This is a genomic window from Streptomyces sp. NBC_01549, assembly GCF_026339955.1.
Classification (GTDB): domain Bacteria; phylum Actinomycetota; class Actinomycetes; order Streptomycetales; family Streptomycetaceae; genus Streptomyces.
In genome coordinates this window covers 4,946,964-5,405,422 of record NZ_JAPEPW010000001.1, presented here as the reverse complement: position 1 = coordinate 5,405,422, position 458,459 = coordinate 4,946,964, and the positions used below count along the sequence as shown (strand labels likewise).

At 70.4% G+C, this 458,459-nt stretch carries 410 protein-coding genes, 1 tRNA gene, 1 other RNA gene, 10 pseudogenes and 4 riboswitches (2 of these 426 cut by a window edge); of the genes and pseudogenes, 205 read left to right on the top strand and 217 right to left on the bottom strand.

All coding sequences use genetic code 11. The annotated features are described in order from the left end of the window. Positions 1-648: the 3' portion of an ankyrin repeat domain-containing protein gene (locus tag OG819_RS24035; RefSeq protein ID WP_266623988.1), read on the top strand. It extends 396 nt beyond the left edge of the window; only the last 648 of its 1,044 coding nucleotides appear in the window; the start codon falls outside the window, past its left edge; its stop codon occupies positions 646-648. A 30-nt stretch (positions 649-678) separates the two neighbouring features. Here the strand turns inward: OG819_RS24035 and OG819_RS24030 are convergent, their stop codons facing one another. Both OG819_RS24030 and OG819_RS24025 read right to left on the bottom strand, forming a co-directional pair. Next, the gene (locus OG819_RS24030) at positions 679-1,596 is read right to left on the bottom strand and encodes an SDR family oxidoreductase (RefSeq protein WP_266651126.1); all 918 of its coding nucleotides are present in this window, start codon (positions 1,594-1,596) and stop codon (positions 679-681) included. Position 1,597: 1 nt separating this feature from the next. Further along, entirely contained in the window at positions 1,598-2,356 is a 759-nt protein-coding gene (locus tag OG819_RS24025; protein WP_266652828.1) for an SDR family oxidoreductase, read from the bottom strand. 108 nt (positions 2,357-2,464) lie between these two features. Here OG819_RS24025 and OG819_RS24020 point away from each other — a divergent pair, with 108 nt between their 5' ends. Genes OG819_RS24020 through OG819_RS24005 form a run of 4 tightly spaced genes read left to right on the top strand, consistent with a single transcriptional unit; the run spans position 2,465 to position 5,977 of the window. Then, entirely contained in the window at positions 2,465-3,229 is a 765-nt protein-coding gene (locus OG819_RS24020; protein ID WP_266651125.1) for an enoyl-CoA hydratase family protein, read from the top strand. Beyond that, positions 3,226-4,089 (top strand): CoA-transferase, encoded by an 864-nt coding sequence (locus tag OG819_RS24015; protein ID WP_266651124.1) that lies wholly within the window; start codon positions 3,226-3,228, stop codon positions 4,087-4,089. The genes OG819_RS24020 and OG819_RS24015 overlap by 4 nt, the downstream gene beginning before the upstream one ends. Beyond that, a complete protein-coding gene (locus tag OG819_RS24010) occupies positions 4,086-4,856 on the top strand; it encodes a CoA-transferase (protein WP_266651123.1) in 771 nt (256 codons plus the stop codon). The genes OG819_RS24015 and OG819_RS24010 overlap by 4 nt, the downstream gene beginning before the upstream one ends. Then, positions 4,856-5,977: a nitronate monooxygenase gene (locus OG819_RS24005; RefSeq protein ID WP_266651122.1), complete on the top strand. Its 1,122-nt coding sequence runs from the start codon at positions 4,856-4,858 to the stop codon at positions 5,975-5,977. The genes OG819_RS24010 and OG819_RS24005 overlap by 1 nt, the downstream gene beginning before the upstream one ends. A gap of 22 nt (positions 5,978-5,999) precedes the next feature. On the opposite strand, the gene OG819_RS24000 is transcribed toward OG819_RS24005, so the two are convergent. The 3 genes from OG819_RS24000 to OG819_RS23990 are packed head-to-tail and all read right to left on the bottom strand — an operon-like array spanning position 6,000 to position 8,636. Further along, on the bottom strand, positions 6,000-7,157 hold the full coding sequence (locus tag OG819_RS24000) for an acetyl-CoA C-acetyltransferase (RefSeq protein WP_266651121.1): 1,158 nt from the start codon (positions 7,155-7,157) through the stop codon (positions 6,000-6,002). 39 nt (positions 7,158-7,196) lie between these two features. Further along, on the bottom strand, positions 7,197-7,808 hold the full coding sequence (locus tag OG819_RS23995) for a TetR/AcrR family transcriptional regulator (protein ID WP_266415034.1): 612 nt from the start codon (positions 7,806-7,808) through the stop codon (positions 7,197-7,199). A 39-nt stretch (positions 7,809-7,847) separates the two neighbouring features. Further along, positions 7,848-8,636: an SDR family oxidoreductase gene (locus OG819_RS23990; RefSeq protein ID WP_266624001.1), complete on the bottom strand. Its 789-nt coding sequence runs from the start codon at positions 8,634-8,636 to the stop codon at positions 7,848-7,850. Between the two features lie 46 nt (positions 8,637-8,682). On the opposite strand from OG819_RS23990, the gene OG819_RS23985 reads away from it, so the two are divergent. Both OG819_RS23985 and OG819_RS23980 read left to right on the top strand, forming a co-directional pair. Next, positions 8,683-9,828, top strand: coding sequence for an acyl-CoA dehydrogenase family protein (locus OG819_RS23985; protein WP_266651120.1), 1,146 nt, complete (start codon positions 8,683-8,685; stop codon positions 9,826-9,828). Further along, positions 9,828-10,796, top strand: a complete 969-nt coding sequence (locus OG819_RS23980) for an acyl-CoA dehydrogenase family protein (protein ID WP_266651119.1) — start codon at positions 9,828-9,830, stop codon at positions 10,794-10,796. The genes OG819_RS23985 and OG819_RS23980 overlap by 1 nt, the downstream gene beginning before the upstream one ends. On the opposite strand, the gene OG819_RS23975 is transcribed toward OG819_RS23980, so the two are convergent. The 3 genes from OG819_RS23975 to OG819_RS23965 form a co-directional block, all read right to left on the bottom strand. Then, positions 10,771-12,402, bottom strand: coding sequence for a cytochrome bc complex cytochrome b subunit (locus OG819_RS23975; protein ID WP_266651118.1), 1,632 nt, complete (start codon positions 12,400-12,402; stop codon positions 10,771-10,773). The genes OG819_RS23980 and OG819_RS23975 overlap by 26 nt on opposite strands. A 367-nt stretch (positions 12,403-12,769) precedes the next feature. Continuing rightward, positions 12,770-13,330 (bottom strand): HutD family protein, encoded by a 561-nt coding sequence (locus OG819_RS23970; protein WP_266651117.1) that lies wholly within the window; start codon positions 13,328-13,330, stop codon positions 12,770-12,772. Continuing rightward, complete coding sequence (locus tag OG819_RS23965; protein ID WP_266415021.1) at positions 13,327-14,046, bottom strand: VWA domain-containing protein; 720 nt, start codon at positions 14,044-14,046, stop codon at positions 13,327-13,329. The genes OG819_RS23970 and OG819_RS23965 overlap by 4 nt, the downstream gene beginning before the upstream one ends. A 156-nt stretch (positions 14,047-14,202) precedes the next feature. Between OG819_RS23965 and OG819_RS23960 the strand changes: the two are divergent. From OG819_RS23960 to OG819_RS23950, 3 genes and pseudogenes are all read left to right on the top strand, one after another. Continuing rightward, positions 14,203-14,832: pseudogene (locus OG819_RS23960) on the top strand (rhomboid family intramembrane serine protease); the annotation flags it as partial. Between the two features lie 7 nt (positions 14,833-14,839). After that, a pseudogene (locus OG819_RS23955) lies at positions 14,840-16,753 on the top strand (ABC transporter permease); the annotation flags it as partial. Continuing rightward, complete coding sequence (locus OG819_RS23950; RefSeq protein ID WP_266651116.1) at positions 16,750-17,742, top strand: ABC transporter ATP-binding protein; 993 nt, start codon at positions 16,750-16,752, stop codon at positions 17,740-17,742. The pseudogene OG819_RS23955 and the gene OG819_RS23950, both read left to right, overlap by 4 nt. A 174-nt stretch (positions 17,743-17,916) precedes the next feature. On the opposite strand, the gene OG819_RS23945 is transcribed toward OG819_RS23950, so the two are convergent. The 3 genes from OG819_RS23945 to OG819_RS23935 all read right to left on the bottom strand — a co-directional run bounded on the left by OG819_RS23945 (position 17,917) and on the right by OG819_RS23935 (position 25,058). Then, the gene (locus tag OG819_RS23945) at positions 17,917-19,377 is read right to left on the bottom strand and encodes a glutamate synthase subunit beta (protein WP_266651115.1); all 1,461 of its coding nucleotides are present in this window, start codon (positions 19,375-19,377) and stop codon (positions 17,917-17,919) included. Then, positions 19,370-23,962, bottom strand: coding sequence for a glutamate synthase large subunit (gene gltB, locus OG819_RS23940; protein WP_266651114.1), 4,593 nt, complete (start codon positions 23,960-23,962; stop codon positions 19,370-19,372). The genes OG819_RS23945 and gltB overlap by 8 nt, the downstream gene beginning before the upstream one ends. Positions 23,963-24,326: 364 nt before the next feature. Next, on the bottom strand, positions 24,327-25,058 hold the full coding sequence (locus OG819_RS23935; RefSeq protein ID WP_266624019.1) for a VIT1/CCC1 transporter family protein: 732 nt from the start codon (positions 25,056-25,058) through the stop codon (positions 24,327-24,329). A gap of 249 nt (positions 25,059-25,307) precedes the next feature. Here OG819_RS23935 and OG819_RS23930 point away from each other — a divergent pair, with 249 nt between their 5' ends. Genes OG819_RS23930 through OG819_RS23900 form a run of 7 tightly spaced genes read left to right on the top strand, consistent with a single transcriptional unit; the run spans position 25,308 to position 33,220 of the window. Next, entirely contained in the window at positions 25,308-26,417 is a 1,110-nt protein-coding gene (locus tag OG819_RS23930; RefSeq protein WP_266624021.1) for an ADP-ribosylglycohydrolase family protein, read from the top strand. Next, entirely contained in the window at positions 26,414-27,709 is a 1,296-nt protein-coding gene (locus OG819_RS23925; RefSeq protein WP_266624023.1) for an ADP-ribosylglycohydrolase family protein, read from the top strand. Before OG819_RS23930 ends, OG819_RS23925 begins: the two co-directional genes overlap by 4 nt. Positions 27,710-27,716: 7 nt before the next feature. Next, positions 27,717-28,889, top strand: coding sequence for an ADP-ribosylglycohydrolase family protein (locus tag OG819_RS23920; protein WP_266651113.1), 1,173 nt, complete (start codon positions 27,717-27,719; stop codon positions 28,887-28,889). Then, the gene (locus tag OG819_RS23915; RefSeq protein WP_266651112.1) at positions 28,877-30,262 is read left to right on the top strand and encodes an ADP-ribosylglycohydrolase family protein; all 1,386 of its coding nucleotides are present in this window, start codon (positions 28,877-28,879) and stop codon (positions 30,260-30,262) included. Before OG819_RS23920 ends, OG819_RS23915 begins: the two co-directional genes overlap by 13 nt. Beyond that, on the top strand, positions 30,259-31,170 hold the full coding sequence (gene rbsK, locus OG819_RS23910; protein WP_266651111.1) for a ribokinase: 912 nt from the start codon (positions 30,259-30,261) through the stop codon (positions 31,168-31,170). The genes OG819_RS23915 and rbsK overlap by 4 nt, the downstream gene beginning before the upstream one ends. Continuing rightward, positions 31,167-32,387, top strand: coding sequence for a CaiB/BaiF CoA-transferase family protein (locus tag OG819_RS23905; protein ID WP_266581985.1), 1,221 nt, complete (start codon positions 31,167-31,169; stop codon positions 32,385-32,387). The genes rbsK and OG819_RS23905 overlap by 4 nt, the downstream gene beginning before the upstream one ends. After that, positions 32,384-33,220, top strand: coding sequence for a CoA ester lyase (locus OG819_RS23900; RefSeq protein ID WP_266651110.1), 837 nt, complete (start codon positions 32,384-32,386; stop codon positions 33,218-33,220). The genes OG819_RS23905 and OG819_RS23900 overlap by 4 nt, the downstream gene beginning before the upstream one ends. 56 nt (positions 33,221-33,276) lie before the next feature. Here the strand turns inward: OG819_RS23900 and lgt are convergent, their stop codons facing one another. The 11 genes from lgt to hisI all read right to left on the bottom strand — a co-directional run bounded on the left by lgt (position 33,277) and on the right by hisI (position 42,531). Then, positions 33,277-34,395, bottom strand: coding sequence for a prolipoprotein diacylglyceryl transferase (gene lgt, locus OG819_RS23895; RefSeq protein ID WP_266651109.1), 1,119 nt, complete (start codon positions 34,393-34,395; stop codon positions 33,277-33,279). Between the two features lie 130 nt (positions 34,396-34,525). Next, entirely contained in the window at positions 34,526-35,302 is a 777-nt protein-coding gene (locus tag OG819_RS23890) for a thioredoxin domain-containing protein (protein WP_266624035.1), read from the bottom strand. 117 nt (positions 35,303-35,419) lie between these two features. Continuing rightward, entirely contained in the window at positions 35,420-36,235 is an 816-nt protein-coding gene (gene trpA / locus OG819_RS23885) for a tryptophan synthase subunit alpha (RefSeq protein WP_266624037.1), read from the bottom strand. Further along, entirely contained in the window at positions 36,232-37,524 is a 1,293-nt protein-coding gene (gene trpB, locus OG819_RS23880; protein WP_266414979.1) for a tryptophan synthase subunit beta, read from the bottom strand. The genes trpA and trpB overlap by 4 nt, the downstream gene beginning before the upstream one ends. A 107-nt stretch (positions 37,525-37,631) precedes the next feature. Continuing rightward, entirely contained in the window at positions 37,632-37,841 is a 210-nt protein-coding gene (trpM, locus tag OG819_RS23875; RefSeq protein ID WP_266421867.1) for a tryptophan biosynthesis modulator TrpM, read from the bottom strand. A 76-nt stretch (positions 37,842-37,917) separates the two neighbouring features. Continuing rightward, the gene (gene trpC, locus OG819_RS23870; RefSeq protein WP_266624040.1) at positions 37,918-38,727 is read right to left on the bottom strand and encodes an indole-3-glycerol phosphate synthase TrpC; all 810 of its coding nucleotides are present in this window, start codon (positions 38,725-38,727) and stop codon (positions 37,918-37,920) included. Positions 38,728-38,894: 167 nt separating this feature from the next. Beyond that, positions 38,895-39,347 (bottom strand): DUF2752 domain-containing protein, encoded by a 453-nt coding sequence (locus tag OG819_RS23865; RefSeq protein ID WP_266581995.1) that lies wholly within the window; start codon positions 39,345-39,347, stop codon positions 38,895-38,897. A 95-nt stretch (positions 39,348-39,442) separates the two neighbouring features. Then, positions 39,443-39,694, bottom strand: coding sequence for an HGxxPAAW family protein (locus tag OG819_RS23860; RefSeq protein ID WP_266414972.1), 252 nt, complete (start codon positions 39,692-39,694; stop codon positions 39,443-39,445). 169 nt (positions 39,695-39,863) lie between these two features. After that, entirely contained in the window at positions 39,864-40,517 is a 654-nt protein-coding gene (locus tag OG819_RS23855) for a TIGR02234 family membrane protein (protein ID WP_266581997.1), read from the bottom strand. A gap of 95 nt (positions 40,518-40,612) precedes the next feature. Beyond that, a complete protein-coding gene (locus OG819_RS23850) occupies positions 40,613-42,091 on the bottom strand; it encodes an anthranilate synthase component I (protein WP_266651108.1) in 1,479 nt (492 codons plus the stop codon). A gap of 11 nt (positions 42,092-42,102) precedes the next feature. Next, positions 42,103-42,531 (bottom strand): phosphoribosyl-AMP cyclohydrolase, encoded by a 429-nt coding sequence (gene hisI, locus OG819_RS23845; RefSeq protein ID WP_266651107.1) that lies wholly within the window; start codon positions 42,529-42,531, stop codon positions 42,103-42,105. A gap of 108 nt (positions 42,532-42,639) precedes the next feature. Between hisI and OG819_RS23840 the strand changes: the two genes are divergently transcribed. Beyond that, positions 42,640-43,275, top strand: a complete 636-nt coding sequence (locus OG819_RS23840) for a TIGR03085 family metal-binding protein (protein ID WP_266582002.1) — start codon at positions 42,640-42,642, stop codon at positions 43,273-43,275. Positions 43,276-43,289: 14 nt separating this feature from the next. Here OG819_RS23840 and OG819_RS23835 read toward each other — a convergent pair whose 3' ends face one another. The 10 genes from OG819_RS23835 to hisD form a co-directional block, all read right to left on the bottom strand. Then, on the bottom strand, positions 43,290-44,537 hold the full coding sequence (locus tag OG819_RS23835; protein WP_266624049.1) for an MFS transporter: 1,248 nt from the start codon (positions 44,535-44,537) through the stop codon (positions 43,290-43,292). Between the two features lie 14 nt (positions 44,538-44,551). Further along, on the bottom strand, positions 44,552-45,142 hold the full coding sequence (locus tag OG819_RS23830) for a transcriptional regulator (RefSeq protein WP_266624050.1): 591 nt from the start codon (positions 45,140-45,142) through the stop codon (positions 44,552-44,554). Positions 45,143-45,289: 147 nt separating this feature from the next. Continuing rightward, complete coding sequence (gene hisF / locus OG819_RS23825) at positions 45,290-46,045, bottom strand: imidazole glycerol phosphate synthase subunit HisF (RefSeq protein WP_266651106.1); 756 nt, start codon at positions 46,043-46,045, stop codon at positions 45,290-45,292. Then, on the bottom strand, positions 46,042-46,455 hold the full coding sequence (locus OG819_RS23820) for a RidA family protein (RefSeq protein WP_266624052.1): 414 nt from the start codon (positions 46,453-46,455) through the stop codon (positions 46,042-46,044). Before OG819_RS23820 ends, hisF begins: the two co-directional genes overlap by 4 nt. Next, positions 46,452-47,177 (bottom strand): bifunctional 1-(5-phosphoribosyl)-5-((5-phosphoribosylamino)methylideneamino)imidazole-4-carboxamide isomerase/phosphoribosylanthranilate isomerase PriA, encoded by a 726-nt coding sequence (gene priA, locus OG819_RS23815; protein ID WP_266651105.1) that lies wholly within the window; start codon positions 47,175-47,177, stop codon positions 46,452-46,454. Before priA ends, OG819_RS23820 begins: the two co-directional genes overlap by 4 nt. Further along, the gene (gene hisH, locus OG819_RS23810) at positions 47,174-47,821 is read right to left on the bottom strand and encodes an imidazole glycerol phosphate synthase subunit HisH (RefSeq protein WP_266624053.1); all 648 of its coding nucleotides are present in this window, start codon (positions 47,819-47,821) and stop codon (positions 47,174-47,176) included. The genes priA and hisH overlap by 4 nt, the downstream gene beginning before the upstream one ends. Next, on the bottom strand, positions 47,812-47,976 hold the full coding sequence (locus OG819_RS23805) for a hypothetical protein (RefSeq protein WP_266414950.1): 165 nt from the start codon (positions 47,974-47,976) through the stop codon (positions 47,812-47,814). Before OG819_RS23805 ends, hisH begins: the two co-directional genes overlap by 10 nt. Positions 47,977-47,980: 4 nt before the next feature. Beyond that, positions 47,981-48,574: an imidazoleglycerol-phosphate dehydratase HisB gene (gene hisB, locus OG819_RS23800; protein ID WP_054217455.1), complete on the bottom strand. Its 594-nt coding sequence runs from the start codon at positions 48,572-48,574 to the stop codon at positions 47,981-47,983. Then, on the bottom strand, positions 48,571-49,677 hold the full coding sequence (locus tag OG819_RS23795) for a histidinol-phosphate transaminase (RefSeq protein WP_266651104.1): 1,107 nt from the start codon (positions 49,675-49,677) through the stop codon (positions 48,571-48,573). The genes hisB and OG819_RS23795 overlap by 4 nt, the downstream gene beginning before the upstream one ends. Further along, positions 49,674-50,996: a histidinol dehydrogenase gene (gene hisD, locus OG819_RS23790; protein WP_266414933.1), complete on the bottom strand. Its 1,323-nt coding sequence runs from the start codon at positions 50,994-50,996 to the stop codon at positions 49,674-49,676. The genes OG819_RS23795 and hisD overlap by 4 nt, the downstream gene beginning before the upstream one ends. A gap of 192 nt (positions 50,997-51,188) precedes the next feature. Between hisD and OG819_RS23785 the strand changes: the two genes are divergently transcribed. The 4 genes from OG819_RS23785 to ybaK all read left to right on the top strand — a co-directional run bounded on the left by OG819_RS23785 (position 51,189) and on the right by ybaK (position 55,223). Beyond that, positions 51,189-52,766 (top strand): oxidoreductase, encoded by a 1,578-nt coding sequence (locus OG819_RS23785; RefSeq protein ID WP_266651103.1) that lies wholly within the window; start codon positions 51,189-51,191, stop codon positions 52,764-52,766. 171 nt (positions 52,767-52,937) lie between these two features. Beyond that, positions 52,938-53,957, top strand: coding sequence for a hypothetical protein (locus OG819_RS23780; protein WP_266624060.1), 1,020 nt, complete (start codon positions 52,938-52,940; stop codon positions 53,955-53,957). 11 nt (positions 53,958-53,968) lie between these two features. Then, a complete protein-coding gene (locus tag OG819_RS23775) occupies positions 53,969-54,709 on the top strand; it encodes an LON peptidase substrate-binding domain-containing protein (RefSeq protein ID WP_266624062.1) in 741 nt (246 codons plus the stop codon). 13 nt (positions 54,710-54,722) lie between these two features. Beyond that, complete coding sequence (gene ybaK / locus OG819_RS23770; RefSeq protein WP_266624064.1) at positions 54,723-55,223, top strand: Cys-tRNA(Pro) deacylase; 501 nt, start codon at positions 54,723-54,725, stop codon at positions 55,221-55,223. Between the two features lie 482 nt (positions 55,224-55,705). Here ybaK and OG819_RS23765 read toward each other — a convergent pair whose 3' ends face one another. From OG819_RS23765 to OG819_RS23750, 4 genes are all read right to left on the bottom strand, one after another. Beyond that, positions 55,706-56,365: an AAA family ATPase gene (locus OG819_RS23765; protein ID WP_266651102.1), complete on the bottom strand. Its 660-nt coding sequence runs from the start codon at positions 56,363-56,365 to the stop codon at positions 55,706-55,708. A 34-nt stretch (positions 56,366-56,399) separates the two neighbouring features. Then, entirely contained in the window at positions 56,400-57,221 is an 822-nt protein-coding gene (locus OG819_RS23760) for an ABC transporter permease (protein WP_266624067.1), read from the bottom strand. 133 nt (positions 57,222-57,354) lie between these two features. After that, positions 57,355-58,377, bottom strand: coding sequence for an ABC transporter ATP-binding protein (locus OG819_RS23755; RefSeq protein ID WP_266624068.1), 1,023 nt, complete (start codon positions 58,375-58,377; stop codon positions 57,355-57,357). A gap of 207 nt (positions 58,378-58,584) precedes the next feature. Then, the gene (locus tag OG819_RS23750) at positions 58,585-59,802 is read right to left on the bottom strand and encodes an NYN domain-containing protein (protein WP_266624069.1); all 1,218 of its coding nucleotides are present in this window, start codon (positions 59,800-59,802) and stop codon (positions 58,585-58,587) included. A gap of 228 nt (positions 59,803-60,030) precedes the next feature. On the opposite strand from OG819_RS23750, the gene OG819_RS23745 reads away from it, so the two are divergent. Next, a complete protein-coding gene (locus OG819_RS23745) occupies positions 60,031-60,207 on the top strand; it encodes a hypothetical protein (RefSeq protein ID WP_266651101.1) in 177 nt (58 codons plus the stop codon). Between the two features lie 251 nt (positions 60,208-60,458). On the opposite strand, the gene dnaE is transcribed toward OG819_RS23745, so the two are convergent. Further along, a complete protein-coding gene (gene dnaE, locus OG819_RS23740; RefSeq protein WP_266651100.1) occupies positions 60,459-63,998 on the bottom strand; it encodes a DNA polymerase III subunit alpha in 3,540 nt (1,179 codons plus the stop codon). 299 nt (positions 63,999-64,297) lie between these two features. On the opposite strand from dnaE, the gene OG819_RS23735 reads away from it, so the two are divergent. The 3 genes from OG819_RS23735 (at position 64,298) to OG819_RS23725 (ending at position 67,383) form a co-directional block, all read left to right on the top strand. After that, positions 64,298-65,641, top strand: coding sequence for a DUF2252 domain-containing protein (locus tag OG819_RS23735; RefSeq protein WP_266414909.1), 1,344 nt, complete (start codon positions 64,298-64,300; stop codon positions 65,639-65,641). A gap of 109 nt (positions 65,642-65,750) precedes the next feature. After that, positions 65,751-66,437, top strand: coding sequence for a hypothetical protein (locus OG819_RS23730; RefSeq protein ID WP_266624071.1), 687 nt, complete (start codon positions 65,751-65,753; stop codon positions 66,435-66,437). A 94-nt stretch (positions 66,438-66,531) separates the two neighbouring features. Continuing rightward, positions 66,532-67,383, top strand: coding sequence for a thioredoxin domain-containing protein (locus OG819_RS23725; protein WP_266651099.1), 852 nt, complete (start codon positions 66,532-66,534; stop codon positions 67,381-67,383). A 54-nt stretch (positions 67,384-67,437) separates the two neighbouring features. Here OG819_RS23725 and OG819_RS23720 read toward each other — a convergent pair whose 3' ends face one another. After that, positions 67,438-67,608 carry a hypothetical protein gene (locus OG819_RS23720; protein WP_266624074.1) on the bottom strand — a complete coding sequence of 57 codons (171 nt, stop codon included), beginning with the start codon at positions 67,606-67,608 and terminating at the stop codon, positions 67,438-67,440. 71 nt (positions 67,609-67,679) lie between these two features. Between OG819_RS23720 and OG819_RS23715 the strand changes: the two genes are divergently transcribed. Then, entirely contained in the window at positions 67,680-68,570 is an 891-nt protein-coding gene (locus tag OG819_RS23715; protein WP_266624075.1) for an NAD(P)H-binding protein, read from the top strand. Positions 68,571-68,737: 167 nt separating this feature from the next. After that, complete coding sequence (locus OG819_RS23710) at positions 68,738-70,405, top strand: alkaline phosphatase D family protein (RefSeq protein ID WP_266651098.1); 1,668 nt, start codon at positions 68,738-68,740, stop codon at positions 70,403-70,405. Between the two features lie 46 nt (positions 70,406-70,451). Here OG819_RS23710 and OG819_RS23705 read toward each other — a convergent pair whose 3' ends face one another. Further along, positions 70,452-71,021, bottom strand: a complete 570-nt coding sequence (locus tag OG819_RS23705) for a dienelactone hydrolase family protein (RefSeq protein ID WP_266582036.1) — start codon at positions 71,019-71,021, stop codon at positions 70,452-70,454. 99 nt (positions 71,022-71,120) lie between these two features. On the opposite strand from OG819_RS23705, the gene OG819_RS23700 reads away from it, so the two are divergent. After that, a complete protein-coding gene (locus OG819_RS23700; protein ID WP_266651097.1) occupies positions 71,121-72,272 on the top strand; it encodes a mechanosensitive ion channel domain-containing protein in 1,152 nt (383 codons plus the stop codon). A gap of 187 nt (positions 72,273-72,459) precedes the next feature. Here OG819_RS23700 and OG819_RS23695 read toward each other — a convergent pair whose 3' ends face one another. The 5 genes from OG819_RS23695 to OG819_RS23675 form a co-directional block, all read right to left on the bottom strand. Continuing rightward, a complete protein-coding gene (locus tag OG819_RS23695; RefSeq protein ID WP_266624079.1) occupies positions 72,460-74,046 on the bottom strand; it encodes a Na+/H+ antiporter in 1,587 nt (528 codons plus the stop codon). 108 nt (positions 74,047-74,154) lie between these two features. Continuing rightward, complete coding sequence (locus tag OG819_RS23690; RefSeq protein WP_266651096.1) at positions 74,155-74,643, bottom strand: GNAT family N-acetyltransferase; 489 nt, start codon at positions 74,641-74,643, stop codon at positions 74,155-74,157. Continuing rightward, on the bottom strand, positions 74,640-75,584 hold the full coding sequence (locus tag OG819_RS23685; RefSeq protein WP_266624083.1) for an RluA family pseudouridine synthase: 945 nt from the start codon (positions 75,582-75,584) through the stop codon (positions 74,640-74,642). The genes OG819_RS23690 and OG819_RS23685 overlap by 4 nt, the downstream gene beginning before the upstream one ends. Before the next feature lie 120 nt (positions 75,585-75,704). Then, entirely contained in the window at positions 75,705-76,301 is a 597-nt protein-coding gene (gene lspA / locus OG819_RS23680) for a signal peptidase II (RefSeq protein ID WP_266651095.1), read from the bottom strand. A 92-nt stretch (positions 76,302-76,393) separates the two neighbouring features. Continuing rightward, positions 76,394-77,407 carry a TraR/DksA family transcriptional regulator gene (locus tag OG819_RS23675; RefSeq protein WP_266624085.1) on the bottom strand — a complete coding sequence of 338 codons (1,014 nt, stop codon included), beginning with the start codon at positions 77,405-77,407 and terminating at the stop codon, positions 76,394-76,396. A gap of 632 nt (positions 77,408-78,039) precedes the next feature. Here OG819_RS23675 and ileS point away from each other — a divergent pair. Further along, a complete protein-coding gene (gene ileS / locus OG819_RS23670) occupies positions 78,040-81,183 on the top strand; it encodes an isoleucine--tRNA ligase (RefSeq protein ID WP_266651094.1) in 3,144 nt (1,047 codons plus the stop codon). Between the two features lie 333 nt (positions 81,184-81,516). Here the strand turns inward: ileS and OG819_RS23665 are convergent, their stop codons facing one another. From OG819_RS23665 to rsmH, 16 genes are all read right to left on the bottom strand, one after another. Further along, positions 81,517-82,770, bottom strand: a complete 1,254-nt coding sequence (locus OG819_RS23665) for a DivIVA domain-containing protein (RefSeq protein WP_266624089.1) — start codon at positions 82,768-82,770, stop codon at positions 81,517-81,519. A gap of 46 nt (positions 82,771-82,816) precedes the next feature. Continuing rightward, positions 82,817-83,101: a YggT family protein gene (locus tag OG819_RS23660; RefSeq protein ID WP_028803186.1), complete on the bottom strand. Its 285-nt coding sequence runs from the start codon at positions 83,099-83,101 to the stop codon at positions 82,817-82,819. 52 nt (positions 83,102-83,153) lie between these two features. Continuing rightward, positions 83,154-83,795: a cell division protein SepF gene (gene sepF / locus OG819_RS23655; RefSeq protein ID WP_266651093.1), complete on the bottom strand. Its 642-nt coding sequence runs from the start codon at positions 83,793-83,795 to the stop codon at positions 83,154-83,156. 129 nt (positions 83,796-83,924) lie between these two features. Further along, positions 83,925-84,644, bottom strand: coding sequence for a YggS family pyridoxal phosphate-dependent enzyme (locus OG819_RS23650; RefSeq protein WP_266651092.1), 720 nt, complete (start codon positions 84,642-84,644; stop codon positions 83,925-83,927). Positions 84,645-84,650: 6 nt separating this feature from the next. Further along, entirely contained in the window at positions 84,651-85,358 is a 708-nt protein-coding gene (pgeF, locus tag OG819_RS23645) for a peptidoglycan editing factor PgeF (protein WP_266624092.1), read from the bottom strand. Between the two features lie 26 nt (positions 85,359-85,384). Next, positions 85,385-86,578: a cell division protein FtsZ gene (gene ftsZ / locus OG819_RS23640; protein ID WP_266582051.1), complete on the bottom strand. Its 1,194-nt coding sequence runs from the start codon at positions 86,576-86,578 to the stop codon at positions 85,385-85,387. 275 nt (positions 86,579-86,853) lie between these two features. Continuing rightward, the gene (locus OG819_RS23635; RefSeq protein WP_266651091.1) at positions 86,854-87,639 is read right to left on the bottom strand and encodes an FtsQ-type POTRA domain-containing protein; all 786 of its coding nucleotides are present in this window, start codon (positions 87,637-87,639) and stop codon (positions 86,854-86,856) included. 25 nt (positions 87,640-87,664) lie between these two features. Continuing rightward, complete coding sequence (murG, locus tag OG819_RS23630; RefSeq protein WP_101405646.1) at positions 87,665-88,756, bottom strand: undecaprenyldiphospho-muramoylpentapeptide beta-N-acetylglucosaminyltransferase; 1,092 nt, start codon at positions 88,754-88,756, stop codon at positions 87,665-87,667. A 6-nt stretch (positions 88,757-88,762) separates the two neighbouring features. Then, positions 88,763-90,130 carry a putative lipid II flippase FtsW gene (gene ftsW / locus OG819_RS23625; RefSeq protein ID WP_266624094.1) on the bottom strand — a complete coding sequence of 456 codons (1,368 nt, stop codon included), beginning with the start codon at positions 90,128-90,130 and terminating at the stop codon, positions 88,763-88,765. 120 nt (positions 90,131-90,250) lie between these two features. Next, positions 90,251-91,675 carry a UDP-N-acetylmuramoyl-L-alanine--D-glutamate ligase gene (murD, locus tag OG819_RS23620; RefSeq protein WP_266651090.1) on the bottom strand — a complete coding sequence of 475 codons (1,425 nt, stop codon included), beginning with the start codon at positions 91,673-91,675 and terminating at the stop codon, positions 90,251-90,253. After that, entirely contained in the window at positions 91,657-92,727 is a 1,071-nt protein-coding gene (gene mraY / locus OG819_RS23615; protein WP_177323990.1) for a phospho-N-acetylmuramoyl-pentapeptide-transferase, read from the bottom strand. The genes murD and mraY overlap by 19 nt, the downstream gene beginning before the upstream one ends. After that, positions 92,727-94,142, bottom strand: a complete 1,416-nt coding sequence (gene murF, locus OG819_RS23610; protein WP_266624096.1) for a UDP-N-acetylmuramoyl-tripeptide--D-alanyl-D-alanine ligase — start codon at positions 94,140-94,142, stop codon at positions 92,727-92,729. Before murF ends, mraY begins: the two co-directional genes overlap by 1 nt. Before the next feature lie 4 nt (positions 94,143-94,146). After that, positions 94,147-95,667, bottom strand: coding sequence for a UDP-N-acetylmuramoyl-L-alanyl-D-glutamate--2,6-diaminopimelate ligase (locus OG819_RS23605; RefSeq protein ID WP_266652825.1), 1,521 nt, complete (start codon positions 95,665-95,667; stop codon positions 94,147-94,149). A 227-nt stretch (positions 95,668-95,894) separates the two neighbouring features. After that, positions 95,895-97,847 carry a penicillin-binding protein 2 gene (locus OG819_RS23600; RefSeq protein ID WP_323139358.1) on the bottom strand — a complete coding sequence of 651 codons (1,953 nt, stop codon included), beginning with the start codon at positions 97,845-97,847 and terminating at the stop codon, positions 95,895-95,897. A 5-nt stretch (positions 97,848-97,852) separates the two neighbouring features. Beyond that, positions 97,853-98,473 (bottom strand): septum formation initiator family protein, encoded by a 621-nt coding sequence (locus tag OG819_RS23595; protein ID WP_266651088.1) that lies wholly within the window; start codon positions 98,471-98,473, stop codon positions 97,853-97,855. 22 nt (positions 98,474-98,495) lie between these two features. Next, a complete protein-coding gene (rsmH, locus tag OG819_RS23590; RefSeq protein ID WP_266624099.1) occupies positions 98,496-99,452 on the bottom strand; it encodes a 16S rRNA (cytosine(1402)-N(4))-methyltransferase RsmH in 957 nt (318 codons plus the stop codon). Between the two features lie 437 nt (positions 99,453-99,889). Between rsmH and OG819_RS23585 the strand changes: the two genes are divergently transcribed. From OG819_RS23585 to OG819_RS23570, 4 genes are all read left to right on the top strand, one after another. Next, positions 99,890-100,438: a carbonic anhydrase gene (locus tag OG819_RS23585; RefSeq protein WP_266414846.1), complete on the top strand. Its 549-nt coding sequence runs from the start codon at positions 99,890-99,892 to the stop codon at positions 100,436-100,438. Positions 100,439-100,703: 265 nt separating this feature from the next. Then, on the top strand, positions 100,704-101,747 hold the full coding sequence (locus OG819_RS23580; RefSeq protein WP_266651087.1) for a MoxR family ATPase: 1,044 nt from the start codon (positions 100,704-100,706) through the stop codon (positions 101,745-101,747). Beyond that, positions 101,747-103,108, top strand: a complete 1,362-nt coding sequence (locus OG819_RS23575) for a DUF58 domain-containing protein (RefSeq protein WP_266624100.1) — start codon at positions 101,747-101,749, stop codon at positions 103,106-103,108. Before OG819_RS23580 ends, OG819_RS23575 begins: the two co-directional genes overlap by 1 nt. Further along, the gene (locus tag OG819_RS23570; protein ID WP_266624101.1) at positions 103,105-105,492 is read left to right on the top strand and encodes a DUF3488 and transglutaminase-like domain-containing protein; all 2,388 of its coding nucleotides are present in this window, start codon (positions 103,105-103,107) and stop codon (positions 105,490-105,492) included. The genes OG819_RS23575 and OG819_RS23570 overlap by 4 nt, the downstream gene beginning before the upstream one ends. Positions 105,493-105,717: 225 nt before the next feature. Here the strand turns inward: OG819_RS23570 and OG819_RS23565 are convergent, their stop codons facing one another. From OG819_RS23565 to OG819_RS23555, 3 genes are all read right to left on the bottom strand, one after another. Continuing rightward, the gene (locus OG819_RS23565) at positions 105,718-106,113 is read right to left on the bottom strand and encodes a DUF3040 domain-containing protein (protein ID WP_266624102.1); all 396 of its coding nucleotides are present in this window, start codon (positions 106,111-106,113) and stop codon (positions 105,718-105,720) included. Between the two features lie 275 nt (positions 106,114-106,388). Then, the gene (locus tag OG819_RS23560; protein WP_266651086.1) at positions 106,389-107,159 is read right to left on the bottom strand and encodes a methyltransferase; all 771 of its coding nucleotides are present in this window, start codon (positions 107,157-107,159) and stop codon (positions 106,389-106,391) included. A gap of 189 nt (positions 107,160-107,348) precedes the next feature. Then, positions 107,349-107,930, bottom strand: coding sequence for an SAV_6107 family HEPN domain-containing protein (locus tag OG819_RS23555; RefSeq protein WP_266651085.1), 582 nt, complete (start codon positions 107,928-107,930; stop codon positions 107,349-107,351). Between the two features lie 165 nt (positions 107,931-108,095). Between OG819_RS23555 and OG819_RS23550 the strand changes: the two genes are divergently transcribed. The 5 genes from OG819_RS23550 (at position 108,096) to OG819_RS23530 (ending at position 114,102) form a co-directional block, all read left to right on the top strand. Beyond that, positions 108,096-108,869 (top strand): ATP-binding cassette domain-containing protein, encoded by a 774-nt coding sequence (locus OG819_RS23550; RefSeq protein WP_266651084.1) that lies wholly within the window; start codon positions 108,096-108,098, stop codon positions 108,867-108,869. Further along, positions 108,841-110,925 carry a YhgE/Pip domain-containing protein gene (locus tag OG819_RS23545; RefSeq protein ID WP_266651083.1) on the top strand — a complete coding sequence of 695 codons (2,085 nt, stop codon included), beginning with the start codon at positions 108,841-108,843 and terminating at the stop codon, positions 110,923-110,925. The genes OG819_RS23550 and OG819_RS23545 overlap by 29 nt, the downstream gene beginning before the upstream one ends. An 11-nt stretch (positions 110,926-110,936) precedes the next feature. Next, a complete protein-coding gene (locus OG819_RS23540; protein WP_266624107.1) occupies positions 110,937-111,563 on the top strand; it encodes a TetR/AcrR family transcriptional regulator in 627 nt (208 codons plus the stop codon). A 385-nt stretch (positions 111,564-111,948) separates the two neighbouring features. Further along, positions 111,949-112,563, top strand: coding sequence for a DUF4126 domain-containing protein (locus OG819_RS23535; protein WP_266414827.1), 615 nt, complete (start codon positions 111,949-111,951; stop codon positions 112,561-112,563). Between the two features lie 45 nt (positions 112,564-112,608). Continuing rightward, a complete protein-coding gene (locus tag OG819_RS23530) occupies positions 112,609-114,102 on the top strand; it encodes an NAD(P)/FAD-dependent oxidoreductase (RefSeq protein ID WP_266624108.1) in 1,494 nt (497 codons plus the stop codon). Positions 114,103-114,142: 40 nt separating this feature from the next. Here OG819_RS23530 and OG819_RS23525 read toward each other — a convergent pair whose 3' ends face one another. From OG819_RS23525 to OG819_RS23500, 6 genes are all read right to left on the bottom strand, one after another. Further along, on the bottom strand, positions 114,143-115,153 hold the full coding sequence (locus OG819_RS23525) for a hypothetical protein (RefSeq protein ID WP_266651082.1): 1,011 nt from the start codon (positions 115,151-115,153) through the stop codon (positions 114,143-114,145). 56 nt (positions 115,154-115,209) lie between these two features. After that, on the bottom strand, positions 115,210-116,133 hold the full coding sequence (gene metF / locus OG819_RS23520) for a methylenetetrahydrofolate reductase [NAD(P)H] (RefSeq protein ID WP_266414821.1): 924 nt from the start codon (positions 116,131-116,133) through the stop codon (positions 115,210-115,212). A gap of 158 nt (positions 116,134-116,291) precedes the next feature. Continuing rightward, positions 116,292-116,942: a thiamine phosphate synthase gene (gene thiE, locus OG819_RS23515; RefSeq protein ID WP_266651081.1), complete on the bottom strand. Its 651-nt coding sequence runs from the start codon at positions 116,940-116,942 to the stop codon at positions 116,292-116,294. A gap of 132 nt (positions 116,943-117,074) precedes the next feature. Then, entirely contained in the window at positions 117,075-117,446 is a 372-nt protein-coding gene (locus tag OG819_RS23510) for an Rv2175c family DNA-binding protein (RefSeq protein WP_099923107.1), read from the bottom strand. An 81-nt stretch (positions 117,447-117,527) separates the two neighbouring features. Then, positions 117,528-118,754, bottom strand: coding sequence for an FAD-dependent oxidoreductase (locus OG819_RS23505; RefSeq protein ID WP_266651080.1), 1,227 nt, complete (start codon positions 118,752-118,754; stop codon positions 117,528-117,530). 32 nt (positions 118,755-118,786) lie between these two features. Continuing rightward, entirely contained in the window at positions 118,787-119,137 is a 351-nt protein-coding gene (locus tag OG819_RS23500) for a hypothetical protein (protein ID WP_266414812.1), read from the bottom strand. Positions 119,138-119,189: 52 nt separating this feature from the next. Then, positions 119,190-119,301, top strand: a riboswitch (TPP riboswitch). Between OG819_RS23500 and thiO the strand changes: the two genes are divergently transcribed. The 5 genes from thiO (at position 119,299) to OG819_RS23475 (ending at position 124,655) form a co-directional block, all read left to right on the top strand. Continuing rightward, positions 119,299-120,504: a glycine oxidase ThiO gene (gene thiO, locus OG819_RS23495; RefSeq protein ID WP_266651079.1), complete on the top strand. Its 1,206-nt coding sequence runs from the start codon at positions 119,299-119,301 to the stop codon at positions 120,502-120,504. Its footprint overlaps the riboswitch before it by 3 nt. Next, the gene (thiS, locus tag OG819_RS23490) at positions 120,501-120,701 is read left to right on the top strand and encodes a sulfur carrier protein ThiS (protein WP_266414808.1); all 201 of its coding nucleotides are present in this window, start codon (positions 120,501-120,503) and stop codon (positions 120,699-120,701) included. Before thiO ends, thiS begins: the two co-directional genes overlap by 4 nt. Before the next feature lie 3 nt (positions 120,702-120,704). Continuing rightward, a complete protein-coding gene (locus OG819_RS23485) occupies positions 120,705-121,499 on the top strand; it encodes a thiazole synthase (RefSeq protein ID WP_266414806.1) in 795 nt (264 codons plus the stop codon). A gap of 267 nt (positions 121,500-121,766) precedes the next feature. Then, positions 121,767-123,725, top strand: coding sequence for a Stk1 family PASTA domain-containing Ser/Thr kinase (pknB, locus tag OG819_RS23480; protein WP_266624113.1), 1,959 nt, complete (start codon positions 121,767-121,769; stop codon positions 123,723-123,725). 60 nt (positions 123,726-123,785) lie between these two features. Beyond that, positions 123,786-124,655, top strand: a complete 870-nt coding sequence (locus OG819_RS23475; RefSeq protein ID WP_266624114.1) for a deoxyribonuclease IV — start codon at positions 123,786-123,788, stop codon at positions 124,653-124,655. A 10-nt stretch (positions 124,656-124,665) separates the two neighbouring features. Here OG819_RS23475 and OG819_RS23470 read toward each other — a convergent pair whose 3' ends face one another. Beyond that, on the bottom strand, positions 124,666-125,298 hold the full coding sequence (locus tag OG819_RS23470) for a sulfite oxidase-like oxidoreductase (RefSeq protein WP_266414799.1): 633 nt from the start codon (positions 125,296-125,298) through the stop codon (positions 124,666-124,668). Between the two features lie 154 nt (positions 125,299-125,452). Between OG819_RS23470 and bfr the strand changes: the two genes are divergently transcribed. Continuing rightward, positions 125,453-125,932, top strand: coding sequence for a bacterioferritin (gene bfr / locus OG819_RS23465; RefSeq protein WP_153291042.1), 480 nt, complete (start codon positions 125,453-125,455; stop codon positions 125,930-125,932). A gap of 49 nt (positions 125,933-125,981) precedes the next feature. Here the strand turns inward: bfr and OG819_RS23460 are convergent, their stop codons facing one another. The 3 genes from OG819_RS23460 to OG819_RS23450 form a co-directional block, all read right to left on the bottom strand. Continuing rightward, the gene (locus OG819_RS23460) at positions 125,982-126,233 is read right to left on the bottom strand and encodes a bacterioferritin-associated ferredoxin (RefSeq protein WP_266582088.1); all 252 of its coding nucleotides are present in this window, start codon (positions 126,231-126,233) and stop codon (positions 125,982-125,984) included. A 150-nt stretch (positions 126,234-126,383) separates the two neighbouring features. Then, a complete protein-coding gene (locus OG819_RS23455) occupies positions 126,384-127,736 on the bottom strand; it encodes a class II 3-deoxy-7-phosphoheptulonate synthase (RefSeq protein ID WP_266582089.1) in 1,353 nt (450 codons plus the stop codon). Between the two features lie 136 nt (positions 127,737-127,872). Continuing rightward, complete coding sequence (locus OG819_RS23450; RefSeq protein WP_266651078.1) at positions 127,873-129,081, bottom strand: glycoside hydrolase domain-containing protein; 1,209 nt, start codon at positions 129,079-129,081, stop codon at positions 127,873-127,875. Positions 129,082-129,204: 123 nt separating this feature from the next. On the opposite strand from OG819_RS23450, the gene OG819_RS59120 reads away from it, so the two are divergent. Both OG819_RS59120 and OG819_RS23445 read left to right on the top strand, forming a co-directional pair. Beyond that, complete coding sequence (locus tag OG819_RS59120; protein WP_071528813.1) at positions 129,205-129,261, top strand: trp operon leader peptide; 57 nt, start codon at positions 129,205-129,207, stop codon at positions 129,259-129,261. A gap of 120 nt (positions 129,262-129,381) precedes the next feature. Then, entirely contained in the window at positions 129,382-131,262 is a 1,881-nt protein-coding gene (locus OG819_RS23445; RefSeq protein ID WP_266624117.1) for an anthranilate synthase family protein, read from the top strand. Between the two features lie 164 nt (positions 131,263-131,426). Here OG819_RS23445 and OG819_RS23440 read toward each other — a convergent pair whose 3' ends face one another. The 4 genes from OG819_RS23440 to OG819_RS23425 all read right to left on the bottom strand — a co-directional run bounded on the left by OG819_RS23440 (position 131,427) and on the right by OG819_RS23425 (position 135,368). Beyond that, complete coding sequence (locus OG819_RS23440; protein ID WP_095855129.1) at positions 131,427-132,455, bottom strand: 6-phosphofructokinase; 1,029 nt, start codon at positions 132,453-132,455, stop codon at positions 131,427-131,429. Between the two features lie 181 nt (positions 132,456-132,636). Beyond that, positions 132,637-133,329 carry a response regulator transcription factor gene (locus OG819_RS23435; RefSeq protein WP_266624119.1) on the bottom strand — a complete coding sequence of 231 codons (693 nt, stop codon included), beginning with the start codon at positions 133,327-133,329 and terminating at the stop codon, positions 132,637-132,639. Continuing rightward, positions 133,326-134,561, bottom strand: a complete 1,236-nt coding sequence (locus OG819_RS23430) for a MacS family sensor histidine kinase (RefSeq protein WP_266651077.1) — start codon at positions 134,559-134,561, stop codon at positions 133,326-133,328. Before OG819_RS23430 ends, OG819_RS23435 begins: the two co-directional genes overlap by 4 nt. A gap of 36 nt (positions 134,562-134,597) precedes the next feature. Next, positions 134,598-135,368, bottom strand: a complete 771-nt coding sequence (locus OG819_RS23425; protein WP_266651076.1) for a 1-acyl-sn-glycerol-3-phosphate acyltransferase — start codon at positions 135,366-135,368, stop codon at positions 134,598-134,600. A gap of 236 nt (positions 135,369-135,604) precedes the next feature. Between OG819_RS23425 and OG819_RS23420 the strand changes: the two genes are divergently transcribed. Next, positions 135,605-136,414: a carboxylesterase gene (locus OG819_RS23420; protein ID WP_266421861.1), complete on the top strand. Its 810-nt coding sequence runs from the start codon at positions 135,605-135,607 to the stop codon at positions 136,412-136,414. Then, positions 136,407-137,084: a hypothetical protein gene (locus OG819_RS23415; RefSeq protein ID WP_266651075.1), complete on the top strand. Its 678-nt coding sequence runs from the start codon at positions 136,407-136,409 to the stop codon at positions 137,082-137,084. Before OG819_RS23420 ends, OG819_RS23415 begins: the two co-directional genes overlap by 8 nt. A 9-nt stretch (positions 137,085-137,093) precedes the next feature. Here OG819_RS23415 and OG819_RS23410 read toward each other — a convergent pair whose 3' ends face one another. The 6 genes from OG819_RS23410 to OG819_RS23385 all read right to left on the bottom strand — a co-directional run bounded on the left by OG819_RS23410 (position 137,094) and on the right by OG819_RS23385 (position 142,356). Continuing rightward, entirely contained in the window at positions 137,094-137,846 is a 753-nt protein-coding gene (locus OG819_RS23410) for an endonuclease/exonuclease/phosphatase family protein (protein ID WP_266624126.1), read from the bottom strand. Positions 137,847-138,084: 238 nt separating this feature from the next. Beyond that, positions 138,085-139,038 carry an ROK family glucokinase gene (locus OG819_RS23405; protein WP_266651074.1) on the bottom strand — a complete coding sequence of 318 codons (954 nt, stop codon included), beginning with the start codon at positions 139,036-139,038 and terminating at the stop codon, positions 138,085-138,087. A gap of 54 nt (positions 139,039-139,092) precedes the next feature. After that, positions 139,093-139,560 (bottom strand): DUF5304 domain-containing protein, encoded by a 468-nt coding sequence (locus tag OG819_RS23400; RefSeq protein ID WP_266624127.1) that lies wholly within the window; start codon positions 139,558-139,560, stop codon positions 139,093-139,095. 57 nt (positions 139,561-139,617) lie between these two features. Continuing rightward, positions 139,618-140,787, bottom strand: coding sequence for an ArsA family ATPase (locus OG819_RS23395; RefSeq protein WP_266582097.1), 1,170 nt, complete (start codon positions 140,785-140,787; stop codon positions 139,618-139,620). Between the two features lie 217 nt (positions 140,788-141,004). Further along, positions 141,005-141,451: an SRPBCC family protein gene (locus OG819_RS23390; RefSeq protein ID WP_266414766.1), complete on the bottom strand. Its 447-nt coding sequence runs from the start codon at positions 141,449-141,451 to the stop codon at positions 141,005-141,007. Positions 141,452-141,558: 107 nt separating this feature from the next. After that, the gene (locus tag OG819_RS23385) at positions 141,559-142,356 is read right to left on the bottom strand and encodes a metallophosphoesterase (RefSeq protein WP_266651073.1); all 798 of its coding nucleotides are present in this window, start codon (positions 142,354-142,356) and stop codon (positions 141,559-141,561) included. Positions 142,357-142,670: 314 nt separating this feature from the next. Here OG819_RS23385 and OG819_RS23380 point away from each other — a divergent pair, with 314 nt between their 5' ends. After that, a complete protein-coding gene (locus OG819_RS23380) occupies positions 142,671-144,467 on the top strand; it encodes a long-chain fatty acid--CoA ligase (RefSeq protein WP_266651072.1) in 1,797 nt (598 codons plus the stop codon). Positions 144,468-144,486: 19 nt separating this feature from the next. Here OG819_RS23380 and OG819_RS23375 read toward each other — a convergent pair whose 3' ends face one another. After that, complete coding sequence (locus OG819_RS23375) at positions 144,487-146,070, bottom strand: GMC oxidoreductase (protein ID WP_266652822.1); 1,584 nt, start codon at positions 146,068-146,070, stop codon at positions 144,487-144,489. Positions 146,071-146,260: 190 nt separating this feature from the next. Next, positions 146,261-147,403: a glycosyltransferase family 4 protein gene (locus OG819_RS23370; RefSeq protein ID WP_266651071.1), complete on the bottom strand. Its 1,143-nt coding sequence runs from the start codon at positions 147,401-147,403 to the stop codon at positions 146,261-146,263. Positions 147,404-147,622: 219 nt separating this feature from the next. On the opposite strand from OG819_RS23370, the gene OG819_RS23365 reads away from it, so the two are divergent. Then, positions 147,623-148,855: a glycosyltransferase family 87 protein gene (locus OG819_RS23365; protein ID WP_266624136.1), complete on the top strand. Its 1,233-nt coding sequence runs from the start codon at positions 147,623-147,625 to the stop codon at positions 148,853-148,855. Positions 148,856-148,937: 82 nt separating this feature from the next. On the opposite strand, the gene OG819_RS23360 is transcribed toward OG819_RS23365, so the two are convergent. From OG819_RS23360 to OG819_RS23340, 5 genes are all read right to left on the bottom strand, one after another. Continuing rightward, the gene (locus tag OG819_RS23360) at positions 148,938-150,134 is read right to left on the bottom strand and encodes a hypothetical protein (protein ID WP_266624137.1); all 1,197 of its coding nucleotides are present in this window, start codon (positions 150,132-150,134) and stop codon (positions 148,938-148,940) included. A gap of 32 nt (positions 150,135-150,166) precedes the next feature. Next, positions 150,167-151,198, bottom strand: coding sequence for a C40 family peptidase (locus OG819_RS23355; RefSeq protein WP_266651070.1), 1,032 nt, complete (start codon positions 151,196-151,198; stop codon positions 150,167-150,169). A 352-nt stretch (positions 151,199-151,550) separates the two neighbouring features. Beyond that, positions 151,551-152,591 (bottom strand): NlpC/P60 family protein, encoded by a 1,041-nt coding sequence (locus OG819_RS23350; RefSeq protein WP_266624141.1) that lies wholly within the window; start codon positions 152,589-152,591, stop codon positions 151,551-151,553. 328 nt (positions 152,592-152,919) lie between these two features. After that, a complete protein-coding gene (locus OG819_RS23345) occupies positions 152,920-154,269 on the bottom strand; it encodes an NYN domain-containing protein (RefSeq protein WP_266624142.1) in 1,350 nt (449 codons plus the stop codon). 34 nt (positions 154,270-154,303) lie between these two features. After that, entirely contained in the window at positions 154,304-154,543 is a 240-nt protein-coding gene (locus OG819_RS23340; RefSeq protein WP_054231545.1) for a hypothetical protein, read from the bottom strand. Positions 154,544-154,695: 152 nt separating this feature from the next. On the opposite strand from OG819_RS23340, the gene OG819_RS23335 reads away from it, so the two are divergent. Continuing rightward, complete coding sequence (locus tag OG819_RS23335) at positions 154,696-155,427, top strand: rhomboid family intramembrane serine protease (protein ID WP_266414740.1); 732 nt, start codon at positions 154,696-154,698, stop codon at positions 155,425-155,427. Further along, a complete protein-coding gene (locus tag OG819_RS23330; protein WP_054231546.1) occupies positions 155,424-155,705 on the top strand; it encodes an Lrp/AsnC family transcriptional regulator in 282 nt (93 codons plus the stop codon). The genes OG819_RS23335 and OG819_RS23330 overlap by 4 nt, the downstream gene beginning before the upstream one ends. A gap of 132 nt (positions 155,706-155,837) precedes the next feature. Here OG819_RS23330 and OG819_RS23325 read toward each other — a convergent pair whose 3' ends face one another. From OG819_RS23325 to OG819_RS23300, 6 genes are all read right to left on the bottom strand, one after another. Continuing rightward, the gene (locus OG819_RS23325; protein WP_266651069.1) at positions 155,838-157,199 is read right to left on the bottom strand and encodes an aminotransferase class V-fold PLP-dependent enzyme; all 1,362 of its coding nucleotides are present in this window, start codon (positions 157,197-157,199) and stop codon (positions 155,838-155,840) included. 194 nt (positions 157,200-157,393) lie between these two features. Then, a riboswitch (SAM riboswitch) is annotated at positions 157,394-157,510 on the bottom strand. 246 nt (positions 157,511-157,756) lie between these two features. Next, positions 157,757-158,821 (bottom strand): anthranilate phosphoribosyltransferase, encoded by a 1,065-nt coding sequence (trpD, locus tag OG819_RS23320; protein ID WP_266624146.1) that lies wholly within the window; start codon positions 158,819-158,821, stop codon positions 157,757-157,759. Positions 158,822-158,971: 150 nt separating this feature from the next. Then, positions 158,972-160,612, bottom strand: coding sequence for a cytochrome bc complex cytochrome b subunit (locus OG819_RS23315; RefSeq protein WP_266624148.1), 1,641 nt, complete (start codon positions 160,610-160,612; stop codon positions 158,972-158,974). Further along, a complete protein-coding gene (locus OG819_RS23310; RefSeq protein ID WP_266624150.1) occupies positions 160,609-161,673 on the bottom strand; it encodes a ubiquinol-cytochrome c reductase iron-sulfur subunit in 1,065 nt (354 codons plus the stop codon). The genes OG819_RS23315 and OG819_RS23310 overlap by 4 nt, the downstream gene beginning before the upstream one ends. Next, positions 161,670-162,479 (bottom strand): c-type cytochrome, encoded by an 810-nt coding sequence (locus tag OG819_RS23305; protein ID WP_266414729.1) that lies wholly within the window; start codon positions 162,477-162,479, stop codon positions 161,670-161,672. Before OG819_RS23305 ends, OG819_RS23310 begins: the two co-directional genes overlap by 4 nt. Before the next feature lie 92 nt (positions 162,480-162,571). Continuing rightward, positions 162,572-163,192, bottom strand: a complete 621-nt coding sequence (locus tag OG819_RS23300; RefSeq protein ID WP_067363575.1) for a heme-copper oxidase subunit III — start codon at positions 163,190-163,192, stop codon at positions 162,572-162,574. A gap of 193 nt (positions 163,193-163,385) precedes the next feature. Between OG819_RS23300 and OG819_RS23295 the strand changes: the two genes are divergently transcribed. Further along, the gene (locus OG819_RS23295) at positions 163,386-163,787 is read left to right on the top strand and encodes a response regulator transcription factor (protein WP_075026437.1); all 402 of its coding nucleotides are present in this window, start codon (positions 163,386-163,388) and stop codon (positions 163,785-163,787) included. Between the two features lie 62 nt (positions 163,788-163,849). On the opposite strand, the gene OG819_RS23290 is transcribed toward OG819_RS23295, so the two are convergent. The 4 genes from OG819_RS23290 to coxB all read right to left on the bottom strand — a co-directional run bounded on the left by OG819_RS23290 (position 163,850) and on the right by coxB (position 168,350). After that, entirely contained in the window at positions 163,850-165,112 is a 1,263-nt protein-coding gene (locus OG819_RS23290) for an Ig-like domain-containing protein (protein ID WP_266624155.1), read from the bottom strand. A gap of 150 nt (positions 165,113-165,262) precedes the next feature. Next, on the bottom strand, positions 165,263-165,661 hold the full coding sequence (locus tag OG819_RS23285; protein WP_266414719.1) for a cytochrome c oxidase subunit 4: 399 nt from the start codon (positions 165,659-165,661) through the stop codon (positions 165,263-165,265). Beyond that, complete coding sequence (ctaD, locus tag OG819_RS23280; RefSeq protein WP_266414717.1) at positions 165,658-167,394, bottom strand: cytochrome c oxidase subunit I; 1,737 nt, start codon at positions 167,392-167,394, stop codon at positions 165,658-165,660. Before ctaD ends, OG819_RS23285 begins: the two co-directional genes overlap by 4 nt. Continuing rightward, the gene (gene coxB, locus OG819_RS23275) at positions 167,391-168,350 is read right to left on the bottom strand and encodes a cytochrome c oxidase subunit II (protein WP_266414714.1); all 960 of its coding nucleotides are present in this window, start codon (positions 168,348-168,350) and stop codon (positions 167,391-167,393) included. The genes ctaD and coxB overlap by 4 nt, the downstream gene beginning before the upstream one ends. 355 nt (positions 168,351-168,705) lie before the next feature. Here coxB and OG819_RS23270 point away from each other — a divergent pair, with 355 nt between their 5' ends. After that, positions 168,706-170,091, top strand: coding sequence for a cysteine desulfurase/sulfurtransferase TusA family protein (locus tag OG819_RS23270; RefSeq protein ID WP_266651068.1), 1,386 nt, complete (start codon positions 168,706-168,708; stop codon positions 170,089-170,091). Between the two features lie 54 nt (positions 170,092-170,145). Here OG819_RS23270 and OG819_RS23265 read toward each other — a convergent pair whose 3' ends face one another. After that, a complete protein-coding gene (locus tag OG819_RS23265) occupies positions 170,146-171,120 on the bottom strand; it encodes a carbohydrate kinase family protein (protein WP_266414709.1) in 975 nt (324 codons plus the stop codon). A 134-nt stretch (positions 171,121-171,254) separates the two neighbouring features. Here OG819_RS23265 and OG819_RS23260 point away from each other — a divergent pair, with 134 nt between their 5' ends. Then, positions 171,255-171,470: a hypothetical protein gene (locus OG819_RS23260; protein ID WP_266624159.1), complete on the top strand. Its 216-nt coding sequence runs from the start codon at positions 171,255-171,257 to the stop codon at positions 171,468-171,470. A gap of 129 nt (positions 171,471-171,599) precedes the next feature. After that, complete coding sequence (locus OG819_RS23255; protein ID WP_266624160.1) at positions 171,600-173,120, top strand: hypothetical protein; 1,521 nt, start codon at positions 171,600-171,602, stop codon at positions 173,118-173,120. Between the two features lie 108 nt (positions 173,121-173,228). Here OG819_RS23255 and OG819_RS23250 read toward each other — a convergent pair whose 3' ends face one another. Then, the gene (locus OG819_RS23250) at positions 173,229-173,585 is read right to left on the bottom strand and encodes an iron-sulfur cluster assembly accessory protein (RefSeq protein ID WP_266414703.1); all 357 of its coding nucleotides are present in this window, start codon (positions 173,583-173,585) and stop codon (positions 173,229-173,231) included. 310 nt (positions 173,586-173,895) lie between these two features. On the opposite strand from OG819_RS23250, the gene nadA reads away from it, so the two are divergent. Further along, complete coding sequence (gene nadA, locus OG819_RS23245; RefSeq protein WP_266414701.1) at positions 173,896-175,080, top strand: quinolinate synthase NadA; 1,185 nt, start codon at positions 173,896-173,898, stop codon at positions 175,078-175,080. Between the two features lie 8 nt (positions 175,081-175,088). Here nadA and OG819_RS23240 read toward each other — a convergent pair whose 3' ends face one another. The 4 genes from OG819_RS23240 to OG819_RS23225 all read right to left on the bottom strand — a co-directional run bounded on the left by OG819_RS23240 (position 175,089) and on the right by OG819_RS23225 (position 178,370). After that, entirely contained in the window at positions 175,089-175,772 is a 684-nt protein-coding gene (locus OG819_RS23240) for a response regulator transcription factor (protein ID WP_266624162.1), read from the bottom strand. After that, complete coding sequence (locus OG819_RS23235) at positions 175,769-177,010, bottom strand: sensor histidine kinase (protein ID WP_266624163.1); 1,242 nt, start codon at positions 177,008-177,010, stop codon at positions 175,769-175,771. The genes OG819_RS23240 and OG819_RS23235 overlap by 4 nt, the downstream gene beginning before the upstream one ends. A gap of 256 nt (positions 177,011-177,266) precedes the next feature. Beyond that, positions 177,267-177,545: a hypothetical protein gene (locus tag OG819_RS23230; protein WP_266624165.1), complete on the bottom strand. Its 279-nt coding sequence runs from the start codon at positions 177,543-177,545 to the stop codon at positions 177,267-177,269. Between the two features lie 30 nt (positions 177,546-177,575). Continuing rightward, on the bottom strand, positions 177,576-178,370 hold the full coding sequence (locus OG819_RS23225) for a PspA/IM30 family protein (protein WP_266652820.1): 795 nt from the start codon (positions 178,368-178,370) through the stop codon (positions 177,576-177,578). 246 nt (positions 178,371-178,616) lie between these two features. Here OG819_RS23225 and OG819_RS23220 point away from each other — a divergent pair, with 246 nt between their 5' ends. The 3 genes from OG819_RS23220 to OG819_RS23210 all read left to right on the top strand — a co-directional run bounded on the left by OG819_RS23220 (position 178,617) and on the right by OG819_RS23210 (position 181,230). Beyond that, positions 178,617-179,243 (top strand): DUF3043 domain-containing protein, encoded by a 627-nt coding sequence (locus OG819_RS23220; protein ID WP_266582114.1) that lies wholly within the window; start codon positions 178,617-178,619, stop codon positions 179,241-179,243. 47 nt (positions 179,244-179,290) lie between these two features. After that, complete coding sequence (locus OG819_RS23215) at positions 179,291-180,028, top strand: methyltransferase domain-containing protein (RefSeq protein WP_266652818.1); 738 nt, start codon at positions 179,291-179,293, stop codon at positions 180,026-180,028. A 122-nt stretch (positions 180,029-180,150) separates the two neighbouring features. After that, positions 180,151-181,230, top strand: coding sequence for a S1C family serine protease (locus OG819_RS23210; protein WP_266624167.1), 1,080 nt, complete (start codon positions 180,151-180,153; stop codon positions 181,228-181,230). Between the two features lie 80 nt (positions 181,231-181,310). Here OG819_RS23210 and OG819_RS23205 read toward each other — a convergent pair whose 3' ends face one another. Then, complete coding sequence (locus OG819_RS23205) at positions 181,311-181,523, bottom strand: hypothetical protein (protein WP_266414682.1); 213 nt, start codon at positions 181,521-181,523, stop codon at positions 181,311-181,313. A 200-nt stretch (positions 181,524-181,723) separates the two neighbouring features. Between OG819_RS23205 and OG819_RS23200 the strand changes: the two genes are divergently transcribed. Then, entirely contained in the window at positions 181,724-182,923 is a 1,200-nt protein-coding gene (locus OG819_RS23200; RefSeq protein ID WP_266651067.1) for a bifunctional adenosylcobinamide kinase/adenosylcobinamide-phosphate guanylyltransferase, read from the top strand. Positions 182,924-182,930: 7 nt separating this feature from the next. Here OG819_RS23200 and OG819_RS23195 read toward each other — a convergent pair whose 3' ends face one another. Beyond that, on the bottom strand, positions 182,931-183,995 hold the full coding sequence (locus OG819_RS23195) for a class I SAM-dependent methyltransferase (RefSeq protein WP_266624170.1): 1,065 nt from the start codon (positions 183,993-183,995) through the stop codon (positions 182,931-182,933). 151 nt (positions 183,996-184,146) lie between these two features. On the opposite strand from OG819_RS23195, the gene cobT reads away from it, so the two are divergent. The 3 genes from cobT to OG819_RS23180 all read left to right on the top strand — a co-directional run bounded on the left by cobT (position 184,147) and on the right by OG819_RS23180 (position 188,093). After that, positions 184,147-185,259 (top strand): nicotinate-nucleotide--dimethylbenzimidazole phosphoribosyltransferase, encoded by a 1,113-nt coding sequence (cobT, locus tag OG819_RS23190; RefSeq protein ID WP_266651066.1) that lies wholly within the window; start codon positions 184,147-184,149, stop codon positions 185,257-185,259. 232 nt (positions 185,260-185,491) lie between these two features. Continuing rightward, complete coding sequence (locus tag OG819_RS23185) at positions 185,492-187,288, top strand: phosphatidylglycerol lysyltransferase domain-containing protein (RefSeq protein WP_266651065.1); 1,797 nt, start codon at positions 185,492-185,494, stop codon at positions 187,286-187,288. 91 nt (positions 187,289-187,379) lie between these two features. After that, a complete protein-coding gene (locus tag OG819_RS23180) occupies positions 187,380-188,093 on the top strand; it encodes a hypothetical protein (RefSeq protein ID WP_266624174.1) in 714 nt (237 codons plus the stop codon). Here OG819_RS23180 and OG819_RS23175 read toward each other — a convergent pair. Then, positions 188,036-188,800 carry a hypothetical protein gene (locus OG819_RS23175; protein WP_266624175.1) on the bottom strand — a complete coding sequence of 255 codons (765 nt, stop codon included), beginning with the start codon at positions 188,798-188,800 and terminating at the stop codon, positions 188,036-188,038. The genes OG819_RS23180 and OG819_RS23175 overlap by 58 nt on opposite strands. 85 nt (positions 188,801-188,885) lie before the next feature. Here OG819_RS23175 and OG819_RS23170 point away from each other — a divergent pair, with 85 nt between their 5' ends. The 8 genes and pseudogenes from OG819_RS23170 (at position 188,886) to OG819_RS23135 (ending at position 200,806) form a co-directional block, all read left to right on the top strand. Continuing rightward, on the top strand, positions 188,886-189,668 hold the full coding sequence (locus tag OG819_RS23170) for an adenosylcobinamide-GDP ribazoletransferase (RefSeq protein WP_266624176.1): 783 nt from the start codon (positions 188,886-188,888) through the stop codon (positions 189,666-189,668). Positions 189,669-189,843: 175 nt separating this feature from the next. Beyond that, positions 189,844-191,364: a leucyl aminopeptidase gene (locus OG819_RS23165; protein ID WP_266624177.1), complete on the top strand. Its 1,521-nt coding sequence runs from the start codon at positions 189,844-189,846 to the stop codon at positions 191,362-191,364. A gap of 258 nt (positions 191,365-191,622) precedes the next feature. After that, positions 191,623-193,011 carry a dihydrolipoyl dehydrogenase gene (lpdA, locus tag OG819_RS23160; protein ID WP_266414664.1) on the top strand — a complete coding sequence of 463 codons (1,389 nt, stop codon included), beginning with the start codon at positions 191,623-191,625 and terminating at the stop codon, positions 193,009-193,011. Between the two features lie 92 nt (positions 193,012-193,103). Beyond that, positions 193,104-194,914, top strand: a pseudogene (gene sucB / locus OG819_RS23155) (2-oxoglutarate dehydrogenase, E2 component, dihydrolipoamide succinyltransferase). A 567-nt stretch (positions 194,915-195,481) separates the two neighbouring features. Continuing rightward, positions 195,482-196,105: a GntR family transcriptional regulator gene (locus tag OG819_RS23150; RefSeq protein WP_266414659.1), complete on the top strand. Its 624-nt coding sequence runs from the start codon at positions 195,482-195,484 to the stop codon at positions 196,103-196,105. 254 nt (positions 196,106-196,359) lie between these two features. Beyond that, positions 196,360-199,062 carry a pyruvate dehydrogenase (acetyl-transferring), homodimeric type gene (aceE, locus tag OG819_RS23145; RefSeq protein WP_266651064.1) on the top strand — a complete coding sequence of 901 codons (2,703 nt, stop codon included), beginning with the start codon at positions 196,360-196,362 and terminating at the stop codon, positions 199,060-199,062. 121 nt (positions 199,063-199,183) lie between these two features. Next, on the top strand, positions 199,184-200,197 hold the full coding sequence (locus OG819_RS23140) for a YafY family protein (RefSeq protein ID WP_266651063.1): 1,014 nt from the start codon (positions 199,184-199,186) through the stop codon (positions 200,195-200,197). A gap of 90 nt (positions 200,198-200,287) precedes the next feature. Next, a complete protein-coding gene (locus OG819_RS23135) occupies positions 200,288-200,806 on the top strand; it encodes a DUF4240 domain-containing protein (protein WP_266634265.1) in 519 nt (172 codons plus the stop codon). A 335-nt stretch (positions 200,807-201,141) separates the two neighbouring features. On the opposite strand, the gene OG819_RS23125 is transcribed toward OG819_RS23135, so the two are convergent. Next, on the bottom strand, positions 201,142-201,951 hold the full coding sequence (locus tag OG819_RS23125; RefSeq protein WP_266624182.1) for a peptidoglycan recognition protein: 810 nt from the start codon (positions 201,949-201,951) through the stop codon (positions 201,142-201,144). Positions 201,952-202,138: 187 nt separating this feature from the next. On the opposite strand from OG819_RS23125, the gene OG819_RS23120 reads away from it, so the two are divergent. Next, on the top strand, positions 202,139-203,323 hold the full coding sequence (locus OG819_RS23120) for a MarP family serine protease (RefSeq protein ID WP_266624184.1): 1,185 nt from the start codon (positions 202,139-202,141) through the stop codon (positions 203,321-203,323). Between the two features lie 396 nt (positions 203,324-203,719). Here the strand turns inward: OG819_RS23120 and OG819_RS23115 are convergent, their stop codons facing one another. Then, positions 203,720-204,208 (bottom strand): GNAT family N-acetyltransferase, encoded by a 489-nt coding sequence (locus tag OG819_RS23115; protein ID WP_266651062.1) that lies wholly within the window; start codon positions 204,206-204,208, stop codon positions 203,720-203,722. A gap of 71 nt (positions 204,209-204,279) precedes the next feature. Between OG819_RS23115 and OG819_RS23110 the strand changes: the two genes are divergently transcribed. Together OG819_RS23110 and OG819_RS23105 are read left to right on the top strand one after the other, a co-directional pair. Continuing rightward, positions 204,280-205,206, top strand: coding sequence for a TIGR01777 family oxidoreductase (locus OG819_RS23110; protein WP_266624188.1), 927 nt, complete (start codon positions 204,280-204,282; stop codon positions 205,204-205,206). Positions 205,207-205,543: 337 nt separating this feature from the next. Then, a complete protein-coding gene (locus OG819_RS23105; RefSeq protein ID WP_266651061.1) occupies positions 205,544-206,896 on the top strand; it encodes an NAD(P)/FAD-dependent oxidoreductase in 1,353 nt (450 codons plus the stop codon). A gap of 1 nt (position 206,897) precedes the next feature. Here the strand turns inward: OG819_RS23105 and OG819_RS23100 are convergent, their stop codons facing one another. After that, entirely contained in the window at positions 206,898-208,337 is a 1,440-nt protein-coding gene (locus OG819_RS23100; protein WP_266651060.1) for a regulator, read from the bottom strand. 305 nt (positions 208,338-208,642) lie between these two features. Here OG819_RS23100 and lipB point away from each other — a divergent pair, with 305 nt between their 5' ends. The 4 genes from lipB (at position 208,643) to OG819_RS23080 (ending at position 212,008) form a co-directional block, all read left to right on the top strand. Next, complete coding sequence (gene lipB, locus OG819_RS23095; protein WP_266624198.1) at positions 208,643-209,440, top strand: lipoyl(octanoyl) transferase LipB; 798 nt, start codon at positions 208,643-208,645, stop codon at positions 209,438-209,440. A gap of 298 nt (positions 209,441-209,738) precedes the next feature. Then, positions 209,739-210,704: a lipoyl synthase gene (gene lipA, locus OG819_RS23090; protein ID WP_266624200.1), complete on the top strand. Its 966-nt coding sequence runs from the start codon at positions 209,739-209,741 to the stop codon at positions 210,702-210,704. Positions 210,705-211,019: 315 nt separating this feature from the next. After that, a complete protein-coding gene (locus OG819_RS23085; protein ID WP_054229278.1) occupies positions 211,020-211,217 on the top strand; it encodes a hypothetical protein in 198 nt (65 codons plus the stop codon). Positions 211,218-211,306: 89 nt separating this feature from the next. Next, a complete protein-coding gene (locus tag OG819_RS23080) occupies positions 211,307-212,008 on the top strand; it encodes a DUF4191 domain-containing protein (RefSeq protein ID WP_101405563.1) in 702 nt (233 codons plus the stop codon). A gap of 84 nt (positions 212,009-212,092) precedes the next feature. Here OG819_RS23080 and OG819_RS23075 read toward each other — a convergent pair whose 3' ends face one another. Continuing rightward, positions 212,093-212,563 (bottom strand): RDD family protein, encoded by a 471-nt coding sequence (locus tag OG819_RS23075; protein ID WP_266651059.1) that lies wholly within the window; start codon positions 212,561-212,563, stop codon positions 212,093-212,095. A gap of 199 nt (positions 212,564-212,762) precedes the next feature. Here OG819_RS23075 and glnA (OG819_RS23070) point away from each other — a divergent pair, with 199 nt between their 5' ends. Next, positions 212,763-214,172, top strand: a complete 1,410-nt coding sequence (gene glnA / locus OG819_RS23070; protein ID WP_099923052.1) for a type I glutamate--ammonia ligase — start codon at positions 212,763-212,765, stop codon at positions 214,170-214,172. Positions 214,173-214,270: 98 nt separating this feature from the next. Here the strand turns inward: glnA (OG819_RS23070) and OG819_RS23065 are convergent, their stop codons facing one another. Then, positions 214,271-214,597, bottom strand: coding sequence for a hypothetical protein (locus tag OG819_RS23065; protein WP_266651058.1), 327 nt, complete (start codon positions 214,595-214,597; stop codon positions 214,271-214,273). A gap of 408 nt (positions 214,598-215,005) precedes the next feature. Here OG819_RS23065 and htpX point away from each other — a divergent pair, with 408 nt between their 5' ends. From htpX to OG819_RS23045, 4 genes are all read left to right on the top strand, one after another. Beyond that, complete coding sequence (htpX, locus tag OG819_RS23060; protein ID WP_266414608.1) at positions 215,006-215,929, top strand: zinc metalloprotease HtpX; 924 nt, start codon at positions 215,006-215,008, stop codon at positions 215,927-215,929. Between the two features lie 78 nt (positions 215,930-216,007). After that, positions 216,008-216,592, top strand: a complete 585-nt coding sequence (locus OG819_RS23055) for a hypothetical protein (RefSeq protein ID WP_266651057.1) — start codon at positions 216,008-216,010, stop codon at positions 216,590-216,592. A 209-nt stretch (positions 216,593-216,801) separates the two neighbouring features. Further along, entirely contained in the window at positions 216,802-218,100 is a 1,299-nt protein-coding gene (locus OG819_RS23050) for an ISAs1 family transposase (RefSeq protein WP_266648190.1), read from the top strand. 59 nt (positions 218,101-218,159) lie between these two features. Continuing rightward, positions 218,160-219,824, top strand: coding sequence for a phosphotransferase (locus OG819_RS23045; protein WP_266651056.1), 1,665 nt, complete (start codon positions 218,160-218,162; stop codon positions 219,822-219,824). A 62-nt stretch (positions 219,825-219,886) separates the two neighbouring features. On the opposite strand, the gene OG819_RS23040 is transcribed toward OG819_RS23045, so the two are convergent. After that, positions 219,887-220,363 carry a hypothetical protein gene (locus OG819_RS23040; protein WP_266651055.1) on the bottom strand — a complete coding sequence of 159 codons (477 nt, stop codon included), beginning with the start codon at positions 220,361-220,363 and terminating at the stop codon, positions 219,887-219,889. Between the two features lie 238 nt (positions 220,364-220,601). Further along, on the bottom strand, positions 220,602-220,910 hold the full coding sequence (locus tag OG819_RS23035) for a hypothetical protein (protein WP_266414600.1): 309 nt from the start codon (positions 220,908-220,910) through the stop codon (positions 220,602-220,604). Between the two features lie 164 nt (positions 220,911-221,074). Between OG819_RS23035 and OG819_RS23030 the strand changes: the two genes are divergently transcribed. The 8 genes from OG819_RS23030 to OG819_RS22995 all read left to right on the top strand — a co-directional run bounded on the left by OG819_RS23030 (position 221,075) and on the right by OG819_RS22995 (position 229,842). Further along, entirely contained in the window at positions 221,075-221,434 is a 360-nt protein-coding gene (locus tag OG819_RS23030; protein ID WP_266414599.1) for an arsenate reductase family protein, read from the top strand. A gap of 213 nt (positions 221,435-221,647) precedes the next feature. Beyond that, a complete protein-coding gene (locus OG819_RS23025; protein ID WP_266651054.1) occupies positions 221,648-222,331 on the top strand; it encodes a hypothetical protein in 684 nt (227 codons plus the stop codon). A 426-nt stretch (positions 222,332-222,757) separates the two neighbouring features. Then, entirely contained in the window at positions 222,758-223,786 is a 1,029-nt protein-coding gene (glnII, locus tag OG819_RS23020) for a glutamine synthetase (protein ID WP_266651053.1), read from the top strand. A gap of 401 nt (positions 223,787-224,187) precedes the next feature. Then, a complete protein-coding gene (locus tag OG819_RS23015; protein WP_266624213.1) occupies positions 224,188-224,766 on the top strand; it encodes a winged helix-turn-helix transcriptional regulator in 579 nt (192 codons plus the stop codon). Between the two features lie 99 nt (positions 224,767-224,865). After that, positions 224,866-225,858 (top strand): NAD-dependent epimerase/dehydratase family protein, encoded by a 993-nt coding sequence (locus tag OG819_RS23010; protein WP_266634267.1) that lies wholly within the window; start codon positions 224,866-224,868, stop codon positions 225,856-225,858. A 276-nt stretch (positions 225,859-226,134) separates the two neighbouring features. Then, the gene (locus OG819_RS23005) at positions 226,135-227,409 is read left to right on the top strand and encodes a sensor histidine kinase (RefSeq protein ID WP_266651052.1); all 1,275 of its coding nucleotides are present in this window, start codon (positions 226,135-226,137) and stop codon (positions 227,407-227,409) included. Further along, complete coding sequence (locus OG819_RS23000; RefSeq protein WP_266624217.1) at positions 227,394-228,050, top strand: response regulator transcription factor; 657 nt, start codon at positions 227,394-227,396, stop codon at positions 228,048-228,050. The genes OG819_RS23005 and OG819_RS23000 overlap by 16 nt, the downstream gene beginning before the upstream one ends. A gap of 256 nt (positions 228,051-228,306) precedes the next feature. After that, positions 228,307-229,842: a DUF1996 domain-containing protein gene (locus tag OG819_RS22995; protein WP_266651051.1), complete on the top strand. Its 1,536-nt coding sequence runs from the start codon at positions 228,307-228,309 to the stop codon at positions 229,840-229,842. Positions 229,843-230,122: 280 nt separating this feature from the next. Here the strand turns inward: OG819_RS22995 and OG819_RS22990 are convergent, their stop codons facing one another. Continuing rightward, positions 230,123-230,605, bottom strand: a complete 483-nt coding sequence (locus tag OG819_RS22990; RefSeq protein WP_266651050.1) for a hypothetical protein — start codon at positions 230,603-230,605, stop codon at positions 230,123-230,125. Positions 230,606-230,739: 134 nt separating this feature from the next. Between OG819_RS22990 and OG819_RS22985 the strand changes: the two genes are divergently transcribed. The 3 genes from OG819_RS22985 (at position 230,740) to OG819_RS22975 (ending at position 234,086) form a co-directional block, all read left to right on the top strand. Continuing rightward, complete coding sequence (locus tag OG819_RS22985; protein WP_266634269.1) at positions 230,740-231,276, top strand: tetratricopeptide repeat protein; 537 nt, start codon at positions 230,740-230,742, stop codon at positions 231,274-231,276. Between the two features lie 48 nt (positions 231,277-231,324). After that, entirely contained in the window at positions 231,325-233,241 is a 1,917-nt protein-coding gene (locus OG819_RS22980; protein WP_266624221.1) for a hypothetical protein, read from the top strand. Positions 233,242-233,381: 140 nt separating this feature from the next. Continuing rightward, positions 233,382-234,086: a TetR/AcrR family transcriptional regulator gene (locus tag OG819_RS22975; protein WP_266624223.1), complete on the top strand. Its 705-nt coding sequence runs from the start codon at positions 233,382-233,384 to the stop codon at positions 234,084-234,086. 3 nt (positions 234,087-234,089) lie between these two features. On the opposite strand, the gene OG819_RS22970 is transcribed toward OG819_RS22975, so the two are convergent. The 4 genes from OG819_RS22970 to OG819_RS22955 all read right to left on the bottom strand — a co-directional run bounded on the left by OG819_RS22970 (position 234,090) and on the right by OG819_RS22955 (position 243,090). Beyond that, a complete protein-coding gene (locus OG819_RS22970; protein ID WP_266582144.1) occupies positions 234,090-234,449 on the bottom strand; it encodes a 5-carboxymethyl-2-hydroxymuconate Delta-isomerase in 360 nt (119 codons plus the stop codon). Positions 234,450-234,476: 27 nt separating this feature from the next. Beyond that, positions 234,477-236,096, bottom strand: a complete 1,620-nt coding sequence (locus tag OG819_RS22965) for a fused response regulator/phosphatase (protein WP_266634271.1) — start codon at positions 236,094-236,096, stop codon at positions 234,477-234,479. A gap of 70 nt (positions 236,097-236,166) precedes the next feature. Further along, positions 236,167-241,521 (bottom strand): pullulanase-type alpha-1,6-glucosidase, encoded by a 5,355-nt coding sequence (gene pulA / locus OG819_RS22960; protein WP_266652816.1) that lies wholly within the window; start codon positions 241,519-241,521, stop codon positions 236,167-236,169. A gap of 186 nt (positions 241,522-241,707) precedes the next feature. Further along, positions 241,708-243,090, bottom strand: coding sequence for an alpha-amylase family protein (locus tag OG819_RS22955; RefSeq protein ID WP_266624227.1), 1,383 nt, complete (start codon positions 243,088-243,090; stop codon positions 241,708-241,710). Positions 243,091-243,616: 526 nt separating this feature from the next. Here OG819_RS22955 and OG819_RS22950 point away from each other — a divergent pair. After that, a pseudogene (locus OG819_RS22950) lies at positions 243,617-243,904 on the top strand (alpha-amylase family glycosyl hydrolase); the annotation flags it as partial. A gap of 86 nt (positions 243,905-243,990) precedes the next feature. Here OG819_RS22950 and OG819_RS22945 read toward each other — a convergent pair. From OG819_RS22945 to OG819_RS22930, 4 genes are all read right to left on the bottom strand, one after another. Beyond that, on the bottom strand, positions 243,991-245,670 hold the full coding sequence (locus tag OG819_RS22945; RefSeq protein ID WP_266651049.1) for a glycoside hydrolase family 13 protein: 1,680 nt from the start codon (positions 245,668-245,670) through the stop codon (positions 243,991-243,993). A gap of 217 nt (positions 245,671-245,887) precedes the next feature. Continuing rightward, positions 245,888-246,808 (bottom strand): sugar ABC transporter permease, encoded by a 921-nt coding sequence (locus OG819_RS22940; RefSeq protein ID WP_266624231.1) that lies wholly within the window; start codon positions 246,806-246,808, stop codon positions 245,888-245,890. Positions 246,809-246,821: 13 nt separating this feature from the next. Continuing rightward, positions 246,822-247,826: a carbohydrate ABC transporter permease gene (locus OG819_RS22935; protein WP_266651048.1), complete on the bottom strand. Its 1,005-nt coding sequence runs from the start codon at positions 247,824-247,826 to the stop codon at positions 246,822-246,824. A 161-nt stretch (positions 247,827-247,987) separates the two neighbouring features. Continuing rightward, positions 247,988-249,262 (bottom strand): extracellular solute-binding protein, encoded by a 1,275-nt coding sequence (locus OG819_RS22930; protein ID WP_266624235.1) that lies wholly within the window; start codon positions 249,260-249,262, stop codon positions 247,988-247,990. A 468-nt stretch (positions 249,263-249,730) separates the two neighbouring features. Between OG819_RS22930 and OG819_RS22925 the strand changes: the two genes are divergently transcribed. The 3 genes from OG819_RS22925 (at position 249,731) to OG819_RS22915 (ending at position 252,564) form a co-directional block, all read left to right on the top strand. Then, on the top strand, positions 249,731-250,765 hold the full coding sequence (locus OG819_RS22925) for a LacI family DNA-binding transcriptional regulator (RefSeq protein WP_266414556.1): 1,035 nt from the start codon (positions 249,731-249,733) through the stop codon (positions 250,763-250,765). Between the two features lie 110 nt (positions 250,766-250,875). After that, positions 250,876-251,736 carry a phosphatase PAP2 family protein gene (locus tag OG819_RS22920; protein WP_266624237.1) on the top strand — a complete coding sequence of 287 codons (861 nt, stop codon included), beginning with the start codon at positions 250,876-250,878 and terminating at the stop codon, positions 251,734-251,736. A gap of 93 nt (positions 251,737-251,829) precedes the next feature. After that, positions 251,830-252,564, top strand: coding sequence for a hypothetical protein (locus OG819_RS22915; RefSeq protein ID WP_266651047.1), 735 nt, complete (start codon positions 251,830-251,832; stop codon positions 252,562-252,564). Positions 252,565-252,570: 6 nt separating this feature from the next. On the opposite strand, the gene OG819_RS22910 is transcribed toward OG819_RS22915, so the two are convergent. Then, positions 252,571-255,567 carry a bifunctional [glutamine synthetase] adenylyltransferase/[glutamine synthetase]-adenylyl-L-tyrosine phosphorylase gene (locus OG819_RS22910; protein ID WP_266651046.1) on the bottom strand — a complete coding sequence of 999 codons (2,997 nt, stop codon included), beginning with the start codon at positions 255,565-255,567 and terminating at the stop codon, positions 252,571-252,573. A 256-nt stretch (positions 255,568-255,823) separates the two neighbouring features. Here OG819_RS22910 and OG819_RS22905 point away from each other — a divergent pair, with 256 nt between their 5' ends. From OG819_RS22905 to OG819_RS22895, 3 genes are read left to right on the top strand one after another with little or no spacing between them, the layout of a single operon-like run. Next, positions 255,824-256,714 (top strand): alkaline phosphatase family protein, encoded by an 891-nt coding sequence (locus OG819_RS22905; RefSeq protein WP_266651045.1) that lies wholly within the window; start codon positions 255,824-255,826, stop codon positions 256,712-256,714. 1 nt (position 256,715) lies between these two features. Beyond that, entirely contained in the window at positions 256,716-258,032 is a 1,317-nt protein-coding gene (locus tag OG819_RS22900) for an MFS transporter (RefSeq protein WP_266651044.1), read from the top strand. Beyond that, positions 258,029-259,054, top strand: coding sequence for a TolB-like translocation protein (locus OG819_RS22895; protein ID WP_266651043.1), 1,026 nt, complete (start codon positions 258,029-258,031; stop codon positions 259,052-259,054). The genes OG819_RS22900 and OG819_RS22895 overlap by 4 nt, the downstream gene beginning before the upstream one ends. A 297-nt stretch (positions 259,055-259,351) precedes the next feature. On the opposite strand, the gene OG819_RS22890 is transcribed toward OG819_RS22895, so the two are convergent. Both OG819_RS22890 and OG819_RS22885 read right to left on the bottom strand, forming a co-directional pair. Then, entirely contained in the window at positions 259,352-260,599 is a 1,248-nt protein-coding gene (locus tag OG819_RS22890; protein WP_266652542.1) for an IS701 family transposase, read from the bottom strand. A gap of 112 nt (positions 260,600-260,711) precedes the next feature. Beyond that, complete coding sequence (locus tag OG819_RS22885) at positions 260,712-261,311, bottom strand: TetR/AcrR family transcriptional regulator (RefSeq protein ID WP_266624249.1); 600 nt, start codon at positions 261,309-261,311, stop codon at positions 260,712-260,714. Positions 261,312-261,448: 137 nt separating this feature from the next. On the opposite strand from OG819_RS22885, the gene OG819_RS22880 reads away from it, so the two are divergent. After that, positions 261,449-262,033, top strand: coding sequence for a GNAT family N-acetyltransferase (locus tag OG819_RS22880; RefSeq protein WP_266651042.1), 585 nt, complete (start codon positions 261,449-261,451; stop codon positions 262,031-262,033). A gap of 117 nt (positions 262,034-262,150) precedes the next feature. Beyond that, the gene (locus tag OG819_RS22875) at positions 262,151-262,609 is read left to right on the top strand and encodes a hypothetical protein (protein WP_266624253.1); all 459 of its coding nucleotides are present in this window, start codon (positions 262,151-262,153) and stop codon (positions 262,607-262,609) included. A gap of 134 nt (positions 262,610-262,743) precedes the next feature. Here OG819_RS22875 and glnA (OG819_RS22870) read toward each other — a convergent pair whose 3' ends face one another. After that, entirely contained in the window at positions 262,744-264,105 is a 1,362-nt protein-coding gene (glnA, locus tag OG819_RS22870; protein ID WP_266414529.1) for a type I glutamate--ammonia ligase, read from the bottom strand. A gap of 328 nt (positions 264,106-264,433) precedes the next feature. Here glnA (OG819_RS22870) and OG819_RS22865 point away from each other — a divergent pair, with 328 nt between their 5' ends. Further along, complete coding sequence (locus OG819_RS22865; protein ID WP_266624255.1) at positions 264,434-265,624, top strand: globin domain-containing protein; 1,191 nt, start codon at positions 264,434-264,436, stop codon at positions 265,622-265,624. 123 nt (positions 265,625-265,747) lie between these two features. Here OG819_RS22865 and OG819_RS22860 read toward each other — a convergent pair whose 3' ends face one another. Next, positions 265,748-266,209, bottom strand: a complete 462-nt coding sequence (locus tag OG819_RS22860) for an Rrf2 family transcriptional regulator (protein WP_266624257.1) — start codon at positions 266,207-266,209, stop codon at positions 265,748-265,750. A 195-nt stretch (positions 266,210-266,404) separates the two neighbouring features. On the opposite strand from OG819_RS22860, the gene OG819_RS22855 reads away from it, so the two are divergent. From OG819_RS22855 to OG819_RS22830, 6 genes are all read left to right on the top strand, one after another. Beyond that, on the top strand, positions 266,405-267,073 hold the full coding sequence (locus OG819_RS22855; protein ID WP_266582160.1) for a DUF3105 domain-containing protein: 669 nt from the start codon (positions 266,405-266,407) through the stop codon (positions 267,071-267,073). Between the two features lie 5 nt (positions 267,074-267,078). After that, a complete protein-coding gene (locus tag OG819_RS22850) occupies positions 267,079-267,711 on the top strand; it encodes a DUF305 domain-containing protein (RefSeq protein WP_266652814.1) in 633 nt (210 codons plus the stop codon). A gap of 549 nt (positions 267,712-268,260) precedes the next feature. Then, on the top strand, positions 268,261-270,210 hold the full coding sequence (locus OG819_RS22845) for a protease pro-enzyme activation domain-containing protein (RefSeq protein ID WP_266624259.1): 1,950 nt from the start codon (positions 268,261-268,263) through the stop codon (positions 270,208-270,210). A 107-nt stretch (positions 270,211-270,317) separates the two neighbouring features. After that, a complete protein-coding gene (locus OG819_RS22840) occupies positions 270,318-270,767 on the top strand; it encodes a hypothetical protein (RefSeq protein ID WP_266624261.1) in 450 nt (149 codons plus the stop codon). 341 nt (positions 270,768-271,108) lie between these two features. Further along, positions 271,109-272,692 carry a multicopper oxidase family protein gene (locus OG819_RS22835; protein ID WP_266651041.1) on the top strand — a complete coding sequence of 528 codons (1,584 nt, stop codon included), beginning with the start codon at positions 271,109-271,111 and terminating at the stop codon, positions 272,690-272,692. Between the two features lie 85 nt (positions 272,693-272,777). Then, positions 272,778-274,532, top strand: a complete 1,755-nt coding sequence (locus OG819_RS22830; RefSeq protein ID WP_266651040.1) for an NAD+ synthase — start codon at positions 272,778-272,780, stop codon at positions 274,530-274,532. A 119-nt stretch (positions 274,533-274,651) separates the two neighbouring features. On the opposite strand, the gene OG819_RS22825 is transcribed toward OG819_RS22830, so the two are convergent. From OG819_RS22825 to OG819_RS22810, 4 genes are all read right to left on the bottom strand, one after another. Further along, complete coding sequence (locus tag OG819_RS22825; protein ID WP_266414511.1) at positions 274,652-275,875, bottom strand: MFS transporter; 1,224 nt, start codon at positions 275,873-275,875, stop codon at positions 274,652-274,654. A 190-nt stretch (positions 275,876-276,065) separates the two neighbouring features. Next, positions 276,066-277,124 (bottom strand): endonuclease/exonuclease/phosphatase family protein, encoded by a 1,059-nt coding sequence (locus tag OG819_RS22820; RefSeq protein WP_266651039.1) that lies wholly within the window; start codon positions 277,122-277,124, stop codon positions 276,066-276,068. A 235-nt stretch (positions 277,125-277,359) separates the two neighbouring features. Further along, positions 277,360-277,980: a TetR/AcrR family transcriptional regulator gene (locus OG819_RS22815; RefSeq protein ID WP_266414508.1), complete on the bottom strand. Its 621-nt coding sequence runs from the start codon at positions 277,978-277,980 to the stop codon at positions 277,360-277,362. A 52-nt stretch (positions 277,981-278,032) separates the two neighbouring features. Then, positions 278,033-279,625: an MFS transporter gene (locus tag OG819_RS22810; protein ID WP_266624272.1), complete on the bottom strand. Its 1,593-nt coding sequence runs from the start codon at positions 279,623-279,625 to the stop codon at positions 278,033-278,035. A 239-nt stretch (positions 279,626-279,864) separates the two neighbouring features. Here OG819_RS22810 and panB point away from each other — a divergent pair, with 239 nt between their 5' ends. The 3 genes from panB to OG819_RS22795 all read left to right on the top strand — a co-directional run bounded on the left by panB (position 279,865) and on the right by OG819_RS22795 (position 282,890). Next, on the top strand, positions 279,865-280,752 hold the full coding sequence (gene panB / locus OG819_RS22805) for a 3-methyl-2-oxobutanoate hydroxymethyltransferase (RefSeq protein WP_266624274.1): 888 nt from the start codon (positions 279,865-279,867) through the stop codon (positions 280,750-280,752). 234 nt (positions 280,753-280,986) lie between these two features. Next, the gene (locus OG819_RS22800) at positions 280,987-282,015 is read left to right on the top strand and encodes an ATP-binding cassette domain-containing protein (protein WP_266624276.1); all 1,029 of its coding nucleotides are present in this window, start codon (positions 280,987-280,989) and stop codon (positions 282,013-282,015) included. Further along, complete coding sequence (locus tag OG819_RS22795) at positions 282,012-282,890, top strand: ABC transporter permease (protein WP_266624278.1); 879 nt, start codon at positions 282,012-282,014, stop codon at positions 282,888-282,890. The genes OG819_RS22800 and OG819_RS22795 overlap by 4 nt, the downstream gene beginning before the upstream one ends. 36 nt (positions 282,891-282,926) lie before the next feature. Here the strand turns inward: OG819_RS22795 and OG819_RS22790 are convergent, their stop codons facing one another. Further along, positions 282,927-286,250, bottom strand: a complete 3,324-nt coding sequence (locus tag OG819_RS22790) for a BTAD domain-containing putative transcriptional regulator (RefSeq protein WP_266651038.1) — start codon at positions 286,248-286,250, stop codon at positions 282,927-282,929. 121 nt (positions 286,251-286,371) lie between these two features. On the opposite strand from OG819_RS22790, the gene OG819_RS22785 reads away from it, so the two are divergent. After that, complete coding sequence (locus tag OG819_RS22785; RefSeq protein ID WP_266651037.1) at positions 286,372-287,775, top strand: recombinase family protein; 1,404 nt, start codon at positions 286,372-286,374, stop codon at positions 287,773-287,775. A 142-nt stretch (positions 287,776-287,917) separates the two neighbouring features. Then, positions 287,918-288,715 (top strand): site-2 protease family protein, encoded by a 798-nt coding sequence (locus tag OG819_RS22780; RefSeq protein ID WP_266624284.1) that lies wholly within the window; start codon positions 287,918-287,920, stop codon positions 288,713-288,715. Here OG819_RS22780 and OG819_RS22775 read toward each other — a convergent pair. The 3 genes and pseudogenes from OG819_RS22775 to OG819_RS22765 form a co-directional block, all read right to left on the bottom strand. After that, a complete protein-coding gene (locus OG819_RS22775) occupies positions 288,705-288,944 on the bottom strand; it encodes a hypothetical protein (protein WP_266414498.1) in 240 nt (79 codons plus the stop codon). The two genes, OG819_RS22780 and OG819_RS22775, sit on opposite strands and share 11 nt — an antisense overlap. Positions 288,945-288,957: 13 nt before the next feature. Beyond that, entirely contained in the window at positions 288,958-289,662 is a 705-nt protein-coding gene (gene npdG, locus OG819_RS22770; RefSeq protein ID WP_266624288.1) for an NADPH-dependent F420 reductase, read from the bottom strand. 47 nt (positions 289,663-289,709) lie between these two features. Further along, a pseudogene (locus tag OG819_RS22765) lies at positions 289,710-289,901 on the bottom strand (exo-alpha-sialidase); the annotation flags it as partial. Positions 289,902-290,055: 154 nt separating this feature from the next. Here OG819_RS22765 and OG819_RS22760 point away from each other — a divergent pair. Beyond that, positions 290,056-290,658: a hypothetical protein gene (locus OG819_RS22760; RefSeq protein WP_266414494.1), complete on the top strand. Its 603-nt coding sequence runs from the start codon at positions 290,056-290,058 to the stop codon at positions 290,656-290,658. 194 nt (positions 290,659-290,852) lie between these two features. Beyond that, positions 290,853-292,184 (top strand): MFS transporter, encoded by a 1,332-nt coding sequence (locus tag OG819_RS22755; RefSeq protein WP_266652812.1) that lies wholly within the window; start codon positions 290,853-290,855, stop codon positions 292,182-292,184. 168 nt (positions 292,185-292,352) lie between these two features. On the opposite strand, the gene OG819_RS22750 is transcribed toward OG819_RS22755, so the two are convergent. Then, positions 292,353-292,586 (bottom strand): hypothetical protein, encoded by a 234-nt coding sequence (locus tag OG819_RS22750; protein WP_266414492.1) that lies wholly within the window; start codon positions 292,584-292,586, stop codon positions 292,353-292,355. A gap of 59 nt (positions 292,587-292,645) precedes the next feature. On the opposite strand from OG819_RS22750, the gene map reads away from it, so the two are divergent. The 3 genes and pseudogenes from map (at position 292,646) to OG819_RS22735 (ending at position 295,297) form a co-directional block, all read left to right on the top strand. Further along, positions 292,646-293,503 (top strand): type I methionyl aminopeptidase, encoded by an 858-nt coding sequence (gene map / locus OG819_RS22745; RefSeq protein ID WP_266624291.1) that lies wholly within the window; start codon positions 292,646-292,648, stop codon positions 293,501-293,503. Positions 293,504-293,703: 200 nt separating this feature from the next. After that, positions 293,704-293,820: pseudogene (locus OG819_RS22740) on the top strand (biliverdin-producing heme oxygenase); the annotation flags it as partial. Between the two features lie 178 nt (positions 293,821-293,998). Further along, positions 293,999-295,297: an ISAs1 family transposase gene (locus tag OG819_RS22735; protein WP_266648190.1), complete on the top strand. Its 1,299-nt coding sequence runs from the start codon at positions 293,999-294,001 to the stop codon at positions 295,295-295,297. Positions 295,298-295,934: 637 nt separating this feature from the next. On the opposite strand, the gene OG819_RS22730 is transcribed toward OG819_RS22735, so the two are convergent. Continuing rightward, complete coding sequence (locus tag OG819_RS22730) at positions 295,935-297,416, bottom strand: IS1182 family transposase (RefSeq protein ID WP_266652810.1); 1,482 nt, start codon at positions 297,414-297,416, stop codon at positions 295,935-295,937. Between the two features lie 42 nt (positions 297,417-297,458). Next, the gene (locus tag OG819_RS22725; protein ID WP_266651036.1) at positions 297,459-298,973 is read right to left on the bottom strand and encodes a trypsin-like serine protease; all 1,515 of its coding nucleotides are present in this window, start codon (positions 298,971-298,973) and stop codon (positions 297,459-297,461) included. Between the two features lie 174 nt (positions 298,974-299,147). Between OG819_RS22725 and OG819_RS22720 the strand changes: the two genes are divergently transcribed. Further along, positions 299,148-299,804 (top strand): hypothetical protein, encoded by a 657-nt coding sequence (locus OG819_RS22720; RefSeq protein WP_266624295.1) that lies wholly within the window; start codon positions 299,148-299,150, stop codon positions 299,802-299,804. Positions 299,805-300,221: 417 nt separating this feature from the next. Here OG819_RS22720 and OG819_RS22715 read toward each other — a convergent pair whose 3' ends face one another. Continuing rightward, positions 300,222-300,866, bottom strand: coding sequence for a PhzF family phenazine biosynthesis protein (locus tag OG819_RS22715; protein WP_266651035.1), 645 nt, complete (start codon positions 300,864-300,866; stop codon positions 300,222-300,224). 359 nt (positions 300,867-301,225) lie between these two features. Between OG819_RS22715 and efeO the strand changes: the two genes are divergently transcribed. The 4 genes from efeO to OG819_RS22695 are packed head-to-tail and all read left to right on the top strand — an operon-like array spanning position 301,226 to position 305,501. After that, positions 301,226-302,362 carry an iron uptake system protein EfeO gene (gene efeO, locus OG819_RS22710; protein WP_266651034.1) on the top strand — a complete coding sequence of 379 codons (1,137 nt, stop codon included), beginning with the start codon at positions 301,226-301,228 and terminating at the stop codon, positions 302,360-302,362. A 12-nt stretch (positions 302,363-302,374) separates the two neighbouring features. After that, positions 302,375-303,652 carry an iron uptake transporter deferrochelatase/peroxidase subunit gene (gene efeB, locus OG819_RS22705; RefSeq protein ID WP_266651033.1) on the top strand — a complete coding sequence of 426 codons (1,278 nt, stop codon included), beginning with the start codon at positions 302,375-302,377 and terminating at the stop codon, positions 303,650-303,652. A 3-nt stretch (positions 303,653-303,655) separates the two neighbouring features. Beyond that, positions 303,656-304,531, top strand: coding sequence for an iron uptake transporter permease EfeU (gene efeU, locus OG819_RS22700; RefSeq protein WP_266414481.1), 876 nt, complete (start codon positions 303,656-303,658; stop codon positions 304,529-304,531). Beyond that, positions 304,488-305,501 (top strand): hypothetical protein, encoded by a 1,014-nt coding sequence (locus tag OG819_RS22695; RefSeq protein WP_266651032.1) that lies wholly within the window; start codon positions 304,488-304,490, stop codon positions 305,499-305,501. Before efeU ends, OG819_RS22695 begins: the two co-directional genes overlap by 44 nt. Before the next feature lie 39 nt (positions 305,502-305,540). Here the strand turns inward: OG819_RS22695 and OG819_RS22690 are convergent, their stop codons facing one another. Both OG819_RS22690 and OG819_RS22685 read right to left on the bottom strand, forming a co-directional pair. Further along, entirely contained in the window at positions 305,541-306,281 is a 741-nt protein-coding gene (locus OG819_RS22690) for a bifunctional DNA primase/polymerase (protein ID WP_266624306.1), read from the bottom strand. A 200-nt stretch (positions 306,282-306,481) separates the two neighbouring features. Further along, on the bottom strand, positions 306,482-307,153 hold the full coding sequence (locus tag OG819_RS22685) for a TetR/AcrR family transcriptional regulator (protein WP_266651031.1): 672 nt from the start codon (positions 307,151-307,153) through the stop codon (positions 306,482-306,484). 196 nt (positions 307,154-307,349) lie between these two features. Between OG819_RS22685 and ddaH the strand changes: the two genes are divergently transcribed. Next, the gene (ddaH, locus tag OG819_RS22680; RefSeq protein WP_353963250.1) at positions 307,350-308,171 is read left to right on the top strand and encodes a dimethylargininase; all 822 of its coding nucleotides are present in this window, start codon (positions 307,350-307,352) and stop codon (positions 308,169-308,171) included. A 46-nt stretch (positions 308,172-308,217) separates the two neighbouring features. On the opposite strand, the gene OG819_RS22675 is transcribed toward ddaH, so the two are convergent. The 3 genes from OG819_RS22675 to OG819_RS22665 are packed head-to-tail and all read right to left on the bottom strand — an operon-like array spanning position 308,218 to position 311,750. Further along, on the bottom strand, positions 308,218-309,216 hold the full coding sequence (locus OG819_RS22675; RefSeq protein WP_266651030.1) for a small ribosomal subunit Rsm22 family protein: 999 nt from the start codon (positions 309,214-309,216) through the stop codon (positions 308,218-308,220). A gap of 57 nt (positions 309,217-309,273) precedes the next feature. Beyond that, positions 309,274-310,458: a serine hydrolase domain-containing protein gene (locus OG819_RS22670; RefSeq protein ID WP_266651029.1), complete on the bottom strand. Its 1,185-nt coding sequence runs from the start codon at positions 310,456-310,458 to the stop codon at positions 309,274-309,276. Further along, positions 310,404-311,750 carry a multidrug effflux MFS transporter gene (locus OG819_RS22665; RefSeq protein WP_266651028.1) on the bottom strand — a complete coding sequence of 449 codons (1,347 nt, stop codon included), beginning with the start codon at positions 311,748-311,750 and terminating at the stop codon, positions 310,404-310,406. Before OG819_RS22665 ends, OG819_RS22670 begins: the two co-directional genes overlap by 55 nt. Before the next feature lie 98 nt (positions 311,751-311,848). Here OG819_RS22665 and OG819_RS22660 point away from each other — a divergent pair, with 98 nt between their 5' ends. After that, positions 311,849-312,856, top strand: a complete 1,008-nt coding sequence (locus OG819_RS22660; protein WP_266624316.1) for a Gfo/Idh/MocA family protein — start codon at positions 311,849-311,851, stop codon at positions 312,854-312,856. A gap of 135 nt (positions 312,857-312,991) precedes the next feature. After that, the gene (locus tag OG819_RS22655; RefSeq protein WP_266624318.1) at positions 312,992-313,786 is read left to right on the top strand and encodes an SDR family oxidoreductase; all 795 of its coding nucleotides are present in this window, start codon (positions 312,992-312,994) and stop codon (positions 313,784-313,786) included. A gap of 277 nt (positions 313,787-314,063) precedes the next feature. On the opposite strand, the gene OG819_RS22650 is transcribed toward OG819_RS22655, so the two are convergent. Further along, on the bottom strand, positions 314,064-315,299 hold the full coding sequence (locus OG819_RS22650; RefSeq protein WP_266651027.1) for a D-alanyl-D-alanine carboxypeptidase: 1,236 nt from the start codon (positions 315,297-315,299) through the stop codon (positions 314,064-314,066). 337 nt (positions 315,300-315,636) lie between these two features. Between OG819_RS22650 and OG819_RS22645 the strand changes: the two genes are divergently transcribed. Further along, positions 315,637-317,112 (top strand): ABC transporter permease, encoded by a 1,476-nt coding sequence (locus tag OG819_RS22645; protein ID WP_266651026.1) that lies wholly within the window; start codon positions 315,637-315,639, stop codon positions 317,110-317,112. Between the two features lie 56 nt (positions 317,113-317,168). Then, positions 317,169-317,882, top strand: a complete 714-nt coding sequence (locus OG819_RS22640) for an ABC transporter ATP-binding protein (protein ID WP_266414458.1) — start codon at positions 317,169-317,171, stop codon at positions 317,880-317,882. Between the two features lie 80 nt (positions 317,883-317,962). Here the strand turns inward: OG819_RS22640 and OG819_RS22635 are convergent, their stop codons facing one another. Then, positions 317,963-318,286: a nuclear transport factor 2 family protein gene (locus tag OG819_RS22635; protein ID WP_266582183.1), complete on the bottom strand. Its 324-nt coding sequence runs from the start codon at positions 318,284-318,286 to the stop codon at positions 317,963-317,965. A 142-nt stretch (positions 318,287-318,428) separates the two neighbouring features. Between OG819_RS22635 and OG819_RS22630 the strand changes: the two genes are divergently transcribed. From OG819_RS22630 to OG819_RS22620, 3 genes are all read left to right on the top strand, one after another. Next, positions 318,429-318,974 (top strand): DoxX family membrane protein, encoded by a 546-nt coding sequence (locus OG819_RS22630; protein WP_266651025.1) that lies wholly within the window; start codon positions 318,429-318,431, stop codon positions 318,972-318,974. Between the two features lie 60 nt (positions 318,975-319,034). Next, complete coding sequence (locus tag OG819_RS22625) at positions 319,035-319,367, top strand: MazG-like family protein (protein WP_266624328.1); 333 nt, start codon at positions 319,035-319,037, stop codon at positions 319,365-319,367. 183 nt (positions 319,368-319,550) lie between these two features. Next, positions 319,551-320,216 (top strand): histidine phosphatase family protein, encoded by a 666-nt coding sequence (locus OG819_RS22620; RefSeq protein ID WP_266624330.1) that lies wholly within the window; start codon positions 319,551-319,553, stop codon positions 320,214-320,216. A 24-nt stretch (positions 320,217-320,240) separates the two neighbouring features. Here OG819_RS22620 and OG819_RS22615 read toward each other — a convergent pair whose 3' ends face one another. Then, on the bottom strand, positions 320,241-321,263 hold the full coding sequence (locus OG819_RS22615) for a LacI family DNA-binding transcriptional regulator (RefSeq protein ID WP_266651024.1): 1,023 nt from the start codon (positions 321,261-321,263) through the stop codon (positions 320,241-320,243). A gap of 198 nt (positions 321,264-321,461) precedes the next feature. Between OG819_RS22615 and OG819_RS22610 the strand changes: the two genes are divergently transcribed. From OG819_RS22610 to OG819_RS22595, 4 genes are all read left to right on the top strand, one after another. Next, the gene (locus OG819_RS22610; RefSeq protein WP_266651023.1) at positions 321,462-322,226 is read left to right on the top strand and encodes an SDR family oxidoreductase; all 765 of its coding nucleotides are present in this window, start codon (positions 321,462-321,464) and stop codon (positions 322,224-322,226) included. A gap of 94 nt (positions 322,227-322,320) precedes the next feature. Further along, positions 322,321-323,325, top strand: coding sequence for a Gfo/Idh/MocA family oxidoreductase (locus OG819_RS22605; protein ID WP_266624336.1), 1,005 nt, complete (start codon positions 322,321-322,323; stop codon positions 323,323-323,325). Between the two features lie 26 nt (positions 323,326-323,351). After that, the gene (locus OG819_RS22600; RefSeq protein ID WP_266651022.1) at positions 323,352-323,606 is read left to right on the top strand and encodes a hypothetical protein; all 255 of its coding nucleotides are present in this window, start codon (positions 323,352-323,354) and stop codon (positions 323,604-323,606) included. A gap of 53 nt (positions 323,607-323,659) precedes the next feature. Continuing rightward, on the top strand, positions 323,660-324,520 hold the full coding sequence (locus OG819_RS22595) for a helix-turn-helix transcriptional regulator (RefSeq protein ID WP_266651021.1): 861 nt from the start codon (positions 323,660-323,662) through the stop codon (positions 324,518-324,520). 57 nt (positions 324,521-324,577) lie between these two features. On the opposite strand, the gene OG819_RS22590 is transcribed toward OG819_RS22595, so the two are convergent. After that, complete coding sequence (locus OG819_RS22590) at positions 324,578-325,945, bottom strand: carboxypeptidase-like regulatory domain-containing protein (RefSeq protein ID WP_266651020.1); 1,368 nt, start codon at positions 325,943-325,945, stop codon at positions 324,578-324,580. A 269-nt stretch (positions 325,946-326,214) separates the two neighbouring features. On the opposite strand from OG819_RS22590, the gene OG819_RS22585 reads away from it, so the two are divergent. Continuing rightward, on the top strand, positions 326,215-326,784 hold the full coding sequence (locus OG819_RS22585) for a TetR family transcriptional regulator (protein WP_266651019.1): 570 nt from the start codon (positions 326,215-326,217) through the stop codon (positions 326,782-326,784). A gap of 565 nt (positions 326,785-327,349) precedes the next feature. Further along, on the top strand, positions 327,350-329,923 hold the full coding sequence (locus OG819_RS22580) for a DUF262 domain-containing protein (RefSeq protein ID WP_266651018.1): 2,574 nt from the start codon (positions 327,350-327,352) through the stop codon (positions 329,921-329,923). A gap of 37 nt (positions 329,924-329,960) precedes the next feature. On the opposite strand, the gene OG819_RS22575 is transcribed toward OG819_RS22580, so the two are convergent. Genes OG819_RS22575 through OG819_RS22565 form a run of 3 tightly spaced genes read right to left on the bottom strand, consistent with a single transcriptional unit; the run spans position 329,961 to position 331,237 of the window. Continuing rightward, positions 329,961-330,413, bottom strand: a complete 453-nt coding sequence (locus OG819_RS22575; RefSeq protein ID WP_266651017.1) for a PIN domain-containing protein — start codon at positions 330,411-330,413, stop codon at positions 329,961-329,963. Then, a complete protein-coding gene (locus OG819_RS22570) occupies positions 330,406-330,714 on the bottom strand; it encodes a type II toxin-antitoxin system prevent-host-death family antitoxin (protein WP_266651016.1) in 309 nt (102 codons plus the stop codon). The genes OG819_RS22575 and OG819_RS22570 overlap by 8 nt, the downstream gene beginning before the upstream one ends. A 13-nt stretch (positions 330,715-330,727) precedes the next feature. Beyond that, entirely contained in the window at positions 330,728-331,237 is a 510-nt protein-coding gene (locus tag OG819_RS22565) for an ATP-binding protein (protein ID WP_266651015.1), read from the bottom strand. Between the two features lie 120 nt (positions 331,238-331,357). Here OG819_RS22565 and OG819_RS22560 point away from each other — a divergent pair, with 120 nt between their 5' ends. The 7 genes from OG819_RS22560 (at position 331,358) to OG819_RS22530 (ending at position 343,471) form a co-directional block, all read left to right on the top strand. Next, the gene (locus tag OG819_RS22560; protein WP_266651014.1) at positions 331,358-332,275 is read left to right on the top strand and encodes a helix-turn-helix transcriptional regulator; all 918 of its coding nucleotides are present in this window, start codon (positions 331,358-331,360) and stop codon (positions 332,273-332,275) included. Continuing rightward, positions 332,272-332,484, top strand: coding sequence for a DUF397 domain-containing protein (locus OG819_RS22555; RefSeq protein WP_266651013.1), 213 nt, complete (start codon positions 332,272-332,274; stop codon positions 332,482-332,484). Before OG819_RS22560 ends, OG819_RS22555 begins: the two co-directional genes overlap by 4 nt. A 266-nt stretch (positions 332,485-332,750) precedes the next feature. Beyond that, a complete protein-coding gene (locus tag OG819_RS22550; RefSeq protein ID WP_266651012.1) occupies positions 332,751-336,434 on the top strand; it encodes a DEAD/DEAH box helicase family protein in 3,684 nt (1,227 codons plus the stop codon). A 53-nt stretch (positions 336,435-336,487) separates the two neighbouring features. After that, on the top strand, positions 336,488-337,954 hold the full coding sequence (locus OG819_RS22545; RefSeq protein ID WP_266651011.1) for a restriction endonuclease subunit S: 1,467 nt from the start codon (positions 336,488-336,490) through the stop codon (positions 337,952-337,954). A gap of 5 nt (positions 337,955-337,959) precedes the next feature. After that, positions 337,960-339,606 carry a class I SAM-dependent DNA methyltransferase gene (locus tag OG819_RS22540; RefSeq protein WP_266652806.1) on the top strand — a complete coding sequence of 549 codons (1,647 nt, stop codon included), beginning with the start codon at positions 337,960-337,962 and terminating at the stop codon, positions 339,604-339,606. Positions 339,607-339,738: 132 nt separating this feature from the next. Then, on the top strand, positions 339,739-341,250 hold the full coding sequence (locus tag OG819_RS22535) for an N-6 DNA methylase (RefSeq protein WP_266651010.1): 1,512 nt from the start codon (positions 339,739-339,741) through the stop codon (positions 341,248-341,250). Positions 341,251-341,308: 58 nt separating this feature from the next. Further along, on the top strand, positions 341,309-343,471 hold the full coding sequence (locus OG819_RS22530; RefSeq protein WP_266651009.1) for an AIPR family protein: 2,163 nt from the start codon (positions 341,309-341,311) through the stop codon (positions 343,469-343,471). Positions 343,472-343,523: 52 nt separating this feature from the next. Here OG819_RS22530 and rnpB read toward each other — a convergent pair. From rnpB to OG819_RS22510, 4 genes and pseudogenes are all read right to left on the bottom strand, one after another. Continuing rightward, positions 343,524-343,931, bottom strand: an RNA gene (rnpB, locus tag OG819_RS22525) — RNase P RNA component class A. Positions 343,932-344,007: 76 nt separating this feature from the next. Beyond that, positions 344,008-344,781: pseudogene (locus OG819_RS59115) on the bottom strand (DMT family transporter); the annotation flags it as partial. Positions 344,782-344,863: 82 nt separating this feature from the next. Further along, complete coding sequence (locus OG819_RS22515; RefSeq protein WP_266651008.1) at positions 344,864-345,694, bottom strand: AraC family transcriptional regulator; 831 nt, start codon at positions 345,692-345,694, stop codon at positions 344,864-344,866. Positions 345,695-345,897: 203 nt separating this feature from the next. After that, positions 345,898-347,334 carry an RNB domain-containing ribonuclease gene (locus OG819_RS22510; protein ID WP_266651007.1) on the bottom strand — a complete coding sequence of 479 codons (1,437 nt, stop codon included), beginning with the start codon at positions 347,332-347,334 and terminating at the stop codon, positions 345,898-345,900. Between the two features lie 110 nt (positions 347,335-347,444). On the opposite strand from OG819_RS22510, the gene yaaA reads away from it, so the two are divergent. Together yaaA and eda are read left to right on the top strand one after the other, a co-directional pair. Next, positions 347,445-348,227 carry a peroxide stress protein YaaA gene (gene yaaA, locus OG819_RS22505; RefSeq protein ID WP_266651006.1) on the top strand — a complete coding sequence of 261 codons (783 nt, stop codon included), beginning with the start codon at positions 347,445-347,447 and terminating at the stop codon, positions 348,225-348,227. Positions 348,228-348,322: 95 nt separating this feature from the next. Then, on the top strand, positions 348,323-348,973 hold the full coding sequence (gene eda, locus OG819_RS22500; protein WP_266624350.1) for a bifunctional 4-hydroxy-2-oxoglutarate aldolase/2-dehydro-3-deoxy-phosphogluconate aldolase: 651 nt from the start codon (positions 348,323-348,325) through the stop codon (positions 348,971-348,973). A gap of 57 nt (positions 348,974-349,030) precedes the next feature. Here eda and OG819_RS22495 read toward each other — a convergent pair whose 3' ends face one another. Genes OG819_RS22495 through OG819_RS22485 form a run of 3 tightly spaced genes read right to left on the bottom strand, consistent with a single transcriptional unit; the run spans position 349,031 to position 351,846 of the window. Beyond that, the gene (locus OG819_RS22495; RefSeq protein WP_266651005.1) at positions 349,031-350,236 is read right to left on the bottom strand and encodes a bifunctional RNase H/acid phosphatase; all 1,206 of its coding nucleotides are present in this window, start codon (positions 350,234-350,236) and stop codon (positions 349,031-349,033) included. Positions 350,237-350,248: 12 nt separating this feature from the next. Continuing rightward, positions 350,249-350,992: a C4-type zinc ribbon domain-containing protein gene (locus OG819_RS22490; RefSeq protein ID WP_323139386.1), complete on the bottom strand. Its 744-nt coding sequence runs from the start codon at positions 350,990-350,992 to the stop codon at positions 350,249-350,251. Next, positions 350,989-351,846 (bottom strand): Nif3-like dinuclear metal center hexameric protein, encoded by an 858-nt coding sequence (locus OG819_RS22485; protein WP_266651003.1) that lies wholly within the window; start codon positions 351,844-351,846, stop codon positions 350,989-350,991. Before OG819_RS22485 ends, OG819_RS22490 begins: the two co-directional genes overlap by 4 nt. 253 nt (positions 351,847-352,099) lie before the next feature. Between OG819_RS22485 and OG819_RS22480 the strand changes: the two genes are divergently transcribed. Together OG819_RS22480 and OG819_RS22475 are read left to right on the top strand one after the other, a co-directional pair. Then, positions 352,100-353,365, top strand: a complete 1,266-nt coding sequence (locus OG819_RS22480) for a hypothetical protein (RefSeq protein ID WP_266651002.1) — start codon at positions 352,100-352,102, stop codon at positions 353,363-353,365. Positions 353,366-353,427: 62 nt separating this feature from the next. Next, on the top strand, positions 353,428-353,595 hold the full coding sequence (locus OG819_RS22475) for a hypothetical protein (RefSeq protein ID WP_266414385.1): 168 nt from the start codon (positions 353,428-353,430) through the stop codon (positions 353,593-353,595). A 77-nt stretch (positions 353,596-353,672) separates the two neighbouring features. On the opposite strand, the gene OG819_RS22470 is transcribed toward OG819_RS22475, so the two are convergent. The 3 genes from OG819_RS22470 to OG819_RS22460 all read right to left on the bottom strand — a co-directional run bounded on the left by OG819_RS22470 (position 353,673) and on the right by OG819_RS22460 (position 356,701). Next, positions 353,673-354,611 carry a 3-oxoacyl-ACP reductase gene (locus OG819_RS22470; protein WP_266651001.1) on the bottom strand — a complete coding sequence of 313 codons (939 nt, stop codon included), beginning with the start codon at positions 354,609-354,611 and terminating at the stop codon, positions 353,673-353,675. Positions 354,612-354,685: 74 nt separating this feature from the next. Then, the gene (locus OG819_RS22465; RefSeq protein WP_266651000.1) at positions 354,686-355,762 is read right to left on the bottom strand and encodes a Zn-dependent alcohol dehydrogenase; all 1,077 of its coding nucleotides are present in this window, start codon (positions 355,760-355,762) and stop codon (positions 354,686-354,688) included. A gap of 45 nt (positions 355,763-355,807) precedes the next feature. Beyond that, positions 355,808-356,701, bottom strand: coding sequence for a MaoC/PaaZ C-terminal domain-containing protein (locus tag OG819_RS22460; RefSeq protein WP_266650999.1), 894 nt, complete (start codon positions 356,699-356,701; stop codon positions 355,808-355,810). 256 nt (positions 356,702-356,957) lie between these two features. Between OG819_RS22460 and OG819_RS22455 the strand changes: the two genes are divergently transcribed. The 3 genes from OG819_RS22455 to OG819_RS22445 are packed head-to-tail and all read left to right on the top strand — an operon-like array spanning position 356,958 to position 359,923. Then, entirely contained in the window at positions 356,958-357,869 is a 912-nt protein-coding gene (locus OG819_RS22455; protein ID WP_266650998.1) for an ABC transporter ATP-binding protein, read from the top strand. Continuing rightward, positions 357,869-358,588 (top strand): ABC transporter permease, encoded by a 720-nt coding sequence (locus OG819_RS22450; RefSeq protein WP_266624366.1) that lies wholly within the window; start codon positions 357,869-357,871, stop codon positions 358,586-358,588. The genes OG819_RS22455 and OG819_RS22450 overlap by 1 nt, the downstream gene beginning before the upstream one ends. Before the next feature lie 57 nt (positions 358,589-358,645). Then, complete coding sequence (locus tag OG819_RS22445) at positions 358,646-359,923, top strand: sensor histidine kinase (RefSeq protein ID WP_266650997.1); 1,278 nt, start codon at positions 358,646-358,648, stop codon at positions 359,921-359,923. Here the strand turns inward: OG819_RS22445 and OG819_RS22440 are convergent. After that, complete coding sequence (locus OG819_RS22440; RefSeq protein ID WP_266650996.1) at positions 359,901-361,427, bottom strand: alpha-L-arabinofuranosidase B; 1,527 nt, start codon at positions 361,425-361,427, stop codon at positions 359,901-359,903. The two genes, OG819_RS22445 and OG819_RS22440, sit on opposite strands and share 23 nt — an antisense overlap. Before the next feature lie 135 nt (positions 361,428-361,562). Here OG819_RS22440 and OG819_RS22435 point away from each other — a divergent pair, with 135 nt between their 5' ends. Together OG819_RS22435 and OG819_RS22430 are read left to right on the top strand one after the other, a co-directional pair. Beyond that, positions 361,563-362,930 (top strand): IS701 family transposase, encoded by a 1,368-nt coding sequence (locus OG819_RS22435; RefSeq protein ID WP_266647750.1) that lies wholly within the window; start codon positions 361,563-361,565, stop codon positions 362,928-362,930. A 322-nt stretch (positions 362,931-363,252) separates the two neighbouring features. After that, positions 363,253-363,885, top strand: a complete 633-nt coding sequence (locus tag OG819_RS22430) for a response regulator transcription factor (protein ID WP_266652804.1) — start codon at positions 363,253-363,255, stop codon at positions 363,883-363,885. Positions 363,886-363,926: 41 nt separating this feature from the next. Here the strand turns inward: OG819_RS22430 and OG819_RS22425 are convergent, their stop codons facing one another. The 4 genes from OG819_RS22425 to OG819_RS22410 all read right to left on the bottom strand — a co-directional run bounded on the left by OG819_RS22425 (position 363,927) and on the right by OG819_RS22410 (position 368,314). Then, positions 363,927-364,757 carry a hypothetical protein gene (locus OG819_RS22425; RefSeq protein ID WP_266650995.1) on the bottom strand — a complete coding sequence of 277 codons (831 nt, stop codon included), beginning with the start codon at positions 364,755-364,757 and terminating at the stop codon, positions 363,927-363,929. Beyond that, positions 364,757-365,296: a SigE family RNA polymerase sigma factor gene (locus tag OG819_RS22420; protein WP_266414362.1), complete on the bottom strand. Its 540-nt coding sequence runs from the start codon at positions 365,294-365,296 to the stop codon at positions 364,757-364,759. The genes OG819_RS22425 and OG819_RS22420 overlap by 1 nt, the downstream gene beginning before the upstream one ends. A gap of 77 nt (positions 365,297-365,373) precedes the next feature. Beyond that, entirely contained in the window at positions 365,374-366,801 is a 1,428-nt protein-coding gene (locus OG819_RS22415) for an MFS transporter (protein WP_266650994.1), read from the bottom strand. Positions 366,802-367,120: 319 nt separating this feature from the next. After that, a complete protein-coding gene (locus OG819_RS22410) occupies positions 367,121-368,314 on the bottom strand; it encodes a lipid-transfer protein (protein ID WP_266650993.1) in 1,194 nt (397 codons plus the stop codon). A gap of 206 nt (positions 368,315-368,520) precedes the next feature. Between OG819_RS22410 and OG819_RS22405 the strand changes: the two genes are divergently transcribed. Then, entirely contained in the window at positions 368,521-370,260 is a 1,740-nt protein-coding gene (locus tag OG819_RS22405; protein WP_266624381.1) for an MFS transporter, read from the top strand. A 153-nt stretch (positions 370,261-370,413) separates the two neighbouring features. Next, entirely contained in the window at positions 370,414-371,064 is a 651-nt protein-coding gene (locus OG819_RS22400; RefSeq protein ID WP_266624383.1) for a class I SAM-dependent methyltransferase, read from the top strand. Positions 371,065-371,164: 100 nt separating this feature from the next. Here the strand turns inward: OG819_RS22400 and xerC are convergent, their stop codons facing one another. Beyond that, on the bottom strand, positions 371,165-372,367 hold the full coding sequence (gene xerC, locus OG819_RS22395) for a site-specific integrase (RefSeq protein ID WP_266650992.1): 1,203 nt from the start codon (positions 372,365-372,367) through the stop codon (positions 371,165-371,167). Continuing rightward, positions 372,360-372,857, bottom strand: a complete 498-nt coding sequence (locus OG819_RS22390) for a helix-turn-helix transcriptional regulator (RefSeq protein WP_266650991.1) — start codon at positions 372,855-372,857, stop codon at positions 372,360-372,362. Before OG819_RS22390 ends, xerC begins: the two co-directional genes overlap by 8 nt. A gap of 186 nt (positions 372,858-373,043) precedes the next feature. On the opposite strand from OG819_RS22390, the gene OG819_RS22385 reads away from it, so the two are divergent. The 12 genes from OG819_RS22385 (at position 373,044) to OG819_RS22330 (ending at position 384,197) form a co-directional block, all read left to right on the top strand. After that, positions 373,044-373,241, top strand: coding sequence for a helix-turn-helix domain-containing protein (locus OG819_RS22385; RefSeq protein WP_266650990.1), 198 nt, complete (start codon positions 373,044-373,046; stop codon positions 373,239-373,241). Further along, the gene (locus OG819_RS22380) at positions 373,238-373,492 is read left to right on the top strand and encodes a DNA-binding protein (RefSeq protein WP_266650989.1); all 255 of its coding nucleotides are present in this window, start codon (positions 373,238-373,240) and stop codon (positions 373,490-373,492) included. Before OG819_RS22385 ends, OG819_RS22380 begins: the two co-directional genes overlap by 4 nt. A 939-nt stretch (positions 373,493-374,431) precedes the next feature. Continuing rightward, positions 374,432-375,310 carry a hypothetical protein gene (locus OG819_RS22375; protein ID WP_266650988.1) on the top strand — a complete coding sequence of 293 codons (879 nt, stop codon included), beginning with the start codon at positions 374,432-374,434 and terminating at the stop codon, positions 375,308-375,310. A gap of 10 nt (positions 375,311-375,320) precedes the next feature. Beyond that, positions 375,321-375,605, top strand: coding sequence for a hypothetical protein (locus OG819_RS22370; protein WP_266650987.1), 285 nt, complete (start codon positions 375,321-375,323; stop codon positions 375,603-375,605). Next, complete coding sequence (locus OG819_RS22365) at positions 375,602-375,868, top strand: hypothetical protein (protein WP_266650986.1); 267 nt, start codon at positions 375,602-375,604, stop codon at positions 375,866-375,868. Before OG819_RS22370 ends, OG819_RS22365 begins: the two co-directional genes overlap by 4 nt. A gap of 169 nt (positions 375,869-376,037) precedes the next feature. Beyond that, positions 376,038-376,199 carry a hypothetical protein gene (locus tag OG819_RS22360; RefSeq protein ID WP_266650985.1) on the top strand — a complete coding sequence of 54 codons (162 nt, stop codon included), beginning with the start codon at positions 376,038-376,040 and terminating at the stop codon, positions 376,197-376,199. Next, on the top strand, positions 376,196-376,387 hold the full coding sequence (locus OG819_RS22355; protein WP_266650984.1) for a hypothetical protein: 192 nt from the start codon (positions 376,196-376,198) through the stop codon (positions 376,385-376,387). The genes OG819_RS22360 and OG819_RS22355 overlap by 4 nt, the downstream gene beginning before the upstream one ends. Before the next feature lie 467 nt (positions 376,388-376,854). After that, on the top strand, positions 376,855-378,276 hold the full coding sequence (locus tag OG819_RS22350) for a phage major capsid protein (protein WP_266650983.1): 1,422 nt from the start codon (positions 376,855-376,857) through the stop codon (positions 378,274-378,276). Between the two features lie 469 nt (positions 378,277-378,745). After that, entirely contained in the window at positions 378,746-378,955 is a 210-nt protein-coding gene (locus tag OG819_RS22345) for a hypothetical protein (RefSeq protein WP_266650982.1), read from the top strand. Continuing rightward, positions 378,952-379,239 carry a hypothetical protein gene (locus OG819_RS22340; RefSeq protein WP_266650981.1) on the top strand — a complete coding sequence of 96 codons (288 nt, stop codon included), beginning with the start codon at positions 378,952-378,954 and terminating at the stop codon, positions 379,237-379,239. The genes OG819_RS22345 and OG819_RS22340 overlap by 4 nt, the downstream gene beginning before the upstream one ends. Next, complete coding sequence (locus OG819_RS22335; protein ID WP_266650980.1) at positions 379,236-379,547, top strand: hypothetical protein; 312 nt, start codon at positions 379,236-379,238, stop codon at positions 379,545-379,547. Before OG819_RS22340 ends, OG819_RS22335 begins: the two co-directional genes overlap by 4 nt. Before the next feature lie 6 nt (positions 379,548-379,553). Next, positions 379,554-384,197 (top strand): phage tail tape measure protein, encoded by a 4,644-nt coding sequence (locus OG819_RS22330; RefSeq protein ID WP_266650979.1) that lies wholly within the window; start codon positions 379,554-379,556, stop codon positions 384,195-384,197. Between the two features lie 66 nt (positions 384,198-384,263). Here OG819_RS22330 and OG819_RS22325 read toward each other — a convergent pair whose 3' ends face one another. The 15 genes from OG819_RS22325 to OG819_RS22255 form a co-directional block, all read right to left on the bottom strand. Then, positions 384,264-384,485 carry a hypothetical protein gene (locus tag OG819_RS22325; RefSeq protein WP_266650978.1) on the bottom strand — a complete coding sequence of 74 codons (222 nt, stop codon included), beginning with the start codon at positions 384,483-384,485 and terminating at the stop codon, positions 384,264-384,266. Between the two features lie 1,362 nt (positions 384,486-385,847). Continuing rightward, positions 385,848-386,375, bottom strand: a complete 528-nt coding sequence (locus tag OG819_RS22320) for a hypothetical protein (RefSeq protein ID WP_266650977.1) — start codon at positions 386,373-386,375, stop codon at positions 385,848-385,850. Between the two features lie 214 nt (positions 386,376-386,589). Next, positions 386,590-386,898 carry a hypothetical protein gene (locus tag OG819_RS22315; protein WP_266650976.1) on the bottom strand — a complete coding sequence of 103 codons (309 nt, stop codon included), beginning with the start codon at positions 386,896-386,898 and terminating at the stop codon, positions 386,590-386,592. A gap of 27 nt (positions 386,899-386,925) precedes the next feature. Beyond that, positions 386,926-387,219 (bottom strand): hypothetical protein, encoded by a 294-nt coding sequence (locus OG819_RS22310; protein ID WP_266650975.1) that lies wholly within the window; start codon positions 387,217-387,219, stop codon positions 386,926-386,928. Between the two features lie 81 nt (positions 387,220-387,300). Continuing rightward, entirely contained in the window at positions 387,301-387,525 is a 225-nt protein-coding gene (locus OG819_RS22305; protein ID WP_266650974.1) for a hypothetical protein, read from the bottom strand. Between the two features lie 682 nt (positions 387,526-388,207). Next, positions 388,208-388,726: a hypothetical protein gene (locus OG819_RS22300; RefSeq protein WP_266650973.1), complete on the bottom strand. Its 519-nt coding sequence runs from the start codon at positions 388,724-388,726 to the stop codon at positions 388,208-388,210. Continuing rightward, positions 388,723-389,205, bottom strand: coding sequence for a hypothetical protein (locus tag OG819_RS22295; RefSeq protein WP_266650972.1), 483 nt, complete (start codon positions 389,203-389,205; stop codon positions 388,723-388,725). The genes OG819_RS22300 and OG819_RS22295 overlap by 4 nt, the downstream gene beginning before the upstream one ends. After that, entirely contained in the window at positions 389,202-389,591 is a 390-nt protein-coding gene (locus OG819_RS22290) for a hypothetical protein (protein ID WP_266650971.1), read from the bottom strand. The genes OG819_RS22295 and OG819_RS22290 overlap by 4 nt, the downstream gene beginning before the upstream one ends. Continuing rightward, the gene (locus tag OG819_RS22285) at positions 389,588-389,953 is read right to left on the bottom strand and encodes a hypothetical protein (protein ID WP_266650970.1); all 366 of its coding nucleotides are present in this window, start codon (positions 389,951-389,953) and stop codon (positions 389,588-389,590) included. Before OG819_RS22285 ends, OG819_RS22290 begins: the two co-directional genes overlap by 4 nt. Continuing rightward, entirely contained in the window at positions 389,953-390,294 is a 342-nt protein-coding gene (locus tag OG819_RS22280) for an HNH endonuclease (protein ID WP_266650969.1), read from the bottom strand. Before OG819_RS22280 ends, OG819_RS22285 begins: the two co-directional genes overlap by 1 nt. Then, the gene (locus OG819_RS22275) at positions 390,291-390,479 is read right to left on the bottom strand and encodes a hypothetical protein (protein WP_266650968.1); all 189 of its coding nucleotides are present in this window, start codon (positions 390,477-390,479) and stop codon (positions 390,291-390,293) included. The genes OG819_RS22280 and OG819_RS22275 overlap by 4 nt, the downstream gene beginning before the upstream one ends. Then, positions 390,476-390,853 carry a hypothetical protein gene (locus tag OG819_RS22270; protein WP_266650967.1) on the bottom strand — a complete coding sequence of 126 codons (378 nt, stop codon included), beginning with the start codon at positions 390,851-390,853 and terminating at the stop codon, positions 390,476-390,478. The genes OG819_RS22275 and OG819_RS22270 overlap by 4 nt, the downstream gene beginning before the upstream one ends. Further along, positions 390,850-391,068, bottom strand: a complete 219-nt coding sequence (locus OG819_RS22265; protein WP_266650966.1) for a hypothetical protein — start codon at positions 391,066-391,068, stop codon at positions 390,850-390,852. The genes OG819_RS22270 and OG819_RS22265 overlap by 4 nt, the downstream gene beginning before the upstream one ends. Further along, on the bottom strand, positions 391,065-391,550 hold the full coding sequence (locus OG819_RS22260; protein ID WP_266650965.1) for a hypothetical protein: 486 nt from the start codon (positions 391,548-391,550) through the stop codon (positions 391,065-391,067). The genes OG819_RS22265 and OG819_RS22260 overlap by 4 nt, the downstream gene beginning before the upstream one ends. Further along, positions 391,547-391,795 carry a helix-turn-helix domain-containing protein gene (locus OG819_RS22255; protein ID WP_266650964.1) on the bottom strand — a complete coding sequence of 83 codons (249 nt, stop codon included), beginning with the start codon at positions 391,793-391,795 and terminating at the stop codon, positions 391,547-391,549. Before OG819_RS22255 ends, OG819_RS22260 begins: the two co-directional genes overlap by 4 nt. Positions 391,796-391,988: 193 nt before the next feature. On the opposite strand from OG819_RS22255, the gene OG819_RS22250 reads away from it, so the two are divergent. The 4 genes from OG819_RS22250 (at position 391,989) to OG819_RS22235 (ending at position 396,065) form a co-directional block, all read left to right on the top strand. Then, positions 391,989-392,735 (top strand): GntR family transcriptional regulator, encoded by a 747-nt coding sequence (locus tag OG819_RS22250; protein ID WP_266650963.1) that lies wholly within the window; start codon positions 391,989-391,991, stop codon positions 392,733-392,735. A gap of 208 nt (positions 392,736-392,943) precedes the next feature. Beyond that, positions 392,944-393,942: an N-acetylmuramoyl-L-alanine amidase gene (locus tag OG819_RS22245; protein ID WP_266650962.1), complete on the top strand. Its 999-nt coding sequence runs from the start codon at positions 392,944-392,946 to the stop codon at positions 393,940-393,942. Between the two features lie 161 nt (positions 393,943-394,103). Further along, positions 394,104-394,925, top strand: coding sequence for a hypothetical protein (locus OG819_RS22240; RefSeq protein ID WP_266650961.1), 822 nt, complete (start codon positions 394,104-394,106; stop codon positions 394,923-394,925). Between the two features lie 129 nt (positions 394,926-395,054). After that, entirely contained in the window at positions 395,055-396,065 is a 1,011-nt protein-coding gene (locus OG819_RS22235; RefSeq protein ID WP_266650960.1) for an LLM class F420-dependent oxidoreductase, read from the top strand. Between the two features lie 21 nt (positions 396,066-396,086). On the opposite strand, the gene OG819_RS22230 is transcribed toward OG819_RS22235, so the two are convergent. Then, positions 396,087-396,647, bottom strand: coding sequence for a hypothetical protein (locus tag OG819_RS22230; RefSeq protein WP_266650959.1), 561 nt, complete (start codon positions 396,645-396,647; stop codon positions 396,087-396,089). A 155-nt stretch (positions 396,648-396,802) separates the two neighbouring features. Between OG819_RS22230 and OG819_RS22225 the strand changes: the two genes are divergently transcribed. Further along, positions 396,803-397,096: a hypothetical protein gene (locus OG819_RS22225; RefSeq protein WP_266414344.1), complete on the top strand. Its 294-nt coding sequence runs from the start codon at positions 396,803-396,805 to the stop codon at positions 397,094-397,096. A 52-nt stretch (positions 397,097-397,148) separates the two neighbouring features. Here the strand turns inward: OG819_RS22225 and OG819_RS22220 are convergent, their stop codons facing one another. From OG819_RS22220 to OG819_RS22210, 3 genes are read right to left on the bottom strand one after another with little or no spacing between them, the layout of a single operon-like run. Next, positions 397,149-398,216, bottom strand: a complete 1,068-nt coding sequence (locus tag OG819_RS22220; protein ID WP_266650958.1) for a prenyltransferase — start codon at positions 398,214-398,216, stop codon at positions 397,149-397,151. Continuing rightward, a complete protein-coding gene (locus OG819_RS22215; protein WP_266624395.1) occupies positions 398,213-398,959 on the bottom strand; it encodes a class I SAM-dependent methyltransferase in 747 nt (248 codons plus the stop codon). Before OG819_RS22215 ends, OG819_RS22220 begins: the two co-directional genes overlap by 4 nt. Continuing rightward, complete coding sequence (locus OG819_RS22210; protein WP_266650957.1) at positions 398,953-400,536, bottom strand: glycosyltransferase; 1,584 nt, start codon at positions 400,534-400,536, stop codon at positions 398,953-398,955. The genes OG819_RS22215 and OG819_RS22210 overlap by 7 nt, the downstream gene beginning before the upstream one ends. A 238-nt stretch (positions 400,537-400,774) precedes the next feature. On the opposite strand from OG819_RS22210, the gene OG819_RS22205 reads away from it, so the two are divergent. Then, a complete protein-coding gene (locus OG819_RS22205) occupies positions 400,775-401,419 on the top strand; it encodes a TetR family transcriptional regulator (protein ID WP_266624399.1) in 645 nt (214 codons plus the stop codon). A gap of 29 nt (positions 401,420-401,448) precedes the next feature. Further along, a riboswitch (TPP riboswitch) is annotated at positions 401,449-401,624 on the bottom strand. A gap of 101 nt (positions 401,625-401,725) precedes the next feature. Here the strand turns inward: OG819_RS22205 and OG819_RS22200 are convergent. After that, positions 401,726-401,959: a ferredoxin gene (locus tag OG819_RS22200; RefSeq protein WP_266414332.1), complete on the bottom strand. Its 234-nt coding sequence runs from the start codon at positions 401,957-401,959 to the stop codon at positions 401,726-401,728. Positions 401,960-401,961: 2 nt separating this feature from the next. Further along, the gene (locus tag OG819_RS22195; protein ID WP_266650956.1) at positions 401,962-403,419 is read right to left on the bottom strand and encodes an aldehyde dehydrogenase; all 1,458 of its coding nucleotides are present in this window, start codon (positions 403,417-403,419) and stop codon (positions 401,962-401,964) included. Positions 403,420-403,631: 212 nt separating this feature from the next. On the opposite strand from OG819_RS22195, the gene OG819_RS22190 reads away from it, so the two are divergent. Next, positions 403,632-404,669: an MBL fold metallo-hydrolase gene (locus OG819_RS22190; protein ID WP_266650955.1), complete on the top strand. Its 1,038-nt coding sequence runs from the start codon at positions 403,632-403,634 to the stop codon at positions 404,667-404,669. A gap of 193 nt (positions 404,670-404,862) precedes the next feature. Here the strand turns inward: OG819_RS22190 and OG819_RS22185 are convergent, their stop codons facing one another. Then, positions 404,863-405,531: an aminoglycoside phosphotransferase family protein gene (locus tag OG819_RS22185; protein WP_266650954.1), complete on the bottom strand. Its 669-nt coding sequence runs from the start codon at positions 405,529-405,531 to the stop codon at positions 404,863-404,865. Between the two features lie 48 nt (positions 405,532-405,579). Beyond that, positions 405,580-405,708: riboswitch (cobalamin riboswitch) on the top strand. A gap of 111 nt (positions 405,709-405,819) precedes the next feature. Here OG819_RS22185 and OG819_RS22180 point away from each other — a divergent pair. From OG819_RS22180 to OG819_RS22155, 6 genes are all read left to right on the top strand, one after another. Next, positions 405,820-407,055: a prenyltransferase/squalene oxidase repeat-containing protein gene (locus OG819_RS22180; protein WP_266650953.1), complete on the top strand. Its 1,236-nt coding sequence runs from the start codon at positions 405,820-405,822 to the stop codon at positions 407,053-407,055. Further along, positions 407,052-407,708: an SCO2322 family protein gene (locus OG819_RS22175; RefSeq protein WP_266650952.1), complete on the top strand. Its 657-nt coding sequence runs from the start codon at positions 407,052-407,054 to the stop codon at positions 407,706-407,708. Before OG819_RS22180 ends, OG819_RS22175 begins: the two co-directional genes overlap by 4 nt. Positions 407,709-407,723: 15 nt before the next feature. Then, positions 407,724-408,851: a CbiQ family ECF transporter T component gene (locus OG819_RS22170; RefSeq protein WP_266650951.1), complete on the top strand. Its 1,128-nt coding sequence runs from the start codon at positions 407,724-407,726 to the stop codon at positions 408,849-408,851. Then, positions 408,848-410,491 (top strand): ABC transporter ATP-binding protein, encoded by a 1,644-nt coding sequence (locus OG819_RS22165; RefSeq protein WP_266650950.1) that lies wholly within the window; start codon positions 408,848-408,850, stop codon positions 410,489-410,491. The genes OG819_RS22170 and OG819_RS22165 overlap by 4 nt, the downstream gene beginning before the upstream one ends. Beyond that, positions 410,488-411,315 (top strand): ECF transporter S component, encoded by an 828-nt coding sequence (locus OG819_RS22160; RefSeq protein ID WP_266650949.1) that lies wholly within the window; start codon positions 410,488-410,490, stop codon positions 411,313-411,315. The genes OG819_RS22165 and OG819_RS22160 overlap by 4 nt, the downstream gene beginning before the upstream one ends. Before the next feature lie 374 nt (positions 411,316-411,689). Continuing rightward, positions 411,690-412,106: a transglycosylase SLT domain-containing protein gene (locus OG819_RS22155; RefSeq protein WP_266582247.1), complete on the top strand. Its 417-nt coding sequence runs from the start codon at positions 411,690-411,692 to the stop codon at positions 412,104-412,106. 153 nt (positions 412,107-412,259) lie between these two features. Here the strand turns inward: OG819_RS22155 and OG819_RS22150 are convergent, their stop codons facing one another. Beyond that, complete coding sequence (locus OG819_RS22150) at positions 412,260-413,876, bottom strand: PE-PGRS family protein (protein ID WP_266650948.1); 1,617 nt, start codon at positions 413,874-413,876, stop codon at positions 412,260-412,262. 415 nt (positions 413,877-414,291) lie between these two features. Between OG819_RS22150 and OG819_RS22145 the strand changes: the two genes are divergently transcribed. Then, positions 414,292-414,978: a YoaK family protein gene (locus OG819_RS22145; protein WP_266650947.1), complete on the top strand. Its 687-nt coding sequence runs from the start codon at positions 414,292-414,294 to the stop codon at positions 414,976-414,978. A gap of 16 nt (positions 414,979-414,994) precedes the next feature. Here OG819_RS22145 and OG819_RS22140 read toward each other — a convergent pair whose 3' ends face one another. The 4 genes from OG819_RS22140 to OG819_RS22125 all read right to left on the bottom strand — a co-directional run bounded on the left by OG819_RS22140 (position 414,995) and on the right by OG819_RS22125 (position 417,791). After that, positions 414,995-415,318, bottom strand: coding sequence for a hypothetical protein (locus OG819_RS22140; protein WP_266650946.1), 324 nt, complete (start codon positions 415,316-415,318; stop codon positions 414,995-414,997). 18 nt (positions 415,319-415,336) lie between these two features. Further along, the gene (locus tag OG819_RS22135) at positions 415,337-415,816 is read right to left on the bottom strand and encodes a hypothetical protein (RefSeq protein ID WP_266650945.1); all 480 of its coding nucleotides are present in this window, start codon (positions 415,814-415,816) and stop codon (positions 415,337-415,339) included. A 109-nt stretch (positions 415,817-415,925) separates the two neighbouring features. Beyond that, positions 415,926-417,197, bottom strand: coding sequence for a hypothetical protein (locus OG819_RS22130; protein WP_266650944.1), 1,272 nt, complete (start codon positions 417,195-417,197; stop codon positions 415,926-415,928). 132 nt (positions 417,198-417,329) lie between these two features. After that, positions 417,330-417,791 carry an ATP-binding protein gene (locus OG819_RS22125; protein WP_266650943.1) on the bottom strand — a complete coding sequence of 154 codons (462 nt, stop codon included), beginning with the start codon at positions 417,789-417,791 and terminating at the stop codon, positions 417,330-417,332. Between the two features lie 93 nt (positions 417,792-417,884). Here OG819_RS22125 and OG819_RS22120 point away from each other — a divergent pair, with 93 nt between their 5' ends. Together OG819_RS22120 and OG819_RS22115 are read left to right on the top strand one after the other, a co-directional pair. Continuing rightward, positions 417,885-418,733, top strand: a complete 849-nt coding sequence (locus tag OG819_RS22120; RefSeq protein WP_099922930.1) for a helix-turn-helix transcriptional regulator — start codon at positions 417,885-417,887, stop codon at positions 418,731-418,733. Continuing rightward, positions 418,693-418,968 carry a DUF397 domain-containing protein gene (locus OG819_RS22115; RefSeq protein WP_266650942.1) on the top strand — a complete coding sequence of 92 codons (276 nt, stop codon included), beginning with the start codon at positions 418,693-418,695 and terminating at the stop codon, positions 418,966-418,968. The genes OG819_RS22120 and OG819_RS22115 overlap by 41 nt, the downstream gene beginning before the upstream one ends. Here the strand turns inward: OG819_RS22115 and OG819_RS22110 are convergent. Continuing rightward, positions 418,952-420,121: a steroid 3-ketoacyl-CoA thiolase gene (locus OG819_RS22110; RefSeq protein WP_266582256.1), complete on the bottom strand. Its 1,170-nt coding sequence runs from the start codon at positions 420,119-420,121 to the stop codon at positions 418,952-418,954. The two genes, OG819_RS22115 and OG819_RS22110, sit on opposite strands and share 17 nt — an antisense overlap. A gap of 292 nt (positions 420,122-420,413) precedes the next feature. Between OG819_RS22110 and OG819_RS22105 the strand changes: the two genes are divergently transcribed. From OG819_RS22105 to OG819_RS22095, 3 genes are all read left to right on the top strand, one after another. Continuing rightward, positions 420,414-421,649, top strand: a complete 1,236-nt coding sequence (locus OG819_RS22105; protein ID WP_266652802.1) for a cytochrome P450 — start codon at positions 420,414-420,416, stop codon at positions 421,647-421,649. Positions 421,650-422,306: 657 nt separating this feature from the next. After that, positions 422,307-423,686 carry a glycine betaine/L-proline transporter ProP gene (gene proP / locus OG819_RS22100; protein ID WP_266650941.1) on the top strand — a complete coding sequence of 460 codons (1,380 nt, stop codon included), beginning with the start codon at positions 422,307-422,309 and terminating at the stop codon, positions 423,684-423,686. Positions 423,687-423,741: 55 nt separating this feature from the next. Next, on the top strand, positions 423,742-424,413 hold the full coding sequence (locus OG819_RS22095) for an O-methyltransferase (protein ID WP_266624423.1): 672 nt from the start codon (positions 423,742-423,744) through the stop codon (positions 424,411-424,413). 23 nt (positions 424,414-424,436) lie between these two features. On the opposite strand, the gene OG819_RS22090 is transcribed toward OG819_RS22095, so the two are convergent. Then, positions 424,437-424,832 carry a hypothetical protein gene (locus tag OG819_RS22090; RefSeq protein WP_266650940.1) on the bottom strand — a complete coding sequence of 132 codons (396 nt, stop codon included), beginning with the start codon at positions 424,830-424,832 and terminating at the stop codon, positions 424,437-424,439. A gap of 141 nt (positions 424,833-424,973) precedes the next feature. Between OG819_RS22090 and OG819_RS22085 the strand changes: the two genes are divergently transcribed. After that, positions 424,974-425,378 carry a DUF1992 domain-containing protein gene (locus tag OG819_RS22085; protein WP_266414286.1) on the top strand — a complete coding sequence of 135 codons (405 nt, stop codon included), beginning with the start codon at positions 424,974-424,976 and terminating at the stop codon, positions 425,376-425,378. Between the two features lie 78 nt (positions 425,379-425,456). Here OG819_RS22085 and OG819_RS22080 read toward each other — a convergent pair whose 3' ends face one another. Beyond that, positions 425,457-426,167 (bottom strand): hypothetical protein, encoded by a 711-nt coding sequence (locus OG819_RS22080; protein WP_266650939.1) that lies wholly within the window; start codon positions 426,165-426,167, stop codon positions 425,457-425,459. Between the two features lie 314 nt (positions 426,168-426,481). Beyond that, entirely contained in the window at positions 426,482-427,150 is a 669-nt protein-coding gene (locus OG819_RS22075; protein WP_266650938.1) for a hypothetical protein, read from the bottom strand. Between the two features lie 213 nt (positions 427,151-427,363). Between OG819_RS22075 and OG819_RS22070 the strand changes: the two genes are divergently transcribed. Beyond that, positions 427,364-427,867, top strand: a complete 504-nt coding sequence (locus OG819_RS22070) for a GNAT family N-acetyltransferase (RefSeq protein ID WP_266650937.1) — start codon at positions 427,364-427,366, stop codon at positions 427,865-427,867. A 15-nt stretch (positions 427,868-427,882) separates the two neighbouring features. Here the strand turns inward: OG819_RS22070 and OG819_RS22065 are convergent, their stop codons facing one another. Then, complete coding sequence (locus tag OG819_RS22065; RefSeq protein ID WP_266650936.1) at positions 427,883-430,015, bottom strand: MFS transporter; 2,133 nt, start codon at positions 430,013-430,015, stop codon at positions 427,883-427,885. A 188-nt stretch (positions 430,016-430,203) separates the two neighbouring features. On the opposite strand from OG819_RS22065, the gene OG819_RS22060 reads away from it, so the two are divergent. Further along, a complete protein-coding gene (locus tag OG819_RS22060) occupies positions 430,204-431,160 on the top strand; it encodes a peptidoglycan-binding domain-containing protein (RefSeq protein WP_266650935.1) in 957 nt (318 codons plus the stop codon). Positions 431,161-431,370: 210 nt separating this feature from the next. On the opposite strand, the gene OG819_RS22055 is transcribed toward OG819_RS22060, so the two are convergent. Next, the gene (locus OG819_RS22055) at positions 431,371-432,030 is read right to left on the bottom strand and encodes an HAD family hydrolase (protein ID WP_266650934.1); all 660 of its coding nucleotides are present in this window, start codon (positions 432,028-432,030) and stop codon (positions 431,371-431,373) included. A 221-nt stretch (positions 432,031-432,251) separates the two neighbouring features. Beyond that, a complete protein-coding gene (locus tag OG819_RS22050; protein WP_266414274.1) occupies positions 432,252-432,833 on the bottom strand; it encodes a TMEM165/GDT1 family protein in 582 nt (193 codons plus the stop codon). A gap of 480 nt (positions 432,834-433,313) precedes the next feature. On the opposite strand from OG819_RS22050, the gene OG819_RS22045 reads away from it, so the two are divergent. The 3 genes from OG819_RS22045 to OG819_RS22035 all read left to right on the top strand — a co-directional run bounded on the left by OG819_RS22045 (position 433,314) and on the right by OG819_RS22035 (position 438,122). Continuing rightward, positions 433,314-433,958: an HNH endonuclease family protein gene (locus tag OG819_RS22045; protein ID WP_266414272.1), complete on the top strand. Its 645-nt coding sequence runs from the start codon at positions 433,314-433,316 to the stop codon at positions 433,956-433,958. Positions 433,959-434,124: 166 nt separating this feature from the next. After that, complete coding sequence (locus OG819_RS22040; RefSeq protein WP_266652800.1) at positions 434,125-435,783, top strand: alkaline phosphatase D family protein; 1,659 nt, start codon at positions 434,125-434,127, stop codon at positions 435,781-435,783. Between the two features lie 293 nt (positions 435,784-436,076). Then, positions 436,077-438,122, top strand: a complete 2,046-nt coding sequence (locus OG819_RS22035) for an FAD/NAD(P)-binding protein (RefSeq protein ID WP_266652798.1) — start codon at positions 436,077-436,079, stop codon at positions 438,120-438,122. A gap of 57 nt (positions 438,123-438,179) precedes the next feature. On the opposite strand, the gene OG819_RS22030 is transcribed toward OG819_RS22035, so the two are convergent. After that, positions 438,180-438,716 (bottom strand): superoxide dismutase family protein, encoded by a 537-nt coding sequence (locus OG819_RS22030; RefSeq protein WP_266650933.1) that lies wholly within the window; start codon positions 438,714-438,716, stop codon positions 438,180-438,182. Positions 438,717-438,917: 201 nt separating this feature from the next. Here OG819_RS22030 and OG819_RS22025 point away from each other — a divergent pair, with 201 nt between their 5' ends. Beyond that, on the top strand, positions 438,918-439,553 hold the full coding sequence (locus tag OG819_RS22025; RefSeq protein WP_266624439.1) for a DedA family protein: 636 nt from the start codon (positions 438,918-438,920) through the stop codon (positions 439,551-439,553). 50 nt (positions 439,554-439,603) lie between these two features. On the opposite strand, the gene OG819_RS22020 is transcribed toward OG819_RS22025, so the two are convergent. Continuing rightward, positions 439,604-439,837: a DUF2277 domain-containing protein gene (locus OG819_RS22020; protein WP_266650932.1), complete on the bottom strand. Its 234-nt coding sequence runs from the start codon at positions 439,835-439,837 to the stop codon at positions 439,604-439,606. A 125-nt stretch (positions 439,838-439,962) separates the two neighbouring features. Between OG819_RS22020 and OG819_RS22015 the strand changes: the two genes are divergently transcribed. Next, entirely contained in the window at positions 439,963-440,934 is a 972-nt protein-coding gene (locus OG819_RS22015) for a 2-dehydropantoate 2-reductase (protein WP_266650931.1), read from the top strand. A 37-nt stretch (positions 440,935-440,971) separates the two neighbouring features. Here OG819_RS22015 and OG819_RS22010 read toward each other — a convergent pair whose 3' ends face one another. Together OG819_RS22010 and OG819_RS22005 are read right to left on the bottom strand one after the other, a co-directional pair. Beyond that, positions 440,972-441,562 carry a hydrolase gene (locus tag OG819_RS22010; protein ID WP_266650930.1) on the bottom strand — a complete coding sequence of 197 codons (591 nt, stop codon included), beginning with the start codon at positions 441,560-441,562 and terminating at the stop codon, positions 440,972-440,974. A gap of 103 nt (positions 441,563-441,665) precedes the next feature. After that, the gene (locus OG819_RS22005) at positions 441,666-442,145 is read right to left on the bottom strand and encodes a MarR family transcriptional regulator (protein ID WP_266650929.1); all 480 of its coding nucleotides are present in this window, start codon (positions 442,143-442,145) and stop codon (positions 441,666-441,668) included. 179 nt (positions 442,146-442,324) lie between these two features. On the opposite strand from OG819_RS22005, the gene OG819_RS22000 reads away from it, so the two are divergent. Further along, positions 442,325-442,666 (top strand): hypothetical protein, encoded by a 342-nt coding sequence (locus OG819_RS22000; protein ID WP_266650928.1) that lies wholly within the window; start codon positions 442,325-442,327, stop codon positions 442,664-442,666. Positions 442,667-442,771: 105 nt separating this feature from the next. Then, a complete protein-coding gene (locus tag OG819_RS21995; RefSeq protein ID WP_266650927.1) occupies positions 442,772-443,326 on the top strand; it encodes a hypothetical protein in 555 nt (184 codons plus the stop codon). Positions 443,327-443,801: 475 nt separating this feature from the next. Here OG819_RS21995 and OG819_RS59110 read toward each other — a convergent pair whose 3' ends face one another. Beyond that, positions 443,802-444,002, bottom strand: a complete 201-nt coding sequence (locus OG819_RS59110; protein ID WP_353963256.1) for a hypothetical protein — start codon at positions 444,000-444,002, stop codon at positions 443,802-443,804. Positions 444,003-444,391: 389 nt separating this feature from the next. Next, a tRNA-Val gene (locus OG819_RS21985) sits at positions 444,392-444,466 on the bottom strand. Between the two features lie 198 nt (positions 444,467-444,664). Between OG819_RS21985 and OG819_RS21980 the strand changes: the two are divergent. The 4 genes and pseudogenes from OG819_RS21980 to OG819_RS21965 form a co-directional block, all read left to right on the top strand. Then, positions 444,665-445,540 (top strand): annotated as a pseudogene (locus tag OG819_RS21980) (IS200/IS605 family accessory protein TnpB-related protein); the annotation flags it as partial. 185 nt (positions 445,541-445,725) lie between these two features. Next, positions 445,726-445,944 (top strand): annotated as a pseudogene (locus OG819_RS21975) (hypothetical protein); the annotation flags it as partial. A 74-nt stretch (positions 445,945-446,018) separates the two neighbouring features. After that, positions 446,019-447,407, top strand: a complete 1,389-nt coding sequence (locus OG819_RS21970) for a hypothetical protein (protein WP_266624451.1) — start codon at positions 446,019-446,021, stop codon at positions 447,405-447,407. Positions 447,408-447,544: 137 nt separating this feature from the next. After that, positions 447,545-448,243, top strand: coding sequence for a DUF4383 domain-containing protein (locus OG819_RS21965; protein ID WP_266650925.1), 699 nt, complete (start codon positions 447,545-447,547; stop codon positions 448,241-448,243). A 142-nt stretch (positions 448,244-448,385) separates the two neighbouring features. Here OG819_RS21965 and OG819_RS21960 read toward each other — a convergent pair. The 4 genes and pseudogenes from OG819_RS21960 to OG819_RS21945 form a co-directional block, all read right to left on the bottom strand. Next, a pseudogene (locus OG819_RS21960) lies at positions 448,386-449,527 on the bottom strand (IS701 family transposase). A gap of 136 nt (positions 449,528-449,663) precedes the next feature. Next, positions 449,664-450,800, bottom strand: a complete 1,137-nt coding sequence (locus OG819_RS21955; protein ID WP_266650924.1) for an amidase domain-containing protein — start codon at positions 450,798-450,800, stop codon at positions 449,664-449,666. A 156-nt stretch (positions 450,801-450,956) separates the two neighbouring features. Next, positions 450,957-452,258 (bottom strand): hypothetical protein, encoded by a 1,302-nt coding sequence (locus tag OG819_RS21950; protein WP_266650923.1) that lies wholly within the window; start codon positions 452,256-452,258, stop codon positions 450,957-450,959. A gap of 111 nt (positions 452,259-452,369) precedes the next feature. Beyond that, positions 452,370-454,802 (bottom strand): transglycosylase domain-containing protein, encoded by a 2,433-nt coding sequence (locus OG819_RS21945; protein WP_266650922.1) that lies wholly within the window; start codon positions 454,800-454,802, stop codon positions 452,370-452,372. A 335-nt stretch (positions 454,803-455,137) separates the two neighbouring features. Here OG819_RS21945 and OG819_RS21940 point away from each other — a divergent pair, with 335 nt between their 5' ends. Further along, positions 455,138-455,362, top strand: coding sequence for a zinc ribbon domain-containing protein (locus OG819_RS21940; protein ID WP_266414233.1), 225 nt, complete (start codon positions 455,138-455,140; stop codon positions 455,360-455,362). A 142-nt stretch (positions 455,363-455,504) separates the two neighbouring features. Here the strand turns inward: OG819_RS21940 and OG819_RS21935 are convergent, their stop codons facing one another. Together OG819_RS21935 and OG819_RS21930 are read right to left on the bottom strand one after the other, a co-directional pair. After that, positions 455,505-456,332: an HAD family hydrolase gene (locus OG819_RS21935; RefSeq protein ID WP_266582303.1), complete on the bottom strand. Its 828-nt coding sequence runs from the start codon at positions 456,330-456,332 to the stop codon at positions 455,505-455,507. Then, positions 456,332-458,459, bottom strand: the 3' portion of a protein-coding gene (locus OG819_RS21930; protein ID WP_266650921.1) for a phosphoribosyltransferase. 362 nt of this gene lie beyond the right edge of the window; the window shows 2,128 of its 2,490 coding nt (coding positions 363-2,490); the start codon falls outside the window, past its right edge; the stop codon is at positions 456,332-456,334. Before OG819_RS21930 ends, OG819_RS21935 begins: the two co-directional genes overlap by 1 nt.

Sequence of the window (458,459 nt, the reverse complement as noted above, 5' to 3'; positions counted from 1 at the left end):
CGCCCGGGCCCGACGGGTGAGCCCCCGCTCGTCGCGGCCGCCCGCCGTGGCTCGCCCGGCTGTGTACGTGCCCTCCTGCGGCGCGGAGCGCGGGCGCGCTCGGCGGCGCTCGCAGAGGCCCACCGCAGGCTCACCCTCGACGTGGAGGCCGAAGTGCGCGCGGGCCTGGAAGAGACCTGGGGCCCCGGCCACCCCTCCGTCACCCACCGCCATCCGGAGGACGGCGGCATCACCGTCGAGGTCCAACTCCTGGGCCCGGCCGGGGACCCCGTCGCGGGCAACGACCAGCAGACGGGCCACGCCGCGATAGCGACCCTCCTCGAATCCGCCCTCGGCATCGCCGCGCCCGTCGCCGAACTGGCCGCCCGTGCCCTGCGCCCCGCCGACCCCGACAACGACGACTGGACCGAAGCGGCGACGGCACTGGGCCTGCGCGGTGACGAGGAGACGTTCCGGGCGGCGGTCCAGTGGTGCGCCGACCCCGACCCCCTGCGCCGGGCCTTCGGCGCGGACGTACTGGGCCGCCTGGGCAACCCCCACGGCCTGCCGGTCCTGCGCGCCCTCACCCGCGGGAGTGACCCCGTGACCCGCGCCCGGGCGACGAGCGCGCTGGCGCGGCTGGACTCCCCCGGCCCGTCCGGCCCTTGAGCCACGCACCCTCAGGGCGAGAGGCGCCGCCTACCCCGCCCCGTACACCGCCCCCGGAACCTCCGCCTCCGCCAGGAGCTTCAGTGCCGTGTCACCGGCCTCGGACGGAGTCCAGCGGGCGCCCTTGTCCGCGGTGGGGCCCGGACGCCAGCCCTCCATGACGGTGATCCGGCCGCCCTCGGTCTCGAAGACGCGGCCGGTGACACCGGTGCTCGCGCTCGCGCCGAGCCAGACGACCAGGGGGGAGACGTTCTCGGGGGCCATCGCGTCGAAGGAGTCGGCGCCCGGGGCCGCCATGGTGTCCGCGAAGGTGCGTTCGGTCATCCGGGTGCGGGCCGCGGGGGCGATCGCGTTGACCTGGACGCCGTAGCGGCCCAGTTCGGCCGCGGCGACCAGGGTCAGCCCGATGATCCCGGCCTTGGCCGCGCTGTAGTTGCCCTGTCCGAGCGAACCCAACAGACCTGCCCCGCTGCTGGTGTTGACGACCCGGGCCCGGGGTGTGCGGCCGTCCTTCGCCTCCGCCCGCCAGTGCGCCGCCGCGTGTTTCAGTGGCAGGAAGTGGCCCTTGAGGTGGACGCGCAGCACGGCGTCCCAGTCGTCCTCGTCGAGGTTGACGAGCATCCGGTCGCGCAGGAACCCCGCGTTGTTGACCAGCGTGTCCAGGCGTCCGTACGCCTCCAGGGCGGTGCGTACGAGGGAGGCGGCGCCCTCGGTGGTGGCGACGTCACCTCCGTGGGCGACCGCTTGTCCCCCCGCCGCCCGGATCTCCTCGACGACCCGCACGGCCGGGCTGTCCGGGCCGGGTGTGCCGTCGAGACCCACCCCGAGGTCGTTCACCACGACCCGCGCGCCCTCGGCGGCGTACGCGAGCGCGTGCGCGCGGCCGAGCCCGCGCCCGGCGCCCGTGACGATCACGACCCGCCCCTCGCACAGCAGCGGTCCACTCATCTCAGTCCCCCTGGTCGGACGTGCCGGGCTTGTTGGCGGTCGCCGCGTCCAGGAAGGCGGGCCGCTCGCCGCCGCCGTGGACGAGCAGCGAGGCCCCGCTGATGTACCTCGCCGCGTCCGAGGCGAGGAAGACCGCGGCCTCGCCGATGTCGGACGGGTCGGCGAGGCGGCCCAGCGGGACGGTGCGGGAGACGGCGGCGATGCCGTCCTCGCCTCCGTAGTGCAGATGGGAGAGTTCGGTGCGGACCATCCCGACGACGAGGGTGTTGACCCGGACGTCAGGAGCCCACTCGACGGCCATCGAACGGGCCAGGTTCGCGAGGCCCGCCTTGGCCGCCCCGTACGCCGCCGACCCGGGCGAGGGCCGCGCCCCGCTCACGCTGCCGATCATCACGATCGATCCCCGGGCCCGTCTGAGGTGCTCGTACGCGGCGAGGGAGGCGGTCAGCGGCACGATGAGGTTCAGCTCGATCACGCGCGCATGGCGCTCGGCGTCCGCCTCCGTCAGTGGACGGTAGGGCGCGCCGCCCGCGTTGTTCACCAGCACGTCGAGCCGGGGCAGCGCGGCGAAGAAGGCGTGCACGGCGGCCGGGTCGCGGAGGTCCACGGGCACGAACTCCGTGCCGTCCAGCGGTACCTCGGGGGGTCTGCGGGCACAGACCACCACGTCCGCGCCCGCCTCGACGAACGCCCGCGCGATCCCGGCCCCCACTCCACGGGTGCCCCCCGTGACGACGACGGTCCTGCCCCCGAGATCCAGGTTGTCCACAGGGCCTCCCGCCCGGATGCGTTCACTGCTAGCTTCGAGAGTGCGCCTAACAAACGTTTGGTGGAATGGTCCTGAGGTGGAAAGGTAGCTGATGCGTCCATGGGTGTCTCCACCTCGTCCCCGGAAAAGGGGATTTCCGTCGTCACGGTCGACTTCCCGCCGGTGAACGCGCTGCCGGTGCGCGGCTGGTTCGACCTGGCCGACGCCCTCCGTGCGGCGGGCCGCGACCCCGGCGTCCGGTGCGTCGTGCTGACGGCCGCGGGGCGCGGTTTCAACGCGGGCGTGGACATCAAGGAGATGCAGCGCGAGACCAGGGAGAGCGGAGGCCATCGCGCGCTGATAGGAGCCAACCGCGGCTGTTTCGAGGCCTTCGCCGCGGTCTACGAGTGCGAGGTCCCCGTCGTCGCGGCGGTGCACGGCTTCTGCCTGGGCGGCGGAATCGGGCTGGTGGGGAACGCGGACGCGACCGTGGCGAGCGAGGACGCCATCTTCGGCCTGCCCGAGCTGGACCGCGGCGCCCTCGGCGCGGCCACGCATCTGGCCCGGCTCGTCCCGGGCCACCTGATGCGCGCGCTGTACTACACCTCGCGCACCGCGACCGCCGCCGAGCTGCACGCGCACGGCTCGGTGTGGCGGGTCGTGCCGCGCGTGGAACTCCCGGGCGCCGCGCTGGAGCTGGCGCGTGAGATCGCCGCCAAGGACGGCGAGCTGATCCGGCTCGCGAAGGCCGCGCTCAACGGCATCGACCCCGTCGACGTGCGCCGCAGCTACCGCTTCGAGCAGGGCTTCACCTTCGAGGCGAACCTCAGCGGGGTCGCCGACCGCGTCCGCGACACCTTCGGAAAGGAGGGGGTCGGCACGTGAGCGACAAGACCATGACCACCGACGAGGTGGTCTCCCGTCTGCGCAGCGGGATGATCCTGGGCATCGGCGGCTGGGGCTCGCGCCGCAAGCCGATGGCCTTGGTGAGAGCACTGCTGCGCACCGGGATCACCGATCTCACCGTGGTCTCGTACGGCGGCCCGGACGTCGGCCTGCTCGCCGCCGCGGGCCGGATCCGCCGGCTCGTCACCGCCTTCACCACCCTCGACTCGATCCCGCTCGAGCCGCACTACCGGGCGGCGCGCGAGCGCGGGGCGTTCGAGCTGATGGAGGTCGACGAGGCGATGTTCATGTGGGGCCTGCACGCCGCCGCGAACCGTCTGCCCTTCCTCCCTGTCCGGGCCGGGCTCGGCTCGGACGTGATGCGGGTCAACCCCACGCTGCGCACGGTCACTTCGCCGTACGCCGATGCCTCCTCGGGGGTCCGGGAGGAGCTCGTCGCCATGCCCGCCCTGCGCCTGGACGCGGCCCTGGTCCACATGAACCGCGCCGACCGCCTGGGCAACGGGCAGTATCTGGGCCCGGACCCGTACTTCGACGACCTGTTCTGCGAGGCCGCCGACGCCGCGTACGTCTCGTGCGAGCGCGTGGTCGACACGGCGGAGCTCACCAAGGAGGCCGCCCCGCAGACCCTGCTGCTCAAGCGGTCGAGCGTGACGGGCGTCGTCGAGACACCGAACGGCGCGCACTTCACGTCCTGCGCCCCCGACCACGGGCGCGACGAGCCCTTCCAGAAGCTGTACGCCACCACGCCGTACGCCGAGTTCGCCGCGCGCTTCCTCTCCGGCGACGAACAGACCTACCAGTCCGCCGTACGGGCCTGGCACGAGGAGCAGCGATGAGCCCCGCGTCCACGCCCACCCCCGGCGCCCCCGCACCCCCGGTCACCCGGGCCGAGTACTGCGTGATCGCCTGCGCCGAGGCCTGGCGGGACAACGGCGAGGTGCTCGCCAGCCCCATGGGCCCGATCCCCTCCATCGGCGCCCGTCTCGCCAAGCGCACCTTCTCCCCCGACCTGCTGTTGACCGACGGCGAGGCGATGCTCGTCGGCCTCGACGGCACCCCGGAGGGCTGGCTGCCCTACCGTCAGCACCTCACCATGGTGACCGGTGGGCGCCGGCACGTGATGATGGGCGCGAGCCAGCTCGACCGCTTCGGAAACCAGAACATCTCCTGCATCGGCGACTGGTCCAGGCCCACGCGCCAGCTCCTCGGGGTGCGCGGCGCACCGGTCAACACCCTGAACAACCCGACCAGTTACTGGGTCCCGAGGCACTCCCCGCGCGTCTTCGTCGAGCGGGTCGACATGGTGTGCGGGGTGGGGTACGACCGTGCCGCCGCCGCGGGCCCGAGCGCCACCCGCTTCCACCGCGTCCCGCGTGTGGTGAGCGACCTCGGCGTCTTCGACTTCGCCACCCCCGACCACTCGATGCGTCTCGCCTCGCTGCACCCGGGCGCCACCGTGGAACAGGTGCGGGAGGCCACGGGATTCCGGCTGTCGGTCCCCGACGAGGTGCCCCTCACCCGCGAACCGACGCCGCGGGAACTGAGACTGATCCGCGAGGTCATCGATCCGGGCGGCGCCCGGGACCGGGAGGTCAGGAGCTGATGGAGACCGCGCTCACCCGCCTCCTCGGGGTCCGTCACCCCATCGTGCAGACCGGTATGGGGTGGGTGGCCGGACCCCGCCTGGTGTCCGCCACGGCGAACGCGGGCGCGTTGGGCGTCCTGGCCTCCGCAACGATGACGCTCGACCACCTGAGGGACGCCATACGCGAGGTCAAGTCCCGTACGGACGCGCCGTTCGGGGTGAATCTGCGCGCCGACGCCGGGGACGCGGGCGAGCGGGTGCGGATCATCGTCGACGAGGGGGTACGCGTCGCGTCCTTCGCCCTCGCGCCCTCCCGTGAGCTGATCGCCGAGCTGAAGGAGGCGGGCGTGGTCGTCGTCCCGTCCATCGGGGCACGCCGGCACGCCGAGAAGGTGGCCGCCTGGGGCGCGGACGCGGTGATCGTGCAGGGCGGCGAGGGCGGCGGTCACACCGGTGACGTCGCGACGACGGTGCTGCTGCCGCAGGTGGTGGACGCGGTGGACATCCCGGTGGTGGCGGCGGGCGGCTTCCACGACGGGCGGGGGCTGGTCGCGGCACTGGCGTACGGGGCGGCGGGCATCGCGATGGGCACCCGCTTCCTGCTCACCTCGGACTCGACGGTCCCGGCCGCGGTGAAGGCGAAGTACCTGGCGGCGACGGTCAGGGACGTCACGGTCACCACGGCCGTGGACGGCCTCCCCCATCGCATGCTGCGTACGGACTTCGTCGACTCCTTGGAGAAGTCCGGCCGTACGAGGGCTCTCGCGCGGGCCGTCCGCCGGGCGGCGGGCTTCCGGCGGATCTCCGGACTGTCCTGGTCGCGGATGGTCCGCGACGGCCTCGCCATGAAGCACGGCAAGGATCTGACCTGGAGCCAGGTGCTGCTCGCCGCGAACACACCGATGCTCCTCAAGTCGTCGATGGTGGACGGGCGTACGGACCTGGGGGTCATGTCGTCGGGGCAGGTCGCCGGGGTGATCGACGACCTGCCCTCGTGCGCGGAGCTGGTGGAGCGGGTGATGGCACAGGCGGACGAGACCCTCGGCGCGCTAGGGCCTGTCCGGCCGATCATGCCGGAGACGCGGGGCTTGGCACGCCCGCCTGTGCTTAAGAGAGACGGTCGCTTCCCTCCGACTTGATCCGCCGGACAGGCCCTGGGCCTCAGAGCCGTTCGATGATCGTCACGTTCGCCTGGCCGCCGCCCTCGCACATCGTCTGGAGGCCGAACCGGCCGCCGGTTCGCTCCAGTTCGTGAAGGAGCGTCGTCATCAGCTTCACGCCCGTCGCCCCCAACGGATGGCCCAGCGCGATGGCGCCGCCGTTCACGTTGGCCTTCTCCGGGTCGGCGCCGGTCTCCTTGAGCCAGGCGAGGACGACCGGGGCGAAGGCCTCGTTGATCTCGACGAGGTCGATGGCGTCGAGGGACATGCCGGTCTTCTTCAGGGCGTACGCGGTGGCCGGGATGGGTGCGGACAGCATGCGGATGGGGTCCTCGCCGCGTACGGAGAGGTGGTGGACGCGGGCGCGCGGGGTCAGCCCGTGCTCCCGTACCGCCCGCTCGGAGACGAGCAGCATCGCGGCGGCGCCGTCGGAGACCTGGGAGGAGCAGGCGGCGGTGATGGTGCCGCCCTCGACGACCGGCTTCAGGCCCGCCATCTTCTCCAGTGAGGTGTCCCGGCGCGGGCCCTCGTCGACGGTGACCTCGCCGTAGGCCACGGTCTCGCGGGCGAAGCGGCCCTCGTCGACGGCGCGGATCGCCCGCCGGTGCGAGCGGAGGGCGAACTCCTCCTGGTCGCGGCGGCTGATGCCCCACTTGGCGGCGATCATCTCGGCGCCGAAGAACTGGTTGACGGGCCGGTCGGCGTAGCGGGCCCGCCAGCCCTCGCTGCCGGCGAAGGGGCCTTCGGTGAGACCGAGGGGTTCGGCCGCCTGGCGGGAGGCGAAGGCGATGGGGATCTGGCTCATGTTCTGCACGCCGCCCGCGACCACCAGGTCCTGGGTGCCGGACAGGACGGCCTGGGCGGCGAAGTGCACGGCCTGCTGGGAGGAGCCGCACTGTCGGTCGACGGTGACGCCCGGCACCTCCTCGGGGAGTCCGGCCGCCAGCCAGCAGGTGCGGGCGATGTCCCCGGCCTGCGGCCCCACGGTGTCCAGACAGCCGAAGACGACGTCCTCCACGGCGGCCGGGTCCACTCCGGACCGCTCGACGAGCGCCTTGAGGACATGCGCGCCGAGGTCGGCCGGGTGGACACCGCTCAGGCCTCCCCCGCGCCGCCCGACGGGCGTACGGACCGCTTCGACGATGTAGGCCTCGGCCATGACAACTCCCTCACAGACATGGGCTGTCGCAGAGATGGGCTATTCGCGTACGGAGATGCCGTCCAGCACCATCGACAGGTACTGCCGGGCGATCTCCTCGGGGCTGTGCTGTCCGCCGGGCCGGTACCAGGACGCGGCGACCCACACGGTGTCGCGCACGAAGCGGTAGGTGAGCCGGATGTCGAGGTCGGCCCGGAAGACCTCGGCGGCGACGCCGCGCTCCAGCGTGCTCAGCCACGCCTTCTCGAAGTTGCGCTGCGACTCGGCGAGGAAGGCGAAGCGCTGCTGGGCGGCCAGATGCCGGGACTCCTTCTGGTAGATGGCGACGGCGGCGCGGTGCCGGTCGATCTCCCGGAAGGACTCGGTGACCAGGGCCTCCAGCGTGCGGCGCGGGTCGAGTTCGGCGTCCAGGACGGCGTCGTAGCCGTGCCAGAGCTCGTCGAGGAAGGTCCGCAGGATCTCCTCCAGCATCGATTCCTTGGAGTCGAAGTGGTAGTAGAGGCTGCCCGCGAGCATCCCGGCCTCGTCCGCGATCTTGCGTACGGTGGTGGCGTTGTAGCCCTGCTCGGCGAAGACCTCCGCGGCGGTGTCGAGGAGTTCGCGGCGCCGCTCGGGGGTGGCGGTCACCTGGGGCTTCTTCTTGGTAGGCACGGTTCCATTGTGGTCCCAGGGGTGCCTGCCGACGGCGCCCTACGCATGTTGGCTGCTGACGGAGACGACTTCGCCGGTCATGTACGAGGAGTAGCCGGACGCCAGGAACACGATCACGTTGGCCACCTCCCAGGGCTGCGCGTACCGGCCGAAGGCCTCGCGGCCCGTCAGTTCCTCCAGCAGCTCGGGGGTGGTCACCTTCACCAGGTGCGGGTGCATGGCGAGACTCGGTGACACCGCGTTGACGCGCACCCCGTACTCGGCGGCCTCGACGGCCGCGCACCGGGTGAGCGCCATGACCCCCGCCTTGGCGGCGGCGTAGTGCGCCTGACCGGTCTGGGCGCGCCAGCCGATGACGGAGGCGTTGTTGACGATCACGCCTGCGCCGGTTTCCTTCATGGCCCGCAACGCCGCCCTGGTACACCGGAACGTCCCGTTCAGCGTCACGTCCAAGACCCTCGACCACTGTTCGTCGGTCATGTCGACGAGGGCGGAAGTGCCGCCGAGGCCCGCGTTGTTGACGACCACGTCCAGGCCGCCGTACAGCCCGGTCGCCGTGTCGAAGAGGGCCTGGACCTGGTCCTCGTCGGTGACGTCGCAGGGCAGGGAGGCGATCCGCGCGGAGCCGAACTCCTCGGCCAGGGCCGCCGCGCTCTCCTTGAGCCGCCGCGCGTGCGCGTCGCTGATCAGGACGCGCGCGCCCTCCTCCAGGAACCTGCGCGCCGTCGCCCCGCCGATGCCCGCGCCCGCGGCGGCGGTGATGACGGCGGTGCGCCCGGTCAGCAGTCCGTGCCCGGTGACGTACGCCGGACTCTCGACGTCGCTCATACCTCCACGCTAACCTACCAAACACTTGTTAGGGAAGGTGCTGCCGATGGATCTGACCCTCTCCCCCGCCGACGAGGCCTTCCGCGCCGAGGCCCGGACCTGGCTCGCCGCCCATGTGCCGCGAACGCCCCTTCCGTCCCTGGAGACCGAGGAGGGCTTCGCGGCGCACCGCGTGTGGGAGGCCGAACTGGCGGCGGACCGCTGGTCGGTGGTGTCCTGGCCGGAGGTGTACGGCGGCCGGGGCGCGGACATCGTGCGCTGGCTGGTGTTCGAGGAGGAGTACTACGCGGCGGGCGCGCCGGGCCGGGTCGGCCAGAACGGCATCAACCTCCTGGCGCCCACCCTCTTCGACCACGGCTCGGAGAAACAGCGCGCCCGGGTCCTTCCCTCCATGGCCACCGGGGAAGTCGTCTGGGCGCAGGCGTGGTCCGAGCCGGAGGCGGGGTCCGACCTGGCCTCGCTCACCTCGCGTGCGGTGCGTACGGACGGGGGCTGGCTGCTGAGCGGGCAGAAGACCTGGTCGTCGCGGGCCGCCTTCGCCGACCGCGCGTTCGGCCTCTTCCGCAGCGAGCCGGACACGCCGAGGCCACATCAGGGCCTGACCTACCTGATGTTCGACCTGCGCGCGCCCGGGGTCACGGTGCGTCCCATCGGCCGCCTCGACGGCAGACCGGCCTTCGCCGAGGTCTTCCTCGACGAGGTCTTCGTCCCGGACGAGGACGTGATCGGCGAGCCGGGCGGGGGCTGGCGGGTCGCCATGTCGACGGCGGGCAACGAGCGGGGGCTGACGCTGCGTTCACCGGGCCGCTTCCTCGCCGCCGCGGACCGGCTGGCGGCCCTGTGGCGCGACCGCGCCGACCCCTCGGACACGGCGCTGCGCGACCGGGTGGCCGACGCGGTGATCGGCGCCCGCGCCTACCAGCTCTTCACGTACGCCAACGCCTCCCGCTTCCTCGACGGCGGGACCGTAGGCCCGGAATCCAGCCTGAACAAGGTCTTCTGGTCCGAGTACGACATCGCGCTGCACGAGACGGCCCTCGACCTCCTCGGCCCGGACGGCGAGTCGGCGGACACGGAATGGTCCGAGGGGTACGTCTTCTCGCTCGCCGGTCCGATCTACGCCGGCACCAACGAGATCCAGCGCGACATCATCGCCGAGCGCCTGCTCGGCCTCCCGAAGGGCCGCCGCTGATGCGCTTCCTCCTCGACGCCGAGCAGCGCGCGTTCGCCGACTCGCTGGACGCGATGCTGACCGCCGCGGACACCCCGTCGGTCGTACGGGACTGGAGCCGCGGCGACCACGACAGCGGTCGCGCGCTGTGGTTCCGTATCGCCAAGGTGGGTGTGTTCGCACTCGCGGTGCCGGAGGTGTACGAGGGGATGGGTCCGCGTCCGGTGGAACTGGCCGTGGCTTTCGTCGAGTTGGGCCGGCACGCGGTGCCCGGTCCGCTGGTGGAGACGGTCGCGGCGGCCGCGCTGCTGGCCGAGCTTGCGGAGCCTCTCCCCGCCGCGCGGCTGCTCCCGTCGCTGGCCTCGGGCGAGGCGTCGGCGACGCTGGCCCTCGACGGGGCGTACGCGCTGGACGGCGACGCGGCGACCATCCGCCTCGCCCTGGCGGCCGACGGACTGCGTCTGGCGCCCGGCCACGGCCCGATGCGCACTACCCTGGAACCCGCCCGCCGCCTCACGCCCCTCACACCAGGCGGTGAACTGCTCTCCACCGCCCCTCCCGTCGCCCATGCCCTCGCCTGGGCCCGGCTCGCCACCGCCGCCCAGGCGCTCGGCGTCGGGCTCGCACTCCTCGACCGGACGGTCGCGTACGTCAGACAGCGCACCCAGTTCGGTGTCCCCGTCGGCTCGTTCCAGGCGGTCAAGCATCGCCTCGCGGACGCGAAGATCGCCCTGGAGTTCGCGCGGCCGCTGCTGTTCGGCGCGGCCCTGACGATGGCGCCCGGCGACGTGGCCGCCGCCAAGGTCACGGCCTGCCAGGCCGCGTACGCCACCGCGCGCACGGCGCTCCAGCTGCACGGCGCGATCGGCTACACCGCGGAGTACGACCTGTCCCTGTGGCTGGCCAAGGCCCGTGCCCTGCGCACCGCGTGGGGCACCCCGGCCGAGTGCCGGGCCGAGGTCCTCAGTGGTGGTGCTCGCCGCTGGTGAGTTCCCGGTACTCCTCCGGTGTCGGCTTCGGGATCTGGGTGTCGGGCCCGTACATGGCGCGGGCGAGCCGGGCGCGCAGTCTGCGGCCGGGGCCGACCCGTCGGACGACGCCGTTCGCGTCCACGAGCGGTCCCACCTCGTACGGCGGGGGCTGCTCGTGCTGGGTGAGTGTGAACCGCTGCGCCGGTGAGAGCGGTTCGTGCACCTCGACGTACTCGCCGTGCGGAAGCATCCGGATGATCCCGGACTCCCTTCCGTGCAGCACCTTGTCGCGGTCCCGTCGCTGAAGTCCCATGCAGATCCGGCGCGTGACGACGAAGGCGAGGGCCGGGGCGACGAAGAAGGAGACCCGTACGAACCAGGTGATGGCGTTGATGGAGAGGTGGAAGTGGGTGGCCCACAGATCGTTGCCGCCGCCGACCAGGAGGACTCCGTACAGCGTCAGCCAGGCGACGCCGAGCCCGGTGCGGGTGGGCACGTTGCGCGGCCGGTCCAGGATGTGGTGTTCCCGTCTGTCCCCGGTGACCCATGCCTCGATGAACGGGTAGACGGCGATGGCGGTCATGATGAGCGGGAAGAGGGAGAAGGGGATGAACACACCCAGTTGCAGGGTGTGGCCCCAGGCGTTGATCTCCCACCCGGGCATCACCCGGATGAGCCCCTCGGAGAAGCCGAGGTACCAGTCGGGCTGTGCGCCGGTCGTCACCAGGTCCGGCCGGTAGGGGCCGAAGGCCCAGACGGGGTTGATCGTCGCGATCGCCCCCATCAGCGACAGCACCCCGAAGACGAGGAAGAAGAACCCGCCCGCCTTGGCCATGTAGACCGGCATGAACGGCATCCCGACGACGGACTTCTGGTCGCGTCCGGGCCCCGGGTACTGCGTGTGTTTGTGGTAGAAGACCAGGATCAGATGGGCGACCACCAGGCCGAGCATGATGCCCGGCAGCAGGAGGACGTGGATCGGGAAGAACCGCGGAATGATGTCGTGGCCCGGGAACTCGCCTCCGAAGAGGAAGAAGGAGAGGTACGTTCCCACGATCGGGACCGACAGGATCGCGCCCTGGGCGAAGCGGACGCCGGTGCCGGAGAGCAGGTCGTCGGGGAGCGAGTAGCCGGTCAGGCCGGTGATCAGGCCGAGCATCAGCAGCGTCCAGCCGAACAGCCAGTTGACCTCGCGGGGCTTGCGGAACGCGCCGGTGAAGAAGACGCGCATCATGTGCACGAGCATCCCGGCGAGGAAGACGATCGCCGCCCAGTGGTGGATCTGCCGGACCAGAAGTCCGCCGCGCACCTCGAAGGTGATGTGGAGGGTGGATTCGTAGGCGCGGGTCATGAGGATGGCGTTGAGCGGTTCGTACGGGCCGTGGTAGACGACCTCGGAGGCGCTCGGCTCGAAGAAGAGCGTGAGGTAGACGCCGGTCAGGATCAGGATCAGGAAGCTGTAGAGGCAGACCTCGCCCAGCATGAAGGACCAGTGGTCCGGGAAGACCTTGCGCATGTTGGCCTTGGCCATCGCGTAGAGGCCCAGCCGTCCGTCGGCCCAGTCCGCGAGGCGCTCGCCCTTGGGTGTCTCATCTCGCCGCCCCGCACGTGAAGTCTCTTGCACGCGACCGGAGTTGATCTCTTCCGCGCCCATAAGCCACTCCCCTCGGCCCACCAGGGTGACATGACACCTCCCCGAAGCCAACGGCGCGTCGCCCCCCACCTGTCGCTCGCCCCCGCCGCCCCTACCCGTCCCATCCCCACTTGGGGACTCCGCCCCCAAACCCCCGATCGGCCTGAACGGCCTCGTCCTCAAACGCCGGACGGGCTGAAGATGCGGGGCGAAGCCCCGCCTCAGGGGCGCGGGGAACTGCGCGCCAAGCCCCCCACCCACCCGCAGCCGACGAACCCACCTGGGGGACTGGGGGCGGAGCCCCCGGGTTGAGGATGGGACGGGTAGGGGCGGCGGGGGCGAGAATCCTCGCGGGGGCTCAGGCTCTCGAAGGGAGGGTGAGCACGGCGGTGTGGCCCGTCGCGTGGAGGGTCGCCTCCTCGTCCGTCAGCAGCACGGCGTCATAGCGACCGAGAGTCACCCCGGCCACCTCGGCCGTGCCGTCGAGGGCGACGATCAGGACGGTCGGGCCCGCGGGGAGGGCGAGGGACCGCCCGGGAGCCGCGACCGTGACGGTGGGGGCTGCGACGGCGCCCCTGTGCCACATGACGTTGAGGTTCACCACCGGCCCCCCGAGGAGCCGGCAGCCGGTCGGCAGGTCGCCGGGGAAGCGTTGTGGGACGAACCGCGTGTCGACCCGGCGGTGTTCGCCGCCGACGGTCAGTTCCATCCCCTCGCCCGCGACCATGGTGAGGATCCGGTCGACGTCGGCGAACGCCGAGAACGGCCCGTCGGCGCCGACGTCGGCCAGGCTCACCCGCCACTCGAACTCGCCCATGCCCGCACCCTCGGGCCGGGCGACGATCTCGCGCGTCACCCCGCCGCCGTTCTTCCACGGCACGGCGACCCGCCCGACGGCCGGCAGCGCACGTACGGTCACCGGACGATCCCCCGCTCGCGCGCGGCCGTCAGCCACTGGGGGAAGTCGCCCACGATCCGGTCGTACAGCTCGGCGTCGGAGACCTTCCGAGGGTCCGAACCGGCGTGGAAGAAACCGGCGTTGTCGACGACCCGCGTCCGCGGCACCGGCAGCTCGTCGAGTCTGCGCAGGAACTCGAACTGCTTGCTGTCCGGGTCGCCGAACCCTATGAACTGCCAGAACAGCGGAAGTTTCGCCGCCTTGCACAAGTACCGTTCGGCGGCGAGCTTGTTGATCGGGCCGCCGTCGGTCTGGAAGACGACCAGCGCGGGATCCTCGCAGCCGCTGTCGAGGTAGTGCTCGATGACCGCGTCCATGGCCAGGTGGTAGCTGGTCTTCCCCATGTGACCGAGGCCGGCCACGATCTTCTCCACCCGGCCCTGGTGGTTGTCGAGCGCGATGTCCGTCACCGCGTCGATGTCCGTGGAGAAGAAGACGACCGGGACGGTGCCGTCGTCGTCGAGGTGCGCCGACAGGCCGAGCACCCGGTCCGCCAGTGCCTGCACACTGCCGTCCTTGTAGTACGGCTTCATCGAACCGGAGTAGTCGACGACCAGGTACACCGCGGCCCGCTGACCGCTCAGCCCGTGCTTGGTGAGGGAGACACCGGCGCTCTTGTACAGACTGACCAGCGCGGGCGCGGTCTCCTCCACCTTGGTGAGGCTGATTCCGGCCATGCGGAGCTCCCATCGCGCGAGAGGTGCGGAAACGCCGAGATTACGCCACCCGTAACCCCTGCCGTCCCACCCCCACATGGGCATTCGCTATTTTGTTCGCCGCCGCCCCCATCGGCTCATCGTCCCCTTGATCTCCGTACCCGCGAGGAGCCGGTCGTGGAATCCGAGTCCCCCGAATCCAGCAGATCCACCGACCCCACCGAACCCACCGTCACCACCTGCTATCGCCATCCGAAGGTGGAGTCCCATGTGCGCTGCACCCGGTGCGACCGCTACATCTGCCCGGACTGCATGCGCGAGGCGGCCGTCGGTCACCAGTGCGTGGAGTGCGTGAAGGAAGGCTCCCGGACGATCCGGCAGGCCCGCACGGCGTTCGGCGGCCGGATCTCGACCGTGCCCCTGGTGACGTACGTCCTGATCGCGCTCAACGTGCTGGCGTACGTGGGCGAGGTGGTGCGTCCGGCGATCGTGGACCGGTTCGAGATGCTGGGCGCGGGGCTGGCGGGGCCCGACGGCGGGCACTACGTCTGGCAGGCCCAGTACCCCTACGACTTCCACCCGGAGGGCGTGGTCGACGGGGAGTGGTACCGGATGCTGACCGGCGCGTTCCTGCATCTGCCGCCCACCGAGGGCACGTTCGGGATTCTGCACATCGTGATGAACATGGTCTCGCTGTGGAACCTGGGCCGGGTGGTGGAGGCCCAACTCGGCCGGATCCGCTTCGTCACGCTCTATCTGCTCTCGGCGCTCGGCGGCTCGGTCCTCGTGCTGGTGATCGCGCCGGACACACGCGCTCGTCTCGCGGATCGCCTCCCTCGAAGGCGGGCCCGACCTGCTGCGGATGCGCGAGGCCGCCGGGAGCACCGCGGCCGTCAGCACCGACCTGGAGACGGTCGTCGGCTCCTACACGACGACCCGTGCGGCGATCACACCCGTCGTGGCGGTCGGCACGTTCGGGATCGGCGCGGTCGCCGCCGTCGTCCTGGTCATGGCCGGCGGGCTGATCGCCGTCCGCCGCGCCGCCGAACTCGCCCTGCTGCGCGCACGGGGCGGCTCGCTGCGTGGGATCGCCGGACGGCTCCTCGCCGAGACCGCGGTCGTGGCGGTCCCCGCGGCCGCCGCCGGTCTGCTGCTCGCCGTGCTGACGGTGGACGAGGCCCGGCTGGGGCCCGCCGTGCTCGGCGCGTCCGCCGTCGCGCTCCTCGCCTGCGCGGTACTGCCGGTGCGGGCGGTCGTGGCGCACCGCAGGCCGCGGGCGAACGCGGAGCGCGAGGATCTCGCCCAGGCCAAGCCCGGCAGGCGCCGCACGGTCGCCGAACTCACCGTGCTGGTGCTGGCCGTCGGGTCGGTCGTGGCGCTGCGGCGGCGCGGCGCGTCCAGCACGGGCGACTTCCTGGTGAGTGCCGCTCCGGTCCTGGTCGGGCTGATCGCGGCGCTGGTGCTCGTACGGCTGTATCCGCTGCCCTTGCGGTGGGCGGCCCGCCCGGCCGCGCGAGGGCGTGGGGTGGTCGGTTTTCTGTCGCTGGCACGCGCGGGCCGCTCCTCGACGGTGGGCGTCGCGCTGCCGCTGCTGGCGTTGTTGTTGGCCCTGACGACGGCGGCGTTCGGGGGTTCCGTGCTCGCGGGGGTGTCCGACGCCCGGGACCGGGCCGCGCTGCTGGCGACCGGCGCGGACGCGCGGATCGCGGGGCCGGGCGAGGCGACGGAGCTTCCGACGGGAGTGGAAGGGGCGGTACGGAAGGTCGCGGGCGTACGGGAGGTGACGGCCGTGCGGACCGAGCGCACGGCGGAGCTCGCGTCCGGCGAGGCAGGGGGGAAGGACGGCCTGACGCTGATCGGGGTCGAGCCGGAGTCGTACGCCCGGCTGGCCCGGCAGACAGGCCTCGGGGCCTTCCCCGCCGACGTGTTGAAGCCGAAGGGGACCGGAGGCGTGCGGACAGGGGGTGTGCTCAATGCCGTCGCCTCCCCCGGCCTCGCGGAGCGCCTGGGCCGCGCACCGCGTCGGATCACGTCCCCCGCCGGTGATGTCACGGTCCGGATCGCCGCCGTACGCTCCCGTACCCCCGCCGCCCCCGGCGCCGACTTCCTGCTGGTCGACGCCGCGGGCCTCGAGCGATCCGATCCGACGACGCTGCTGGCGACCGGTGCCACGCTCGACGGACCGGCGCTGCGGGCGGCCGTGCGCGGCGCCGGGAAGGGCCTGACCGTGACGGTGCGCGCCGAGGAACGTGCGGCGCTCTCCGATGCGCCGTTGCAGGCGGGCGCCGAGCGGATCTACACCGCGGCCGCCCTGGCCGGTGCGGGGTACGCCGTACTCGCCCTGCTGCTCTCCCTGCTGCAGTCCGCGCCGGAGCGGGCCGCGCTGCTGGCCCGGCTGCACACCATGGGCCTCACGCCCCGCCAGGGCCGTCGGCTGCTCAGTCTGGACGCGCTGCCGCAGGCGCTGCTCGCGGCCTCGGGCGGAATGCTCGCCGGCTGGGCCACCGTCCGGCTGCTCGCTCCCGGTATCGACCTGGAGCGTCTCGCGCTGGCCGCCACGGCGGGCCGGGCACCGGTGGTCGGGGCGTCGCTGCGTACCGACGTGTGGTCGCTGGTCCTGCCCGCGGCGGGCACCGTGCTGCTGGCCTGGGCGGTGGCCGTCGCGCAGGCCTGGTGGGCGGGGCGCCGTACGTCGATCACCGAACTCAGGACAGGAGGCATGCGATGACCCCTACCACGACCTCGCGGACGAGCCTGGCGGAGCTGGAGCAACGGGCGGCGGCGCGCCGCGACCGGCCCGCGTACGGGCGGGACGCCCTGATCGCCTGCGACCGGCTGGTCCGTATCTTCTCCGGCCGGGGAGCCGACGGCGGCTCCGCCGGGGTGGAGGTACAGGCACTCCAGGGGCTCGATCTGCTGGTCCAGGAGGGCGAGTTGACGGCCCTGGTCGGCGCCTCCGGCAGCGGCAAGTCGACCCTGATGAACATCCTCGCCGGCCTCGACGTGCCCACGGCGGGCGCCGCGCGGGTCGCGGGCCGCGATCTGCTCACGATGAACGCGAAGGACCGGCTGCGCTACCGCCGCGAGGTGGTCGGTTTCGTCTGGCAGCAGACGGCACGCAATCTCCTCCCCTATCTGACGGCGGCCCAGAACGTGGCGCTGCCCATGCAGTTGGCGGGCGGCCGGGGCCGCGGGAAGCAACGGGCCGAGCGGGCGCGGGAGCTGCTCGCGATGCTCGGCGTCGCCGACTGCCGAGACCGCCGGCCTCAGCAGATGTCCGGCGGGCAGCAGCAGCGCGTCGCGATCGCCGTGGCCCTCGCCAACTCGCCGTCCCTGCTGCTCGCCGACGAGCCGACCGGCGAGCTGGACTCGGCGACCGGCGCGGAGGTGTTCGCGGCGTTCCGCCGGGCCAACGAGGAGCTGGGCACGACGATCGTGATCGTCACGCACGACCAGGCGGTCGCGGGGGAGGTCCGCCGCGCGGTCGCGATTCGTGACGGCCGTACCTCGACGGAGGTGCTGCGCCGCACGGAGGTCGACGCGGAGGGGCAGGAGGCCCTGGTGGCACGGGAGTTCGCGACGCTGGACCGGGCCGGCCGGCTCCAGCTGCCCGCCGAGTACACCGCGGCCCTCGGCATGGAGGACCGGGTGATGCTGGAACTGGAGCAGGACCACATCGGGGTGTGGCCGGACGACACCGGCCGCCCGGGCGACTGAGACCACCACCGACGACGCCCCGTCGCCCGGCCGGCTGAGACCGCCACCCACGACGCCCCGTCGCCGGCCGGCTGAGGACGCACCACGGCGCCCACCACCGTCCGGTCGGGGACAAGGCAGGCGCCGCGTTCAGTTCCGTACGCCGTTGTACGGGACGTTTGTTGGGGTGGAGCGTCAGACCATCAGCGAGCGGTCCGTCGGGCGGATCGGGGCCGGCAGGTCGCTGGCCCCGGTCAGGAAGCGGTCGACCCCGCGGGCGGCCGAGCGGCCCTCCGCGATGGCCCACACGATCAACGACTGGCCGCGGCCGGCGTCACCGGCGACGTACACGCCGGGCACGTTCGTCGCGAAGTCGGCGTCGCGGGCGATGTTGCCGCGCGCGTCGAGCTCCAGGCCGAACTGGGAGACCACGCCGTTCTCGACGTCGGTGCCGGTGAAGCCCATGGCCAGCGTCACCAGCTGGGCGGGGATCTTGCGCTCCGTGCCCGACTTCTGGTTCAGCTTGCCGTCGACGAACTCGACCTCGGTGAGGTGCAGCCACTGGACGTTGCCGTCCTCGTCGCCCTCGAAGTGGGTGGTGGAGACCGAGTAGACGCGGTCGCCGCCCTCCTCGTGCGCGGAGGTGACCTTGTAGAGCATCGGGAACGTCGGCCAGGGCTGGCCCGGGTGCCGCTCCTCGCCGGGCTGCGGCATGATCTCCAGCTGCGTGACCGAGGCCGCGCCCTGGCGGTGGGCGGTGCCCACGCAGTCCGCGCCCGTGTCGCCGCCGCCGATGACCACGACGTGCTTGCCCTCGGCCGTGATCGGGGGCGCCACGTAGTCGCCCTCCTGCACCTTGTTGGCCAGCGGCAGGTACTCCATGGCCTGGTGGATGCCCTTGAGCTCGCGGCCGGGGACCGGGAGGTCACGCGCGGTCGTCGCACCGGCGGCGATGACCACGGCATCGTACCGCTTGCGCAGGTCCGTCGCCTTGAGGTCGCGGCCGATCTCGACGCCGGTGCGGAAGCGGGTGCCCTCCGCGCGCATCTGCTCGATGCGGCGGTTGATGTGCCGCTTCTCCATCTTGAACTCGGGGATGCCGTAGCGCAGCAGACCGCCGACGCGGTCGGCGCGCTCGTACACGGCGACCGTGTGGCCGGCCCGGGTGAGCTGCTGGGCGGCGGCCAGGCCCGCCGGGCCCGAGCCGATGACGGCGACGGTCTTGCCCGACAGGCGCTCGGGGATCTGCGGGGCGACGTCGCCCGTGTCCCACGCCTTGTCGATGATCGAGACCTCGACGTTCTTGATGGTCACGGCGGGCTGGTTGATGCCCAGCACGCACGCCGACTCGCAGGGAGCGGGGCACAGGCGGCCCGTGAACTCCGGGAAGTTGTTCGTGGCGTGCAGACGCTCGGACGCGGCCTGCCAGTCCTCGCGGTAGGCATAGTCGTTCCACTCGGGGATCAGGTTCCCCAGCGGACAGCCGTTGTGGCAGAACGGGATCCCGCAGTCCATGCAACGGCTGGCCTGCTTGGAGATGATCGGGAGCAGCGAGCCCGGAACGTAGACCTCGTTCCAGTCCTTGACGCGCTCCGCGACGGGGCGGGTCATGGCGACCTCGCGACCGTGGTTCAGAAAGCCCTTGGGATCAGCCATTGGTCGCCGCCTCCATCATCTTCTCGGTGATCTCGGACTCGGGGAGTCCGGCTCGCTCGGCGGCGTCCTTGGCGGCGAGCACTGCCTTGTACGTGCTGGGGATGATCTTGCTGAAGCGGTCCACTGCTGTGTCCCACTCCGCCAGGAGCTTCTCGGCAACGGTCGAGCCGGTCTCCTCCTGGTGGCGGCGCACCACGTCGTGCAGCCACTGCTTGTCGGTGTCGTCGAGCTCCTCGACGGCGCCCACGTTGCCGGCGTTGACGTTGTCGCGGTTCAGGTCGACGACGTACGCGACGCCGCCGGACATGCCGGCCGCGAAGTTGCGGCCCGTCTCGCCGAGGACGACCGCGTGGCCGCCGGTCATGTACTCGCAGCCGTGGTCGCCCACGCCCTCGGAGACCACCGTCGCGCCGGAGTTGCGGACGCAGAAGCGCTCGCCGGTGCGGCCGCGCAGGAAGAGCTCGCCGCCCGTCGCGCCGTACGCGATGGTGTTGCCCGCGATGGTCGAGTACTCGGCGAGGTGGTCGGCGCCCCGGTCGGGACGGACGATCACCCGGCCGCCGGACAGGCCCTTGCCGACGTAGTCGTTGGCGTCGCCCTCCAGGCGCAGCGTGACACCGCGCGGCAGGAAGGCGCCGAAGGACTGGCCCGCGGAGCCGGTGAAGGTGATGTCGATGGTGTCGTCGGGCAGGCCCGCGCCACCGAACTTCTTCGTCACCTCGTGGCCGAGCATGGTGCCGACCGTGCGGTTGATGTTGCGGATCGCGACCTGGGCGCGCACGGGCTGGGCGTCGGCCTGGGTGTTCGCGGCCAGCGCGTCGGCGGCGAGCTTGATCAGCTCGTTGTCGAGCGCCTTCTCCAGGCCGTGGTCCTGCGCGACGACCTGGTGGCGCACCGCGCCCTCGGGCAGCTCGGGCACGTGGAAGAGCGGGGACAGGTCCAGGCCCTGCGCCTTCCAGTGGGTGATCGCCCGCTCCACGTCGAGGTTCTCGGCGTGGCCGACGGCCTCCTCGATGGTGCGGAAGCCCAGCTCGGCGAGGATCTCGCGGACCTCTTCGGCGATGAACTTGAAGAAGTTCACGACGTACTCGGCCTTGCCGGCGAAGCGGTCGCGCAGCACCGGGTTCTGGGTGGCGATGCCGACGGGGCAGGTGTCCAGGTGGCAGACGCGCATCATGACGCACCCGGAGACGACGAGCGGCGCGGTCGCGAAACCGAACTCCTCGGCGCCGAGCAGCGCGGCGATGACGACGTCACGGCCGGTCTTCAGCTGGCCGTCGGTCTGTACGACGATACGGTCGCGCAGGCCGTTGAGCAGCAGCGTCTGCTGGGTCTCGGCGAGGCCGAGTTCCCAGGGGCCGCCCGCGTGCTTCAGGGAGGTCAGCGGGGAGGCGCCCGTACCGCCGTCGTGGCCGGAGATGAGCACCACGTCCGCGTGCGCCTTGGAGACACCCGCGGCGACCGTGCCGACACCGACCTCGGAGACCAGCTTCACGTGAATCCGCGCCTGCGGGTTCGCGTTCTTGAGGTCGTGGATCAGCTGGGCCAGGTCCTCGATGGAGTAGATGTCGTGGTGCGGGGGCGGGGAGATGAGGCCCACGCCCGGGGTGCTGTGCCGGGTCTTGGCGACCCAGGGGTAGACCTTGTGGCCGGGCAGCTGGCCGCCCTCGCCGGGCTTGGCGCCCTGCGCCATCTTGATCTGGATGTCGTCGGCGTTGACCAGGTACTCGGACGTCACACCGAAGCGGCCGGAGGCGACCTGCTTGATCGACGAGCGGCGGGCCGGGTCGTAGAGCCGGTCCGCGTCCTCGCCGCCCTCACCGGTGTTGGACTTGCCGCCCAGCTGGTTCATGGCGATGGCGAGGGTCTCGTGCGCCTCCTTGGAGATGGAGCCGTACGACATGGCGCCGGTGGAGAAGCGCTTGACGATCTCGCTCACCGACTCGACCTCGTCGATCGAGATCGGCTGCCGGTCGGACTTGAAGCCGAACAGGCCACGGAGCGTCATCAGGCGCTCGGACTGCTCGTTCACCCGGTCGGTGTACTTCTTGAAGATGTCGTAGCTGCCGGAGCGCGTCGAGTGCTGGAGGCGGAAGACCGTCTCCGGGTCGAACAGGTGCGGCTCGCCCTCGCGGCGCCACTGGTACTCGCCGCCTATGTCGAGGGCCCGGTGCGCCGGGGCGATGCCGGAGGCCGGGTAGGCCTTGGCGTGCCGCGCCGCGACCTCCTTGGCGATGACGTCGAGACCGGCGCCGCCGATCTTGGTGGCCGTGCCGTTGAAGTACTTCTCGACGAAGGCCCGGTCCAGGCCGACGGCCTCGAAGACCTGGGCGCCGCGGTAGGAGGCGACGGTCGAGATGCCCATCTTGGACATGACCTTGAGGACGCCCTTGCCGAGCGCGTAGATCAGGTTGCGGATGGCCTGCTCGGCCTCGATGCCGGTCAGGAAGGTACCGGCGCGGACCAGGTCCTCGACCGACTCCATCGCCAGGTACGGGTTGACCGCGGCGGCGCCGAAGCCGATGAGGAGGGCCACGTGGTGGACCTCGCGGACGTCGCCCGCCTCGACCAGCAGGCCCACCTGGGTGCGCTGCTTGGTGCGGATGAGGTGGTGGTGGACGGCCGCGGTGAGCAGCAGCGAGGGGATCGGCGCGTGCTCGGCGTCGGAGTGGCGGTCCGACAGGACGATCAGACGGGCGCCGTTGTCTATGGCGGCGTCGGCCTCGGCGCAGATCTCGTCGATCCGCGCGGCGAGGGAGTCGCCGCCACCGCTGACCCGGTAGAGACCGGACAGGGTCGCGGCCTTCATGCCCGGCATGTCGCCGTCGGCGTTGATGTGGATGAGCTTGGCCAGCTCGTCGTTGTCGATCACCGGGAAGGGCAGGGTGACGCTACGACAGGACGCGGCGGTCGGCTCCAGCAGGTTGCCCTGCGGGCCCAGCGAGGAGCGCAGCGAGGTGACGAGCTCCTCGCGGATCGCGTCCAGCGGCGGGTTGGTGACCTGCGCGAACAGCTGGGTGAAGTAGTCGAAGAGCAGACGCGGGCGCGCGGAGAGGGCCGCGATCGGCGAGTCCGTGCCCATGGAGCCCAGCGGCTCACCGCCGGTGTTGGCCATCGGCGCGAGGATGATGCGCAGCTCTTCCTCGGTGTAGCCGAAGGTCTGCTGGCGGCGGGTGACCGAGGCGTGGGTGTGCACGATGTGCTCGCGCTCGGGGAGGTCGGAGAGCTCGATCTCGCCGGCTTCCAGCCACTCCGCATACGGCTTGTCGGCGACGAGGGCGGCCTTGATCTCGTCGTCCTCGATGATGCGGTGCTCGGCGGTGTCGACGAGGAACATCTTGCCGGGCTGCAGGCGGCCCTTGCGGACGACCTTCGCGGGGTCGATGTCGAGGACACCGACCTCGGAGCCGAGGACGACGAGACCCTCGTCGGTGACCCAGTAGCGGCCGGGGCGCAGACCGTTGCGGTCGAGGACCGCGCCGACCTGGGTGCCGTCGGTGAAGGTGACACAGGCCGGGCCGTCCCAGGGCTCCATCATCGTGGAGTGGAACTGGTAGAAGGCGCGGCGGTCCGCGTCCATGGAGTCGTGGTTCTCCCACGCCTCCGGGATCATCATCAGCACGGAGTGCGGAAGCGAGCGGCCGCCGAGGTGGAGGAGTTCCAGGACCTCGTCGAAGGAGGCGGAGTCGGACGCGTCGGGCGTGCAGACCGGGAAGACGCGCTCCAGGCCCTTGTCCCCGAAGAGGTCGGAGACCAGCTGGGACTCGCGGGCCTTCATCCAGTTGCGGTTGCCCTTGACCGTGTTGATCTCGCCGTTGTGCGCGACGAAGCGGTACGGGTGGGCGAGCGGCCAGCTCGGGAAGGTGTTGGTGGAGAACCGGGAGTGCACGAGCGCGATCGCGGAGGCGAAGCGGCGGTCGGACAGGTCCGGGAAGAAGGGCTCGAGCTGGCCGGTGGTCAGCATGCCCTTGTAGACGATGGTGCGCGCGGAGAGCGACGGGAAGTACACGTCGGCCTCGCGCTCGGCGCGCTTGCGCAGCACGAACGCCTTGCGGTCCAGTTCGATGCCGGTCGAGACGCCGTCCGTGACGAAGATCTGGCGGAAGGCGGGCATCGTGGAGCGGGCGGTGGCGCCGAGCAGTTCGGGGGCGACCGGGACCTCGCGCCAGCCGAGGACGGTCAGGCCCTCTTCGGCGGCGATCGTCTCGATCCGTGAGACAGCGTCCTCGGTGCCGTCGTTGGGCAGGAAGGCGATGCCGACCGCGTACGCGCCGGCCGCGGGCAGCTCGAATCCGGCCACCTCACGGAGGAACGCGTCGGGCACCTGGGACAGGATGCCCGCGCCGTCGCCCGAGTCGGGCTCGGCGCCGGTGGCACCCCGGTGCTCCAGGTTGCGCAGCACGGTGAGCGCCTGCTCGACCAGCGCGTAGCTCGCCTCACCGGTGAGGGTGGCCACGAAGCCGACGCCACAGGCGTCGTGCTCGTTGCGGGGGTCGTACATACCCTGCGCGGCAGGGCGAGCATCCATGAAGGACCAGTTCTGGCCATTCGTGGAGTGCTGGGACGGCTGGCGCGGCGAACGCATCGGCTCTCCCGTCGTCGTCGTGGCATATGCATGTGCCGAGGGACGACGTTGGCCCTCTGCTGGGGGTGCAAAATTTCGTGCAGGTTACATGATGGAATGGTTCTCGGGAACCGGATACTCCGTTCCAACATGCGGACACCGAGGGGTGGCGTGGGGGTACCGCGCGCGACGGTGGAGTTAAGGGGACCTAAGCGGACAGATCAGTGTCCGTGGGTCCAAGGTACGGCGGGCAACGTCACCCACCGCACTGACGCGGCGCAGGCCTCATTGCCCGCAGCGCTTACGGCTCATTCCCAGTGGTTAAGCAATCGAAACCAGGGAGTAACGGCTACTTATGCAGTCCTTTGCATAAGTGCGCGAGGCATCATCCTACGGCGGTACCGAACAGACTGCCCAGGGCGTACGTCACACCCGCCGCGGCACCGCCGAGCGCGAGCTGCCGGATTCCGCTGTACCACCAGGTTCGGGCCGTCACCCGGGCCACGATCGCACCGCACGCGAAGAGCCCGATCAGCGCGAGCAGCAGCGCGGGCCACAGGACGGTCGCGCCGAGCAGATACGGCAGCACGGGGAGCAGGGCGCCCAGGGCGAAGGAGCCGAAGCTCGACACGGCGGCGACGGCCGGGGAGGGCAGGTCGCCCGGGTCGATGCCGAGCTCCTCGCGAGCGTGTATCTCAAGAGCCTGCTCGGGGTCGCGCGAGAGCTGCTTGGCCACTTCCCGGGCGAGCGCGGAATCCACGCCACGCGACTCGTACAGCGCGGCGAGCTCGCGCTCCTCGTCCTGCGGATACTTTCTCAACTCCCGGCGCTCGACGTCGAGTTCGGCCTGGACGAGCTCGCGCTGCGAGGCGACGGAGGTGTACTCGCCGGCAGCCATGGAGAAGGCGCCGGCGGCCAGGCCCGCGAGCCCGGTGATGACGATCGTCTGGTGGGCGACGGACCCGCCGGCGACGCCGGTCATCAGGGCGAGGTTGGACACGAGCCCGTCCATCGCGCCGAACACGGCCGGGCGCAGCCATCCGCCGGTCACATCCCGGTGGGTGTGGTTGTCGCGGTGCGCCTCGTGCAGGGTCGCTTCGGTCTCGATGATGGACATACCGGTCCCCCAGAATCGTTCGTTTGGACTGTTTCTACTTTTCGACAACCATGAAAGTACGCCAGTAATTTCTTCTCCGCCAGCAAGGAAAGGCTGGGCTAACCTGCGGTTTTACCCTCAGGCGCTCATCCGTGAAGGATCATGCACAGATGTCGACCGGGTGAATGAGGAGCCTCGGACGGCTCTCCCCGCCCCCTCCCGTGGGACACATCCCCAAAGGGCTCTGCGCCCTGAGAGGAGAGGCACCGTATGGTTTCCATCGCCTGCATTCCCTCCGTCCCGGCGCCCGGGGACTCGGCCGCTCTGCGCGAGCGGGCCCGCGGCGCGCTGCTCGGCCTCGCCGTCGGGGACGCGCTGGGCGCGCCCGCCGAGAACATGAGGCCGTCGCAGATCCGCGCGAAGTGGGGACGGATCACGGGGTACGTCGCCGAACACCCGGCCGGGACGGACGACACGGAGTACGCGATCTTCTCGGGGCTGCTACTCGCCCGGCACGGTTCGGCGCTCACCGTGACACATGTCGAGGCGGCCTGGCACCAGTGGATCGCCGACCGCGACGAGGGGCCGTTCCGGGGCGCGGGCTTCAGCGAGCGCGGCACCCTGGAGAACCTGCGCCGGGGCCTCGCGGCGCCCATCTCGGCCCAGCACCGGCACGCCTGGAGCGACGGTCTGGCGATGCGCGCGGCGCCCTTCGGCGTCTTCGCGGCGGGCCGCCCGGCGGAGGCGGCCCGCCTGGTGGCGATCGACGGCTCGGTGAGCCACGACGGGGAAGGCATCTACGGCGGCCAGGCGGTCGCGGCGGGTGTCGCGGCGGCGATGGCGGGCGCGGCCACGATCTCGGTGGTCGCCTCCGCGCTCGCCGTGATCCCGGACGACTCCTGGACGGCCCGCTCCCTGCGCCGGGCGGTGGCCGTCGCCCACCGCGGGGAACGGGCGGTGCGCTCGGCGGTCGTCATCGGCGGCTACCCCTGGACGGACCTGGCCCCGGAGGCCGTCGCCCTCGCCTTCGGCGCGTACGCCGCCGCCGACGGCGACTTCACCGAGTCCGTCCTCACCGCCGTCAACATGGGCCGCGACGCCGACACCACGGCCGCGGTGGCGGGCGCGCTGGCCGGGGCGACCCGGGGCGCCGCCGCGATCCCGGCGGACTGGGCAGCGGCCATCGGCCCGGCACGCGGCAGCTGTCTGCCCTCCATGGCGGGCCACCACGTGCTGGACGTGGCGGAGCTGCTGACACCTGGGGGCGACGGGAAGTGGGGGACGGGGAGCACGGGGAGCACTGCGCCGCCGCCACCCGACCCGTACGCCCTCACCAGCGACTACATCCTCGCCACCGACGATGACGAGGTGCAGCCATGAGACCCGGCCTGGTCGGCGACGAACCGGGCGCGGGATCGGCCTCGGCACCGGAACCCGGGGGTTCGGTCTCGACGTCCGACCTCGGGGACTCACCCTCGGCACCGGACATCGGGGACTCACTCTCGACGGATGTGGACCTCCGTACGGAGCGGGGCGCCGCCGCCGTACCCGCCTCGCGCCCCCGTCGGATCGAGGGCCTCCTGCTCGGGCTCGCCGCGGGCGACGCCGCAGGCTGGCCCGCCGGCCGGCACCGCGCGGCCCGGATGCCCGAATGGACCCGGCGGCTGACCCGCGAGCTGGACACCTTCGCGGAGCAGAACGCGACGACCACCCTGCCCGTGCCCATCGCGCTGAACCAACCGCCGGAACCCCTGCGGCTCGGTCCGTCGGACGACGCGGAATGGGCGGCGTTCGCGGCGGAGGCCGTGCTGCGCGCCGGGGACCGCAGCGCGCTCGGCGACCTGAGCCGGGAACGCCGGATGCGGGCGTCCATCGACCTGTCCTGGAACGCCGTCGCCAGCGAGGTCGCCGCGGCCGCCGAGCGCGCCCCCGAGGTCGAGTCCGCGCTGCTCCCCCTGCGCGCACGGATCTCCGTACGGGCGGGCCTCGGCAACCTCGCCACCGGGCTGCGCCCGCCCGCCACCGGCCACGACAACCCGCACTACTTCGACGACGCGGCCTGCGTACGGGCCTGTGTACTCGCCGTGGCGCACCCGGGCGACCCCCGACTCGCCGCCGAACTCGCCGAGTTCGACGCCCGCTACACCCAGGACGGCGACGGGGTCCACGGCGCCCGTGCGATGGCCGCGGCCCTCGCGCTCGCCCTCGCCGGGGCCGACGTCGACGCCTGCGCGGACGCCGCCCTCGCCGAGCTCCCCGAGTCCACGGAGATCGGCCGCAACGCCCGGCACGCACTACGGCTCGCCCGCGCCAGCGAGGACACCTTCGCCCTGGTCCCGCTCCTGGAACACCAGATCGTCGACCACGTCTACAGCTACGGCATCGCGGCGGCGGAGACCGTGCCGGTCGCCCTCGCCCTGGCCACCGCCGCACGCGGCCGGATCGCGGAGGCGGTACCCGCCGCCGCCTGTCTGTCCCGGGTCGCGGACTCCGCCCCGGCCCTCGCGGGCGCGCTCACCGGCGCGCTGGGCGGCGGCGCCGCGATCCCCGCCTCCTGGCGCGACGCCTGCCGCATCCTGTCCGGCTGCGCGCTGCCCCGGCTGACGGGAACGGACCTGATCGGACTCGCCGACCTCCTGGAAGCGACGGAACTGGCCACCCCAGAGGGATGATTCGGGCATGACGCCCAAAGGAGAAGAATCGGGAACCCTCGGCGAACGCATCACCGGAGCCCTCGTCGGAGCCGCCGTCGGCGACGCGCTCGGCGGCCCCGTCGAGGGCTACACCCCCGAGCAGATCGTCGAACGGCACGGCGGCCGGATCCACGGCATCGTCGGCCCCTGGAACGGCGACGCCTGGCGCACCGCCCGCCCCATCGCCCCTTACCACAAGGGCGACGGACACGTCACCGACGACACCCTGATGACCCACGCGCTGGTACGGGTGTACGCCACCGTCCGCGACCACCTCGACGCGTACGCCGTCGCCGAACACCTGGTCCCCGACCTCATGACGGGCCCGCGCTGGATCCCGGAACTGGAGGCCGAGGCCATCCCCCTGCAGCGCATCTTCCTCGCGGAGAAGTGGCTGGTGGCCCGCCTCCACTACGGCCATGTGGACCCCCGGGAGGCCGGCACCGGCAACATCGTCAACTGCGGCGCCGCGATGTACATGGCGCCGGTAGGCCTGGTCAACGCGGCCGACCCGGCGGGCGCGTACGCCGAGGCGCTCGACATCGCGGGCGCCCACCAGTCGTCGTACGGGCGGGAGGCGGCGGGCGTCTTCGCGGCGGGGGTGGCGGCGGCGTGCGCGCCCGGGGCGAGCCCGGACTCGGTCGTCGCGGCCTGCCTGTCCCTGGCGAAGGACGGCACCCGGTCGGCCATCGAGGCTGTCTGCGAAGTCGCCTCCCGCCACACGGACTTCGAGTCGGCGCTGATCCCGCTCCGCGAGGCGGTGGCCCCCTACGACACGGTCGGCCCCGACTACCGCTCCCCCTCCCTCGCCGCCCGCCGCCCCTCCCGCCTCCACGCGATCGAGGAACTCCCCGTCGCGCTGGGCATGTTGGTGGTGTCCGGCGGCGACTACCGGCACGCGGTCCTCGGCTCGGTGAACTACGGCCGCGACTGCGACTCCATCGCCACCATGTCCGGCGCCCTCGCCGGCGCCCTCGGCCGCGAGGTCCCCCACGACTGGGCCAAGACGGTCGCCGAGTCCAGCCGCCTCGACCTGCATGCCCCGGCGGCCACCCTCACCGGGGTGACCCGGGAGATCTTCGCCCGTGACGTGAGCCGTCGCCGTGCCCACGAGTCGGCGTACGCCGAGCTGACGGGGACCCCGCCATGCTCCGACTGACCTGGGTCCAACCGGAGGACCTCCTCGGCCACGAACTCACCCAAGCACACCAGGACGGCCGAGAACCGGGCGCGATCGCCGCCCGCTGGCACGCGGCGGGCGGCCCGGGGGCCCCACCGCGCGCAGGCGCGTCCGCGACCGCGGCCTCGCGATACCTGCGGGCGCTGGCGAGAGACCTCTTGGACGAACTGGCGGAACTGCCCAGCAAGTTGGCGGACGCGGAGCCGACGGAACTGGGGCAGATCAAGGCCCGCTGCCCTCACTGGCCCGCCCGGTCCGTGCCCGCCCCGGCGCCCGCCCCGGCCCGCCTGGAAGCCGCCTGGCTGGGCAGAGCGGTCGGCTGTCTCCTCGGCAAACCGGTGGAGAAGCTCCCCCTGGACGGCATCCGACAGCTGGCCCGGGCCACCGGAAACTGGCCCCTGCGCACCTGGTTCACCGCCCGGGGCGTACCCGACGACCTCCTGCGCGCCCACCCCTGGAACAGACGCTCCGCCCCCACCTCCCTCGCCGAGAACATCGACGGCATGCCCGAGGACGACGACCTCAACTACCCCCTGCTGAACCTCCTGTTGCTCCAGCGGTACGGCAGGGACTTCACGACCACCGACGTGGCCCGCCTCTGGCTGGACGAACTCCCCGCGGGCCGCACGTTCACCGCCGAACGCATCGCCTACCGCAACCTCCTCACCGGTATCGAACCCCCGCACACGGCCCACCACCGCAACCCCTTCCGCGAATGGATCGGCGCCCTGATCCGCGCCGACGTCCACGGCTGGACGAACCCGGGCGATCCGGCCGCCGCCGCGGAGGCCGCCCACCGGGACGCCACCCTCACCCACACCGCGAACGGCGTGTACGCCGCGATGTTCACGGCGGCCACCATCGCCGAGGCGGCCACCGGCCGCGCCGACATTCACGCCTGCCTGCGCACCGGCCTCACCGTCGTACCCCCCGCCTCCCGCCTGGCCGGGGCGATCCACCACGCCGTCCACCTCGCCCGCACCACCAAGGACTTCGACACGGTCGTCGACGCACTGCACACCACCCACCGCGCGTACCACTGGGTCCACGCCCTCCCCAACACGGCCCTGATCGCCGCCGCCCTCACCCACGCGGACGGCGACTTCTCCGGCTCCGTCTGCCGCGCGGTGTCCGGCGGCTGGGACACCGACTCCAACGGCGCGACGGCGGGCAGCGTCGCGGGCCTGCTCACCGGCACCCCCACCGCGCTCCCCGACCACTGGACCACCCCCCTCAAGAACCGCCTCGCCACCTCCGTCGCCGACTTCGACGGCATCGGCTTCGACACCCTCGCCCAGCTGACCCACCGGCTGACCCACCAGCTCACGCACCGGGAGACCCGTCACCCATGACCCATATCGCCGTGCTCGGCAGCACGAACATGGATCTCGTCGCGTACGTCGCCAAGGCCCCGCAGCGCGGAGAGACCGTGACAGGCCGTGAGTTCCGTACGATCCCCGGCGGCAAGGGCGCGGGCCAGGCGGTGGCCGCGGCCCACGCGGGCGCCGACGTCTCGATGATCGGCGCGGTGGGCGCCGACGCCTTCGGCTCCCAGCTCCGTACGACCCTGGAGCACTCGGGCGTGGACACCGACCACCTGCGCACCACCGAGGGCCCGTCCGGCACCGCGCACATCGTCGTGGACGACGAGGGCGGCAACGAGATCGTCGTCATCCCCGGCGCCAACGGCACCGTCGACCACCTCGCCCCCGGCGACGAGGCGCTCATCACCAGCGCCGACGCCCTGCTACTCCAACTGGAGATCCCGCTGGCCGCCGTCCTCGCGGGCGCCGAGGCCGCGCGCCGCCACGGCGTCCGGACCATCCTGACCCCCTCCCCCGTACAGTCCCTGCCGCCCGAACTCCTCGCCTCCATCGACCTGTTGGTGCCCAACGAACACGAGGCCGCCGCGCTCACCGGCCTCACCGACCCCCGCGACGCGGCCACCGCCCTGCTCGACCAGGTACCCGAAGTCGTCGTCACACTGGGCGCGGCGGGCAGTCTGTACGCGTCCCGCGGCGCCGAACCTTTCACCGTGCCCGCACCCCGGGTCACCGCCGTGGACTCGACCGGCGCGGGCGACACCTTCGTCGGCACCCTCGCGGTCGCGCTGGCGGAGGGCCGGCCGATGCGCGCCGCCCTCGCGTGGGCGTCGACGGCGGCGTCCATGTCGGTGCAGCGCCCCGGCGCCTCGTCCTCGATGCCCTACCGCTCCGAGATCGACGCCCAGGCCGCCTCGAACACCCGGCACACCTCATGAACGGGCACACCGACCACGAGGCGGGGACGGATCGCGGCCCGCTCACCGGGCTGCGCGTCCTCGACCTCGCCACCCTCTTCGCCGGGCCGCTCGCCGCCACCATGCTCGGCGACTTCGGCGCGGAGGTCGTCAAGGTCGAGCACCCGGCCAAGCCCGACCCGTCCCGGGGCCACGGCCCGTCGAAGGACGGCATCGGCCTGTGGTGGAAGCTCCTCGGCCGCAACAAACGCACCATCACCCTCGACCTGTCCAGGCCCGGCGGCCGCGCCACCCTCCTGCGCCTCGCCGCCACCGCCGACGTGATCATCGAGAACTTCCGGCCCGGCACCCTGGAGAAGTGGGACCTGGGCTGGGAGGAACTGTCGGCCGCCAACCCCCGCCTCGTCCTCGCCCGTGTGACCGCCTTCGGCCAGTTCGGCCCGTACGCGCACCGCCCCGGATTCGGCACGCTCGCCGAGGCGATGAGCGGCTTCGCGGCGATCACCGGCGAACCCGACTCCCCGCCGACCCTTCCGCCCTTCGGCCTGGCCGACTCGATCGCGGGCCTGGCGACGGCCTACGCCGTACTGGCCGCGCTCCGCGCCCGCGACACGTCGGACCGCGGCCAGATGATCGACATGGCGATCATCGAGCCGATCCTCACCGTGCTCGGCCCACAGCCGCTCTGGTACGACCAGTTGGGCCACGTCCAGCCCCGTACCGGCAACCGCTCCGCGAACAACGCACCCCGCAACACCTACCGCACGGCGGACGGCTCCTGGGTCGCCGTCTCCACCTCCGCCCAGTCGATCGCCGAGCGGCTGATGCGGCTGGTCGGACGCCCGGAGCTGATCGAGGAACCGTGGTTCGCGACGGGCGCCGACCGGGCCCGCCACGCGGACGTCCTGGACGAGGCGGTGGGCACCTGGATCGCCCGCCACAGCCGCGCCGAGGTCCTGGACGCCTTCGAGAAAGCGGAGGCGGCGGTGGCCCCGATCCAGGACGTACGGGACGTGATGGAGGACCCGCAGTACGCGGCCCTGGACACGCTCACCACCGTCGCCGACCCCGAACTCGGCCCACTGCGCATGCAGAACGTCCTCTTCCGGCTCTCCGCCACCCCCGGCGCGATCCGCTGGGCGGGCCGCCCCCACGGCGCCGACACCGACGCCGTCCTCACCGAACTCGGCCTGTCCGACACCGAGATCACCACCCTCAGATCGGAAGGCGCCCTATGACGATCCCGGCCCTCCCGCTCACCTGGCTCTACGCCCCCGGAGACCGCCCGGAGGTGGTGGCCAAGGCCCTCGTCTCCGGCGCGGACATCGTCCTGATCGACCTGGAGGACGCGGTCGCCCCGCACCGCAAGAAGTACGCCCGCGCCGCCACCGCCGAGTTGCTCTCGGACTCTCCCCCGGTCCCGGTCCATGTCCGCGTGAACGCGCTGGACGGCCCCGTCTCCGAGGCCGACCTGAGCACGCTCGCCCCGCTCCCCGGCCTCTCCGGCCTCCGGCTGCCCAAGGTGACCTCCCCGGCCGACGTCGTCCGGGTCGCCGAACACGCCGCGCCCGCCGAGAAAGGCGCGACCCCCCTGTACGCCCTCCTGGAAACCGCCCTCGGCGTCGAACACGCCTTCACCATCGCCGCGGCCCACCCGGCGGTGCGCGGCATCGGGCTGGGGGAGGCGGATCTACGGGCCGACCTGGGCGTACGGGAGGACGCGGGCCTGGACTGGGCCCGCGCCCGGATCGTGGTCGCCGCCCGGGCCGCCGGCCTCGCGCCGCCCACGCAGTCGATCTACCCGGACATCCGGGACCTCGAAGGACTGGCCGCCTCCTGCGCCCACGGGCGCACCCTGGGCTTCCTCGGCCGCGCGGCCATCCACCCCCGCCAGCTCCCGGTGATCGAACACGCCTATCTCCCGACCCCGGCCGAGGTCGAGACCGCCGAGCTCATCGTCAAGGCCGCCGCCACCGAGCCGGGCGCCCAGGCCCTGCCCGACGGCCGTTTCGTGGACGCGGCGGTCGTGGCGTGCGCCCGCCGCACGCTGGCGCTGGCCTGCCGGAAATGAGTGAAGGGGGCGCCGCGTCCTCGGACGCGGCGCCCCCTTCGACGTACCGGGGGAACTCAGACCTTCTTGGCCGACTCGGCCTCGCCCTTCGCCGGCCCCACGGACTCCTCGGACTCCGAAGGCTTCACGGACTCCTTGGACTGCGCGGGTTCGTCGGACCCGGTGTCCGTCTTCGCGTCGAGCTTCTTCGCGTCCGGCTTCTTGGCGTCGGACTTCGTGTCGGTCGTCTCGGCGGCCTCGTCGTCAGCCTTGTCGTCGACCTTGTCGTCGACCTCGTCATCGGCCTTGTCGTCAGCCTTGCTGTCGGCCTTGTCGTCGGCCTTCTTGTCGAGGGCGACGGCATCCCCGTCGGGGGTGTCCCCGTCCGGCTCGACGATCTCCTCGCGTCCCGGCCGCAGCCGCGCCGACACCACGATGTAGATCACCGCGAGGAGGAAGACCACCATCGCGGTCCAGTCGTTGAGACGCAGGCCCAGGATGTGGTGGGCGTCGTCGACGCGCATGTACTCGATCCAGCCGCGGCCGACGCAGTACGCGGCGACGTACAGCGCGAACGCCCGCCCGTGGCCCAGCGTGAAGCGGCGGTCCGCCCAGATGACGAGGAGGCCGACGCCGACGCACCACAGGGACTCGTACAGGAACGTCGGGTGGTAGTACCCCGGCACGCGCCCGTCCGTGGCGGACGTGATGTGCAGCGCCCACGGCACGTCCGTGGCCTTGCCGTACAGCTCCTGGTTGAACCAGTTGCCCCAGCGCCCGATGGCCTGGGCGAAGACGATGCCGGGGGCGAGGGCGTCGGCCCAGGCGGGGAGCGGGATGCCGCGTCGGCGGCAGCCGATCCACGCGCCCACCGCACCGAGCGCGATCGCGCCCCAGATGCCGAGGCCGCCCTGCCACACCTTGAAGGCGTCCACCCAGTCACGGCCGTCGCTGAAGTACAGCTCGTAGTCCGTGATCACGTGATAGAGCCGGCCGCCGACGAGACCGAACGGGACGGCCCAGACCGCGATGTCGGCCACCGTGCCAGGCCGCCCACCCCGGGCGATCCAGCGTTTGTTGCCGAGCCAGACGGCTACGAAGACGCCGATGATGATGCAGAACGCGTAGCCGCGCAGCGGGATGGGGCCGAGGTGCACCACACCGTGCGACGGGCTGGGAATGTAGGCGATATCCATGGCAGGGTCGACGCTACCCTGCCGGACCGGACCCACGGCAAGCAGCCCGGCTACGGGTCCATAACAGGGGCCACGACACGAGCCGCCCCAGGCCCGTTTCCGGGCCGGGGACACAGGGCCGACGCCGGGCTCAGGCCTTGTTCTCCGCCTCCACCATCTGCTTGAGCTTCGCGGGCGTCATCGTCTGGTCCTCGTAGATGTTCTTGCCGCCCAGCAGCACGGTCGGCGTGCCCCTGAAACCGCTGTTCTGGAAGGCCGCGTTCGACTTCACGACCCAGCTGTTGTGCGTGCCGTCCTTGACGCACTTCTGGAAGGCGGGGGTGTTCAGCCCGTCGACCTTGCCCGCCAGCTCGATGAGCTTGCCGTCGTTCGAGAAGTCGTCGTTGGCCTCGTTGGGCTGGTTCTCGTACAGCACGTCGTGGTACTGCGTGAACTTTCCGGCGTCCTGGGCACAGGCCGCGGCGTTGGCCGCGTGCCGGGAGCCGCTGCCGCCCCTGCCGTCGTCGATGAGCGTGACCAGGTGGTATTCGACCCTGAGCTTTCCGGCGTCCACCAGCTCGTGGATCGTCGGGCGGTACACCGTCTCGAAGGCCTGGCAAGCCGGGCAGCGGAAGTCCTCCCAGACCGTGAGAGCCGACTTGGCGCCGTCCTTGCCGACGGGGATGGCGAGGCCGTCCTTGCCGGTCGCGCCCGAGGGCGACACGGCCGGGCCCGACGCGGCGCTCTTCTTGTCCTTGCCCGAGTTGGCGGCCAGGACGCCCACCACCCCGGCAAGAACCAGGACGCACACCACCGACGCGCCCACGATCAGCGCCCGCCGGCGCTTGTCCGCGGCCTTCTGCTTCTCTCGCTCGACCGCCATCCGCTCGCGGGCGGTGCGCTTTCCGTCACGGTTCTTCTCGCTCACAACCGGCAGAACGAACCGGGGAGGCGCAGCGCGCCTCCCCGGTCCCAGGTCCACCCGTTCGAGTGAGCGGATTGTCCGTTACGTGCGCAACAGAACGCGTACGCGACGGAAGATGTCTCAGGCCGTGCCGCGCACGCCCTTCGCCAGATCGCCCGCGAGGGCGCGTACCGCGTCGAGACCCGCGGCCTCGTCCGCCGCGTCCAGCATCCGCTTGACGAAGGCCGAGCCGACGATCACGCCGTCGGCGAAGCCGGCCACCTCGGCGGCCTGGGTGGCGTTGGAGACGCCGAGCCCGACACAGACCGGCAGCTCGGTGGTGGCCTTGGTGCGCCGCACCAGGTCCTGGGCCTGGGCGCCCACCGACTCCCGTGTGCCCGTGACCCCCATCAGCGAGGCCGCGTAGACAAACCCGCTGCCCGCCGCCGTGATCTCGGCGAGCCGGGCGTCCTTGCTGCTGGGCGCGACGACGAAGACGGTCGCGAGACCGTGCTTCTGCGCGTGCTCCCTCCACAGCGCCGACTCCTGGACGGGCAGGTCGGGCAGGATGCAGCCCGCTCCGCCCGCGTCCGCAAGCTCGGCGGTGAAGCGCTCGACGCCGTAGCGGTCGATGGGGTTCCAGTACGTCATGACGAGCACCGGCTTCCCGGTGGCCCCGTGCGCCTCGCGGACCGTGCGCATGACATCGGCGATCCTGACGCCGCCCTTGAGGGCGATGTCGTCGGCGGTCTGGATGACGGGACCGTCGAGGACGGGGTCGCTGTGCGGCAGGCCGACCTCGACGATGTCCGCGCCGCCCTCGAAGACGGCCTTGACGGCCGCGATCCCGCCGTCCACCGTCGGGAAGCCGGCCGGCAGATAGGCGATGAGGGCGGAGCGCCCCTCCGCCTTCGCGGCGGCGAGGGTGTCGCTCAACAGCTGGATGTTGCCGCTCACTTGGCGTCCCCCTCGATCTCGGCGGTGTCACTGCCGGCGTCCGGCTCGACGACGGCGTCGGCGGCGGTGTCGTACAGGCCGAAGTAGCGGGCGGCCGTGTCCATGTCCTTGTCGCCGCGCCCGGACAGGTTGACGATGATCAGCCCGTCCTTGCCCAGCTCCTTGCCTACCTCGAGGGCCCCGGCGAGCGCGTGGGCGCTCTCGATCGCCGGGATGATGCCCTCGGTGCGGGAGAGCAGGCGCAGGGCCTGCATGGCCGCGTCGTCGGTGACCGCGCGATACTCGCCGCGGCCGCTGTCCTTGAGGTAGGAGTGCTCGGGTCCGATGCCGGGGTAGTCGAGGCCCGCCGAGATGGAGTAGGGCTCGGTGATCTGGCCTTCCTCGTCCTGGAGGACGTACGACCGCGACCCGTGCAGGATGCCGGGTTCGCCGGCGGTCAGGGTCGCGGCGTGCTCCCCGGTCTCCACGCCGTGCCCGGCGGGCTCGCAGCCGATGAGGCGTACGTCCGTGTCCGGGATGAAGGCGTGGAAGAGGCCGATGGCGTTGGAGCCGCCGCCGACGCAGGCGATGGCGGCGTCGGGGAGCCGTCCGGCGCGCTCCAGGATCTGCCGCCGGGCCTCGACGCCGATGACACGGTGGAAGTCGCGGACCATGGCGGGGAAGGGGTGCGGCCCCGCGACGGTCCCGAAGAGGTAGTGGGTGTGGTCGACGTTGGCGACCCAGTCCCGGAAGGCCTCGTTGATGGCGTCCTTGAGGGTGCGGGAGCCGGACTTCACGGCGATGACCTCGGCGCCGAGCATGCGCATACGGGCCACGTTGAGCGCCTGGCGCTGCGTGTCGATCTCACCCATGTAGATGGTGCACTCGAGGCCGAAGAGAGCGCAGGCGGTGGCGGTGGCCACACCGTGCTGACCGGCGCCGGTCTCGGCGATGACGCGGGTCTTGCCCATCCGCTTGGTGAGGAGGGCCTGACCGAGCACGTTGTTGATCTTGTGGGACCCGGTGTGGTTGAGGTCCTCCCGCTTGAGGAAGACGCGCGCTCCACCGGCGTGTTCGGCGAAGCGGGACACCTCGGTGAGTGAGCTCGGGCGCCCGGTGTAGTGGACGAGCAGGTCGTCGAGCTCGCGGGCGAACTCGGGGTCCGCCTTCGCCTTGTCGTACTCGACGGCGACCTCGTCCACGGCGGCGACCAGCGCCTCCGGGATGAACTTGCCGCCGAACGCGCCGAAGTACCCCTCGGCGGTGGGGACTTGACCCTCGGGGTCGGGAATGAAGAACTCGCTGGGCATGCGGTTACCTCGCAGGGGCGACAGCCCCGGATACAGGTCGGACAGGGGTCACGTCGGTCGCGCACGCACAGGTCGCCCCGAGGACACCCGGAGTCGGAGCCGTCAGCTCACCGCGAGGTGCGGCGGGCCCGGAGCGGAGCCTGTACGCGTGCGCCGGCGGGCCATCGCATGCCGTTGACCTGGCCCGGTTCGTCACCGATGACATAGCGCACCCGGCGCCCGTGGACGCGACGGGCCGGTGCCCGGCAGCCACGCGGCCGACAGCCGCGGGCGAGGCGCGCGTAGGGATTGCGCGCCCCGGCGGCAGCCGCTCGCACGCACGCCGGTCCCCCGTCGGGGCACTGCCCCGGACGGGTGACGGCGGTGGCGTGGGGCGCGCTGTTCACCGAGGTGTCAGCTCCGTCCGTGGCGCAGCGCGGGGTGGGCCCCGGCCGCGACGAGGTCGGCGACCGCCGTCTTCGGGTCGCGACCGGTGACGAGGGACTCGCCCACCAGGACCGCGTCGGCGCCGGCGTTGGCGTACGCGATGAGGTCGTGCGGCCCGCGGACACCGGACTCGGCGACCTTGACGAGGCCGGCCGGGATCTCGGGAGCGACCCGCTCGAAGGTGGTGCGGTCCACCTTGAGGGTCTTGAGGTTGCGCGCGTTGACACCGATGACCTTCGCGCCGGCGTCCACCGCCCGCTCGACCTCGTCCTCGTCGTGCACCTCGACGAGCGGCGTGAGTCCGATGGACTCGGCGCGCTCGATGAGGGACTCCAGGGCGGCCTGGTCGAGGGCGGCCACGATCAGCAGCGCGAGGTCGGCGCCGTACGCGCGGGCCTCCCACAGCTGGTACGACGTGACGATGAAGTCCTTGCGGAGCACGGGAATGTCGACCCGGGCGCGGACGGCCTCCAGGTCGGCCAGCGAACCGCCGAAGCGCCGCTGCTCGGTCAGGACCGAGATGACGGACGCGCCGCCCGCCTCGTAGTCCGCGGCCAGCGCCGCGGGGTCGGCGATCGCGGCGAGCGCGCCCTTGGACGGGCTGGAGCGCTTGACCTCACAGATGACCTTGACGCTGTCGCCGCGCAGGGCGGCCACGCCGTCCTTGGCCGCGGGAGCCTTCGCCGCGCGCTCCTTGAGCTCGTCGAGGCTGACGCGCGCCTGCCGCTCCGCGAGGTCGGCACGGACTCCGTCGATGATCTCGTCGAGCACACTCACGCGAGCGGCCCCCTTCCCTGACGGTGAACGGTTGAAGCGGTTGAGCCTGTCGACCCCGGACCGCCGTCATGACGGTCATGGTGGGTCACTCCGATGGTATCCGGAGGAAGGGCTAGGCCTCACATCCGGTTGACGCCGGTCCCACTACCTGGACGTTTGCCATTTGATCAAGGGTGCAGCCAGCCACCGAAGGGCAGGTTCCGGACAACGGTGAAGACCAGGAGCAACACGCCGGCGCTCCACAGGTGCACGGGCCCCAGGTCGATCCGCAGCGGCCGTCCGCGCGCCGAGCGGACCGCCCAGACGGTCCACACCACCGCGAAGACGAAGTAGCCCACGACGGCGAGCGCGTTGTCCGTGAGCGCCGTCGCGAGGTCCCCGTGCACGAAGGCGTGCGCACTGCGCAGACCGCCGCAGCCGGGGCAGTACACGCCCGTGTAGCGCAGCAGCGGGCAGACGGGGTAGTGCCCGGGCTGGTTGGGATCCACGGCCCCGACGAACGCGAAAGCACCGGCGACGGCCGCGAGCGCCCCCACGGGGACGACGAGGCGCCGCGGCACGAACCGCTCGACGGGCCGGGGCCGCGTCACCCTCTGGGTTTCGGCGTTCACCCGTCGCATTCTGCCCGCCCCGGGCGCGGCGCGCTCGTCACGAACGCACGAGAGGCGGTCCCGGCAGGAGTTGCCGGGACCGCCTCTCGAGAAGCCCTACGGGGTCAGCTCTCGGCGCCGACGGCCTCGCGGACCGGGTGCGCGACCGCCGGGTGCGCGGTCCTTTTCGGCTGACCGAGGCCCGCCGCGCGCATGGCCATGCCGACGACACCGCCGAGAACGACGATGACCATGCCGGCCCAGAAGCCCAGCGGGTTCGCCATCACCATGAAGGCACCCGCGACGCAGAAACCGATGAAGGCGATGATGACACCGGTCCAGGCGGCCGGGGTGTGACCGTGGCTGCTGCCCGCCATGACTTGCTCCTCGTTGCTGTTTGCGTGTGTGAGTCGGATGCTCACCGTCCATTGTCCCGTACGCACCCTTGTGGCGGGAGCGCGGGGTGGCGCCTAGCGCGTCACATTCTGCACGTCACGACCAAGGTCCCGGGCCATAGGACCTGGTCGGGTCCGCCCGTTTCCGGACCTAGGTCCCGGCGGGGTCGGGCCCCGTCGGGTCCTCGCCCCGGTCGAGCGCCTTCCAGATGTCCTCGGGCCGGTCGGGGTCGACAGGCCTCGCCTTGCGCGGCCGGGGCGTCCCGTCGCGCTCGTAGCGGCCGGACATCGCGGGCCACAGTCGTCCGTAGCGCAGCGCGAGCAGCCCCGCGAGGAGGATGAGCGCGCCGCCCGCCGCGGCCGCGTAGGGCCAGGCGGTGTGGCTGAGGGCGCTCGCGGTGGCGGCGGTGTCGCCGGAGGCCGCCGCGGCCTTCTCGTCGAGGGCGGAGCTGTCGCTCGCGCCGAGCACCGCCGCCACGACCGTACCCGCGCCGGAGAGCGCGAGCAGGGCGGAGACGAGGAAGCGCCCGGAGCTGCGGACGGCGAAGACGGCGACGAGCGCGGCGAGGCCCACTATGGCGAGCGCCGCGGGCACGCCCGTGACGTCGCTGCCCTTGACGGTCAGCGGGAAGGCGCCGCCGGCCACCGTCGCGGTGCCCTCCGACCAGCTCTGCCGGGTGGAGAGCAGCGCCACGGCCGCGCCGAGGGCGCCGCTGAGCAGGGCGACGGCAAGGCTGCGGCGGCCGGACCCGGCGGGTCCTGCGGCTTCGGATCGGGGGTGCGGTACAGCTGTCACGTACTCCACTATCGCCTGAACCCCGGGCGAACCGTCACCCGGGGTTCACGTGAGCCTCGTCCTATTTCCCGAACTCGTAGGGCCGTACGGGGCCGTACGGGGCCCTACCGGCCGAGCCGGTTGGCCGTGTGCACCGCGCGGAGCACCGCGGCGGCCTTGTTGCGGCACTCGTTGTCCTCGGCGACGGGGTCCGAGTCGGCGACGATTCCGGCGCCCGCCTGGACGTACGCGGTGCCGTCGCGCAGCAGGGCCGTACGGATGGCGATGGCGGTGTCGGAGTCGCCGGCGAAGTCGAGGTAGCCGACGCAGCCGCCGTACAGCCCCCGCCTGGACGGTTCGAGTTCGTCGATGATCTGCATCGCGCGCGGCTTGGGGGCACCGGAGAGGGTGCCGGCCGGGAAGCAGGCGGTGAGCACGTCGAAGGCCGTATGGCCCGCCGCGACGCGCCCGGTCACGGTGGACACGATGTGCATCACGTGCGAGTAGCGCTCGATGGACATGAAGTCGACGACCTCGACGGAGCCGGGCTCGCAGACCCGCCCCAGGTCGTTGCGCCCCAGGTCGACGAGCATCAGGTGTTCGGCGCGCTCCTTGGGGTCGGCGATCAGCTCGTCGGCGAGGGCCTGGTCCTCCTGGACGGTGGCGCCGCGCGGCCGGGTGCCCGCGATGGGGTGCACCATCGCCTGCCCGTCCTCGACCTTGACCAGGGCCTCGGGAGACGAGCCGACGACGTCGAAGCCGTCGAAGCGGAAGAGGTACATGTACGGGGAGGGATTGGTCGCCCTCAGTACGCGATAGACGTCCAGGGCGCTTGCCGTGCACGGCGTTTCGAAGCGCTGGGAGGGGACGATCTGGAAGGCCTCGCCCGCCCGGATGCGCTCCTTGATGTCCTCGACGGCGTCCTGGAAGTCCGGGCCGCCCCACAGGGCGGTGTACTCGGGCAGTTCGGAGGGCGGGAGCGCGGCGGGCGGCTGGGAGATCGCGCGGGAGAGGTCGGCCTCCATGGCGTCGAGGCGGGCGACCGCGTCCGCGTAGGCCTCGTCGACGCCCGTGTCGAGGTCGTTGTGGTTGATCGCGTTGGCGATCAGCTGGACCGAGCCGTCCCAGTGGTCCATGACCGCGAGATCGCTGGTGAGCAGCATGGTCAGCTCGGGGAGCTTGAGGTCGTCCCGCTCGCCGGGGCCGATCTTCTCCAGGCGGCGCACGATGTCGTAGCCGAGATAGCCGACCATGCCGCCGGTGAAGGGGGGCAGGCCCTCTCCGTGCGGTGTGTGCAGGGCCTCGATGGTGGCGCTCAGGGCGGCCAACGGGTCCCCGTCGACGGGGACGCCGACGGGCGGGGTGCCGAGCCAGTGGACCTGCCCGTCGCGCTCGGTCAGGGTGGCCTGGCTGCGGACGCCGATGAAGGAGTATCTGGACCAGGAGCGGCCGTTCTCGGCGGATTCCAGGAGGAAGGTGCCGGGGCGCTCGGCGGCCAGTTTGCGGTAGAGCGCGACCGGCGTGTCGCCGTCGGCGAGGAGCTTGCGGCTGACGGGAATGACACGGCGGTCGGTGGCCAGCTTGCGGAACATCTCGAGGTCCATGGCGGCTGACCTTACTGATCCAGTGCCGGTACGACGCCGGAATCGGCGCCCTGGGTGTGCGCGGAGGCGGCCTCCTTGAGGAGCACGTCCTCGTCGAAGCAGGTGCGGGCGCCCGTGTGGCAGGCGGCGCCCACCTGGTCGACCTGGACCAGGAGTGTGTCGGCGTCGCAGTCGAGGGCCACGGACTTCACCCACTGGAAGTGGCCGGAGGTGTCGCCCTTCACCCAGTACTCCCCGCGGCTGCGCGACCAGTACGTGCAGCGGCCCGTGGTGAGCGTGCGATGCAGCGCCTCGTCGTCCATCCAGCCGAGCATCAGCACCTCACCGGTGTCGTACTGCTGGGCGATGGCCGGGACGAGTCCGTCCGCGCTGCGCTTGAGGCGCGCGGCGATCTCGGGATCCAGGCTGCTGGGGCTGCTGGGCGGGGGCGTGCTGGTCATGCCGACCATTGTGCCGCGCCCGTGGGACGCACTTCGCCGCTTGTCCACAGGCCGGACGCGCGCGGCGACGGGTGGGCGGACTCCTGGGGCGGTCGTAGGCTTGCTGGCATGTCGACCCATGCCAAGCGTGAACGACTTCTCCTCGCCGACCTGTTGGAGGCCGAGGGCCCGGACGCCCCGACCCTCTGCGAGGGCTGGAACACCCGTGATCTCGCCGCGCACGTGGTGGTGCGCGAGCGCCGCGCGGACGCCGCGGGCGGGCTGCTGCTCAAGCAGCTCGCGCCGCGTCTGGAGCGGGTGCAGGCGGAGTTCGCCGAGAAGCCGTACGAGGAACTGATCCAGCTGATCCGTACTGGCCCGCCGCGCTTCTCGCCCTTCGCGCTGAAGCAGATCGACGAGGCGTCGAACACGGTCGAGTTCTACGTCCACACCGAGGACGTGCGGCGGGCCCAGCCGGACTGGACGCCGCGCCCGCTGGACCCGGTCTTCCAGGACGCCCTGTGGACCCGCCTCGAGCGGACGGCCCGCCTCGCCGGTCGTGGGGCCCCGACCGGCCTGGTGCTGCGCCGCCCGGACGGCCAGACGGCGGTCGCGCACCGGGGCACCCCGGTCGTGACGGTGACCGGCGAGCCCTCGGAGCTGCTGATGTTCGCCCTCGGCCGGCAGAAGACGGCCGACGTGGAGCTGGAGGGCGACAAGGACGCGATCGCGAAGCTGCAGGAGACGAAGCAGCTGGGGCTCTGAGGGGCCGGGCCTGCTCAGCGCGGCAGCTCGGCGCGGCGCAGGTCGCGGACGCACAGCGCGAGGACCCCGCCGAGGCCGCAGACCGCGGCGCTGGCCACGAAGACCGGTCCGGTGCCCCACCAGCCGATCGCGGCGGCGGCCACCGGCATGCTCAGCGGGGCGAGACCGAGGCTGACGAGGCCCGCGACGGCGGTGACGCGGCCCAGGTAGGCGGGGTCCGCGTGGGTCTGCAGCAGGGCGCCGCACAAGGCTCCGCTGAGCCCCGCGAGCAGCCCCACGAGCAGGGCGACACCGACAGCCGCGGCGACACTCGGCGCATAGGCGAGCGCGCCGATCGCGACCGAGCCCCCCAGGATCGCCACCCCGGCCAGACGTCCCGCGTGCGGCAGGTGCCCGCGCACGGTCAGCAGCAGTGCGGCGGCCCCCGCACCGGTCCCGAACCCGGCGACCACCCAGCCCATCCCGGCGGCGCCCCAACCGCGCTGGTCGGCCAGCAGGGTCAGGCCCACGTTGAGCGGCCCGGCGAAGCCGAAGTCGCCGAGGGCGATGGCGGCGATGAGCGGGGCGAGGACGCGGTGCCGCCTGATGTAGCCGAGACCGTCAACGAGGTCCCGCCGAGCGGTGCGCTCCGCGGCCTTGTCGTCGGCGGGCAGTTCCCTCATCCGTACGGAGATCAGCAGCGGCACGGACACGGCGATCAGCACGCCCGCCAGGCCGAACGCCGTCGCCGAGCCGCCGAGCGCCACGCCGAGGCCGCCGAGCGGCGCCCCGACGACATTGGCGAAGCGGCTCGCGAGGCCCCGCATGCCCTGGACGCGGGCGAGCTGCCCGTGGCTGGTGACGCGGACCGGGAGTGCGCCCACGGCGGGCATGAAGACGGCGTCGACGGTGCCGAAGACGACGGCGAGCAACGCCAGCGGCCACAGCCCGGGACCGGCCGCGAACAGCAGTGCGGCCACCGCGAGGACGGCCGCGCAGCGCACGGCGTCGCTGCCGATGACGACCTTCCGCGGCCCGAACCGGTCGGCGACCACTCCCCCGCCCAGCATCAGCAGGGCCCGCGGCACGGCGCTCACGGCCATCACGAGCCCGGCCTGCGAGGGCGTTCCGGCCTGGACGGCGGCCCAGGACAGCGCGAGGTAGTAGACGTTGTCGCCGATCATCGACGAGGTGTAGGCGCCGAGCCAGCGCAGCACGTTGCCGTCACGGTGGGCCGGACGGTCGGTGCCTGCGGGGGCGGAGCCTATGACGGTCGCGGTCACTGAAGTACGTCCTCTCAGGGGCGGAACGGGAAGCCGTACACATGCAGCGCCACGTTCTCGCGGCCTTCTGTGGCACCGGCCGCATCGTCAGCGCGGCCCTTCTCCTCGTACTTCTTGATGAGAGCCATCAGCTCCGCGCCGAGCTCGGACAGTTCTGTCGCCGTCAGTCGCAGCAGGGACTCGTTGTCCGGAGCGGCGGTGTTCCACTCGGGGCCCCAGGTGGGACGCTCGTCCAGGTAGCGCCGGTACATGTCGCTGCGCTGCTCGTGGAAGAGCCGGGTGGCCGCCAGATGCGCGGCCCTCTTCTCGGGCGCGTCCCGGAAGTCCTCGTCGTGGATGCTCACGCCCTCCGAGGCGGGCTGCCACCAGCGCTCGCGGCCGTCCTCGCTGCGGGGCTCGGCCTGCTCGATCAGCCCGTACTCGGCGAGCTTGCGCAGGTGGTAGCTGACCAGCGAGGGGGCCTCGTCGACCTGCTCGGCCAGCTGGGACGCGGTCGCGGTCCTGGCCACGTACAGGGCCCGGTACAGCTTCATCCGCAGCGGATGGGCTATCGCCTTGAGCGTGCCCATGTCCGCGATGCGTCGGAGGTTCTCCTTCTCTGCCATGAGCTCACCGTAGATACGAAAGAAAAATTGCACAATATATTTTGCGCAACTTAACTTTCACATCTGCCCCGAAGTGAGCCCCGGCCACTCAGTGACCGGGGCTCGCGGCGCGGGCGCCGTCAGGCGTCAGGCGTCAGGCGTCAGGCGTCAGCGGACGGGGCGGCCCGCCGCCCGGAGCGTCTCCTTCACCTGACCGATCCGCAGGTCCCCGAAGTGGAAGACGGACGCGGCGAGCACCGCGTCGGCGCCCGCCGCGACGGCGGGCGGGAAGTCGGCGAGCCGGCCCGCGCCGCCGCTGGCGATGAGCGGCACGGTGACGTGTCTGCGGACGGCCTCGATCATCTCGATGTCGTAGCCGCCCTTCGTGCCGTCCGCGTCCATCGAGTTGAGCAGGATCTCGCCCGCGCCCAGCTCGGCGGCCTGGTGCGCCCACTCGACCGCGTCGATCCCGGTGCCCTTGCGCCCGCCGTGGGTGGTGACCTCGAAGGTCCCCCCAGGAGTGCGCCGGGCGTCCACCGACAGCACCAGCACCTGCCGCCCGAACCGCTCCGCGATCTCCCTGATGAGCTGGGGCCGGGCGATCGCGGCCGTGTTGACCCCGACCTTGTCGGCGCCCGCCCGCAGCAGCTTGTCGACGTCCTCGGCCGTGCGCACGCCGCCGCCCACGGTGAGCGGGATGAAGACCTGCTCGGCCGTGCGGCGCACCACGTCGTAGGTGGTCTCCCGGTTGCCCGAGGACGCGGTGATGTCCAGGAACGTCAGCTCGTCGGCGCCCTCGGCGTCGTACACCTTGGCCATCTCGACGGGGTCGCCCGCGTCGCGCAGGTTCTGGAAGTTGACGCCCTTGACGACCCGGCCGTTGTCCACGTCCAGACAGGGGATGACTCGTACGGCGAGGGTCATGCTGCGGACACTCCCGGTTCTCCGCTGGGGCGGAACGCCTCCACCTCGACCTCGACGACCAGACTGGGGTCCACGAAGCCGGAGACGATGATCATGGATGCGGCGGGCCGGACGGCGTCGAACAGCTCTTTGTGAGCGCGCCCGACGTCGTCCACGTCCCGCGCATGGGTGACGTACATGCGCGTCCGTACCACGTCGTCCCGGCCCAGACCCAGCTGCTCCAGCGCCGCGAACGCGACTTTGAACGCGTTGATCGCCTGCTCGTACGGGCCGCCCCCGGCGATCTCGCCGTCCACTATCGACGTGCAGCCGGCGACCAGCACCAGGCCGTTCGGCAGCTCCACCGCGCGGGAGTAGCCGAAGGCGTCCTCCCAGGGCGCGCCGGTCGTGACGCGTCGTACGTCGCTCACTTGGCTACCGCCTCCAGGGCCTCTTCCAGGGTGAACGCCTTGGCGTAGAGGGCCTTGCCGACGATCGAGCCCTCGACGCCCAGCGGCACGAGCTCGGCGATGGCACGCAGGTCGTCCAGGGACGAGACCCCGCCCGAGGCGACGACCGGGCGGTCCGTCGCGGCGCACACATTGCGCAGCAGCTCCAGGTTCGGGCCCTGCAGTGTGCCGTCCTTGGCGATGTCCGTGACCACGTAGCGCGCGCAGCCCTCGGAGTCGAGGCGCTCCAGCGTCTCGTAGAGGTCGCCGCCGTCGCGAGTCCAGCCGCGGCCGCGCAGCGTCGTACCGCGTACGTCGAGACCGACCGCGATCTTGTCGCCGTGCTCGGCGATGACCTTGGCGACCCACTCCGGACTCTCCAGGGCGGCGGTGCCGAGGTTCACCCGGGTGCAGCCGGTGGCGAGGGCGGCGGCGAGCGTGTCGTCGTCGCGGATGCCACCGGACAGCTCGACCTTGATGTCCATGGCGCCGGCGACCTCGGCGATCAGCTTGCGGTTGTCGCCGGTGCCGAACGCGGCGTCCAGGTCGACGAGGTGCAGCCACTCGGCGCCCGAGCGCTGCCAGGCGAGGGCGGCCTCGAGGGGGGAGCCGTAAGAAGTTTCCGTCCCGGACTCGCCGTGCACGAGCCGGACGGCCTGGCCGTCGCGGACGTCGACGGCGGGGAGGAGTTCGAGCTTGCTCACAGTGTTCCGATCCAGTTGGTGAGGAGCTGGGCTCCGGCGTCGCCGGACTTCTCGGGGTGGAACTGCGTGGCCCACAGGGGGCCGTTCTCGACGGCCGCCACAAAGGGCTTGCCGTGCGTCGACCAGGTCACCAGGGGTGCGCGCAGTGCCGGGTTGCCGACTTCCAGGGACCAGTCGTGGACGGCGTAGGAGTGCACGAAGTAGAAGCGCGCGTCGGCGTCGAGTCCGGCGAAGAGCTGTGAGTCGGCCGGGGCCTCGACCGTGTTCCAGCCCATGTGGGGCACGATGTCGGCCTGGAGCGGTTTGACCGTGCCGGGCCACTCGTCGAGGCCCTCGGTCTCCACGCCGTGCTCGATGCCGCGCTCGAAGAGGATCTGCATGCCGACGCAGATGCCCATCACCGGGCGGCCGCCGGACAGGCGGCGGCCGATGATCCAGTCGCCGCGGGCGTCCTTGAGGCCCTTCATGCAGGCGGCGAAGGCGCCGACGCCGGGCACCAGCAGCCCGTCCGCGTTCATGGCCTTGTCGAAGTCGCGCGTGATCTCGACCTCGGCACTCGCGCGTGCGAGGGCACGCTCGGCGGAGCGCACGTTCCCGAAGCCGTAGTCGAAGACGACGACCTTCTTAGGAGCGGTCAATTCCACACCTCCAGCCTCATGACGCCCGCGACCAGACACATCGCGGCGCCGAAGGAGAGCAGCACGATGAGGCTCGCGGGCATCTTCTGCTTGACGAAGGAGTAGACGCCGCCCAGGAGGAAGAGCCCGACGACGATCAGCATGGAGTTGAGACCTGTCATGGCTTTACAGAGCGCCCTTCGTGGAGGGGAGGATGCCGGCGGCGCGCGGGTCGCGCTCGGAGGCGTAGCGCAGCGCCCGGGCGAGCGCCTTGAACTGGCACTCCACGATGTGGTGCGCGTTGCGACCGTAGGGCACGTGCACGTGCAGTGCGATCTGGGCCTGGGCGACGAAGGACTCCAGGATGTGCCGGGTCATCGTCGTGTCGTACTCGCCGATCATCGGCGCCATGTTCTCGGGCTCGGTGTGCACGAGGTAGGGGCGGCCCGACAGGTCGACCGTCACCTGGGCGAGGGACTCGTCCAGCGGGACCGTGCAGTTGCCGAAGCGGTAGATCCCGACCTTGTCGCCGAGTGCCTGCTTGAAGGCGGCGCCGAGCGCGAGGGCGGTGTCCTCGATGGTGTGGTGCGAGTCGATGTGCAGGTCGCCCTCGGTCTTCACGGTCAGGTCGAACAGACCGTGCCGGCCGAGCTGGTCGAGCATGTGGTCGTAGAAGCCCACGCCCGTCGACACCTCGACCTTGCCGGACCCGTCGAGATCTATCTCGACGAGGACCGACGTCTCCTTGGTCGTCCGCTCCACTCTTCCGACGCGGCTCATGCGCTCTGCTCCTTCTTCAACTCACGGACCGCGTCCAGGAACGCGTCGTTTTCGGCCGGGGTGCCGGCGGAGACCCGCAGCCATCCCGGTACGCCGTTGTCCCGGACCAGGACGCCCTGGTCGAGGATCTTCTGCCAGGCCTCGTGGGAGTCCGCGAATCGCCCGAACTGGACGAAGTTCGCGTCGGACTCGGTCACGTCGTACCCGATCGCACGCAGCTCGGCGACCAGCCGGTCCCGCTCGGCCTTCAGCTGCTCCACGTACCCGAGCAGCGTGTCGGTGTGCTCCAGGGCGGCCAGGGCGGTGGCCTGCGCGACGGCCGACAGGTGGTAGGGCAGCCGTACGAGCTGGACCGCGTCCACGACCGCGGGGTGCGCGGCGAGATAGCCGAGGCGCAGTCCGGCCGCGCCGAACGCCTTCGACATCGTCCGCGAGACGACGAGATTCGGCCGCCCCTCGATCAGCGGCAGCAGCGAGTCGCCGTGGCTGAACTCGACGTACGCCTCGTCGACCACGACCATGGACGGCTTGGCGGCCTGCGCGGCCTCGTACAGCGCGAGGACCGTCTCACGCGGCACCGCGTTGCCCGTGGGGTTGTTGGGGGTGGTGATGAAGACGACGTCCGGGCGGCTCTCGGTGATGGCCCGGGTGGCGGCCGCCAGGTCGATCGTGAAGTCCTCGTTGCGGGGACCCGAGATCCAGGCCGTGCCGGTGCCGCGTGCGATGAGCGTGTGCATCGAGTACGAGGGCTCGAAGCCGATCGCCGTACGGCCGGGTCCCCCGAAGGTCTGCAGCAGCTGCTGGATGACCTCGTTCGAGCCGTTGGCCGCCCAGACGTTCTCGACGCCGACCCGGTGCCCGCCGGTCCTCGTCAGGTACTTGGCCAGCTCGGTGCGCAGCTCCACCGCGTCCCGGTCGGGGTAGCGGTTGAGGTTGCGGGCGGCCTCACGGACCCGCTCGGCGATCCGCTCGACGAGCGGTTCGGGCAGCGGGTAGGGGTTCTCGTTGGTGTTCAGCCGTACGGGCACGTCGAGTTGGGGCGCACCGTAGGGGGACTTGCCGCGCAGCTCGTCCCGTACGGGAAGATCGTCGATACCGGTCACTTGCTCTCTGGAACCTTCCACCCGAAACGAGCCTTGATCGCCGCCCCGTGGGCCGGCAGGTCCTCCGCCTCCGCGAGCGTCACCACGTGGTGCGCCACCTCGGCGAGGGCGTCGCGCGTGTAGTCCACGATGTGGATGCCGCGCAGGAAGGACTGGACGCTCAGCCCCGAGGAGTGGCAGGCGCAACCGCCGGTGGGCAGCACGTGGTTGGAGCCCGCGCAGTAGTCGCCCAGCGACACCGGCGCCCAGGCGCCGACGAAGATCGCGCCCGCGTTCTTCACCCGGTCGGCGACGGCGGCCGCGTCCGCCGTCTGGATCTCCAGGTGCTCGGCGCCGTACGCGTCGACGACCCGCAGGCCCTCGTCCACGCCGTCGACGAGGACGATCGCCGACTGCCTGCCGCTGAGCGCCGGGACGATCCGGTCCTCGATGTGCTTGGTGGCCGCGACCTGCGGCTCCAGCTCCTTCTCGACCGCCTCCGCCAGCTCGGCGGAGTCCGTGACGAGGACGGCGGCGGCGAGCGGGTCGTGCTCGGCCTGGCTGATCAGGTCGGCGGCCACGTGCACCGGGTCGGCGGTCTCGTCCGCGAGGATCGCGATCTCGGTCGGGCCGGCCTCGGTGTCGATGCCGATCTTGCCGGTGAAGTAGCGCTTGGCGGCGGCGACCCAGATGTTGCCGGGGCCGGTGACCATGTTGGCGGGCGGGCAGGACTCCGTGCCGTACGCGAACATCGCGACGGCGGTCGCGCCACCGGCCGCGTACACCTCGTCGACGCCGAGCAGCGCGCAGGCGGCGAGGATCGTCGGGTGCGGCAGGCCGCCGAAATCGGCCTGCGCGGGGGAGGCGAGGGCGATCGACTCGACGCCCGCCTCCTGCGCCGGGACCACGTTCATGATCACGGACGAGGGGTAGACGGAGCGGCCGCCGGGCGCGTACAGCCCAACCCGCCCGACCGGCACCCACTTCTCGGTGACCGAGCCGCCCGGCGCGACCTGGGTGGTGTGCGCGGCGCGGCGCTGCTCGCGGTGGACCAGGCGGGCGCGGCGGATGGACTCCTCCAGGGCCGCGCGCACGGCCGGGTCGAGCTGCTCCAGGGCGTCGGCGAGGGCCTGGGCCGGGACCCGTACGGACTCCAGCCGTACGCCGTCGAACTTCTCCGCGTAGTCGATCAGCGCCGCGTCCCCCCGATGATGCACGGCCTCGCAGATCGGACGCACCTTCTCCAGGGCGGCCTGTACGTCGAAGTCGGCTCGGGGCAGCAGGTCGCGCAGGGCGGAGCCCTCGGGGAGGGCGTCGCCGCGCAGATCGATTCGGGCCATACGAAGAGATTGCAGCACGATCCCAATTCTCTCAGACGGCGATAAGGCGCCGGACGCCTGTATCAATGGCTGATACAAGCCGTCCCAGGCTCCCCCCGGAGATCTCCGTCACCAATAGCGTTCGGTCCGTCACACAGCGGGCATGAACGGTCGTACGAAACCCGCGAGTAGTTGGGGAGGAAGGGAAGAGCCGTGACCGAGGGGGCCGGCCTGCGCGCCGGGGACCTGCCAGACGAGTTGACCGCGGCCGAGGCCGGGATGTGGCAGGCCTTCCGCAACGGCAGCGTGTACGACCTGCGTAGCGGGGACATGACCGTGGACGATCCGCACGGCGGCCATCCCTGGGGGCCCGAGCGCAGTGTCCGGGCCCGGATCGTGGCGTGGCTGCTGCTCGACGGGCCGCCGGCCCTCCAGGGCCGGGTCGCCTCCCTGAAGCTGACCGGCGTGCAGATCACCGACGTCCTCGACCTCGCGGGCGGCACGGTGGTCCCGTACGTCGAGCTGAAGGGCTGCCGGTTCGAGAAGGAGATCCTGCTGCCGGAGGCGCGCTTCACGACCGTACGCCTGGTCAACTGCTCGGTGCCGCGCCTGGAGGCGGCCCGGGTGCACACCGAGGGCGATCTGCATCTGCCGCGCTGCCGCTTCCACAACGGTGTACGGCTGACCGACGCGCACATCGGCACGGATCTGCTGCTCAACCAGGCCGTGGTCTACCGGGACCGGCGCGGCCGCTCGCTCACCGGGGACGGCATGACCGTGGGACAGGACCTTCAGGCCGAGATGCTGGAGTCGCACGGCGAGCTGAGTCTGCGCGGCGCGACGGTCGGTGTCTCGCTCAGCCTGCGCGGCAGCAAGCTGAACAACCCGTACTCACGGCTCGCCCTGAACGCCCCCCAGCTGACCGTCAACCGCACGCTGTACATGACCCCCGCGGGCCTCGGCAATCCCCTGCTGACCAGTGGCACCACCCCGGCGCGCGGGACGCTGGTGCAACGCTTCGAGTGCCGGGGCGGCATCCGCCTCGACGACGGGCGGTTCGGGGACGCCCTCGACTTCGAGCGGGCCCGTTTCACCTTCGACGACGACCAGGAGCTGTCCCTGCTGCGGGTGCAGACGCCCGAGCTGCGCTTCCTCGGGGAGCGCCCGGAGCGGGGCAAGGTCGTCCTGTCGGGCGCGCGGATCGTCAATCTCGTCGACCGGGCGGACAGCTGGCCGGGCCCGGGCAACCTCCACATGGGCGGATTCAGCTACGAGAACCTCGTACCGCAGGGCGGGTTCCCGCTGATCCGGCGGCTGGAGTGGGTGGCGGCGGCGACCGCCGAGTACAGCCCGGAGCCGTACGAGCGACTGGCCACCGTGCTGCGCGACTCCGGTGAGGACGAGGACGCGCGCGAGGTGCTGCTCGCCAAGCAGCGTCGCCGCCGCGAGACCCTGCCGCTCGCGGCCAAGCTGTGGGGGTACGCACAGGACTGGACGGTCGCCTACGGGTACCGGCCCGGCCGGGCGGCCCTGTGGATGGCGGTGCTGTGGGCGGCGTCCTCGATCGCCTTCTCGCACGCGACCCACACCCCGGCGAGCGGCGGGCGTCCGCCGTGGAACGCCGCGCTGTTCGCCCTCGACCTGCTGCTGCCGGTGATCGACCTCGGCCAGGTGGACACCTGGCAGCTGCGCGGCGGCTGGCAGTGGCTGGCCGCGGTGGTGATCCTCCTTGGCTGGATCCTGGCGACGACGGTGGCGGCGGGGGCGACGCGGCTGCTGCGCCGCAGCTGAGAGGCCCTTGGGACAGCATCCGGCCATGTTGTTGACAGGCCTTCAATAGTAGAACAACAGTCACTTTTTACTCACCCTTGACCGTTCGACGCACAACCAAACGAGGGTTACGAAAGTGTCACCGCCCGCCTCTGGTACAGCCCCGACCTGCGGTTTTCAATGGTCGATACCATGGCACTGCTGCGCGCGTTCATCCGTACGGCCCGGATGGTCAAGAACACTTCGCGCCTCGCCGCCGGACTGCCCGCCGACGACGAGGTACTGCTGGACGCCCCGGACGAGCGGCTCGCCCCCGCCCTCGTCGCGGCGGCCCGCGGCGAGTACGACATCGCGGCCAAACTGCTCGCCGCTACCCGCGAGGCCGCCGAGTGGGAGAACCGCGACCGCTACGCGATGCGCCTCGCCGCCTTCGCCCGCACCCGCGACGAGTGGCTCCAGACCTGGCAGAGCGAGTCCCCGCACGACCCGGACGCGCTCCTGGTCAAGGCCGAGCTCGCGGTGCGCCGCTGGTGGGAGTCGCCCGCCCGCGCCGAGCTGCTGCGCGAGGCCGGCCCGCTGATCGGCGCCGCCGCCGAGGGCGACCCGCGCGACCCTGTGCCCTGGCGGATCGCGCTCGACCACGCCCGGGGCACCAACGCCGGGCACACCGAGTTCGAGAAGCTGTGGACCGAGGCCGTACGCCGCTCCCCGCACCACTATGGTTGCCATGTGGCCGCCCTGAAGTACCTGTCGGCCGCCTGGTACGGCTCGCACCGCGAGTGCTTCGACTTCGCCGAGCGGGCCGCCCAGGACGCGCTGCCCGGCTCACTCGTACAGGCGTTGCCGGTGCGCGCGGCCTTCGCCTATCTGACCGAGGGCGGCCGGGCCGTCGTACCGCGTGAACGGCTCGACGCGGCGGCCGACCTCGCGATCGCGGTCTCGGCGGCGTACGCGCCCGCCGACCCGTGGCCCGCGGAGGTGCGCAACCTCCTCACCTACGTCCTGATCAGGCTGGAGCGCTGGCAGGACGCCCTGGACCAGCTCCGTCTGATCGGCCCGTACGCGACCTCGTTCCCCTGGGACCGGGTCTCCGACGACCCGCTGAGCCAGTTCCTGGAACTGCGCGACGGAGTCCGCCTGGAGGTCGCCTCGAACACCCCCCTCCATCCACGGAGTGAGCACGACGGACGTGCCCGCTCCGGCGACCATTAGGCTTTCGCGTCGTGACCACCGTCCGGCTCCCGCTCTTCCCCCTGAACTCGGTTCTGTTCCCGGGGCTCGTGCTTCCACTGAACATCTTCGAGGAGCGCTATCGCGCCATGATGCGCGAACTGCTGAAGACCCCCGAGGACGAATCGCGCCGATTCGCCGTCGTCGCCATCCGCGACGGCCACGAGGTCGCGCCCTCCGCACCCGGCATGCCGGACCAGACGGCGTTGCCGCAGCGCGGGCCCGCGGCCGGGTTCGGCGACGACCCGCTGAAGGCCTTCCACGAGGTGGGCTGCGTCGCGGACGCGGCCACCGTCCGGGAGCGCGCCGACGGCAGCTTCGAGGTCCTCGCCACCGGCACCACGCGGGTACGGCTCCTGTCGGTGGACGCCTCCGGCCCCTTCCTGACGGCCGAGCTGGAGGAGCTGCCGGAGGAACCCGGCGAGGAGGCGGGCGCGCTCGCCGAGGGCGTCCTGCGGGCCTTCCGGCAGTACCAGAAGCGGCTGGCGGGCGCCCGCGAACGCTCACTGTCCACCGGCGCGGACCTGCCGGACGACCCGGCGGTGGTCTCCTACCTCGTGGCGGCCGCCGTGATGCTCGACATCCCGGCCAAGCAGCAGCTGCTCCAGGCCCCCGACACGGCCACCCGCCTCCACGAAGAGCTGAAACTCCTGCGCGCCGAGACCGCCATCATCCGTAACCTGCCGTCGTTGCCCGCGGCGGAACTGACGCGCAACCCGACAAGTCTCAACTGAAGGCATCGACACCTTGGCGAAGAAGTCGAAGAAGCAGCAGCCCGGGGGCACGCCCGCGACGGTGGCCCTGACCGCGGCGGGCGTCGCGTACACGGTCCACGCCTACGAGCACGACCCCGCGCACCCCTCCTACGGCGAGGAGGCCGCCGAGGCGATGGGCGTCTCGCCCGACCGCGTCTTCAAGACCCTGGTCGCGGACGTGGACGGCTCCCTGGTGGTCGCCGTGGTCCCCGTCGCGGGCTCCCTGGACCTCAAGGCCCTGGCCACGGCGGTGGGCGGCAAGCGCGCCGCCATGGCCGACCCGGCCGCCGCCGAGCGCACCACGGGCTACGTCCGCGGCGGCATCTCCCCCCTGGGCCAGCGCAAGAAACTCCGCACGGTCCTGGACGCCTCGGCCGACCACCACACCACGATCTGCGTCTCGGCCGGCCGCCGGGGCCTGGAGGTGGAGCTCGCCCCCGACGACTTGGCGAAACTCACGGAAGCGGTTGCCGCGCCGGTCGCCCGTGCGTGACCCCTCGACGGATGCGTCATCCTGCGTTAAGCACGAGAGGCATGTCGAAGCGAACCCGCAAACGCAAGTGGCGCACGAAGAAGGGCCGCTCGAACCACGGCCACCGACCTCCATGACCTGGGCGCCCGGCCCCCCGAAGTCGTCCGACTGACGGCCGGTGGGGGCTGAGCGCGCAGTTCCCCGCGCCCCTGGGGCGAGGCTCCGCCCCGCATCTTTCAGCCCGTCCGGCGTGTGAGGACGAGACCGAAGGCCGATACCCCACCCACCCCGCCGGCCCGCGTCCCGTCCCCCAGCCCATCAGGCCCCTGAGGACGAACCCGAAGGCCCATACCCCCAGCCCGTCCGGCGTTTGAGGACGAGGCCGTTCAGGCCGATGCGGGGGTCTGGGGGCGGCAGCCCCCAGTGGAGTCGAAGGGGCGGAGCCCCTGGGGATGGGACGGGTAGGGGCGGCGGGGGCGAGAGAAGCCGGCCGTGTCCCCGGTTCAGACCGCCGGAGGCGCCGGTGGGGCCCCGTACGGGCTCGCATAGGGATCCGGATCCCGGGGACCGAACAACGCGGTCAGACCGAGATGAACCACCAGCCCCGCCAGGGACCACGCCAGCAACGCCCCCTTCGCCCCGAGCTTCAACGGCGCCGAGAAAGTCACCCCCTTGCCGACATGCTTGGCATGGGCGACCACGTTCTGCGTCGGCCCGAGCCAGATCCCGATCCGCCAGGCGAGCAGCGACCCGAGCACACCCCCCACGGCCAGCGCCACGACGAGCGGCACACCCCCACGCCGCCGCACCAGAAAAACCACCACCGCGCTGACCGCACCGAACGCCAACGCGAGCAGCGTGAACGTTCCGTCGACCCCGATGGCCTGCTCACCTTCGGTGTCCTTCAGATACACCGCGCTGTCGTCCGCGACCAGCGGCACATGCGGCGCCAGCCACCACCACAGCACCCCGAGCAGTACTCCCGCGAGTGCCACCGCCACCGTGACGACGGCGGCCTCCTTCACTTCGGTCTTCATCCCGGGCCCGTCCTGTTCGTACCCGACGGTCCCCGCGACGCCCCCGGCGGGCGGAGCCTGCCAGGCATGGGCGTCGTCGGAGGGAGGTTGATGCGGCGGCGGCGGCGGAGTCAGCGGTGCGGTCACCCTGCCATCGTGCCAGGCCCGGCTGTCAGCCGCGTCACCGGACGGCCGCCCGGCGGTACGCCCAGGTCGCCACCGCCAGCGAGGCCACCCCGACGCCCGCGCAGACGCCGAGGTCACCGAGGACGAAGGCCCAGTCGGGGTGCTCCCCGAAGCTCCGCGCGAAGGCCTCGACGCCGTAGGTGGAGGGCAGCAGATCACGGCCGTACTGCACCACCGTAGGCAGCCGGTCCGCCGGCAGCACCCCGAGCAGCAGTGCCGCCGACATCCCCAACTGTCCGAGCAGCGTGGCGAGTTCGGGTCGAGGCGCAAGCAGTCCGAGTGCCGCCCCGAGCCCGGCGAGCGCGGCGCCGGCGAGCGGGATCACCGCGACGAGCACCCACAGATGCGCCATCGGCAGCCCGAAGAGGACACAGCCGACGAGGGCGGTGACCACGGTCCCGGGCACGGTGAAGGACGCGTACGCGCCGGCCACGCCCAGCACGACGGCGGCCGGCGGCACGGGCAGGGTCGCGTAGTGGTCGAGCCCGCCGCCGGCCCGCAGCTGTCCGAAGTACTGTGCCAGCAGGTTCAGCCCGACGAAGGCGACGACCAGGACCGACGCCCCGGCCACGATGGAGCGGGCCTCGCCCCCGCCGTCCACCACGCCACGCATCATGACCATGATGCCGACGGACTGGACCGTGGCCACGAACAGCAGCGGAATCCGCGCCACGCGCGCGCGGGAGAGCTGGGCCCGGTACATGGCGGCGAGGGAGGGCCACAGCCGCGCCCGCGGCCCGAGTTCGGCGGCGTCGCCGGCGCCCTCGGCCGCGGACAGCGCACTGCCCGACAGCACCTCAGCGGGTACGACACTCACGTCGAGCTGCTCCTCTTCACTCCGGCAGCCGTCCTGTCCCTGTTTCCGACGCCGATTCTCACGCCGTCTCCCACACCCACGACGCCCCTCCCCACCCGTACGGACTCCCCTACGGATTCCGGACCCCGCGGGCTCATGCCTTCACCAGCCCCTGCGCATCGCCGCCGAGCGAGAGGTACACGTCCTCGAGGCTCGGCGTGGCCAGCGTGAAGTCGTCGAGCGCGGCGAACGCGGCGCCACCGGTGACCGTGGCGACGGCCGCGCGGGCTTCCTCCGGGGCGAGCCGCAGGGTCCAGCGGCGTCCCGACTCGACGGCCCGGGCCCGCAGCGCGGCGACCTCGGGCACGTCCAGCGGCGCGTTCTCGCGCCAGACGAGTTCGACCCTCACCTCGCCCGCGACCCGCTCCTTCAGACCGGCCGGTGTGTCGCAGGCGATGACGCGGCCCCGGTCGAGGACGGCGACCCGGTCGAGGACGGTCTCCGCCTCGATGACGTTGTGGGTGACCAGCAGCACGGTGGTGCCGTGTTCGGCCCGGCGCCGGTCGACGGCGCTCCACACGGCCCGCCGGGCCACGGGGTCCATGCCGGTGGTCGGCTCGTCGAGGACGAGCAGCGGCCGTTGTCCGACCAGCGCGGTGGCGAAGCAGGCCAGCCGCCGCTGGCCGCCGGACAGCTTCTTCAGGGGGCGGGAGGCGATCGGGGTGAGCCCCAGCTCGTCGAGTACGGCGTCCCGCTCGGCCCGCGCCTCGCGCAGTTCGAGCCCGCGCAGCCGCCCGGTCGTCTCCGCGGCCAGCGACACGGTCAGCTCGTCGAGGGCGGTGGACTCCTGTCCGAGGTACGCGAGGATCCGCGCCGCCCGCTCGGGGTGGCGCACGATGTCGTGCCCGAGGATCTCGATACTGCCGCTGTCGGGTCGCATGAGCCCGGTCAGCTGGCGTACGAGGGTCGACTTCCCGGCGCCGTTCGGCCCGAGCAGCCCGAAGATCTCACCGCGCCGGATGTCCAGCCGTACCCCGTCGGTGGCCCGCACCTCGGGCGTACCGGGGCTGCCACGGCGTCCGCGGACGGCCGGGTAGGTCTTGGTCAGCGCGCGCGCCGAGCACACGACATCGCCCCTGTGCCCGTTCCGGACTGCCTGTGCCGTGCGCGTACTCACGAAGGACGAGCCTACGGGGTCCGATGCCCCGTTATGCGCCCGGGGCCGTCACCTGGGCCCACTCACAAGCCACTCATGAGCGTATCTCGCGCCCCGCCCGGCCAGGGCCGCGGGGCTGTGACGTCGTGCGGCTGCGCCGCGTGAGCGCGACAAGCCCCACCCACCCGCACCCGAGAGACACACCCGGGGTTCAACCGCTCCCCCGGTTCACTCCCCGGCAGGGGCGTGCTCCGCCGCCGTGCGCACATCGATCTCCCGCCAGAACCCCGCCCTGATCGCATACCGGTCGTGCTCGTCGATCTGGTCGTCCTTGTGGGCGAGCAGCCCGAAGCGCGCGGCGTAACGCAGCAGCTCGCCGTCCACGCGGTGCGGCACCCGCGGGTACATCGTGGACAGCTTCTGCAGATGGCCCGGGTCGGTGAGCCGCCCCATCCAACGGCGCGCGAAGACCTGCCCGACCTCGTACGGATCACCGCCGACCGTGGTGATGTCCTCCTCGCGGTCGGCCCACCGCTGCTCGGCGGAGGTGAGCTGGGCGAGCGTGGGCAGCGCGGCGGCCTCCGCCGACTCGGTGGCGCCCCCGGGCCGCTCGATCCACCCCTTGTCGGACGACCAGCGCAGCGTCGCGCTCGCGGGGTGCTGGGGGGCCTGTACGCCCGGTGTGCGCAGTGCGGCCAGGTCCTTCGGCGTGGGTACGCCCTTGGGGGTGGGAACCCGCTCCTCGGCCCCGTTCCGCGACTCGGCCACAGGGCTGTGCTCCGCGGACTCGGCGGGCCGCTCGGCCGCGCCGGCGAGCGACGAGTCGGGCAGCGGCGCGGAGAGGATCGCGGCGATCTCGGGGCGCGGCACGGGCTGCGGCGCGCAGATCCCGCCGAGATCCTTGGCCCGTACGGCCTTGGTGATCCACGCACGGTCCAGCACCCGGCGCTCGTCGGCCTCGGCGACCAGGTCCTCGGACTGGTTGTAGTCGCCGTCCGCGGCCTGCACGGCCCACAGGTGTACGGCGACGCCGTGTTCCTTTGCGGCCATCATGCCCGGCAGTAGGTCCCCGTCGCCGGTCACCAGGACCACGTCGGAGCAGGCGCGGTTGCGGGCCAGCTCGGTCAGCTCGGCATGCATGGCGGCGTCGACGCCCTTCTGCGCCCACCGCCCGTCGCTACGGGTCAGCGCGCCCAGGCGCACCGTGACCCGTGGCATCACGCGCAGCCTGCGGTGCTCCGGTTGCGGTACGCGGTCGGGGGCGCCGTCGAACCAGTAGATGCGCAGCAGGGGCCGCTCCGTGTCGGACTCGGCGCGCTCGCGCAAGCCCTGGATGAGGGCGGCGTGGTCGACGGTGATCCGGGATCGCGAGGGCTCCCCGGCGAGGAGACTGGCGGCAGCCCCGAGCAGATACCCGGCGTCCACCAGGACGATGCAGCGGTCCACGCGGTCCACCCTCTTTCCGGTTCCGGGAGGTTTGCTTCGGGCTTGCTTCGAGTCTGCCCGACCACGCGGAGGTTAACGGCCCGAACTCGATCTTCGGCGTGGCGTATCGGGAGATAACGCTCCGACAGGCCTTATCACGCACGGTAATTCTCCGAAATGCACTGCTTGTCAGGCTATGTGAATCTGGTTCCGGCCCTGACCCCTAGGGCCCCACAGGAGGCAATCACCATGGCCAAGAACAAGAACCGCAAGCAGGGCGGCCAGCAGGACCGCTCCTCGCAGGCCGAGCGTGCGCATGAGCAGGCGCAGCGGTCCTCGACGGAGGCCCACACGCCGATATCGCAGGTCCAGAGCAGTCCCGCGGACGTCGCCCGCAAGCACCAGAAGCGCTTCGGCCACAACTGAGGCCACGCTTAAGGGCCGTTGAAGCCCAGGCATACACCGAGGGGCGCATCCGACAACGGATGCGCCCCTCTTTTCTAGGGCTCGGTTCGCCTCCGGGGCGCTACAGCGGTGTCGAGAGCCCGACCATGCTCGACCCTCTTTCGTCGGGCCTCCGCGCTCCCCCACTCTCGGCTTCGCTCGAGCGGGGGGACCCCCATGCGCTCTCGACACCGGCGCGCCCCTTCGGCTCACTCGCCGTGGGTTGCCGTGCCTCAGCCCGCCAGGCAGGACGGGCCCAGCAGCACCTTCAAGTCACCGAAGAGCGCCGGATCCGGCTTCACCCGGTGCCGGTCGAGCCGCAGCACCGTGGTCTTGCGCGGGCCCTGGAGCCTGATGCGGACCTCACTCTCGCCCTTGTGGTGGCTGAGGATCTCGCCGAGGCGGCTCACCATCGGCGGGGTGACCTTCAGCGCAGGGATGGTGAGGATCACGGGCGCGTTGGTGCCCGCGTTCGACAGGTCGGGGACCTGGAGCTCCATCGCGACCAGCCGCGGCACGTCCTCACGCTTGTCGAGGCGTCCCTTGACGAAGACGACGGCGTCCTCGACGAGTTGGGTCGACACCAGCTGGTACGTCGCCGGGAAGAACATGCACTCGATGGAACCGGCCAGGTCCTCCACCGTGGCGATCGCCCAGGCGTTGCCCTGCTTGGTCATCTTGCGCTGCAGGCCCGAGATGATGCCGCCGATGGTGACGACCGCGCCGTCCGCGTGCTCACCTCCGGTGAGCTGCGAGATACCCGCGTCGGCCTTGTCGGAGAGGACGTGCTCCAGGCCGAAGAGGGGGTGGTCGGAGACGTACAGACCGAGCATCTCCCGCTCCTGGGCGAGCAGATAGGCCTTGTCCCACTCGTCGGTCGTGAACTCGACGTCGAGTCCGAAGCCGGGCTCGCTGGTCTCCTCCTCGCCCATCCCGCCGAAGAGGTCGAACTGGCCCTCGGCCTCCTTGCGCTTGACCTGCACCACGTTGTCGATCATCGGCTCGAACTGCGCAGTAAGGCCCTTGCGGGTGTGCCCCATCGTGTCGAAGGCGCCCGCCTTGATCAGCGATTCCGTGGTGCGCTTGTTGCAGGCGACGGCCTCGACCTTGTCGAGGTAGTCCGGGAAGGAGGCGTACTTCCCCTTGGCCTTGCGGCTCTTGATGATCGACTCGACGACGTTCGTACCGACGTTACGGACGGCGGAGAGGCCGAAGAGGATCACGTCGTCGCCCTGCGCGGCGAAGTTCTGCTCCGACTCGTTGACGTTGGGCGGGAGCACCTTGATGCCCATGCGCCGACACTCGTTCAGATAGATCGCGGACTTGTCCTTGTCGTCCTTGACCGAGGTGAGCAGGCCCGCCATGTACTCGGCCGGGTAGTTCGCCTTGAGGTACGCGGTCCAGTACGAGACCAGGCCGTACGCGGCCGAGTGGGCCTTGTTGAAGGCGTAGCCGGCGAAGGGCACCAGGACGTCCCACAGGGCCCGGATGGCCTCGTCGCTGTAGCCGTTCTTCTGGGCGCCGGCCTGGAAGATGGTGAAGTTCTTCGCCAGCTCCTCGGGCTTCTTCTTGCCCATCACGCGGCGGAGGATGTCGGCCTCGCCGAGCGAGTACCCAGCGATGATCTGGGCGGCCTTCTGCACCTGCTCCTGGTAGACGATCAGGCCGTAGGTGACGGCCAGGACCTCCTGGAGGGGCTCCTCCAGCTCCTTGTGGATCGGCGTGATCTCCTGCAGGCCGTTCTTACGGAGCGCGTAGTTCGTGTGCGAGTCCATGCCCATCGGGCCGGGACGGTAGAGCGCCGAGACGGCGGAGATGTCTTCGAAGTTGTCGGGCTTCATCAGGCGCAGCAGCGAGCGCATGGGGCCGCCGTCGAACTGGAAGACGCCGAGGGTCTCACCGCGCTGGAGGAGTTCGAAGGTCGTCGGATCGTCGAGCGGGAGGGCCAGCAGGTCGAGGTCGACGCCCTTGTTGGACTTCACCATCTTGACGGCGTCGTCCATGATCGTCAGGTTGCGCAGGCCGAGGAAGTCCATCTTCAGCAGGCCGAGCGACTCGCACTGCGGGTAGTCCCACTGCGTGATGGTCACGCCGTCCGTGTGCCGTACCCAGACCGGCGCGTGGTCGACGATGGGCTCGCTGGACATGATGACGCCGGCGGCGTGCACGCCCATCTGCCGGACCAGGCCCTCGACGCCCTTGGCGGTGTCGATGACCTTCTTCACGTCCGGCTCGTTCTCGTACATCGCCCGGATCTCGCCGGCCTCGCTGTAGCGCGGGTGCGAGGAGTCGGTGATGCCGCTGAGGTCGATGCCCTTGCCGAGGACGTCGGCGGGCATCGCCTTGGTGAGGCGGTCGCCCATGGCGTACGGGTAGCCCAGGACGCGCGCGGAGTCCTTGATGGCGTTCTTCGCCTTGATCTTTCCGTAGGTGCCGATCATGGCGACCTTGTCGGCGCCGTACTTCTCGGTCACGTACCTGATCACTTCGACGCGCCTGCGCTCGTCGAAGTCGATGTCGACGTCGGGCATGGAGACGCGCTCGGGGTTCAGGAACCGCTCGAAGATCAGACCGTGCGGGATCGGGTCGAGGTCGGTGATGCCCATGGCGTACGCGACGATCGAACCGGCCGCCGAGCCACGGCCGGGGCCCACCGCGATGCCCTGCTTCTTGGCCCACATGATGAAGTCGGCGACGACGAGGAAGTACCCCGGGAACCCCATCTGGATGATGACGTCCATCTCGTACTCGACCTGCTTCTGGCGGTCCTCGGGGACGCCGCCGGGGAAGCGGCGCTCCATGCCGAGCCGGACTTCCTCCTTGAACCAGGTGACCTCGGTGAAGCCGTCCGGGATGTCGAACTTCGGCATGAGGTTCTTCGCCTCGAACATGCCGGAGGTGTCGATCTGCTCGGCCACCAGGAGGGTGTTGGCGCAGCCCTGCTGCCAGGCGTCCGAGGAGTCGACGGCGTACATCTCGTCCGTGGACTTCAGGTAGTAGCCGGTGCCGTCGAAGCGGAAGCGGTCCGGGTCGGAGAGGTTCTTGCCGGTCTGGATGCACAGCAGGGCGTCGTGGGCTGTCGCCTCGTGCGCGTACGTGTAGTGCGAGTCGTTCGTCACCAGGGGCGGGATGCCGAGCTTCTTGCCGATGTCCAGGAGTCCGTCGCGGACCCGGCGCTCGATCTCGATGCCGTGGTCCATCAGCTCCAGGAAGTAGCGGTCCTTGCCGAAGATGTCCTGGTACTCGGAGGCCGCCTTCAAGGCCTCGTCGTACTGGCCCAGGCGCAGACGGGTCTGGAGCTCGCCGGAGGGGCAGCCCGTGGAGGCGATGAGCCCCTCGGACCACTGGGAGATGGTCTCCTTGTCCATGCGGGGCCACTTCTGCAGCCAGCCCTCGGCGTACGCGTCCGAGGAGAGCCGGAAGAGGTTGTGCAGGCCCGTCCGGTTGGCCGCCCAGATCGTCTTGTGGGTGTAACCACCCGAACCGGACACGTCGTCGCGCTTCTGGTGGGGCTGACCCCACTGGATCTTGCGCTTGTTGCGCCGGGACTCGGGGGCGACGTACGCCTCGATGCCGATGATCGGCGTGACGCCCGCCTTCTTCGCCGTGTGGAAGAAGTCGTACGCCCCGTGAAGGTTGCCATGGTCACTCATGGCGATGTGCGTCATGCCCATCTCATTGCAGGCGTTGAACATGTCCTTGAGCCGCGCGGCACCGTCCAGCAGCGAGTACTGGGTGTGGACGTGCAGGTGCGTGAACGGCGGCTTTGACACGGCTTCGGCCTCCAAGAAGAACAATTGTCGACAGGCTGCGGACAGTCTGGGGGGACAGCGTCGAAGTCTATGACGCGGGACTGACACTCGAGACGAACACTGTGGCGCGAAGCGCCTCGATGAGGGGGGTGGCCGGGTGACGGGCGGGACGGCGACCCGTACCTTCGTGCGGGGCGTACCGGCGCGCGGGCACTCCCGCGTACCTTCGTCCGTTGGGACAGGACGGAAGCAACCGTCCCGGCGGACGGACACGTCCTTCCCTCATGTCACGCACCACCTGCACCAGGAGGCACCCAGCGATGTCGGTCCCGCAGCTCAGCGCCGAGCAACGCGGCGAGCAGATCCTCGCCGTCTTCGACACCGCCTTCGGCGAGCTCCTGGCCGCCGACCCGGCCGCGTTCCGCGTCAAGTTCCGCAAGATGGCGGCCTCCGCCTTCGCGTTCTACCGGGGCACGGCGGGCCTCTTCTACCACGACCTCACCGCCGACATCGGGTTCGGGTCGAAGCGCGGCGGACCGTATCTGGACGAGCGCACCTCGCGCGTCTGGATCCACGGCGACCTGCACGCCGAGAACTTCGGCACGTACATGGACGCCAACGGCCGCCTGATCTTCAACGTGAACGACTTCGACGAGGCGTACGTCGGCCCCTTCACCTGGGACCTCAAGCGCTTCGCCGCCTCCGTGGCCCTCGTCGGGTACGCGAAGGCGCTCAGCGACGACCAGATCACCGAGCTGGTCAAGGTGTACGCGGCCGCCTACCGCGAGCGCATCCACGCCTTGGCCACCGGCGCCAAGAGCGACGAGGTGCCGCCCTTCACGCTGGACACCGCCGAGGGCCCGCTCCTGGACGCGCTGCGTGACGCCCGCTCGCTGACCCGCTTCGGGCTGCTCGACTCGATGACCGAGATCCGAGACTTCGAGCGCCGCTTCGCGCCCGGCGGCGGCTCCATCGAGCTCGACGCGGCCACCCGCTACAAGGTGCTCGCGGCCTTCGACGGCTACCTGGAGACGCTCCCGGAGTCCTCCCTGACCCGCCCGGACTCCTACCGGGTGAAGGACGTCGTCGGCCGCCGCGGCATCGGCATCGGCTCGGCCGGTCTGCCCTCGTACAACATCCTTCTGGAGGGCAACAGCGACGCCCTGGAGAACGATGTGGTGATCTACATCAAGCAGGCCCAGACCCCGGCCGTCTCCCGGCACATCACGGACCCCTCGATCCGCGAGTACTTCCAGCACGAGGGCCACCGCACGGTGATCTCCCAGCGCGCCCTGCAGGCACACGCCGACCCGTGGCTGGGCTGGACCGAGCTGGACGGCGCGGGCCAGCTCGTCGCCGAGGTCTCGCCGTACGCGGTGGACCTGGACTGGGGCGACATCGACGACCCGGAGGAGATCGCCTCGGTCGTCGCCGACCTCGGCCGGGCCACGGCCACCATGCACGCCGCGGCCGACGACGAGAGCGGCCACTCGGAGCTGGTCCCGTTCTCCACCGAGCGGGCCATCGACGCGGCGATCGCCGCCGACGAGGACGGCTTCGCGGGCCTCCTGGTGGACTTCGCGCACAGCTACGGCGCACGCGCACGTGCCGATCACCAGATCTTCGTCGACCTGTTCCGCAACGGCCGGATCCCGGGCCTGTAGGCACCCCTGACGGCTGGGCATCCCTGACGACGGACTCACAACGCTCCCGTAACGCATAGGAACCCTTTAGGGGGCCCTTACGGGAGCCCGTGGGACACTCGGCTCCGCTATGGACATATCCGGGACCCAGCTCAGAGCCGTGCGCGCGGCACTGTTCACGGCTGTCGTCGTGACACTCTCCACCGCGTCGCACGTGCTGCTGTCCCGGGTCGCCCTGCCGCTGGGCACGGTGGCGGCGGTCGCCGCCACCGTCTTCGTCCTCGCGTACGCGCTGGCGGGCCGCGAACGCGGCTTCGGCCGGATCGCCGCCCTGCTCATCCCGCTGGAGCTGGCCGCGGACACCGTGTTCACCACGGGCCAGCACGTCTGTTACGGCAGGGCGGGCGGTCCCGTCGCGGGTCCGCTGCGCTCGGTCGGCTTCGACGTGCTGTGCGGCGGCAGCGTGGGCACCCCGCTGGCCCGCGTGACCGGCGGCAGCGGCGACCGCGCCGCGGCCCTGCTCGCTCATGCCGACCCGGCCGCCGCCTGGCTGCTGCTCGCCGCCCATGTCACCGTCGGGCTGCTCGCGGCCACCTGGCTGCGCCGCGGCGAGCGCGCCCTGGACCAGTTGCTGCGCGCGGTGGCCGCGGCCACCTTCCGGCCCCTGCTGATCGCGGTCGCCGCGGTGACCGTACGGCTCGCCCCGGTGCGCCGGCTGCCGCGCCGCCCCGCACGCCGGAGCACCGGCGCCCGCACCCGCCTGTTCGTGCACTCCCTGGGACGGCGTGGACCGCCGCTCTCGGCTGCTTTCGCCTGAGCCATCGCTTCCGCGCGACAGCCCCTGAGCACCAGCAGTCCCCCCTACGTATCCCGCGTACGACGTATGCGCGTCCCCCATGGAGATCACCAACATGAGCAAGCGAAACAGCCTGGCGGCGAAGTCGGCGGCCCGAGAAAAGCTGCGCCTCGAACGCGAGCGCCAGGCCAAGCGCGACAAGGTCAAGCGCCAGGCCATCGTGGCCGGCTCCCTCGTCGCCGTCCTCGCGATAGCCGGCGGCATCGGCTACGCGGTCGTGCAGAACAACAAGCCGAGCTACTGGGAGTCCGCCGCCAAGGACGCCAAGATCGTCGCACCGGCCAACACCACCGGCACGAACGGCACGACCGTCATGCTCGGCAAGAGCACCGCGACGAAGACCCTCAAGCTGTACGAGGACCCGCGCTGCCCGATCTGCGCCCAGTTCGAGCAGACCGTCGGCTCCACCGTGAAGACGGACCTCGACAGCGGCAAGTTCAAGATCCAGTACATCGGCGGTACGTTCCTCGACGGCGACTCCGACAAGAACGGGAAGATCACGATCGGCTCCCGCGGCGAAGGCTCCAAGAACGCGATGAGCGCTCTGGGCGCCGCGCTGAATGTGAGCCCGGAAGCCTTCCTGGAGTACAAGACCGCCCTCTACTCGTCGAAGTACCACCCCGACGAGACGGTCGACAAGTTCAAGAGCGACGACTACCTGATCAAGGTCGCGAACACGGTCGGCACCCTGAAGAACAACACGAAGTTCCAGAACGCCGTCAAGAACGGCACGTACGACGCCTGGGCGCTGGCGATGTCGGAGACGTTCAACACGAACAAGGACGGCGTCAATGGCACGCCGAGCCTGGTGATGGACGGCAAGAAGCTCACCGGCTCCGACGGCCAGAGCGCGCCCATGACGGTCGCCGACTTCAACACGGCGATCAGCACGGCGCTCAAGGCCTAGTAATGCATCGGTCCTAGAGAGTTTCCCGAAGCGCAGCCCGTCGGCCGGCACCCGTCACAGGGTCCGGCCGGCGGGCTTTTTCCGCGCCGCCGAGAACTCCTGCGCGACCGGGCACGTACGTTTTCGCGAGGGCCGGGCGCACCGCAGGGTCACGCCCTTGCGGTTGCCGTAACCGACGGTCCGGATGAGGCTGGACTCGGACAGGACCGTGAAGTGGTGGGTCATGGTGGACCTGCCGGCCGGGCCTCGGAAGCAGGGGTTCCGCGATCGGCCGCGACGCCGGACGGAGGGAACCCATGGTTGAGGGAAACCACGCCACGGTGGCGGTCACGGGGGTGACCGGGGCGCTGGGCAGCCGGATCGCGGCCCGGCTCGCCGACCGTGGCGTCCCCCAGCTCCTCGTCGGACGCGACCCCGACCGCATACCCGAACTGCCGGGCGCCCAGCGGCGCGGTCCGGCCGCCTACGGCGACGCCCCGGCCATGCGCAGGGCGCTCGAGGGTGCGTCGACCCTCATCCTGGTCTCCGGACACCGCACGGGGCGCCGGCTGGAGGAACACGCCACCGCCGTCGAGGCCGCGATCGCGGTGGGCGTGGACCGGGTCCTTTATGTGTCCCTCGTCGGCGCTTCGCCCGTCGCCACCTACCTCAACGCCCGCGACCAGTGGGAGACCGAACAGTTCCTGGCGGGGGCCGGGGTCCGCCACACGGTGCTCCGGGCGGGCTTCTACACGTCGACGCCGGCCGCCCTCGCCGACGAGGAGTTCGTCGTGAGGGGCCCCGCGAGCACCGGCCGGGCCGCCTTCGTCACCCACGAGGACATCACCGACGTGATCACGGCCGTCGCCCTCGACGAGGGTCCCCGCTCCGAGCACGACGGCGCGATCCTCGAGATCACCGGGCCCGAGGCGCTGACCCTCGACGAAGCGGTCACCCGGATCGCCGCGGCCACCGGCCGGCCCTACCGCTTCGAACCCGAGACCTTCGAGGAAGCCTTCGCGCGGCGATTCCGATTGGGCATGAGCGGGGAACAGATCGAGACCTGGATCTCCTGGTTCCAGGCGATCGAGAAGGGCGAGGTCTCCGTGGTCACCGACGTCGTCCCCCGGCTCACCGGGTCACCGGCGACCCCGATCTCGGACGCGGCCTGGTGGCCCGAGCCGAAGACAGCACGCGGTACCCGCTGAGGACCCCTTCCACATCCTTGTTCATTACGCGGATCCGGTTGCGGCATTAGGAACTTCCCGACCGCTTTCCGGCCGGTCCGGCAGCGACTCGAACGAGCCGTGAAGGGCGGGCGAACATTTCCCGGTTCGCCCGCCCGTCGCTGTACCGATCGGTAACCTGATCGCTCGTGACCAGTCGTCTCAGATCATCCGACTCCTCGGGCGCCGTCAACTCCCGCGCCCCGCGCCGCCGTACGGTCGTCAAGGCCGCGGCCGCCACCGCCGTCCTCGCCGCCCCGCTCGCGGCGTCGCTTCCGGCCCGCGCCGCCGAGGCGCCCACCTTCCTGCACGGCGTCGCCTCCGGCGACCCGCTGCCGGACGGCATCCTGCTGTGGACCCGGGTGACGCCCACCTCCGCGGCGATACCCGGCTCCGGCGTCGGCCCGGACACCGAGGTCAGCTGGACCGTCGCCAAGGACAAGGCGTTCACCTCGATCGTCGCCAAGGGCTCCCTCACCGCGACGGCCGCCTCCGACCACACCGTGAAGGCGGACATCCGCGGCCTGGAACCGGCCACCGACTACTGGTTCCGCTTCTCCTCGGGCGGCACCGACTCGCCCGTCGCGCGCACCCGCACCGCCCCGGCCGCCGACGCCGCGGTGACGGGCCTGCGCTTCGGCGTGGTCACCTGCGCCAACTGGGAGGCCGGCTACTTCTCCCCGTACCGTCACCTCGCCGCGCGCGGCGACCTGGACGCCTGGCTGCACCTGGGCGACTACATCTACGAGTACAAGTCCGGCGAGTACGCGGCGCGCGGCACGGTCGTCCGGCCGCACTCCCCCGCGAACGAGATCATCACCCTCGCCGACTACCGCACCCGGCACGGCCGTTACAAGACCGACCCGGACCTCCAGGCCCTGCACCACAAGGCGCCGGTCGTGGCGATCTGGGACGACCACGAGTTCGCCGACAACGCCTGGTCGGGCGGCGCGGTCAACCACACCGAGGGTGCCGAGGGCACCTGGACGGCACGTCAGGCCGCCGCGAAGCAGGCCTACTTCGAGTGGATGCCGGTGCGCCCGGCGATCGAGGGCACCACCTACCGCCGACTGCGCTTCGGCAAGCTCGCCGACCTCTCCCTCCTCGACCTTCGGTCCTTCCGCTCCCAGCAGGCGTCCACGGGCAGCGGCACGGTCGACGACCCGGACCGTACGATCACGGGCCGGGCCCAACTCGACTGGCTGAAGGCCGGACTGAAGGCGTCCGACACCACCTGGCGGCTGGTCGGCAACTCGGTGATGATCGCGCCCTTCGCGATCGGCTCGCTCTCCGCCGACCTGCTGAAGCCGCTCGCCAAGCTGCTCGGCCTGCCGCAGGACGGCATCGCCCTCAACACCGACCAGTGGGACGGCTACACGGACGACCGCCGCGAACTGCTGGCGCACCTGCGCTCCAACGCCATCCGCAACACGGTCTTCCTGACCGGCGACATCCACATGTCGTGGGCCAACGACGTGCCCATGGACGCCGGTACCTACCCGCTGTCCGCGTCCGCCGCCACGGAGTTCGTCATCACCTCGATGACCTCCGACAACCTCGACGACATCGTCAAGGTCCCCGAGGGCACCGTGTCCGCGATCGCCTCGCCGATCATCCGCGCCGCGAACCGGCACGTCCACTGGGTCGACACCGACCGCCACGGCTACGGCGTCCTGGACATCACCGCCGACCGCGCGCAGATGGACTACTACGTGGTCTCCGACCGCACCAGCCCGAACGCCACGTCGTCCTGGGCCCGTTCCTACCGCACGCCCAGCGGCACACAGAAGGTGGAGCGGACGTACGACCCGGTGTGACACCCGTAGCGGCGCCGGACGGGCCCTACGGGCTGCCGGTCGGGGCCTACAGGCTGTCGAGGAAGCCGAGCGCCACCTTCCAGGTGGCCTCGGCCGCCTCCGCGTCGTAGTCGGGCAGGTCGGGGTCGGTGTAGAGGTGCCCGGCTCCCGCGTACCGGTAGATCTCCACGTCCGCCCCCGCCCGCTGCATCTGCAGATACCAGGCACTCAGCCAGTCGTCCGTCTCGAACGCGTCGGGCTCGGCGACGTGCAGCTGGACCGGCAGTTCATCCACCGACGCGCTCTCGGCGATGTCCGACGTGCCGTGCAGGAGCAGCAGCCCACGGGCCTTCTCGTCGCCGAGCGCCAGGGTCTGCGCGATGGAGGCGCCGAGCGAGAATCCCGCGTACACCAGGCCACGCTCGGAATAGGGAGCGGCGGCCAGGACGGCGCGTCTGAGCAACTCCTCCTTGCCGATCCCGTCGTTGAAGGCCATGCCCTCCTCCACGGTCTCGAAGGTGCGTCCCTCGAAGAGGTCCGGCGTCCACACCTCGTGCCCCGCGGCACGCAGCCGGTCGGCCGCCGCGCGCACCGCGGGCCGCAGCCCGTAGGTCGAGTGAAAGAGCATGATGTTCATGCGCTCCATGGTGCCAGCCAGGACTGACAACGCCGGATCGAGACCCAGAGACCCGGGCGACATGTTCAGGGCGGCCCCTGGCCGGTTACGGTCTCAGGCATGGAGAACGTACTGCGTCCCCTGATCGTCGTCGGTGGCTCGGTCGTGCTCACGCTGCTCATCGGGTGGGCCGTGGACCGCGTACTGCGCAAGGCCGACGCCCGGCACCAGGAAAACTCCCTGTGGGGCCTGCTGCGTCGCGCACGCGTCCCCTTCCAGCTCGTGCTGTTCGCCGCCCTGCTGCGCGGCTCGTACGACCAGGCGGAGCTGCTCGTGGAACACCGGGTCGGCGTCGGCCGCACCCTGACCCTGATCCTCATCGGGTCCGCCGCATGGCTCGTGATCCGCATCGCGACAGCGATCGTCGAGACCTCCTACACCCGCTACGCCAACGCCCACCGCGACCCGGCGCGGGTCCGCCGGGTGCGCACACAAGTGACGCTGATCCAACGGGTGGTGTCCGCGATCGTCACCGTGATGGCCGTCGCCTCGATGCTGCTCACCTTCCCCGCGATGCGCGCGGCCGGTGCCTCACTGCTGGCCTCGGCCGGCATCCTCGGCATCGTCGCCGGTGTCGCCGCCCAGTCCACCCTGGCGAATCTCTTCGCCGGGCTGCAGATCGCCTTCGGCGACATGGTGCGCCTCGGTGACACGGTCGTGGTGGACGGCGAGTGGGGCACCGTCGAAGAGATCACACTGACGTTCCTGACGGTACGCACGTGGGACGAACGCCGGATCACGATGCCGGTGTCGTACTTCACTTCCAAGCCCTTCGAGAACTGGTCCCGTGGCACCCCCCAGATGACCGGCATCGTCTTCTTCCACCTCGACCACTCGGCGCCGGTGGAGGCGATGCGCGAGCGGCTCCGCGACATCCTGCGGGAGTGCCCGGCCTGGGACGGCCGCGACTACGGCCTCGCCGTCACCGACTCCACCCCCAACACCATGCAGGTGCGCGCCCTGGTCACCGCGAAGGACGCGGACGACATCTGGACGGTACGGGTCACGGTGCGCGAGCGCATGATCCGCTGGCTGACCGACGTACACCCCTACGCCCTCCCCCGCGTCAACACGGCCGAGGCGATCCTGCCCCTGGGCCGGTCCGACGGCCACCCCCGCCGCCCGGCCCACGACGACACCGACGCCGCGGTGACCGCCCCGACAACCCCCCACACCCCCGACCCCCCACGAACGGGCCCAGGCCGAGGCTGATCCCCTCCAGCCCCCCACCACCCGCAGGCCGCAGGCCGCAGGCCGCAGGCCGCGCAGCGTATCCGCCTGCCTCTCCCCGCAGTCGCCGACGGCGAGTCACCCCCACAGGCGACGGTCACTTGTCAGCGGGGTGGAAACGGGCGGTGCGCGGGCGGGAGAACAGGCCCGGCCCAGGCCCAGTGCAACGTCACCGCAAGCTGCGGACGTCCAAATGCCTCAACACCCGGTCCACGATCTCCGGATCCGCCCCCGGCTCACTCCGCGCCGACAACACCTCATGCCGCGCCGCACTCAACATCTCCCCCTGAATCCGCCGCATCCGCTTGATCCGCCGAACCCGCTGCTCATGCGCCTCCCTCCGCTCCTCGTCCCCCAGATCCGGACTGATCCGCGTCCCGATGTCGAAGGCCCGCCGCAACAGCTGCTCGGAGACCTCCTCCGGCAGCTCCTCCACCTCCTCGATCTCCTTGAGCCTCCGCTTCGCCGCCTTCGCGGCCCGCACCGCCAGCTCCTTCTCGAACGCCTTCTCGACATCCTCGTCGGCCCGCACCCCGAGCCTGCGCACCAGCCACGGCAGCGTGAGCCCCTGCAGCACCAGCGTCGCCATGATCACCCCGAACGCGATGAAGACGATCTCGTCCCGGTCGGGAAACGGCGACCCGTCGTCCATCCTCAGCGGAATGGCCAGCGCGAGGGCCACGGACGCGACCCCCCGCATCCCCGACCACCACATGATCACGGTCTCCCGCCACGAGGTCGGGATCTCCTCGTCGTAGTCCCGCTTCGCGTGCAGCCGCTTCGTCAGCCACGTCGCCGGCATCAGATACGCCAGCCGTACGAGCACCACGACGGCGACGATCGCGGCGGCCCACCCCGACATCTCCGCCCACCGCCCCGACGCCGTCCTGATCGCGTTGTGCAGCTCGAGCCCGATCAGCCCGAACGCGACCCCGGTGACGAGCGTGTCCACCACGTCCCAGAACGTGTGGCCGGCGAGCCGCGTCACGACGTCGTCGGCGTCGGTGGCGTACTCAGCGAGGAACAGCGCGGTGGTGAGCACGGCGAGCACCCCGGACCCGTGCAGCTCCTCCGCCAGGACGTACGACGCGAAGGGCACCAGCAGCGTCATCCCGATCTGCAGCGTGGCGTCTCCGAGCAGCGACATCAGCTTGTTCGCCGCCCATCCCAGCGCCAGCCCGACGGCGACCGCGACCACGGCGGACAGCACGAGGTCCAGCCCGGCCCGCCACGGCGAGAAGGTGCCACTCACCGCGGCGGCGATCGCGACGTGGTAGAGCACGATGGCCGTCACGTCGTTGAAGAGCCCCTCGCCCTCCAGGATCGACACCAGTCGACGCGGCAGCCCGAGTTGCCCCGCGACAGCGGTGGCGGCGACCGGGTCGGGCGGCGCCACCAGCGCGCCCAGGGCGACGGCGGCGGCGATCGGCAGCCCCGGCACGATGGCATTGGCGACGAAGGCCACAGCCGCCGTGGTGACGAACACCAGCGCCACGGCCAGCAGGAAGATCGGCCGTTTGTTGGCGGCGAACTGTCTCCACGAGGTGCGCCGCACCGAGGCGTACAGCAGCGGCGGCAGCAGCGCGGGCAGGATCAGGTCAGGCGGGATGTCCACGTTGGGCACGAAGTCCAGCACGGCCAGCACGATCCCGAGGAGCGTCATCAGCACGGGCGCCGGCAGCCCGAACCGGTCCCCCACCGGGACGCTCACCAAGGCCCCGAGCAGCAGCACGAACAACAGGGCCAACTGATCCACGGTCAGCGCTCCGGCGAGGTCTAGCCGATCAAGGAAGAGCCACACCCCAAGCGTGCCACGCGCCTACGACAATGCCCTTCCGGCAATCTCTGTGCGACGAACCCCGTCTCACAGAGCCTTGCGCATCGACCGGTGGTCGATCCCGGCGTCGAGGAACTCCTCGCCGTACGCCACGTACCCGAGCCGCTCGTAGAACCCCAGCGCCTGCGTCTGCGCGTGCAGATCCACCGCGGCGAGCCCACGCGCGCGTGCCGCGTCCTCGATGGCCCCCACGAGGGCGACGCCGACGCCGAGCCCGCGCGCCGCCTTCGTCACGGCGAGCCGCCCGAGCGAGCCGACCGTCAGGTCGCCGTCGGTCTTCGCGGCCGCCTCCGGGCCGTACAGGAGCCGCCCGGTGCCCAGCGGCACCCCGTCCTCGCGGATCGCCAGCACATGCAGGGCACCGGCGTCGTAGGCGTCGTACTCGATGTCCTCGGGGACGCCCTGTTCGCCGACGAAGACCTCCTTGCGCACCGCGAAGCACGCCTCGCGGTCCGCGGCGTCCTCGGCCACCCGCACGACGTAGGGGCCGCCCCGGCCCCCGTCCGAGCCGCTCACGCGTTGCTCTCCTCACGCACCTTGTCGAGCGCCTTCTGCAGGTCCTCGGGGTAGTCGCTCTCGAACTCCGCCCACTGCCCGTCCCCGGGGTGCTCGAAGCCGAGCCGCACCGCGTGCAGCCACTGCCGGGTCAGGCCGAGCCGCTTGGCGATCGTCGGGTCCGCGCCGTAGGTCAGGTCGCCCACGCAGGGGTGCCGGTGGGCCGCCATGTGGACACGGATCTGATGGGTGCGGCCGGTCTCCAGCTTGATGTCGAGCAGGCTGGCCGCGCGGAACGCCTCGATCAGGTCGTAGTGCGTGACGGACGGCTTGCCCTCGGCCGTCACCGCCCACTTGTAGTCGTGGTTGGGGTGGCGGCCGATGGGCGCGTCGATGGTGCCGCTCATCGGGTCGGGGTGCCCCTGGACCAGCGCGTTGTACCGCTTGTCGACCGTGCGTTCCTTGAACTGCCGCTTCAGCGAGGTGTACGCGCGCTCCGACTTGGCCACGACCATCAGCCCGGAGGTACCGACGTCCAGCCGGTGCACGATGCCCTGCCGCTCGGCGGCACCCGAGGTCGAGATCCGGTATCCGGCCGCCGCGAGGCCGCCGATCACCGTCGGACCGCTCCAGCCGGGGCTCGGGTGGGCGGCCACACCGACCGGCTTGATGATCACGACGATGTCGTCGTCGTCGTGCACGATCTCCATGCCCTCGACGGGCTCGGCGACGATCTGCACGGGAGCGGGAGCCTGCGGCATCTCCACTTCCAGCCAGGCGCCGCCGTGCACCCGCTCGGACTTGCCGACCACCGAGCCGTCGACCGTGACCTTCCCCGCCGCGGCAAGCTCGGCGGCCTTCGTGCGGGAGAAGCCGAACATGCGAGAGATGACGGCGTCTACGCGCTCGCCCTCCAGGCCGTCGGGCACGGGCAGGTTACGGATCTCGGGAATCGTGCTCACCCGTCGAGTATGCCGGACGGGTCGGACACCGCCGGACCACCGCCCGAACAACAGTGCCCTTGGACCTGCTTTCCCGACGTCCGTCCGGACGTCCTCCGTACGACGATCCGTGCAGGCCGGTCAGTCCTTGTGGACCGTGCCGTCCGGGTCGAGCCCGCGGAAGGACAGCAGCACGATCAGGATGCCGCCGCAGACGATCGCCGAGTCGGCCAGGTTGAAGACCGCGAAGTGCTTGGGCGCGATGAAGTCCACGACCGCGCCCTCGAAGATCCCGGGCGAGCGGAAGATCCGGTCGGTCAGGTTGCCCAGCGCACCGCCGAGCAGCAGACCGAGCGCGATCGCCCAGGGCAGGCTGTAGAGCTTGCGCGCGAGCCGCGCGATCACCACGATCACGGCCGCGGCGATCACCGTGAAGATGATCGTGAACGCCTCGCCGAAGCCGAAGGCCGCGCCCGCGTTGCGGATCGCCTCGAACCTCAGCCAGTCCCCGACGATCTGGATCGGCGCGTGGTGCTCCAGCTTCGCGACCACGATCAGCTTGCTGACCAGGTCGAGGGCGTACGCCAGGGCGGCGACCGTGAACAGGACGGCGATCCTGCGCTTGCCCCTGGGCCGCTCGGCCGCGGCCCCGGTCCCTTCCACGCCGGACTGCTCCGGCTCGGCGCCCCCCGCTTCTGGGGTGTCCGGCGTACCGATGATGCGTCCCGCCTCTGCCACGTGAGTGAGTCCCTCGACCTAGGTTCCTGACTGAGGACGAGGGTACGGCACACCCCCCGGCGCCCACATGCTCAGGAGTCCTCCCGCGCCGTTCAGGAGCGGCGCTCCTGCTTCTGCTTGCACTCGACGCACAGGGTGGCGCGCGGGAAGGCCTGCATCCGCGCCTTGCCGATGGGGTTGCCGCAGTTCTCGCAGAGCCCGTACGTGCCCGCGTCGAGCCGCTCCAGCGCACGCTCGGTCTGCTCCAGCATCTCGCGCGCGTTGGCCGCCAGGGCCATCTCGTGCTCGCGCGTGATGTTCTTCGCCCCGGTGTCCGCCTGATCGTCACCGGCGCCGTCACCGGAGTCGCGCATCAGTCCCGCGATCGACTCCTCGGACGACGAGATCTCGGTGCTCAGCCGCAGCGCCTCGGACTGCAGTTCGGCGCGCGCCTCCGCGACCTCTTCCGGGGTCCAGGGGTCCTCACCGGGGCGCACCGCGAGCTCGCCGGGCTCCACCGCGGCGATCCGCGCCTTGGGGACGGCTGTGGGGTTCTGCGCCGCCGTGGCCGTGCCAGGAGTCTTCTTCGCAACCACCGTCGTCGCTCCCGTCGTCTTCGCGGCCTTGGCCGCGCCTTCGGCCGCGGAAGCGACCGTCTTCTTCGCCGTGCCGATGCTTTTCCTTGCCGTGCCGGCGCTCTTCTTGGCCGCGCTCTTCCCGTCGGCCCTCTTCGTCATGCCGCCCTTCGCTGTGCCGGTCCTCGTCGGGTCCGTCCCCTCCGGGACGGTCTCCACGGTCGCGGTCTTCTTCCCGACGGCCTTCTTGGCCACCGCCTTCCTGGCGGCCGTCTTCGTGGCGGCCACCTTGCCCGTGGCGGTCTTCGTGGCGGCCGTCTTCTTGGCTCCGGCGGCCTTGCCGGCAGCCGCTTTCCCGGTGGCTGCCGCCTTCTTGCCCGCGGCTGATTTCGTGGCCGCCTTGGTGGCCGTCTTCGTGACGGTCTTCACCGGCTTGGCCGTGTGCGCCACGGGTGCCCCCGACGCGCTCTTCTTCCCACCCACGTCCTTGGCCGCCGGACCCGTGGATCTGCTGGACGCCGACTGCTGTACGGCGGTCTTCTTCGCCACCATGGCCGCGGCCCCTTCACATATTGTGATTTTGCGCGCAAATCGTGCTGGGACGATAAATCGACTTCCGGCCCGCGGCAACGGGGCGCACCAACGTTCCGTCCGCCCCGCGGGCCCCGCGCGACGAACCTGCATGCGTTGTGCCCAGCTCCCCGCCGGGTAATCCGCCAGGTCGGACGTCCCAGGATCCGGACGCCCAGGCCTCGCCATTCGGGTCACCGCGCAGGCCGCGGCGCCACCCCCGGCGCCCCCGGCGGCGCGCCCCGGAAAACCGGTCGGCCGCTGTCCGCACGGCGCCGTACACTGGGCGCAGCGAGAAGCGTGGATGGGGACGAGTAGCGGCGTACGCGGCCAAGAGCGACCCGGGGACGGTGGAAGCCCGGGGGCGAGCGCGACGCGAAGATCACCCCGGAGCCGCCGGAAGAAAGCCGCAGCGAGCGAGCAGCGGCCGGTAGAACCGGCATCGCGACCCCAATGAGGGGGCTCACTGGTGCACACAGCACGCACCGGGGAGCCAAGGAGGGTGGTACCGCGGGAGCGCGCCGCGCACGGCGTCCGCAGCATCCAGGAGATGGCTGCTCAGGCTCTCGTCCCTCCGGACGGAAGGCAGAAAGTCCGCCGGAGGAAGCTCGCTGATGACAACGCCGACGTACCGCCAGGTGCCCGCCCAGGTCGACCTGCCCGCCCTCGAGCACGCTGTGCTCGATTTCTGGCGCGAGCAGAAGGTCTTCGCCAAGAGCCTTGAGCAGTCCGAGGGCCGCCCCGAGTGGGTGTTCTACGAGGGCCCGCCCACCGCGAACGGCATGCCGGGCGCCCACCACATCGAGGCGCGCGTCTTCAAGGACGTCTTCCCGCGCTTCCGCACCATGCGCGGCTATCACGTGGCCCGCAAGGCCGGCTGGGACTGCCACGGCCTTCCGGTCGAGCTCGCGGTGGAGAAGGAGCTCGGCTTCACCGACAAGCAGGACATCGAGGCGTACGGCATCGCCGAGTTCAACGCCAAGTGCCGCGAGTCCGTGACCCGTCACACCGACGCCTTCACCGAGCTCACCCATCGCATGGGCTACTGGGTCGACCTGGACGACGCGTACCGGACGATGGACCCCGAGTACGTGGAGTCCGTGTGGTGGTCGCTCAAGGAGATCTTCAACAAGGGTCTGCTGGTCCAGGACTACCGCGTGGCCCCGTGGTGCCCGCGCGACGAGACGGGTCTGTCGGACCACGAGCTGGCGCAGGGCTACGAGACGGTCATCGACCCGTCCGTGTACGTCCGTTTCCCGCTCACTTCCGGTCCGCTGGCCGGCCAGGCCGCGCTGCTGGTGTGGACGACGACGCCCTGGACGCTGGTCTCCAACACCGCGGTCGCCGCGCACCCCGAGGTCACCTACGTCGTCGCGACCAACGGCGAGGAGAAGCTCGTCGTCGCCGCGCAGCTCGTCGAGAAGGCGCTCGGCGAGGGCTGGGAGACCACCGGTGAGACCTTCACCGGTGCCGAGATGGAGCGCTGGACCTATCAACGTCCGTTCGATCTGGTCGAGTTCCCGGCCGAGGCCCACTACGTGGTCAACGCCGAGTACGTGACGACCGAGGACGGTACGGGGCTGGTCCACCAGTCCCCCGCCTTCGGCGAGGACGACCTCAAGGTGTGCCGTGCGTACGGACTGCCGGTGGTGAACCCCGTCCGCCCGAACGGCACCTTCGAGGAGAGCGTGCCGCTCGTCGGCGGTGTCTTCTTCAAGAAGGCGGACGAAAAGCTCACCGAGGACCTCCAGGACCGGGGTCTGCTCTTCAAGCACATCCCGTACGAGCACAGCTACCCGCACTGCTGGCGCTGCCACACCGCGCTCCTCTACTACGCGCAGCCGTCCTGGTACATCCGCACCACGGCCATCAAGGACCGTCTCCTCCAGGAGAACGAGAAGACCAACTGGTTCCCGGAGTCCGTCAAGCACGGCCGCTTCGGCGACTGGCTGAACAACAACGTCGACTGGGCGCTGTCCCGCAGCCGTTACTGGGGCACCCCGCTCCCGCTGTGGCGCTGTGAGGAGGGCCATCTCACCTGTGTCGGCTCCCGCGCCGAGCTCTCCGAGCTGACGGGCACCGACCAGTCGAAGCTGGACCCGCACCGCCCGTTCATCGACGAGGTCACCTTCGCGTGCCCGCAGGACGGCTGCGGGCTGACGGCGACGCGCGTGCCGGAGGTCATCGACGCTTGGTACGACTCGGGTTCGATGCCGTTCGCGCAGTGGGGCTACCCGTACAAGAACAAGGAGCTCTTCGAGAGCCGCTACCCGGCGCAGTTCATCTCCGAGGCCATCGACCAGACCCGCGGCTGGTTTTACACCCTCATGGCGGTCGGCACACTCGTCTTCGACAAGTCGTCGTACGAGAACGTCGTGTGCCTGGGCCACATCCTCGCCGAGGACGGCCGCAAGATGTCCAAGCACCTGGGCAACATCCTGCGGCCGATCCCGCTGATGGACCAGCACGGCGCGGACGCGGTGCGCTGGTTCATGGCGGCCGGCGGTTCCCCCTGGGCGGCTCGCCGTGTCGGCCACGGCACCATCCAGGAGGTGGTGCGCAAGACGCTCCTCACCTACTGGAACACGGTCGCCTTCCAGGCCCTCTACGCCCGGACCTCCGACTGGGCCCCCTCCGAGGCCGACCCGGCCCCGGCCGACCGCCCGGTCCTCGACCGCTGGCTGCTCTCCGAGCTGCACGCGCTCACCGACCAGGTCACCCAGGCGCTGGAGGCCTACGACACCCAGCGCGCCGGAAAGCTCCTCTCCGCGTTCGTCGACGACCTCTCGAACTGGTACGTGCGCCGCTCCCGCCGCCGGTTCTGGCAGGGCGACAAGGCCGCGCTGCGCACCCTGCACGAGGTCGTGGAGACCATCACGCGGCTGATGGCCCCGCTGACCCCGTTCATCACCGAGCGGGTCTGGCAGGACCTGATCGTCCCCGTGACGCCGGGCGCCCCCGAGTCCGTACACCTGTCCTCGTGGCCGGAGGCGGACCTGTCCGCCATCGACCCGGAGCTGTCCCGGCAGATGGTCCTCGTCCGCCGTCTCGTGGAGCTGGGCCGCGCCACGCGCGCGGAGTCGGGCGTCAAGACGCGCCAGCCGCTGTCCCGCGCGCTGGTCGGGGCGATCGGCTTCGAGTCCCTCGACGGTGAGCTGCACGCGCAGATCACCGAAGAGCTGAATGTCACATCCCTCGCCTCGCTCTCCGAGGTGGGCGGCTCGTTGGTCGACACCACGGCCAAGGCGAACTTCCGCGCGCTGGGCAAGCGCTTCGGCAAGGGTGTCCAGGCGGTCGCCAAGGCGATCGCCGAGACGGACGCGGCGGCTCTCTCCCTCGCCCTGCGCGAGGGCACGGCGTCGGTCGAGGTCGACGGCGAGACGGTGACGCTGGCCGCGGACGAGGTCATCATCACGGAGACCCCGCGCGAGGGGTGGTCGGTGGCGTCCGACTCGGGTGCCACGGTCGCCCTGGACCTGGAGATCACCGAGGAGCTGCGGCAGGCGGGCCTCGCCCGTGACGCGATCCGGCTGATCCAGGAGGCCCGCAAGAACAGCGGCCTCGACGTGGCCGACCGGATCGCGCTGCGCTGGACGTCCACGGATCCGGCGGTCATCGCCGCGCTGAACGAGCACACCGAGCTGATCGCCGACGAGGTCCTCGCCACGGACTTCGCCCAGGGCGAGGCCGACGACACCTACGGCGCTCCGTTCACCGACGAGGGCCTGTCCCTCACCTTCCGCCTCCGCAAGGCGTAGCCCCGGCCGGCGGGGCCGTACCCACGCCCCCGCCGGCCGTCAGCCAGACGAATCAGGGCTGCCGGGGGTCCGGGGCGAAGCCCCGGCCCAAGGGGCGCGGGGAACTGCGCGCCCAGCCCCCACCGAGCCGCAGCCGAAGAACAACCCGGCCGGGGCCCACCAAAGATCCCAAAGATCTTGGTGGGACCCGGCCTTCGGCGTTGCGTACCCCGTACAGATGCCCCAAGGAAACCGCACGCCCGCCCGAAACAGCACCGCAAAAGGGCGGAGCCCCGGAAAAAGATCCGGGGCTCCGCCCTGAACGCTGCCGACGCCTACGGCGTCCTCAGGCCGTCAGTTGTCGTCCTCGTCGATGAGGAACCCGCGCATCGGCGAGGGCGCCTGCTGCATCGGCGACGGCCCCTGGGGCCGTACCGGAGCCATCGGCTGGGTCATCGCCGGCGACATCTGCTGCTGCCCACCGTAGGAGGGCGCGGCCGGTGCCGGGGCGCCGCCCATGCCCTGACCGCCGTACGACGGCGCACTCGCGCCGGCCGGAGCCATCGAGGGCGCGGAGGGCGAGGGCAGGGAGGCCGTGGCCGGAGTGCGCGGCGGGGCGAGCGAGTCGTCCGCCTGCGTCTCCAGCTGGCGCAGCTGCGACTCCAGGTAGGACTTCAGACGAGTGCGGTACTCGCGCTCGAAGCCACGCAGGTCCTCGACCTTGCGCTCCAGCGTGGCGCGGGCGGACTCCAGGGAGCCCATCGCGACACGGTGCTTCTCCTGGGCGTCCCGCTCCAGCGCGTCCGCCTTGGCGCGGGCGTCACGCTCGAGACCCTCGGCGCGGCTGCGGGCCTCGCCGACGATCTTGTTGGCCTCGGAGCGGGCCTCGGCGATCGCCTGGTCGGCGGTCTGCTGAGCCAGCGAGAGGACACGCGCGGCGCTGTCGCCACCGGGGCCCTGCTGCGGCATCTGCGGGCCGTGACCGCCCATGGGGCCACCCATGGGTCCGCCCATGGGGCCACCCATCTGCTGCTGCATCTGGGGCTGCATCTGGCCCGGCATCTGCTGCTGCATCTGCTGGCCGGGGCCCTGGCCCATCGGACCCTGACCCATCGGGCCCTGACCCATCGGGCCCTGACCCATCGGGCCCTGACCCATCGGACCCTGACCCATCGGGCCCTGACCCATCGGACCCTGACCCATGGGGCCCTGGCCCTGCTGGCCGCCCTGGGCGCTGGGGCCCGCGGGCAGCTGCGGCGCACCGCTCGGCAGCTGGGGCGGGCCACCCATGGGGCCACCCATCTGCTGCTGCGGCGGGCCCGATATGCCGGCGGGTACGGGGGCGCCGGGACCTCGCATGCCCTGCGGCGGGCCCTGCTGCTGGTCCTGCTGCTCGGGCGGCTTGCGCATGCCCTGCTGCTGGTTCTGCGCAGCCGCGCGCGTGGCCGCCGCCAGTTTGGCGCGCAGGTCCTCGTTCTCGCGGAGCAGGCGAGTCAGTTCGGCTTCGACCTCGTCGAGGAAGGCATCGACCTCGTCCTCGTCATAGCCTTCTCGGAGGCGGACGGTCGTGAACTGCTTGTTCCGCACGTCCTCGGGGGTCAACGGCATCTCTTCACCTCAACGTAGTCGTCGGCATTCGGCAAGACCGTATCGTTCACAGCCGGCTCACGACGGAGATCAGGATGTAGACGATGATCATCAGAACGAAGAAGGACAGGTCTAGCGCCACGCCCCCGAGACGCAGCGGCGGAATGAACCGCCGCAGAAGCTTGAGCGGTGGATCGGTGACAGTGTAGGTGGCCTCAAGAACGACCACCATCGCCTTGCCGGGTTGCCATGAGCGGGCGAACTGGAAGACGTAGTCCATGACCAACCGGAAAATCAGCACGATGAGGAAACACATCAGCGCGATGTAGAGAACCTGCCCGACCACGCTCATGATCCGTGCTTCCCTCTCCCCTGTTTCCGTGCGTTGTTCCCGGTCCTGCGTCTCAGCTCTGGTTGAAGAACCCGCCCTCTGCGATGCGGGCCTTGTCCTCCGCCGTGACATCGACGTTAGCAGGCGACAACAGGAACACCTTCTGCGTCACCCGCTCGATGCTGCCGTGGAGACCAAACACCAAACCGGCCGCAAAGTCGACAAGTCGCTTCGCATCTGTGTCATCCATCTCAGTCAGATTCATGATCACCGGGGTGCCCTCACGGAAGTGTTCCCCGATGGTACGGGCCTCGTTGTAGGTCCGCGGGTGAAGTGTAGTGATCCGGTACGGCTCTCGTTCCGACACGACCTTGGGCATGATCACCGGTGCGTTCTTCTCCAGGCTTGCGCGTTCTTGTGTGATGGATGCCACGGGCGCGATGCGCGCCGGACGGCCGGATTCCGCGGAGAGTGAAGCGGAATGAGGCACCGGATCGCGCGGCGCCGGAGGTTGCACCACTCGTACCGATTCGTCCCTTAGGGACTGATGCGCCTGATGTGACTGGTGGGGCGACTCGTGCCGCCGCCGGTCACGCTCGGGCTCCGGGTCGAGTTCGGGCTCGAACTCGTCATCGGGGTCGAATCCCCTGCCGTCGTACCCATCGTCCTCCACGAGGCCGAGGTAGACCGCCATCTTGCGCATCGCGCCGGCCATGCTCTGAGTCCTCCGCTCTGTGGTGGATCGGCTGACGAATTGCCAAGTGCCCGCGATCCACGAGGTCGTTATGCCCGCTATTGGCGGTAATGACCATATTTTCTGCTGTGGTCCGACTTCTTGGCGACGTTACCCGAGCCCGGGTCGGACTCCGAGTACCGCCGTACCGACGCGTACATGTGTCGCTCCGGCCGCCACGGCCTCCTCGAGGTCCGCACTCATCCCTGCAGACACCATGTTCGCAGCCGGATGCGTGCGGCGCATAGCAGTCGACAAATCCATCAGCCGCTCAAACGCCGCTTGTTGGCGTCCGGAGTACACCCCGGTGAGCGGTGCGACGGTCATCAACCCGTCGAGCCGGAGCCCGGGCGCCTCGGCGACGAGGTCGGCCAACTCTTCGATTCCACCGACTCCGACACCTCCCCGCTCGCCCCGGCCGCTCTCCTCCGCGTCCAGGGCGACCTGGATCAGGCAGCCCACCTCGCGCTCGACCCGCACCGCTTCCTTCGACAGGGCCGTGACAAGCCGGGCACGGTCCACGGACTGCACCACATCCGCATAACCGACCACAGAACGCACCTTGTTGGTCTGCAACTGGCCGACAAAATGCCACGAGAGGGGCAGATCCGAGCAAGCCGCGGCCTTGGGTGCGGCATCCTGGTCCCGGTTCTCGGCGACGTGGCGCACACCAAGTTCCGACAGCATCCGCACGTCACCGGCGGGATAGGTCTTGGTGACCACGATCAGGGTCACCTCTTCGCGCTTACGCCCGGCGGCCACACACGCCGCCGCGATGCGCTCTTCCACTTTCGCCAGATTCCCGGCGAGTTGAGCCTTACGGTCCGTCATGCCCCATCAGTCCAGCCAGACATAGCCTGCGAGCCGCCCGGTCGTGCGGTCCCGTCGGTACGAGAAGTGGTCGTCCGACTCCAGCGTGCACACCGGCGACTGCGCCCGGTCGCACACCCCGAGTCGTTCCAGCTGCGCGTGCACTCCGGCGGTCACATCGACCGCGGGTGTACTCCAACTGGTCTCGGCGTACGCCGCCGGCTCGACGGCGGCGACTTCGGCCCGCATCTCGTCCGGCACTTCGTAGCACCGGCCGCAGACAGCGGGTCCGGTGCGGGCGACGATCCGCTCGGGTTCGGCGCCGAGTTCGATCATGGCCCGTACGGCTGCGGGGACGACCCCGGCGACCATGCCGGGCCGTCCCGCGTGGGCGGCGGCCACGATCCCGGCGACCGGGTCGGCCAGCAGCACCGGCGTGCAGTCGGCGGTGAGGACGGCGAGGGCGAGCCCGCGTCGCGCGGTGACGATCGCGTCGACGGACGGGATCTCCGAGGAGAGCCACGGTCCGTCGACCACCGCCACGTCCGGCCCGTGCACCTGGTTCATCCAGACGACCAGGGCCGGGTCCAGTCCGAGCGACTTGGCCGCCAGTTCACGATTGGTCCGTACGGCCTCGGGGTCGTCGCCGACCGCTCCGCCGAGGTTGAGCTCCTCGTACGGAACGGCGCTCACCCCGCCCCACCGGTCGGTGAAGGCGAAGTGCGCGCCGCTCACAGTGCTCGTTTCGGAGCGATGTCCTATCACTTCAGGAAGTCCGGCACGTCCAGTTCCTCGGCCGCGCTGTCCGAGTAGGCGCGGGACGGCGGGACCGGCGGAGCGACCTGGACCTCGTTGACCGGCTCCGGGACGGGCTCCGGGGCCTCCTTCGGCGTGACGCTGCCGAGCGAGCCGAAGGACGGACGGCTCTCGGCGGCCCGCACCGGCACGGGCTCCTCGCGCTGCTTGGCCGAGGTGGAGCCGAGGATGTTGTCCCGCTTGGCCGGCGGCTGGCCGCCGTCGAAGCCGGCGGCGATCACGGTGACCCGCACCTCGTCACCGAGCGCGTCGTCGATGACCGCGCCGAAGATGATGTTGGCCTCGGGGTGCGCGGCCTCGCTGACCAGCTGGGCGGCCTCGTTGATCTCGAACAGGCCGAGATCGGAGCCGCCGGAGATGGAGAGCAGGACGCCGCGTGCGCCGTCGATGGAGGCTTCCAGGAGCGGCGAGGAGATCGCCATCTCGGCGGCCGCCACCGCGCGGTCGTCGCCGCGGGCCGAGCCGATGCCCATGAGCGCGGAACCCGCCTCGGACATCACGGACTTGACGTCGGCGAAGTCGAGGTTGATCAGACCGGGCGTGGTGATGAGGTCGGTGATGCCCTGAACACCCGACAGCAGGACCTGGTCCGCCGACTTGAACGCGTCGAGGACCGAGACCTGGCGGTCCGAGATGGACAGCAGTCGGTCGTTGGGGATGACGATGAGGGTGTCGACCTCTTCGCGGAGTTCCGCGATGCCGTCCTCGGCCTGGTTGGCGCGGCGCCGTCCCTCGAAGGTGAAGGGGCGGGTGACCACGCCGATGGTGAGGGCGCCGAGCGAGCGAGCGATGTTGGCCACGACGGGCGCGCCGCCGGTGCCGGTGCCGCCGCCTTCACCGGCCGTCACGAAGACCATGTCGGCCCCCTTGAGGACCTCCTCGATCTCCTCGCGGTGGTCCTCGGCCGCCTTGCGGCCGACGGCCGGGTTGGCTCCGGCGCCGAGTCCGCGCGTGAGTTCGCGGCCGACGTCGAGCTTGACGTCGGCGTCGCTCATCAACAGAGCTTGCGCGTCCGTGTTGATGGCGATGAACTCGACGCCCTTGAGACCGACCTCGATCATCCGGTTGATGGCATTGACACCACCGCCGCCGACACCGATGACTTTGATGACTGCGAGGTAGTTCTGCGGTGCTGCCACGTCGAAGGCCTCTCGCCTCGAGTTACGTGTCGTCGCCTCGCACGCTCGCGATCCGACGACTGATGCCGAATGGGACGGTCCGAACGCCGACCCGAACCCTAACGCTGAAGTTTAGGGTTACCAGTGTGCCTGTTCTTTGGACTCTTCCGAACAGGACACTAAGTCGACAAGTGGCGCACGTTCAACGAACACGCCGAACCTCCCGTTTTTCTTTTCACCCTATGTGATCAGCCGTAGCGCTGCCCAACCAGGGTGCTGGCCTGCGCTGATGTGCGTCAACTCCCCGATGACGTGGGCGCGATGGGGGCACTCACATCGAAGTGCCGGGCCCCCGGAGCTGCTTTCATGAGAGCGGTGAGCGTCCTGGCCTTCGCGCGGCCCTTCTCGCCACTCCCCCACTCGACGGTGCGGCCACCGCTCAACTCCAGCGAGATCGAGTCGTACGAGCGGACCTTGACGAGCCGGGTGTCGCGACGGACGGCGACCGGAATGTCCCCGGCCACCCCCACCGCCTCGCGCACCAGCCGGTCGACGGGGAAGCGGCGCAGGACGGCCGACCTGGACACCGCCAATTCCAGCGCGGGCGCCCCCTTCGGGGCAGCCGAAACCGTCGCGAAACGCACGCCCTTGGCGTCCACTTCGACGTACTTGCCGCCGTTTCCGGTGTTTTTGAGAATGAGAACCGGGGTACGTTCGGTCACTTTCAACCCGATTCCGTGCGGCCAGGAACGGACGACATCAACCGCGTCAATTCTGGGCAATTTATGGCGCAATCGCGCCTCAATGGCGTCGGAGTCGACGGAAATCAGCGGCGATCCGGTCGACACGTCGGCCACGTCCCGCACTTGCTGGTCGGTCAGCACCCGTACCCCGGAGACCGACACCTTCTCGACCCGCAGCCATGGCGAGCCGTAGAGCAGCCAGATCGTGGCGGCCCCCGCCAACACCACCGCACTCAAAAGGATGATGAGCATACGAAGGCGACGCAGCCGCCTGAGGCGGGGCGAGCCGGACTCCAACTTCTGCCGTTCACCGCGCTCGGCGGTCGTCGGTCCGGCCACGCTCCCTGCCTTCCCTCATGCGGTCCTAGCGGTGGCGAGAGGCGATCGCCTCGTACACCATGCCGACGAGCAGGTCGTCGGCGTCCCGGCGGCCGAACTCGCTGGCGGCGCGGGACATCTCGTACAACCGGTGCGGGTCGGCGAGCACGGGCAGCACGTTCTGCTGCACCCACTGCGGGGTCAGCTCCGCGTCGTCGACCAGCAGTCCGCCGCCGGCCTTGACCACCGGCTGGGCGTTCAGCCGCTGTTCACCGTTGCCGATGGGCAGCGGGACGTAGGCGGCGGGCAGCCCGACGGCGGAGAGCTCGGCGACGGTCATCGCGCCCGCGCGGCAGAGCATCATGTCGGCCGCGGCGTACGCGAGGTCCATCCGGTCCACGTACGGTACCGGGATGTATGGAGGCATTCCCGGCATCTGGTGGACCTGCGGCAGTTCGTTCTTCGGGCCGACCGCGTGCAGGATCTGGATACCGGCCTGCTGCAGGTAGGGAGCCGCCTGCTGGACGACCTCGTTGAGGCGCCGTGCGCCCTGCGAGCCGCCGGAGACCAGCAGGGTCGGCAGCGAGGGGTCGAGACCGAACGCGGCGCGCGCCTCGGGGCGTACGGCGGCCCGGTCGAGGGTGGCGATCGAGCGGCGCAGCGGGATGCCGATGTAGCGGGCGCCGCGCAGCTTGTTGTCCGGGGTCGAGACGGCGACCTGCGCCGCGTACCGGGAACCGATCTTGTTGGCGAGGCCCGGCCGGGCGTTGGCCTCGTGGATCACGATGGGCACGCCGAGGCGCTTGGCCGCGAGGTAGGCGGGCAGCGCCACATAGCCGCCGAAGCCGACGACCGCGTCCGCCTTGGTGCGCTCCAGGACCTGCTCGGCCGCCTTGATCGTGCCGCGCAGCCGTCCAGGGACGGTGATCAGCTCGGGTGTGGGCTTGCGCGGCAGCGGGACGGCGGGGATCAGCGCGAGTTCGTAGCCCCGCTCCGGTACGAGCCGGGTCTCAAGTCCGCGTTCCGTGCCCAGGGCCGTGATCCCCACGGTCGGGTCCTGCCTGCGCAGGGCGTCCGCGAGGGCGAGCGCGGGCTCGATGTGGCCGGCGGTCCCCCCGCCGGCGAGTACGACATGCACCGAAATTCACCGCTCTCCGGACGAGCGCGCCGCCGAGGCACGCCGTCGCATCGTGTTCCATCTCCGAGGCCCCGCGGCCCCCGCGGAGCCTCTCACCGCAGCACGCTTTCTACCAAAGCGGGGTTGCCGCATCGCAAGCGCCGCCCGCGCAGCGGGCTCGTCGCGCGCGAAGGCGATCAGCAACCCGATGGCGAACATGGTCGGCAGCAGAGCGGACCCTCCGTAGGAGAACAGCGGGAGCGGGACACCGGCGATCGGCAGCAGACCGAGCACCGCACCGATATTGATCACGGCCTGGGCCGTGATCCAGGTGGTCACGCCTCCCGCGGCATACCTCACGAAGGGGTCCTCCGTGCGTCCGGCCACGCGGATACCTGCATAGCCTAGAGCCGCGAAGAGGGCGAGCACCGACAGCGTCCCCGCGAGGCCGAGTTCCTCCCCGGTGATGGCGAAGATGAAGTCGGTGTGCGCTTCCGGAAGTTGGCCCCATTTTTCCACACTGGCACCGAGGCCGGAACCGAACAGTCCGCCGGAGGCGAGGGCGTAGATTCCGTGCACCGCCTGCCAGCAGGTGTCGTTCGGGCCGGGTTCGGTGGCGCCGATGCAGGCGAGCCGGGACATCCGGTTGGGGCTCGTCTTGATCAGGATGAAACCGATCGTCACGGCGACCGCCAGCACGCCCCCGAACAGCCGCGTGGGCGCTCCGGCCAGCCACAGCAGCCCGAAGAGGATGGCGGTGAGGATGATCGCCGTGCCCATGTCGCCGCCGAGCATGATCAGTCCGAGCAGCAGGAAGGTGCCCGGGACGAGCGGCACCAGCATGTGCTTCCACTGCGCCAGCATGCCCTTGTCCTGTTTGCGGGCGAGCAGGTCGGCGCCCCACAGCACGAGCGCGAGCTTGCCGAACTCGCTGGGCTGGATCTGGAACGAGCCGCCGAGGGAGATCCAGTTCTGGTTGCCGTTGACCGCCATTCCTATCCCCGGGACCTGCACGAGGATCATCAGGAAGACCGCTCCGGCCAGGATGGGATACGCCAGCGCCCGGTGCAGCTTCACCGGCATCCGCATGGCGATCAGGAGCAGCACGGTGCCGATGGAGGCCGCGAGGAACTGTTTGCGGAAGAAGAACGATCCCGGCAGCGAGAGCTGCAGCGCCGTGATCATCGAGGCCGAGTAGACCATCACCAGGCCCAGAACGGTGATCAACAGGCTGCTGCCGAAGATCAGGTAGTACGCGGTGAGCGGCCGGTCCCAGGCCTTGCGGGCGCGCGTGTAGAGCAGGCGCAGGGGGCTGTCGCGCGGGGGACGGGGGCGTCCGGCGGGGCGCCGTGGGGCACGCTGGACGGGGGGACGGCCAGTACGGCTACTGGCCATCACCGGCTCCGTCCGCCATGCCCCGGTACGGCGTCCCCGGGGGCGATGGGGGTCCCCACAATGGCGTCACGCGTCCCTCCCAAAGGTCCCGGGCGCGCCCGGACCGTCCGAGACCCGCCGTCAGGCGCTCGCGCCGAGTTCGCGAACCGCCTCCGCGAACGCGTCCCCGCGCTTGTTGTAGTTGGCGAACATGTCCATGGAGGCACAGGCCGGCGCCAGCAACACCGTGTCGCCCTCGCGGGCGAGCCTCCGCGCCTCCTGAACCGCCGCGAGCATCGCCCCAGTGTCGGTCCGGTCGAGGTCGACGACGGGTACTTCCGGCGCGTGTCGCACAAGGGCTTCACGGATCAGCGCCCGATCCGCGCCGATGAGCACGACGCCCCGAAGTCGCTTCGCCGACTTGGCGACCAGCTCGTCGAAGGTCGCGCCCTTGGCGAGCCCGCCCGCGATCCACACGATGGACTCGTAGGCCGCCAAAGAGGCCTCCGCGGCATGCGTGTTGGTCGCCTTGGAGTCGTCGATGTACGCGACGCCGTCCACGTCGGCGACGTGCGCGATGCGGTGGGCGTCCGGTGTGAAGGCCCGCAGCCCGTCCCGTACGGCCGCGGCGGGCACCCCGAAGGCGCGCGCCAGGGCCGCCGCCGCAAGGGCGTTGGCGATGTTGTGCGGGGCGGGCGGGTTGACGTCGGAGACCTCGGCGAGTTCCTGGGCGTTCTTCTGCCGGTTCTCGACGAAGGCGCGGTCGACCAGGATGCCTTCCACGACGCCGAGTTGGGACGGTCCGGGGGCGCCGAGGGTGAAGCCGACCGCCCGGCAGCCCTCCTCGACGTCCGCCTCGCGCACCAGGTCCTCGGTGGCCTTGTCGGCGAGGTTGTAGACGCAGGCGACCCGATTGCCTTCGTAGATACCGCCCTTGTCGGCGGCGTACGCCTCCATGGAGCCGTGCCAGTCGAGGTGATCCGGTGCCAGGTTCAGTACGGCGGCCGAGTGCGCGCGCAGCGACGGAGCCCAGTGCAGCTGGTAGCTCGACAGCTCCACCGCCAGGACGTCGTACCGCTCCTCGCCGAGGACCGCGTCGAGCAGCGAGACCCCGATGTTGCCGACGGCGGCCGTGCGCAGCCCGGCCGCCTCCAGGATGGAGGCGAGCATCTGCACGGTCGTGGTCTTGCCGTTGGTGCCGGTGACGGCCAGCCAGGGAGCCGCGTCGGGGCCCCTGAGCCGCCAGGCCAGTTCGACGTCGCCCCAGACCGGGACGTCCGCCGCGGCGGCCGCGGCGAACAGCGGCTTGTCCGGCTTCCAGCCGGGCGCGGTGACGATGAGTTCGGTGCCCTCGGGCAGGGTGGCGCCGTCACCGAGGCGCACGGTGATGCCGAGCGCCTCCAGCTCCGCGGCCTGCGCCCGGGAGCGCTCGTCGTCGCCGTCGTTGACGACCGTGACGACGGCACCGAGACCGTGCAGCACCTTGGCCGCCGGGATGCCGGAGACGCCGAGCCCGGCGACGGTGACGTGCTTGCCCTGCCAGTTGGTCACTTCTTGGCTGCCCATCCTGCGTAGAAGAGGCCCAGACCCACGATGACGCACATTCCCTGGATGATCCAGAAGCGGACCACGACAAGGACTTCGGACCACCCCTTTAGTTCGAAGTGGTGCTGCAGTGGTGCCATGCGGAAGACGCGCCTGCCGGTGAGCCGGAAGGAGCCGACCTGGATGACGACCGACATGGTGATCAGGACGAAGAGGCCGCCGAGGAGCGCGACCAGCAGCTCCGTGCGGGAGCAGATCGCGAGGCCGGCGAGCGCGCCGCCGAGGGCCAGCGAGCCGGTGTCACCCATGAAGATCTTGGCGGGCGAGGTGTTCCACCACAGGAAGCCGAAGCAGGCTCCCATCAGGGCGGAGGCGACGACCGCGAGGTCGAGTGGATCTCGTACCTCGTAGCAGGCGGCCGGGTTGGTCAGGGTCTGCGCGTTGGCGCAGGACTCCTGGAACTGCCAGACGCCGATGAAGGTGTACGCGCCGAAGACCATGGTCGCGGCGCCGGTGGCGAGACCGTCCAGGCCGTCCGTCAGGTTCACGCCGTTGGACATGGCGAGAATCATGAACAGGGCCCAGACCACGAAGAGCACCGGGCCGATGGTCCAGCCGAAGTCCTCCACGAAGGAGAGCCTGGTGGAGGCCGGGGTGTTGCCGTGGTTGTCCGCGAACTGCAGCGCGAGGACCGCGAAGGAGATGCCGACGATCAGCTGACCGGCCATCTTCGCCTTGGCCCGCAGACCGAGCGAACGCCGCTTGACGATCTTGATGTAGTCGTCCAGGAAGCCGACCAGGCCCATGCCGGCCATCAGGCCGAGCACCAGCAGACCCGAGAAGGTCGGCGGCTTGCCCGTGATCACCTTGGACAGGAAGTACGCGATGATCGTCGCCAGGATGAAGGCGATACCACCCATCGTCGGAGTACCGCGCTTGCTGTGATGCTCCTTCGGGCCGTCGTCGCGGATGTACTGCCCGTAGCCCTTGCGGGCCAGCAGCTTGATCAGCAGCGGGGTCCCGATCAGGGTCAGGAACAGACCAATGACTCCTGCGAACAGGATCTGGTTCATCATCGGGCCGCGACCTCACCCTCGGCACCGCCGTCGAGCAGCGCCTGCGCCACCCGTTCGAGCCCCACCGACCGGGACGCCTTCACGAGCACGACGTCCCCCGGGCGCAACTCGCTGCGCAACAGGTCGACAGCCGCCTGTGCGTCGGACACGTGCACCGACTCCTCACCCCACGAACCCTCGTTATATGCGCCCAGTTGGAGCCAGGAAGCTTCCCTGCCCCCGACCGCGACGAGCTTGCTGACGTTGAGTCGGACGGCGAGCCGCCCGACCGCGTCGTGCTCGGCGAGCGCCTCGTCCCCGAGCTCGGCCATCTGACCGAGCACCGCCCACGTACGACGTCCCTGACCCATGGCCGCGAGCGCCCGCAGGGCGGCTCGCATGGACTCGGGGTTCGCGTTGTAGGCGTCGTTGACGACCGTCACGCCGTCCGGGCGCTCGGTGACCTCCATCCGCCAGCGGGAGAGGGTGCCCGCCTCGGAGAGCGCGAGGGCGATCTCGTCTGCGGACATGCCCAGCTCATGGGCGACGGCGGCCGCGGCGAGCGCGTTCGACACGTGGTGCTCACCGTACAGGCGCATGGTCACATCGCTGCACCCGGAGGGTGTGTGAAGCCTGAATGCGGGCTGTCCGGCGTCCGTGAGACGCACGTTCTCGGCACGTACGTCCGCTTCGCCGGACTCTCCGAAGAGGATCACGCGCGCCTTCGTCCGGGACGCCATGGCGCGTACGAGGGGGTCGTCGGCGTTGAGGACGGCGACGCCGCCCGCTTCCGCCGGCGGGAGGCTCTCGACGAGCTCGCCCTTCGCCTGTGCAATCTGTTCGCGGCCGCCGAACTCGCCGATGTGGGCGGTCCCGACGTTCAGGACGAGGCCGATCCTCGGTGGCGTGAGGTTTGTGAGGTAGCTGATGTGGCCGATGCCGCGGGCGCCCATCTCCAGGACGAGGAACCTGGTGTCCTCGGTGGCGCTCAGCGCGGTCAGCGGCAGTCCGATCTCGTTGTTGAGCGAGCCGGGCGTGAAGACGGTCGGCGCCTTGCTCCGCAGGACCTGGGCGATCAGGTCCTTGGTGCTGGTCTTGCCCGCGGAGCCGGTGAGGGCCACGAGGGTCGCGCCGAGCCGTTCGACGACGTGACGCGCGAGGGCGCCCAGCGCCGCCTGCACGTCCGCGACGACGATCGCGGGCACGCCGACGGGCCGGGAGGCCAGTACGGCGACGGCGCCCGCGGCGACGACGGCCTCGGCGAAGTCGTGGCCGTCCACGTGCTCGCCGGCGAAGGCGACGAAGAGGCTGCCTGGCTCCACTTCACGGGAGTCTCTGACGACCGGTCCGGTGACCTGTACCGCCGGATCCGGTATGTCGTACGTCTGCCCGCCGACGACTGCTGCGATCTCGGCGAGAGAGAGGGCGATCACAAGTTCATCCCTGGGTCTTCTGGATAGCTTCGCGGAGCACCTGGCGGTCGTCGAAGGGACGCACCACCCCGGCGATGTCCTGGCCCTGCTCATGGCCCTTGCCCGCGACCAGCACGGTGTCGCCGGGCCGCGCCCGGGCGACGGCGGCGGCGATGGCGGCGGCCCGGTCCTCGAAGACCTGGACCTCGCCGCGCTCGTGCGCCGGCACCTCCGCGGCGCCCGCGAGCATCGTCGCGAGGATCGCGAGGGGGTCCTCCGAGCGGGGGTTGTCCGATGTCAGTACGGCGGTGTCGGCGAGCCGTGCCGCGGCGGCGCCCATCGGCATCCGCTTGGTCCTGTCACGGTCGCCGCCGCAGCCGAGCACGACGTGCAGCTTGCCTTCGGTGACCTTGCGCAGCGCGCGCAGGACCGATTCGACGGCGTCCGTCTTGTGGGCGTAGTCGACGACCGCGAGGTAGGGCTGGCCCGCGTCCACGCGCTCCAGGCGGCCCGGCACGCCCGGGACGGCGGCGATGCCGTCCGCGGCGGTCTGCGGGTCGATCCCGGCGGCGGCGAGGGCGACGATCGCGGCGAGGGTGTTCGCCACGTTGAAGGGGCCCGCGAGCGGCGACCTGGCGGTGATCCGCTCGCCCTTGGGGCCGACCGCGACGAACGCCGAGTCCATCGGGCCGACCTCGACCTCCTCGGCGCGCCAGTCGGCGTCCGGGTGCCCTTCGGCGGAGAAGCTGACGACGGGGACGGTGGGCTCCTCGACCAGCCTGCGCCCGTACTCGTCGTCGAGGTTGACGACGCCGAGTTTGCTGCGTTGCGGTGTGAACAGCTGCGCCTTGGCCCGGAAGTAGTCCTCCATGTCGGAGTGGAACTCCATGTGTTCCGGGCTGAGGTTGTTGAAGACGGCGATGTCGAAGACACAGCCGTCGACCCGCCCGAGGACCAGCGCGTGGCTGGAGACCTCCATGGCGACCGCGTCGACGCCGCGCTCGCGCATGACCGCGAACAGCGCCTGGAGATCGGTTGCTTCGGGGGTGGTGCGCTCCGACTTGATGCGCTCCTCGCCGATGCGCATCTCCACCGTGCCGATCAGGCCGGTGGAGCGGAGCGTCTTCAGCCCGCCCTCGACGAGATAGGCCGTGGTGGTCTTGCCGGAGGTACCGGTGATCCCGATCTGGAGCAGGTCGCGCCCGGGGTGGCCGTAGATGGTGGCCGCGAGCGCTCCCATCCGGCCGCGCGGGTCGTCGACGACGAGGACCGGCAGCCCGGTGGCGGCGGCGCGGTCGGCGCCGGTCGGGTCGGTCAGCACGGCGACGGCGCCGAGACCGGCCGCCTGCGTCACGAAGTCGGCGCCGTGCATGCGGGCGCCGGGCAGCGCGGCGTAGAGGTCTCCGGGGCGCACCGCGCGGGAGTCATGGGTGATGCCCGTGACCTCCGCGCTCGACGCCGGGGCGGTGACACCCAGCTGATCGGCGAGCTCCGCGAGGGGTGTGGCGGAGTTCTGGACCGGTCGCGGCGGCCCCGGATATGTCACAGGAACGCCCTTCTGGGTGGTTTGGGACTGATCAGCGTGTGGCACGGCGGTGAGCGTACCGGGCTCACCCCCGCCGGAGCGAAGCGAGGGGCCTGGCGGGCCGTGGTTCCCGGAATCCGGGGTGATCGTTGTCACGAGCTGGTTCCTGGTTCCGTTGTACGTGCGGTCTTGTCCGGGGCTGAGCCAGACCTGATCAAGGCCTGATCAGGGACTAAGGCCGGAATGGATCACGGCGTGAAGGTCACGGGCAGATTGGCGGCCCCTGCCCCGGTGGGTGGGATCTGGAGGGTCTTGAGCGCGAACTCCATGACCTGCTTGTAGATGGGTCCGCAGATCTGGCCACCGAAGTAGCTGCCCTTGGTGGCGTTCTGGATCGCGCAGTAGACGGTGATCCGGGGCTTGTCGGCGGGGGCGAATCCGGCGAACGACGAGGTGTAGCCGTGGTACTTGCCGGTGGCCGGATCCACGCGGTTGGCCGTACCCGTCTTGCCCGCGACCCGGTAGCCGGGGATACGCGCCTTGGCGCCGGTGCCCTGCTCGTCGTCCACGACGGACTCCAGCATCTGGGCGAGCGACTTCGCCGTCTTCTCGCTCACGACCCGCGTCTTCTTGGGCTGGGCGGCCGGAGTGAACCGGCCGTCGGGCCCCTTCGTGCCGCGTACCAGCGTCGGCTCGACGCGTACACCGCCGTTGGCGATCGTCGAGTAGACGGAGGCCGCCTGCATCGCGTTGATCGACATGCCCTGGCCGAAAGGAATCGTGTACTGCTGGGAGGTCGACCACTTGTCGGCGGGCGCGAGGATGCCCTTCGTCTCGCCGGGGAACCCGAGCCCGGTGTAGCTGCCGATGCCGAACTTGCGCAGATACGAGTAGAGGACCTGGTTCGCCTCCTCCTGCGTCTTACCGAGCTGGCCGGTCGCCAGGATGGTGCCGATGTTGCTGGACTTGGCGAGCACTCCGTTGAGCGTCAGGTTCCAGGTCGCGTGGTCGACGTCGTCCTGGAAGAGGCGGTCACCGCGGTGCAGCCGGTTGGGCACGACCACGTGCGTCGCGGGGGTGGCGACGTTCTCCTCCAGTACGGCGGCCATCGACATGACCTTGGCGGTGGAGCCGGGCTCGTACGCGTCCTGGAGGGCCGCGTTGCCCAGGGTCGCCGCGTTGGCCTGGGTGAGGTCGTTGGGGTCGAAGCCCGGCGAGTTCGCCATGGCCAGGATCTCGCCGCTGCGGGCGTCCTGCACGACCACGTACCCGCGGTCCGCCTTGGACGCCTTCACCTGCTCGGTGATGGCGTTCTGCGCGGCCCACTGGATGTCGCGGTTGATGGTCAGCTCCACGTCGGAGCCCGCCACGGCGGGTGTCTCCGTCGACCCGACGGTCGGCACCTGACGGCCGCCGGACTGGGCGTAGCGGATCTTGCCGTCCTTGCCGGCGAGTTCCTTGTTCAGCACCTGCTCGACTCCGCCGCCGCCCTTGCCGTCGGCGTTGACCCAGCCCAGTATCCCGGCGGCGAGGTCGCCGTTCGGATACACCCGCTTGCTCGCCGGGACCGCGAGGACGCCCGCGAGGAAGTTGACGGTGCTCTTGTCGGTCTCCGCCTTGACCGCGAGCGTGGTCCTCAGGTCCTTGATCTGCTTCCAGACCTGGGGGGTCTGGCGGTGCGCGAGCAGGGTGTAGCGGGTGTTCTTCGTGCGGAGCTTCTTGGCGACGGTGTCCATGTCCTGGCCGAGGATCGGTCCGAGCAGCGCCGCGGCCTGCTCGGGTGCGTCCGTCACCTTCGTCGCTTCCTGCGTGAACATCGTGGGGTCGGCCGTGATGTCGTACGCGTCCACGCTCGTCGCGAGCTCCACGCCGTTGCGGTCCGTGATCCCGCCGCGGGTGGCGGCCAGGGTGCGGCCGACATACCGGTTCTGCTCGGCCTTCGAGACGTACGCGTTGGCGTCCACGGCCTGCACCTGGAGCAGACGCACCACGAAGGCGATCATCACCAGCGTCAGGGCGAGGCTGACCATGCGCAACCGGGGCCGGGGGCTGCCCAGCCGCAGGACCTGCGGACCGCCGGGCCGGGGCGCGCCCGGGCGGCGTGCGGGGCGGGCGCCGGGGCCCGGACGCCGCTGGCCGCCGGGGCGTACGGGCCTGGCGGGGCCTGGCACACGGCGACGCGGCGGTTCCCTGTCGGACACTTCCGTCACCTGCCGGGGGTCGAGGAGGGCTGTGCGGACGGGGTGGGGGCGGGGGGCTGCGGGGTCGGGATCCGCGGAAGCATGGTCTGCGGGGGCAGGGATCGCGGGGGCACGGTCTGCGGGGTGGCGGCGCCGACGGAGGGGACGGCGGCCGCCGGGGCGCTGGTGGCCGGAGCCGGGCTCGCGGTCTGCGGACTCGCGGTCTGCGTGAGAGCGAGGACTTCCGGCGGGCGTACCACCGGGTTGCGTGCGGAGGACTGCTGGGCGGCCGTTCCGGGGACGCCCTTGACGCTGCCGTCCGGGTTGAGGAAGGCCGGGTCGCCGCCGGGCACCATGCCCAGCTCGCGGGCGCGGCGCTGGAGGGCGTCGGGCGCGGAGTAGGTGTCCACGTCCCGCTGCAGCGCCTGCTCCTCGTCGGTGAGGCTCTTGGTGTCCCGCTGGAGGTCGTCGAGGCGGAACGAGCCCTCGCTCAGCGCGGAGTTCAGCACGAGGAGGCCGATCAGGCCGCCGCCGAGGAGGAGCACGACGAGCAGGACGAAGGGGGTGCGGGCGGCCCGGGCCCCGCCGGCGGGGAGAAGCCGGGCGAGCCGGGCGGCCCGCCCTCTGAGTTCGGGTTTCCTGCTCACTCGCTCTCCCCCTCCTGGCGCCTCACTCGGCGTCCTCCCGGATGCGCTGGGCGCCGCGCAGCCGTGCGGGAGCCGCTCGCCGGTTCTCGGCGACCTCTTCCTCGGTGGGAAGTTCGGCACCGCGGGTGAGCAGCTTGAGCCGGGGCTGGTAGCGCTCGGGCACGACCGGCAGACCGGGCGGCGCGGTGGTGGCGGCACCCGCCGCGAACACCTGCTTGACCAGCCGGTCCTCCAACGAGTGGTACGACAGGACGGCGATCCGGCCGCGGACGGCGAGCACCTTCACGGCCGCGGGAATCGCCCGCTCCAGGACGCTGAGCTCCCCGTTGACCTCGATGCGCAGCGCCTGGAAGGTGCGCTTGGCGGGGTTGCCGCCGGTGCGCTTGGCAGCCTGCGGCAGGGAGTCTCGGATCAGCTCGACGAGCCGTGCGCTGTTGCTGAAGGGTTCCTTCTCGCGTTCGCGCACGATGGCGGAGACGATCCGCTTGGCCTGCTTCTCCTCGCCGTACGCGCGCAGGATCCGCACCAGTTCGCCCGGCGGGTAGGTGTTGAGCACCTCGGCCGCGCTGATGCCGGTCGTCTGGTCCATCCGCATGTCGAGCGGGGCGTCCTGGGCGTAGGCGAAGCCGCGGTCGGCCTCGTCGAGTTGCATGGAGGAGACACCCAGGTCGAACAGGACGCCCTGGACACGCGGGATGTCGAGGCGGTCGAGCACCTCGGGCAGTTCGTCGTAGACCGCGTGCACGAGGGTGGCGCGGTCGCCGAAGCGGGCGAGCCGCTCCCCGGAGAGGCGCAGCGCCTCCTTGTCCCGGTCGAGGGCGACGAGACGAGCCTCGGGGAACCGGGTCAGCAACGCCTCGCTGTGGCCGCCGAGTCCCAGGGTGCAGTCGACGACCACGGCGCCCGGCTCGGTGAGGGCCGGGGCCAACATGTCCAGGCACCGCTGGAGCATCACCGGGACATGTCGACTCTGGCTCAAGGGGCCCTCTCAGGTCCGGCGCGGCCGTACGCACCGCCGGGTCCCCACCCGCTCGAGAAGGGGAGGCCTGCCGGCGCCGGGTGAGTGGCGTCAGCCGACCGGGAGCGGGAGGAGGCCGAGCCGTACGTACGCGCCGAGCACGTGGGTGAAGACGCCGGAAAATCGCCGGGTCTCCAGGGGAAAGCAGTCCAGCAGGGAGAGTCTCGCCTCCCGCTTCGCGTCACTTTAGTCCACGGTGTCTCGCGGTCAATCAACTGGCCTGCGCGTCGCGGACCACTCCTCCACGAACCCCCGATCGAAGCTATGAATCGGCAAAAATCACCTATCCGGGCGATGTCTGAGTGCCCATGTGGGTTACCTCACAACAAGACACGATGACGTTCTTTGTCCCCTCTCACAGCAGGACTACTTCATATGTGACCAGTACCGTCATAGCTATGACGACTTCTGCATCCGTACCCACAGAGCCCGAAGACGCCATAACCACGGGCGGCAGCGTGACCGACCGTCTCGTCGAGGCGAACCAGCGGTACGCGGGCGCGTTCACCGATCCCGGGATGGACGCCCGCCCCGTGCTGCACGTCGCGGTGGTCGCGTGCATGGACGCCAGGCTCGACCTGCACGCCGCCCTCGGCCTGGAACTGGGCGACTGCCACACCATCCGCAACGCGGGCGGTGTCGTCACCGACGACGTGATCCGCTCCCTCACCATCAGCCAGCGGGCGCTCGGCACCCGCAGCGTCGTCCTCATCCACCACACCGGCTGCGGCCTGGAGTCCCTCACCGAGGACTTCCGGCACGACCTGGAGATGGAGGTCGGCCAGCGCCCCGCCTGGGCGGTCGAAGCCTTCCGGGACGTCGAACAGGACGTACGGCAGTCGATGCAGCGCGTGCGCACCTCGCCGTTCCTCCTCCACGCGGACGACGTGCGAGGCTTCGTCTTCGACGTGACGACGGGTCTGCTGCGCGAGATCGACCCCGCCTGAACGCTCCCACCGGGCCCCTCGTAAGACTTCCTGGGGCCCTCGTGGGACCCTCACTTCACGAAAGAACCCCGACCCACCGGCGCCCAAAGGGTCGCAAGACCTGACATATCGCAGCCAGTTATCCACAGGCGAGTGACACGAACCGGTAACGGCAACAAGAATGCGGTTGTGGCGTCACGCGGAACCACTCGCGCGTGGTGTCCGTGTTTCGGGGTGGGCCGGTCCGCACAGGGCGTCGGCCCGAGAACGGGCCGAGGAGGGCCGGGTGACGACCTATGACGATCGAGCGAGCCTTACAGATCTGACCGCCACTGTGGAGCGTGTCCGCAGTTCGGTGGAAGGAGTGATCGAAGGCAAGCCTGAGGTCGTACGGCTTTCGCTGACCGTGCTGCTCGCCGAGGGACATCTTCTGATCGAGGATGTCCCAGGCGTCGGCAAGACCATGCTCGCCAAGGCACTGGCGCGGTCCGTCGACTGCTCGGTGCGGCGTATCCAGTTCACGCCCGACCTGCTGCCCTCGGACATCACGGGTGTGTCCATCTGGGACCAGCAGCGCCGGGACTTCGAGTTCAAGCCGGGTGCGATCTTCGCGCAGATCGTGATCGGCGACGAGATCAATCGCGCCTCTCCCAAGACGCAGTCCGCGCTCCTGGAGTCGATGGAGGAGCGCCAGGTCACCATCGACGGGCAGACCTACGAACTGCCCAGCCCCTTCATGGTGGTGGCCACACAGAACCCGGTCGAGATGGAGGGCACCTACCCGCTGCCGGAGGCCCAGCGCGACCGCTTCATGGCCCGCGTCTCCATCGGCTACCCCAGCGCGGAGGCCGAGCTGCAGATGCTGGACGTCCACGGCGGGATCTCCCCGCTGGACGACCTCCAGCCGGTGGCGCACGCGCACGAGATCGTGAAGCTGATCGACGCGGTCCGCACGGTCCACGTCGCGGAGGCGGTCCGGCGGTACGCGGTGGATCTGGTCGCCGCCACGCGCACCCACCCCGACCTCAGACTCGGCGCCTCGCCGCGTGCCACGCTGCATCTGCTGCGCGCGGCGAAGGCCTCCGCGGCGCTCAGCGGCCGGGAGTACGCGCTGCCGGACGACGTCCAGGCACTCGCCGTGGCGGTCCTGGCCCACCGTCTGCTCCCCACCGCCCAGGCGCAGTTGAACCGTCGTACGGCCGAGCAGGTCGTCCAGGAGATCCTGCAGCACACCCCCGTTCCCGCGGCGCCCCAGCAGCAGTCGGGGTCGGGCTTCACGATGGGCCGCGGCGCGCCCGCGTACGGCCAGCAACCGCCCCGGAGGCTGTGATGGCGTCCGGGGGGACGGGCGACGCCGAGGAGGACAAGGGCGGGCTGCGCACCGCGCTCGCCGGACTCACCACCCGCGGACGCTCGTTCCTGGCCGCCGGCATCGCGGCCGCGATCTGCGCGTACGTCCTGGGGCAGAGCGATCTCCTGCGGGTCGGCCTGCTCCTCGCGGTCCTGCCACTGGTCTGCACGACCGTGCTGTACCGCACGCGCTACCGGGTGGCGGGCACCCGCAGGCTCTCCCCCGGACGGGTACCCGCCGGTTCCGAGGCCCGCGTCCATCTGCGGATGGACAACGTCTCGCGGCTGCCCACCGGCCTGCTGATGCTCCAGGACCGGGTGCCGTACGTACTCGGCCCCCGGCCCCGGTTCGTCCTGGACCGGGTGGAGGCGGGCGGCCGGCGCGAGGTGTCCTACCGTGTGCGCTCCGACCTGCGCGGCAGGTATCCGCTGGGTCCGCTGCAGCTGCGCCTGACGGACCCGTTCGGGATGTGCGAACTGACCCGCTCCTTCTCGACGTACGACACCCTGACGGTCATCCCGCGCGTGGAGCCGCTGCCGCCGGTACGGCTGAGCGGTGAGGCGAAGGGGTACGGCGACGGGCGGCAGCGCTCGCTGGCGCTGGCCGGCGAGGACGACATCATCCCGCGCGGCTACCGCTACGGCGACGACCTGCGCCGGGTGCACTGGCGCCTGACCGCGCGCTACGGCGAGCTGATGGTCCGTCGCGAGGAACAGCCGCAGCGCTCCCGCTGCACGGTGCTGCTCGACACCCGGGGCATCGCCTACGAAGGCGCGGGCCCGGACTCCGCCTTCGAGTGGGCGGTGTCGGGCACGGCGTCGACGCTGGTGCACATGCTCGAGCGGGGCTTCTCGGTGCGGCTGTTGACGGACGACGGCAACTCGGTGCCCGGCGAGGGCGCCGACGGGTTCGCGGGCGCGAGCCAGGAGTCGGCGGACGCCGCCGGACTGATGATGGACACTCTCGCGGTCATCGACCACTCGGACGGCGCCGGGCTGTCCCGGGCGTACGACGTCCTGCGCGGGGGCAACGAAGGGCTGCTGATCGCCTTTCTCGGCGATCTCGATGAGGAGCAGGCGACAGTGCTCGCCAAGATGCGCCAGCGCAGCGGCGGGGCCGTCGCCTTCCTGCTGGACAGCGAGACATGGGTGCGGGAACCGACCGACGTCCCCGGCCCGTTGGACAGGAGCGAGGATCGACTGCGCATGCTGCGTGAGGCGGGCTGGACCGCTGTGACGGTGCCACGGGGGGCGGAGCTCGCCGATCTGTGGCGGCAGGCGGACCGGCAGCGCACGGGTGCCGCGTCGACGGGCAGCACGGCAGGGGGTGGGCGCTCATGAGCGGGCGGGCTCGGCTGACGCTGTACTCGACGACGGCCACACTGATGGCGGCGTGTGCGCTGCTGCCGCTGGTCAAGCCGGCCACATGGTTCCTCCAGGCGGCGTTCCTGCTGTCGCTGCAGTCCGGTGTGGGCGCGCTGACCCGGCGGGTTCCGCTGGCCCGGCCACTGACGGTGGCGGCGCAGGCGCTGGTGACGCTGATGCTGCTCACACTGGTCTTCGCCCAGCAGCAGGCCCTCGCCGGCTTCGTCCCGGGACCGGACGCGTTCCGGCACTTCGGCGATCTGCTGCAGGCGGGCACGGACGACGTGGGGCGGTACGCGATCCCGGCGCCGCTGTCCGACGGCATCCGCCTGATGCTGATCGGCGGTGTCCTGGTGATCGGGCTCGCGGTGGACACGCTCGCGGTGACGTTCCGCAGCGCGGCCCCCGCCGGGCTCCCGCTGCTCGCGCTGTACTCGGTGGCCGCGGGACTGTCGGGCGGCGGCTGGGCCTGGCTGTGGTTCCTGCTCGCGGCCGCCGGCTATCTGATGCTGCTCCTGGCGGAGGGCCGCGACCGGCTCTCGCAGTGGGGCCGGGTCTTCGGCGGCGCACCCCGCTCACAGGGGCTGGACGCCTCTTCCGGCACGGTCGCACCCGTCCGTACCGGGCGGCGCATCAGCGCGGTCGCGCTGGGCATCGCCCTGGCGGTGCCCCTCGCCCTGCCCGCGCTCGACGGCGGTCTGCTGGGCGGCGCGGGGACAGGCGTCGGCTCGGGTTCCGGGGGCGGCACGATCTCCGCGGTGAACCCGCTGGTCTCGCTCCGCGACAGCCTGAACGTGGACGAGGACCGCCAGGTCCTGTCCTACCGCACCAACACCGACGACACCCAGGACATGTATCTGCGGATCGTGTCGCTGGACGACTTCGACGGCACGGCGTGGAAGCCGGCCCAGCGCCGTATCGAGGACGTGCCGGACACCTTCCCGACGCCGATCGGCCTCGGGGCCGATGTCCAGCGCAGCGAGATCCAGACCCGCGTCGCGGCGGCCGACTGGTACGCGCAGGACTGGCTCCCGATGCCGTACCCGGCCAGCAAGGTGAACATCAACGGTAGTTGGCGGTACGAGCCGGTCGGGCGCACGCTCGTCGGTGACCACGGTCAGAACACGCGCGGCGTGCAGTACGAGGTGACGAGCCTGATCGTGCAGCCGACCGCGGAGCAACTGGCGAACGCTCCGGAGCCGTCGAAGGCCCTGAAGCGCGAGTTCACCAAGGTGCCGTCGTCGCTGCCCGCGGTGGTGGCCGACACCGCGCGCAAGGTCACCGCGGGCTCGACGAACCACTACGAGCAGGCGGTCAAACTCCAGGACTACTTCGCGGTGAACGGCGGATTCACCTATAACACCCAGGTGCAGGTGGGCAGCGGCTCGGCCGCGATCGCGCGGTTCCTGAGGGACAAGCAGGGTTTCTGCGTCCACTTCTCCTTCGCGATGGCCTCGATGGCCCGCACGCTGGGGATACCGGCCCGGGTCGCGGTGGGCTTCACGCCCGGCTCTCCGCAGGCCGACGGTTCGATGTCGGTGGGGCTGCGGGACGCGCACGCCTGGCCCGAGCTGTACTTCGAAGGTGTGGGCTGGACCCGCTTCGAGCCGACCCCCAACCGGGGCTCGGTGCCGGAGTACACGCAGACGCAGACGCCCGGGTCGGACTCGCCCACCGTGCCGAAGCCGTCGACGTCGACCTCCGCCGCACCGTCCACCGCCCCCTCGGCCAGCGGCAACTGCCTGGCCGAGCAGAAGAAGCTGGAGGCGTGCACGAGCCAGTCGGCGCTGGCCACGGTTGGCTCCAAGGACGACGGCACTCCGTGGTTGCCGATCCTCGGGTACACACTGGCCGGGCTCCTGCTGCTGGTCGTGCCGCTGCTGCCGATGCTGTGGCGGATCCGGCAGCGGTCCGTGCGGTTGGGCGCGCACGGCCGCGGTGAGGCGGACGCGCCCGCATACACGCTCGCGACGTGGCTGGAGGTGACCGACACGGCGTGGGACTACGGAATCGTGCCGGACGAGTCCCAGACGCCACGGAAGGCCGCGGCGCGGATCGTGCGACTCGGGCTCCTCGACGCGGAGGCGTCGGAGGCGGTGCACCGGATGGCCGCGGCGGTGGAGCAGGTGCTGTACGCCCCGCACCCACGGCTGACGACGGGGCTCGCGGAAGACGCGCGTCGCGTCGCGGACGCCCTGCACGCCCGGGCGAGCCGTACCGCCCGCCTGCGCGCGCTGCTGGCGCCCCGCTCAGCCGTCCGGGTGGTCTGGGCGGCGTCGGCCTACTGGGCGGCTCTGTCGGCCCGGCTGGCGGCGCGCAGGGAGACCCTGCTGCGACGTCCTTCGGGACAGAACAGCTAGCTGACGTCGCGTTGAACCGTGTGGCCCGTTTCCCCGACCGGGGAAACGGGCCACATGTGGTTGGTGCGCGCACCGAGGCCGGCTCCGGTGGTAACCGCACCGGCGGTGCCGGCCGGCGTCCCGCAGGCGAAGGAGGTGCCTCGAGGTACGGCTGAGGGGGTGTCCCACCCGGCCCGGGTGGGACACCCCCTCACGCGTTGTCTTCGACTGCGGGCGCCCGCAGGGCTACTGACCCTGCTCGTCCCGACGTCGCTGCCAGCGTTGTTCGATGCGGTCCATCATGGAGCGGCGCTGTCGGCCCTGGCGGCCCGCGGCGGCTGTGCCGGGCGCGGCCGGCTGCTCACCCGGCTTGGGAGCCTTGCGCCAACCGGTCACGGCGAGCACCGCACAGCCCAGCATGACGAGAAAACCCACCACGCTTACCCAGATCTGCTTCGAGACCATTCCGGCCATGAGGAGCGCGATACCCACCAGGAAGCCCGCGACCGCCTGGTAGACCCGTCGCCGGGTGTACGTACGCAGCCCGCTTCCCTCAAGCGCTGTCGCGAACTTGGGATCTTCGGCGTACAGCGCTCGCTCCATCTGCTCGAGCATTCGCTGCTCGTGCTCCGAGAGCGGCACGGCGTCCTCCTCATCGTGCAGTCGCCGGGGCGACCGGGGGTCCCCTTCAGGATAGGCAGGGAATCGCCCCCGTGAAACCCGCCCCTCTGCGCCAATTCGCCAACCGGAACCCGCCATGGCACCCCGATTCACTGAGGCGTGCATTCCCCAGCGACCGGCCCGTCATGCCGGACGGTCTCCCTCGATCATACGGCGCCGAGCGCCCGATCGGGTGGCCTGTGGCGTACTCCATCTGCCGCCCCGCCCCTGATCAGGAGCGCAACAGGAGAGGCGGCTCACCCCTCGTCCGCCCCCTGCGTCACACCGAGCACATGAAGCTGAGTGGCCACGGAGTGGAACGCGGGGAGTTCGGCGGCCGCCGCCTCCAGCTTCAGGAGGGCTTCCACGGCACCCGGCTCGGTGTCCACGAGGACGCCGGGAACCAGGTCCGCGAAGACCCGTACGCCGTGCACGGCGCCGACGCGCAGACCCGCGCCCTCGACGAGCGCGGTGAGCTGGTCGGCGGTGAAGCGGTGGGGTACGGGATCACCCTCGCCCCAGCGTCCGTCCGGGTCGTCGAGCGCGTGCTTGGCCTCCGTGAAGTGCCCGGCGAGGGCGCGGGCGAGCACGGCGCCGCCCAAGCCCGCCGCGAGGAGGCTGAGGACGCCCTCGGGGCGCAGCGCGTCCACCACGTTGCGCACGCCGTCGGCGGGGTCGTCCACGTACTCCAGGACCCCGTGACACAACACGACGTCGTAGCCACCGCGCTCGACGACGTCGAAGAGACCGTGGGCGTCGCCCTGGACTCCCTTGACGCGGTCGGCGACCCCGGCCTCGGCGGCCCGGCGCTCCAGCGCGAACAGCGCGTTCGGGCTGGGGTCGACGACGGTGACGCGGTGACCGAGGCGGGCCACGGGCACCGCGAAGTTGCCGCTGCCGCCTCCGGTGTCGAGGACGTCCAGGGACTCCCGCCCCGTGGCCTTGACCCGGCGGTCGAGGGCGTCCTTGAGGACCTCCCAGACCACGGCGGTACGGAGAGAAGCGCGGGGGCGCGTCGGGTCCGGCACGGCAGTTGACTCCTCGGAGCGGCACCGCCTCTTGCGCGGCGGAGCGATCGGGGGGCCTCCCGGCGGGAGGCTTCAGGCGCCTCCACCCTATTGCCTCCGCCGTCATACCCGGCCCTCCGTCTCACGCAGCGGATCATGCGTCGGATCAGGCCTCGGATCAGGCCTCACCTCGCGCGGCGGATGGCGGGGTCAGCCCGCGTCCGGGACTTCCCGGTCCTCCATGTCCTCCGTGTCCTCCCTGTCTCCGTCCCCTTCCTTCCCGTTCCGCCGGGGCTGGGGCAGTACGGGTTGCAGCACCAGCATCCGCTCGACGAGGCGCAGGAACATCGCCACGTCGCGTATCAGGTCGTCGGCGTCACGGGTGCCGGCCGCGCCCCGGATACCCGCCTCGGCGCGGGCGCGCCGCTCGGCTCCGGAGGCGAACAGGGCGCTCCATTCGGTGAGTTCGGGTGCGATCTCGGGGAGCACCTCCCAGGCGCTGCGGATGCGGGCGCGGCGTCGGGGTGTGGGCTCCGGGCGGCCTCGTGCGGCGAGGACGGCGGCGGCGGTGCGCAGGGCCGCCAAGTGTGCTGTCGCGTAGCGCTCATTGGGCGTTTCCAGGGCGATCGCCTCGTCGAGGCCGGCGCGGGCCTGGGCGAGCAGGTCGAGGGCGGCGGGCGGGGCCGTGGCCCGGCGGAGCACGGGGTGCACATCGCTCGCCGGGCCGGTCAGTGAGGGGGCAGGGCCGGTGGCGCGGCGCCGGTGTGCGGCTGCTGCGGAAGAGGTGGCCATGACGAACCTCCTGTCGTCTGTGTGACGGCACTGTGGCCGTATGTGCCCATAGTGAGGTATGCCACTGACAATCCGTTCTGACCTGCGCCTTTGCTTCGATCGAAGGTTCGGGTTAGTTTTTGCACTGACCAGTCAGTTCAAAAATGTTCAGGGGATGGGGACGCTGTGGACGGTCCGCGCGGACTCGGTGTCACGGCCAGGGACTTCGGACTCCAGGGCCCTCGCGGCTGGGCGTTCCGAGGGATCGGTGTCGATGCGGAGCCCGGCTCGCTGATCGCGATCGAGGGGCCGTCCGGCTCGGGCCGTACGTGTCTGCTGCTCGCGCTCTCGGGCCGGATGCGCTCCACCGAGGGGGCGGCCACCGTGGGCGGGGCGACGCTGCCGCGGCAGATGGCCGCGGTGCGCCGCGCCGGCGCGCTCGCCCATGTCCCGGGTGTCACCGACCTGGACCCCGCCCTGACCGTCGGGGAGCACCTGCTCGAACGGGCGCTGCTGCAGCGGCGGTTCGAGGGTTCCCTGAAGAACTCGCTGCGCGGACTGGTGCGTCCGCGCAGCGAGCGGGCGGCCGAGGGGAAGCTGCGGATCGACTCCGCGCTGGCCGCCGCCGGCCTGGACCGGGAGGCCCTGCCCAAGGGCTCCCGGACCGCCGTACGTGACCTGGAACGCCTCGAAGCCCTGCGGCTGTCCGTCGCACTGGCTCTCGTCGGCCGCCCGGGGCTGCTCGGCGTCGACGACACCGACCTCAAGCTGTCGGACGCCGAACGGGCCGAGATCTGGGCCCTGTTGAAGTCGATCGCCCAGTCGGGCACCACGGTCGTGGCGGTGTGCAGCGAGGCCCCCGAGGGGGCCGTCCTCGTGTCCACCGGCCAGGCCGACCACACCAGCGAGACCGACGACAAGGAGACGGCCGATGCGCTCGCCGAGACTGGCCGCTCTTGAGCTCAGGCGCTTCGGCCGGGGCAAGCTCCCGCGCGCCGCGCTGGCCGCGCTCCTGTTGCTGCCGCTGTTGTACGGCGCCCTCTACCTGTGGTCGTTCTGGGACCCGTACGGCCGCCTGGACCGTATCCCCGTGGCGCTCGTGAACGATGACAAGGGAGCGAGCGTCGCGGGCAAGAAGCTCTCGGCGGGCGAGGACATCACCAAGGGGCTGCGCGACAGCGACACCTTCGAGTGGCACGAGGTGAACGCGGCCGAGGCCCGCCGGGGCGTCGAGGACGGCACGTACTACCTGTCGCTGACCATGCCGTCCGACTTCAGCAGGAGGATCGCCTCCAGCTCCGGAGAGGCACCGCAGACGGGCGCCCTCCAGGTGCGCACGAACGACGCGAACAACTACATCGTCGGGCAGATCTCGCGGACGGTGTTCGGCGAGGTGCGCACGGCGGCGTCCACGAAGGCCTCGCGGTCGTTCCTCGACAAGATCTTCATCTCGTTCTCGGACATCCACGGGGCGACCGAGAAGGCCGCCAAGGGGGCCGACAAGCTCAGCGGCGGGATCAGCCGGGCGCGGAAGGGCTCCGAGGACCTCGCCGACGGTCTCAAGGACGCCAAGGAGGGCAGTGGCAAGCTCTCCGGGGGCCTGAGGAAGCTCGACAAGGGCGCGGGCGACCTGGCGGACGGCTCGCGGCAGGTGGCCGACGGCACGCAGGCGCTGGCCGACAAGGTCAACGGGGTCGCCGACAAGGTGGGCCCGTTCCTGAAGGACAACGAGAAGTCGATCGGCGACACGGCCCGCCTCGTCGCCGACTCCGCCGCGGGGATCCGCCACAACCTCGACACCCTGGTGAAGACGGCCCCGGCCGCCGCCAAGGGCGCCCACACGGCGTCCGACGCGCTGAACGCCGTCTACAGGGCGCGCTGCGAGACCCTGCCGGTGCCCGACGCCGCGTGCCCCGACCTGAAGAAGGCCCGGCAGGCGGCCGCGGACGTGGCCGAGGTCGCCGACGACGTGAACACGCTCATCGGCGACCAGAACGGCGATCTCGACCGGCTCGACAAGAACCTGGGCACCCTGCAGAAGCAGGCCCAGGCCCTCGCCGACCGCTCGCCGCACCTCTCCGAAGACCTCGCCGACGCCGTCTCCAAGGTCGACAAGCTGAACGAGGGCGCCGAGAAGGTCGCCACGGGGGCCAAGAAGCTGCGCGCCGGGCTCGGCACGGCCAGGACCGGCGCGGCGGACCTCGACACGGGTGTCGGCGAGCTGAAGACGGGCGCGAGCACCCTCGACGAGGGCATGTACAAGCTAGTCGGCGGCTCCGGGCAGCTCGCCGGCGGACTGCACGACGGCGCCGGGCAGATCCCCGACTACGACCGGCAGGACCGCGACCTGCGCACCCAGGTCATGGCCGACCCGGTCAAGCTCGCCTCCAAGGACCTGCACAAGGCGCCCAACTACGGCACCGGCTTCGCCCCGTACTTCATTCCGCTGTCCCTGTGGGTGGGCGCGATGGTGGCCTACATGCTGATCCAGCCGCTGAACCGGCGCGCTCTCGCGGTGGGTGCCTCGGCCTGGCGCGTCGCGCTGGCGGGCTGGCTGCCGGTGGCCGCCCTGGGCGTGCTCCAGACGGTGGCCCTGATGTCCGTGCTGCACTGGGCGATCGGCCTGGAGATGGTGCGGGCGGCCGGGACCGTCGGCTTCCTGTGCTTGGTGACGGCGTGCTTCGCGGCGCTCGTGCAGTGGCTGAACGCACGCTTCGGAGCGGCGGGCCGGATCCTCGTGCTCGCCCTCCTGATGCTCCAACTGACCTCGGCGGGCGGCACCTACCCCGTCCAGACCAGTCCGGGCTTCTTCAACGCGATCCACCCCTTCTTGCCGATGAGTTACGTCGTCGAGGCCCTCCGCAGGCTCATCACGGGCGGCGGCCTCGGACCGGTCTGGCAGGCGTGCGCCGTCCTCGCGGCGTTCACCGCGGGCGCGCTCGCGCTCACCGCCCTGTCGGCACACCGCAAACAGGTGTGGACCCTCGACCGTCTGCACCCCGAGCTGAGCCTGTGACAATCATGGCCATGGAAAGCAGCAGCACCACGGCAGGCGGCGGCCGTCGCGAGGCGACCCGGCAGAAGCTCTACGAGGCGGCGGTCACTCTCATCGCGGAACAGGGATTCTCCGCCACCACCGTCGACGAGATCGCCGAGCGGGCCGGGGTCGCGAAAGGCACGGTCTACTACAACTTCGCGAGCAAGTCCGTCCTCTTCGAGGAGCTACTGCGGCACGGCGTGGGACTCCTCACCGCCTCCCTGCGGGAGGCCGCGGAGCGCACCGAGCGGGACGGCGGCACCAAGGTCGACGCGCTGGACGCGATGATCAGGGCCGGGCTCGCCTTCATCAACCGCTACCCCGCCTTCACCCAGCTCTACGTGGCCGAGCTCTGGCGCACCAACCGTGCCTGGCAGTCCACGCTCATGGTGGTCCGGCAGGAGGCGGTCGCGGTCGTCGAGGGCGTGCTGCGCGAAGGGGTGGCGAACAGCGAGCTCAGCGACGAGATCGACATTCCGCTGACGGCCGCCGCGCTGGTCGGGATGGTCCTGGTGGCCGCCCTGGACTGGCAGGCCTTCCAGCCCGAGCGTTCCCTGGACGACGTCCACGCGGCGCTGTCGCGGCTGCTCCAGGGGCGCGTGAGCGGCAACCGGTGAGCTCCGCGGGGGCGGCAGGGAAAACAGAGCACGGCGAAGCGCCGGTCCGAGGTGGCCGCGTCCCCCGCGGGCCACCTCGAACCGGCGCTTCGCCGTGCTCCCCCGTTGTTTCCCCCGTTGGGCCCCGTTCGGTCGTCCCCCGGGTTCCCCCGTGCCTCACTCCCGCCGACGGAGTCGGCGGAAGGAGCGGCCAAGGGCGCGAGGACCGTTCCGCCGCCCCGTGTCGGCGGTGCCGGAGCCGCGCCCCCTTCCGTGCCTCCACTCTCTCGTTCGCGCAGGTCGGGCCCATCCGCGCGCGTACTCATCTCACTCACTAGGTACGGATACTCAGTCGTACGCACTCATCCCCAGGACGCACTGTCGTCGACTGGTTACGATCGCGTCCGTGTCCGTACTCCCCCTGGTCTTCACCAGCGGCTGGGCCAGCGGCATCAACGCGTACGCGGTGGTGCTGCTCCTCGGCGTCTTCGGAGCGACCGGTCTGAGCGACGACGTCCCGGAGTCCCTGCAGCGCCCTGAGATCCTGATCACAGCGGGCGTTCTCTTCCTGTGCGAGGCGGTCGCCGACAAGATCCCGTACGTGGACTCGGTGTGGGACTCGGTGCACACCGTGATCCGGCCGGTGGCGGGAGCCTGGGTGGGGGCGCTGCTCGCCGGGCAGAGCGGCTCGCTCTCCGATCTGGCCGCGGGCGCGATCGGCGGTTCGACGGCGCTGGCGAGCCACACGGTCAAGGCCGGGACGCGGATGGCGATCAACACCTCGCCGGAACCGTTCAGCAACTTCGTCATGAGCACCGCCGAGGATCTCGGGGTCGCCGGGATCCTGACCTTCGCGATGTTCCACCCCGAGGCCGCGGCGATCATCGCGGGCGTGCTGCTGCTCGCGGGGCTGCTGGCGCTCTTCTTCCTGATCTCACGGATCCGCCGGTTCCTGCGCCGCAGGGCCCAGCGCCGCGAGGAGAAACACATGGCCGAGCGGGTGGGACGGCCGCCCGACTGAGCACCGCGGGCCGGGTTGTCGGTGGCGGCCGATAAAGTCGCCGGCATGGGACGGATTACGGTGATCGGCGCCGGGATGGGCGCGATGGCGGCCGCCGCCCGGCTGGCCGTCGCGGGCCACCGGGTGGTGGTGTACGAGCGTGCGGAGACGTACGGCGGGGCGGTGCGCCGCTTCGAGCGCGACGGCTTCGTGTTCGACACGGGCCCGGGGCTGCTCCCGCTGCCCGCGGTCTACCGCGATCTGTTCGTCAAGACGGGCAAGGAGCCGCTGGAGGCGTGCGTCGAGCTGGTCCAGGTGGACCCGTCCTCGCGGCATGTGTTCGCCGACGGCACGGAGGTAGCTCTGCCCAACGCCTCGCGCGCGGGCGTCGTCACCGCCCTCGACGAGGCGCTCGGGGCGGGCGCGGGCGCACGGTGGGGCGACTTCCTGGTGCGGGCGCGCGAGGCCTGGGACCGCACCCGCAGACCGCTCCTGGAGGAGCCGCTGTGGCCGAACTGGTCGGTGCTCGCCGAGCGCGAGCCCTACCCCTCGGTGCCGCACAAGAAGCTGCTGCGCACCCGCCGCGCCACGACCCTCGCCGAGGTCGGCGCCTGGGAGCTGCGCGACCCGCGCCTCACGGCCCTGCTGGAGTGCCACGCCCTCGCCTACGGGCTCGATCCGCGCGCCACCCCGGCGAGCGCGGCCGTGCTGCCGTACATGGAGCACGCCTTCGGCACCTGGTATGTGCGCGGCGGCATACGGGAGTTGGCGCGCGCGGTGTACGAGCGGTGCGTGGCCCGCAGGGTGGAGTTCCGCTTCGGGACCCCGGTCGAGCGGATCGTCGAGAAGGACGGCCGGGCGGCGGGTGTGGAGCTGGCCGACGGCGAGGTCGCGGACGCGGACTTCGTGGTCGCCGGTGTCGCGCCCGGAGTGCTGGACGCCCTGGTCCCCGGGACGGCGCTACGGGGCGGTGACGAGGTCGCGCCGCAGCGCGGGGCGCCGAGTCGGCTGACCGTGCTGCTGGCGCTGCGTGGAGGGCGTCCCGAGGGGGTGGCACATCGGACGGTGGTGCACGCGGCGGACCGTGCCGAGGAGTTGGACCGGCTCTTCGGTGAGCGTCCGGGGTTGCCCTCCTCGCCCACCGTGACGGTGTCGCGCCCGGACGACCCCGCCCTCGCGCCGGACGCGGGGCACGAGGCGGTCACGTTGAGCGTCACCGTGCCGTCCGGCCTGCCGGTGTCCGAGGCGGACGTGGAGGGGGTGTTCGGCGTCGCCGAGCGCGCGATACCGGGCCTGCGCGACCGTCTGCTGTGGCACGAGGTCCGCACCCCGGCCGACATCGCGCGGGAGACGGGCGCGGCGGGCGGCGCCGTCCCCGCACCGGCGCTCGCCGCGGCGGACGGGCGGCTGCTGCACGCGCCGAACACCACCCGTACGCAGGGGCTGTTCGCGGTCGGCGGCTGGGCCCACCCGGGCGGTGGCCTCCCGCACGCGGGCATGTCGGGCGCCCTGGTGTCCGGGTTGATCGTGGAGGGACCGGAGTTCCGGGGCTCTCAGTGAGCGCACCGGTGTGCCGAAGGCCGCCCGGGGAGGTCGGCCTTCAGTATCGGTACCGCTCGTCGTACCCGGCGCCGTTGGCGTTTCCGTTGCCGTTGTCCTGGTACGGGTAGGGCTGCTCCGGCGGGAGTTCACCACCGTAGGGGTCGTCGGTGCTGCGCTGCTGCGGGACCCAGACACCGCCGGCCGGGGTCTGGGTTTCCCCGGCGTAGCCGTTGGTGGCGTACTGGTCCTGGCCGTAGGCCTGCTGCTGCGTGTACTGCTGGTCGCCGCCGCCGTAGGTCGTGTCGTACGAGGCTCCGCCGTAGGTCTGCGTGCCGGTGTACGGGTCGGAGTAGGCGGCGTACTGCTGCTGGCTGTTGTCGTAGCCGTACTGCTGCTCGTCGTAGCCGGTCGAGTAGCCGTCGTACGCGTAGGCCTGCTGGTCCTGGGACTGGGCAGCGGCGGCGTAGGACTGATCGGTGGCGGCCGCGTAGGCGGTGGCGCTGTAGACGCCGTACGAGCCGGTGTCGTCGGGCAGGGGCTGGGGCTCGTACACGGCGGTGCTCTCGGCGGCCCCCTGGTGGCCGGAGCCGGGCTGCATGAACCGGTCGGACTGCGCGGGCGAGAACACGTCGTCGTCGCGGGCGTAGTCGTCGTCCTGGAGGTACGCCGCGCTGCGGACCGGTGCTTCGGCCATGGCCTCGGAACCCTCGGCCGTTTCGAGGCCGGAGACCTCCGGCCCCAGGTCCTGGTCGTCCTCACCACGGCGGCGCTTGCTCTTGCCGAAGCCCTTGCCGGCGCCGCTGTCGGCACCCTGACGGTTGCCCACGGCCCAGCCCTCCGCGAAGCCGCGGCGGAACGACAGGGTGACGTAGGTCTGGCCGACCGCGAAGGCCGCCGCGCCGAGCGCGATGACGATCACCGAAGGGATCAGCACGCCGAAGACGACACCGAGGAAGCCGACGAACGCGAGCAGCCGCCAACGCAGCCGCGCCTTGTACTGCAGCAGCACCTCGCCGAGCAGCCACAGTGCGACGACACCGAACGCGATATAGAGGACCGTCCAGCCCATGTACGCCCCTCTCCCAGTGGCCGCTACGCAGTGTGTCGTACGTGGGTGCGACCGGTCTAGGCCTGCTGCGGGTGGTGCAGGCCCAGATTCTCGTAGATTTCCAGCGTCGCCGTGGAGTTGTTGAGCGTGATGAAGTGCAGACCGGGGACTCCCTCGTCCAGCAGCCTCGCGCAGAACTCCGTTGCGAACTCGATGCCAATGGAGCGTACAGCCGCCGGATCGTCTTTGGCTGTGAGGATCCGCTCTTTCAGGACGTCCGGGAATGAAGCGTTGCTGAGCTTCGGAAGTCGTTCCAGCATCTTCACACTTGTCACCGGCATGACTTCCGGGATGACCGGCGTCGTACATCCCGCGGCCACCACCCGGTCACGCAGGCGCAGATACGAATCGGACTGGAAGAACATCTGGGTGATCGCGTAGTCCGCGCCGGCCCGGCACTTGTCCACGAAGTGCGCGACGTCCACGTCCCAGTCCGCGGAGCGGGGGTGCATCTCGGGGAACGCGGCGACGCCGACACAGAAGTCGCCGGACTCCTTGATGAGACGGACGAGTTCGGCGGCGTAGGTCAGGCCCTGGGGGTGCGGGACCCACTCGCCCATCGGGTCGCCGGGCGGATCGCCGCGGACCGCGAGCATGTTCCGGATACCGGCGTCGGCGTACTGACCGATGATGTTGCGCAGTTCGGCGATGGAGTGGTTGACCGCGGTGAGGTGGGCGACCGGGGTGAGCGTCGTGTCGGCGACGATCTGCTCGGTCTCCTTGACCGTGCCCGCGCGGGTGGAGCCACCGGCACCGTAGGTGACGGAGACGAAGTCGGGGGCGACGGCCTCGACGCGGCGCAGCGCGTTCCACAGGTTCCGCTCGCCCTTGGGGGTTTTCGGCGCGGAGAACTCGAACGAGTACGTCGCCTTGCCGGTGGCGAGCATGTCGCGCACGGTGCGTGCGCGATCAGTCCTGGTGGAAGCAGATCCGAGGGCCATACTCGCAGGTTAGTCAGGGGGCGGCGGTCACCCAACCGAACCGACGACAATTGTCCGATTTGTCGAGTTCTTGTCCACCCCTCGGACACCTGTGGGACAAGCGGTCCGACCATTGATCGGACCATCGAAACGCCCGCGGTGCCTGGCGCAGCCGCGGCCTACGCCTGACGCAGCCGCTTCGCGAATTCCCCCGCCGCCGCCCCGGGATCGGCCGCCTCGGTGATCGCCCGAACGACGACGACGCGGCGGGCGCCCGCCTCCAATACCTCGTCGAGGTTGCCGAGGTCGATGCCGCCGATGGCGAACCAGGGGCGGTCGGTGGCGAGGGACGCCGTGTGACGGACCAGGTCGAGGCCCGGGGCGTGGCGGCCGGGCTTGGTGGGGGTGGGCCAGCAGGGGCCGGTGCAGAAGTAGTCCACGCCGTCCTGGACGGCGGCGGCCGCGGCCTCGGACTCGGCGTGCGTGGAGCGGCCGATCAGGACCTCGTCGCCGAGGATCGCGCGGGCGGCGGGGACCGGGAGGTCGCCCTGGCCCAGGTGGAGTACGTCGGCGCCGATGGCGTGGGCGACGTCCGCGCGGTCGTTGACCGCCAGGAGCTTGCCGTGGCGGGCGCAGGCGTCCGCGAAGACCTGGAGGTGCTCCAGTTCCTCGGCGGCCTCCATGCCCTTGTCGCGCAGCTGCACGATGTCGACGCCGCCGGCCAGGACCACGTCCAGGAACTCGGCGAGGTCGCCCTGGCGCTTACGGGCGTCCGTGCAGAGATAGACGCGGGCGTCGGCGAGGCGGGTGCGGGCGGCGTTCTCGGGCATGCGTGTGTCCCCCGTGGTGCGGTGCGTACGGATGTCGTACGCACCCTACGGACGTGGTGCGGTGCGTACGGACCGCGGCGGCCGGGGTGGTCCGGGGCCGGCCGTGGTCCGTACGCCGGACGGTCGGTCGAATCAGACGGCGAGCGCCTGGGCGCGGCGCTTCACCTCCGTGCCGCGATTCTCGCTCAGAGCCTGCGCGGGGGTGCCGGGCAGGCTCGGGTCGGGGGTGAAGAGCCACTCGAGCATCTCTTCGTCGGAGAAGCCGTCGTCCCGCAGGAGCGTCAAGGTGCCGGTCAGGCCCTTGACGACCTTCTGCTCGGCCCCGTCGATGAAGGCGGCGGGGACGTGCAGCGCGCGGTTCTCACCACGGCGTACGGCGATCAGCTGGCCCTCCTTGACCAGCTGCCGGACGCGGGTCACCTCGACGCCGAGCTGTTCGGCGATGTCGGGGAGGGTGAGCCAGGCGGGGACGAGAGCATCGATCTTTGCGTCAATCTCGGTCACGGGACAAGCCTGCCATCCCGGACTGACACTCGGTACCCGAGCGTCGCCCGGACCGCCGTCCGGGCGACGGAAACCGGGCCGTCATGCCGTGGCGTCCTTCAGGGGGCGGGACGAGTCGGACAGGATGTCCGGGTTCATGGGCATGCCCGCCTCGATCAGGCGGCGGCCCTGGGCCAGGTCGCGGGGGCGGCCCACGGCGAGGAGCGCGACGAGGCGGCTCTCGCGAAGCCAGCAGACCGACCAGGCCGCGCCCGACGGGTCGCCCCGCCAGATGGTCGTATCGGCGGGGGCGTGGTGGCCGACGTACTGGACGAAACGGCCGAACTGCTCGGACCAGAAGTACGGGACCGGGTCGTACGCGGCGGGGGCCTCGCCGATGATGTTCGCCGCGACCGTGCGCGGGCCCTGCAGGGCGTTGTCCCAGTGGTGGACGAGGAGGCGCTCCTCGTAGCGGCCGGACGGGAAGGAGGCGCAGTCGCCGACCGCGTAGATGTCCGGCACGGAGGTGCGCAGGTGGTTGTCGGCGACGACCTCCCGGTGGGCGCCGAGCTCGATGCCGGAGCCGGCCAGCCAGGCGGTGGCCGGACGCGCGCCGATGCCGACGACCACGGCGTCCGCGGGGACCCGCGAGCCGTCGTCCAGCACCACCGCGCCGGGCTCGACGCGCTCCACGCGCGCGTGGGTGCGCAGCGAGGCGCCGCTGGCCGCGTACCAGGCTGCCATCGGCTCGGCCACCTCCGCGGGCAACGCCCCGGCCAGCGGCCGGTCGGCGGCCTCGACGACCGTCACCACGCACCCGGCGTCACGCGCCGCCGTCGCGAACTCCGCACCGATCCAGCCCGCCCCGACGACCACGATGTCGTGTTGCTGGGCCAGCACGGGGCGCAGCCGCTCGGCGTCGTCCAGGGTCCGCAGCAGATGGACGCCGGGGACTCCCCGCGCGCCGGGCAGCTGGATCGGCTCCGCGCCGGTCGCCAGGACCAGGACGTCGTACGGCACCGGTCCCGCCTCGGTGTCCAGCTCATGGTCCGCGGGGCGCACACCCAGCGCCTCGCAGCCGAGCCGGAGTTCGATGCCCAGTGCCTCGAAGTCGATGTCGAAGGCGGAGCCCTCGGCCTTGCCGAGCAGTACCGCCTTGGACAGCGGCGGCCGGTCGTACGGCTGGTGCGGCTCGGCGCCGATCAGCGTCACGTCCCCGGTGAAACCCTGTTCGCGCAGGGCGACCGCCGTCTGCACGCCGGCCATGCCCGCGCCCACGATGACGACCCGCCGTGCCGTACGCCCCTGTGCCCGCGTCTGCTCGCTCACCTGATCACCATAGACAACTGACAATCTGTCAGTCAGGGGACGTGCGCAGTGACCTGTTCCACAACGCTCGTCCCGCTCCCGTCCTGGGACTCCCACGCCCAGGTCTCCTCCAGGCGCACCCGTCCGTCGGTCAGCTCCACGACCACGGACACGCAGTGGCCCGACGAGGTGCTGCCGTCGTGCTTCAGCTGCACGTACCGGAAGTCGAGGCGGTCGCCCTCCCGCGTCCCCACGAGGTGACCGCGTACGACGTCCCCGCCCGTGTACTCGGCCCAGATCTCGCCGTCCTTCTCGTGGTAAGTGAACCGGGTGCGCGTACCGACCTGCCCGGGGGCCTGGTCGGCGACCGGGGCGAGGACGAGGCCGTCGAGCGAACGGGCCATGGACGGAGGCTCCCTTACTGAGACATACGGCGGCGGGCTAGGGTGGCCAACGTAAAGCACTCGCGGGAGCCCGGACGTACCGGGCTGAGAGGGAGGCTGGCGGCCTCCGACCGTACGAACCTGATCCGGGTCATGCCGGCGAAGGGAGGGGCTGGACGCCCATGTCGCCTACGCGTACACCTGCACGTTCATCGGATGCGCCGCCATCGGACGCACGCGCCTCAGACGTCCTCGTCATCGGGGGCGGGATCATCGGTCTCGTGACCGCCTGGCGGGCCGCGCAGCGCGGGTTCACCGTCACGGTCGTGGACCCCGAGCCGGGCGGCGGGGCCGCACGGGTGGCCGCCGGAATGCTCGCCGCCGTCACCGAGCTGCACTACGGCGAGCAGACCCTGCTGGGCCTGAACCTCGCCTCCGCGCGCCGCTATCCCGACTTCGTGGCGGAACTCACCGAGGCGAGCGGTCAGGACCTCGGCTACCGCCGATGCGGCACGCTGGCCGTCGCGATGGACGCCGACGACCGCGCCCACCTGCGCGAACTGCACGCCCTGCAACACCGCTCGGGGCTCGAGTCGGAGTGGCTCAGCGGCCGGGAGTGCCGTCGTCTGGAGCCGATGCTCGCGCCGGGCGTGCGCGGCGGGCTGCGGGTCGACGGCGACCACCAGATCGACCCCCGCCGGCTCGCGAAGGCCCTGGTCACGGCGTGCGAGCGGGCCGGAGTGGAGTTCCACCGGACGTGGGCGGAGCGCCTGACCGTCACAGGGGACCGGGCCGCCGGGGTCGTCACGTCGGGTGGTGAGCAGCTGGCGGCGGGGCACGTGGTGCTCGCCGCCGGGAGCCACAGCGGGGAGCTCGCGGGCGTTCCCGACGACGTACTGCCGCCCGTGCGGCCCGTGAAGGGGCAGGTGCTGCGGCTGACCGTGCCGAAGCGGTACGCGCCGTTCCTGAGCCGGACCGTGCGGGCCGTGGTGCGCGGCAGCCAGGTCTATCTGGTGCCGCGCGAGAACGGTGAGCTCGTCGTGGGCGCCACCAGCGAGGAGCTGGGCTGGGACACGACGGTGACCGCGGGCGGGGTGTACGAGCTGCTGCGCGACGCGCACGAGCTGGTGCCCGGGATCACCGAGCTGCCGCTCACCGAGACCCGCGCCGGCCTGCGGCCCGGGTCGCCCGACAACGCGCCGCTGCTCGGCCCGACCGCGCTCGATGGGCTGCTGCTGGCCACCGGGCACTACCGCAACGGCGTCCTGCTCACACCCGTCACGGGGGACGTCATGGCGCACGTCCTGACCACCGGGGAACTCCCGGAAGAGGCCCGCCCCTTCACCCCCGGGCGCTTCAGCACAGCACTCACGGAGCAGACCGTATGAACATCTTCGTCAACGGAGAGCGACGGCTCGTCGCCGCCGACACGGCCCTCGACACGCTCGTCGCCACCCTGACCGTCGCGCCCTCCGGCATCGCCGCCGCGCTCAACGAGACCGTCGTCCCACGGGCGCAGTGGTCGTCCACGGCCCTCTCCGAGGGAGACCGCGTCGAAGTCCTCACCGCAGTCCAAGGAGGCTGAACCATGGCCGACGATCCGTTCGTCCTCGGAGGTACGTCCTTCTCGTCCCGGCTGATCATGGGTACGGGGGGTGCGCCCAGCCTCGACGTCCTGGAGCGGTCGCTCGTCGCGTCCGGCACGGAGCTGACGACGGTCGCGATGCGGCGGGTGGATCCCGCGGCGCACGGCTCGGTGCTGTCCGTGCTCGACAAGCTGGGCATCCGGGTGCTGCCGAACACGGCGGGGTGTTTCACCGCGGGCGAGGCCGTCCTGACCGCGCGCCTCGCGCGCGAGGCGCTCGGTACGGAGCTGATCAAGCTGGAGGTCATCGCCGACGAGCGGACCCTGCTGCCGGATCCGATCGAGTTGCTGGACGCCGCCGAGACGCTCGTCGACGACGGGTTCACCGTGCTGCCGTACACCAACGACGATCCTGTGCTCGCACGGAAGCTGGAGGACGTGGGGTGCGCGGCGGTCATGCCGCTCGGGTCGCCCATCGGGTCCGGTCTCGGCATCCGCAACCCGCACAACTTCCAGCTGATCGTGGAGCACGCACGTGTGCCGGTGATTCTGGACGCGGGGGCCGGTACGGCGTCGGATGCGGCGTTCGCGATGGAGCTCGGGTGCGCGGGGGTCATGCTGGCGTCGGCCGTGACCCGGGCGCAGGAGCCGGTACTGATGGCCGAGGGCATGAGGCACGCGGTGGAAGCCGGGCGGCTCGCCTGGCGTGCGGGGCGGATTCCTCGGCGGCACTTCGCCTCCGCGTCATCTCCTGCGGAGGGGCTGGCGCGGTTGGATCCTGAGCGTCCTGCTTTCTAGGCATCCGGCGCCGGTGTGTTCTTTCTCCCGCCCGAGCACCGCCCGTTTCCAGTCGGCTGGAAAGTGTGCGTCGCCCGTGGGGGTGGAGCGTCGTTGGCGGCCGCGGGGGGGGGCGAGGGGGCGGGGGCCGCTCGGTTTGCGTCCCTGTGCACGGCATGTGGAACCCATCGATCACCCGTACGAGATGCGTCACAGGTCGGCTGCAGTCCCGCTCCGGAATTGGCCGGAAGGGTGGGGGTGACAGTGGCGGCTCGTAGACTCGCCTGCGTGGATACGACCCTTCAGGACCCGCTTGTCGGGCAGGTGCTCGACGGCCGCTACCGCGTGGACGCACGGATCGCGGTCGGCGGGATGGCCACGGTCTACCGGGCCCTGGACACCCGCCTCGACCGCGTGCTCGCGCTCAAGGTGATGCACCCGACGCTGGCCGCCGACGGCTCGTTCGTCGAGCGTTTCATCAGGGAGGCCAAGTCGGTGGCCCGGCTCGCGCACCCCAACGTGGTGCAGGTCTTCGACCAGGGCACGGACGGGTCGTACGTCTATCTGGCCATGGAGTACGTCGCCGGCTGCACCCTGCGCGACGTACTGCGGGAGCGCGGGGCGCTGCAGCCGCGGGCCGCCCTGGACGTCCTGGAACCGGTGCTCGCCGCGCTCGGCGCCGCGCACCGCGCGGGGTTCGTGCACCGCGACATGAAGCCGGAGAACGTCCTGATAGGGGATGACGGCCGGGTCAAGGTGGCCGATTTCGGCCTCGTAAGGGCCGTGGACACCGTCACCAACACGACCGGGGCCGTGCTCGGCACCGTGTCGTACCTCGCCCCCGAACAGATCGAGCACGGCACCGCGGACACCCGCGTCGACGTCTACGCCTGTGGGGTCGTCCTCTACGAAATGCTCACTGGCGGCAAGCCGCACTCCGGGGACTCCCCCGCCCAGGTGCTCTACCAGCACCTGCACGCGGACGTGCCGCCGCCCTCGGCCGCCGTGCCCTCGATGCCCTACGCCCTCGACGAGCTGGTCGCCTCGGCGACCGCCCGCAACCCCGAGGTGCGCCCGTACGACGCGGTGGCGCTGCTCGGCCAGGTCCTCCAGGCGCGGGCCGGGCTCACCGCCGAACAGCTCGACGCCATACCCCCGCAGGCGCTCGCCGTGGGGCATGACAACGCGGGCGACCGTACGAGCGTGATCCCGCGCTCGCTGTCCGTGCCGCGCCTGCTGCCGGTGAACGAGGACTACGAGAACGGCGCCGACGGCGGCGACCCGCTGAACCGGACCAGCCGGTTCGAGCAGACCAGCCCGTTCGAGTCCGGACCACCCGCTCCCCCGCGGCGCGGCTCACGGCCCCGGCGCGGAACGCTGGCGATCATCGCCGCGGTCGTGCTGGTGCTCGGGCTCGGCGCGGGCGTCTGGTACATCAATTCCGGCCAGTTCACCAAGGTCCCACTGCTGCTGGCGAAGACCGAGACGCAGGCCAAGGCGCGGATCCAGCAGGCCGGGCTCGATGTCGGGCAGGTCAAGCACGCCTACAGCGACACCGTGAAGCGCGGCACCGTCATCCGCAGCGACCCGGCCCCGGGCACGCGTATCCGGGACAACGGCTCCGTGACGCTGACCATCTCCGACGGCCCGGAGACGGCGAAGGTGCCCGACCTGACGGGCTTCGCGCTGTTCAAGGCGCGGGAGCTCCTGAAGGGGGCCGGACTGGCCGCGGGCATGGTCACCCGGGAGTTCGACCAGGACGTTCCCAAGGGCTTCGTGATCCGTTCGGATCCGGGCGCGGGCACGGAGCGGCACGCCGGTTCGGCCATCGCCCTCATCGTCAGCAAGGGCAGCCCGGTGGAGGTCGCGGACGTCACGGGCGCGTCCGTCGCGGACGCCACCTCGGAGCTGGAGCAGGCGGGCCTGAAGGTGAAGATCGCCACCCAGCAGGTCAACTCGGAGTTCGACCAGGGACAGATCGCCCGGCAGTCGCCGAAGGCGGGCAGCCAGGTGGCCGGGGGCGACACCGTCACGCTGACGGTGTCCAAGGGCCCCGAGATGGTCTCGGTGCCGGACGTGGTGGGCGACAGCGTGGACGACGCGAAGAAGACGCTGGAGGACGCCGGGTTCCAGGTCGACGAGGACCGCGGGCTGCTCGGGCTCTTCGGTGATCACGTCAAGAGCCAGTCGGTGGAGGGCGGCAAAACCGCGCCCAAGGGGTCGACGATCACCATCGTGATCCGCTGAGGGCCGAGGCAGTGAGGTCCGCCGACGGGCCGTCCGGGAGCGCGTGACACCCTGAAGGGTGTGACCAGCAAGCAGCTCCGCAATCCCGTCGGCGGCCATGTCCCCGTGGCCGGCGGCCTCAACTCCGTCGGCCTGACCTACGCACGTGAGATGGGCGCCGAGACCGTCCAGGTCTTCGTCGCCAACCCGCGCGGCTGGGCGACGCCCGTCGGCAGTCCCCGCCAGGACGAGGAGTTCCGGGCGGCCTGCGCCGCCGAGTCGATCCCCGCGTACGTCCACGCCCCGTATCTGATCAACTTCGGCTCGCACACCGAGGCGACGGTCGAGAAGTCGGTGGAGTCACTGCGGCACTCGCTGCGGCGGGGCCGGGAGATCGGCGCGCTCGGCGTGGTCGTGCACACGGGGAGCGCCACCGGGGGACGGGAGCGGGCCGTCGCCCTCAAGCAGGTACGTGAGCATCTGCTGCCCCTGCTGGACGAGCTGACCCATGACGACGACCCGTATCTGCTCCTGGAGTCGACCGCGGGCCAGGGCGCCTCGCTCTGCTCACGCACCTGGGACTTCGGGCCGTACTTCGAGGCACTGGACGCCCACCCGAAGCTGGGCGTCTGCCTCGACACCTGTCACATCTACGCGGCGGGGCACGACCTGACCGGGCCGAGCGGGATGCACCAGACGCTCGACCTGCTGGTGGACACGGTCGGCGAGGGCCGGCTCAAGCTGATCCACGCCAACGACTCCAAGGACGTGGTCGGCGCCCACAAGGACCGCCACGAGAACATCGGCTCCGGTCACATCGGGGAGGACCCGTTCCGCGCGCTGATGACGCACCCCGCCACCGAGGGCGTCCCGCTGATCATCGAGACGCCGGGTGGGAAGCAGGGGCACGCGGCGGACGTGGAGCGCCTGAAGAAACTCAGGGACGGCTGACACCGAGGGCTCAGAGCTCGGGGCCGTCCCCGGGCTCCTCCTGGTAGGAGTAGCGCTGCTCGCGCCAGGGGTCGCCGATGTTGTGGTAGCCGCGCTCCTCCCAGAAACCGCGGCGATCGGCCGTCATGTACTCGACTCCGCGCACCCACTTGGGGCCCTTCCAGGCGTAGAGGTGGGGGACGACGAGGCGGAGTGGGAAGCCGTGCTCCGCGGTGAGGAGTTCGCCGTCCTTGTGGGTGGCGAAGATCGTGCGGTCGGAGGCGAAGTCGTCGAGGCGCAGATTCGAGCTGAAGCCGTACTCCGCCCAGACCATGACATGGGTGACGGTGGGCGCGGGCGGGGCGATCTCGAGGATCGTGCGCGCCGGGACGCCGCCCCATTCGGCCCCGATCATGCTGAACTTCGTGACGCAGTGCAGATCGGCCACGACCGAGGTGTACGGCAGGGCCGTGAACTCCTCGTGGGTCCAGCAGTGCTTCTCACCGTCGGCGGTGGCGCCGAAGACCCTGAACTCCCAGCGCTCGGGACGGAACTTGGGTACGGGGCCGTAGTGCGTGACCGGCCAGCCGCGCTGCAGTCGCTGTCCCGGCGGAAGCTCCGACTGTGCCGCTTCTCCCGTTCCACGTTCCACCGGCTGACCCATGACTCCATCCTGACAGACCCGGGACAGTGCACATGACCAGCCCAAGCCGAATCGGACAACTCGCACTAAGCGTGCACTTACTGGACGGCCGGGGGTGCCGATGCGAGGATGCGGCGCAACCTGCCCAGTCCCCCGCTTGGAAGGAGCCTCTGCGATGCAGGGCGACCCCGAGGTCATCGAATTCCTCAACGAGCAGCTGACCGGCGAGCTGACCGCGATCAACCAGTACTTCCTGCACGCGAAGATGCAGGAGAACTTCGGCTGGACGAAGCTCGCGAAGTACACGCGTCACGAGTCCTTCGACGAGATGAAGCACGCGGAGGTGCTCACCGACCGGATCCTCTTCCTGGAGGGCCTGCCGAACTATCAGCGGCTCTTCCACGTCCGGGTGGGTCAGACGGTCACCGAGATGTTCCAGGCCGACCGGCAGGTGGAGGTCGAGGCGATCGACCGCCTCAAGCGCGGGATCGAGGTGATGCGCAACAAGGGCGACATCACGTCCGCGAACATCTTCGAGTCGATCCTCGAGGACGAGGAGCACCACATCGACTACCTGGACACCCAGCTGGAGCTGGTGGAAAAGCTCGGCGAGGCGCTCTACATCGCCCAGCTGATCGAGCAGCCTGAGAGCTAGGGCCTGCCGTCCCGAACCCCGAGCCCCGCGGCATGATCCGCCGGACGGGCTAGGCGGCCTCTTCCAGGCCCCGCGCCGAGGACAGCTCGGCCAGCACCGGCTTGCCCTGTTCGGCCAGCTCGCGGCGGGGGCAGGCGCCTCGGCCGAGGATCGCCTGGATACGGCGGACGCAGGAGCCGCAGTCCGTGCCGGCCTTGCAGGCGGAGGCTATCTGGCGGGGCGTGCAGGCGCCGTTCTCCGCGTGCTGCTTGACCTGCTGCTCAGTGACTCCGAAGCAACTGCACACGTACACGCGGTTCACCTCCCGACGGGGATCGATGTCTGGTGCCGTCCCGTTAATCGGTGAGGCTAACCTAACCTTACCCATCACCCAGGAACCGCAAAAGTGGGAGGGGGCGCGGATCGTATGTGATCCGCGCCCCACTTCACCCAGGTGTAACAGGCGAACCCGTCACTGGTCCCTGTACATCTCCGCGACCAGGAAGGCCAGGTCGAGGGACTGGCTGCGGTTCAGGCGCGGGTCGCAGGCCGTCTCGTAGCGCTGGTGGAGGTCGTCGACGAAGATCTCGTCGCCGCCGCCCACGCACTCGGTGACGTCGTCACCGGTGAGCTCGACGTGGATGCCGCCCGGGTGCGTGCCCAGACCCTTGTGGACCTCGAAGAAGCCCTTGACCTCGTCGAGCACGTCGTCGAAGCGGCGGGTCTTGTGCCCGGAGGCCGCCTCGAAGGTGTTGCCGTGCATCGGGTCGGTCACCCATGCCACCACAGCGCCCGACGCCGTGACCTTCTCGACCAGCTCGGGGAGCTTGTCGCGGACCTTGTCCGCGCCCATCCGCACGATGAACGTCAGCCGGCCGGGCTCGCGGTCCGGGTCGAGACGGTCGATGTACTTCAGCGCGTCCTCGGCCGTCGTCGTCGGGCCGAGCTTGATGCCGATCGGGTTGCGGATCCTCGAGGCGAACTCGATGTGCGCGCCGTCCAGCTGCCGGGTGCGCTCACCGATCCACACCATGTGGCCCGAGACGTCGTACAGGTGGCCCGTCCGCGAGTCGACCCTCGTCAGCGCCGACTCGTAGTCGAGGAGCAGCGCCTCGTGGGAGGCGTAGAACTCGACGGTCTTGAACTCCTCCGGGTCGGTCCCGCAGGCCCGCATGAAGTTCATCGCGTTGTCGATCTCCCGCGCCAGCTGCTCGTAGCGCTGGCCGGACGGGGAGGACTTCACGAAGTCCTGGTTCCAGGCGTGCACCTGGCGCAGGTCGGCGTAGCCACCGGTGGTGAAGGCGCGCACCAGGTTGAGCGTGGAGGCGGAGGCGTTGTACATCCGCTTCAGGCGCTCGGGGTCCGGGATGCGGGCCTTCTCGTCGAAGTCGAAGCCGTTGACCGAGTCACCGCGGTACGTCGGCAGGGTCACGCCGTCGCGGGTCTCGGTCCCCTTGGAGCGCGGCTTGGAGTACTGGCCGGCGATACGGCCGACCTTCACGACCGGCACCGAGGCGGCGTACGTGAGCACGGCGCCCATCTGGAGCAGGGTCTTGAGCTTGTTGCGGATGTGGTCGGCCGACACCGCGTCGAAGGCCTCGGCGCAGTCGCCGCCCTGGAGAAGGAACGCCTCTCCCTTGGCGACGGACGCCATCCGGGCGCGCAGCTGGTCGCACTCGCCCGCGAAGACGAGCGGCGGATACGACTCGAGGTCCGCGATCACATCGCGCAGAGCCTCGGCATCGGGGTACTCGGGCTGCTGCGCCGCGGGCAGGTCTCGCCAGGTGTTGCCAGCGCTCGCGCTGGGCTTAGCGTTCACGGTCACCCTGACAACATTACGGGGTCGTGTCGGGCGTCCATCCCAATGCCCATCAATTGAGACGGACCGCGCTCGATCGGGAGGCGCTCCGGGCGGCCGCACGACGGGTCTCTGCGGTCGCCCGGAGCGGGCGGGGAGCGACCTACTCCACGTCGAGGCGGTCCCGGTCGATGGAGATCCTCACGCCGCCGTGCGTCTCGGTGGTGTCGCCCATGTACTGGTGGATGCGCTGGTGGTCGGCCCAGAGGTTCGAGGGGATGGTCGAGTCGGTGGTCGTCGACTTGCCGTTCCAGCGGGCGAAGTGGAGCACGTCGGGCAGGGTGACGCGGCTCTTGTTGGCCACCAGGTCGGTGACCAGGGACGAGGTGTTGCCATAGGCGCCGGAGCGGTAGCCCAGTGCGTGCAGGCGCTTGGTGTAGGCGTCGAGGTAGGACAGCACCCGGCTGGTGGCGGTGGAGCCGGGTGTGTAGTTCTCCAGGTCGCTGTAGATCACCGTGCCCTTGGGGAAGCCGAGCGTGGTGGCCTGCTTGACCGCGTCGTCGGCGGCCTCGGTGCCCTGCGGCACGGGGTCGGTGATCGCCGCGCAGCCGCCTGTGCAGCTGCCCCCGTCGGTGGTGGGCTGACGGCCGACGTACAGCGGGAAGAACCGCCAGCCGTTCGCGTACTGCGTCCGCAGCCAGGCGGCGGTGAGTCTGCTCTGGGCGCAGGCGCGGTTGATCCCGCCGATGTAGACGCCGACGGCCCCGTAGTCGGAGTCGTCCCGCCAGGCGTCCATCGCCGTCTGGCCCGGCGCGGTACAGGCGTCGAAGCCCTCGCCGCGGAAGGACGTCGCGTCGGCGGGCAGGGGCGCCGCGGCGGGCGCCCCCGCGGTCGGCTCGGTCCCCGCGGCGGCGACGGACAGACCCGCGCCGCGCAGGATGTCCTGGATCCTCGTACGGTCCTCCGCGTACGCGGCGGTCACCGCGATCCGGTCGGCGGTGACCCGGAAGACGCGGGCCGTGCGGTTCTCGGTGGCGGTGCGGCCTTTGACGGCGGACGGCTGGATCAGGAACGCCTCGGTACGTCCCCTCGCCCCCGCCGGACAATGCTGCTGGTCGCCGGGAGTGCCGACGTACACGGCGTGCCGGTCGAAGCGGACACAGACGTCCGGATGTTTCTCCAGATCCACGATCGGCCAGGAGGCCGGGACGGTGAACTCGTGGCCGCGGTAGGTGACCTTGGCGGTGTCGTCGGTCCCGGCGGCGCGCGCGGTGCCGAGCGGGCCCGCCGCGGCGAGGACCGCGGCCGCGGCGCACACCGTGAGGGTTCGGACGCCGCCTCGGCGATGCCGGGGTGAACGGGCTGCGTACATGGTTCTCTCCTCGGTCGGGCTTCCTGGCCATGCCATCCATGGCCGGTGACCGAGCGGTAGGAACGCCGCGCGCGGACGGTTCACGCTGTTGCCCGTCCCTTGACGTCGGGTAGGGTGCGGCGCATGTTCGCGCATTCGACCCAGAACTGGTGGTGGACCGCTCATCCGGCGGCCCACTGACTGCGCGTACGCAAGACTTCGCGAAGGCCGCCCGAGGGGCGGCCTTCGGTGTTCGCGGACACGGGCCGTTCCTCTCCTGGATTTCGAGAATCCGAGAATCCGAGAGAAGGACCAGGACCGATGAACCTGCTCGACCTGCTGGACGATCCCCGTCCGTTCGCCCTGCTGCGCCGCCGCACCCCCGGTCACGATCACGACACCGTCGAACTGCTGCTCGGCCCGGTCCGCACCTGCGACCGCCTCGCCGGCCTTCCCGACGAGGGCCTCGCGCTCATCCCCTTCCGCCAGATCCGGGAGCGCGGCTTCGACGTCCGCGACGACGGCACACCGCTGGCGGTGCTGGTCCCCGAGGAGACGCACGTACTGCCGCTGAAGCGGGCGCTGGCGGAGCTGCCGGCACACGAGGTGCGGGTCACCGGCGGGGGCTTCGACGTCGCCGACGAGGAGTACGCGGGGATCGTCGGACGCGTACTGCAGGAGGAGATCGGGCGCGGCGAGGGCGCGAACTTCGTGATCCGGCGCACGTACGAGGGCGGGATCCCGGGGTTCGGGAGGGCCGACGCCCTGGCCCTGTTCCGGCGGCTGCTGGTCGGTGAGCGGGGCGCGTACTGGACGTTCGTCGTGCACACCGGGGAGCGCACATTGGTCGGCGCGAGCCCCGAGGTCCACGTACGGATGTCCGGCGGGACCGTCGTGATGAACCCGATCAGCGGCACGTACCGCTATCCCGCCGAGGGGCCCTGTGCGGACGACCTGCTCGGCTTCCTCGCCGACGGCAAGGAGATCGAGGAGCTCTCGATGGTCGTCGACGAGGAGCTCAAGATGATGTGCACGGTCGGTGACATGGGCGGCGTGGTGATCGGTCCGCGGCTGAAGGAGATGGCCCACCTCGCGCACACCGAGTACGAGTTGCGGGGCAGGTCCTCGCTGGATGTGCGCGAGGTCCTGAAGGAGACCATGTTCGCGGCGACCGTCACGGGATCGCCGGTGCAGAACGCGTGCCGGGTGATCGAGCGGCACGAGGTCGGCGGGCGCGGCTACTACGCGGGTGCGCTGGCCCTCATCGGCCGGGATGCGGGCGGCGCCCAGACCCTGGACTCGCCCATCCTCATCCGGACCGCCGACATCGACGCGGACGGGCGGCTGCGGGTGCCGGTCGGCGCCACCCTCGTCCGGGGATCGGATCCGGCGGGCGAGGTCGCCGAGACGCATGCGAAGGCGGCGGGGGTGCTGGCGGCGCTGGGGGTCGTGGAGGCCAGGGCACGCGTGGAGGGCGTACGGCCGAGGCTGGCCGACGATCCGCGGGTGCGGGCGGCGCTGGACGGGCGGCGGGCCTCGCTCGCGCCGTTCTGGCTGCGGATGCGGGAGCAGGCGCGCGAGTTGGAGGGGCATGCGCTGGTCGTGGACGCCGAGGACACCTTCACGGCGATGCTCGCGCATGTGCTGCGGTCCTCGGGACTCGAGGTGACCGTGCGGCGGTACGACGAGCCGGGTCTGCGGGAGGCCGTGCGGGCGCACGAGGGGCCGCTGGTCCTGGGCCCCGGCCCGGGTGACCCCTCGGACGTGGACGATCCCAAGATGCGCTTCTTGCGGGAGCTCACCGCCGAGGTGATCAGGGGGCATGAGCACGGGGTGCTCGGCGTCTGTCTCGGGCACGAGCTGATCGCGGCGGAGCTGGGCCTGGAGATGGTGCGCAAGGAGGTCCCGTACCAGGGCGCGCAGACGGAGATCGACCTCTTCGGACGGGCCGAGACCGTCGGTTTCTACAACAGCTTCGTGGCGCACTGCGACGAGGAGACGGCGGTCGAGCTGTCGGCCCATGGCATCGAGGTCAGCCGTACCGCAAGCGGTGAGGTGCACGCGCTGCGCGGGCCCGGGTTCGCGGGCGTGCAGTTCCACCCGGAGTCGGTGCTGACGCTGAACGGGAACGCCGTCGTACGGGAGCTGATCGGTCAGCTGCGGGGCGTCGGTACGTTGGCCGAGCGGCGGCCCTCTGTGTAGTCGAGGACGTTGCGCGGCGTGGTGTCACAACCCGCGGCGACCAGGGCGATCGGCAGCGAGAGCGCCGATCCCGGCGGACACGGGGACGCCGGCCGCACGGGTGTCGGGAGGCCCGTGCGGCCGGCGGGATCGCGGGGAGGGGGAACGAGCGGGGACGGGGAACGTCAGCCGAAGAAGACCCCGACCTCCTCGTACAGCTTCGGGTCGACCGTCTTCAGCTTGGCCGTGGCGTCCGCGATCGGGACCCGGACGATGTCCGTGCCGCGCAGGGCGACCATCTTGCCGAAGTCGCCGTCGCGGACGGCCTCGATGGCGTGCAGCCCGAAGCGGGTGGCGAGCCAGCGGTCGAAGGCGCTGGGGGTGCCGCCGCGCTGGATGTGGCCCAGGACCGTGGTGCGGGCCTCCTTGCCGGTGCGCTTCTCGATCTCCTTGGCCAACCACTCGCCGACCCCGGAGAGGCGTACGTGGCCGAAGGAGTCGAGGGACTCGTCCTTGAGGACCATCTGGCCGTCCTTGGGCATCGCGCCCTCGGCGACGACCACGATCGGCGCGTACGAGGCCTTGAACCGCGAGGTCACATAGGCGCACACCTGGTCGACGTCGAAGCGCTGCTCGGGGATGAGGATGACGTTGGCGCCGCCGGCCAGGCCCGAGTGGATGGCGATCCAGCCCGCGTGACGGCCCATCACCTCGCAGACGAGGACGCGCATGTGCGACTCGGCGGTGGTGTGCAGGCGGTCGATCGCCTCGGTGGCGATGCCGACGGCGGTGTCGAAGCCGAAGGTGTAGTCGGTGGCGGACAGGTCGTTGTCGATGGTCTTCGGCACGCCGACGACGGGCACGCCGTACTCGTCGGTGAGACGCGCGGCGACGCCGAGCGTGTCCTCGCCGCCGATCGCGATGAGCGCCTCGACGTCCTGCTTGGCGAGGTTCTCCTTGATGCGGCGGATGCCGTTCTCCTGCTTGAGCGGGTTCGTCCGCGAGGAGCCGAGGATGGTGCCGCCGCGCGGCAGGATGCCGCGCACGGCGGGGATGTCCAGCCGGACGGTGTCGTTCTCGAGGGGTCCCCGCCAGCCGTCCCGGAAGCCGACGAAGTCGTATCCGTACTCCTGCACGCCCTTGCGGACGATGCCCCGGATGACGGCGTTGAGTCCGGGGCAGTCGCCGCCTCCGGTCAGTACTCCGACCCGCATGGAAAAGTCCCTTCGCCGCGGTTGCCTGATGGGACTCACGCTAATAGTGACCCAGGTCACTTCGGCATGGGGCGGAAGGTCAATTCCGGTGAATTGTGCGGGTGTTGATCACACGCCTTCACTCGATGGTGGGTCAACCAAGGTTTACACCGGCCACTCGTCGGGGTCTGCGCCTCGGGGTCTACGCCTCGTCGAGACCGCGCTCTATGGCATAGCGCACCAGCTCCACCCGGTTGTGGAGCTGAAGCTTGCCCAGGGTGTTCTGCACATGGTTCTGGACCGTGCGGTGGGAGATGACCAGACGCTCGGCGATCTGCTTGTAGCTCAGGCCCTTGGCCACCAGGCGCAGCACCTCGGTCTCGCGGTCGGTGAGCTGCGGGGCCTTGGGCTCGTCGGTGCCCGCCGCGGGGGCGGGCTCGGAGGCCAGCCGGCGGTACTCGCCGAGGACCAGGCCCGCGAGGCCCGGCGTGAACACCGGGTCGCCGACCGCGGTGCGGCGCACGGCGTCGATCAGCTCCTCCGTGGACGCCGACTTCAGCAGATAGCCGGTGGCGCCGGACTTCACCGCCTCCAGCACGTCCGCGTGCTCACCACTGGCCGACAGCACGAGGACGCGCAGCGCCGGGTTGGCGCCGACCAGCTCTTTGCAGACCTGGACGCCGGGCTTGGCGGGCAGGTTCAGGTCGAGCACCAGGACGTCGGGCGCGGCGGCCTGGGCACGGCGCACCGCCTGCTCCCCGTCGCCCGCGGTGGCGACCACGGCGAAGCCCGACGCGTCCAGGTCGCGGGCGACCGCGTCGCGCCACATGGGGTGGTCGTCCACCACCATGACCTTGATCGGATCCTGCCCCACCACGTCCGTGACCTCCGTCATCGCTGCTCCGCCTTCCCCCGTGAAACCCTGGAAACCTTCGGTACCTTCAGCTCGACCTCCGTGCCCTGGCCCGGCACCGAGATCAGTTCGGCCGCTCCACCGAGGTCGCGCAGCCGCCCCCGGATCGACAGGGCCACACCGAGCCGCCCCTCCCCCTCGGCCTGGGCGAGCCGCCCCTCCGGGATGCCCGGGCCCTCGTCGCGTACGGTCACGATCACCTCGTCCGGCTCGTCCTCGACGAGGATCCAGGCCCGGGCGTCCTCGCCGACGTGTCTGCGGACATTGTCCAGGGCGGCACCGACGGCGGCGGCCAACTCCCGGGCGGCGGCCGGGGGGAGCGGAACCGGGGCGCCGGGCTCGGAGAACGTCACGCGCGCGGTGGCGTACGGGGCGAGCAGTGCGCGCAGGTCGACAGGACCGCGGGAGTCCTGGTCGTCGTCCGGTTCCTCGACGGCCCGTACGACCGCGCCGAGCGCGGCGTCCTCGGACACCCGGGAGACGGGCACCAGGCCGCCCGAGACCAGCGTGCGCAGCGCGACCTCCTGTTCGCCGGCCATCCGGCCCAGCTCCGCGGCCTCGCCGCCGAGCGCGGAGGCCCGTCGCTGCACCATGGCGAGGACCTGCAGGACACCGTCGTGGATGTCACGGGCCAGGCGCTCGCGCTCGCGGGTCGCCGCCTCGATCTCCAGGGCGCGGGCGAGGGTGAGCTCGGAGGCGCGGGCGACCTCGACGACGTATCCGATGGCGATGGAGGCGACCCAGACGAGGATCACGTTGTGGATCGTGTCGCGGGTGGGGGCGCCGCGCTCGACGAGATTGGCGACCGCCACGAGCGTCGAGGCGAAGGCCGCCCAGCGCCAGCCGCCCTTGACGGCGAAGGCGAGGACGGAGCCCGCGGTCCATATCGACGGGAGCGTGGGGCCGCCGCTCACCACGCGGTGGTGGGCGTCCGCGACGGGCGTGAGCATGATGCCGGTGAGCGCGATGGTCAGGTCGACGGCGAGGAAGCGCTTGGTGCAGCTCGCCGCGTTCGCGACCCTGGGCAGGGTGGCGAGCGTCCACACGAACAGGACGGCGAAGTACCCGACGGCCACCCAGGGGTGGGCGAACTTGTGGAACGCGGTGGCGAAGAGCCCGATCGCGTACAGCATCGTCAGCACGCGGTAGCCGCTGAGCGCACGCCACAGCGGCTGCTCGACCGACATCCTCATGACTCTCTCGCGCTTGGCCATGTCCCCCACCCCACCAAGCCCCCCCGACGCAAGCGTCTAGGAGCCGGCCCGTCCTTCTTCGGTTTCGGCTTCGGCCGCCTTCGCGGCCTCCTTGTGCGCCTGTTCGGCTTCCTTGAGCGCCTGCTTCTCGGCCTTCGCCGCGTCCGCGATCTGCCGCTTGGCGGCCGTCGCGTAGATGTCGACGTACTCCTGGCCGGAGAGCTTCATGATCTCGTACATGACCTCGTCGGTCACCGCGCGCAGCACGAAGCGGTCGTGCTCCATGCCGTTGTAGCGGCTGAAGTCGAGCGGCTCGCCGATGCGGATGCCCGGGCGCATCAGCTTGGGCATCACCTTGCCCGGCGGCTGGATCTTCTCGGTGTCGATCATGGCGACCGGGATCACCGGGGCGCCGGTGGCGAGCGCCACGCGCGCGAGGCCGCCCGGCTTGCCGCGGTACAGCCGACCGTCGGGCGAGCGCGTGCCCTCCGGGTAGATGCCGAAGAGCTCACCGCGCTCGATGACGTCTATGCCGCTCTTGATGGCCGCCTCGCCCGCGCCGCGCGCACCGGAGCGGTCCACCGGGAGCTGGCCGACGCCCTTGAAGAAGGCGGCTGTCATCCGGCCCTTGACGCCGGGCGTCGTGAAGTACTCGGCCTTCGCGATGAAGGTCACCTTGCGGTCGAGGACCGCGGGCAGGAAGAACGAGTCCGAGAAGGACAGGTGATTGCTTGCCAGGATGGCGGGGCCCTCGGCGGGAATGTTCTCGAGGCCTTCCACCCAGGGCCTGAAGGCGAGCTTCAGCGGCCCTCCGATGGAAAACTTCATGGCGCCGTAGATCAACCGTATGCCTCCTGTGTCGTCGGTCAGACCTTATCCCGGAGCGGGGTCAAAGGCCCCGACGACCCTGGTCGGTGTCAGTGCGGTCGCGTACGGTGAAGTACGCCTCGAACCCTCGGGGTCGAGAGCGAGATGCGTTCCGTGTCCGTTCCGTATCCGTTCCGTCCGCCCGTCTTGTTCCGTTCCGCTCGCATTCCGTCCGTCTGATGAACAGGAGACCGAAGGTGCCGGTCCTTCCTGGAGCCGAGCCGTTCCGCCACGAGGGCGGAGAGGTCGGTGTCCTTCTCTGCCACGGCTTCACCGGTTCCCCGCAGTCACTGCGCCCCTGGGCGGAGTATCTCGCCGAGCGCGGTCTGACCGTCGCGCTGCCCCTGCTGCCCGGGCACGGCACGCGCTGGGAGGACATGCAGCTCACGGGCTGGCAGGACTGGTACGCGGAGGTGGACCGTGAGCTGCGCGCCCTGCGGGAGCGCTGCACCCAGGTGTTCGTCTTCGGCCTGTCCATGGGCGCGGCTCTGACTCTCCGGCTCGCCGCGAAGCACGGGGACGAGGTGAGCGGCATCGTCGTCGTCAACCCGGCGAACAAGGTGCACGGGGCAGCGGCGCAGGCCCTCCCGGTGCTCCGCCACCTCGTCCGGACGGTGAGCGGCATCACGAGCGACATCGCCAAGGAGGGCGTCGCGGAAGTGGGCTACGACCGGGTGCCCCTGCACGCCGCCCACTCCATGCGGAACTTCTACCGGATGGTCGACGGTGAACTGCCCCAGGTCACCCAGCCGATGCTGCTGCTGCGCAGCCCCCAGGACCATGTGGTGCCGCCCGTCGACTCGGCCCGCGTCCTGAGCCGGGTGTCGTCCACCGACGTGACGGAGATCTTGCTGGAACACAGTTACCACGTGGCGACGTTGGACCATGATGCGGACCGGATCTTCGAGGAGAGCTACGCGTTCATCGCCCGGCTCGCGCCCGGTGTCGGCAAGCCGTCCGGTACGGGTCAGGTGGGTCAGCAGGAAGGGACGGCCACTGGTGGCTGAGCACGACGCGGAGCGCGGCGAGCCCGACGAGAAGGGCGTACCCGTCGGCGAGCCTCTCGGTGACGAGCAGAGTGTGCCCTTCGACGAGGACGCCGCGTGGCAGGCGATCGTCGCGGGGTACGGCGAGGAACCGCCGGACCCGCCCGGCGCGAAACCGTTCAAGGCGATCGAGGACCTGGCGCTCCTCGACCCGGTGACGAACGACGCCCCGGGCGGCGGTGACGCACCCGAGAAGCCCGAGAAGGGCAAGAAGAACGAGACCGGCGGGACGGACGAGAAGGACGCGAAGCGCGACGAGGCCGGGGAGCCGCCCACCGCGGCGAAGCCCCTCGGCAGCTCCGTCGCGTTCGCGCCCGGCGTCGGCGGTCCGCGTGACTACCAGGCGCCCGAGCCCTCCGAGGATGACTTCGACGCGGACGACGAGGGCCACTTCGTTCCCCCGGAGCCACCCCCGCTGCCCACCGCCGACACCACGGCGAAGTTCGCCTGGCTCGCCGTCGTCGGCGGCCCGATCCTGCTCCTCCTGACCATCCTCCTCGGCTGGGACATGACGTGGTGGCTCGCCACGGTCGGCATAGGAGGTTTCCTCGGCGGCTTCGCCACCCTCGTGGCACGCATGAAGCCCGACGACGAGGACGGGGACGATCCCGGGCGGGGCGCGGTGGTCTGACCCGGCCGGCTACGCCGCGGGCACTCTGAGGGCGGCCAGCACGGGCAGATGGTCCGTGGCCGCCCTCAGGTCTGTCTCCGTGACCCCCGGGTGACCGTACGGGACCCCGCAGCCGAGGACTTCGATGCCGCCGGTGGCAAAGATCGCGTCGATGCGCTGATGGGGGTCGGTGGGCGTCGACGTGTACTCCGTGCCCCAGGGGGCGGTGGCCCAGCAGTCCTGGAGCTCGGCGGCGAGGCGGGTGAAGGTGGGGCCGTCGGGGCGTTCGTTCAGGTCGCCGCCGGCGAGGGCGTGCGGGGTGCCGAGGGCCGCGAGGCGGTCGAGGAGCATCCCGCCCTGCGTGTACCGCTCGTCCTTGTGGAGCGAGAGATGGCAGCTCACCACGCCGAGCCGGGCGGCGCCGAAGCGGACGACGGCGGTGGCGAGGCCGCGGCGGTGCAGGCCGGGGGTGAGGGGCAGCAGGACGTCCTCGGTGCGTTCGACGGTGGCCCGCATCGAGCACAGAAGCGCGGGGCCCGCGGCGGTCGCGCCGCCGGACAGGATCGTCTGGCCGGACGCGGCCGCGAGCCGGGCCAGCTTCTTGCGCCAGCGGAAGAAGCGGGGGGCTTCCTGGACGAGGACCAGGTCGGGGGCACAGGCCTGGATGACGCGGGCGAGAGCGTTGGTGTCGTCGCGCATCGAGCGGATGTTGTAGCTGAGGACACGGATGACGGCGGAGCCGTCGGATTCGGTGTGGGAGCGGGGCAGCGGGGTCGTCGCCATGTGGATCAACATACGTGGATGCGCTGCTGGGGGGAGTCGGAACGCTGCGGGTGCTTTGTCGCCTGCGGGCCGGTGGGGGCTGGTCGCGCCCACGCGGCGGAGCCGCAAGATGTCACAGCCCCGCGCCCCTGAGGGGCGCCATCCGCGCCCCCTCGCCGAAAGGGGCGCGGTACGACCTCGCCCGCCGTACCCCTGAAGGCGCGGCGGGCGAGGTGTGCGTACTGCGTGATCAAGTCGGTTACATGATCGGGTCGGGCTCCCTGGCCAGGTCCGCCGCGCCCACGAGACCGGCTTCGTTGCCGAGCTGGGCGGCGATCACCTCGGCCACGGGGCGCCAGTTGCCGCCGACGAGCCAGCGCTTGTACGACTTACGGATGGGGTCGAGGACCAGTTCGCCCTCGTCCGACAAGCCGCCGCCGACGATGAAGGCGGAGGGGTCGAAGAGCGAGGCCAGGTCGGCGAGGCCGGCGCCGGCCCAGCGGGCCAGCTCGCGGTAGGAGTCCACCGCGACCGGGTCGCCCTGGCGCGCGGCCACCGAGATGTGCTTGCCCTCGATGCCGTCGGGGGAGCCGTTGCCCAGCGCGAGCAGGATCTCCGCGTTCTCGGGGGTGGCGTTGGCCCGCTGCTTGGCGTAGCGGACGAGGGCGCGCCCGGAGGCGTACTGCTCCCAGCAGCCCTGCGAGCCGCAGCCGCACATCAGGCCGTCCGGCACCATCCGGATGTGGCCGAACTCGGCGGCCACACCGAAGTGCCCGCGGCGCAGCTTGTTGCCGATGATGATGCCGCCGCCGAGGCCGGTGCCCAGCGTGATGCAGATGACGTTCCGGTGACCCTTGCCCGCGCCGAACTTGTACTCGCCCCACGCCGCCGCGTTCGCGTCGTTCTCCACGACGACCGGCAGCCCCACGCGCGCCTCGACCTCGGCCTTGAGCGGCTCCTGCCGCCAGTCGATGTTGGGCGCGAAATACACGGTCGAGCGCTGGCGGTTCACGTATCCGGCGGCACCGATGCCCACGCCGACGATGTCGTGACCTGCGCGCGCGCCTTCCACGGCGACGGCGATGGCGTCCACAATGGCCTGCGGCGTGGTGGGGGTCGGCACCTTGTGGGTCGAGAGGATGTTGCCTTCCTCGTCGACCACACCGGCCGCGATCTTCGTGCCGCCGATATCGACGCCGATGGTGAGTCCCATGAATCCCTCAGTTTCGGTCGAGCCCCGCTACGGCCAACCGTACCCGAGCGGCCTTTAGTCCAAGTCAATCCGCTCCCCCGGACCGGTCCCCTCGCCGCGAGGGCCACGCTCCTGGGTGGTCCAGCGTCGTTCCTGGGCCTCGACGGCCGAGCGGTAGGCGGCGAGCAGCTCGTTGCCCGCGGCCGCGAGGTGGTCGAAGACATCGGGGTTGCGCTCTATGACCGGTTCGACGGCCGCCTTGGCCTGCTGTACGACCTGGTTGACCATCTGCTGAGCGGTGCCGGAGGCGACCACGCCGAACAGCGGCGAGTTCAGTCCGGAGAGCTTGTCGGCGACCGCGTCGACCAGCTTGCGCAGTTCCTCCGCGGCGGAGCCGGGCGGCGGGCCGTACTGGGCGCGGCGGCGGGCCTTCTCCGCCGCGAGGTCCTCGGCGCACGCCTTCGCCCAGGCGTCGGCGTCGCTCGCGCGCGCTTCGTCGTTCGCCTCCTGAGCGGCGTCGGGTGTGGGGCGCTCTTCGCTCATGGCGGACTCCTGCCTACGGTTCTTCCTTTCGACGGTACCCGAACGGGGGTACGCCGTTCACCGTGCGCGGGGCCACAGATCCGGGTCCGGCGCGAAACGGACCCTGAGTTCCCCCTCCCGCAGGGCGGCGCCGGCCACGGTGCAGCGGCGCAGCGCGGACGGCAGCGGCACGATCCTGCGGAACTGCCCCACGGTGATGACGAGTTCGTCGCCCCGGCGGATCAGGTCCAGTTCCTCGCGTATCGCGCCGGGCAGCGGGATGTGCCATACGAGGACGCCGTCGTCGGCGAGGTGGTCGAGGACCGGCCACTCGACCGGGGTGGGCACCCGGTTGACACCGGGCACGGGGAGCGCGCCGAGGTCGTCGGTGCCGCGCGGGTCGCGGCCGAGGTGCAAGACCTCGTGGACGGTATACGTCTCCTGCCACTCGTCCAGTGCCTTGCGCTGCTGGGCGGCGAGGGCGCCCAGCCAGGCGTCCGCGCTGGCGGCGGGCAGCACCCGGCTCGCGACCAGCGCGTCGACGCGCAGACCGTGCAGGGCGAGGGCGGTGGTGGCGGCGTGTACGGCGTCGGTGCCGGCCGGGCCGGGCTCGGCGACCAGCCGTACGGTCGTGGCGCGGTCCTCGACGACCGCCGCGACGGCGGCCAGCTCGATGTCCCAGCGTGCCGCCGTCTCGTACAGCCACTCGGCGGGCATCGGAACGCCCGCGAGACGGCCGAGGACGGGGCGCAGGGCGCGGGCCGCCTGGCGCTCCGGCGGGAGCAGCCGGCGCAGGTAGCGGCGCAGCTCCTCCGGGAGGGCGAGGAGGGCGAGTGCCTGCGGGGTCGGCGGGAGGTCCACGACCAGCAGGTCGTACGTGTCCGAGGTCGCCGCGTCACGCAGGGCGCGCAGCAGGGCGAGTTCCTCGGCGCCGGGCAGGGGGGTCAGTTCCTCGGCGTCCAGGCGGGCGGCGCCGAGCAGGTCCAGCGCGGTGGTCGCGCGGTCCTGGAAGGCGGTGAGGTCCTCGCGGAAGCGGGCGTTCGCGTCGGGGCGCCAGGTGGTGAGGTGCGGCGCGGCGTCGGTGGGCGCCGCGCCGGTGGACACGCCGAGGACGGCGCCGAGGGTGTCGGTGCGGTCGGCGGTGAGCAGGAGGGTACGGGTGCCCTCGCGGGCGGCCTTCAGCGCGGTGGCCGCCGCGACCGTCGTACGGCCCGTGCCGCCCTGGCCGGTGATCAGGATGGTGCGCATTGCATGAACGCTACCTGCGTCGAGCACCCCCGGGCTCCGCCCCCAGCCCCTCGATCGGCCTCGTCCTCAAACGCCGGACGGGCTGAAAACGCGGGCGCACCCCGTCAGGGGCGCGGGGAACTGCGCGACCAGCCCCCACCAACCCGCAGACAAGACACCTCAACCCGACGGGATCCGGGGCGAAGCCCCGACTTCAGGGGCGCCCCGCGGAGCGGGGTCAGCTCGCCTCGCCCGACTCCACTCGCTTCTTCAGCCCCGCCAGCGCCCGGTCGATGATGACCTTCTCGGCCTTGCGCTTGATCATGCCCAGCATGGGGATCTTGACGTCGACCGTGAGCCGGTAGGTGACCTCGGTGGCGCCGGCGCCCGCGGGTTTGAGGATGTACGAGCCGTCCAGGGAGCGGAGCATCTGGGACTTGACCAGGGTCCAGGAGACCTCGTGGTCGCCGGTCCAGGTGTAGCCCAGGGTCTGGTCGTCCTTGATCGCACCGGCGTCCATGACGAGGCGTACCTGCTCGGCGCGGCCCTGCCCGTCCGTGGCGAGTACCTCCGCCTCCTTCACCTCTCCGGTCCAGTCCGGGTAGCGGGCGAAGTCGGCGATGACCGCCATGACGTCAGCCGGTGCCGCCTCGATCGTGATGCTCGAGCTGGTGTGTTCCGCCATCGCCGTGGCTCCTCCAGATGCGGTCCGGTGAGGGAGGGTGGTGCGCACGTGTGTGCAGCGTGAAGGCTACCGCGCGCCCGCCGACCCATCGCCACCCCACCTGGCGTTCACCACTCCAGGACCCACGGGCGGCCCGACGCGGCGAAATGGCCGACGTTCACGCACTCGGTCGCCCCGATCCGCATCCGGCGCGCGAGCGGCTGGTGGACGTGGCCGAAGAGGGAGTAACGGGGGCGGGTGCGGCGGATCGCGTCCAGGAGGGCACCGGACCCGCGTTCGAAGCGGCGCGCCACCGTGTCGTAGACCAGCTCCGGTACGTCCGGCGGGATGTGCGTGCACAGCACGTCGACCTCGCCGACCGCCTCGATCTTCGCCGCGTACTCCTCGTCGTCGATCTCGTAGGGCGTCCGCATGGGGGTGCGCAGGCCCCCGCCGACGAAGCCGAAGACCCGGCCGCCGATCTCCACCCGCTCACCGTCGAGGACTGTCGTACCGGGTCCGGCGTACTCCCCCCACAGCGGCGGCATGTCGACATTGCCGTAGGTCGCGTACGTCGGCGTCGGGAACGCGGCGAACAGCTCGGCGTACTGCTTGCGCACCGCCTTCTCGACGGCCACGGGGTAGTCCATCCCCACCTCGGCCCGCAGCTGCCGCCCGAACTCCCGTGCCTCGGCGAAGCGGCGGGCGGTGCGCAGCTCGACCAGCCGGTCGGCGTTCTCGGCGCCGAAGAGGTCGGGGAAGATACCGCGCGTGTGGTCGGCGTAGTCGAGGAAGAGCACCAGGTCACCGAGGCAGAGCAGGGCGTCGGCGCCTTCGCCGGCCCGGGCCAGGTGACGTGCGTTGCCGTGCACGTCACTGACCACATGAATACGCGTCCTGCGGTTACCGCCTGGTGTGGGTGCCATGACGATCAAGCGTAGGCGTGTGGGGCAAACGTGAATAGAGGCGGTCGGACCTGCGGTTACTGGCATGGCGAGAAGAGCGTGGACTACTGTGCGTGAAGGAACGCCAGCCGGTGTGGCGAGCCAACCCGTGTGACGCAGGGAACATCTCGCCGGGACCCCCTATCGAAACAGCCGTACCGGTGGGTAACGTCCGGGCAGTCCAGTCGTACTCAGGATTTCAACAATGATGTTCCTGGGTACCTGCCCGAGCCTTGGACCCGCTCCGTCGCATCACACACCGTCGTGGCGTCGGCGCCCTATGAGGAGCAGCAGTCTTGCGCGAGTTCAGCCTTCCGGCTTTGTACGAGGTCCCTGCGGACGGAAATCTGACCGACATCGTCCGCAGAAACGCCGCGCAGCATCCCGACGTTGCCGTCATCGCCCGCAAGGTCGACGGCGCGTGGACGGACGTCACCGCCACCGCCTTCCTCGCCGAGGTGCGGTCCGCGGCCAAGGGTCTGATCGCCTCGGGCGTACAGCCCGGCGACCGGGTCGCCCTGATGTCCCGTACCCGCTACGAGTGGACGCTGCTCGACTTCGCGATCTGGAGCGCGGGCGCGATCACCGTGCCGGTGTACGAGACCAGCTCGGCCGAGCAGGTGCAGTGGATACTCGGCGACTCGGGTGCGACCGCCTGCATCGTCGAGCTGGACACGCACGCGGCCTGCGTGGAGTCGGTGCGCGACCGGCTGCCCACCCTCAAGCACGTCTGGCAGATCGAGGCCGGCGGGGTGGAGGAACTGGGGCGGGCGGGCAAGGACGTCAGCGACGCCACCGTCGAGGAGCGCAGCTCGCTCGCCAAGGCCGACGACCCGGCGACCATCGTCTACACGAGCGGTACGACCGGCCGCCCCAAGGGCTGTGTCCTCACCCACCGCGCCTTCTTCGCGGAGTGCGGCAACATCGTGGAGCGGCTGCGCCCCCTGTTCCGTACGGGCGAGTGTTCCGTCCTCCTCTTCCTGCCGCTCGCGCACGTCTTCGGACGGCTGGTGCAGGTCGCGCCGATGATGGCGCCGATCAAGCTGGGCTGCGTCCCGGACATCAAGCACCTCACCGACGAGCTGGCCGCGTTCCGGCCGACGCTGATCCTCGGTGTGCCGCGCGTCTTCGAGAAGGTCTACAACTCGGCGCGCGCCAAGGCGCAGGCGGACGGCAAGGGCAAGATCTTCGACAAGGCGGCGGACACGGCGATCGCGTACAGCCGCGCCCTGGACACCCCCTCCGGCCCCTCGCTCGGCCTGAAGATCAAGTACAAGACGTTCGACAAGCTCGTCTACAGCAAGCTGCGCGCGGTCCTGGGCGGTCGCGGTGAGTACGCGATCTCCGGCGGCGCCCCGCTCGGCGAGCGCCTGGGCCACTTCTTCCGCGGCATCGGCTTCACGGTCCTGGAGGGCTACGGCCTGACCGAGTCCTGCGCGGCCACCGCGTTCAACCCCTGGGACCGTACGAAGATCGGTACGGTCGGCCAGCCGCTGCCCGGCTCCGTGATCCGTATCGCCGACGACGGCGAGGTGCTGCTGCACGGCGAGCACCTGTTCAAGGAGTACTGGAGCAACGAGGCCGCGACCGCCGAGGCGCTCGCGGACGGCTGGTTCCACACGGGTGACATCGGCACCCTCGACGAGGACGGCTACCTCCGTATCACCGGCCGCAAGAAGGAGATCATCGTCACCGCGGGCGGCAAGAACGTCGCCCCGGCCGTGATCGAGGACCGCATCCGCGCGCACGCGCTGGTCGCGGAGTGCATGGTGGTCGGCGACGGGCGCCCGTTCGTCGGCGCGCTGGTCACCATCGACGACGAGTTCCTGGGCCGCTGGGCCGAGGAGCACGGAAAGCCGGCGGGCTCCACCGCGGCGTCGCTGCGCGAGGACCCGGATCTGATCGCTGCGATCCAGGACGCGGTCGACGACGGCAACGCCGCGGTGTCGAAGGCGGAATCGGTGCGGAAGTTCCGCATTCTGTCCTCCCAGTTCACGGAGGAGTCGGGCCACCTCACGCCGTCCCTGAAGCTCAAGCGCAACGTGGTGGCGAAGGACTACGCGGACGAGATCGAGGCCATCTACCGGGGCTGACGGCCCGACCCAGCGGTTCTCATGGCGCGGTGTCCTCGGCGAGGATCCGCGCCATGCCGCGTTCGGCGAGCGCGGTGATCGTGAGGAACGGGTTCACCCCGATCGAGCCCGGCACGAGCGAGCCGTCGGTGATGTACAGGTGCGGGTAGCCCTTCACGCGGCCGTAGCTGTCCGTGGCCTTGCCCAGCACGCAGCCGCCCAGCGGGTGGTAGCAGAAGTCGTCGGCGAAGGTCTTGTTGTTGCCGAAGAGGTCGTAGCGGTAGATCGTCGCGTTGGCCGAGTTGATCCGGTCGAAGAGCTTCTTGGCCATGCTGACGGAGACCGTGCTCTGCGCCGCGGTCCAGCCGAGCTTGGCGGAGTCCGTCGCCGCGTCGTACGTGAAGGACGCGCGCTCCGGGTTCTTGGTGATCGCGAGGTAGAGGCTGATCCAGGTCTCCAACCCCGTGGGTATCGGGGCGATTTCGGCGAAGACGGGATTGTCCGTGTTGGCCCAGTCGTCGATGCCCATGACGGGCATGGTCGCCTGGTTGGCGCCGACGGTGTCCCAGATGTGGTTCGCGCGGCCGGTCATCACATTGCCGTTGGTGCCCCAGCCGGTGCCGACGCTCGCGTCCAGGGCGGGCAGGGTTCCCGTCTCCCGGGCCCGGACGAGGAGTTCGGTGGTGCCGAGGCTGCCGCCGCCCAGGAAGAGGTACGTGCAACTGTACTGCTTGGTCTCCACGACCGCGCCGGTGTTGTCGATCCGGTCGGCGGTCAGGGTGTACGTGCCGTCCGTGGCCCGGCTGATCGCCCGGACCTTCTCCAGGGTGTGGATGGTGACGTTGCCGGTGCCGAGCGCCGCCGCGAGGTAGGTCTTGTCGAGGCTCTTCTTGCCGTAGTTGTTGCCGTAGATGACCTCGGCCGCGAGTGCGGACTTGGTGGCGGTGCCGGCGGCCTCGCGCTGCATGTAGGCGAAGTCGTAGACGTTGGGGACGAAGGTGGTCTTCAGGCCGGTGTTGGCGGCGGCCTTACGGGAGGTGCGGGTGAACTGGTACCACTCCGTGGACTCGAACCAGGTGGGATCGACCGTGTTGACGCCGAGCATGGTGCGGGCGCGCGGGAAGTAGGTGTTGTACATCTCGGCGGCGTCGACCGTGGGGAACTGCTCGGAGAAGTACGTCTGGAGGGGCGTGACGGCCATTCCGCCGTTGACCAGCGAGCCACCGCCGACGCCTCGGCCGACGTAGACCGACATGTTGTCGTAGTGGACCCGGTCCAGGACTCCGGGGTAGAGGCCGATGTCCTTGTTGACGACGTCCAGCCAGAGGAAGGTGGCGAGCGGGGCCTCGGTGCGGGTGCGGAACCACATCGAGCGCTCGTCGGGGGCGCTGGTGGAGCAGAACACCTTGCCGTCGGAGCCGGCGGTGTTCCAGAGCTTGCCCATCTCTATGACGAGGGTGCGGATGCCGGCCTGGCCGAGGCGGAGGGCGGCCACGGCGGCGCCGTAGCCCGATCCGATGACGATGGCGGGCGCGGTGTCGACCGCGGCGGGCTCCGCGGCGTGGGCGGACTGGAGGCCTACGCGGGTGAGGCCGGCGGCGGCGGCCGTCTGGAGGGCGACCATGCCCAGGATCTGGCGTCTGGTCAGGTGACGGTTTATCAGCTGACGGTTACTCATCTGATGATGAGTCAGTTTTTCTGTCATGTGCGCAGCATCGGCGGATTATTTGCTTCCGCCTAGGCTTTTTGCCGGGTTTTCAGGGGACGCTGCGACGAGTGGGGAGAGTACGGGTGATTTGTGGCCGGTCGCGCACCTAGAGCAACTCTTTCAAGCCCTCCGCCAGCAGGTCCCAGCGCCATCTCTCCTCCACCCAGCGCCTTCCCCGTTCGCCCATGTGGCGGCGGAGTTCGGGGTCGCCGAGGAGGGTGATGATGCGGTCGGCGGAATCATCCGGAAGATCGCCTCGGACCACCCAGCCCGTCTCGCCGTCGAGGACCGCGTCGGGGGCGCCGCCCGAGTCGCCCGCGACGACCGGCAGACCCGTCGCGGAGGCCTCCAGGTAGACGATGCCCAGGCCCTCGACGTCGAGGCCGCCCCGGCGGGTGCGGCAGGGCATCGCGAAGACGTCGCCCGTGCCGTAGTGGGCCGGCAGCTCCGACCAGGGCACCGCACCGGTGAAGCGGACCGCGTCGGCGACCCCGGTGTCGTACGCCAGCTTGCGCAGGTCCTGCTCGTACGGCCCGCCGCCGACGATCAGCAGCACCGCCTCCGGCTCCTTGGCGAGGATGCGGGGCATGGCGAGGATCAGCGTGTCCTGGCCCTTGCGCGGGACCAGGCGGGAGACACAGACCACCACCGGACGGTCGGTGAGGCCGAGGCGGGCTCGGACCACGTCGCCGCCCGAGCCGGGGTGGAAGGTCTCCTCGTCGACCCCCGGAGGCAGCTGGACCATACGGGAGGCTGCCTCGGGCGTCAGCGCGGACGCGATGCGCGAGCGCGTGTACTCGCCGAGGTAGGTGATCGTGTCGGTGGACTCGCCGATACGGCGCAGCAGCTGCCGTGCGGCGGGCAGCTGGGCCCAGCCCGCCTCGTGGCCGTGCGTGGTGGCCACCAGTCGCTCGGCTCCCGCCCTGCGCAGCGCGGGCGCCATCAGGCCGAGCGGGGCCGCCGCCCCGAACCACACCGACGTACAGCCGTGCTCGCGCAGCAGCCCGACGGCGCGCCGGGTGGCGCCCGGTGTGGGCAGCAGCATCGTCGTTCGGTCTCGGACGACGGTGAAGGGCTGCTCGGCGTCGAAGGCGGCCGTCGCCTCGACGCCCTCCGGGCTCCGCTTCCACGTGGATGCGTAGACTACGAACCTCTCGGGATCGAGTCGTAGCGCCATGTTGTGCAGGAACGCCTGGATACCGCCGGGGCGGGGCGGGAAGTCGTTGGTCACGATCAGGGTCTTGTGCATCGCGTTCGACACTACCGAAACCTTCGAATCCCCACGCGAGCGGTCCACAGCGGCGAAGCTGTATTCCGTCGGTGGTCACAGCCGCGTACGGCCGTGCTTCATGGGCCTCGCACAGCCCGGCGCGTCATCATGTTTCCGCACAACCGCACGACCGCACTGCGTCTCCACCGCACCACCGCACCACCGCACAGACAGCCGACGAACGAGGGCCAGGTGAGCATGAAGGGCACACGGGGGGAAAGGTTTCCGTACGCGTCGCTGGGAACCTGGGGCCTGACCAGGCTCATGCTTCTGCTCTTCGTCTTCAAGGTGTTCGTCTTCCCGGGCCCGGACGTCACGAGTGACGTCTCGGTGATCTACCAGGGCTGGTACGAGATCCTGCGCACCGGCACCTTCCCGCTCGACGACGTCACCTGGCAGTACCCGCCGGCCGCCGCGCTCGCCATCCTCTCCCCCGGCCTGCTGCCCTTCCTCGACTACGCGCACGCCTTCTTCCTGCTGGCCTTCGTCGCCGACCTGGTGGTGTACGCGCTGCTCCACTACGCCGGCCGGCGCCCCGGCAAGACGCTGCGCGGCGCGTGGGTGTGGGTGATCGGCGTCCCGCTGCTCGGACCGACCGTCTACGCACGCTACGACGTGATGGTCACGGCCCTGGCGGTCGCGGCGCTCCTCGCGGGAGCCCGCCATCCGCGGGTGATGGGCGCTCTGGTGGGCTTCGGGGCGCTGGTGAAGGTGTGGCCGGCGCTCCTGCTCCTGGGGGCCGTGAAGCGGCGTGCGTGGGCCGCGGCGGCGGTCACCGCCGGCGGGATCGCGGTGCTGTTCGGGCTGTCGATGCCCGGCGCCTTCTCCTTCCTGACCTTCCAGCGCGACCGGGGCACCGAGGTGGAGTCACTGGGCTCCCTCGTCTTCCATGTGGGCCGGCACTTCGGCTGGGACGGTCAGGTGCTGCTCAACTACGGCTCGGTGGAGTTCCTGGGCCCGTACGTCGACGTGGTGAGCAGGCTGGCCCTGGCGCTCACCGCGATCGCCTTCGCCTGGCTGCTGCTGTGGCGGCTGCGCGCCCAGCGCTTCCGGCCGCACACGCTCGCCGACGCCGCGTTCGTGGCGGTGCTGATGTTCACGGCCACGAGCCGCGTCATCAGCCCCCAGTACATGGTGTGGCTGGTCGGGATCGGCGCGGTCTGCCTGTGCTTCCGGCGCAGCCGGATGACCGTGCCGGTCGGACTGGTGCTGGCCGCGTGCCTGGTGACCGTCCTGGAGTTCCCGATCTGGTTCTCGCACGTCGTGGGCAGCGACCGGCTGGGCATCACCCTGCTCTTCCTGCGCAACGGTCTGCTGGTGATCGCGGCCCTGCTCGCCGCCCTCGAACTGTGGCGGGCCACGGTGTCCGAGCCGGCTCCGACCCTGCCCGCTCAGGCCACCCGCACCAAGGAGCCCCTGAGCTCCTCCTGACGGCGAGCCGGGCGACCGGCGAGGCGCAGCGGGAGTGGCCGGCCCGAGTCCGTCGCCCAACCGGACACCACGGGGTGCTGATTCAGCCGAGCTGCGCCTTCAGGTACGCGCGCCACTGCTGCGAGAACGCCTTCGGCGTCGTGTGCAGCACGTCCCGCAGCGCGCCCTCGACGGCCCCCGCCCGCTTCTTGTGGTCGCCGACGGCCCGGTAGAACTCGTTCAGCCGGACCTCGCCCCAGTGGTCGGCGATCAGCCGACAGGCCATCCAGCCGCCCTCGTACGCCCGCGCCAGCCGTGCCGCGTCCCCGGTGAACCCGAAGTCCTTGTCGTCCGGCAGCGCGGCCGGTACGTGCCCGTCCAGCACGGTCCGCTCCAGCTCCGGCGCCGCCTGCGTCGCCGTACGGCCGCTGCCGCGGTAGCCGACCCAGTCCGCGAAGCCCTCGGAGAGCCACAGGGGCGTGGCGGCGGTGGTGTGGGCACGGGTGGCCACGTGCGTCGTCTCATGGGTGAGCACGACCTGTTTGCCGAAGTCGCCGAGGAGGCCGTACGCGTCGGGATTGACGATGATCCGGTCCGCGGGCGCGCCTGCCGTGCCTCCCGCCTCTCCGGTGGTGACCGCCGCGATGCCCCGGTACCCGGACGCGGGCGCCCCGAGCAGCCCCGCCATGCCCTCCAGCGACTTCGGTACGAGGACGACGACATGCCCCGCCCAGTCCGCGCCCCAGGCCCCCGTCACGGCGGGCACGGCGTGGTCCGCGAGGCCGGCGTACGCGCGCAGCCGCTCACCGGACTGCCCGACCCCCAGGACGAGGCTGTGCGCGCCCCGTACGACCGTCACCGTCCCCTGCTCCCACAGCTGCTGGCTGGCGCGCTTGGCGGGCACGTCGGAGGAGACCCGCCAGGTCCCGCCGTCGCGCGCCAGGATCAGGGTGCGGGCCGCCGTGACGGGCGCCTTGTCGTAGCCCTCGATGCGGTAGCGCAGCTGGGCGTCCGCGGTGGCGCGGTCGCCGGAACGGCGCAGGTCCGTCAGTCGGTACGACCAGGCGGCCAGCGGGACGGCGCGCAGCCGGGTGAACTCCGCGGTCGAACCGGACGGTTCCCCGGTGGCCCGGTACGCCGACTCGTCGTGGTCCAGGACCGCGGCCGCCCGCCGGTCGAGGACCCGCTGCACATCGGCGGACGCGGTGTCCGGGGACGGCCCGCCGCCGCAGCCCACCAGCACGGCGAGCAGCAGCACCAGAGAGCACCCCGCCCGCGACGCACGCCTTCGACCAGCCACGTTCCCGATCGTACGGCGCCCGGGCGCGGGGGTCAGACCCGTGTCACGGACGAGATGGGCATCATGCCCACCGGGTCGTAGCGCACCGGCGCACCCGGATAGGGCGCGTGGATCACCTGGCCGTTGCCCACGTACATCGCGACATGGCTCGCGTCGGAGCGGTAGGTGATGAGGTCGCCGGGCTGGGCCTGGGAGAGCGACACGTGCCGTCCGGCGTACCGCTGCTCCTGGGAGGTGCGAGGCAGACCGATGCCCGCCTGCCGGTACGACCACTGCATGAGGCCCGAACAGTCGAATCCGCCGGGCCCGTTGGCACCCCACACATAGGGGCGGCCGAGTGCGGAGCGGGCCGCGGCGAGGGCGGCGGCGGCGCGCCCCGAGGCGGGCGTGACACCGCCGAGTTCGGGCACGTCGGAGCGTTCGGTGCGGGAGGCCCGGTCGTAGGCGGCGCGCTCGGCGGACGGCAGCGAGTTGAGCAGTCGGCGCGCCTTGGCCAGTTTCTGTTCGACGGTCCGCTTGTGCAGGGCGACGGCCCTGGTGCTCTTCTCCAGCTCGGCGAGTTTGGCGGTCGCCTCGTCGCGCTCCTGGGCGAGGTCGCGCATGGCGAGCTGGAGGTCCGTGAGCTCGCCCGCCTGGTGGGCGTTGATCCGGTCGAGCGCGGCGGCCTTTTCGAGGTACTCGGCGGGGTCGTCGGAGAAGAGCAGCGCCAGGGAGGGGTCGAGGCCGCCCGCGCGGTACTGGGCCCCGGCGAGCGAACCGAGCGCGTCCCGCATGGTGTTGATGCGCTCCTGCTGCCGGGCGATGCGGTCCTGTGCCGTGCTCACCTCCTTACGCAGGGCGCCTGCGCGTTCGTCGGCCTTGTTGAACGCCTCGGTTGCCTTCTCCGCCTGGATGTACAGGCGGTCCACCTCGGCCCGGGTGTCGTCCTTCGGTGCTGCGGCGGCCGGTACGGCCCCGAGGGCGGCGGCCGCGACGGACATCGCGGTCACGGCGACGCCGGCGATGCCCGTGGCACTGACGCCCCGGTCGAACCCGGACGGTGGACGGCGGCGATGGGACCCCACGAGTAGCCGCTCTCCCTTTCCTTTGACGGACGCTGACGGTCCCCCGAGTTCCGGGGGAAACGCGCCAGACATTGACGCCCTCGCCAACCCCGCAGGCTGGAGATTCCGGTCCGCACCGCTACGCGGCACCACCACGGGTTCCTGCTTCACAGGCCCTTGCCGGTCTCCGGGGAGATCGGTCTTACGCGGGCCTCCACAGGCGTCACTTCCCGCCCGTCCGGCGGTAGGTCCCACAACTCCGCCGTGAGACGGAGCGACTCTAGCCCTGGTTCCGCGCCTCTCCGGGCCACTCAACGCAAAACGCCCGTACCTCCACCCCGAAGGATGCAGGTACGGGCGAGTGTGCGATTGATCAGACCCGGACGCCGAACTGGAACGCTCCGCCGATGGTGCTCATCGACTCGTAGCGCACGACCGTTCCGGTGCGCGGGGCGTGCAGCACCTGGCCGTTGCCCGCGTAGAGACCGACGTGGTGCAGGTCGCCGAAGAAGAAGACCAGGTCACCGACCTGCAGATCGCTCTGCGAGTAGATCCGGGTGCCGTAGTTCGCCTGCGCCTCCGAGGTACGCGGGATGGAGACACCGGCCTGGGCGTACGACCAGGAGGTGAAGCCCGAGCAGTCGAAGGAGCTGGGGCCGGTGGCGCCGTAGACGTACGGCGTACCGATCTTGGTCTGGCCCGCGGAGAACGCGGCGCCGGCCCGGCCGGAACCAGTCGGAGTGTTGCCGTCGAGGACCGTGCGCTCGCTGGCGCGGGTGGCACGGTTCTGCTCCTCGTCGAGAGCCGCCTTCTCCTTGGCGGTCAGGGAGTTGAGGAGCTTCTGCGCCGCGGCGAGCTTGGTCTGGACCGTCTTCTTCTGCTTGGCCAGCTCCGTGCGAGTGTCGGAGAGGTCCTTGAGCTTCGCGGAGGCTTCCTGGCGCTGCTGGGCGAGCGAACGCTGCTTCTCCTGGACCTTCTTCAGCGCCTCGACCTGCTGACTGCTCAGCTGGTCCATCGCGGACGCCTTGTCGAGGTAGTCGTCCGGGTTCGAGGAGAGGAAGAGCGCCACGGAGGGGTCGATGCCGCCGGTGCGGTACTGGGCACTGGCCATCGTGCCGAGGCCGTCGCGCAGGGCGTTGAGCTCGTCCTGGCCGCGGGCCACGTTGTCCTGCAGGGTGCTGATTTCCTTCTCCAGCTTGTCCTGCTTCTCCTTGGCCCCGTCGAGCTTCTCGGTGGCCTGCTCGGTCTCCTCGTAAAGCTTGTCGACCTTGCTCTTGACCTCGTCCTTGTTCAGCTTCTCGCTGGGCGCGGCGTTGGCGGCGTTGGCGCTGAGGACAACGGCAGCGGCTGCGGCTGTGGTGAGCACGGTCACACGGGTGCGGCTCGGCTGCTTGGGTCGACGGTGGGACGCCACGAAGGCGAGCTCCTTCTTCCTTCAGCCGCCTGCCGAGACGCCGACGGGCGGTGTCCCCCCACCGTCACTCCCAATGAGTGATCACCCGAGTGGAGGTTCGAGCCCAGACCCTAGTGACCTTCCTGTGATCAGTTCAAATCCAAACCTGAAAATTCTTTGTCGCCCAGCGCATTCTTTGCACTCAACTCACATGCAGTGACGTGGGACTGACGCTACGTTGCGTGAAGGTCTCGCCAATTCGGGCACAACGCCTGGATGTTGCGCATGGTGCGTACGGGCTTTTTGGGACACACAGCACAGATCGCCGACCGGCGATTCAGTCGCCGGTTCAGCCGCGCGAAAAGCGCTTGAGAAGCACCACGGAGGCGACGGGGCGGGCCCCCGCCTTGGCGATCCCGTCGGCCACTTCACGGTCGGTGGAGACGACGATGACGGGCCGCCCGGGCGGCTCGGCGCGCACCAGCTGGCGGATCAACTCGTCCGCCGTGACACCCGCTTTGGAGAACAGCACCCGCACCCCGCGCGGCGGCGCCAGCAGCACGGGCGCCGCCAGCTCGGCCCCGTCGAAGACGCACGTCACCTCGGCCCCGGTCTGCGCGGCGAGCTGCGACAGCTGCCCCAGGAGTCTGAGTCGCTGCTTCTCGAGCGGCATCTGCGGATAGCCGGTCTTGGTGACGTTGTAGCCGTCGACCACCAGATGCGCCTGCGGCAGCGCGAGCAGCTGGTCGAGGATCGCGGGATCGTTCTCGGACAGGGCGCGGGCTGCGATGTCCTTGGGCGTCATGCGCCCCGGTTCGACCGCGTCCACGGTCTCCGCGGGCCGTACGGACACGGGCGGCAGCGCGAGCTCCCGGCGCAGCCCCTGCGCCGCGTCCAGCACGGTGTCGAGCAACAGCCGTACGCGCATGTCCTCGACGCTGCGCCCCTCGCGCGCCGCCTTGCGGGTGGCCTCCAGGGCCGCCTCGGCCTCCGAGAGCCGCGCCTTGAGCCGCCGGGTCTCGCTCTCGGCGGCGGACACCTGGGCCTGCCCCTCCGCCCGCGCCGTGTCCATCTCACCCTGCAGCTTGCGCAGCGCAGCCTCGCCCCGCTTGACGTCACTGAGGGCTCCGCGCAGCTTGCGGTGAAGCGATTCCGCTTCCTTCTTCGCGGACTCCAACTCCGTGCGCAACCGCTCGGTTTCGGCCTTGGTCTGCCCGCGTGCGTGCGCTAGCTCCTCACGCAGCCGCTCCAGCTCCGCCCGGCTCTCGTCGTCGGCGCGCTCAGCGTCCGCCCGCAGGGCCTCCTCGCCCGCGGCGGTCACCAGCTTCACCCAGCCCGTGGGGCGCAGCACATAGGCCGCGGCCGCCACGTCCAGGGGATCCGCGGCCGGCGGCGGCGCGCCCGAGTCGAGGGCGCCGGTGAGCTCCGGCTGCGCCTCTCTGAGCTTCTCGGCGATACGCTGACGGAACAGCGGGTCGGTCTCCAGCGCGGCGGCCATGGCGTTGCCGGCGAACTTCGCCCGCCGATTGGGAGCGAACCGCGCATACTGCCGCAATTGGGCGGGCAATTCCGCGACGGTCAAACCGCCGAACCCGTCCGACACGATCTGCACGACCCGTCGGCGCACGCCGTCGGGCAGCGGACGGTCGAGCACCTCAGCGGCGCCGTCGTCCGGCTCCCCGCCTGTGGTCTCCACCATCCGTCACCCCAATGTCTGTGCGGAGCCCGCTCCCTCAGGAGCCGGCGCCCGGCCTGTCCACCAGTTCCACCTGATCCACCGCGTTGCACCATCGGCAGCGCACCGACTCGATGGTCTCACTGACCACCTTGCGCTCCTCGACGTTCGGCTCACCGGCCAGGTCGAGGTGCACATACTCGACGACCTTGGACGAGCGGGTCACGTCGAATCGCGTGAGGTTGCCGCAGAGTGTGCAGCGCCAGCGAGTCTCGGCGGTCGGGAGGGGAACCGTCATGTGGCAGTCGCTTTCCTTCTAGTGTCCGTCCAGCGCCAGTCTCTGGTGCGTGTGGCTCGTTACCCTACGGCCTGGCGGGTACTCGACGCTCGGCCGTCCGCAGCGGCGAGGCACTCTGTGTACATCGGTCCGGTTACGTCATGCTCTGTTCCATGATCAGCACCTGGGGTACCGCGGTCGGTAGGACGATGCGCGGCCAGTCCGCGCCGGTGACGTACGGACTGATCTTCGTGTGCTGCCTGATCTTCCTGATCGGTCCCGCCTCGGGACTCAATCCGTCGTTCGGCACCGGGGACGCGCTGGTGGTCGCCCAGCGGACCTACTTCCGGCGCTGGGGCGTGATCCCCGTCGAGCTCTTCGACGGGATCCCGAGCGCCTGGCTCACCCCGGCCACGGCCCTGTTCATCCACGGCAGCTGGCTCCACCTCCTGGGCAACATGCTTTTCTTCTACGTCTTCGGAGCGATGACCGAGGAACGCATGGGCCACGTCCAGTTCGCCGTCTTCTACGTGGTCTGCGGATACCTCGCCCTGCTGGGTTACGCGATCGCCAACTCCGGCTCCGAGCAGACCCTGGTCGGCGCCTCGGGGGCGATCTCCGCGGTCCTCGGAGCGTTCCTGTACCTGTTCCCCAAGGCCCGGGTGACCAGTCTCTTCCCGTTCCTCTTCTTCTTGCCGCTGCGCTTCCCCGCCTGGGTCGTGCTGCCCTTCTGGGTGACCCTGCAATGGCTGGCGGCGGGCCGCAGCCCCTCGGGCCCCGGTGTCGCCTATCTGGCCCACCTGGTGGGCTTCTCGCTGGGGTTCGTCTACGCGTGGGTGCGGTTCGGGCGGCCGACTAGAGTGAAAACCCCAGCAGCAGCCCCCGAGGGAGAAAACCAGCCGTGATCACCGCGATCGTGCTCATCAAGACCAGCGTGGACCGGATCCCCGAGATCGCCGAGTCGATCGCCGCGCTGGACAGTGTCAGCGAGGTCTTCTCCGTCACCGGTACGTACGACTTGATCGCCATGGTCCGGGTGAAGGCCCACGACGACTTGGCGGACGTCATCCCCGGCAAGATCAGCAAGATCCCCGGCGTCGAGGGGACCGACACCCACGTCGCCTTCCGCACGTACTCCCAGCACGACCTGGAGGCGGCGTTCGCCATCGGCCTCGACAGCTAGGCACCCCTTTTCAGGGGCGCCGGGAACTGCGCGATCTTTTGGGGGTCCGGGGGCGGAGCCCCAGGGGACGGGACGGGTAAGGGCGGCGGGGGCGAGGACAAGGTGCCGAGCCCCCACGTACCGCCCGCGCCGTCAGACCGCCGGAACGCAGCGGCCTTCCTCCGTGCGGTAGTTCCACTTCGCCCCGTCCCGCACCAGTTCCTTCACGGCCCGCACAAACCGCTCCACGTGCTCGTCGGGCGTACCGGCCCCGAAGCTGACACGGATCGCGTTCAGGGACTTCTCCCCCGGCGCCGCCTCGGGCGCCCCGCATTCCCCCTGCGTCTGCGGATCACTGCCGAGCAGCGTCCGCACCAGCGGGTGGGCACAGAAGAGACCGTCCCGCACCCCGATCCCGTACTCGGCGGACAGCGCGGCCGCGAAGTGCGAGCTGTTCCACCCCTCGACGACGAACGAGATGACACCGACCCGCGGGGCGTCGTCGCCGAAGAGGGAGAGGACACGGACCTCGGGGACCTCGGCGAGACCCTCGCGGACCTTCGCGATCAGGTACCGCTCGCGGGCGACCAGGGTGTCGAAGCCGGCCTCGGTGAGCGCCTTGCAGGCGGAGGCGATGGAGTAGGCGCCGATGACGTTCGGGGAGCCGGCCTCGTGGCGGGCGGCGCTCTCGTGCCACTCCACGTCGACTCCCCCGTCCGTCCGCCGCGTGACCTTGCGGCTGGCGCCGCCGCCCGCGAGGTACGGCTCGGCCTCGCGCAGCCAGTCGGCGCGGCCCGCGAGCACGCCGGAGCCGAACGGCGCGTACAGCTTGTGCCCGGAGAAGGCGACCCAGTCCACGTCGAGGTCCCGGACCGACACCGGGTGGTGCGGGGCGAGCTGCGCGGCGTCCAGGACGATACGGGCGCCGTGCGCGTGCGCGGCGGCGGCGAGCTCACGCACCGGCCACAGCTCGCCGGTGACGTTCGAGGCGCCGGTGACGCAAACGAGGGCCGGGCCGTAGGGGTCGCGGTCGGCGAGGGCCCGCTCCAGGGCCGTGACGACCTGATGGGGCGTGCGGGGCGCGTCGAGGTAGGTGACCCGGGCGTCCTTCCACGGCAGCAGCGAGGCGTGGTGTTCCGTCTCGAAGACGAACACCTGGCAGTCGGCCGGGAGGGTGGCGGCGAGCAGGTTGAGGGAGTCGGTGGTGGAGCGCGTGAAGACGACCTGGTCGTCACCTCGGCAGTCGAGGAACTCCGCGACGGTCCTGCGGGCGTTCTCGAAGAGGTCGGTGGACAGCTGGGAGAGGTAGCCGGCGCCGCGGTGCACGCTGCCGTAGTACGGGGCGTACGCGGCGACGTCGTCCCACACGCGCTGCAGGGCGGGGGCGCTGGCGGCGTAGTCGAGCGCGGCGTAGGTGACCTCGCCGCCGGTCACGAGCGGGACGGTGACATCCCGGCCCAGAACGGGCAGCGGGGCACAAACGGTCTGGTCGGCGGCAGCGGTGGAGACAGACATGGCGAGGCTCCTGTGAGAGGCAGGCGGAATCGCTGCGCGGGCCGGGTGCACGGGGGTATCGCTGTGCACCCGCACGGCTCGGCGCAGGGAGAAAAGGCAAAAGGGGGACGCGGAAGTGGGGCTCTACGCCCTATCGCATTCGCTTGCTCACAGAAGGCTCCCTCGAACGACCAGGACCCCTGGGATTCTCGAGGGGTCCGCGCTTGCCGTAGACCTCGCTGCCTACGGCCTGGTCTTCACCCGGGGCACCCCGCCACGGACGGAGGGTTGCCGGACAGCCGGCCGGGGCCTGATGGCTGTCGCTCATGACCTGATACCGCATCCTGCCATACGATCTTCCGCCCGCAACCCGGCGTCCGTATACCGGGACGCCGGGTTGCGGGGACGCCACCCACGTTCCTCGCCCCCGCCGCCCCTACCCGTCCCATCCCTACCTGGGGGCTCCGCCCCCAGACCCCCAAAAGATCGCGCAGTTCCCCGCGCCCCTGAAGGAACGGGGAACTGCGCGAGCAACCCCCACCGGCCCGCGGACGAAGAACCGGGGCTCCGCCGGCCGCCTACGCCTGGCTGGCAGCCACCCAGCGTTCCAGCGTTCGTTTCGCCGCCCCCGAGTCGATCGCCTCCGCCGCCTTCGCCATCCCGGCGCGGAGCTGGTCCGCGAGCGGTGCGTCGGTCGGGGACAGGGCGACGAGGGCCGCCGCGGAGTTCAGGAGCACGGCGTCCCGTACGGGCCCCGTCTCGCCGTTGAGCAGCCGACGGGCGATGTCCGCGTTGTACGACGCGTCGGCGCCACGCAGGGCCTCCACGGGGACGAGCTCGAGGCCGACGTCACGCGGGTCGAAGCGCTCCTCGGTGACCTTGCCGTCGCGGACGACCCAGACCCGGGACGTCGCGGTGGTGGTCAGCTCGTCCAGGCCGTCGTCGCCGCGGAAGACGAGCGAGGAGTTGCCGCGCTCGGCGAACACGCCCGCGACGATCGGCGCCATGCGCAGGTCCGCGACTCCGACGGCCTGCGCCCTCACCCGCGCCGGGTTCGTCAGCGGACCCAGCACGTTGAACGTGGTCCGGATTCCCAACTGCCCCCGCGCCGCCGCGACATGACGCAGTGCCGGGTGGAACTTCACCGCGAAGCAGAAGGTGATCCCGGCCTCCTCCGCGACCTCGGCCACCCGCTTCGTCGTCAGGTCCAGATTGACGCCGAGCTTCTCCAGGACGTCCGAGGCGCCGGACGCCGAGGACGCGGCCCGGTTGCCGTGCTTGACGACCTTGGCACCGGTGCCGGCCACGACGATCGACGACATCGTGGAGATGTTCACCGTCTTCGCGCCGTCACCTCCCGTGCCGACGATGTCGACGGTGTCCCCCGGCACCTCGATCACATTGGCGTGCTCGTACATCGTCCGGACGAGACCGGAGATCTCCTCGACCGTCTCGCCCTTGGCCCGCAGCGCCACCGCGAACCCGGCGATCTGCGCGTCCGTCGCCTCGCCGCTCATGATGCGGTCCATCGCCCAGGCGGTGTCGTCCGCGCTCTGGTCGCGGCCCTCGAGCAGGCCGTTCAGCACCATGGGCCAGGAACGGCCCGCCGCGGTGTCGCCTCCAGCGGGGTTCACAGCGCTCATAAGCCGCTCCTGGGTCGGTCCCGGAAAGGGACTCCTGTGTAGATGGGAACACCCTATCCAGGCCCGCAGACGGCAAAGAGCCCCCGTCCAGGCAATGGACGGAGGCTCTCGCCGTGGCGATCAGTAAGGACCGGTCAACCGGTCGGAGGATCAGTGGTGGCCGTGGCCGCTCGTGATCTCCTTGAACTCCTCGACCGTGGGCTTGGGGATCTGGCTTTCCTCCCCGTAGAAGCCCTCGCTGAGCTTGGAGCGGAGCCTCTCCGTGCCCTTCACCTTGCGCTCGACACCGTTCTCGTCGACCGTCGGGCCGATCTCGGCCGGCTTGTACTGCTCGTGCGCGGTGAGCGTGTGCAGGGCCTCCTGGCTGAGCGGCTCGTGCACCTCGATGAACTCACCGTGCGGCAGGCGCTTGATGATGCCCGACTCGCGGCCGTGCAGCACCTTGTCCTTGTCGCGGCGCTGGAGGCCGAGGCAGACCCGCTTGGTGATGACGAACACGATGACCGGCACGATGAAGAAGCTGATGCGCACGAACCAGGTGATCGAGTTGATCGACAGATGGAAGTGCGTGGCCCAGATGTCGTTGCCACCACCGACCAGCAGGACGAAGTACCAGCTGATCCAGGCGGCGCCGAACGCGGTCCGGGTCGGGGCGTTGCGCGGGCGGTCCAGGATGTGGTGCTCGCGCTTGTCGCCGGTGACCCAGGACTCGATGAACGGGTAGACCGCGATCGCGACCAGGACCAGCGGGAAGATCACCAGCGGGAGGAACACGCCCAGGACGAGTGTGTGACCCCAGAGGTTGATCTCCCAGCCCGGCATGACACGGATCAGGCCCTCGGAGAAGCCCATGTACCAGTCGGGCTGGGCGCCCGTGGACACCATGTCCGGACGGTAGGGACCCATGGTCCAGATCGGGTTGATCGAGGCGATCGCCGAGACGGCCGCGATGACGCCGAAGACCAGGAAGAAGAAGCCTCCGGCCTTGGCCGTGTAGACCGGCAGCAGCGGCATGCCGACGACGTTGTTGTTCGTCTTTCCGGGGCCCGCGAACTGCGTGTGCTTGTGGTAGAAGACCAGGATCAGGTGGGCTACCAGCAGGCCGAGCATGATGCCCGGCAGCAGCAGGATGTGGACCGAGTAGAACCGCGCGACGAAGTCGCCGCCCGGGAACTGTCCGCCGAAGAGGAAGAACGACAGGTACGTGCCCACGATCGGCACGGACAGGACCGCGCCCTCCATGAAGCGGACACCGGTGCCGGAGAGCAGGTCGTCCGGGAGCGAGTAACCGGTGAAGCCGGTGAACATGCCCAGGACGAACAGCAGGAAGCCGAACAGCCAGTTGACCTCACGCGGCTTGCGGAACGCGCCCGTGAAGAACACGCGCATCATGTGCACGAACATGCCGGCTAGGAAGATCAGCGCCGCCCAGTGGTGGATCTGCCGGACCAGCAGACCACCGCGCACCTCGAACGAGATGTGCATCGTCGAGTTGAACGCCTCGGACATCAGCTGTCCCTGCAGCGGGACGTAGCTACCGTGGTACGTGACCTCGTTCATCGACGGGTGGAAGAACAGCGTCAGGTACACACCCGTGAGGATGATGATGATGAAGCTGTAGAGGCAGACCTCACCCAACATGAACGACCAGTGGTCGGGGAAGATCTTGCGCATGTTGGACTTGGCAAGGGAGTAGATCCCGAGCCGTCCGTCGGCCCAGTCGGCGACCCTCTCGCCGGCCGGGGCCTTCTCGCGCGAGGAGCGCGAGTCGGAAGTGGTGGTAGTACTCATCCGCGCTCCCAGAAGGCAGGACCGACGGGCTCTTCGAAGTCGCCGAGCGCTTCGAGGTAACCCTGTTCGTTCACACCGATGCGCAGCTGCGGCAGGGCGTGACCGGCCGGGCCGAAGATCACTCGGGCACCGTCGGAGAGGTCGAAGGTGGACTGGTGGCAGGGGCAGAGCACGTGGTGCGTCTGCTGCTCGTACAGGGAGATCGGGCAACCGACATGGGTGCAGATCTTCGAGTACGCCACGATGCCCTCGTGTGACCAGGCGAGCTCGCGCTTGTCCTTGATGTTCTCCGGCTGAAGCCGGACGATCATCAGGGCCGCCTTGGCGATCTGGAGCTGGAAGTCCTCGTCGTGCTCCTCCAGGCCCTCGGGCTTGGCGAAGGTGAGCGAGCCGACGGCGACGTCGGAGGCGCGCAGCGGCTCGTTCGTGTTCATGTTGACGAGCAGCTTGCCCTTGGACCAGAGCGTGTGGCGCAGCTTGGTGCCGGGCAGCGGGCCCAGGTCGCGCAGCAGCATGACGCCGGAGAGCGGGAACAGGGCCAGCGCGCCGAACATCGTGTTGCGGATCAGCTTGCGGCGGCCGAGCGCGGACTCCTTGGCGCCCTCCTTGAAGTCGGCCATGACCTTGGCCTTGACCTCGGGCTCCGCCTCAATCGGGTGACGCTGGTCGGCGATCTCCACGTCGGACATCAGGGTGCGGGCCCAGTGGACCGCTCCCGCGCCGATCGCGAACAGCGCCACACCGAGGGTCATCCCCAGCGCGAAGTTCAGCGCGCTGATGTGACCGAGGGGGAAGACGAAGATCGACTTGTCCGGCGGGATCGCCACGTACGAGGCGATGAAGCCGACAGTGGCCAGCATCGACAACGTGAACAGCATGGCGACGACGCGCTCGGACCGCTTGGCGGCCCGCTCGTCGATGTCCTGGATGCGGTGCTCGTGGGGCGGCAGGCCCGGGTCCGCGAACGGGTTGGTCTCGTCCGCGACGGCTACCGCGCTGTGACCGTGCTCGTCGACCTGCTCAGCGGGCAGGTTCTCTTCTGGAATCTCTTTGCTACTCATGACTTCTTGGCCTTTGCGGTCCGAGCGGCGACCCAGACGGCGACGGCGACCAGGGCGCCAAGACCGAAGATCCAGCCGAAGAGGCCTTCACTGACCGGCCCGAGGCCGCCCAGATCCAGACCGCCGGGGCTCTCGGTGTCGTCACCGTTGACCGCGTTGAGGTACGCGATGATGTCCTTCTTGTTCTTCTCCGACAGCGTGGTGTCGGGGAAGGACGGCATGTTCTGCGGGCCGGTCTGCATGGCCTCGTAGATGTGCTTGGGGTCAACACCCTCAAGGCTCGGCGCGAACTTGCCGTGCGTCAGCGCGCCACCCTTGCCGGTGAAGTTGTGGCACTGCGCGCAGTTGGTACGGAAGAGCTCACCGCCCTTGGCGATGTCCGCACCCTCGGGGCTGACCTGGCTCTTCGTAGGCACCGTGGGACCAGCGCCCAGCGAGGCGATGTACGCCGCGAGCTGGTCGATCTCGGCCTGCGAGTAGATGACCTTCTTCTTCGGGATCTGAGCGCCCGGCTGCTGGGCCGGCATACGGCCGGTGCCGACCTGGAAGTCGACCGCCGCGGCGCCGACGCCCACCAGGCTCGGACCGTCGGAGGACCCCTGACCGCCGGTTCCGTGGCAGCTGGCGCAGCCCACGGCGTAGAGCTTCTTGCCCTCGTCGATGGCAAGGGACTGGGCGGTCGTATCGGCCTGCGCCTTGCTCGCTGGTGCGAACGCGGCGTACAGCCCCCCGGTGGCCGCCAGCGCGAGGAGTAGGACGACGACCGCCGCCAGCGGATGGCGTCGTCGTGCGGAGAGCTTTTTCACGGATTACCCCGGTGTCAGGATCTTCTGCGTCGATGCTTCTGGAAATGGATCGGTTCGTCGCGTGCGATCGGTTCGCCGCGGACGCCGCCCGGTTACTTGATCAAGTAGATCGTGGCGAAGAGGCCGATCCAGACGACATCGACGAAGTGCCAGTAGTAGGACACGACGATGGCGGCGGTCGCCTGCTCGTGAGTGAACCTCTTGGCCGCGTAGGTGCGGCCGAGGACGAACAGGAAGGCGATGAGGCCACCCGTCACGTGCAGGCCGTGGAAGCCGGTGGTCAGGTAGAACACCGAGCCGTACGGGTCGGAGGAGAGCGAGATCCCGTCCTCCTTGACCAGATTGGTGTACTCGAAGATCTGACCGCCGATGAAGATCGCACCCATCACGAACGTGACGATGAACCACATCCGGAGCTTCTTCACGTCCCCGCGCTCGGCGGCGAAGACGCCGAGCTGGCAGGTCAGGGAGGAGAGCACCAGGATCGTGGTGTTCGAGGCCGAGAACGGGATGTTGAGATGGCCCGCCATCTCTTTCCAGTGATCCGGCCCGGTCACCGATCGCAGGGTGAAGTACATCGCGAAGAGGGCCGCGAAGAACATCAGCTCGGAACTCAGCCAGATGATGGTTCCGACGCTGGTGAGGTTCGGTCGATTGACCGACGGGTGCGCGTGCCCGGTTTCTACTGTCGTTGCTGTCGCCACGACCGACATTATGTCGGTCGCTTATCCCGCCCTCACGCCCGGGGGTGCCGTTCGGGGTGTTGATGGGGTGTGTCCAGCCCGTATGGCCCATCGAAGCCCTGTCCGAACCGGTGTTGACGAGGTGTTTGAGGGAGTAGCATCCGCGCCATCGGTACCAGGAGTTCCCGACCAATGCTGTGCTTCTTAGATGCGTGGAGGAACAATGCAGCCGACCGCCACGGTGCTGGTCTACAGCGACGACTCCAACACCCGGGGGCAGGTGCGGCTGGCGACCGGTCGCAGACCGGCCCCCGACGTTCCCCAGGTCGAGTTCATCGAGTGCGCCACGCCCGCCGCCGTCCTGACGGAGCTGGACAAGGGCGGCATCGACGTCTGTGTGCTGGACGGCGAGGCGGTTCCGATGGGTGGCATGGGCGTCTGCCGGCAGATCAAGGACGAGATCTTCAACTGCCCGCCCGTGCTGGTGCTCATCGGGCGGCCCCAGGACGCCTGGCTGGCCACGTGGAGCCGTGCGGACGCGGCGGTGACCCTTCCGGTGGATCCGGTCGAGTTCGCCTCCGCGTTGGCCTCGCTGCTCCGCCGCAAGGCCCTCCTGGGCGCCTGAGAGTTCGCAGCCGCGGAAGGACACAGCCCCGCGCCTCTTTCGGGGCGCGGGGCAGGTCGTTCTCAAACGCTCTCCGGGCGTAGCCTCGCCCGGTCCGTCAGTTTCGGGCCCTCCGGGACGCCCGCTGTCAGGGCGCTGCCGTTGCGCCAGTCCTTCCAGGCGACGTTCCAGTCGCCGAAGCCGTTGTTGAACGGGGTCATGGCGTCGCCGTTGGAGTTCTGGACCTTCACGATGTCGCCCTGGCGGACGTTCTTGAAGAACCACTCGGCGTTGCTGGTGCTCATCCCGGTGCAGCCGTGGCTGACGTTGGCGGAGCCCTGCTCCCCCACCGACCAGGGCGCGGCGTGCACATACTCGCCGCTCCAGGTGACCCTGGTCGCCCAGTAGACGGGCAGGTCGTAGGAGTCCGCGCTGCCCTCGGCGATGCCGACGGTGGTGCCGCGCATCCGTACGAAGGGCTCCTTGCTCAGTACGACCTTGACGCCGTTGCGGGTCTCGTAGCCCGGCTTGCCGGTGGTGACGGGGATCTGGTTGATCACCTGGTCGTTCTTGTAGATCGTCATGGAGTGCGCGGCGGCGTCCGTGACGGCGACGAAGCGGTCCCCGGTGGTGAGCGTCAGGGGCTTCGCGTCGCCGCCCCAGAGCCGGTCGGCGATCTTGATGCCCTTGAGGTTGCTGTGGGCCTGGATGGTGGCGTGGATGGGCCAGTACTCCTTGGGCCGATAGTGCAGCGTCTTGTCGTCCACCCAGTGCCAGGCGCCCTCCGCGGCGGGCACGGAGTCGACCCTCAGGGCGCCTTCGACGATCGCGCGTGCGGCCTTGTCCTTGACCGGGGCGCTGAGTTCGGCGGTGATGGGCTGACCGACGCCGTACTCGCCCGCGGCGGGCCCCAGGGTCACGTTGAGGGGCTTGTTCGTGGTGGGCGCGGTGGTCTCGAAGGCGACGATCTGCCGGCCGGGTGCGCCGTCCTCGTCCTCCGTGCTCACATGCACCGTGTAGTGGGCGCCCGCGGCCAGCGGTGAGGTGCTGTGCCAACGGGTGCCGTCGGCGGCGAGTTCGCCCGCCACATAGCGCCCCGACGCGTCGACGGCCGTCACATCGGTGATGCGCTCGTCATCGCCCTTGGCGGTGATTTCCAGGGGCTTGTCCGGGTCGACCTTGCGGCTGTCGCCGACCACGTCGGTGAAGGAGAGCTGACCCGCCGCGTCGTACGGCCTGGCGGAGAGCGGGTGGCCGCTTCCGCCGCAGGCAGCGGCGGCCGCGCCGAGGGCGACCACCAGCGTGGTGCGGCTGACGACCGTGCGGATTCGCGGTGCGTGATTCATGGACTCACGCTATGAACACCCGTCAGCCTCGGCGCGGCGAGTGAGCCGTGCGGGGGATGTGGCGTACGGCAAAAGAGGAAGCCCGGACTCTCCGTCAGGAGAATCCGGGCTTCCCGGGTGTCCAGCGATCGCTAGGGGACCGTGAGCGTGCTACTGGGTGCGGTTCTCACCGTGGTAGTACTCGAAGACCCAGCCCCACAGGCCGATCAGGATGATCGGGAACCCGAAGTACAGCAGCCACCAGCCGAAGACGACGGCCATGAAGGCGAGCGCGCCGCCGAAACCGAGCGCGAGCGGCTGCCAGCTGTGCGGGCTGAAGAAGCCCACCTCGCCCGCCTCGTCCGCGACATCGGCCTCGTCGTTGTCCTGCGCCAGCTGGTCGACCCGCCGGGCCGTGAAGGCCAGGTAGTAGCCGATCATCACGCTCAGGCCGAAGGCCAGGAAGAGCGCCGTGGTGCCGGCCGGCTCCTTCGACCACACGCCATAGACGATCGCCATGACGAGGATGAAGGCAGCCAGCCAGAGGAACATCTTGCCTTGGACCTTCACTTGCCGGCCTCCTTGCCACCGGAGAGGGCCTTCTCACCGTGACCGGCGTTCTCGAGCTGGTCGAGAGCGGCGATCTCCGGGTGGTGCAGGTCGAAGGCCGGGGATTCGGAACGGATCCGCGGCAGCGTGAGGAAGTTGTGGCGCGGCGGCGGGCAGGACGTGGCCCACTCCAGCGAGCGGCCGTAACCCCACGGGTCGTCGACCTCGACCTTCTTGCCGTACTTGGCGGTCTTCCACACGTTGTAGAAGAACGGCAGGATCGACAGGCCGAGCAGGAACGAGCTGATCGTCGAGATCGTGTTCAGCGCGGTGAAGCCGTCGGCGGCGAGGTAGTCCGCGTAGCGACGCGGCATGCCCTCGACACCCAGCCAGTGCTGCACCAGGAACGTGCCGTGGAAGCCCACGAACAGCGTCCAGAAGGTGATCTTTCCGAGGCGCTCGTCGAGCATCTTGCCGGTGAACTTCGGCCACCAGAAGTGGAATCCGGAGAACATCGCGAACACGACCGTACCGAAGATCACGTAGTGGAAGTGCGCCACCACGAAGTACGAGTCCGAGACGTGGAAGTCCATCGGCGGCGAGGCCAGGATGACACCGGTCAGACCACCGAAGGTGAAGGTGATCAGGAAGCCGACCGCCCAGAGCATCGGGGTCTCGAAACTCAAGGACCCCTTCCACATCGTTCCGATCCAGTTGAAGAACTTCACGCCTGTCGGTACGGCGATGAGGAACGTCATGAAGGAGAAGAACGGGAGCAGTACGCCACCGGTGACGTACATGTGGTGCGCCCACACGGTCACGGACAGACCGGCGATGGAGATCGTCGCGGCGATCAGGCCCATGTAGCCGAACATCGGCTTGCGGGAGAACACCGGGATGACTTCGGAGATGATGCCGAAGAACGGTAGAGCGATGATGTACACCTCTGGATGGCCGAAGAACCAGAAGAGGTGTTGCCATAGCAAGGCTCCGCCATTGGCGGCGTCAAACACATGCGCACCGAATTTTCGGTCCGCCTCCAGCGCGAACAGCGCCGCCGCCAGCACGGGGAAGGCCAGCAGCACCAGCACCGCGGTGAGCAGCACGTTCCACACGAAGATCGGCATGCGGAACATCGTCATGCCCGGGGCGCGCATGCAGATGATGGTGGTGATGAAGTTGACCGCACCGAGGATCGTGCCGAAGCCGGAGAAGGCCAGACCCATGATCCACATGTCGGCGCCGACACCCGGCGAGCGGACCGCGTCCGACAGCGGGCTGTAGGCGAACCAGCCGAAGTCGGCCGCGCCCTGCGGGGTGAGGAAGCCACCCACCGCGATGGTCGAGCCGAACAGGTAGAGCCAGTAGGCGAACATGTTCAGCCGCGGGAACGCCACGTCGGGCGCGCCGATCTGCAGCGGCATGATCCAGTTCGTGAAACCGGCGAACAGCGGCGTCGCGAACATCAGCAGCATGATCGTGCCGTGCATCGTGAACGCCTGGTTGAACTGCTCGTTCGACATGATCTGCGTGCCGGGGCGCGCCAGTTCGGCACGCATCAGCAGCGCCATGACGCCGCCGATGATGAAGAACGCGAATGACGTGACCAGGTAAAGCGTGCCGATCGTCTTGTGGTCGGTGGTGGTGAGCCACTTGATCACGACGTTGCCCGGCTGCTTGCGCCGCACCGGCAGCTCGTTCTCGTACGAGTCTTCGGCTGCCCCGGCACCCTGAGGTTCGTTGAGGATGCTCACAGGTTGTTCGTCTCCCGGTTCTTCTCGTGGCCCGTCTGCTCAATGCCGGCCGGGACGTAACCGGTCTGTCCCTGTGCCGCGAGCTGCTTGAGGTGGGCCTCGTAGCGCTCGGGGGAGACGACCTTCACGTTGAAGAGCATCCGGGAGTGGTCGACGCCGCACAGCTCGGCGCACTTGCCCAGGAAGGTGCCCTCCTTGTTGGGGGTCACCTGGAAGGAGTTGGTGTGGCCCGGAATGACGTCCATCTTCATCAGGAACGGCACCACCCAGAAGGAGTGGATGACGTCACGCGAAGTGAGGACGAAGCGGACCGTCTTGCCCTTGGGCAGCCAGAGGGTCGGACCGGGGTTGCCCGTCTGCGGGTTCCGCTCACCCGGCGTACCGACCTCGTAGACACCGCCGGCGTTCGCCGGGAAGTCCTTCTTGAACCGGTCCGGGATGGCGGCCAGGTTCGGGTCGATCTTGGCGTTGCCGGTGACACCGGGAACGTCCTCGATGTAGTTGAAGCCCCAGCTCCACTGATAGCCGACCACGTTGACCGTGACGTCCGGCTTCGGCTTGAGGCTGAGGAGCTTCGTCTCGTCTCGGGCGGTGAAGTAGAACAGCACCGAGACGATGATGAGCGGGACTACCGTGTACAGCGCCTCGATGGGCATGTTGTACCGGGTCTGCGGAGGAACTTCGACCTTGGTGCGGCTGCGCCGGTGGAAGAACACACTCCACAGGATCAGGCCCCACACCAGCACGCCAACGGCGAGCGCGGCCGCCCAGGACCCCTGCCACAGGGAGAGGATCCGCGGACCCTCTTCCGTGGTCGGGGTGGGCATACCAAGGCGGGGGAAGTCCTTGTATGTGCAACCGGTGGCGGTCGCCAGGACCAGGCCCGCAGTCAGTGCCTGCAGCAGCTTCCGCCGCATCGGGCGCCGCGGCGAGCGGTCGGAGCCGTTGGGACTCACGTAGCGCCTTCCCGAGAGTCTCGCCCGCGCGGTCGGCTGCGGCCTTCTCGCTGGTCGGTCGCCGCCCTGCGTCGGGCAGGGGTTTGGATGTTTATGCGGACCAAACCCTACTGGACGCTATTTGGGGTCGCGCGGGGAGGGTGCCCAACGCGCCGCTGGGTCAGCCGAAGGGGGTGGGTTGCCCTGCTCCGGGCTACTTCTGACGGAGATTTGGGGCGCCCAAGGGCTCGGGACACGGGACATCGCGGCGGCTGCGGGTTCGTCGTGGCTTGTCGCGCCCCGCGGCGGAGCCGCAGATGTCACCGCCTCGCGCCCTTTTTGGGCGCTGGTCCGACCGGGGCTTTAGCGTTGGGGGGTGGCCTACTTCGATGCTGCTTCCGCTACTCCTCTCCACCCCGTCGCCCGGCAGGCCCTGCAGGCCTCGCTCGACGAGGGATGGGCCGATCCCGCACGGCTCTACCGGGAAGGGCGGCGGGCCCGAATGCTGCTCGACGCGGCGCGCGAGGCGGCCGCCGAGGCGGTGGGCTGCCGCCCGGACGAGCTGACCTTCACCTCGTCAGGCACCCGGGCGGTGCACTCCGGAATCGAGGGCGCCCTGGCGGGCCGTCGGCGCGTCGGACGCCACCTGATCGTGTCATCGGTCGAACATTCGTCGGTACTCCATTCGGCGGAGGTCCACGAGGCGGCGGGCGGCTCGGTGACGACGGTGCCCGTCGACCGCGCGGGCAGGGTCTCTCCTTCTTCCTACGCCGCCGCCCTGCGCCCCGACACCGCGCTCGCCTGCCTCCAGTCCGCCAACCACGAGGTGGGCACGGAGCAGCCGGTACGGGAGGTCGCGGAGGCGTGCCGGGCGGCGGGGGTGCCGCTGTTGGTGGACGCGGCGCAGTCACTGTCGTGGAGCCGGGTGGCGGGCGACTGGTCCCTGCTGACGGCAAGTGCCCACAAATGGGGTGGTCCTTCGGGGGTCGGACTGCTCGTCGTGCGCAAGGGGGTGCGGTTCGCTCCCCAAGGACCCGTGGACGAGCGGGAGTCGGGCCGGGCGGCGGGCTTCGAGAACATCCCGGCCGTCGTGGCCGCGGCGGCGTCACTGCGCGCGGTTCGGGCGGAGGCGGCCGCGGAGACCGCGCGCCTACGGGAACTGACGGAACGGATCCGCGTACGGGTGCCCGAACTGGTCCCGGACGTGGAGGTGGTCGGGGACGCGGTTCACCGTCTGCCGGGGATCGTCACCTTCTCCTGTCTGTACGTCGACGGGGAGACGCTCCTGCACGAACTGGACCGGGCGGGCTTCTCGGTCTCCTCCGGCTCCTCCTGCACGAGCAGCACACTGACCCCGAGCCATGTCCTGAAGGCGATGAGTGTCCTGAGCGAGGGCAACGTCCGGGTCTCGCTGCCACCGGGTACGCCGTCCGAGGACGTCGACCGGTTCCTTTCGGTGCTGCCGGACGCGGTCGCGGACGTACGCGAGAGACTCGGCGCCCCGACGGCGCCGGCGCCGCCCTCCCCGTCCCCCTCCGACGCGCTGGTGGTGGACTCCCTCGGCAAGCGCTGCCCCATCCCGGTCATCGAACTGGCCAAGGTCATCGGGGACGTGCCGGTGGGCGGCACGGTTCGCGTCCTCTCGGACGACGAGGCGGCCCGGCTGGACATCCCGGCGTGGTGCGAGATGCGGGGTCAGGAGTACGTCGGGGAGGAGCCGGCGGACCACGGCTTCGCCTATGTGGTCCGCCGGGTGTCCTAGGCGGTCGGCCGGAAGGGTGTCCCGATCAGGCCGGGCGGGCCCGGACCTCGGTGATCAGGCCAGGTGGGCCCGGACCTCGGTGGCCGCGTCGTCGCCGTACGCCTTGGTGAAGCGGTCCATGAAGTGGGCGCGGCGCAGCTGGTACTCCTGGGTGCCGACCGTCTCGATGACCAGCGTGGCGAGCATGCAGCCAACCTGGGCGGCGCGCTCCAGGGAGACGCCCCAGGCGAGGCCGGAGAGGAAACCGGCGCGGAACGCGTCGCCCACGCCCGTCGGGTCGGCCTTGCGCTCCTCGTCCGGGCAGCCGACCTCGATCGGGTCCTCACCGGACCGCTCGATGCGCACGCCCCGTGCGCCGAGGGTGGTCACACGGTGACCGACCTTCGACAGGATCTCCTCGTCGCTCCAGCCGGTCTTGGACTCGATGAGCCCCTTCTCGTACTCGTTGGAGAAGAGGTAGGTCGCCCCGTCCAGCAGTATCCGGATCTCGTCGCCGTTCATACGGGCGATCTGCTGCGAGAAGTCCGCGGCGAAGGGGATCGTGCGGGAGCGGCACTCCTCCGTGTGGCGGAGCATCGCCTCCGGGTCGTCGGCACCGATCAGGACGAGGTCGAGGCCGCCGACCCGGTCCGCGACCGACTTGAGCTCGATCAGCCGGGCCTCGCTCATCGCGCCCGTGTAGAAGGAGCCGATCTGGTTGTGGTCGGAGTCCGTGGTGCACACGAAGCGCGCGGTGTGCAGCACCTCGGAGATCCGGACCGAGCTGGTGTCGACGCCGTGGCGGTCCAGCCACGCCCGGTACTCGTCGAAGTCAGAGCCCGCGGCCCCGACCAGGATCGGCCGGGTGCCCAGCTGTCCCATGCCGAAGGCGATGTTCGCGCCGACGCCACCCCGGCGTACGTCGAGGTTGTCGACCAGGAAGGACAGGGAGACCGTGTGCAGCTGGTCCGCGACGAACTGATCGGCGAAACGGCCGGGGAAGGTCATGAGGTGGTCAGTGGCGATGGAGCCGGTGACTGCGATACGCACGGCGAGGACACGCTCCTGCGACGGAAGGGGATTGACAGTTCACGCTACCCGGTCGACACGTGCCCTCTGAAGCGGTCAAAACTACCCGATAGTAGGTCTTTCTTCGTAACACTCGGCGTGCATACGGTTCCGTCATGACGAACCGCAAGGTCCACGGCTCCGCTCCGCACGACCTCGAAGGCGATCTGGCGTCGCTGCGCGGCGACGGCGCCATGGCCCGGGACTGGGCGGCACCGGACCCGATCATCTCCCGCCCCGACCTTCCCGTGTCCCCGTCGCGCATCCACGGGGTGACCGTGCCGCCCGCGTCCGCCCGCCTGCTGGACGCGATGTCCGACTACGGCGACTGACAGGGCCCGAAAGGACCTCGAAAAGGGCGGCCGCGAACGGCGCCCGCAGGGAACCGTGCGCTCCCCCGCTGCGTCCCATCGCTGTCCCCCGTATAGGGGATGCGGTGTACGACCAGAAGGAGCGATGCGGTGAGCACCGAGCGACCCGACAGCGAAGCGACCCAGCCCCCCGAGGACGGCGGCGAGACGGCGAAGTCGCGCCGCCGCCATTCCCCGGTGGCCGTCGCCTCGGTCGCCGCCGCGGTGCTGATCGTCGGAGGCGGCGGGGCGTATTTCGCCGCGACCGCATCCGGCGGCGGGAGCGACCGCGGCCACTCCGCGACCCCCGGCACCGACGGCACTCCCCCGCCGCTGGCCCTCGACGGCTACACCGAGGGCGGCACGAGTGGCACGGGCGGCATCGCGCCCGGTGAGCCCAACCCCTACGGCACGACCTATCACGCGGACGGCAAGCTGCCCGGCGGCCCGGACTCCGCGCCGGTCTACGCGGCGAAGGGCGAGGTCACGGCCGCCGAGGTGACCCGCCTGGCGAAGACCCTCGACATCGCGGGCACCCCGAAGCTCACCGGCGAGACCTGGAAGGTCGGCCAGGACAAGGACGGCTCGGGACCCAGCCTCCAGGTGAACCAGCGGGCCCCCGGGACCTGGACGTTCAGCCGGTACGCGCCCGGCACCGACAACTGCAAGGGCGCCGTGTGCAGGAGCGACCCCGGCTCCCCGAGCAGCCACGCGGTGAGCGAGGCCGCCGCGAAGAAGGCCGCCGCGCCCGTACTGAAGGCGTTGAGCCAGGACGACGCCAAGCTGGACGCGAGTCAGCTCATGGGCGCCGTGCGGGTGGTGAACGCGGACCCGAAGGTCGGGGGCCTGCCCACGTACGGCTGGACCACCGGCGTCCAGGTCGGCCCGGACGGCCAGGTAGTGGGCGGCAACGGCCAGGTGAAGACGCCGGTGAAGGGGGACACGTACCCCGTGATCGGTGCGCAAAAGACCCTGGACCTGATGAACGGCTCGGCCTCTCTCGCGCCGCCGGGCGGTGGGCGCATGGGACCCGGCGGCTGCGCCAGTGCCGTACCGCTGAAGGACCGTGACGAGACGCCCTGCGGCGCGTCGACGGCGGTGCCGAAGCGGGAGTCGGTGGCCGTCGAGAAGGCCGTCTTCGGGCTGGCCTCGCACTTCGTGTCCGGACACGAGACGCTGGTGCCGTCCTGGCTGTTCGAGGTACGGCCGACGGGCACGGACTCCGCCTTCACGGTGACGCATCCGGCGGTCGACCCGGAGTATCTGACCTCACCGGAGCCCACCCGGGCGCCGACCGCCACCCCCAGCCCGCGGCCGACCGCGGCGCCGACCTCCCACGACGTCGAGGTGCAGGGCTACACGGCCGACGGCAAGGACCTGACCGTGAGCTTCACGGGCGGGGTGTGCGCGGACTACTCCGCCTCGGTGAGCGAGACCACGGACAAGGTGACCGTCAAGGTCACCGAGACGCCGTGGCAGGGCAAGATCTGCATCCTGATCGCCAAGGTGTACGAGAAGACGGTGCGTCTCGACCAGCCGCTCGGCGACCGGAAGGTCGTCGGCACGGACGACAGGCCGATCCCGGAGGGCAAGGTGGCCGGCGCCTCGTTGAAGACGCCTCAGGCGCGGTAGGCGCGGGAGCGGGAGCTCTACGGGCGGTCCCGAACACGCGAAGGCGGCGTCCCTGTCGGAGGGGGACGCCGCCTTCGTACGCGTTACGCGTTCAGCAGTCGGCCGGGCTCAGCTGAAGGAGTCGCCGCAGGCGCAGGAGCCCGTCGCGTTCGGGTTGTCGATCGTGAAGCCCTGCTTCTCGATGGTGTCCACAAAGTCGATGGACGCGCCGCCCAGGTACGGAGCGCTCATGCGGTCGGTGACGACCTTGACGCCACCGAAGTCCTTGACGACATCGCCGTCGAGGGAACGCTCGTCGAAGAAGAGCTGGTAGCGCAGGCCGGAGCAGCCGCCGGGCTGAACGGCGACGCGCAGTGCCAGATCGTCGCGGCCTTCCTGGTCGAGCAGGGCCTTGACCTTGGCCGCGGCGGAGTCGGACAGCACGATGCCGTCGCTCACGGTGGTCTTCTCGTCCGATACGGACATCTGCTTTTCTCCCGGGTTGTACGGAGACTGCTTGCCGACGTCTGCAACCGTCGGGGCCGCGGATTCATTCCGGGCCGAGAGTCTGCCTTTCCGTGGTCGCCTCGTTCTCTCCCCTCATGCTCGCACATGCTCCAGAGCGCGGACAGCGGCCTGTGGACAACCTCCGGGATTCACGTCACATCGACGCTATGGACGTCGTCAATATGACGTGAAGCGGTTATGATAGATAGCGTCAATTCGACGAAAAGGCATGTTCCGCTGGATCGCCCCCGTGATCCAAGCGAGCCGCAGAACAGAAAGGGTGCGTGTCGTGACCACCGCCCAGACCCAGGAGCTCGACGTACAGCCGACGCCCCTCGCCCTGCTGCTGCTCGGCCGTGAGGCCGACCCGAGGAGCGAGCGCGGCGTGGAGTGTCCCGGAGACCTGCCCTCGCCGTCCGACCCGGATCTCGTGGAACGGGCCCGCGCGGCCAAGGAGAAGCTCGGGGACAAGGTCTTCGTGCTCGGCCACCACTACCAGCGCGACGAGGTCATCCAGTTCGCCGACGTCACGGGCGACTCCTTCAAGCTGGCCCGCGACGCCGCCGCGCGCCCCGAGGCCGAGTACATCGTCTTCTGCGGTGTGCACTTCATGGCGGAGTCCGCGGACATCCTGACGTCCGACGACCAGAAGGTGGTCCTTCCCGACCTCGCCGCCGGCTGCTCCATGGCCGACATGGCGACGGCCGAGCAGGTCGCCGAGTGCTGGGACGTGCTGACCGAGGCCGGGGTGGCCGAGCAGGTCGTGCCCGTCTCGTACATGAACTCCTCCGCCGACATCAAGGCGTTCACCGGCAAGCACGGCGGCACGATCTGTACCTCCTCCAACGCCCAGCGGGCCCTGGAGTGGGCGTTCGAGCAGGGCGAGAAGGTCCTCTTCCTGCCCGACCAGCACCTCGGCCGCAACACCGCCGTCCGTGACATGGGGATGAGCCTGGAGGACTGCGTCCTCTACAACCCCCACAAGCCGAACGGCGGCCTCACCGCGGAGCAGCTGCGCGACGCCAAGATGATCCTGTGGCGCGGCCACTGCTCGGTCCACGGCCGCTTCTCGCTGGACTCGGTGAACGACGTCCGCGAGCGCATCCCCGGCGTGAACGTCCTCGTCCACCCCGAGTGCAAGCACGAGGTCGTGTCGGCGGCGGACTACGTCGGCTCCACGGAGTACATCATCAAGGCCCTGGAGGCCGCCCCGGCCGGCTCCAAGTGGGCGATCGGCACGGAGCTGAACCTGGTCCGCCGCCTGGCGAACCGTTTCGCGGCCGAGGACAAGGAGATCGTCTTCCTCGACAAGACGGTCTGCTTCTGCTCCACCATGAACCGCATCGACCTCCCCCACCTGGTGTGGACCCTGGAGTCCCTCGCCGAGGGCAACCTGGTCAACCGCATCGAGGTGGACAAGGAGACGGAGGCGTTCGCGAAGCTGGCGCTGGAGCGGATGCTGGCGCTGCCGTAACCCGGAGATCACTCCGCCCTGGGCCGTACCAGGCCCGACTCGTAGGCGATGACGACGAGTTGGGCCCGGTCGCGGGCGCCGAGCTTGGCCATGGCCCGGTTGACATGCGTCTTCACGGTGAGCGGGCTGACCTCCAGCCGCTCGGCGATCTCGTCGTTGGAGTGTCCTCCCGCGACCTGGACGAGCACCTCGCGCTCGCGCCCCGTGAGCGCCTCGAGCCGCTCGGCCCGGGCGGAGTCCCGGCCCTCGTCCGAACCGTCGCCCTGGGCGAGGAACTTGGCGATCAGTCCCTTGGTGGCCGCCGGGGACAGCAGTGCCTCGCCGCCCGCCGCGATCCGGATGGCGTTCAGCAGCTCCTCCGGCTCCGCGCCCTTGCCGAGGAAGCCGGAGGCACCCGCCCGCAGCGACTGCACCACGTACTCGTCGACCTCGAAGGTCGTCAGCATGACCACCCGTACGTGCGCGAGCCCCGGGTCGGCGCTGATCAGCCGGGTGGCGGCCAGGCCGTCGGTCCCCGGCATCCGGATGTCCATCAACACCACGTCGGCGCGGGCCTCCCGGGTGAGCCGCAGCGCCTCCGCTCCGTCGGACGCCTCGCCCACGACCTCCATGTCGGGCTCGGAGTCGACGAGGACACGGAACGCGCTGCGCAGCAGCGCCTGGTCGTCGGCGAGCAGGACACGGATGGTCATGCGGAGTCCCCCAGGGCGGGCGCGGCGCGGTTCTTGACCGGAAGGATCGCATGGACCCGGAAGCCGCCTCCGTAGCGGGGACCGGTCGTGCAGGTGCCGCCGAGCGCGGTGACCCGCTCGCGCATCCCGAGCAGACCGTGCCCGCCGCCCTCCTGCGGACCGTCGTCCTGGCCGGGTCCGTCGTCCTGGCCGGGTCCGTCGTCGAGGACGGTCACTTCCACGTTCGGTCCCACCCGTACGACGCTGATCTCGGCCTTCGCCTCCGCACCCGCGTGTTTCTGCACATTGGTGAGGGCTTCCTGGATGACTCGGTACGCGGCGAGGTCGACGGCGGCGGGAAGGGTGGTGCCGTGGTCGGCGCGGGCGACTTCGACGGGGAGTCCGGCGTTGCGGAAGGTGTCGGCGAGTTCGTCGAGGCGGGCGAGGCCCGGAGCGGGTTCGGTGGGTGCCTCGGGGTCGCCGGACTGGCGCAGCAGGCCGACGGTGGCACGCAGTTCGTTGAGGGCCGAGCGGCTGGCCTCGCGGACGTGCGCAAGGGCTTCCTTGGCCTGGTCGGGGCGCTTGTCCATCACATGAGCCGCGACTCCGGCCTGCACGTTGACGAGGGCGATGTGGTGGGCGACGACATCGTGCAGGTCGCGGGCGATGCGCAGCCGCTCCTCGGCGACCCGGCGGCGGGCCTCCTCCTCGCGGGTGCGCTCGGCGCGGTCGGCGCGTTCGCGGATGGCGTGCACGAAGGCGCGGCGGCTGCGTACGGCGTCGCCCGCGGCGGCGGCCATGCCCGTCCAGGCGAAGATCGCGAGGTTCTCCTGCGCGTACCAGGGCAGGGGGCCGACCAGCATCGCGCAGGCCGTCAGCACCGTCATCGTGACCAGGCCGACGCGCCAGGTGGTGGGGCGGTCCGTGGCCGACGCGACGGTGTAGAGGGCGACGACGGCGGACATCACCACCGGGGCTCTGGGGTCGCTGGCCACCAGTTCCAGGGCGGAGAGGGCGCCGGTCGTGGCGAGGATCGTTCTGGGGGCGCGGCGGCGGAGCACGAGGGCGGCGGCGCTGAGCACCATGAGGGTGAGGCTGAGGACGTTCGGGGTGTGCGCGCCCCAGGTCGCTCCGTCGTCCCCGTGGGGGTCGATGAAGGAGCTGGCCATCATCGTCACGAGTACGCCGCTCGCCAGGGTGGCGTCCAGGGCCATCGGGTGCGCGCGGAGTCTGTACTTCGTGCGCTCTAGGGTGCTCACCCGGTTTACGGTACGGGGCCCTCGCAGGGGGCGGAACGGGGCTACTGGGTACCGTCGGCCGGTTCCTCGAGCGCCGGACGGGCTGGAGCTCTTAGGGGCGCGGGGAACTGCGCGATCAACCCCCACCGGGCCGCGGTCAAGGCGCTTCCGATGGGCTGGGAAGCGGGACGCAGTCCCGACCAGGGGCACGGGAAACCCCGTGAGCTGTGGGCCCGGAGCTGCGGAGGCCCCCCTGCTCAACCCTCGGAGGGAACCGTCAGCCGGGGATCAGGCCCTCGTCCGTCAGCATCTCGCGGACCTCTTCGAGGGTCGCGTCGGGGGACGGGAGGATGAGGTCCGAGGGTTCGAGGGCGTCGTCGGGGAGCGGAGCGCCGAGCCGCCGTACCTGGTCCAGGAGAGTGGTCAGGGTGCGCCGGAAGCCCGCCCCGTCACCGCTCTCCATCTCGGCGAGCAGCTCGTCGTCCAGCTTGTTCAGTTCGGTGAGGTGGGTGTCGTCCAACCTCACCTGCCCCTCCCCCATGATCCGTACGATCATGTCGCCCTCCTCAGGCGCCCTAGGTGTGGGTCACTGCTTGTCGAAGCGCGGAGTGTCCTGCGGCCGGGACTGCGACTGGGACTGTCCGCTACCGCCCTCGATCGCCTGCTGCGGCGAGGAGCCGCCGGCGAGCTCGGCCTTCATGCGCTGCAGTTCCAGCTCTACATCCGTACCACCGGAGAGCCGGTCCAGCTCGCTCTGGATGTCGTCCTTGGCCAGACCGGACTGGTCGTCGAGCGCACCGGAGGCGAGCAGCTCGTCGATCGCGCCGGCGCGGGCCTGCAGCTGCGCGGTCTTGTCCTCGGCACGCTGGATCGCCATGCCGACGTCGCCCATCTCCTCGGAGATGCCGGAGAAGGCCTCTCCGATGCGGGTCTGCGCCTGGGCCGCCGTGTAGGTCGCCTTGATGGTCTCCTTCTTGGTGCGGAAGGCGTCCACCTTGGCCTGGAGCCGCTGCGCCGCCAGGGTGAGCTTCTCCTCCTCGCCCTGGAGGGTCTGGTGCTGCGTCTCCAGGTCCGTCACCTGCTGCTGGAGCGCCGCCCGGCGGGAGAGCGCCTCGCGGGCCAGGTCCTCCCGGCCGAGCGCGAGCGCCTTGCGGCCCTGTTCCTCCAGCTTGGTGGACTGGTTCTGGAGCTGGTTCAGCTGCAGTTCGAGGCGCTTGCGGCTGGTCGCCACGTCCGCGACGCCGCGGCGCACCTTCTGCAGCAGCTCCAGCTGCTTCTGGTACGAGTAATCGAGGGTTTCGCGCGGGTCCTCGGCCCGGTCAAGGGCCTTGTTCGCCTTCGCGCGGAAGATCATCCCCATACGCTTCATGACACCGCTCATGGGCTTCGCGCGCCCCCTTCTGACGGACTCCAGCTCCAGGTACTGCAACAGAACCCACAGTACGGGCCCTGCATCCATTACCGCACTGTTCGGGGACGGATGCGCTCATCCCCAAGGACGACTGCGTACGGCACCGCTCCGGCGTAGGGAGTAGGTGGGACTCGGGGTCCACCCATGCACAACGTCCCCTCTGTCCCACTACAGACGCGCGGTGTTGCCGGATCGTTCCCCACTCGAACGACGTCCATGCCGCCGCACCCCGTACCCTTGGGTTTTGTGTTCCGTAGCCGTGCCAAGGAAGAGAAGGCCCCCGCCGACAAGGCGCCGGTGACCGACTCCAAGCAGACCCGTGACCCGCAGGCCCCTAAGGGCCGCCCCACGCCCAAGCGCAGTGAGGCCCAGACCCAGCGTCGCAGCGTCGCCCAGACGCCGACGACGCGCAAGGACGCGGCCAAGCGCCAGCGCGACGAGCGTCGTGTCCAGATGGAGAAGCAGCGCCAGGCCCTGGCCAGCGGCGACCAGCGCTATCTGCCCGTCCGTGACAAGGGGCCGGTGCGGAAGTTCGCGCGCGACTTCGTGGACTCGCGCTTCTGCGTCGCGGAGTTCTTCCTGCCGATGGCCGTGGTCATCCTCGTACTGAGCATGGTGCGGGTGGGCCCGCTGCAGAACATCGCACTGCTGCTGTGGCTCGTGGTGATCGTGATGATCGTGGTCGACTCGATCGTCATCGTGATCCGGCTGAGGAAGCAGCTGGCCGCCCGCTTCCCCGACGTGCCCACGAAGGGCGCGGTCAGGTACGCGCTGATGCGCACTCTCCAGATGCGTCGCCTCCGGCTGCCCAAGCCGCAGGTCAAGCGCGGAGAGCGGCCCTGAGCACGACATCGTTCTCCGGAGGTGCGGCGGATGCCTGGCTGAGCAAGCTGGGCGGGCTGCGTGATGTCGTACGACAGGAGCTTGTCGCCCGGCAGCTCGACGAGCAGATAGCCGGGCGCTTCCCGGTCGGGCAGCGGTTGCGGGTGCTCGACGTCGGAATGGGCCAGGGCACGCAGGCGCTGCGGCTGGCCCGGGCCGGGCATCAGGTGACCGGCCTGGAGCAGGACGCGAAGATGCTCGCGGTGGCCCGGGAGGCGCTGGCCGCCGAGCCCGAGGGCATCCGGAGTCGGGTGCGGCTCATCGAGGGCGACGGACGCGAGACGGGCGTGCACTTCCTGCCCGGCAGCTTCGACGTGGTGCTGTGCCACGGCGTACTCATGTACGTCGAGGAGCCGGACCCGCTGCTCGCGGGGCTGGCGCGGATGCTGGCCCCGGGCGGGCTGCTCTCGCTGCTGGTACGGAACGCCGACGCGCTGGCCGTGCGGCCGGGCCTGTCCGGGGACTGGCCGGCGACCCTGGCCGCGTTCGACACGGACGCCTACGTCAATCGGCTCGGCCTCGCCGTCCGCGCGGACCGGCTCGCCACGCTCACGTCCACTCTCGCGGGCATCGGGGCGCCGTTGCACGCCTGGTACGGCGTGCGGGTCTTCACGGACACGGTGCCCGACGGGACCCCCGTCCCCGAGGACGTGGAGACTCTCCTGGCCGCGGAGGAGCGGGCCGGGCGGACGGACCCCTATCGCCAGGTCGCGGCCCTGCTGCATCTCTGCGGCGTACGCGGCTGACGCTGCTCCGCAGCGTACGCGGCTGATCGGTTCCTGCGGCGGACGCGGCCGACCGCCGCCGATCCCCCTGTTCGGCCCTGCACCACAAGCCGGAGCGGAGCCGCGAAAGGGACACTCGGGACATGGCTGCCACCTGTGTCCACGTGCCGCGCCCGTTGCTCCCCATAACCGCCCTCGGCTGCGCCGCCGTCCTGCTCTGCGGCTGTTCCGGCTCCGGGTCGCCGGCCGAGAAGGGCGCCACGAAGGAGGGGACGACGCAGGCCGTCGCCCCGCTCGCGGCCGACGATCTGCAGAACGCGTACCTGAAGGTGATCAAAAACGTCCTGCCCTCGGTGGTGCAGATCCAGGCGAGCGACGAACTGGGCTCGGGGGTGGTGTACGACGACCAGGGACACATCGTCACCAACGCGCACGTGGTCGGGAACGAGACGACGTTCAGGGTGACGACGGCCAACAGCCAGAACGTGCTGACGGCCAAGCTCGTGTACACCTACCCGGGCCAGGATCTCGCCGTCATCAAGCTGAACAAGGTGCCGAGCGGGCTGAAGGCGGCCACCATGGGGAACTCGGAGAAGGTCGAGGTCGGCCAGATCGTGCTGGCGATGGGCTCGCCCCTCGGGCTGTCGTCCAGCGTGACCCAGGGCATCGTGTCGGCGACCGGTCGCACCGTCAGCGAGGGCAGCGCCGACGGCGGGACGGGGGCCACCATCGCCAACATGGTGCAGACGTCGGCCGCGATCAACCCGGGCAACAGCGGCGGCGCGCTCGTCGGCCTGAACGGGCAGGTCATCGGCATTCCCACGCTGGCCGCGACGGACCCGAGCCTCGGGGGCGGCACGGCGCCCGGTATCGGATTCGCGATCCCCGCCTCGATGGTGCGGACGATCGCCGACCAGATCATCAGAACCGGCAAGGTCACCGACTCGGGACGGGCCGCGCTCGGCATCACCGGCCGTACGGTGCTCGACGCGACCTACGCTCCCGCGGGTGTCGCCGTGGTCGAGGTGCAGCCCGGCGGCGCGGCCGACACGGCGGGCATCCGGCCCGGCGACATCATCACCCGGATCGGCACGAACGACATCACCACCCTCACCTCGCTCGCCGAGGCGCTCGCGGCCGACAAGCCTGGCCAGCGGACCCGGGTGACGTTCCTGCGGGGCGGGACCGAGCGGACGGTCGGCGTGCGGCTGGGCGAGCAGTAGGCACGGGGTGAAGGCGGCGGCAAGGGGTTGACGCATGGCGAACGGGGTTGCCGGGAGCGGTCCCGGCAACCCCGGCCGGCCTACTCCGGTTCGGCGTGCAGGCTCATCGGCCCGTAGATCTTCGTGCCGTCCTCGAAGAGGAACACCTGGTCCGCGCCGCCCTCCAGGAGGTCCTTCCAGACCTCGCCGATCCAGGACTCCGCATCCCCCTGCGTGGTGAACTCCTCGGGCTGCACCGCGGGTTGGACCTCTGTCCCGTCGGACTTCTCGAACCGCCACGTCCATGCCGCCATGTACGCCTCCCAGGTATGAGCACACTGCACAGCGGAAGCCGCACAAGATCCGGCTCCCGTCCGAAGCCTAGGCGCTGAGCCGGGCGCGGAACAGAAGATCGCGAGTCGCGGCACGGGGCGCGGGTCGTGAACGGCCCCACGCCCCTCCGGGTGCTGTACCCGAACGCGCGCCGCCCACGACGACACGGGAAAATCAGGGCGTGGAACTCACTCTGCTCGGCACCGGCGCCCCCGAGGGCCTGCCCCGTCCCGACTGTCCCTGTGCGGCCTGTGCAAGTGCGCTCGGCGAGGACGCGCGGGCGGCCACCGCGCTGCTCGTGGACGGCACGCTGCTGCTCGACCTCACGCCCGGCGCCGCGTTCGCCGCGGCCCGAGCCGGGCACTCGCTGGGCGGCGTACGGCAGGTACTGCTGTCGCATCCGCACGACGGGCCCGCGGTCGAGGTACCGGCGGGGCTGCCGCAGCCCGTACGCGTTCCGGACGGCGGCGAACTGGCGCTGCTGACCGGGCACCGGGTGCGGGCGGTGCCGATGGACTCGCCCGGCACCGGATACGCCGTCACCGGGCCGGACGGACAACGGCTGCTGTATCTGCCGCCGGGCGCGGCGCCCGCGGGAGTGGAGGAGAACGGCGACTCGTACGCCATGGTGGTCGCCGATGTGGTGGGGCGGCCGGACGCCCTGGCGAAGCTGCGCGCGGTCGGGGCCGTCGGGCCGACGACGGACGTGATCGCGGTCCACCTCGACCACGACGTGCCGCCGGGCCCCGAACTGCGGCGGCGGCTCGCGGCGGCGGGTGCGCGGGCGGTCCCGGACGGAACGACGCTGGACGTGGGCGTCTACGAGGACGTACCCGACGTACCGCGCCGCACCCTCGTGCTCGGCGGGGCGCGCTCGGGCAAGTCCGTGGAGGCGGAACGGCGTCTGGAGTCCTTCCCCGAGGTGCTGTACGTCGCGACGGGCGGATCCCGCAGCGGCGACAACGAGTGGGCGTCGCGCGTGCACGCCCACCGTGAGCGGCGGCCCGGCTCCTGGCGCACGGTGGAGACCTGCGACCTGGTGCCGCTCCTGGAGGACTCCGGCCCTCCCCTCCTGATCGACTGCCTCTCCCTCTGGCTCACGGACGCGATGGACTCCGTGAACGCCTGGGACGACGCGGAGTGGGGCGGCGGCGGTGAACGCGCGCTGCGCTGGCGCGTCGAGGAACTCACCTCCGCCGTCCGCGACACCCGCCGCACCCTCGTCGCCGTCTCCAACGAGGTCGGCTCCGGCATCGTCCCCGCCACCGCCTCCGGCCGCCGCTACCGCGACGAACTCGGCCGCCTGAACGCGGGGTTCGCGGCGGAGTGCGAGCACGTGCTGCTGGTGGTGGCGGGGCAGGCACTGGTGTTGCGGGGCTGACCGGGGCTCACGGTTGCCTGCGGGCGATGATCCGGTACGCGTTCGAGAAGCGGGTGCGGCGGAAGACCGGGGCCATCGCGTGGTCCAGGGCGGAGGCCGAGGCGAGCAGCGGAACGCTGGCCCGGGCCAGGACCGTGTGCAGGGTGCGCTGGAGCGACGTCGGCGGGGTGGGGCGCCAGGGGGCGTCGAGGTCGGGCAGGACGCGGCCGAGGGCCAGCGCGAGGGCGCCCGCGAGGTCGTACGGGATGTGCGGTTCGCGGCGGTCCGTCGCGACGATCTCGCAGCCGAGGGACTCGAGTTCGCCCAGCAGGTTGGGCAGCGGCATCAGGTGCAGATGACGCGGCTGGCCGTACGACACCCACCATCTGCCCAGCAGCGCGCCGAACGCGCAGTCGGGGTCCGGGACTTCGACGAGGAGGTGACCGCCCGGCCGCAGGACCGTCAGCGCGGCGCGCAGCTCTTCGCGCGGGTCGCGGGTGTGCTCCAGATGGTGGAACATGCTCACGACGTCGTAGCGGGCGCGCAGCCGCCCGGTGATCCGCGGGTCGGTGAGCCGGCCGCGGTGGGCCTCCTCGATGTGCCCGGCCGCCCGTGCCTTCTCGACCCGCCGGGTGGGGTCGAGGCCGTCGAAGGACGTGTACGGGTGGACCTCCCGGGCGACGGCCGGGAAGTGCCCGTGCCCGGTGCCGACGTCGAGCCAGCTCTCCGGCTCGGCGTGCGGGAGCAGCGCGCGGGCTGCGGCGCGGTGGCGTCCTCTGCTGCCGCGGGCGCCGAGGAGCCGGTCGGTGAGGCCGTCGAGTCCCTCGTGGAAGTCCCGGTGGTAGAAGGCCAGTCCCTCCGCGCTGAGCCGCGGGTTCTGGAAGGCGTGGGAGCAGTCCGCGCACTCGTCGACGACGAACGTGCCGGGCTTGCGCTGCACCTGGTCCGGCGTCCGCAGCCGGGTGCGCAGCCGGTTCGAGCCGCACCAGGGACAGTCCGCCCGGCGCGGCTCGTGGAACCGGTCGGTGCCTCGGGCGAGTTCGGCCGCGTAGGCGGCGCGGCGCTCGGCGCTCGGGGGTGGCGTGGGGGGCATGGGCGCTCCTGGGGACGGCAGGGTGGGGGGACGGTGGGGTGCGCGAGCGAGCCGTACGACAATCCGACACAAACGGTACGTAGCGGATCGTGATCCGGGGCGCAACGACGTGGCGCGGACGTGTTCGATCGGTGCCGGTACTGTTCGGCGAATGAGCTCGCTTAATCTCGACGACTTCACCGATCTGATCGAGCGCCCCGACGGAGGCGTGCGCCGGGACGCCGAGGCGCGCCGGGAGCGCCAGATCGTGCCGCCCGGGGCACTGGGCCGCCTCGACGACCTGGGTGAGTGGCTGGCGGCGGCGCAGTCCGCGGTGCCGGTGCGGCCGATCGAGCACCCGCGTGTGGTGCTGTTCGCGGGCGACCACGGGGTCGCCGAACTCGGCGTGTCGGCGCGGCCCGCGGGTACCGCCGACCAGTTGGTGCGGGCCGTCCTGGAGGGCGCGAGCCCCGCGGCGGTACTGGCCCGCGGGCTCGGCGTGCCGGTACGGGTCGTCGACATGGCGCTGGACTGCGATCCGGCGCAGCTGCCCGCGGACGTCGTACGGCATCGGGTGCGGCGCGGTTCGGGGCGCATCGACGTCGAGGACGCGCTGACCTCGCAGGAGGTGGAGGCCGCGTTCCTGGCGGGGGTCGCCGTCGCGGACGAGGAGGCGGACTCCGGTACGGATCTGGTGGTGCTCGGCGATGTGAGCGTCGGCGGGACCACCGCGGCGGCCGTACTGGTCGCGGCGCTGTGCGGGACCGACGCGTCCGTGGTCACCGGGCGGGGCGGGCGGCCCATCGACGACCTCGCGTGGATGCGCAAGTGCGCGGCCGTGCGGGACGCCTTGCGGCGGGCCCGGCCAGTGCTCGGGGATCAGCTGCAGCTGCTCGCGGTGGTGGGCGGCGCCGACCTCGCGGCGATGACCGGGTTCCTCCTGCAGAGCGCGGTGCGGAAGATGCCGGTGATCCTCGACGGGGTCGTCTCGGCCGCGTGTGCCCTCGTGGCGCAGCGGGTCGCCTTCCGGGCGCCGGACTGGTGGCTGGCCGGCCAGAACAGCGGCGAGCCGGCCCAGGCGAAGGCCCTGGACCGGATGGCCCTCGAACCTCTCCTCGACCACGGCGTCACCGTCGGCGAGGGCGCGGGAGCCCTCCTCGCCCTCCCCCTCGTCCAGGCCGCCGCCGCCCTCTCCGCCGAACTCCCGGAAGCCCCGAGCCCCGCCCCCGCCCCCGAGGCCGAGGCCGAGGCCGAGGCCGAGGCCTCCGGCGAGGACGAGAAGTAACCCCCGCGGGTCGGGGTGGACGGGGTACGCCCACCCCGGCCTCGCCCACAAACGCCGCCCGCCCCAAGGCTCTTGGGGGCGCGGGGAACCGCGCGATCAGGTCGCTTTCGGCCGCACCCGCAAGATCACCCCCGGCCGCCGAGGAAACCCACTCCACAACACAACCCCGGCCCGCATCACCCGCACCGCCCCTCCCCCGCCCGACGCAGCCCGCCCCATATCATCGCCCTTTATGGGAGATGCCCGAATTGCCGCTGATGAGGAGCGGGTCCCGGCCCGTCAGGGTGAAGGGGACCGCCTGTCCACGGGAGCGTCGCGCAGAGCCGCCGCCTTCGCGGTCTGGTACTTGCGGGCCGTCGCGTTCATCAACTTCCTGAGCGCCGTGTGGGTGTCGCTCGGGCAGGACGTACGGCGACACAACACCGAGAACTTCTTCACCCCGTACCTGCTGACGGCAGGGTTCGCGTCGGGTGTCTTCACCATGTTCCTGGCCATCACGATGCGCCGCCGCAAACGGGCCGCGTGGATCCTCAACTTCGTGCTCAGCGGACTGTTCCTGGTGCTGTTCGCCGTCGCGATGACGTTCCCGGAGATCCGCCAGTACGCCCAGAACTGGGTCTCGCTCGCCCTGACCGCCGCCTTCGTCATCACGCTGGTCGTCGGCCGCCGGGAGTTCTACGCGAAGGGCGACCGCTCGAACCCCAAGCTCGCCGCGGCCGTCGCCGTCGGTGGTCTGCTCGTCGCCTCCCTGCTCGCCGCGCTGCTGGTGACGGTCACCAACAGTGCGCCGGACGCCTACCGTTCGACCTTCTGGGAACGCTGGCGCTACGGCGCCCTGCGCCTGGTGTCGGTCGCCGCCGACGACTCCCGCTTCCACGGCCTGGAGATCGCCAACTGGGTCAACGTCACCATCAACGTGCTCAGCACCCTGCTGGTCCTCGCCGTGTTCTACGCCGCCTTCCGCTCGCGCCGCGCCGTCGACCCGCTCACCGAGGACGACGAGAAGCGGCTGCGCACCCTGCTCGACCGGCACGGCGACCGCGACTCGCTGGGCTACTTCGCGCTGCGCAGGGAGAAGAGCGTGGTCTGGTCGCCGACCGGCAAGGCCGCGGTCGCGTACCGCGTCGTCGGCGGGGTGTCACTGGCCTCCGGCGACCCGATCGGCGACCCGGAGGCGTGGCCCGGCGCCATCGAGCCCTGGCTCGCCGAGGCCCGCGCGCACGGCTGGATCCCGGCGGTCATGGGCGCGAGCGAGGAGGCGGGGACCGTCTACTCGCGGCACGGTCTCGACGCCCTCGAACTCGGTGACGAGGCGATCGTCGAGACCGCCGAGTTCACCCTCGAGGGACGCGCCATGCGCACGGTCCGCCAGGCCTACAACCGGGTGAAGCGGGCCGGGTACGAGGTGCGCATCCGCCGGCACGAGGACATCCCGGCCGCCGAGATGACGTATCTCCTGCGGCGCGCCGACGACTGGCGGGACGGGGCCACCGAGCGCGGGTTCAGCATGGCGCTCGGGCGGCTCGGCGACCCGGACGACGGGCAGTGCGTGATGCTGGAGTGCACGGACGGGCAGGGCGAGTTGCGGGCGCTGCTGTCGTTCGTGCCGTGGGGGCCGCAGGGGCTCTCCCTCGACCTCATGCGGCGTGACCGTGACTCCGAGAACGGGCTGATGGAGTTCATGGTGATCGAACTCCTGCGCCGCGCCCAGGAAATCGGGATCACCCAGGTCTCGCTCAACTTCGCCATGTTCCGTTCCGTCTTCGAACGTGGCGGACGCCTCGGCGCCGGGCCGGTGCTGCGGCTGTGGCATTCCCTGCTCAGCTTCTTCTCGCGCTGGTGGCAGATCGAGTCGCTGTACCGGGCCAACGCCAAGTACCGGCCGATCTGGGAACCCCGGTTCCTGATCTTCGAGAAGAGCGCGGACCTGCTGCGCATCGGCGTCGCGGCCGCGCGCGCCGAGGGGTTCCTCGAGGCACCCGGACTGCCGAAGTGGCTGCACCGCAGGCACCTGGACTCGCACAGGTGAGGACGGCCGGACAGTCGGGGAGAGTCCGGCGGACGGGGACCAGGACGGCAGGACAGAGGACCGGGACGGCAGGACAGATGGGGACCGCTGCATGAACACCGTCGCCCGCCTCGCCCGCGCCGAATGGGGACTGATCTACGTCACCGTGCGCGAGGCACTCGCCAGGAAGGGTTGGCGGGCGATTCCGGTGACGCTCACAGCCGTCTGTCTGACGGCCGTCCTCCAGTTCGTCCAGAACCAGCCCTGGGGCTTCCGGTTCGTCCAGGACATCGGTTCCGTACGGGCCGAGGAGCCGCTGTGGCTCGACCTGCTGCGCACACCGCTCTCCCTGTTCGTGCCGGCCCTCGACCTGCCGGTGTGGGGCGCGCTGCTGCAGGTCCTCGTCGTGTTCGGGATCGCCGAGATCTGTCTGGGCTGGTGGCGGATGCTCGTCATCGCGTACGCCACCACGCTGGCCGGCACGCTCTACGCGCGCGTGGCGATCTCACTGGGCCCGGGCACTCCGCTGGGGCTGCCCGTGACGGACGCGCAGGTCGTGGACACCGGTCCCTCGGCGGCCGTGGTCGGCCTCGCCGTCTTCGTCGCCTGGCGCTATCACGCGTACTGGACGGCGTGGGGGGTGATCGCGGCGATGGTGATCGAGGTGGCGTTCAAGGGGAACCTCGCGGGCAAGGAGCACATCGCCGCGCTCGTCGCGGTCCTCGTGCTCTACGGGATCTCGATCCTGCGTCACCGCCGCCGCCACCGTCATCGGCGGCCGGGCAGCGGCCGGACGGGATCGGGTTTCCCGCCGATCCAGTCCTGAAGCTTGCGGCGTGGGCCCAACCAGCGCCGGTCGTGGTGGTAGGCGCGCAGGACCGACCTGGCCCGGGCGCGCGGCCTGCGGCGGTAGAAGCGCCTGGCCCACGGCGAGACCGGGCGGGCCAGCCGGACGGCGCCGATGAGGGCGACGAACGGGACGATCACGCCGAAGATCGCCATGCGGGCCTTGCCCTTGCTCAGGGCGAGCAGGGCGAAGAGGAAGTTCACGGCGACGCTCAGGATGACCCCGCCGCGGTCCTGGAGTTCCCCCTGGGTCATGTCGTTGACCCCGAACGGCAGGAAACCGCCGAGCACCAGGCCGACGAGGGCCGCCGTGACCAGGACGACCTCGACGCTCTTGCGGCCCTCCTCACTCCAGTACACGTCGTCGAGGTGCAGGATCAGCGCGAACTCGTCGAGCACCAGCCCGGCGCCCATCCCGAACACCACCGCGAACAGGGCGGCGCCGAAGCCGCCGTGCCGGGAGCTGGCCACCGCGCCGAAGCCGCCGATCACGGTCAGGACGACACCGGGCACGACGTGGTGGATGTGCAGACCGCCCGCCTTGACGTTGCCGAACGGACCCTTGCCCGCGCGGATGAGGCGGACGATGACGCGGGTGATCACAAAGGTCAGCACGAAGGAGGCGAGTGCCAGCAGAAGCGGAAGCTTTCCCGGTTCGATGATGTTCCTCTGCAACCAATGACCCATATTGCGCACTTTATCCGCGGCTCTCGTGCCCGGCCGCCGCACCCGTCCTCGGCCGGCCCGCCACCGCCCCGGGTACCCTGCGCCGATGTCCAGGACCCCTCTCCCCCACGGCCTCCGCTTCGCCTTCGGCACCCTGACCGTGCTCCCCGTCACGGTCACCCGCTGGGACCGTGAGGCGGCGCGCGGCGGAATGCTGTGCGCCCCCGTCGCCGGGCTGGTCGTCGGGGCGGGCGCGGCCCTGGTGGGCGTGACGCTGCTCGCGATGGGCGCGGGCCCGCTGCTGGCCGCCGTCGCCACCGCCGCCGTACCGGCCGCGCTCACCCGCGGTCTGCATCTCGACGGGCTCGCCGACACCGCGGACGGCCTCGGCAGCGGCAAGCCCGCCGAGGACGCGCTGCGGATCATGAAGCAGTCCGACATCGGCCCGTTCGGCGTGCTCACCCTGCTCTTCGTGCTGATGGCGCAGGTCGCCGCGCTCTTCCAGGCCTACGAGGCCTCGTGGGGCCGGGGTGTGCTCGCGGCCGTCGTCTCGGCGACCGCGGCCCGTCTCGCCCTCACCCTGGCCGCGCGCACCGGGGTGCCCCCGGCCCGCCCCGAGGGCCTGGGCGCCGCGGTCGCGGGCACGGTGCCCGTGCGCGGCGCGCTGCTGGTGGCCCTCGCCGTCGTCGGCGCGGCGGCGGGCGCCGGCGCGCTCCTCGGCTCGTACGACCTCGTACGCGCCCCGCTGGCCGTTCTCGCCGGCTGCGCGAGCGCCGAACTGCTCCTGCGCCACTGCACACGCCGCTTCGGCGGCATCACCGGCGACGTCTTCGGCGGCCTCGCGGAGACGGCGGCGACCACCGCCCTCGTGGTGCTTTCCCTCGGCTGAACTTCCAGCGAGCGTAGGAATGAGCGAAACCCCGCGGCGCGCGTAGGCTCGTCCCGAATATGTGGCACCCAGGTAAAGACACTCCCTGAGGCCGGATCTAGGGTCATTCGTCAGGGCCCGGTCGACCCATCCCTATTCGGCCGCAGCAAAACAATGGAAGCGAGATCTCACCACAGTGACTGCTCTGACTCTCAGCACCGCCGCGGCGTCCGGCCTGCGGGCCGACGCGATCGTCGTCGGTGTAGCGAAGGGCGCCAAGGGCCCGGTCGTCGCACCGGGTGCCGAGGCCGTGGACAAGGCGTACGACGGCGCACTCGCCGGAATCCTGGAGACCCTCGGCGCATCCGGCGGCGAGGGTGAGGTGACGAAGCTGCCCGCACCGACCGGCTTCAAGGCGCCCGTCGTCGTGGCCGTCGGACTGGGAGCCGTCCCGGAGAACGACGACACGTTCAGCGCCGAGGCGCTGCGCCGCGCGGCCGGTGCCGCGGCCCGCGCGCTCGCCGGTGCCAAGAAGGCCGTCTTCGCCCTGCCGATCACCGACGCCGCCGACGCGGGCGTCCTGGCGGAGGGCGCGGCGCTCGGCGCGTACGCCTTCGACGCCTACAAGGAGAACGGCAAGGACGCGAAGAACGGCAAGGCTCCCCTCGCCGAGGTCACGCTGCTCGGCGGCAAGCCCCGGGACGCGGCGTACAAGGCGGCCCTCGCGCGCGCCACCGCCGTGACCGAGGAGCTCAACCGCGCCCGCGACCTCATCAACACCCCGCCGAACGACCTCTACCCCGAGGCCTTCGCCGCCGTCGCCACCGCCGCCGGCAAGGAGCACGGCATCAAGGTGCAGGTGCTCGACGAGAAGGCCCTCCAGAAGGGCGGCTACGGCGGCATCCTCGGCGTCGGCGCGGGCTCGGCCGCCGCTCCCCGCCTGGTGAAGCTGTCGTACACCTCCCCGAAGGCGACCAAGCACCTCGCGTTCGTCGGCAAGGGCATCACCTACGACTCGGGCGGCATCTCCCTCAAGCCCGCCGGGCACAACGAGACGATGAAGTGCGACATGAGCGGCGCGGCGGCGGTCTTCGCCGCCGTGGTCTCCGCGGCGCGTCTCGGCCTCGAGGTCAACGTCACCGGCTGGCTGGCGCTCGCCGAGAACATGCCCTCCGGTTCCGCCACCCGCCCCGGTGACGTGCTGCGCATGTACAGCGGCAAGACCGTCGAGGTCCTCAACACCGACGCCGAGGGCCGTCTCGTGCTCGCCGACGCGCTGTGGAAGGCGTCGGAGGAGAAGCCGGACGCCATCATCGACGTGGCGACGCTGACCGGAGCGATGGTGCTCGCGCTCGGCAACCGCACCTTCGGTGTGATGGCCAACGACGACGCGTTCCGTACGGCGATCGTCGAGGCCGCCGAGGAGGTCGGCGAGGAGTCCTGGCCGATGCCGCTGCCGGAGCACCTGCGCAAGGGGATGGACTCCCCGACCGCCGACATCGCCAACATGGGTGAGCGGATGGGCGGTGGTCTGGTCGCCGGTCTGTTCCTGAAGGAGTTCGTGGGCGAGGGCATCACGTGGGCGCACCTGGACATCGCCGGGCCCGCGTTCAACGAGTCCGGCCCGTTCGGCTACACGCCGAAGGGTGGTACGGGGTCCGCGGTGCGGACGCTGGTGCGGCTCGCCGAGCTGACCGCCTCGGGCGATCTCGGCTGAGCGAGTCCCGCGGTCGCGGGTGATTCGCGGCCGACGCGCGGTACCCCCGGGCCCCGACAAGGGCGCGGGGGTACCGCCGTATTCGGACAGTGCGACGTCTCACACACGGGCCCGGCGTCTCGAACGCTCCCGACAAGTGCGAAGATGGGTTCTCGGCAGGACAGGGCCCCCACCACAGGGCCGAAGAAGAGCGGCCGGACACCAGCCGCCGACCGGTCACTGGAGACCGGCGTGGCGCACATGCATGGAGGACGTGACGTGGCGAACGACGCCAGCACCGTTTTCGACCTAGTGATCCTCGGCGGTGGCAGTGGCGGTTACGCCGCGGCGCTCCGCGGGGCGCAGCTGGGTCTGGACGTCGCCCTGATCGAGAAGGACAAGGTCGGCGGTACCTGCCTGCACCGGGGATGCATCCCCACCAAGGCCCTGCTGCACGCGGGCGAGATCGCCGACCAGGCCCGCGAGAGCGAGCAGTTCGGCGTCAAGGCCACCTTCGAGGGCATCGACGTCCCGGCCGTCCACAAGTACAAGGACGGGGTCATCTCGGGCCTGTACAAGGGTCTGCAGGGTCTCATCGCGTCCCGCAAGGTGACGTACATCGAGGGCACGGGCCGCCTGTCGTCCCCGACCTCCGTCGACGTGAACGGCCAGCGCATCACGGGCCGCCACGTACTGCTGGCGACCGGCTCCGTGCCGAAGTCGCTGCCGGGCCTGGAGATCGACGGCGACCGGATCATCTCCTCCGACCACGCGCTGGTCCTGGACCGCGTCCCGCAGTCCGCGATCGTGCTCGGCGGCGGCGTCATCGGCGTCGAGTTCGCCTCCGCGTGGAAGTCCTTCGGCACCGACGTGACGGTGATCGAGGGCCTCAAGCACCTCGTCCCGGTCGAGGACGAGAACTCCTCCAAGCTTCTTGAGCGCGCGTTCCGCAAGCGTGGCATCAAGTTCAACCTGGGCACCTTCTTCTCGAAGGCCGAGTACACCCAGACCGGTGTCAAGGTCACCCTCGCCGACGGCAAGGAGTTCGAGGCCGAGGTGCTGCTCGTCGCCGTCGGCCGCGGCCCGGTCTCGGCCGGTCTCGGCTACGAGGAGCAGGGCGTCGCGATGGACCGCGGCTATGTCCTGGTCGACGAGTACATGCGGACGAACGTCCCGACCATCTCCGCCGTCGGTGACCTGGTCCCGACGCTCCAGCTCGCGCACGTCGGCTTCGCCGAGGGCATTCTGGTGGCGGAGCGTCTGGCGGGTCTCAAGTCCGTTCCGATCGACTACGACGGCGTTCCCCGGGTGACGTACTGCCACCCCGAGGTCGCCTCCGTCGGCATCACCGAGGCCAAGGCCAAGGAGATCTACGGTGCGGACAAGGTCGTCGCCCTGAAGTACAACCTGGCGGGCAACGGCAAGAGCAAGATCCTCAACACCGCCGGCGAGATCAAGCTCGTCCAGGTGAAGGACGGTGCCGTGGTCGGCGTCCACATGGTCGGCGACCGCATGGGCGAGCAGGTCGGCGAAGCCCAGCTGATCTACAACTGGGAGGCGCTGCCCGCCGAGGTCGCCCAGCTCATCCACGCCCACCCGACGCAGAGCGAGGCGCTCGGCGAGGCCCACCTGGCCCTCGCGGGCAAGCCGCTGCATTCGCACGACTGATCCAGTCCCCGGCTGATTTCAGTTACCGCGTCGCCCCTGGGCGCGACGACGACCACAGACTTCCGCACCATTCGTAAGGAGCAACAGAAACCATGCCGGTTTCCGTAACCCTTCCGGCGCTCGGTGAGAGCGTCACCGAGGGCACTGTCACTCGCTGGCTGAAGGCCGAGGGCGAGCGCGTCGAGGCCGACGAGCCGCTGCTCGAGGTGTCGACCGACAAGGTCGACACCGAGATCCCCTCCCCCGCCGCCGGTGTGCTCGCGTCCATCAAGGTCGCCGAGGACGAGACGGTCGAGGTCGGCGCCGAGCTGGCCGTCATCGACGACGGCACGGGCGCGCCCGCCGCCGCCCCCGCTCCGGCCGCCGAGCCCGTGGCCGCCCCGGCCCCGGTCGCCCCGGCCCCGGTCGCCGAGGCCCCCGCGGCCCCGGCCGCTCCGGCCCCCGCCGCCGCCCCGGCCGCTCCGGCCCCCGCCGCCGCCCCCGCCGCTCCGGCCGGTGGCGCCTCCGGCACCGACGTCGTGCTGCCCGCGCTGGGCGAGTCGGTCACCGAGGGCACCGTCACCCGCTGGCTCAAGGAGGTCGGCGAGGAGGTCGCGGAGGACGAGCCGCTGCTCGAGGTCTCCACGGACAAGGTCGACACCGAGATTCCCGCGCCGGTCGCCGGCGTGCTGCTGGAGATCGTGGTCGCCGAGGACGAGACCGCCGAGGTCGGCGCGAAGCTCGCCGTCATCGGTGCCCCGGGCGCGGCTCCGGCCGCCGCTCCTGCTCCCGCGGCTCCGGCCCCCGCCGCTGCGGCCCCGGCCCCGGCCGCCCCCGCGGCTACGACGCCCGCCCCGGCTCCGGCCGCCCCGGCCGCCCCGGCCGCTCCCCGGCTCCGGTCCAGGCCGCCGCCCCGGTCGCGCCCGCCGCGCCCGCCCCCGTCACCCCGGCTCCGGCGCCCGCCGCCACCGCCGTTGACGACGGCGCGTACGTGACCCCGCTGGTGCGCAAGCTCGCCGCCGAGAACGGCGTCGACCTGGCCGCCGTCAAGGGCACCGGCGTCGGCGGTCGTATCCGCAAGCAGGACGTCATCGCCGCCGCCGAGGCCGCGAAGGCCGCCGCCGTTGCCCCGGCTCCGGTCGCTGCCGCTGTGACTGCCGGTGGCCATGCGGCCAAGAAGGCGCCGACCCTGGAGGTCTCCCCGCTCCGCGGTCAGACCGTCAAGATGACCCGCATCCGCAAGGTCATCGGCGACAACATGGTGAAGGCCCTGCACGAGCAGGCCCAGCTGTCCTCGGTCGTCGAGGTCGACATCACCCGTCTGATGAAGCTCCGCGCGCAGGCGAAGGACTCCTTCGCGGCCCGCGAGGGCGTCAAGCTCTCCCCGATGCCGTTCTTCGTGAAGGCGGCGGCCCAGGCGCTGAAGGCCCACCCGGCCGTCAACGCCCGGATCAACGTGGACGAGGGCACGATCACCTACTTCGACACCGAGAACATCGGTATCGCGGTGGACTCGGAGAAGGGCCTGATGACTCCGGTCATCAAGCACGCGGGCGACCTGAACATCGCCGGTATCGCCAAGGCCACCGCCGACCTGGCGGGCAAGGTCCGGGCGAACAAGATCACTCCGGACGAGCTGTCCGGCGCGACCTTCACCATCTCCAACACCGGCTCGCGCGGCGCGCTCTTCGACACGATCATCGTGCCGCCGAACCAGGTCGCGATCCTCGGCATCGGTGCCACGGTCAAGCGTCCGGCCGTCATCGAGACGGAGGAGGGTACGGTCATCGGCGTCCGCGACATGACGTACCTGACGCTCTCCTACGACCACCGTCTGGTGGACGGCGCCGACGCGGCCCGTTACCTGACCGCGGTCAAGGCGATCCTGGAGGCGGGCGAGTTCGAGGTCGAGCTCGGCCTGTAACAGCCCCCGCTCGCGCGCTGCCCCCGTCCGGAACCTTCCGGACGGGGGCTTCGCGTTTCCCCTCCGAGTCACCGCGGCCGACGTGCCCGAACTTCTGCGCGCCGTCCGGCTTGACGAAGACACACGCGCCGCCGGAGGCGTCCGAGGTACCGTGGGCCCGCGTCACACCCGGCTGCGCGGCCGCCCCCGTGTCCACGGGCCCGCACGCTGCCACGGCCACGACCGCCCCGGCCGCCGCTGCCCAGCGAAATCCCCGCTTCCGTCCCCATCCGCCCATGCCGACCCCCTGCCGTTCACGCGAGCCCCGGGGGGGAGCCCCCGCGCCGAAACCCCTGTGCCGACCCACACACCGTGCGGGGTCCGCGGGTTCTGTGGGTGACACGGACGTGACGCCTCCGGATCCCACCCGGTACGGGTCTTTACAGCCGTGGCCGCTCTGACAGCGTGTAAGTCTCGTCTCACCTGCAGGAAAGCGCCCCCGTGCGCCTCTCCCCGACAGGGCTGCGGCCTTATTGTCTAAAGGTCAACGCCCTAGGGGCCGGCCCGCCCCGAGTGAAGGAGCCCGTCATGACCGCGCCCGTCGTCCACTCGCTGCGCGAACAGATCCGCCAGCACATCGTGGAGGGGATCGTCAGCGGGCGCTGGAAGCCGGGCGAGCGGATCGTCGAGCGGCGGATCGCGACCGAGCTGGAGGTCAGCCAGACCCCGGTCCGGGAGGCGCTGCGCGAGCTGGAGTCGCTGCGGCTGATCGAGTCGGCGCCCAACAAGGGCGTACGCGTGCGCAACCTGACGGCCGCCGACCTGGAGGAGAGCTACCCCGTACGGGCCGGTCTGGAGGCCATCGCGGCCGAACTGGCGGCCGAGCGGCTCGCCCAGGACTGCTCGGCCCTGGAGCCGCACGTCGCGGCGCTGTACGAGGCCGACCGGCTGTCGGACGGCACCGGCCAGGTCCGCCACACCGTCGCCTTCCACCGCGAACTCGTGCGCGCCGCGGGCAACTCCGTCCTCCTGCACACCTGGGAGGGCCTGGGCATCGAGGTCTTCACCGCCCTGTCCATCCGCTGGCTGGGAACCGTCCAGCAGTCGTACGCGGAGGAGCACGAGGCGCTCGTGGACGCCTTCCGGCGCCGGGATCCACTGATCGCCGACCTGGTGAAGGCACACGTGCTGGGCTGCGCGCCGCGCCCGTGACACAGCCGAGCACACCCACGCTCACCTGGGGAAACCCTGGGAATCCAAGGCACCCGGTGCCTGCCGTCAAGGCACCCCGTGCCGACTTTCGCGATACGAAGAGGTTTTCGGCTTCAACCCTTTGATCGATCATCGATCAGGGAGTTAGAGTCATCGGTGGGCTTTCACCAGAGCCCGCCGCCCTGTCCTGCCAAAGACAAAGGGCACCCGAACAACCCTCGTAGGGAACCCCTTCGACTCCGGAAGGCGGCGCAATGACCGACCCCACCGCTATCCAGCCGAGCGAGCTCGACCAGCTCCCGGACCGCGACCCCGAGGAGACCGCCGAATGGCAGGCCTCCCTGGACGCCGTCACCCAGGCGGCCGGGCCGCACCGTGCCGCGTACCTGATGCGCCGCACCCTGGAGCGCGCCCAGGGCAACGGTCTCGCGCTGCCCAAGCTGCTTGAGACCGACTACGTCAACACCATCCCCACCGCCGCCGAGCCCAGCGTGGACGGCGACGCGGCGATGGAGGCCCGGATCACCGCCTGGAACCGCTGGAACGCGGCGGCGATGGTGACCCGGGGCGCGAAAGCCGGCGTCGGCGGCCACATCGCCACCTTCGCCTCCGCGGCCTGGCTCTACGAGATCGGCTTCAACCACTTCTTCAAGGGCAAGGAAGGGGACGGCTCCGGCGACCAGCTCTACATCCAGGGCCACGCCTCCCCCGGCATCTACGCCCGCGCCTTCCTCGACGGCCGGCTGAACGAGCAGCAGCTCGACAATTTCCGCCAGGAGGCGGGCGGCAACGGCCTCCCGTCGTACCCGCACCCGCGGCGCCTGCCCTGGCTCTGGGAGTTCCCGACCGTCTCGATGGGCCTCGGCCCGCTGTCGGCGATCTACCAGGCGCGCTTCAACCGCTATCTGACCAGCCGCGGCATCAAGGACGTCTCGCAGTCCCACGTGTGGGCGTTCCTCGGCGACGGCGAGATGGACGAGCCGGAGTCGACGGCCGCACTCACGCTCGCCTCCCGCGAGGGCCTGGACAACCTGACCTTCGTCATCAACTGCAACCTGCAGCGCCTCGACGGCCCGGTCCGCGCCAACTTCAAGATCGTGCAGGAGCTGGAGGCCCGGTTCCGCGGCTCCGGCTGGAACGTCGTGAAGTCGCTGTGGGGCTCGGCCTGGGACGAGCTGTTCCAGCTCGACACCACGGGCGCGCTCGTACGCCGTCTGCGCGAGGTACCCGACGCTCAGGTACAGACGTACCAGACCCGCGACGCCGCCTACATCCGCCAGGACTTCTTCGGCTCCGACCCGGCCCTCGTCGAGATGGCGAAGCTGCTCAGCGACGACAAGATCCTTGAGTGCTTCCACATCTCCCGCGGTGGTCACGAGCCGCGCAAGGTGTACGCGGCCTACCGCGCCGCCCTCGCCCACAAGGGCGCGCCGACGGTGATCCTGGCCCAGACGGTCAAGGGCTTCACGCTCGGCAAGGGCTTCGCGTCCAAGAACGCCAACCACCAGATGAAGAAGCTGTCGGTGGACGAGTTCAAGCAGATGCGTGACCTGCTCGAACTCCCCATCTCCGACAGCCAGTTCATCGACGGCGTGGTCCCCTACGGCCACCCGGGCACCGACGCCCCCGAGGTCCGTTACCTCCAGGAGCGCCGCGCGGCCCTCGGCGGCCCGGCCCCGGCCCGCCGTACGCACGCCCTCGCCCCGCTGCCCGCCCCCGCCGACAAGGCGTTCGCGTCCTTCGACAAGGGCTCCGGCTCGCAGAACATCGCGACGACGATGGCCTTCGTACGCCTGGTCAAGGACCTGGTCCGCGACAAGCAGACCGGCAAGCGCTGGGTGCCGATCGTCCCCGACGAGGCGCGCACCTTCGGCATGGAGAGCCTCTTCCCCTCCCTCGGCATCTACTCGCCCAAGGGCCAGACGTACGAGCCGGTCGACCGCGACCAGCTGATGTACTACAAGGAGGCCACAGACGGCCAGATCCTCAACGAGGGGATCACCGAGGCCGGCTCCATGGCGGACTTCATCGCCGCGTCCACCGCGTACGCCACGCACGGCGAAGCGATGATCCCCTTCTACATCTTCTACTCGATGTTCGGCTGGCAGCGCACGGCCGACCAGATGTGGCAGCTCGGCGACCAGCTCGGCCGCGGCTTCCTGGTCGGCGCCACGGCCGGCCGTACGACGCTGACGGGCGAGGGCCTCCAGCACGCCGACGGCCACTCCCCGGTCATCGCCGCGACCAACCCGGCCGCCCTGTCCTACGACCCGGCGTTCGCGTACGAGATCGCGACGATCGTCAAGGACGGTCTGCGCCGGATGTACGGCGAGGCGGCCCCGGGCGAGGACTCGAACGTCTTCTACTACCTGACGGTCTACAACGAGCCGATGCCGCAGCCCGCCAAGCCGGGCGGCCTCGGTGTCGACGAGGGCATCGTCAAGGGCCTGTACCGCTTCAACACGGCCGAGTCGGCGGGCCTGTCCCCCGTCGCCAACGCCCCGCGCATCCAGCTGCTGGGCTCCGGCACGGCGATCCACTGGACCCTCGAGGCGCAGAAGCTGCTCGCCGAGGAGTGGGGCGTGGCCGCCGACGTGTGGTCCGCGACCTCCTGGACGGAGCTGCGGCGCGACGCGCTGGAGGCCGACGCGGCCCTGCTGCGCGGCGAGGAGCGGGTGCCGTTCGTCCGCCGGGCGCTGCAGGGCGCCGAGGGCCCGGTCCTCGCGGTCTCCGACTACATGCGCCAGGTCCCGGACCAGATCGCGCAGTGGGTCGAGCAGGACTACTCCTCGCTCGGTGCCGACGGCTTCGGCATCTCCGACACCCGTGCGGCGGCCCGTCGCCACTTCGGCGTCGACGCGCAGTCGATCGTCGTCGCGGCGCTGGCGCAGCTGGCACGGCGGGGCGAGGTCAAGGCGTCCGCGGTGAAGGAAGCGCGGGAGCGCTACGGGCTCTGACGGTCGGCCTGTTTCATGAGGGGCGCGGTGGCTACGGCCGCCGCGCCCTTCGGCGTTCCGGGGCACCCTCGGCCTTCCGGCGCGCCCCTTCGTTGTCAGTGGGGCCCGGCATCATGGCCGTATGCGCGCTGCCCGCCTGATCAAGATGGTGCTGCTGCTCCAGTCGCGGCCGTCGATGACCGCCGCCGAGCTGGCGCGGGAGCTCGAGGTGTCCGAGCGGACCATCACGCGGGACGCGCAGGCGCTGTCGGAGGCGGGCATTCCGGTGTACGCCGATCGGGGCAGGACCGGGGGCTATCGCCTGATCGGCGGCTACCGCACCAGGCTCACGGGCCTGGCGCGGACGGAGGCGGAGGCGCTGTTCCTGAGCGGCGTGCCGGGGGCCCTGCGGGACATGGGTCTTCAGGACGCCGCCTCGGCCGCCCGTCTGAAGGTGTCCGCCGCCCTCCTCCCCTCCCTGCGGGACGCCTCGCTGGCGGCGGGACAGCGGTTCCATCTGGACGCGCCCGCCTGGTTCAACGAGCCGGAGACGCCCGAGCTGCTGCCCGCGATCGCGGAGGCGGTCTGGGACGACCGTCGGATCATCGCGGGGTACCGACGCGGGACGGCCGAGGTGGAGCGGGTCCTCGAACCGTACGGGCTCGTGCTGAAGGCGGGGATCTGGTACCTGTGCGCGCGGGTGCCCGAACCCGGGCAGGACGGACCCCGGCAGGACGGACCCGGCCCCTTCCGGGTCTACCGCATCGACCGCTTCACCCAGTTGCGGCCCTCCGCGGAGTGCTTCACCCGGGAGGCGGGGTTCGACCTGTCCGGGTTCTGGGCCGAGCGGGCCGGGCAGTTCGCGCGGTCCATCCTGCGGGCGCAGGCCGTCGTGCGGCTGTCTCCGGAGGGCGTGCGGAGACTTCCGTACGCCGTCGACCCCGCGTCCGCGAGACAGGCGCTGGGCGGGTGCGGTGACCCCGACGGGCGGGGCTGGGTGACGGTCACCCTCCCCGTCGAGTCCGAGGAGGTCGCCCATGCGCAACTGACGGGGCTCGGGCCCGAGGTGGAGGTGCTCTCGCCTGCGGCGCTGCGGGACCGTTTCGCGGGGGACGCGGTACGGCTGGCGGCGCTGTACCGGGAAAACGCCTCGTAGCCCGCGGTTTTACCGTCGGCATGTGCACGCATAACAATCTGCGGCACTCCGCGTGCGTCACTCCCGTTCAGGCCCGATGCTGGACCCGTGATGGACGAGACGGAGTTCTGGGAGCTGGTGGACACGACCCGCGAGGCCGTCGAGGGCGACCCCGAGGACCACGCCGACCTGCTCGTGGAGCGGCTCGTCCAGCTGGACCCGGACGCCGTGCTCGACTTCGCCCGTCACTTCGAGGCCCGCTACAACCGCGCCTACCGCTGGGATCTGTGGGGCGCGGCGTGGGTCCTGCTCGACGGGGTGAGCGACGACGCCTTCGACTTCTTCCGCTGCTGGCTGATCGGCCAGGGCCGGGAGGTCTTCGAGGGCGCGATGCACGATCCCGACGCGCTCGCCGACCTCCTGGAGGACTTCGACGAGGATCTCGACGGGGACGGTGAGGAACTCGGTTACGCCGCGGACGAGGCGTACGAGCAGCTGACCGGGGTCGTCTCGCCCGACCTCGGCATTCCGCCGGCGCCGCCCGAGCCGGAGGGTACGCCGCTCGACTTCGAGAACGAGTCCGTGCTCTCCGAGCGCTATCCCAGGCTGTGGGAGCGCTTCAGGGGCTGAGGCAGTGTGGCGTACGGGGTGACGTACGGGAGGTGTGTCCCGTGGTTCTCGTGGGCGTGGTACGGGGGTGCGGCGTTGGCTCGGTCCAGTGCCGAGGCGGTGGCCGCGGCGGGCCCACGAGGACCGCCACCACGGCGCACGCCACGGTCCACGGGGTCCGCAAAGCGGTGTTCCAACCCCCCGCACCGGCCGCCTTGTTCGCCTTGCCCGTCTTCTCAGTACGCCTGCTGCTCATCTTCCCCACCTCCAGTCGGCTGTTACGAGAAGAACGTTAGAGAGCGGCGATCTGAGACACCGTTGACCCGACTGTGGCCTGTCTGTGAACACGTTCGTGGTCAGCGGCCCTGGAGGTGGGCGGCTCGGGCTCGGATGTGGGGGAGTTGGGACGTCAGCGCGGCGCCGGGGCAGTTGGTCATGAAGCCGGCGTCGTGGCCGGCCAGCGTGGGCAGGACCGCACCCGTACCGGCGGAGTACCGGCTGAGGTCGTTGCTGGAGACGAGCCGCACCGTGGCACGGGGGTCCACGTCGGACAGCCCCAGCTTCCACGCCGCCAACGCGGCGATCGCCTCGGTCATCGCCCGCGGCACCGGCGTCCCCGCCCCGAAGGTACCGATGGCCGCGATCCCCGCGGTGCCATGGTTGAACCCCTGCGTATGCGCACCGGTGACGGCCCGCTCGACCCCTCCCGCCCGCCCTTCGTAGATCGTGCCGCAGCGGTCGACGAGGAAGTTGTACCCGATGTCGTCCCACCGCCGGACACCGGTCTGACCGTCGTAGAGGGAGCGGATGATGCGGGGCACGTCGGCGCACTCGTACGCGTTCGGCGAGTCGGTGTGGTGCACGAAGACCGCGACGACGTGGTCGTCGTAGCGGGCGGGCGGCTGCGCGCGTGTGCTCCTGGCGTCCAGCCACCGCGACCGCGGCACGATGACCGGCCGCACCGCGCGGTGCGTGACCGCGGACTGCGGCGCGGCCGCCGGCCGTTCGGGCACGACGACCTTCCGGTCCACCCCGGCCACACACACCACCAGCGCGAGCACGGCGAGCAGACCGGGCACGCACCCGAGCACGACGGCGGCGCGCCGCGCCCGCACCCTCGGCGTGGGCCGCGTCCATGCCCCCCACGCTTTTCGGAAGACACGCATGGAGCCACCCTGGCCCGGTTCCGATCCCTCCGCGATGTGTGCTGTGCCACCTGGTGGAACCATCGTCCTGGTCCGGGACGTTTTTACAGGTCCACGCGCGCTCGGCCGTTTCCCGGCTCCCCGCGCGCGTGCCTGATCACTGGGCCCGCCCCACACGTACTAAGGGGCCCAAGAGAAAGGCGGCTCCGTGGACCTGCTCGACATCCTGCTGTTGCTGGTGATCCTTGCTTACGCGGCGTCCGGCTACCGGCGCGGGCTGGTCGCCGGCTGTGTCTCGCTGGCCGGTTTCGTCGGCGGTGCCGTCATCGGCGTATGGGTGTTGCCGTGGATGATGGACCTGGTCGCGGCGGGGACGTCGGCGGCGACGGTGACGGCCGTGCTGACGGTGCTGGTGCCTGCTGTGGTGGGCCACGAGCTGGCGGGCCGGCTGGCGCTGAAACTGCGCCGCGAGCTGGACCAGGGGCCGCTGCGGGTGGCCGACGGGATCGGCGGCGCGGCGGCGAACACGGTGGCGGTGCTGCTGGTGGCCTGGGTGGCCGCGAGCGTCCTGGGAGCCTCCTCGTCCACCCTCATCACCCAGTCGATCAGCAACTCCGCGCTGCTGGGCGCGGTACAGAACGCGATGCCGGACACCACGCCCACCTGGTTCTCGCGGGCCACCTCGGCGCTGACGGAGGCGGGTTTCCCGCAGGTCTTCAACCCGTTCGAGAACGAGCCGACGACGAGCGTCGCGAAGCCCTCCGGCGACAGCGTCACCGCGGCCGCGACGAGCGCCGCCAAGCTCAGCACGGTGAAGATCGAGGGCGCCGCGGGCAACCAGGGCCGGGAGGGCAGCGGGTTCGCGTACGCGGCACAGCATGTGATGACCAACGCCCATGTGGTCGCGGGCATCGACAACCCGACCGTGCGGGTGGGCGGTGTGGGCCGCGCGTACCCGGCGCGGGTGGTGTTCTTCGACCCTCGCAAGGACGTCGCGGTCCTGTACGTACCGGACCTCAGGGTCCCCCTTCTCCGCTTCGACGACAGCGCCAAGCGCGGCGACTCCGCGGTCGTCGCGGGCTATCCGCAGGACGGCGGTCTGGATCTCCAGGCGGCCACGGTCGCGAACCGGATCAACGCGCGGGGCCAGAACATCTACAGCTCGAGCATGGTCACCCGGGAGATCTACTCGATCCGCTCCACCGTCCGCCCCGGCAACTCCGGCGGCCCGCTCCTCACCACCGACGGCAGGGTGTACGGCGTCGTGTTCGCCCGCTCCACCTCGGACAACGAGACGGGTTACGTCCTGACGGCCGACGAGGTCGCGGGCGACGCCCGGCGCGCGGCGACCGCGACGACCCAGGTGGACACGGGCGACCTGATCACCTCTTGACGTCCTCTCCAGCCCGCGGGCTGGAGATTCCGGTCCCTACCGCTTCGCGGCACCACCTTGGATTCCTGCTTCACGGGTCCGCGCCAGTCCGTGAGGATCGGTCTTACCAGACCTCCACAGGCCTGACTTCCCGCCCGTCCGGCGGTAGGTCCGACAACCGCGTTGTCCGACAAGGCGATAGTGCCATGGCTCTGCGGCCCTCCGGGCCGCGAGGGCGAGGATGCCCTACACCTCCACCCTGAAGGCTGGAGCACTGGGCAAGTGTTCGGTAGCCGTCGGCCCCGGGGCGGTCGACTTCGGGGCGGTCGACTTCGGGGCGGTCGACTTCGGGGCGGTCGACTTCGGGGCGGTCGACTTCGGGGCGGTCGGCTTCGGGGCGGTCGGCTTCGGGGCCGCTCAGAGAAAGCGGCCCATGAACACGTCGTCGACGTACTCGCCGTCGAGCAGGAACTCCTCGGGCAGGACGCCCTCCACCTCGAAGCCCTCGGACTCGTACAGCTTCCGTGCCGGGGTGTTGTGGCCGAGGACGCGCAGGGTGATCCGCCGGGCGCCCTGGCGTCGGGCCTCGTCCTGCACGGCCCGCAGCAGCGCCCGTCCGACGCCCGTGCCGCGCGCCTCCTCGGCGACGGCGAGTCCCTGGATCTGCCGGACGTGGGAGTTGGAGGCGAGGGGCGTGGGATAGCCCAGCTTGATGTAGCCGACGAGGACGCCGTCGAGTTCGGCCACGTGGTGGTCCCGGGGGCCGAACCGCTCGTTGTAGAAGGATTCGTACGGCGGCTGGGGACGCGGCTTGACGGCGTGCAGGGTGGACCAGGTGGCGCGGTCGAGACGGCCGAGCGCGTCCTCGTCGTCGAGGGTGGCGATGCGTATCTGTGGTACCGGCATGCAGGTCACTGTACGGCGGCCCCGTGGAGTCCCGGCCGGTGTTTCCCCGGTGCGCGCGGCAGGATGGGCGCATGAACGACTCACCGCTTGCCCCGGATTCCCCTAGGTCCCGTGTCGCGATCGCCGGCGCGTCCGGCCTGATCGGTTCGGCCCTGACGCGCTCCCTGATCGCGGACGGACACGAGGTGGTCCGCCTCGTACGGCGTGCGCCCCGCGGGACGGACGAGCTGCGGTGGGACCCGGACAGGCAGCGGATGGACACCGGGGGGCTCGCCGGGTGCGCGGCGGTGGTCAACCTCGCGGGGGCGGGGGTCGCTTCACGGCGGTGGACGGACGCGTACAAGCGGAAGATCCGGGACAGCCGGGTGCGGGGGACGGCGACGCTGGCCGAGGCGGTGGCCTCGCTCGACGAGCGGCCGCGGGTGTTCGTCAACGGGAGTGCGATCGGGTTCTACGGCGAGACGGGCGACCGGGTGGTGGACGAGTCGGCGCCGCCCGGGGAGGGTTTCCTTCCCTCCGTCTGCGTGGCGTGGGAGGGGGCCGCGGCGCCGGCCCAGGAGGCGGGTGTCCGTACCGTCTTCGCCCGTACGGGGCTGGTGGTGGCGCGGGAGGGCGGGGCGTGGGGGAAGCTGTTTCCGCTCTTCAAGGCGGGTCTCGGTGGGCGGATGGGAGACGGCCGGCAGTACTGGAGCTACATCTCCCTCCATGACGAGGTGGCCGCGATCCGGCACCTCATCGACACGTCGTCGGTGTCCGGGCCGGTAAATCTCACCGCGCCGACGCCTCTCACCAACCGGGAGATCACCGAGGCGATGGGGCGCGTCCTGCACCGGCCGACCGTCTTCGCCACCCCGGCTCCCCTCCTGCGCCTCGCCCTCGGCGACATGTCCGGCGACATCCTGGGCAGCCAGCGCGTCCACCCCTCCCGCCTGCTGTCCTCGGGCTTCACCTTCGCGTTCCCGTCGATCGAGGGGGCGTTGCGAGCGGCCCTGCGCTGACAAGCGTCTTTCGCCCCCGCCGCCCCTACCCGTCCCATCCTCAACCTGAGGGCTCCGCCCCCAGCCCCCCGATCGGCCCTGAACGGCCTCGTCCTCAAACGCCGGACAGGCTGAAAGATGCGGGGCGCAGCCCCGCCCCAGGGGCGCGGGGAACTGCGCGGTCCACCCCCACGCACCCGCGGACAGGGAACCCGTGCACCCCCATGCGACCGTGCACGCCCGACGCGCGACTGTCCACGGCCCTCCGCGCACCTACCTTCGAACCGAACTCGGGTATCCCCGGAGCCCGTTGGGGGCATGACGTCTCCACCGGCCGCGCAACCTCGAGGAGGGGCACGTGCTAGAGCCCGTAAGCAAGGCGGACGTGGACGTCGTCATCGTCGGGGCCGGAGCCGCGGGACTCGCGGCCGCCCAGCACCTGACCAGGGCGGGCCTCACGACGAAGGTTCTGGAGGCCGCACCCACAGTGGGCGGCCGCATGACGACGGAGAAAGTGGACGGCTTCCGGCTCGACCGCATCGGCCGGCTCCTGTCCACCTCGTATCCCGAACTGCACCACACCCCGGGGCTGAACACCCTGGCCCTGCGCCGGTTCTCCCCGGGCGTGCTGCTGCACAGCGACGGCCGTCACCACCGCGCCGCCGCCCCCGTCATCCCCCGGAGCGCAAGGGGCGCACTCACCGTCGCGCGCGCCCTCGCAAGCGCCCCCCGTCTCCCCCGGAGCCAAGCCTCCCGCCCCGGCCCCCTCGGCGGCCACCTCGACCAGACCCGCCTGGCGACCGCTCTCGCCCGCCTGGCCGTCACTCCACCCGAACGCCTCCTCACCCGCCCGGACCTCCCCACCGCACAGGCGCTGACCACCCGTGGTCTCCCGCCCCGTACGGTCGACGGTTTTCTGCGCCCCTTGCTCGCCGCACTCCTGTGCGACCCCACCCTCGCCACCTCCAGCCGCGCCGCCGATCTGGCGCTGCATTCGTTCGCGTCGGGCCGGCTGTGCCTGCCGGAGGGCGGCGCGGACACCCTGCCGGAACTCCTCGCCGCCTCCCTGCCCCCGGGCACCGTCCACACCGGTGTCGAGGTCACCGCGGTCTCCACGACCACCGTGACGACGAAGGACCACGGCGAACTCACCTGCCGGGCCATCCTGCTGGCGACCGGAGCCCGCGCCGCGGCCCGGCTGCTGCCCGGTCTGCGCGTCCCGGCCTTCCATCCGGTGACGGTCCTGCACCACACCACGGACGAGCCCCCGTTGACCGACCCCGCTCTGCTCCTGGACGCCGACCGCAGCGGCCCGGTGGCGCAGACGGCGGTCATCAGCCAGGTCGACCCCTCCCGCGCCCCCGCCGGACGGGCGCTCGTCTCCTCGACGGTGCTGGGCACTCCCCCGGCCGCCGCCCATCTGGACACCGCGGTCCGCGCCCAACTGGCCCGCCTCTACAGGACGTCGACGACCCGCTGGGAACTCCTCGCGGTCCACCAAACCCGTGACGCGGTCCCCGCGATGCCCCCGCCGCACGACCTGCGCCGCCCTGTACGCCTCCTGGCGGGCCTGTACGTCTGCGGGGACCACCGGGACACCGGAACGGTCCAGGGCGCCCTGCATTCGGGCCGCCGGGCCGCCCACGCCCTTCTCATGGACCTGGGCGCCCGTCCGGCCGCGGCGGAGGAGCGTCTGGAAACGGCGGCGTGAGTCAGCCCAGGGCCGCCACCCGATCCCGGTAGCCCCGTACGGGTGCCGCATCCCGGTACGGTTCGAGCCGCCGCTCGAAGTCCCGTACGTACTCGACGGCCCGGACCGACCGCATCTCCGCCGCCTGCCCCGCGGCCTCCGCGCCCAACTGGCAGGCCTGGTCGAGCTCCCCGAGCCCGAGCCGTGCCGAGGCGAGCACCACCCGGCAGAACAGCCGGCTGCGCGCGAACCCGGGCGCCCGCAACTGCAGCGAGCGCTCGGCGTGCTGCGCCGCGGCCCGGTACTGCTGCAGATCCCGGTGGCAGTGCCCGAACTCGTCGGCGAGCTGCGCCTCGTCGAAGAACCGCGCCCAGGGCGGGGCCTCGTCCCCCGGCCGGGCGGATTCGAGGGCCCGCTCGGCACGCACCAGCGACGCCGTGCAGGCCCGCACCTCCCCGAGGACGCCGTGCCCGCGCGCCTCCACGGAGTGCAGCAGCGCCTGGACGACGGGCGGCACGGACGAGCCGACGCCCTGCTGGGCGACCCGGGCGAGCTGCACGGCCTCCCGCCCGTGGCCGAGGTAGACCGCCTGCCGGCTCATGGTGACCAGGACGTACGAGCCGTACGCCCGGTCCCCGGCCGCCTGCGACAGCCGCAGCGCCTGTACGAAGTAGCGCTGCGCGAGCCCGTGCGCGGCGATGTCGTACGAGGTCCAACCGGCGAGGCGGGTGAGGTCGGCGGCGGCCGCGAACAGGCGCCGTCCGGTCTGCTCGCCGTACACGCCGCGCAGCATCGGCTCGGCCTCGTGCTCCAGGTAGCGGACCAGGGCCTGGCGGGCGTGGCCGCCGCCGTAGGCGTGGTCGAGGGCGCGGAACAGTTCACCGACCGACAGAAGGGCGGCGATGTCCCCGCCGGTGACCTTCTGGCCGGGTCCACGTTCGGTCTGGCCGCGCTGGCGGGGGACCGCGGGGCGCCCCTGGGCAGGGACGCGCGCGGCGGCCTGGTCGCCCCGGCTCACCCGGTCGTCGGCCCGTCCGATGAGCCAGTCGCGGCTGGGGACGACGAGTCCCGCCGGGGTGAAGGCGATCTTGCGGAGTTCGGCGTGGCTGCCGGAGTCCTTGCGCCACAGGCCGCTGACGATGTCGACGGCCTCCTCGGGGGTCGCGGCGAACTCGAGGCCCGCGTAGACGGGTGCGCAGGCGTCGAGCCCGAGGTCCTGCGCGGTGAGGCGGCGGCCGAGGCGCCTGGTGAACACCTCGGCGATGAGGGCGGGCGTGGTGCCGCGGGGCTGCTGCCCGCGCAGCCACCGCGTCACCGATGTCTTGTCATATCTCAGGTCAAGTCCGTGTTCGAGGCCGAGCTGGTCCACGCGACGGGCGAGACCTGCGTTGGAGAACCCCGCTTCTGCGATGAGCGCGGCGAGCTGGCGATTGGGAGTGCGCTGCGCGGGTCGTTCCGTCATCTGCGGTGCGGTCTCCTGCCTTCCGGACATCACTGGGTGCCCGGATTGCCTGTGAGCAGCCCTTATGGCCTCGTGGACGGCGCGAATGTAGCGGAGAGTAAGCACCCGATCGCACATTTCGACATCCATTCATCCGATCGTGTGAGGATTGACCGCTGGGCTGACGCGTGCGGCCCGGACGTACAGTGGCGTGGGCGCGTTACGTACCTGACGAAAGGTTCTTTCGCCTGCCGGACAACGGGCCCGTCGGATGCCGTACCAAAGGTTCTGAAGGTTCTGAGGCTTCTTCTAGGGAGGCGCTTGCCGTGAGTGAGTTGCGGTTCGTCCGCATGGGATTCGGTGCCGAGGCCGTGGAGTACCAAGAGGCCTGGGACGAGCAGCGCCGTGTGCATGCCGCCCGTTTCCTGGACGAGGTCCCCGACACCTGCCTGCTCCTGGAGCACCCGCCGGTCTACACGGCGGGCCGGCGCACGGCGGAGAACGAACGGCCCCTCGACGGCACGCCCGTGGTCGACGTGGACCGCGGCGGCAAGATCACCTGGCACGGGCCCGGACAGCTCGTGGGCTACCCGATCCAGAAGCTGCCGCGCCCGGTGGACGTGGTGGCGCACCTGCGGCGGCTCGAAGAGGTCATGATCCGCGTCTGCGCCGATTTCGGCGTCGAGACCAGCCGGGTGGAGGGCCGGGCGGGCGTCTGGGTCCTGGGCGACCCCGTCGACTCACGCCCCTCGCTCGGCGGGCTCTCCCTCGACTTCGACCCGCGGCTGACGGACGAGGAGTTCGACCCCCGCCTGAACGGGCCCGAGTACGCGCCCTCCAACGCCGGGCAGCGGCGCGAGGACCGGAAGATCTGCGCCATGGGCATCCGGGTCGCCAAGGGCGTCACGATGCACGGCTTCGCCCTGAACGTGAATCCGGACACATCCTCCTTCGACAAGATCATCCCGTGCGGGATCCGGGACGCGGGGGTGACGTCCCTGGCGTACGAGCTGGGGCGCGACGTCACCATCGCGGAGGTGCTGCCGGTCGCCGAGAAGCACCTGCGCGACGTCCTGGAGAACGCGGACCTGCGCCCCCGCGAGGTCGAACGGGCCTCGGCCTGACGGATGCCGCGCAGCCCCGATCCCCCGCCCGTCCGAAGTGGCCCGGCTGCGGGCCGGTGGGGGTTGCTCGCGCAGTTCCCCCCGCATCTCAGCCCGTCCGGCGTTTGAGGACGAGGCCGTCAGGCCGATGCGGGGGCCTGGGGGCGGAGCCCCCGGGGATGGGACCGGTAGGGGCGGCGGGGGCGAGGGAACCCCCGGGAATGCACCCCCGGCCCGCAAGGTTGCCCACCACGGGGACCGAGAACCATACGGGCGTACCCTGGTGTACGCCGAAGAATCGAAGCTACAGGGAGCCGATGTGTCCGCAGTCGCACCCGACGGACGCAAAATGCTGCGCCTGGAGGTCAGGAACGCCCAGACCCCCATCGAGCGCAAGCCCGAGTGGATCAAGACCCGGGCGAAAATGGGCCCCGAGTACACGAAGATGCAGAACCTCGTGAAGAGCGAGGGCCTGCACACGGTCTGCCAGGAGGCGGGCTGTCCCAACATCTACGAGTGCTGGGAAGACCGCGAGGCCACATTCCTCATCGGCGGCGACCAGTGCACCCGGCGCTGTGACTTCTGCCAGATCGACACGGGCAAGCCGGAGGCACTCGACCGCGACGAGCCCCGTCGCGTCGGCGAGTCCGTGGTCACGATGGACCTGAACTACGCCACCATCACCGGCGTCGCCCGCGACGACCTGGAGGACGGCGGGGCGTGGCTGTACGCCGAGACGGTCCGCCAGATCCACCGGCAGACCGCGGAGCGCGAGGCGGGCCGCACCAAGGTCGAGCTCCTCGCCCCCGACTTCAACGCCGAGCCCGCCCAGCTCGCCGAGGTCTTCTCGTCCCGCCCGGAGGTCTTCGCGCACAACGTCGAGACGGTCCCCCGGATCTTCAAGCGCATCCGCCCGGGCTTCCGCTACGAGCGCTCGCTGAAGGTCATCACCGAGGCGCGGGACTACGGTCTGGTCACGAAGTCGAACCTCATCCTCGGCATGGGCGAGACCCGCGAGGAGGTCAGCGAGGCCCTCACGCAGCTGCACGAGGCGGGCTGCGAGCTGGTGACCATCACGCAGTACCTGCGTCCCTCCGTGCGCCACCACCCCGTGGAGCGCTGGGTCAAGCCGCACGAGTTCGTGGAGCTGAAGGAGGAGGCCGAGCAGATCGGCTTCTCCGGTGTCATGTCGGGCCCGCTGGTGCGCTCCTCGTACCGCGCCGGCCGGCTGTACCAGATGGCCGTCGAGAAGCGGGGCGCGTTCGTCGCCTCGCAGGCGGTCTGAACACCCGTACAGACCAGTGCGGGCGACCCAATTGGAAACGCCGTAAGACCCGAGCGGTGGCACTCAGTGCCACCGCTCGCGTGTGAATCGGCACACAAGCAACTCCCCTCACAATGTGGCCAATTCACCGCGCTGCCGACTGTCCGCGCAGATGGGGACAGGAGTCAGGACGGCGTCAGGACGGAGACCCGACGCATCAAGGCTTCATTGGTGTTTGACCGGTCGGTCACGCCCTGGTAACACCAATCAGTGACCCTGGTCTTACGCCACGTACCGCCCCGTCCAGAGCCGCCATCCCGAGGGGGGACCTCCATCATGCAGGCCGCGCCCGTACGCGCCACCGCCATCCCGTCGTTCACCGATGCACTCCGTGCCGTCGAGTCGCTGCTCATGAGCAGTGGCCAGCGCACCGCCCGCCGCAACGCCTGGACCTCCGTCCTGGAGGACCGCCGCCGCGCCAAGGACCGGGTCGAGGCACAGCGCGTGCTGGAGTCCGTGGCGACGCGTTCGTAGCCGTCGCCGGACCCTCCGTGCGGGCACTGCCGCCGCCCGCCCGGACACTGCCGTCGTCGGCACTTGTCGGGCCACGTAGACTTCGTGGCATGGCGAGGAAGGAAACTGCAGCGGACGCTGCGAACCCCGGGCGACTCAAGCAGATCGCCCTGACCTACAAGATGACTCGCAAGGCCGACTCCAAGATCGGTCTTGTACTCGCGGCAGTCGGAATCGTCACCTTCGGTGTCTTCCTCGCGATCGGCCTCTTGATCGACCACCCGTACTACCTGGGCATTCTCGGCCTTCTGCTCGCCTTCCTCGCGACGGCGATCGTCTTCGGGCGCAGGGCCGAGCGAGCCGCCTTCGGACAGATGGAGGGTCAGCCCGGCGCCGCAGCGGCCGTGCTGGACAACATCGGCCGGGGCTGGACCACGACTCCTGCGGTGGCGATGAACCGCAGCCAGGACGTGGTGCACCGTGCGGTCGGCAAGGCCGGCATCGTGCTGGTGGCCGAGGGCAACCCGAACCGGGTGAAGAGCCTGCTGGCGGCCGAGAAGAAGAAGATGGCGCGGATCGTCGCCGATGTGCCCGTGCACGATGTGCTCGTGGGCACCGGTGAGGGTCAGGTGGGGCTCAAGAAGCTCCGCACGACGATGCTGAAGTTCCCCCGCGTCCTGACCGGCCCGCAGGTGACGGCCACCAACGACCGGTTGCGCGCGATGGGCGACCTGATGAGCAACATGCCCCTTCCGAAGGGTCCGATGCCCAAGGGCATGCGGATGCCGCGCGGCGGACCGAAGGCCCGCTGACACTCCTCTGAGCAGAGTTACGACGATGGGGGCGCCCGGATCACTCCGGGCGCCCCCATCGTCGTACGACCTGTTGGAAGGGCGCTAGATCCGGACCTCGATCGTGCGGGCCAGGCGGTCGTGCAGGCCGCGGCCGTCGCGGTCCCAGATCAGGGCGGGGACGGCCACGCACAGCAAGGCGGTGCGCAGCAGGGCGCGCAGCGGGTTGAGGTGGCCGCCGCCCTCCGGGACGACCCGCAGGCCGAAGAGGCGCTTGCCCGGGGTGAAGCCGACCGTGCCGACGGTCAGGACGCCCAGGACGAAGAAGACGAGGAGCGCCCAGTTGCCGGTCGCCCCCGGCTTGTAGCCGTGGGTGAGCAGTCCGTATGCGATCAACAGGCACAGGGCCCAGTCGATCGCGAGGGCGCCGAGACGGCGGCCCGGGCGGGCGATGGAGCCGGGGCCCTGTTCCGGCAGACCGAGCTGCTCGCCCCGGTAACCGAGGTCGGAGCCCGCGTCCTCCATGGCCGCGCGGGGTCCGGAGAGCCACGATCCGATTGCTTGCCTGTTGTCCACCCGTCCACGGTACTGCGCCCGTTTTGGCATACGGACAGGAGGGGCCCGACTGCCCCGGGTCGGTTAACTTGGGCGAAACAAATGGGTCACGCTGGAGAAATCCCCCATCCCTATGGTCGGCTCCAGCGTGTGCCACCGCACTGGCCGCACGAACGAACTACCACCCCGGTCCACTGTGGGCGGGAGTAGGAGGAGCTGGATGTTCCAGAACGCCGACGAGGCCAAGAAGTTCATCGCGGACGAGGACGTCAAGTTCGTCGACGTCCGCTTCTGCGACCTGCCGGGCGTGATGCAGCACTTCACGATCCCGGCCGAGGCCTTCGACCCGGCCGAGGAGCTCGCGTTCGACGGTTCCTCGATCCGCGGCTTCCAGGCCATCCACGAGTCCGACATGGCGCTCCGCGCCGACCTGTCCACCGCGCGCGTCGACCCCTTCCGCCGCGACAAGACGGTCAACATCAACTTCTTCATCCACGACCCGATCACGGGCGAGCAGTACTCCCGTGACCCGCGCAACGTGGCGAAGAAGGCCGAGGCCTACCTCGCGTCGACCGGCATCGCCGACACCGCGTACTTCGGCCCCGAGGCCGAGTTCTACGTCTTCGACAGCGTGCGCTTCGACACCAAGTCGAACGAGGCCTTCTACCACATCGACTCCGAGGCCGGCGCCTGGAACACCGGTGCCCTCGAGGACAACCGTGGTTACAAGGTCCGCTACAAGGGCGGCTACTTCCCGACCCCGCCGGTCGACCACTTCGCCGACCTGCGTGCCGAGATCTCCCTGGAGCTGGCCAAGTCCGGCCTCCAGGTCGAGCGCCAGCACCACGAGGTGGGCACCGCCGGCCAGGCCGAGATCAACTACAAGTTCAACACGCTGCTCGCCGCGGCCGACGACCTCCAGCTCTTCAAGTACATCGTGAAGAACGTCGCCTGGCGCAACGGCAAGACCGCGACCTTCATGCCGAAGCCGATCTTCGGCGACAACGGCTCGGGCATGCACGTCCACCAGTCGCTGTGGGCCAACGGCGACCCGCTGTTCTACGACGAGGCCGGTTACGCGGGCCTCTCGGACACCGCCCGCTACTACATCGGCGGCATCCTCAAGCACGCCCCGTCGCTCCTCGCCTTCACGAACCCGACGGTGAACTCGTACCACCGTCTGGTCCCCGGCTTCGAGGCCCCGGTCAACCTGGTGTACTCGCAGCGCAACCGCTCCGCTGCGATGCGTATCCCGATCACCGGTTCGAACCCGAAGGCCAAGCGCGTCGAGTTCCGGGCGCCCGACTCCTCCGGCAACCCGTACCTCGCCTTCTCGGCGCTGCTGCTCGCGGGCCTCGACGGCATCAAGAACAAGGTCGAGCCGGCCGAGCCGATCGACAAGGACCTCTACGAGCTCGCTCCCGAGGAGCACGCGGGCGTCGCCCAGGTCCCGACCTCCCTGCCGGCCGTCCTCGACCGCCTCGAGGCCGACCACGAGTTCCTCCTCGCGGGCGACGTCTTCACGTCCGACCTGATCGAGACGTGGATCGACTACAAGCGCACGAACGAGATCGCGCCGCTGCAGCTGCGTCCGCACCCGCACGAGTTCGAGCTCTACTACGACGTCTAAAGAGCACGGCGTCTAAAGAGCACGGCAGACGCAACGCCGAGGGCCGCCACCTGTGAGTACAGGTGGCGGCCCTCGCCCGTGGTCCGGCCCGTGGTCCGTCAGGGCACCACAATCACTACGACTCCACCACGGTTGAAGCCGTTGTTGAAGCCGTTGTTGAAGCCGAAGCCGTTGTTGAAGCCGAAGCCGGTGTTGAAGCCGAAGCCGTTGTTGAAGCCGAAGCCGTTGTTGAAGCCGTTGTTGAAGCCGAAGCCACAGTTGCCCCGGCCACCCCAGTTGGAACAGCCATGGGTGATGACTTGCGTCGAGGCTTGAGCCGGGGCGGCTGCTGAGGCCGTGCCTGCTGCGCCGACCGCGGCGCCGCCGGCCATCAGAACGCCGATAGCGGATACAGCGAAGAAGCGCCTGGCGCGTTGTGCCTTCATGGATGAATCCTCCTTCCACCCTCTCGTGCCGTCTTTTCGGAGGCGCGAGACGGATGGCAGATGGCCGCGACCGCAGTGGATTGGTCCGGCGCGGTGCTCGCCCGAGTACGAGGAGTACGTTCAAACCGTCGACGCGTCGAGCGGGCGTACCCCAATCGCGGCTCTCATCATTGAGAGCTGGTCGCGAGTAAAGGCTAGTCCGTGATCGACCACTCAGCATCTTGGACGAGAACGGGTGCCGAAACGTGGGCGGGAACGGGTGCGGACGGGTGCCGGGCGCACCCGGGAACACACGGAAGTCCCACAGGCTGCCTTTGCACCTCCTAGGGCTCTTCGGAACCGCTTCATGGGCATCCGCAGGTGCACACTGGGCAGTGGGACGAGTGCCCTACTGCGGGGGTGATACACATGCAGAGCCGTTTCCGGAGCGATCCGCGGTTGACCATGCGCATGACGGTCACGCTGTTCCTGCTCGGATTGTTGTACGTGGCCTTCGTCGCCGCGTTGATCGTGCTGCTGAAGTCCTGGGTGCTGGTCGTGGTCGTCGCGGCCCTGGTGCTCGGCGCGCAGTACTGGTTCTCGGACCGGATCGCGCTCTACGCGATGCACGGCCGGATCGTGGAGCGGGAGGAGTATCCGCAGCTGCACGGGGTCGTCGACCGGCTGTGTGCCGTCGCCGACATGCCGAAGCCGCTCGTCGCCGTGTCGGACATCGACATGCCGAACGCGTTCGCGACCGGGCGGAACGCCGATCACGCGGTGCTCTGCGTGACCACCGGGCTGCTGCGGCGGCTGGAGCCGGACGAGCTGGAGGGCGTGCTCGCCCACGAGCTGTCGCACGTGGCGCACAAGGACGTCGCCGTGATCACCGTGGCCTCCTTCCTCGGGGTGATCGCCGGGCTGATCGTGCGGTTCGCCTTCTACTCTCAGCTCTTCGGCGGGCGCGGCCGCAAGGACCAGAACACCGTGGCGATCTTCATGGCGGTGATGGCCGTCTCCGCGGCCGTGTACGCGATCAGCTTCCTGCTCATCCGAGCCCTGTCCCGGTACCGCGAGCTGGCCGCCGACCGGTCCGCCGCCCTGCTCACCGGCCGGCCCTCGGCGCTGGCGTCCGCGCTGACGAAGGTCTCCGGGGACATCGCGCGGATTCCGACCGAGGACCTGCGGACGGCACAGGCGTTCAACGCGTTCTACTTCACGCCGGCCCTCGGCGCCGAACCGGGGATCGCGAAGCTCTTCTCGACCCACCCCAGCCTGGAACAGCGGCTCGAACAACTGGGCAGGATCTCGGCGGAGCTGGGTGAGGCGGCGACTCCCGAGAACACGGCCTGACCCGTCCCGATCTCCATCCGGTGCCGCGTCTCTTCGTCCCTTCGTCCCTTCGTCCTTTCCCGAAAGGCAGCCGACTGTATGGGGTTCCTGGACATCCTGCTCGGGCGCACCAAGGCCGTCGCGCCCGATCTCGACCAGCTCTTCGGGCTGCCGTCGGCGGCCGTGACCCTGGAGGCCGCCGCCGGGTTCAAGCCGACCGGGACGGGCGCGGTGTGCTTCGCGAGCGTCGAGGGCGGGGCCTTCGCCCAGGCACACCGGGAGGTGCAGGAGCTGCTCGACGCGGATACCGAACGCACGGGCCCGCCGGTGGAGGTCAGCCGGGACGAGTACGGGTACTCGTGGCTGGTCTCGCGGCGGGAGCCGGACGATCTGCCCGCGCTGGTCAGTGATCTGCACGCGGTCAACAGCGCGCTGGAGGGCAGCGGCTTCGGACCGCAACTGCTCTGCTCCGTGGCCGGCTTCCAGGACGGCGGACAGCGACGGCTCGGGCTCGTCTATCTCTACAAGCGCGGCACCTTCTATCCCTTCGCGCCGCTGGCCGGCGAGACCCAACGACGCGACAACGCGCTGGAACTGCAGGTCAAGGCCGCACTCGCGGACGATCTGCGGATCGAGCAGGACCTCAGCCGCTGGTTCCCCATCTGGGGCGCCCCGGGTCTGTGACCTCGACCGGGGCACTGGGGCCGACGAAAAGCAGACGTGGGAAAAGGCAGACGTACGTAAAGGCAGGCATGGGTAAATGGGCACGGCCCCGGCGTAGTTCTCCCTTGAGTTGTTCTGCCCCGGTTTGATGTGGCTGGTTGCAGGACGAGCGCGACTTCTGATGATCTTTCAGGTCTCTACGCCAAAAGATCGTCACAGGAGTCGCGCTCGTGCCCGCATCTTCGCCGATCCCCCCTGCCGTTGGCCAACTCGCGGACCTCGCCCGGGGGGAGGCCGAGCTCGCCACCGACCCGACGACAGTGGAGTCCGAACTGGTCAGCAGGTTGCGGCAGGTCCCGGACCTGCGCGCGAAACGTGGCCGACGCCACGCCCTGGTGGTGATCCTGACACTGACCGCGTGCGCGACGCTGGTGGTCGGCGGCGACTCGATCGCCGCGATCTGGCAGTGGGCGGCCCGTGCCCCGCAGACGAACCTGGCCAGTATCGGCGCTCGGTACAACCCGCTGACCGGCCGTTACCTCGTACCCAGCGAGCGCACCTTCCGGCGCGTGCTCACCCATCTGGACACCGACGCCCTGGACACGGCAACCTGCGGACACGTCGCGGACCTCGCCCGCGGCACCGTGCCGGCGCCGGAGATCCCCGCCACCCCGGGACCAGCGGAACGCGAACAGCGCCGCACCGCCCAGCGCGCAGCCGAGCACCCGGCGCCAGAGGGGCTGCTGCCCGCCGCGGCCCTGGACGGCAAGGCCCTGACCGGCGCCCGCACCGAGAGCGGGCGGGTCTTCCTGGTCGGCGCGATCGACCACGCCAACGGCGCGGTCCTGGGCCAGAGCCAGGTCCCCGACAAGCGCGGCGAGGGCGAGGCAGCCCGGGCCCTGCTCACCCGACTCGGCCTGGACGGAAGGGTGTTCACCCTGGACGCGCTGCACACCACGAAGAAGACCGCCCGCCTGATCACCGGCCCCCTCGGCAGCCACTACGTCCTGATCCTCAAGGGCAACCAGCCCCTCGCGCACGCCGCCGCCCAGATACTGCTGACCGGCACGGACACCGACTTCACCGAGACCACCGCGACCGAGACCGACCGCGGGCACGGCCGCACCGAACGCCGCACCCTGCGCACCGCACCCGCCGGCCACACCCTGTTCCCCGGCGCATCCCAGGTCTTCCGCCTCCGCCGCGACACCGGCAACCTCGACGGCGAATGGACCAGCAAAGAGATCGTCTTCGGCGTCACCAGCCTGCCGCCCGACGTCGCCGGCCCCGCCCACCTCAACCATTACGAGAGGTCCCACTGGACCGTGGAGAACAAGATCCACTGGGTGCGAGACGTCACCTTCCGGGAAGACAACTCCCAGGTCAGGACCGGTACAGCACCCCGAGCCCTGGCCAGCTTCCGCAACCTGGCGATCAGCACCATCCGCCTCGCCGGACGCGCCAACATCGCCCACGCCCGCCGCGACCTCCTCCGCCACAAGGACGCCTTCGCCGTCTACGGCATCTGATCAACCGGCACGGAACCGGACATCACACAACTACGCCGGGGCCGTGGGTAAATGGGGGCATGCTCGCCTCCTTCGCACACGACCACGACGGTGAACGACTGAGCTGCGTCAGCGGCGGCGGTGACGACAGCCCTGGCCCCGGCCATGACCATGCCGGTGACCGTGACGCCGCGGCCACCGTCGTCCTGCTGCACGGCGCGGGCCTCGGCAACAAGGAGCGCCTGCTCCCGCTGCTGGAGGAATTCGTGGCACGCGGCTGCCGGGGCCTCGCCCTCGACTTCTCCGGACACGGCGAAAGCTCGGGCGAACTCAAGGACTTGAGCCTGCGCAGACGCTTCGAGCAGGCCGTCTCCGTCATCGACGCGTCGGTCCCGGCGGACAGTCCGCTGATCCTCGTCGGATTCAGCATGAGCGGCCAGACGGTGGCCGATCTCGCCGGGCACTACGGGCGGCGCGTGGTGGCGCTGGGCCTGTGCGCGCCCGCGGTGTACGGCGCCGAGGCCTGGCCGGTTCCGTTCGGGGAGGGCGCCGGGCGCTTCAGTGAGATCATCCGGGCGCCGGACAGCTGGCGGCAGGCCCCCGCGCTCGATGTGCTGCGCGGGTACGACGGCCGTGCGGTACTCGCCGTACCCGGCACGGACGCCGTCATCCCGCCCGCCGTCACCGAGGCCGTGACGGACGCGCTCACCGCCCGTGCCCAGTTCACCCGGCTCGAATTCCCCGACGCCGACCACATGCTGGGCCTGTGGCTGCGCGAACACTCCGCCGAGCGGGCGCGGTTCGTGGACTCCGTGCTCGTGGGACTGGGCGAGCGCGGGTGGACCGCGACCCGGAGCTGGGTGGCCAAGCAGCTTCCGGCCGGCAGGAGCGTCCGGGAGTCCACGGCCCTGCGCGGCGGCTGGAGCTCCCAGATGCGCCGGCTCACCCTCGACGACGGTACGGGTCTGGTGCTGCGGTCGTTCGTGAAGCCCTTCTACCGCCGGCACGCGCCCGGCCTGCTGGCCCGCGAGGCGTCCGTCCTCACCCTGCTCGCCCCGTACGAGGACGTGCCCACGCCCGAGCTGCGCGCCGTCGACGCCGCCGCCGAACACTGCGACCATCCCTCCCTGTTGATGTCCTCGCTGCCGGGCGGGGTACGGGTCGACGAGGAGGACCTGGACCGCCGCATCGACCTGCTGGCCCGCCAACTGGCCCGTATCCACGCGGTGGTTCCGGCCGACCGTCCGCGCACCTACCAGGCATGGACCTCACCCGAACGCGTCCGTACGCCCCGGGGCGCGCTGTGGGAGCGGGCCGTGGACGTGATCCGGCGCGAGCCCCCGGCGTACGAAGGGTGTTTCCTGCACCGGGACTTCCATCCCGGCAACGTGCTCTTCGGCGGAGCGGGTGACACGCTGCGGATCAGCGGGGTGGTCGACTGGGTGGAGACCTCGTGGGGGCCCGCCGACCTGGACGTGGCCCACTGCTCCACGGCCCTCGCGCTGCTGCACGGGGAGGAGTACGGCCTGGGGTTCCGCGCGCGGTACGAGGCACACGGCGGACGCCGGCCGGCCGACGCCGAAAGTCACTTGTACTGGCGGCTGCTGGACGCGCTCGCCTACTCCCCCGACGCCGAGAAGCTCGCGGTGCCGTGGCGGGAGCTGGGACGCACGGACCTGACCCCCGAGCTGCTGGGCGAACGGCTGACGGCGTATGTGACCGGGTTGTTCGAGCTGTACGGCTGAGCGGCCGCAGGGCGGCCGCGTTCAGACTCCGGGGGCCGAGGTGCCGTTCCGGTGCACGGCCGTCAGGTCCGCACGGCTCGGGAGACGTCGGCGGTGACGTCCCCGGAGAGGGCCCGGTTGCTGCGGGCGGTGGCGTCCTTGGCGGCGCCCGCCGGGACGTCGTTCAGGGTGACGACGACCGTGTCGCGGAAGTCGACCTGGACCGCGTACTTCCTCGCCGAGGAGGTCGGGTTGGTCGCGGTGACCTTGACGGTGGCCCGCCCCGCGGAGTCGGTGGTCACCTGGTCGCCCACCTTCACCTCGTCCTTGGCGTCCAGGCCGCTCTTGAACTCGTCGAGCTTCCGCCCGGCCTCGGCGGTAGCGGAGGCGAGGGCGTTGCCGGCCTCGGACGCGAGGGACGAGGCCACGTCGGAAGGAGTGGTGCCGTTGGAACAGCCGGTCAGGGACGCGCCGACGGCCACAAGGAGGACGAGAACCACCGCCCCCGGAACGCCGAGCCCTCGCATCCCGCGTATCCGTTGCGTCGCGTGCCTCGCCATGTCGTCTCCCGACCTTCCGCTGTGGATTCCCCTTTCAGTCAAGGCTGTGAGCAGGGCGTACGCATGCCAGGGGTGCCGATCGGGTGAGGCCGACCGACTGCGGGTGGGTGGGGGCTGGCCGCGCAGTTCCCCGCGCCCCTGAAGCGGGGCTTCGCCCCGCATCTTCAGGATGGGACGGGTCAGGATGGGACGGGTAGGGGCGGCGGGGCGAGGAAAGTCGCCCCCGCCGCCCCGGCGCTCAGCGCGCGTAACGCATCAGCGCGCGCACCATGTGGCACGTGGTGTCCGACGGCGGATGAACACCGATCGCTTCCGCGGTGCTGCGGATCTTCTCGTCGCGGGCCTGGTTCGGAACATACACACCGGAATCGAGCAGAGCGATCGCGAGACGCATCGCCTTGAGCCGGCGGTTGTGCGTGACGTACCACTCGCGAGGCCGCCCCGGCGGCAACGGGCGCTTCGTCACGGGCTCGTACGGCAGGTCCATCAGGACCGCCCTCTTGGACGTGGACTGAGTGGGCAGCGGCTTCAGTGCGGCAGCGGGCACAGGCATCCTCCTGTCGCGGTCAGGGCGCCATCCGGACCCCCCGGCGACACCCTCGAACACTGCTTCTATTCTACCGCCCGGCACTGACAAAAGCCCCTGGCCACAGGGCCTTTGGGGGTGGCGTGACACCAGTGGAAAAGGGGGTCTCGCGTAACGTGTACGGCATGGAGATCTGGATCAATCCGGCCTGTTCGAAGTGCCGCAGCGCCATCAGCCTGCTCGACGCGGAAAGTGCGGAGTACACCGTCCGCCGCTATCTGGAGGACGTACCCACGGAGGACGAGATCCGGGACGTACTGGACCGGCTGGGCCTCGAACCGTGGGACATCACCCGGACGCAGGAGGCCGTCGCCAAGGAGCTCGGGCTGAAGTCGTGGGCGCGTGACGACAGCGCGCGCGGGCAGTGGATCAAGGCCCTGGCCGAGCACCCGAAGCTCATCCAGCGCCCGATCATCACGGCGGACGACGGGACGGCCGTCGTGGCACGCACGGAGGAAGCGGTGCGGGAAGCCTTGTCCCGGTAGTCCCGACAGACGCGGTAGTCCCGAGAGGCGTGGTAGTCCCGGTTTTCTCGGCGCACGTCCTCTCCGCCGCCTCCCCGGCCAACTCCCCATGTGGCCCAGGCCACTTCAATGACTCGTGTCGACCATTGAGCAACCCTGTTCGGGATCTCGTACTTAGCGGCATACGGATCACAGCAGGCCGCCGACGGAGGCGGCCACGGACAGGAGGCGCGCATGTCGCGTAGGAGAACTCTCAGCGCCAAGAAGAAGGTCACGCTGCTGGTCGTTGCCGCGGCCGTGGCCGGAGGCGGCGCCTTCGCCATGGCGGCCACCTCGAACGCGGCGCAGAGCTCGAACGCCCGGACCCTGTCCGCCGCGGACTCGATGGTCTGCCAGGGGCTCGCCACCGCCCTCGGCAACAACCAGAAGTTCATCGACGGCCAGCGGGCCAATCCCGACGCGCAGTCGACGGCACGGATCGCCAACCGCGAGGCGGTCATCGCTCAGATCAAGGTGCAGCAGAAGGCGTCCGGTTGCGCGGTTGGGGAGTCGGCTCAGGGCTCCCAGACCACGCAGCCCGCGCAGTCCGCCCAGCCGGCGAAGACCCCGCCCGCGCAGCAGCAGACCACCGCACCCGCGCAGGGGGCGGGTGGTGGTGGCGCCGCCACCGGCCAGCAGGTCTGCAACGGCTCGACCGTCACCCTCTCGGGTGAGGCCGGCGCCCCGGCAGCGTCCAGCAACCAGTTCCCGGCCGGGACCAAGCTCAAGGTCACGAACCTGGACAACAACAAGTCCACGACCGTGCAGGTCACCTCCGTGTCGGGCAGCTGCGTACTGCTCAACAACGCGGCGTTCGAGCAGGTCCGGGAGCCGGGCAAGTTCCTGATCCGCCGGGCCCGGATCGAGAAGGTGGGGTGAGCGCCTCAGACTGACGGCTGAGGGACTGCGCCACTCGGCGCGGCGTGCCGGTCCCGCTGTTCGCGGCCACGAACAGCGGGACCGGCGCGTCGAGGCATGACCGGTACACCGAGGCACGAGCGGCACATAGAGGTGGAGCCGGGTGCGCGCCCGCAAACCCATCGCATACGAGCCGCCGCGACCGGGGCCGGGAGGATCACGATGGGCCGACGCGTATGGTCGCGGGCTTCGCGAACGGCCGCTGATAGCGGTCGCGAATCGCTCTCGGCGACTGAGTCGCAGCACAGAGGCACCCGGTAACACGGCGTTCACATTCGAGCAATGATCGGGAAATCGCCTGTTGACAGGCTGCCGGGCAGTACCGCGGCGCCCCAGTGCCGCAGCACCCGCAGTGCGCCCAAAGACACACCCCGAAGGATGTGGCCCGTGACCTTCAAGGCTGAGTACATCTGGATCGACGGCACCGAGCCGACGGCCAAGCTCCGTTCCAAGACGAAGATACTGGCCGACGACGCCAAGGGTGCCGAGCTGCCGATCTGGGGCTTCGACGGGTCTTCCACGAACCAGGCCGAGGGTCACGCCTCGGACCGCGTACTCAAGCCTGTCGCCATCTTCCCGGACCCGATCCGCGGCGGTGACGACGTCCTCGTCATGTGCGAGGTCCTGAACATCGACATGACGCCGCACGAGTCCAACACACGTGCCGCGCTCGCCGAGGTGGCGGAGAAGTTCGCCGCGCAGGAGCCGATCTTCGGCATCGAGCAGGAGTACACCTTCTTCGACGGGGAGCGCCCGCTCGGCTTCCCCGTCGGCGGCTTCCCGGCCCCGCAGGGCGGCTACTACTGCGGCGTCGGCGCGGACGAGATCTTCGGCCGTGACGTCGTCGAGGCGCACCTCGAGAACTGCCTCAAGGCGGGTCTCGGCATCTCCGGCATCAACGCCGAGGTCATGCCCGGCCAGTGGGAGTTCCAGGTCGGCCCGCTGGCGCCGCTCGAGGTCTCCGACCAGCTGTGGGTGGCCCGCTGGCTGCTCTACCGCACCGCCGAGGACTTCAACATCTCCGCGACCCTCGACCCCAAGCCGGTCAAGGGCGACTGGAACGGCGCCGGCGCGCACACCAACTTCTCCACCAAGGCGATGCGCGAGGGCTACGACGCGATCATCACCGCGTGCGAGTCGCTGGGCGAGGGCTCGAAGCCGCTCGACCACGTCAAGAACTACGGCGCCGGCATCGACGACCGCCTGACCGGCCTGCACGAGACCGCCCCGTGGAACGAGTACTCCTACGGCGTCTCCAACCGTGGCGCCTCGGTCCGCATCCCGTGGCAGGTCGAGAAGGACGGCAAGGGTTACATCGAGGACCGCCGCCCGAACGCCAACGTCGACCCGTACGTCGTGACGCGCCTGCTCGTCGACACCTGCTGCACCGCCCTGGAGAAGGCCGGCCAGGTCTGATCCGCCCCGCACTCGAACGAGGAGGCGCTCACCGTCACGGTGGGCGCCTCCTCGCGTCGCGACGGCGACCTCGTAGAACGACGTCAAGTTCACGCCAAGGACGCGTCCGACCTGTGAGAGGACTCTCCTGCCCGGCCCCGGCGTCTGCTTCAATGGAGACATGGCCAGCTTCCAGAGGTACACCGCGACGGGTCGCCCCGACCTGGAGCCCTTCTGGCCGTCCCGTCAGCATCACGACTTCGACCGGGTGTGTTGCCGCGCGACGAACGCGCGGGCCCTCTAAAGCCGTACACCCCGGCCTTCGGCCAGCGCGCACGACGTACGTCCTCGACGGCCCCGACCACGAACTCGCGGTCGTCGACCTTCCCGACGAACTTCTCGCGCGAAAGAGCTGACCTCTCATGGCGACCACTCGTTCCTTCACATCCGTCGCGGCCACCTCCGCACCCGTGCCCACCCCCGCACGGCACCGACTCCGTGCCGTCCACCGGGACGAGGTGGCCGACGTCGCGGACTTCCTGCCGCCTGGCGCCACCTGGCTGCCCGCTCCCCCGCACACCCTGCCGGTACTGCCGGGCCAGCCGCCGATGATCGGCTACCTGGTCCTCGTACCGGCCGACCAGCAGCCCCCGCTGCCGGTCGCCGTCCCGAACTCGCCGGCCCCCGCCGACGCCGCCGTCGGGGCCGACCCGCTCGTGCGCATCGACCCCGTGCAGCGCACCGCCGAGGTCGACGGGCGGTCGCTCGACCTCACCTACCTGGAGTTCGAGCTGCTCACGCACCTCGTCGCGCATCCGCACCGGGTGCACACTCGTGACCAGTTGGTCACCACGGTGTGGGGCTACGGGCACGTGGGCGACGGGCGGACCGTCGACGTCCACGTCGCGCGGTTGCGGCGCAAGCTGGGGGCGCAGCACCGGCAGGCGATCCAGACGGTACGGCGGGTCGGGTACAAGTACGCGCCTCCGACGGGGCGTTGACCCACCCCGCCGCTCAGCGACTCTTCTGTCAGCAGATTCCCGTTCCGCCCGGCGGACCGTGCGGGCAGAGTCGTCCGTATGAAACCCAAGAAACTACTGATGCTGGGCGGTACGGACTTCGCGGGGCGGGCCGTGGTGGAGGCGGCGCTCGGCCGTGGCTGGGAGGTGACCGTCTTCCACCGGGGGCACCGCGAACCGCCCGCCGGGGTGCGGTCGTTGCTGGGCGACCGCACCGCCCCGGACGGGCTCGCGGCGCTCGCCGACGCCTCCGCCGAGGGTGAGTGGGATGTCGTCGTCGACACCTGGTCGGCGGCGCCGCGGGCCGTCCGCGACACGGCACGGCTGTTGGCCGACCGGGCCGGGCGGTATGTGTACGTGTCGAGCTGCTCGGTCTACGCGTGGGCTCCGCCCGCCGACTACGCCGAGGACGCGCCCCTCGTGGAGGGGGCGTCCGAGGACGCGGAACAGACCGACTATCCGCAGGACAAACTGGGCGGCGAGCTGGCCGCCGTGTCCGCGTTCGGCGCGGAGCGCTCGTTGCTCGTACGGTCCGGGCTGATCCTCGGGCCGTACGAGAACATCGGCCGTCTGCCGTGGTGGCTGACCCGGATCGCCCGGGGCGGCCCCGTGCTCGCGCCCGGGCCCCGGTCGCTTCCCCTCCAGTACGTCGATGTCCGTGACCTGGCGGAGTGGATTCTCGGGGCGGCGGAAGCGGGGGTGAGCGGGGCGTGCAACCTGATGAGTCCGCAGGGGCATACGACGATGGGGGAGCTGCTCGACGCCTGTGTTCGCGTCACGGGGGCGCGGGCGGAACTCCGTTGGACCGAGCCTTCCGTGGTCCTCGACGCCGGGATCCAGCCGTGGACGCAGTTGCCGGTGTGGGTGCCGGTGGGGACCGACATGCATGACGCTCTTCATCGGGCGGATGTCTCCCGTGCGGTGGAGGCGGGTCTGCGGTGTCGGTCCGTCGCGGAGACGGTCGCGGACACGTGGGCCTGGCTCCAGGACATCGGCGGGGTGGCCCCTCAGCGTCCGGGGCGCCCGCCGGTGGGGCTGCCGCCGGACGTGGAGGCCAAGGTGCTCGCCCTGTAACCCCACTCCTTGTCCTCGCCCCCGCCGCCCCTACCCGTCCCATCCCTGGGGGCTCCGCCCCCAGACCCCCTGTCGGCCTGAACGCCTCGTCCTCAAACGCCGGACGGGCTGAGGGATGCGCGCCAGCGCTCCTGAGGGGCGCGGGGAACTGCGCGACCAGCCCCCACCCGCCCGCAGACAAGGAACTGGACCCTGCCCCCGGGGTGAACCTGGCACCACCCCCGCCCGGGGGCTCGGCCCAGTGACCGTGCGGGACGGGTCGGCGAGACTGGCGGTATGGAGATGTGGAGCGGCAGGGGCATACGGGCACGCGGCCCGGAGGTGCTGGTCGCCGGGGGACGAGGGCTGGTGCTGGCCGTCGGGGGGTTCACCGGCGGGGTCCTTCTGTTCGTGCTCTCCGTCGTGTCGATCCTGCTGGTGCCCGTGGGGGTGGGGATCGTCACGACCCCCTGGGTCCTGACCGGCGTACGGGCGTTCGCGGACCGCCGGCGGATCAGCGCCGCCGAGTGGTGCGGGATACGGATTCCGTCCACGTACAGGAGTCTGCCCGCGGGTCTGAGCCCATGGACGCGCTGCTTGCGGATGCTGGGAGACCCGGCGACCTGGCGCGACCTCGGCTGGCTGGTGGTCGACATGACCGCCGGGTTCGTGACCGCTCTGCTGCCCGCCGCCCTCCTCTTCTACCCCCTGGAGGGCTTCGCGCTGGCGGCCGGCCTGTGGCGGGTCTTCACGGACGGGACGCATGTGGGGTGGTGGTACGGCTTCGTGCCGGTGTCGGGGCAGGGTTCCGCCCTCCTCGCGGGGGTACTAGGCGCGGCGCTCCTCGTCACCTCCTACTTCCTCTCCCCCGCCCTCCTGCGGGTCCATTTCCTCCTCGTCCGCTCCGTTCTCGCCTCCGGCGACGGCGAACTCGCCGAGCGGGTCCGCGTCCTCACCGAGACCCGCCGTGCCGCCGTGGACACGTCGGCTGCCGAACTACGCCGTATCGAGAGGGATTTGCACGACGGAGCACAGGCGCGACTGGTCGCCATGGGGATGGACCTGGGGACCGTCGACGCCCTCATCGAGAAGGACCCGGCCAAGGCCCGCCGACTGCTCGCCCAGGCCCGCCGGTCCTCCGCCGAGGCGCTCACCGAGCTGCGCGACCTCGTACGGGGTATCCATCCCCCCGTGCTCGCCGAGCGTGGACTCTGCGACGCCGTAAGGGCGTTGGCGCTGCGGCTGCCGCTCGCGAGTGAGGTGGACGTCGACATGGACGGCCGCGCGGAGGCGCCCGTCGAGTCCGCCGCGTACTTCGCCGTCAGCGAGGTGCCGACCAACGCGGTCAAGCACTCCGGTGCCGAGCGCCTCTGGGTCGACCTCCAGCACAGGGACGGAATGCTCCGTATCACCGTCACCGACGACGGGGAGGGCGGCGCCCGGGTCGGCGCGGGCTCGGGGCTCACCGGGGTCGAGCGACGGCTCGGTACATTCGACGGCGTCCTGGCCGTCAGCAGCCCCGCGGGCGGTCCCACCATGGTCACCATGGAGATCCCTTGCGCGTTGTCCTAGCCGAAGACCTGTTCCTGCTGCGCGACGGACTGGTCCGGATGCTCGAGGCGTACGACTTCGAGATCGTCGCCGCCGTCGAGAGCGGGCCCGAACTCACCCGGGCCCTGGCCGAGTTGGCGCCCGACGTCGCCGTGGTCGACGTACGGCTGCCGCCCTCGCACACGGACGAGGGGCTGCAGTGCGCGCTCCAGGCCCGCCGGGAGCGGCCGGGGCTGCCGGTGCTCGTGCTCTCCCAGCACGTGGAGCAGCTGTACGCACGGGAGTTGCTCGCGGACGGCACCGGCGGGGTCGGCTATCTGCTCAAGGACCGGGTGTTCGACGCGGAGCAGTTCATCGATGCCGTACGGCGGGTGGCGGCGGGCGGGACCGCGATGGACCCGCAGGTCATCCAGCAGCTGCTGGCGCGGCGTTCGCACACCGGCCGGCCGCTCGGGCGGCTCACTCCGCGCGAGCTGGAGGTGCTCGAACTGATGGCGCAGGGGCGCTCGAACGCGGCGATCGCGGCCCAACTCGTGGTCACAGAACGGGCGATCGCCAAACACACCTCCAACATCTTCACCAAACTGGGGCTGGAGGTATCCGACGACGACAACCGGCGCGTACTCGCCGTACTGGCGTATTTGGATCGCGGCGGCCACTGAGGGAACACCGAACGGCAGCGGGTGGATACCGTGAGAGAGAGGCCACCCACACCGTTGAATATCATTCAAACCTGTTTTTCGATATCAACTCCCCGAAAAACATGCGCTTCTGAGCCCATTGCGCCGGAAATGACCTCACGAACTTCTAAGATTTTCCTGGGTTTCTGAACGCCTCAGGAGTCACCTGCGTACTGATGGACGCCGCTTCACTCCTGTCGGGCGCCTCGATGCCCCGCAAGGAAGTCAGAGGAGTTCCATGGGACGCAACACTCGCAAACGACGTTCGCCACTGGCTGTTCGCGCCGTTGCCGCATCCGCGGCGCTCGCGATCGGTGGGGGCGGACTGATCTGGGCGAATTTCTACGCCTCGGCGCACGAGACCAACTCGAGCCCGAACACCGTCAAGGCCGCCGCCGCCCAGGTCGCCACCATCTCCTGCCCCGACATCGGGCAGAAGCTGACCAACGTGCCCGCCAACGCCAAGTCGAATGTCGACGCGGAGCTGGCCACGCTCGACAAGCAGATCACCGAGGCGTACGCCCGGCTGGCCTCGTCACGTCAGGCCCAGGCCAATGACGCGGGCTTCGTCCAGAACGCGATCCTGTCGCCGCTCAAGGACAAGCGGAGCGCGGTCATCGGACGCATCAAGATCGACTTCACGCGGGTGGGCGCCGCCGCCCCCACCACGCTGGACGCTCTCGCCGCCTGCACCGGCACCACCGCCGACCAGGCTCAGACCACCGCCGGTGGCCAGAACAACGGTGGCCAGCAGAACAACGGGCAGAACAACGGCGGCCAGCAGAACAACGGTGGCGCCCAGGCCAGCGCTGCTCCGAGCGCGAGCGCACCGGCCAACATCGGCGGTCAGGCCGGAAACGGTCCCGTCGCCGCCGACTTCGTCGACATCACGAAGGTCGCACCGAACGTCCTGGCGAAGCCCCAGAAGACCGGCCAGGCCTCGAGGGGTACGTTCACCACGCAGTGCGGTGTGAACGCGAACAAGAACCACAACACCGACAACGTCATCGTGGCGCCCGGCGTGACCAACGGCGCGCACCACCTGCACGACTACGTCGGCAACCAGAAGGTCAACGCGTTCTCCAGCAACAACACGTTCCTGCAGGGCGGGACCAGCTGCCAGAACAAGAACGACCTGTCGTCGTACTACTGGCCCGTGGTCCGTCTCCAGAACGGCACTCAGGACTTCGACCGGAACGCGGACGGCGGTGGCAAGGAAGGCAACGTCGGCAAGATCCTGACCCCCGTACAGGCGCAGATCAAGTACGTCGGCAGCCCGGCCAGCAAGGTCGTCGCGATGCCGCAGTTCCTGCGCATCATCACCGGTGACGCCAAGACCACCACCAACGGTCTGGCGAACGCCAACGCGCACTGGAGCTGCACCGGCTTCGAGAACAAGGTCCAGCTGACGTCGCAGTACCCGATCTGCCCGCAGGGCAGCAACGTGGTCCGCACGTTCGCCTTCCAGAGCTGCTGGGACGGCCAGAACATCGACAGCGCCAACCACCGCACTCACGTGGCCTTCGCCGACCCCGCGAGCGGTGTCTGCGGCAACGGCTTCAAGGCGATCCCCCAGCTGACGATGCGCCTGGTCTACAAGATCAACCCGCCGACCCTCCAGAACGGCGTGGTGAAGAACGCGTACGCGGTGGACGGCTTCCCGGAGCAGCTCCACAAGTCGGCGACCGACCACGACGACTTCATCAGCGTCACCACCGGTGGCCTGGCGAACAAGATCGCCAGCTGCGTCAACTCCGGCCAGCAGTGCAGGTAGTAGTCGCTTCACCGAAGGCAGTAGTCGCTTCACCGAAGAACTAGCACGGCACTGAGAAGGCCGGCGGTGGGATCTCCCGCCGCCGGCCTTCGCTTGGAGCTCCGAAAAGAACGAGAGCCCGATCAGCTCACGGCGTCTGGTGCGTACGATCGCAAGGCGCCAAAAGGCCCTCGTAGCGGAGAGCTACGAGGGCCTTTTGGCCACGCCGCGAGCGTGCGTGCCGGGCGTCGCGAGCCGGGCGCTGATTCCGATCGGAGCCCTTACCCCAGATCCTGCGCGGTCAGCCGCTGTGACCGGAGTGCGCGGTCTCGGTTCCCCCACCACCGCTCCAGCCCGAGTGGTGCGAGGCCCCCTCCTCCAAGGTCCCGCCGAGCTGGCCGCGCAGCGCCGTGACCACCTTCTGGTCGGCGACGGCGACCCACTTGGCGCCGACGAGATAGAACCCCCCGTAGTCCTTCGCGTCGTTGATCCACTCACGCTGGCCGCGATCGGTGGCGAAGGTGGCGAGGACGAACTTGCCGTCGGGGTTCTTGCAGATTGCCTGACGGATCTCGTCGGCGTCCGTCTGAATGCTCGGCTTGCACTTCACCTCGGCCGCCAGATCCTCCAGACTGCCGGTCGCGGTGGCCGGGACCTGGTCGGCCGAGTCGCTCTTGGTCCCTCCCCCGCCACCCGACCCGCCGCAGCCGGTCAGCGCCAGCAGGGCCGCGGCCGCGACGACCGCCAGGCCGTGCCCGCTCAGCTTTTCGCGTGTCAACCTCATACGTTCCTCCGGTGCCTGTCGGCGCCCACGCCGTGGGGAGCCCCGGCGAGGGCCCTGGCCTTCGATACGGCTCCGGCACGCCAAGTGCTCAATCGCCCCCGTTACGGACGGAAAGACACCCTGTGGGAATGCCGATGCCGCAACGGGCACGTGTGTGCGAAGGTGTGGCCGTGATCGAAGACTGGGAAGAGCGTACGGCGGCGGCCTGGGCCACGTTCGACGACTACGAAGAAGCGGACGCGGCGGACTTCCGGGCGGTGATCGACACACTGGTCGCCGAACTGCCCGGGGACAGCCCCCTCGGCCCCTTCGAGCGGGCCTGCGCCTGGGACTCCACCGGCCACTCGGACCGGGCCGTACCGCTGTACCGGGAGGCGCTCGCCCGCGGCCTCAGTGGCTACCGTGCCCGCCGCACCAAGATCCAACTCGCCAGTTCCCTGCGGAACACCGGGCAGGCCGAGGAGGGCGTCAAGCTCCTCACTCCCGAACTCGACGCTCCCCCGGACGAGTTGGACGATGCCGTACGCGCCTGCCTCGCGCTCTGCCTCGCCGACCTCGGCCGCGAACGCGAGGGCCTCTCGCTGGTGATCACCGCCCTCGCGCCCCATCTGCCGCGCTACCAGCGGTCGATGGCGAACTACGCGCGGCTGCTCGTACAGCCCGGGGAGTAACTCCCCGGAGCCAGGTGACCATCGACCGATTCGCTCGTTTTGCTGAACGTGCAGTCACAGGATGTAGCCCAGCGCTCCGCAGCCTCCCCAGGACCGGTCGTCGACGTCGAGCAGGCCGAGGCCGCCCTCGTCGAGCACTACCCGCGGCTCGTCCGGCTCGCCTACCTGGTGCTGCCGCCGAGCCTCGGCCGCAACCGGCGGGTACTGACCGCGCACGCCCTCACCCAGCGGGCCCTGCCCCGGGGCCGCAGGACCGCCACCCTGATCCCGGCCCAGGCCACCGGCCGCGACGGCGACCCCGGCTACGCCCTGGTACGCCTCCAGGTCGTGCGTACGGCACTGGAGGCGGGCGTACCGCTGCGGCGCGCGGCCTGGCCCAAGCGGTCCCAGCTGCCGCCGCTGCTGCCCCAGGTGTGGGGCCTCAGGCTCTTCCCGCGTTCGGGCGGCGCCGACGAACTCGCCCTGGACCAGCGGCTGTCGGCCCTGTCCGCGGCCGCCCGCGCGGCGTACGTCCTGCGCGGTCTGGAGAGGCTGCCCGAGTCCGACGTGCGCAAGGTGCTGACGGCGGCGGGCGTCGACGATCCGGGCGCGGCGCTGAAGGAGGCGGGCGGCGTCGAGGCCAAGGACGCCCTGCTCCTGTCCCCCGAGTTCGACCCCTGTTCGCTGCACGCCCGGCCCACCGACCTGATGCGGCGCAGGCAGCACATGAAGGCCGCGCTCGCCGCCGGCGTCGCGGCGGCCGTCTGCGGCGCGCTGCTCGCCCTGCCCAGCGGCGGCTGGGGACCCGACGGCGCCGCCGCCCCGCCGTACGCGCAGAACCCGGCCGCCGAGGCCGCCCTCGACCCCGGGAGGGTGACACGGATCGCCCCGACGGCGTGGCGGTCGTCCGCACGCACCGACTTCTCCGTGTGGCCCGCGCGCGGCAACCTCGCCGGGGACACCGCGCTGCTGCGCCGCGCGCTCGCCGTCTGGGCCCGGCCCGGCGAGTCCGTGCAGGTCTCGGCGACGCCCGGCACCCCCTCGGGCGCCCCGGCCGGACCACCGCAACTGCTGTACGCCGGTGACGTGGACCAGGCGCGCGTGGTGCTGTTCTACGACGGACTGCGCATCGCCCGGTACGCGGAGCCGCGCGACGGCACGGGTGGCGCGGCCCTCGACTTCGCCCGGGTCGACGGCGCGACCGGTGCCGAGGCGGAGGCGCTCGTCCTGGACCGGGCCGACGGCAACGTCCGCTATCTGACCGCCCCCTGGGTGACCAAGGCCGCCGAGCGCGACCTGATGAAGCCGACCGCGGGCCCGACGCCCCTCACCCTCTCGGCCGACGGCGTCAGCACCCCGCTGGCCGGTCCGGCCCCGACCGGCGCCTGCACCTCGTGGAACGTCATGGAGGTGACCGACACCTCGGGCCCGCACCTGCTGACCGACCTCGGCGAGCTGATCCCGGCCCATCTCACCTCGGGACCGCCCGCCGCGCCCCACGAGGTCGCGGGCCCGGCGGCGCTGCGGAACTGGGCGCCGTTCGCCTGCTCGCTGGCCGCCGTGCGTTCCGAGGGCGTGCGGTCCGTGAACGCCTGGCAGTACGCGCAGCAGCCGCTGCCCGACGCGAGCGGGCAGGCCGCGTGGGTGTGCACCCGAGCCGACACCTGGCGGGGCGACGGCACCCGTGTCCTGGCGCAGTTCCACACGCCGGGCGGGCCGTACGGCGCGGTCGCGGCGAAGGCTCAGAACTCGCCCGCGTGCGGCCCCCGTGACCCCCATGTGCTGGCGGGTGTGCTGTGGAAGTCGGGCACGGGCGACTGGTATCTCCTCGCGGCGGGCAGCAAGGACACCGCCTCGATCAGCACGACGGGCGGGGTGAGCGGGTCGGCGCGCGGCGCGCTGCTCGCCGTACGCACGAAGCAGGGGGATCAGGCCGGGCTGAAGGGAACCCTGACGGACGGGCGGACGGTCAGCGGACTGCGCTAGCCGGTCCCCGGGGGCCTGATGGCGAGCAGGGATTCTGCGGAACATTCCAAGGCGCGCGGTGACCGCATCATGTCGGACCTGTGAACGACCATGGCCGGACCGGCCCGTTCGGGGCCGGATTCGATCGGTAAGGTGTTCGCATGACAACCCGGGTACGCCGCAGGATGGGTGTCGAGGAGCGGCGGCAGCAGTTGATCGGCGTCGCCCTCGACCTCTTCAGCCGACGCTCACCCGACGAGGTCTCCATCGACGAGATAGCCTCGGCCGCGGGTATCTCGCGACCGTTGGTCTACCACTACTTCCCCGGCAAACTCAGCCTGTACGAGGCGGCGTTGCAGCGCGCCTCGGACGATCTCGCGAGCCGGTTCGTGGAGCCGCACGAGGGCTCGCTCGGCTCGCGGCTGCTGCGGGTCATGCGCCGGTTCTTCGACTTCGTGGACGACCACGGGCCCGGTTTCGCGGCGCTGATGCGCGGCGGTCCCGCGGTCGGCTCCTCGAAGACCAACGCGCTCGTCGACGCGGTGCGGCAGGCCGCGTACGTCCAGATCCTGTCGCACCTGATGATCGAGGATCCGCCCGCCCGCCTGGAGCTGGTGATCCGCTCGTGGATCTCGCTCGTCGAGTCGACGGCGCTGATCTGGCTGGACGGGCGGCGGATTCCGCGCGGCGAGCTGGAGGTGCAGCTCGTGCAGGACTTCGCGGCGCTGGCGGCGGTGAGCGCCACGCACGACGAGGAACTCGGCGCGCTGCTGCACCAGGCGCTCAAGGGCGAGCCGGGCGACGGGCCGTTCACCGACCTCGCCGTCCGGTTGCTCGCACTGGCCTCACCCCCGGTCGCCTCATAGCGGTTACTGCACGTACTTCCGGTACGACGGGTCGAGGTCGCGCACCTCGGCGGACACGTGCAGCGTGAGCCCGTCGGTGGGATCGATGTGCTTGCGCAGCAGCTCGAGGGTGGCCTCGGTGAGCTTCGCCTTGGTCTCCTCGGTGCGGCCGGCCAGCAGGGCGAGCGTGACGTGCACGATGGCGTGCGCGTCCGGGTCCGCCTCCGCTCCCACCACCTCGTCCTCGGTGCGCAGCGTCCGTGTCTTGCACGCCTCGATCTTCGCGGCGGCGGTCTCGACGACCACCGGGTGCAGCGCGAGGGCGAAGGCGCGCCAGTCGACGTGGTCGAGAGCCGGGGAATGCTCGACGGTGATGTTCGGCATGGGCACTCCTGTTCTAGGGATTCCCGGTCACCCTAGTCGCAGCGCCAGCATCGCGATGTCGTCCTCGCGGTCGTGGCCGAAGCAGGCGAGGAGTGTGTCGCACAGGGCGTCCAGGCCGGGCAGGGAGCCGATGGCGGCCGCGCGGAGGTGCTCCATCGACACCGCCAGGTCGGTGCCCCGGGTCTCGATCAGGCCGTCGGTGACCATGAGGAGCCGGTCGGTGGGTTCGAGGAACAGCTCCGTGGGCGGCGGGTGGGGCAGACCCACTCCGAGCAGTGGACCGGCGGCCTTGGCGTAGTCGGCGCTGCCGCTGTCCCGGACGATCAGCGGCGGGATGTGGCCCGCGTTGGCGATACGGGTGCGTCCGGTGGCGGGGTCGACCAGGACCAGGCAGACGGTGACGGTGACCTCGGCGTGGTAGCGCTGGAGCATCCGGTCGAGGCGCTCGGCGAGCACGGCCGGGTCGCTCTCGTCGACGCTGTAGGCGCGCAGCGCGTGCCTGATCTCGACCATGACGGTGGCCGCCTCCAGCGAGTGCCCGACGACGTCGCCGACCGCGGTGAGCACGCCCTCGTCGGTGCGCAGGGCCGCGTAGAAGTCGCCGCCGATCTCCGTCTCCTGGGACGCGGGCACGTACCGGACCACGACGTCGACGCCCGGCAGCTCGGCCAGCCGGTGCGGCTGGGGCAGGAAGCTGCGCTGGAGGGTGAGGGCGACGTGCCGTTCGACCTGGTACATGAGCAGCGGCTCGGCGGCGAGCGCGGTGGCCTCGGCGAGCCGGGCCAGCAGCGCCTCGTCGTCGGGGTCGACCCGGCGCACACCGCGGGTGGGCGTGGCGAGGCACACCGAGGCACGGCCCTCCTGGATGGGGATCAGTGCCATACGGGCGTCGTGCTGCACTCCCGGCCGGAAGAACCCGGCGGGCCACAGCGGCGCGGGCACCGTGGTGATCTGGACTCCCGACTGCCCGCGGACGAGCCGTCGGAGCAGACCGGCCACGGCCCGGTGAGCGCCCTCGTCGGGCATCGCGAGCGAGGTACGGTCCCGTGAGGTGCCGCGGTACAGCTCGTCGTCCGGGCCGAGCACGAAGACGGCGGCGGGAGAGCCGGTGAGGCGCGCGGCGCCGTCAGCGGCGGCGTTGGCCAGTTCCTGCGGGGAGCGCGCCGTCTGGATGGCGACGACCGTCTCCGCCAGCCGCGTCAGCCGCCGTGCCAGCGCCTGGTCGTCGGCGCGCAGCCGAGCGGAACGCACCGCGGCCCGGACCACCGCGTCGATCTCCTCGGGCTCGGCGGGCACCGTCAGATACGCCTCGCCGCCCACGTCCAGGCCCCGGCACCGGTCGCCCGGAGCCATGGCAGCGGCCGAGAAGTGCACGACGGGCAGGCCGGCCATGTGCGGCCGGGCCTTGAGCCGACGGCACAGTTCGAAGCCGCTCATGTCCGGCAGGTCCACGTCGATGAGCGCCACGTCGGGCAGGGCGCCCTTGCGCAGCCGTACGTCGAGTTCGACGAGCGCCTCGGAGCCGGTGGCGACCGGGACGACCTGGTGACCGGCGCGGCGCAGCACGGCGCTCATGGCGTACCGACTGGCCGCCACATCGTCCACGACCAGCACGGTCGCGTCAGTCCGCTTGCCGTTGACGTCCATCTGCCAGCCCTTGGACACACCGGTGGGGCAGACCGGGGTTCGAGGTCTGCCCCACCAAGGTAATGCCCTTTCAGGAGATCCGGGAGAATACCGCCACAGTGCGCCCCGGAACGGCGAACGTGCCCGATTTCGCCGCGTACGAGGAGGATTTGACGATAGGGTCGGCGCCCGCCGCCTGCACCGGGTGCAGCGCGTACGCCGTCCCGGCCACGGCGCCGACCGTCTGCTCCTGTGCCTTGGGAGTCGCGTTGAAGACGACGACGAGGTCGCCGAGCTCCATCGTGATCACGCCGGGTGTCTCGTCCTTGCCGGACAGCGGGAAGGAGAGCTGCGACTGCGCCTGGCCGGCGGTGGACAGCGAGAAGACGCTCTCGGTCGTCCGGATCCGCTGCAGGTCCTGGTACGCGTCCGAGCTGCCCTGGATCTGCGGGCATCCCACCTTGACGGTGCTCAACAGGGGTGTGGCGTAGGGCCACTTGGACGCGTTGTCGGCCGCCATCGGCAGTCCGCGTCCGAAGCCGTTGCCGTCCCGGCAGTCCCAGTGGATGGCGTTGAACCAGTCGCCGCTGTCGAACGAGTTGCGGTCGAGGGACTTGGAGCGCAGCAGGTCGGAGCCCGCCTGGGAGAGCGACGGACCCTGGGAGAGGGTGGCGGTCGCCATGGCGAGGACCTGCATCCGGGCCCGGTCGCTCGCGCTCGTCGCGGCCGGCAGCTTGTAGGTGAGCGCGTCGTACAGGGACTCGTTGTCGTGCGCGTCGGCGTACGCGAGGGCGTCGCCCGGTGCCGCCGCGTATCCGGCCGCCTGGCCGTTGTAGTCGATCTCGGAGCCCTTGACCTCCTTGCCGTCGGTGTCGGTGAAGCGGTAGGCGGCGAGGTTGCCGCTGAGCCCGACCTTGATGAGGTCCTGGTAGTGCAGCAGCCGGGCCTTCTGCTCGGCCGAAGTGCCATTGGAAGGCGAGGAGTTGGGGTCGGTATACAGCCCCGAGGCGAAGCCCTGGACGCCGGGGTCGGAGTCGAAGGGGCTGCCGCCGCGTACGGCGTCGCGCGCCCGGTCGGAGAAGGTCGCGATGCCCGTCCCGGCCATGTTCTTCTGGGTGGCCTGCACGAATCGGGCGTCGTCGGCGACCTCGCCGAAGTTCCAGCCCTCGCCGTACAGGATGATCTTCTTGCCATCGACCCCGTCCTTCGCCGGGGTCAGCGCGTCGAGGGCCTTGCGGACCGCCAGGATGTTGGCCTTGGGGTGGTGCCCCATGAGGTCGAAGCGGAAGCCGTCGACCTTGTACTCCTTGGCCCAGGTGACGATCGAGTCCACCACCAGCTTGCCCATCATGGCGTTCTCGGTGGCCGTGTTCGCGCAGCAGGTGGAGGTGGCGACGGACCCGTCGGCGAGGAGCCGCTGGTAGTAGCCGGGCACGATCCTGTCGAGCACGGAGGTGTCCGCCTGACCACTGGCGGCGGTGTGGTTGTAGACCACGTCCATGACGACTCGCAGGCCGTCCTCGTTCAGCGACTTGACCATCCGGCGGAACTCGACCGTACGGCCGGTGCCGTCCGGGTCGCTCGCGTACGAGCCCTCCGGGACCGTGTAGTGGTAGGGGTCGTAGCCCCAGTTGTAGGCGTCCTTGGCGGCGATCGCGGCGACGCACTCCTGCTGCTTCTGGGAGTCGGCGGGGTAGGAGGCGAGGTCGCAGCCGGTGGTGGCCTGGTCGGACTTCTTCTCGGGGATGGTGGCGATGTCGAAGGCGGGCAGGAGGTGGACGTACGAGGTGCCCGACCGGGCAAGGGCCCGCAGATGCTTGGACCCGTCGCTGTTCTTGTCGGTGAAGGCGAGGTAGGTGCCCTGGTCCTTCGCGGGGACGGTCTTGTCCGCCACCGAGAAGTCCCGGATGTGCAGCTCCTGGATCTGGGCGTCCCGCAGCGGTACGGCCTTGGGCTTCTTCAGCGAGGACCAGCCGCTCGGGGCGAGGGACCTGTCCGTCAGGTCGACGACGAGGCTGCGCTCGGAGTCGGTGGTGAGGGCGAGCGAGTACGGGTCGGTGACCTTGTTGGTGACGACCTTGCCGACGGTGGGCGCCCACACCTTCACGACGTACCGGTAGGGCTTGTTCCGCCAGGACTTCGCGCCGGTGACGGACCAGACGCCGGTGGTGTCGTTCCTCTTCATGGCGACCGTGGAGCCGTCGAGCTCCAGCGCCACGCTCTGCGCGGTCGGCGCCCATACGGCCAGCGTGGGACGCCCGTCGCGGAACGTCGGACCCAGCTGCGCCTCGGTCGCGTCGTACAGATCGTCGAGTACGCCGGCGATCTGGACGCCCGTGGCCGCCGGCACGGCGCCGTTGGCGGCTCGTTGCGAGGCGACGAGCTGACCCTTCAGGGCCTCCTTCACCCGGCCTCGGTCGCGCGGGTCGACGGACCAGGCGGTGTAGTCCTTGAGGTACGGGAACGCGGCCTTCTGGGCGTCGCTGAGGGTGGTCTTCGACAGCCGGAGCCACCGCTCGTCGTCGCTGGTCAGCGTCCCGTCCTTGACGGCGATCGAGCCGTCGTGGGAGTACAGCAACTGGGTGGAGGCCGCGGCCTCGGAGCCGTTCCAGGCGACGGTGTTCCGGTCGATCCAGACCGCCTTGGAGGTGGTCAGGTCGAGCGCGGCCGCGCTGCCCGCGGGCTGTGGGAGCAGGTACTTCTCCTGGCCGTTCACCAGCCACACCTCGTGGCCGTTCGCGGCGAGGTCGAGCGACTGGTCGGTCGGGAGGTCCTTCTCGTCGCCCTTGTGGAGGATGTAACTCAGGCTGGTGGCACCCTCGGCGAGCTGCACCTCGAAGACAGCGCCATAGGCGTCAGTCTTCACCGGCTCCAGGGGCTTGGACCAGTCCGTGGGCGTCGCGGCCCCGGACCAGACGTGCAGTCCCCAGCCGGTGTAGTCGCCGTCGGCGCGGTGGTAGTGCAGGACGGCCTTGGTCGTGTCCTGCGCCGGGTAGTCGGGCCGCTGGGTCTGTACGGCCTCCTTGCCCTGCTCGACCCAGACCTCGCCCGTCTTGGTGACGTCGATCGTGCGGTCGGTGGCGACGTCCTTGTTGCCGTCCTTGTCGATGACGAGGAAGCCCACACTGGACGCGCCCGGCTTCAACTTCACGTAGGCGAAGGCCCCGTAGGCGTCCCGGCCGATGAAGTCGTGGCCCGCAGGCCAGGTCGTCGACTCGCCGTCGGCCAGGTCGCCCCAGGCGTAGAGGCGCCAGTCGGTGTAGTCGCCGTCGGTGCGCTTGTAGTGGACGATCGCGTAGTCGCGCGAGGAGGCGGTGGGGACTTCGGCGGTGGGCGGTGTGCCACTCGTACTCGTGGCCGTCGCGCTCGCCGTGTGCCCGGCCGAGTCGACGACCACCGCCTTGTAGCGCAGGGCGGTCCCGGCGGGTACGTCCTTGCCGAGGGTCTGGGTGACCTTGTACGGGGCGTGGTCGGCGGAGCCGAGCGTCCGCCACCTGCCGTTGCCCACCTGGGCGGCGAAGACGACACGGTCGAGCCGACCGCCGGTGACGTCGGCGCCGAGCTCGACGGTGCCGGACGCGCCCGCGTCCGGTGCCTTCAGGGTGAGTGAGGGCTTCGCGGCGGGGGCGCCGAGCGGGCGGGCCGCCTTGAGGACGACGGCGGAATGGGCCGGGACGGTGACGGTGACGTTCTTGTCGGCGTCGCTCGTCAGCCGGAAGGAGGTCCCGTAGATCCCCCGGAAGGTCATATCGGCGGAGCCGGTCGCGAAGGTCGCCGTCTTCGCCTCGTCCGCGTTGTTGAGGGCGACGAGGTACTCGGTCTTGTCGCCGCCCGTACGGGAGAAGGCGTAGACGCCCGCCCCGTCGGCCGCGTAGCGCTCGGTCTGCACCCCGTCCGCGAGGGCCGGGTTGTCCTTGCGGAGCTTCGAGAGAGCGGCGATCTCCTTGTAGAGCGGTGCGCTCGTGTCGTAGGCGTCGCTCGCGTGGGTGCGGTCGGTGCCGAGTTCGTCGTCGTCGAGGTAGTCGGGGACCTTGGAGGCGAACATCGTCTGACGGGCGTCCTTGTCGCCGCCCGCGCCGGTGAAGCCCTGCTCGTCGCCGTAGTAGACGACCGGGTTGCCGCGGCCGAGGAACATCAGCTCGTTGGCGAGCTCGTCCTTCTTCACCAGCTCGGCGTCGGTGGCCTTCGGGTTGTCCTGGTTCAGGAAGTACCCGATGCGGCCCATGTCGTGGTTGCCGAGGAAGGTGACCTGCTCGTACGCGTTGGCCTTGTCGGTCGTGTACTTGTAGTCGTCACCGAAGACCGAGGCGAGCTTCTTGGCGCTGCCGCCCTGGGAGGCGTACGAGCGTGCCGCGTCCTGGAAGGGGAAGTCGAGGGTGGCGTCGAGCCGGCCCTGGGTGACATACGGGGAGGTGATCGACGTGTCGGCGGAGTAGACCTCGCCGAACATGAAGAAGTTCTTCCGACCCCGCTCGGCCGCGTACGTGTCGAGCGCGGTGGCCCACTGCGTCCAGAACTCCATGTCCACATGCTTCACGGTGTCGATCCGGAAGCCGTCGACGCCGAAGTCCCTGACCCACTTCTCGTAGATCTTCTCCATGCCGCTGACGACCTCGGGACGCTCGGTCCACAGGTCGTCCAGGCCCGAGAAGTCGCCGTAGGTGGTGGACTCGCCGGCATAGGTGGAGTCGCCGCGGTTGTGGTACATCGTCGGGTCGTTGAGCCAGGACGGCACCTTGGCGTTCTTCTTGGCGGCGGGCACGACGGGCGTACGGGGGAAGGAGCCGGCGCCCACGGACGGGAAGCCGGCGCCTCCCGCCGCGTAGTCGGCGTCGTCGAAGGGCTTCCCGTCCTTGGTCAGATACGGGAACGCCCCCTTGGAGAGGTAGTCGTAGGACTTCTGCTCGTAGTCGACGACATCGGCCGTGTGGTTGGTGATGACGTCGAAGAAGACCTTCATGCCCTTGGCGTGCGCCTTGGAGATGAGAGTCGAGAGGTCCTTGTTGGTGCCGAAGTGCGGGTCGACCTGGGTGAAGTCGGTGATCCAGTAACCGTGGTACCCGGCAGAGGCGTTGCTCCCCGTGCCCTGCACGGCCTGGTTCTTGAAGATCGGCGCCATCCAGATGGCGGTGGTCCCGAGCCCCTTGATGTAGTCGAGCTTGCCGGTCAGCCCCTTCAGGTCACCGCCCTGGTAGAAGCCCTTGTCCGTGGGGTCGTACCCGGTGGCAAGGCGCGAACCGGTCAGCCCTCCGCGGTCGTTGGACGTGTCGCCATTGGCGAAACGATCCGGCATAACGAAGTAGAACTGCTCGCGCGTGTCGTCGTGCCGGGCCGGTTCGGCGGCGAGCTTGGCGTCGGAAGGGGGAGCGGGCGGGGTCTCGGCCCGCGCAGCGAGGGGTTGCGCAAGCGATACGGCCAATGCGGCGGCGAGGACGGTTGCGCGCAGCCTGGCGCGGCCGGAGCTTCGCGCCGGCCCTCTCGGTATCAGGTCCACAGGTGTGAACTCCTAGCGATTACGGCGTACTCGGGTCCGACCCCGCGCAGCGTCTCGGCCCCAGTGCCGAACGCCCGCGTGACCGTATCGCTCACGCAAGGTTTACAGCAAGAGTCTTGCAATACCCGGCAAGGGCTTTCAGCAGTTGGACTTGCCCGTGTAGATCGCGAGTGCCGTGTTGGAGCCCAGCGTCGCGGTGAACTGCCCAGAACTGTTGACTGTGATGCTGGTGTTGTTCTGTACGTTGCAGTACGTGCCCGCGGCGAGCGAGGTGGTGTATGTGCGGGACAGCGAGGAGGACTCGTGGTTGATGGCCACGAAGCCCTTGCTGCCGCGACCGAAGGCGATGGCGTCGCCGCCGTTGTCCCACCAGTTGGTGAGGGACTGCCCGCGGGTGGTGTTGCGGAAGGCGACCATCGACTCGATCTCCGGCCAGGCGTGCTGGCACTTCCAGCCGTCCTGCCAACAGCTGTTGACCGTTCCGCCGTTGGGCGGTCCGGCGTCCGCGTCGGACCACTCGTAGCCGGAGTTGATGTCGGGCGCACCGTACGGATACGCGAGCATGAAGACGTTCGCGAGGGTGTAGTTCGCGCCGTCCTTGTAGTTGAGCGTCGAGCCGTTGCGCTCGGTGTCGTGGTTGTCGACGAACACACCCGCGACAGAGCTGCTCATGTAGCCCCAGCCCTCGCCGTAGTTCCTCAGGTAGGCGAGGTTCTCGTTGTTAAAGACCCGCTTGAGGTCGTACGCGTACCGGAACTCCTGCACGTCGCCGTTGCCCGTGTACTCGGTCGGCTGGACGGCCTCGCCCGAGCCGTAGATGACCTCCTGCTTCCAGTACACGGACGGATTGCTCAGCCGGGACTTGATGTCGGCCAGGTCGGTCGCGGGGATGTGCTTGGCCGCGTCGATGCGGAAGCCGTCGACGCCGTATCCGAGCAGGGTGTTCATGTAGCCGGCGATGGTCGACCGGACGTACTCCTCGCCGGTGTCCAGATCGGCGAGACCGACGAGTTCGCAGTTCTGGACGTTGGCGCGGTTGGTGTAGTCGCTGATGGTGGCGGTGCAGTCGTCCATGTCGTAGGACGAGTACAGGCCCGGGTAGTTGTACTTCGTGTACGAAGAGCCGCCGGTGCCGGTGCCGGAACCGGCCGCCATGTGGTTGATCACCGTGTCGGTCACGACCTTCACACCGGCCGCGTGGCAGGTGTTGACCATGTTCTTGAAGGCGGTGGCGTCACCGAGTCGCCCGGCGATCCTGTAGCTCACGGGCTGGTACGAGGTCCACCACTGCGAGCCCTGTATGTGCTCGGCGGGCGGGGAGACCTGGACGTAGCCGTATCCGGCGGGGCCCAGTGTGTTGGTGCATTCCTTGGCGACCGAGTCGAATTTCCACTCGAACAGGACGGCGGTGACGTCCTTGGTGCCGGGTGGGGATGCCACCGCCGTGCTTGGGGGAACGGCCACCGAGACCGCCAGGCCCGCCGCGAGGGCGAACGAGGCGGCAAGCGTTTTCCTTGCCATGTGGGTGCTCCTGCACTTCGTCGTGCGGGTGGGGGGATCGGAACGTATCCCTTGCAATCAAGTTTCAGCAAGATGTCGCAATAAATTTCAACAGCCGTATTGACGCGGCCCCTTCGGCGGTCCCACGCTCCACACGTGTCAACCCCGGCGCATCCCGGTCGAGTCGACCGGATCCGGAGAGGAGCCACACCACGATGGTCTTACCCCGCAGAAGGATCACCAGACTGCTGGTGACCGCGGCGCCGGCGCTCGGCGGTCCGACCGCGCTGTCCGCCCAGCAGGCCGCCGCGGTGGACACCGGTGTCCCCAACGGCGATGTGATCGCCAACCTGTGGGATGGGAATGGAACTGGCAGTCGGTCGCTTCCGAGTGCACGAACGTTCTCGACCCGGCCGGGTACGGAGCGGTGCAAGTGGTCCCGCCCGCCGAGTCCCTGAAGCAGTCCAACTCCTCCTGGTGGGACGTCTACCAGCCGTACTCCTACAACCTGAACAGCCGCTTCGGCACCGCGGCCGGCTTCAAGGTCATGGTCGACAGGTGTCATGCGGCCGGCATCAAGGTCTACACCGACGCGGTGATCAACCACACCGCCACACAGACCGGCACCGGCTACGACGGCACGACCATCACCGACACGTACGACACCCCGGACAACGACCCGGCCGACAGCGACGACTGCACGACCACAATCTCGGACTGGTCCAACCGCTACCAGGTCCAGCACTGCGCACTCCTCGGCCTGACCGACCTGGACACCGCCGAGAACCGCGTCCGCACGAAGATCACCGGCTTCCTGAACAAGCAGATCGACCTGGGAGTCGACAGCTTCCGCATCGACGCGGCCAAACACACAGAGCGGTGCTCCGGTCCTCGTGGACCGGAGCACCGCTCACGTGTACGTCAGGCGGCCCACCAGACGGTGACGTCCGCCGGCAGCTTCGCCTCGCCGCCCTGCGACGGGGTCACCTCACCGCTGGCGAGAAGCACACGGCCGTACGCCGGTACGGTCACCGCCTCGCCCCCGGTGTTCGCGGTGCAGACGAAGTCCCCACGGCGGAAGGCGATGACGCCCTCGGGCGCGTCCAGCCAGGTGACGGCGTCGCCCGCGCCGAGGTCGGGCCGCGCACGCCGGACGGCCAGCGCGCCGCGGTACATCTCCAGGGTCGAGCCCTCGACCCCCGTCTGCGCCTCGACGCTCAGCTCCGCCCACTCGGCAGGCTGCGGAAGCCAGCTGCCGCCGCTGCCGAAGCCGTACGAGGAGCCGGTACGGGTCCACGGGATCGGCACCCGGCAGCCGTCACGGAACCCGTCCTGTCCGGCGCCCCGGAAGAAGGCGGGGTCCTGGCGCACCTCGTCCGGCAGATCCACCACGTCCGGCAGGCCGAGTTCCTCGCCCTGGTACAGGTAGGCGGAGCCGGGCAGCGCCAGCATCAGCAGGGTGGCCGCGCGCGCCCGGCGCAGCCCCAGTTCCCGGTCGCCCGCGGTGCGGATCTGGGTACCCAGCCCGGCCTCGTTGGCGAAGCGCGTGGCGTGCCGGGTCACATCGTGGTTGGACAGCACCCAGGTCGAGGGGGCGCCCACGGGCCGCATCGCGTCCAGCGTGCGGTCGATGACGGAGCGCAGCTCGGCCGCGTCCCAGTAAGTGCCCAGGTATTGGAAGTTGAAGGCCTGGTGCAGCTCGTCGGGGCGCACGTAGTTGGCGGTGCGCTCGACCGTGGGGGTCCACGCCTCGGCGACGAAGATGCGCTCGCCGGCGTACTCGTCGAGGACCGTGCGCCACTGGCGGTAGATGGCGTGCACGCCGTCCTGGTCGAAGAACGGCATGACATCGTTGCCCAGGAGCTTCAGCTGGTCGTGGCCACCCAGATCCGGCAGGCCCTCCGCCTTCACCAGGCCGTGCGCCACGTCGATACGGAAGCCGTCGACGCCCATGTCCAGCCAGAAGCGCAGGACCGAGCGGAACTCGTCGCCCACCGCCGGGTGCTCCCAGTTGAAGTCCGGCTGCTCGGGCGCGAAGAGGTGCAGGTACCAGTCGCCGGGGGTGCCGTCCTGCTCGGTGACCCGGGTCCAGGCGGGGCCGCCGAAGATGGACTCCCAGTCGTTGGGCGGCAGTTCACCGTTCTCGCCCTTGCCGGGCCGGAAGTGGTAGCGCTCCCGCAGCGGCGATCCGGGGCCTTCGTACAGGGCCCGCTTGAACCACTCGTGCTGGTCGGACGAGTGGTTGGGGACCAGGTCGACGATGATCCGCAGACCCAGTTCGTGGGCGTCGCGGATGAGGGCGTCGGCGTCCAGAAGGTTGCCGAACATGGGCTCGACGGCCCGGTAGTCCGCCACGTCGTAGCCGGCGTCGGCCTGGGGCGAGGCGTAGAAGGGGCTCAGCCACACGGCGTCCACGCCGAGGTCGCGCAGGTACGGGAGTCGGGAACGTACGCCCTCCAGGTCGCCCATGCCGTCGCCGTTGCTGTCGGCGAAGCTGCGCGGATAGACCTGGTAGATCACCGCGTCGCGCCACCAGTCGCGGTGGGCGGCGACGGTGGCGAGAGCGGAGGTCGGGGCCTGGTCGGCGGAGTGCTGGCTCATGGCGTCCTTGATGCGGTGGGGGTCCCCCGCTCGAGCGAGGCCGAGAGTGGGGGAGGAGTTCGGGGTGTCCCCCCTCCGCTCGGGCGAGGCCGGGGCTCGGGGAGGAAACGTCGGAGGCGGGGGGGATCAGGCGGCCGCGGTGTCGGCGGGGTCGGATGGACACCGCGGCCGCCACCCGCGCGATGGCCGCGCGGGAGTTTCGGGCGTCGAAGGCGGATCAGCCCTTCGTTCCGCCCGCGGTCAGGCCGGTCACCAGGTTCTTCTGCACGAGGTAGAAGAAGACGGCGACGGGGATCGCGACCAGCACGGCCATGGCGGCCATGAGGTTGCGCTGCGCGTCGTGCTCGCTGACGAAGCTCTGCAGACCGACGGCGAAGGTGTACTTCGTGTCGTCCAGCATGAACGTGGAGGCGAAGGCGACCTCACCGAACGCGGTGATGAAGGTGTAGAACGCGGCGACGGCCAGGCCCGGTTTGGCCAGCGGCAGGATCAGCCGGAAGAAGGTGCCGAAGGGGCTCAGTCCGTCGACGCGTCCCGCCTCGTCGATCTCGAACGGGATGGTGTCGAAGTAGCCCTTGAGCAGCCAGGCGCTGTACGGCACCGCGGTCGAGCAATAGACGAGGATGAGACCGAGGTAGGTGTCGATGAGCTGCAGGTCCGAGAGGATCTGGTACATCGGCACGATGAGCACGGCGATCGGGAACATCTGGGTGACCAGGAGCACCCACATGAACTTCTTGTAGCCGGGGAAGCGCATGCGGGAGACCGCGTAGCCGGTGGTGGCGGCGACCATCACGCCGATGACCGTGGTGCCGAGCGAGACGATGAGCGAACTCTTCATCCACTCGAAGAAGTTCGTGTGCCCGAGCACGAACGAGTAGTTGTCGAACGTCATCTTGTCCCAGATACGTCCGGGGTGCAGATAGTCGTCCTTGTCCGGGCCGAGGGACAGGAAGACCAGCCAGACGATCGGGAAGAGCGCGATCAGGCTCGCGACGATGAGGATGCCATGGGAGGCGAGGGAGGCGGGGAGGCTGCGCTTTCCGCGCTGGCGGGCTGGGCCACGCGACAGAGACGCAAGAACGGTCCACGCGACCGGCCGCTTGGGCTTGGTGTCGGGGGGTGTGGTGGCACTCATGGGGGCTCCTGCCTCAGATCGCGAGCTGCTGGTCATTACGGTTCAGCCAGCGGCGGTAGAAGGAGGTGAAGACGATCAGGATGGCCAGCAGCAGGATGCCGTAGGCCGCCGACTGCGCGAAGTCGCGCGGCTGTTGGCCGAAGCCCAGGTAGTAGGCCCAGGTGACGAGGATCTGCGCGTCCGGGGCGGTGTTGCCGAACAGCAGGAAGATGACGGCGAACTGGTTGAAGGTCCAGATGATGCCGAGGAGGACGACGGTGGAACTGACCGACCTCAGACCCGGCAGGGTGACGTACCGGAACTGCTGCCAGGGGCTCGCGCCGTCCATTTCGGCGGCCTCGTACAACGTGGCGTCGATGGACTGGAGCCCGCCGAGCAGCGAGACCATCATGAACGGCACACCGCACCAGGTGTTGACCATGATCGCGGCGAACCGCTGCCAGAAGGTGTCCTCCAGCCACAGTGGCGAGGGCAGGTGCACCGCGTCGAGCATGGAGTTGATGATGCCGCCGTCGGCGAGCATGAAGCGCCAGCCGAAGACGGTGACGAAGGTGGGCACGGCCCACGGCAGCACCAGGATCAGCCGGTAGAAGGTCCGACCGCGCAGCTTCTGGTTGAGCAGCAGGGCGAGACCGAGGCCGATGCAGTAGTGCAGGGCGACGCAGAGCGCCGTCCACACGATCGTCCAGATGAAGTGCGACCAGAAGCGGTCGTACGAGGTGGGGCCCCACAGGATGTCTTTGTAGTTGTCGAGGCCGATGAACTTGTAGGTGGCGTCGATGTGGTTGACGCCGATCGTGCGGGCCGAGTTGAGGCTGTTGGCGTCCGTGAACGTCAGGTAGAAGCCCCGCACCAGCGGATAGAGCACCAACCCGCCGAGTACGACGACGACCGGGGCGATCATCGCGTACGCGTACCAGTACTTCTGGTACGAGTGCTTCAGACGCTGCAGTCGACCGGGGCGCGGCCCGCGGTCATAGCGGCGCTTGCCGGTCGCTCGATCGATGGCGACTGTCATGGTTCGACACCTTCTGGAAGATCTATGGCACTACGACGTGGCTGGGATCGCGGCTGGGCCCGGTGCTGGCGCACAGGCCGGTGGCCGCCGGATCCGTCCTCCCCGTCACCGGGGTCCCCCTGATCGAGGAGTTCGGGAGAGGATCCGACGGCCACTCGACATCACTTGCTGAAGTCCGGGACCAGCTTGGCGATCGCGAGTTCCACGTTGCTCAGGCCCTTGTCCAGCGACTCCTTGCCACCCGCGATCTTGGGCAGCTCGGTGTCGAGCGGACCCCACAGCGAGCTGTACTCGGGCAGCGCCGGGCGCGGCTGGGCGGCGGCGAGCACACCCTGGTAGCCGGCGATGCCCGGGTCGGCCTTGACCTCGGCGGTGTAGGCGTCGTCACGCGTCGGCAGCGTGGAGTTCTTCAGGGCGATCGTCGCCTGCGACTTCGCCGAGGTCATGAACTTCACGAACTTCAGCGAGGCCTCCTGGTGGGCCTTGTCCGAACCCGCGTACACGGAGAGGTTGTGGCCGCCGGTCGGGGCGCCCGCCTTGCCGGTGGATCCGGCCGGGACGGTGGCGATACCGAGGTTGGCCTTGTCCTTGAAGGCTGAGCCCTTGTAGAAGTTCGTGATCTCCCACGGGCCCTGGATGATCGCGGCGACCTGGCCGTTGACGAACGCGTCCTGGATGTGGGCGTACGCGTCGGCGGTGGTGTCGGCCTTGTGCAGGCCCTTGCCGGAGAACAGGCCCTGCCAGGTCGCGTACGCCTTCTTCGCAGCGGCCGAGTTCACGGTGATCTTCTTGGCGGCAACGTCGACGGTGTCGGTGCCCTCGCCGTAGAGGAAGTTCTGCGCGTAGTAGGCCTGGGTGGAGCCCCAGTAGCCGTCGACGCCCGTCTTCTGCTTGATCGTGGCGGCGGCGGTCTTGAGGTCGGCCCACGTCTTGGGCGCCGCGGTGATGCCGGCCTTCTGGAAGAGCGCCTTGTTGTAGACCAGCGCGAGGGTGTCGGTGACCAACGGCACACCGTACGTCTTGCCGTCGTACTGGGCCTGCTTGATCAGGCTCGGCTGGAACTTGCTCTGGTCCGCGAGGGCCTCGGTGCCGTCGAGCGGCAGGAAGAAGCCCTTCTTCGCGAACGCCGGGGTCCAGCCGACCTCGGAGCGCAGGAGGTCAGGGGCACCCTTGGAACCGGCGGCCGTGTCGAACTTGTTCTGCGCCTGGTCGAAGGGGACGTTGACGTACTTGACCTTGATGGTGGGGTTGGCCTTTTCGAATTCCTGGGCCAGGGCCTTGTACGTCGGCGCCTCATTGGTGGCGTTGGAGGTGTCCCACCAGGTGATGGTGGTGGGGCCGTCCGACTTGTCGCTGCCGCTGTCACTGCCGCCGCAGGCCGTCGCCGCGAGGGCGAGGGACGCCATCAGCGCGGTGGCCGCTATGCCACGCCGCATGAGATCTCCTTGAGGGTGAAAGCCCGAGTGGTTGGGGGCAGCGGTCCCGACCGCCGCCCTTGCCGACTTGCCGACTGCGCCGTTGCGTCCGCCGGGCGACGTGAACGTAACAGCGTTGTAAGCGGAGCGAAAGACTTTGCAGCAAAAAGATGTAAGAGCTGCCGAGAGTTACGTGCCGGTGACCTCTCCTCCATCTCCCCGAAACCCTTCTACGAGGCAGCTCAGCAGACATGGAGGCCTCTATGCAAGACTCTGCAAGCTCTTGCCATGGATGTCACACACGGGGATCATCGGCCCGTCAGCGCCTTGCAGGAGCCACCCCTTTCCGCGGCGCACGCCCGGAACGCCGAGCCGAACAGAACACGAGGGAGCGCGATGACGCAGCAGCCCGGATCGGGCCGACCAACCGCCCATACACGGCGTCTGGTTGGTGGGCAGTCTGAGATGCGACCGGTACAGTCCAATCCTGTGACCACACGGCTTGCCGACATCGCAGCCCAGGCGGGGGTCAGCGAGGCGACTGTCAGCCGCGTCCTGAACGGGAAGCCGGGCGTCGCCGCGACCACCCGCCAGTCCGTCCTGGCCGCGCTCGACGTCCTGGGCTACGAGCGCCCGGTCCGGCTGCGGCAGCGCAGCGAGGGCCTGGTGGGCCTGATCACCCCGGAGCTGGAGAACCCCATATTTCCGGCCCTGGCGCAAGTCATCGGCCAGGCCCTGACCCGCCAGGGCTACACCCCGGTCCTGGCCACCCAGACGCCGGGCGGCTCCACCGAGGACGAGCTGACGGAGATGCTGGTGGACCGGGGCGTCGCCGGGATCATCTTCGTCTCCGGTCTGCATGCCGACACCTCGGCGGACATGCAGCGCTACGAGCAGCTGCGCGCCCAGGGTGTCCCGTTCGTCCTGGTCGACGGTTTCTCGCCGAAGGTCCAGGCGCCCTTCATCTCTCCGGACGACCGCGCGGCGATGGCGCTCGCGGTCACGCACCTCGTCTCGCTCGGGCACACCAACATCGGACTCGCCCTGGGTCCGAAGCGGTTCGTGCCCGTGCAGCGCAAGATCGAGGGCTTCGTGCGCACGATGCAGGAGCAGTTGGGGCTGAGCCCGGCCGACATCGAGGAGCGACTGGTCCAGCACTCGTTGTACACCCTGGAGGGCGGTCAGGCCGCGGCCGCCGCCCTCATGGACCGGGCGTGCACGGCGGTGGTCTGCGCGAGCGACATGATGGCGCTGGGCGCGATAAGGGCGGCGCGCCAGCGGGGCCTGGAGGTCCCGAAGGACATATCGGTCGTCGGCTTCGACGACTCCCCCCTGATCGCGTTCACCGACCCACCTCTGACGACGATCCGCAAGCCGGTCCCGGCCATGGGCCAGGCGGCCGTGCGGACGTTGCTGGAGGAGATCGGTGGCACTCCGGCGCCGCACAGTGAGTTCGTGTTCATGCCGGAACTGGTGGTGCGCGGTTCGACCGCTTCGGCCCCTGGGGACCGAAATCGTCCCTAAGGAGGAGTGACTACGTTCATCGTAGGACTCCTCCCGTCGTAGAACGTGCGGCCGGCACCCAACCAGGGGATGATCGGTCGCGGAACGCTTTTCTGGCAGACTTTGTCCCTATGGGTGAGACGACCGTGACGACACTGGAAGGCCAGGACCGGGCCGCTCCACGCCCCGTCGCGGAGGAGAACGCGGGGAAGGCGTTCCTGCGCCGGCTGCGCACCCCGCGTCGCCCCCGCGTCTGGTTCGAGGTCCTGCTCATCGGCGTGAGTTACTGGACGTACTCACTGATCCGTAACGCCGTGCCCGAGCAGAAGCAGGAAGCGCTGCGCAACGCCGACTGGCTCTGGCGTACGGAGCACCACCTCGGGATCGCCGTCGAGCAGTCGGTCAACCACGCCGTGAACTCGGTGTCATGGCTGATCATCGGGATGAACTACTACTACGCGACGCTGCACTTCGTCGTGACGCTCGCTGTCCTGGTGTGGCTCTATCGCAGCCATCCCGGCCGGTACGCGGCAACACGCCTCACGCTCTTCGCCACCACGGCGGTGGCCCTGCTCGGCTACTACTTCTTCCCGCTCGCCCCGCCCCGCCTGATGAACGGCGGCGACTTCGTCGACACGGTGGTCGTCCACCACACCTGGGGTTCGATGGCCTCCGGGGACCTCAAGCACATGTCGAACCAGTACGCGGCGATGCCGTCGATGCACATCGGCTGGTCGCTGTGGTGCGGTCTGACCATCTTCGCCCTGGCCTCGGTGCCGTGGGTCCGCGTCCTGGGCCTGCTCTACCCGGCGGCCACGCTGCTGGTCATCGTCTCCACCGCCAACCACTTCTGGCTGGACGCGGTGGGCGGCATGCTCTGCCTGACCTTCGGCTTCACGGTCACCCGTCTCTGGTACGGCGCCCTGCCGTACGCCCTGCCCCGCTGGGTTCCCGGGACGCGTGGCGCGCCCCTGGTGCCGCTGGAGGCCTGACATCCGGAGCTGTCGTCGCACGGGCCCGTCGATCAATGGCGGGCCCGCCGCGCTGTTCGCCGCCGTTTCAGTCGCAGCGATACGTCCCGTCTCATGGCTCTCCCCTGCGCCGAGGGCCGCGTGCGTCATACAGCCCTCCAGCGCCTGGAGCCCGCCGAGAGGCTGTCGACGGACCGGGATCATGCCGCCGCCCGCCGGATCGTCTCCCGCGGCCTGCTCGCCCAGACCCACACCGTCACCGACCGCGCCGCCGGGGCCCGGACCATCCGCACCACCATCGACGGCACCGTGGCCCTGGTCCGCCGTCCGAAGAAGACCACCCGCCGCCTGCGCCGACAGCACCGCGCCGAGCAGGCCCCGCCCCGGCCACGCGGGACGAAAACCAACCCGGGCAAGCAGCGCCCCACCCCCAACAGACCCGTCGGTCCTCGTGGCCGAGGCACCCGGGGCGCCACCGCGGCTTTGGGCCAGAAGACTTCCCGCCGTATGCCCGATGTGCGTACGGTCCCCGCCACCACCCCCACCACGGGGGCAGTCCAGCGTCCGGCGGGGCATGACACCACGACACCAGCCGTATCCGGGCCGGTGCCAGGTCATGGAGTACCCACACCCCACCGGCCCGAAGACCTTCTTCCAGCCGGCCGGGTGCGGCTCTCACGCAGAACCTGTCGGCGGCGCACCCGCGCCGCCGAGCGGACCGGCTTCCACCACCTGCACGCCACCGAGGTCCACCCCCTCACCCCGAGGTTCGGACCCCACACCGCCGACCGCACACGGCCACGCCGCGCCCGAAAAGCCCGGAAACCACAGGCACACACAGAGTTCTAGAGACGTTCACGCCCCGTAGAACAGCACCTCCACCACGGCCCGAGCCCGCCGCGTGGTCCGCCGATAGTCCTCGAGCATGTCGCCGACATGACCGGGCCCGTACCCCAAGTACCGCCCGACCGCCGCGAGTTCACGCCCGTCGGAGGGAAACGTGTCCCCGGCCCGCCCCCGCACCAGCATCACCGCGTTGCGCACCCGCGTGGCCAGCACCCACGCCTCGTCCAGGATGGCCGCGTCCTCTCCGGACACCAGCCCCGCCGCACACGCCGCGCCCAGCGCCTCCCGCGTCCGAGTGGTCCGCAACCCCGGCTCCGCCCACCCGTGCTGCAGCTGGAACAACTGCACGGTCCACTCCACGTCGGACAGCCCACCCCGCCCCAGCTTGGTGTGCAGCGTGGGGTCGGCCCCGCGGGGCATCCGTTCCGTTTCCATCCGGGCCTTCAGTCGCCGGATCTCCCGTACGGCATCGTCACCGAGCCCCTCCGCGGGATACCGCAACGGATCGACCAGTTCGATGAACCGCCGCCCCAAGTCCTCTTCCCCGGCTACCACTTCGGCCCGCAGCAGGGCCTGCGACTCCCACACCAGCGACCACCGCCGGTAGTACGCCGCATAGGAGTTCAGCGTCCGCACCAGCGGCCCGGACTTCCCCTCGGGCCGCAGATCGGCGTCGATCAGCAACGGCGGATCCGCGCTGGGCACCTGAAGCAGCCGCCGCATCTCGGAGACCACCGCGTTGGCGGCCCGAGACGCCTCCTGTTCGTCGACACCCTCGCGAGGTTCATGCACGAACAGCACATCCGCGTCGGACCCGTAACCGAGTTCGTGCCCCCCGAACCGCCCCATCCCGATGACGGTGAACCGGGTGGGCAGTGTGTCCCCCCACCCGTCCCGCACCACGGCCCGCAGGGTCCCCGCCAGCGTCGCCGCCGTCAGGTCGGACACCGCACCGCCCACCCGGTCCACCAGCGCGCCCTGATCGGCGACGGCCGGTGTCTCCTCGGTGCCGTACGAGGCGACGATGTCCGCGGCGGCCGTACGGAACAGCTCCCGCCGCCGCACACCACGCGCGGCGGTCACCGCCTGCTCGCCCCCGTCGGCCCGCCGTACCGCGGCGAGGATCTCCTGCTCCAGATGGGCACGGCCGCGCGGTTCGAGTCCGCCCGCGTCCCCGTCACCGAGCAGCGCGACGGCCTCCGGCGCACGCATCAACAGGTCGGGGGCGAGCCGCCCGGCCGACAGCACGCGCGCCAGGTTCTCGGCCGCGGCCCCTTCGTCCCTCAACAGCCGCAGATACCAAGGGGTCTTGCCCAAGGCGTCCGACACCTTGCGGAAGTTCAGCAAGCCGGCATCGGGATCGGCGGAATCCGCGAACCACCCCAACAACACGGGCAGCAAGGTCCGCTGGATCGCCGCCTTCCGCGAAACCCCGGAAGCCAGCGCCTCCAAATGCCGCAACGCCGCCGCCGGATCGGCATAGCCAAGAGCGACCAGCCGCTCCCGGGCCGCTGTCGGACTCAACCGGCTCTCGCCTGGCGCGAGTTGGGCCACGGCGTCCAGCAGCGGCCGGTAGAACAGCTTCTCGTGCAGCCGCCGTACGACAGCCGCGTGCCGCTTCCACTCACGGTTCAGCTCGACGACGGGATCGGCCCGGAGCCCGAGCGACCGCCCGATGCGCCGCAGATCGGCGTCGTTCTCGGGCACCAGATGAGTCCGCCGCAGCCGGTACAGCTGTATGCGGTGCTCCATGGACCGCAGGAACCGATAGGCCTCGTCGAGCTGTACGGCGTCGGCCCGCCCGACATACCCACCGGCCGCGAGCGCCCCCAACGCGTCCAGCGTGGTCCCGCTCCGCAGCGAGGTGTCGGCCCGCCCGTGCACCAACTGGAGCAGCTGCACGGCGAATTCGACATCGCGCAGTCCCCCCGGCCCGAGCTTGAGCTCGCGCTCGATCTCGGCGGCGGGAATGTTCTCCACGACCCGCCGCCGCATCTTCTGCACGTCGGCGACGAAGTTCTCCCGCTCGGCGGCGTGCCACACCAGGGGCGCCAGCGTGGCCACGTACTCCTCGCCGAGCTCAAGGTCCCCGGCCACGGGCCGGGCCTTCAGCAGCGCCTGGAACTCCCAGGTCTTGGCCCACCGCTGGTAGTAGGCGAGATGGCTGCTCAGGGTCCGTACCAGCGGCCCGTTGCGCCCCTCGGGCCGCAGATTCGCGTCGACAGGCCAGATGCTGCCCTCGACGGTGGTCTCGGAGCAGATCCGCATCATGTGGGAGGCGAGCCGGGTGGCGGCCTGCAGCGCCTTGCGCTCGTCAGCCCCTTCCACTGCCTCCCCCACGAAGATGACATCGACGTCGGACACGTAATTCAGCTCGTGTCCCCCGCACTTGCCCATCGCGATCACGGCGAGCCGGCACAGCGCGGCGTCGTCGGGCGCGGCGCTCCTGGCGATGGCGAGCGCGGCGCGCAGGGTGGCCGTGGCGAGGTCGGCGAGTTCGGCGGCGGTCTGGGCGAGGTCGGTGGTGCCGCACACGTCGCGCGCGGCGATGGACAGCAGGCAGCGCCGGTAGGCGACGCGCAGCAGGACGGGATCGGTCGCCTGCGCCAGGCCCCGCTCGAACTCCCGCACCCCGGGGTGGAGGTCCTGCGGCTCGTACGTCACGAGCTCCTGCCAGTCGCTCGGATGCCGGGCGAGGTGGTCGGCGAGGGCGGCGGAGGCACCGAGCACACCGAGCAGCCGGTCGCGCAGCGGCTTGGCCGCGATCAGGGTGTCGAGCAGTTCCCGCTCGGCGATGTGACCGTCCTGCGCCTCGACGAGCCGGACGAGCCCGAGCAGCGCGAGATCGGGGTCGGCGGTGGCGCCGAGTGCGTCGAGGAGTACCGGATCGGACCGTACGGGTGCGAGCTCGGCGCCGTCCAGGAGCCGCTCGGCGGCGGAGGGATCGGTGAAGCCGTGCCGCAGCAGCCGTGTGAAGGTACTGCTCCTGCGCCCCGGCACCATCATCCTGGGCCCTCCCGTCGGATCAGGTCGCACGACCGGTCCGATCAAGGTCGTACGAAGCTGAGCCTAACCCCGGTCCCCTCGGTGGCGCCCCGCGCCGGATTCGGCTTCCGTAGGAGGTGCCCTTGGAAGTGCCCCATGGCCATCAGTTCATCCGGTCTTCATCCCGCGGGTTGGGGCGCTTGGGCCAGGGGAATGTTGGCGTGTGCATGCTCTGTCCGCACCGCCACCGCCACCTTCCCCCCACCGGAGGTCTGAAGTGTCCGGCAGAACCGTGTACCGCCGCAGTCGTACCGTCGTGGCGAGCGCCCTCGCCTTCACCGCGGCCGCCGTGGGCCTGTGGACCGGCCTCGGCGGCTCCACGACCGCCCAGGCCGCGGCCGGGGTACCCACCCCGGACCACGTGGTCGTCGTCGTCTTCGAGAACCACGCGTACAGCCAGGTGATCGGCTCCTCCAGCGCCCCGTACATCAACTCGCTCAAGACCGGCGGCGCCAACCTCACCTCGTCGTACGCCGAGACGCACCCGAGCCAGCCCAACTACTACGCCCTCTTCTCCGGCTCCACCCAGGGCGTCACCGACGACAGCTGTGTCACCCCCGGCTTCTCCTCCGCCGCGAACCTCGCCTCCGAGGTGATCGCGGCGGGCAGGACCTGGGCGAGCTACAACGAGACGCTGCCCAGCCAGGGCTCCACCACGTGCAGCAGCGGCAACTACGCGCAGAAGCACAACCCGTGGTTCGGCTTCAGCAACGTACCCACGTCGACCGCGAAGACCTTCGCCCAGTTCCCGACGGACTACACGACGCTTCCACAGGTCTCCTTCGTGGTCCCCAACCTGTGCAGCGACATGCACGACTGCTCGGTGTCGACCGGTGACACCTGGCTGAAGAACAACCTGGGCGCGTACGCGACCTGGGCCAAGACCCACAACAGCCTGCTCGTCGTCACCTTCGACGAGGACAACCGGCTCAGCGGCAACAAGATCCCGACCGTGTTCTACGGCCAGCGGGTGACCGCGGGATCGACCAGTTCGACCACCTACAACCACTACGACCTGCTGCGCACCCTGGAGGACTCGCAGGGCCTATCGACACACGCGGGCAACGCCGCCTCCGGCAAGGACATCACCGGCATCTGGACGTCCTGAGATGTACGTGGCGGACAGCCGCGCCTCCACCAGTGCGGTGTCCGCGGACAGCGCCGTCCGGCCTCGTGCCGGGCGGCGCCGCGCCGCGGTCGCGCCCACGGTGCTGGCGCTCGGCACGGTCAGTCTCATCACCGACGTCTCGTCGGAGATGGTCACGGCGGTACTGCCCCTGTACCTGGTGACGGGCCTCGGCCTGTCCCCGCTGGGCTTCGGCCTCCTGGACGGCATCTACAACGGCTTCTCGGCACTCGTACGGCTCATCGGGGGCCACCTGGCCGACCGCGGCGGCGGCCGCCACAAGTGGGTGGCGGGCTTCGGCTACGCCCTCTCGGCGGCCTGCAAACCCCTGCTGCTCCTGGCCCACACGCTCACCCCGATCGGCCTGATCCTGGCCGCCGACCGCACCGGCAAGGGCCTGCGCACGGCCCCGCGCGACGCGCTGATCTCGCTGTCGAGCACGCCGGAGACACGGGGGCGCGCGTTCGGCGTACACCGGGCGATGGACACGGCGGGCGCGCTGCTGGGCCCCCTCGCGGCCTTCCTGATCCTCCGGGCCACGGTCGACGGGTACGACGCGGTGTTCACGGTGAGCTTCTGCGTGGCGGTGGTGGGCGTACTGGTCCTGGTGCTGTTCGTTCCGAACGGCGCTCGTACGAAAGCGGAAGCGACGGGGACGCCACCGGAGGCAACCTCCGGGGACACCGCACCTCGCCCCACCCTCCGCGCGGCCCTCGCCCTGCTCACCCGCCCCGACCTGCGCCGCGTCACGCTCTGCGCACTCTTCCTGGGCCTCGCGACGGTCAGCGACTCCTTCGTCTACCTGCTCCTCCAGCGGCGCCTGGGCGTACCGGACCGCTGGTTCGCGCTGCTGCCCCTCGGCACGGCGGCGGCCTTCCTCCTCCTGGCCGTCCCGCTCGGCCGCCTCGCGGACCGGATCGGCCGCTGGCGGGTGTTCCTGGCCGGCCACGGCGCCCTGCTGCTCGCGTACGCGCTCCTGCTCACGTCCTGGCACGGCACGGCACTGCCGTACGCCGTCCTGCTCCTGCACGGCTGCTTCTACGCCGCCACCGACGGCGTACTGATGGCCGTGGCCTCGGAGAGCGTGCCCGAGGAACTGCGCTCGTCCGGTCTCGCACTCGTCCAGACCGGGCAGGCCCTGGCCCGCTTCGTCTGCTCGCTCGGCTTCGGCGCGGCGTGGACGGCCTGGGGCGACCGTACGGCGCTCACGGCGTCGACGGTGGCACTGGCGCTCTGCGCCCTGTTCGCGCTCACGCTCCGCCGTCCCACCCCCGTCGCCCCTTCAGAAGGCCTCGCATGACCCTCCGTACCCGCATCCTGGTCCTGGTCTCGGCGCTGGTCGCCCTCGCGGGCGTGGCCACCGCTTCCGTCCTGCACGCCTCGGCCCGCGCGGACCGCGAGAACGAGCCACAGCCGGGCGGCCCGAGGATCAGCGCGGGCACGGTCGCGCTCACCACCGGGGCCGGAAGCCGCATGATCTTCCGGAACATGGCCTGGGGCCCGCACCGCGACGAACTGACCACGGTCCCGGCGTCGAACCCATCGGGCCCGAGAACAGCGTCCAAGGTCAAGTGCCTCCGCTTCTACACGGCCGCGGGCACCGGCGTCTGCCTCCAGTCGGTTCACGGCCCGGTGCAGGACACCTACCGGGCCGTCATCCTCGACGCGCACCTTCGCGAGACGGCCCGCTACGACGTCCCCGGCATCCCGTCCCGCGCCCGTGTCTCCCCCAGCGGCCGGTACGCCGCGTGGACGGCGTTCGTGGGCGGTGACTCGTACGCGGGGACGAACTTCTCCACACGCGCGGCGATCGTGGACACGCGGACAGGGAAACTGACCCCCTCCTTGGAGGCGCTCCGCGTCGTGAAGGACGGCAGGACGTACCACGCGGCGGACGTCAACTACTGGGGCGTGACGTTCGCGGCCGACGACCGCACGTTCTACGCGACCCTGGCGACGAAGGGCAGGACGTACCTGGTCCGAGGAGACCTCCGGGCCCGCACCCTCACGACCCTCCACACCAACGTCGAATGCCCGTCCCTCTCCCCCGACGGCACACGCGTCGCCTACAAGAAGCGCGTGCCGGGCTTGTCGAAGGACGCCCCCTGGCGCCTGTACGTCCTCGACCTGCGCACGATGCGCGAAACCCCGCTGGCCGAGCCCCGCAGCGTCGACGACCAGGCGGTCTGGCGCGACGACCGCACCCTCGTCTACGCCCTCCCCGGCGACTACGGGGCCGACCTCTACACCGTCCCGTCCGACGGCACGGGAGAGCCGCGCCGTGTCAGCACCGCGGCGGTGTCTCCCGCGTACGTGGACTAGGGCGTGTTTCGAAAGTCCCGTCTGGTCCGCGACGCCTGGCACGGCGCCTCGCCGCGTTGTCGGGATCGTCCGCGTACGCCCAGTACGCGGACGACCCTCCGCCTTGCGATGCACCGCACCAGACGCCGCGGACCCCGCCCTTCGGGCGGACGACGCTACTTTCGAAACACGCCCTAGTAGGGCTTTGTTAGGTCCTGTGGTGGGGTTCGGGTGTGGGGGCGGGGTGGCCGCATATCGAGCAGGCGCCGGTCCAGGTGGCCAGGATCTTCTGTAACGCGCGCAGAACCGCGTAGAGGGTCAGGCCGGCGCAGGGACTTTTGGGTCGAGGCGGAGCATGGTGCAGAAGGCCTGGGCGAGGGCGGCCAGGGTCACGTGCCGGTGCCAGCCGAGGTAGCTGCGGCCTTCGAAGTGGTCCAGGCCGAGGCCGTCCTTGAGCTCACGGTAGTCGTGCTCGACCCGCCAGCGGATCTTGGCGATACGGACGAGTTCGCGTAGCGGGGTGCCGGCGGGCAGGGTGGAGAGCCAGTAGTCGGTGGGCTCGGCGGCGCCGGGTGGCCATTCGGCCAGCAGCCAGCACTCGGGCAGACTGCCGTCCAGGTCACGGGGGATGTCGCGGTTGGCCGGGCGCACGCGCATGGCCACGAAGCGCGAGCGCATGTCGGCCCGTGGGTTGCGCGGACCGCTCTTGGTGCCCTGGCGCCAGGTGACGGTGCGGGCGGCGCCCCGCCCGGCGGCCAGGACGAGGTCACGCAGGGTGCTGTGCGGCATCGGGTAGGCGGGCCGGGGCGGGCGGCCGCGGCCGCTGTAGGGCGGACGCTCGGGCAACGCCTCACCGGGGTAGGCGGTGGTGGTTCCTTTGACGGCGACCGCGTAGGCGAGACCGCGTTCGGTCAGGCCCAGGCGGAAGCCGGTGGCATCGCCGTAACCGGCATCGGCGACCACCGGCAGACCGGGCAGTTCCCACTGGCCGCGGACCTCGTCGAGCATCTCCAGCGCCTGGCGCCACTTCTCCTTGTGGCGGACCTGGTCGGGGATGCCCGCCCGCTGGCGGCGTCGGCGGATCGCCTCGGCCAGCAGCGGGTCGTCCCCGGATGCGGCGTCGTCCCAGCTGTCGGGGATGAACAGCCGCCAGTTGACGGCCGCTGAGGCGTGGTCGCTGACCAAGTTGACACTGACCGCTATCTGGCAGTTTCCGCGCTTGCCCAAGGCGCCGCAGTACATCCGGGCCACCCCAGGGGAGTCGTACCCGTCCTTTGGGAAGCCCGTGTCGTCGATCGCATACGCCTCCGGGGTGATGTGCGCCGCTGCCCACCGCGAGACCCGGCGCCGCACCTCGACGTAGTCCCAGGTGGAGGAGGAGATGAACTGCTGCAGCTGCTGGTGGTCCACGCCCAGACGCTCGGCCATCGGCTGCATCGACTTGCGCTTGCCGTCCAGCATCAGCCCACGCACGTACAGCTCGCCCTTGGCCCGCTGGTCCCGGCGTTTCACCGTGCCGAGCATCTCGGCTGCGAACGCCTCCAAGCGGGGGCGGATCTCGTCCATCTCCTCAGGTGTCACACCTGACAGGACATCACGAGACTACCTCGGAACGATCAACCAGGGTACGTAACAAAGCCCTACTAGGCGCGGGTGCCCGAATCACCCGGAGGGACGATCAGGACGCTGTTGCCGCTGTCGGGGCTGTCGCGCTCGCGGGCCAGTTCCGCAGTAGCGCGTCGAGGGCGTCCAGCATCCGCACCCAGGTCTCCTGTGTATCGGGGGCGCTGTGGCTGAACCCTCCCCCCATCTCCAGACTGACGTAGCCGTGGAAGAAGCTGCCCAGCAGCCGAACGGCGTGCGTCTGGTCCGGCTCCGTCAACGCGTAGCCACGCAGGATCGCCCGCGTCATCTGCGCGTGCCGGCCGCCGGCGCTGGCGGCGGCCGTTTCCGGGTCGAGCCTGAACTGGGCGGCGGCATAGCGGCCGGGATGCTCCCGGGCGTAGTCCCGGTAGACGTTCGCGAGAGCGGCCAGCGCGTCCTTGCCGGCCCGCCCGGCCAGCGCGGCGGCGCCCCGATCCGCGAGTTCCTCCAGAGCGAGCAGGGCGATCCTGGTCTTGAGGTCCTGGGAGTTCTTCACGTGCGAGTACAGGCTCGCGACCTTCACGTCGAACCGTCTGGCGAGCTCAGAGACGGTCACCTGGTCGAAGCCGACCTCGTCGGCCAGCTCCGCCCCGGCAAGGGTCAGACGTTCAGTGGTCAGCCCGACGCGAGCCATACCCTCTCCCTCAGTCTCAGCCTTCATGACGGATTATGCGTTTACCTAATACCTTTAGGCAAATTACCGCACCCCTCATGAAGCCGAGCTCCCGAGAGCAGGAGAGAGTCACCGCTCACCGGATCTATTCTCCTCCGGTGAGCAACCAGCCGCTTGAGGGCACCGTCGTCCGCCTCGTCCGTCTGTCTCCCGACCACGCCGAGGCTCTCTTCCCGTCGGCATCCGACCCCGAGGTCTGGCGGTGGATGCCCCGGGCCCGACCCGAGACCGTGGGCCAACTGCGCGCGTGGCTGGGCGAGATGACCGCCGACCCGACGCGGCGCTGCTTCGCCGTGCAGCGCCGTGACGACGGCACGGTGATCGGTTCGACCAGCATGTACGACCTCGACCTGGCCGAGAGCCGCACCGAGATCGGCGCGACCTGGTTCGACCGTTCCTGCTGGGGCGGCCCCTACAACGTCGAGTCCAAACTGCTGCTGTTCACCCACGCCTTCGAGGACCTGCGCCTGGCCCGGCTGGCCCTGCGCACCGACAACCTCAACGTGCGCTCCCAACGGGCCCTGGCCCGCCTCGGCCTGGTCCACGAAGGAACCCTCCGCGGCCATATGCGCCGCCCGGACGGCACACGCCGCGACTCCCTCTACTACAGCCTGCTCGCCGAAGAATGGCCCACCGTCCGCGACTCCTTGCGCGCCCGGGTCACCGCCAAGTCCGCCGACTGAGCCGACCCTCACAGGCCTCCCTCTCCGGGTACAGCACGCCTCCACGGAAACCGTCCGACGGGGCGAACACCGGGCGAACCAGCAACGGTTGCTCCGCTCGAAGTAACGTCAGGGCGCATGGTGTCTCTGTTCACGCTCTTCGGCCCGCCCGCCATGACACTCCTGCTCTTCGCCGTCGGGACAGTGCCGTACGCGTTGTGGGTGGCCTGGAGGAAGCCCTCCAGGCCGGCCCGCTGGGCCGTGATCGGGATCGCGGCATCAATCGCCGCCTATGGGGCCGGGACCGTCTACGGGCTTGCCTTCACGAACCCGCTCGATGTGTGCGGGGACAAGACCGGCAATGGCGTGTACATGGATGCCGGGCGGGACTACAGCCTGACATCGGTGAGCGTGGACAGCTTCCCTCCGTCCATCACCTGCCACTGGACCAGCGGCTACAGCACCCAAGAGGTGTGGTTCTGGGCCGCGCCCCTGCTGTACGCGGGGCTGGCCTGCTGCGTCGTCTGCTCCGCCCTGCTTCTCATCAACCGCCACAAGTACGGAAAGGCCCCTCGCGACAACGAGCTTGACGCGTAGCCAGGGTCGCGGGCACCGACTCACCACCCGACGGCCCACAGACGGCCCAGGGCCCGTAAGGCGCCGTAGGGCCGACGGTCGGCGACCGTCGGCCCTACGTGCCGTTGTACCGGAATACCCGAACCGGCCTGCGCCTACAGCACCGGCAGGTTCTTGCGGAGCTCGAAGGCCGTCACCTCGGAGCGGTACTCCTCCCACTCCTGCTTCTTGTTGCGGAGGAAGAAGTCGAAGACGTGTTCGCCGAGGGTCTCGGCGACCAGTTCGCTGCGCTGCATGAGGGTGAGGGCCTCGCCGAGGTTCTGGGGCAGGGGCTCGATGCCCATCGCGCGGCGCTCGGCGTCGGAGAGGGCCCAGACGTCGTCGTCGGCGCCGGGCGGGAGCTCGTAGCCCTCCTCGATGCCCTTCAGGCCCGCGGCCAGGAGCAGGGCGTACGCCAGGTACGGGTTCGCGCCCGAGTCGATCGAGCGGACCTCGACCCGCGCGGAGCCGGTCTTGCCGGGCTTGTACATCGGGACGCGGACGAGGGCGGAGCGGTTGTTGTGGCCCCAGCAGATGTACGAGGGTGCCTCGCCGCCGGCCCCCGCGGTGCGCTCCGAGCCGCCCCAGATGCGCTTGTAGGAGTTGACCCACTGGTTGGTCACGGCGGAGATCTCCGCCGCGTGCTTCAGCAGGCCCGCGATGAAGGAGCGGCCGACCTTCGAAAGCTGGTACTCCGAGCCCGACTCGTAGAACGCGTTGCGGTCGCCCTCGAAGAGGGAGAGGTGGGTGTGCATACCGGAGCCGGGGTGCTCCGAGAACGGCTTCGGCATGAAGGTGGCCTGGACGCCCTGCTCCAGCGCGACCTGCTTCATGACCAGGCGGAACGTCATGATGTTGTCGGCCGTGGAGAGCGCGTCGGCGTAGCGCAGGTCGATCTCCTGCTGGCCGGGGGCGCCCTCGTGGTGGGAGAACTCGACCGAGATGCCCATCGACTCCAGCATGGTGATCGCCTGGCGGCGGAAGTCCATGCCGACGTTCTGCGGGGTGTGGTCGAAGTAGCCGGAGTTGTCGGCCGGGGTCGGGCGTGAGCCGTCCAGCGGGCGGTCCTTCAGCAGGAAGAACTCGATCTCCGGGTGGGTGTAGAAGGTGAAGCCCAGGTCGGAGGTCTTCGCGAGGGCGCGCTTGAGGACGTAGCGCGGGTCCGCGAAGGACGGGGAGCCGTCCGGCATCAGGATGTCGCAGAACATGCGGGCCGTGCCGGGAGCCTCCGCGCGCCACGGCAGCACCTGGAACGTCGACGGGTCCGGCTTGGCGATCATGTCGGACTCATACACACGGGCGAAGCCCTCGATGGCCGAGCCGTCGAAGCCGATGCCCTCGTCGAAGGCCTGCTCCAGCTCGGCCGGGGCAACGGCCACCGACTTGAGGAAGCCCAGCACGTCCGTGAACCACAGGCGTACGAAGCGGATGTCCCGCTCCTCCAGTGTCCGGAGCACGAACTCCTGCTGCTTGTCCATCTTCCGCTTCCACCCATCCTTGCTGGTCAGGCCGCCTGCTCCCACGCCTCGGGGACGGTCGGGGCACCTGAGCATCCCACCACAACACCATTTCATGCGCGTTGCGGACCATGATCGCCCGGGCGACCACGGTCTGAACGCCTCGCGTACGCCAGGTGTCCTGCTCTGGTGCCCATACTGCCTGCTCATCCGCCTGTCTGTAATGGCCGACCCCGAGACTCTCTCCACGGAGGCTTTAATTTGCATCTTAGATGCAAGTTTTATTACTCTGCGGGGCAGACACGGGGACCGCAACCCCCGTTCCGTCCTAGGTGCTTGAGGAGCCCCCATGCTGTCCGAGCAGTCCGCCGCCACCGTGCGCGCCACCCTCCCCGCCGTCGGCGCGGCCATCGGAGACATCGCCGACCGCTTCTACGAGCGGCTCTTCGCCGCCCACCCGGAGCTGCTCCGCGACCTCTTCAACCGCGGCAACCAGGCCTCCGGCACCCAGCGCCGGGCGCTCGCGGGATCCATCGCCGCCTTCGCCACCCACCTCGTCGAGCGGCCGGACGAGCGCCCCGACGTGCTGCTGAACCGCATCGCGCACAAACACGCCTCCCTGGGGATCGCCCCCGAGCAGTACGCGATCGTGCGCGAGCACCTCTTCGCGGCGATCGCCGAGGTCCTCGGCGACGCGGTCACGCCCGAGGTCGCGGCCGCCTGGGACGAGGTCTACTGGCTGATGGCGAACGCCCTCATCGACATCGAGCGCCGGCTGTACGCACAGCACGGCGACGGGAGGGGCGGGTGGCGGCCCTGGGAGGTCGTGGAACGCGTCGAGGAGACCGCCGACGTCGCCACCTTCCGGCTGCGCCCGGCCGACGGGGGGCCGCTGCCGGACTTCCGGGCGGGCCAGTACGTGTCCGTACGCGTCGAGCTGCCGGACGGCGCCCACCAGATACGCCAGTACAGCCTCTCCAGCGCCCCCGGCTCCCCCCTACGGCAGATCGGCGTCAAGCGGATACACGGCAGCGTCCCGGAACCCGACGGCGAGGTCTCCAACCACCTCCACGCGCGTGTACACGTCGGCAGCACGCTCGAGCTCTCCGCGCCCTACGGCGATCTGGTGCTCGACGACACGGACGCGCCGGTACTGCTCGCCTCCGCCGGCATCGGTGTCACCCCGATGATCGCCATGCTGGAGCAGCTCGCGCTCACCGGACACCGCGCCCCCGTCACGGTCGTCCACGCCGACCGTTCCCCCGCCGACCACGCCCTGCGCGCCGACCACGAGGCGTACGCGGCGAAGCTCGCGGACGCCGCCGTCCACTTCTGGTACGAGCGGGACGCCGAGGGCGCCGGCCGCCCGGGGCGCGCGAACCTCTCCTCCGTGGCCGTCGCGTCGGGCACGCGCGCGTACCTGTGCGGGCCGCTGCCCTTCATGCGGGCGGTGCGGGGGCAGCTCATCGACAAGGGGGTGGCTCCGGCCGACATCCACTACGAGGTGTTCGGGCCGGATCTCTGGCTCGCGCAGGGCTGAGGCGGTTGACGGATGACGGATGACGGATACCTGACGGCAGGCGGCAGATAGCAGGCGGCGGACTTCAGGTAACAGATATCAGACGTCAGATAACAGATGACAGATGACAGATTTCGTCAGGTGTCAGCTGCCATCCGATGTCAGAGCCGAGGTCGGCCTACCAGAGATCCCCAGCAGCAGCGGCCCCGTAGGCGCGGCGACCACGTCCGCCACCGTCAGCGGGTCCAGCGAGGCGAAGAACGCCTCCTGAGCCTGCCGCAGCGCGCCCCGCAGTCGGCAGCCGGAGCGGAGCGGGCAGGGCGTGGTCCCCTCGCAGTCGACCACGTCACCGTCGCCCTCGAAGGTGCGGACGATGGCGCCGACCGAAGCCGTGCGCCCCGCCTCGGTGAGGCCGAGGCCGCCGCCGCGGCCACGGCGGGCCGCGAGCAGTCCGAGGTGCTGGAGTTCGGCGACGACCTTCGCGGCATGGGTATAGGGGACGTCCATGTCCGCGGCGACCTCGCGGGTGGTGGGGGTCGCCCCGTCGGCGACGGCGAGCCTCATCAGGACGCGCAGGGCCAGGTCGGTGGAGCGCAGCAGCCTCATACCGGCAGCCTACTTAATACGCATCTGCGGCTCAAATTATCCATATGGATCATCCGGACAGGGGCGCGTCCCACCTCCGTGGCGCTCCGCCGCAAGGCGTGTCCTTTGGACATTCTGTCGCCTCCCTTCGTGCTGAGCACCCTCGCCCCATTACGATCAGCGGACCCGACCGTCCCATCCCCATAAGGACTCGCCATGGGTTCCGCCAAGAACACCACCTCCGCGCAGCGCAAGGCGCGCATAGAAGAGATGCGTAAGGCCGAGCGTGCCCGGGAGCGTCGTAACCGGATCCTCACGATCACGGCCAGCACGGTCATAGTCGCCGGTCTCGTCGTCGGCGGTGTCGTCCTGGTCCGGTCGCAGTCCGACGACAGCGGCACCTCGGCCAGCGACTCGAAGGGCGGCTCTGGGCACTTCGTCACGGGCAAGGACGGTGTGGAGACCTGGTCGGGGACGCTGTCCCGCAACCACGTCACCAAGACCGTGAAGTACCCGATGGAGCCCCCGGTCGGCGGCAACCACAACCCGGTGTGGATGAACTGCAACGGCGACGTCTACGGCAAGGCGATCAACAACATGAACGCCGTGCACTCGCTGGAGCACGGCGCCGTGTGGGTGACGTACAACAGCAAGGCCTCCGACGCCGACGTGAAGGCGCTCGAAGCGAAGGTCAAGAAGACGCCGTACACCCTGATGAGCCCGGTCGAAGACCAGAAGGACCCGATCATGCTGAGCGCGTGGGGCAAGCAGCGCACGGTGACGAGTGCGAGCGACCCGAACGTCGACAAGTTCTTCTCGGAGTTCGTGCAGGGCAAGCAGACGCCCGAGCCGGGCGCCGCCTGCACCAACGGTCTCTCGCAGTGATCCAGATGCGACAGATGGGCTGGATCGCGGGGACCACGGCTGCCGCGCTGGTCGCCGCCGGCGCGATCACGTACGCGGTCGCCGAGAGCGACGGCTCGGGGTCCTCCGGAACGAAGGTGCCGTCGGCCGACTCCGCGGACGCGGGTTTCGCGCGGGACATGGCGGTCCATCACCAACAGGCCGTCGAGATGTCGTACATCGTGCGCGACCGTACGAACAACGTGGAGGTACGGCGACTCGCGTACGACATCGCGCAGACGCAGGCCAATCAGCGCGGCATGCTGCTGGGCTGGCTCGACCTGTGGGAGCTGCCGAAGGTGTCGGCGGACGCGCCCATGACCTGGATGGGCATGGGCGACATGGCGTCCGGCAAGGACGGCGCGCTGATGCCCGGCATGGCGACCAACACCGAGATGAAGAAGCTGAACACGCTGAGCGGCAAGCAGGCGGAGGTCTTCTACCTGCAGTTGATGACCGACCACCACAAGGGCGGCATCCACATGGCCGAAGGCTGCGTCGCGAAGTGCACGGTCGGCGTGGAGAAGAAGCTCGCGCAGGGCATGGTTGACGCGCAGCAGTCGGAGATCCAGCTGATGGCGGACATGCTCAAGGAGCGGGGCGCCAAGGCCCGCGACTAGGACCTGTCCGGCGGACCATGCCGGACGGACCCCATGCCGGACAGACCCCAGGAGTATTGACCCGCAGGGTTGTTCACGCGGCCGATCGGTGGTCGGCCACCGATGCCGTCCTCGCCAGGCGTCGACTCGGCCTTCGTGGCGCGGTCGACGCCTGGGGCCTTCGTATGGCCGCACCGGTGGAACTCTTCGTGTCGTATGAGTCCAGCTGCTTCAAAGCCCCCGCACGCTCCGGGCCGGGATGCGCCTACCAGCGCCGGGACCAACCACGAACTCGCCGATGTCGCAATACGCTGACGAATGTGGGGAACCCCTTTACAAGATAACGAGGGATATCCCTACATCGAGGGCGAGGGTGCCGCCATACCGCCCCAAATGCCCTTCAATCACAGCCACTTGGTGTTTCCTTGGCTTTCTCATTCCCCTGGCATGAACGGATCATCGCCAGAGTGACCCCCAGCGTGATCCAGTCCCTGTGCCCTCAATTCCGGCACACGGTCTCGCACATCACGAACGACCGGACATGCGACGAACCGCATCGCAGGGGGTTTTATGAGATCCAATCGCGCCATCGTGCGCGCCGGGGTGAGCATGGCGGCGACACTGCCGCTGCTCGCCGGCGCGCTGGCGCTCGGTATACCCACGGCCAACGCCGCGGACGGCCCCAGCCGGGACACCCTCACGGGCACCAAGCCCGCGTGGGCCACGGCGAAGGCGGACAAGGGAGCCGCGTCCGACAGTTCCCAGGTCTCCGCCCGGGTCTACCTGGCCGGCCGGAACGCCGCCGGTCTGGCCGCATACGCCAAGGCCGTGTCCGACCCGAACTCGGCCTCGTACGGCAAGTACCTCAGCGCCAAGCAGACGCAGGCCCGTTTCGGCGCCACCAAGGCGCAGGTCGCCGCGGTGACCTCGTGGCTGAAGTCGGCCGGTCTGAAGGTCACCGGCACCACGCAGCACTACGTCTCCGTCACCGGCGACGTGGCCGCCGCCGAGAAGGCGTTCGGCACCCAGCTGCACAACTACACCAAGGGCAAGAAGACCTACCGGGCGCCGTCGAAGACGGCCTCCGCACCGGCCGCCCTGAACGGCGCCGTCCTGACCGTCACCGGCCTGGACAACGCCCCGCACAAGGCGACGCACGACGACACGCTGCCGCCCCCGGACGCGGTGTTCAAGAACTCCGGGCCGTTCTCCTCGTACTTCGGCTCGAACATCGCAAGCACCCTGCCGGACGCGTACGGCACGAAGATCCCGTACGCGATCCAGGGCTACACGGGCAAGCAGCTGCGCGCCGCCTACGGCGCGGGCAAGCGCACCGGCAAGGGCGTGCGGGTCGCCATCACCGACGCGTACGCCTCGCCGACCATCGCGTTCGACGCGGCCACGTACGCCAAGAAGCACGGTGACGCGGCGTACAGCAGCAGCCAGCTGCGTCAGGTGCTGCCCGGCACCTACACGCAGACCGAGGCGTGCGGGGCGGCCGGCTGGTACGGCGAGGAGACCCTCGACGTCGAGGCCGTGCACGCCGTCGCGCCGGACGCGAGCATCACGTACGTGGGTGCCGCGTCCTGCTTCGACAACGATCTGCTCGACTCGCTGAACAAGATCGTCGACAACCACCTGGCCGACATCGTCTCCAACTCGTGGGGCGACATCGAGGCCAACCAGACGCCGGACCTCGCGGCCGCCTACGACCAGACCTTCCAGTTCGGCGCGGTCGAGGGCATCGGCTTCTACTTCTCCTCCGGTGACAACGGTGACGAGGTCGCCAACACCGGTACGAAGCAGGTCGACACCCCGGCCAACTCGGCGTGGGTGACGGCGGTCGGCGGTACCTCGCTGGCGGTCGGCAAGGGTGACAAGTACCAGTTCGAGACCGGCTGGGGCACCGAGAAGGCCGCCCTCGCGGCCGACGGCAAGAGCTGGACCGGCTTCCCGGGCGCGTTCACCTCGGGCGCGGGCGGCGGCACCAGCAAGACCGTGGCACAGCCCTTCTACCAGAAGGGTGTCGTGCCCGGCGCGCTCGCCACGGCCAACGGCACCACGGCCATGCGCACCGTGCCGGACATCGCGGCGGTCGCCGACCCCAACACCGGTTTCAAGGTCGGCCAGACGCAGACCTTCCCGGACGGGTCCCAGCAGTACAGCGAGTACCGGATCGGCGGCACCTCGCTCGCCGCGCCGGTGATCGCGGCCGTCCAGGCCCTGGCCCAGGAGGCGCGTGGCGGTAAGGCGATCGGTTTCGCCAACCCGTCGATCTACGCGAAGTACGGCTCCAAGGCCTACCACGACGTGACGGACACCCCCACGGGCTCCGAACTCGCCGTGGCGCGCGTGGACTTCGCCAACTCCTTCGACGCGTCGGCCGGTCTGCTCACCTCCGTCCGCAGCCTCGGCAAGGACAGCTCCCTGAAGGCCGTGCGCGGCTACGACGACGTCACCGGTGTGGGCACGCCCACCTCCGGCTACATCGAGTCGTTCCGCTCGAACCACGGTCACTGACGGTCCCCCGTCACCACTGCGCCCGCCCCTCGTCGAGGGGCGGGCGTCGCTGTCTCCGGGCATGCGGCTGAGCGGTACGGATACCCGGTGGGGGTAAGCTACCGGGTATGACGACGAGGAGCAGAGCACGGTGGGGACAGCTGACGCTGCTCGCCGCGCTGCTCTTCGGGATCGTCACCATGCACACGCTGGGTCACCCGTCCGGACACGGCACGGGCACGGGCATGAGCGCGGCCATGAGAACCGGCGCGGGCACGAGCGCGGACAACACCTCCGACCATTCCGCGTACGCCATGTCGGTCCCGTCGTCCGTCATGTCGGCCCCGTCCGCCGCCCCTGAACCCAAGATGCCGCCCATGAGCGGCATGGACCCGCTCTCCGTCTGTCTCGCCGTGCTCGGGAGCTTCACCCTCGCACTGCTGCTCGCGGTGGCCCCGGGCCGCCCAGGGGCCGACCTCCTCCGCCCACCCGCACGCATCCGCTTGCCGCACACGCTGTGGCCGAACGCTCCCCCACCCCGAACCCTCCTCGCCCGTCTGTCGGTGCTGCGCATCTAGGACCTGTCCGGCCGATCACGGCGGAGACGCGGGGTGGCGGTGACATCAGCCGCTCCGCTACGGGCGCACATCTGCGGCGTTGTCGTCGGTTGCCGACTCCCCCACTCTCGACTTCGCTCGAGCGGGGGGACCCCCATCGCGTCGACGCCCTCCTCCGCCTTGCAGCTGCACGCACCACGCCCCGCTCACCGGTATCGACAAGGCGCCGCTGCTTTCCTCCACCGTGATCGACCGGACAGGTCCTAGGCCGGCGCATCGGCCGCTTCGTACCGGAAGCGGCGGACGCGCCCATCAGCACGCCGCATCATCACGACATCACCACGACGAGGTGTTACTCAGTCATGCGCATACACACGCGCCGCACCGTTCTCGGTGCGTCCATCGCCGTCGCCGGGACGGCCGTCGGCACGGGAGTTCTGTCCGCCTGCTCGGGCTCGGACTCCGGCTCGGGTTCGGGACATTCGGGCCACGAAGGGAACGAGGGGAACGAGGGAAGCGGGAGCGTACCGAAGGGGTACGTCGATCCGGCGGGTCCGGAGGTCGCCGCCGCCGAGAGGAAGCGGGGCTCGGGCCCGGTCCGCAAGGTGCGCCTCACCGCCGCCGCGACCTCCCTCGACCTCGGCGGCCGTACGGTCAGGTCCTGGGCGTACGGCGGCGAGCTGCCCGGCAAGGAGGTCCGCGTGACCGCGGGCGACACCCTGGACCTCACCCTCGCCAACCACCTCCCCCAGTCCACGTCCCTGCACTGGCACGGCATCGCCCTGCGCAACGACATGGACGGCGTGCCCGGCGTCACCCAGCGGGCGGTCAGGCCGGGCGCGGAGTTCGCGTACCGCTTCACGGTGCCGGACCCGGGGACGTACTGGTTCCATCCCCACTCGGGCACCCAGCAGGACCGCGGACTGTACGCCCCGCTGATCGTCGAGGACCCCAAGGAGCCGCTCTCGTACGACAAGGAGTGGGTGGTCGTCCTCGACGACTGGGTCGACGGGGTGGACGGTTCCACGCCGGACGCCGTACTCAAGGAGCTCAGCGGCGGCATGCACGAGGGCATGGACATGGGCACGGGCATGGACATGAGCGGGTCGCACATGCTCATGGGTGCCGAGAGTGAGCTGCTGGGCGGCGACGCGGGCGATGTCGCGTACCCGCACTACCTGGTCAACGGGCGTACGGCGCAGGCCCCTTCCACCTTCGGCGCCCGCCCCGGTGACCGTATCCGCATCCGCATCATCAACGCGGCCGGGGACACCGCCTTCCGGGTCGCCCTCGGCGGGCACGAGATGACGGTGACGCACACGGACGGCTTCCCGGTACGGCACGCGACGACGGACGCGCTGCTGCTCGGCATGGGCGAGCGCTACGACGTCCTGGTCACCGCCGAGGACGGGGTCTTCCCGCTGACCGCGCTGGCCGAGGGCAAGAAGGCGTCCGCGCGGGCGTTGCTGCGTACGGGCGCGGGGACGGCGCCCGCCGCCTCCGTACGGCCGAAGGAGCTCGACGGACGGCTGCTGACGGCCGAGAGGCTGACGGCGGACGAGTCCGTGGCGCTGTCACGAAAGGCGCCGGACCGCACGGTGAGGTTGCGGCTCACGGGAGGTATGGAGAAGTACGACTGGGTCTTCGACAAGAAGCCGTACCGCGCGGATCAGCGGCATCCCGTGCGGTCCGGGGAGCGGGTGCGGCTGGTGTTCGCCAACTCCACGAGCATGTGGCACCCGGTGCATCTGCACGGGCACACCTTCGCCCTCCCCGGCGGGGCCGGTGGTACGGGCGGGGCGCGCAAGGACACGGCGATCGTGCTGCCGAACGCGACGCTGACGGTCGACTTCGACGCCGACAACCCGGGGCTGTGGATGATCCACTGCCACAACGTCTACCACTCGGAGGCGGGGATGATGACCATCCTCGGATACCGGAGCTGAGGACCTGGAGGCCTGAGGGGCCGGGGCGTCTCCACGTGGGGCGCCCCACACCCCATTGTGTCGCTCTGACGATTACACTGGGCCCGTGCCTCAACTACGCCTCGCCCTGAATCAGATCGACTCGACGGTCGGCGATCTCGCCGCCAACGCCGAGGCGATCGTCCGTTGGACCCGGCACTCCGCCGAGCAGGGAGCGCATCTGGTGGCGTTCCCCGAGATGGTGCTGACCGGGTATCCCGTCGAGGACCTGGCCCTGCGGTCGTCCTTCGTCGAGGCCTCCCGCACGGCGCTGCGCGCGCTGGCCGCGCGGCTGGCCGACGAGGGCTTCGGGGAGCTGCCGGTGATCGTCGGCTACCTCGACCGGTCCGAGACCGCCCAGCCGAAGTACGGGCAGCCGGCCGGCGCCCCGCAGAACGCCGCCGCCGTGCTCCACGGGGGCCGGGTGGCGCTGACCTTCGCCAAGCACCACCTCCCGAACTACGGCGTGTTCGACGAGTTCCGCTACTTCGTGCCCGGCGACACCATGCCGGTCGTGCGGGTGCGCGGGATCGACGTGGCCCTCGCCATCTGCGAGGACCTCTGGCAGGACGGCGGGCGCGTACCGGCCGCCCGGTCCGCCGGGGCCGGGCTGCTGCTCTCCATCAACGCCTCCCCCTACGAGCGCGACAAGGACGACACCCGCCTCGAACTGGTGCGCAAGCGGGCCCAGGAGGCCGGCTGCACCACCGCCTACCTCGCCATGATCGGCGGGCAGGACGAGCTGGTCTTCGACGGCGACTCCATCGTGGTCGACCGGGACGGGGAGGTCGTCGCGCGGGCGCCGCAGTTCGCGGAGGGGTGCGTCGTACTGGACCTGGAGCTGCCGGCGGGCGCCGCCGAGCCGGTGACGGGCGTGGTGGACGACGGGCTGCGCATCGAGCGGCTGGTGCTCTCGGAGGAGCCGCTGCCCGCGTACGAGGCGGAGGTCGCCGGCGGGTACGCGGAGCGGCTCGACGCCGACGAGGAGGTCTACTCGGCGCTGGTCGTCGGGCTGCGGGCGTACGTCGCGAAGAACGGGTTCCGGTCCGTACTGATCGGACTCTCCGGTGGCATCGACTCGGCGCTCGTCGCGGCGATCGCGTGCGACGCGCTCGGCGCGCAGAACGTGTACGGGGTCTCGATGCCGTCGAAGTACTCGTCCGACCACTCCAAGGGGGACGCGGCGGAGCTCGCGCGGCGGACCGGGCTCAACTTCCGGACCGTGGCGATCGAGCCGATGTTCGACGCGTATATGTCGTCGCTGGGGCTGACCGGGCTGGCCGAGGAGAACCTCCAGTCGCGCCTGCGGGGCACCATGCTGATGGCCATCTCCAACCAGGAGGGGCACATCGTGCTGGCGCCGGGGAACAAGTCCGAGCTGGCGGTGGGGTATTCGACGCTGTACGGCGACTCCGTGGGGGCGTACGGGCCCATCAAGGACGTGTACAAGACGTCGATCTTCCGGCTGGCGGAGTGGCGCAACCGGGCGGCGGCCGAGCGGGGGCAGACCCCGCCGATCCCCGAGAACTCGATCACCAAGCCACCGAGCGCCGAGCTCCGTCCCGACCAGGTCGACACGGACTCCCTCCCCGACTATCCCGTGCTGGACGCGATCCTCGAGCGGTATGTGGACCGGGACGAGGGCGCGGACGGGATTGTCGCGGCGGGGTTCGACCGGGAGCTGGTGGTGAAGACGCTGCGGATGGTGGACACGGCGGAGTACAAGCGCCGGCAGTATCCGCCGGGCACCAAGATCTCCGCCAAGGGGTTCGGCAAGGACCGGCGGCTTCCGATCACGAATCGGTGGCGCGAGCACGCGTGACGCCGTAGGGGCGGGGGGTCTTTCGCCCCCGCCCCTACCCGTCCGGTGAGTTTTTTGGCCGCGGGCCGGTGGGGGCTGGTCTCGCAGTTCCTCGCGCCCCTTGGGCGCGGGTCCTTGCGTCAGTGATGGGCGTGTTCCGGGTGTGGGGGGACGTGGGTCGCCACCAGGCGGCCGGGCGTGGGTGCGAGGACCTCGGCGCGGCGGCGGTCCACGGCGTACGCCGTCGCGGCGACCGCGAGGCCGAGGACCGCGAGCAGCGCCCCCGCCAGCGCGGGCGACGTCGCACCGAAGCCGGCGGCCAGCGCGACGCCGCCGATCCACGCACCGCCGGCGTTCGCGAGGTTGAACGCGGCCTGGTTGGCGGAGGACGCCAGGGACGGCGCCGCGGAGGCCTTCTCCATGACCATCAGCTGGAGCGGCGAGCCGGTGATGAAGGCGGCCGTACCGAGGAGGGTGACGGCGACGGCCGCACTCCACTGGGCGCTCATGAGGACGGGGAAGAGGGCGAGGACCGTGACCAGCGAGGCGAGTCCGCCGAAGAGGGTGCCGCGCAGGGAGTGGTCCGCGAGGCGGCCGCCCACGAGGTTGCCGGCCGTCGCGCCGACGCCGAACAGCGCCAGCAGCAGCGTGACGCTGGAGTCGGCGTACCCGGCGGAGTCCGTGAGCATCGGCGTGATGTAGCTGTACGCGGAGAACAGGGCGCCGAAGCCCGCGACCGTCGTACCGAGGGCCAGCCAGACGGGGAGCGAACGCAGGGCGGCCAGTTCGCCGCGCAGGCCGCCCGTGGGGGCGTGCGTGTGGTCGCGCGGGATGAGGAACGCGAGCGAGGCTATCGCCGCCAGGCCGATCGCGCTCACGCCGAGGAAGGTCGCCCGCCAGCCGAAGTGCTGGCCGATGAAGGTGGCGACGGGGACGCCCGCGATGTTCGCGACGGTCAGGCCGAGGAACATCAGCGAGACGGAGCGTGCCTTGCGCTCGGGGGCGACGAGGTTGGTGGCGACGACGGCGCCGACGCCGAAGAACGCGCCGTGCGGCAGGCCGCTGACGAAGCGGGCGGCGAGCAGCCAGTGGTAGTCGGGGGCGAAGGCGGACAGCGCGTTGCCGGCCACGAAGAGCCCCATCAGGGCGATGAGGACCTTGCGGCGGGACATCCGGGCGGTGGCCGCGGCGAGCAGCGGGGCGCCGATCACCACGCCGAGGGCGTAGGCCGAGACGAGGTGTCCGGCGCTCGGGATGGATATGTGGAGGTCGTCCGCGACGTCGGGCAGCAGGCCCATCATCACGAACTCGGTGGTACCGATGCCGAAGGCGCCCACGGCTAGGGCGAGCAGGGCCAGTGGCATGAGGGGCCTTTCAGAAGAGCGGAGTGCAAAAGGGAGAACCGGACGGGCGGGGACGTGCCCGGCTTCGTGGGCGTGCACCACCGTGGCCGGGAGCGCACACACGCACGGATGCGCCCGTGCACACCGGTGTGCACGGGCTCCGTAAGTTCACCTGTGGAACAAAGTCTCGCAGGCCCAGTATTCCAGGAGGTTAAGACCCGGTTGCCGTGACCTTGACGCGGGCGGCGATCGGGAGGTGGTCGCTGCTGGTCTCGGGCAGGGTCCATGAGGTGACCGGCTCGATGTCCCTGACCATGATCTGGTCGATCCGGGCCATCGGGAACGACGCCGGCCAGCTGAACCCGAAGCCGCTGCCCGCCGCGCCCTGGGTGGAGCGCATCTGCGAGGTGACGGCGTTCAGCGCGCGGTCGTTCATCGTGCCGTTGAGGTCGCCGAGCAGGACGACCCTCTTCAGCGGCTCGTCGGCGATCGCCTCGCCGAGCGCGTCGGCGCTCCGGTCGCGCTGGCGGGCGGTGAACCCGGCCTCCATCTTCACCCGGACCGAGGGCAGATGGGCGACGTACACCGCGACCTGGCCGTTCGGGGTCGTCACCGTGGCGCGCATCGCGCGGGTCCAGCCCAGCTTGATGTCGACGGGCTTGATGCCGGTCAGCGGGTACTTGCTCCACAGCCCGACGGTGCCCTGCACGGAGTGGTACCTGTACGTCGGGGCGAGCGCCTTCTCGTACGTGGGGACCGCCCCGGCCTTCAACTCCTCCAGGGCCACCACGTCGGCGCCGGACGCGGCCACGTCACGGGCGGTGCCGGCGGGGTCCGGGTTCTCCGCGTTGACGTTGTGCGTGGCGACGGTCAGGTCGCCGCCGGCACCGGTCCGGTCGATGAGCAGTCCGCCGAACAGGTTCAGCCAGACGATCGCGGGCAACAGGACGGCGATCAGGGCGGTCGCGGACTTCCGTACGAAGCCGAGGACCAGCAGGACGGGGATGAGGATGCCGAACCACGGCAGGAACGTCTCGGTGAGACTGCCCAGGTTGCCGATCCTGTTGGGGATCCGCGCGTGCAGCAGCATCACCAGGGCGAGGATCAGAGCGAGCGCGGCGAGGATCAGTCCGCGGCGCCAGATGCCGCGGTCGCCCCGCCAGGCGGCCAGCCGGCGCCGGAGTTTGTCGAGCAGACGCCGAAGCCGGGGACCTCGGCGCTCGGGCCCTGAGCCGTCGCTGCCTGTCTCCGTCATGTACGCCTGCGCCATACCGTCGCCTCACAACCTGCCGTGCACACCGTCAGCCCCTCGGCTACGACCCTAGGGGATGATCGGCGTCGTTCTCGCCGTACCGGGACGGCCGTACGGGCATCAGGACGAACAACTCGGTGTCCGGGGTTCCGAATACGGGGTCGGAGTGCGGCCTCTGTGACGAAACGCGCACATTTCGCGCCGCCCGCCGAGCGGGTGAACCAGGTCTGTGGCACGATCCGCCGGACAGGCCCTAGGTTCCGGCGGGGCGCAGTCCCGCGAGTACCGTGTCGACGATCTGTTCGGCCAGGTTCTCGGGGAGTTCGGCGTCCGGGCGCATGACGGCGCGGACCAGCATGGGTCCGACGAAGAGGTCGTTGATGACCTCGATGTCCACGTCGTCGCGGAGTTCACCGTCCCGCTGTCCGCGGCGCAGGACCTCGAAGGTGGTCAGGCGCCGCGGTTCGATGACGATCGCCTGGTACGCGGCCCAGATCTTGGGGCTGGACTTGATCTGGGCGTAGACGTTGTGCAGGAGCGCCGAGGAGCGGCTGGCCAGGCCCCGCTGGCGCAGCGGCTCCAGAAGGGCTATCAGGTCGTCGCGCATCGAGGTGCCCGGGAGTTCGGCGTCCGGAGGCTCGGTGGCGCGCATGACGTCGACGAAGAGTTCCTCCTTGCCGCTCCAACGGCGGTAGATGGTCGCCTTGCCGACGCCCGCGGTCCGGGCCAGGCGCTCGATGGAGATCTCCCCGAGGGGGACGCCGTCCTCCAGGAGTTTTATCGCGCCCTCGATGATGGAGCGCTCCACGGCCTCGCTGCGGGGGCGCCCCCGGGGGGAACCCTCCTGCCTGGTTCGGCTGTCCGCGAGGCTCATGTGTCGCTCCCTTCCTTGGTGGTGCTGGCGCAATTCTCCCTGCCGCGCCCTGTCAGTGCTCGGCGGCCACCAACTCCGTCTCCTCCTTGCCCTGTTCCGGGGTCGAACTGCGGCCCGGCAGGAACAGGGCCACGATCACGGCGCCGACCAGCGCGATACCCGCACCGCACAGGGCGGTGACGTGCATGGCGTGCAGGAAGGCGTCGTTGGCCGGGGTGACGAGCGCGTCGCCCCGGGGGCCGAGCTTGGCGGCGACGCCGAGCGTGGCCTCGATGGACTCGCCCGCGGTGTGCCGCAGGCCGGCCGGGAGGACGGTGAGCTTGTCCTCGATGCCGTTGCGGTAGGCCGAGGACAGGACCGAGCCGAGGACCGCGATGCCGAGGGCACCACCGACCTGACGGAAGACGTTGCTCAGGGCGGAGGCGGAGCCCGCCTTCTCGCGCGGCAGGGCCTGCATGATGACGACGCTGGTCGGGGTCATGATGTGCGCCATGCCGGCGCCCATGAGGAAGAAGATGACCTCGAGGAGCCAGATCGGCGTGTGCGCGTCCAGGGTCGCGAAGGCGCCGAGCATCGCGCCGAGGAGCAGCAGGCCCGCCGTGCAGGTGGCCCGGTTGCCGAAGCGGTCGACGACGAGGCGGGCGCGCGGTGCGAAGAAGAGCTGGGCCGCGGCGAGCGGCAGCAGCAGCACACCGGTCTTCAGCGGCGAGTAGCCCCGCACGCTCTGGGTGTAGAAGACGGAGAAGAAGGTCACGCCCATCATCGCGAAGAAGACGAGCGCGATGGCGGCGATGGCGGCCGAGAAGACCTTGTTCTTGAAGTAGGTGATGTCGATGGACGGATGGTCGCTGCGCTTCTCGTAGATGACGAAGCAGGCGAGGACGGCGATTCCGGCGCCGATGGTCGCGAGGACCGCCGCGTCGGTGAAGGAGGCCAGCTGGCCGCCCTTGATGATGCCGTAGACGAGCAGGACGAGCCCTATGACCGAGAGGACCACGCCGACGAGGTCGATGCGGCCGGGGTTCGGGTCGCGGGAGTCCGGGACCAGCCAGAACATCAGGCCGAGCGCCAGCAGCACGATCGGCACGTTGATGAGGAAGACCGAGCCCCACCAGAAGTGGGCGAGGAGCACGCCGCCGGTGATCGGGCCGATGGCGATGGCGATGCCGACGCCGCCGGCCCAGATGCCGATGGCCTTGGGCTGCTCCTCGCGCTCGAAGACGTTCATGAGGACGGCGAGGGTGGCGGGCATCACGAAGGCGGCGCCGAAGCCCATCACCGCGCGGAAGACGATGAGCTGGACGGGCGAGCCGGCCTCCGCGGCCAGCGCCGACCCGGTGCCGAAGACGGCGAGTCCGGCGAGCAGGACCTTCTTGCGGCCGAACCGGTCGCCGAAGAGGCCCGCGGTGAAGAGCAGCCCCGCGAAGACGAGCGTGTAGGCGTTGATGGCCCACTCCAGCTCGCTCTGGGTGGCGCCGAGTCCGGTGGGCGCCGGCGTCGAGATCGTCTTGATCGCGACGTTGAGGATGGAGTTGTCCAGCACCACTATCAACAGGCTGAGCATGAGCACGCCGAGAATGGCCCAGCGGCGCCGATGTACCTCTTCGGGCACGCGCCGTTCGGCGTGAGCTGCGGGAGTTGTCATGGGGCGGAGCCTATCGATTTCCGATACGGGACCGTCTCGTATCGAAAATACTTTACAGAGACCTTACGAAGAGATGGCCTCCGACCGCCCGTGTCCCCGCGGAGCACCGGTGGAGCACCGGCGGACGGGAGACGCGCGTCGCTCGCCCCGGTCTGGCACCCGGTGGCACGAGGTGCCACCATGTAGGGGATCCGGGGACGCCGTCAGGGCGCCTCGAGATGACAGAAGGAGCCGTTGCGATGACGCAGCTTTCGGCTGCCCCGAAGCAGTCCGCGGAGGGTGCGCGGGCGACCACCGACAGCAGCAAGGCGCTGTACGGAGGCAAGAGCACCCGCCGCATCACGGTCCGCGACATCACCACAGCCAAGGAGCGCGGCGAGAAGTGGCCGATGCTCACCGCCTACGACGCGATGACCGCGTCCGTCTTCGACGAGGCCGGCATCCCGGTCATGCTCGTCGGTGACTCGGCGGGCAACTGCCACCTGGGGTACGAGACGACCGTCCCCGTCACCCTCGACGAGATGACCATGCTCTCCGCCGCGGTCGTACGCGGCACCAGCCGCGCCCTGATCGTCGGCGACCTGCCCTTCGGGTCGTACCAGGAGGGCCCCGTCCAGGCGCTGCGCTCCGCCACCCGGCTGGTCAAGGAGGCCGGGGTCGGCGCGGTGAAGCTGGAGGGCGGCGAGCGCTCGCACCGCCAGATCGAGCTGCTCGTGGAGTCCGGCATCCCCGTGATGGCGCACATCGGCCTGACCCCGCAGTCCGTGAACTCCATGGGCTACCGCGTCCAGGGCCGCGGCGAGGAGGCCGCCCAGCAGCTGCTGCGCGACGCCAAGGCGGTCCAGGACGCGGGCGCGTTCGCGGTCGTCCTGGAGCTGGTCCCGGCGGAGCTCGCCGCCGAGGTCACCCGCACCCTGCACATCCCGACCGTCGGCATCGGCGCGGGTCCGGAGACCGACGCGCAGGTCCTGGTGTGGACCGACATGCTCGGTCTCACCGGCGGCAGGATGCCGAAGTTCGTGAAGAAGTACGCCGATCTGCGCGAGGTCATGGGCAACGCGGCGCGCGCGTTCGCGGACGACGTCGTCGGCGGAACGTTCCCTCTCGAGGAGCACTCGGTCCACTGAGCGCCGGACGGTCACTGAACCACTGCGGCACCAAGCAGCCCGCCGATTTCCCCCGTCGGCGGGCTGCGCCCGTTTGTTTTCGCCCCCGCCGCCCCTACCCGTTCCCATCCCCTGGGGGCTCCTCCCCCAGACTCCCCGTAAAGACCCACCACTGTCGGCGATATATCGGCGAGCGTACGGCGCTGTAGGTGAGCTGTAGGTGGTTTGTCGGTGGGGGCTGGCACCTTGATGGGCATGACGCGAATCGACAAGAACCCCGACAGCGGCGCCCGCAGCGCCGTCTCCGTGCGGGGGCTGGTCAAGCACTACGGCGAGACCAAGGCACTGGACGGCGTGGACCTGGACGTTCGCGAGGGAACCGTCCTCGGGGTGCTGGGTCCCAACGGTGCCGGCAAGACCACCCTCGTCCGTATCCTGTCCACCCTCATCACCCCCGACTCCGGCCGGGCCACCGTCGCCGGCTACGACGTGCTCACCCAGCCCCGCCAGCTGCGCCGAGTGATAGGCCTGACCGGTCAGTACGCCTCGGTCGACGAGAAGCTCCCCGGCTGGGAGAACCTGTACATGATCGGGCGGCTGCTCGACCTGCCCCGCAAGGACGCCCGCCGGCGCGCCGACGAGCTCCTTGAGCGCTTCTCGCTCACCGAGGCGGCCAAGCGCCCGACATCGACGTACTCCGGCGGTATGCGCCGCCGTCTCGACCTCGCCGCCTCCATGATCGGCCACCCGTCCGTCCTCTATCTGGACGAACCGACCACCGGGCTCGACCCGCGCACCCGCAACGAGGTGTGGAAGGAGGTCAAGCGGATGGTCGCGGACGGCGCCACCGTGCTGCTCACCACCCAGTACATGGAGGAGGCCGAGCAACTGGCCTCCGAGCTCACGGTCATCGACCGCGGCAAGATCGTCGCCAGCGGCCGGATCGACGAGCTGAAGGCCCGGGTCGGCGGCCGTACGCTGCGCATCCGCCCGGTGGACCCGCTGGAGCTGCGCCCGCTGGCCACGCTCTTCGACGAGCTGGGCCTCACCGGTCTCGCCGCCTCGGTCGTGGACACCGAGACCGGCACCGTGCTGGTCCCGATCCTCAGCGACGAACAGCTCACCGCCGTGGTCGGCGCGGTCACCGCGCGCGGCATCACGATCGGCTCCATCTCCACCGAACTGCCCAGTCTGGACGAGGTGTTCCTGTCCCTCACCGGCCACAAGGCCAGTGCCCCGCAGGACGAGACCCCCGCCCGTGTCTACGAGGAGGTCTCCGCATGAGTGCCCGCCCGTCGCCCACCACCACCCTTCCAAGGGGCGGCTCCGCCGCGCACCTCCCTTCTGTCGCCGAAGCCCCCCTCGCCGCTCAGGGCGACCCCCGTATCTCGCCCCGCGCGCACGCGCGCCACATCGGCGCCCTCGTCCGCCGCAACCTGCTGTGGATCCGCCAGGACCCGGAGTCGATGTTCGACGCCGTCCTGATGCCGGTCATCTTCACCCTGCTGTTCGTGTACGTCTTCGGCGGCTCCATCGGGCAGTCGCTGGGCGGCGGACAGGACGCGTACGTCCAGTACGTGGTGCCCGGTCTGATGGCCATGACGGCCATGAACATCGCGACGGCCGTCGGCACCGGTTTCAACGAGGACTTCCAGAAGGGAGTGATGGACCGCTTCCGCACCCTGCCGATCGGCCAGGGCTCGGTGCTCTTCGCCAAGATCGTGGTGGAGCTGATGCGGATGCTCGTCGCGACGACGATCCTCATGATCGTCGGCGTGCTGGTCGGCTTCGACATCACGAACTGGCCGGGTCTGTTCGCCTCTGTGGGGCTCTCCGTCCTCTTCGGCTCGTCCCTGATGTGGATCTTCCTGGTCCTCGGGGTGACGATGAAGAACGCGCAGTCCGTGCAGGCGATGGGCTTCCTGGTGCTGATGCCCCTGCAGTTCGGCTCGTCCATCTTCTCGCCGACCGGGACCATGCCCGGCTGGCTGCAGGCCTTCACCGACTACAACCCGCTGTCCGCGCTCGCGGACACCACACGCGGCCTGATGGTGGGCGGACCGGTCACGCACAGCCTGTGGGTGACCCTCGCCTGGACGGCAGGACTCACCTTGGTCATGGCGCCGATCGCGATCCACAAGTTCCGCACCAAGAGCTGACGTTCGTCCACAGGACACGGAAACCCCCGGTCCGCGTCATACGAGGGCGGCGGCCTCTTCCAGGGAGAGCCCGCCGCCCTCGGCGTACGCGGCCTCGTACGTCGCGTCGTCCAGCACGGCCCGTACGTCGGCCTCCGCCTGCGCGCGCACCTCGTCCTCCATCGGGCCCACGAAGTGCCCGGGCGGCAGCAGATGGTCGGCGGCCCCGAGCAGCACGGCCGCGTCGCGCACACGGCGGCCGCCGTCCAGGCCGGTGAGGGCGATGGCGGCGGTGGTCAGATGCGCGGAGGACATGTGCGGGGTGAGGATCTGCGACAACGGGTCGCCCGCCCGCGCCAGCGCCTGCCGCACCTTCTCCAGGGCGGACTCATGCAGCCCCTCGAGCGCGTCCAGCCAGGCCTCGACGCCCACCACGAAGCCGTCGAAGACCACGAAGGTGACCGCTTCGAAGTTCGCGCGCAGCAACCGCATCTGTTCGCGCGCCTCGGCGACCCGGCCGCTGCGGCCCAGCCACATCGACAGGAACAGCCGGGAGGCGGGCATGGCCTCGTTGTAGGCCCCCTCGCCGCGCTCCAGGACCTCCCGGAGCAACCGCTCACCGCGTTCGGTGTCGCCGGACTCGATGAGCACGGTGCCGAGCCGGGTGTTCAGGACAGCCGTCTGGGCGTGCGCGCCGAGCCCTTCGGCGTGGGTCATGGCCTCCGTGTAGTCCGCGGCGGCGAGCGCGAACTCGCCCCGGCGCTCGTGGGCCTCGCCGCGTGCGGAGAGGGCCTCAGCGGCGCCCCAGGCGTCCCCGAGCCGGGTGAAGAGTTCCAGTGCCTCGTCGGCGTCCCGGGTCGCGTCGCCCGCCCAGGTGGCCCGGTTGGCGAGGATGTTGGCGCGCATCTGGAGGGAGACGGCGAGTTCCCACCCGTAGCCAAGTTCGCGGCAGGTCTGGACGGTCGCGTCGATGACGGCGCGCATCCGCTCCATGTCGCTGGTCAGGATCAGGGCGTAGAACCAGAGGTTGCCGGGGCTGCGGCAGGTCTGCGGCTGGCCCGGGCGGTAGGTCTCGCTGATGACGCGCAGCTTCCGCTTGGCCTGCGGGGTGCCCCAGGCCGCCATGTCCATGTCCATGCAGGAGAGATGGACGAGGTGGACACCGCGGCGGGCCTCCTCGAGGACCTCGGGGCGCATCGGCGGCGGGGCGTCGGTGCAGCTCTCCACCAACGGGGCGGCCGGCCGTACGGGCCCGTCGAAGGGGTCCGGGCCGAGGGCCATGACCTCGCGGGACCAGTGGCGGGCCATCAGCCGCAGATCGCGCATCTGCCAGTACCAGGCCAGGGAGAGGACCAGGCAGAGCGCCTCCTGCTCGTCGCGGGCGGCGACGGCGTGCTGGAGGGCGGCGCGGATGTTCTCCGACTCGGTCTCCAGCCGTTCGATGGCCGCGCGCTGGCCCCTGCCGCGCAGCTGGGGGTCGGTGGTGCGGGCCAGTTCGCGGTAGTGCGTGAGGTGGGCGCGCTCGGCGGCGGGGCGCTGCCCCGACTCGTCGAGGCGCTCGCCCGCGTACTCGCCGACGGTCTCCAGGAGCCGGTAGCGCATCTCGCCGTCCCCCGAAGGGGCGGCCACGACGAGGGACTTGTCGACGAGCGAGCCGAGCGCTTCCAGGGCGGCCGGTCCGCAGACGGCCTCGGCGGCGGCGAGGTCGCAGCCGCCCGCGAAGACGGACAGCCGCCGCAGCACGTCCCGCTCGTCCTCGTCGAGGAGGTCCCAGGACCAGTCGACGACGGCGCGCAGGGTCTGCTGGCGCGGCAGGACGGTACGGCTGCCGGAGGTCAGCAGACGGAACCGGTCGTCGAGCCGGTCGGCGATCTGACGCGGGGTGAGCATCCGCAGCCGGGCCGCGGCGAGTTCGATGGCGAGCGGCAGCCCGTCGAGGCGGCGGCAGATCTCGGCGGTGGCCGCGGGGTCGTCCTCGACCCGGAAACCCGGACGGGCGGCGGCCCCCCGGTCGGCCAGCAGCCGCAGCGCGAACGGCTCCGGCAGCGGCTCCACGGGACGCAGCAACTCCCCCGGTACGCCGAGGGGTTCACGGCTGGTGGCCAGCACCGTCAGTCCCGGGCACCGCTGCAGCAACGCCTCGACGAGACGCGCGGCGGCGTCCACGACGTGCTCGCAGTTGTCGAGGACGATCAGCATGCGGCGCTTGGCGCAGTGCTCGGCGAGCCGCTGGAGGGGGTCGTCGTGTCGGTCGGCGGCGGCCCGCATCTCCTCGGCACCGGCGCCGCGCAGCACGGTCTCGCGGGCTCCGACGGCGGTGAGCACGGCCTCGGGCACGGCCTTCGGGTCGTCGACGGGCGCGAGTTCGGCCAGCCACACCCCGTCCGGCGCGGTGTCCGCCATGGTCTCCGCGGCCTCCTGCGACAGCCGTGTCTTGCCGGCCCCACCGGGCCCGAGCAAGGTCACGAGGCGTGCCGCCGCCAGATCCCCCCGGATCGTGTCGATGTCCGCCGCCCGCCCGACGAAGGAGGTGAGCCGGGCGCGGAGGTTGCCGGGGGGCGGGGGTGCGGAGCGGCCACGCCCGGCCGGTGGCGGATGGCTCTCGGTCCGGCCCGCGGCGCCGGGTCGCGGGCCCTGGGCGTGCGCCCCGCCGCCACCGTCGGCCGGGCTGAGCAGCTCCCTGTGCAGGGCGCGCAGTTCGGGGCCCGGGTCGGAGCCGAGGCGGTCGGCCAGCAGCTCCCGTACGGACTCGTACGCGGCGAGGGCCTCGGCGGGGCGGCCCGCGTCGCGCAGGGCGCGCAGGCGCAGGACGTGCAGGGGCTCGTCCAGGGGGTGGAGGTCGCACAGGGCGGTGAGCTCGGGCAGGGACTGTTCGGCGTGGCCGAGGGTGAGGGCCGCGGTGAGCCGGGCGCGCCGTACGTCGAGGCGGCGGGTCTCCCAGCGGGCCGACTCGGCGGTGCGGTCCGGGAGGTCCGCGAGGGCCGGCCCGTGCCACAGGGCGAGGGCGCCGTCGAGGGCCTCGGCCGCCTTCGTGGGGTCGCCGTCGGCAAGCGCGCGTACGCCCTCCCCCGCGAGCCGCTCGAAACGGTGCAGATCGATGTCGTCGGCGCCCGCGGCCAGCCGGTAGCCGCCGTCCCCCGAGTCCACCGCGTCCGGCCCGAGCGCCCGGCGCAGCCGTCCCACCAGTGCCTGCAGCGCGCCGGATGCGTCGGCGGGCGGATCGCCGTCCCACACCTCGTCCACCAGAACGGCCGCGGGCACGGTCCGTCCGGGCCGCAGCGCGAGCACGGTCAAAAGGGCGCGCAGCCGCGCCCCGCCGAGCACGACGGGCGTGCCGTCGGGGCGGAGTGCCTGGGTGGTGCCGAGGATGCGGTAGCGCACGGGGTCATTCTCGCTTGCCCGGTGGTCCCGGAGGACCTCCCCTTGCGCAACACCAGGACTCAGGGGGCTAATTTTCACAACTCTCAGCACCTTAGATACAAATAGGCTAGCTTCCGATGCCATGGGAAGATCCCCGAGGGCACTCATCACCGTCCGACTGACCGTCCAGACCGGATCGACGACCAGTCCTGAACGGCAGATCGAAGAATGCAAGTCCTTCTGTGAGCTGCGCGGCTGGGAGATCGTCGGTGTTGCCAGTGATCTTTCCGTCTCCGCCACCTCAGTGCCGCCATGGAAGCGTCCAGAACTGTCCCGATGGCTCGACGACCATGCCCCCGAATTCGACGTCATCGTCTTCTGGCGGCTCGATCGGTTCGTTCGCCGGGTCGGTGACTTGCACCAGATGATCGAGTGGGCCGAGAGCCATGGCGGCAAGGGACTGGTGTCAGCCACCGAACCGTTCGATCTCACGAGTCCGACGGGAAAGGCGACAGCTACCATGATCGCCACCTTCGCCCAGATGGAAGCCCAAGCCGCCGCCGAGCGGGTCGCTTCATCACGTGCACACCTGCTCACATCCACACGGTGGGGCGGCAGTTCACCGCCGTTCGGCTACCGCACGTACGCGAGAGACGGCGCCCGCTACCTGGAGGTCAACCCCGAGACAGCAGATATCGTCCGGGAAGCCGCTCGACGCGTCATCGGCGGCGAACCGATCAACGCCATCTGCCGAGACCTCGAAGAACGGGGGGTACCTTCGCCTGCGGACACGTATCAACGCAACAAGTCAGGCAAGGACTTCATCTGGTATCCCCGCACGCTGAAGGGAATCCTCACCTCCCCCACCCTGCTGGGCTGGAAAACACGCAGCGAAAACGTTCCAGGCAAGAAGTATAAAAAGCGCGTCCTCGTTCGCGATCAGGACGGCCATCCCGTCCACGTGACCGAAAGAGTACTGAGCCAGGAGACCTTCGACCGCCTTCAAGACGCCCTTGCCGATTCCGCCTCCCCGATCAGCCGACGTTCCGCAACACCCAGGACCCCGCTCCTCAATGTGATCAAGTGCGGTGGATGCGGCAAGAACCTTCAGCTGCACACAACCAGGAAACGGCGCAAGGACGGCACATACCGGGTCACCGAAAAGATCCGCTGCCTTTCACGCGTCGGCTCCCCGGCATGCCCCGGATACGTGTTCCAACCCGACGAGGAGATCATCACGCCCGTCATGGGCATGCTGGTCCACGCCATCGGAGATGCACCCGTCACCCGCCGTGAATACGTCCAACGAGCGGAGACCAAGGGCGAGTCGACGCATCCGTCGGACATTGCCGATGAGGATCACTGGCAGTTCGTGCCACTCGGTACAACCTTCGCTGAGCGCTGGGAGAACATGGGGGTCACAGACATCGGCGAGGATCTGATCCACTCCGGCATCACGATCAGATGTCACCCACGAGAATGCGGCGGCCATGTCCTGGAGATTCCCGAAGACTTCCAGGATCGGCTTGCCAAGTTCGTGGCGTAGTCGAGGTCCCACGACGGGTGGGCACGTGCTCCCGCCGAACTTCTCCCGAGGAGACTCACAGCCTCACGAGACGTCGTCCCCACGTTCACCATCACGGTCGAGTTCTTCCCGGATCGGCCGCCACGTACCAGGAGCCCTGTCCATGACCACCACCACTCGCACGACTGATCAGCGGATCAGCCCCGTCTTCGTCGGGATCCTCGCCGTGACGGCGGTGACGGGCTGGGCCACCTGGACCGGCTTCGCCGAGCAGGCCGGTGTGGCCGTCTTCCTGTTCGTGACGGCGGCCTGGATCGTCTCCCTCTGCCTGCACGAATACGCGCACGCGCGCACCGCGCTGCACAGCGGCGACATCACCGTTGGCGCGAAGGGCTACCTGAGCCTCAATCCTCTCGTCTATACACATGCCCTGCTGAGCATCGTGCTTCCCGTACTGTTTGTGATCATGGGCGGCATTGGGCTCCCCGGCGGCGCGGTTTTCATCGAGCGCGGCCGAATCCGGGGGCGGTGGCGTCACAGCCTCATCTCCGCGGCCGGACCGCTGACGAACGTACTCTTCGCGGCGGTCTGTACAGCCCCGTTCTGGCTGCACGCCCTGGACGGCGTCCCGGACACCTTCCGCTACGCGCTGGCGTTCCTCGCGCTGCTCCAGGTCACGGCCGCGATCCTGAACTTCCTGCCGGTCCCGGGCCTGGACGGCTACGGCGTGATCGAGCCCTGGCTGTCGTACAACGTCAAGCGCCAGGTCGAGCCGTTCGCGCCGTTCGGCCTGCTCGCCGTGTTCGCGGTGCTGTGGATCCCCTCGGTGAACACGGCGTTCTTCGACGCGATCTACTCGATCCTGGGCGCCCTGGGCATCGACGACGTACAGCGTTACTGCGGTCAGAACCTGTACCGCTTCTGGGACGGCGTCAACGAGTACTGCACGGTCAGCCGCTGACCGAGGACCCGCTCCGGCCGCGCCGCGCGTAGTACCAGGTCATGTTGGACGACAGTCCGGCCAGCAGCACCCACACGATCCCCAGCCAGCTGCCCTGGACGAAGGAGACGACGGCCGCTGCGACAGAGAGGACACAGACGACCAGGGCGTAGAGGGCAAGGCGGGGCATGGGGGTCGGCTCCTGACAGACGGACGAAGTACGGGTGCTACGGCGTCCAGTGTCCCCCATGCCCGTACGGCCGCTATACGTCCGTCACCCGCAGGCCGGCGTGGGCCTTGTAGCGGCGGTTCACGGAGATCAGGTTCGCGACGAGCGCCTCGACCTGGTGGGCGCCTCGCAGCCGGCCCGCGAAGACGCCGCGCATGCCGGGGATACGGCCGGCCAGCGCCTGCACGATCTCGACGTCCGCGCGCTCCTCGCCGAGGACCATCACGTCGGTGTCGATCTCGTCGATCTCCGGGTCCTCGAGGAGGACGGCGGAGAGGTGGTGGAAGGCGGCCGCGACCCGGGAGTCCGGCAGCAGGAGGGCGGCCTGCTCGGCGGCGCTGCCCTCCTCCGGCTTCAGGGCGTAGGCGCCCTTCTTGTCGAAGCCGAGCGGGTTGACGCAGTCGACGACGAGCTTGCCGGTCAGCTCCTCGCGCAGCGACTCCAGGGTCTTGCCGTGCCCCTCCCACGGTACGGCGACGATCACGATGTCGCTGCGCCGCGCGCACTCGGCGTTGTCGGCGCCCTCGACACCGTGGCCCAGCTCCTCGGCGGCGGCCTGGGCGCGTTCCGCCGCACGCGAACCGATGATCACCTTCTGGCCGGCCCTGGCGAGCCGGTACGCCAGGCCCTTGCCCTGGGGGCCGGTGCCGCCGAGCACGCCGACGACGAGCCCGGACACGTCGGGAAGGTCCCAGGGGTCCTTCGCGGGGGCCTTCTGTGCACTGTCAGTAGAGGTCATGGGCCGACCTTACGTGGCGCGGTTCCCGCCTCGGGGCCTTCGGCGGCTCAGGTGAGGGCCGTCACGGGGATACGGCGGAAGGTGATCGTCTCGTACGGCCCGAAGTCGCCCGTCTCGTAGAGGAGCCCCACGGTCGCCCCGTCGGCACGGACGAGGTCGGAGTACGCGGCGGGCAGCCCGTCGACCGTGTGCGCGGGCCGCCAGGTGCGGCCGCCGTCCGTCGACCGCTTCAAGACGATGCCTATCGGCCCGCGTGGAAGGGGATGCTGGTGACCGCGGTTGTGGCCATGGTGGTTCCGGTTGTTTCCGTCATGCGCCGAGATCTGCCCCACTTGGGCGAATTCATGGTGAACTCCGCCTGATCAGTTGCCGATTGCGGCAGGATGCGTGCCCATGGATGCCGTACGGGTCGCGTTGCTGCGCGAAGTCCTCGCCGGAACCGAGTGGTTGGGGGCCACGCGGCGGTTCGCGGAGGGCCTGAGGGGGTCCGTGGTGTCGTACGGGGGCGGGCTGTTGCTCGTGGGCACGGCGGAGTACGAGCCGTGGCACCTGGCCGCGCACCTGGTGGACGAGGCGGCCTGGTCGGGGACGCCGGAGCTGTCGCCGACGCTGGTACGGCACGGGGCGCGGGCCTCGGACCCGGCCCATCTCGCCGTGGGCCTCGGCCGTATCGAGGCGGCGCGGCGCGGCGAGACGCTGCTCGTGGTGTCGCCCGCCGCACCCGGGGCGCCGCTCCTGGAGCGGATCCACGACGCGCGGCGGGCCGGGGCGACCGTGCTCGCGCTCGACGCCGGTGACCGTGAGCTCGGGGCGATGGCGCACGAGTCGCTGACCGTGCCGCCGGATCAGGAACTCGACCTGGACACCGTGCAGCACCTCGTCAGCGCGGCGGCCGGGGAGAACTCCCTGCCCTCGCCGCGGGGGCGGCGCCGCCTGCGCGACCGGCTCTCCCGCCTCGCGGACCAGCTGACGGCTCCGCCGGCGGCGCGGTGGTAGGCCACGGCGGGCGGTGAGCCGGCGGGACGGTTGGGAGGTGGGATGGTTGGGAGGTGGGATGGTTGGAAGGTGGGACGGCGGGGCGGTCGGGGAGTGGGGCGGTCCCGGGCGGTGGAAAAGCAGTTGCCGCCGAGGAAGGCCGCCGCTCAGCATGAGCCGTCGTGACCGACGACGCCTCCGTATCCCCCGCCGCGCTGCCCGCGCACACTGAACCCGGTGCCGCTGCCGGTGCCGGTGCGCGACTGCGGTCGCTGCTGCCCGATCTCGCACCCTGGCGGGCGTCGGCCGACTTCCGGCGGCTGTGGCTGGCCGGGCTGATCACCAACTTCGGCAGCTTCCTGACCTTCGTCGCGCTGCCGGTGCAGATGAAGGTGCTGACCGGCTCCGCGGTGGCCGTGGGGGCGATCGGGGCCGTGGAACTCGTACCGCTGATCGTGTTCGGGCTGTACGGCGGGGCCCTCGCCGACGCCCTCGACAAACGGAAACTGATCCTCTACACGGAGGCCGGGCAGGGGCTGCTGTGCGGCGGACTGCTGGTCAACGCGCTGATGCCGCGACCGGCGGTGTGGCCGCTGTACGTCGTCGCCGCGCTCTCCTCCGCGCTCGGGTCGGTGCAGCGGCCCGCGCTGGACTCGCTCGTCCCCCGGATCGTGGCGCACGAGCACCTGCCCGCCGCGGCGTCCCTCAACTCCCTGCGCTGGTCGGTCGGCGGGGTCGCGGGGCCGGCCCTCGCGGGCGTCGTGGTCGCGTACGCCGGGCTCGGCTGGGCGTACGCCGTGGACCTGGTGACCTTCGTGGTGTCGGTCGTACTGGGCGTCGGACTCGCCGCGTCACCGGCCGCGCACGAGGCCTCGAAGCCCTCGCTCGCCTCCATCGCGGAGGGCGCGCGGTACGCGTGGAACCGCAAGGAACTCCTCGGCACGTACGTGATCGACCTGGCCGCGATGTTCTTCGCGATGCCGCTCGCGGTGCTGCCCTTCCTCGCCGACGAGCTCCACACGGCGTGGTCGCTCGGGTTGATGTACGCCGCGCTGCCCGCCGGGGCGATGCTGGTGACGCTGACCAGCGGGTGGACCTCGCGCGTGCACCGGCACGGGCGGATGGTGGCGTTCGCGGCGGCGTGCTGGGGGCTGGCCATGGCGGGGGCGGGAGCCGTGCACAACGTGTGGCTGGTGCTGCTCTTCCTCGTCCTCGGCGGCTGTTTCGACATGGTGAGCGGGATCTTCCGGGGCGCCATGTGGGACCAGACCATCCCGGACGAGCTACGGGGACGACTCGCCGGGATCGAACTGCTCTCGTACTCCGTCGGACCCCAGCTGGGGCAGGTACGGGCGGGCGGGATGGCGGCCTGGACGGGGGTACGGGCGTCGATCTGGGCCGGGGGTGTGATCTGCGTGGGAGCGGTGGGGGTGCTGGCGCTGTGCTTGCCGCAGCTGATGAGGTACGACGTGCGGACGAATGAGCACGCCGTCCGGATGCGCTCCGCCCGGGGCCAGGCCACGCTCTCCCACCCGCACCACCCGTGACGGTCACTTGGGTGGTGCGGGTCTCCCGCGGGGACCATGCCACCGTCGGCGCCCGCGGGCCGTCGCGCCCACGCGAGCAGGCGCCCCGCTGCCTCGATGCCCCGCGCCCCGGCACCCCGGCACCCCGGCACCGCAAAGCCCTGCCGCTCGCCCCCGCGTCCCGTTGGCTCAGTCGTCGGTCTCCTGGGCCGGGCCCGTCGCGTCGTGCCACTTGGGGTCCGTCTCCCACTCGAGGTTGCGCTCCTGGGCGGTCTCCATCGCGTGTTCGGCCTCCTCACGGGTGGTGTAGGGGCCGAAGCGGTCCTTCGCGGGGCACTCGGGGCCCTCTTCCACCTTCTGGTGGACGAGGCAGTAGTACCACTCGCCCGGCTTCCCTACGGTCCGCTTCTTGAAGAGGGCCATGACCTGCTCCTTTCGCCAAGGACATAGTGCCCCCATGCCCGCTGGTTAGACTCGCTGGCATGTCTGGCCAGTCGCTGCTCGTACCAGGAGAGCTCTCTCCCACCCGTCCCGTTCCGGGAAACATCAGGCGCCCCGAGTACGTGGGAAAGCCCGCCCCCACGCCGTACACCGGTCCGGAGGTACAGACCCCAGAGACCATCGAGGCGATGCGGATCGCCGGGCGGATCGCCGCGCGGGCGATGGCCGAGGCGGCGAAGCTCATCGCGCCGGGCGTGACGACGGACGAGCTGGACCGGGTCGCGCACGCGTACATGTGCGACCACGGCGCCTATCCGTCCACCCTCGGTTACCGCGGTTTCCCCAAGTCCCTGTGCACCTCCGTCAACGAGGTCATCTGCCACGGCATCCCCGACTCCACGGTGTTGCGGGACGGCGACATCATCAACCTCGACGTGACGGCGTATATCGGTGGCGTCCACGGCGACAACAACGCGACGTACCTGGTCGGGGACGTGGACGACGAGTCGAGGCTCCTCGTCGAGCGGACCCGTGAGTCCCTCGAGCGCGCGATCAAGGCCGTCAAGCCGGGACGCCAGATCAACGTCATCGGCCGTGTGATCGAGTCGTACGCCAAGCGGTTCGGGTACGGGGTCGTGCGGGACTTCACGGGGCACGGGATCAACTCCTCGTTCCACTCAGGACTGATCATCCCGCACTACGACAGCCCGCACGCGACGACCGTCATCCAGCCCGGAATGACCTTCACGATCGAGCCGATGCTCACGCTCGGTACGCACGACTACGACATGTGGGACGACGGGTGGACCGTCGTGACGAAGGACCGCAAGCGGACGGCGCAGTTCGAGCACACGCTGGTCGTCACGGAGAGCGGCGCCGACATCCTGACCCTGCCGTAGCCGCGCTCCCGCCGCGCACGCCCGCCCTCTTTCGCAGGGCGGGCTTTCTCATGCCGAGCGACGTGGCTCGACCTGGGCTCGACGTGGGATTGGCCGACATCCGAGTACGATTTTACCGACAGGGTGTCGGGGACTGGTTGACTTGGGTGAGCCATAGAAAATCTGACCTGGCTCTCGTCCTCGCGGCACCGGAGGTCTCCATGACGGCGTTCTCAACGCTCGTCCGTACCGCGACGCACGAGCAGCACACGGAGACGAAGGCCTCGACCTTCATGAGCGACCTGCTCGGCGGACGGCTCGGCGTCGACGCGTACGCGGGCCCTGGGCCAGCGCGTTCACACCTGCTGAAGGAGACTCACCCAACTGCCACGGCCCCGGCGTAGTTCTCCCTTGAGTTGTTCTGCCCCGGTTTGATGTGGCTGGTTGCAGGACGAGCGCGACTTCTGATGATCTTTCAGGTCTCTACGCCAAAAGATCGTCACAGGAGTCGCGCTCGTGCCCGCATCTTCGCCGATCCCCCCTGCCGTTGGCCAACTCGCGGACCTCGCCCGGGGGGAGGCCGAGCTCGCCACCGACCCGACGACAGTGGAGTCCGAACTGGTCAGCAGGTTGCGGCAGGTCCCGGACCTGCGCGCGAAACGTGGCCGACGCCACGCCCTGGTGGTGATCCTGACACTGACCGCGTGCGCGACGCTGGTGGTCGGCGGCGACTCGATCGCCGCGATCTGGCAGTGGGCGGCCCGTGCCCCGCAGACGAACCTGGCCAGTATCGGCGCTCGGTACAACCCGCTGACCGGCCGTTACCTCGTACCCAGCGAGCGCACCTTCCGGCGCGTGCTCACCCATCTGGACACCGACGCCCTGGACACGGCAACCTGCGGACACGTCGCGGACCTCGCCCGCGGCACCGTGCCGGCGCCGGAGATCCCCGCCACCCCGGGACCAGCGGAACGCGAACAGCGCCGCACCGCCCAGCGCGCAGCCGAGCACCCGGCGCCAGAGGGGCTGCTGCCCGCCGCGGCCCTGGACGGCAAGGCCCTGACCGGCGCCCGCACCGAGAGCGGGCGGGTCTTCCTGGTCGGCGCGATCGACCACGCCAACGGCGCGGTCCTGGGCCAGAGCCAGGTCCCCGACAAGCGCGGCGAGGGCGAGGCAGCCCGGGCCCTGCTCACCCGACTCGGCCTGGACGGAAGGGTGTTCACCCTGGACGCGCTGCACACCACGAAGAAGACCGCCCGCCTGATCACCGGCCCCCTCGGCAGCCACTACGTCCTGATCCTCAAGGGCAACCAGCCCCTCGCGCACGCCGCCGCCCAGATACTGCTGACCGGCACGGACACCGACTTCACCGAGACCACCGCGACCGAGACCGACCGCGGGCACGGCCGCACCGAACGCCGCACCCTGCGCACCGCACCCGCCGGCCACACCCTGTTCCCCGGCGCATCCCAGGTCTTCCGCCTCCGCCGCGACACCGGCAACCTCGACGGCGAATGGACCAGCAAAGAGATCGTCTTCGGCGTCACCAGCCTGCCGCCCGACGTCGCCGGCCCCGCCCACCTCAACCATTACGAGAGGTCCCACTGGACCGTGGAGAACAAGATCCACTGGGTGCGAGACGTCACCTTCCGGGAAGACAACTCCCAGGTCAGGACCGGTACAGCACCCCGAGCCCTGGCCAGCTTCCGCAACCTGGCGATCAGCACCATCCGCCTCGCCGGACGCGCCAACATCGCCCACGCCCGCCGCGACCTCCTCCGCCACAAGGACGCCTTCGCCGTCTACGGCATCTGATCAACCGGCACGGAACCGGACATCACACAACTACGCCGGGGCCGTGACCCAACTGCCGGATGACACCTGACGGCCCGCCCCTGAACAGCACAGGACATCAGGGGCGAACCGCCGGACCGCTCAACAGCCGAATCCCGCTGACGAATCCAGGCCGGAAAGCGGACGGCTTCCCAGATACACCTCAGAACTAGTGGGATCACGTCCCGTGGAAGCCCACCATGAGGTCCTGCTGGCCGATGGTCAGGCTAGTTCGAAATCATGCGTGATGCCCGTTACGCCAGCAGTTCCGTTTCCGGAACAAACGCCACTCGATGTGGCGCCGTACTTGTCCTTGGGGATGGGGGTGACCCATTTACCGTAGACCGTGAACTTGCGCCCTGCGCCGTTAATGCACTCAACGACCGCTCGGTACTTGTGAGAAGTCGGACTGTTAGTGTACCCGCATTTCACATTCCCTGTAGCATTGCCGTTCGAATTCCATTCCTTACACCTAGGAGCGTGTCTGAGTAACGGGCAACTGGCCGGGAGGTCGTGATGGGCGGGATCGGTCGTGGTCGCTCGGTCAGCGCCTGTGGGGCCGATGAGCGGGTCGGTCGGAGGGGGATTTCGGCCCGCTGAGGCCGGTGTGGCCGGATGGTCAGCCGGCCAGGACGGCGAGTCCTGCGGTTCCGGCGTGTCGGAAGATCTTGCGGAGGTTGTGGCAGGCGGCCAGCAGTCGCCACTCGCCGCGGGCTCCGTCCTCGCCGCGGAGGAGGAGTTGGCGGCCGTTCTGGCAGGTCATGATCTGGCCGAAGACGGGTTCGACGATCGCTTTGCGGCGGCTGTAGGCGGCCTTGCCGGGCTTCGTCCGCAGTGTGCGGGCCATGCGCTCCTTGAGGGTGGCGCTGGCGGGGATGCGTCCGCGGGGTGCGGGCGGGACCTGTTCGTCGTGGCCGAGTCGGCCGGTGGCCATGAACGTATCGGTGCCGCAGGCGAGTTGGCGCTCTTTGGAGGCCTGCAGGTTGGTCTCGGAGCAGTAGCCGGCATCGACGAGGGCCTGCCCCGGGTGGACGCCGGTGTTCTGCGCGGACTGGTCGAGCATCGGGGTGTAGTTCAGCGCGTCCGAGGCGTTGGTGGTGATGTCGGCGGCCGTGATGACCTGGTGCTCTTCATCGACGACGGCCTGGGCGTTGTAGGCCTGGATGTAGGCGCCGTCGCTGTTCTTCATGATCCGCGAGTCGGGGTCGGTGAAGTTGGCCTGGGCCTTGGGCTTGGGCCGGGCCTTGGCTGCTGCCTGCTCGCCCGCGTCGGTGACGGCCCGCTCGTCGCTGGTCCCGGCGCGTTCCTGACGGCGGCGTTCCTTGTCTTCGGCGTGAGCGCGGGCCTTGTCGGCGGCCTCGGTCTCGATCTGCGCGCGGGCGGCCTGCAGCCTGGCCAGGCGCTTCTCGCGCCGGTCCAGCTCGGCGGGCAGGTCGGCCTCTTTGCCGTCCACGCCGAACCGGGCATCTTCGGCGGTATCGACTGCTTCGGCGTCGTCCAGCAGGGACCGGGCCGTGGCCTCCAGGGCGGCGATCTCGGCTTCGATCTGCTCTTCCTTGCCGATCAGGCGGCCGTAGCTCATCGCCTTGTGCTTGGATGCGCTGGCCTCCAGCTTGGTGCCGTCCAGCGCGACGCGGCCCATCTTGACCATGTCCAGCTTCCGCGCCAGGTGCAGCGACTGCAGGAACAGGCCGGCGAGCGCGTCCAGGTGGCGGCGGCGGAACCGGGCGATCGAGCGGAAGTCCGGAGCCTGGTCGGCGGCCAGGAACCGGAACGCGACGTCATCGACACACTTACGCGTGATCGCCCGCGAGGAGCGCACCCCGGTGGTGTAGCCGTAGATCAGCAGCCGCACCATCAGCCGCGGATCGTAGGGCGGGTAGCCGCGCTTTTCGGTGTAGTCCGCCAGGATCGGCGACAGGTCGAGCACCTCGTCGACCAGGTCGGCAACGAACCGGGCCAGGTGATCCTCGGGCAGCCAGTCGTCCAGCGACGGCGGCAGCAGCAGGACCTGGTGCGGGTCGAACGCCCGGAACGTCTTGTCCACCGCCGCCGGACGACCCTGCGGCTGCTCCTTCTCACCCGGCTCGATCTCGAACAGACCATCCCGATCACGCATACCGAGATCATCCCGCATGAATGATCACGAACCGCAAGCGGGGTGTCCGTTACTGAGACACGCTCCTAGGGACTCGTCCACCGACGGGTACAGCGTGACCTCACCGTCCGACCAGAGCACGAGCAGGTCGGAACCGTTGTCACCGGTGAAGTCGCCGGCTACGACCTGCTTGGCGTGGTCGGCCCACAGCTTGTTCGCCTTCTGGACCCTGATCTCCTTGTCGAAGTAGTTCAGGCCCTTGTCCGCGCCGCGGTAGATCGTCAGCTCACCGTCCGACCACAGGACGAACATGTCCATGCGGTCATCGGAGACCGCCCCGTTCAGGGCGAAATAGCCGGAGGCGATGTCCTTGGCGTGCTTCCACGTCGACGCGGCCGGCAGTACGACGGGGGCCGGCATCTTCCCCGCCACGGCGGCGTCGTAGATCCGCTTGAGGTCGCTGTCGAAGTACGAGGAGTAGGACGTGTCGTCGCTGTGCCCGCCGGTCTGCCAGCCACCCGTCACGCCGATGACCTGCGGGTGGTCGCCGCCGATGATGAAGGGGCCGCCCGAGGTCCCGCGCACGTAGCCGTCGCAGTCGATCTGGGAGAAGGTGCCGCCCTTCCAGTCGTCCGCACTGGCGGTGGTGAACTTCTTCATCGGCGAGGTGCAGTCGAGCGGATCCTGATGGGGCTCGTACTTGTCGTCGTCCGGCAGCCACGGATAGCCGATGACCCTGGTCTTGGGATGGTCGAAGCCCGTGCCGTAGCCGATCGGGATCGCTCCCACCACGTCCTGGACCTTTTTGCCATCCGAGCGGGGCTCGGTCTTCAGCAGGGCGAAGTCCAGGTCCGTGTAGTCATGGTCACCGCCCTTGCGCAGGTAGCGCGGGTCGGCGTAGATCTGCCCGACCTTGATCGGGAAGAGACCGTACGGCTTGGGGTCGGCCCGGTGGTGCTTGGGCACGAACACGAGCTTCTTCTGCTGGTCGGTGCTGTCGAAGCAGTGCGCAGCGGTGAGTACCAGATCCTCGTCCGGGGAAGGGACGACGGTTCCGGCGCAGAACCGGTACTTCAGGTCGCTGTCCTGCCAGAAGAACGTGCCGACCTCCTTGATGCCCTCGAACGGGTGCGAGGGCGAGGTCCGGGCGACGGCCTTGCCGCGGTTGGAACCGGCCGTTTGCCCCGGCAGCGGCTGGTCCTCGTCGACGGGGACGGCCTGTGCCATGCGCTCCGGGGTCCAGAACTTCTCCAGCTCCGTCGCCGGTGCCGTGCCCTCGGGAGTGCCGCTCGCGCTTGGCGATGCGCTGGGCGTGTCCGGCGGGGCGGACGGAGAGGCCGGCGGCGTGGTCGTCGCCGTGCTCGTGGAGGGCGACGCGGACGGCGTGCCCGGAGCGGTCGGCGTGACCTCCTCCGAAGGGGAGGCGGACCGTGACGGGCCGAGCGGTGAACTGCTCGTAGGCGCTGTCACAGGAGTGGGTGCGGAATCGGCCCACGCGGACGTCGAGATGAAGGTGGCCGCTATCGCGGTGGCGGCGGCCAGGCTGTGTCTCAGCCTCAAGTTTCCCCCTTGCTCAGGTGTGCACGGGCCGTGGTCAGCGGTCCGGTCTGTTGCGATCTCGGACCCTATCCACGCTCATCCTCGAACGTAAAGGCGATTCCATGAAGCAACCAAGGGACCGTGAAACGGCTCTAACAGACGGACCGTCAAGGGCATTGAGAGGAAAAACGGGGCATGCGCACACCCGCACAAGCACGGCCGGTCGGGCTCACTGTCGCGGCGGCTTTGCTCGGCCTGATCACCGTGTCCTGCGGCAGCGGCGGCGGCACCACGCCAAAGTCACCCGCGTCCCGAACTACCGCCGAACACGGCTACGAAGCGGCGTACGACGCCGGATGGCGTGAAGGCAAACGGCTCTTCAAGGACGGTGGCAAGGGCGCTGCGGTCCGCGAGGTGGTGTGGGGAGGCTGCGTCCGGCGGTCACTTACGGCTCAGCCGCACAACGTCGTGGAGAAGGACCGCGGGGCCTGGGTGCTGGGCTGCAAGCAGGCCGTGGGATCGGGAACGGACCGTCATCCGCCGACCATGTGGGTGACACGCCGCGAGTCCGATCCGGACCTCCTGGCCCGGTTCCGGTCCTGGGCCCTTGCGAACGGAGTGAAGCAGCCCGCACGGCATGTCAGTCAGGTGGTCATCGTCCACCTCGGGGACCGGGACTACGACGTCGAACTCGCCACCGCCTACACCGACACGAGTGCGAAAGTCGAAGTGAAGCAGCTGGCCGACGCATTCGCGACCTGGTGGGACGGCGACGACGGCGACAACGCCAGAGCGTGGAACCTCATCGTCTCCGCCCGGGACGGCAAGCACCTCATCACCCGCAACCTCTGACAGCGAAGGAAAACCGATCGCATGACCTGAGCTTGACTCTGTCGGGGACCTTGGTGTTTCCAGGTGCGGCAGCATGATCAGCGGGCATGCTCGGGGCTGTTTCGAAGGCCGATGCAGTTGTCGAGGTGTCACGTTGTCCGTCCGCCCCCGTTCCGGTGAGCAGGTCCTGTCTCTGACTGCGCAGGTCGCGCGGGCGAGCAATCCCGGGCGGTACGACGGCGATGTGGGTGAGAGACCGACTGGACGGGCCGTGGTGCGACAAGGACTTCGCCGACTGGTACCCGCGCGACGGGCGCCCCGGCCTCTCGCCCGCCAAGTTGGCCCGGTCTGTCCCGAACCACCCACTGCGGTCGCGACGCCTGACGTGTCTGCGTCGCGCAGGTGAGGCGAGCGGGGCCGCAACCCGCCGAAGACGCCTCAGCGCTCCAGGAACACCCGTCCCCCGACCTCCACCCATCCCCCCGGCTGCGGTGCCGTGAGGATCTGGGAGCCCTTGCCCTGGATGATGTTGAGCGCGCGGCCCAGCTGGGCCGTGAGCAACAGCGCCGCCGCCCCCGTCGCCTCGTCCTCCTCGATGCCGTCGTCGCGGCCGGGGAAGGCCCGGGCCCGTACCCGGCCCCCGGCTTCGTCCTCCCAGGCCCAGGCGTAGATCCACTCGCCCGGCGATGGGACGGGCAAGGCGTCGACCTCGGTGGCCGAGGCGTACCGTCGAAGCGTGCGCAGCGGTACCCACTCCGGCCTTGCCTCGATCCAGCTGAACTCGCCGTCCAGGCGGGTGCCCACCACCCCGGCGAGCGTGACGAGTTCGGGCACATCGAGAAGCCAGGCCGTACCGACGCACGGGTACCCGGCGAACGGAAGCCGAACGCTGGGCGTGTAAATGTCGATGACACCGCGCTCGGGGTCGTCGACGAACACGGTCTCGCTGAACCCGAGCTTCGCGGCGAACGCCTGCCGCTCCTCCGGATCCGGCATCACCGAACCCTCGCGCACCACACCGAGCTCGTTGCCATGTTCACCACCGGGCCCGCAGAAGACGCGCAGTACGTCGAAATCATTCACCCGCGCATTCAAACATCACCCGCGCCACGAGGTCGTCCCGTGCCCACTCGGTTACGCCGTGCGCCGCCTGCGTACCGCGCCCACCAGGCCCGCGCCCGCCGACCCCCGGACGGGTGCCGTCCTGGTGACTCCCAAACGGGGCGTCGTAACCGCCGAATGAGACATTTGACCCATCGTCGACCATCCCGTGACGTTCAGTTTGAGCCACCGCGATCAAGCCGTGCCTGTGCGTCAACCGTGAGAGCTGAATCACTGTAGGGGTGGGTAGGACTGAGGTAAGCCTCAGGTAAGTTAGGCCAGCCTCACCATGCCAGCGGGGACCTTCCGCCTGGTGTGTCCGTCGTTCTCTTGGAGCCTGAATGCGAGCCGTCCGACTCTCAGTTGTCACCGCCGCCGCGACCGCGGCCGCTCTGGCCGCCGTCACGGGCTGCACCGAGAAGAGCGACGCCGGGGCCGGCGACGCGATTCAGGTGACCGCCGCCGACTCCAAGTGCGACACCTCCACGAAGTCCGTCCCGGCCGGCCAGGTCACCCTGAAGATCGAGAACAAGGGCTCGAAGGCCACCGAGGTCGAGATCCTCTTCCCGGACGACCGGATCGTCTCCGAGAAGGAGAACATCGGCCCGGGCACCAAGTACACGCTGACCGCCGAGGTCAAGGCGGGTTCGTACGAGATAGCCTGCCGCCCCGGCATGAAGGGCCTCGGCATCCGCCAGAAGCTCACCGTGACCGGCGGCAAGGTCGCCAAGCGCGATCCGCGCCTCGACAAGGCCGTCGCCGCCTACCGCGAGTACGCGCAGGAGCAGGCCGACGCGACCATCCCGAAGGTGGAGACGTTCGCCGACGCCATCAAGGCCGGCGACATCGAGGCCGCCAAGCAGGCCTACGCCCCCTCCCGCTTCGGCTGGGAGAGCACCGAGCCGATCGCCGAGTCGTTCGGGGACATCGACCCCAAGACCGACACCCGCGTCAACGACCTGGAGAAGGGCCAGAAGTGGACAGGCTGGCACGCGCTGGAGAAGGCCCTCTGGCAGGACAAGAAGATCGGCGCCGAGCAGAAGACCCTCGCCGATGAGCTGGTCACCGACCTGAAGGACTGGCAGAAGCGAGTCGGCAAGGCCGAGATCACCCCGACCTCCATGGCCAACGGCGCCAAGGAGCTGCTCGACGAGGTCGCCACCGGCAAGGTCACCGGCGAGGAGGACCGCTACTCGCACACCGACCTCAGCGACTTCAAGGGCAACGTCGAGGGCGCGCAGAAGTCGTACGAGTTGCTCAAGCCGGTCGCACAGCAGAACGACAAGGCGCTGACCACCGAGCTCGACAAGCAGTTCGCGGCGCTGAACACGCTGCTCGACAAGTACCGCACGGACAAGAGCTCGGACGGCTTCGTGTCGTACGACAAGGTCACCAAGGACCAGCGCAAGGAGCTCTCGGACGCGGTCAACGCGCTCGCCGAGCCCCTGTCCAAGCTCGCCGCGGCTGTTGTGAAGTAGGCGGGACACATCATGACGACGGACACCACAAAAACCACCGACGGGCCCACGCCCTCCCGACGTTCGCTGATCGGCTGGGGCGGTGCCGGGCTCGCGCTCGGGGCCGCCGCGGCCGGCGGCGCGGTGGCGATGACCCGTACCGGCAACGACGTGGACCCCGCGGGCGCCGAGACCGGCGCCGCGATCGCCTTCCACGGCGCGCACCAGGCGGGCATCGCGACGCCGGTGCAGGACCGGCTGCACTTCGCCTCGTTCGACGTGAAGACGGACGACCGCGCCGAGTTCGTCCAGATGCTGAAGGACTGGACGGCCGCCGCGCGCCGGATGACCGCGGGGCACGCGGTCGGCGAGGGCGCGTACGGCGGACTGGCCGAGGCACCGCCGGACGACACCGGCGAGGCGCTGGGCCTCAAGCCGTCCCGGCTGACGCTCACCATCGGCTTCGGACCGTCGCTGTTCGAGAAGTACGGCGAGAAGTTCGGGCTGACGGGCCTGCGCCCCGAGGCGCTCGTCGACCTGCCGGAGTTCCCGGGCGACAACCTGGAGAAGGCACGCAGCGACGGTGACCTGTGCATCCAGGCCTGCGCGGACGACCCCCAGGTCGCGGTGCACGCGATCCGCAATCTGGCCCGGATCGGCTTCGGCAAGGTCGCCGTCCGCTGGTCGCAGCTCGGCTTCGGCAAGACCTCGTCGACGACCCCCGACGCCCAGACCCCCCGCAACCTCATGGGGTTCAAGGACGGCACCCGCAACATCGCGGGCACCGAGCCGGACCGGCTGAAGAAGTTCGTGTGGGTGGGCGAGGACGAGGGTCCGGCCTGGATGGCCGGTGGCTCGTACCTCGTGGCGCGCCGCATCCGGATGAACATCGAGACCTGGGACCGCACCTCGCTGCAGGAGCAGGAGGACGTCTTCGGCCGGGACAAGGGCGAGGGCGCGCCGGTCGGCAAGGCCAAGGAGCGCGACGAGCCGTTCCTGAAGGCGATGAAGCCCGACGCGCACGTGCGGCTCGCGCATCCCGACTCCAACGGCGGGATCACCCTGCTGCGCCGCGGCTACTCCTTCACCGACGGCACGGACGGCCTCGGCCGGCTGGAGGCCGGGCTGTTCTTCCTCGCCTACCAGCGTGACGTGCGCAAGGGGTTCATCCCGGTGCAGCACAGTCTCGCGCGCTCCGACGCACTCAACGAGTACATCCAGCACGTGAGTTCGGCGGTCTTCGCCGTCCCGCCCGGCGTCCGCGACAAGGACGACTGGTGGGGGCGCGCGCTGTTCTCCAAGGAGGTATAGCCCGTGTTCGGCAACTATCTGATCGGCCTGCGCGAGGGACTGGAAGCCAGTCTCGTCGTCTGCATCCTCATCGCCTACCTGGTGAAGACCGGCCGCAAGGACGCTCTGAAGCCCATCTGGATGGGCATCGGCGTCGCGATCGCCCTCGCCCTCGGCTTCGGCTGCGCGCTTGAATTCGGCTCCCAGGAGCTGACGTTCGAGGCGCAGGAGGCGCTCGGCGGTTCGCTGTCGATCGTCGCGGTCGGCCTGGTGACGTGGATGGTCTTCTGGATGCGGCGCACCGCCCGTCATCTGAAGTCCGAGCTGCACGGCAAGCTGGACGCGGCGCTGGCGATGGGCACGGGCGCGCTGGTCGCGACCGCGTTCCTGGCGGTCGGCCGCGAGGGCCTGGAGACCGCCCTGTTCGTGTGGGCGTCGGTGCACGCGGCGAGCGACGGCACCCCGCGCCCGCTCATCGGCGTCGCCCTGGGCCTGGCCTCCGCGGTCCTCCTCGGCTGGCTCTTCTACCGGGGCGCCCTGAAGATCAACCTCGCGAAGTTCTTCACCTGGACCGGCGGCATGCTGGTCGTGGTCGCGGCGGGTGTGCTCGCGTACGGTGCCCACGACCTGCAGGAGGCAGACTGGATCCCGGGGCTGCGCGACCTCGCCTTCGACATCAGCGGCACGATCCCGCCGGACAGCTGGTACGGCACGCTCCTCAAGGGCGTGTTGAACTTCCAGCCCGATCCGACGGTCCTTCAGGTCACGGTGTGGGCGCTGTACCTGGTCCCGACTCTCGCGATCTTCCTCGCCCCGGTAGGGTTCGCCTCCGGGAAGGGGAAGGTGAAGGTACCTGATGAGCAGGGATCGCGCGGGTCGCAGCCCACGAAGGCTTCTTAGTCTCAACCGGTTCGCCCTGGCGACGGGGTCGGTGACCGTTCTGTCCTTGACGGCGAGCGGCTGCGTGGTGGTGCACGGGGAGCGGGAGGTCGTACCGACGGCTACCCGGACCGAGGCCGCCCGTGCGCTCAAGGACTTCACCGCCGCCTACAACAAGGCGGACAAGGCGAACGACAGCTCCCTGGACGCGGACCGGGTCACCGGCGCCCTCGGCGCCATCGACGGCGCGAAGCTGACGGCCGGGCAGAAGAACAACCCGGGCGGCAACCCGTCCCATTCGCCGCTGTCGCTGTCCGACGCGAAGTTCTCGATCCCGGCGAAGGCGGGCTGGCCGCGCTGGTTCGTGGCCGATGCCGCGGCCAACAAGGGTGTGGCGGGCTACCGTTGGCTGCTCGTCTTCACCCGGGGCAGTGCGAACGAGGTGTGGCAGGCCTCGTATCTGACCGTCCTCGCCGCCGCCGACATTCCGAAGTTCCAGCAGGACAAGGACGGTTGGGCGCAGCCCGTCACCGGGGACGACACGGCCCTCGCCGTCGAGCCGAACAAGCTGAGCCAGTCGTACACCGGCTATCTGAAGAGTGGCGGCGACACCTTCGCGCCGGGCCTGCACACCTCGCAGTGGCGGACCCTGCGCGCCAAGAACGCCACCAAGCCCGGTCTCGCCCGGCAGTACATCGACGAGCCGCTGACCTCCGGCGACTACGCCCCGGTGGGGCTGCGCACCGCGGACGGCGGGGCGCTGGTGTTCTTCACCACGCGGCGCTACGAGAAGCAGACCGCCGCGCGGGGCACCGAGATCCCGGCCCAGAACGCGGACGTCAAGGCCCTGACCACCGGTGACATCAAGCAGTCCCTCACTCTGGAGTTCGTCTCCAACCAGGCGGCCCTGGACCCCGGCAAGAGCGCGCAGAACCCGCGGGTCGCGGTGCTGGGGCGGATCGAGGGGCTGACAGGGGCGAAGGGCGAATAGGCAGGCCCTGTCCCGTAGGTTCCCGCGGGTTTCCCTGGGCTAGTTCCGGTGGGGCCAGGCCGCCAGGTGGTCGTCCGGCTCGTTCTCACCCGCGTAACGGGCGCAGGCGTCCGTCAGGGCCTCGAGCAGGCTCAGGGGGTCGGGGAGGGGGTGTTCCGGGCCCCGTACCCAGTCGACCGTCAGTCCACCGGGGAGCTGGGCCGGCGGCACGAGAACGTACGAGCCGCGGCAGTGCCAGCGCAGACCGGGGTGCTCGTCCGTCGTCTCGGGGTGCGAGTCCAGCTCGCACGGCCACCACTCGTCCTCGTCCTCGGGTGTGCCGCGGGTGAGTGTGAAGAAGAACATGCGGCCGTCGCCGCTCTGCGCGACGGGCCCCACCTCCACACCGGCGGCGAGCAGCCGCTCCAGCGCCTCGCGGCCCGCGTCGACGGGCACGTCGAGGACGTCGTGCACCATGCCGGTCGCGGTGATGAAGTTGGCCTGCGGCTGGTGGCGGACCCATCGCTCGATCTGGGCACGGTCGGTCGTGGACTGGGTCTGCCAGGCGAAGGAGACGGGATGGCGCGCGGGGGTGGGACAACCGACGCGGTCACAGGAACAGCGGTAGCCGGAGGGATACGCGGCCTGCGCGAGCGGCAGCCCCGCGGCGGCAGCGGCGATCAGCAGGGCCTCGCGCCCGCCGTCGGCAGCGATCTCTGTCGCACCCTTCGGACGGCGACCACGCAGCCACTGGGAGATCCTGCCCTGCGCGCCGGAGCGGCGGCCGAACTCTGCGCTCATCAATCCCCTCGCCAAGCGGTTGTGCCGACAGCGGTCGTGTCGCGGCGTCTGCGTCCATCAGGTGGACGTCCATCAGGCTGACGTCCATCACGTTCACGTCGGCCCATCGTGCCGACGAACGCCTTCGACAACGTCTATGGTCCCACCCTCCCGCGCCCCGGATGGACAGAGCCCCCCTATCCGGGGCGCTTTGGCATGATTCATCCCCGCGGGGCGAGGCCGTACAGCGCGTAGTCGACGAGGGTGTCCGTATACGCGTACGAGATGGGGCCGGTGTGCTGGAGCCAGCGCTGCGCGAGCGGGGAGACGAAGAGTTCCAGGGCGATGCGGGGATCGATGTCCGGCCGCAGGTCGCCCTTGTCCTGGGCGGACCGCAGCCGCTTCACATACAGCTGGAGCTGGGGTTCGAGGAGCTTGGACACGAACTCGGCGCCGAGCGCCTCGTTCACGAGGCCCTCCGCGGCCAGGGCCCGCGAGGGGATCTCGAACTTGGGGTTCAGGAGTTCGTCGACGGTGGCGCGCAGGACCTGCTTGAGGTCGGCCGCGAGATCGCCGGTGTCCGGGATGCCGTACTCCGCGTGCTCCCCCAGCACCTCCGGCCGGCCCGCAGCCTGCGCCGCCTGGGCGCTCAGATCGACGAACGCCTCCAGCAGGACGTCCGCCTTCGACGACCACCACCGGTAGATCGTCTGCTTGCCGACACCGGCGCGGGCGGCGATGCCCTCGATCGTGGTCTTGGGGTAGCCGACCTCGCCGACGAGGGCGAGGGCGGCGTCGAAGATCGCACGACGGGACTTCTCGCTGCGGCGGGTGGAGTCGGGGACGGGTTTGGCGGGGGTGGGTACGGCGGAGGGGCGGGACGTGTCGGCCATGAGGCGAACTTAACAGGTTGACAAGACGGGGCGTCTCGTGGCGCCTTCAGCCCGTCCGGCGTTTGAGGACGAGGCCGTGCAGGCCGATCGGGGGTTCGGTGGACTTGCGAAGTCCACCCGTTCGCCAGGCGGCCGACGCGGCCCGCAGACCGCACCATGGGCATCACCTGCCCCTGCGGTACGTGAGGAGCCCTCCTTGCAGCCTCCCCGCCGCGCCACACCCCGGCGCTATCTGATGTGCCCACCCGCACACTTCGCTGTCACCTACGCCATCAACCCGTGGATGAACCCATCCAAACCGGTCGACGTGCCGCTCGCCGTCGCCCAGTGGGAGGACCTGCGCGGCCGGTACCTCGCGCTCGGCCACACGGTCGAGGAACTCACCCCCCGCCCCGGCCTGCCGGACATGGTCTTCGCCGCGAACGGGGCGACCGTCGTCGACGGCCGGGTGCTGGGTGCCCGGTTCGCGCACCGCGAGCGCGAACCGGAGGCGGCGGCCCACCTGGAGTGGTTCCGCGCACACGGCTTCCCGCACGTCCACGAGCCGGTCCACGTCAACGAGGGCGAGGGCGACTTCGCGGTCACCGCCTCCTACGTACTGGCCGGCCGCGGCTTTCGCGCCAGCCCCCTCTCGCACGGCGAGGCCCAGGAGTTCCTCGCGCGACCGGTGATCGGACTCGATCTGGTCGACCCCCGCTACTACCACCTCGACACCGCCCTCGCCGTCCTCGACGACACGACGGACGAGGTCATGTACTACCCGCCCGCCTTCTCCCCCGGCAGCCGGGAGGTGCTACGGCGGCTGTTCCCCGACGCGCTGATCGCCGGTGCCGAGGACGCCGCCGCGTTCGGCCTCAACGCGGTCTCGGACGGCCTGCACGTGCTGCTGCCGCAGGCCGCGACGGGGCTCCTCGGTCCGCTGCGGGAGCGTGGCTTCGAGCCCGTCGGCATCGATCTGAGCGAGCTCCTCAAGGGCGGCGGCAGCGTGAAGTGCTGCACACAGGAGCTGAGGTGCTGAAGGGCTGAGGTGTTGAAGAGGTGGGGTGTTGAGGAGCCGGCCCCGGCTACTGGTCCTCCGCGGGCGGCGGTGGCCAGGGGTCGCCCCAGTCCGCGTCACGGGCCGCCCGGTACAGCGGCCCATGACGCTTGGTCACCGTCTCGCGGTGCAGGGCCTCGTCGGGGCCGCACAGGTCCAGGAGTACCTGGCCCTTGCGGATCTGCGGCTTGCGTACGACGCGGGAGGGGGCCGGGGCCGGCGGGAAGCGGGTGGCGGCGACGTAGCTGAACTTCTCGTCCTCGTACGGCAGGGAGCCGCCCTTGACCTGACGGTGCAGGGAGGAACGCGCGACGCGGGCGGAGAAGTGGCACCAGTCCTCGCCGGGGACGATGGGGCAGGCCGCGCTGTGCGGGCAGGGCGCGGCGACGTGGAACCCGGCGGTGATCAGACGGTCCCGCGCCTCGATGACTCGGGCGTAGCCGTCGGGCGTACCGGGCTCGATGATCACGACGGCCTGGGCGGCGGCCGCGGCGGCGGTCACGACAAAGGCGCGGTCGGCGTCGGTGAGCTCGCCGAGGACGTAGGAGACGGTGACGAGATCAGTGCTCTCGATGGTGAGCGCCGATCCGATACGAGAGCGGTGCCATTCGGCGGGCTTCAGCTCCGGGTTGGCCGCGGCGATCTCGCGGCCCAGCGCGAGGGCGGGTTCGGCCCAGTCCAGCACGGTCACGGGGCGGGCGCCCGCCCAGGTCGCGTTCACCGCCCAGGTCGCGGCGCCCGTGCCGCCGCCCACGTCCACGTGGCTCGCCGGCGTCCACTCCGGTACCGCGTCCGTGAACGCCTCCAGCGCCGAACGCACCGCCTCGAACGTCGCCGGCATCCGGTACGCGGCGTACGCGACCACGTCCGAGCGGTCGCGGAGGATCGGGGTGTGGGTGGGGGTCGTTCCCCGGTAGTTCGCGATCAGCCGGTCGACCGCCTGGGTGGCCGCCTTCGGCGGGAGGCCGTCGAGGAGGCCGGCGAGGGCGGTACGCAGGGTCTCGGCGGAGGAAACGGGGACGTTCACCCACCGATTCTACGGTCGCCGCAAGGGTTCCTCGCCCGCGGAACACCTACCGCCCCGTCAAGACGCGCCCCGTACCGCCCGTGCCAGCCTCGTCGCCGCCTCCGCTCGCGGCGCGCTGTCCGGCGGGCGTCGGCGGGGATGCACCGTGTTCGCGAGGAACACCAGGAACGTGTCCGTCGCGGGGTCGAGCACGAGGGACGTACCGGTGAAACCGGTGTGCCCCGCGGCGCCCCGCCCGGCGAGCGCGCCCATGAACCAGGGCTGGTCGACCGCGAAGCCGAGACCCGGCGGGGTGAGCATCAGCTCGACGAAGTCGGGGCCGAGGATGCGGGCGGGGCCGTAGGAGCCGCCCGCGAGGAGGGTACGGCAGAAGACCGCGAGGTCGTGGGCCGTGGAGAAGAGGCCCGCGTGCCCGGCCACCCCACCGAGCGCCCACGCGTTCTCGTCGTGCACGACCCCCCGCAGCATCCCCCGGTCCCCCTTGCCCCACGGCCGCCGCTGGTCCTCGGTCGCCGCCGCCCCCGCGCACGGTCCGAAGGACGTGGCGGTCATCCCGAGCGGCCGGGTGATCCCGTCCCGGACGAGGACGTCGAGCGTGTGGCCGGTGATGCGTTCCAGGATGTGCTGGAGGAGGAGCAGGTTCAGGTCGGAGTACACGTACTCGCCCGGCCGGGACGAAGGGGCCTCGGCCCGCAGCAGGGCGAGGCGCGCCGCGTCGTCCGGGCAGTCGTACAGCGGGAGTTCGGGGCGCAGCCCGGAGGTGTGCGTGAGCAGCTGTCGTACGGTGATGTCGTGGGCCGAGGCCGCGCGGAACTCCGGCAGATACGCCCCCACCCGCGCGTCGATCCCCAGCGTGCCCCGCTCCAGCTGCTGCACCACGGCGACCGCCGTGAACAGCTTGGTGAGGGAGGCCAGGTCGAAGGGGGTGTGGACGGTCATCGGCCGCCGGTCCCCGGGCGGCAGTTCGACCCCGGTGTCGGTCTTCTCGTCGTAGGAGGAGTAGCGCACCGCCCAGCCCGCCGCCTCCTCGACGGCGATGACCGGGCCGCGCCCGGCGACCAGCACGAGGCCCGCCGTCCAGGGGCGCGGTCCGCGGGTGAGGGTGCGGACGTCCCGTACGAGGTGGCGCAGTTCCGTCGGGTCGAGGCCGGCCCGTTCCGGGGTGTCCACGCGCAGTCTCGGTGCGCTCAGCTGTCCGCCGCCTTTCCGTCCACGGTGTGTCCCGTCTGCCAGGGACGGCACAGTCCCACGAAGAAGGCGATGGCCACCAGTACCGCCGCCAGTTGGACGACGGCCATCGGGACGGCGGTGTGCTCCCCGGCGATGCCGACGAGCGGGGAGACGATCGCGCCGATGAGGAAGGAGGTGGTGCCGAGCAGCGCGGACGCGGAGCCGGCCGTGTGCCGTACCCGCATCAGGGCCAGCGCCTGGGTGTTGGGCAGGGCGAGGCCCATGGCGGACATGAGGACGAAGAGCGCCGCGGCCACCGGCAGGAGGCCTGCCTTGCCGAAGACCCCCGTGGTGAGCAGGAGCAGCGCGGTCGCGGCGAGGGTGATGAGGATGAGGCCGGTGGCGAGGACCTTGTCGAGGCCGACCCGGCCCACGAGGATCTTGCCGTTGATCTGGCCGACGATCACCAGGCCGACGGAGTTGATCCCGAAGAGCAGGCTGAAGGTCTGCGGGGACGCGCCGTAGATTTCCTGGATCACGAAGGGGGAGGCGCTGATGTACGCGAACAGTGCCGCGAAGGCGAAGCCGCCCGCCAGGGTGTAGCCGGTGAAGACGCGGTCGGCGACCAGTGCGCGCATGGCACGCAGCGCATCGCCGACCCCGCCGCCGTGGCGCTGTGCGGGTTCGAGGGTCTCGGGGATCTTCGTCCAGACGAGCGCGGTGAGTGCGACGCCGACCGCGGTGAGGAGGACGAACACGCCCCGCCAGTCGGTGGTGCGCAGGATCTGGCCGCCGATGAGGGGCGCGACGACGGGGGCGACGCCGGAGATCAGCATGAGGGTGGAGAAGAAGCGGGCCATCGCCATGCCGTCGTACAGGTCGCGTACGACCGCTCGCGCGATCACGATGCCGGCCGCGCCCGCGAGGCCCTGGGCGAGGCGGAAGGCGACGAGGAGTTCGATGTTCGGGGCGAGGGCGCACAGGGCGGTGGCGACGACGTAGACGACTAGGCCGACGATGAGCGGGCGCCTGCGGCCCCACTTGTCGCTCATCGGTCCGACGACGAGCTGGCCGAGCGCCATCCCCGCGAGGCAGGCGGTCAGCGTGAGCTGGACGGTCGCGGCGGGGGCGTGCAGTGAGCGGGTGACCTCCGGCAGGGCCGGGAGGTACATGTCCATCGACAGCGGGGGCGTGGCGGTGAGTCCGCCGAGGATCAGGGTGACGAGGAGCCCGGTGCGGCGAAGGGCCCCGGGGTCCGGCGCTTCCCGCGGCTCCGGTACGTCGACCACCGCCGTGTGCGGTATGTGGCCCTCCGGGGCCTGGGGGCCTCGCCCCTCCCGCTTGGTGTGCCCGCGCTCGGGCATGAGCCCCTCCCTCTTCGAGTGATCCGCCACCTATGCTCTCAGTTCGAACAGCGTGTTCGGGGTCACAGAACTTCAAGTGGCAGAGCGAAGGGCCGGGAATGACGGGCGTGGGCGAGCGAGTGCGGTGGGGGATTCTGGCGACCGGCGGGATCGCGGCGGCCTTCACGGCGGATCTGGTGGACATGCCGGACGCCGAGGTCGTGGCCGTGGCCTCGCGGACGGACGCCTCGGCGAAGGCGTTCGCCGAGCGGTTCGGGATTCCGAAGGCGTACGGGGACTGGGCCTCGCTCGCGGCGGACGAGGATGTCGACGTCGTGTACGTCGCGACTCCGCACTCGGCGCACCGGGTCGCCGCCGGGATGTGCCTGCAGGCGGGGCGCCATGTGCTGTGCGAGAAGGCGTTCACGCTGAATCTGCGCGAGGCCGAGGAGCTCGTCGCGCTCGCCGAGGAGCACGACCGCTTCCTGATGGAGGCCATGTGGATGTACTGCAATCCGCTGGTCCGGCGGCTCAAGGGGCTCGTCGACGACGGTGTGATCGGTGAGGTCCGTACGATTCACGCCGACTTCGGGATCAATGGCCCGTTCCCGCCGTCACACCGGCTGCGCGACCCCGCGCAGGGCGGTGGCGCTCTGCTCGATCTCGGCGTCTATCCGGTGTCGTTCGCGCACTTGTTGCTCGGGGAGCCTTCGGGCATCACCGCGAGAGCGGTGCTCTCCGACGAGGGCGTCGATCTCCAGACGGGAGCACTGCTCACCTGGGAGAGCGGCGCTCTCGCTTCGGTGCACTGCTCCGTCAACGGTGGTACCCCCGTCTCCGCCTCCGTCACCGGCTCCCAGGGCCGCATCGACATCCCGGGCGGCTTCTTCTTCCCGGACCGTCTCGTACTGCACCGCGACGGCCGCGACCCCGAGGAGTTCACGGCCGACCCGGCGCACGGCCCGCGCACCAGCCTCAAGCACGAGGCCGCCGAGGTGATGAGCGCCCTGCGGGCCGGCGAGAGGGAGTCCCGGCTCGTCCCTCTGGACGGCAGCCTCGCCGTGATGCGGACGCTCGACACGATCCGCGACCAGATCGGCGTCCGCTATCCGGGAGAGACCGACTAGGGCGCCGCCAGGGACACCCTCCTCGGAAACCGTGAACACTTGCGCGTGTAAGTGTTCACGGTTTCCGGTACCAATGGGGTCCGCCCGACATCACCCAACGGATTCGCCGACAGCGTCCGATTACGCTGCGGGCCCATGAATGCCCTCAACGACTCGAACGCCACGCATGCCGCGCATGCCACGCAGACGAAGATCGCGGTGGTGACCGGGGCGGGTTCCGGCATCGGCCGCGCGGTGGCCGTCGAACTGCTGCGCACCGGCTGGTCGGTGGCGCTCGCCGGACGCAAGCCGCAGACGCTGGAGGAGACGGCGGCCCTCGTCCCCGAGGCGCCCTCCCTCGCCGTACGCACCGACGTCTCGCGTCCCGACGACGTGGCGGCCCTGTTCGACGCGGCGCGCGAGCGCTTCGGGCGGCTGGACCTGCTCTTCAACAACGCGGGGACGTTCGGGCCGGGCGGCGTCCCGCTCGAGGAACTGCCGTACGAGGCATGGCTGCACGTCGTGAACACCAACCTCAATGGCGCCTTCCTGTGCGCGCAGGCCGCGTACCGGCAGATGAAGGAGCAGGACCCGCGGGGCGGCCGGATCATCAACAACGGCTCGGTCTCGGCGCACACACCGCGCCCGCTGTCGGTGGCGTACACGGCGACCAAGCACGCGCTGACGGGGCTGACCAAGTCGCTGTCCCTGGACGGGCGTCCGTACCGGATCGCCTGCGGTCAGATCGACATCGGCAACGCGGCGACCGACATGACCGAGCGCATGCGGACCGGAGCGCTGCAGGCGAACGGGGAGACTGCGGTCGAGCCGGTGATGGACGTGGCGGACGTGGCACGCACGGTGCGGCACATGGCGGAGCTGCCGTTGGAGGCGAATGTGCAGTTCGCGACGGTACTGGCCACCGCGATGCCGTATGTCGGGCGCGGCTGAGGCCCTCCCGGACGGCTCGTCAACGGCTCAACCTACACAAACGGAAGATGAACCTCCGTACCGTTCGGGCTGGTGGCGGGCTTATGCTCGTGGCGCCTCCACCAGAACTTCACACTTGGAGTGGAGGACTTCGGTACGACCACGGTCCACACCGAGGGGGGTGGTGGCAGCCGTTCCGCGGCCGGGGTGGGGGCGGACCTCGCGCGGGACCGCGAGGTGAGCTCCGGGCCTCGGAACGGCTGCCCCGATAACGGCCGGCCCCCAACAGCCGCCTCGGTCAGCCCTGGTGACGGCCCCGACGGCTCCGCTGGTCCTGACCGTCCTGACGGTCCTGATGTTCATCCGGGGCCTCGTCCCCCACCACACGCCGCCGCCTGCGCCACATGTACGCCCCGCCCGCGAGCAGCGCGACCGCTCCCCCGGCCCCGCCGACCAGCCCCCACGACGAGGAGCCGCCGCTCGCGGCCGCCGCGGGCGGTCCGGCCGCCGCCTTCGCCGCCGCCTTCCGGGTGGGGGTGGCCAAGGCCCCGCCCTCGCTGAGCGGATCGACGAGGGCGCCCACGGACCGGGCCTTCGCACCCTCCTTGAACCCCCAGTCGAGCAGCGCGGCCGTCTCCTCGTAGACGCCGCTGCCGCCGCTCTTGGGGTGCATCACGGTGACGAGGAGGGTCCGCCCGCCGCGGGTCGCGGCGCCGGTGAAGGTGTTGCCGGCGTTGCTGGTGTAGCCGTTCTTCACGCCGATGAGCCCGTCGTACGTCGGCACGCCCCACGCGCCCGTCAGCAGGCGGTCGGTGTTCTGGATCTGGAAGGTCTTCTTGCCGCCCGCCGGGAAGTTCGCGGTCTTCGTGTGGCAGTAGGCGCGGAAGTCGGCGTCGGCGAGACCGTGGCGGGCGAAGAGCGTCAGGTCGTACGCGGACGACACCTGCCCCTTGTGGTCGAAGCCGTCGGGGCTGACCACGTGGGTGTCCAGAGCCTGTAGGTCCTCGGCCTTGGCCTGCATCTGGGCGACCGTCCTGGCGAGGCCGCCGTTCATGTGGCTGAGCACGTGCACCGCGTCGTTGCCGGACCGCAGGAAGACGCCGAGCCACAACTGCTCGACGGTGTAGGTGATGCCGGGCTTGACGCCGACCAGGCTGGAGCCTGCCGGGATGTCGGAGAGGTCGGAGTCGGTCACCTTGTGGCGCTGGGTCCGCTCGAAGTTCTTCAGCACGGTGTCCGCGAAGAGCATCTTCAGCGTGGAGGCCGGCGCCAGGTGCGTGTGTGCGTGGTACGAGGCGAGCACCTCGCCACTCTCGTGGTCGGCGACGAGCCAGGAGCGGGCGGTGAGCCGCTTGGGCAGTCCCGAGGCGCCACGCACCTGGACGCCGGTGCGGGCGAGCCGCTCACCGCCGATCACGGGCGTGGCGGCGGACGCCGGAGCGGCCGCCGCCAGCGGGACGGCCGCGGCGAGGCCGAGGGCGGCACGACGGGACAGCTGAGCGGCACGCGGGGGGACGGGAGAGGAATCGCGCATCCCGGGACCGTACAAAAAGAGTTCGCGACGCCGCACGGCGGGGTCGCGAAGTCGCCACACGACGAGGCCTCAAAGAATGGGCACCGCGCGCACAAAGGCGTGACAAAGGTACGCCCCACCCCGTACGTGTAGCCTCCTCCTGCCCTCAGCACCCCATCCAACAGGGCTTTCCTGGCAATAGCCCCTCCGGATCTTAGGAATCAGCTGTCTTACGCAATATTGATTCCGGACCCCACTTTCTCAGCTCTCACACATCTCTTACTCAGCCCGGCTCAAAGGTTTCTCCATAGCTTGTGGCCGCGCCCACAGCGGGCGCCAAGAACCTTTGGGGAACGGGATGTTTGGCATCTATCTCAAGCGTGAGCTGAGCCGGCGCAAGAAGGCGGCCCTGGTGATCGCCATGGGTCTGGCGCTCGGTATCGCGCTGGTCATCACCGTCAACTCGGTGTCGGCCGGCATGCAGCAGGCGCAGGACAAGGTCCTGAAGTCGCTGTACGGGCTGGGCACCGACATGACGGTGACCAAGGCCCAGGCGGCGCCTTCGAGCAACTCGTCCGGCAGACCGAAGTTCGACTTCAACGCCAAGTCGAGCAGCTCCACCAAGCAGAGCTCGGACCGCGTGATGACGCAGGGCGGGCAGTCCCTGGCCTCCTCGCTCGTCACCAAGGTCGCCTCGCAGAAGGGCGTGGCGAGCGCGGTGGGCGCGCTGACCCTGAACGTCACCAAGGTCGACGGCTCCTTCACCCAGGGCACCGCGAAGTCCTCGACGTCCTCGGGGTCCGGCGGCTCCTCCCAGCAGGGCGGCCCCGGCGGCAACCAGGGCGGCGGCAACACGGGGGCGCCCCAGGTGCAGGGCGGCGGCGCCTCGTTCGACGTGAACTCGTACTCCGTCGCGGGCGTCGACGTCACCGACCAGGACCTCGGCCCGCTCGCCACCTCGAAGATCACCTCGGGCAAGACCTTCACGACGGCGCAGACCAACGCGAAGGTCGCGGTGGTCAGCAAGTCGTACGCCAAGGAGAACAAGTACACGGTCGGCAAGACCTTCAAGATCTCCGGCACCAAGTACACGATCATCGGGATCGCGACGCCGGACAGCAGTGAGTCGACGACCGACGTCTACCTGCCGCTGAAGCAGGCGCAGACGCTGGGCGACGCGAAGAACAAGGTCACCACGATCTACGTCAAGGCGACCGACTCGAAGCAGATCACCGCGGTCAAGGCGACCATCCAGAAGAACATCTCGGGTACGACGGTCACCACCTCGGCCGACCTCGCCTCCACCGTCTCCGGCTCCCTGTCCACCGCCTCGAACCTGGCGACCAGCGTCGGCAAGTGGCTGTCCATCGCGGTGCTCGTGGCCGCATTCCTGGTGGCGGCGCTGCTGACCTCCTCCGCCGTGTCCCGCCGGGTGCGTGAGTTCGGCACCCTCAAGGCGCTCGGCTGGCCCTCGCGCAAGGTCACCCGGCAGGTCGTCGGCGAGTCCATCGTGAACGGTCTGATCGGCGGCGCGCTCGGCATCGCCATCGGCCTCGGCGCGGCGTACGCGGTGACGGCGATCAGCCCGAAGCTGACGGCCGAGCTCGGCAACACCGGCGGCGGTGGCGGCATGGGCGGCGGCCCCGGCGGTGGCGGTCCCGGCCGGCAGGCGGTCAAGAACACCATGGAGATCGCGCTGTCCGCGCCGGTCTCGGTGACCACCATCGCGCTCGCCGCGGGCCTGGCCATCACGGGCGGTCTGATCGCCGGTGCGATGGGCGGCTGGCGCGCCTCGCGGATGCGCCCGGCGGACGCGCTGCGCAGCGTCTCCTGACCCCTTCCGGGAGTACCTCTTCCGCATCTTCATCTTCTGCATCCTCGGAGAACCTCATGTACAAGCTCACCGGCGTCACCAAGCGCTACACGCGGGGCAAGGAGACGGTGGAGGCGCTGCGTGGCATCGACCTCACCATCGAGGACGGCGACCAGCTCGTCATCCAGGGCCCCACGGGCGGCGGCAAGTCCACCCTGCTCCAGATGATCGGCGGCCTGGACCGTCCCTCCTCCGGCAGCGTCGAGCTGGACGGCGTCGACCTCGCCTCCATCAGCGAGGCCAAGCTGACCCGGCTGCGCGCCGAGAAGATCGGCATCATCTTCCAGTCGTTCAACCTCATCCCGACGCTGACCGCGCAGGAGAACGTCGAGACCGCGCTCGTACCGCTCGGGGTGAAGCCCGCGGAGCGGCGCAGGCGGGCCGCCGAGGCCCTGGGCTCGGTCGGCCTCGGCGACCGCGTCGGCCATGCTCCGAGCGAGCTGTCCGGCGGTCAGCAGCAGCGTGTCGCCATCGCGCGCGCCCTGGTCAAGAAGCCGAAGGTGCTCCTCGCGGACGAGCCGACCGGCAACCTCGACGAGGGCACCCGCGACGACATCATGGGCCTGCTGGAAGGGCTCTGGCACGAGTACGGGCTGACCTTCATCATGGTCACCCACGACTCGTCGATCGCCCGCAGGGCGCCGCGCCTGGCGACCATCAAGGCGGGGCAGATCACGCTCACCGAGCAGGGTGCGCGGAGCGCCGTGTCCCAGCAGTACGCCCCGCGGTAGTCGCGCGGCCCCCGGTCGATCGCGCCCGTGTTCTCCTCGGCCCAGGCGACCGGGGGGAGACGGGGATCGGGACGGTTCGGCTACGCCTGGCCGGTCTCGAAACGGGTGATCCTGCCGTCGTCGACGGTGAAGCTCCACCTCGTCTTCATCTCGCCCCAAGTGTCGTTGCTGTAGCGGGCGATGAGGGCGCGACCGCCGTTCGACTCGTTGTCGACCTCCATGTGGCCGCGGGAGGAGAAGATCTCCCGATCGGTCCAGTCGGCGAGGTCACGGTCGGCACCGTCGTCGGACATGGTCGCGTCGGGTGCGAGGACGGCCTGGAAGGCGTCACGGTCATGGGCGTTCACAGCGGTGACGAAGGCCCGGACGGCCGGGTCGCTGAGTTTCGCTACCTGAATCGTCATGGGAGTCACCCTCACACCGGTCCCGGGGGCCCGCCACCCGAACGCCACCCCGAACACGTCGGGCACGCGCCTTCGGTGCGACGGTGGACACACGGGAGGGGCCGTTGACCATTGCCGCCGTCTGTCTGCTCCGGGAGCCATCGTGACCTGTTACGACCGAAGTGATCTGGGACTGCTGCTGCTCCGTCTGGGCACGGGCGGAGTGTTGGCCGCGCACGGGGCGCAGAAGCTGTTCGGCTGGTTCGGCGGGGCCGGGCTCGAGGGGACCGCGGCCGCCATGGAGGCCATGGGCTACAAACCCGGCAAGGCGAGCGCGGCGGCGGCGGGGCTGGCCGAGGCGGGCGGGGGCACCCTGCTGGCGCTGGGCCTCGGGACCCCCGCGGCGGGTGCGGCGGCGGCCGGAGCGATGGTGGGCGCGGCCGCCGTGAACCTGCCCCAAGGGTTCTTCGCGATGGAAGGTGGCTACGAGTACGCGGCGTCGCTGGGCCTGGCCGCGGCGGGTCTCGCGGTGGCGGGCCCCGGCCGCCTCTCCCTGGACCATGCGCTCCGCCACACCGTGAACCGGGGCTGGATGGTCCCGGTGGCGCTCGGCGTCACGGCGGCGGCCACCCTGGCCGTGGTGGGCGCCCGGAACAAGAGGGTGCGCGAGGCGGCCGAGGGCAAGCAGGAGGCCCTGTTCGAGGAGTAGGCGCGGGAGCGGAAGTACGTGTGGGCGTGGGGCACATGGCCGGTGGGGGAAGCTTGTCCCATGGCTGATGAAGACCTCTGGGAATCCATCGACCGCCTGCGCGCCTGGCTGGACGCCAACCGGGCACAGGGCGGCCAGGAGGGCCTGCTGCTGCGCATCCTGAAGCTGTCGGAGGAGGTCGGTGAGGTCGCCGAAGCGGTGATCGGCGCGACCGGCCAGAACCCGCGCAAGGGCGCGAGCCACACCTGGGACGATGTCCGCTCCGAGCTCTGCGACGTCGTCATCACGGCCCTGGTCGCCCTGCACACCCTGACGCCGGACGCCCGCGAGGTCTTCATGGCCCATCTGGCGGGCGTCACGGAGCGCTCGCTCGGGACGAACCCGACTCCGTGAGCCGCGCCCGCGACCAAGACGCCGCACTACGCCGCGTCGGCCGCCGTCCAACAGGCCGCGGACAGCAGGCACTTCACGCGCGGCGACCGCGCTGTCGTACGGCGGCTCGTACGGGAAGCTCCGTGACGACCTCGTGCCCTGGGCCGCCGCGTCCCTCGTGACGCCGTCTGAGAAGGTGACCCCATGCGCCTGATCCTCATACGCCACGGCCAGACCCCGTCCAACGTGGCGTTCCTCCTGGACACCGCCGTCCCCGGCCCGGGTCTGACCGCTCTCGGCGAGAAGCAGGCCGCCGCGCTGCCCGAGACGCTCGCGGACGTGGACATCGACCTGCTGTACGTCTCCACGCTGACCCGCACACAGCTGACGGCCGCCCCGCTGGCGGCCACTCGCGGACTCGAGATGGTCGTACGGGACGGCATCCGTGAGCTGGAGGCCGGGGATCTGGAGATGATGCCCGGCGACACCGAGGCGGCCAGGGCGTACTTCACGACGGCGTTCGCCTGGGTGGCCGGGGACACCGAGCTGCGGATGCCGGGTGGGGAGAACGGCACCGAGGCGCTGGGCCGGTTCGACGCGGTGGTCGCGGAGGCCGCCGCGACCGGCGCCGGCAGTGTCGCCATGGTCAGCCACGGCGCCGCGATCCGGGTGTGGACGGCGGCCCGGGCGCACAACGTCGACATGTCCTTCGCGGCCGCCCACCGGCTGGACAACACCGACATCGTGATCCTGGAAGGCTCCCCCGAGGAGGGCTGGACGGCGCTGTCCTGGGCGGGCACGGACATCGGAGGCGCGGCGCACGCGCGGGAGAGCGGCCCCGCGGGACAGCCGTTGGGCCCGACCGCGTAACCCTCCGCCCCCGCAGGTGTGATCTCACACCGGCGGCATGTTGTACGGCGTCACCACCTGGATCGCCGACGGCAGGAAGGGGCCCTCGTCCGGCAGCGCCTGCTGGGCCCGCATGATGCTCTGACAGGCGCGCCGCATGTCCTGGCGCAGGTCGTGGTGGAGCACCGCGGACAACTTGCCCTCCGCCAGCAGCCGGGTGTTGTCGTGGTCCAGGTCGTGCGCGACGAAGGCCAGCACCTTCCGGCCGAGCGCCGCGAAGGCGTCGATGGTCGCGGTGTTGCCGCCGCCGATGGAGTAGACGGCGTTGATCTCCGGATCCCGTTCCAGAGCCGCCAGGACCAGGGCCCGCTGGGTGGAGTCCAGCCCGTCGCTGTCCGTGATCTCGACCAGTCGGCGTGCGGGTCCGCCGACCCGCATCTCGCTGCGGAAACCCATCTCGCGCTCCTCCTCGTTGCGGAAGGAGCCCCGGCTGATCGTGACGAGCACATGGCCCGGGCGGTCACCGAGCCACTCCCGTATCAGGTAGGCGGCGGTGGCTCCGGCGGCCCGGTTGTCGATCCCGACGTACGCGAGGCGCGGGCTGCTGGGCAGATCCGTCACCAGGGTGACCACTGGGATGCCGGCCGCCACCAGCCGGCCGACCGCGGCGGTGACCTCGGGGACCTCCGGGGCCTTGAGGATCACCCCCTGCGAACCGCGCGCGGCGATCCTGTCCAGGTCCTTCACCAGCTCCGCCGCGGGGTCCGTCTCGCGGAAGTGGAACCGTGAGCGCACGATGGCCGGGTGCAGGGACGGCAGTTCGGCCTCCAGGGCTTCGCGCACCGCCGAGGAGAACCGCTCGGGGGTCTGCATCACGATGTCGATCATGAAGGTCCGGCCGCCGATGCGGACCTGGGTGCGCTGCCGGTCCAGGTCCTTGATGGCCTGCTGCACTTCCCTCGCGGTGCTCTCGCGCACCCCGCCGCGATGGTTGAGGACCCGGTCGACCGTCGCCTCGCTCAGGCCGGCCTGCCGGGCGATCTCGCGGATCGTATACGGATGTCCCATGGGTTCCCTTGCTGCGTCCCGTGATCGAAGAGATCAATGAGGGCTTTTTGATGGTTCTCTGCGGATTGATTGACGGTCCCAACCTCATGAGACTGGCAGAAATGTCACCGCGCCGGAAGGAGAGGGACTCCACATGTGGTCTACCGAGGACGACGGCCGGCCGGTGCGCTCGGGGCGGAAAAGGACGGCAGCACGCTCATGAACCAACTGCTCGAGGACAAGGTCGTCCTCGTCAACGGCGGCAGCCAGGGCGTCGGCGCGGGCATCGTGCGCGCGGCGCTGCGCGAGGGCGCCACGGTCGCCTTCACCGGGCGCCGCAGCGAGTTCGGCGAGAAGTTCGCCGCGGAGACGGGTGCCACGTTCGTACGGGCCGATCTGAGCGATCCCGCGCAGGCGCGCGGCAGTGTCGAACAGGTCGTGGCCGCCCACGGGCGAATCGACTGCCTGGTGAACGCGGCCGGGCTGACGTCCCGCGGCACACTCCTGGACACCACGCCGGAACTGTTCGACGCGCACCTGGCAATCAATCTGCGCGCGCCGTTCTTCGCGATGCAGGCCGCCGTCCAGCACCTGGTGGACCGCGGGGCGCCGGGCACCGTCGTCAACATCATCACGTCCTCCGCACACGGCGGGCAGCCCTTCCTCGCCCCGTACGTCGCCGCCAAGGCGGGACTCATGGGCCTCACGCGCAACGCCGCCCACGCGCACCGCTGGGACCGGGTCCGGATCAACGGCCTCAACATCGGCTGGACGGACACCGAGGGCGAGGAGGAGATCCAGCGCACGTTCCACGGCGCGGGCGACGACTGGCGCGAGGAGGCGGCGAAGTCCCAGCCGATGGGCAAACTGGGCCAGGTCGACGAGATCGCCGACTTCGTCGTCTTCCTGCTCTCCGACCGCAGTGGGGTGGTCACGGGCTCGGTCATCGACTGGGACCAGATCGTCCTCGGCGGACTCGACTGATCCCCCTCTGCCCCCCATTTCTCCCTTCTTCCCCCCGTCTTCTCCCCTCTCCTCCCTCAGCGGGCCTTCCCGCACCGGCTTTAGGAGCAATCTCATGCGTATCGGCATCCTGGGACTGGGCCGGATCGGCGCCTTCCACGCGGCGACCCTCGCCGGGCTCGACGCGGTGGACACCCTGGTCGTCAGCGACCCGGTGGCGGCGGCCACCGCGTCGGCGGTGGAGCGGTTCGGGGCGACGGCGGTGGACTCCCCCGAAGCCGTACTCGCCGCCGGGGTCGACGGCATCGTCATCGCGGCCGCCACCGACGCGCACCCCGCGCTCATCCTCGCCGCGGTCAAGGCGGGCATCCCGGTGTTCTGCGAGAAGCCGGTGGCACGGACCGTCGAGGACAGCCTCGACGTGCTGGAGGCCGTCCGGGACAGCGGTGTCGAGGTGCAGATCGGCTACAACCGGCGCTTCGACGCGGGCTGTGTGGCCGCCCGCAAGGCCGTGGTGAGCGGCGAACTCGGCAAGCTGCACACCGTACGGTCCACCACGCTGGACCCGGCGCCGCCACCCGCCGCGTACGTGGCGGTCTCCGGTGGCATCTTCCGCGACTGCAGCGTGCACGACTTCGACATCGTGCGCTGGGTGACGGGCCGCGAGGTGGTCGAGGTGTACGCGGTCGGTGGCAACCGGGGTGCCGAGTACATCGCCGAGGCGGGTGACGTCGACACCGCGTCCGCGATCCTCACCCTCGACGACGGCACCATCGCCCTGGTCTCCAACTCCCGTCACAACGCGCGGGGTTACGACGTCCGCCTGGAACTGCACGGCATGCGCGACAGCATCGCCGTGGGCCTGGAGGACAAGCTGCCGCTGCGTTCCGTCGAGCCGGGCGCCACCTTCCCGGCGGGCCCGCCGCACGACTTCTTCATGGACCGGTTCGCCCCCGCCTACCGCGCCGAACTCACCGCCTTCACGGAGGTCGTCGCGGGCCGCGCCACCTCGCCGTGCACGGTCGCCGACGCCATCGAGGCCGGCTGGATCGCCGAGGCCTGCACCCTCTCGCTGGCCGAGCACCGGCCCGTACGCCTGGAGGAGGTACGCCAGGGCTGACCCTCTCCCTGCGCGCAGGCCGGACGGTGCGACCGAAGAAACGGTCGCACCGTCCGGCCCTGTGTGCGGCGGAGTGTCAGGGGCGGGGGCAGATCGAAGACCTTGCCCGGGTCGACCTCGGCAACGACGGCCGCGTACCAGCCACCGGCTTCCTCGACCACACCAACGTCATGACGGCGCACATGATGCTCTGCCTCGCCGTACTCGAGGGCCGCCGCGACCAACACCTGGACGACTTCCTGAGCGCCGCGGCGCACGTGCTGTCCGAAGACCGCTCCTGAAGCCCTTCCCGGACGCCACCCGGGTTCCTGTGAAAGTTGCGAAAATAGGGGCCATGACGCGCAACACATCCACCGAACTGGGCGAGTTCCTCAAGGCCCGGCGTGCGGAGCTCAGCCCCCGTTCCGTGGGGCTGCCCGGCGGTGCCGTGCGGCGGGTGCCGGGTCTGCGCCGGGAGGAGGTCGCCATGCCGGCCGCGATCAGCACCGACTACTACGCCCGCCTGGAACAGGGCCGCATCCAGGCGTCCGAGCCCGTCCTGGACGCCGTCGCCCGCGTCCTGGACCTGGACGAGGACCAGCGCGCGTACGTGTTCGAACTGGCCGGCAAGGAACCCGCGCGCCCGCGCCCGCAAGCCGTACAGACGGTCCAGCCGCAGTTACGGCGACTGCTCGACGACCTCGGCTCCCTCCCCGCCATGGTCCTGGGCCGCCACATGGACGTGCTGGCGTGGAACCCACTGGCCGCCGCCCTGGTGGGCGACTTCGCCCAGATCCCGGCCGAGGAACGCAACTACGCCCGCATGATCTTCTCCCCCGCCATGCGAAAGCTGTACGCGGACTGGGAGAGCACGGCCCGCACAGCGGTCGCCCAACTCCGCATGGAGGCGGCCCACAACGCCGGCTCCCCCCGTCTCACCACCCTCGTGAACGACCTGTCCGAGCAGGATCCCGACTTCCGCCGCTGGTGGGCCGCCCACCACGTGGCCGCCCGCACCATCGCCACCAGGACCCTCAACCATCCGATCGCCGGCGAGCTCGTCCTCGAATGGGACACCCTCACCGCCGCCACCGACCCCGACCAACAACTCGTCATCTGGACCGCGGCCCCCGACACCCCCACCTACGAGGGCCTGCGTTTCCTCGCCTCTTGGGCGGCGGACAACCACGAGGCCGGCCGGGGCGCCTCGGGCTGACCGCACCCCGGGTGCGGTCAGGCCTCAGTAACTGCCGGTTGGAAACTGCCGGTTGGACTACGCGCGGGGTGACGCCCCGACCGGCCGGTCGTGCAGGATGGCGTCGGCCCGGGCCACCGCGCCGAAGTGCAGCAGCACCTGGTGGACCACCGGCTTCCGGCCGACGGACGAGACCACGAGACTGATATATCCCTCGGGCAGACCGGTCACGGCATAGTCGCCCCGCGCGTTCGTCGTGGTGTGCACCAGCTGTCGGCCGTTGGTGTCCATGACGGTCACCGCGGCATGCTGGACGGGCTGTTGCGCACCGTCGCGGACGGTGCCCACCAGCATCGGCACCAGCTCGCCGAAGTGGTGGTGGTGGACCGGAAGCGCGGTGGGCGTGGGCGCCTCGAGGGACGGGTCCTCCACCGGCGGCTCCTCGACGTCCTCCTGCTCATCCTCCGAGACCGGGCGTGCGGCCATACGGTGGTGCCGCCATGTGTCGAGGCCCAGCAGGGCGAGACCCGCCGCGAGCCACGCGCACAGCACGAGGACCGGCTTGAGCACCCCCGCACCGTCGAAGTACAGGACTCCTCGCAGGGCGTCCACCCCGTTGGCCAGCGGCATGACGGCGTGCAGGCCCCGGAAGAACGTCGGCAGCAGCGGGGCGGCGGTCAGACCGCTGACGGGAACGCTCAGCACGATGAACAGAGTCATCCCCACCGCGGGGAGGAACTGCTTGGTGAAAGGCGCCAGGCCGGAGGAGACCGTGGCCACCGCCGTGGTGAGCAAGAAGCCGATCGCCATGGCCGAGGGCTCGTTGGGGAGATAGTCCAGCCCCACGCCGATGAGGAAGCCCACGGCGCTGAAGACGGCAGCCGCGCCCGCGATCGTCAGCAGTCTCTTGCGACGGTTGAAGGTCACCGCCCGCAGCAGGGTCGTCGCGAGTATGTAGCCGGGGACGCTCCAGGCGACGCCGAAGTAGACGACGACCGTGCCGTTCTGGTCCTTGCTCGCGGGGGGCGCCACCTCCGTGACCGTGAGCGTCTGATGGTTGTGCGCCGCGAGCGCGGTGAAGCCCTTGGTCAGAGCCTGCTCGAGGGACATCCCGTTGGCCTTGGACACGTACAGCACACTGTGCCGGGGCCCGGCGACGTAGCCCGCCACGGCGTCCCGGTCCAGCACCGCCTGGCGGGCTCCTCGGGCGTCCGCCACGGCGGTGACATCGAACCCACCGGGATGCTGCTGCCGCAGAGCGGCGTCGACCTTGCGTTCCACCGCGGAGTGCGCGACCACGATCTTCGCGTGGTGCGGCTGAGGCGCGTGCAGGGCCGTGGAGAAGGAGAGCAGAAGCCCGAGGAACAGCACCAGCGGAAACATCACGGCCTCGGCCAGAGTCCTGACCACGCGTATGCCGTCAGGGCGCTCGATCTGGTCGGTCACAGACCCACCCCTCGGCCGCCACGGTGACCCGCACCGTACTGCTCACGGGACACGCCGCGGATCCCGGGCCTTTGCGGGGAGACCGCGGGATCGAGCCCTCCGACCCCACCTCCCGCAACCGTCACTCGCGATGCAACCAGCTCCATGGCGCCCCTCCCCATTGCTCGCACCCGGCCATCCCCATGACGTCGGCGCGAATTCGTTAACGTACCGATCGGCACAACTACGCCTCATGGACCCTATTCGTACCGACCGGTACAGTCAAAACCGTGCCTCGCCCCATCAATGCCGAAAAGCGTGCCGAGCTGCTGCAGCAGGTTGTGCACTCCCTCCAGCAGCACGGCCTCGCCCAGATGTCGCTGAGCCCGCTCGCCGAGTCGATCGGCACCACCAAGCGCATGCTTTTGTACTATTTCGGCAGCCGCGAGAATCTGCTGACCCAGGCGCTGGCCGCCAACCGTCCCGACGCCCACGCGATGTTCGACGACGTCCACGACACCGCCGGCCTGCGCAGGGCCGCCCACACCCTGTGGGAAGCGATGACCGTCGGGGAGCAGTCCGTGGCGATCCGCATGCTGCTGCAGCTGCTCAGCCTGGCCACCACCGATCCGGAGCAGTACGGCAACATCGCCGCCGAGACGGTGGAGGTCATGGTCGCCCCGATAGCCGCCGCCTACGTCCGGCTGGGCCACCCGCCGCAGCGGGCGCGCGCACGGGCCACGCTCCTCGTCTCCGGCCTGCGCGGGTTGTGCCAGGACCGCCTGGTCACCCACGACATCGCCCGCACGGACGCGGCCGCCCGCCTACTCATCGAGGGCGCGGTCGACGCGGGCGACTGACGCGCGCAGGGTCGCGTTGGACCGCGGGTCAGCCATCGGAAAGCGGAAGTCTTCCTATGTGGTCAGCCCCTCGCTATGCGGTCAACCCAGCCAGCCCGAGGGCCAGGGCACCGTGATCTTCGGGGGTCTGGCTCGAAGCCGAAGGCGATACCCGTCAGCTTCTCACCGACCTCATTGACACCGGCCAGGGTCGCCACGCGGTGCTCCACCGCCTGGAAGGCACGCCGGCGAAGCCCCTGCCCGTCACCTGCAACCTGCATCAGCTGATCGCGGAGGTCGCTCACCGGGCTGCGCGGGCCGCCAGGCAGGCTCCATGGCGGCCGTTGTCCGCACCATGTCGAGGAACACGCTGGTGGCCGATCCCGTGCCGGAGCAGTTCGCAGCGCCGGCGACGGTCAGGGACAGTTCCTGCGAGCCTTGCGGCAACTGCGCCATAGCGGGACCAAGTGGCCGTTGTTGTACCGATTACCTGAACGACTGCTGAGGCATTTCCGCCGCTGTCAGTGGGAGGCCCTATGGTCGTTCCCACGTGCCACGACCGCATCAATCGCCAAGGGGGGCCACGATGCAGGCGAAGGAGACGTTGTTCGCCGATCTCGTTCAGGGGAGGGCCCAGCAGTTCCAGGTGCCGCTCTACCAGCGGACGTACTCCTGGACGGAGAAGCAGCTCAAACAGTTGTGGAGCGACATCCTGGAGCAGGCCGAGCTGATCGAGCGCGGGGAGAAGGTGAACACGCACTTCCTGGGGTCCGTCGTCCTCGCGCCGTCTCCGCAGAACGAGGCGACGTTCCCCCGCTGGCTCGTCGTCGACGGCCAGCAGAGGCTGACCACGCTCTCCCTCGCCCTGGCCGCGATCCGCGATCACATCAGGGAAGCCGAGCCCGACGAGGCCGAGCGCATCGACGAGGAATACCTGATCAACAAGCGGAAGAGCGGCAGCGACCACTTCCGGCTGCTGCCGACCCAGGCGGACCGGTCGCAGTTCGCCGCGCATGTCCGCGGCCCACTCACGGGACAGGCCGCTGGCGGCGGTGTCGCCGCGGCCTACACCTTCTTCCGCCGCAAGCTGGTCGAGGCCGCCGATCCCGCCGCCCCGCAGGACGTGTTCCGCATCGAGCAGGCGATCACCTCCCGGCTGACGCTGGTCGCGGTGACCGCCGAGCGCGGCGACAACGTGCACCGCATTTTCGAGTCCCTCAACAACACGGGGCTCAAGCTCAGTCAGGCGGACCTGCTGCGCAACTACCTGTTCATGAAGCTGCACACCCACGGTGAACACGTCTACGAGACCTACTGGCTGCCCCTGCAGGTCAGTCTGAGCAACGAAGAGCTGGAACAGCTCATGTGGCTGCAACTGGTCCTCGACGGCGATGACCGGGTGCGCCGCCAGGACCTGTATGCGGCCCAGCAGCAGCGCTTCGAGCGCGGTGAGGCAAGCGAGGAGCAGATCGAGGCGTACATCAGGGAGTTGCACCGTCGTGCCGCTCTCTTCCGTCGGCTGCTCCACCCTGAGGAAGAGTCGGACGCGACCGTCCGCGCCCATCTACGCCGCCTGGACACCTGGCAGGCCACGGCCACCTACCCCGCGCTGATGCTGCTGCTCGACCGGCGCGAGCGCGGGGAACTCGACTCCGCGGACACCGCGCGTGCGATGTCGTACGTAGAGAGCTTCCTGGTACGCCGGATGATCTGCAGGGAGCCACCGAACAGCCTCAACAGGATCTTCCAGGCCGTCCCCGGGCAGCTACCGCTCGACGTGCCCGTGGCCGACGGGCTGCGCCAAGTGCTCTCCGCCGACAACCGGTTCTGGCCCGACGACGAGAACCTGCGCGAGAAGATCCGCAAAGCGCCCTTCTACCAGTTCGGACGCCCACCGCAGCGGAAGATGGTGTTGCAGCGGCTGGAGGAGAGCTACGAGCATCCCGAGCCGGTGGACTTCGCCGCCGCGCAGCTCACCGTCGAGCACGTCATGCCGCAGTCCCCCGGCGACGAGTGGCTGCGCATGCTGGGCGAGGACGTGGCCGACGGAGAGAGCGCGCAGGACCTGCACTCCCGGTTGCAGCACACCCTCGGGAATCTGACGCTCACTGCGGTCAACTCGGAGCTGTCGAACCACCCCTTCGAGCGCAAGCAGGGCCTGCTGCAGGGCAGTCACCTGGAGATGAACCGCCGCATCGCCGCGACCGAACGCTGGGGCGCGCAGGAGATCCTCGCCCGCGCCGACGAACTCGCCGACCGGGCGGTCGCGTTGTGGCCGGCCCCGCTGAGCGGAGTCGGCCGTGCGGAGCGCAGCCGGGACTGGCACCTGGCGCACCAGGTCCTCGCGGCCCTCCCCCACGGCACCTGGACGTCCTACGGCGACCTCGCCGCGTTCCTCGGCTCCGGCGCCCAGGCCGTGGGCAACCACATGGCGGGCACACCAGGAGTGGTCAACGCGTACCGGGTGCTCACCTCCGAGGGAAAGGTCTCCGAGGGCTTCCGCTGGACATCCGAGGACGAGGAAGGCGACGTCCGTTCCCGACTGAGCGCCGACGGTGTCAGATTCACGGTGACCGGAGCCGCCGATCCGGCGCAACGCCTCTCCTCCGACGACCTCGCCCTGCTGGTCGCCGAGGACGACGCCCAGGCCGAGGGCGAGGGCACAGCACAGCGCACGACGGGCGGCGGCCAGGGGGAGGAGACACGCGCCGACCGGTTCTTCCGCCAGCTCGCGGCGGACGACTCCCCCGAGACGGTGGCGGCGGTCCGCGAACTCCTCTCCCGCTGGGAGGAACTCGGCGGCTGGATCGGACATGGGGCGGGTCAGGTCACGACCAGCGCGTTCCTCATGCTCGGGGAAGCGGGCGCGCCGGGCCGTGGCATCTGGCCGCTGACGCTCTATCCGGGCGGTGGGCGGGGCGGCACGGCGGAGGTGGTGTTCCAGCACCTCGCCGCACGAGAACCGTTCACCGACCGGGCCCTACGCGCCGAACTCCTCAAACGGCTGAACGAACTGGAGGGCGTCGACATCCCGGAGGGCAAGCTGGAGCTGCGCCCCGGCTTCCGTCTGTCACTGCTGGAGAAGGACCGCGATCGAGAGCTGCTCGCCGAGACCCTGGCATGGTTCAGGGACTGCTGGGAGAAGCGGGGCGCGGCCTGAGGGGACCGGCAACAGCCTGCACCCCGGCTGGAGCGGGTCAGAGATCGTCCGGGAGCAGCCGGAACGCGGGGTGGCCGGTCAGCGGTCGCATCATGCGGAAGTGCCGATCCGTCGTGAACATGTCCGCCGTCTCGTAAGCGGCCGCCAGAGCCACGCTCATCGCGTCCGCGAGCCCCACCCCCGCACCGGAGTCCGCGTCCGCATATCCACGCATGACCGCGAGGGCGCCCCGTAGGTGCGGGGCGCTGTCGGGAACCGTGAAGCGGCGGGCCTCCGTCTGACGCGCGATGAAGTCCAGAGCGTTCAGAGAGGCGGCGAGACCGATTCTCTGCGTCAGGAGGTAGTCGAGCTCGGCAAGGACCAGCGGGGAGACCACGAGGTGCCCCACACGGGCGAGCGCTTCCCGGTGGGCCGCGTGACGGGGATCCTTCGCTACGAACATCCGGTACAGCGCGTTGGTGTCGGCGATCGCGACCGGAACGTCACTCATCGTCGCCGTCCGAGATCCCCGCGCTCCCCATGCCCCGCAGCGTCGCCTCGATCTCGTCGTCATCGAGGGCCGGGCCGCCGAGGTCCGGGAAGTCCAGATCACCCATCGGATCCGTGCGGAAGGGATAGGCGGGGCTCGATGGCCGGGCGCCACCGCCGGAGTCGGGCGAGTCCCCCTCCGTCACCGGCGACAGTATGGCGACCGGCCGCCCGTTCTTGGTCACCGTGATCCGCTCGCCACGCTCGGCGGCGGCGAGGATCTTCGAGGCGTTCTGGTTGAACTCGCGAGCGGTCGTCTCCATGTACTACACGGTACTACCATACGAGCGCGCACTCAGCCCAGACGGTCTTGCCCGGCCCGTCCGCACGCGGATGCCAGCCCCAGCGCGCGGCCAGGCGCGATACGAGGAGCAGCCCGCGGCCGGTTTCCTCGACGCCCGGGCCGTCCTGGGCATCCTGAGTTCCGGGGGGACGAGGGAGGCGTTCGGCGCGGGTGTCGGTAACCTCGATGCGTACCGTGCGGCCGTCGCCGGTCGCGTGGACGCGGAGGCGGAAGTCCCGGCCGAGGACGTGGCCGTGCCGGACGGCGTTGGCGGTCAGCTCGGCGACGATCAGGAGGAGGTCGTCGTGCGGGTCGGTGTCGTACGGGATTCCCCATTCCGCCAGTCGGAGGGCTGTCAGTCGCCGGGCCAGGCGGGCTCCACGTGGCGTGGAGGTGAAGCGCATCTCGAAGGTGCGGCCCTGCTCGGCGGGGGCGGTGATCAAGTGCGGGGCGGGAGTGGCGAGTTCAGTGGTGCCGGTGAGGCTGTCAGGCTTGGTCGTCATGCCGATTACGGTCCCGCCGGTGGCGTAGCGTTACCAGTGGTGACGCACTGACGCGGACTGGCTGTACGCGCGGTGTACGTGCCAGTACGAGGTGGGCTGCGTAACGAGGCGGTGGGCGGGATGGCGGAGCGCAGGGATGCGGATGCGGGTGGCCTGCCAGGTGAGGACGGCGGAGCGGTCCTGAGCCTAGGGGGCGTGTGGGAGAGCGACGACGGGGCGGTACGGCGGCCGGAGGACGAGGCCGGGAAGGGCGTGGTCTGCGCGTTCGGCAAGAACATGAAGACCCTGCGGCTGCGGGAGGGGCTGGACCGTGAGGAGTTCGGCAGGCGGCTCGGGTACTCAGCCTCGACGGTCGCGTCGTACGAGCAGGGACGGCGGATCCCGTCGGCCCGGACGATCGACCAGGCGGATGAAGTGCTGGGCGCGGAGGGGTTGTTGAGCGTATGGAAGGACGAGGTGGAGCGGGCTCAGTATCCGGGGTTCTTTCAGGGAATGGCGAAGTTGGAGAAGGAGGCCATTGAGCTGCTGGCGTACGACACGCTCGTGGTCAAGGGGCTGCTTCAGACCGAGGAGTACATGAGGGCGTTGCTGGGAATGCGGCGTCCGCCATTGGACTCGGAGACCATCGAGCAGCGTGTAGCGGCGCGACTGGCCCGCCAGGACATCTTCGACCGGCGTCCCGCACCGCTGCTGAGCTTCGTGATGGAGGAGTCTGTGCTGCGGCGCCCGTACGGCGGAAAGAGCGTTCTGCGGGCGCAGTTGGAGCAGATCCTCCTGATCGGCCAGAAACGGAACGTCGAGATCCAGGTCATGCCGCTCGACCGCGAGGAAAGCGCAGGGGTGGACGGTCCCTTCACGGTTGTCACGCGCGATGACGGCAAGAAGTTCGTGTACGCCGAAGCACAGGGAACCAGCGCCCTTGAGACCGACCCGAAGCAGGCGGCTCTCGCTGCAGCACGCTATGGGATCATCCGATCACAGGCTCTCACCCCGCGGGAGTCACTGGAGTTCATCGAAAGGTTGCTGGGATCGCTATGAACAACGCCGAGTCCTCGACCGTCACCTCTGGCCTCGCCTGGTTCAAGAGCAGCTACAGCGGAGCCGAGGGCGGCGACTGCGTGGAGGTCGCCGCTACGACCGCCGTACACGTCCGGGACTCCAAGGACGTCACCGGCCCCGTACTCACGGTGTCGCGCGCGGCTTGGGCGGGGTTCGTCGAGCTCGCCTCCTCGGAGCGGCTTTCCTGACGTTCGTACGGTCGCGCGAGCCCTGCCGGTTCCAGCCTGACGGCAGGGCTCTCATGTCCGGCTCGGCCTTGCCGCCCAGAGCGTGGGGCTGTGACATATAGGCCCTGCGGCGAGGGAATCAAGGCGTGACATGCGCTCGGTCAGCCTCGGAAGCAAAACAGGGTCGCCCACCCGCACTCCCCCAGTAGGCTCGTACATCGATCAAGGCGCAGGCATCACCGTGCCAACGATGCGGATCACACCGCCCCGGAAAGTGGTGACACAGCATGAGTGCGGTCGGCTCGCCCGGCACCCGGAACGCCAAGCTGGCCCGGCTGGCCCAGCAGTCCAGGAACTTCGGCTTTCTACTGCCGCACACCCCCCTGCTCGTGGCCTACGGGGCAGCAGCCGAGAGTTACGTCTTCAGCGACCCCAACACTTCTTTGATCAAGTCGCGGCAGTTCGCTGAGACGCTCGCCGCGGACCTGGTCCGCAGGGCCAGGATCAGAAACGCGGGCACCACACAGTTCGAGCGGCTGAAGGCCCTCGACAAGGAGGGGTACCTGCACGGAAATGTTGGGGCCGCCTTCCACGAGGTCCGCACCCTCGGCAACGACGCCAATCACGGTGACCACGACAACTCCGACGATGCCTTCCGGGCCCTGCGATCCTGCTTCAGGCTCGGAGTCTGGTACCACCGCCTGCTGACCAGCTCGCGCGAGCAGATCGCATTCGTACCCCCGGACCCGGCCCGTACCCCGGCCGCACACAACCAGCGTCTGCGCGACGAGGTGGCCCAGGCCCGCAAGGCCCTCGAGGAAGCCCGCCTCACTTACCAGGGCCAGGCGTCCAAGGCGGAGGCCGAGCAGGCGGCTCGGGCCGCCGCCGAACGTGAGCTCTCCGCGGCTCGCGCCGAGCAGGGGGATCTCGCCCGTTCGATCGCTGCGCTCCAGGAGCAGCTGAAGCAGGTCGAAGCGGCCCAGGAAGCCGACTACGCACGGCAGCGCAGGGCCGAAGCCACCGACAGCTCTGCGGCCTCCGCCGCCGTCGCAGAGCGCGCCCGCCTCCTCGACAACGCCGAAGCAGCCGCCCGCGAGCCCCTCACCGAGGTGCAGGTCCGCGCCCGCCTCGACCAGATGCTCACCGAGGCCGGCTGGCAAGTCCAGGACGTCGCGGAGCAAAATCTTTGGCACCAGGGCGACCACCGGGGCAACGGTGTCGCGGTCCGCGAGACCACCACCGCACGCGGCCGGGCCGACTACGCGCTGTACGTGGACCGCAAGCTGGTCGGTGTCATCGAAGCCAAGCGCGAGGGGGCCGACCTGTCCGCCGCCGAGGCCCAGGCCGACCGGTACGCCGACCACCTCACCGACGCCCAGCAGCGGATGCGCGCGTGGAGGCGGGAGGAACCCCTGCCGTTCCGTTACGTGAGCGACGGTGGCGAGACCCGCTTCCGCAGCACTCTCGACCCCGACTCCCGTACCCGCCGGATCTTCTCCTTCCACCAGCCACGCACTCTGGCCCGCTGGATCCGCCAGGCCGACGAGGACCCACAGGCCCCGAGCTACCGCGCCCGCCTCCGCTGGCGCATGCCCGAACTGGACGAACGGCCGCTGCGCCCTGCGCAGATCTCCGCGGTCCACGGGGTGGAGGACTCCGTCGCCCTCGGCAGGGGCCAGCAGGGCATGGGCCAGTCCCGCTCGCTGGTACAGATGGCCACCGGCGCCGGCAAGACCTTCACCGCGGTGACCTTCTCGTACCGAATGCTGAAGCACGCGCGTGCCGAGCGAGTCCTCTTCCTCGTCGACCGCAACAACCTGGGCGACCAGGCAGTTGCCGAGTTCGAAAACTTCATCACCCCTGACGGTGCCCGCAAGTTCGCCGACCTCTACCACGTCCAGCGGCTCGGCGCCGAAGGCATGAAGCCGTCCTCCAAGGTGGTCGTGTCCACCATCCAGCGTCTGTATATGGAACTGACCGGCGAACGCCCGCCGGGCGCCCCCACGGAAGACGCCGAGGGAGAACAGCCTTACGACATTCCCGGCCCGGTCGAGGTCGGCTACAACCCGGACATCCCGCCGGAATCCTTCGACCTGATCGTGGTCGACGAGTGCCACCGCTCCATCTACGGCAAGTGGCGCTCGGTCCTGGAGTACTTCGACGCGCCCATCGTGGGCCTCACCGCCACTCCGGTCGCCCAGACCTTCGGCTACTTCAACGGCAACCTGGTCAGCGAATACACCTACCAGGAGGCCGTCGCCGATAGCGTCAACGTCGACTTCTCCGTGTATGAGATCGGCACCCGGATAACGGCCGAGGGCGGTGTCATCGCCCAGGGCACCATCCCGGTCCGCGACCGCCGCACCCGGCGCCAGCGCTACGAGGACCTCGACGAGGACCTCGAGTACGGTGCGAACCAAGTCGGTGTGGGCGTCATTAGCAAGGACCAGCTGCGCACCGTGATCCACACCTTCCGGGAACGGCTCTTCACCGAGATCTTCCCCGAACGCGGCAAGCGTGACGGTTCCACTGGTGAGCTGCTGTGGGACGAGATGTACGTCCCCAAGACCCTGGTCTTCGCGAAGAACGACAACCATGCCGAGGAGATCGTCGAAGTCGTCCGTGACGTCTTCGGCAAGGGCAACGACTTCTGCACCAAGATCACCCACGCGGCGAAGAAGGCTGATGAGCGCCTCGCGGACTTCCGTAACCTGCCTCAGCTGCGGATCGCCGTCACCGTCGACATGATCGCCACCGGCACCGACGTGAAGCCCTTGGAATGCCTGCTCTTCCTGCGTGATGTGAAGAGCTGGGCCTATTTCGAGCAGATGAAGGGCCGCGGCGCCCGCACCCTCTCCCTCACCGAATTCGAGAAGGTGACGCCCGGCGTCGGCCCCAAGACCCGGTTCGTCATCGTCGACGCGGTGGGCGTCACCCGGAAGAAGAAGGTCGACGCAGCCCCTCTGGAGCGCCATACCGAGAAGCAGGTCAGCCTGGAGAAGCTGCTTCGGAAGACCGGGGCCGGCACCATCGAGGAGGAAGAGGTCTCCACCCTCGCCGCCCGCCTTGCCAAGCTCGACATCCAGATGACCCCAGAGGAGCGCGGCGAGATCGAGCAGCTCACCGGCGGCCGCCCCCTCAAGGAGATCATCCACGGCATGGTCCGCGCGGTCTCGGCTGACGACCAGCAGAAAGTACGGGACGCCGCCCACCTGACCGGCCGCGACCCCGAGCGGGAGGTGCGGGCGCTGATCGACCACGCGGTCCAGCCCCTCGCCGCCGCCCCGAAGCTGCGTGCCCGGCTGCTAGAGATGCGTCGCGCCAAGGACATCCTCTACGACGAGACCAGCCGAGACGAGCTGGTCACCGCAGGGGCCGTGCTGGAGGACAAGGCGGCCTCCCGCGACGTCGTCACCAGCTGGCGCCAGTACATCAACGACAACCGCGACGAAATCGCCGCCCTCGCCATCGCCTTCAACGCCGACTCCGACACCCCACCGGCCGACGCCCTGCGCCACTTGCAGAACGTGGCCCGTGCCATCGCCCGCCCCCCACGCGCCTGGACACCGGACCGCCTGTGGACCGCCTACGAGCAGGTCGGCGAAGCCGCCCTCCGCGGCGCCCACGCCCGCCGGACAGCGGCCGACCTCCTCGCCCTGCTCCGCTATGAACTCGCCGGCGGAGCCGAACACTGCGCCCCCCAGCCGATCCCGCACGAGGAACGCGTCCGCGAACGCTACGCGGCCTGGCTCACCCGCCAGCAACAGGTAGGCGTGTATTTCAGCGACCGGCAGCGCTGGTGGCTCGACCACATCGCAGCCGCCACGATCGAACGTGTACGCTTCGACACCGCCGACCTCGACTACGCCCCGTTTGCCGCCCGTAATGGCACGGACGGCTTCCTCGCCGAATTCGGCGAACGACAGGCCGAACACATCATCGATGAACTCGACAGGGAGCTGAGCGCGTGACGGGGACCGCCGTGGAGGCCGGTAACGGAGGCGGAAGCAACAGCGCTTCCGGTGTGGCGGACAGCAACCCAGGATTGCCAGACGGATGGGCCATCGCGGCCATCGGCGAACTGTGCGACGTAAATCCGCGTGGATTCGACGAGGAGCCAAATGACGATGACTTCATCTCACAGGTTCCTATGGCCTCGGTCGAAGCCGAGACCGGACGGATGGACCCATCAGCGCTGGTCCGTTACGGCGACTTCAGGAAAAAGTCCCTGACTCGATTTCAAGAGAACGACGTCCTGTTCGCCAAGATCACGCCATGCATGGAGAACGGGAAGATCGTCCAGGCAAAAGAGCTAGCAGGTGGACGGGCGCTCGGCAGCACGGAGTTTCATGTACTCCGCAGCCGTGGGGCTCTTCTCCCCGAGTACCTGACGCATTACCTATTGCAGCGGCGCGTGCGGAAAACAGCGGAACCATACATGTCCGGCGCCGTGGGGCAGCGGCGAGTCCCCCGCCCCTACCTCGAAGGGCTCCAGATCCCGGTCCCGCCCCTCGCAGAGCAGCGCCGCATCGTTGCACGGCTTGACGAGCAGCTGGCTCACGTCGAGGCTGGCGAGGCCTCCGTTCAGACAGCACTTGGCAAGTGTGAATCCTTCGTGGAGCAGATCCTCGCCTTGGGAACGAGCGGTGGCCTGAGTCACACTGATCGATTCCCTACCGATATTTCACCCGCAGACTCAGATGATGGCGAACTCCCCGATCTCCCTGCAGGATGGAATTGGAGGCGACTTGGTGAGATCGCAGCCGTCGTTGGTGGAATCACCAAGGACAGCAAGAAACAGAGCGATCCCGACTACATCGAAGTCCCCTATCTTCGCGTAGCTAATGTGCAACGCAGTCGACTCACACTGGACAGAGTAGAAACTATCCGGGTACCCCCCGCTAAGGCCAAATCTCTCCGGCTCGCCCCGGGCGACGTACTCCTCAACGAGGGAGGGGACCGCGACAAGCTCGGCCGGGGATGGGTTTGGGAGGGGCAAATCGATGACTGCATTCACCAGAATCATGTCTTCCGAGCCCGTGTAATTGGTGACGTTCTTTCACCTCTGCTCCTTGCATGGCATGCGAACAGTTTCGGGAAGGCCTGGTGCGACCGCAACGGCAAGCAGACGGTGAACCTCGCGTCGATCAGCCTTCGCAAGATAAAGCTGCTTCCTGTCCCTGTTCCTCCACGCGATGAGCAGGACGATCTGGTCAAGCTCATCGAGAACTACGTGGAACAGGCCGAAGCTTTTCGGCAGACAGCGAAAGCGTCCCTTGCACAGGTTGCCGACCTAAGAGCCGCCCTTCTCCACGCCGCCTTCACCGGCGCCCTCGTCCCCCAGGACCCCACCGACGAGCCCGCCTCCGCACTGCTCCACCGCATCCGCGCCCAGCGCTCCGCTGCCACCGACACGAAGAGCACGCGACGCCGCACCCCGCGCACTAGCAAGTCGACCGGCAACCCCGGTCAGGGAGAACTGCCCCTGTGAGCACCATGAGCACCGACAAGCCCGTCACCACCCCAGCGCAGGACTCGCCCCAGGAAACTGTTCCCCTGGGGCCTCAGGCCACGCCGAAGGCGACCGCGGCCGAGTCGACCAGCACTCTCGTCAATCGCCTCTGGTCATACTGCGAACTCCTGCGCCACTCCGGGGTCTCCACTCTCGACTACGTCGAGCAGCTCACGTACCTCCTCTTCCTGAAGATGGCGGACGAGCGGGCCAACCGCCCGGCCAAGTTCCGCCGCAACATGCCGGAAGAGCCTCTCGTTCCTCCGGGCCGGGACTGGGCGAGCCTGACCACCCGCTCCGGTGACGCGCTGCTGGATCACTACGAGTTCGTCCTCAAGGACCTCGGCTCGCGTGGCGGCACCATGCTCGGTGAGGTCTTCGCCAAGTCGAGCAACAAGATCCACGAACCGGCCGTCCTGGAGCGGCTGATCAAGGACCTGATCAACCCGTACCGCTGGACTACTGAGGACCAGGACCTCAAGGGCGACGCGTATGAGGGCCTGCTGCAGCGCGGCGCCGAGGACCGCAAGACCGGCGCCGGCCAGTACTTCACTCCCCGCCCTGTCATCGACGCCATGGTCGACTGTGTCCGGCCCCAGGTCGGCGAGACCATCACCGACCCGGCCTGCGGAACCGGCGGCTTCCTCATCGCCGCCCACGCCCACCTCAATCAGCACTACCAGGAGCAGCTCTACGGTGACGAGGGCCGCAAGCTGCAGACCGGTGCGATCACCGGCTACGAGCTGGTCCGGGAGACCGCCCGTCTGGCGCTGATGAACATGCTGCTGCATAACATCGGCACGTCCGAGGCCAAGCCGCTGATTACCATGCAGGACTCCTTGGCGAAGTCTCCGTCGCGGTTCTACGACATCGTCTTCGCCAACCCGCCCTTCGGCGTCGGGTCGGTGACGGGCGAGGCGTACACCGCCCGTAAGGACTTCTGGACCCAGACCACCAACAAGCAGCTCAACTTCGTCCAGCACATCTACAACCTGCTGAAGACCAACGGCCGGGCAGCCGTCGTCCTCCCCGACAACGTGCTCTTCGAGTCAGGTGCCGGCGAGACGATCCGCCGCAACCTGCTGAACCTGTGCGATGTTCACACGCTGCTGCGCCTGCCGACCGGCATCTTCTACGCCAACGGTGTCAAGGCCAACGTCCTGTTCTTCGACAAGACCGGTCAGCGCACCGGAGGCCGTCCTGGCACCAGACGGCTGTGGGTCTACGACTTCCGCACCGACCAGCGCTTCACCCTCAAGCAGCGACAGTTGCGCCGCGAGCATCTGGACGACTTCGTCGCCGCGTTCCATTCGGGCGGCACCGATTTCTCCGCTCGTAAGCCTACTGATCGCTTCCAGGCTTACGATTACGAAGAACTGATCACTCGTGACAAGGTAAATCTCGACCTGACCGTCCTCCGATCGGAAACGGACTCCGCGCAAAAGGCCCTCGCGTCGCCCGACGTGATCGCCCAGGAGATCGTGGACGAACTGGAGGCCGCTTTGGCCGAGTTCACCACCGTGGCCCGTGCCCTGAAAAAGGAGGCGGCTCCGGAGAGCGTCACGCGAACGGGACCGACCAGCACCACCGACGACGACAGCGACGAAACAGGGGAAACCCGCGCGGGGTAGGCCCGTCCTTCCGTCACCCGAGCCCGGGCCGGGAGGGCAACCGGCCGTGGCCCGGACTCGGGTGACAACGGAGGGAAGCAGAGCGGGATGGGTACGGGGCGGGGCAGTACTGGGCCGGGAAGCACGAGTGGGATGTCGGGGATTCCGCCGCAGAGTGGGCAGCTTGAGCGGCACTGGACCGCCGAATCGATCGTCCGCCGCTGGTGGGCGTTCTACAACGACAAGACCAGCATCCGGGCCCTGACAAAGATCGAGTTCGCTGAGCACATCGCCTATCTGATCTTCCTCAAGCTCGATCACGAACGCGCAAACCGGCCGGGCAAGTTCGCCTCCCGTCCGGTCGCGCCCTCGATCGACACATGGCCACACCTCGTCGAACGCGGCGGCGAAGACCTGCACAGTTACCTGGCCCGCACCATGCGTACGCTCGGCGCGCCGGCCCCGGACAATCAGCGCCGCACCACCGCCAGCGTCCTCTTCCATGACGCCCAGCCGTGGAACATCGACCGGATGAGCGAGCTGCGACAGCTCATCACCGAGGAAATCCACCCCTACCGTTGGGCCCAGGTCCCCGACGGCGAGCTCGGACGGGCCTTCGCCCAGCTTCTCTCCGACTGCTACGACGACATGCTGAAGAAGCGCGAGACCGGGCAGTTCCTGACCCCACCGCCGCTCCTTACCGTGGTCGCCAAGGCCCTCGTACTCACCCCGGACGACCGGGTCATCGACCCGGCCTGCGGCATAGGCAGCACACTGATCGCCGCCCATCGCGAGATGGAGAGCCACGGCACCAAGGTGGACGCCTCCGCCATCGCGGGAGCCGACATCGATCCCCAGATGTGCCGTCTCGCCACCATGAACGTGCTTCTCAACACCCGCCGTCTGTTCGCGGGGATTCCCCCGATACAGCGTTCGGACTCCCTTTCCCGCAGGGCAAGGGCGATTCAGCGGCAGGACCGGGATGTCGCCGCGACCGTGGCTCTGTGCAACCCGCCCTTCAAGAGCACTGACGCGGCCGTCGATACCACCCACCGCGACGACTTCTGGGCGCCCAAGGCAGACCTTCCCACCAACTTCCTCCAACACATCGCCATCACCTTGCCGCAAGGTGCGCGAGCCGCCGTCTTCGCCCCCGACAGCGTGCTGTTCGGTAAGGGCGCCGCGGCCACCGTACGCCGCAATCTGCTCCTCAACTGCGACGTACACACCCTGCTGCGCCTGCCCACCGGCATCTTCCGGGGCACCAACTCCAAGGCGAACATCCTCTTCTTCACCAAGTCCGCCCCGCGCCCCAGCGGCGAGCCCGCCACCCGCACCCTGTGGGTCTACGACGCCCGCACCGACAACCACCGCACGGACACCGGCAACCCTCTCACCGAGGACGACCTCTCCGACTTCCTCGCCGCCTACCGCCCGGACTACCCCGACCACAGCAGCCGTACTCCGTCCCGCCATTTCAAGCCGTACCCCGTGGCCGAACTTCTGGCCCGCCCCAGCACGAGCCTGGAGCTCTGGGCCGACCTCACCGAAAACCGCCAGGACCTCGGTTCCCCACGCGACATCGCGGCCTCCATCGTGGCCGAACTGAACAGCGCGAGCAGCAGCTTCCAGGCCGTCGTGGACTCACTCGCCCCCGGCCAGTGACAAGCACCCACCGCGTTCCCCACGCCCCGCACTCTTGACCGCCCCGCACGGGAGAACCATGAACACCCCTCCGCGCCGCCCCGACGTTCCCACCCAGGTCCGCCAAGTCGCCAACTTCCTCGACGCGACGTACGGCGGCCTCATCGACATGAGCGACTTCGGCAACCGCAGGCCGGATGACCTCGTCATTGCGCGGCGGTCCCGTGCCCTTGCCGCGCATGCCGTGCGCATGGTGACCGACTGGACGCCCGCCCAGGCGGCGGCCTGCGTCATCGACGGCGGCAACGACCAGGGGATCGACGCGATCGCCGTCAACCAGGACACCGCGCACATCTACCTCGTCCAGTCCAAGTGGAGCGAGACAGGCACTGCCAAAGCCGATGAGACCGCAGTCCTCAAACTGTTCTCCGGACTCACCCTGATCGACGCGGGGGAATCCCGCCAGTTCAATCCGCGCGGCCGTGTCCTGGCAGAGCAGGCCAAGTCGCTGCTGGGCTCGGACCTGACCAAGGTGACCCAGGTGATCGTCCTCATGGGGACGAAGGAACTCGCCCCAGGGGTGCGCCAGGCCATCGAGAACGGGGAGAAGGATTTCAACCACGACGGAACCCACATCTTCCACCGTGTGATCCACTCGCCGGAGATCTACGCGCAAGCCCGTACCGACCAGAGGCCCGAGCCGATCACCCTCGAGGTGACGATGTCTCCATGGTTCGCATGCTCGCCTTCCAACCAGCAGGCCTACCAAGGCGTGGTGCAGGCAGAGCAGATCGTGGAATGGGCGGAGTACGGCAACCGACTCTTCGACCACAACATCCGCAACCCGCTCGGGCTGACCCCCATCAACAGCGAGCTGGTGGAGACGCTCACCGAAGAGCCCGCCAACTTCTGGTACTTCAACAACGGCATCACCATTCTGTGCGACTCCCTGGAGATCGAGAAGGGATCCAAGAAGCAGCCGGAACGTCTCCCGCTCCGCCTCACCGCGCACGGCGCAAGCGTGGTGAACGGGGCGCAGACCGTACGTGCCGTCATCGACGCGGCCAAAGAGGACGAGCAGGCGGAGTCGGCCGAGGTCGGGGTCCGCATCATCGTCACCGGCGGTGACACCGACTTCGCCCAGCGCACCACCCAGGCCACCAACCGGCAGAACCACATCACCGACCGCGACCGCATCGCCCTCGACCCGGTACAGGCCGTCCTGATCGAGGAGTTCCGGGCCGAACTCGACCTGGTGTACAGCGTCCGCCGAGGCGAACTGGAGCCCCAGGGGGACGAGGGCTGCTCCGTCGTCGAGGCCGCGTGCGCGCTGGCCTGCGCACACTCCGCCAGCCGCTTCACGGCTCGGCTAGTGGCGGCCGACTCCACCGACGTGATGTGGCAGCGAGGCAGCGGATCCATCTACGACCCGCTGTTCCGTTCCGTACCCGGAGTCTTCGAGGTCTGGAACGCCGTACGTGCCCTCCGCGAGACCCGCAAAGCCCTACGTACCGTGCGCGACCAGTACGAGAAGCGCGGAGCCGCCGTCATCGACGATGGAGCCTTTCTCCTCACCCATCTCGTCTTCCGCCAACTGCTCGCAGAAGACGCGGGCATAGGCGAGCCTGACCCCGCGGACCCCACCGCCGCCTGGTGCGTCAAGGCCTGCAACCGGATCCCCGAACTACTGGAGCGCACGGTGCCCGTAATGCTCGGCGTACTGGACTCCCGGCACGGAACACGCTCGGATCTCAAGCGGGTATGCATCGACGACGCGGAGTGCGCAGCGCTCGTGACCGATGTCCTGGACGTGCTGTCCGCGGGAGGCCAGACGCAGGATGTGTCCCCGTACCTCCGCAAGGAAGAGCGGCCCCGCAAGCCGCGCCGCCCCAACTCGGTCCACGTCATCGTCAACCAGGGAGCGCTCCGCGAAGGCGCACCCCTTCGCCTCAGCCTCTACGTACCGGCCGAGCAAGAAGCGCTAGACACCTGGCTCGCAGCAGACGAGAGCCGCTCGCGTGCCTCGTGGACAGGAAACACCGGCAAGGCACTCATCTGGGAGTACGACCGCCAGCGCTACTCGCCTAGTGGCCTGGTCTCCCGCATGTGGGAACTGGCCGGTTGGGAGGGACGACCGGTCTCCAACCAGGGCACCGCTCGCTGGATCACCCAGGACGGTGAGACCCTCGCCGAACTCGCCGAACGCCTTCTCGGAAACCTAGAAGGGGAAGGCAACGAGTAGGCCGTATGTCAGCAGCCTGCGCGGAACCACCCGAGCCAGAGGCCCTTGGCGGCAGACGAGTCGGGCTATACGCCGGGTTCTGTCGCCCGGCTGCCTCGCGGCGGCCGGGGAGACGGCCATCCATCTAGGACCGGCGTTGCCGCCGGTCTCGTGCGGTCTACCCGCGGACTCGGGCGGGCAGCCCTCGAACGTCCGCGCAGGGCCGCCTGTCACCAAGCGGCCCCTTTTGACCTTGCTCCAGGTGGGGTTTACCTAGCCGCCTGAGTCACCTCAGGCGCTGGTGGTCTCTTACACCACCGTTTCACCCTTACCGAGGACCGAGGTCCCCGGCGGTCTGTTTTCTGTGGCACTGTCCCGCGGGTCACCCCGGGTGGCCGTTAGCCACCACCTTGCCCTGTGGAGCCCGGACGTTCCTCGGGAAGGTCCGCAAGGACCTCCACGCGGCCGTCCGCCCGGCTCGTCTGCCGTGTGGACCATGGTACCGGGCGTGGGGTGCGCCTTGGTCCGGTCGTCGCCGTCGCCGTCGCCAGGACCGAGCCGGCGAGGATGAGGGCGAAGGCCGCGACGGTGCCGGGGGTCAGGCGTTCGTCGAGGAAGAGGGCTCCGGCGGCGACGGCGACGGCCGGGTTGACGTACGTGATCACCGTTGCCCGTGTCGGGCCCGCCTCCTTGATCAGTTCCAGGAAGGCCACGAAGGCGACCGCGGTGCAGATGACGCCGAGGCCGGCGAGGGAGGCGAGGACCTGGGCGGAGGGGGTTGAGGAAGGCCAGGTGGCGGCTGCCGCGGGGGCGTAGACCAGGGCTGCCAGGGTCAGGCAGGGGGCCGTGAGGTGGAGTGACGGGACGTCCTTGAGGTGGCGGGCGGCTATGACCGGGGCGGTCGCGTAGCCGACCACCGTCAGCAGCACCTCGGCGAGCGAGCGGGCGTCGCCGCCGGTCAGGTGCGGGACGGTGAGGACCGCGACGCCGGACAGGCCGAGGGCCAGGCCGGTCATCCTGCGGGCGCCGAGGCGTTCCGTGTCGCCGAAGAGGCGGGCGGCGGCCACGCCGACGATCGGTACGCCCGCGATCAGCAGGCCCGCCGTGGAGCTGGAGAGGTGGCGCTCGGCGTCCGTGAGGGTCCACCACGGGACCATGATCTCGATGCACGCGAAGGCCAGCATGGGGCGCCAGTGGGTTCGCACGGTCCGGGCGAAGCCGGCGAGGCCCCCTTGGCGGATCGCGAAGGGGAGCAGCAGCGCGGCGCCCACCGCGCAGCGTGTGAACACCACCATCGACGGGGACACGCCGTCCACCGCCACTTTGATCATCAGGTAGGGGATGCCCCAGACCACTCCCATCAGGGAGAACAGGAACCAGCCGCGTGCAGTCATGGGGGCAGTCTCGGCGGCGTCAGCGTCCGCCGTCTTGAACGCTGTTGCGGTACGCCGCCGGGGTCACCCCCAGCACTCTGCGGAACCAGCGCGTCAGGTGCGCCTGGTCCGCGAAGCCCACGAGCGGGGCGACCTCGGCGGGGCGCAGGCCGCTCTCCAGCAAGGCGCGAGCCCGGTTCACCCGGTACTGGGCCAGCCAGGCGTACGGCGGTATCCCCATCGTCGTACGGAACGCGCGCAGGAGCTGGTAGCGGGAGAGGCCCAGGTCGATGGCGAGGGAGGCGAGTGACGGGGGTGCCTGGAGTTCGTCGGCGAGGCGGTCACGTACGGCGTGGGCTATGTGGGCCGCTCCCGGGACCGTGTCGCACGCCGGGCGGGCCGTGGAGTGGCGGCGGGCGAGGGCGGCCAGCAGCCAGGGGAGGCGGGACTCGGCCTCCAGGGGGTCGGGGCAGATGCTCAGGTCGGTGGGGGTGATGCGCAGGGCCGCGGCCAGTTCGGGGTCGTCGAGGACGGGGTCCCGGAAATGCGGGGGGCTGCCCAGAACGCCCTCGGTGAGGAGGGAGGGCTCGGCGTACAGGGCCCGGTAGGCGTAACCGTCGGAAGCGGCCGGACCGCCGGTGTGCATCTCGCCCGGAGCCAGGACGACGATCGAGCCGGGGGCGGTGTGGATGCGGCCGCCCCGGTAGTCGATGATCTCGGAGCCGCCCACGCAGACCCCGATGGTGAACTCTTCGTGGGCGTGCGGTGCGTAGCGGTGCCGGTCGAAGCGGGCGGTCAGCAGGTCGACGGGCCGGCCGCCGCGGCCGAGGGTGGCCCGGGTCCAACGGGCCTCTTCACGTCGTGCCCCCATGGCCGCCTCCCCGGTCGTCTCGTCAGAGGTGCAACGCCGGCGGCCCGCGTTTCCATGCCGGCAAGGATCTCGCCGCTTGACCTTGCCGCAACGTCAACGCGAACTGGCTACCTCTGTACCGCACTTCACCTTCCTGGGCCGGGAACGCCGACTGCGTCTCGTACGGCTGCACGCGGATGACTCCGCCGAACTCGTGCGGGCTCTCACGCAGGCGCGAACCGCACCTTCGCCGCACCCGGGTCGGCCTGGGTGAGCCGTACCCGCAACCGCTCCCCCAGCGGCAGCCTGGCCGTGCCGCCCGCGAGCCGGGCCACGACCGCCGGGGACTCCAACTGGACGGTTCCCACGGTGGGTTGGCGCTCCTCCACGTCCACCACACAGCCGTCGAAGATGTCCCCGACCCGGTCCCTCAGCAGTGCGGCCTCGACGATGTCGACGCACTCGCGTTCCACGGTGCTCGCGCGCCGGGAGCCCTCGGCCATCTCCTTGGGGAGGGTGTCGAGGGCGGTGAGGACCCAGTCGGGGGGTGGTTCGTCTGCGGCGGCGGCCAGGCAGAGTTCCGAGGCGTACCGGTCGACGAGTCGCCGCAGGGGGGCGGTGCAGTGGGCGTAGGGCGCGGCCACGGCGGCGTGGGAGGTGACGTCCGGGAGGGCGCCGCCCCGGAACACCGTGTAGCCCGCGCCGCGCAGCAGCGTCGTGCACTCCTGGAGGAAGGCGGCGTGGCGCAGCAGGTGCGGGTCGAGGGAGCGGACGAGCTGCGCGTACGAGACGTGGTGCGGCCAGTCGATGTGCAGTGCCCTGGCCGTGCGGCGGAGGCGGCCGACCGCGCCGTCGGGGGTGGCGGGCAGTGTGCGTAGGACGCCCGTGCCGTGGGCGAGCATCAGGTCGGCCGCCGCCATCCCGGTGAGCAGGGAGATCTGCGCGTTCCAGGCGTCGGCGGGGAGCGGGGCGCGGTAGACGAGTTCGTACGTCCCGTTCGTCTCGATGATCTCCTGCTCGGGGACGTTGAGGGAGATCCCGCCGCGCTCCACCTCCAGGCGTTCGCGCAGCGTCCCGATGTCCTTGAGGAGGGCGATCGGCTCCTCCGCCGTGCCGTCGTCGATCCGCTTCTGTACGTGCGCGTAGTCGAGCTTGGCGCGGCTGCGGACGAGGGCCCGGCGTACGCCGACGGCCTCCGTGCGGCCGTCGGTGTCCAGGTCGATCGTCCAGAGCACGGCCGGGCAGGTCTGGTCGGGGAGGAGGCTGGCGGTGCCTTCGGAGAGCCGGGTCGGGTGGAGCGGGACCTTCTCGTCCGGGAAGTAGAGGGTCGTCACACGGCGGTGCGCCTCGGCGTCCAGGGCGCCGCCGGGGGCGACGAAGGCGGCGACGTCGGCGATCGCGTACCGGACGCGGTAGCCGCCGCCGTTGTCGCGGCGGGACAGGTGCATCGCCTGGTCGAGGTCGGTGGACGTCGGCGGGTCGATGGTGAAGAAGGGGATGTCCGTCGCGTCGTGGGCGGGCAGCCGGGGTGGCCGGGCGGCCTCCTCCAGCACGCCCGGCGGGAAGCTCGCGGGCACACCGAGCTCGGTCCGCAGGGCGCACAGGGCGGCCTGCAGGGGAGCCCCCGGTACACAGGTGGCGCGGATGTGGCGGCACGGCATGCGTCGAGCGTAGGTCGCGGGCCTTCGGGCGGCACCCCGAGCGCGTTCGACGCCCGGGAGGACCCCTTAGGCTGGCGCCGGGCCACACCCACCGTTAGGAGAACACCACCGTGCTCGTGCTGCTGCCGCCCTCCGAGGGCAAGGCGTCCTCCGGCCGGGGAACCGCGCTGAAGCTGGAGTCGCTGTCCCTGGCCGGGCTCACCGAGGCGCGTCAGGCGGTCCTCGACGAGCTGGTCGAGCTGTGTGCGGGCGACGAGGACAAGGCTCGCGAGGTGCTCGGGCTGAGCGAGGGCCTGCGCGGCGAGATCGCCAAGAACACGGAGCTGCGCAGCGCGGGCGCGCGCCCGGCCGGGGAGATCTACACGGGGGTGCTGTACGACGCCCTGGACCTGGGCTCGCTGGACACGGCGGCCAAGCGGCGCGCGGGCCGCTCGCTGCTCGTCTTCTCCGGGTTGTGGGGCGCGGTCCGGGTGACGGACCGGATCCCGTCGTACCGCTGCTCGATGGGAGTGAGGCTGCCGGGGCTCGGGGCGCTGGGCGCGCACTGGCGTACGCCGATGGCCGCCGCGCTCCCCGAGGCGGCCGGCGACGGGCTGGTGCTCGATCTGCGGTCCTCGGCGTACACGGGTGCGTGGAAGCCGAAGGGCGAGGTCGCCGGGCGGACGGCGACGGTCCGGGTGCTGCACGCGCCCACCCGGAAGGTGGTCAGCCACTTCAACAAGGCGACGAAGGGACGGATCGTACGGAGTCTGCTGGCGGCGGGCGCGGCTCCCGCGGATTCGGCGGAGCTGGTGGAGGCGTTGCGGGACCTCGGGTACGAGGTGGAGGTGCAGGCCCCCGCGCGGGCGGGGACGGCCTGGGCGCTGGACGTGCTGGTGGACGAGGTGCACTAGAGCAGCCGAGCAGCCGTACAGGGCAATCCGGCGCAGCTGTTGCAGCATGCGCAACACCCTTTGCGCATGGTGAATGACGAGGGCACGATGAGGCCATGAGCTCACCGCTGCCCTCCGTTCCGGCCGCCTCCGTGCTGGATCTCGCCCCCGTGGTCCCCGTCGTCGTGGTGAACGAGGCCGAGGACGCCGTACCCCTGGCCAGGGCGCTCGTCGCGGGCGGGCTGCCCGCGATAGAGGTGACCCTGCGGACGCCGTGCGCGCTCGACGCCATCCGGGCGATCGCGGACGGGGTGCCGGACGCGGTGGTCGGCGCGGGCACCATCATCACACCGGCGCAGGTGACGGAGTGCGTGGCCGCGGGCGCCCGCTTCCTGGTCAGTCCCGGCTGGACCGACATACTCCTCGACGCCATGAAGGCGTCCGGGGTGCCGTTCCTGCCGGGGGTCTCCACGACGTCGGAGGTGGTGGCGCTGCTGGAGCGCGGGGTGCGGGAGATGAAGTTCTTCCCGGCGCAGGCGGCGGGCGGCACGGCGTACCTCAGGTCGCTCGCCGGACCGCTGCCGCAGGCCCGGTTCTGCCCGACCGGCGGCATCGGCCCCACCTACGCACCGGACTACCTCGCCCTCCCCAACGTCGGGTGCGTGGGCGGGACATGGATGCTTCCCGAGGACGCGATCGCGGCGAAGGACTGGGGGCGCGTGGAGAGCCTGGCCCGCGAGGCGGCCGCGCTCAGGCCGCACGGATGACGGCAGGACTCGCGCGGATGACGGCAGGACCGTCGTACCCTCGCGGACCCGTGCCGCTCAGCGCAGGTGAGAGGTGTCGTTGAAGAGGCGCAGGCTGGCGTTGCCGTCCGCGTAGTACGCCACCGCCGACAGGGAGGCCGCGGACAGCTCCATCCGGTACAGGGACTCCGGCGGGGCGCCGATCGCGAGCCGTACGAGGCTCTTGATCGGGGTGACGTGGCTGACGAGGAGGACGGTGCGGCCCGCGTAGGAGGCGACGAGCTTGTCGCGGGTGGTGGCGATACGGCGGGCGGTCGCCGCGAAGCTCTCGCCGCCGCCGGTCGGTTCGGCCTTCGGGGAGGCGAGCCAGGTCTTCAGGTCGTCGGGGTGGCGCTCTTGCACCTCGGCGAAGGTGAGGCCCTCCCAGGCACCGAAGTCCGTCTCGCGCAGGCCGTCCTCGATGACGACGTCCAGTCCCAGGCGGGTGGCTACGGCGGCGGCGGTCTGGCGGGTACGGGTGAGTGGCGACGCCACGATCGCCTCGACGGTGCCGCGCGCGGCCAGCGCGGCGGCGACGCGCTCGGCCTGCTCCCGGCCCACCTCCGAGAGTGACGGGTCGGTGCCGCCACTGCCGGAGAAGCGCTTCTGGGGGGTGAGCAGGGTCTCGCCGTGGCGCAGCAGGACGAAGGTGGTGGGGGCGCCCATGTCGGGGGCCGCGCCCCAGCCGGTCGACGGTGCCGGCGTGGCCACGTTGTGCGCGGCCCGCGCGTCGTCCTCGGCCTTCGCGGCTTCGCCGCCGGGAGTCGACAGGCTGCGGGGCTGTGGGGGCTGGTCGCGCAGTTCCGCCGTCGATGCCGACGGGGACCACTGTTCGCCGCGCCGTCCGGCGTCCATCGCCTCGTTGGCCAGTCGGTCCGCGTGCTTGTTCTGTTCGCGCGGCATCCACTCGTAGGTGATCCGGTCCGGCGGGAAGACGCGGGCCGCCTCCGCGGCCAGGGGCTTCATGTCCGGGTGCTTGATCTTCCAGCGGCCGGACATCTGCTCGACGACGAGCTTGGAGTCCATACGGACCCGGACGCGCGCGGCCGGGTCCAGTTCGTGGGCGGCGCGCAGGCCCGCCACCAGGCCCCGGTACTCGGCGACGTTGTTGGTGGCGATGCCGATGTATTCGGCACGCTCCGCCAGCGTCTCCCCCGTGGCCGCGTCGATGACCACGGCGCCGTACCCCGCGGGTCCCGGGTTGCCCCGGGAACCGCCGTCGGCCTCGACGATGAACTCCCGCACGCTTCGCGCCCCTTACAGGCCGGACTCGGACGTACGCACCAGGATGCGGCGGCAGTTCTCGCAGCGCAGCACGGTGTCCGGGGAGGCCGCCTTCACGTCGTTGACCTCGGTGATGTTGAGCTCCAGGCGGCAGCCCTCGCAACGGCGCTGGTAGAGCCGCGCGGCGCCGACACCGCCCTGCTGCTCGCGCAGCTTGTCGTAGAGCTTCAGCAGGTCGGCGGGGACGGAGGCCGCGATGACCGCGCGCTCCTTGGTCGCCGTGGCCGCTTCGCCGTCGAGGGACTCGAAGGCTGCGTCCCGGCGGGCGGTCGCGTCGTCGATCTTCGACTGCACGGAGGAGGTTCGCTCGGTCAGCTCGGCGACCCGCTCCTGCGCGGACTCGCGGCGCTCCATGACCTCGAGGACGACGTCCTCCAGGTCGCCCTGCCGCTTGGCGAGGGAGGTGATCTCGCGCTGGAGGTTCTCCAGGTCCTTGGGGGAGGTGACGGCACCGGAGTCCAGGCGCTGCTGGTCGCGGGTGGCGCGCTGGCGCACCTGGTCCACGTCCTGCTCGGCCTTGGTCTGCTCGCGGGCGCAGTCGCTCTCCTCGGTCTGCGCGGCGACGAGCAGGTCGCGCAGCTGCGTGAGGTCCTTGTTCAGCGACTCGATCTCGGCGTGCTCGGGAAGGGACCTCCGCTTGTGCGCGAGCTGCTGCAGGCGTACGTCGAGGGCCTGGACGTCGAGAAGTCGGATCTGGTCGGCAGGCGCGGCGTTCAGTTGGGGGCTCCCATTGCGTTAGGTGTTTCGGTGGACGCCGCGTGGGCGGTCCAGGGGTCGGTGACCGTCTTGGAGACGTGGACCCGCAGGCCCCATCCCTTGCGGTCGGAGATCTCGTCGAGCTGGGCGGCGGCCAGCTCGCACCAGGGCCACTCGGTGGCCCAGTGCGCCGCGTCGAGCAGCGCGAGAGGACTGTGGGCGCGGGCCTCCGAGGCCGGGTGGTGGCGCAGGTCCGCGGTGAGGAAGGCGTCGACGCCGGCGGCACGCACGTCGTCGAAGAGGCTGTCGCCGGAGCCGCCGCTGACCGCGACGGTCCGTACGACCGCCTCGGGGTCACCGGCGACGCGGATGCCCTGCGCGGTGGCGGGCAGTCGCCCGGCGGCGCGCGCGGCGAGCTCACGGACGGTCAGCGGGTGATCCAGCTCACAGACGCGGCCGAGGCCACGGCGGCCCTCGGGGTCGGTGGGGTCCGGCACGAGCGGCCGTACGACCCGCAGGTCGAGCGCCCCGGCGAGGGCGTCACTGACCCCCGGGTCGGCGCGGTCGGCGTTGGTGTGGGCGACGTGCAGCGCGATGTCGTTCTTGATGAGGGTGTGCACGACCCGGCCCTTGAAGGTGTCGGCCGCGACCGTCGTCGTCCCGCGCAGATAGAGCGGATGGTGGGTGACCAGCAGGTTCGCGCCCAGCTTCACCGCTTCGTCGACGATGTCCCGGACGGGGTCGACGGCGAACAGAACGCGGGTGATCTCCTGGTCGGGGTCGCCGCACACGGTGCCGACCGCGTCCCATCCCTCGGCCCTCTCGGGGGGCCAGAGGGTGTCGAGCGCGGCGATGACTTCAGACAGACGGGGCACGAGGAAAGGCTACCTGGATTGTGCCGGTGCCCCACCGGCCGCGGGCCATCCCGGAACGCGCGACCAGCGCTCTCGCCGACGGGCGGCCCTCGGTGACCCGGGCCCCACCCCTCTTCCCCCACCCCGCCAGCACACGCGTCCCCGTTCCCTCAGGCGAATCGCGGCGCGGCCATCCTTATGTGTGAAGCGCCCGCCCGCCGGTCCCACGTCTGTGCGTGCGAAAACTACCTTCGTCGCCGGAGGTGACCGAACGATGACGGCCTGTGCCACCGAGCCTGCGGCGGAACCCGGGGACGAGCGGGTCACTCGCCCCTCAGATGCGACCGCCCGGCCCGCAGACATGATCGCCCGCCCCACCTGCGTGATCGCCGCGGACGGAACCTACGCGGCCCGCCTCGCCCTCGACGGCGAGTGCTGGTTCCCGGAGCGCTGGACCCTGGACGGCCCCGAGCCCTACGCCGTACCGCTGCCGTCCCACCAGCCGGAGGAGCCCGGCACCGAGGTGCTGCCGATGACCGACGGGCGGGTGCTGATCCACCGCGTCGTGGACGGGCGGCACACGTTCTGCCTGCTGTACCCGACCGGGCCCGGCACCGGGGAGCTGCTCCTCGGCGCGGTGGAGTGCCCGGACCAGGACACCCGGCTGTGGCTGCTGCCGCCCGCGCCGGACGGGGAGCACGCGTACGCCCTCGCCGTGGGCCGGGACTCCACGGCGGTGTGGCTCGTGGCGGGCGGCGCCTTCGGGCCCGAGCTCCTGGCCGAGGTGCCGGGCCGCTGTTCGGGCGGCGTCTGGCTGGACGACACGGGGCGCCTGCTGGCCCTGGACCGCCGCCGGTACGGCCGGACCAAGACGGTGGTCGTCGACCTGGGGCGCGGCGGTGAAGTGACGCCACTGCTGCAGATCACCGAGGACAGCGACGACCGGCTGCTGCTCGCGGACGCCGACAGCGGACTGCTGCTGATCCGCTCGGACGCGGCGTCCCCGGGCCAGGACCGTCTCGGCTGGGGCGTCCTCGGCAGCACCCTGCCGATCCGCTTCCCCGACTGTCTGCGCGCGACCGACTGCGCGGTGACGCCGTTCGCGATCCAGCCGGGGCAGGTGCTGACGCCGGAGCGCTGCGCGGTGGCCCTGCGCATCGACGGCCCGGCCGGCAGCTGGGTCGGCGTGTGGCGGCCGGCCGAACGCCAGGTCCACCATCTCCCGGCACCCGAGGGATGGCTGGCGGGTACCGGCCTGTGGACCAGGGAGGGGGTCCTCCAACTGCCGTACACGACGGGGACGGTGCGGTGCGGGGTGACGAAGGTGACGGCGCCCGCCGTTCCGGTGGCGGCGGAGGTGCCCCGTCCACTGGAACTCACGGCGGCCCGCCCTGTTCCCCTGCAACAGGCGCCCTTGAACGGGCCGTCACCCCTGAAGAGACGGCAGCTCTCCATCCGTCCGGCGTTCGAGGACGAGGCCGTCCGGGCCGAAGGGGGGTCCGAGGGCGAGAACTGGTCACCCGCCCCCGTCCCCGCGTGAGCGAACGGTTAGAATCCCCCGGCTGCAAAGAAGGATCTTGTTGACGGGGTGAACACTTCCACATGAGCGAAACCAGCACCATGGAACCGCCGGCCACCGACGCCCACGAGGCGACGACCCTGGCCGATGGCCACGGCAAGCACCGCGGCCCGGTCTCCGGCCAGGACGACGAGGCGACCCCCCACGGCCGCCACCGCAAGCCGTCCGACCAGCAGAACACATCGGCCTGAAGGTAGGTCGGACCAGCGATACGGCCCCGCTCGCGCACAGCGCGAGCGGGGCCGTTCCGTAGGAAGAACCGCGGGCACTAGAGGTGCTTGAGTCCCAGTACCTCCGCCGCCGCGAACGTCTCCCCCCGCGGCCGCTCCGCGTAGTACGGGCCGAGCAGCGCGTCGAGCTCGTCGTAGGTGAAGGCGTCCTGCTTGGCGTCGAACTTGGCGGCCACCCGCGGCCGTTCGACGACCGCGACCATGCCGCCGTGCACGACGAGCAGCTGCCCGTTCACGTGCGCGGCGGCGGGCGAGGCCAAGTAGCCGACGAGGGGCGCCACATGCTCGGGCGCGAGCGGGTCCAGGCCCTGCTCGGGCACCTCGAACCCGTGGAACACGTCCTCGGTCATCCGGGTCCGGGCGCGCGGGCAGATGACGTTCGCCGTCACGCCGTACTTCGCCAGCGCCAGCGCGGTCGAGGTCGTCAGCCCCACGATCCCGCCCTTGGCCGCCGCGTAGTTGGGCTGTCCCGCCGAACCCGCGAGGAACGCCTCCGAGGAGGTGTTCACGATCCGCCCGTACACCGAACCGTCCGCCGCCTTGGCCCTCGCCCGCCAGTGCGCGGACGCGAAGTGGGTCGTGTTGAAATGCCCCTTCAGATGCACACGGATGACGGAGTCCCACTCGTCCTCGGACATCGAGAAGACCATCCGGTCGCGCAGGATGCCCGCGTTGTTGACGACGATGTCCAGCTTCCCGAACTCGCCGATCGCCAGGTCGACCAGCGCGCGGGCCTGTTCGCGGTCGGCGACGTCCCCGGTGTGGGCGAGGGCGCGGCCGCCCGCGGCGCGGATCTCGGCGGCGACCTCCTCGGCGGGGGTGGCCGAGGCCGCGCCGGAGCCGTCCCGCCCGGGCTGCCCGTAGTCGTTGACGACGACGGCGGCACCCAGGCGGGCCAGTTCCAGCGCTTCGGTCCGGCCGAGCCCGCGCCCCGCGCCGGTGACGATCGCGGTCAGCCCTTCAAGTGGCAGTGACATCGAAGTCCTCAGCAATCGTGGCGGCAATCGTGGGGGGAAATCGTGGGGGAAATCGTGGGGGAAATCGTGGTGGGTCAGATCTCGATGCACGTACGCAGCGCGGTACCCGTGCGCATCTGGTCCAGCGCCTCGTTGATCCCGGACAGCGGCACCCGGTGGGTGATCAGGCTCTCCAGGTCGATACGGCCCGCGCGCCACAGGGCGACCGTCCGCTCGTACGACCGCAGGACGTCTCCCCCGCCGTACATGGACGGCAGGATCCGCTTCTCGTCGAAGAACAGCTCGAACATGTTGAGCTGCAGGAAGTCGTCCATGGCGCCCGCGCCGACGATGACGAGGGTGCCGCCGCGGCGGGTGTTCTCGTACGCGGTGCGGGCGGTGGCGGAACGGCCGACGACCTCGAAGACGTAGTCGAAGCCCTCGCCGCCGGTCACCGACTGCTTCGCGCCCGGCAGTTCGTCCGGCGAGACCGCCTTCGTCGCGCCGAACCGCAGCGCGGCCTCCCGGCGCGAGGCGACCGGGTCGACGGCGACGATCTCGGCGGCGCCCTTGAGGCGCGCGCCCTGGATCGCGGAGATGCCAACGCCTCCGCAGCCGATGACGGCGACCGACGAACCGGCCGCCACGTCCGCGGTGTTGAGGGCGGCGCCGAGGCCGGTCGTCACTCCGCAGCCGATGAGGGCCGCGATGTCGAAGGGCACGTCGTCCGGGATCGGCACGGCGGAGCCCGCGTCGACCACGACCTCCTCGGTGAAGGTGCCGGTCCCGGCGAAGCCGAAGACATCTCCGCCCGGGCGCCGGAAGTTGGGCGTGCCGGCGTTCATGAACCCGGCCAGGCACAGCTGACTCTGGCCCCGCTTGCAGGCGGGACAGACGCCACAGGCCGGCAGCCAGCAGACGACGACCCGATCCCCGGGCTTGAGGTGGGTGACGCCCTCGCCGACCTCGACGATCTCCCCGGCACCCTCGTGGCCGGGTACGAACGGCGCGGGCTGCGGCAGTACGCCGCTCATCGCGGACAGGTCGGAGTGGCACAGCCCGGTGGCCCGTACCCGGATCCGCACCCTGCCCGACCCGAAGCCCACCGCCTCGATGTCGTCGAGGACTTCCAGCTTGTCCTGGCCTATCTCGTGCTGTACGGCTGCGCGCATGGTGCGGCTCCCCTCGACAACGGGCTGATCACTGACGGGCTGGGCTCAGGAGTGTGTGACGACGGTGTCGGCGAGGACCGGCACGTCGTCCCTCCCCCACTCTCGGCTTCGCTCGAGCGGGGGGACCCCCATGACGGCGCTCACGGCCACCCGGACGCTGCCTTCCCGCCGCCACATACGGATGCGCAGGGTCTCTCCCGGGTACACGACCCCGGCGAAGCGCGTGGTGTACGAGCGGACGCGCGCCACGTCCCCGCCGAGCAGCGTGTCGACGACCGCCTTGAGTGTCATCCCGTACGTGCACAGCCCGTGCAGGATCGGCCGGTCGAACCCGGCGAGCTTGGCGAACTCGGGGTCGGCGTGCAGCGGGTTCCAGTCGCCGGAGAGCCGGTAGAGTAGCGCCTGCTCCTCGCGGATCGGGCGCTCGACGGTCCGGTCCGGCGGACCGGCAGGCTCCTCGAGGCGGGTCGAGGGGCCACGGTCGCCGCCCCAGCCGCCCTCTCCCCGTACGAAGATCTGGGCGTCGTTCGTCCACAACGGTCCCTCGGCGTCGGCGACCTCGGTGCGCATGACGAGGACGGCCGCCTTGCCCTTGTCGTACACGGCGGCGATCCGTCCGGTGGCCACGGCCTTGCCCTCGACCGGGATCGGGCGGTGCAGCTCGATGGTCTGGCCGCCGTGCAGGACGCGGGCGAGGTCGACGTCGACGCCGGGCATGGACAGGCCGCTGATCACTCCGGGGGAACCGGCGCCCGCGACGGTGGCGAAGCTCGGCAGGACGTGCAGCTTCGATTCGAGGGTGTAGCGCAGCTCGTCGGGATCCGTCGCCGGGACGCCCGCTCCGAGGCCGAGGTGGTAGAGCTGGACGTCCTTGCGGTCCCAGGTGATCTCACCGCTGCGGGGTTCGGCGGCGAGGGCCTTGGCGGCGTCGATGGGCATGGGGCTCCTGATCAGTAGCGCGCGAAAGACCTCGGTGCGGCCGTCCGCACCGTCGGCCGCACCGAGGTCGACCCTGGCCGATCTAGAACGCGTTCCAGTCCGGCGACCCTTGTATAGCCCAGCACTCGGCAGTTGTGAAGGCTCCTGACGCCGTGTCAGGTCAACGGTCCGTCCGCCCGGCCGTGACATTTGTCCCGCCGGAGTCCGTACAAGCGCATCTGCCGGGCAGGGGGCGCGGATTCGTACCGTCTGAGGCATGACACAGACAGGTGGGACAGAGCGTGCCGTGTCCTTCACGGGGGCGGTCAAGGCGTTCGGCGCGGTGCGCGCGGTGGACGGGGTGGATCTGGAGATCGGGCGCGGCGAGACGGTGGCGCTGCTGGGGCGCAACGGTGCGGGGAAGTCGACCACGATCTCCCTGCTGCTCGGTCTGAACGAGCCGGACGAGGGGACGGTCGCGCTCTTCGGCGGCCCCCCGCAGGCGGCGGTGCGTTCCGGGCGGGTCGGCGCGATGCTGCAGGAAACCCGGCCGGTGCCCCGCGTGACCGTCCGCGAGCTGGTCTCCTTCGTCGCGGGCCGCTACCCGGCGCCGCTGCCGGTGGCGGACGCGCTGGAGCTCGCGGGGATCGCGGATCTGGCCGGGCGGCGCGTCGACCGGCTCTCCGGCGGGCAGGCGCAGCGGGTGCGGTTCGCGGTGGCGCTCGCCGGGAACCCCGACCTGATCGTGCTCGACGAGCCGACCGCCGCGCTGGACGTGGAGGCGCGGCGCGCGTTCTGGGACTCGATGCGGGCCTATGCCCGGCGCGGCCACACCGTGCTGTTCTCCACGCACTACCTGGAGGAGGCCGACGCGCACGCCGACCGGATCCTCGTCATCGACCACGGCCGGCTCGTCGCCGACGGCACCGGAGAGCAGCTCAAGCGGTCGGTGGGCGGCAACCTGGTCTCCTTCGACCTGGCGGGGCGGGGCATCGAGGGGCTGATCCTGCTGCCCGGTGTGGTGTCGGTGGAGGTGCGCGGGGACCGGGCCCGGCTGCGCACGGACGACTCGGACGCGACGGTGCTCGCGCTGGCGGAGCTGGGCGCCGTCCGCGGCCTGGAGGTCGTCCCCGCATCCCTGGACGACGCGTTCATGGCGCTCACCTCGCGTGTTGTGGAGGCGGTGTGATGCTGGACTATCTGCGGCTCGAAGTACGCCGGACGCTGCGCGACACCGGCTTCGTCATCGGCGGCATCGCGATGCCCGTGATGATGTACCTGCTGTTCACCAACCTCGGTGACGACGGTGACGGCGGCTGGAAGACCGGTTCGATGATCGGCATGGCCGCGTACGGGGCGGTGGGCTCGGCCCTGAACACCGGCGGCGGGGTCGCCGAGGACAAGGGGATCGGCTGGCTGCGGCAACTGCGGGTGACGCCGATGACACCGCGCGAGGTGGTGCTCGGGCGGGCGCTCACCGGCTCGGTGACGGTGCTGCCCTCGATCGCCGCGGTACTGGCGGCGGGCGGCCTCGTCAACGGCGTGCGGCTGGACGTCTGGCAGTGGGCGGCGATCGCGGTGCTGCTGTGGCTCGGCTCGATACCCTTCACCCTACTCGGCCTCGGCAACGGCTACCGCCTCACCGCCCAGACGACCGGCGTCGCGAACATGGTGTGCAACCTGGGGCTCTCGGTGGTCGGCGGCCTGTGGTTCCCGCTCGCGCTCTTCCCGGGCTGGCTCCAGTCCCTGTCCGTCTGCACACCCACGAACCGCATCGCCCAGCTCGGCACATCCGTCGCCGACGGCAACGCGCCGACGCCCGGTGCGGTGGCGGTTCTCACGGCTTGGCTACTGGTCTTCGGTTCGTACGCTGTGGTCTCGTACCGCAGGGCCGCGCGGACCATCTGAAGCGAACCACCTGAAGCGAACCATCTGAAGCGGACCGTCTGAAGGGGGAGCGGGGACATGTCCTGGACACGAGAGGTCGCCTGCCAGGTGAGGGAGTGGCGGGCGGCGCGGGCACGCTGGCGGGCCGACATGGAACGCTTCAAGGCCGAGCAGCGGGCCGCCCGCAAGAGTGGGAAGTGGCCCGAGAACCCGGGCCCGCCGCCCACCGGCTTCGCGCTGCTGCCGTGGCTGCTGATGGGGATGGGCTCGTTCTCCAACCTCCTCCAGGGCGAGACCCCCAACCCCTGGATCGGCGGCCTGGGTCTGTTCACCTTCAACTCCCTCTACATCTACGTGACGTTCCGCTCCTTCGTGAAGGAGGCCCGCGAGGCCCGCTCCACCAAGGTGGCGCTCGTCCTGATGGGCCTGGTCACCTGTGGGCTGGCGCTGGGGTACGGCGGTAGCTGGCTGTACTTCTTCCCGCTGCTCGGCCTGGCCACCGGCGCGGTGCTGCGGGGCCCGCGGCTCGGTCAGATCGGCCTCGGCCTGACCGCCCTCGCGGCAGTGGTCTCCTTCTTCCGCGCGGGCTGGGACGCGATCAACGTCGCGTACGGCACCTTCCTGTCCACCATGGTGACGGCGGCGATCCTCTCCCTCTCCGAGGCGGTACGGGAACTGCGCGCCGCCCGCGAGGAGCTCGCCCGCCGCGCGGTCGAGAAGGAACGCCTGCGCTTCTCCCGCGACCTGCACGACCTGCTCGGCCACACGCTCTCCGTCATCGTGGTGAAGTCGGAGGCGGCCCGCCGGCTGGCCCCGCGCGACCTGGACGCCGCCCTCACGCAGATCACGGACATCGAGTCCGTGGGCCGGCAGGCGCTGACCGAGATCCGCGAGGCGGTCACCGGCTACCGCGAGGGCAGCCTCACCACGGAACTGGACCGGGCCCGCTCGGCCCTGTCCGCGGCGAGCGTCGACCCCGTGGTCCGCCAGTCCGGCGCCCCGCTGACCTCGCAGAACGAGGCCCTGCTGGGCTGGGTGGTCCGGGAGGCGGTGACGAACGTCGTACGGCACAGCTGCGCGACCCGCTGCGAGATCACCGTCGAGGGCGTACGGGACCACCACGTCCGCCTGACCGTGACGGACGACGGCACCGGCCCGGGCGCCCCCGCGACCGGCCTTGCCGAGGGCATCGGCGGCACCGGTCTGAAGGGTCTGACGGAACGCCTCGCGGCGGCGGGCGGGTCGCTCAGGGCCGGCCCGTCGCCGCGCGGCGGCTTCACGGTCACCGCCGAACTTCCGGTGGAATCGGTGGACTTGACGCCTTCCGCGGTGGCTACGGCGCCCAGGGAGCCGTGACCGCCCAGCTCACGTCGTCCGTCCACGAGGTGGCGCTGTCGAAGGTGTTCGAGCCGCCGTCACTCGCTATGTAGACGTTGTAGTCGTAGTGCCGGAGGTATCTCGTCGGGTAGTTGTACGACGCGAACGAGGTCCCCGTCCCGCTCTTGCCCGTCCCGGCGCAGAACGTGGCGTCCTGTCTGAACTGCGTGGTGCCGACCATGGGTTGTCGGTAGAGCTGGTAGTTGTAGTGCCGCAGGAAGTCGCCCGGGTAGTTCCGTGACTCGAAGGAGTAGCAGGAACTGTCGGCGAGGCCCCTGCGGACGATCCAGGTGGCGTCGCCCCTGTCGAGTGCCGAACTGCTCGACGTGATGGCCGAGATGACCGCCGCGTTGTTCTGGTGGCGGATGTAGTCGGTGGTGCAGCACGAGGTCGTCGCGCGCAGCGAGATCTCCGACCCGGCCGTCAGCGAGCCGGTGCTGCCGGTCGCACCGCCGTAGCCGACGGAGACGATGTTGGCCTGGACGGAGTCGTCGGCGGCGTCCGTCGGGATGCCCGAGGTCATGACGCCCTCGAAGAAGGACCCGATGGAGCCGTTGCTGTTGTCGCCGCCGGTGCCCAGGACGATCGCGCCCTCCTGATGCATGGGCGAGTAACCACTGGTGGTGGGTTCACCCCCGGAATAGGTCGTCGTGAGACCGCCCGATTGGGCGTTGCCGTATTTCAGCGCGAAATGGTTCTGACCGTTGTTCTTCAGCAAAGCGGTCACGAACGGCATCGCCCCGGTGCCCGTGTTCGACGTGTTCTTGCTGTAGCCGGAGTCCGACTGGAACAGGCCGTTCTCCAGGTCGGCCTGCACCCAGGGGCCCTGGCCGTAACAGGGCGAGAACCAGCATTCGGTACCGAAGTTGATCGCGTCCATGTGGCCGTTGCCGGTGTCCTTGTTGTTGGTCTCGGCGTTGCCGTAGTCGAAGCAGCAACTGCCGTTCACATGGGTGCCGGAGGTCACCATGTACATCCCCTCGGCCGCCCCGTTGGTGGCCACGCCCGAGGTGGAGTTGTCCCGGTAGCCCATGCCGGCCGAGATCTCCAGGCCGTAGACCTGGTGGCCGCCGACGGTTACCGGCAGCGCGTCCGCGGGCGCCCCGACGTCGGCCGCGCCCGCCCCGCCCGCGCCCTCGACGGTGAGGTCGTTGTGGCGCGACGACTGGTCGTAGATCTTGGTGATGATGCAGGTGGTACCGGTACAGAAGGAGTCCTGTGCCGCCGCGTTCGCGTACCCGCCGGCCGCCAGGAGACCGATGTTCGCGGTGGCGCTGTCGGAGGCGCGCTGCACCTGGTAGAGCGAGCCGTTGTACGACGAGTAGAGCGCTCTGACGAGGCTGTGCGCGGCGACGCAGGGCGTGCCCGCGGCGGCGTAGACGTCACAGGGAAGCGATCCCGCGGCGGTGGCCGCCGGGGCGCCGACAGCGAGTGCGACGACGGCCGCCAGCACCGACAGCACGGCCAGCACGGCACTTCTCAAGCGCGACGATCTTGGTAACACGGTGCACCTCTTCCACGGCAGCTGTAGTTCGTGAGGCGTGAGGCATCGCCGCTGGCCAGCGTGGTGGGTGGGGTGCCTGCGGCAGGGGTACGGCCACCGGCATCGTGATCTTGTGTGACGAAGAATCAAGAAGCGGTGGCCGCGCAGGCCACGGTAGTACACGCCGGGTGGGACGGGTTGTTCGAGGGGTTGATGGGCCGGTTCGCGAGCTGCTTCCCGCGCCGGGAGACCCGGCTGACCTGCCGGAACATGGTCTCTGGGCTGCTGATGGTCAAGGAATCGGCGAACTGCTGGTCGTTGGCCGAGGCGATCGGCCACAGCGGTCCGCATGTCCTGCAGCACTTCTTGTCGAGGGCCCGCTTCGACACCGAGGCAGTCCGCCGGTCGGTCGCGGCCTGGACGGTGGAGCAACTCGGCGAGAGGGAGGTGATGTTGGTGGTGGACGAGACGGGCGATGAGAAGTCGTCCCTCGACGCGGTCGGCGCGGCCCGGCAGTACTCCGGGGCGCTGGGCGGGATCGGGCTGTGCCAGGTCGCGGTACACCTCTCCTACGTGAGTGCCGAGGGGCACGCGCTGGTCGACCGTCGGCTGTACCTGGGCGAGGCATGGGCGGCGGACGACGAGCGCCGTGAGCTGGTCGGGGTGCCCGACGAGAGGGTGTTCGCCACCAAGCCGCAACTGGCCGGCGACATGCTGGAGGACGCCCACGCCTCGGGGGTGCACACCGCGTGGGTGGCCGCCGACGAGGTCTACGGTGGACGGGAGTTGCGTGCGCGGATCCGTGCGCTGGGCTACGGCTACGCGATCGCGGTACCCACCAGCCACCGGGTCACCACCCCGGGCGCCGGGAAGAAGAAGGTCACCGCGCTGCTGGAGCGGGTGCCGAAGCGGGCCTGGATGCGGCTGAGGACCGGCCATGGCACCAAGGCCGAGCGGCTCTACGACTGGGCGATGATCGACGTGAACCCCGACGATGCGCCGCCCGGACAGGCCGCCGGGCACAGCCAGGTCCTGGTCCGACGCCACCGCCGCACCGGCACCCTTTCCTTCTACCGGACCTGGCACCCCGACCCGCAGCCGATATCGGTGCTGGTCAGCGCGGTCTGCCGCAGGTGGCGGGTCGAGGAGGACTTCCAGGGAGCCAAGGGCCTGGCCCACCTCGACACCGGCCAGGTCACCTGCTGGACGTCCTGGCACCGCTGGAGCCTCATGTCAATGATCGCCTACGCACTTCTGGCCGTCGGCGCCCTCCACGAGCGGCAACGCGCCCACCCCGCCAACTCCGACGACGAGTTGGCCATGGTGCCCGTCAGCCCGCGCGAACTCCTCGCGCTATTGCGGGTCTTCGCCCTGCCAAGGCCCCGCCAGGACACCGATCCGGCACACGCCCTGCGCTGGTCGAACTGGCGTCGCCGACACCAGCATCGCGCGACGGCCTGCCACCGCCGCTGGAACAACGTCACAGCAGTGGCCATCGCATGACAGGAACCTCACGAGTCACGAACTACAGCTGCCGTGTCTTCCGTTCCTGGTAGGACAGTGCGGGTACCCGGTCGAAATACCGGACATCGTTCGATCGAAATACCGAACCCATTCCCGGTCGAAATGTCGAACGTTTGCGAAAATCGGCCCGGCACGGGAATGGCAAAGGCGATCACGGAATGTCGAGGCGATTGTTTGCCCGGAGTCAAGAGCCGTCAAGACGCGCGGAGTCGAACCATGGAGAGTTTTTAATGACCGGCCAGGTGACCACCGCGACGGCTCACGCGCCTTCCCCCGCCTTACGCTTGGCCCCGTGAACGAGATGCCCCGGGACCACCGGCCCACGAAGTCCGTGCGTGTCCTGCTTGCCGAGGATCAGGGAATGATGCGGGGCGCGCTCGCCCTGTTGCTGGGGATGGAGCCGGACATCAAGGTCGTCGCCCAGGTGGCGGCGGGCGACGCCATCGTGGACGCGGCGCTGACGCACCGCCCGGACGTGGCCCTGCTGGACATCGAGCTGCCCGGGATGAGCGGTCTGGACGCCGCCGCCATACTGCGCGAACAGGCGCCCGAATGCCGGGTGTTGATCCTGACCACCTTCGGCCGGCCCGGGTATCTGCGGCGCGCCATGGAGGCGGGTGCCGCCGGGTTCCTGGTCAAGGACGGCCCCGTGGAGGACCTGGCCGAGGCGATCCGGCGGGTGCTGACCGGCGAGACCGTCATCGATCCGGCGCTCGCCGCCGCCGCGTTGAGCGCCGGGCCGAATCCGCTCACCGCCCGTGAGTGCGACGTCCTGAAGGCCTCGACGGACGGCGCCACCGTCGCCGACATCGCCTCGAAGCTCCATCTCTCCGAGTCGACCGTCCGCAACTACCTCTCCTCCGCGATCGGCAAGACGGGCACCCGCAACCGCATGGAGGCGATGCGGGAGGCCCGCCAGCAGGGCTGGCTGTAGCCCCTCCTTTCTCCGGCCGGCCCATCTCTGGACGGCTCACATCAGCCCGTCACCTTCACCGACTTGTAGCTCGTACCCTCCGGGGCCACGCACACGAACCAGTTCGGCTGAGAACCCTTGACAGGGCGGATGTACGGCTTGAAGTCCGGGCCGAAGCCGGCGCCCTCGGGCGCGCGCGGGACCTCGGTCTTCGTGCCGTCGTTCCACGTGCAGGTGACACGCCGGGCGGTCGGGGCGACGTCGCCGATCACGAGCCGGTTGGGCGCGCCGGCTTGGACGGATTCACTGGACGGCATGCGGATCGCACCCGACTCGAACTCCGCGCCCGACAGGGTGTCGCCCTTCTCGAACTGGCCGGTCATCACCATCGACGTGTGGTCGCCCACCCTCGCGTGCACGAAGTACCAGGCCTTGCCGATCAGCTTCTCGGCATCTCGCGCTCCCATCGGCGTCCCGCCGTAATCTTCCATGGCGGTCCACTGGCGCTGTGCCTCCGCCCCGTCCTTCGACGCCCCCCACACGTCGATGGTCACCTCCCAGTCATTGCCGCCGTCGTACCCCTTCCCCAGCGTGGTCCGCTGTGGCTCGTACACATGGCGCTCCTCGCCCGTGGGCGGCTGCGTCGCTACCGGCGCGACCCGCTGCGCGTCGCCGTCCGTCACCCCGGCCAGCGCCAGCGTCCCCGTCGAACCGGCGATCACCAGCGCCGCCGCTGCCGCCAGCGCCCAGCGGCGGGCCTTGCGACGGCGGCCGCCGCGGATCACCGCCTGGTAGGGGGCTATACCGATCTCCGCCTCGTCCGCGGCGTCGGCCAGCAGGACGGCGATGTCCCTGTGCGTCATGTCGTGGTTCGTCTCCCGGTCCGCGCTCATCACTTCCGCCCTCCGTGCGTCACCATGTCCGCCAGGCCCGGTATGGCGCGCAGCTTCGCGAGCCCCTTCGCCGCGTTGCTCTTCACCGCGCCGACCGAACAGCCCATCGCCTCCGCCGCCTGGCTCTCACTCAGGTCCTCCCAGTACCGAAGGACGACGGCCTCGCGCTGGCGCGGCGGCAGTTGGACGAGCGCCGTCAGCAGGGCGCTGCGGTCGTCGGCCTGGGCGATCCGGTCACCGTGGTCGGGCAGCTCGTGCGTGAGCCCCGAGTCGTCCTTCGGCGCCAGGAACTCCTTGAGTCTTCTGCGGTGTTTCCGGGCATGCGCGTTGATCATCACGCGCCGTACGTAGGCCTCCGGGTCGTCGGCCGCGCCGACCCTGCGCCAGGCCACATAGACCTGCTCCAGCGTCGTCTGGACCAGGTCCTCGGCGGCGTGCTGCTCCCCCGTAAGGAGAAATGCCGTACGCATCAACCGTGGCCAGCGGCCGATGACAAAGCGCTGGAACTCCTCGTCCCTGGCCTGCTTCCGATCCCCCATGGGCACCTCCTAGATGTACAAAGGAGTCCACGAGGGCCGGATTTCGTTGCCCCGGCACGCGGAGATCTTTCGTCTCCTCAGCGGGCGGAGATCTTCGAGGGCAGCCACAGCAGCATCAGCACCGCCCCGCCGAGCAGCACGTACCCGCCCGTGCGGAAGGCCAACGCGTATCCCTCCGTCAGCGCCTGGGCCGACGAACCGCTCCCCGTACGCGACGCCGCGATGGTCGACATGACGGCGAGTCCGAGTGAACCGCCCATCGTGCGAGAGGTGTTGACCAGCCCGGAGACAAGACCGGCGTCCCCCGGCGCCGCGCCCGAGGTCGCGAGCGAGGCGAGCGGAGTGGCGGCCAGTCCCGCGCCCGCCATCATCAAAATCCCGGGGAACATGATCGCCGTCAGGTACGAGCCGTCGGCCGTCATCGTCGACTGCCAGCCGAAGCCCGCCGCGGCGACCAGCGACCCGATGACGGCGACGTTGCGCGCCCCGACCACCGGCATGAGCCGCGGTGCGAGCTTCGAGCCGAGGACCACCGCGAGCGAGCTCGGCACCAGCGCGAGCCCGGCGCCCAGCGGCGAGTAGCCGAGCACGTTCTGCGCGTACAGCGTCATGAAGAACCACATGCAGAACATCGCGGCGCCGCACACGAACATGGCCGCGTTCGCCGACGCCACCGCCCGCACGCCGAGCAGCCGCAGCGGCATCAACGGCACCCGCGTCCGCGCCTCGACCAGGAGGAAGCAGCCGATCAGCGTGAGCCCGGCACACAGCGGTACCAGGGTCGCGGCCGCCGCCCACCCCTCCGCCTCGGTCTGCACGATCCCGTACGCGAGGGTCGCGAGCCCCGCCGTCACCAGCAGCGCGCCCGGCAGATCGAGCCGCCGCCCGTCCCCCGCCCGACTCTCCACGAGCCACCGCGCGGCGCCCGCCAGCACCACCGCGCCCACCGGCACGTTGATCAGCAGCACCCACCGCCACGACAGCCCGTCCACCAGCAGCCCGCCGACCAGACCGCCGACCGCCCCGCCGCCGGCGCCGACCGCCGTCCAGGTCGCGATGGCCCGCGCGCGGGCGGCGCCCTCCGGGACCGCCGAGGTGAGGATCGTCAGCGTCGAGGGCGCGAGCACCGCCGCCCCGAGCCCCTGTGCGGCCCGGGCGACCAGCAGTTGCCAGCCCGCCTGGGCGAGCCCGCCGCCCAGCGAGGCCCCCGTGAACAGCGCGAGCCCGACCAGGAACATCCGTTTACGTCCGTACAGGTCACCGGCCCGCCCGCCGAGCAGCATGAACCCGGCGAAGGCGATCGCGTACGCGTTGACGACCCACTGCAGCCCCGGCGCGCTCAGCCCGAGGTCGGTCCGCATGGACGGCAGCGCCACGTTCACGACGGACACGTCGAGCACCACCAGGAACTGTCCGGCGCAGGCCAGCGCCACCACCAGCCAGGTGGGCGGTGCGGCGCGACCTGATATTCGGGTGTCTTCCGCGGCTCGCAGCATGGGTGTCATGCTCTCAACCGCCCTACGGTCCTTGCATCGGGATTTCGCCGCACTCGCTCCTCGGCCACGGGACCTAGGGCGTGTTTCGAAAGTCCCGTCTGGTCCGCGACGCCTGGCACGGCGCCTCGCCGCGTTGTCGGGATCGTCCGCGTACGCCCAGTACGCGGACGACCCTCCGCCTTGCGATGCTCCCCCACTGCCTCAAAGGCGTGGGAGGTGCCCCCAGCACCAGACGCCGCGGACCCCGCCCTTCGGGCGGGCGACGCTACTTTCGAAACACGCCCTAGTGCCGCGGCACTAGGACCGGCCGCGTCGGTCGGGCCGCGGCTCAGCCCGTCGCCCGCAGCAGCGTGACCACCGCCGCCCCGCCCAGCCCGATGTTGTGGGCGAGCCCGACCCGCGCGCCCGCCACCTGCCGGGGCCCCGCCTCACCCCTCAACTGCCACACCAGCTCGGCCACTTGGGCGATCCCGGTCGCCCCCAGCGGATGCCCCTTGGAGATCAGCCCGCCGGACGGGTTCACCACCCACCGCCCGCCGTACGTCGTGGCCCCCGACTCGACGAGCTTGCCGGACTCCCCCTCCTCGCACATCCCGAGCGCCTCGTACGTCAGCAGCTCGTTGATGGAGAAGCAGTCGTGCAGTTCCACCACGTCCACGTCGTCGATGCCGAGTCCCGACCGCTCGTACACCTGATGTGCGGCCTCCCGTGACATCGGCTGTCCGACGACGTCGACGCAGGAGCCGGAGGCGAAGGACTCCTCGGTGTCGGTGGTCATGGCCTGCGCGACGATCTCGACGGCCCGCTCCGCCAGCTCATGGCGCTCCACGAACCGTTCGGACACGACGACCGCGGCGGCGGCCCCGTCCGAGGTGGGCGAGCACTGGAGCTTCGTCAGCGGCCGGTGCACGACCCGGGCGGCGAGGATCTCGTCGACCCCGTACACGTCCTGGAACTGGGCGTACGGATTGTTCGCCGAGTGCCGGTGGTTCTTGGCGCCGACGGCGGCGAGCTGCGCCTCGGTGGTCCCGTACTTCTCCATGTGCTCGCGCGCCGCGTCGCCGAAGATCTGCGCGGTGGGCGGGGACATCTCGAAGCCGTGCCGGGCGGCCATGACGCCGTAGTGGCGGGCCACCGGGGACGTCGAGAAGTCTCCCCCGTCCGCCCCGCCCCCCAGCGCCCCGCGCTTCATCTTCTCGAAGCCCAGTGCCAGTACGCAGTCCGCGACCCCGCCCTCGACGAACTGCCGGGCCAGCATCAACGCGCTCGATCCGGTGGCGCAGTTGTTGTTGACGTTGTAGACGGGAACGCCGGTCAGGCCGAGTTCGTACGCGGCGCGCTGGCCGGCGGTCGAGGGCTGGAAACAGTAGCCGACAGGAACCTGTTCCACCTCGGCGTACGTGATCCCGGCGTCCGCGAGCGCGACACTCCCCGCCTCTCTCGCCATGTCCCAGTACTGCCATTCACGGGTCTCGGGCTTCTCGAACCTGGTCATCCCGACCCCGGCGACGTAGGCCTTCATGGCGCGTAAGACTAGAACACGTTCCATTTACCCGCCAGACCTGACGCCGGATCAGATCCTCACGGGAAGGTCAAGATTTCGTTAGTACGCCGAAGCATCGGAATAGTTGCCTGGGCACACCGGGTTGCTCTTGCACGTATCCCGCACGGATCGACCACCCCCCTCTCCTCCCTCCCTCTCTTCTTTTGGCCTGGAGGCCTCACGTAATGACGCACACGACGACCGACCAGCCCACCCGGAGGCCCGGCGGCGCGATCGTGCCGGTACTGGCCTTCGCGGGCATCGTTGTCGCGGTGATGCAGACCCTGCTCGTTCCGGTCATCAAGGACCTGCCGGAGCTGCTGGGCACCGCACCCAGCAACGCCACCTGGGTGATGACCTCGACGCTGCTCGCGGGAGCCGTGGCGACGCCGATCATGGGCCGGCTCGGTGACCTCTACGGCAAGCGGCGGATGCTGCTCGCGAGCCTGTCCGTGATGGTCGTGGGCTCACTCATAGCCGGTTTCACCAGCCAACTGCTGGTGATGATCGTCGGCCGTGCTCTGCAGGGCTTCGCCATGGGCGCGATCCCCCTCGGCATCGGCCTGATGCGCGACATGCTGCCCCGCGAGAAGCTCGGCTCGGCGATGGCCCTGATGAGCTCCTCGATCGGCGTCGGCGGCGGACTCGCGCTGCCGGTCGCGGCCCTGGTCGCGCAGCACGCCGACTGGCACGCCCTCTTCTTCCTCGCCGCCGGTCTCGGCGCCGTCTCGATCGTCCTGACCCTCGTCGCCGTACCGGAGTCCCCGATGCGCGCCGAGGGCACCTTCGACGTACTGGGCGCGATCGGCCTCTCCGCGGGCCTCGTCCTCTTCCTGCTGCCGATCACCAAGGGCAGCGACTGGGGCTGGACCTCGACCACCACGCTCGGCCTGTTCGCCGCGGCGGCGGTCGTCCTCCTGCTGTGGGGCGTGATGGAGCTGCGCGTGAAGGCGCCGCTCGTCGACCTGCGCACCACCGTCCGCCGCTCGGTGCTCTTCACCAACCTCGCCTCGATCATGGTCGGCGTCTCCTTCTACGTCGTCTCCCTCGTCCTGCCGCAGCTGCTCCAGCTGCCGAAGGCCACCGGCTACGGCCTCGGTCAGTCGATGGTGGTCGCGGGTCTGTGCGTGGCGCCGCTCGGTCTGACGATGATGCTCACCGCCCCGGTCTACGCCCGGATCTCCGCCAAGTACGGCCCCAAGGTCACCCTGATCCTCGGCATGCTGATCATCGGGATCGGCTACGGCGCCGGCCTCGGTCTGATGAGCGCCGCTTGGCAGACCATCGTGATCTCGGTGGTCCTGGGCGCGGGCATCGGCCTCGCCTACTCCTCGCTGCCCGCGCTGATCGTCGGCTCCGTCCCGGCCTCGGAGACGGGCGCGGCCAACGGCCTCAACACGCTGATGCGCTCGATCGGTACGTCGGTCTCCAGCGCCGTCATCGGCATGGTGCTCGCCAACACGGCGAACGACGTCGGCGGCCTCGAGGTCCCGACCATGCACGGCTTCCGGGTCTCCTTCCTGATCGCCACCGGCGCGGTCGCCGTCGGTCTGCTCTTCGCCCTGCTGCTACCGGGCCGGCGCCGGGCGACCAAGCCGCAGCTGCGCGCGAGCAGCGAGGAGGACGCGGCTCTGGAGCGCGCCCACCAGGTACTCGGAGGCTTCCGCGGCCGGGTGCTGGACGCCGACGGCAGCACGGTCGCCCGGGCCAAGGTCACCCTGATCGACCGGCGCGGCCGCCAGGCGGGCGCCACACTCTCCGAGGCGGACGGCAGCTACGCGCTCGCCGTGCCTGCCGAGGGCGCGTACGTCCTCGCCGCCAGGGCGCCGGGCCACGGCCCGCTCGCCTCCTCGGCGACACACTCGGGCGACGACCGCCCGGTCGAGCTGGACCTCGCACTGCCGAGCGCGACCGTTTCGGCGTAGGCGCGACCGTTTCGGAGTAGGTACGGGCCCACCCACACCCTCGTCGCCGATGCGGCGGGGGTGTGGTGCACCATGGGGCGCTCACAGTCACGTACACGCGGACTCGCACAGGCAGACGTGCGGTGCTGTCGTTCGTACCCGATGGAGGACCCCATGTCCGCGGCACCCAAGCCGGAGATCCTGGCCGCCTTCGAGGCCGCGAAGGGGTTTATGCCGCTCCGCGAAGGGCTCGCGCTGTACGAGGCCGCGGTCGAGGCGGGCCGGCTCGGCCTGCCCCTCCTGGAGGTCGGCACGTACTGCGGGCGCTCCACGATCCTGCTCGCGGACGCGGCGCGCGCGGCCGGTGTGACCGCGATCACCGTCGACCACCACCGGGGCAGCGAGGAGCAGCAGCCCGGCTGGGACTACCACGACCCGGCCACGGTCGACCCCGAGATCGGCCGAATGGACACCCTGCCCACCTTCCGCCGCACCCTCCACAAGGCGGGCCTGGAGGACCAGGTGGTCGCGATGGTCGGCCGCTCGCCGCAGATCGCCGCCTTCTGGCGCTCGCCCCTCGGTTTCGTCTTCATCGACGGCGGCCACACGGACGAGCACGCCTCCGGCGACTACGAGGGCTGGGCGCCGCATGTCGCCGAGGGCGGCCTCCTCCTGATCCACGACGTGTTCCCCGACCCGGCCGACGAGTTCACCGGCCAGGCCCCCTACCGCGTCTACCTCCGGGCCCTGGAGTCCGGCGCGTTCACCGAGATCTCGGCGACCGACTCACTGCGCGTCCTGCGGCGAACGGGAGCGGGGATCTGAGAGCGCGGTTAGAGTCGCAGACGTGCTGTAAGGATCCGGAAGACTTCCCAGCTCAGGGGCTATTTAGTTGTCGATGTGAGATACGAAATCTCACGGATTCTCACACGGCGCTTTCGGACGGACCGTCGGCGACGCCGAGAAGCTCATTGAGGTGGATCACCGCGGCGCCCATGTCGGCGGCCGTCGGGTGGACGTACTTCTTCTTGGTGAAGCTGGCGTTCGTGTGGCCGGCCCACGCGGCGAGGATGACGTCTGGAATTCCAGACACCGCCAGGAACGTCAGGCAGCTGTGCCGGGCGTCGTACAGGCGAACCCTGCGGAGTCCCAGCCGGGACATCGTCCGGTAAGCGTGCTCTCGCAGATGCCGAGGCGTGAGCGCCTGCCCCAGCTCGTCGACGAACACGTAGCCCGACGGGAGGTAGTACTCCCCCAGTTTGGCCTGCTCGGCTTCCTGTAGGAGCCGGAAGTTCATGAGCGCCAGCTTGACCGGCTCTGGGAGCGGCAAGGTCCGCTCGCCCGCCTCGGACTTGGTGTCCTTCTCGACGACCCGCGCGTTGCGGATCATCGTGCGGGTGTTGGCGATGTCGAGCGAGCCCGCCTCAAAGTCGATGTCTTCGGCCCACCGAAGCCCTGCGACCTCCGCGGGGCGCAGCCCCATGCAGGACAGCAGCAGCGGGGCAAAGAGCCGGTCCTCGCGGATGCCGACGACGAACTCCTTCACCTCGACGACACCCCAGGGCTGTTCCCGCTGGTTGTCCCGGCGGTCCTGCTTACGGGCCTTGCGGGGCACGGTCACGAACTCGGCTACGTTCTGCGCCACGATCTTCTTCCGGAGCGCGTACCGGAGGGCGGCGCGCAGCCGGCCGAGCACTCCATCGACGGTCGACGGCCGTAGCCCCGTCCCCTTCGGCCCGCCACGGCGGCGCGCCTCGGTGAGCAGCCAGGTCACGAACTCCTCGACGTGGGTGTCGGTGAGCTCCTGCACCTGCATCGAGCCGAGCCGAGCCCTGATGTGGGTCAGCCGGTTCTCGTACCCGTCGATGGTCGTCTCTTCGAGGTCGTCTTCCTTGGAGACCATGTAGGCGTCGAGCAGCTGGTCGACCGTCATCTTGCTCGGGACGATCAACTGACCGGTGCGGCGCTGGTTGATGATGCGCGCCCGCTCGGCGACGACCTCGGCGCGGGTGTCACGGGTGATGGTCAGCTGCTTGCGCTTCCCGTCCGCGTCCTTGCCAACGTCGACCATCGTGCGCCAGCGCACGACACCGCTCCGCAGCAGGATCTTCTTGACCGGGTCAGCCATCGCCACCGCCCTCGTCGAATGCGTTGAACCGCTCGTCGAACGCCTTGCGCTGCTGCTCTCTGCCTCGGTTCAGGCCCACGTTCCTCGCAGGACTCCAGCCGGCCGGGCGCAGATTGATCGCATAGTCGAGCCACTTCGTGCCATCGGGGTCATCCTCGGGAGCGATGAGCGGGCAAACGCCGTCCGCCCATCCCCAGGCCAGCCAGCCCGGCACCGTGCCGGCTCCCGTGATCTCAACATCCCCGGCGGTACGGCCAACTACGTCGTGCGGGAGCAGCAGCAGCGAGGGGTTGACGTTCAGTGCGACGGCGATCGCAACGAGGTCATCCGCGTCTACTCGGCGGATGTGCTTGGCCTCGGGGTTGGCGCCGTTCTCGATCTTATTGAGGGCATCTGCGCTGAGTCTGCGGTCCGTCTCTTCGAGCCGCCTCGAGAGGGCGCGGAGGCTGAGCCCCTGTGCCTCTCGTAGCCGCTTGATATTCGCGGCCACGGTCGTTCCTGTGGGTCCCAACTCAATCCGTCCTGTCGCCATGATCGAGACGCTAGCAGTCTGCGTAACGCAGACGATCGTCTTGATCCTTGCGGTATTCGTCGATGAGTCCTACGATCTGCATCATCACGCGTCATCACTCGGTGACGCAAGCCCTTGTCTCGAAAATCCCGACAGGAGTTGTTGATGGAGATCGAATGGCTCACCCCCCGCGAGGTGGCCGCACTGCTACGGGTCCACATGGGCACCCTCGCCAACTGGCGATACCAGGGCACGGGCCCGAAGTTCACGAAACTGTCCGACGCCCCCAACTCGCGGGTCCGGTACAAGAAGGCCCACGTAGACGAGTACATGCAGGGGATGCGGCGGGGTGCGGCCGCATGACCGAGCCCGTGCGCCTCGCAGCGAAGACCGCCCCGCGCCCCACCCTCGCCGAAGTCCGGCAATGGCCCGCCACCTGCAGCGTGCGCCAGGCCGCCCGCGCCATCGGCTGCTCGCCGACCCACCTCGCCAACCTGATCAGGCGTGGCGAATCCCCAGTCAAGTGCGTCCCGCTCGGCAGTAGCCGACGCCAGATCGTCATCACCGCGTCGCTCGTACAGCTGCTGTCCGGAGAGGACCGAGGAGCCGCATGAGCCAGAAAAGCAACGAGCCCCGGCGCGTGCGAGGCGCCGGGGTTCGCGAAGACCAAGCGGCGGGCGGCAGCAGGTCTGTCGCCAGTCTTGCACAAGGCGCAGACGGCACGCAGCAGCGAGGAACAGACCTCCCGCGAGAAGGTCTGTCGGCTCGCCCGCTGGTCCTGATCACCCGGGGCCGCGTCGAGTACACGACCAAGTGTCCGGGTTGCGCGAGCTGGCATAGGCATAGGCACCTCGGCGACGTGAAAGGCCCCTGCGGCACCGCCTACGAGCTGCAGCCACGCCGCGGGAGGTCACGTGGGAAGTAACCTGCGCCGCCAGCTGCGCGAGGCTCTGCCTCCCAGCATCAAGGGCCTACAGCGGGCCGTCGCCCTGGAGATCGCCGACGACGCCCGGTACGACGACGACTGGAACTATGCCCCGGAGAAGGGGCGCCGCAGCAGGGTACGGCTGGCAGAGCTGGTGCGCTGGACGGCCGCCAAGGACGAGCTCAGCATCCGCGAGATGCTGCGCCGTCTGTCGCTGGCCGGCTGGGAGTTCCGTCTGCCGATCGGCAAGGACAAGAACGGCAACCTTCTGTTCGCGGTGCCTGGCAAGGCGATGACGTTCCGGGTGCCCGACTTTGAAGGGCCAACCACGGTTGGCCCTGAGGTTGAGATAGAGACGGAAGGCCCAACCGTGGTTGGCCCTGAAGACTCAGAAGGCCCAACCGTGAGTGGACAAGGGCCAACCGTGGTTGCACAAGGCCCAACGGTGGTTGGTGCAGGGCCAACCGTGGTTGGTGCAGGGCCAACCACGGTTGGGCCCCCATCTCTTGTCTCTTCGTTCTCTACTAAGGAATCTCCCTCCTCCTCCCCCGTGGCCGAGGACTCCGAGGACGAACCCGTCAGCAGCGGTGACGGGTCGGAGGGAGGCGGAGGCGGGAATCCTTCTTCCTTGGAAGAGATCACAAGACAATGCGAGCGGGTCTCCGCGTTCGTCGACAGCCTCGACTACCGGGGCAGGCAGCCAGGCAAGCAGCAGCGGATGCGGCTCGGGCAGCGCGTCATGGTCGCGGTCACGGATGGCTGGTCCGAGGACGGCCTGCGCCGCTACCTCGACATCAGCGACGACCCCACCGTCCGCTCTGCTGCTGCTGTGTACGAGCACCGGCTGTCAGCCGACGAACTGCCCGACGCATCCGTGGGCGTAGACCCACAGTTGCCGCCCGCCTGCTGGGACTGTCTCCGTGACCCCGCGTCGGCCACCGACCCGGCGGCCCGCGTCAACCCGATCACAGGCGACCCGTGCCCCAACTGCCACCCGGCATCTGTGGGGCAGAGCCCCGAGGTTCCGCCCGCCTGCCAGCCCTGCCTGGAAGAGAACCCGGCCGCCCGCACCAACCCCCGCATGCGCTACCGGATCATCGACGACGTCCACCAGGCCTGCCCCGACTGCAACCCGAAGCGGATCGCCATCCTCACCGCCCAAAACGGCCAGCAGCAGGAGACGGACGCCTGGTTCGCCCGGTCCATGGACCGGGCCCGGCAGCGCATGCAGACCGGCGACTGGCGAGGCGCAGGCCCCGACGAGCGGATCGCCGGATGGGGTGCCGTCGCCAATCAGCTCGGCGCCAAGGAGAAGCGGCCGAAGCTCGGCCGCAACTACGACAACAGCGTCTGGCAGCAGCCGGCAGACCCCGCCAAGGCGGCGAAGATCCCGCACTGCGGTGACCCCAACTGCGACCCCGTCACCCGCCTGAAGACCGAACCCGACTGGACCGGCGAGCCACGCACCGCCGTCTGCGGCGACTGCCACCCCGACATGAAGTTCTGAACGGAGACCCATGAGCGCCCTCACCTTCTCTCGCCTCGTGCTGGTATGTGACGGCTGCCAGAAGCGGCACGGCGAGCCGCACGGCCACAACTCAGCCCAAGAGGCCCGCATCGCCGCGTACATCGACGGCTGGCGGTTCCCCGCCACCGTCAGGAAGGACGGCAGCCAGGGCACTGGAGCGTCCGACGTCTGCCCCGACTGCATCCCGACCTGGGTTCCGCAGCGCTGGTTGCAGCGGCCGGCGCGGGCCAACCACTTGCCCATCAACGAGGCGCCGCGGGGGGACGTTGCATGACCGAGTCGCACGTCGAGCAGCAGGTGCAGGCCCGCATCGCCGCGGCCAGGCGGCGGACGGAGGACATGCGGCGCCAGCGTGCCGAGCTCGCCGCCGCACGCAAGCGCGGCCTGGCACAACGCCACGCACAGAAGCTCCGCAACCTGCGTGGTGCAGACAGCAACGCAGGTGTGACCGAGACGGACACAACCGACCTCAGTCGTGGCGATATGACCACGACTGCGACCGTCCACACGACGGACGCAACCTCGGAGCAGCAGTGACCGCACGCATCCGCTGTGCCGTATGCAACCGCCCACTCAAGGCAGGCCGGGGCAAGCCGTGCGTGCGTGGGTGCGGTGCCCGCCTATGCCGTGCCCTCCACCTACCCCAGTGCAGCGACGTACACGGGGGCCAGTGCCCCAACCACGACATCCCGCAGGAGGCAGCAGCATGACCACCAACCAGGTACGCATGCGCGCCCTGCTCGACCAGCAGGCACAGAGGCGCAGCGAGCAGCAGCACAGCAGGCAAGCCAACGCCCTTGCCCGCGGCAAGTGGTGGGGCACGAGGCGCAGCAGCAAGATGAAGAGCATCCGCAGGCGGTCCGCATGAGCCGGCCCCGCACCATCGACGTGCCACTCGGCAACGACGGCGCTCTTGCGGCGATCGTCGCGCACTTCGCCCTCGACCCCACCTGCCCGGACTGCGGAGGACCCGTCAGCCTGACGCCCGGACCGGCGGGAGCCGTCGACGTGCGCATCGACCACCGGGACGGCTGCAAGGGGCCCGAGCCAGCATAACCGCAGGTCAGACGCATGATCACTACCAGATCGGGTTTTTTGAGTGGATCTTGCTTTGACCCCGCACACCCCTGAAAAAAATCTCCCCCCGCAACGGATTTACAGGGGGAGGTGATCATGGGGTGACTCTCGGGGATCTTCGGGGGATTCTCGGGGAAGTTCGCTCACTCCCGGGGGCTTTGCCTCGCCGAGGGGCCGTCTTCTTCCTTGCTGCGTAGCCTCTCACCTGCGGTTATTCCCGTCAAGGGCTTCGCTGGAAGTCGGCCCTGGTTTTCTGGGGATCTCGCGCGTACCGTGATCCGTAGCTCCGTTTGAGCAAGTCCCCTGGCACTGGGGGCTGCTGGCAGGCCTGGCACTGGCCGCACGAACGTTGAGCGAGTCCTGGCACTGGACGACACCACGTCAACCAGCGACGCCGCCCCTGGCACTGGAGCGCATGCGACGCATGCACCCATCAGGGGTTTTCTGTGTCTTCCACCGACCTGCAGGCGAACGAGCACTTCAAGCGGCTCATCAAGAGGCGCGAGCAGGGCGCCAAGGAGCGCGAGCAGCTCGTCGCGCGACGCAAGGGCATCACCGACCTCGCCGAGGAAGAGTGCCGCGACCACCTCCTTCCCGAAGAGGACAAGGAGTTCCGCGAGCTCACCGCGCAGATCAAGTACAAGGACGGCGATCTCGCGCGCATCGACGAGCGCATCCAGGAGCTGTCGGAAGAGGCGGAGCGCTCCCGCACCCTCACCGCGGGCGCCCTCGCGGTGAAGCGGGCCAACGCCCGCGTCGACTCGGTGTCGGAGGCCCGCACTTACGAGCAGGGCAACGGCCGCTCGTACCTGCAGGACATGATGCGGGTCCAGCTGAACATGGACGCCGACGGGCAGTCGGTCGAGCGGCTGCGCCGGCATGCCGTGGACGTGGCCGAGTTCTCCGCGAAGCCGGAGTTCCGCGACCTCAACCGCACCGACGGCTCCGGGGGTTTCGCGGTCCCGCCGCTGTGGCTGATGCAGCAGTACCTCGAGCTGGCCCGTGCAGGCCGCGCCTACGCGAACCTGTGCGACGGCCAGGCGCTGCCGCCCGGAACGGACAGCATCAACATCCCCAAGCTCGCCACTGGCACCGGCACCGCGGTGCAGACCGCGGACAACGCGGCCGTGCAGGAGACCGACCTGACGGACACGTCCGTGACGGCTCCCGTCCGCACGATCGCGGGCCAGCAGGACGTGGCCGTGCAGCTGCTGGACCAGTCGCCGATCAGCTTCGATCAGATCGTGTTCCGTGACCTGGTCGCCGACTATGCGACGAAGCTGGACCTGCAGGTCATCTCGGGCTCGGGCTCGGCCGGCCAGGTGACGGGTGTGCGTGGCACGTCGGGTATCACGACGGTCACCTACACGTCGGCGACTCCGACGGTTGCTCAGCTGTACTCGAAGATCGCGGACGCGGTGCAGCGCATCCACACTCTGCGCTTCATGCCGCCGACGGTCATCGTCATGCACCCCCGTCGGTGGGCCTACCTGCTCGCCGCTTCCGACTCCAACGGGCGTCCGCTCGTGGTTCCGGACGCCGGGAACCCGCAGAACGCGATCGGCACGCTCGGTGTCGTCGGTGCTCAGCAGGTCGTCGGGCAGATGCACGGCCTGCCCGTGGTCACCGACCCGTCGATGCCGACGACGCTCGGCGCCGCAACCAACGAGGACGTCGTCCACGTGCTCCGTGCCTCCGATCTGCTGCTGTTCGAGTCGGGCATCCGCTCCCGCGTCCTGCCGGATGTGGGGTCGGGGAACCTGACGGTCCGCCTGCAGATCTACGGCTACCTCGCCTTCACGGCCGCCCGGTACCCCGCCAGCGTGGTCGAAATTGGCGGTTCCGGCTTGGTCTCCCCATCGTTCTGAGCCTCTGACCTGCGGGTTTTGGGTGTCGGGGTTGACGGCCCTCGAGCTGCTGGAGTGCCACCCGGTCCTGGACCGGGTCCGGTGGCAGCACCCGCCCGCTTGGCCGCGCCGCCTGTCGCGCGGCCCTGCTGGCCGGGGATCCCTGATGGCGGGATTCCCGGCCAGCCCATAACTGAATTTGCGCATGTTGTCGGAGTGACGTTGCGTGTTACCGTCAACTCAGGTAGGCGTTCTCGGTCTTGGACCGCGTAGCCGGACTGTCACGGCGTCGACTAGGGGGCACCCGGTCGACGACCCGCTCTGGGTTCGGTGAAGCACACAACGGACTGTGGCGTAACGCGGAAGTTGATATTGCTCGGCCGCCGGTAGCGAACAAGCGCCGGCCGTAGGCACCTTCGGGTGCGGTGGCGAGCGGGCTCCCGTCGAGACAACAGCGCAGTAGCGCGGTCTTCGATGAGGAGCCTTTCGTATGTCCGATCCATCCCGTACCGCGGCGGCTACGGCCGCTGTGCAGCGTTACGCGGCCGAACGCAACGCCTCCGACCCGGTGAAGCTCGGGCGGGCTGTGCGCGTCGTACAGGCCGCCCTGGAGAGCCGCGCGCTCAACCTGACAGACCTTCTGCCGTGGGACGCCGCGGCCGTCGAGGTGCGCTCCATCGGGGGCGGTGAGCGCCGATGACGTGGACCGAGTTCCTGGAAGCGTGCAAAGCGTGGCAGGCGGCCCGCGCCGAGGCGGTGGCTGAAGCCCACATGGCTATGCGCAGGAAGGCGGGCAACACCTTCCATGTGCTGCAGTACGAGGACTTGGGCCGACAGGCTGGCGTTGCTGCAGGCGAAGAGTTCGAGCGGCGGGTGGTCCGTCCGGCGTGGGACGGCATTCCGGGCTACGGCAACAACTGCCGGCTCCTGTATGTGAGCGAGGCGGATCTTCCGTCTGCTGCACGATCGGATCTCGTCTCGTGAGCCGGGTCGAGTACGCGGCCGGTGACGATCCGCTGTACGGGCCGAACCCGCTCACCGTGCGCGGAGTGTTCCCTCCGCACTGGGGAGAGATGCCCGACAGTCCGCCGGCACTGCCGGGCTGGATTGAGGCGAACGCGCTGCGGGACGGGGCTTCAAAGGGGTGCCTGTCGTCGATTCGGATCGTCTTGGAGCAGCGCCGCGAGGATCCGTCGGCCGCCCGGGAGCGGGCCGCGGTCGAGACGCAGATCCGGCTTCGGCGTGAGCAGCTGGCGGCGATGCTGCTGCCCGCTCCTGACGGCCGGCGGTGATGCGGCATGGCTAGCTCGGCGATCGTCTACAAGCTCATAGCCCACGATGCGGCTTCCAGGACGTTCAACAGCGTGGGCCGTTCGGCGTCGGGTCTGGACCGGACGCTGGGCAAGCTCGGGGCTGCGGCGAAGATGGCTGGCGCGGCCGTGGCTGCAGGGCTTGCGGTGGGGCTCGCCGAAGGCGCCAAGTCTGCCGCGAAGTTCCAAAGCGAGATGACCCGCATCTCGACGCAGGCCGGCGGCACCGCGAAGGACGTCAAAGTCCTGAGCGACCAGGTGTTGAAGCTGGGCACGTCCACCCAGCAGGGCCCGCAGCACCTCGCGGAATCGCTGTACCACCTGAAGAGCGTCGGCATGGACAACGTGTCCGCGATGAAGGCGCTGAAGGAAGCCAGCGACCTCGCCGCGGTCGGTCACGCCAACCTGGAAGAGACCACCAATGCGCTGGCGGGTGCGTGGCGTACTGGCATCAAGGGCGCCACCTCGTTCCATGAGGCTGTCTCCACCGTGAACGCGATCATCGGCGCGGGCAACATGTCGATGGACCAGTTCAATGCCGCGATCGGCACCGGCATCCTGCCGTCGGCGAAGACGTTCGGCCTGTCGATGAAGCAGGTCGGTGCCGCCTTGGCCCTGATGACGGACGAGGGCATCGACTCCGCATCGGCCGCGACCCGGCTGCGGATGTCGTTCTCGCTGCTCGGCGCCCCGTCCAAGGCGGCGGAAAAGCAGCTCGGCAAGATCGGGTTGACCGGTCTCCAGCTCGCCGACGCCATGCGCGGTCCAAAGGGACTGATCGGCGCCATCGGACTCCTGAAGGAGCACCTCGACAAGAGCGGCTTGTCCGCGTCCAAGCAGTCCCAGCTGCTGTCCCGCGCGTTCGGTGGCGGCCGTTCCTCGAGCGGCATCCTGCTGATGCTCAACAATCTCGACGTCCTCGAGAAGAAGCAGGAGCAGATCAACCGCAGCACGGGCAAGTTCGACGACGCGGTCAAGATGCAGCGCAAGACGGCCGAGGCGCAATGGCACCTGCTCACCTCGAACTTGGAGGTCATGGGCATCCGGGTCGGCACGAAGGTGCTGCCGCCGGTGACGTCGTTCATCCACTTCCTGGCCACCGATGCGATGCCGACCGCCGCGCGCTTCGGCCGGGCCATGGCCTCGATCGTTCCCGTGGACCAGATCAAGCAAGGCTTCTCCCAAGCGCAGGGCCTCATCGGGGACTTCCTCAAGGGCTTCTCCGGAACGAAGAAGGCCACCTCGGATCTGCTGGGCGGCCTGTTCGACACCTCCCCACACCTGGGCAGCAGCAAGACAGCCGCGGCCTCCAAGGGGCCCGCACTCGCGCCGATGCCGCACTTCGGCGTGGGCCAAGTGGCGCCCACCACTGGTTCGCTGGGACCCGCCCTGGCCCCCATGCCGCATGGCGGGTCCGGCCTGGTGGCCTCGCTCGTTTCACCGAAGGCGAAGCCCCCCAAGAGTGCCGCTCAGAAGATCGGCGAGACGATCCGCAAGGCCATCAGCGGCGGCTTCAAAGACATCAACTGGGGCAACCTGGGCTCGATCCTCGGCAAGGGCCTCGGGGACGCCATCGGCTGGGTCGGCAAGCACACCGCCGACTTCACCAAGAAGATCGCGAAGATCTTCGCGGGCCTGGACTTCGTCGAGATTGGCAAGGGCTTCGGCGCGTCAGCGATCCCGCTCGCGATCGGCTTCATCACGTCGCTGTTCAACCCGCTGTTCAGCCTCGACTTCTGGAAGAAGCACTGGCTTGACACGATCATCGCGGTCATCTCCGTCATCCCCATCGGACGGCTCGCGGGCGGCTTGGCCAAGGTCTTCGAGCACATCCCGTTCCTCAAGGTCTTCGAGCCGCTACTCAAGGGCGTCGGAAAGCTCGGCGGGTGGATCGAGAAGGGCCTCGGCAAAATTTTCGGTCCGATCGGGCGCGGCATCGCCAAGGGATTCAAGGATGCGTTCCCGGCGGCTGCGGGCATCGCCCGGGATCTCCTGGAACGCTTTGTCATGGGCCCGGCGCGCCGTCTGCGCACCGCGGCCGGACTCATCCCGCGGGCTGTCGGCTCCGGCATCGAGTCCGCCTCCGCTTGGTTGACGAAGAAGATCCTCGACTTCACGAAGGTCATCGTCCGCCCCTTCGCGAGGGCAGGTAGTTGGCTGCTCGGCAAGGGCGCCGACCTGGCGCGTGGCTTCGGCAGCGGTGTCGCCCGGGGCGGCCGAGCCATCGGCAGCTTTGCCAAGACGTGGATCATTGACCCCGTGATCCACGGCTTCTCGCGTGCCGGGACATGGCTGCTGTCCAAGGGCCGCTCTCTCGTCAGCGGCTTCAAGAGCGGCGTGAGCAAGGTGGCCAGCGGCATCGGTGGCTGGGTATTCGACCACATCCTGGCGCCCATTGCCAGGTGGATGGCCAGGTCCGGAAGCTGGCTGATCGGTAAGGGCCGTTCGCTGGTCTCCGGCTTTAAGAGCGGTATCGGCGCGGGCGCGAAGGCGATCGGCACGTGGACGACTTCGCACATCGTCAGCCCGGTCCTCGGCCGTTTCGGCAAGGCAGGGAGCTGGCTGTTCGAGAAGGGCGGCGCGCTCGTGTCCGGCCTGAAGGACGGCGTCGTCGACAAGGTGAAGACAATCGGCGACTGGGTCAAGAAGAGCTTCGTCGACCCGATCGTGGGCTGGGTCAGGAAGCACTTCGGGATCAACTCGCCCTCGAAGGTGTTCATCGGCATCGGCAAGTCGCTGACCAAGGGCCTGGTCATGGGAATGGCCAAGACGCACCCGAAGGAGATCGCCGAGAAGGTGTTCGGCAGCCTGCCCAAGGCCCTTGGCGGCTTCATCAAGCACGGACTCATCTCTGCAAAGCACCTGGGCAGCAAGGCCCTGAAGGCGCTGGGCGGCCTCGGGGGCGACGCCCTCAGCTTCCTCGGTCTGGGCGGTAGCGGCGGCGGCTCGTCAGCGAACCAGCAGATCGGTCAGGTCTTGGCGGCCGCCCGCGGCTGGTCCGGCCCGCAGTGGGCCGCGCTGAAGAACTTGTGGAACGGGGAGAGCGGCTGGAACGAGAAGGCGCTGAACAAGTCCAGCGGGGCGTATGGCATCCCGCAGTCCCTGCCCGCGAGCAAGATGGCGTCGGCGGGCGGCGACTGGAAGACGAACGCAGCCACGCAGATCAAGTGGGGCCTGTCGTATATCGCCGAGCGGTACGACAACCCTCTCAACGCCTACTCGCAATGGCTCTCTCGTTCCCCGCACTGGTACGCCAAGGGCACCGACGGCGCGACCAAGGGCCTGGCCTGGGTCGGCGAGCGCGGGCCGGAGCTGGTGAACTTCAAGGGCGGAGAGGACGTCCTCAGTCACCCGCAGTCGATGGCGTTCGCCAAGGCCAACGGCATCAAATTGCCCGGCTACGCCTCCGGCACCATCACCAACGCCGCCGACCGGGTGCGGCGCGACCACCAGCGCGTCCAGGACGCGAAGGACGATGTGGCGCGCGCCAAGCGGCGACACAAGGGCGTCCAGGCGGCAGAGACCCGCCTCCGGGCGGCACAGAAGGAACTCGCCGCGGCGAACATCGCGCTGAAGAACGCGCAACGGTCGGCGAAGACGTCGATCGCCAACACGATCGCCACCGGGCTCCTGAAGACGCTGAGCACGGGCACGTCGTCGTCTATCGCATCGGCGATCAAGAGCCTGGCCACGAAGTTGCTGAACGCGGGCTATAACCGCACCGCTGCCAGCGTCCAGAAGAAGGGTGGCCAGCTGGAGAAACTGGCCGACCGGCGGGCCAGTGTGCAGAAGACCATCGCCGCGGCGAACGCCTACGCGTCCGACCAGGCCTCGAAGATCACCGATTTCCTGTCCATCTCCGGGACGTCGGCCACCGACATCGGCTCCCTCATCTCGCAGATGAGCGGCCAGCAGAAGACGGCGTCCAGCTTCGTGGGCCTGTCCAAGTCACTGAAGGCGCGCGGCGCCAGCAAGGCCCTGCTCCAGCAGCTGTCGGATGCAGGTCCGGGCAGTCAGCTCGCGACGATCCTCGGCCAGAGGAACGTCACCACCCAGGACATCGGCAAGCTGAACAGTTTGGTGGCGTCCGGCGGGAAGCTGGCCACCAGCTTCGGACGCGACATGGCCGACCTGATGTACGACACCGGGAAGCACGCTGGTGAAGGGTTCTTGGCCGGGCTGAAGGCCACGGAGAAGGACCTCCAGAAGCAGATCGACAAGCTCGCAAAGAGCTTGATCTCGTCGATCAAGAAGGCGCTGAAGATCAAGAGCCCGTCGGTCGTCATGCGCGACGAGATCGGCAAGAACGTCGTCCTCGGCTGGGTCGCCGGAATGGACATGCACAGCCACCTCGTCGGGGGAGCAGCGCAGCGTCTCGCCGACACCGCGTCCGGTGTGTCCGTGCGCCGCCGCTACGTCCCGACCAAGGCTGGTCAGGGCCAGAGCGCCCAGAACGAGATCTGGGAACGCCTCGCCGCGGCACTTGAACAGCAAGTCGGCGAGCAGCACGTCACTGGGCAGCTGGTACTCGACTCCGGCGAGCTCCTCGGCCTCATTCGCGGCACCGTGAAGCCGATCGTCAAGGCGTCTGCGGACACGCAGGCGTACCGGGCCAAGGTGGGGCGCAGGTAGTTCGTGAAGGGAAGCGAAGGCCCCGGCCGGGGATGATCCGGCCGGGGCCTGGCCCCGCTCTGTACGTCAGCTGCCTGGATAGTCCGGGTCGTCTTCGGCTCGCGGAAGAGCGGTGGACCCCTGCGACCAGTGGTTGACCCAGCCGCAGAGCCCGCAGGCGTAGCGCCCGTTCAGGCCGTGCACCTCGGCGCCGCAGTCACGGCATTCCGTCACCGTGATCTCCGAGTCGGCCAGCCTCGCGGCCGGATCAGTGCCTGGTGCGGCTTCCGGTGCCCATTCCTGCGTCATGGGCCGAGACTACCCGCGGGGCAGGCGCGCACCCGCTCTGCCATCCGCAGTTGCCGCACAACCAGCCTCCGCCCGGTCCCTGCGAGGTTGCCGCGCCACAGTTCGGACAGTTCATAGCTGCCTCCTAATCCCGGGACGATCCCGGTCTCCCAGCCGCAATGGTTGGAGCAGATCCATCGGCCCAGGTTGTCTTGATAGGCCCAAGCTCCGCAGTTCGGACAGTTCATCGTTCAGTCCTCCGTCAGTGTCGTTGCGTGGTCCGTCCGGCTTCAGTCGAACGGGGGAATATGGCCCTGATCAGACCCTGCTCAGGGGGTGCTCTGTCATGGTTTGGGGGGTGCTCAGGGCCTGCTCAGAGCAGTCGTTGAGCAGGGCCTGATCAGGCTTCTGAGCAGGCGCGACCTGCGGGTTTGTGGCGCTGAGCAGCACTGAGCAGGGGCGTGATCAGTAGATTTGCCCGGTCTGCACCCCGGTCGGGAGGGTGGTCGTTGATCTTCGAGGGTGGTCGGTCGACCGGGTCCCCTTGATCGTCGACCGGGCGACAGACCGGGCAAAGCGGTCGGTCGACCACCCGGACAGCCGCCTGAAAGATCCTGATACGCCCCGGACAGCCACCCGGTCAATCGATCTTCCGACCCGGACGCTGTCCGGACAGCGTCCACCCACTGTCCGGGTCAAGGAGATCATCTGTCCGGGGGCAAACCGGTACATGTCCGCCCTGACAAACCCCTGTCACGCCCTGGCTCGCCGCAGGACGCACCCCTGACAGACCCCTGACAGCAGGCGCCGGTACGGACGTCGGCCGCCACGCCCTGACAGGGGTTTGTCAGGGGTGCACTCCCGGCATTTCGACCGGACAGGCGTCGGACAGCAACCGGAAACCCGCAGGTCGACCTTGGACAGACGTCGGACAAACGATCACCAAACCATGGCCACCTGTCCGCGACTGTCCGATGTCTGTCCGACCTCGTTCCTGCAGATCCCTTGATCATGTCCAATGTCTGTCTGATAGACAAACCGGGATCAATGGGTTGTGACACTGGTCGTGACGGGGTCGTGATGGGTCGTTACCGTCGTCACGACGACAAGGCCCAAAATCACGACCCGTCACGACCCGGGTCACGGGTCTGACCTGCGTGCCCCCGATGGTCACGGCCGGGGTCACGGGGGGCGTGACCCCGGTGTGACACCCTGCCCGCGACCCGGCAGCCGCCCGGTTTGCACCCGGCGCAGACCCGGCGAGCACCCGGCAACCTTGCATAACATCCAAGATTTCCGCCGGGTCCCGCCGGGTAGTTGCCGGGTCCGCGCCGGGGTCCCGCCGGGTCTCCACGGCATGGAGACCCCCGTCCCGGGGACGGATCAGGGCAGCGCGCGGCCGGCGTACAACTCACGGACGCGAGCCGAGAGAGCCGCGAAAGCCGGGCGCGACGCCTGCCCAGCTGCCCGCAGGGCGCCATGCGCCATCTCTTCGGACAAGACATCCGCTACCGCCTCGTCTACGGCGTCGATGGCAACCTCGACGAGCGCACGCAACCGGTCATCCAAGATGAATCCGACCTGGGCAACTAGTGCTTCCTCGGCGGCAGTCACCGCGGCTTGGCCAGTCGCATAACGCTCGCCTATCTCCTCTTCAGGGAAGGCGTCATACCGCTCCAGTCTGGCCGCTGTCGCCAGTTGCAGCAGGCCGGCCATCAGATCCCGAAGCAGCTGATTGACCTCGACGAGGTGCCGGAGCTCGAACTCCTCGCGCCGCTGCACGACGGCTGCCCGCTCGTCTGCCAGCTTGTCCGCGCGCTGCCTCCGGTACGTCAGCCAGCCGTTCAACTGCGTCGCCAGGCCCCCGAGAAAGAAGGCGCCGATCCCCCACCAGAACTTCCACCCCTCCATGCGCGGAGTCTATGGCCGAGCTGTCCCGTGGCCATCGTTCACTCGTTCATTCACCCGCGGGACAGATGAACGTCCGTACTGCTACGCGCGCACGTGCGCGCACGGGCCGGACGTTCACCTGCCAGAGGGCTCTCCGTACCGGCGAACGACAGGGCCTCCGTACCGTCCCGTGTGGAGTCCGGGGCGGGCCGGGGGCCCTGTCGTGCGGGCGGGGTCAGTCCCAGCCGCGGGTGATCGTGTCGAGCGACCTGCACACTGCGCGCAGGAACTCGGCCGGGTGGCTGGTGCTCCCGGAGTTCAGACCCGGGGCATTCACCGCGGCCTGCAGATGCCGGCGTGCTGCGGCGACGTGGGCGCGGGCTTCGTTGCTGCTGTCGTCGACCAGGGCCAGTTGGTACTGCGCGCAGATAGCGCTGCGGTTGGGGTCGAACAGGGCGAGCGGCGACAGGTGCCGGTCGACGGACCAGGCGCCGGCGAGAACGTCCGTGCCCGGCTTCTCGGTGATGGGTTCGATCTCGTTCACGTTGATTCCTCTCGTGATTCTGGTCAGTCAGGCGCGGGCGGCGGCCAGCTGCTCCCACAGCTGGTCCTCGATGGCGGCGGGGATCTCGCCCGGTCCGGGCTGGCCGAAGTACGCGATGCGCACCTGGCGGCCCGCCGACGTCGGGTAGGCGGCCCACTGTCCGGGTGTTGACGGCAGCTCGCCGCGCGGGCCGATGCAGTCCAGGGCGAACGTGTCGCCGGCGTCGATGTCGTCGGCGAACGCGCGGAGGCCAGCGGCGAACGTGGCGGGGTCGACGGCCTGCGGCTGGGGGTTCGGGGTCTTACGGAAGCGACGGAACACGGTTGTCCTCTCGGGTTGCGGCCGGGCCTCTCCCGACCGGTCTGGGAAGTGCACCCGGATCCGGGTGCTTTGGGTCCGGGCCTACTGGGCGAACTGGGTACCGCGGGCGTACTCGCGCCGGATCGCGGGGGACAGCCGGCCGTCCTCGGCTGCGGCGGCCACCGAGCTCCACGCGTTCGCCAGGTCGGGGTTCGAGGTCTCCCGCGCCATCGTGCGCAGCTTGGTCGCGACGGCCTCGTCGGTGTCGTCGACGGCCGCGTAGGTGACCGTGTCCGCCGTCTGCCGGTTGTTCTTCTTGCGGAGCATTCTGTGATCCTTTCGGGGTGTGTGCGGGACGCACCGGGAGGCGTGCCCCGCCCTTACGGGAAGCGGGTCGCGAGGTTCATGGCGAACCCCGCGGACCCTTGGGGGTAAAGGGCTCGGAGCCCTTGGGCGTAAAGGGTTGTGCGGGTGTCCGCCGGCCCCCGGGAACCGGTCCCCGTGAGAGTTGGGACCGGGCCCCGGACGGGCAGGGGGTAGATGTGGAAGACGCTGCGGGAACACCCGCCGCGGAGGGCCGTTGACTTGGATCGCACGCTGCGAACTTTCCGCCCCGCGAGGGGTGGGTGTTTGGATCGCGACCTGCGGTCGACGCGCTCTCCGCGGGCCCCTGTCGTCGCAGCGTGCTGTCCAAATGCCCACCCCCTCCGCGAGGGTCCGAGCACTTGCGATGCGGCCTGCGAACTTCCCCTCCAGAGAGGGGGGGTAGATCGGTAACGACCTGCGAGTTTCGGAGCCCTCCGCGAGGGGGGTCGTTGGGATTCCACCTGCGGTTGGAGACCCCCGCCAGGGTCCGGACGGGACCAGACCCTTTTGGGATTTGACCTGCCATCGGAGCCCTCCCGAACCCCCCTCGCGGGGAGGGGGGCATTTGAGGAACACGCTGGCAACTCTTCGCCTCCCAGACCCCCTCACGGGGAGGTCTTGATTTGGGATTCGACGTGCGCGTTCAGGCTGCCGCTGGCACTGCCCGGCGGGTCTCCTTGAGGCGGGCGAGGGCGACCGCGTAGGGCTGCCCGTCGGGGACGAAGAACGCCGTCCCGATGGCGTGCTCGCGGATCCATGCGGACCGCTCCGCGTTGATCTCGTCGATGGGGCGCGCCTTCTCGCACGTCTCGCCGTAGCTGCGCCACTTCGGCTCGAGGCACAGCCCGCACGTGTACGGGTCGTCGAGGTCCGATCCTCCGCCGTCGAACATCCACAGATGCCCGTGGGCGTCGAGGGCGTCGGCCGCGAGCGGGGTCGCGGTGACGAGGCTCGAGCCGGTCCCCGGCTGCTGCACCCAGATCTTGTACGTGCCGGGCCGGACGCGGTCGGCGATCACTTCCATGTCCGCGGCGAGCCCTTCGGCGTCCCCACAGCGGCGCCCCGCTTCCGGCGCGTCCGGGGCATGCCCGCAGCCGATGCAGTGGGAGCCCGCCGTGGGGTGCTCGGAGAACAGGTGTCCGTTGCTGTCGATGGCCTTCATGCCTTCACCCACCAGTTCTCGACGAGGTTCGTCGCGTGGTCGCGGACGGCACGATCGGCGGCCGTCTTCATCTTCCGGCCCGCACGGGCCGTCTCCGTCTTGATGGACCGCTCGACAGCCTCCGGGCCGTCGTCGTGCGACAGGGAGCCGGCGAAGACGCCCATCTCCTCGACGTAGGCGCGGATCGCCGCCACGGCCAGGCGCTCGAAGTCGGGGACCGTGGGGTCGCCGCCGAGCCGTTTGGCCTTCAGGTAGGCGGCGACGCGGCTGGAGGCCGTCTCGAGCGCCCCGGGCTGCGGGGTGCCGTAGGGCTCCTCGTCGACATCGATCAGGTCGTACAGGTAGTGCGGGCCCGTCTCCTGGATTTCCCAGACGACCGGCATCCGGTCCCGGTACAGCTCCAGGATCGCGGCGTGCTCCTCCGGAATCTCGGCGAGCTTCCCGTCCTCCTGCGGGTAGAACATCGGCGGCGTCTTCATGCCGTCACCCCCGGGGCGGGGTAGGCGCGGTCGATGGCCCGGTAGAGAGCTTGAACGAGTTCCATCAGGGATCCGTCACCGTCGACGGGCCCGGCGGCCAGGGTCGCCATCGCTTCGCCGCTCTGCTGCAGTTCCAGGCAGTCCATCAACGCGATGCTGCCCTCGGTCCAGTTGCGGATCTGCTCAACCGTCCAGGTGTCGGGGTGCCCCTCCTCGCCGCGGGCGGTGGTGGCGGCGAAGTCGAGGGCTCCCGCCAGCTGGTCGCGGGTGACGGTCACGCGGAGCGTCAGGGTGACGTGCGGCTCGTCGTAGGCGTCGACCATGGTCGTGGTCGCTGCCGGCGGAAGGGCGGCAGACGCCCCGGACTTCTTCAGGGGGATGGTCATGACTGCTGCTCCTTCGCTTCGACCTGCGCCTGCAGTTCGTTAATGCGGGCCTGCATGAGGGTCATCTCCGCGGCCATGACGACCGGGGACGTCACCTCGCGCGGCTGGCCCTGCTTCAGCGCGTACAGGAAGCGGCGCACCTGGATCTCGGTCAGCTGCTCGTACATGGCGTCCAGCGCTTCCTGGACCGGCATGGAGATCCGGCCCCGCTTCACCTCGCGCCAGCGGGCGACGGTGCGGGTGGCGCATCCGAGCTGCTCCGCCATCTGGTCCTGCGTGTACCGCAAGGTCAGGCGCAGGGCGTCGGCCTCGAGGCCATGCCAGGTGAAGATGAACGGCTTCTCTTCGTGCGGGGCGTTCATCACGCTGCCCTTTCGTAGAGGTTCGGGTCGGCGGGCCAGTCGAGGCAGGCGCGGCGCCAGTCGGCGTGCTTGCGGACGCGCTCGAGCAGGAGGTAGGCGATGGTCCACGGGAGCGCGTCAGCCTTGGCGTTGTTGCAGGGCTCGCATGCAAGGACGAGGTTGTGCTGCCAGCCCGTGCGCCACAGCGAGTAGGGGATGAAGTGGTCGAGGGTCGGGCGGAGTTCCTCGGTGAACGGGGCCCGGCAGTACAGGCACTGCCATCCCTGCCGCTTCCGGGAGGCGATCGACTCGATGAGCCGCTGCCGGCCCGCGGCCGTCTTGGCGTTGATGCCGCGAGTCATCGCCCGCCACCTCCCTCGAGGATGCGGTCGAGGAGGGCGGAGAAGTGGCGGGCGCCGTACCGGTCGTCCGTCGCGCGGGCCGCGATCAGGCGGTCGGCAACCAGCTCGGCGGACGGCAGGGGCGTCGGGCGGTAGATCCGCATCGCCGCGTCCTCCGTCGGGCGGGCGATCGTCGAGGCGCTCACGACTGCTCACCCCGCAGGCGGAGCGCCTCGGCCGCGACGAACGTCAGGACCCGCTCGGCCGAGCGCAGGCCCTCCAGCAACTGGGGAATGTCCTCGGCGGTGAAGTCCTCGACGCAGTCCAGCTGTACGGACACGACCGGGTCCGGCTCCGTGTGGAGCTCGAGGTACGGGGCGTGGGAGATGTGGGCCTGCAGCAGCTGCACACGGCCCCGGCTGTCGGTGTGCGCCGCAGCCTTCACGGTCACGCTGTTGTGCGTGATATCCGAGCGGTAGACGGGCGGCTCGCCCTCGTGGCCCCGGCACCACCCCGGCTCCGGGATGGTGACCGGGCCGCGGTCGACGGTCTGCAGCGTGACCGTGCGGGGGGCGCTCACTTGCCCTCACCCCGCTCGGCGTCGAGGGCGGCGAGCAGTCCGCGGACACGGCAGTTGAGTGCCACGGCGGCCTTCAGCATGTCCCTGTCGTCGTGGATGTTGAGGACGGCGGTCTCGTCGAGGATCCGCCGGGTGACGGCGATCTCGACGGCGAGGGACTCGGGAGCCGGGGTCGTGTCATCCGGGCCGTACAGCGGGTCATAGGAGGCGCTCATGCCCGACCCCCGCGGACCCGGCGCAGGGCCTCGTCCATGTTCGGGTCAGAGTCGGGCGTGGGGCGGTTGTGCAGGCGAGCCGTGCGGGCCATGTGCCGAAGCTCGGACGCGAAGCCGATCACGTCGTCGGCGAGCTTCTCCGCCATCTCCGGGGTGAGGCAGGCGAAGTTGGTCTCGTCGTCGAGGACGATGTGCGCCTCCCGCAGCCGCGTGTCCTCGGCGGTCGGGTCGGTCTTCAGCATCGCCATCAGGACGTGCACGATCCCGCGGCTGTCGAGCGAGTGGGTGACGATGCTGGTGTCGTTGGTGCTGTGGGTGATGTCCTCGACGCTCACCTCGGGCTCGCCAACGTGGTCGACGACGCACCAGGTGGGGCACTCGATGTAGACGATCGCCGAGGTCGCGTTCCTGCGGCCAACCTTGGCGGGCACCAGCTGGTAGCCGGGCGTGATCGCGGGGAACGGGGTGACGTTGGTGGTCACAGCGTCACCGCCAGCTCGCTCGCCGGGATGCCGCGGTCGGTGAGGTACTGCGAGAAGGCGGCGCGGGAGACGCGGATCGTGCCGCGACCGGTACCGACGCGGTACGAGGCCAGACGGCCAGCCTTGATCTCCACGTAGACGGTGGACTTGTCCACCCGCAGAGCGGCGGCGATGTCCTTGACTCGGAGCGGCCTCTTGCGCTCCGGAGCCTGCTCAAGGGCAGGCGAGGTAAGCTCAACGTGCATCTGAGACCTCAACTCTCTGGGTGCGTGGCCTCAGCGGGCACGGTGTTACGAGCACCGTGAACATCCCGTTGGGGCCTTCTGCGTGTCTGACTTGCGCCGAACTGCCGAAGCGGCGGGCACAGGACTAGGATGTTCTAGAACACCTAAGGAAGTCAACAAACTTCCAGAACATTCTAGAAGGGAGAAACTCTCAATGGTTCGAGACGCCTCAGGTAAGGCGCCGTACCGCCGCATCGCAGACCAGGTCATCGGGCGCATCGACAGTGGTGAGCTGCAGCCAGGCGACGCTGTGCCGTCCGTGAGTCAGATCATGGAGACTGAGAGCGTCAGCCGAGCCACGGCGGCACGTGTCCTCACTGAGCTCCGCTCCGAGGGGTACGTCGTCGCCACACCAGGCGTCGGCACCGTCGTTGCCGCACGTAAGCCGCTCACGGCAGGCGCAACTCGGCTGACGCTGGTGCGCGCCGGGGGCGATGGCTTCCGCGATGGCGAGCGCGTCGAGATCATCGCGGCAGAGCTGACATCTGCCCCCGAGGACGTCGCCGACTCACTCGGAATTCAGCCGGGGGAGCCGGTCATCCGGCGCCAGCGCCGGTATATCGACGACGAGGGCGTGAGCGCCCTGTCGACGTCTTGGCTCGCGGGATCACTCGCCGAGGCAGCGCCGGAACTGATTCGGGCTGAACCACTGCCCCGAATGACCTTCGCTCTGGTCGAGGAACGAACGGGCCGGCGCGTAGTGCGCCGCCGAGACACCGTGACGACGCGCCCCACGCCCGACGATGCCGCGGAACTCCTCGATGTCGCACCAGGAACCATCGTGCTCGTGATGACCAATCAGTACTCGGATCAGAACGGCGACATCACCGAGTACGCGGTTGACCTCCACCCGCCGGGCCGAACCCTCTCGGCTGAGTACGACGTCGGGGAGGGGGCGTGACCGAACAGCCGTCCGCCTAGTGGAGTCAGGCGGGACACAAAACGACCCCTGCCCGGACTTCACTGGACAGGGGTCGCGTTTTTGCTCCGTGTCTCACGCATATCTCACAAGCTGTGTGCGCGAGAGTCATTCGATGGCGTCTGACCTGGGGAAACGAGTTCTTCCTCTATCCCTGTGTACATGATGGACAGCCGGTATGGTGGCAGACGTGTCGTACGTAGGCCCTGACTTCGATCCTCCCGGCCCCCGCCGCTCCCGGCGCGGGCCGATGACCGTGGCGATCGCCGCGCTGGTGCCGGGGGCGCTGGTGGGGTGGCTGGTGTGGCAGGCGGTGGGGGACTCGGGCGGCGGAGGCAGTACGTCGGCCCGGTCGACCGCCTCGGCCCGCGCACCCGGGTCCTCGTCCGCGGCACCAGGGTCCTCCTCCACGGCGCGGACACCGACCGCGTCCGGGACGGACGACGGCAAGCCGCCGAGCTCGACCCTCTCCGGCCCCGCCACTTCCGCCGCCTCGGACCTGCCCGCCGTCGCGGGCTCCCTCAAGGGCAAGGTCGTCGTCATCGACCCGGGCCACAACCCCGGCAACTTCCAGCACTCGGCCGACATCAACCGCAAGGTGAACATCGGCACGAACTGGAAGGAGTGCGACACGACCGGCACGTCGACCAACGCGGGTTACTCGGAGGCCCGGTTCACGCTCGACGTAGCCCGCCGGCTGCGCACGCTGCTGCAACAGGAGGGCGCCACGGTGAAGTTGACCCAGGACGGCGACCGTTCCTGGGGCCCGTGCGTCGACGAGCGGGCCCGGATCGGCAACAGCGCGCACGCCGACGCGGTCGTCTCCATCCACGCGGACGGCTCCGCGGCCGGCAACCGCGGCTTCCACGTCATCCTTCCCGCGTCCGTCCACTCCGGCGCCGCCGACACCCGCGCGATCGTCGCCCCGTCCCGCGATCTGGGCGAGCGCATCGCGGGCAACTTCGTCCGCGACACCGGCAGCGCGCCCTCCAACTACATCGGCGGCGGTACCGGACTCGACGTCCGCGGTGATCTCGGCGGTCTCAATCTGTCAACGGTTCCGAAGGTGTTCATCGAGTGCGGCAACATGCGCGACAGCAAGGACGCCGCGTTGCTGACCAGCGGCGTATGGCGGCAGAAGGCGGCGCGTGGGATCTCTGAGGGAATCGTGAGTTTCCTGCGCGGGTAGTGATCGGCGCATCGAACCCGACGGACACCCTGATCGGACGGGCGATAGTGTCGTCCCTACGATGAGGGGCCACCCCCCGAACGCTTCACACCAGGGCCTGACGGCGACATGGTGTCAGCGACGCCTCCACCGACGACGAGACGACTGACGAAGGACCTGAAGTGAATATCCGCTCCCTCACTCGAGGCGACGGCGTGGTGATCGGAGCAGCGGTACTGCTGTTCATCGCGTCGTTCCTCGACAATTTTTCGGTCGACGGGGTCTCGAGCAGCGTCGACATCCCCAGCGCCTGGTCGAACGGGCCGCTCCTGCTGAGCGTGGTCCTGGCCGGCATCATCGGGGCCGCACTGGTCGTCGTCTCCCACGGCCTGCCGCAGGTGCCCAAGATCGTCGGACTCGATCTCGGTCAGTTCGGCGTCGCGTTCACGGTATTCGCCGCGTGGAGCGCGCTCGGGAACCTCTTCGACCCGGTGGGCGGCGCCGCCAGCGGGGACAATGTCAGCGCCGGCACCGGCCTCGTCCTCGCCTTCATCGCGACGCTGATCATGGCCGGCGCCGCGATCGCCACTCCCCTCGTCCCGGCCCTGCAGGCCGCGCTCGTCCCCGCTCCCAAGCCGGCCGCGCCCCAGCCCTACGGCGCCCAGCCGCCCGGGGGTTACGGCTACCCCGGTGCCCAGCAGCCGGGTCAGCCCTTCGGTGGTCAGCCACAGCAGGGGCAGGTGTTCGGCGGTCAGCCCAGCCAGCCGCAGCAGGCGCCGACCCCGCAGGCACAGCCGCCCGCCGGTGACTTCTCGCCGTTCTGGTTCGCCGTGCCGGTGCCGCGTCCGCTGTTCTCGGAGGACGGTTCGCAGGCGCCGATCGCCGAACTCGCGCCGGGCACCTGGTACCTGGCCGTGGAGCAGCGCGGTGCGAACCTGGTGGCGCAGACGCAGGACGGCCGTCGCGGTGTGCTGCAGGACACCTCGGGGATCCAGCGCGGCTGACCTGCCGCTTCCGCGCCCATGCGGCCTCCCACGGCCCCTCGTCCTTCCGGGCGGGGGGCCGTTGCCGTACAGTCGGCTGGCGCGTGCACATGACTGACGCATCGTCAGAACCTAACTCCTGGAGGGTTCATGCGGCTCGGCCTCGCACTCGGCTACTGGGGGCGCGGTCCCTCCGCGGACCATCTGCCGCTCGCCCAGGAGGCGGAGCGGCTCGGGTATCACTCCGTGTGGACCGCCGAGTCCTGGGGCTCGGACGTCTTCACCCCGCTGACCTGGATCGCCGCGCACACGACCCGCATCCGGCTCGGCACGGCCGTGGCGCAGATGGCCGCCCGCTCCCCCACCACCACCGCGATGCACGCCCTCACCCTCGACCATCTCTCGGGCGGGCGCGTGATGCTCGGCCTCGGACTGTCGGGACCGCAGGTCGTGGAGGGCTGGTACGGGCGTCCGTTCCCGAAGTCGCCGCTGACCGCGACCCGGGAGTACGTCGATGTCGTACGCCAGGTCCTCAGGCGGGAGGGGCCGGTCGAGCTCGACGGCCGCTTCCACCAGTATCCCTACCGGGGCGACGACGGCACCGGGCTCGGCAAGCCGCTGAAGCCGATCACGCATCCGCTCCGCGCCGACCTGCCGATCCTGCTCGGCGCCGAGGGGCCGAAGAACATCGCGCAGACGACCCGGATCGCGGACGGCTGGCTGCCGCTGTACTGGTCGCCGACCCGCCCGCGGGCCTACGAGGCCGCGCTGAGCGAACTGCCCGCCGACTTCCTCGTCGCGCCCATGGCCCATGTCCGGGTCTGCGACGACGTCGCCGAGGGACTGCTGCCCGTGAAGGCGATGCTCGGCTTCTACATCGGCGGGATGGGCCACGCGGCGCGCAACTTCCACGCCGATCTGATGGCACGGATGGGGTTCGAGGAGGAGGCCCGGCTCATCCAGGAGCTGTTCCTCGCCGGACGCCGCCAGGAAGCGGTGCTCGCCGTCCCGGACGCCTTCGCCGACGAGATCTCCCTCGTCGGACCGCGTGAACGCATCGCCGAGCGGCTGGAGCTGTGGCGCAAGGGCCCGGTGACAGACCTGCTGGCGCTGTCACCGGACCCTCACTCGCTACGGGTTCTCGCCGAGCTCAACTCCTAGGAACGGCAAGGCGATCGGGGCTCAGCCCTTGGCCAGCTGTGAGGAAGACGGCACCTTGTCGGTGACCGGGGCTCCCGCGCTCTTGCCCGCTTCCTTCACCTTGTTGATGATGTCGTCGAAGGAACCCGCGGTCGCGTCCGTCGAGTCGCCCTTGCGGAGCTTGGACGGCAGGTTCTTGAGGGAGTCGATGCCGGCGCTGAGCGGGGCGAGAGCCTTGGAGAGAGTGGGGTCGCCCTCGGCGTTCCTCTTCGCGGCCTTGAGCCGGTTGTACGCGAACGTGCCGGCCAGGGCCGCCTTGACCAGGGCGAGTTTGCGGCCCTTGGCGCCCTTCTTGAACTTGTCGGCCTTCCAGGGCTTCACGATCCACTGGTAGGTGGCTCCGGCGGCGAGGCCCGCGTTCGCCACGAAGCGGGTCTTGGAGAGCTTCTGTTTCTCCACGGTGCTGCTGCTGGACGGGGTGGCGGCCGCCGCGACGGCGGTGTCCTTGGTGGCGCTGCTGCCACTGCCGCAGGCCGTGGCGCCACCGAGCAGGGCGCAGCAGACGGTGAGCGCCACAACGAGGCGCCGCATCGGTACGGGCACGGGGTCCTCCGGGGAAGGGAACGGTTCTCCCGTTTCCGGGAGACACGGCTCTTCCAGCAGGCTCACCCGAACGCGGTCGCCGCGCCACTCGAGCGACGCGTCCGGGTTCCGGTCCCCGCGGGTTTCATCCACGGATACACGGCAACCCGGAGGGCATGTCCCCTCGATATCGCAACGGTTCCAACCAAGCGGGCACGGTCATCGCGATCGTCGCCGACGTGATGGCCGTCATCCTCGGCCTGTGGATCCTGATGTACCTCCTGGACGCGAACCGGGCCAACGACCTGGTCCAGTTCGTCCACGACGCGGCGAGCTGGCTGGCCGGCTGGTCCCGCGACCTGTTCACCTTCGACAGGGCGTGGGCACGTGTGGTCGCGGGTTACGGCCTGGCCGCCGTCGTGTACCTCTTCATCGGCCACGCCATCGCCAACCGAATGCACCGCCACTGAGCCGGCACCGCCCGACTGCCGACCGGGCTCTTCGCCCGACTGCCGACAGGGCTCAGCAGCACTCCGCTTCGAGCCCCGGCGGCAGACGCTCGCCGCCGAAGACCGCGCAGGTCGGCTCGTCGCCGCCGAGCGCGGCGACGGCGAGGAGCAGCGAGCCGGCCGTCCAGCTGGTGAGTTCCTCGGGCCAGATCGTCCGGGCGTCGAAGACATAGCCCGTCCAGTAGAGGCCCGTCTTCGGGTCGCGCAGGTGCTGGATGGACTGGAGGATCTCCAGGGCGCGGTCGGATTCGCCCACGGCCCACAGTGCCAGGGCGAGTTCGGCCGACTCCCCGCCGGTCACCCACGGGTTGGGGACGACACAGCGGACGCCGAGACCGGGGACCACGAAGCGGTCCCAGCCCTCCGCTATCCGGGACCTGGCCTCGGCGCCGGTCAACGCGCCGCCGAGCACCGGGTAGTACCAGTCCATCGAGTAGCGGTCCTTGTCGAGGAACCGCTCGGGGTGCCTGCGGATCGCGTGCCGCAGCGCGCCGACCGCCAACTCCCAGTCGGGCTGCGGCTCTTCGCGTTGCTCGGCGATGGCGAGCGCGCAGCGCAGCGCGTGGTGGATGGACGAACTCCCGGTCAGCAGACCGTCCTCGACCGCCGTGCCGTCGTCCTCGCGCTTCCAGCCGATCTGACCGCCGGGCTGCTGGAGGCGCAGCACGAACTCCACGGCCGCGTAGACCGCGGGCCACATCCGGTCGAGGAAGGTGTCGTCGCCGGTGGCGAGGTAGTGGTGCCAGACGCCGACCGCGATGTAGGCGCAGAAGTTGGTCTCGCGGCCGCGGTCGGTGACGTCGTCCGCGTCCCCGTCGGCGTAGGCCGCGTACCAGGATCCGTCCTGGTTCTGGTGCCGGGCCAGCCAGTCGTACGCCCGCTCGGCCGCCTCGTGCTCCCCCGCCGCGTCCAGTGCCATGGCCGCCTCGGTGTGGTCCCACGGGTCGAGGTGGTGCCCGCGGAACCACGGTATGGCGCCGTCGGGTCGCTGCACCCCGAGGATGGCCCGCACCGTGGCGGCTGCCTCCTCGGCGGTGAGGACCCCGGGCAGGACGAGGTGTTCTGTCCGGGGCGTGGTCACGAAGCGTCCACCGCGGCGGTGTCGAGGGGCAGGTGGGGCTTGGTCGCGTACGCCACGAAGCTCTTGCCGATCAGCGGGTTCAGCGCGTTCTCGGCGACCCGGGTGGCCAGGGGCTTCTTCATGATGTCCCAGACCAGCAGCTTGTGGTAAGCCCGCACGGGCAGCACCTTGTCGTTGTCGACGCCGAAGGCGCACTTCAGCCACCAGTAGGGGCTGTGCAGGGCGTGGGCGTGATGGGTGCCGTACGGCTTGAGCCCGGCCTCCTTCATCTTGCCCAGCAGTTCGTCCGCCTTGTAGATGCGGATGTGGCCGCCCTCGACCTCGTGGTACGCGTCGGACAGCGCCCAGCAGACCTTCTCCGGGCCGTAGCGCGGCACGGTGATCGCTATGCGCCCGCCCGGCTTCAGCACGCGCACCATCTCGGCGAGGACGCCCTTGTCGTCCGGGATGTGCTCCATGACCTCGGAGATGATCACGACGTCGAAGGAGGCGTCGGGGAAGGGCAGTGCGAGCGCGTCGCCCTCCATCGCGGTCGCGGTGGCGCCGACCGGGGCCTCGCCCGCCTCCTTCATCGCCGCGAACCACTTGGCGACCTCGCGGATCTCCTCGCCGTTCTGGTCCAGCGCGACGACCTGGGCGCCGCGCCGGTAGCACTCGAACGCGTGCCGGCCGGCACCGCATCCGAGGTCCAGTACGCGGTCGCCCGGGGCGAGCGGGAACCGGGAGAAGTCGACGGTCAGCACGTGGCCCTGCTTTCACGGTCGGAGGTGGGGGTGACGCCCGTCGCCGGGCCGAAATCTACGGGGCCGTGGGTGGGAACACCGCCCGCGACGGTGCCCGCGGCGACCGTGGCGCCGTCCGACGCGGCGGCGGCGCGAGCGGGGACGGTCGGTACGGCGGGCGCGTGCGTGGCGACCTCCGGTGCGACGTCCGTCCGGTCGGTGGTGGTCTTGGCGGGCGCGGAGCGGACGGGAGTCGGGGCCGCGGCGCGGCCCGGGGTACGGGCCGCCGCGAGGGCCATCGCCTCGCGGTAGTGGGCCACCGTGCCCTCGGCGGCGCGGGCCCAGGTGAATCGGTCCAGCACCCGCGCGCGTCCGGCGGAGCCGAGCCGTACCCGCAGTTCCGGGTCCCCCAGCACCCGGCTCAGCGCGGCGGCCAGCGCCCCCGAGTCGCCGGGCGGAACCGCGAGGCAGGTCTCGCCGTCGGGTCCGGCGACCTCCGGGATCGCCCCGCCGGTGGTGGCCACCAGCGGCGTCCCCGTCGCCATCGCCTCGGCGGCGGGCAGGGAGAACCCCTCGTACAGCGAGGGCACGCAGGCGACCTCGGCGGACCGTACGAGGTCGACGAGTTCCGCGTCCGAGATGCCCTTGACGAACTCGACGGCGCGCTCGAGGCCGTACCGCTCTATGGCCTGGTCGACCGGGCCGTCCTCGGCGCGCTTGCCGACGACCACGAGGTGCGCGCCGGGGTGCTCGGTGCGCACCTTGGCGAGCGCCTCGACGAGGTGGATGAGGCCCTTGAGGGGGACGTCCGCGCTGGACGTGGTGACGATGCGGCCCGGTACCTGCGGCACGGACGGATCGGGCGAGAAGAGGTCGGTGTCCGCGCCGATGTGCACGACGTGGACACGGTCCCGGTCGACGCCCAGGTGGTCGACGATCTCCTGTTGCGAGCTGCCGGAGACGGTGAGCACGGACGGCAGACGGCGCGCGACGCGCTTCTGCATGCGCGTGAAGGCGTACCAGCGGCGTACGGACGCGCGGCGCCGGCGCCCCTCGGCCGCGTCGAGCTCCAACTGGCGGTCGACGGTGATGGGGTGGTGGATGGTGGTGACCAGCGGCGCGCCGACGTCGCCCAGCAGCCCGTACCCGAGCGTCTGGTTGTCGTGCACCACGTCGAAGTCCCCGCGTCGGGCGCGCAGATGGCGGCGGGCGCGCAGGGAGAAGGTCAGCGGTTCGGGGAAGCCGCCGGTCCACATCGTGCCGACCTCGACCGCGTCGATCCAGTCGCGGAACTCCTCGCGCTTGGGGGTGCGGAAGGGGTCCGGCTGGCGGTACAGGTCGAGGCTGGGCAGTTCCGTGAGACTGAGGTGCTGGGTCAGCTCAGGGAGGTTCTCGTCCAGCACGGGGTAGGGCTGGGAGCCGATGACCTCGACCCGGTGGCCGAGGCGGGCCAGTTCGCGTGAGAGGTGCCGTACGTACACGCCCTGACCGCCGCAGAACGGGTTCCCCTTGTACGTGAGGAGCGCGATGCGCAGCGGTCCGTCGCCGTCCGTGGCCGCGCCCACTCCGGGGCCCGCCTCCATGGCCTCAGCGGTCACTTACGGCCCCCTTCTCCCTGCACATTCCCGCGAGATTACGTCGGGACGCTAATCTAGAACAAGTTTCAGACTTGATCGTTCGAGGAGGACTGAATCTACCGGCAGGTAGCGCCTCTGTGAGCAGTGGATCAGGTGATCCGCGCCACGACGGAAGCGTCGGGGCGAATGTGTTCTGACCCACGGAAGTGTCTGCCATGCTGTCTCGTCGCTCCTCCAGCTGAACCACGGAACGGGACCCATGCCTGCGGAAGTCAAGGTGGAAGCCAAGTCCGCGCGACCCGCCGCGCAGCCGGCCTCTCCCCCGCTCACCGAGCGGCAGGAGGCACGCCGCCGCCGGATCCTGCACGCGAGCGCGCAGTTGGCCAGCCGGGGCGGCTTCGACGCGGTGCAGATGCGCGAGGTCGCGGAGTCCTCGCAGGTCGCCCTCGGCACGCTGTACCGCTACTTCCCGTCGAAGGTGCATCTGCTGGTCGCCACGATGCAGGACCAGTTGGAACACATGCACGGCACCCTCCGCAAGAAGCCGCCGGCCGGGGACACGGCGGCGGAGCGGGTGGCGGAGACGCTGATGCGGGCCTTCCGCGCCCTGCAGCGCGAGCCGCACCTCGCCGACGCCATGGTCCGCGCGCTGACCTTCGCGGACCGCAGTGTGAGCCCCGAGGTCGACCAGGTGTCCCGGCAGACCACGGTGATCATCCTGGACGCGATGGGACTGGACGACCCGAACCCCGCCCAGCTCTCCGCGGTCCGGGTCATCGAGCACACCTGGCACTCGGCCCTGATCACCTGGCTCTCGGGCCGCGCCTCGATCGCCCAGGTCAAGATCGACATCGAGACGGTGTGCCGCCTGATCGACCTGACGGAGCCGACCGAGAAGTCCTAGGCGTGCGGTCGACGCACGAAGGCATGCGAAAACCTACGAGACGGGTTCCCTTCGCCGGCATGGTCCGGATCAGGTGATGGAGGTCGCCTTCCGGTCCGACTGCTACCTTCAGGCCTCTCAGCCCGACCGTCGACGTCGGCCCCGGCGGAAGTTGCTGCCTCTCGCCAAAGTCGGCTACTCCGGTTGAACTCCCTCACTCGCCTCGTAGGCCACTACCAGAATAGAACACCCCCAGCCGGATGGAACTACCCAAAGGGAAGTTTTTCTGGACTTTTTTCGCGGCCGCGCCCGGCCTCGGTCCCCGCCTCAGTCCTCCGGTGGAAACACCGGCTCCCCGCTGCCCAGCAGCGTGATCATGATGGCCTCCACCGGACAGCTCTCCGCCGCCTCCAGGATCTTCTCGTTGGCGTCGGTCTCCGGTTCGACGGGGTGGGACTGCATGGCGGTGTCGAGCCGGAAGGCGTCCCCGGCACGGTGGACGCACTGGGCGGAGCCGATGCAGACGGAGCGGTCGACCTCGACCCCCCAGCGGTCGCCCATCCTCACGCCTCCCAGCCGGCCGGCAGGTGGATCATCTTGTGCTCCAGGAACTCGCCGTACCCCTCGGGCCCGAACTCCCGGCCCAGCCCCGAGTTCTTGTAGCCGCCGAAGGGGCCGAGCATGTCGAGGCTGAAGGTGTTCACGGAGTACGTGCCGGTACGGACCTGCCGCGCGACGTCGATGCCGTGTGCGACGTCCGCCGTCCAGACGCTGCCGCTCAGCCCGTAGTCGGAGTCGTTGGCGATCTTCACGGCCTCGTCCTCGTCGCCGTACGGGAGGAGACAGATCACGGGCCCGAAAATCTCCTCCCGGGCGATCCGCATGGAGTTGTCGACGTCTCCGAAGAGGGTCGGCTCGACGTACCAGCCCCGGTCGAGGCCATGCGGACGGCCACCGCCGGTGAGGATCTTGGCGCCTTCCTCCTGGCCGATGCGGATGTAGTCGAGGTTGCGCTGCTGCTGGCGCCTGGCGACCAGCGGGCCGACCTGGGTGGCCGGGTCCAGCGGGTCCCCGACGACCAGCGCGCCCGCCGCGGCGGCGAAGGCGTCCGCGAACTCGTCGTAGCGCGAGCGCGGCAGCAGGATCCTGGTCTGCGCGACGCAGGCCTGCCCGTTGTTCATCCAGGCCGCCGAGACGATCCCGGGGACGGCGGTGGCGAGGTCCGCGTCCGGCAGGACCACCGCCGCCGACTTCCCGCCCAGCTCCAGCGTCACGCGGGTGAGGCCCCGCGAGGCCACCTCCATCACGCGCCGGCCGGCCGCGACCGACCCGGTGAAGGAGACCTTGTCGATGCCGGGGTGTCCGACCAGGTACTCGCTGACCTCGCGGTCGGCGGGAAGGATCGACAGGACACCCTCCGGCAGCCCGGCCTCCTTCGCGATCTCGCCCAGCAGATAGGCGTCCAGGGGCGATTCGGGCGACGGCTTCAGTACGACCGTGCAGCCGGTCAGCAGCGCGGGCGCGAGCTTGGCGGCCGCCACGAACTGCGGCACGTTCCACGGCACCACGGCCGCGACCACGCCCACCGGCTCGCGCCGGACGAGGATCCGCCCGAGGACGCCGTCGCGCGTCTCCTCGTACGTGAAGTTCCGCGCGACCGTGAGCGCCGCGTCCCACACCATCATCGCGCCGAGGGCCTGCGCGAGGACGCTCCAGGAGTACGGGGAGCCGTTCTCCGAGGAGATGACCCGGGCGATCTCCTCGTGCCGTACCGCGATCCCGTCCTTGATCCGGGTGACGACCTCGATCCGCTCGTCGAGGCTCATCCGGGGCCAGGGGCCTTCGTCGAACGCCTTGCGCGCGACGGCGACCGCCCGGTCCACGTCCTCGGCCGACGCGTGCGGGACGCGTCCGATGACCTCTTCGGTGTGCGGCGAGATCACCTCAATGACGTCCTTGCCCAGCGGGTCCGTCAACTCCCCGCCGATGAACAGCTGTCCGTGTTCCACGAGCTCGGCCATGACCGCCGCCTCCCCGAGGGGCTTCCCCGACACCGGAACTGCATCCGACACTTCAACCGACACTTCATCTGACGCTTCATCAGATACGAGAACTGATACCAGCTCCCGTCGGCGGAGTCCACGGGCAGGAGCGGAGGGCGAAGGTTGGTTCGAGCACCCAATGGAATCGGTTCTAGTTATAGTTGCGGCAACACGGCGATTGGTGGGAACCCATGACGCAGGTGACCGATCACGGCGGGGGCGTACGGTCGATCAGCGTCCCCATCCCGGACAACCCACTCGGAACGACGCTGGTCCACCTGGTCGACACCGACCTGGGCCCCGTGCTGATCGACACCGGCTGGGACGACCCGGCCTCCTGGGACGCCCTCGCCGCCGGGCTCACTGCCTGCGGTGTCTCCGTCGCCGAGGTGCACGGCGTGGTCATCACCCACCACCACCCCGACCACCACGGTCTGTCGGGCAAGGTGCGGGAGGCGTCCGGGGCGTGGATCGCGATGCACGCGCTGGACACCGCGATCGTGCGGCGGACCCGGGAGAACCGGCCCGACCGCTGGTTCTCCTACATGGCGGACAAGCTGGCGTCCTCGGGCGCCCCCGAGGAGCATGTGGCCCTGCTGCGCGAGGCCCGCACGGCCCGGCTCTCCACCGGTCTGCCCGCCTTCACCCCCGCGCTCCCCGACCGCGAGATCGTCCCCGGCGAGCTCCTCGACCTGGCGGGCCGCCGCCTGCGCGCGATCTGGACCCCAGGCCACACACCCGGCCACGTCTGCCTCCACCTGGAGGAGACCCACCCGGCCGCTCTCCCCGGCAACGGCCGCCTCTTCTCCGGCGACCACCTTCTCCCTCGGATCACTCCGCACATCGGCCTGTACGAGGATCCCGACGACGCCACCGTCACCGATCCTCTCGGCGACTATCTGGACGCCTTGGAGCGCGTCGGCCGCCTGAACCCGGCCGAGGTGCTCCCAGCCCATCAGCACGCCTTCACCGACGCGCCGGGCCGCGTAAGGGAGTTGCTCGCACACCACGAGGAGCGGCTCACCGGCCTGCTCGCCCTCCTGTCGGCCCCGCTCAACGCCTGGCAGCTCGCCGAGCGCATGGAGTGGAACCGCCCCTGGGACCAGATTCCCTTCGCCTCCCGCAACATCGCGGTGTCGGAGGCCGAGGCCCATGTGCGCCGCCTGGTGAAACTGGGCCGGGCGGGGGCGGTGACGGGGAGCGCTCCGGTGACGTACGTGGCGCTGTAATACGTTGGAGAGGGCAAGCGCGGAGCTGATAGCAACAGCTCATAAACCCTCTCGAACGGCTTCTCGCCGAGCGCGCCCGCGAGCGCCGTCTGCTCGCCCACACCGGCACCGCACTCGCCGACGATCTCGCCCTGGTGCTGTGCCAGCCCACGGAGGCGACGGTTCCGGCGCCCGTGCCGTGACCGTGCACCGCTCAGTGAAGCAGCGCCCGGATCAGCTCCTCGGCGTCACCGAGGAACTGGACCTCACGGGCACTCATGGTCGGATTGGCGGCCCGCCGTGCCCGCGCCTCGGCGAGCCCTTCCTCGGTCACCCGGTCCGCGTTCCCGTCGAGCATCGCGACCAGCGTCTCGCGGGCCACCTCCGCGTAGACCTCGCCGCCGACGGCGACCTGCGCGAGGATCACGGCGGACATGCCCCAGTCCAGACCGGGCGGCCCGTCCTCGGCATTGGACCAGTCGATGACCTTCGGGCCGTCCGGGGTGAGCATCACGTTGTCGGGGTGCAGATCCAGGTGCAGTACGCGGACGCCGGCGTCACCGGAACCCCGGCCGGGCACGGCATGCAGCGCGCTCAGCAGCCCGGCGAGTACGCCACCGCCCTCCCGCGCGCCGATCTCCCCCGTCTCGAACGCCTCCAGCATGGTCGGCCCCGAAAGCCGTTCCATCACCATCTCGGCCCGCGTCGCCGCCCGCACCGCGGGCACCGGATACCCGTGCCCGCGCACGTACTCCATCACCGCCGCCTCGGCCGCCGCGTCCCCCCACCCGTCCCGGTCCCGCCGCACCACCCAGCCCCGCTCCCCCTCCACCTCGAAGACATCCGCCGAACGCCCCGAACCGATCAGTCTCCCCGTCCGCATGGCTCCGAACCTATCCACCGTCACAGCCACTCCTCAGGCGATTCCTACGGGCCGGTACAGTAAGCAGGTCGTCATCACACCCGTACGCGGAGAAGCCGGTGCAATTCCGGCGCTGTCCCGCAACCGTGAGCCACCCGCTGGGTAGTAAGCCGGATCGCCTCGTCCGGGACGTGACCGGCTCGTGCCACCGGCAGCCCGTCGGTGGCCGGCACCGTCGAGGCATACGGGGCCGGAGTCGCTCGGGGCCAAGCCTGCGCCCGGTGCTGCCCGGTTCCCGCAGGGAGAGTCATGATTGTTCGCCGCAGCGCCGCGGTACTGGCCGCCACCGTAGTGATCGGTACGGCCCTGACCCCGGCCGCCCTGGCCGAAGGCGCCTCGCCCTCGCCTTCCCCGGCGATGCCCTCCGGCCTCTACGGCACCACCGACCCCACCTATGACGGCGTCTGGCGGCAGTCCCTCGCGCTGCTCGCCCAGCACACCGTCGGCGTGCGGCCCGCGGCGAAGGGCGTCGACTGGCTGGCCGGGCAGCAGTGCGCGAACGGGGCGTTCGCGGCGTACCGCGCCGACGCGTCGGCGAAGTGCGACGCCAAGACGATGGTCGACACCAACAGCACCTCGGCGGCCGTGCAGGCCCTCGCCGCGCTCGGCGGCCACGACGGCGAGACGGGCAAGGCCGTCGCATGGCTGAAGTCCGTACAGAACAAGGACGGCGGCTGGGGCTACACGCCGGGCGGCGCGAGCGACGCGAACTCCACGTCCGTGGTGATCGGGGCGCTGACCGCGGTGGGCATGAAGCCGAACGATGTCTCCAAGGGCGGCAAGTCGCCGTACGACGCCCTCGCGAAGCTGTCGATCCCGTGCGGCGAGGCCGACGGGGGCGCGTTCGCCTACCAGCCGGACAAGAAGGGCAAGCTCGCGGCCAACGCGGACGCGACGGCGGCGGCCGTGGTCGCAGCCCTGGGCAAGGGCCTCGCCGGTGAGCCCCTGAAGCCCACCGCCGATCCTCTCTCCTGCGAGACCGCCGACAGCGCCGGGCGTGCGGCCCAGAACGGCGCCGCGTACCTCGTCAAGGCGCTCGGCAAGGACCAGCACCTCATGTCGGTGATGCCAGGCGCCAAGGACCAGCCCGACTACGGCAACACGGCGGACGCGGTCGTCGCGCTCGCCACCGCCGGGCACGGCGACAAGGCGGCCGGCGCGATGCGCTGGCTGGAGGCCCACTCCGCGCAGTGGGCCGAGCAGAGCGGACCCGCCGCGTACGCGCAGCTGATCCTCGCCGCCGACGCGCAGACGTCCGACCCGCGCGACTTCGGCGGCCGGGACCTCGTCGAGCAGCTCAACGCCACCGGCCCCGCGCCCGCGTCCCTCCCTGCCGAGCCCACGGCCTCCGCATCCGCCGGGGAACACACGAAGAAGGACGACAAGGGCGGCGTCAGCGTCTGGTGGATCATCGGCGTCGGTCTCGTCGGCGGCATCGGCATCGGCTTCCTGATCAGCGCCCGCAACAAGAAGCAGCAGCCGTGAGCCGTCGCCGGACGTGCGTTCTGGTCCTGTCCCTGCTCCTCCTCGTGCTCGGTACGACGGTGGGGCAGGCCCAGGCCGTCGGCTACCGCTACTGGTCCTTCTGGGAACTGACGGGCGGGAAGTGGACGTACGCGACCCAGGGCCCGTCGACCGCGCGGCCGTCCGACGGCGACGTGCAGGGCTTCCGTTTCGCGGTGAGCGCGGACTCGCAGGACGCCTCCAAGCCGCGCGGCGACGCCGACTTCGCGTCCATCTGCGCGAAGACGCCGGCCCAGGCGGGCCGCAAGCGGGTGGCCCTCGTCATCGACTCCGGCACGACCGCGGACGCCCCCGGCGGCGAGACGCCGCCCGCGCCGCGGACGGTCTGCGCCCGCGTCCCCGCCGACGCGACCACGGCCGAGGCCCTCGCCACGGTGGCCAAACCCCTCCGCTACGACACCAACGCCCTCCTGTGTGCCATCGCGGGCTACCCCGCAACGGGCTGCGGCGACCAGGTCACGACGTCACACACCCCGAGCCCCACCACTGCCAAGCCCAAGACCAAGGCCGATGCGGCCGAGCACGGCCCGTCGCTGGGCCTGCTGGCGGGAATCGCCGCGGTGGCGGCGCTCGGCGGGGCGGCAGTCTGGCAGACCCGCCGCCGTCGGCCCTGAGCACGGGGACCGCCGATGACACGCACGCCGCGGGCCAACCGCTCCAACGCCCTGCCCCCGGGAGCCTGGTGGATCTGGGCCCTGGGCCTGGGAACCGCCGCCTCCCGCACCACCAACCCCCTCCTGCTCGCCCTCCTCATAGCCGTGGCCGGATACGTGGTGGGCGCCCGCCGAACCGACGCCCCCTGGGCCCGCTCCTACACCGCGTTCGTCAGACTCGGCATCACCGTCCTCGGCATCCGGCTGGCGTTCGCCGTCTTCCTCGGCTCCCCCATCCCCGGCACCCACCTCCTCCTCACCCTCCCCGAACTCCCGCTCCCCCACTGGGCCCAGGGCATCCGTGTCGGCGGCCGGGTCACTGTCGAGGGCCTGCTCTTCGCGCTGTACGACGGCCTGAAACTGGCCACGCTCCTCATCTGCGTCGGCGCGGCGAACGCCCTCGCGAACCCGGCACGGCTGCTGAAGTCACTCCCCGGCGCCCTGTACGAGGCGGGCGTCGCGGTGGTCGTCGCGCTGACGTTCGCGCCGAACCTGATCGCGGACGGCCGGCGACTGCGCGCCGCCCGCCGCCTGCGCGGCCGCCCCGACCGTGGACTGCGCGGTCTGCTGCACGTCGGACTCCCCGTCCTGGAGGGCGCGTTGGAGCGTTCGGTCGCCCTCGCGGCGGCGATGGACGCGCGCGGCTACGGCCGCAGCGCCGAAGTTCCACCCGCCGTCCGCCGCACGACCACCGCCTTGACGCTGGGCGGTCTGCTCAGCGTCTGCGCGGGCACCTACGGAGTGCTGACCGCCGAGGGCGGCACCTACGGCCTGCCCGTGCTGCTCGCGGGAGTGGCCGCGGCGCTCGGCGGGCTGTGGCTCGGCGGCCGCCGTTCGGCCCGCACGCGCTACCGCCCGGACGTGTGGGGCGTACGGGCCTGGCTGGTGGCGGGGTCCGGTGTCGCGGTGGCCGCCGGACTGATCGTCTCCGCCACGTACGACCCCGCGGCCCTGAGCCCCGGTGTCCTCCCCTTGACCGCTCCCTCCCTGCCCCTGTGGCCCGCGGCCGCGATCCTGCTCGGCCTGCTGCCCGCCTTCGTGGCCCCGGCCCCCCACGCACCACCCCGCTCACAGGAACCTTCCCCTCCCAAGGACCCCTCATGATCCGCTTCGAGGATGTCTCCGTGACGTACGACGGGGCAGCCGAACCCACCGTCCAGGGCGTGGACTTCGAGGTCCCGGAGGGTGAACTCGTCCTGCTCGTGGGGCCCTCCGGCGTCGGCAAGTCGACCGTGCTCGGCGCGGTGTGCGGCCTCGTCCCGCACTTCACGGGCGGCACCCTGCGCGGCCGGGTCACGGTCGCCGGACGGGACACCCGCACCCACAAGCCGCGCGAGCTCGCGGACGTGGTCGGCACGGTGGGCCAGGACCCGCTGTCCCATTTCGTGACGGACACGGTCGAGGACGAACTCGCCTACGGCATGGAGTCGTTGGGCATCGCACCGGCCGTGATGCGCCGCCGCGTCGAGGAGACCCTGGACCTGCTGGGCCTGGCGGACCTCCGCGACCGCCCGATCGCCACGCTCTCCGGCGGCCAGCAGCAGCGCGTCGCCATCGGCTCGGTCCTGACCCCCCACCCTCAGGTCCTGGTCCTCGACGAGCCCACCTCGGCCCTGGACCCGGCCGCCGCCGAGGAGGTCCTCGCCGTTCTGCAACGCCTCGTCCACGACCTGGGTACGACCGTCCTCATGGCCGAGCACCGCCTCGAACGCGTCATCCAGTACGCCGACCAGGTCGCCCTGCTCCCGTCCCCGGGCGCCGCGCCGCTCCTCGGCACCCCGTCCGAGATCATGGCCGTGTCCCCGGTGTACCCGCCGGTGGTGGACCTGGGCCGGCTGGCCGACTGGTCCCCGCTCCCCCTCACGGTGCGCGACGCACGGCGCAGGGCGGGGTCCCTGCGGGAGCGGCTCACGGAACTCGTACCCACTCCGAGGACCCCACAGCCGAGGACCCCGCAGCCGACAGCCCCGCGGGCGACGGTTCCACGGGCGACGGCCCCGGCCTCGATCGAGGCCCTCGCCGTCCGCCACGGCCGCGTCGAGGCGCTCCGGCGCGTCGACCTCACCACCGCCCCCGGCGAGATCATCGCGCTGATGGGCCGCAACGGGGCCGGGAAGTCCACCCTCCTCGGCACGCTGGTCGGCCTGGTCCGGCCGGCCGCCGGTTCGGTCCTGGTCGGGGGCGCGGTCCCGCACCGGACGGCACCGCGGGACCTCGTACGCCGGGTGGGTCTCGTACCGCAGGAACCGCGCGACCTGCTGTACGCCGACACGGTCGCCGCGGAGTGCGCGGCGGCCGACGAGGACGCGGGGGCCGAGCCCGGTACCTGCCGGGCCCTGGTGTCCGAGCTGCTGCCGGACATCGGGGACGACACCCACCCCCGCGACCTCTCGGAAGGGCAGCGGCTGGCGCTCGCGCTGGCGGTCGTCCTGACGGCCCGCCCCCCGCTCCTGCTCCTCGACGAACCGACCCGCGGCCTGGACTACGCGGCGAAGGCCCGTCTGGTCACGGTCCTGCGCGGCCTGGCCGCCGAGGGTCACACGATCGTCCTGGCCACCCACGACGTGGAACTCGCCGCCGAGCTCGCGCACCGTGTCGTCGTCCTCGCGGACGGCGAGATCGTCGCCGACGGCCCCACGGCCGAGGTGGTCGTGGCCTCCCCCTCCTTCGCCCCCCAGGTCACGAAGGTGCTCGCGCCGCAACCGTGGCTCACGGTCACCCAGGTCAGGGAGGCCCTCGCATGACGACACCGCGAGCCCGTCCCCAGGCCGGAGCCGTCCGCCTCGGGCCCCGCTCCCTCGCCGCCCTCTGCCTCGTGAGCGCCGTCGGGGTCGCCGGGTTCGGCTGGCCGCTCTTCGCCGATCCCACCTCGCAGGTCGCCGCGCACGCGCAGGACGCGCCCTGGCTGTTCGCGGGGCTGCTGGTACTGCTCGTCGCCGTCGTCACGGCGACGATCTCCGAGTCCGGGCTCGGCCCGAAGGCGGTGGCCATGCTCGGAGTGCTGGCCGCGACCGGCGCCGCGCTGCGGCCGATCGGCGCGGGGACGGCCGGGATCGAGCCGATGTTCTTCCTGATGGTGCTGAGCGGCCGGGTGCTCGGACCGGGGTTCGGGTTCGTGCTCGGGTCCGTGACCATGTTCTCCTCCGCGCTGCTCACGGGCGGGGTGGGACCGTGGCTGCCGTTCCAGATGCTCGCGATGGGCTGGTTCACGATGGGCGCCGGGCTGCTGCCGGGCCCCGACCGGCTGCGCGGGCGCGGGGAACTGGCCCTGCTCGCGGCCTACGGATTCTGCGCCGCCTTCGCGTACGGCACGGTCATGAACCTGGCCGGCTGGCCCTTCATGGACGCGCTGGCCTCGAACGTCGCCTTCGACCCGCACGCCGACGTGCCCGCCAACCTGGCCCGTTTCCTCGCCTACTGCCTGGCCACCTCCCTCGGCTGGGACCTGGGCCGGGCCGTCGTCACCGTCGTCCTGACCCTCACGCTCGGCGCGACCCTCCTCAAGGCGCTGCGCCGGGCCACGCGGCGGGCCGCCTTTGAGACCCCGGTCACCTTCGAACCCCGGTGACGTGCGGCCCAGGTCACACCACTCGGACGCGCCCCGTATCCACCCGCACACCCTCTGTCAGTCGCGGGGTGAAGCAGCCCACAGGGCCCACGTCACATACGAAGCGGGTTCGTAGTGCCAAACGTGTGGCATGCACGCGTCGTCAACCCCTCTGACCTGGGGTTTGAGACCCAGGTCACACAAGGGACGTTTCCCCCGGATGCGACCACCACTAGTAAAAGGGGTCATTGCGGACGCCCCCTGAGCCTGTTTCTCTGGAGCAGTCGTCAGGCGCCACGAGCCCACCCGGGCCGCGGCGCCGATGTACGCCCCACCACACGTCGTGTGGTCACGGCGTACCGCGGCAGCCCTGTTCCCGAAGAGAGGTTCTCCGCGTGTCCGTCTCCTTCATCCGCCGCTTCGCCACCTCCCCGAAGAAGGTCCTCACCACCGCCGCCGTGGCTGCCGCCACCACCGGCATGGTCCTGGCCGCGGCCCCCGCCCAGGCCGCCACCAGCCAGGCCTCCTCCGCTCAGGCCGTCGCGCACCGGATGATCCCGGACGCCGCGCAGTTCAGCGCCTTCAGCAAGATCGTCGAGCACGAGAGCGGCTGGAACCCCAGCGCCACGAACTCTGCCTCCGGCGCGTACGGCCTGGTCCAGGCCCTGCCCGGCTCGAAGATGTCGGCCGCCGGTTCCGACTGGAAGACGAACCCGGCCACCCAGATCAAGTGGGGGCTGGACTACATGAACTCCCGCTACGGCAGCCCTGCCGCCGCCTGGAACTTCTGGCAGGCCCACAACTGGTACTGAGCGGCCCCCCGGGTAACCCCCGGCGCCCTCCAGCACCGCATACGCGAAGGCGGCGGCCCCCCGATCCCCGGGGCCGCCGCCTTCGCCATGCCCGTCGCACCGATCGATCCGCACGAACCGATCGATCTGCTGGAATGGATCGATCCGCTCGGTCTAATCGGCTTGCTCGGCCTGCTCGATCTGCTCGATCTGCACAGTCTGCTCGTAGAAGTGCTGCCGCCGGCCGACGAGCCGCTCGTACATCTTCCGTTGCTCGGCGACGTCGTCCTTGTTCTTCTCCAGCTCGTCGAGCCACTCCCGCTTGATCTGGTCCAGGAACGCGCGCCAGTCCCCGCTTCCCTGCGCCTTCCCCAGCTCCCGCAGCTCCACCAAGCGCTCGTTGTGCTTCAGCCCGCCGGTACCGACCTTGTCCCCCTTGTGTCCGTGCAGGACCGACTCGGGGTTGGCCGTGGCCTCGGTGGACCGGGCGTTGTGCACATAACCGACCGGACTCTCGGCATGGGGTTTGATCGTCTCGATGCCGACCAGCAGAGAGCCGTCCTTGCTCGCGGTCGGCGGGGTGAAAATCAGCAGCATGTGGCCGTACGAGCCGTTCGGCAGGACCACGTCGCCGTTCCAGTCCCGCGAGCCGAACCCGCCGCCGGATATGTCCATGCCCATGAGCTGCGGACGCTCGGGCCCGACATGGGGCACGGCCGGCGTCAGATAGTTCGCGACGGACGCGCCGATGCCGCCCTTCTCCTGGAACTTGCCCGGCTCGCCGCCCTCCTTGTTCTTCTCGATGGCGGTGCGGTGCGTGGCGAAATCGCGCTTGTCGACGAACTGCGCGCGTCGGCCCCGGTCCGTGACACCCAGGAAGTCCGTCAGCGACTGGGGCGACTCGCCCCCGCGCAGAGCGGGGATGCGGATGTTGACCCGACCGCCGTGGGCGAGCGCCCGCACGACGTCGCCCTCGCGGTAGTCGACGTGCGCCGCCACGCCCTCCTGCGGGTCGTAGGTCTTCAGCCCGTGCTGCAGCAGGAGCAGGACGGAGGTGAAGACGTCACGGGCCTTGGCGTCCTTCGCGGTGTGCTTCGCCGTCTCGGGCTTGTCCGCGTCGGGGTGCCGGCGTTCGGCCGCGAGTCCGGCCGGGTGCAGGGTGTCGACCGCGGTCTGACGGATCTGCTCGTCCCGTTCGGCGCGCAGAGGCCGCTTCTCCTCCTCCGGGACTCCGGGAGCCTTGGTGGTCATGAAACGGCCGAGGGTGTAGTCCGGGGCGATCGGGGTGGGCGCGCCCGCCGCGCGCGTGCCCGGCGCGTGCTTCTGGAAGGCCAGGGTCGCGGCGAGGATGCGTTTGCCCGGGGCGTTCCTCAGCCAGTCCTTGTGGTCGCCCTCGATGTAGTCCTCGGACTCCTTGAAGGTGCCGATACCCACCTTCGCGAGCCACTGGGGGTTCACCTCGGAGAGCGTCCTGATGTCCTCCAGATCCTGGGCACCGAACAGCTCGCCGCTGATCACCCGGCGCTCCAGGGTGCGCTTCAGGCGCATCGGGCCGTCCGGCATCCAGTGCTCCGGCCACCACGTGCCCGGCGCCAGGGGATTCGTCTTCATCTTCGCCACGACGACATGGCCCTCGATCGACCGGCTCAGCCGTGTGATCACGGCCGCGCCCCGGCGGTCCTCCTGAGCGGACTCCTCGACAGCGGGAGGCGCGCTCGTGCTCGCCTCCCCCGCCCTCTGCACGGTCACGGACGCCGCCCGGTTGCCCGCCGTGCGCTGGATCGCCGCCATCTCGGCGGGGGTTCTGGGCGCGGCGTCCGACCCGGTCCGGGTCCGGTGGGGGCCCGGGGAGGCAGGGCGTGGCAGGGGCGCGGTACGTGCCGGTGATCCCGCCCTTGAGCGCCCGCCCTCGCCGTACTGCCGCCTGTCCATACGTCCCCTCCACCCACCTCTTCATCCGCCGGGCCCACGCCGTACGTCCGAACACCCGCTTCCGTTGTCCCCCGAGGTGTAGAGAGCCATGGTGACGCCGGGGCGCGCCCGGACGGAAGGACACAGGGGGCAGCGCACAGGACCTCGCGGGCACGGCTGTCCCCGGGGCGCGGCGCACCGGACGAACACGCGGAGTGCCCCCGATGTCCGAGACCCCCCCCGCGGCCGTGGTGGGCTTGAATACACCGGACCCGTCCCGCTGACCGGAGACCGTATGAGCACCGAGACGAAGAAAGCGCACGACCCCGATGCACGCGGGGTGCGTCTGGTGGTGGTGCTGTTGTCGCTGACCGTGGTCAGCGGGCTGATCGACGCGGTGAGCTATCTCGGACTCGGACATGTCTTCACGGCGAACATGACCGGCAACGTGGTGGTATTCGGCTTCGCCGCGGCGGGCGCCCCCGGCTTCTCGATCCCGCACACCTCTACCTCACTGGCCTGCTTCCTGGTGGGCGCCGCGGCCGGGGGCCGGATCGCGGGGCGGTACGGCGGCGGCTCACGCCGGACCTGGGCACGGGTCACGCTCACCGCGGAGGCGGTGTTCGTGGGCGCGTCCGCGGTGGTCGCCTTCGTCGCGCCGGGTGCCACCGGGACCACCTACGCCCTGATCGCCCTCACGGCCTTCGCCATGGGCCTGCGCAACGCGACGGTCCGCAAACTCGGCGTGCCGGACCTCACGACCACCGTCCTGACGATGACCCTGACCGGCCTCGCCTCCGACTCCGCGGCCGGCGACGGCTCGGGCCACCGCTCCCCCCGGCGCACGGCGGCCGTCCTCGCCATGCTGGCGGGCGCGACGCTCGGCGCATGGCTGGTGATCCACCACGGCCTGGGCATCCCCTTGCTGCTCGCGGCACTACTGGCGGGGGTACTGGCGGTCGCGACGTCCGGTCGGGAGTGACGGGGTCCGTATGGGCTCAGCAGTCCGTGGCCCGAGGATGCCCCGTCCCGGCGAAGGTGATCCAGCAGGTGCCGCGGGCGGTGTCCAGGAGGTACCAGATACGTCCACCGCCGGTCACCTCGATCTGCCACTGCTCGCAGGTCTGTCCGCGGTGAGTACCGTGCGCCAGACTGCCCTTCAGCCGGTGATGCCGAGGTGTCTCGGTGGTCGGTCCGGGATCTGTGCGCATGAGGATCCATGCGCGGTAGGTGTTCTCGCGTGCCTGCTGGGCGAGGCTTTCCCAGCCCTTGGCAGAAGCGGCGTCCGCGAAGCGGACCTCCTGGTGGCGGCGGCGCGGCACGGTCTCCGCGGCCTGCGCTCATGCGACGCCCCGCGGATCCGGCACCGGACCGTAGTCCTCGGCGTGGTCGGTGGTCAGCGCGGCCAGCAGTTCAGGATCGGAGTACACCTCGGCGGTGTGCTGCCAGGCGATGAGCATCTGAGCGACGGACGCGTTGTTGCCGACGGAGTCGGCGGCCCTCATGGTGTCGACCAGCTCGACGGCGAAGGCATGGATGTCCGGCTCCGGCAGAAAGCGGACCCAGGGGAAGGCGTCCGGCAGTATGTCCAGGAGTAGTTCCATGCTGCCGGGCTCACGGCGCGCCATCGCGGCCAGCATCCGAGTGGCGGCCGACACCACGGTCTGGTCCTGCTCGGCACGCACCGCCGTGGTGAGGACCAGGTCCTCACCATCTCTGCGGTGCAACAGAAGCCGCGGCGACTCCTTCAGCCGGGCCAGTGTCTGCTTGTTCTTGTTCACCAGCTCGGAGAAGTTCACCGCAGCATTCTCGACAGCCATGACTTTGAAACTACTTCGAAACTCACCGCCCCGCCATCACCCGAAAGACGGACGCGGAGCCCGGGGCCTTCGAGCAGCTCGCCTGGTCGACGGCCCCGGACGGGCCGGGCTACAGCTGGTTGAGGAGCCAGGTGCACAGCTCTTCGGTGATCTTGGTGTGCCCCTCGTTCTGGGAGGCGCACAGGAACGCGTCGAGTTCGCTCTCCTCGGGGTCGAGGGCACTGATGTCGGTGTTCAGCAGCGCGGTGGTGTCCAGGTCGCGGACGGCCACCGCGCTGACCGACGGCACGAAACAGATCTCGGGGACCGGGGCCAGGGCACTGCCGGGGATCAGCTTGTTGAGAGTGTTGGCGGCGATACCGAAGGACTCCAGGGTGCCGCCGGGAGCCCCGTCGATCTCAGGGAACCCGTCGGTGGTGATCGTCTCGTTCTTTCCGAGGGTCGCTTTCAGTTCGGCGACCAAGGCGTCGTCGCCCTCGGACTGGGTGTAGATGGTGGTGCCGGGGAACAGCAACCCGGTGGCGCGGAACGCCTTCACGCCGGGCTCGATCCCCGCGCCCTGGCCATTCCCGGTGCCGTTGGCGACGCCGATCTTCCGCGGTCGCCTCGGCCAGTTGCCGACGCGCTCCAGGGCGGCGAGGAAGTCGGAGCGGGCCTTGTCCTGCCCGGGAGTGCCGTCCACCGTCTCGATGTGCCGCCACATCAGCTCGCGCGAGGCCGGGCTGTTGATCTGGTCCGACAGCGCACTGTTGGCCGGGTTGCCGCGCTTGATGTAGTGCGCGAACGCCTGCAGACCGATCGGCACCCACGCGCCACGGTGGGGGCTGTCGTAGGAGAAGTACACCTCGGTCTGGTGGTCCATCTTCTGGATCTCCATCCGGGCCAGGGCATAGCGGGTGACCAGACCGCCCATGCTGAACCCACCGACCACCAGCCGTTCGTCGCCCGTGCGCTCGTCGATCAGTCTCGTGATCGCCTCGATCACGTACCCGGCGTTGTCGAGGATCGACGCGGAGCGCTCCCCGTAGCCGAAGATGACCGCGTCCCGCCCGCGCTCGCGCAACTGGCTCATCAGCGGGTACTCGCCCCGCTCGAATCCGTCGTAGAGCTCATCCAGACTGCTCGGCCCCACATTGAAGCCGTCGGACATCAGCACCGGCCGCTCCACACCGTGGTGGCCGTCGCCGTAGTACACCCAGGCGGTGCCGTCGTAGACCGGCACGTAGTCTTCCTGGCCCTCCTCATGAGGGTTCAGGTGACGGCCGAAGTGCCACGTCTCGTCCGGTGCCGGGGCCGCTGGCGGCTTCGGCTGGTCCAGCGGGGCCACCAGGCCGATCGAACCGACATACTGCTGCTCGCGGGCCGCCTTCTCTTTGCTCACTGCGGTTGATCCCCTTCCTTCGGGCCGCACGAAGACCCCGGGGACATACGCCCCCGGGGTCGTGCGACTTGGATGTGAGCCTCATCATCAGGGGACAAAAACGGACGTACGGGTTCCCTCGCGCGATCATCATCACCATGAGTGATTGTCAGCCCCATGGGTTTGGCCCTGCGGCCGAGCCGGTCGGCACTCGAACCAGACGGTCTTGCCGCCCCCGGACCCCGGCCCCACGCCCCACTTGTCGACCACCGCGTCGAGCAGCACGAGCCCGCGCCCACCCTCCGCCTCCGGCGACAACTCATCTGGCGTGAGGGGTACTTGTGGGGAGCCGTCCGTCACCTCCACCCTCACTCCGGCCGTCTGTCTCAGCACCAGCAACGCGCAGCGCCGGTCGGGGACATGGCGTACGACATTGGCGACCAGCTCGGTCACGGCCAGCTCCACGGAGTCGGCCAACTCCGCCAGGTCCCACTCGTCCAGCAGCGACCTGACGATCCGCCGGATGTGCCGGGCCGAGTGTGCGCCGACGGTGATCCGCATCGTGTACTGGGCGGGGCGGGAGCCCAGGAGGGTGGGGGGAATGTGTTCGTTCACGCTACGAGACTGACCTCACGCGACTACGCTCGGCTACGGGACGAATACAACGGGTCCCGGAGTGGGCCGAGTTGCGCGCGAGAGGGGCCGTACGTGACCCATATCAACATCCTCGACCCGGGCGCCTCCCCGCTCGACTACTACGGGTTCGAGTTGCGGCGCCATCGTGAGTCCGCCGGGCTGACACAGCGGCAGCTGGGCGACATCGTCAACTACACCGGCTCGCTGGTCGGCCAGATCGAGACGGCGAGGAAGCTGCCGACGCCGGAGTTCAGCGAGCGGGTGGACGCGGCGCTGGGGACGGGTGGGTTACTTTCCCGGCTGGTCGGACTGGTGATGCGCAGTCAGCTTCCGGCCTGGTTCCAACAGGTGGCGGAGTTGGAGGCGCGGGCGGTCGAGATGTGCACCTTTCATACGCACCTGGTGCACGGTCTCCTGCAGACCGAGGCGTACGCGCGTGCCGTGCTCGGCGCACTGGACCAGACCGATCTTGAGGACCGTTCCGCTGTGAGGTTGGCGCGTCAGCGCATCTTCGAGAAGGGTGAGCCGCTGGTTTTTTGGGCGATCATCAGCGAAGCCGCGCTGCACCAGGAGATCGGCGACGCAGAGACCATGCGAGGGCAACTGACTCACCTGTTGTCGTTCGAGGGCAAGCCCCAAATCAACATCCAGATCTTGCCGTTCGCGGCCGGAGCGCATGCGGGGCTGCAAGGCTCGTTCGACCTCTTCCGCTTCGCAAGCGACCCGGCCATCGTCTACACGGAGGGCTATGGAAGCGGGCATCCGACCGCCAACCCGGACACCGTCAAAGACTGCTCGCTCCGTTACGATCACCTTCAGGCCGCCGCGCTGTCCCTCAAGGAATCGGCGGAGCTGATCCGGCGAGTGATGGAGGAACGCCATGGGGAGCAACGCGGTTCCGACCAGGGTCCAGTGGCGTAAGTCCAGTTACAGCGGCGACCAGGGTGGCTCGTGCGTCGAGTGCGCGCCCCTCGGCCCTCTGACCTGGCGCAAGTCCACGTACAGCAGCGACCAGGGCGGCGACTGCCTAGAGATCGCCGAAACCCCGGCCACCACCATCGCCGTACGAGACTCGAAGAACCCGGCGGGACCGATCCTCACGATCGCCCCCGCCGCCTTCGTCGCCTTCGTCTCCTGGACTACAACCGCTGGATGATCGTCCCGGTGGCCAGTCCACCACCCGCGCACATGGTGATCAGCGCGAACTCCTTGTCCCGTCGCTCCAGTTCGTGCAGGGCGGTGGTGATCAGCCGGGCACCCGTCGCTCCGACCGGGTGCCCGAGCGCGATCGCACCGCCGTTCACGTTGACCTTCTCCAGGTCCTGCTCGAAGACCTGCGCCCAGCTCAACACCACTGAGGCGAACGCCTCGTTGATCTCCACGAGGTCGATGTCCTTCAAAGACATCCCGGCCTTGCCCAGCACCGCACGCGTCGCGTCGATCGGGCCGTCCAGATGGAAGTGCGGGTCCGAACCCACCAGCGCCTGGGCCACGATCCGCGCCCTCGGGCGCAGCTTCAGCGCCCGGGCCATCCGCTTGGACGCCCAGAGGATCGCCGCCGCACCGTCCGAGATCTGCGAGGAGTTGCCCGCCGTGTGGACGGCCGTGGGCATCACCGGCTTGAGGCCCGCCAGCGCCTCCATGGACGTGTCGCGGAGCCCCTCGTCACGGTCGACGAGGCGCCACATGCCCTGTCCGGCCCGCTGCTCCTCCTCGGTCGTCGGCACCTGCACGGCGAAGGTCTCCCGCTTGAAGCGTTCCTCCGACCAGGCGTTCGCGGCGCGCTCCTGCGAGACCAGGCCCAGCCTGTCGACGTTCTCGCGCGTCAGCCCACGATTGCGCGCGATGCGCTCGGCGGCCTCGAACTGATTGGGCAGATCCACGTTCCACTCGTCCGGGAACGGCTTCCCGGGGCCGTGCTTGGAGCCGGAGCCCAGCGGCACCCTCGACATCGCCTCGACCCCGCACGAGATACCGACGTCGATGACCCCCGCCGCGACCATGTTGGCCACCATGTGGGAGGCCTGCTGCGAGGAGCCGCACTGGCAGTCGACCGTCGTCGCCGCCGTCTCGTACGGCAGGCCCATGGCGAGCCAGGCCGTGCGCGCGGGGTTCATGGACTGCTCGCCGGCGTGCGTCACCGTGCCGCCGACGATCTGCTCGACGCAGTCGGCGTGGATGCCGGTGCGGCCGAGGAGTTCACGGTAGGTCTCGCCCAAGAGGTAGGCGGGGTGGAGGTTGGCGAGTGCGCCACCTCGCTTGCCGATGGGGGTGCGTACGGCTTCGACGATCACGGGTTCCGCGGCCATGGGGGCTCGTCCTCTCCTCAGGCCTGCCCGGCGGTCAGGCCCTGCTGACCCGCGCAGCGCGGGGCGTCCCGGCCCACCCACCGCGCAGAACTAGAACGCGTACCAGTTCTGTGTGCAGTCTGCGGAGCGGAGCCCCCACGCCGCAAGGGTCGTGCAGCGCCCGAAGTGGTGATCTGCACGAACTCCCCGCGGAATTCAGGGTGCCGTACCCCTTGCGACTTGTAGAACCCGTTATTACCTTCACGGCAATTCCGGATTCCTGATGGACCGTCAGAATGGTGGGTGGTCGCCGATGCCCTGTCCCGCGCTGCCCGACGGGTTCGACTTCACCGACCCCGATCTGCTGCACCACCGCGTGCCCCTGCCGGAGTTCGCCGAACTGCGCCGGGCCGAACCCGTCCGCTGGATCCCCCAGCCCGCCGGCCTGGCCGGCTTCCAGGACGAGGGGTACTGGGCGGTCACCCGGCACGCGGACGTCAAGTACGTCTCCACGCACCCGGAGATCTACTCCTCCTACCTCAACACCGCGATCATCCGCTTCCACGAACACATGCAGCGCGACGCGATCGACGCCCAGCGGCTGATCCTGCTCAACATGGACCCACCCGAGCACACCCGCGTCCGCCAGATAGTGCAACGCGGTTTCACGCCAAGGGCCATCCGGGCGCTGGAGGAGCGGCTCCGCTCCCGTGCCCTCGCGATCGTCGAGGGCGCCCGCGCCCATTCGGGGCCCTTCGACTTCGTCACCGAGGTCGCCTGCGAACTGCCTCTCCAGGCGATAGCCGAGCTGATCGGCGTTCCCCAGGACGACCGCATCAAGATCTTCGAGTGGTCCAACAAGATGATCGCGTACGACGACCCGGAGTACGCCATCACCGAGGAGGTCGGCGCCGAGTCGGCCGCCGAGCTCATCTCGTACGCCATGAACATGGCCGCCGACCGCAAGCAGTGCCCGGCCAAGGACATCGTCAGCACGCTGGTGGCGGCCGAGGACGAGGGCAACCTCGGTTCCGACGAGTTCGGCTTCTTCGTGCTGATGCTGTCGGTCGCCGGCAACGAGACCACCCGCAACGCCATCACCCACGGCATGCACGCCTTCCTCACCCACCCCGAGCAGTGGGAGCTGTACAAGAGGACCCGTCCGGCGACCACGGCCGAGGAGATCGTGCGATGGGCGACCCCCGTCGTCTCCTTCCAGCGCACCGCCACCCAGGACACCGAACTCGGCGGCAAGCAGATCAAGGAGGGCGACCGGGTCGGGATCTTCTACGCCTCCGCCAACCACGACCCCGAGGTCTTCGAGAACCCGGACGCCTTCGACATCACCCGCGACCCCAACCCCCACCTCGGCTTCGGCGGCGGAGGCCCCCACTACTGCCTCGGCAAGTCCCTGGCCGTCCTGGAGATCGACCTCATCTTCAACGCGATCGCCGACGCGATGCCGAACCTCACCCTGGCCGGCGACCCGCGCCGACTGCGCTCCGCCTGGATCAACGGGGTCAAGGAGCTCCAGGTCGACGCCGACTGACCGCACCGCACGCTCGGGCCGACGGACTCCCGGTGCCCGTCGGCCCGTCCCGCGGGAGGCAGGGGCATCCCCCGAGGCCCTGTCGTCAAACTCCCGCCTGCCCCGCGGCGCCATGCACGCTCCCCCACTGCTTCAAGGGCGTGGGAGGTGCCCCCACTCGCCGCACCGGGCGAAAGCCCAAGTACATCCAGTACGAGGCCTTCCGCCCGTGCGCGGTCTCGCTCGCGCGGATTCCGCCGTCTCCGCCCCGAAGGCACCACCTGCTCGCCCGCCGTGCTCAACGTTCACCACGCCCCGCCGACCCTCCCGCCCCGTTCACCCTTTTCATCCCGTACGGCCGTGCTTCGTCCGGCCTCTAAGAGGCTCGCACGTCCCGATCGAGAGACGCAGGCAACCCCCTCTTCACCTGACGGCCTCCCGCCTTTTGCCCGGACGACGATAGTGCGCGCGCACTTCCGGTTCCCCCCTTCGTTGGCGACTTACCTCACAGCGGAGCCTCAGGAAAGCGACACGCGGCGCAGCCGTCACCCCTGCGTACGACGCATTTGCATGCACTGTGCATCGAGACACCTACGGCACGTAATGCGGGCGCGTGCCCCTATGGTCACTTTTCGGCCCACCTCCGGGCGAGCCGCGTCCCCGTCCCCTACGAAGGGCATGCCCTTGCCGTCCGCCACAGCAGTCGCCCCCGCCGTACCCCGACCCCGAACCCCCGCGCCGCCCGAGGCGACGGTCACCGATCCGGCCCTGGTCAAGCGCGCCGTCAAGGCGGCAGCCCTCGGCAACGCGATGGAGTGGTTCGACTTCGGTGTCTACAGCTACATCGCGGTGACGCTGGGCAAGGTCTTCTTCCCGTCCGGCAACCCCACCGCGCAGTTGCTGTCCACCTTCGGCGCCTTCGCCGCGGCCTTCCTCGTCCGCCCGCTCGGCGGCATGGTCTTCGGCCCGCTCGGCGACCGCGTCGGCCGCCAGAAGGTCCTCGCCCTCACCATGATCATGATGGCGGCCGGCACCTTCGCAATCGGCTTGATCCCGTCGTACGCGACGATCGGCGTCGGCGCTCCCCTGCTGCTGCTCGCGGCCCGGCTCGTCCAGGGCTTCTCCACCGGCGGCGAGTACGCGGGCGCCTCCACCTTCATCGCCGAGTACGCACCCGACAAGAAGCGCGGCTTCTTCGGAAGCTGGCTGGAGTTCGGCACGCTCGCCGGATACATCGGCGGCGCCGGCCTGGTCACCCTCATGACCGCCTTCCTGTCCACCGAGGACCTGCTGTCCTGGGGCTGGCGCGTGCCGTTCCTGATCGCGGGCCCCATGGGCGTCATCGGCCTCTATCTGCGGATGCGCCTGGAGGAGACCCCGGCGTTCGCGGCGGAGCTGGCGAAGGCCTCCAAGAAGGAGGCGGACCGCCCCAAGGTGCGGCTGCGCGAGATGGTCGCGGGCCAGTGGCGCGCGCTGCTGCTCTGCGTCGGCCTCGTGCTGGTCTTCAACGTCACCGACTACATGCTGCTGTCGTACATGCCGAGCTATCTGACGAGCGAGCTGAAGTACGACGAGACGCACGGCCTGCTGGTCGTCCTCGGTGTGATGGCGCTGATGATGATCGTCCAGCCCTTCGCGGGCGCGCTGACCGACCGGATCGGCCGCCGTCCGATGATCGCCGCGGGCTGCGCCGGCTTCCTCGCCCTGTCCGTCCCGGCGCTGCTGCTGATCCGCGAGGGCAGTCTGCTCGCGGTCGCGCTCGGCATGGGCGCGCTGGGCCTACTGCTGGTCTGCTTCACCTCCGCGATGCCCGCCGCGCTCCCGGCGCTCTTCCCGACGAAGGTCCGCTACGGCTCGCTGTCCATCGGCTTCAACGTCTCCGTCTCACTGTTCGGCGGTACGACACCGCTGGTGACCACGGCACTCATCGGGGCGACCGGGAACATGATGATGCCCGCCTACTACATGATGGGCGCGGCCGTGATCGGTGGCGTCGCGGTGTGGTTCATGACCGAGTCGGCGGGGCGACCGCTGCCGGGCTCCGCGCCCGCCGTGTAACTTTGCCCGTGGGACTAGTTAGGGCATCTAACTAGGCATACGAAAGGCATGGTTCATGAGCGAGTCGCAGCTCTGGAACGAAGTCGACGACTACTTCGCCACCCTCCTCTCCCCCGCCGACGAGACCCTGACGGCGGCCCTGCGCGACAGCGACGCCGCGGGGCTGCCGCCGATCGCGGTCGCGCCGAACCAGGGCAAGCTGCTCCAGCTGCTCGCCCAGATCCAGGGCGCCCGCCGCATCCTGGAGATCGGCACCCTCGGCGGCTACAGCACCATCTGGCTGGGCCGCGCCCTCCCGGCCGACGGCAGGCTGATCACCTTCGAGTACGACGCCACGCACGCCGAGGTCGCCCGCCGCAACCTCGCCCGTGCGGGCCTCGACAAGATCGCCGAGGTACGGGTGGGCCCCGCCCTGGAGTCGCTGCCGAAACTGGCCGAGGAGAACCCGGAGCCGTTCGACTTCGTGTTCATCGACGCCGACAAGGTGAACAACCCGCACTACGTCGAGTGGGCCCTCAAGCTCACCCGCCCCGGCAGCCTGATCGTCGTCGACAACGTCGTGCGCGACGGGCAGGTGACCGACGCGGGCAGCGCCGAACCGAGCGTGCGGGGCACCCGGGCCGCCCTCGAACTGATCGCCGCCCACCCGAAGTTGACCGGTACGGCGATCCAGACGGTGGGCAGCAAGGGGTACGACGGGTTCGCGCTGGCCCGCGTGCTGGCCTGACGCACCTCTCCCCTCCGGGGCGCTCAGGCCTCGTGGTAGAAACCCACGTTCACGCTGTGCGGTCCTGTGCGGTCGAGGATGACGATCTCCCCCGAGCCGCCCGCGGGGAGCTTCACCGTCCCGCCGTACGGGACGGCCTGGGTCGGCGCTCCGGCCAGCGTCAGCCGTACCTCGGCGGAGGGCTCCGGGCGCGACCCGTGCAACCAGGTGACCTGCCACGTGCCGTCCGGACCGCACAGGAACTCCAGGTGGACCCGGGAGACGAACAGCCAGTCGTCGGGGGTCGCGAGCCGGCACACCGCCCGGTCCCGCCCCACCCGCAGCACGGCTCCCGGGTCGCTCGGCGCGTCGGCCATCAGCATTCCGGCCGTCGCACCCGCGTCCGCCCCGGTGACCGAGGCCATGGTGAGTTCGAGCACGTGCGCTCCTTCGAGTTACAGCGTTCGTCCGGTCGCGGCGCGGTGGTTCAACCGTCCGGATGACGTATGTGGTTGACGCGCCGCCGCCGCATGATAAATCGCCCCATCGTCCGATCGGGTGTCCTCCTGCACAATGGACGTATGACCGAACGGAAGCCACCCGGGGTCAGCTTCGAGACCTGGGTCGACCGACAGATCCGTGAGGCGGAGGCCCGCGGCGAGTTCGCCGACCTGCCCGGCGCGGGCAAGCCCATGCCCGCCGTGACCGACACTCCGTACGACGAACTGTGGTGGATCAAGCGGAAGATGGCCCGCGAGGGGCTGTCGGTCCTGCCACCGACACTGGCCCTGCGCAAGGAGGCCGAGGACGCGCTCGCGGCGGCGTCGGCGGCGCCCTCGGAGCGCATCGTGCGGCGGATCGTCGAGGACATCAACGCCAAGATCCGCGAGGTCATGTTCAAGCCGCCGCCGGGTCCTCCCCTCGGCCTCAAGCCGTACGACGTGGACGAGATCGTCCGGGAGTGGCGCGAGCGCCGGGCCGGATGACCCCGTCGACGGGTGAGGCCGCGCCCCGGAACATGGTCCGGGGCGCGGCCTCATGGTGGTACTCGACGCTACGGCCTCCTACAGGTGCAGGAGCCGCTCCGTGACCTCGCGGTAGTCACGCAGGGCGAGCCGCAGCTTCTCGGTGTCGGCCGTGTCGCCCTCACCGGCCGCCTGCCAGGTCGTCCGCAGGTTGCGGCGACGCCGGGTCATGGCGTCCGTGAACTCGGTGGTCAGCTCCTCCAGGACATGGTCCGCCTCCTCGACGGACGCCCGCGGACCGTCCACGAACCCGCCGACGGCGTGCTGCAACCGCAGCGAGTACTTGTCGCACTCGTCGTGCGACAGCAGCGCCCCGTCGCCGTTGCCCTGCGGACCGGTGTCAACCTGCCCGGCAGCCGACTCCTGCCGCCCGGCACGAGTACGGTCACCCTGCCCGGCGCGGGTGGGCTCCGCCTGCCCGCCACGCATGGATTCCTCCTGCCCGGCACGGATGTCCCGGTCGTCGGCGGGCATGGCCGCCGCGCCGCCCGCCGTCGAGCGGGACGGGTTCGCCGTCTCGCGGAACCGCATGCCGCCGCGGGCCCCCGCCTCGCCGGGTGCCGCCCTGTCGGCGGGACGCCGGGGCGCCTCCCCGGGGTCGTAGGCGGCCGGGTCGGCGGGTGTGCCGGGGCCGGACGGCGGAGCGACCTGGGCATCCTGGGCGTGCCGGTGGACGAGGGGGTCGACGCCCCCGCGGCCCGTCATCGCCTCGCGACGCGGACTGTTCTCATTACCGTTGTTCGATGTCATCTTCTTCACCGGATCCCTCCGAGGGCTCCCCAGCCCTCAGGCCAGGGAGGAATCGAACACCTGTGCAGCAGGGCAGAAAGAGCCGGTTCGCCCCCAGGGCGGACCGGCGTGCTGGTAGCGCGGACGCAGACGATGCGTCGCGAGAGCCAAGCACGCAGCGTGTCCTTGAAGTTGTGTGACCTTGCAGCGGGTGAGCTGCCCGGGCTGGTTTCAACCCGGCTGGTGTTGATCGTGGAAGACCTGACGGACCGCCGGTCCAAGAGGCGGCGTGAGCCAGGAATCACCTCCGTTCGCGGAGGTGAGGATTCAATTCCTCAGCTCCCCTTCGCGTGACGCCTGGTCATGGCCCACGGCACATGGGCCCGGTGGGAACGCTCGCCCGGGGCGGAGTCCTCGGCAGGCGCGGTGTCGGCGGTGTCCTGGCGGGCGTCCTGGCGGACCGGGGCCAGCAGATCCTCGAAGAGGGCGCGGGCCTCCACCATGGACGCGCGGAGCTCCTCCGTACCGCCGTGGGCGTCCGAGGCGGAGGCGTACGTGGCCTGGTGCACACGCCGGTAGCCGTGCACATGGTGTCCGTGGTGGACGGAGAGCGCGTCGAGCCGCTCCTCGTAGCGCTCGCCGTCGGGGAAGCCACGTGCGCCGGCCAGCTCGGCGACCAGCCGGTCCGCCTCGGCCACCGCCTCCTGCGGCGAGTCGACGAAGCGTTCCTGAACGGCTCCCCAGCGGGCGGCGTACTCGTCGCGCGCGGCCGGTTCCAGCGGCCGTTCACGCAGCGCGCCGTGCCGCTTCACCCGCTCGGCGAGGTCGCGCTCGGCGGCCCTGGCGTCGCCGTCGTGCTGGGCGACGGCCCGGTCGTACTCGGGCCCGAAGCGCCGCCGCAGTGTGCGCCCGCCCTGCGGCCTGCGGGCCAGGAGGATCAGCGCGGCCGCGACGACGGCGACCGCCACGATCACGATCAAAGCGATGATGAGGCCTGTGGACATGGGTGCCTTCCGGGGTTCTCGACCCGACGGGCCGGTTCGAGAACCGGGTTGCCCGGAAGCCCGCACTCAAACGAACCCACCACGGTCCCACCGTGGACCCGCCATGAACCCGCCACGGAACCACCGCGGACCCGCGATGGCCCCCGCACGGACGCCCCCGCACCGGCGGCCCGCCGAAATCCGCTTGCGGACCGGGGGCCGCGCCTCCCGACAATGACCGCCATGACCTGGACCATCGCCCCCGAACCCTTCGACTCGTCCGTCGCCGCCACGCTGTGGCGCGCGTACTACACGGAGGTCAGCGACCGCTGGTACCTGCTGCACGAGGGGCACCCGACCGACCCCGAGGAGCTGGAGCGGGAGATCGCGGCGACCACGGGTGCCGAGTTCCAGGCACCCGGCGGAGTGCTGCTGGTCGCACGGTACGGCGGCGAACCCGGCGGCACGGCCGGGGTGCGGATGCTCGACGCCACGACGGGTGAGCTGAAGCGGGTGTTCGTGCGCGAGCGGCTGCGCGGCAGGGGCGGCGCGGCGCTGTTGCTCGCGGCGGCCGAGGAGGCGGCGCGCGGCCTCGGTGCCGAACGGCTGATCCTCGACACCCGCGGCGACCTGGTGGAGGCACGATCCCTGTACGCGCGGCACGGCTACGCGGAGACCGAGCCGCACAACGACGACATCTACGCCGACCACTGGTTCACGAAGAAGCTGACGCCTTGAAGGCCGACGGAGGAGTCACGCCGCTCTCCCGCGCGGATGCGCACGCGGCACCGTCCCGTCGTGCGGCCGCTCCGCGTCGGAGCCGCACAGCTCGCCGTTCAGCTCCTCGACCAGCTTGGTCAGATCGGTCGGCCGGTCCGGTCCCCACCAGTCGCCCAGCAGTTCCGCCAAGGACTCCTCGCGGGCCTTGGCCAGCTTCTCGGCGACCTCGCGGCCTTCGTCCGTGAGGACGAGGTCGAGCCCTCCGCGGGCGGCGAGGCGGCGCTCCTCCAACTGCCGGGCCGCGGCCAGCACGACGGGCAGCGGTACGGCGCTGCCTTCGGCCAGCAGCGCGGGCTCCGCCCACCCGTACTTCTTGATCCGCAGCAGCAGCCAGCTCGCGGCGGGCAGCAGGTCGCAGCCGGCCCGCGCGGTGATCTTCTCGTAGATCTCCCGTCGCCCCTCCCGGGTGCCGAGCACGGACAGCGCGCGGCACACCTCGTCGTGCGACGACCGCTCCACGGGATTGGTGGCGAGCGTCTCGCTGATGTCGGGTGCCGTGACCGAACCCCGCAGCTTGTCCTCGCGCAGGAACCAGGCCAGGGCGAAGCCGAGCAGGGCGACCGGGGCGGCGTACAGGAAGACGTCGGTGATCGACGAGGCGTACGCGTGCAGGACGGGCTGGCGGAGCGCGGACGGCAGGTCGGCGATGCCCTTCAGGTCGGCCTTGAGACTGTTCGGCGTGATGCCCGCGGGGAGTTGCCGTCCGCTCAGCACGGCCACCAGGTTGTCGCCGAGGCGGCTCGCGAAGACGGTGCCGAAGATGGCCACGCCGAACGAGGCGCCGATCGAGCGGAAGAAGGTGGCGCCCGAGGTGGCGACGCCCAGATCCTCGTACGAGACCGCGTTCTGCACGATCAGGACCAGGACCTGCATGACCAGGCCGAGACCCAGGCCGAAGACGAGGAAGTACACGCTCATCACGCCCGTACTGCTGTGCTCGTCGAGCTGGTGGAGCAGCAGCAGACCGAGCGCCGTGACACCGGTGCCCACGATGGGGAAGACCTTCCAGCGGCCGGTACGGCTGACGATCTGCCCGGAGACGGTCGAGGACAGCAGCAGCCCGAACACCATGGGCAGCATGTACACGCCGGACAGGGTGGGGCTCACGCCCCGGACGACCTGGAGGAAGGTCGGCAGATAGGTCATCGCGCCGAACATCGCGAAGCCGACGATGAAGCTGATGACGGCGGAGAGGGAGAAGGTGCGGATGCGGAAGAGCCTGAGGGGCAGGACGGGTTCGGCCGCCCGCCGCTCCACCGCCACCAAGGCCACGGCGAGCAGGACACCCAGCACCGCGAGTCCGATGATCTGCGGCGAGCTCCACGCCCAGGTGGTGCCGCCGAGCGAGGCGACGAGCACGAGACAGGTGGCGACCGCGGCGATGAGAAACGTGCCGAGGTAGTCGATGACGTGCTCGGCGGACTTCCTCGGAATGCGCAGGACCGTCGCGATCACGACGAGCGCGACCACGCCGACCGGCAGGTTGACGTAGAAGACCCAGCGCCAGCTGAGGTGCTCGGTGAACAGCCCGCCGAGCAGCGGCCCGAGCACACTCGTCGCACCGAAGACGGCCCCGAACAGCCCCTGGTACTTCCCCCGTTCGCGCGGCGAGACGATGTCGCCGACGATCGCCATGGACAGCACGATGAGCCCACCGCCACCGAGGCCCTGAAGGGCCCGAAAGCCGATCAACTCGCCCATGTTCTGCGCCATTCCACACAATGCGGACCCGACGAGGAAGATCACGATCGCGGCCTGGAACAGCTTCTTCCGGCCATACTGGTCGCCGAGTTTGCCCCACAGCGGAGTCGCCGCGGTCGACGCGAGCAGATACGCGGTGACCACCCACGACAAGTGCTCGAGGCCGCCCAGGTCGCTGACGATGGTGGGCAGCGCGGTCGACACGATCGTCTGGTCGAGGGCGGCCAGCAGCATGCCGAGCAGCAGCGCGCCGATCGAGACGACGACACCGCCGTGCACCGGCGCCTCCTGGGCGTCGACGGCGGCCGCCGAGCGCCTGCGCACGACCGTCTCGTTCACGGCGTACGGGGGGTCGTGCGGCGACGCGTCCGAGTCGTGCACATCACCGGGTGTCTCGCCCGTCATGCGGACCTCCCATGAACCCCTGGGGTCTCGTCACCCTCCATGGTGGTCGGTATGGCCGGTTATGGCCTGTTGAAGCTTGTAACAGGTGCGGAAGGAGGGATTCCGGGGGCTCCTGGGAGAAGGTGTGGTGGATGTGGATAACCTCGGGAGTTCCGAGGGGGCGAGTCTCAGGGGGAGGGACCCAACGCGTGACTGAACCGAACGGGCATGTCTGCCCCGAGTGCGCCGCGCCCCGGACGCCGGACGGCACCCCGTCCTGCGCCTGCACCCGGCGCGCGTCCGACGCCCTGCGCGACGCGCGCACGGCGGAGGCGGCAGCGGCGGAGGACTTCGATCCCCTACGGATACGCCCGTACGTGGATCTGGTGGCGAACGAGTCCTCGCCCGCCACCATGCGCTTGCGTACGGTGCCGCCGGAGGCCGCCGCCACCGTACGACTCGCCGCCGTACGAGACGCCGACTCCGGAAATGGGACTCCGTACCCGCCCCCGTCCCCCCTCGCCGAGGAACCGCCCCGCTGGCGGCGGCGTACGGCCCTGCTGGTCGTGACCGGGGCCGCGGTGGCGGTCGTGGCGGCGGCGGGGTTCGCGAGCGGCCTGTTCTCGTACGACACCCCCGCGCGGGACGGGGCGCTGCCGGACGACGCACGGGCGAGCGTGCCGGAGGCGTCACCGACGCCGACCTCGGTGCCGCCGTCCCCCTCGTCACGATCAGACTCAGGTTCGATTCCCGAACCCGGCGCATCCCCCACGACGACGGCCACGGCCGCACCGCCCCCGTCGCCCAGCAAAAGTCCGTCACCCTCCACCTCGGCGACCTCGACGCGACCGTCCGACCCCTCCCAGTCACCCACACCCACCACCACACCGACCGTGGCCGCCTCGTTGGCGCCGGACCAGGGCTCCGCGGGCGATGAGCCCGCCCAGACCCTGCGCCGCGGCGACAGAGGCCCCGAAGTCACCGAACTCCAGCTGCGTCTACGCCAGTTGTCCCTCTACACGGGCGACGCCGACGGCAGGTACTCCGGCCGGGTCGAGGACGCGGTACGCCGCTACCAGTGGGCGCGGGGCATCACGGGCGACGAGTCCGGGGTGTACGGGGCGGCGACACGCACGAGCCTGGAGAACGAGACGACGACTCCGTAGGGGTTCGGCGGCTGGGGGGTCCGTCGGCTGCGGGCCGGTGCGGGCTGGTCGCGCAGTTCCCCGCGCCCCTGGGGCGGGGCTGCACCCCGCGTCTTTCAGCCCGTCCGGCGTTCGAGGACGAGGCCGTTCAGGCCGATCGGGGGGCTGGGGGAGCAGCCCCCAGGTTGAGGATGGGACGGGTAGGGGCGGCGGAGGTGAACCTCGCGCGCGTCAGCCGAGGTGCAGGCGTATCGTCCCGCCCCCGACAACCTCCACCCGCACCCGCGTCAGATCGGACACAACGGCATCCGGACGATGAAAGCCGGCCCGGGGCCCTACCCCGACCACCCGCATCCCAGCAGCCCGCCCAGCGGAAATCCCGGCCCCCGAATCCTCGAAGACGACACAGTCCTCAGGCGCCACACCCAACTCGGCGGCGCCCTTCAGAAAACCCTCGGGATCGGGCTTGCTCGCACCGACGGACTCGGCGGTGATCCGCACATCGGGCAGCCCCAGCCCGGCGGCAGCCATCCGCGCGGTGGACAGCCCCACATCCGCGGAGGTGACAAGGGCATGCGGCACCCCGGCCAGCGAGGCGAGAAACTCCCCGGCACCCGGAATCGCGACGACCCCGTCCATGTCGGCGGTCTCCTCGGCGAGCATGCGCGCGTTGTCGGCATAGTTCTGCTCCATGGGCCGGTTCGGCAGCAGCACCGCCATCGACGCGTACCCCTGCCGCCCGTGGACGACCTTCATGACCTCGTCCCCGTCGAGCCCGTGCCGCTCCGCCCAGCGGCGCCAGCAGCGCTCGACCACGGCGTCCGAGTTGACGAGGGTGCCGTCCATGTCGAGCAGGAGGGCGCGGGCGGTCAGAACGGTGGTGGCCGTCATCGGCAAGCTCCAGAGCGCGAGGGAAGGGGCCGGGGGGGCGTCCATTGGATCAGCACCGGGTCCCCCGGGGACAAGGCGGCCCCGCCCGCCGGTCAGGGAGTGCGGACGGGAGCCACTTTGTTTCTCTACGATACAAAACGAGGGGGACCGGCGCCACCGCTTCCGACCAGGCGGAGCCCCGGACCCTTCGACGACCCGCCGACGAGCGGGGCGCCGGCGGCTCAGGCCGCCACCGCCTCATACAGACTCCAGGCCCCCAGCGCCAGCATCAGCATGGCCGCGACCTTGGTGATGAGCTCCAGCGGAACCCGCTTCATCAGGGCCTTCCCGCCGACGATGCCGAGTCCGGCCACCGCCCAGAGCGCGAGCACCGCGCCGAGGCCGACCGAGAGCGGGTCGTCGTACCGGGCCGCGAGGTTCGCCGTCATGATCTGCGTGAGGTCACCGAACTCGGCGACCAGGATGAGCATGAAGCCCGCCCCCGAGACCTTCCAGAAGGTCTGGTTCTCGGGCTTGCGGATCTCCTCCTCGTCCTCGCCCTTCTTCAGGAGCAGCACGGCGGCACCGGCGAGGAACAGCACACCCGTGAGTGCGTGCACGATCTGCTGCGGCAGCAGGGTCAGCACACTGCCGGCCGCGACGGCGAGCGCGACATGCACGGCGAAGGCGGCGGCGACGCCCGCGAAGACGTAGGAGGCGCGATAGCGGGTGCCCAGGACGAGCCCGGCGAGCGCGGTCTTGTCCGGCAGTTCGGCGAGGAAGACGACGCCGAAGACGAGCGCCATCACGGTGATGCTGATCAAAATCCCTCAATCGGTCGGGGCTGCCCCACCGAGAGTGCTGTGACTGCGACGCGACACCTCGGCACGGCAGCACACGTCGGCGCCCGCACGAGGACATACGCGCGGACAGTGCACTGCTCTGCCGAAGGTCTCGCTGGCCGACCGTGAAGGCCTGCCTCCGGGCGCCGGCTCAGACGAGCTGAGCAGTATGTCGACGGTCCGGCGAAGAGCTACTCCCCTTCTGCGTCACTCATCCTACGGGATGCCGAAATGTGCCGGACAGGGCCATAGGTCCCGAGCCCCTCGCACCACACCGGCCGATCCCCTCACACGCCACGCCCCGGAGCCCGCCCCCCGATCCACAGAAAACGGTTGCCCCCGACCCCTTGGCATGTCATGCGCACGTCACTAGCTTCTTACCTGCCCCACACCTTCCAGAAATGCGCCACCGCGAGCATGGGCCCGCTCGCCCCAACGTCCCCCCACCTCAAGGGAGTTCGCATGCCAAAGGTCTACGCGCGTCGACGGCTGAGCATACTCGCAGCCTTCACCGGCCTGATAGCCATGGTCGGGATATTCAACGGCCCGACCGCCTCCGCCGCGCTGCCCACCCCGGTCAGCGCCGCCACCGCGCGCACCTACCTCGCCTCGCTCACCGTGGCGACGGAGAACCGCACCGGCTACGACCGTGATCTCTTCCCCACCTGGATCACCATCAGCGGTACCTGCAACACCCGTGAGTACGTCCTCAAGCGCGACGGTTCGAACGTCGTCACCAACTCCGCGTGCACCGCCACCAGCGGCACCTGGTACTCGGTCTACGACGGCGCCACCTGGACCGCCGCCTCCGACCTGGACATCGACCACCTCGTCCCGCTCGCCGAGGCCTGGGACTCCGGCGCGAGCGCATGGACCACCGCCCAGCGCCAGGCCTTCGCCAACGACGTGACCCGTCCCCAGCTCATCGCCGTCACGGACAACGTGAACCAGCAGAAGAGCGACCAGGACCCGGCCGAGTGGATGCCCCCGCTCAGCTCCTACGCCTGCACCTACGTCCGCGCCTGGGTCCAGGTGAAGTACTACTACAACCTCTCGGTCGACTCGGCGGAGAAGAGCAAGCTCAGCTCGGTCCTCAGCGGCTGCTGATCCCCGCACCGGTTCCCACCGGTCCTCACTGACCTCACAGGTCCTCACAGGTCCTCACCGACCCCACCGGTCCCCACCCCCCACGGATACCGGCGCCGTTCCCGGAACCTCCCCGCTCGTCTCCGTCGTTCCGTACCGTACGGGGCGACGGAGAGGGGTGATCACCTTGGCGGAGCTGCGCCTGGGACCGCTGCTGAGGTACGTCGACGGCTCGTCCGCGACCTTCTGGGTCGAGGCGAGCCGTCCGTGCACCGCCGAGGTGCGCTGCGCCGACGGTGCCGGCGGCTCGGCCCGCACCTTCCAAGTCGCCGGACACCACTACGCGTTGGTGCCGGTGAGCGGTCTGACCCCGGGCACGGACACCACCTACGAGGTGCTGCTGGACGGCGTCGGCGTCTGGCCGCTGTCCGACTCCCCCTTCCCACCCTCGCTCGTGCGCACCCCGGGCGAGGAGGACGCCGTCCGGGTCACCTTCGGCTCCTGCCGCTGGGCCGCGCCGCCCGCGGACGAGAAGGACCCGGTCGGGCCCGACGCCCTGGACACACTGGCGGCCCGCATCGCGACCGAGCCCGAGGGCGAACGGCCGGACGTCCTGCTCCTGTTGGGCGACCAGGTGTACGCCGACGAGACCTCGAAGGCCACCCAGCGCTGGCTCGCCGCCCGGCGCAACCTCGAAGACCCCCCGGGCGACCAGGTCGCGGACTACGAGGAGTACACCCGCCTCTACTACGAATCCTGGCTCGACCCGGAAGTCCGCTGGCTGCTGTCGACCGTGCCCAGCTGCATGATCTTCGACGACCACGACGTCATAGACGACTGGAACACCAGCGCCTCCTGGCTCGCCGACATGCGCGCCACGCTGTGGTGGCGCGAGCGGCTGCTCAGCGGCCTGATGTCGTACTGGGTCCACCAGCACCTCGGCAACCTCTCACCGCGCGAACTCGCCGACGACCCCCTGTACGCCGCCGTCCGCGAGACCCCCGACGGCACCGACGTGCTGCGCGCCTTCGCCGCCCAGTCCGACACCGACCCGGCCTCCGTCCGCTGGAGCTACCGCCGCGACTTCGGCCGCGTACGGCTGCTGATGGTGGACACCCGGGCGGCCCGGGTGCTGGCCGAGAACGAACGGGCGATGCTGGACCCGGGCGAGGAGCGGTGGCTGCGCGAGCAGGCGCTGGACGCGCCGGGCTCCCGCGACCACCTCCTGATCGGCACCTCACTGCCCTGGCTGCTCCCCCACCTCGTGCACGACGCCGAGACATGGGACGCCGCGCTGTGCCGGGGTGAACGGGGCGCGCGCTGGGCCCGGTTCGGGGAGAGGCTGCGCCGCCGGGCCGACCTGGAGCACTGGGCCGCCTTCCCCGCGTCCTTCGCCGCGCTCGCGGAGCTGATCGCCGAAGCCGGTTCCGGGCCGGACGCCCCGGCGACGGTGTCGGTGCTGTCCGGAGACGTCCACCACGCCTACATCGCCGAGCCCGAGTGGCCCTCCGGAGCCGCCGGCTCCCCGCGCTCCCCGGACGCCCGCGTCCTGCAGCTGACCTGCTCCCCCGTCCACAACTCCATCCCCCTCTCCATACGGCTCGGCTTCCGTTTCGGCTGGAGCGCGGTGGGCCGGACGATCGGGCGCCGGTTCGCCCGGCACGGCAAGTGCGCCGAGCCGCCCGTCAACTGGCGCAAAACGGGTGGCCCTTGGTTCGGCAACCAGCTCATGACTCTCACCCTGAGCGGACGTTCGGCCCGGCTGCGGCTGGAGCAGGCCCGGGTGGACAAGGGCGGGCGCACCGTCCGGCTGCGCACGGTCACGGAGTCCGAGATCGCTCCGTGAACGCCCGCGGTCGTCCGCAACGCGTGTGTGGAGCAGGCGTGATGGACCTGCGCGGGGCGCGTGAGGGGTGCGTGAGACACCCGTGACGCATCCCACAGCGGGCGGCGATCCTCCCGCCCGGGGCTCGGTTCGCGTTCTCGCCGACGGCATGATGAGGCGGACCGTCCGCTTCCAAGGGGCCTTCCTGTGGGTCTCCCCGCGAGCGGTCCACCGTCATGCGCCCTCCATGCCCGGGAGTCACACCTTTGTCTGCAGTGAGCGCCGCGCCCTCCGGGACCACCCGTGCCGTCGAGATGTCCCTAGTGCCACGACAGGCAACGTTCGCCCCGTCGCGACGCCCGGCACGCCCTCTCGCCGCACCAGCCGAAAGCCCAAGTACGTCCAGTACGAGGACGTCCGGCCGGCACGCCGAGAGCACGCACCGGACGCCGCTCCTTGACGGGCAAACGTCGCCTGCCGCGGCACTAGCCGTCGTCGGCGCGGGACCGCGGGGCACCAGCGTCCTTGAACGCCTGTGCGCGTCCGCGCCGGAGCTGCTCCCGCCCGGGGCACGGCTGACGGTCCACGTGGTGGATCCGTCGCCGCCCGGCCCTGGCCGGGTCTGGCGGACCGCGCAGTCGCCGCATCTGCTGATGAACACCGTGGCCTCGCAGGTGACCCTCTTCACCGACGACAGCGTGGACTGCGCGGGCCCGATCCGCCCCGGGCCGAGCCTGCACACCTGGGCGGGCGGCGAGCTGGGCCCGGACGACTATCCGACCCGCGCCCACTACGGCCGCTATCTGGAGTGGGTGTTCGCCGAGGTGGTGCGCGGGGCGCCGCCAGGGGTGCGCGTCGTGGTGCACCCGGCGCGCGCGGTACGGCTCGACGACGGCCCCGACGGCCGCCAGAGCCTCACGCTGGACAACGGGCGCACCCTGCCGGCGCTGTCCGCGGTCGTCCTTGCCCAGGGGCATCTGCCGGCGGCCCCGGACCGCGCCCAACGCGATCTCACGGCGTACGCCGAACGGCACGGCCTGCGCCACATCCCGCCCGCCAACCCGGCGGACGTCGACCTCCGCGCCCCCGCTCCCGGCGAACCGGTCCTGCTGCGCGGTCTCGGGCTCAACTTCTTCGACCACATGGCCCTGCTCACGACGGGCCGGGGCGGCCGCTTCACCCGCACCGCCGAGGGCCTTCGCTACCTGCCCTCCGGCCGCGAGCCCCGCCTGTACGCGGGTTCGCGCCGCGGTATCCCCTACCAGGCCCGCGGCGACAACGCGAAGGGCCCCTACGGCCGTCACCTCCCGCTCGTCCTCACCGACGAGGTCGTCGCCGGCTTCCGCAAGCGTGCCGACTCCGGTGAGGCGCCGGACTTCCTGGGCGAGATATGGCCGTTGATCGCGAAGGAGGTGGAGACGGTCTACTACGAAGGTGTGTGCGCCGGGCGGTGGGAGCGTCCGCGGCTGCTGGAGTTCCGGGACCGTTTCCTCGCCGCCGGGCACCGGAGCTCTCAAGAAGCCCGCATCCTCGACGAGTTCGGCATCCCGGAGGGTGAGCGCTGGTGCTGGGACCGCGTTGCGCGCCCGTACGCCGGCCGCCACTTCACCACGCCCGGCGACTGGCGTTCCTGGCTGCTGGCGCATCTGCGCGAGGACGCCGAGCAGGCCGCGCTCGGGAACGTCGACGGTCCTCTGAAGGCCGCCCTGGACGTGCTGCGCGACCTGCGCAACGAGGTGCGGCGGATCGTGGACCACGGGGGCCTGCCGGGCGGCTCGCGGCGTGAACACCTGGACCGCTGGTACACACCGCTCAACGCCTTCCTCTCCATCGGGCCGCCCCGCCGTCGCGTCGAGGAGATGACCGCGCTGATCGAGGCGGGCGTCCTGGACGTCGTGGGCCCCCGGCTGGAGGTGCGGGCCGAGGACGGGGCGTGGGTCGCGCACTCCCCCGACGTGCCGGGTTCGACGGTCCGCGTGACGACGCTGATAGAGGCGCGGCTGCCGGAGCCGGACCTCAGGCGGACGGGCGACGAACTGCTCACCCGGCTGCTGAGGACGGGCGGGTGCCGCCCGCACACGAGCGACGGTTACGAGACCGGAGGGCTGGACGTGACACCGCGTCCCTATCGTCTGATCGACCGTCAAGGGCGCCCGCACGCGAAGCGGTTCGCCTTCGGGGTCCCCACGGAGGGCGTGCACTGGGTGACCGCGGCCGGGGCCCGGCCGGGTGTGGATTCGGTCACACTTTCGGACGCCGACGCGGTGGCGCGGGCCGCTCTACGTGCGGCGACAGCCGAACCAGAGGCCCCGTCGACACCTGACACATGGCTAAATGCTGAACTCGCAAGCATTGATTAGCCGCCCGGCGCCCACCTCCCTCACCCGGAGGTGGGCGCCGTCCCGAACCGCCCTCGCTCAGGCCGTCCCGGCGACCCATCCGAACGGGACGGTGAAGCACGCCACCCGCGCACCTTTCGCGCCCGGCCCGTCGTAGAGCACCACGGAACCGACCCCGCCCGGCCTGAGGCCCCAGTCGTGCCGGGTCCTCGCCTCACCCCTCCCGTTCTCGTCGGCGGTGAAGTCCAGCCACACCTCGTTGTCCGGATCGGTGTGAGCCGGGTCCGCGCGGTGCTGGTAGACCCCGCCCGCCGCGGCCGGATCGGCGGCGCAGGACTTCTGGTGCACCCGCGCCCCGAACGCGTGGCCGGCCTTCACTCCGGTCACCCGCAGCCGCAGGGTCGTGGCGCCCCGCTCGTCCATCAGCTGACTCACCTCGATCCCGCCGGCCGCCGGAACGACCTGCGTGTCGTACGTCAGTGCCGTCGACGGGACGAAGGCGCCGGGCGGCGCGAACCGCGCCTCCGTCGTCATCCAGTAGCCGTCCGTTCCCGCGCCGCCGCCCACCGTCAGTACGGCCGACGCCAGGGCCCCGGCGATCATCCCTGCCACCATCGCTGTCCCGCTCCTTCAACGCTCGTCCCCGCCCTGACTTCGCCCCTCCCTTACTCGCTCCCGCCCTGAAGAGCACATGAACCCCCAGTGACCCTCCTGTCACACCTGCCGCGTACGCTGTATGGCTGTCACAAGCCGCCTGCCGCTCCCCCGCGACGTAGCGGCGAGGTCGTGCCAACGGGGGAGTACAGGGGAGTTTCGGTGTTGGAGAGTGTGGGGCCGCTGACCGGCAGCCCATGGATCTACGCGGCGGTGGCCGTCTCGGTCCTGCTGGACGTCTTCCTGCCGGTACTGCCGAGCGGCGTCCTCGTCATCACGGCGGCCACGGCCGCGGCGGCGGGCTCCGCGGGGGCGGCCGTCGGGCAGGCGGTGCCCAACATCATGGCGCTCACCCTCTCCGCGGCCACCGCCTCCGTCCTCGGCGATCTGGTGGCCTACCGGCTGGCCTGGCGCGGCGGCGAACGTCTGGACCGGGCCATAGCCCGCTCGCGCCGGCTGTCCAGCGCGCAGGAACGTCTCGGCGCGGTCCTCTCGCGCGGCGGCGGTGCCAGGGGTGTCCTGGTCGTCCTCGCCCGTTTCGCGCCCGCCGGGCGCTCGGTCGTCTCGCTCGGCGCGGGCGCCGCCCACCGCCGGGTCCGCGAGTTCCTGCCGTGGTCGATCGTGGCGGGTCTGGCCTGGGCCGTCTACAGCGTCGCCCTCGGATACTTCGGCGGCCAGTGGCTGGGCGCGAGCTGGCTCGCCACCGGGGTGTCGCTCCTGGCGCTGTTCGGCGCGGGGGCGGGCGCGGCGTTCGTGATGCGGCGTCCCGTGCCCGAGGAGTCGGGCACCGGCGCCTGACCGCGTCCGCGCGGACCCGCGGACCCGCGGGCGTGTGAACGCGCGGGGCGCTATCCGGCGCGCTGTGGCTGAGCGGCCCCGCGTACTTCCAGGCCGCCCAGCAGCTCGGCGGTGGCGGCGGCGATCGCCTCGACCGCGTGGTCGAACACCTCACGGTTGTGGGCGGCCGGGGCGCGGAAGCCGGACACCTTGCGGACGTACTGGAGGGCGGCGGCGCGGATCTCCTCTTCGGTGGTTTCTTCGGGGAGCACGGGCGGACGGAGTGTCTTGATGCTGCGGCACATGCGTCCAGTCTCGCGCGTACGCCACGGTCGTGGGACCCCGTCGGGATCACGCGTCCGGCCCAGCGGGATGATCTATGTCGAGGCGGCCACCTCCCGGGGCCGACCGACGAGAGGATCGAACAGCCATGACCAAGGACCACTCGAAGGCACAGGATCAGGACCAGGCCCAGGCTGAGAACCAGGCCGAGAACCAGGCTGGGGAACGGTCGACCGTGGCGGTACTGGGCCCGGGCGGCGTCGGCGGACTGCTGGCGGCGCTGATCGCCCGGGCCGGACACCGGGTGATCTGCCTGGCCGGGGACGAGACGGCGCGGGCGCTGCGCACGGACGGCATTCGCGTCCGCAGCGGCCGGTTCGGGGACTTCACGGCGGCCGTGGAGGCCGACACCGAACTGCGCGAACCGGTCGACGCCTGCCTGATCAGCGTCAAGCACACGGCGCTGCACGCGGCCCTGGAGCGGGTACCGCCGGAGATGCTCGGTGACGGGCTCCTGGTCCCGTTCCTCAACGGTGTCGAACACCCGGCGACCCTGCGCGCCCGCTACGGCGCCGCCCGCGTCGCCCCCGCCGTCATCCGCGTCGAGTCGACCCGGACCGCCCCCGGCGTGATCGAACATGGCAGCCCCTTCGCCGAGATCGACCTGACCGGCGACAGCGTGCCGCGCGAGCGGCTGGACGCGCTCGCCGGGGTGTTGGCGGCGGCCGGCCCCACCGTCCGCGTGCTGGACGACGAGGCGACGACGCTGTGGGCGAAGATGTCGTTCCTCGCGCCGTTCGCGCTGCTGACGACCCGTTACGGGGTGCCGCTGGGCGAGGTCCGTACGCGCCACCGCGAGGAGTTGACGGCCCTGGTGGCGGAGACGGCCGCCGTCAGCCGGGCGTGCGGCGCCCCGGCGGACCCGTCCGTGGCCCTCGCCCGCTACGACGCCTTCCCTCCCGAGGCCAAGTCCTCCATGCAACGCGACGCCGAGGCGGGCCGTCCGCTCGAACTGGACGCGATCGGCGGCGCGTTGCTGCGGGCCGCGGACCGGCACGGGGTGGCCGTGCCGGTGGCGCGGGCGCTGGTGAGGGAGCTGGCGGACAACCACCGCCACTGACCCCGGCTACGGCTCAGCCGTGGGTCTTGGACATGGCTCAGTCGTGGGTCTTGGCCAGCACTTCCAGGATCTCGTCCGTCGTGCCCGTCTCACCGAGACGCGGGAAGATCCGCTCCACGCTGTTGCGGTGGGTCTCGGCCTCGATGTCGGACATCGCGTCGGTGGCCAGGGTGACGTGGTAACCGTGCTCGTGGGCGGCGCGGGCACTGGACTCGACGCCGATGCTGGTCGCGATGCCGACCAGCACGATCTGGGTGACCCCGCGGCGGCGCAGCTGCAGGTCGAGGTCGGTGCCGTAGAACGCGCCCCAGTTCCGCTTGGTGACGACGATGTCCTCCGGGTGACCGGCGAGCTCGTCGACGAGGACGTCCCAGCCCTCCGGCCAGACACGGGGGGCGCGGGCGGGGCCGTCGATGCGCCCGGGCACGCCGTCCGCGCCGTCGGCGGCGGCGGTGACCCGGACGAGGACGACGGGGAGGCTCTGCTCGCGGAACGCGTCCGCGAGCCGGGCCGCCCGCTCCACGACCTCGGCGGCCGGGTACGGGGCGAGGCCCGGGTTTCCGGCGATGCCGTTCTGCAGGTCGATGACGACGAGCGCGGTGTTCGGGTCGAGCGCAGTGACAGCCATGGTCAGGCCTTTCGGGGGGTGCGGGGCGCGGGGGGCGCAGGGATCGGTCGAGCGGGGTCGCGCGAGGGCCGGTCGGAGTGAGCGAGTCCGGAGATCTTGGGCATCACGGCCTGGTGAGCCGTTCCAGCACGGCCATCGCCTCGATGACGGTCTGCCGCTCGGCCTCCGTGCAGCGGTCCTCGAAGGCCTGGGCCAGCCACTCCACGCGGGCCTGCCGGGTGCCCTCGACCCGCTCGCGCCCGGCGTCGGTGAGCGTGACGAGCTGCCGCCGGCCGTCCCCGGGGTCGGGGTTGCGCTCGATCAGCCCGTACTGGTCGAGCGCGGCGAGCGTGGCGGCCATCGACTGCGGGCGCACCCCCTCGGACGCCGCCAGTCCACTGGCCGTCGCGGCCCCGCTCTTGCTCACGAGCGTGAGCGCGGACACCTGCGAGGGTGAGAGATCCTGCGCCTCCCCCTCCGTCTCGGCGACCTCCCGGATCCGCCGCCGCAGCCGACTGAACGCGACCCGCAGATCCCGCGCGGCACGGGCGGCGGATCCGGAGACGCCGTCCACACCTTCGGTGCCGTCCCTGCTGTCGTCCATGTCCTCACGCTAAAACCTTCAGTCCAGACTGTCCAGTCCAGACTGTCCAAACCGAACTGCGCAGTCTGGACTGAGCAATGCACATCGAGCGGTCGGTGCCGCCGTGGACGTCCCACCCGTTCGCGTGAAGTCCCCGAAGGAACTCGCACCCCAAATTCGAACAGGCGTACCATTGTCGTGTGGCTGCGACCTATGACTTCCCGAGTGACCTCCTGGCCGGTCAGGAGGAGCTGCATCAGGTCCGGGCGGAGCTCCTGGCCCTGTTCAAGAAGCTCCCCTGGTCGGTGGAGCCCCTGGACGGCTTCAGCGACGACAAGGGCTGGCGCAAAGTGGAACGCCCCGCTTCGCCCGGCTGGACACCCGACGAACAGGCCGAGGTCGAGAAGCTCCGCCAACGCGAACGAGAACTCGCCGTCTTCGTCACCTGCCACCGCTTCTGGTCGCAGGTCGCCCCACCGGACACCGTGGACGCCCGCGCGAAGCTGAAGCACGCCTACGAAGACCCGACGCAAACGCCGTAAAGCCGGGTCACTCCGGGTACGAAAGAGCCCTCGCGCGGCAGCTGGCTCGGTTCCACCACCGTCCAGCACGCCGGCGAGAAGGTCACCGCCAGCACCCCGGAGAGCGTGCCCGGTTTCATCCTGGCGAGCGCCATCGACGTACACAGCCGCTGCGTCGCGCTGGCCGGGCGCGGCGCGCCACCCGCGGGCAAGAAGAGCGGCGACTGGATCACCGTCGACGTACCGCTGCTCCGCACCACCGCCAACCACCATCTGCTCGCGCTCGGCCTGGTCTTCCCGACCTTCTACTCGAACCTCTTCCCCGACCTGCGCACCGAACTCACCACGGTGGCCCAGCAGGCGAGGTCGGCGGGTCTCGGCGTATGGGCCAAGGACACGACGACCGCCGGGGCGGCGATCACCGACCTGTCCTCCCTCACGGACGACCTGGTGCTGCTGCCGAAGCTCTTCCGCCGCCTGGCGGACCACCTGCGCTTCGCACCCGACTCCTCGCTGGACTGCTTCCCCAGCTACCCCTTCGGCGGCGCCGACCGATTCCGCGTCCTCTCCCAGCGCCCCACCGCCAAGACCCTCACCGGCCTGCACCACGTGATCGAGGTCAACGGCGGAACCGTACGCATGACCCACCCGATCGAGGACCTCGTCTTCGCCGAGGAATGACGAGCCCGGCAGAGCCTTCGGTTCGGCTGACCCTTTACTTCTCCGCGCTGTCCGGCCGAGAATGTCCTGCCCCCCATCTGAACCAGACGGAACAGCGCACCTCTCCCCCCACTCCCCTGACCGATCAGTCACCGGAGCCTCGGAGAAAGGTGCGCCATGCGACGTACCACGATCCTTACCCGCTTGTGCGGCGGTGCCGCGATCGTCGCGGTGGCCGCCGCGGTCGGTCTCGCCCTCGTACGGCATGACGCGCGCACTCCCAGGTGGGACGTCATCGAGCTCCTCGGGGTCGCCGCCCTGGCCGCCGGCGGATGGATACTCGCGTGCCGGGCGGCGCCCACCGTGCGGGTCGAGTCGTCTGTGCCGGCGCAGGCCTCGATCCCGCGCCCGCTGCGCCGACCGCCCCACGACTGGGGTCTGGCGGCGGGCGTGGTGCTGACGATCACCACTCCGCTCGCCGTGCTGTGGTTCGGGTTCACTCTGTACGAGGGGGCGCTGACAGTCTTCGCCGCCGTCGCAGGGACAGCCTTCGGCTTCTGGCTGCTCGTCTACGTCGCGACCGACCTGTTGGGGCGCCGACTGGGCCCTCCAGAGCCAACCCGTCGGGCCGTACGATGCGCAACCCGCCCAGCGGCGAACGCACGCAAGCGGTCACCTCTACCCGCCCGGTCGCCATCAGCCCGGCGGCCACAACGCCGCCCACCGCCCCCACACCCACTACCGCAACCCGTGTCATGTCCACCGAACCTACCCCCGTACCAAGACCGCACCATCGCCGCGCCTTGGTAGGTCATCGCCATGAGTTCGTGGGCCTGCTCACGATCCCGGCCCTCGGTACGGCGCTCGACCCGGCCACATACGACTACGCGGGCGCCGTCACCTCGTCAACGGCCGCGACCACGAGATCGCCGACTACGTGGACGGGCAGATCAAGAAGGTGAAGCGGACTCCACGTGGACTTTCTGGCACGTAAGCGGCACGGCGCCACCTAGCCGCCGAGAAAGATCAAGGCCCAGATCCCCGGGTACCCACCCGCTGATCTGGGCCTTTCTCGTGTCCTAGGACTGGTGGGCGCGGACGGTTTCGAACCGCCGACATCCGCCTTGTAAGGGCGGCGCTCTACCGCTGAGCTACGCGCCCAGGACGAGTCGACAGCCTACATTGCCCACGGGGGTGCCCCGCAAACCCGTATCCGGGGGTCTGGGGCCGCTGCCGCTGGAGTGCGCTCAAGCGTGTTCTGGTGAGCGAGAGCGAGTGCCGGTGAGAGGTGTCCTACCACGCACCTGGAGGGAACTGACGTTCACGTGTCGAATGCGTGACCTTTACGGGTGGTGTTCGTTGGAGGCCAACCGGGCCGTCGCCTACCGCATCCACCTGGACGCGGGCCGGGACCGCTGGTACCTGACCGCCTCCTGGCAGATCCCACCCACCCCGACCATCCCCCTGCGTGCCGCGCTTGTCGACGGCGTGATCGGCGTGGACATGAGCGCCGACCACCTCGCCGCCTGGCGCCTGGACGTCCACGGCAATCCGACCGGCACCCCTCGCCGTTTCGTCTACGACCTGTCCGGTAGCACAGAGCACCGCGACGCCCAGGTCCGCCACGCCCTCACCCAGCTGCTGCACTGGGCCCGCGCCTGCGGGGTGAAGGCGATCGCCATCGAGGACCTGGACTTCACCGCGGACAAGACCCGCGAGAAACACGGCCGCAAGAAGCGGTTCCGGCAGGTCATTTCCGGCATGCCCACCGGCAGGCTCCGTGCTCGGCTCACCTCGATGGCCGACGCCACCGGCATCGCGATCATCGCCGTAGACCCCGCCTACACCTCCCGCTGGGGCGCCCAGCACTGGCAAAAACCTCTCACCGGCAGCAACCGTAAGACGACTCGCCACGACGCGGCAGCCGTGGCGATCGGAAGGCGCGCCCAGGGACACCCGATCCGGCTGGGGGTACCTCCCAGGCCCTTGAGGCACTGGGGGAGGACGGCACCGCCCCCGCACGACCGGAGTGATCGTGCGGGGCATCGGACCGTCCAGGCCAGACCGGAGGTCTCTGGGTGTGAGGGAACCCGCCCCCGCATTCCCGGACCACGGACACGATCCGTGCCGCCCGGACGCGGAGCGAACGCGGGAGACCAGAACGCCCAGCACCGTTCGGAGCGTTCGGCTGAGCCTGTGGCCTGGCAACAGGACTCACTCCCGCTCAGTCCATAGGAACGGTTAACCCCACCTCCGGCCCGTCCCCCGCAACCGTACGGTCGATAGGCGTCGAAGGGCATCTGAGCGCGTCGGAGGAACGGAACGTGTCTCGGAGGGTGCCGGTTCGCGGCGCGCGTTGGTGTTCCTCTCAGAGGGAGATCTTCATGGCTCGGACTCAGTCACCGGTACGGGCCTCGGGCGGGTCCGTACGGCTCGAACTCGACGTCGTGCCCGACCTGGTCGAGGCCCGCAGCCAGGACGGTTCGCTCACCATCGGGCTGCCCCACGACACCTACCGGGTGACGGCCGAGAGCGGCGACGGCTCCGTGCGGGTGTCCGTGCCCCGGGACCCGGCCAGTTCCCACGTGGTGTCCGCTCACGCGAACGACGGAAGCATCACAGTACGAACAGCGAACTAACCGGCCCGTGTGTTCGTCCTTAACCGGTGGGAGAATGACACCGGGCAAGGCGGATGACAGCACGGGAGAGGGATGTGACGGCGACACTTTCAGAGCCGTACACGCCGTTCGCGCCACGCGCGCAGTCGGTACGCCGTCAGCCTCATCCGTACCGTGACGTACTGACCCTCGTCGCCCTCCCCCTCCTCGCCGCCCTCGCCCTGCCCGCCGCCTTCGCCGGTGGCGGCACCCGGCGCTGGTTCGGCGGGCGCGCCGAGAGTCAGCGGGCCGAGGCGCAGGCCGCGAAGGACGCCGCCGCGGCCGCCTTCTACGAACTGGACACCGCCCAGCGCGATCTGCGGATCTCGATCGAGACCATCACCGCCGTCGACGACACCCCCGCGGCCCGCCGCGCCGTCTCCGACTTCGAGGCGCTGGGCCGGCGCATCGACGAGGCCAGTCAGAAGTACATCGAGGCCGTCGACGCCCACGACCTCGACCGGGACGAGCTGGAGGCGTCGGTCGCCGCGCGCGCCCGTGCCGAGCTGACCGCCGCCAAGGACCATCTGGGGCGCGTCAAGCAGGACCTGGACCGGTTCGGTCAGGGGCTCGGGCCGCTGCTCGGGAAGGCCGAGACGCAGCTCGCCCGGCTCGCGCCCGCCGTCGAGCGCGCCCGGCAGGCCCTGCTCGCCGCCTCGAACGCCCTCGACGGTGTGCGGGAGACAGGGCTCAGAGCCGATGATCTCGCCGCTCGGCTCGCCGCGCTCGGGCCCGAGCTGACCAAGCTCAACCAGGGGGCCGGACAGCACGGCGTACCGGAGACGCTGGAGCGCGCCGAGCGGGTCTCGCGGGAGGCCGGGGCGGTGCGCGCGGAGGCCGAGCGGCTGCCGGAGCGGGCCGCGGAGATCGACCACCGGCTGGTGTCGCTGCGCACCCGCGCCCAGGCGCTGACGACCCGCGCCGGGCAGGTGGAGCCGGTGCTGAGCGAGCTGCGGCGCCGGTTCTCGGCCGCGTGCTGGCAGGACCTGCAGCATGTGCCGGAGCAGGCCGCCGAGAACGTACGGCAGGCCGAGCTGAAGCTGAAGGAGGCGCAGGCCGCGCGCGACGCGCAGCGCTGGCCGGACGCGACCTCGCTGCTGTCCACCGTGCGCGCGCTGCTGAACGGCACCGACGAGGCCGTGTCCGCGGCCGGTGACCGGCTGCGGCGGCTGAACGCCGTGTCCAAGGACCCCCAGCAGGAGATCGACCGCACCCGCTTCGCCATCCGGGACGCCCAGCGTCTGGCCATGTCGGGCCGCAACACTCCGGATCCGCGCCATGCCCGCCCGCTCGACGACTCCGTCGCCCGGCTCGAGCGTGCCATCGCCACGCTGGAGGGGCGCCACCCCGACTACTGGCACTTCCTGACCGAGACGGAGGCGGTGCGGGCGACGGCGGCCCGCGTGGTCTCCCAGATCCGCGAGGAGCGCGGCGGCCCGGCCTGAGCTTCTCCGGCGCCGGTCTTCCCTGTCTCCGGCGTCCGGTGCCGGCGGTCACCGGTCTCCGGTGTTGGCGGTCCCCGGTCTCCTGGCGGATGCTGGGATGTACGTACGGCCTCCGCTAGCTGGAGAGGGAGGCGGATATGGCCACGCACGTAATTCGTCCCGGATCCCGACGACGCATCGCCTTCGACGACCATCTGCCGGTCGATCACCGGCTGAACACGTTCTACCGGATCGGCGCGGGCCTGATGGGCCTCTTCCTGCTCGCCTTCGGCATCCTCGGCCTGGCCAACAGGGTCGGCTACTTCACCACCCACGGGGACACGGTCATAGGGCTGAACACCAACGGTTCGCTCAGCGTGCTGTCCATCTGTGTCGGGCTGCTGCTGTTCGTGGGCATGGTGATCGGCGGGAACTTCGCCTCGACGCTCAACATGGTCTTCGGCGTCCTGTTCATCCTCAACGGCTTCCTGAACCTGGCGCTGCTGGACGGCCGCTACAACTTCCTCGCCTTCCGCATCCAGAACGTGCTGTTCAGCTTTGTGGTCGGCGTCCTGCTGATGTTCTTCGGGATGTACGGGAGGGTCGGTTCGGCCCTGCCGCACGACAACCCGTACTACAAAGCCCGCCACCCCGAGGAGGCCGAGCGGGCGGAGCGGATGCGGGCGCTGCGGGAGTCGGCCTCGGCAACGGCCCTGCAGCAGTCGCACAGGGCCGCGCCGACGCCCGGGGCCGTGGGCGGCACGGGGACCAAGGCCGTGGAGACGGAGACCAGGTCGTCCGAGACCAAGTCGTCCGAGACCAAGCCCACCGAGCCGCCCAGGACCACGGATCCCTAGTACTGCAACCGCATCTGGAGAATGTGGCCTCGGCGTTTATAGTGGGAGCGGCGGGCTCGGGCTTGGCTGCGTCGTCGGAAGCGTGACCAGTGCAGATGGTGCTCGTTGCTGTGACAGTGGCGCGTGACGACGACGTGGCCCATCAACCGGCGGATCTCCGGGACGCTGAGGGGTATGAGGTCTTGCTCGTCGTCGAGAGTGCCCCTTTTGTGGCTTCTGCGGCGCGGACGGCGGTCAGGTAGGCAAGGGCGGCCATGGCCAGGGTGATGTGGCGGTACCAGGCCCGGTAGAGCCGCACCTGGTAGTGGTCCAGACCGCACTCTCCCTTCGCGGTCTGGAAGCACTCCTCGACCGCCCACCTCGCGGCAGCTACTTTGACCAGGTCTTTCAGTCGGGAGGCGACCGGGCCGTAGCAGACGTAGTAGGCGATCTCGCTCGGGTCGCTGACGCTGCGTCGGGCCAGCACCCAGTGCCCGAAGCCGTTTTCCCAGGACGGGCGGATCGCGACACGCGCCCAGTCGTAGATCCGCTCACCGTGCGCGCCGGCCCCGCCGGAGATTCGTTTCCACCGCTGGCGGGGCAGCGCGGCGACCAACTGGTCCACCCGCGTGTCCGCCCCGTGCGTGGTGATCACAGTGTCGTTGACCTTCGTAGCCAGCACGTGCGCGACCCGACGTTCCTCCAGCCACACTCGCAGGTGCTTGACCTGCCCGTATGCCTCGTCAGCGGTGACCCACGCGAACGGGACACCCGCGTCGATGGCGCGTTGCAGCATCCACTTGAAGTGCTCGTTCTTGGTCGCGAAGGGGACCTCGTCGTCGATCCCGGCCGCGCGGCAGCGGTCACGGTCATCCGTCCAGGAGACGGGGATGTAGAGCTCGCGGTCGATCAACGCCCGCCCCTGGCGGAGGCGTAGGCCAGGAATGTTCCGATCTGGCTGTTCTCCGTGCGGCCGGCTGTGCCGGTGTACTGCCGCTGGACGCCGGCGGACTTGGTGCCCTTCTTCAGGAAGCCGGTGTCGTCGCCGATCAGCACCGCGTCCTTGGCGCCGATGGTCTCCACGACGAAGTCCCGGACATCGTCGCGGACCGCGTTCTCGTCCCAGTCGGAGTGGTTGAGCAGGCGCTGGACGCCGTCGGGGCGCAACTGCCCGACCTGCTCCGACAGCGTCCACCCGTTCTTCTTCTCAAGCGGCGCGAGCAACCCGTTCAGGTAGTCCGACGCCCGCTCGCGGGGCTCCGACCTGCCGAAACGGTGGGCGAACCGGGCATGGAACCCGGCTATCCCCTCGGACCACGACTCGACCTGCTCAACCGTCAACGATTCATCGCACAGTCGGAACAACGAGCCAACCCAGCACCTGTCACGGCAGATGCGGTTGCAGTACTAGGTCACCTCAGGCGCTGAGGTGACCCGGTGATCAGGTGCGGTACGCGTAGTACGCCGAGGTCGGGTACGACGCGATGAGGCTCGACAGCGACCGGCGGTAGGTGTCGGCGTCGTGGTACGTCAGGTACGGGATGCCGCTGGGGCTGCGGTAGGACGTGATCATGGTGTGGTCCTTGGACCCGTCCTTGTCGAAGTCCATCTGCAGGACGTCACCGACGTCCATCTGGTAGACGTTCGCCAGCGGTGTGGTGCGATTGGCGGTCTGGGTGAACCAGGACCACTCGTTCACGCCCGCCCACGAGTCGGACTGGCCGTTGGCGACGTAGTACCAGGTGTCGTACTCCTCCGGAGTCACGGTGCTGATCGGCTGCCAGCCGCCCGCCAGCAGGCTCTGGCTCACGAAGTTGGTGCAGTCACCGCCGACCCCGTTGAACTTCCGGTAGGCCGTGTTGTAGTTCTTCCAGTACTTCTCGGCGTAGGTAGCCATCGCCGCGTAGTCGTACGTGCCGCCGGTGAGCTTCTTGGGGTTGGCGGGCGCAGGATACGAGGTCGCTGCCGGGGGGGCGTCGACAACGGCCATCGGACGCATGCGCGCGGGCGCGGCGGTGACGGGCTGGTTGACCTGGGGAAGGCCCTTGTCCGTCGTGCGCAGGTCCGAGAGCTTCCAGGTGCCGTCCGACTGGGCGGCGAAGGTCAGGACGTGGTGCGCGTCGAAGCCCGTGGTGTCGGGCTCGCCGCCGTGGATCTTCTTGTACGTGAGGACGGTGGTCTCGGTGACCCAGGCGGTGGCCACCTTCCCCAGGACCCGCGTCCTGTCGACGGTGACCTTGGTGTCGGCGGCGGTGTAGGCCTCACCCAGCGCCGCGAGGCGGGAACGGGTGCCGCGCAGGGAGGTCACCGCGGTGTCCTCCGTCTTGGTCAGCGCGGCGGTCAGCTTGACGCCTCCCTTCGACGCGAGGGCCGTGCGGGGTGCCGTCTGGCTCTTGTCGAGGAGGGCGGCCGTGCGGTCGGTGAGCACGGCGTCCGCCATCCGGCCGAAGGCGTCGCTCGTCGCCCGGTTCACGGTGCCGGGCGCGGTCGCCGCATGGGCGGCGGACAGCGGCAGCAGGACAGCGGAGACGGCGATCGCCGTCAGGGTCGAGCATCGGCTCAACGTCTTTGATCTCACTGATGATTCTCCTTATCCCCGATCAGGCACCGGGGAGGGAATCTTTACACGTTCTCCTCAACTGTGGTGAACCCGGGTGGATTTCATGCACGGCGAGGTCAACTCTCTTACGCGAACGGTAAGTTGACGCACCGACAGCCAGGACGCCCTTCACGGCTACTTCACCACCGTCGACCAGTCCGGGGACTGCGCGGGATCCAGACCGCGCAGGCGCTCCAGGGTCCCGGGCTTCTGCACGTCGAGCCAGTCGGACAGTTCACGGAAGGACACACAGCGAACGCCCTTCTTCGTGCACACGTTCTTGACGACCTGGTCGACGGACTTCATGTAGATGCCACCGTTCCAGTCCTCGAAGTGGTTGCCGATGAACAGCGGTGCGCGGCTGCCGTAGTACACCCGGTTGAAACCGTTCATGTACGACGCGACGGTCTCTTGCTCCCACTCGGGGTACCTGGCCGGATCGCCCTGGGTCGAGTCGCCGGACTGGTTGGCGAGGAAGTTGAAGTCCATGGACAGGCCCTGGAACTTGCCGCCCTCGTAGGGGAGCTGCTGCAGCGGGAAGTCCCAGACGCCCTCCTTCTTGGTGGGCCATATCTGGAGGCCGCCCGGGGAGCTCGCGTCGTAGCGCCAGTCGTAGTCCTTGGCGGTCGCCTTCATGGCCTTGAGCAGGTTCTCCTGGCCCTCCAGACAGGGCGCGCGCCCGCCGCTGACCTCACGTACGGGGTCGAACGGCAGGGCCGGCAGGTCGCTGTCGCCGGTGTTGGTCTTCCACTTCTCGACGAACGAGAAGAACTGCTTGATCTCGCTCTCCCACTCCGCCACGCTCCAGTCCCCGCCGCCCTTGTCACCGCAGAAGTGGCCGTTGAAGTGGGTGCCGATCTCGTTGCCGTCCTTCCACGCCTTGCCGAGCTCCTCCACCGTGTCACGGATGTGCTCGTTGGTGGCGTAGTCGATCGCGGCGGAGCCTGGCGAGTGCATCGGCGGTTCGTAGAGCGTCTTCTTGTCCTTGGGCAGCAGATAGATGCCGGTCAGGAAGAACGTCATATGCGCGTTGTATTCCTTGGCCAGCTCCTGGTAGTGCGAGAAGAGGTTGTCGTCGCCCTGGAGGGCGCCGTCCCAGGAGAAGACGACGAACTGGGGCGGCTTCTCACCGGGTTTGAGCGGAACAGGCTTCAACTGGCCCTTCTGCGGCCCGGTGTAGGACGTGGAGCCGTCCCCGAGCACCTTCGTCTTGCCGTCCCACGGGGGTTCTTTGGTCGTCTTGGTGGTGCTGGTCCCGGAGCGGGGCCCGCCGGCCGAGGCGGCCGGTGTGGTGTTGTCCGAGTGGTTCAGCGCCAGGAAGGTGGCGGTCGTCGACGTCACGACGAGGAAGGCCGCCATGGCCACGAAACCCTGGCGGGCGGAACCAGGAGCGGGTGCGGGGTCGCGGCGGCGGCGACCGCTGTGCTTCGAGTTCATACGGGGCACATTCTGCGAGGGGGGTGGAAGGAGCGGGCGGGGGCCTCTCGGCCGTCGGGGTGCACGGTGGCCTCACGGCCGTCGGGGTGGGCGGCCTCGTGGCCGTCGCGGTCAGCCGAGCGGACTCATGGCGCCGGCCCAGATGCCGTACGGGACGTCGTCGGCGGACGCGCCCGCGAGCCCCTTGAGCGGCAGTGGTTCGAGGCTCTTGGTCAGGTCGATGCGGTAGAGGACGACCGCGGTCGACACGGAGGCGTTCGTGCCGACGTACCAGGCGGCCGTGTCGTCCGCCGTGGTGCCGGCCTTCCCGGCCGCGTCCGGTGCGCTGCCGGCCGCGGTGGGATGCGCTCTGCCGAAGGCGTCCGTGAGCGCCTCGGTGACCTCACGGGCCACCTCGGCGCTCACCGCGCGCTCGGGGCGGGGCGTGGCCAGCGCGACCTGGGAGCCGTTGCGGGTGAGGCGTCGCACGGAGTACGGCTCGATGTGCGACCCGCCCGCGGCGAAGGTGGCATAGGCGTTGGCCATCCGGATCGCGCTGGGCGTGGAGTTGCCCAGGGACAGCGCGGGCACCTGGGGTCCCATGCTCGACGAGAGCAGCCCGGCCGCTTCGGCGGTCTGCCGCACCTTGTCCAGGCCCGTGTCCATACCGAGCTGCATGAACGGCACGTTCACGGACTCGGCGAGCGCCCGGCGCAGGCTGATGCGCCCCCAGGACTTGTTGCCGTCGTTGTGGGCGGCGACCTTCTTGTTGGCGCGGTCCCAGTAAGGCCCTTCGGGTGTGGTGACAGGGACGTTGTCGTTGCCGTCGTAGACCGTCTCCGGCGTGACCGGTGTCGCCGTGCTGTCGCGGGTCTTGTGGATGCCGTGTTCAAGACCGGCCGCGTAGACGAACGGCAGGAACGCCGAACCGGCGGGGACGGTGGTCGCGTTGGACTCGTTGTAGCCCTGCGTACGGTGGTCGGGGCCGCCGTAGACGGCGAGGATCTTGCCGTCGGCGGCCACCGAGGAGGCCCCGTAGTGGGCGGCCTTCGCCGTCGTGGGGTCGTCCTTCAGGGCCTTCTTGCGGGCCTTGGCGACGGCGTCGGTGAGCGCCGTCTCCCGCTTGCGGTCGAAGGTCGTGTAGATCTGGTAGCCGCCCAGGTCGAACTGCTGGTCCGAGATGTGTCCGGCCTTCTTGGCGTACTGGGTCGCGAGCTCCACCAGGTAGTCGCTCCGCTTGCCGGTGTCGAAGGTCTGGGACTGCGTGGTCGGCTCGGGGAACTTCCTGTACTTGGCCCGCTCGGCCGGCGACAGTTTGCCGATCTTGACCATGCGGTCGAGGATCCAGGACCAGCGTTCCACGGCGCGCTTGTGGTTCGCCTGGCTCAGCGTGGGGTCGTACAGGCCCGCGCCCTTCAGCAGGGACGCGAGCATCGCGGCCTCGCTGGCGTCGAGTTGGCCGACGTCCTTGCCGTAGTACGCCTGGGCGGCGCGCTGGATGCCGTACGTGCCGCGGCCGAACCAGCTGGTGTTGAGGTAGCCCTCGAGGATCTTGTCCTTGCTCATCTTCTGGTCGAGCTTGAGGGAGATCATCGCCTCGATAAACTTGCGGCTCACCGAGCGGTTCTGGTTCAGGTAGACGTTCTTGACGTACTGCTGGGTGATCGTCGAGCCGCCCTCGGTGTTCCCCTCGCCGACCGTGCGCACCAGGGCGCGGCTGATGCCCTTGAAGGAGATGCCCGGGTCGGAGTAGAAGCTCTCGTTCTCCGCGGCGAGCACCGCCCAGCGCACGTCCTGGGGTATGTCCTTCAGCGGCATCGCCTGCCGCCGCACCCACCCGGTACGGGCCATGGGCGTCCCGTCGGACCAGAAGTAGACGTTGTCCTGCTGGGTGGCGTACGTGTTGAGGTTCTGGGGTATGTCTGTCGCGGCGTAGGCAATCACCAGAAACGTTCCGCTCAGCCCGATGGCCAGGCCCCAGGCGCCCAGCCACTGGCGCCAGGAGGGCACCCAGCGCCGCCAGCCGGTGCGGCCGGGACGCGGGTACGCCGGTCTCAGACGGCGGGCGACGCGCGCCCAGCGTCCGGCGAGCGCGGAGGGCACGGCCGGTTTGCGGCGAGCGCCACGATGGCGTGAACTCGTCGCTCCATCGGCTCGTTGTGTACTTTCCTCCGCTCCGGGGTGCGTCTCATCGGCATCCTCGGAGGGAGACGGGATGCGTAGCCGGGTGGTCAGCTCGGCGGGGGACGGGACACGGAGCTGGGTGGTCAGCTCGGCGGGGCTTTCGGGCTGGGGCGGTACGCGCAGCTGGGTGGTCAGCTCGGCGGGGCTTTCGGGCCGGGGCGGCACGCGCAGCTGAGTGGTCAGCTCAGCCGGGCTCTCGGCCTGAGGGGCCTGCGGCGGCACGCGCAGCTGAGTGGTCTCCTCAGCGGGGCTTTCCTTACGCGTACGGCGGCTCGCGGGCTGTTCGGGTTCGCCCCCGCGGCGACTGTTCGAGCGGTCGTCGCGCTCCCCGCTAGCCACGGCGGGCTCCGGCGCGTGGACGGCCCAGGGGATACGGGGCATCTGTTCGATGCCATGCCTCGGTCACGACTGCGTCTCCCTCCGCACTTCGGAATTGCGCGCGCGGGTAGATGCAGCGGCCGCACATGCGGCTGCGAGCCCCCCATCCCCGGCCTTGCGGCTCGTCGCGGCCCCCTTAAATTATCAGCGACTAATACGATCTCCTCGCTCAGGAACCAGACAGAAATGTTCGGCAGGTCAAGTCGGCCCTCTGAAGGCACCGGGCGGGAATCGAGGAGGAATCGAGGAGGTCCGCCTCCGGGACCGCGGCGCCGATCGGTACACGACGGGGCCGCGGAAGGCTTCGGTCGTCGGCTCCCGGCCGCTAACCTGTGCGTATGCCTCGTTACGAGTACCGCTGCCGGACCTGCGGCGACACCTTCGAACTGAGCCGTCCGATGGCGGAATCCGCCGCTCCGGCGGACTGTCCCGCCGGGCACGACGACACCGTGAAACTCCTGTCGACCGTCGCGGTCGCCACCGGCGTGTCGGCGTCCGCGCCCGCCCCACGCCCCTCCGCCGGCGGCGGAGGCGGGTGCTGCGGCGGCGGGTGCTGCGGCTGACCGACCAGGATTTTTCAGGAAGTCTTCAGCTTTTCTTCGCCCGAATCCCCCGTTCGGCCCGGGCGTGTCGCGCTCTCAGACCGTACGTGGCCGCCGCACAGGCCGGGCACGGCCCGCGCTCAGGCCGCGCCTGGTCTCGCGCTCAGGCCGCGCCCGGGCGACCGCAGGCGTGCACGAACTCCCGCAGGATCCGCTCCCCCGCCGCGACCCCCCGCTCCGGGAGGGCGGTGATCGCCGGTGCCGTCCAGTCGGCCTCGGCGAGTTCCCCGTGGCCCGGCCGCCAGCCGCGGTCGGCGGCGAGCAGCAGGTCGGCGTCGAGGAGTGAGTCACCGGCGGCGAGCGTGAGGAGGGCGCCGGTGCGGCGGGCCACCTCGCGCACGGCCGCGCTCTTGGTGAGCGGCTTCGGCACGGCGTAGATCTTGCGGCCCTGCAGCGACACCGTCCAGCCCCGGCTCTCCGCCCAGACGGCGAGCTCCTTCACCCACTCCTCGGGCAGCAGCTCGCGCTCCACCACCAGATACGCGAACAGGTCCTCGGCGACCCGGTGCTTGCGGACCCAGACCGGGTCGGCGGTGGCCGCCAGATGGTCCCGCACCTCGGCCAGCGGCGCGCACTCGTCGGCGAGCCGCGCGGTCACGGCCGCGTGCCAGTCGGGGTCGGAGACACCGTCGACGAGCAGATGCCCGCCGTTGGCGCAGATCGCGTACTCGGGCGCGGGGCCCGGCAGGTTGATGCGCTGGTACTGCTTGCGGGTGCGGGTCGTGGTGGGCACGAAGTGGGCGGTGTCACCGAGCTCGGTGAGCAGCGCGGCGGCCGTCTCGGTCATGTACGACAGCGGCTTGGCCTCGTGCACCTCGACGCAGAGCAGCCGGGGTGCCCGCGCGTCCGGCATGGTCAGCGCGAGGGCGGCGGAGGAGTAGATCAGCGTACGGTCGAGATCGCTGGCGACGAGCACCTTGGGCGCGGACATCAGACCGTCACCGCCTTGCCGTCGGCGCCGGTCGCGCCGCGCGTGTACTTCGGGTGGATCAACCCCACACAGGTGTACGGGAGTTCGTCGACCTCCTCGACGGGCACCCCGCGCTGCTGGGCGAGCAGGCGTACGTGGTCGAGGTCGGCGCCCGCTCCGGCGCGCGCGAGGATCTTCCAGGGGACGCGGCGCAGCAGCACGCGGGTGGTCTCGCCGACGCCCGGCTTGACGAGGTTCACGTCGTGGATCTCGTACTCCTCGCTGATCCGCTCGACGGCCGCCCAGCCCTCCCAGGTCGGGGTGCGGTCGGCGGCGAGGAGCTCCTTGGCCTGGGCGCAGGCCGCGTCCGTGACGTCGGGGAAGTGGGCGGCGACGGCGTCCAGGAAGTCGACCGAGACGTCGGAGCCGGCGAGCTCGCGGTAGAACTTCGCGCCGTGGAAGTCGTACTCGCCTACCAGGTCCGAGCGCAGCACGGTACGCGAAATCAGGCCGGAGACCGTCGAGTTGAGGCAGGCGGAGGGGATGAGGAAGTCCTCGCGGGTGCCGTACGTCCGTACGCACGAGCCCGGGTCGGCGAGGACCGCGATCTCCGGGTCGAAGCCGGTGACGCCCTCGGCGGACTCGAACTCCCTGATGGCGTCGGTGAGTTCACGGGTGATGGCGCCCTTGCCGGTCCAGCCGTCGACGAACACGACGTCGGCCGGGTCGTGGTGGGCGACCAGCCAGCGCAGCGCGTTGGCGTCGATGCCGCGGCCGCGGACGATGGAGACGGCGTAGTGCGGCAGGTCGAGACCGTGCCGGTGCTGGGCCCAGCGGCGCATCAGGACGCCGACGGGGGTGCCCGCGCGGGCCAGCGAGACGAGGACCGGACGCGGGGTGGGGGTCCCCCCGCTCGAGCGAAGCCGAGAGTGGGGGAGCTCGGCCAGCACCAGCTCGGTCACCGCGCCGACGGCCTGGGCGATCCGGGCGGCCGAGGTGCCCAGGGCCGCCTGGAACAGCTCCTGGTACTGGGGGCTGGGCTGGTACTCGACCGGCAGCGACTCCGCGTAGTGGGCGCCGCCGCTCTGGATCGCCTCCTCGCGCTCCTCGGTCGGCGCCTCCAGCGTCACGTCCGAGAGATCCTGCAGCAGCCAGCCGACCTCGTCGGGCGCGTACGAGGAGAAGGCGGGGCCGCGGAGGGGCTCGGGGAGCATGGAGGGCCTTTCAGTGGACGGCCGTGCGGGGACGTACGACGGGACGACGGCGAGCAGGACGCTCGGGGTGTGCTCCGCGAGCCGGGCCAGCAGGCCGTCGGGGGCGTGCAGGTCGGGGGTGTCGCCGGTGGAGTCCACCACGGCCACGACCGCGTCGAAACCGGCCTCCGCGACGTTGTAGGCGTACCGCTCGCCCGGTCCGTCGTCGGGGTCGTCGTGGGCGGGGAACACCAGGCGCGTCCGTATGGCGTAACCCGGGTCGTCGAGGGCGAGCACCGGGGAGCGGGTGGTCGTGGAGTACCGCACCTCGGCGGACACCGTCTGCTCCAGCTCCGTGGCCAGCCTGAGCGGCGCGTACATCAGCTCCTCGAAGCCGAGCACGAGGACGCGCCGCGCCCCGTCCGGCAGCGCGTCGGCGATCCGCGCGGCCATGGCGGGCAGCGCCGCCTCCAGCCGTATTCGGTGCCCGGGCGTGAACCCGTGCCGTCCCCCGTCGGGCAGGTCCTTGGGCCAGTCGAGCTCGACGCGGACGGCACCGGTACGGCGCGCGGTGGGCGCGGCGGGCTCCCCCGGGCCGTCGGCCGCGGCCTTCTCGTACCGCGCGACCAGGGCCTGGCCCTTCTCCAGGACACCTTCCGGGAGCTTCACGGTGCCCGTTGCCGCGGCGACCAGGTCCACCCGTGCGCCGATCTCCGTCGCGAACTCCTCCAGACGGCCCAGGTCCGCGGCCGAGCGCATGTCGACCAGGGCCACGATCACGTAGTGGTCGCGCGGATGGCGGGCGTGGAGGTCGCGGATGGTGTTGAGGACCGTGTTGCCGGTGGAGAACTCGTCGTCGACGAGGACCAGGGGGCCCGGGCCCGCCAGCAGATCGGGGTCCTCCGGCAGCAGGAGGTGGGAGGTGGCGTGGGAGTGGGACTCCTCGAAGCCGCCC

Bases quoted from the DNA above. Each gene is read 5' to 3' on its own strand.
- OG819_RS24030 (WP_266651126.1), bottom strand. From the start codon at position 1,596: ATGAGTGGACCGCTGCTGTGCGAGGGGCGGGTCGTGATCGTCACGGGC.
- OG819_RS24020 (WP_266651125.1), top strand. From the start codon at position 2,465: ATGGGTGTCTCCACCTCGTCCCCGGAAAAGGGGATTTCCGTCGTCACG.
- OG819_RS24010 (WP_266651123.1), top strand. From the start codon at position 4,086: ATGAGCCCCGCGTCCACGCCCACCCCCGGCGCCCCCGCACCCCCGGTC.
- OG819_RS24005 (WP_266651122.1), top strand. From the start codon at position 4,856: ATGGAGACCGCGCTCACCCGCCTCCTCGGGGTCCGTCACCCCATCGTG.
- OG819_RS24000 (WP_266651121.1), bottom strand. From the start codon at position 7,157: ATGGCCGAGGCCTACATCGTCGAAGCGGTCCGTACGCCCGTCGGGCGG.
- OG819_RS23990 (WP_266624001.1), bottom strand. From the start codon at position 8,636: ATGAGCGACGTCGAGAGTCCGGCGTACGTCACCGGGCACGGACTGCTG.
- OG819_RS23985 (WP_266651120.1), top strand. From the start codon at position 8,683: ATGGATCTGACCCTCTCCCCCGCCGACGAGGCCTTCCGCGCCGAGGCC.
- OG819_RS23980 (WP_266651119.1), top strand. From the start codon at position 9,828: ATGCGCTTCCTCCTCGACGCCGAGCAGCGCGCGTTCGCCGACTCGCTG.
- OG819_RS23965 (WP_266415021.1), bottom strand. From the start codon at position 14,046: ATGGCCGGAATCAGCCTCACCAAGGTGGAGGAGACCGCGCCCGCGCTG.
- OG819_RS23950 (WP_266651116.1), top strand. From the start codon at position 16,750: ATGACCCCTACCACGACCTCGCGGACGAGCCTGGCGGAGCTGGAGCAA.
- OG819_RS23945 (WP_266651115.1), bottom strand. From the start codon at position 19,377: ATGGCTGATCCCAAGGGCTTTCTGAACCACGGTCGCGAGGTCGCCATG.
- gltB (WP_266651114.1), bottom strand. From the start codon at position 23,962: ATGCGTTCGCCGCGCCAGCCGTCCCAGCACTCCACGAATGGCCAGAAC.
- OG819_RS23935 (WP_266624019.1), bottom strand. From the start codon at position 25,058: ATGTCCATCATCGAGACCGAAGCGACCCTGCACGAGGCGCACCGCGAC.
- OG819_RS23930 (WP_266624021.1), top strand. From the start codon at position 25,308: ATGGTTTCCATCGCCTGCATTCCCTCCGTCCCGGCGCCCGGGGACTCG.
- OG819_RS23925 (WP_266624023.1), top strand. From the start codon at position 26,414: ATGAGACCCGGCCTGGTCGGCGACGAACCGGGCGCGGGATCGGCCTCG.
- OG819_RS23920 (WP_266651113.1), top strand. From the start codon at position 27,717: ATGACGCCCAAAGGAGAAGAATCGGGAACCCTCGGCGAACGCATCACC.
- OG819_RS23915 (WP_266651112.1), top strand. From the start codon at position 28,877: ATGCTCCGACTGACCTGGGTCCAACCGGAGGACCTCCTCGGCCACGAA.
- rbsK (WP_266651111.1), top strand. From the start codon at position 30,259: ATGACCCATATCGCCGTGCTCGGCAGCACGAACATGGATCTCGTCGCG.
- OG819_RS23905 (WP_266581985.1), top strand. From the start codon at position 31,167: ATGAACGGGCACACCGACCACGAGGCGGGGACGGATCGCGGCCCGCTC.
- OG819_RS23900 (WP_266651110.1), top strand. From the start codon at position 32,384: ATGACGATCCCGGCCCTCCCGCTCACCTGGCTCTACGCCCCCGGAGAC.
- lgt (WP_266651109.1), bottom strand. From the start codon at position 34,395: ATGGATATCGCCTACATTCCCAGCCCGTCGCACGGTGTGGTGCACCTC.
- trpB (WP_266414979.1), bottom strand. From the start codon at position 37,524: ATGCCCAGCGAGTTCTTCATTCCCGACCCCGAGGGTCAAGTCCCCACC.
- OG819_RS23865 (WP_266581995.1), bottom strand. From the start codon at position 39,347: ATGCGACGGGTGAACGCCGAAACCCAGAGGGTGACGCGGCCCCGGCCC.
- OG819_RS23860 (WP_266414972.1), bottom strand. From the start codon at position 39,694: ATGGCGGGCAGCAGCCACGGTCACACCCCGGCCGCCTGGACCGGTGTC.
- OG819_RS23850 (WP_266651108.1), bottom strand. From the start codon at position 42,091: ATGGACCTCGAGATGTTCCGCAAGCTGGCCACCGACCGCCGTGTCATT.
- hisI (WP_266651107.1), bottom strand. From the start codon at position 42,531: ATGACCAGCACGCCCCCGCCCAGCAGCCCCAGCAGCCTGGATCCCGAG.
- OG819_RS23840 (WP_266582002.1), top strand. From the start codon at position 42,640: ATGTCGACCCATGCCAAGCGTGAACGACTTCTCCTCGCCGACCTGTTG.
- OG819_RS23830 (WP_266624050.1), bottom strand. From the start codon at position 45,142: ATGGCAGAGAAGGAGAACCTCCGACGCATCGCGGACATGGGCACGCTC.
- hisF (WP_266651106.1), bottom strand. From the start codon at position 46,045: ATGACCCTCGCCGTACGAGTCATCCCCTGTCTGGACGTGGACAACGGC.
- OG819_RS23805 (WP_266414950.1), bottom strand. From the start codon at position 47,976: ATGACAGGTCTCAACTCCATGCTGATCGTCGTCGGGCTCTTCCTCCTG.
- hisB (WP_054217455.1), bottom strand. From the start codon at position 48,574: ATGAGCCGCGTCGGAAGAGTGGAGCGGACGACCAAGGAGACGTCGGTC.
- hisD (WP_266414933.1), bottom strand. From the start codon at position 50,996: ATGGCCCGAATCGATCTGCGCGGCGACGCCCTCCCCGAGGGCTCCGCC.
- OG819_RS23780 (WP_266624060.1), top strand. From the start codon at position 52,938: ATGGCACTGCTGCGCGCGTTCATCCGTACGGCCCGGATGGTCAAGAAC.
- OG819_RS23745 (WP_266651101.1), top strand. From the start codon at position 60,031: ATGGCCAAGAACAAGAACCGCAAGCAGGGCGGCCAGCAGGACCGCTCC.
- OG819_RS23735 (WP_266414909.1), top strand. From the start codon at position 64,298: ATGTCGGTCCCGCAGCTCAGCGCCGAGCAACGCGGCGAGCAGATCCTC.
- OG819_RS23730 (WP_266624071.1), top strand. From the start codon at position 65,751: ATGGACATATCCGGGACCCAGCTCAGAGCCGTGCGCGCGGCACTGTTC.
- OG819_RS23725 (WP_266651099.1), top strand. From the start codon at position 66,532: ATGAGCAAGCGAAACAGCCTGGCGGCGAAGTCGGCGGCCCGAGAAAAG.
- OG819_RS23720 (WP_266624074.1), bottom strand. From the start codon at position 67,608: ATGACCCACCACTTCACGGTCCTGTCCGAGTCCAGCCTCATCCGGACC.
- OG819_RS23715 (WP_266624075.1), top strand. From the start codon at position 67,680: ATGGTTGAGGGAAACCACGCCACGGTGGCGGTCACGGGGGTGACCGGG.
- OG819_RS23705 (WP_266582036.1), bottom strand. From the start codon at position 71,021: ATGAACATCATGCTCTTTCACTCGACCTACGGGCTGCGGCCCGCGGTG.
- OG819_RS23700 (WP_266651097.1), top strand. From the start codon at position 71,121: ATGGAGAACGTACTGCGTCCCCTGATCGTCGTCGGTGGCTCGGTCGTG.
- OG819_RS23675 (WP_266624085.1), bottom strand. From the start codon at position 77,407: ATGGTGGCGAAGAAGACCGCCGTACAGCAGTCGGCGTCCAGCAGATCC.
- ileS (WP_266651094.1), top strand. From the start codon at position 78,040: ATGACAACGCCGACGTACCGCCAGGTGCCCGCCCAGGTCGACCTGCCC.
- OG819_RS23665 (WP_266624089.1), bottom strand. From the start codon at position 82,770: ATGCCGTTGACCCCCGAGGACGTGCGGAACAAGCAGTTCACGACCGTC.
- OG819_RS23660 (WP_028803186.1), bottom strand. From the start codon at position 83,101: ATGAGCGTGGTCGGGCAGGTTCTCTACATCGCGCTGATGTGTTTCCTC.
- sepF (WP_266651093.1), bottom strand. From the start codon at position 83,795: ATGGCCGGCGCGATGCGCAAGATGGCGGTCTACCTCGGCCTCGTGGAG.
- OG819_RS23650 (WP_266651092.1), bottom strand. From the start codon at position 84,644: ATGACGGACCGTAAGGCTCAACTCGCCGGGAATCTGGCGAAAGTGGAA.
- ftsW (WP_266624094.1), bottom strand. From the start codon at position 90,130: ATGGCCAGTAGCCGTACTGGCCGTCCCCCCGTCCAGCGTGCCCCACGG.
- murD (WP_266651090.1), bottom strand. From the start codon at position 91,675: ATGGGCAGCCAAGAAGTGACCAACTGGCAGGGCAAGCACGTCACCGTC.
- mraY (WP_177323990.1), bottom strand. From the start codon at position 92,727: ATGAACCAGATCCTGTTCGCAGGAGTCATTGGTCTGTTCCTGACCCTG.
- OG819_RS23585 (WP_266414846.1), top strand. From the start codon at position 99,890: ATGACGACTTCTGCATCCGTACCCACAGAGCCCGAAGACGCCATAACC.
- OG819_RS23575 (WP_266624100.1), top strand. From the start codon at position 101,747: ATGGCGTCCGGGGGGACGGGCGACGCCGAGGAGGACAAGGGCGGGCTG.
- OG819_RS23570 (WP_266624101.1), top strand. From the start codon at position 103,105: ATGAGCGGGCGGGCTCGGCTGACGCTGTACTCGACGACGGCCACACTG.
- OG819_RS23555 (WP_266651085.1), bottom strand. From the start codon at position 107,930: ATGGCCACCTCTTCCGCAGCAGCCGCACACCGGCGCCGCGCCACCGGC.
- OG819_RS23545 (WP_266651083.1), top strand. From the start codon at position 108,841: ATGCGCTCGCCGAGACTGGCCGCTCTTGAGCTCAGGCGCTTCGGCCGG.
- OG819_RS23540 (WP_266624107.1), top strand. From the start codon at position 110,937: ATGGAAAGCAGCAGCACCACGGCAGGCGGCGGCCGTCGCGAGGCGACC.
- OG819_RS23530 (WP_266624108.1), top strand. From the start codon at position 112,609: ATGGGACGGATTACGGTGATCGGCGCCGGGATGGGCGCGATGGCGGCC.
- OG819_RS23525 (WP_266651082.1), bottom strand. From the start codon at position 115,153: ATGGGCTGGACGGTCCTCTATATCGCGTTCGGTGTCGTCGCACTGTGG.
- metF (WP_266414821.1), bottom strand. From the start codon at position 116,133: ATGGCCCTCGGATCTGCTTCCACCAGGACTGATCGCGCACGCACCGTG.
- thiE (WP_266651081.1), bottom strand. From the start codon at position 116,942: ATGCCCGAGAACGCCGCCCGCACCCGCCTCGCCGACGCCCGCGTCTAT.
- OG819_RS23500 (WP_266414812.1), bottom strand. From the start codon at position 119,137: ATGGCCCGTTCGCTCGACGGCCTCGTCCTCGCCCCGGTCGCCGACCAG.
- thiO (WP_266651079.1), top strand. From the start codon at position 119,299: ATGTCGCCTACGCGTACACCTGCACGTTCATCGGATGCGCCGCCATCG.
- thiS (WP_266414808.1), top strand. From the start codon at position 120,501: ATGAACATCTTCGTCAACGGAGAGCGACGGCTCGTCGCCGCCGACACG.
- OG819_RS23485 (WP_266414806.1), top strand. From the start codon at position 120,705: ATGGCCGACGATCCGTTCGTCCTCGGAGGTACGTCCTTCTCGTCCCGG.
- OG819_RS23470 (WP_266414799.1), bottom strand. From the start codon at position 125,298: ATGGGTCAGCCGGTGGAACGTGGAACGGGAGAAGCGGCACAGTCGGAG.
- bfr (WP_153291042.1), top strand. From the start codon at position 125,453: ATGCAGGGCGACCCCGAGGTCATCGAATTCCTCAACGAGCAGCTGACC.
- OG819_RS23450 (WP_266651078.1), bottom strand. From the start codon at position 129,081: ATGTACGCAGCCCGTTCACCCCGGCATCGCCGAGGCGGCGTCCGAACC.
- OG819_RS23445 (WP_266624117.1), top strand. From the start codon at position 129,382: ATGAACCTGCTCGACCTGCTGGACGATCCCCGTCCGTTCGCCCTGCTG.
- OG819_RS23440 (WP_095855129.1), bottom strand. From the start codon at position 132,455: ATGCGGGTCGGAGTACTGACCGGAGGCGGCGACTGCCCCGGACTCAAC.
- OG819_RS23435 (WP_266624119.1), bottom strand. From the start codon at position 133,329: ATGACGGAGGTCACGGACGTGGTGGGGCAGGATCCGATCAAGGTCATG.
- OG819_RS23430 (WP_266651077.1), bottom strand. From the start codon at position 134,561: ATGGCCAAGCGCGAGAGAGTCATGAGGATGTCGGTCGAGCAGCCGCTG.
- OG819_RS23425 (WP_266651076.1), bottom strand. From the start codon at position 135,368: ATGAAGTTTTCCATCGGAGGGCCGCTGAAGCTCGCCTTCAGGCCCTGG.
- OG819_RS23410 (WP_266624126.1), bottom strand. From the start codon at position 137,846: ATGGCGACGACCCCGCTGCCCCGCTCCCACACCGAATCCGACGGCTCC.
- OG819_RS23405 (WP_266651074.1), bottom strand. From the start codon at position 139,038: ATGGGACTCACCATCGGCGTCGATATCGGCGGCACGAAGATCGCGGCC.
- OG819_RS23400 (WP_266624127.1), bottom strand. From the start codon at position 139,560: ATGAGCGAAGAGCGCCCCACACCCGACGCCGCTCAGGAGGCGAACGAC.
- OG819_RS23395 (WP_266582097.1), bottom strand. From the start codon at position 140,787: ATGCGCACCATCCTGATCACCGGCCAGGGCGGCACGGGCCGTACGACG.
- OG819_RS23390 (WP_266414766.1), bottom strand. From the start codon at position 141,451: ATGGCGGAACACACCAGCTCGAGCATCACGATCGAGGCGGCACCGGCT.
- OG819_RS23385 (WP_266651073.1), bottom strand. From the start codon at position 142,356: ATGGCACCCACACCAGGCGGTAACCGCAGGACGCGTATTCATGTGGTC.
- OG819_RS23375 (WP_266652822.1), bottom strand. From the start codon at position 146,070: ATGGTCGCCCTCCAGACGGCCGCCGCCGCCGGCCTCACCCGCGTAGGC.
- OG819_RS23370 (WP_266651071.1), bottom strand. From the start codon at position 147,403: ATGCACAAGACCCTGATCGTGACCAACGACTTCCCGCCCCGCCCCGGC.
- OG819_RS23365 (WP_266624136.1), top strand. From the start codon at position 147,623: ATGAAGGGCACACGGGGGGAAAGGTTTCCGTACGCGTCGCTGGGAACC.
- OG819_RS23345 (WP_266624142.1), bottom strand. From the start codon at position 154,269: ATGGTGGAGACCACAGGCGGGGAGCCGGACGACGGCGCCGCTGAGGTG.
- OG819_RS23340 (WP_054231545.1), bottom strand. From the start codon at position 154,543: ATGACGGTTCCCCTCCCGACCGCCGAGACTCGCTGGCGCTGCACACTC.
- OG819_RS23335 (WP_266414740.1), top strand. From the start codon at position 154,696: ATGATCAGCACCTGGGGTACCGCGGTCGGTAGGACGATGCGCGGCCAG.
- OG819_RS23325 (WP_266651069.1), bottom strand. From the start codon at position 157,199: ATGTCTGTCTCCACCGCTGCCGCCGACCAGACCGTTTGTGCCCCGCTG.
- trpD (WP_266624146.1), bottom strand. From the start codon at position 158,821: ATGAGCGCTGTGAACCCCGCTGGAGGCGACACCGCGGCGGGCCGTTCC.
- OG819_RS23315 (WP_266624148.1), bottom strand. From the start codon at position 160,612: ATGAGTACTACCACCACTTCCGACTCGCGCTCCTCGCGCGAGAAGGCC.
- OG819_RS23310 (WP_266624150.1), bottom strand. From the start codon at position 161,673: ATGAGTAGCAAAGAGATTCCAGAAGAGAACCTGCCCGCTGAGCAGGTC.
- OG819_RS23300 (WP_067363575.1), bottom strand. From the start codon at position 163,192: ATGTCGGTCGTGGCGACAGCAACGACAGTAGAAACCGGGCACGCGCAC.
- OG819_RS23295 (WP_075026437.1), top strand. From the start codon at position 163,386: ATGCAGCCGACCGCCACGGTGCTGGTCTACAGCGACGACTCCAACACC.
- OG819_RS23290 (WP_266624155.1), bottom strand. From the start codon at position 165,112: ATGAATCACGCACCGCGAATCCGCACGGTCGTCAGCCGCACCACGCTG.
- OG819_RS23260 (WP_266624159.1), top strand. From the start codon at position 171,255: ATGACGAACCGCAAGGTCCACGGCTCCGCTCCGCACGACCTCGAAGGC.
- OG819_RS23250 (WP_266414703.1), bottom strand. From the start codon at position 173,585: ATGTCCGTATCGGACGAGAAGACCACCGTGAGCGACGGCATCGTGCTG.
- OG819_RS23240 (WP_266624162.1), bottom strand. From the start codon at position 175,772: ATGACCATCCGTGTCCTGCTCGCCGACGACCAGGCGCTGCTGCGCAGC.
- OG819_RS23230 (WP_266624165.1), bottom strand. From the start codon at position 177,545: ATGATCGTACGGATCATGGGGGAGGGGCAGGTGAGGTTGGACGACACC.
- OG819_RS23225 (WP_266652820.1), bottom strand. From the start codon at position 178,370: ATGAGCGGTGTCATGAAGCGTATGGGGATGATCTTCCGCGCGAAGGCG.
- OG819_RS23220 (WP_266582114.1), top strand. From the start codon at position 178,617: ATGCCGCCGCACCCCGTACCCTTGGGTTTTGTGTTCCGTAGCCGTGCC.
- OG819_RS23210 (WP_266624167.1), top strand. From the start codon at position 180,151: ATGGCTGCCACCTGTGTCCACGTGCCGCGCCCGTTGCTCCCCATAACC.
- OG819_RS23205 (WP_266414682.1), bottom strand. From the start codon at position 181,523: ATGGCGGCATGGACGTGGCGGTTCGAGAAGTCCGACGGGACAGAGGTC.
- OG819_RS23195 (WP_266624170.1), bottom strand. From the start codon at position 183,995: ATGCCCCCCACGCCACCCCCGAGCGCCGAGCGCCGCGCCGCCTACGCG.
- cobT (WP_266651066.1), top strand. From the start codon at position 184,147: ATGAGCTCGCTTAATCTCGACGACTTCACCGATCTGATCGAGCGCCCC.
- OG819_RS23185 (WP_266651065.1), top strand. From the start codon at position 185,492: ATGGGAGATGCCCGAATTGCCGCTGATGAGGAGCGGGTCCCGGCCCGT.
- OG819_RS23180 (WP_266624174.1), top strand. From the start codon at position 187,380: ATGAACACCGTCGCCCGCCTCGCCCGCGCCGAATGGGGACTGATCTAC.
- OG819_RS23175 (WP_266624175.1), bottom strand. From the start codon at position 188,800: ATGGGTCATTGGTTGCAGAGGAACATCATCGAACCGGGAAAGCTTCCG.
- OG819_RS23170 (WP_266624176.1), top strand. From the start codon at position 188,886: ATGTCCAGGACCCCTCTCCCCCACGGCCTCCGCTTCGCCTTCGGCACC.
- OG819_RS23150 (WP_266414659.1), top strand. From the start codon at position 195,482: ATGACCGCGCCCGTCGTCCACTCGCTGCGCGAACAGATCCGCCAGCAC.
- aceE (WP_266651064.1), top strand. From the start codon at position 196,360: ATGACCGACCCCACCGCTATCCAGCCGAGCGAGCTCGACCAGCTCCCG.
- OG819_RS23140 (WP_266651063.1), top strand. From the start codon at position 199,184: ATGCGCGCTGCCCGCCTGATCAAGATGGTGCTGCTGCTCCAGTCGCGG.
- OG819_RS23135 (WP_266634265.1), top strand. From the start codon at position 200,288: ATGGACGAGACGGAGTTCTGGGAGCTGGTGGACACGACCCGCGAGGCC.
- OG819_RS23125 (WP_266624182.1), bottom strand. From the start codon at position 201,951: ATGCGTGTCTTCCGAAAAGCGTGGGGGGCATGGACGCGGCCCACGCCG.
- OG819_RS23115 (WP_266651062.1), bottom strand. From the start codon at position 204,208: ATGCCGGTACCACAGATACGCATCGCCACCCTCGACGACGAGGACGCG.
- OG819_RS23110 (WP_266624188.1), top strand. From the start codon at position 204,280: ATGAACGACTCACCGCTTGCCCCGGATTCCCCTAGGTCCCGTGTCGCG.
- OG819_RS23100 (WP_266651060.1), bottom strand. From the start codon at position 208,337: ATGACGGAACGACCCGCGCAGCGCACTCCCAATCGCCAGCTCGCCGCG.
- OG819_RS23085 (WP_054229278.1), top strand. From the start codon at position 211,020: ATGCAGGCCGCGCCCGTACGCGCCACCGCCATCCCGTCGTTCACCGAT.
- OG819_RS23080 (WP_101405563.1), top strand. From the start codon at position 211,307: ATGGCGAGGAAGGAAACTGCAGCGGACGCTGCGAACCCCGGGCGACTC.
- glnA (WP_099923052.1), top strand. From the start codon at position 212,763: ATGTTCCAGAACGCCGACGAGGCCAAGAAGTTCATCGCGGACGAGGAC.
- OG819_RS23065 (WP_266651058.1), bottom strand. From the start codon at position 214,597: ATGAAGGCACAACGCGCCAGGCGCTTCTTCGCTGTATCCGCTATCGGC.
- htpX (WP_266414608.1), top strand. From the start codon at position 215,006: ATGCAGAGCCGTTTCCGGAGCGATCCGCGGTTGACCATGCGCATGACG.
- OG819_RS23055 (WP_266651057.1), top strand. From the start codon at position 216,008: ATGGGGTTCCTGGACATCCTGCTCGGGCGCACCAAGGCCGTCGCGCCC.
- OG819_RS23045 (WP_266651056.1), top strand. From the start codon at position 218,160: ATGCTCGCCTCCTTCGCACACGACCACGACGGTGAACGACTGAGCTGC.
- OG819_RS23040 (WP_266651055.1), bottom strand. From the start codon at position 220,363: ATGGCGAGGCACGCGACGCAACGGATACGCGGGATGCGAGGGCTCGGC.
- OG819_RS23030 (WP_266414599.1), top strand. From the start codon at position 221,075: ATGGAGATCTGGATCAATCCGGCCTGTTCGAAGTGCCGCAGCGCCATC.
- OG819_RS23025 (WP_266651054.1), top strand. From the start codon at position 221,648: ATGTCGCGTAGGAGAACTCTCAGCGCCAAGAAGAAGGTCACGCTGCTG.
- OG819_RS23015 (WP_266624213.1), top strand. From the start codon at position 224,188: ATGGCGACCACTCGTTCCTTCACATCCGTCGCGGCCACCTCCGCACCC.
- OG819_RS23010 (WP_266634267.1), top strand. From the start codon at position 224,866: ATGCTGGGCGGTACGGACTTCGCGGGGCGGGCCGTGGTGGAGGCGGCG.
- OG819_RS23005 (WP_266651052.1), top strand. From the start codon at position 226,135: ATGGAGATGTGGAGCGGCAGGGGCATACGGGCACGCGGCCCGGAGGTG.
- OG819_RS22995 (WP_266651051.1), top strand. From the start codon at position 228,307: ATGGGACGCAACACTCGCAAACGACGTTCGCCACTGGCTGTTCGCGCC.
- OG819_RS22990 (WP_266651050.1), bottom strand. From the start codon at position 230,605: ATGAGGTTGACACGCGAAAAGCTGAGCGGGCACGGCCTGGCGGTCGTC.
- OG819_RS22985 (WP_266634269.1), top strand. From the start codon at position 230,740: ATGCCGCAACGGGCACGTGTGTGCGAAGGTGTGGCCGTGATCGAAGAC.
- OG819_RS22975 (WP_266624223.1), top strand. From the start codon at position 233,382: ATGACAACCCGGGTACGCCGCAGGATGGGTGTCGAGGAGCGGCGGCAG.
- OG819_RS22970 (WP_266582144.1), bottom strand. From the start codon at position 234,449: ATGCCGAACATCACCGTCGAGCATTCCCCGGCTCTCGACCACGTCGAC.
- OG819_RS22965 (WP_266634271.1), bottom strand. From the start codon at position 236,096: ATGGACGTCAACGGCAAGCGGACTGACGCGACCGTGCTGGTCGTGGAC.
- OG819_RS22955 (WP_266624227.1), bottom strand. From the start codon at position 243,090: ATGGCAAGGAAAACGCTTGCCGCCTCGTTCGCCCTCGCGGCGGGCCTG.
- OG819_RS22945 (WP_266651049.1), bottom strand. From the start codon at position 245,670: ATGAGCCAGCACTCCGCCGACCAGGCCCCGACCTCCGCTCTCGCCACC.
- OG819_RS22940 (WP_266624231.1), bottom strand. From the start codon at position 246,808: ATGAGTGCCACCACACCCCCCGACACCAAGCCCAAGCGGCCGGTCGCG.
- OG819_RS22935 (WP_266651048.1), bottom strand. From the start codon at position 247,826: ATGACAGTCGCCATCGATCGAGCGACCGGCAAGCGCCGCTATGACCGC.
- OG819_RS22930 (WP_266624235.1), bottom strand. From the start codon at position 249,262: ATGCGGCGTGGCATAGCGGCCACCGCGCTGATGGCGTCCCTCGCCCTC.
- OG819_RS22920 (WP_266624237.1), top strand. From the start codon at position 250,876: ATGGGTGAGACGACCGTGACGACACTGGAAGGCCAGGACCGGGCCGCT.
- OG819_RS22915 (WP_266651047.1), top strand. From the start codon at position 251,830: ATGGCTCTCCCCTGCGCCGAGGGCCGCGTGCGTCATACAGCCCTCCAG.
- OG819_RS22910 (WP_266651046.1), bottom strand. From the start codon at position 255,567: ATGATGGTGCCGGGGCGCAGGAGCAGTACCTTCACACGGCTGCTGCGG.
- OG819_RS22900 (WP_266651044.1), top strand. From the start codon at position 256,716: ATGTACGTGGCGGACAGCCGCGCCTCCACCAGTGCGGTGTCCGCGGAC.
- OG819_RS22895 (WP_266651043.1), top strand. From the start codon at position 258,029: ATGACCCTCCGTACCCGCATCCTGGTCCTGGTCTCGGCGCTGGTCGCC.
- OG819_RS22890 (WP_266652542.1), bottom strand. From the start codon at position 260,599: ATGGACGAGATCCGCCCCCGCTTGGAGGCGTTCGCAGCCGAGATGCTC.
- OG819_RS22885 (WP_266624249.1), bottom strand. From the start codon at position 261,311: ATGGCTCGCGTCGGGCTGACCACTGAACGTCTGACCCTTGCCGGGGCG.
- OG819_RS22875 (WP_266624253.1), top strand. From the start codon at position 262,151: ATGGTGTCTCTGTTCACGCTCTTCGGCCCGCCCGCCATGACACTCCTG.
- glnA (WP_266414529.1), bottom strand. From the start codon at position 264,105: ATGGACAAGCAGCAGGAGTTCGTGCTCCGGACACTGGAGGAGCGGGAC.
- OG819_RS22865 (WP_266624255.1), top strand. From the start codon at position 264,434: ATGCTGTCCGAGCAGTCCGCCGCCACCGTGCGCGCCACCCTCCCCGCC.
- OG819_RS22860 (WP_266624257.1), bottom strand. From the start codon at position 266,209: ATGAGGCTGCTGCGCTCCACCGACCTGGCCCTGCGCGTCCTGATGAGG.
- OG819_RS22855 (WP_266582160.1), top strand. From the start codon at position 266,405: ATGGGTTCCGCCAAGAACACCACCTCCGCGCAGCGCAAGGCGCGCATA.
- OG819_RS22850 (WP_266652814.1), top strand. From the start codon at position 267,079: ATGCGACAGATGGGCTGGATCGCGGGGACCACGGCTGCCGCGCTGGTC.
- OG819_RS22845 (WP_266624259.1), top strand. From the start codon at position 268,261: ATGAGATCCAATCGCGCCATCGTGCGCGCCGGGGTGAGCATGGCGGCG.
- OG819_RS22840 (WP_266624261.1), top strand. From the start codon at position 270,318: ATGACGACGAGGAGCAGAGCACGGTGGGGACAGCTGACGCTGCTCGCC.
- OG819_RS22835 (WP_266651041.1), top strand. From the start codon at position 271,109: ATGCGCATACACACGCGCCGCACCGTTCTCGGTGCGTCCATCGCCGTC.
- OG819_RS22825 (WP_266414511.1), bottom strand. From the start codon at position 275,875: ATGCCACTGGCCCTGCTCGCCCTAGCCGTGGGCGCCTTCGGCATCGGT.
- OG819_RS22820 (WP_266651039.1), bottom strand. From the start codon at position 277,124: ATGGCGCAGGCGTACATGACGGAGACAGGCAGCGACGGCTCAGGGCCC.
- OG819_RS22815 (WP_266414508.1), bottom strand. From the start codon at position 277,980: ATGAGCCTCGCGGACAGCCGAACCAGGCAGGAGGGTTCCCCCCGGGGG.
- OG819_RS22810 (WP_266624272.1), bottom strand. From the start codon at position 279,625: ATGACAACTCCCGCAGCTCACGCCGAACGGCGCGTGCCCGAAGAGGTA.
- panB (WP_266624274.1), top strand. From the start codon at position 279,865: ATGACGCAGCTTTCGGCTGCCCCGAAGCAGTCCGCGGAGGGTGCGCGG.
- OG819_RS22800 (WP_266624276.1), top strand. From the start codon at position 280,987: ATGACGCGAATCGACAAGAACCCCGACAGCGGCGCCCGCAGCGCCGTC.
- OG819_RS22795 (WP_266624278.1), top strand. From the start codon at position 282,012: ATGAGTGCCCGCCCGTCGCCCACCACCACCCTTCCAAGGGGCGGCTCC.
- OG819_RS22785 (WP_266651037.1), top strand. From the start codon at position 286,372: ATGGGAAGATCCCCGAGGGCACTCATCACCGTCCGACTGACCGTCCAG.
- OG819_RS22780 (WP_266624284.1), top strand. From the start codon at position 287,918: ATGACCACCACCACTCGCACGACTGATCAGCGGATCAGCCCCGTCTTC.
- OG819_RS22775 (WP_266414498.1), bottom strand. From the start codon at position 288,944: ATGGGGGACACTGGACGCCGTAGCACCCGTACTTCGTCCGTCTGTCAG.
- npdG (WP_266624288.1), bottom strand. From the start codon at position 289,662: ATGACCTCTACTGACAGTGCACAGAAGGCCCCCGCGAAGGACCCCTGG.
- OG819_RS22760 (WP_266414494.1), top strand. From the start codon at position 290,056: ATGGATGCCGTACGGGTCGCGTTGCTGCGCGAAGTCCTCGCCGGAACC.
- OG819_RS22750 (WP_266414492.1), bottom strand. From the start codon at position 292,586: ATGGCCCTCTTCAAGAAGCGGACCGTAGGGAAGCCGGGCGAGTGGTAC.
- map (WP_266624291.1), top strand. From the start codon at position 292,646: ATGTCTGGCCAGTCGCTGCTCGTACCAGGAGAGCTCTCTCCCACCCGT.
- OG819_RS22720 (WP_266624295.1), top strand. From the start codon at position 299,148: ATGCGCACACCCGCACAAGCACGGCCGGTCGGGCTCACTGTCGCGGCG.
- efeO (WP_266651034.1), top strand. From the start codon at position 301,226: ATGCGAGCCGTCCGACTCTCAGTTGTCACCGCCGCCGCGACCGCGGCC.
- efeB (WP_266651033.1), top strand. From the start codon at position 302,375: ATGACGACGGACACCACAAAAACCACCGACGGGCCCACGCCCTCCCGA.
- OG819_RS22695 (WP_266651032.1), top strand. From the start codon at position 304,488: ATGAGCAGGGATCGCGCGGGTCGCAGCCCACGAAGGCTTCTTAGTCTC.
- OG819_RS22690 (WP_266624306.1), bottom strand. From the start codon at position 306,281: ATGAGCGCAGAGTTCGGCCGCCGCTCCGGCGCGCAGGGCAGGATCTCC.
- OG819_RS22685 (WP_266651031.1), bottom strand. From the start codon at position 307,153: ATGGCCGACACGTCCCGCCCCTCCGCCGTACCCACCCCCGCCAAACCC.
- OG819_RS22665 (WP_266651028.1), bottom strand. From the start codon at position 311,750: ATGCCCGAGCGCGGGCACACCAAGCGGGAGGGGCGAGGCCCCCAGGCC.
- OG819_RS22660 (WP_266624316.1), top strand. From the start codon at position 311,849: ATGACGGGCGTGGGCGAGCGAGTGCGGTGGGGGATTCTGGCGACCGGC.
- OG819_RS22655 (WP_266624318.1), top strand. From the start codon at position 312,992: ATGAATGCCCTCAACGACTCGAACGCCACGCATGCCGCGCATGCCACG.
- OG819_RS22650 (WP_266651027.1), bottom strand. From the start codon at position 315,299: ATGCGCGATTCCTCTCCCGTCCCCCCGCGTGCCGCTCAGCTGTCCCGT.
- OG819_RS22645 (WP_266651026.1), top strand. From the start codon at position 315,637: ATGTTTGGCATCTATCTCAAGCGTGAGCTGAGCCGGCGCAAGAAGGCG.
- OG819_RS22640 (WP_266414458.1), top strand. From the start codon at position 317,169: ATGTACAAGCTCACCGGCGTCACCAAGCGCTACACGCGGGGCAAGGAG.
- OG819_RS22635 (WP_266582183.1), bottom strand. From the start codon at position 318,286: ATGACGATTCAGGTAGCGAAACTCAGCGACCCGGCCGTCCGGGCCTTC.
- OG819_RS22625 (WP_266624328.1), top strand. From the start codon at position 319,035: ATGGCTGATGAAGACCTCTGGGAATCCATCGACCGCCTGCGCGCCTGG.
- OG819_RS22620 (WP_266624330.1), top strand. From the start codon at position 319,551: ATGCGCCTGATCCTCATACGCCACGGCCAGACCCCGTCCAACGTGGCG.
- OG819_RS22615 (WP_266651024.1), bottom strand. From the start codon at position 321,263: ATGGGACATCCGTATACGATCCGCGAGATCGCCCGGCAGGCCGGCCTG.
- OG819_RS22610 (WP_266651023.1), top strand. From the start codon at position 321,462: ATGAACCAACTGCTCGAGGACAAGGTCGTCCTCGTCAACGGCGGCAGC.
- OG819_RS22605 (WP_266624336.1), top strand. From the start codon at position 322,321: ATGCGTATCGGCATCCTGGGACTGGGCCGGATCGGCGCCTTCCACGCG.
- OG819_RS22595 (WP_266651021.1), top strand. From the start codon at position 323,660: ATGACGCGCAACACATCCACCGAACTGGGCGAGTTCCTCAAGGCCCGG.
- OG819_RS22580 (WP_266651018.1), top strand. From the start codon at position 327,350: ATGCAGGCGAAGGAGACGTTGTTCGCCGATCTCGTTCAGGGGAGGGCC.
- OG819_RS22575 (WP_266651017.1), bottom strand. From the start codon at position 330,413: ATGAGTGACGTTCCGGTCGCGATCGCCGACACCAACGCGCTGTACCGG.
- OG819_RS22570 (WP_266651016.1), bottom strand. From the start codon at position 330,714: ATGGAGACGACCGCTCGCGAGTTCAACCAGAACGCCTCGAAGATCCTC.
- OG819_RS22565 (WP_266651015.1), bottom strand. From the start codon at position 331,237: ATGACGACCAAGCCTGACAGCCTCACCGGCACCACTGAACTCGCCACT.
- OG819_RS22560 (WP_266651014.1), top strand. From the start codon at position 331,358: ATGGCGGAGCGCAGGGATGCGGATGCGGGTGGCCTGCCAGGTGAGGAC.
- OG819_RS22555 (WP_266651013.1), top strand. From the start codon at position 332,272: ATGAACAACGCCGAGTCCTCGACCGTCACCTCTGGCCTCGCCTGGTTC.
- OG819_RS22550 (WP_266651012.1), top strand. From the start codon at position 332,751: ATGAGTGCGGTCGGCTCGCCCGGCACCCGGAACGCCAAGCTGGCCCGG.
- OG819_RS22540 (WP_266652806.1), top strand. From the start codon at position 337,960: ATGAGCACCGACAAGCCCGTCACCACCCCAGCGCAGGACTCGCCCCAG.
- OG819_RS22535 (WP_266651010.1), top strand. From the start codon at position 339,739: ATGTCGGGGATTCCGCCGCAGAGTGGGCAGCTTGAGCGGCACTGGACC.
- OG819_RS22530 (WP_266651009.1), top strand. From the start codon at position 341,309: ATGAACACCCCTCCGCGCCGCCCCGACGTTCCCACCCAGGTCCGCCAA.
- OG819_RS22515 (WP_266651008.1), bottom strand. From the start codon at position 345,694: ATGGGGGCACGACGTGAAGAGGCCCGTTGGACCCGGGCCACCCTCGGC.
- OG819_RS22510 (WP_266651007.1), bottom strand. From the start codon at position 347,334: ATGCCGTGCCGCCACATCCGCGCCACCTGTGTACCGGGGGCTCCCCTG.
- eda (WP_266624350.1), top strand. From the start codon at position 348,323: ATGAGCTCACCGCTGCCCTCCGTTCCGGCCGCCTCCGTGCTGGATCTC.
- OG819_RS22480 (WP_266651002.1), top strand. From the start codon at position 352,100: ATGACGGCCTGTGCCACCGAGCCTGCGGCGGAACCCGGGGACGAGCGG.
- OG819_RS22475 (WP_266414385.1), top strand. From the start codon at position 353,428: ATGAGCGAAACCAGCACCATGGAACCGCCGGCCACCGACGCCCACGAG.
- OG819_RS22470 (WP_266651001.1), bottom strand. From the start codon at position 354,611: ATGTCACTGCCACTTGAAGGGCTGACCGCGATCGTCACCGGCGCGGGG.
- OG819_RS22465 (WP_266651000.1), bottom strand. From the start codon at position 355,762: ATGCGCGCAGCCGTACAGCACGAGATAGGCCAGGACAAGCTGGAAGTC.
- OG819_RS22460 (WP_266650999.1), bottom strand. From the start codon at position 356,701: ATGCCCATCGACGCCGCCAAGGCCCTCGCCGCCGAACCCCGCAGCGGT.
- OG819_RS22455 (WP_266650998.1), top strand. From the start codon at position 356,958: ATGACACAGACAGGTGGGACAGAGCGTGCCGTGTCCTTCACGGGGGCG.
- OG819_RS22450 (WP_266624366.1), top strand. From the start codon at position 357,869: ATGCTGGACTATCTGCGGCTCGAAGTACGCCGGACGCTGCGCGACACC.
- OG819_RS22445 (WP_266650997.1), top strand. From the start codon at position 358,646: ATGTCCTGGACACGAGAGGTCGCCTGCCAGGTGAGGGAGTGGCGGGCG.
- OG819_RS22430 (WP_266652804.1), top strand. From the start codon at position 363,253: ATGCCCCGGGACCACCGGCCCACGAAGTCCGTGCGTGTCCTGCTTGCC.
- OG819_RS22425 (WP_266650995.1), bottom strand. From the start codon at position 364,757: ATGAGCGCGGACCGGGAGACGAACCACGACATGACGCACAGGGACATC.
- OG819_RS22420 (WP_266414362.1), bottom strand. From the start codon at position 365,296: ATGGGGGATCGGAAGCAGGCCAGGGACGAGGAGTTCCAGCGCTTTGTC.
- OG819_RS22415 (WP_266650994.1), bottom strand. From the start codon at position 366,801: ATGACACCCATGCTGCGAGCCGCGGAAGACACCCGAATATCAGGTCGC.
- OG819_RS22410 (WP_266650993.1), bottom strand. From the start codon at position 368,314: ATGAAGGCCTACGTCGCCGGGGTCGGGATGACCAGGTTCGAGAAGCCC.
- OG819_RS22405 (WP_266624381.1), top strand. From the start codon at position 368,521: ATGACGCACACGACGACCGACCAGCCCACCCGGAGGCCCGGCGGCGCG.
- OG819_RS22400 (WP_266624383.1), top strand. From the start codon at position 370,414: ATGTCCGCGGCACCCAAGCCGGAGATCCTGGCCGCCTTCGAGGCCGCG.
- xerC (WP_266650992.1), bottom strand. From the start codon at position 372,367: ATGGCTGACCCGGTCAAGAAGATCCTGCTGCGGAGCGGTGTCGTGCGC.
- OG819_RS22385 (WP_266650990.1), top strand. From the start codon at position 373,044: ATGGAGATCGAATGGCTCACCCCCCGCGAGGTGGCCGCACTGCTACGG.
- OG819_RS22380 (WP_266650989.1), top strand. From the start codon at position 373,238: ATGACCGAGCCCGTGCGCCTCGCAGCGAAGACCGCCCCGCGCCCCACC.
- OG819_RS22370 (WP_266650987.1), top strand. From the start codon at position 375,321: ATGAGCGCCCTCACCTTCTCTCGCCTCGTGCTGGTATGTGACGGCTGC.
- OG819_RS22365 (WP_266650986.1), top strand. From the start codon at position 375,602: ATGACCGAGTCGCACGTCGAGCAGCAGGTGCAGGCCCGCATCGCCGCG.
- OG819_RS22360 (WP_266650985.1), top strand. From the start codon at position 376,038: ATGACCACCAACCAGGTACGCATGCGCGCCCTGCTCGACCAGCAGGCA.
- OG819_RS22355 (WP_266650984.1), top strand. From the start codon at position 376,196: ATGAGCCGGCCCCGCACCATCGACGTGCCACTCGGCAACGACGGCGCT.
- OG819_RS22345 (WP_266650982.1), top strand. From the start codon at position 378,746: ATGTCCGATCCATCCCGTACCGCGGCGGCTACGGCCGCTGTGCAGCGT.
- OG819_RS22340 (WP_266650981.1), top strand. From the start codon at position 378,952: ATGACGTGGACCGAGTTCCTGGAAGCGTGCAAAGCGTGGCAGGCGGCC.
- OG819_RS22330 (WP_266650979.1), top strand. From the start codon at position 379,554: ATGGCTAGCTCGGCGATCGTCTACAAGCTCATAGCCCACGATGCGGCT.
- OG819_RS22325 (WP_266650978.1), bottom strand. From the start codon at position 384,485: ATGACGCAGGAATGGGCACCGGAAGCCGCACCAGGCACTGATCCGGCC.
- OG819_RS22320 (WP_266650977.1), bottom strand. From the start codon at position 386,375: ATGGAGGGGTGGAAGTTCTGGTGGGGGATCGGCGCCTTCTTTCTCGGG.
- OG819_RS22305 (WP_266650974.1), bottom strand. From the start codon at position 387,525: ATGCTCCGCAAGAAGAACAACCGGCAGACGGCGGACACGGTCACCTAC.
- OG819_RS22300 (WP_266650973.1), bottom strand. From the start codon at position 388,726: ATGAAGGCCATCGACAGCAACGGACACCTGTTCTCCGAGCACCCCACG.
- OG819_RS22295 (WP_266650972.1), bottom strand. From the start codon at position 389,205: ATGAAGACGCCGCCGATGTTCTACCCGCAGGAGGACGGGAAGCTCGCC.
- OG819_RS22290 (WP_266650971.1), bottom strand. From the start codon at position 389,591: ATGACCATCCCCCTGAAGAAGTCCGGGGCGTCTGCCGCCCTTCCGCCG.
- OG819_RS22285 (WP_266650970.1), bottom strand. From the start codon at position 389,953: ATGAACGCCCCGCACGAAGAGAAGCCGTTCATCTTCACCTGGCATGGC.
- OG819_RS22280 (WP_266650969.1), bottom strand. From the start codon at position 390,294: ATGACTCGCGGCATCAACGCCAAGACGGCCGCGGGCCGGCAGCGGCTC.
- OG819_RS22265 (WP_266650966.1), bottom strand. From the start codon at position 391,068: ATGAGCGCCTCCTATGACCCGCTGTACGGCCCGGATGACACGACCCCG.
- OG819_RS22255 (WP_266650964.1), bottom strand. From the start codon at position 391,795: ATGCACGTTGAGCTTACCTCGCCTGCCCTTGAGCAGGCTCCGGAGCGC.
- OG819_RS22250 (WP_266650963.1), top strand. From the start codon at position 391,989: ATGGTTCGAGACGCCTCAGGTAAGGCGCCGTACCGCCGCATCGCAGAC.
- OG819_RS22235 (WP_266650960.1), top strand. From the start codon at position 395,055: ATGCGGCTCGGCCTCGCACTCGGCTACTGGGGGCGCGGTCCCTCCGCG.
- OG819_RS22225 (WP_266414344.1), top strand. From the start codon at position 396,803: ATGTCCCCTCGATATCGCAACGGTTCCAACCAAGCGGGCACGGTCATC.
- OG819_RS22205 (WP_266624399.1), top strand. From the start codon at position 400,775: ATGCCTGCGGAAGTCAAGGTGGAAGCCAAGTCCGCGCGACCCGCCGCG.
- OG819_RS22200 (WP_266414332.1), bottom strand. From the start codon at position 401,959: ATGGGCGACCGCTGGGGGGTCGAGGTCGACCGCTCCGTCTGCATCGGC.
- OG819_RS22195 (WP_266650956.1), bottom strand. From the start codon at position 403,419: ATGGCCGAGCTCGTGGAACACGGACAGCTGTTCATCGGCGGGGAGTTG.
- OG819_RS22190 (WP_266650955.1), top strand. From the start codon at position 403,632: ATGACGCAGGTGACCGATCACGGCGGGGGCGTACGGTCGATCAGCGTC.
- OG819_RS22185 (WP_266650954.1), bottom strand. From the start codon at position 405,531: ATGCGGACGGGGAGACTGATCGGTTCGGGGCGTTCGGCGGATGTCTTC.
- OG819_RS22180 (WP_266650953.1), top strand. From the start codon at position 405,820: ATGATTGTTCGCCGCAGCGCCGCGGTACTGGCCGCCACCGTAGTGATC.
- OG819_RS22170 (WP_266650951.1), top strand. From the start codon at position 407,724: ATGACACGCACGCCGCGGGCCAACCGCTCCAACGCCCTGCCCCCGGGA.
- OG819_RS22165 (WP_266650950.1), top strand. From the start codon at position 408,848: ATGATCCGCTTCGAGGATGTCTCCGTGACGTACGACGGGGCAGCCGAA.
- OG819_RS22160 (WP_266650949.1), top strand. From the start codon at position 410,488: ATGACGACACCGCGAGCCCGTCCCCAGGCCGGAGCCGTCCGCCTCGGG.
- OG819_RS22150 (WP_266650948.1), bottom strand. From the start codon at position 413,876: ATGGCGGCGATCCAGCGCACGGCGGGCAACCGGGCGGCGTCCGTGACC.
- OG819_RS22145 (WP_266650947.1), top strand. From the start codon at position 414,292: ATGAGCACCGAGACGAAGAAAGCGCACGACCCCGATGCACGCGGGGTG.
- OG819_RS22135 (WP_266650945.1), bottom strand. From the start codon at position 415,816: ATGGCTGTCGAGAATGCTGCGGTGAACTTCTCCGAGCTGGTGAACAAG.
- OG819_RS22115 (WP_266650942.1), top strand. From the start codon at position 418,693: ATGGGGAGCAACGCGGTTCCGACCAGGGTCCAGTGGCGTAAGTCCAGT.
- OG819_RS22110 (WP_266582256.1), bottom strand. From the start codon at position 420,121: ATGGCCGCGGAACCCGTGATCGTCGAAGCCGTACGCACCCCCATCGGC.
- OG819_RS22105 (WP_266652802.1), top strand. From the start codon at position 420,414: ATGCCCTGTCCCGCGCTGCCCGACGGGTTCGACTTCACCGACCCCGAT.
- proP (WP_266650941.1), top strand. From the start codon at position 422,307: ATGCCCTTGCCGTCCGCCACAGCAGTCGCCCCCGCCGTACCCCGACCC.
- OG819_RS22095 (WP_266624423.1), top strand. From the start codon at position 423,742: ATGAGCGAGTCGCAGCTCTGGAACGAAGTCGACGACTACTTCGCCACC.
- OG819_RS22085 (WP_266414286.1), top strand. From the start codon at position 424,974: ATGACCGAACGGAAGCCACCCGGGGTCAGCTTCGAGACCTGGGTCGAC.
- OG819_RS22080 (WP_266650939.1), bottom strand. From the start codon at position 426,167: ATGACATCGAACAACGGTAATGAGAACAGTCCGCGTCGCGAGGCGATG.
- OG819_RS22075 (WP_266650938.1), bottom strand. From the start codon at position 427,150: ATGTCCACAGGCCTCATCATCGCTTTGATCGTGATCGTGGCGGTCGCC.
- OG819_RS22070 (WP_266650937.1), top strand. From the start codon at position 427,364: ATGACCGCCATGACCTGGACCATCGCCCCCGAACCCTTCGACTCGTCC.
- OG819_RS22065 (WP_266650936.1), bottom strand. From the start codon at position 430,015: ATGACGGGCGAGACACCCGGTGATGTGCACGACTCGGACGCGTCGCCG.
- OG819_RS22055 (WP_266650934.1), bottom strand. From the start codon at position 432,030: ATGACGGCCACCACCGTTCTGACCGCCCGCGCCCTCCTGCTCGACATG.
- OG819_RS22045 (WP_266414272.1), top strand. From the start codon at position 433,314: ATGCCAAAGGTCTACGCGCGTCGACGGCTGAGCATACTCGCAGCCTTC.
- OG819_RS22035 (WP_266652798.1), top strand. From the start codon at position 436,077: ATGTCCCTAGTGCCACGACAGGCAACGTTCGCCCCGTCGCGACGCCCG.
- OG819_RS22030 (WP_266650933.1), bottom strand. From the start codon at position 438,716: ATGGTGGCAGGGATGATCGCCGGGGCCCTGGCGTCGGCCGTACTGACG.
- OG819_RS22020 (WP_266650932.1), bottom strand. From the start codon at position 439,837: ATGTGCCGCAGCATCAAGACACTCCGTCCGCCCGTGCTCCCCGAAGAA.
- OG819_RS22015 (WP_266650931.1), top strand. From the start codon at position 439,963: ATGACCAAGGACCACTCGAAGGCACAGGATCAGGACCAGGCCCAGGCT.
- OG819_RS22010 (WP_266650930.1), bottom strand. From the start codon at position 441,562: ATGGCTGTCACTGCGCTCGACCCGAACACCGCGCTCGTCGTCATCGAC.
- OG819_RS22005 (WP_266650929.1), bottom strand. From the start codon at position 442,145: ATGGACGACAGCAGGGACGGCACCGAAGGTGTGGACGGCGTCTCCGGA.
- OG819_RS59110 (WP_353963256.1), bottom strand. From the start codon at position 444,002: ATGGCGACCGGGCGGGTAGAGGTGACCGCTTGCGTGCGTTCGCCGCTG.
- OG819_RS21965 (WP_266650925.1), top strand. From the start codon at position 447,545: ATGGCCACGCACGTAATTCGTCCCGGATCCCGACGACGCATCGCCTTC.
- OG819_RS21950 (WP_266650923.1), bottom strand. From the start codon at position 452,258: ATGAACTCGAAGCACAGCGGTCGCCGCCGCCGCGACCCCGCACCCGCT.
- OG819_RS21945 (WP_266650922.1), bottom strand. From the start codon at position 454,802: ATGCCCCGTATCCCCTGGGCCGTCCACGCGCCGGAGCCCGCCGTGGCT.
- OG819_RS21940 (WP_266414233.1), top strand. From the start codon at position 455,138: ATGCCTCGTTACGAGTACCGCTGCCGGACCTGCGGCGACACCTTCGAA.
- OG819_RS21935 (WP_266582303.1), bottom strand. From the start codon at position 456,332: ATGTCCGCGCCCAAGGTGCTCGTCGCCAGCGATCTCGACCGTACGCTG.